Source organism: endosymbiont of unidentified scaly snail isolate Monju (assembly GCF_000801295.1).
GTDB lineage: Bacteria > Pseudomonadota > Gammaproteobacteria > Chromatiales > Chromatiaceae > MONJU.
The window spans coordinates 1,359,594-1,816,767 of sequence record NZ_AP012978.1; the positions used below are offsets into that span (position 1 = coordinate 1,359,594).

Annotated in this window: 426 protein-coding genes, 12 tRNA genes, 25 pseudogenes and 8 other annotated features (2 of these 471 only partly in view); of the genes and pseudogenes, 134 read left to right on the forward strand and 329 right to left on the reverse strand. The window is 65.1% G+C overall.

The features are described 5' to 3' along the window. From EBS_RS06475 to EBS_RS06495, 5 genes are all read right to left on the reverse strand, one after another. On the reverse strand, positions 1-23 hold the beginning of the coding sequence (locus EBS_RS06475; RefSeq protein ID WP_052199613.1) for a segregation and condensation protein A. 748 nt of this gene lie to the left of the window's left edge; 23 of the gene's 771 nt are visible here — the first part of the coding sequence; it begins with the start codon at positions 21-23; the stop codon falls past the left edge of the window. A 65-nt stretch (positions 24-88) separates the two neighbouring features. Next, positions 89-1,303 (reverse strand): tryptophan--tRNA ligase, encoded by a 1,215-nt coding sequence (locus EBS_RS06480; protein ID WP_043107867.1) that lies wholly within the window; start codon positions 1,301-1,303, stop codon positions 89-91. A 20-nt stretch (positions 1,304-1,323) separates the two neighbouring features. Beyond that, positions 1,324-1,995, reverse strand: coding sequence for a site-2 protease family protein (locus EBS_RS06485; protein ID WP_043107869.1), 672 nt, complete (start codon positions 1,993-1,995; stop codon positions 1,324-1,326). 7 nt (positions 1,996-2,002) lie between these two features. Continuing rightward, positions 2,003-2,629, reverse strand: coding sequence for an L-threonylcarbamoyladenylate synthase (locus tag EBS_RS06490; RefSeq protein WP_043107872.1), 627 nt, complete (start codon positions 2,627-2,629; stop codon positions 2,003-2,005). 26 nt (positions 2,630-2,655) lie between these two features. After that, a complete protein-coding gene (locus EBS_RS06495; protein ID WP_408065667.1) occupies positions 2,656-3,456 on the reverse strand; it encodes a PHP domain-containing protein in 801 nt (266 codons plus the stop codon). Positions 3,457-3,656: 200 nt separating this feature from the next. Between EBS_RS06495 and EBS_RS06500 the strand changes: the two genes are divergently transcribed. From EBS_RS06500 to EBS_RS06535, 8 genes are all read left to right on the forward strand, one after another. After that, complete coding sequence (locus EBS_RS06500) at positions 3,657-4,466, forward strand: hypothetical protein (RefSeq protein WP_043107873.1); 810 nt, start codon at positions 3,657-3,659, stop codon at positions 4,464-4,466. A gap of 16 nt (positions 4,467-4,482) precedes the next feature. Continuing rightward, complete coding sequence (locus EBS_RS06505) at positions 4,483-4,788, forward strand: heavy-metal-associated domain-containing protein (RefSeq protein WP_043107874.1); 306 nt, start codon at positions 4,483-4,485, stop codon at positions 4,786-4,788. Next, positions 4,785-5,189 carry a hypothetical protein gene (locus EBS_RS06510; protein WP_043107875.1) on the forward strand — a complete coding sequence of 135 codons (405 nt, stop codon included), beginning with the start codon at positions 4,785-4,787 and terminating at the stop codon, positions 5,187-5,189. Before EBS_RS06505 ends, EBS_RS06510 begins: the two co-directional genes overlap by 4 nt. Before the next feature lie 140 nt (positions 5,190-5,329). Next, positions 5,330-6,073 carry a hypothetical protein gene (locus tag EBS_RS06515; protein ID WP_043107876.1) on the forward strand — a complete coding sequence of 248 codons (744 nt, stop codon included), beginning with the start codon at positions 5,330-5,332 and terminating at the stop codon, positions 6,071-6,073. Positions 6,074-6,077: 4 nt separating this feature from the next. Next, positions 6,078-6,638 (forward strand): septation protein A, encoded by a 561-nt coding sequence (locus EBS_RS06520; RefSeq protein WP_043107877.1) that lies wholly within the window; start codon positions 6,078-6,080, stop codon positions 6,636-6,638. 2 nt (positions 6,639-6,640) lie between these two features. Next, on the forward strand, positions 6,641-6,940 hold the full coding sequence (locus tag EBS_RS06525; protein WP_043107879.1) for a YciI family protein: 300 nt from the start codon (positions 6,641-6,643) through the stop codon (positions 6,938-6,940). A gap of 11 nt (positions 6,941-6,951) precedes the next feature. Continuing rightward, positions 6,952-7,767: a peptidylprolyl isomerase gene (locus EBS_RS06530; RefSeq protein WP_052199367.1), complete on the forward strand. Its 816-nt coding sequence runs from the start codon at positions 6,952-6,954 to the stop codon at positions 7,765-7,767. A 173-nt stretch (positions 7,768-7,940) separates the two neighbouring features. After that, on the forward strand, positions 7,941-8,408 hold the full coding sequence (locus EBS_RS06535; RefSeq protein ID WP_043107880.1) for a DsrE family protein: 468 nt from the start codon (positions 7,941-7,943) through the stop codon (positions 8,406-8,408). 63 nt (positions 8,409-8,471) lie between these two features. On the opposite strand, the gene EBS_RS06540 is transcribed toward EBS_RS06535, so the two are convergent. The 6 genes from EBS_RS06540 to surE all read right to left on the reverse strand — a co-directional run bounded on the left by EBS_RS06540 (position 8,472) and on the right by surE (position 12,828). Next, a complete protein-coding gene (locus EBS_RS06540; protein WP_043107882.1) occupies positions 8,472-8,762 on the reverse strand; it encodes a hypothetical protein in 291 nt (96 codons plus the stop codon). Positions 8,763-8,921: 159 nt separating this feature from the next. Further along, positions 8,922-9,929 carry an RNA polymerase sigma factor RpoS gene (gene rpoS, locus EBS_RS06545; RefSeq protein WP_043107884.1) on the reverse strand — a complete coding sequence of 336 codons (1,008 nt, stop codon included), beginning with the start codon at positions 9,927-9,929 and terminating at the stop codon, positions 8,922-8,924. 24 nt (positions 9,930-9,953) lie between these two features. Then, the gene (locus EBS_RS14565) at positions 9,954-10,289 is read right to left on the reverse strand and encodes a peptidoglycan DD-metalloendopeptidase family protein (RefSeq protein ID WP_052199368.1); all 336 of its coding nucleotides are present in this window, start codon (positions 10,287-10,289) and stop codon (positions 9,954-9,956) included. Between the two features lie 556 nt (positions 10,290-10,845). Continuing rightward, complete coding sequence (locus EBS_RS06555; protein ID WP_043107888.1) at positions 10,846-11,424, reverse strand: YqaA family protein; 579 nt, start codon at positions 11,422-11,424, stop codon at positions 10,846-10,848. Between the two features lie 4 nt (positions 11,425-11,428). Continuing rightward, positions 11,429-12,085 (reverse strand): protein-L-isoaspartate(D-aspartate) O-methyltransferase, encoded by a 657-nt coding sequence (locus EBS_RS06560; RefSeq protein ID WP_043107890.1) that lies wholly within the window; start codon positions 12,083-12,085, stop codon positions 11,429-11,431. Further along, entirely contained in the window at positions 12,082-12,828 is a 747-nt protein-coding gene (surE, locus tag EBS_RS06565) for a 5'/3'-nucleotidase SurE (protein ID WP_043107891.1), read from the reverse strand. The genes EBS_RS06560 and surE overlap by 4 nt, the downstream gene beginning before the upstream one ends. A gap of 134 nt (positions 12,829-12,962) precedes the next feature. Here surE and EBS_RS06570 point away from each other — a divergent pair, with 134 nt between their 5' ends. Continuing rightward, a complete protein-coding gene (locus tag EBS_RS06570) occupies positions 12,963-13,496 on the forward strand; it encodes a Smr/MutS family protein (protein ID WP_043107892.1) in 534 nt (177 codons plus the stop codon). Positions 13,497-13,505: 9 nt separating this feature from the next. Here EBS_RS06570 and prpD read toward each other — a convergent pair whose 3' ends face one another. From prpD to recJ, 12 genes are all read right to left on the reverse strand, one after another. Beyond that, positions 13,506-14,957: a 2-methylcitrate dehydratase gene (gene prpD, locus EBS_RS06575; RefSeq protein WP_043107893.1), complete on the reverse strand. Its 1,452-nt coding sequence runs from the start codon at positions 14,955-14,957 to the stop codon at positions 13,506-13,508. A gap of 19 nt (positions 14,958-14,976) precedes the next feature. Further along, the gene (gene prpC / locus EBS_RS06580) at positions 14,977-16,122 is read right to left on the reverse strand and encodes a bifunctional 2-methylcitrate synthase/citrate synthase (RefSeq protein ID WP_043107895.1); all 1,146 of its coding nucleotides are present in this window, start codon (positions 16,120-16,122) and stop codon (positions 14,977-14,979) included. Beyond that, the gene (prpB, locus tag EBS_RS06585; RefSeq protein WP_043107898.1) at positions 16,119-17,024 is read right to left on the reverse strand and encodes a methylisocitrate lyase; all 906 of its coding nucleotides are present in this window, start codon (positions 17,022-17,024) and stop codon (positions 16,119-16,121) included. The genes prpC and prpB overlap by 4 nt, the downstream gene beginning before the upstream one ends. Positions 17,025-17,056: 32 nt before the next feature. After that, positions 17,057-17,743 carry a GntR family transcriptional regulator gene (locus EBS_RS06590; protein WP_043107899.1) on the reverse strand — a complete coding sequence of 229 codons (687 nt, stop codon included), beginning with the start codon at positions 17,741-17,743 and terminating at the stop codon, positions 17,057-17,059. Further along, positions 17,740-19,665 (reverse strand): propionyl-CoA synthetase, encoded by a 1,926-nt coding sequence (locus tag EBS_RS06595; RefSeq protein WP_269446332.1) that lies wholly within the window; start codon positions 19,663-19,665, stop codon positions 17,740-17,742. Before EBS_RS06595 ends, EBS_RS06590 begins: the two co-directional genes overlap by 4 nt. A gap of 202 nt (positions 19,666-19,867) precedes the next feature. Then, entirely contained in the window at positions 19,868-20,122 is a 255-nt protein-coding gene (locus EBS_RS06600) for an FAD assembly factor SdhE (RefSeq protein ID WP_043107901.1), read from the reverse strand. Then, a complete protein-coding gene (locus EBS_RS06605; RefSeq protein WP_043107903.1) occupies positions 20,112-20,804 on the reverse strand; it encodes a succinate dehydrogenase iron-sulfur subunit in 693 nt (230 codons plus the stop codon). The genes EBS_RS06600 and EBS_RS06605 overlap by 11 nt, the downstream gene beginning before the upstream one ends. A gap of 14 nt (positions 20,805-20,818) precedes the next feature. Next, a complete protein-coding gene (sdhA, locus tag EBS_RS06610; RefSeq protein WP_043107904.1) occupies positions 20,819-22,573 on the reverse strand; it encodes a succinate dehydrogenase flavoprotein subunit in 1,755 nt (584 codons plus the stop codon). Then, complete coding sequence (gene sdhD / locus EBS_RS06615) at positions 22,570-22,914, reverse strand: succinate dehydrogenase, hydrophobic membrane anchor protein (RefSeq protein ID WP_043107907.1); 345 nt, start codon at positions 22,912-22,914, stop codon at positions 22,570-22,572. The genes sdhA and sdhD overlap by 4 nt, the downstream gene beginning before the upstream one ends. Next, positions 22,911-23,297 carry a succinate dehydrogenase, cytochrome b556 subunit gene (sdhC, locus tag EBS_RS06620; RefSeq protein ID WP_043107909.1) on the reverse strand — a complete coding sequence of 129 codons (387 nt, stop codon included), beginning with the start codon at positions 23,295-23,297 and terminating at the stop codon, positions 22,911-22,913. Before sdhC ends, sdhD begins: the two co-directional genes overlap by 4 nt. Positions 23,298-23,525: 228 nt before the next feature. Next, on the reverse strand, positions 23,526-24,044 hold the full coding sequence (gene yjgA / locus EBS_RS06625; protein WP_043107910.1) for a ribosome biogenesis factor YjgA: 519 nt from the start codon (positions 24,042-24,044) through the stop codon (positions 23,526-23,528). Further along, complete coding sequence (recJ, locus tag EBS_RS06630; protein ID WP_043109377.1) at positions 24,041-25,750, reverse strand: single-stranded-DNA-specific exonuclease RecJ; 1,710 nt, start codon at positions 25,748-25,750, stop codon at positions 24,041-24,043. The genes yjgA and recJ overlap by 4 nt, the downstream gene beginning before the upstream one ends. 88 nt (positions 25,751-25,838) lie before the next feature. On the opposite strand from recJ, the gene EBS_RS12895 reads away from it, so the two are divergent. After that, a complete protein-coding gene (locus tag EBS_RS12895; protein WP_052199369.1) occupies positions 25,839-26,492 on the forward strand; it encodes a 4'-phosphopantetheinyl transferase family protein in 654 nt (217 codons plus the stop codon). A gap of 31 nt (positions 26,493-26,523) precedes the next feature. Next, on the forward strand, positions 26,524-27,327 hold the full coding sequence (locus EBS_RS06640; RefSeq protein ID WP_043107911.1) for an undecaprenyl-diphosphate phosphatase: 804 nt from the start codon (positions 26,524-26,526) through the stop codon (positions 27,325-27,327). Here EBS_RS06640 and EBS_RS06645 read toward each other — a convergent pair whose 3' ends face one another. Together EBS_RS06645 and ppsA are read right to left on the reverse strand one after the other, a co-directional pair. Continuing rightward, positions 27,328-27,822, reverse strand: coding sequence for a SixA phosphatase family protein (locus EBS_RS06645; protein WP_043107912.1), 495 nt, complete (start codon positions 27,820-27,822; stop codon positions 27,328-27,330). A 3-nt stretch (positions 27,823-27,825) separates the two neighbouring features. Then, positions 27,826-30,195, reverse strand: a pseudogene (ppsA, locus tag EBS_RS06650) (phosphoenolpyruvate synthase). Between the two features lie 124 nt (positions 30,196-30,319). On the opposite strand from ppsA, the gene EBS_RS06655 reads away from it, so the two are divergent. Beyond that, complete coding sequence (locus EBS_RS06655) at positions 30,320-30,619, forward strand: STAS domain-containing protein (protein WP_043107913.1); 300 nt, start codon at positions 30,320-30,322, stop codon at positions 30,617-30,619. Here EBS_RS06655 and sthA read toward each other — a convergent pair. Then, positions 30,606-32,006, reverse strand: a complete 1,401-nt coding sequence (sthA, locus tag EBS_RS06660) for a Si-specific NAD(P)(+) transhydrogenase (protein ID WP_043107915.1) — start codon at positions 32,004-32,006, stop codon at positions 30,606-30,608. The genes EBS_RS06655 and sthA overlap by 14 nt on opposite strands. Before the next feature lie 77 nt (positions 32,007-32,083). Here sthA and EBS_RS12900 point away from each other — a divergent pair, with 77 nt between their 5' ends. Further along, positions 32,084-32,401, forward strand: coding sequence for a hypothetical protein (locus EBS_RS12900; RefSeq protein ID WP_052199370.1), 318 nt, complete (start codon positions 32,084-32,086; stop codon positions 32,399-32,401). Positions 32,402-32,460: 59 nt separating this feature from the next. Then, entirely contained in the window at positions 32,461-33,105 is a 645-nt protein-coding gene (gene lexA / locus EBS_RS06670; protein WP_043107917.1) for a transcriptional repressor LexA, read from the forward strand. A gap of 165 nt (positions 33,106-33,270) precedes the next feature. On the opposite strand, the gene hspQ is transcribed toward lexA, so the two are convergent. The 8 genes from hspQ to EBS_RS06705 all read right to left on the reverse strand — a co-directional run bounded on the left by hspQ (position 33,271) and on the right by EBS_RS06705 (position 36,526). Further along, positions 33,271-33,579, reverse strand: coding sequence for a heat shock protein HspQ (gene hspQ, locus EBS_RS06675; protein ID WP_043107918.1), 309 nt, complete (start codon positions 33,577-33,579; stop codon positions 33,271-33,273). Positions 33,580-33,590: 11 nt separating this feature from the next. Further along, the gene (gene cmoB, locus EBS_RS06680) at positions 33,591-34,568 is read right to left on the reverse strand and encodes a tRNA 5-methoxyuridine(34)/uridine 5-oxyacetic acid(34) synthase CmoB (RefSeq protein WP_043107919.1); all 978 of its coding nucleotides are present in this window, start codon (positions 34,566-34,568) and stop codon (positions 33,591-33,593) included. Then, positions 34,565-35,287 (reverse strand): carboxy-S-adenosyl-L-methionine synthase CmoA, encoded by a 723-nt coding sequence (gene cmoA, locus EBS_RS06685; RefSeq protein ID WP_043107921.1) that lies wholly within the window; start codon positions 35,285-35,287, stop codon positions 34,565-34,567. The genes cmoB and cmoA overlap by 4 nt, the downstream gene beginning before the upstream one ends. Then, a complete protein-coding gene (locus EBS_RS14575) occupies positions 35,280-35,489 on the reverse strand; it encodes an SET domain-containing protein-lysine N-methyltransferase (protein WP_231892774.1) in 210 nt (69 codons plus the stop codon). Before EBS_RS14575 ends, cmoA begins: the two co-directional genes overlap by 8 nt. Beyond that, entirely contained in the window at positions 35,486-35,629 is a 144-nt protein-coding gene (locus tag EBS_RS14580) for an SET domain-containing protein (protein ID WP_231892775.1), read from the reverse strand. Before EBS_RS14580 ends, EBS_RS14575 begins: the two co-directional genes overlap by 4 nt. Positions 35,630-35,648: 19 nt before the next feature. Next, on the reverse strand, positions 35,649-35,852 hold the full coding sequence (locus EBS_RS06695; protein ID WP_043107922.1) for a hypothetical protein: 204 nt from the start codon (positions 35,850-35,852) through the stop codon (positions 35,649-35,651). A gap of 97 nt (positions 35,853-35,949) precedes the next feature. Further along, positions 35,950-36,026: transfer RNA gene (locus tag EBS_RS06700), tRNA-Val, on the reverse strand. Positions 36,027-36,289: 263 nt separating this feature from the next. Then, on the reverse strand, positions 36,290-36,526 hold the full coding sequence (locus EBS_RS06705) for a helix-turn-helix domain-containing protein (protein ID WP_043107923.1): 237 nt from the start codon (positions 36,524-36,526) through the stop codon (positions 36,290-36,292). A 149-nt stretch (positions 36,527-36,675) separates the two neighbouring features. On the opposite strand from EBS_RS06705, the gene EBS_RS06710 reads away from it, so the two are divergent. The 3 genes and pseudogenes from EBS_RS06710 (at position 36,676) to EBS_RS13610 (ending at position 39,136) form a co-directional block, all read left to right on the forward strand. After that, the gene (locus EBS_RS06710) at positions 36,676-36,903 is read left to right on the forward strand and encodes a hypothetical protein (protein WP_043107925.1); all 228 of its coding nucleotides are present in this window, start codon (positions 36,676-36,678) and stop codon (positions 36,901-36,903) included. Then, entirely contained in the window at positions 36,896-37,993 is a 1,098-nt protein-coding gene (locus EBS_RS06715) for an Arm DNA-binding domain-containing protein (RefSeq protein ID WP_052199371.1), read from the forward strand. The genes EBS_RS06710 and EBS_RS06715 overlap by 8 nt, the downstream gene beginning before the upstream one ends. 13 nt (positions 37,994-38,006) lie before the next feature. Further along, positions 38,007-39,136 (forward strand): annotated as a pseudogene (locus tag EBS_RS13610) (IS3 family transposase). Then, positions 38,195-38,311 (forward strand) — a sequence feature (AL1L pseudoknot). (Overlaps the previous pseudogene by 117 nt.) A gap of 36 nt (positions 39,137-39,172) precedes the next feature. On the opposite strand, the gene EBS_RS06730 reads toward EBS_RS13610, so the two are convergent. The 11 genes from EBS_RS06730 to bioA all read right to left on the reverse strand — a co-directional run bounded on the left by EBS_RS06730 (position 39,173) and on the right by bioA (position 48,907). Then, entirely contained in the window at positions 39,173-39,751 is a 579-nt protein-coding gene (locus EBS_RS06730; RefSeq protein WP_052199372.1) for a DNA-formamidopyrimidine glycosylase family protein, read from the reverse strand. A gap of 85 nt (positions 39,752-39,836) precedes the next feature. After that, positions 39,837-39,913 (reverse strand) — tRNA-Pro (locus tag EBS_RS06735). Between the two features lie 59 nt (positions 39,914-39,972). Further along, positions 39,973-40,338: a MerR family transcriptional regulator gene (locus tag EBS_RS06740; RefSeq protein ID WP_043107927.1), complete on the reverse strand. Its 366-nt coding sequence runs from the start codon at positions 40,336-40,338 to the stop codon at positions 39,973-39,975. 11 nt (positions 40,339-40,349) lie between these two features. Continuing rightward, entirely contained in the window at positions 40,350-40,673 is a 324-nt protein-coding gene (ihfA, locus tag EBS_RS06745) for an integration host factor subunit alpha (protein ID WP_043107929.1), read from the reverse strand. Positions 40,674-40,682: 9 nt separating this feature from the next. Beyond that, on the reverse strand, positions 40,683-43,058 hold the full coding sequence (gene pheT / locus EBS_RS06750; RefSeq protein WP_043107930.1) for a phenylalanine--tRNA ligase subunit beta: 2,376 nt from the start codon (positions 43,056-43,058) through the stop codon (positions 40,683-40,685). 176 nt (positions 43,059-43,234) lie between these two features. Further along, positions 43,235-44,257 carry a phenylalanine--tRNA ligase subunit alpha gene (pheS, locus tag EBS_RS06755; RefSeq protein WP_043107932.1) on the reverse strand — a complete coding sequence of 341 codons (1,023 nt, stop codon included), beginning with the start codon at positions 44,255-44,257 and terminating at the stop codon, positions 43,235-43,237. A gap of 94 nt (positions 44,258-44,351) precedes the next feature. Continuing rightward, a complete protein-coding gene (gene rplT / locus EBS_RS06760) occupies positions 44,352-44,711 on the reverse strand; it encodes a 50S ribosomal protein L20 (RefSeq protein ID WP_043107934.1) in 360 nt (119 codons plus the stop codon). Between the two features lie 15 nt (positions 44,712-44,726). Further along, positions 44,727-44,921, reverse strand: a complete 195-nt coding sequence (rpmI, locus tag EBS_RS06765; RefSeq protein ID WP_043107935.1) for a 50S ribosomal protein L35 — start codon at positions 44,919-44,921, stop codon at positions 44,727-44,729. A gap of 108 nt (positions 44,922-45,029) precedes the next feature. Beyond that, positions 45,030-45,551, reverse strand: a complete 522-nt coding sequence (gene infC, locus EBS_RS06770; protein WP_043109387.1) for a translation initiation factor IF-3 — start codon at positions 45,549-45,551, stop codon at positions 45,030-45,032. Between the two features lie 77 nt (positions 45,552-45,628). After that, positions 45,629-47,539: a threonine--tRNA ligase gene (gene thrS / locus EBS_RS06775; RefSeq protein WP_043107936.1), complete on the reverse strand. Its 1,911-nt coding sequence runs from the start codon at positions 47,537-47,539 to the stop codon at positions 45,629-45,631. Between the two features lie 57 nt (positions 47,540-47,596). Then, complete coding sequence (gene bioA / locus EBS_RS06780) at positions 47,597-48,907, reverse strand: adenosylmethionine--8-amino-7-oxononanoate transaminase (protein ID WP_043107937.1); 1,311 nt, start codon at positions 48,905-48,907, stop codon at positions 47,597-47,599. Positions 48,908-49,153: 246 nt separating this feature from the next. Between bioA and EBS_RS06785 the strand changes: the two genes are divergently transcribed. Both EBS_RS06785 and EBS_RS13615 read left to right on the forward strand, forming a co-directional pair. Next, on the forward strand, positions 49,154-49,621 hold the full coding sequence (locus EBS_RS06785) for a type 2 periplasmic-binding domain-containing protein (RefSeq protein WP_148307683.1): 468 nt from the start codon (positions 49,154-49,156) through the stop codon (positions 49,619-49,621). Positions 49,622-49,673: 52 nt separating this feature from the next. Further along, positions 49,674-50,881 (forward strand): annotated as a pseudogene (locus EBS_RS13615) (IS3 family transposase). After that, positions 49,940-50,056, forward strand: a sequence feature (AL1L pseudoknot). Its footprint overlaps the pseudogene before it by 117 nt. Before the next feature lie 370 nt (positions 50,882-51,251). Here EBS_RS13615 and EBS_RS13620 read toward each other — a convergent pair. From EBS_RS13620 to EBS_RS14000, 6 genes are all read right to left on the reverse strand, one after another. After that, positions 51,252-52,433, reverse strand: coding sequence for a N(5)-(carboxyethyl)ornithine synthase (locus tag EBS_RS13620; protein ID WP_081999862.1), 1,182 nt, complete (start codon positions 52,431-52,433; stop codon positions 51,252-51,254). Positions 52,434-52,671: 238 nt separating this feature from the next. Further along, on the reverse strand, positions 52,672-53,544 hold the full coding sequence (locus EBS_RS06805) for an IS3 family transposase (RefSeq protein ID WP_148307684.1): 873 nt from the start codon (positions 53,542-53,544) through the stop codon (positions 52,672-52,674). Next, entirely contained in the window at positions 53,508-53,843 is a 336-nt protein-coding gene (locus EBS_RS06810) for a transposase (RefSeq protein WP_043107941.1), read from the reverse strand. The genes EBS_RS06805 and EBS_RS06810 overlap by 37 nt, the downstream gene beginning before the upstream one ends. Before the next feature lie 64 nt (positions 53,844-53,907). After that, positions 53,908-54,348, reverse strand: coding sequence for a hypothetical protein (locus tag EBS_RS13990; RefSeq protein ID WP_148307685.1), 441 nt, complete (start codon positions 54,346-54,348; stop codon positions 53,908-53,910). 516 nt (positions 54,349-54,864) lie between these two features. Then, positions 54,865-55,233 carry a DUF4145 domain-containing protein gene (locus EBS_RS14260; protein WP_171816203.1) on the reverse strand — a complete coding sequence of 123 codons (369 nt, stop codon included), beginning with the start codon at positions 55,231-55,233 and terminating at the stop codon, positions 54,865-54,867. Between the two features lie 371 nt (positions 55,234-55,604). Beyond that, positions 55,605-56,372, reverse strand: a complete 768-nt coding sequence (locus tag EBS_RS14000; protein WP_148307687.1) for a hypothetical protein — start codon at positions 56,370-56,372, stop codon at positions 55,605-55,607. 620 nt (positions 56,373-56,992) lie between these two features. On the opposite strand from EBS_RS14000, the pseudogene EBS_RS14970 reads away from it, so the two are divergent. The 3 genes and pseudogenes from EBS_RS14970 to ubiG form a co-directional block, all read left to right on the forward strand. Further along, positions 56,993-57,070: pseudogene (locus EBS_RS14970) on the forward strand (hypothetical protein); the annotation flags it as partial. A 214-nt stretch (positions 57,071-57,284) separates the two neighbouring features. Next, positions 57,285-58,619, forward strand: coding sequence for a TRZ/ATZ family hydrolase (locus EBS_RS06820; RefSeq protein ID WP_043107943.1), 1,335 nt, complete (start codon positions 57,285-57,287; stop codon positions 58,617-58,619). Positions 58,620-58,675: 56 nt separating this feature from the next. Then, a complete protein-coding gene (gene ubiG, locus EBS_RS06825; RefSeq protein ID WP_043107944.1) occupies positions 58,676-59,389 on the forward strand; it encodes a bifunctional 2-polyprenyl-6-hydroxyphenol methylase/3-demethylubiquinol 3-O-methyltransferase UbiG in 714 nt (237 codons plus the stop codon). Positions 59,390-59,459: 70 nt separating this feature from the next. Here ubiG and EBS_RS12925 read toward each other — a convergent pair. Further along, positions 59,460-60,592 (reverse strand): annotated as a pseudogene (locus EBS_RS12925) (chloride channel protein). A gap of 198 nt (positions 60,593-60,790) precedes the next feature. Continuing rightward, on the reverse strand, positions 60,791-61,321 hold the full coding sequence (locus EBS_RS06835) for a zinc ribbon-containing protein (RefSeq protein WP_043107945.1): 531 nt from the start codon (positions 61,319-61,321) through the stop codon (positions 60,791-60,793). 137 nt (positions 61,322-61,458) lie between these two features. Between EBS_RS06835 and gph the strand changes: the two genes are divergently transcribed. From gph to EBS_RS06855, 4 genes are all read left to right on the forward strand, one after another. Further along, positions 61,459-62,139, forward strand: a complete 681-nt coding sequence (gph, locus tag EBS_RS06840; RefSeq protein WP_231892776.1) for a phosphoglycolate phosphatase — start codon at positions 61,459-61,461, stop codon at positions 62,137-62,139. Continuing rightward, positions 62,136-62,906, forward strand: a complete 771-nt coding sequence (locus EBS_RS12935; RefSeq protein ID WP_052199376.1) for a squalene/phytoene synthase family protein — start codon at positions 62,136-62,138, stop codon at positions 62,904-62,906. Before gph ends, EBS_RS12935 begins: the two co-directional genes overlap by 4 nt. 54 nt (positions 62,907-62,960) lie before the next feature. Further along, entirely contained in the window at positions 62,961-63,704 is a 744-nt protein-coding gene (locus EBS_RS06850) for a YciK family oxidoreductase (RefSeq protein WP_043107948.1), read from the forward strand. A 334-nt stretch (positions 63,705-64,038) separates the two neighbouring features. Continuing rightward, positions 64,039-64,932, forward strand: a complete 894-nt coding sequence (locus EBS_RS06855) for a glycosyltransferase family 2 protein (RefSeq protein ID WP_070104722.1) — start codon at positions 64,039-64,041, stop codon at positions 64,930-64,932. Positions 64,933-65,088: 156 nt separating this feature from the next. Here EBS_RS06855 and EBS_RS06860 read toward each other — a convergent pair whose 3' ends face one another. Together EBS_RS06860 and EBS_RS06865 are read right to left on the reverse strand one after the other, a co-directional pair. Further along, entirely contained in the window at positions 65,089-66,381 is a 1,293-nt protein-coding gene (locus EBS_RS06860; RefSeq protein ID WP_171816205.1) for a TolC family outer membrane protein, read from the reverse strand. A gap of 49 nt (positions 66,382-66,430) precedes the next feature. Continuing rightward, positions 66,431-67,261, reverse strand: a complete 831-nt coding sequence (locus tag EBS_RS06865; protein ID WP_231892777.1) for a M23 family metallopeptidase — start codon at positions 67,259-67,261, stop codon at positions 66,431-66,433. Positions 67,262-67,310: 49 nt separating this feature from the next. Here EBS_RS06865 and EBS_RS06870 point away from each other — a divergent pair. Together EBS_RS06870 and EBS_RS06875 are read left to right on the forward strand one after the other, a co-directional pair. Continuing rightward, positions 67,311-68,968: pseudogene (locus EBS_RS06870) on the forward strand (ABC transporter ATP-binding protein). Further along, positions 68,922-69,911 carry a hydrolase gene (locus EBS_RS06875; RefSeq protein WP_231892778.1) on the forward strand — a complete coding sequence of 330 codons (990 nt, stop codon included), beginning with the start codon at positions 68,922-68,924 and terminating at the stop codon, positions 69,909-69,911. The pseudogene EBS_RS06870 and the gene EBS_RS06875 overlap by 47 nt, the downstream one beginning before the upstream one ends. 270 nt (positions 69,912-70,181) lie before the next feature. Here the strand turns inward: EBS_RS06875 and EBS_RS06880 are convergent, their stop codons facing one another. Continuing rightward, positions 70,182-70,682, reverse strand: coding sequence for a hypothetical protein (locus EBS_RS06880; RefSeq protein WP_148307689.1), 501 nt, complete (start codon positions 70,680-70,682; stop codon positions 70,182-70,184). Between the two features lie 308 nt (positions 70,683-70,990). Here EBS_RS06880 and EBS_RS06885 point away from each other — a divergent pair, with 308 nt between their 5' ends. Beyond that, entirely contained in the window at positions 70,991-71,227 is a 237-nt protein-coding gene (locus EBS_RS06885; RefSeq protein ID WP_043109393.1) for a hypothetical protein, read from the forward strand. A 6-nt stretch (positions 71,228-71,233) separates the two neighbouring features. Here the strand turns inward: EBS_RS06885 and EBS_RS06890 are convergent, their stop codons facing one another. The 14 genes and pseudogenes from EBS_RS06890 to EBS_RS06960 all read right to left on the reverse strand — a co-directional run bounded on the left by EBS_RS06890 (position 71,234) and on the right by EBS_RS06960 (position 84,988). Continuing rightward, positions 71,234-71,683: a lytic transglycosylase domain-containing protein gene (locus EBS_RS06890; RefSeq protein ID WP_148307690.1), complete on the reverse strand. Its 450-nt coding sequence runs from the start codon at positions 71,681-71,683 to the stop codon at positions 71,234-71,236. Next, positions 71,670-71,804: a hypothetical protein gene (locus tag EBS_RS14005; RefSeq protein ID WP_171816206.1), complete on the reverse strand. Its 135-nt coding sequence runs from the start codon at positions 71,802-71,804 to the stop codon at positions 71,670-71,672. The genes EBS_RS06890 and EBS_RS14005 overlap by 14 nt, the downstream gene beginning before the upstream one ends. Positions 71,805-72,017: 213 nt before the next feature. Then, complete coding sequence (locus EBS_RS06900) at positions 72,018-72,638, reverse strand: DUF938 domain-containing protein (protein ID WP_043109395.1); 621 nt, start codon at positions 72,636-72,638, stop codon at positions 72,018-72,020. Continuing rightward, positions 72,626-73,114, reverse strand: a complete 489-nt coding sequence (locus EBS_RS06905) for a YchJ family protein (protein ID WP_043107956.1) — start codon at positions 73,112-73,114, stop codon at positions 72,626-72,628. The genes EBS_RS06900 and EBS_RS06905 overlap by 13 nt, the downstream gene beginning before the upstream one ends. A gap of 52 nt (positions 73,115-73,166) precedes the next feature. Beyond that, positions 73,167-73,871 carry a thioredoxin domain-containing protein gene (locus EBS_RS14265; RefSeq protein ID WP_043107958.1) on the reverse strand — a complete coding sequence of 235 codons (705 nt, stop codon included), beginning with the start codon at positions 73,869-73,871 and terminating at the stop codon, positions 73,167-73,169. Between the two features lie 89 nt (positions 73,872-73,960). After that, positions 73,961-77,761, reverse strand: coding sequence for an ATP-dependent RNA helicase HrpA (gene hrpA, locus EBS_RS06915; protein WP_148307691.1), 3,801 nt, complete (start codon positions 77,759-77,761; stop codon positions 73,961-73,963). Further along, a pseudogene (locus EBS_RS13625) lies at positions 77,647-78,855 on the reverse strand (IS3 family transposase). The gene hrpA and the pseudogene EBS_RS13625 overlap by 115 nt, the downstream one beginning before the upstream one ends. Continuing rightward, positions 78,472-78,588: a sequence feature (AL1L pseudoknot), on the reverse strand. It overlaps the preceding pseudogene by 117 nt. Before the next feature lie 13 nt (positions 78,856-78,868). Beyond that, the gene (locus tag EBS_RS06930; RefSeq protein ID WP_043107959.1) at positions 78,869-79,144 is read right to left on the reverse strand and encodes a hypothetical protein; all 276 of its coding nucleotides are present in this window, start codon (positions 79,142-79,144) and stop codon (positions 78,869-78,871) included. Positions 79,145-79,251: 107 nt separating this feature from the next. After that, on the reverse strand, positions 79,252-79,674 hold the full coding sequence (locus EBS_RS06935; RefSeq protein ID WP_043109399.1) for a phosphate-starvation-inducible protein PsiE: 423 nt from the start codon (positions 79,672-79,674) through the stop codon (positions 79,252-79,254). 395 nt (positions 79,675-80,069) lie between these two features. Continuing rightward, the gene (gene ispD, locus EBS_RS06940) at positions 80,070-80,780 is read right to left on the reverse strand and encodes a 2-C-methyl-D-erythritol 4-phosphate cytidylyltransferase (protein WP_043107960.1); all 711 of its coding nucleotides are present in this window, start codon (positions 80,778-80,780) and stop codon (positions 80,070-80,072) included. After that, a complete protein-coding gene (ftsB, locus tag EBS_RS06945; protein WP_171816207.1) occupies positions 80,773-81,078 on the reverse strand; it encodes a cell division protein FtsB in 306 nt (101 codons plus the stop codon). The genes ispD and ftsB overlap by 8 nt, the downstream gene beginning before the upstream one ends. 82 nt (positions 81,079-81,160) lie before the next feature. Continuing rightward, positions 81,161-82,438: a phosphopyruvate hydratase gene (gene eno / locus EBS_RS06950; RefSeq protein WP_043107961.1), complete on the reverse strand. Its 1,278-nt coding sequence runs from the start codon at positions 82,436-82,438 to the stop codon at positions 81,161-81,163. A 58-nt stretch (positions 82,439-82,496) separates the two neighbouring features. After that, positions 82,497-83,330, reverse strand: coding sequence for a 3-deoxy-8-phosphooctulonate synthase (kdsA, locus tag EBS_RS06955; RefSeq protein WP_043107962.1), 834 nt, complete (start codon positions 83,328-83,330; stop codon positions 82,497-82,499). Beyond that, positions 83,327-84,988: a CTP synthase gene (locus tag EBS_RS06960; RefSeq protein ID WP_171816208.1), complete on the reverse strand. Its 1,662-nt coding sequence runs from the start codon at positions 84,986-84,988 to the stop codon at positions 83,327-83,329. Before EBS_RS06960 ends, kdsA begins: the two co-directional genes overlap by 4 nt. 392 nt (positions 84,989-85,380) lie before the next feature. Between EBS_RS06960 and EBS_RS06965 the strand changes: the two genes are divergently transcribed. The 9 genes from EBS_RS06965 (at position 85,381) to EBS_RS12950 (ending at position 92,441) form a co-directional block, all read left to right on the forward strand. Further along, complete coding sequence (locus EBS_RS06965; protein ID WP_052199379.1) at positions 85,381-85,875, forward strand: sulfur globule family protein; 495 nt, start codon at positions 85,381-85,383, stop codon at positions 85,873-85,875. 140 nt (positions 85,876-86,015) lie between these two features. Beyond that, entirely contained in the window at positions 86,016-86,780 is a 765-nt protein-coding gene (fnr, locus tag EBS_RS06970) for a fumarate/nitrate reduction transcriptional regulator Fnr (RefSeq protein ID WP_052199380.1), read from the forward strand. A 157-nt stretch (positions 86,781-86,937) separates the two neighbouring features. After that, positions 86,938-88,350: a cytochrome-c oxidase, cbb3-type subunit I gene (gene ccoN / locus EBS_RS06975; protein WP_043107963.1), complete on the forward strand. Its 1,413-nt coding sequence runs from the start codon at positions 86,938-86,940 to the stop codon at positions 88,348-88,350. Positions 88,351-88,364: 14 nt separating this feature from the next. Then, positions 88,365-88,991 carry a cytochrome-c oxidase, cbb3-type subunit II gene (ccoO, locus tag EBS_RS06980; RefSeq protein ID WP_043107964.1) on the forward strand — a complete coding sequence of 209 codons (627 nt, stop codon included), beginning with the start codon at positions 88,365-88,367 and terminating at the stop codon, positions 88,989-88,991. Positions 88,992-89,003: 12 nt separating this feature from the next. Next, a complete protein-coding gene (locus tag EBS_RS06985) occupies positions 89,004-89,216 on the forward strand; it encodes a CcoQ/FixQ family Cbb3-type cytochrome c oxidase assembly chaperone (RefSeq protein WP_052199381.1) in 213 nt (70 codons plus the stop codon). Beyond that, a complete protein-coding gene (gene ccoP / locus EBS_RS06990) occupies positions 89,213-90,118 on the forward strand; it encodes a cytochrome-c oxidase, cbb3-type subunit III (protein WP_043107966.1) in 906 nt (301 codons plus the stop codon). The genes EBS_RS06985 and ccoP overlap by 4 nt, the downstream gene beginning before the upstream one ends. Positions 90,119-90,200: 82 nt before the next feature. Continuing rightward, positions 90,201-90,509, forward strand: a complete 309-nt coding sequence (locus EBS_RS06995; protein ID WP_231892779.1) for a hypothetical protein — start codon at positions 90,201-90,203, stop codon at positions 90,507-90,509. Continuing rightward, positions 90,499-91,905 carry a cytochrome c oxidase accessory protein CcoG gene (gene ccoG / locus EBS_RS07000; protein WP_043107967.1) on the forward strand — a complete coding sequence of 469 codons (1,407 nt, stop codon included), beginning with the start codon at positions 90,499-90,501 and terminating at the stop codon, positions 91,903-91,905. The genes EBS_RS06995 and ccoG overlap by 11 nt, the downstream gene beginning before the upstream one ends. A 26-nt stretch (positions 91,906-91,931) precedes the next feature. After that, positions 91,932-92,441, forward strand: coding sequence for a FixH family protein (locus EBS_RS12950; RefSeq protein ID WP_171816209.1), 510 nt, complete (start codon positions 91,932-91,934; stop codon positions 92,439-92,441). Positions 92,442-92,586: 145 nt separating this feature from the next. Here the strand turns inward: EBS_RS12950 and dnaQ are convergent, their stop codons facing one another. Genes dnaQ through EBS_RS07020 form a run of 3 tightly spaced genes read right to left on the reverse strand, consistent with a single transcriptional unit; the run spans position 92,587 to position 94,534 of the window. Beyond that, on the reverse strand, positions 92,587-93,315 hold the full coding sequence (dnaQ, locus tag EBS_RS07010) for a DNA polymerase III subunit epsilon (RefSeq protein ID WP_043107971.1): 729 nt from the start codon (positions 93,313-93,315) through the stop codon (positions 92,587-92,589). Continuing rightward, on the reverse strand, positions 93,312-93,752 hold the full coding sequence (gene rnhA, locus EBS_RS07015; protein ID WP_043107972.1) for a ribonuclease HI: 441 nt from the start codon (positions 93,750-93,752) through the stop codon (positions 93,312-93,314). The genes dnaQ and rnhA overlap by 4 nt, the downstream gene beginning before the upstream one ends. Continuing rightward, positions 93,749-94,534 carry a class I SAM-dependent methyltransferase gene (locus EBS_RS07020; RefSeq protein WP_052199383.1) on the reverse strand — a complete coding sequence of 262 codons (786 nt, stop codon included), beginning with the start codon at positions 94,532-94,534 and terminating at the stop codon, positions 93,749-93,751. Before EBS_RS07020 ends, rnhA begins: the two co-directional genes overlap by 4 nt. Before the next feature lie 248 nt (positions 94,535-94,782). Here EBS_RS07020 and EBS_RS07025 point away from each other — a divergent pair, with 248 nt between their 5' ends. Further along, positions 94,783-96,024 carry a LysM peptidoglycan-binding domain-containing protein gene (locus EBS_RS07025; RefSeq protein WP_052199384.1) on the forward strand — a complete coding sequence of 414 codons (1,242 nt, stop codon included), beginning with the start codon at positions 94,783-94,785 and terminating at the stop codon, positions 96,022-96,024. Positions 96,025-96,559: 535 nt separating this feature from the next. Here the strand turns inward: EBS_RS07025 and EBS_RS07030 are convergent. From EBS_RS07030 to EBS_RS07050, 5 genes and pseudogenes are all read right to left on the reverse strand, one after another. Next, positions 96,560-97,156 (reverse strand): hypothetical protein, encoded by a 597-nt coding sequence (locus EBS_RS07030; RefSeq protein WP_043107973.1) that lies wholly within the window; start codon positions 97,154-97,156, stop codon positions 96,560-96,562. Positions 97,157-97,159: 3 nt separating this feature from the next. After that, positions 97,160-99,157, reverse strand: a complete 1,998-nt coding sequence (locus EBS_RS07035; protein WP_043107975.1) for an ABC transporter ATP-binding protein — start codon at positions 99,155-99,157, stop codon at positions 97,160-97,162. Further along, positions 99,154-100,436: pseudogene (locus tag EBS_RS07040) on the reverse strand (ABC transporter permease). The gene EBS_RS07035 and the pseudogene EBS_RS07040 overlap by 4 nt, the downstream one beginning before the upstream one ends. Beyond that, positions 100,436-101,413 carry an ABC transporter permease gene (locus tag EBS_RS07045; protein ID WP_043107976.1) on the reverse strand — a complete coding sequence of 326 codons (978 nt, stop codon included), beginning with the start codon at positions 101,411-101,413 and terminating at the stop codon, positions 100,436-100,438. Before EBS_RS07045 ends, EBS_RS07040 begins: the two are co-directional and overlap by 1 nt. Further along, complete coding sequence (locus EBS_RS07050; protein ID WP_081999870.1) at positions 101,410-103,662, reverse strand: ABC transporter substrate-binding protein; 2,253 nt, start codon at positions 103,660-103,662, stop codon at positions 101,410-101,412. The genes EBS_RS07045 and EBS_RS07050 overlap by 4 nt, the downstream gene beginning before the upstream one ends. A gap of 58 nt (positions 103,663-103,720) precedes the next feature. Here EBS_RS07050 and EBS_RS07055 point away from each other — a divergent pair, with 58 nt between their 5' ends. The 3 genes from EBS_RS07055 to EBS_RS07065 all read left to right on the forward strand — a co-directional run bounded on the left by EBS_RS07055 (position 103,721) and on the right by EBS_RS07065 (position 107,793). Continuing rightward, entirely contained in the window at positions 103,721-104,497 is a 777-nt protein-coding gene (locus EBS_RS07055) for an enoyl-ACP reductase FabI (protein ID WP_043107978.1), read from the forward strand. A gap of 196 nt (positions 104,498-104,693) precedes the next feature. Then, positions 104,694-106,124, forward strand: coding sequence for an HlyD family efflux transporter periplasmic adaptor subunit (locus tag EBS_RS07060; RefSeq protein WP_081999871.1), 1,431 nt, complete (start codon positions 104,694-104,696; stop codon positions 106,122-106,124). Position 106,125: 1 nt separating this feature from the next. Continuing rightward, the gene (locus tag EBS_RS07065; RefSeq protein ID WP_043107982.1) at positions 106,126-107,793 is read left to right on the forward strand and encodes a glycosyltransferase; all 1,668 of its coding nucleotides are present in this window, start codon (positions 106,126-106,128) and stop codon (positions 107,791-107,793) included. Between the two features lie 36 nt (positions 107,794-107,829). On the opposite strand, the pseudogene EBS_RS13630 reads toward EBS_RS07065, so the two are convergent. Both EBS_RS13630 and EBS_RS14010 read right to left on the reverse strand, forming a co-directional pair. Continuing rightward, positions 107,830-109,049, reverse strand: a pseudogene (locus EBS_RS13630) (IS3 family transposase). Further along, positions 108,655-108,771: a sequence feature (AL1L pseudoknot), on the reverse strand. (Overlaps the previous pseudogene by 117 nt.) A 48-nt stretch (positions 109,050-109,097) precedes the next feature. Then, positions 109,098-109,400: a hypothetical protein gene (locus tag EBS_RS14010; RefSeq protein ID WP_148307693.1), complete on the reverse strand. Its 303-nt coding sequence runs from the start codon at positions 109,398-109,400 to the stop codon at positions 109,098-109,100. Between EBS_RS14010 and EBS_RS07080 the strand changes: the two genes are divergently transcribed. Beyond that, the gene (locus EBS_RS07080) at positions 109,390-110,646 is read left to right on the forward strand and encodes a hypothetical protein (RefSeq protein ID WP_043107983.1); all 1,257 of its coding nucleotides are present in this window, start codon (positions 109,390-109,392) and stop codon (positions 110,644-110,646) included. The genes EBS_RS14010 and EBS_RS07080 overlap by 11 nt on opposite strands. Here EBS_RS07080 and EBS_RS07085 read toward each other — a convergent pair whose 3' ends face one another. The 6 genes from EBS_RS07085 to selD form a co-directional block, all read right to left on the reverse strand. Continuing rightward, positions 110,647-112,053: a TRAP transporter large permease gene (locus tag EBS_RS07085; protein WP_043107984.1), complete on the reverse strand. Its 1,407-nt coding sequence runs from the start codon at positions 112,051-112,053 to the stop codon at positions 110,647-110,649. Beyond that, positions 112,054-112,713 (reverse strand): TRAP transporter small permease, encoded by a 660-nt coding sequence (locus tag EBS_RS07090; RefSeq protein WP_052199385.1) that lies wholly within the window; start codon positions 112,711-112,713, stop codon positions 112,054-112,056. It lies immediately after the preceding gene. Between the two features lie 98 nt (positions 112,714-112,811). After that, entirely contained in the window at positions 112,812-113,819 is a 1,008-nt protein-coding gene (locus tag EBS_RS07095; RefSeq protein ID WP_043107985.1) for a TRAP transporter substrate-binding protein, read from the reverse strand. Between the two features lie 181 nt (positions 113,820-114,000). Then, a complete protein-coding gene (locus tag EBS_RS07100) occupies positions 114,001-115,368 on the reverse strand; it encodes a sigma-54-dependent transcriptional regulator (protein ID WP_043107986.1) in 1,368 nt (455 codons plus the stop codon). After that, on the reverse strand, positions 115,365-117,179 hold the full coding sequence (locus EBS_RS07105) for a sensor histidine kinase (RefSeq protein WP_043109422.1): 1,815 nt from the start codon (positions 117,177-117,179) through the stop codon (positions 115,365-115,367). Before EBS_RS07105 ends, EBS_RS07100 begins: the two co-directional genes overlap by 4 nt. Positions 117,180-117,214: 35 nt before the next feature. After that, on the reverse strand, positions 117,215-119,473 hold the full coding sequence (gene selD / locus EBS_RS07110) for a selenide, water dikinase SelD (RefSeq protein WP_043107987.1): 2,259 nt from the start codon (positions 119,471-119,473) through the stop codon (positions 117,215-117,217). Positions 119,474-119,626: 153 nt separating this feature from the next. Between selD and EBS_RS07115 the strand changes: the two genes are divergently transcribed. Together EBS_RS07115 and EBS_RS07120 are read left to right on the forward strand one after the other, a co-directional pair. Then, on the forward strand, positions 119,627-119,881 hold the full coding sequence (locus tag EBS_RS07115; protein ID WP_043107988.1) for a type II toxin-antitoxin system HicA family toxin: 255 nt from the start codon (positions 119,627-119,629) through the stop codon (positions 119,879-119,881). After that, positions 119,878-120,222: a type II toxin-antitoxin system HicB family antitoxin gene (locus tag EBS_RS07120; RefSeq protein ID WP_043107989.1), complete on the forward strand. Its 345-nt coding sequence runs from the start codon at positions 119,878-119,880 to the stop codon at positions 120,220-120,222. The genes EBS_RS07115 and EBS_RS07120 overlap by 4 nt, the downstream gene beginning before the upstream one ends. A 30-nt stretch (positions 120,223-120,252) precedes the next feature. On the opposite strand, the gene oadA is transcribed toward EBS_RS07120, so the two are convergent. From oadA to ispF, 4 genes are all read right to left on the reverse strand, one after another. Beyond that, positions 120,253-122,085 (reverse strand): sodium-extruding oxaloacetate decarboxylase subunit alpha, encoded by a 1,833-nt coding sequence (oadA, locus tag EBS_RS07125; RefSeq protein WP_043107991.1) that lies wholly within the window; start codon positions 122,083-122,085, stop codon positions 120,253-120,255. Positions 122,086-122,098: 13 nt separating this feature from the next. Continuing rightward, positions 122,099-123,517: an acetyl-CoA carboxylase biotin carboxylase subunit gene (locus EBS_RS07130; protein ID WP_043107993.1), complete on the reverse strand. Its 1,419-nt coding sequence runs from the start codon at positions 123,515-123,517 to the stop codon at positions 122,099-122,101. A gap of 98 nt (positions 123,518-123,615) precedes the next feature. Then, positions 123,616-124,698, reverse strand: coding sequence for a tRNA pseudouridine(13) synthase TruD (truD, locus tag EBS_RS07135; protein ID WP_052199387.1), 1,083 nt, complete (start codon positions 124,696-124,698; stop codon positions 123,616-123,618). Beyond that, positions 124,691-125,170 carry a 2-C-methyl-D-erythritol 2,4-cyclodiphosphate synthase gene (ispF, locus tag EBS_RS07140; RefSeq protein ID WP_043107994.1) on the reverse strand — a complete coding sequence of 160 codons (480 nt, stop codon included), beginning with the start codon at positions 125,168-125,170 and terminating at the stop codon, positions 124,691-124,693. Before ispF ends, truD begins: the two co-directional genes overlap by 8 nt. A 69-nt stretch (positions 125,171-125,239) precedes the next feature. Here ispF and EBS_RS07145 point away from each other — a divergent pair, with 69 nt between their 5' ends. Further along, on the forward strand, positions 125,240-126,019 hold the full coding sequence (locus tag EBS_RS07145) for a TatD family hydrolase (RefSeq protein ID WP_043107995.1): 780 nt from the start codon (positions 125,240-125,242) through the stop codon (positions 126,017-126,019). A 57-nt stretch (positions 126,020-126,076) separates the two neighbouring features. Here EBS_RS07145 and EBS_RS07150 read toward each other — a convergent pair whose 3' ends face one another. The 4 genes from EBS_RS07150 to EBS_RS07165 all read right to left on the reverse strand — a co-directional run bounded on the left by EBS_RS07150 (position 126,077) and on the right by EBS_RS07165 (position 129,883). Continuing rightward, positions 126,077-127,474 (reverse strand): NAD(P)(+) transhydrogenase (Re/Si-specific) subunit beta, encoded by a 1,398-nt coding sequence (locus EBS_RS07150; RefSeq protein WP_408065685.1) that lies wholly within the window; start codon positions 127,472-127,474, stop codon positions 126,077-126,079. 15 nt (positions 127,475-127,489) lie between these two features. After that, a complete protein-coding gene (locus tag EBS_RS07155) occupies positions 127,490-127,777 on the reverse strand; it encodes a proton-translocating transhydrogenase family protein (protein WP_043107997.1) in 288 nt (95 codons plus the stop codon). 9 nt (positions 127,778-127,786) lie between these two features. Continuing rightward, positions 127,787-128,893, reverse strand: a complete 1,107-nt coding sequence (locus EBS_RS07160) for a Re/Si-specific NAD(P)(+) transhydrogenase subunit alpha (RefSeq protein ID WP_043107998.1) — start codon at positions 128,891-128,893, stop codon at positions 127,787-127,789. Between the two features lie 180 nt (positions 128,894-129,073). Next, positions 129,074-129,883 carry an HAD-IIA family hydrolase gene (locus EBS_RS07165; protein ID WP_043107999.1) on the reverse strand — a complete coding sequence of 270 codons (810 nt, stop codon included), beginning with the start codon at positions 129,881-129,883 and terminating at the stop codon, positions 129,074-129,076. 282 nt (positions 129,884-130,165) lie between these two features. Between EBS_RS07165 and EBS_RS07170 the strand changes: the two genes are divergently transcribed. Genes EBS_RS07170 through EBS_RS07180 form a run of 3 tightly spaced genes read left to right on the forward strand, consistent with a single transcriptional unit; the run spans position 130,166 to position 132,900 of the window. After that, positions 130,166-130,600: a hypothetical protein gene (locus EBS_RS07170; RefSeq protein ID WP_043108000.1), complete on the forward strand. Its 435-nt coding sequence runs from the start codon at positions 130,166-130,168 to the stop codon at positions 130,598-130,600. 16 nt (positions 130,601-130,616) lie between these two features. Next, complete coding sequence (locus EBS_RS07175; RefSeq protein ID WP_043108001.1) at positions 130,617-131,699, forward strand: MFS transporter; 1,083 nt, start codon at positions 130,617-130,619, stop codon at positions 131,697-131,699. Between the two features lie 4 nt (positions 131,700-131,703). Next, complete coding sequence (locus EBS_RS07180) at positions 131,704-132,900, forward strand: NnrS family protein (protein WP_148307695.1); 1,197 nt, start codon at positions 131,704-131,706, stop codon at positions 132,898-132,900. Between the two features lie 213 nt (positions 132,901-133,113). On the opposite strand, the gene EBS_RS07185 is transcribed toward EBS_RS07180, so the two are convergent. The 17 genes from EBS_RS07185 to EBS_RS07265 form a co-directional block, all read right to left on the reverse strand. After that, positions 133,114-134,421, reverse strand: a complete 1,308-nt coding sequence (locus tag EBS_RS07185) for a sensor histidine kinase (protein WP_043108002.1) — start codon at positions 134,419-134,421, stop codon at positions 133,114-133,116. Next, positions 134,418-135,092 (reverse strand): response regulator transcription factor, encoded by a 675-nt coding sequence (locus EBS_RS07190; RefSeq protein ID WP_043108004.1) that lies wholly within the window; start codon positions 135,090-135,092, stop codon positions 134,418-134,420. Before EBS_RS07190 ends, EBS_RS07185 begins: the two co-directional genes overlap by 4 nt. After that, on the reverse strand, positions 135,092-135,388 hold the full coding sequence (locus tag EBS_RS07195) for a PepSY domain-containing protein (protein ID WP_052199388.1): 297 nt from the start codon (positions 135,386-135,388) through the stop codon (positions 135,092-135,094). Before EBS_RS07195 ends, EBS_RS07190 begins: the two co-directional genes overlap by 1 nt. 7 nt (positions 135,389-135,395) lie before the next feature. Further along, positions 135,396-135,944, reverse strand: a complete 549-nt coding sequence (locus EBS_RS07200) for a diheme cytochrome c (protein ID WP_070104724.1) — start codon at positions 135,942-135,944, stop codon at positions 135,396-135,398. A gap of 16 nt (positions 135,945-135,960) precedes the next feature. Further along, on the reverse strand, positions 135,961-136,320 hold the full coding sequence (locus EBS_RS07205; RefSeq protein ID WP_231892781.1) for a DUF1924 domain-containing protein: 360 nt from the start codon (positions 136,318-136,320) through the stop codon (positions 135,961-135,963). 32 nt (positions 136,321-136,352) lie between these two features. Next, the gene (locus tag EBS_RS07210; RefSeq protein ID WP_043108007.1) at positions 136,353-136,946 is read right to left on the reverse strand and encodes a cytochrome b/b6 domain-containing protein; all 594 of its coding nucleotides are present in this window, start codon (positions 136,944-136,946) and stop codon (positions 136,353-136,355) included. 76 nt (positions 136,947-137,022) lie between these two features. Continuing rightward, positions 137,023-138,696, reverse strand: coding sequence for a hypothetical protein (locus EBS_RS07215; RefSeq protein WP_052199389.1), 1,674 nt, complete (start codon positions 138,694-138,696; stop codon positions 137,023-137,025). Positions 138,697-138,702: 6 nt separating this feature from the next. Next, entirely contained in the window at positions 138,703-140,373 is a 1,671-nt protein-coding gene (locus EBS_RS07220; RefSeq protein ID WP_043108008.1) for a thiamine pyrophosphate-binding protein, read from the reverse strand. 254 nt (positions 140,374-140,627) lie between these two features. Then, the gene (locus EBS_RS07225; RefSeq protein WP_043108009.1) at positions 140,628-142,520 is read right to left on the reverse strand and encodes a SurA N-terminal domain-containing protein; all 1,893 of its coding nucleotides are present in this window, start codon (positions 142,518-142,520) and stop codon (positions 140,628-140,630) included. A gap of 80 nt (positions 142,521-142,600) precedes the next feature. Then, positions 142,601-142,677: transfer RNA gene (locus EBS_RS07230), tRNA-Asp, on the reverse strand. A gap of 9 nt (positions 142,678-142,686) precedes the next feature. After that, positions 142,687-142,762, reverse strand: a tRNA-Val gene (locus tag EBS_RS07235). Positions 142,763-142,775: 13 nt separating this feature from the next. After that, positions 142,776-143,048, reverse strand: coding sequence for an HU family DNA-binding protein (locus EBS_RS07240; protein ID WP_043108010.1), 273 nt, complete (start codon positions 143,046-143,048; stop codon positions 142,776-142,778). 253 nt (positions 143,049-143,301) lie between these two features. Continuing rightward, on the reverse strand, positions 143,302-145,725 hold the full coding sequence (lon, locus tag EBS_RS07245) for an endopeptidase La (RefSeq protein ID WP_043108012.1): 2,424 nt from the start codon (positions 145,723-145,725) through the stop codon (positions 143,302-143,304). A gap of 166 nt (positions 145,726-145,891) precedes the next feature. Next, a complete protein-coding gene (gene clpX, locus EBS_RS07250) occupies positions 145,892-147,166 on the reverse strand; it encodes an ATP-dependent Clp protease ATP-binding subunit ClpX (protein ID WP_043108013.1) in 1,275 nt (424 codons plus the stop codon). A gap of 173 nt (positions 147,167-147,339) precedes the next feature. After that, complete coding sequence (gene clpP, locus EBS_RS07255) at positions 147,340-147,975, reverse strand: ATP-dependent Clp endopeptidase proteolytic subunit ClpP (protein ID WP_052199390.1); 636 nt, start codon at positions 147,973-147,975, stop codon at positions 147,340-147,342. Between the two features lie 36 nt (positions 147,976-148,011). Further along, on the reverse strand, positions 148,012-149,325 hold the full coding sequence (gene tig / locus EBS_RS07260) for a trigger factor (protein WP_043108015.1): 1,314 nt from the start codon (positions 149,323-149,325) through the stop codon (positions 148,012-148,014). A 306-nt stretch (positions 149,326-149,631) separates the two neighbouring features. Further along, positions 149,632-149,716: transfer RNA gene (locus EBS_RS07265), tRNA-Leu, on the reverse strand. A gap of 65 nt (positions 149,717-149,781) precedes the next feature. Between EBS_RS07265 and EBS_RS12965 the strand changes: the two genes are divergently transcribed. Continuing rightward, positions 149,782-150,660, forward strand: coding sequence for a CPBP family intramembrane glutamic endopeptidase (locus EBS_RS12965; RefSeq protein ID WP_052199391.1), 879 nt, complete (start codon positions 149,782-149,784; stop codon positions 150,658-150,660). Between the two features lie 107 nt (positions 150,661-150,767). Beyond that, positions 150,768-150,938, forward strand: a complete 171-nt coding sequence (locus tag EBS_RS14270) for a hypothetical protein (protein ID WP_171816210.1) — start codon at positions 150,768-150,770, stop codon at positions 150,936-150,938. Between the two features lie 177 nt (positions 150,939-151,115). Here EBS_RS14270 and ihfB read toward each other — a convergent pair whose 3' ends face one another. The 4 genes from ihfB to aroA all read right to left on the reverse strand — a co-directional run bounded on the left by ihfB (position 151,116) and on the right by aroA (position 155,296). Next, positions 151,116-151,439 carry an integration host factor subunit beta gene (gene ihfB / locus EBS_RS07275; RefSeq protein WP_269446347.1) on the reverse strand — a complete coding sequence of 108 codons (324 nt, stop codon included), beginning with the start codon at positions 151,437-151,439 and terminating at the stop codon, positions 151,116-151,118. A 51-nt stretch (positions 151,440-151,490) separates the two neighbouring features. Further along, a complete protein-coding gene (gene rpsA, locus EBS_RS07280; protein ID WP_043108017.1) occupies positions 151,491-153,170 on the reverse strand; it encodes a 30S ribosomal protein S1 in 1,680 nt (559 codons plus the stop codon). Positions 153,171-153,324: 154 nt separating this feature from the next. Further along, positions 153,325-153,999 carry a (d)CMP kinase gene (gene cmk, locus EBS_RS07285; protein ID WP_052199392.1) on the reverse strand — a complete coding sequence of 225 codons (675 nt, stop codon included), beginning with the start codon at positions 153,997-153,999 and terminating at the stop codon, positions 153,325-153,327. Then, positions 153,992-155,296, reverse strand: coding sequence for a 3-phosphoshikimate 1-carboxyvinyltransferase (aroA, locus tag EBS_RS07290; RefSeq protein WP_052199619.1), 1,305 nt, complete (start codon positions 155,294-155,296; stop codon positions 153,992-153,994). Before aroA ends, cmk begins: the two co-directional genes overlap by 8 nt. A gap of 142 nt (positions 155,297-155,438) precedes the next feature. Between aroA and EBS_RS07295 the strand changes: the two genes are divergently transcribed. After that, positions 155,439-155,513 (forward strand) — tRNA-Asn (locus EBS_RS07295). 268 nt (positions 155,514-155,781) lie between these two features. Here the strand turns inward: EBS_RS07295 and EBS_RS07300 are convergent. From EBS_RS07300 to EBS_RS07335, 8 genes and pseudogenes are all read right to left on the reverse strand, one after another. Next, a complete protein-coding gene (locus EBS_RS07300) occupies positions 155,782-156,729 on the reverse strand; it encodes an MBL fold metallo-hydrolase (protein WP_043108019.1) in 948 nt (315 codons plus the stop codon). A gap of 4 nt (positions 156,730-156,733) precedes the next feature. Beyond that, on the reverse strand, positions 156,734-157,198 hold the full coding sequence (gene tadA, locus EBS_RS07305; RefSeq protein ID WP_043108020.1) for a tRNA adenosine(34) deaminase TadA: 465 nt from the start codon (positions 157,196-157,198) through the stop codon (positions 156,734-156,736). 25 nt (positions 157,199-157,223) lie between these two features. Beyond that, a complete protein-coding gene (guaA, locus tag EBS_RS07310) occupies positions 157,224-158,801 on the reverse strand; it encodes a glutamine-hydrolyzing GMP synthase (RefSeq protein ID WP_043108021.1) in 1,578 nt (525 codons plus the stop codon). 233 nt (positions 158,802-159,034) lie between these two features. Further along, positions 159,035-160,507 (reverse strand): IMP dehydrogenase, encoded by a 1,473-nt coding sequence (gene guaB, locus EBS_RS07315; RefSeq protein WP_043109441.1) that lies wholly within the window; start codon positions 160,505-160,507, stop codon positions 159,035-159,037. Positions 160,508-160,790: 283 nt separating this feature from the next. After that, positions 160,791-161,438 carry an adenylate kinase gene (gene adk, locus EBS_RS07320; RefSeq protein WP_043108022.1) on the reverse strand — a complete coding sequence of 216 codons (648 nt, stop codon included), beginning with the start codon at positions 161,436-161,438 and terminating at the stop codon, positions 160,791-160,793. A gap of 239 nt (positions 161,439-161,677) precedes the next feature. Continuing rightward, positions 161,678-162,319, reverse strand: a complete 642-nt coding sequence (locus tag EBS_RS07325) for an adenylate kinase (protein WP_043108025.1) — start codon at positions 162,317-162,319, stop codon at positions 161,678-161,680. Between the two features lie 219 nt (positions 162,320-162,538). Next, positions 162,539-162,973: an isocitrate dehydrogenase kinase/phosphatase AceK regulatory subunit gene (locus tag EBS_RS07330; RefSeq protein ID WP_043108027.1), complete on the reverse strand. Its 435-nt coding sequence runs from the start codon at positions 162,971-162,973 to the stop codon at positions 162,539-162,541. A gap of 10 nt (positions 162,974-162,983) precedes the next feature. Next, a pseudogene (locus tag EBS_RS07335) lies at positions 162,984-163,202 on the reverse strand (isocitrate lyase); the annotation flags it as partial. Positions 163,203-163,405: 203 nt separating this feature from the next. On the opposite strand from EBS_RS07335, the gene EBS_RS07340 reads away from it, so the two are divergent. The 5 genes and pseudogenes from EBS_RS07340 (at position 163,406) to EBS_RS07365 (ending at position 169,992) form a co-directional block, all read left to right on the forward strand. Next, entirely contained in the window at positions 163,406-164,365 is a 960-nt protein-coding gene (locus tag EBS_RS07340) for a LysR family transcriptional regulator (protein ID WP_043108030.1), read from the forward strand. Positions 164,366-164,419: 54 nt separating this feature from the next. Further along, a pseudogene (locus EBS_RS07345) lies at positions 164,420-165,046 on the forward strand (malate synthase G); the annotation flags it as partial. A 245-nt stretch (positions 165,047-165,291) separates the two neighbouring features. Further along, positions 165,292-166,421, forward strand: a pseudogene (locus EBS_RS13635) (IS3 family transposase). Then, positions 165,480-165,596: a sequence feature (AL1L pseudoknot), on the forward strand. It overlaps the preceding pseudogene by 117 nt. Beyond that, complete coding sequence (locus EBS_RS07360) at positions 166,307-167,401, forward strand: FIST signal transduction protein (RefSeq protein WP_148307696.1); 1,095 nt, start codon at positions 166,307-166,309, stop codon at positions 167,399-167,401. Before EBS_RS13635 ends, EBS_RS07360 begins: the two are co-directional and overlap by 115 nt. After that, a complete protein-coding gene (locus tag EBS_RS07365) occupies positions 167,398-169,992 on the forward strand; it encodes an EAL domain-containing protein (protein WP_052199394.1) in 2,595 nt (864 codons plus the stop codon). Before EBS_RS07360 ends, EBS_RS07365 begins: the two co-directional genes overlap by 4 nt. 229 nt (positions 169,993-170,221) lie before the next feature. On the opposite strand, the gene EBS_RS07370 is transcribed toward EBS_RS07365, so the two are convergent. From EBS_RS07370 to EBS_RS07415, 9 genes and pseudogenes are all read right to left on the reverse strand, one after another. Beyond that, complete coding sequence (locus EBS_RS07370) at positions 170,222-170,458, reverse strand: hypothetical protein (RefSeq protein ID WP_052199395.1); 237 nt, start codon at positions 170,456-170,458, stop codon at positions 170,222-170,224. A 150-nt stretch (positions 170,459-170,608) separates the two neighbouring features. Then, a complete protein-coding gene (locus tag EBS_RS07375; RefSeq protein ID WP_043108034.1) occupies positions 170,609-170,875 on the reverse strand; it encodes a hypothetical protein in 267 nt (88 codons plus the stop codon). A gap of 40 nt (positions 170,876-170,915) precedes the next feature. Beyond that, positions 170,916-172,124 (reverse strand): annotated as a pseudogene (locus EBS_RS13640) (IS3 family transposase). Further along, positions 171,741-171,857: a sequence feature (AL1L pseudoknot), on the reverse strand. It overlaps the preceding pseudogene by 117 nt. A 578-nt stretch (positions 172,125-172,702) precedes the next feature. Beyond that, positions 172,703-172,795: transfer RNA gene (locus tag EBS_RS07390), tRNA-Ser, on the reverse strand. A 175-nt stretch (positions 172,796-172,970) separates the two neighbouring features. Further along, positions 172,971-173,153, reverse strand: a complete 183-nt coding sequence (gene csrA / locus EBS_RS07395) for a carbon storage regulator CsrA (RefSeq protein ID WP_043108035.1) — start codon at positions 173,151-173,153, stop codon at positions 172,971-172,973. Positions 173,154-173,305: 152 nt separating this feature from the next. Then, positions 173,306-174,532: an aspartate kinase gene (locus EBS_RS07400; RefSeq protein ID WP_043108036.1), complete on the reverse strand. Its 1,227-nt coding sequence runs from the start codon at positions 174,530-174,532 to the stop codon at positions 173,306-173,308. Positions 174,533-174,599: 67 nt separating this feature from the next. Continuing rightward, positions 174,600-177,224, reverse strand: coding sequence for an alanine--tRNA ligase (gene alaS / locus EBS_RS07405; protein ID WP_043108037.1), 2,625 nt, complete (start codon positions 177,222-177,224; stop codon positions 174,600-174,602). Positions 177,225-177,432: 208 nt separating this feature from the next. Continuing rightward, positions 177,433-177,675, reverse strand: coding sequence for a hypothetical protein (locus tag EBS_RS07410; protein ID WP_043108039.1), 243 nt, complete (start codon positions 177,673-177,675; stop codon positions 177,433-177,435). A 9-nt stretch (positions 177,676-177,684) separates the two neighbouring features. Next, positions 177,685-179,157 carry an AAA family ATPase gene (locus EBS_RS07415; protein WP_043108040.1) on the reverse strand — a complete coding sequence of 491 codons (1,473 nt, stop codon included), beginning with the start codon at positions 179,155-179,157 and terminating at the stop codon, positions 177,685-177,687. A gap of 20 nt (positions 179,158-179,177) precedes the next feature. Between EBS_RS07415 and EBS_RS07425 the strand changes: the two genes are divergently transcribed. Then, a protein-coding gene (locus EBS_RS07425) for an IS3 family transposase (RefSeq protein WP_148307698.1) occupies positions 179,178-180,307 on the forward strand; the annotation gives its coding sequence in 2 pieces (ribosomal slippage) (positions 179,178-179,370 and positions 179,370-180,307; 1,131 coding nt in all). Then, positions 179,366-179,482, forward strand: a sequence feature (AL1L pseudoknot). It overlaps the preceding gene by 117 nt. A gap of 1 nt (position 180,308) precedes the next feature. Here EBS_RS07425 and EBS_RS07430 read toward each other — a convergent pair. The 7 genes and pseudogenes from EBS_RS07430 to EBS_RS07460 all read right to left on the reverse strand — a co-directional run bounded on the left by EBS_RS07430 (position 180,309) and on the right by EBS_RS07460 (position 186,775). Next, positions 180,309-180,551 (reverse strand): AAA family ATPase, encoded by a 243-nt coding sequence (locus tag EBS_RS07430; protein WP_043108042.1) that lies wholly within the window; start codon positions 180,549-180,551, stop codon positions 180,309-180,311. After that, positions 180,548-180,742: a hypothetical protein gene (locus EBS_RS07435; protein ID WP_052199396.1), complete on the reverse strand. Its 195-nt coding sequence runs from the start codon at positions 180,740-180,742 to the stop codon at positions 180,548-180,550. The genes EBS_RS07430 and EBS_RS07435 overlap by 4 nt, the downstream gene beginning before the upstream one ends. Positions 180,743-180,967: 225 nt before the next feature. Next, on the reverse strand, positions 180,968-181,954 hold the full coding sequence (moaA, locus tag EBS_RS07440) for a GTP 3',8-cyclase MoaA (protein ID WP_043108043.1): 987 nt from the start codon (positions 181,952-181,954) through the stop codon (positions 180,968-180,970). A gap of 243 nt (positions 181,955-182,197) precedes the next feature. Beyond that, the gene (locus tag EBS_RS07445) at positions 182,198-182,710 is read right to left on the reverse strand and encodes a peroxiredoxin family protein (protein ID WP_043108045.1); all 513 of its coding nucleotides are present in this window, start codon (positions 182,708-182,710) and stop codon (positions 182,198-182,200) included. Continuing rightward, on the reverse strand, positions 182,707-183,282 hold the full coding sequence (locus EBS_RS07450) for a hypothetical protein (RefSeq protein ID WP_052199397.1): 576 nt from the start codon (positions 183,280-183,282) through the stop codon (positions 182,707-182,709). The genes EBS_RS07445 and EBS_RS07450 overlap by 4 nt, the downstream gene beginning before the upstream one ends. A gap of 310 nt (positions 183,283-183,592) precedes the next feature. Continuing rightward, positions 183,593-184,550, reverse strand: a pseudogene (locus tag EBS_RS07455) (IS110 family transposase). Between the two features lie 407 nt (positions 184,551-184,957). Continuing rightward, positions 184,958-186,775, reverse strand: coding sequence for an RNB domain-containing ribonuclease (locus EBS_RS07460; RefSeq protein WP_043108046.1), 1,818 nt, complete (start codon positions 186,773-186,775; stop codon positions 184,958-184,960). 86 nt (positions 186,776-186,861) lie between these two features. Here EBS_RS07460 and ygfZ point away from each other — a divergent pair, with 86 nt between their 5' ends. Both ygfZ and EBS_RS07470 read left to right on the forward strand, forming a co-directional pair. Further along, positions 186,862-187,848, forward strand: coding sequence for a CAF17-like 4Fe-4S cluster assembly/insertion protein YgfZ (gene ygfZ, locus EBS_RS07465; protein ID WP_043108047.1), 987 nt, complete (start codon positions 186,862-186,864; stop codon positions 187,846-187,848). A 154-nt stretch (positions 187,849-188,002) separates the two neighbouring features. Beyond that, on the forward strand, positions 188,003-188,860 hold the full coding sequence (locus EBS_RS07470) for an HDOD domain-containing protein (RefSeq protein ID WP_052199398.1): 858 nt from the start codon (positions 188,003-188,005) through the stop codon (positions 188,858-188,860). Between the two features lie 4 nt (positions 188,861-188,864). Here the strand turns inward: EBS_RS07470 and EBS_RS12990 are convergent, their stop codons facing one another. From EBS_RS12990 to EBS_RS13295, 9 genes are all read right to left on the reverse strand, one after another. Further along, positions 188,865-189,716 (reverse strand): SEL1-like repeat protein, encoded by an 852-nt coding sequence (locus EBS_RS12990; protein ID WP_052199399.1) that lies wholly within the window; start codon positions 189,714-189,716, stop codon positions 188,865-188,867. Next, on the reverse strand, positions 189,716-191,443 hold the full coding sequence (locus tag EBS_RS07480; RefSeq protein ID WP_043108048.1) for a mechanosensitive ion channel family protein: 1,728 nt from the start codon (positions 191,441-191,443) through the stop codon (positions 189,716-189,718). Before EBS_RS07480 ends, EBS_RS12990 begins: the two co-directional genes overlap by 1 nt. Further along, positions 191,440-192,288, reverse strand: coding sequence for a pantoate--beta-alanine ligase (gene panC, locus EBS_RS07485; protein ID WP_043108050.1), 849 nt, complete (start codon positions 192,286-192,288; stop codon positions 191,440-191,442). The genes EBS_RS07480 and panC overlap by 4 nt, the downstream gene beginning before the upstream one ends. Further along, complete coding sequence (gene panB / locus EBS_RS07490; protein WP_043108051.1) at positions 192,285-193,082, reverse strand: 3-methyl-2-oxobutanoate hydroxymethyltransferase; 798 nt, start codon at positions 193,080-193,082, stop codon at positions 192,285-192,287. Before panB ends, panC begins: the two co-directional genes overlap by 4 nt. A 52-nt stretch (positions 193,083-193,134) precedes the next feature. Continuing rightward, positions 193,135-193,617, reverse strand: a complete 483-nt coding sequence (folK, locus tag EBS_RS07495; RefSeq protein WP_043108053.1) for a 2-amino-4-hydroxy-6-hydroxymethyldihydropteridine diphosphokinase — start codon at positions 193,615-193,617, stop codon at positions 193,135-193,137. Positions 193,618-193,622: 5 nt separating this feature from the next. Further along, positions 193,623-194,957, reverse strand: coding sequence for a polynucleotide adenylyltransferase PcnB (gene pcnB / locus EBS_RS07500; protein ID WP_081999876.1), 1,335 nt, complete (start codon positions 194,955-194,957; stop codon positions 193,623-193,625). A 65-nt stretch (positions 194,958-195,022) separates the two neighbouring features. After that, positions 195,023-195,355: a DUF2173 family protein gene (locus EBS_RS07505; RefSeq protein ID WP_043108054.1), complete on the reverse strand. Its 333-nt coding sequence runs from the start codon at positions 195,353-195,355 to the stop codon at positions 195,023-195,025. Further along, positions 195,352-195,705, reverse strand: coding sequence for a DUF2173 family protein (locus tag EBS_RS07510; RefSeq protein WP_043108055.1), 354 nt, complete (start codon positions 195,703-195,705; stop codon positions 195,352-195,354). The genes EBS_RS07505 and EBS_RS07510 overlap by 4 nt, the downstream gene beginning before the upstream one ends. A gap of 52 nt (positions 195,706-195,757) precedes the next feature. Next, positions 195,758-196,282 (reverse strand): DUF2173 family protein, encoded by a 525-nt coding sequence (locus tag EBS_RS13295; RefSeq protein ID WP_070104725.1) that lies wholly within the window; start codon positions 196,280-196,282, stop codon positions 195,758-195,760. A gap of 406 nt (positions 196,283-196,688) precedes the next feature. On the opposite strand from EBS_RS13295, the gene EBS_RS07520 reads away from it, so the two are divergent. Then, entirely contained in the window at positions 196,689-198,155 is a 1,467-nt protein-coding gene (locus EBS_RS07520) for a mannose-1-phosphate guanylyltransferase/mannose-6-phosphate isomerase (RefSeq protein WP_043108056.1), read from the forward strand. Between the two features lie 70 nt (positions 198,156-198,225). Here EBS_RS07520 and galE read toward each other — a convergent pair. The 6 genes and pseudogenes from galE to prfB form a co-directional block, all read right to left on the reverse strand. Next, positions 198,226-199,267 (reverse strand): annotated as a pseudogene (gene galE / locus EBS_RS07525) (UDP-glucose 4-epimerase GalE). A gap of 38 nt (positions 199,268-199,305) precedes the next feature. Next, positions 199,306-199,815: a paraquat-inducible protein A gene (locus tag EBS_RS07530; protein WP_171816211.1), complete on the reverse strand. Its 510-nt coding sequence runs from the start codon at positions 199,813-199,815 to the stop codon at positions 199,306-199,308. Next, positions 199,802-201,163, reverse strand: coding sequence for a tRNA lysidine(34) synthetase TilS (gene tilS / locus EBS_RS07535; protein ID WP_052199401.1), 1,362 nt, complete (start codon positions 201,161-201,163; stop codon positions 199,802-199,804). Before tilS ends, EBS_RS07530 begins: the two co-directional genes overlap by 14 nt. A gap of 9 nt (positions 201,164-201,172) precedes the next feature. After that, entirely contained in the window at positions 201,173-202,132 is a 960-nt protein-coding gene (locus EBS_RS07540; protein ID WP_043108058.1) for an acetyl-CoA carboxylase carboxyltransferase subunit alpha, read from the reverse strand. Between the two features lie 101 nt (positions 202,133-202,233). Then, on the reverse strand, positions 202,234-203,718 hold the full coding sequence (lysS, locus tag EBS_RS07545; protein ID WP_148307699.1) for a lysine--tRNA ligase: 1,485 nt from the start codon (positions 203,716-203,718) through the stop codon (positions 202,234-202,236). Between the two features lie 184 nt (positions 203,719-203,902). After that, positions 203,903-205,007, reverse strand: a protein-coding gene (prfB, locus tag EBS_RS07550) for a peptide chain release factor 2 (RefSeq protein ID WP_148307700.1) whose coding sequence is annotated in 2 segments (ribosomal slippage) — positions 203,903-204,925 and positions 204,927-205,007 — 1,104 coding nt in all. Because the reading frame shifts where the segments join, the coding sequence is not laid out codon by codon here. A gap of 407 nt (positions 205,008-205,414) precedes the next feature. On the opposite strand from prfB, the gene EBS_RS07555 reads away from it, so the two are divergent. From EBS_RS07555 to pdxH, 4 genes are all read left to right on the forward strand, one after another. Continuing rightward, positions 205,415-206,014, forward strand: a complete 600-nt coding sequence (locus tag EBS_RS07555; RefSeq protein WP_043108062.1) for a DUF2238 domain-containing protein — start codon at positions 205,415-205,417, stop codon at positions 206,012-206,014. A 14-nt stretch (positions 206,015-206,028) separates the two neighbouring features. Continuing rightward, on the forward strand, positions 206,029-208,686 hold the full coding sequence (locus tag EBS_RS07560; protein ID WP_043108063.1) for a PD-(D/E)XK nuclease family protein: 2,658 nt from the start codon (positions 206,029-206,031) through the stop codon (positions 208,684-208,686). Beyond that, positions 208,683-212,009 (forward strand): UvrD-helicase domain-containing protein, encoded by a 3,327-nt coding sequence (locus EBS_RS07565; RefSeq protein ID WP_043108064.1) that lies wholly within the window; start codon positions 208,683-208,685, stop codon positions 212,007-212,009. The genes EBS_RS07560 and EBS_RS07565 overlap by 4 nt, the downstream gene beginning before the upstream one ends. A 320-nt stretch (positions 212,010-212,329) precedes the next feature. Continuing rightward, positions 212,330-212,965 carry a pyridoxamine 5'-phosphate oxidase gene (pdxH, locus tag EBS_RS07570; protein ID WP_043108066.1) on the forward strand — a complete coding sequence of 212 codons (636 nt, stop codon included), beginning with the start codon at positions 212,330-212,332 and terminating at the stop codon, positions 212,963-212,965. A gap of 199 nt (positions 212,966-213,164) precedes the next feature. Here the strand turns inward: pdxH and EBS_RS07575 are convergent, their stop codons facing one another. The 3 genes from EBS_RS07575 to EBS_RS14015 form a co-directional block, all read right to left on the reverse strand. After that, positions 213,165-213,461: a transposase gene (locus tag EBS_RS07575; protein WP_043109461.1), complete on the reverse strand. Its 297-nt coding sequence runs from the start codon at positions 213,459-213,461 to the stop codon at positions 213,165-213,167. 1,008 nt (positions 213,462-214,469) lie between these two features. Next, positions 214,470-214,799, reverse strand: coding sequence for a membrane protein insertion efficiency factor YidD (gene yidD, locus EBS_RS14975; protein ID WP_081999878.1), 330 nt, complete (start codon positions 214,797-214,799; stop codon positions 214,470-214,472). Continuing rightward, positions 214,784-215,317, reverse strand: a complete 534-nt coding sequence (locus tag EBS_RS14015) for a hypothetical protein (RefSeq protein ID WP_148307701.1) — start codon at positions 215,315-215,317, stop codon at positions 214,784-214,786. Before EBS_RS14015 ends, yidD begins: the two co-directional genes overlap by 16 nt. On the opposite strand from EBS_RS14015, the pseudogene EBS_RS07580 reads away from it, so the two are divergent. Further along, positions 215,310-215,672: pseudogene (locus EBS_RS07580) on the forward strand (pyridoxal 5'-phosphate synthase); the annotation flags it as partial. The gene EBS_RS14015 and the pseudogene EBS_RS07580 overlap by 8 nt on opposite strands. Before the next feature lie 363 nt (positions 215,673-216,035). On the opposite strand, the gene EBS_RS14020 reads toward EBS_RS07580, so the two are convergent. Then, complete coding sequence (locus EBS_RS14020) at positions 216,036-216,545, reverse strand: hypothetical protein (protein WP_148307702.1); 510 nt, start codon at positions 216,543-216,545, stop codon at positions 216,036-216,038. Between the two features lie 103 nt (positions 216,546-216,648). Further along, positions 216,649-217,632, reverse strand: a complete 984-nt coding sequence (locus tag EBS_RS13650; RefSeq protein ID WP_231892784.1) for a YaaC family protein — start codon at positions 217,630-217,632, stop codon at positions 216,649-216,651. A 154-nt stretch (positions 217,633-217,786) separates the two neighbouring features. On the opposite strand from EBS_RS13650, the gene EBS_RS14025 reads away from it, so the two are divergent. Together EBS_RS14025 and EBS_RS07585 are read left to right on the forward strand one after the other, a co-directional pair. After that, complete coding sequence (locus EBS_RS14025; protein WP_148307703.1) at positions 217,787-218,068, forward strand: hypothetical protein; 282 nt, start codon at positions 217,787-217,789, stop codon at positions 218,066-218,068. A 287-nt stretch (positions 218,069-218,355) separates the two neighbouring features. Next, positions 218,356-218,595, forward strand: coding sequence for a hypothetical protein (locus EBS_RS07585; RefSeq protein ID WP_043108069.1), 240 nt, complete (start codon positions 218,356-218,358; stop codon positions 218,593-218,595). 487 nt (positions 218,596-219,082) lie between these two features. On the opposite strand, the gene EBS_RS07590 is transcribed toward EBS_RS07585, so the two are convergent. The 4 genes from EBS_RS07590 to EBS_RS07605 form a co-directional block, all read right to left on the reverse strand. Beyond that, on the reverse strand, positions 219,083-219,571 hold the full coding sequence (locus EBS_RS07590; RefSeq protein ID WP_081999880.1) for a regulatory protein RecX: 489 nt from the start codon (positions 219,569-219,571) through the stop codon (positions 219,083-219,085). Positions 219,572-219,577: 6 nt separating this feature from the next. Then, entirely contained in the window at positions 219,578-220,612 is a 1,035-nt protein-coding gene (gene recA, locus EBS_RS07595) for a recombinase RecA (protein WP_043108071.1), read from the reverse strand. A gap of 253 nt (positions 220,613-220,865) precedes the next feature. Then, the gene (locus EBS_RS07600; RefSeq protein WP_052199403.1) at positions 220,866-221,156 is read right to left on the reverse strand and encodes a 2'-5' RNA ligase family protein; all 291 of its coding nucleotides are present in this window, start codon (positions 221,154-221,156) and stop codon (positions 220,866-220,868) included. Continuing rightward, the gene (locus tag EBS_RS07605) at positions 221,153-221,641 is read right to left on the reverse strand and encodes a CinA family protein (RefSeq protein WP_043108072.1); all 489 of its coding nucleotides are present in this window, start codon (positions 221,639-221,641) and stop codon (positions 221,153-221,155) included. The genes EBS_RS07600 and EBS_RS07605 overlap by 4 nt, the downstream gene beginning before the upstream one ends. Positions 221,642-221,832: 191 nt before the next feature. Between EBS_RS07605 and EBS_RS07610 the strand changes: the two genes are divergently transcribed. Further along, complete coding sequence (locus EBS_RS07610; RefSeq protein ID WP_043108073.1) at positions 221,833-222,114, forward strand: cupin domain-containing protein; 282 nt, start codon at positions 221,833-221,835, stop codon at positions 222,112-222,114. 51 nt (positions 222,115-222,165) lie between these two features. Then, positions 222,166-224,739: a DNA mismatch repair protein MutS gene (gene mutS, locus EBS_RS07615; RefSeq protein WP_043108074.1), complete on the forward strand. Its 2,574-nt coding sequence runs from the start codon at positions 222,166-222,168 to the stop codon at positions 224,737-224,739. Positions 224,740-224,916: 177 nt separating this feature from the next. Here the strand turns inward: mutS and EBS_RS07620 are convergent, their stop codons facing one another. Further along, positions 224,917-226,548 (reverse strand): alpha-D-glucose phosphate-specific phosphoglucomutase, encoded by a 1,632-nt coding sequence (locus EBS_RS07620; protein WP_043108075.1) that lies wholly within the window; start codon positions 226,546-226,548, stop codon positions 224,917-224,919. A 325-nt stretch (positions 226,549-226,873) separates the two neighbouring features. Then, complete coding sequence (locus tag EBS_RS13655) at positions 226,874-227,074, reverse strand: hypothetical protein (protein WP_052199404.1); 201 nt, start codon at positions 227,072-227,074, stop codon at positions 226,874-226,876. A 6-nt stretch (positions 227,075-227,080) separates the two neighbouring features. Here EBS_RS13655 and EBS_RS07625 point away from each other — a divergent pair, with 6 nt between their 5' ends. After that, complete coding sequence (locus EBS_RS07625; protein WP_052199405.1) at positions 227,081-227,650, forward strand: fumarylacetoacetate hydrolase family protein; 570 nt, start codon at positions 227,081-227,083, stop codon at positions 227,648-227,650. A 1-nt stretch (position 227,651) separates the two neighbouring features. On the opposite strand, the gene EBS_RS07630 is transcribed toward EBS_RS07625, so the two are convergent. Then, positions 227,652-228,473 (reverse strand): pyruvate, water dikinase regulatory protein, encoded by an 822-nt coding sequence (locus EBS_RS07630; RefSeq protein WP_043108078.1) that lies wholly within the window; start codon positions 228,471-228,473, stop codon positions 227,652-227,654. Positions 228,474-228,524: 51 nt separating this feature from the next. Between EBS_RS07630 and EBS_RS07635 the strand changes: the two genes are divergently transcribed. The 4 genes from EBS_RS07635 (at position 228,525) to EBS_RS07645 (ending at position 232,551) form a co-directional block, all read left to right on the forward strand. Beyond that, a complete protein-coding gene (locus tag EBS_RS07635; RefSeq protein ID WP_043108079.1) occupies positions 228,525-229,847 on the forward strand; it encodes an FAD-linked oxidase C-terminal domain-containing protein in 1,323 nt (440 codons plus the stop codon). Beyond that, positions 229,847-230,719: a glycolate oxidase subunit GlcE gene (glcE, locus tag EBS_RS07640; protein ID WP_331711218.1), complete on the forward strand. Its 873-nt coding sequence runs from the start codon at positions 229,847-229,849 to the stop codon at positions 230,717-230,719. The genes EBS_RS07635 and glcE overlap by 1 nt, the downstream gene beginning before the upstream one ends. Next, positions 230,720-230,923 carry an FAD-linked oxidase C-terminal domain-containing protein gene (locus EBS_RS14865; RefSeq protein WP_331711219.1) on the forward strand — a complete coding sequence of 68 codons (204 nt, stop codon included), beginning with the start codon at positions 230,720-230,722 and terminating at the stop codon, positions 230,921-230,923. It abuts the gene before it with no gap. Positions 230,924-231,132: 209 nt separating this feature from the next. Further along, positions 231,133-232,551 carry a dihydrolipoyl dehydrogenase gene (locus EBS_RS07645; RefSeq protein ID WP_043109469.1) on the forward strand — a complete coding sequence of 473 codons (1,419 nt, stop codon included), beginning with the start codon at positions 231,133-231,135 and terminating at the stop codon, positions 232,549-232,551. Between the two features lie 81 nt (positions 232,552-232,632). On the opposite strand, the gene EBS_RS07650 is transcribed toward EBS_RS07645, so the two are convergent. From EBS_RS07650 to EBS_RS07660, 3 genes are read right to left on the reverse strand one after another with little or no spacing between them, the layout of a single operon-like run. Continuing rightward, positions 232,633-233,265 carry a response regulator transcription factor gene (locus EBS_RS07650; RefSeq protein ID WP_043108080.1) on the reverse strand — a complete coding sequence of 211 codons (633 nt, stop codon included), beginning with the start codon at positions 233,263-233,265 and terminating at the stop codon, positions 232,633-232,635. Next, complete coding sequence (locus EBS_RS07655) at positions 233,262-235,832, reverse strand: ATP-binding protein (RefSeq protein WP_052199625.1); 2,571 nt, start codon at positions 235,830-235,832, stop codon at positions 233,262-233,264. The genes EBS_RS07650 and EBS_RS07655 overlap by 4 nt, the downstream gene beginning before the upstream one ends. Positions 235,833-235,883: 51 nt before the next feature. After that, on the reverse strand, positions 235,884-236,237 hold the full coding sequence (locus EBS_RS07660) for a PilZ domain-containing protein (RefSeq protein WP_081999883.1): 354 nt from the start codon (positions 236,235-236,237) through the stop codon (positions 235,884-235,886). 230 nt (positions 236,238-236,467) lie between these two features. Here EBS_RS07660 and EBS_RS07665 point away from each other — a divergent pair, with 230 nt between their 5' ends. Then, on the forward strand, positions 236,468-236,914 hold the full coding sequence (locus EBS_RS07665; protein WP_043108082.1) for an RDD family protein: 447 nt from the start codon (positions 236,468-236,470) through the stop codon (positions 236,912-236,914). A gap of 66 nt (positions 236,915-236,980) precedes the next feature. Here EBS_RS07665 and lptG read toward each other — a convergent pair whose 3' ends face one another. Further along, the gene (lptG, locus tag EBS_RS07670) at positions 236,981-238,051 is read right to left on the reverse strand and encodes an LPS export ABC transporter permease LptG (protein ID WP_043108083.1); all 1,071 of its coding nucleotides are present in this window, start codon (positions 238,049-238,051) and stop codon (positions 236,981-236,983) included. Continuing rightward, positions 238,048-239,151 carry an LPS export ABC transporter permease LptF gene (gene lptF / locus EBS_RS07675; RefSeq protein WP_148307704.1) on the reverse strand — a complete coding sequence of 368 codons (1,104 nt, stop codon included), beginning with the start codon at positions 239,149-239,151 and terminating at the stop codon, positions 238,048-238,050. Before lptF ends, lptG begins: the two co-directional genes overlap by 4 nt. A gap of 164 nt (positions 239,152-239,315) precedes the next feature. Here lptF and EBS_RS07680 point away from each other — a divergent pair, with 164 nt between their 5' ends. Continuing rightward, complete coding sequence (locus EBS_RS07680; RefSeq protein WP_043108084.1) at positions 239,316-240,803, forward strand: leucyl aminopeptidase; 1,488 nt, start codon at positions 239,316-239,318, stop codon at positions 240,801-240,803. A 56-nt stretch (positions 240,804-240,859) separates the two neighbouring features. After that, positions 240,860-241,288, forward strand: a complete 429-nt coding sequence (locus EBS_RS07685; protein ID WP_043108085.1) for a DNA polymerase III subunit chi — start codon at positions 240,860-240,862, stop codon at positions 241,286-241,288. 195 nt (positions 241,289-241,483) lie between these two features. Here the strand turns inward: EBS_RS07685 and EBS_RS07695 are convergent, their stop codons facing one another. From EBS_RS07695 to rlmE, 34 genes are all read right to left on the reverse strand, one after another. Further along, positions 241,484-242,284, reverse strand: a complete 801-nt coding sequence (locus tag EBS_RS07695) for a phosphatase PAP2 family protein (protein ID WP_052199408.1) — start codon at positions 242,282-242,284, stop codon at positions 241,484-241,486. After that, a complete protein-coding gene (locus EBS_RS07700) occupies positions 242,281-243,735 on the reverse strand; it encodes a glycosyltransferase family 39 protein (protein ID WP_043108088.1) in 1,455 nt (484 codons plus the stop codon). Before EBS_RS07700 ends, EBS_RS07695 begins: the two co-directional genes overlap by 4 nt. A gap of 17 nt (positions 243,736-243,752) precedes the next feature. Then, the gene (locus EBS_RS07705; RefSeq protein WP_052199409.1) at positions 243,753-244,571 is read right to left on the reverse strand and encodes a phosphatase PAP2 family protein; all 819 of its coding nucleotides are present in this window, start codon (positions 244,569-244,571) and stop codon (positions 243,753-243,755) included. After that, positions 244,564-246,147 (reverse strand): ArnT family glycosyltransferase, encoded by a 1,584-nt coding sequence (locus EBS_RS07710; RefSeq protein WP_043108089.1) that lies wholly within the window; start codon positions 246,145-246,147, stop codon positions 244,564-244,566. Before EBS_RS07710 ends, EBS_RS07705 begins: the two co-directional genes overlap by 8 nt. After that, positions 246,147-247,157: a glycosyltransferase family 2 protein gene (locus tag EBS_RS07715; protein ID WP_043108090.1), complete on the reverse strand. Its 1,011-nt coding sequence runs from the start codon at positions 247,155-247,157 to the stop codon at positions 246,147-246,149. The genes EBS_RS07710 and EBS_RS07715 overlap by 1 nt, the downstream gene beginning before the upstream one ends. 77 nt (positions 247,158-247,234) lie before the next feature. Next, positions 247,235-249,331, reverse strand: a complete 2,097-nt coding sequence (gene pnp / locus EBS_RS07720) for a polyribonucleotide nucleotidyltransferase (RefSeq protein WP_043108091.1) — start codon at positions 249,329-249,331, stop codon at positions 247,235-247,237. A gap of 34 nt (positions 249,332-249,365) precedes the next feature. After that, positions 249,366-249,635 (reverse strand): 30S ribosomal protein S15, encoded by a 270-nt coding sequence (gene rpsO, locus EBS_RS07725; protein ID WP_043108092.1) that lies wholly within the window; start codon positions 249,633-249,635, stop codon positions 249,366-249,368. Between the two features lie 157 nt (positions 249,636-249,792). After that, positions 249,793-250,716 carry a tRNA pseudouridine(55) synthase TruB gene (truB, locus tag EBS_RS07730; protein ID WP_043108093.1) on the reverse strand — a complete coding sequence of 308 codons (924 nt, stop codon included), beginning with the start codon at positions 250,714-250,716 and terminating at the stop codon, positions 249,793-249,795. Positions 250,717-250,719: 3 nt separating this feature from the next. After that, positions 250,720-251,115: a 30S ribosome-binding factor RbfA gene (gene rbfA, locus EBS_RS07735; protein WP_052199410.1), complete on the reverse strand. Its 396-nt coding sequence runs from the start codon at positions 251,113-251,115 to the stop codon at positions 250,720-250,722. Positions 251,116-251,122: 7 nt separating this feature from the next. After that, positions 251,123-253,687 (reverse strand): translation initiation factor IF-2, encoded by a 2,565-nt coding sequence (gene infB / locus EBS_RS07740; RefSeq protein WP_043108095.1) that lies wholly within the window; start codon positions 253,685-253,687, stop codon positions 251,123-251,125. A 12-nt stretch (positions 253,688-253,699) separates the two neighbouring features. Continuing rightward, complete coding sequence (nusA, locus tag EBS_RS07745) at positions 253,700-255,202, reverse strand: transcription termination factor NusA (RefSeq protein ID WP_043108097.1); 1,503 nt, start codon at positions 255,200-255,202, stop codon at positions 253,700-253,702. A 4-nt stretch (positions 255,203-255,206) separates the two neighbouring features. After that, positions 255,207-255,677, reverse strand: coding sequence for a ribosome maturation factor RimP (gene rimP / locus EBS_RS07750; RefSeq protein ID WP_043108099.1), 471 nt, complete (start codon positions 255,675-255,677; stop codon positions 255,207-255,209). A gap of 467 nt (positions 255,678-256,144) precedes the next feature. After that, positions 256,145-256,221: transfer RNA gene (locus tag EBS_RS07755), tRNA-Met, on the reverse strand. Positions 256,222-256,397: 176 nt separating this feature from the next. Beyond that, positions 256,398-257,837 carry an NADH-quinone oxidoreductase subunit NuoN gene (nuoN, locus tag EBS_RS07760; protein WP_043108100.1) on the reverse strand — a complete coding sequence of 480 codons (1,440 nt, stop codon included), beginning with the start codon at positions 257,835-257,837 and terminating at the stop codon, positions 256,398-256,400. A gap of 24 nt (positions 257,838-257,861) precedes the next feature. Next, entirely contained in the window at positions 257,862-259,376 is a 1,515-nt protein-coding gene (locus EBS_RS07765; RefSeq protein WP_043108101.1) for an NADH-quinone oxidoreductase subunit M, read from the reverse strand. Between the two features lie 26 nt (positions 259,377-259,402). Continuing rightward, positions 259,403-261,349, reverse strand: coding sequence for an NADH-quinone oxidoreductase subunit L (gene nuoL, locus EBS_RS07770; RefSeq protein ID WP_043109481.1), 1,947 nt, complete (start codon positions 261,347-261,349; stop codon positions 259,403-259,405). Between the two features lie 5 nt (positions 261,350-261,354). After that, positions 261,355-261,660, reverse strand: a complete 306-nt coding sequence (gene nuoK / locus EBS_RS07775; RefSeq protein WP_043108102.1) for an NADH-quinone oxidoreductase subunit NuoK — start codon at positions 261,658-261,660, stop codon at positions 261,355-261,357. Further along, positions 261,657-262,265 (reverse strand): NADH-quinone oxidoreductase subunit J, encoded by a 609-nt coding sequence (locus EBS_RS07780; protein WP_043108104.1) that lies wholly within the window; start codon positions 262,263-262,265, stop codon positions 261,657-261,659. The genes nuoK and EBS_RS07780 overlap by 4 nt, the downstream gene beginning before the upstream one ends. Positions 262,266-262,278: 13 nt before the next feature. After that, positions 262,279-262,767 carry an NADH-quinone oxidoreductase subunit NuoI gene (gene nuoI / locus EBS_RS07785; RefSeq protein ID WP_043108105.1) on the reverse strand — a complete coding sequence of 163 codons (489 nt, stop codon included), beginning with the start codon at positions 262,765-262,767 and terminating at the stop codon, positions 262,279-262,281. A 13-nt stretch (positions 262,768-262,780) separates the two neighbouring features. Then, positions 262,781-263,836: an NADH-quinone oxidoreductase subunit NuoH gene (gene nuoH, locus EBS_RS07790; RefSeq protein WP_171816214.1), complete on the reverse strand. Its 1,056-nt coding sequence runs from the start codon at positions 263,834-263,836 to the stop codon at positions 262,781-262,783. 3 nt (positions 263,837-263,839) lie between these two features. Next, positions 263,840-266,167: an NADH-quinone oxidoreductase subunit NuoG gene (gene nuoG / locus EBS_RS07795; RefSeq protein ID WP_043108107.1), complete on the reverse strand. Its 2,328-nt coding sequence runs from the start codon at positions 266,165-266,167 to the stop codon at positions 263,840-263,842. A 5-nt stretch (positions 266,168-266,172) separates the two neighbouring features. Then, positions 266,173-267,438, reverse strand: coding sequence for an NADH-quinone oxidoreductase subunit NuoF (nuoF, locus tag EBS_RS07800; protein WP_043108109.1), 1,266 nt, complete (start codon positions 267,436-267,438; stop codon positions 266,173-266,175). A gap of 3 nt (positions 267,439-267,441) precedes the next feature. Further along, the gene (nuoE, locus tag EBS_RS07805) at positions 267,442-267,951 is read right to left on the reverse strand and encodes an NADH-quinone oxidoreductase subunit NuoE (RefSeq protein WP_043109486.1); all 510 of its coding nucleotides are present in this window, start codon (positions 267,949-267,951) and stop codon (positions 267,442-267,444) included. Between the two features lie 17 nt (positions 267,952-267,968). Next, entirely contained in the window at positions 267,969-269,222 is a 1,254-nt protein-coding gene (locus EBS_RS07810) for an NADH-quinone oxidoreductase subunit D (RefSeq protein WP_043108111.1), read from the reverse strand. Positions 269,223-269,225: 3 nt separating this feature from the next. Continuing rightward, positions 269,226-269,927, reverse strand: coding sequence for an NADH-quinone oxidoreductase subunit C (locus tag EBS_RS07815; RefSeq protein WP_043108113.1), 702 nt, complete (start codon positions 269,925-269,927; stop codon positions 269,226-269,228). 31 nt (positions 269,928-269,958) lie between these two features. Further along, positions 269,959-270,435 carry a NuoB/complex I 20 kDa subunit family protein gene (locus EBS_RS07820; protein ID WP_043108115.1) on the reverse strand — a complete coding sequence of 159 codons (477 nt, stop codon included), beginning with the start codon at positions 270,433-270,435 and terminating at the stop codon, positions 269,959-269,961. Continuing rightward, entirely contained in the window at positions 270,426-270,782 is a 357-nt protein-coding gene (locus EBS_RS07825) for an NADH-quinone oxidoreductase subunit A (RefSeq protein WP_043108116.1), read from the reverse strand. Before EBS_RS07825 ends, EBS_RS07820 begins: the two co-directional genes overlap by 10 nt. A 182-nt stretch (positions 270,783-270,964) precedes the next feature. Then, positions 270,965-271,049, reverse strand: a tRNA-Leu gene (locus EBS_RS07830). A gap of 11 nt (positions 271,050-271,060) precedes the next feature. Then, complete coding sequence (gene secG / locus EBS_RS07835; RefSeq protein WP_052199411.1) at positions 271,061-271,489, reverse strand: preprotein translocase subunit SecG; 429 nt, start codon at positions 271,487-271,489, stop codon at positions 271,061-271,063. Between the two features lie 26 nt (positions 271,490-271,515). Then, entirely contained in the window at positions 271,516-272,271 is a 756-nt protein-coding gene (gene tpiA, locus EBS_RS07840) for a triose-phosphate isomerase (protein ID WP_043108117.1), read from the reverse strand. A 66-nt stretch (positions 272,272-272,337) separates the two neighbouring features. Next, a complete protein-coding gene (gene glmM, locus EBS_RS07845) occupies positions 272,338-273,690 on the reverse strand; it encodes a phosphoglucosamine mutase (RefSeq protein WP_043108118.1) in 1,353 nt (450 codons plus the stop codon). 7 nt (positions 273,691-273,697) lie between these two features. Further along, positions 273,698-274,537 (reverse strand): dihydropteroate synthase, encoded by an 840-nt coding sequence (folP, locus tag EBS_RS07850; RefSeq protein ID WP_052199412.1) that lies wholly within the window; start codon positions 274,535-274,537, stop codon positions 273,698-273,700. 52 nt (positions 274,538-274,589) lie between these two features. Then, positions 274,590-276,521 (reverse strand): ATP-dependent zinc metalloprotease FtsH, encoded by a 1,932-nt coding sequence (gene ftsH / locus EBS_RS07855; RefSeq protein WP_171816215.1) that lies wholly within the window; start codon positions 276,519-276,521, stop codon positions 274,590-274,592. Between the two features lie 113 nt (positions 276,522-276,634). After that, a complete protein-coding gene (gene rlmE / locus EBS_RS07860) occupies positions 276,635-277,255 on the reverse strand; it encodes a 23S rRNA (uridine(2552)-2'-O)-methyltransferase RlmE (protein ID WP_043108120.1) in 621 nt (206 codons plus the stop codon). Between the two features lie 246 nt (positions 277,256-277,501). Here rlmE and yhbY point away from each other — a divergent pair, with 246 nt between their 5' ends. Further along, a complete protein-coding gene (gene yhbY, locus EBS_RS07865; protein WP_043108121.1) occupies positions 277,502-277,798 on the forward strand; it encodes a ribosome assembly RNA-binding protein YhbY in 297 nt (98 codons plus the stop codon). 137 nt (positions 277,799-277,935) lie between these two features. Here the strand turns inward: yhbY and greA are convergent, their stop codons facing one another. The 4 genes from greA to trxC all read right to left on the reverse strand — a co-directional run bounded on the left by greA (position 277,936) and on the right by trxC (position 283,608). Continuing rightward, positions 277,936-278,412 (reverse strand): transcription elongation factor GreA, encoded by a 477-nt coding sequence (gene greA, locus EBS_RS07870; protein WP_043108122.1) that lies wholly within the window; start codon positions 278,410-278,412, stop codon positions 277,936-277,938. Between the two features lie 9 nt (positions 278,413-278,421). Beyond that, positions 278,422-281,631 (reverse strand): carbamoyl-phosphate synthase large subunit, encoded by a 3,210-nt coding sequence (gene carB, locus EBS_RS07875; RefSeq protein ID WP_043108124.1) that lies wholly within the window; start codon positions 281,629-281,631, stop codon positions 278,422-278,424. A gap of 170 nt (positions 281,632-281,801) precedes the next feature. After that, on the reverse strand, positions 281,802-282,944 hold the full coding sequence (carA, locus tag EBS_RS07880; protein WP_043108126.1) for a glutamine-hydrolyzing carbamoyl-phosphate synthase small subunit: 1,143 nt from the start codon (positions 282,942-282,944) through the stop codon (positions 281,802-281,804). 220 nt (positions 282,945-283,164) lie between these two features. Further along, complete coding sequence (trxC, locus tag EBS_RS07885; RefSeq protein ID WP_043108127.1) at positions 283,165-283,608, reverse strand: thioredoxin TrxC; 444 nt, start codon at positions 283,606-283,608, stop codon at positions 283,165-283,167. 134 nt (positions 283,609-283,742) lie between these two features. Here trxC and trxA point away from each other — a divergent pair, with 134 nt between their 5' ends. Further along, positions 283,743-284,603 (forward strand): thioredoxin, encoded by an 861-nt coding sequence (gene trxA / locus EBS_RS07890; RefSeq protein ID WP_043108128.1) that lies wholly within the window; start codon positions 283,743-283,745, stop codon positions 284,601-284,603. Here the strand turns inward: trxA and tsaA are convergent. Continuing rightward, complete coding sequence (tsaA, locus tag EBS_RS07895; RefSeq protein WP_043108129.1) at positions 284,587-285,318, reverse strand: tRNA (N6-threonylcarbamoyladenosine(37)-N6)-methyltransferase TrmO; 732 nt, start codon at positions 285,316-285,318, stop codon at positions 284,587-284,589. The genes trxA and tsaA overlap by 17 nt on opposite strands. Before the next feature lie 71 nt (positions 285,319-285,389). Between tsaA and EBS_RS07900 the strand changes: the two genes are divergently transcribed. The 3 genes from EBS_RS07900 to EBS_RS07910 all read left to right on the forward strand — a co-directional run bounded on the left by EBS_RS07900 (position 285,390) and on the right by EBS_RS07910 (position 288,104). Beyond that, positions 285,390-285,653: a hypothetical protein gene (locus EBS_RS07900; protein WP_148307707.1), complete on the forward strand. Its 264-nt coding sequence runs from the start codon at positions 285,390-285,392 to the stop codon at positions 285,651-285,653. A gap of 13 nt (positions 285,654-285,666) precedes the next feature. Further along, positions 285,667-287,319 (forward strand): putative bifunctional diguanylate cyclase/phosphodiesterase, encoded by a 1,653-nt coding sequence (locus EBS_RS07905; RefSeq protein WP_052199413.1) that lies wholly within the window; start codon positions 285,667-285,669, stop codon positions 287,317-287,319. A 251-nt stretch (positions 287,320-287,570) separates the two neighbouring features. Continuing rightward, positions 287,571-288,104 carry a lipid-binding SYLF domain-containing protein gene (locus EBS_RS07910; RefSeq protein ID WP_043108131.1) on the forward strand — a complete coding sequence of 178 codons (534 nt, stop codon included), beginning with the start codon at positions 287,571-287,573 and terminating at the stop codon, positions 288,102-288,104. Positions 288,105-288,107: 3 nt separating this feature from the next. Here the strand turns inward: EBS_RS07910 and EBS_RS07915 are convergent. Together EBS_RS07915 and EBS_RS13000 are read right to left on the reverse strand one after the other, a co-directional pair. After that, positions 288,108-289,281 (reverse strand): annotated as a pseudogene (locus EBS_RS07915) (cation:proton antiporter domain-containing protein). A gap of 74 nt (positions 289,282-289,355) precedes the next feature. Then, positions 289,356-289,652, reverse strand: coding sequence for a hypothetical protein (locus tag EBS_RS13000; RefSeq protein WP_052199414.1), 297 nt, complete (start codon positions 289,650-289,652; stop codon positions 289,356-289,358). A gap of 162 nt (positions 289,653-289,814) precedes the next feature. Here EBS_RS13000 and fliK point away from each other — a divergent pair, with 162 nt between their 5' ends. Both fliK and EBS_RS07930 read left to right on the forward strand, forming a co-directional pair. After that, a complete protein-coding gene (fliK, locus tag EBS_RS07925; RefSeq protein WP_043108132.1) occupies positions 289,815-290,924 on the forward strand; it encodes a flagellar hook-length control protein FliK in 1,110 nt (369 codons plus the stop codon). Next, complete coding sequence (locus EBS_RS07930; RefSeq protein ID WP_052199415.1) at positions 290,921-291,229, forward strand: EscU/YscU/HrcU family type III secretion system export apparatus switch protein; 309 nt, start codon at positions 290,921-290,923, stop codon at positions 291,227-291,229. Before fliK ends, EBS_RS07930 begins: the two co-directional genes overlap by 4 nt. Positions 291,230-291,397: 168 nt before the next feature. Here the strand turns inward: EBS_RS07930 and EBS_RS07935 are convergent, their stop codons facing one another. The 4 genes from EBS_RS07935 to EBS_RS07950 form a co-directional block, all read right to left on the reverse strand. Further along, the gene (locus EBS_RS07935) at positions 291,398-292,168 is read right to left on the reverse strand and encodes an amino acid ABC transporter ATP-binding protein (protein ID WP_043108134.1); all 771 of its coding nucleotides are present in this window, start codon (positions 292,166-292,168) and stop codon (positions 291,398-291,400) included. 10 nt (positions 292,169-292,178) lie between these two features. After that, entirely contained in the window at positions 292,179-293,294 is a 1,116-nt protein-coding gene (locus tag EBS_RS07940) for an amino acid ABC transporter permease (RefSeq protein ID WP_052199627.1), read from the reverse strand. Between the two features lie 9 nt (positions 293,295-293,303). Further along, positions 293,304-294,491, reverse strand: a complete 1,188-nt coding sequence (locus EBS_RS07945; protein WP_052199416.1) for an amino acid ABC transporter permease — start codon at positions 294,489-294,491, stop codon at positions 293,304-293,306. Positions 294,492-294,588: 97 nt separating this feature from the next. Further along, positions 294,589-295,605: an amino acid ABC transporter substrate-binding protein gene (locus tag EBS_RS07950; protein ID WP_043108135.1), complete on the reverse strand. Its 1,017-nt coding sequence runs from the start codon at positions 295,603-295,605 to the stop codon at positions 294,589-294,591. Between the two features lie 262 nt (positions 295,606-295,867). Here EBS_RS07950 and EBS_RS07955 point away from each other — a divergent pair, with 262 nt between their 5' ends. Next, positions 295,868-296,392 carry a DUF2062 domain-containing protein gene (locus EBS_RS07955; protein ID WP_043108136.1) on the forward strand — a complete coding sequence of 175 codons (525 nt, stop codon included), beginning with the start codon at positions 295,868-295,870 and terminating at the stop codon, positions 296,390-296,392. 3 nt (positions 296,393-296,395) lie between these two features. Here EBS_RS07955 and lolD read toward each other — a convergent pair whose 3' ends face one another. Both lolD and EBS_RS07965 read right to left on the reverse strand, forming a co-directional pair. Then, entirely contained in the window at positions 296,396-297,076 is a 681-nt protein-coding gene (lolD, locus tag EBS_RS07960) for a lipoprotein-releasing ABC transporter ATP-binding protein LolD (protein ID WP_043108138.1), read from the reverse strand. After that, on the reverse strand, positions 297,069-298,316 hold the full coding sequence (locus EBS_RS07965) for a lipoprotein-releasing ABC transporter permease subunit (protein WP_043109501.1): 1,248 nt from the start codon (positions 298,314-298,316) through the stop codon (positions 297,069-297,071). Before EBS_RS07965 ends, lolD begins: the two co-directional genes overlap by 8 nt. A 132-nt stretch (positions 298,317-298,448) precedes the next feature. Between EBS_RS07965 and EBS_RS07970 the strand changes: the two genes are divergently transcribed. The 5 genes from EBS_RS07970 to EBS_RS07990 all read left to right on the forward strand — a co-directional run bounded on the left by EBS_RS07970 (position 298,449) and on the right by EBS_RS07990 (position 302,377). Continuing rightward, positions 298,449-298,733, forward strand: a complete 285-nt coding sequence (locus EBS_RS07970) for a hypothetical protein (protein WP_052199417.1) — start codon at positions 298,449-298,451, stop codon at positions 298,731-298,733. 168 nt (positions 298,734-298,901) lie between these two features. Further along, positions 298,902-299,957 carry an agmatine deiminase family protein gene (locus EBS_RS07975; protein WP_043109506.1) on the forward strand — a complete coding sequence of 352 codons (1,056 nt, stop codon included), beginning with the start codon at positions 298,902-298,904 and terminating at the stop codon, positions 299,955-299,957. Next, on the forward strand, positions 299,954-300,841 hold the full coding sequence (locus EBS_RS07980) for a carbon-nitrogen hydrolase (protein WP_043108140.1): 888 nt from the start codon (positions 299,954-299,956) through the stop codon (positions 300,839-300,841). The genes EBS_RS07975 and EBS_RS07980 overlap by 4 nt, the downstream gene beginning before the upstream one ends. Before the next feature lie 73 nt (positions 300,842-300,914). Next, positions 300,915-302,039 carry an anthranilate phosphoribosyltransferase gene (locus tag EBS_RS07985; protein WP_408065668.1) on the forward strand — a complete coding sequence of 375 codons (1,125 nt, stop codon included), beginning with the start codon at positions 300,915-300,917 and terminating at the stop codon, positions 302,037-302,039. Further along, positions 302,039-302,377: a Rieske (2Fe-2S) protein gene (locus EBS_RS07990; RefSeq protein WP_043108141.1), complete on the forward strand. Its 339-nt coding sequence runs from the start codon at positions 302,039-302,041 to the stop codon at positions 302,375-302,377. Before EBS_RS07985 ends, EBS_RS07990 begins: the two co-directional genes overlap by 1 nt. Before the next feature lie 96 nt (positions 302,378-302,473). On the opposite strand, the gene EBS_RS07995 is transcribed toward EBS_RS07990, so the two are convergent. Both EBS_RS07995 and EBS_RS14030 read right to left on the reverse strand, forming a co-directional pair. Further along, a complete protein-coding gene (locus EBS_RS07995) occupies positions 302,474-302,902 on the reverse strand; it encodes a DUF4198 domain-containing protein (RefSeq protein WP_043108143.1) in 429 nt (142 codons plus the stop codon). Next, entirely contained in the window at positions 302,815-303,228 is a 414-nt protein-coding gene (locus EBS_RS14030; protein WP_171816216.1) for a hypothetical protein, read from the reverse strand. Before EBS_RS14030 ends, EBS_RS07995 begins: the two co-directional genes overlap by 88 nt. Positions 303,229-303,292: 64 nt before the next feature. Between EBS_RS14030 and EBS_RS08005 the strand changes: the two genes are divergently transcribed. Next, positions 303,293-304,411: a HupE/UreJ family protein gene (locus tag EBS_RS08005; RefSeq protein WP_052199418.1), complete on the forward strand. Its 1,119-nt coding sequence runs from the start codon at positions 303,293-303,295 to the stop codon at positions 304,409-304,411. Positions 304,412-304,421: 10 nt separating this feature from the next. Here EBS_RS08005 and EBS_RS08010 read toward each other — a convergent pair whose 3' ends face one another. Then, positions 304,422-305,222 carry a DUF3530 family protein gene (locus EBS_RS08010; RefSeq protein WP_043108151.1) on the reverse strand — a complete coding sequence of 267 codons (801 nt, stop codon included), beginning with the start codon at positions 305,220-305,222 and terminating at the stop codon, positions 304,422-304,424. A 318-nt stretch (positions 305,223-305,540) separates the two neighbouring features. Between EBS_RS08010 and EBS_RS14275 the strand changes: the two genes are divergently transcribed. Further along, on the forward strand, positions 305,541-305,711 hold the full coding sequence (locus EBS_RS14275; RefSeq protein WP_171816217.1) for a hypothetical protein: 171 nt from the start codon (positions 305,541-305,543) through the stop codon (positions 305,709-305,711). Between the two features lie 121 nt (positions 305,712-305,832). Further along, positions 305,833-306,498 carry a rhodanese-like domain-containing protein gene (locus EBS_RS08015; RefSeq protein ID WP_043108154.1) on the forward strand — a complete coding sequence of 222 codons (666 nt, stop codon included), beginning with the start codon at positions 305,833-305,835 and terminating at the stop codon, positions 306,496-306,498. A gap of 366 nt (positions 306,499-306,864) precedes the next feature. Here the strand turns inward: EBS_RS08015 and serS are convergent, their stop codons facing one another. The 7 genes from serS to ald all read right to left on the reverse strand — a co-directional run bounded on the left by serS (position 306,865) and on the right by ald (position 314,502). Next, entirely contained in the window at positions 306,865-308,142 is a 1,278-nt protein-coding gene (gene serS / locus EBS_RS08020; RefSeq protein ID WP_043108155.1) for a serine--tRNA ligase, read from the reverse strand. Positions 308,143-308,145: 3 nt separating this feature from the next. Then, positions 308,146-308,454 carry a DUF190 domain-containing protein gene (locus EBS_RS08025; RefSeq protein ID WP_043108156.1) on the reverse strand — a complete coding sequence of 103 codons (309 nt, stop codon included), beginning with the start codon at positions 308,452-308,454 and terminating at the stop codon, positions 308,146-308,148. Beyond that, a complete protein-coding gene (gene crcB, locus EBS_RS08030) occupies positions 308,451-308,828 on the reverse strand; it encodes a fluoride efflux transporter CrcB (protein WP_043108157.1) in 378 nt (125 codons plus the stop codon). Before crcB ends, EBS_RS08025 begins: the two co-directional genes overlap by 4 nt. Before the next feature lie 162 nt (positions 308,829-308,990). Next, on the reverse strand, positions 308,991-310,322 hold the full coding sequence (locus tag EBS_RS08035; RefSeq protein ID WP_043108158.1) for a replication-associated recombination protein A: 1,332 nt from the start codon (positions 310,320-310,322) through the stop codon (positions 308,991-308,993). Continuing rightward, positions 310,309-311,040 carry an outer membrane lipoprotein chaperone LolA gene (lolA, locus tag EBS_RS08040; RefSeq protein WP_052199419.1) on the reverse strand — a complete coding sequence of 244 codons (732 nt, stop codon included), beginning with the start codon at positions 311,038-311,040 and terminating at the stop codon, positions 310,309-310,311. The genes EBS_RS08035 and lolA overlap by 14 nt, the downstream gene beginning before the upstream one ends. Positions 311,041-311,043: 3 nt before the next feature. Next, positions 311,044-313,305, reverse strand: coding sequence for a DNA translocase FtsK (locus tag EBS_RS08045; protein WP_082000005.1), 2,262 nt, complete (start codon positions 313,303-313,305; stop codon positions 311,044-311,046). Positions 313,306-313,431: 126 nt separating this feature from the next. Further along, on the reverse strand, positions 313,432-314,502 hold the full coding sequence (gene ald / locus EBS_RS08050; protein ID WP_043108160.1) for an alanine dehydrogenase: 1,071 nt from the start codon (positions 314,500-314,502) through the stop codon (positions 313,432-313,434). 126 nt (positions 314,503-314,628) lie between these two features. Here ald and trxB point away from each other — a divergent pair, with 126 nt between their 5' ends. After that, a complete protein-coding gene (trxB, locus tag EBS_RS08055) occupies positions 314,629-315,591 on the forward strand; it encodes a thioredoxin-disulfide reductase (RefSeq protein ID WP_043108161.1) in 963 nt (320 codons plus the stop codon). Positions 315,592-315,610: 19 nt separating this feature from the next. Here the strand turns inward: trxB and EBS_RS08060 are convergent, their stop codons facing one another. Further along, complete coding sequence (locus EBS_RS08060; protein ID WP_081999886.1) at positions 315,611-316,297, reverse strand: flagellar brake protein; 687 nt, start codon at positions 316,295-316,297, stop codon at positions 315,611-315,613. Positions 316,298-316,401: 104 nt separating this feature from the next. Here EBS_RS08060 and EBS_RS14870 point away from each other — a divergent pair. The 5 genes and pseudogenes from EBS_RS14870 to infA all read left to right on the forward strand — a co-directional run. After that, positions 316,402-316,626, forward strand: a pseudogene (locus EBS_RS14870) (peptidogalycan biosysnthesis protein); the annotation flags it as partial. Positions 316,627-316,669: 43 nt separating this feature from the next. Then, a complete protein-coding gene (locus EBS_RS08065; protein ID WP_331711220.1) occupies positions 316,670-317,557 on the forward strand; it encodes a GNAT family N-acetyltransferase in 888 nt (295 codons plus the stop codon). After that, on the forward strand, positions 317,554-318,267 hold the full coding sequence (aat, locus tag EBS_RS08070; RefSeq protein ID WP_043108164.1) for a leucyl/phenylalanyl-tRNA--protein transferase: 714 nt from the start codon (positions 317,554-317,556) through the stop codon (positions 318,265-318,267). The genes EBS_RS08065 and aat overlap by 4 nt, the downstream gene beginning before the upstream one ends. Then, complete coding sequence (locus EBS_RS08075; protein WP_231892785.1) at positions 318,264-319,163, forward strand: arginyltransferase; 900 nt, start codon at positions 318,264-318,266, stop codon at positions 319,161-319,163. Before aat ends, EBS_RS08075 begins: the two co-directional genes overlap by 4 nt. Further along, on the forward strand, positions 319,145-319,363 hold the full coding sequence (gene infA, locus EBS_RS08080; RefSeq protein ID WP_043108165.1) for a translation initiation factor IF-1: 219 nt from the start codon (positions 319,145-319,147) through the stop codon (positions 319,361-319,363). Before EBS_RS08075 ends, infA begins: the two co-directional genes overlap by 19 nt. A 27-nt stretch (positions 319,364-319,390) precedes the next feature. Here infA and clpA read toward each other — a convergent pair whose 3' ends face one another. After that, positions 319,391-321,649, reverse strand: coding sequence for an ATP-dependent Clp protease ATP-binding subunit ClpA (clpA, locus tag EBS_RS08085; RefSeq protein ID WP_043108166.1), 2,259 nt, complete (start codon positions 321,647-321,649; stop codon positions 319,391-319,393). Between the two features lie 64 nt (positions 321,650-321,713). After that, positions 321,714-322,040, reverse strand: a complete 327-nt coding sequence (gene clpS / locus EBS_RS08090) for an ATP-dependent Clp protease adapter ClpS (RefSeq protein WP_043108167.1) — start codon at positions 322,038-322,040, stop codon at positions 321,714-321,716. 282 nt (positions 322,041-322,322) lie between these two features. Here clpS and EBS_RS08095 point away from each other — a divergent pair, with 282 nt between their 5' ends. Further along, positions 322,323-322,541 (forward strand): cold-shock protein, encoded by a 219-nt coding sequence (locus tag EBS_RS08095; RefSeq protein WP_043108169.1) that lies wholly within the window; start codon positions 322,323-322,325, stop codon positions 322,539-322,541. 70 nt (positions 322,542-322,611) lie between these two features. Here the strand turns inward: EBS_RS08095 and icd are convergent, their stop codons facing one another. Further along, a complete protein-coding gene (icd, locus tag EBS_RS08100; protein ID WP_043108170.1) occupies positions 322,612-323,868 on the reverse strand; it encodes an NADP-dependent isocitrate dehydrogenase in 1,257 nt (418 codons plus the stop codon). A 53-nt stretch (positions 323,869-323,921) separates the two neighbouring features. Here icd and EBS_RS08105 point away from each other — a divergent pair, with 53 nt between their 5' ends. Continuing rightward, positions 323,922-324,521, forward strand: coding sequence for a pseudouridine synthase (locus EBS_RS08105; protein ID WP_043108171.1), 600 nt, complete (start codon positions 323,922-323,924; stop codon positions 324,519-324,521). A 9-nt stretch (positions 324,522-324,530) separates the two neighbouring features. Here the strand turns inward: EBS_RS08105 and EBS_RS08110 are convergent, their stop codons facing one another. Further along, complete coding sequence (locus EBS_RS08110; RefSeq protein ID WP_043108173.1) at positions 324,531-325,871, reverse strand: sigma-54 interaction domain-containing protein; 1,341 nt, start codon at positions 325,869-325,871, stop codon at positions 324,531-324,533. A gap of 131 nt (positions 325,872-326,002) precedes the next feature. Between EBS_RS08110 and EBS_RS08115 the strand changes: the two genes are divergently transcribed. From EBS_RS08115 to EBS_RS08125, 3 genes are read left to right on the forward strand one after another with little or no spacing between them, the layout of a single operon-like run. Further along, the gene (locus tag EBS_RS08115) at positions 326,003-326,512 is read left to right on the forward strand and encodes a DsrE family protein (protein WP_043108174.1); all 510 of its coding nucleotides are present in this window, start codon (positions 326,003-326,005) and stop codon (positions 326,510-326,512) included. A 54-nt stretch (positions 326,513-326,566) separates the two neighbouring features. Then, positions 326,567-330,010 carry a transcription-repair coupling factor gene (gene mfd, locus EBS_RS08120; RefSeq protein ID WP_043108175.1) on the forward strand — a complete coding sequence of 1,148 codons (3,444 nt, stop codon included), beginning with the start codon at positions 326,567-326,569 and terminating at the stop codon, positions 330,008-330,010. A 43-nt stretch (positions 330,011-330,053) separates the two neighbouring features. Continuing rightward, positions 330,054-330,713, forward strand: a complete 660-nt coding sequence (locus tag EBS_RS08125) for a CsiV family protein (RefSeq protein ID WP_043108177.1) — start codon at positions 330,054-330,056, stop codon at positions 330,711-330,713. A gap of 136 nt (positions 330,714-330,849) precedes the next feature. Here the strand turns inward: EBS_RS08125 and EBS_RS08130 are convergent, their stop codons facing one another. The 9 genes from EBS_RS08130 to EBS_RS08170 all read right to left on the reverse strand — a co-directional run bounded on the left by EBS_RS08130 (position 330,850) and on the right by EBS_RS08170 (position 337,845). Then, positions 330,850-331,035, reverse strand: coding sequence for a hypothetical protein (locus tag EBS_RS08130; RefSeq protein WP_043108178.1), 186 nt, complete (start codon positions 331,033-331,035; stop codon positions 330,850-330,852). A gap of 62 nt (positions 331,036-331,097) precedes the next feature. Continuing rightward, positions 331,098-332,840 (reverse strand): nitric oxide reductase activation protein NorD, encoded by a 1,743-nt coding sequence (locus tag EBS_RS08135; protein ID WP_043108179.1) that lies wholly within the window; start codon positions 332,838-332,840, stop codon positions 331,098-331,100. Then, the gene (locus EBS_RS08140; protein WP_231892786.1) at positions 332,804-333,802 is read right to left on the reverse strand and encodes a 4Fe-4S binding protein; all 999 of its coding nucleotides are present in this window, start codon (positions 333,800-333,802) and stop codon (positions 332,804-332,806) included. Before EBS_RS08140 ends, EBS_RS08135 begins: the two co-directional genes overlap by 37 nt. Further along, positions 333,799-334,215 carry a cytochrome c oxidase subunit III gene (locus EBS_RS08145; protein ID WP_043108180.1) on the reverse strand — a complete coding sequence of 139 codons (417 nt, stop codon included), beginning with the start codon at positions 334,213-334,215 and terminating at the stop codon, positions 333,799-333,801. The genes EBS_RS08140 and EBS_RS08145 overlap by 4 nt, the downstream gene beginning before the upstream one ends. Further along, positions 334,199-335,011, reverse strand: coding sequence for a CbbQ/NirQ/NorQ/GpvN family protein (locus tag EBS_RS08150; RefSeq protein ID WP_052199421.1), 813 nt, complete (start codon positions 335,009-335,011; stop codon positions 334,199-334,201). The genes EBS_RS08145 and EBS_RS08150 overlap by 17 nt, the downstream gene beginning before the upstream one ends. Beyond that, positions 335,011-335,295, reverse strand: coding sequence for a cytochrome C oxidase subunit IV family protein (locus tag EBS_RS08155; protein WP_043108181.1), 285 nt, complete (start codon positions 335,293-335,295; stop codon positions 335,011-335,013). The genes EBS_RS08150 and EBS_RS08155 overlap by 1 nt, the downstream gene beginning before the upstream one ends. 1 nt (position 335,296) lies before the next feature. After that, complete coding sequence (locus tag EBS_RS08160; protein WP_043108183.1) at positions 335,297-335,881, reverse strand: cytochrome c oxidase subunit 3 family protein; 585 nt, start codon at positions 335,879-335,881, stop codon at positions 335,297-335,299. 104 nt (positions 335,882-335,985) lie between these two features. Further along, complete coding sequence (locus EBS_RS08165) at positions 335,986-337,392, reverse strand: cbb3-type cytochrome c oxidase subunit I (protein WP_043108184.1); 1,407 nt, start codon at positions 337,390-337,392, stop codon at positions 335,986-335,988. A gap of 21 nt (positions 337,393-337,413) precedes the next feature. Then, positions 337,414-337,845, reverse strand: a complete 432-nt coding sequence (locus EBS_RS08170) for a c-type cytochrome (protein WP_043108186.1) — start codon at positions 337,843-337,845, stop codon at positions 337,414-337,416. A 217-nt stretch (positions 337,846-338,062) separates the two neighbouring features. Here EBS_RS08170 and EBS_RS08175 point away from each other — a divergent pair, with 217 nt between their 5' ends. Continuing rightward, positions 338,063-338,986, forward strand: a complete 924-nt coding sequence (locus EBS_RS08175) for a Crp/Fnr family transcriptional regulator (RefSeq protein WP_070104727.1) — start codon at positions 338,063-338,065, stop codon at positions 338,984-338,986. Here the strand turns inward: EBS_RS08175 and EBS_RS08180 are convergent. The 25 genes and pseudogenes from EBS_RS08180 to smc all read right to left on the reverse strand — a co-directional run bounded on the left by EBS_RS08180 (position 338,980) and on the right by smc (position 364,135). After that, positions 338,980-340,530, reverse strand: coding sequence for a cytochrome D1 domain-containing protein (locus EBS_RS08180; protein WP_043108187.1), 1,551 nt, complete (start codon positions 340,528-340,530; stop codon positions 338,980-338,982). The genes EBS_RS08175 and EBS_RS08180 overlap by 7 nt on opposite strands. Further along, positions 340,527-340,991: a hypothetical protein gene (locus EBS_RS08185; RefSeq protein ID WP_043108188.1), complete on the reverse strand. Its 465-nt coding sequence runs from the start codon at positions 340,989-340,991 to the stop codon at positions 340,527-340,529. The genes EBS_RS08180 and EBS_RS08185 overlap by 4 nt, the downstream gene beginning before the upstream one ends. After that, a complete protein-coding gene (nirJ, locus tag EBS_RS08190) occupies positions 340,967-342,211 on the reverse strand; it encodes a heme d1 biosynthesis radical SAM protein NirJ (protein ID WP_043108189.1) in 1,245 nt (414 codons plus the stop codon). The genes EBS_RS08185 and nirJ overlap by 25 nt, the downstream gene beginning before the upstream one ends. A 14-nt stretch (positions 342,212-342,225) precedes the next feature. Then, complete coding sequence (gene ahbB, locus EBS_RS08195) at positions 342,226-343,221, reverse strand: siroheme decarboxylase subunit beta (protein ID WP_043108190.1); 996 nt, start codon at positions 343,219-343,221, stop codon at positions 342,226-342,228. Continuing rightward, the gene (ahbB, locus tag EBS_RS08200) at positions 343,218-343,769 is read right to left on the reverse strand and encodes a siroheme decarboxylase subunit beta (RefSeq protein WP_052199631.1); all 552 of its coding nucleotides are present in this window, start codon (positions 343,767-343,769) and stop codon (positions 343,218-343,220) included. The genes ahbB (EBS_RS08195) and ahbB (EBS_RS08200) overlap by 4 nt, the downstream gene beginning before the upstream one ends. Then, positions 343,766-344,239 carry an AsnC family transcriptional regulator gene (locus tag EBS_RS08205; protein WP_043108191.1) on the reverse strand — a complete coding sequence of 158 codons (474 nt, stop codon included), beginning with the start codon at positions 344,237-344,239 and terminating at the stop codon, positions 343,766-343,768. Before EBS_RS08205 ends, ahbB (EBS_RS08200) begins: the two co-directional genes overlap by 4 nt. Positions 344,240-344,241: 2 nt before the next feature. Continuing rightward, positions 344,242-345,411, reverse strand: coding sequence for a cytochrome D1 domain-containing protein (locus tag EBS_RS08210; protein ID WP_043108193.1), 1,170 nt, complete (start codon positions 345,409-345,411; stop codon positions 344,242-344,244). Beyond that, positions 345,408-345,542 carry a c-type cytochrome gene (locus EBS_RS14980; RefSeq protein ID WP_408065686.1) on the reverse strand — a complete coding sequence of 45 codons (135 nt, stop codon included), beginning with the start codon at positions 345,540-345,542 and terminating at the stop codon, positions 345,408-345,410. Before EBS_RS14980 ends, EBS_RS08210 begins: the two co-directional genes overlap by 4 nt. 173 nt (positions 345,543-345,715) lie before the next feature. After that, positions 345,716-346,459: pseudogene (gene cobA, locus EBS_RS08220) on the reverse strand (uroporphyrinogen-III C-methyltransferase); the annotation flags it as partial. A gap of 79 nt (positions 346,460-346,538) precedes the next feature. Beyond that, positions 346,539-348,266 (reverse strand): annotated as a pseudogene (locus EBS_RS08225) (cytochrome D1 domain-containing protein). 183 nt (positions 348,267-348,449) lie between these two features. After that, complete coding sequence (locus tag EBS_RS08230; RefSeq protein WP_171816218.1) at positions 348,450-350,087, reverse strand: copper-translocating P-type ATPase; 1,638 nt, start codon at positions 350,085-350,087, stop codon at positions 348,450-348,452. After that, on the reverse strand, positions 350,084-350,566 hold the full coding sequence (locus EBS_RS14875) for a cation transporter (protein WP_331711221.1): 483 nt from the start codon (positions 350,564-350,566) through the stop codon (positions 350,084-350,086). The genes EBS_RS08230 and EBS_RS14875 overlap by 4 nt, the downstream gene beginning before the upstream one ends. Then, positions 350,566-350,769 carry a heavy-metal-associated domain-containing protein gene (locus tag EBS_RS08235; protein WP_043108194.1) on the reverse strand — a complete coding sequence of 68 codons (204 nt, stop codon included), beginning with the start codon at positions 350,767-350,769 and terminating at the stop codon, positions 350,566-350,568. The genes EBS_RS14875 and EBS_RS08235 overlap by 1 nt, the downstream gene beginning before the upstream one ends. A 27-nt stretch (positions 350,770-350,796) precedes the next feature. Next, positions 350,797-351,309, reverse strand: coding sequence for a c-type cytochrome (locus EBS_RS08240; RefSeq protein WP_070104728.1), 513 nt, complete (start codon positions 351,307-351,309; stop codon positions 350,797-350,799). An 11-nt stretch (positions 351,310-351,320) separates the two neighbouring features. After that, entirely contained in the window at positions 351,321-351,809 is a 489-nt protein-coding gene (locus tag EBS_RS08245) for a DUF411 domain-containing protein (RefSeq protein WP_043108196.1), read from the reverse strand. 64 nt (positions 351,810-351,873) lie between these two features. Further along, positions 351,874-352,422, reverse strand: coding sequence for a cupredoxin domain-containing protein (locus EBS_RS08250; RefSeq protein WP_043108198.1), 549 nt, complete (start codon positions 352,420-352,422; stop codon positions 351,874-351,876). A 15-nt stretch (positions 352,423-352,437) separates the two neighbouring features. Beyond that, positions 352,438-353,157 carry a copper resistance protein B gene (locus EBS_RS08255; protein WP_043108199.1) on the reverse strand — a complete coding sequence of 240 codons (720 nt, stop codon included), beginning with the start codon at positions 353,155-353,157 and terminating at the stop codon, positions 352,438-352,440. Positions 353,158-353,169: 12 nt separating this feature from the next. Continuing rightward, a complete protein-coding gene (locus tag EBS_RS08260) occupies positions 353,170-354,996 on the reverse strand; it encodes a copper resistance system multicopper oxidase (RefSeq protein WP_043108200.1) in 1,827 nt (608 codons plus the stop codon). 124 nt (positions 354,997-355,120) lie between these two features. After that, positions 355,121-355,480, reverse strand: coding sequence for a hypothetical protein (locus EBS_RS08265; RefSeq protein ID WP_043108201.1), 360 nt, complete (start codon positions 355,478-355,480; stop codon positions 355,121-355,123). A 252-nt stretch (positions 355,481-355,732) separates the two neighbouring features. Further along, positions 355,733-356,818 (reverse strand): SH3 domain-containing protein, encoded by a 1,086-nt coding sequence (locus EBS_RS08270; protein ID WP_231892876.1) that lies wholly within the window; start codon positions 356,816-356,818, stop codon positions 355,733-355,735. Positions 356,819-357,062: 244 nt separating this feature from the next. Continuing rightward, positions 357,063-357,138 (reverse strand) — tRNA-Glu (locus tag EBS_RS08275). Between the two features lie 71 nt (positions 357,139-357,209). After that, a tRNA-Ala gene (locus EBS_RS08280) sits at positions 357,210-357,285 on the reverse strand. 406 nt (positions 357,286-357,691) lie between these two features. Further along, the gene (gene ligA / locus EBS_RS08285; protein ID WP_043108203.1) at positions 357,692-359,917 is read right to left on the reverse strand and encodes an NAD-dependent DNA ligase LigA; all 2,226 of its coding nucleotides are present in this window, start codon (positions 359,915-359,917) and stop codon (positions 357,692-357,694) included. Continuing rightward, on the reverse strand, positions 359,914-360,624 hold the full coding sequence (locus EBS_RS08290) for a cell division protein ZipA (protein ID WP_043108204.1): 711 nt from the start codon (positions 360,622-360,624) through the stop codon (positions 359,914-359,916). Before EBS_RS08290 ends, ligA begins: the two co-directional genes overlap by 4 nt. A 10-nt stretch (positions 360,625-360,634) precedes the next feature. Then, a complete protein-coding gene (smc, locus tag EBS_RS08295) occupies positions 360,635-364,135 on the reverse strand; it encodes a chromosome segregation protein SMC (RefSeq protein ID WP_043108205.1) in 3,501 nt (1,166 codons plus the stop codon). A gap of 243 nt (positions 364,136-364,378) precedes the next feature. Here smc and queF point away from each other — a divergent pair, with 243 nt between their 5' ends. The 5 genes from queF (at position 364,379) to EBS_RS08320 (ending at position 368,051) form a co-directional block, all read left to right on the forward strand. Then, positions 364,379-364,768: a preQ(1) synthase gene (gene queF, locus EBS_RS08300; protein WP_043109523.1), complete on the forward strand. Its 390-nt coding sequence runs from the start codon at positions 364,379-364,381 to the stop codon at positions 364,766-364,768. Between the two features lie 4 nt (positions 364,769-364,772). Then, complete coding sequence (locus EBS_RS08305) at positions 364,773-366,056, forward strand: FGGY-family carbohydrate kinase (RefSeq protein WP_043108208.1); 1,284 nt, start codon at positions 364,773-364,775, stop codon at positions 366,054-366,056. A gap of 24 nt (positions 366,057-366,080) precedes the next feature. Continuing rightward, positions 366,081-367,088, forward strand: a complete 1,008-nt coding sequence (locus EBS_RS08310) for an NAD-dependent epimerase (RefSeq protein WP_043108209.1) — start codon at positions 366,081-366,083, stop codon at positions 367,086-367,088. Between the two features lie 284 nt (positions 367,089-367,372). Further along, positions 367,373-367,684 carry a DUF2853 family protein gene (locus tag EBS_RS08315; RefSeq protein WP_043108211.1) on the forward strand — a complete coding sequence of 104 codons (312 nt, stop codon included), beginning with the start codon at positions 367,373-367,375 and terminating at the stop codon, positions 367,682-367,684. A gap of 76 nt (positions 367,685-367,760) precedes the next feature. Then, a complete protein-coding gene (locus EBS_RS08320) occupies positions 367,761-368,051 on the forward strand; it encodes a hypothetical protein (protein ID WP_043108213.1) in 291 nt (96 codons plus the stop codon). A gap of 62 nt (positions 368,052-368,113) precedes the next feature. On the opposite strand, the pseudogene EBS_RS08325 reads toward EBS_RS08320, so the two are convergent. From EBS_RS08325 to alaC, 4 genes and pseudogenes are all read right to left on the reverse strand, one after another. After that, positions 368,114-370,739: pseudogene (locus EBS_RS08325) on the reverse strand (helix-hairpin-helix domain-containing protein). Positions 370,740-370,832: 93 nt separating this feature from the next. Beyond that, positions 370,833-371,978 (reverse strand): hypothetical protein, encoded by a 1,146-nt coding sequence (locus EBS_RS13005; RefSeq protein ID WP_052199424.1) that lies wholly within the window; start codon positions 371,976-371,978, stop codon positions 370,833-370,835. Next, on the reverse strand, positions 371,975-373,285 hold the full coding sequence (locus EBS_RS08335; protein WP_043108215.1) for a homoserine dehydrogenase: 1,311 nt from the start codon (positions 373,283-373,285) through the stop codon (positions 371,975-371,977). Before EBS_RS08335 ends, EBS_RS13005 begins: the two co-directional genes overlap by 4 nt. A 28-nt stretch (positions 373,286-373,313) precedes the next feature. Further along, positions 373,314-374,510 carry an alanine transaminase gene (gene alaC, locus EBS_RS08340; protein WP_043108216.1) on the reverse strand — a complete coding sequence of 399 codons (1,197 nt, stop codon included), beginning with the start codon at positions 374,508-374,510 and terminating at the stop codon, positions 373,314-373,316. Positions 374,511-374,633: 123 nt separating this feature from the next. Here alaC and EBS_RS08345 point away from each other — a divergent pair, with 123 nt between their 5' ends. Together EBS_RS08345 and mltF are read left to right on the forward strand one after the other, a co-directional pair. Beyond that, entirely contained in the window at positions 374,634-375,017 is a 384-nt protein-coding gene (locus EBS_RS08345; RefSeq protein WP_043108217.1) for an Mth938-like domain-containing protein, read from the forward strand. A gap of 9 nt (positions 375,018-375,026) precedes the next feature. Further along, positions 375,027-376,463: a membrane-bound lytic murein transglycosylase MltF gene (gene mltF / locus EBS_RS08350; protein WP_052199426.1), complete on the forward strand. Its 1,437-nt coding sequence runs from the start codon at positions 375,027-375,029 to the stop codon at positions 376,461-376,463. Here mltF and pgi read toward each other — a convergent pair. Continuing rightward, positions 376,433-378,094: a glucose-6-phosphate isomerase gene (pgi, locus tag EBS_RS08355; RefSeq protein WP_043108218.1), complete on the reverse strand. Its 1,662-nt coding sequence runs from the start codon at positions 378,092-378,094 to the stop codon at positions 376,433-376,435. The genes mltF and pgi overlap by 31 nt on opposite strands. Positions 378,095-378,184: 90 nt before the next feature. Here pgi and ppc point away from each other — a divergent pair, with 90 nt between their 5' ends. Next, complete coding sequence (gene ppc / locus EBS_RS08360) at positions 378,185-381,004, forward strand: phosphoenolpyruvate carboxylase (RefSeq protein ID WP_043108219.1); 2,820 nt, start codon at positions 378,185-378,187, stop codon at positions 381,002-381,004. A 9-nt stretch (positions 381,005-381,013) separates the two neighbouring features. Here ppc and dnaE read toward each other — a convergent pair whose 3' ends face one another. The 12 genes and pseudogenes from dnaE to EBS_RS08410 form a co-directional block, all read right to left on the reverse strand. Beyond that, positions 381,014-384,601, reverse strand: coding sequence for a DNA polymerase III subunit alpha (gene dnaE / locus EBS_RS08365; RefSeq protein ID WP_052199427.1), 3,588 nt, complete (start codon positions 384,599-384,601; stop codon positions 381,014-381,016). A gap of 271 nt (positions 384,602-384,872) precedes the next feature. Further along, the gene (locus tag EBS_RS08370; protein ID WP_043108220.1) at positions 384,873-385,226 is read right to left on the reverse strand and encodes a helix-turn-helix domain-containing protein; all 354 of its coding nucleotides are present in this window, start codon (positions 385,224-385,226) and stop codon (positions 384,873-384,875) included. Then, positions 385,210-385,341, reverse strand: a pseudogene (locus EBS_RS14595) (type II toxin-antitoxin system RelE family toxin); the annotation flags it as partial. The pseudogene EBS_RS14595 and the gene EBS_RS08370, both read right to left, overlap by 17 nt. A gap of 370 nt (positions 385,342-385,711) precedes the next feature. Then, a complete protein-coding gene (locus EBS_RS14040) occupies positions 385,712-386,332 on the reverse strand; it encodes a HEPN domain-containing protein (protein WP_148307709.1) in 621 nt (206 codons plus the stop codon). 1,126 nt (positions 386,333-387,458) lie between these two features. Next, the gene (locus EBS_RS08375; RefSeq protein WP_043108222.1) at positions 387,459-389,183 is read right to left on the reverse strand and encodes a radical SAM protein; all 1,725 of its coding nucleotides are present in this window, start codon (positions 389,181-389,183) and stop codon (positions 387,459-387,461) included. Between the two features lie 92 nt (positions 389,184-389,275). Continuing rightward, the gene (locus EBS_RS08380) at positions 389,276-389,956 is read right to left on the reverse strand and encodes an OmpA family protein (RefSeq protein ID WP_081999888.1); all 681 of its coding nucleotides are present in this window, start codon (positions 389,954-389,956) and stop codon (positions 389,276-389,278) included. A gap of 109 nt (positions 389,957-390,065) precedes the next feature. After that, the gene (gene rnhB / locus EBS_RS08385) at positions 390,066-390,662 is read right to left on the reverse strand and encodes a ribonuclease HII (RefSeq protein ID WP_043108225.1); all 597 of its coding nucleotides are present in this window, start codon (positions 390,660-390,662) and stop codon (positions 390,066-390,068) included. After that, the gene (locus EBS_RS08390; RefSeq protein ID WP_052199635.1) at positions 390,659-391,543 is read right to left on the reverse strand and encodes a formylglycine-generating enzyme family protein; all 885 of its coding nucleotides are present in this window, start codon (positions 391,541-391,543) and stop codon (positions 390,659-390,661) included. The genes rnhB and EBS_RS08390 overlap by 4 nt, the downstream gene beginning before the upstream one ends. Positions 391,544-391,663: 120 nt before the next feature. After that, on the reverse strand, positions 391,664-392,323 hold the full coding sequence (locus tag EBS_RS08395) for a lysophospholipid acyltransferase family protein (protein WP_043108226.1): 660 nt from the start codon (positions 392,321-392,323) through the stop codon (positions 391,664-391,666). Between the two features lie 13 nt (positions 392,324-392,336). After that, positions 392,337-393,166, reverse strand: a pseudogene (locus EBS_RS08400) (phosphatidate cytidylyltransferase). Continuing rightward, positions 393,166-393,771 (reverse strand): CDP-alcohol phosphatidyltransferase family protein, encoded by a 606-nt coding sequence (locus tag EBS_RS08405; protein WP_043108228.1) that lies wholly within the window; start codon positions 393,769-393,771, stop codon positions 393,166-393,168. The pseudogene EBS_RS08400 and the gene EBS_RS08405 overlap by 1 nt, the downstream one beginning before the upstream one ends. A gap of 217 nt (positions 393,772-393,988) precedes the next feature. Next, on the reverse strand, positions 393,989-395,155 hold the full coding sequence (locus tag EBS_RS08410; protein ID WP_043109535.1) for a ChaN family lipoprotein: 1,167 nt from the start codon (positions 395,153-395,155) through the stop codon (positions 393,989-393,991). Here EBS_RS08410 and EBS_RS08415 point away from each other — a divergent pair. Together EBS_RS08415 and folE2 are read left to right on the forward strand one after the other, a co-directional pair. Beyond that, entirely contained in the window at positions 395,145-397,055 is a 1,911-nt protein-coding gene (locus EBS_RS08415) for a M1 family metallopeptidase (RefSeq protein WP_052199429.1), read from the forward strand. The genes EBS_RS08410 and EBS_RS08415 overlap by 11 nt on opposite strands. Positions 397,056-397,251: 196 nt before the next feature. Beyond that, positions 397,252-398,079 (forward strand): GTP cyclohydrolase FolE2, encoded by an 828-nt coding sequence (gene folE2 / locus EBS_RS08420; RefSeq protein ID WP_043108230.1) that lies wholly within the window; start codon positions 397,252-397,254, stop codon positions 398,077-398,079. Positions 398,080-398,088: 9 nt separating this feature from the next. Here folE2 and EBS_RS08425 read toward each other — a convergent pair whose 3' ends face one another. Genes EBS_RS08425 through EBS_RS08460 form a run of 8 tightly spaced genes read right to left on the reverse strand, consistent with a single transcriptional unit; the run spans position 398,089 to position 404,546 of the window. Beyond that, positions 398,089-398,724, reverse strand: coding sequence for a retropepsin-like aspartic protease family protein (locus EBS_RS08425; RefSeq protein WP_043109536.1), 636 nt, complete (start codon positions 398,722-398,724; stop codon positions 398,089-398,091). 16 nt (positions 398,725-398,740) lie between these two features. After that, complete coding sequence (locus EBS_RS08430) at positions 398,741-399,235, reverse strand: phosphatidylglycerophosphatase A family protein (protein ID WP_052199431.1); 495 nt, start codon at positions 399,233-399,235, stop codon at positions 398,741-398,743. Further along, positions 399,216-400,181, reverse strand: coding sequence for a thiamine-phosphate kinase (thiL, locus tag EBS_RS08435; RefSeq protein WP_043108233.1), 966 nt, complete (start codon positions 400,179-400,181; stop codon positions 399,216-399,218). The genes EBS_RS08430 and thiL overlap by 20 nt, the downstream gene beginning before the upstream one ends. Positions 400,182-400,185: 4 nt before the next feature. Then, positions 400,186-400,620 (reverse strand): transcription antitermination factor NusB, encoded by a 435-nt coding sequence (gene nusB / locus EBS_RS08440; protein WP_043108234.1) that lies wholly within the window; start codon positions 400,618-400,620, stop codon positions 400,186-400,188. A gap of 7 nt (positions 400,621-400,627) precedes the next feature. Next, complete coding sequence (ribH, locus tag EBS_RS08445; protein ID WP_043108236.1) at positions 400,628-401,095, reverse strand: 6,7-dimethyl-8-ribityllumazine synthase; 468 nt, start codon at positions 401,093-401,095, stop codon at positions 400,628-400,630. Further along, positions 401,092-402,240 (reverse strand): bifunctional 3,4-dihydroxy-2-butanone-4-phosphate synthase/GTP cyclohydrolase II, encoded by a 1,149-nt coding sequence (gene ribBA / locus EBS_RS08450; protein WP_043108239.1) that lies wholly within the window; start codon positions 402,238-402,240, stop codon positions 401,092-401,094. Before ribBA ends, ribH begins: the two co-directional genes overlap by 4 nt. A gap of 52 nt (positions 402,241-402,292) precedes the next feature. Beyond that, positions 402,293-403,348, reverse strand: coding sequence for a M48 family metallopeptidase (locus EBS_RS08455; protein WP_171816220.1), 1,056 nt, complete (start codon positions 403,346-403,348; stop codon positions 402,293-402,295). Between the two features lie 10 nt (positions 403,349-403,358). Next, positions 403,359-404,546: a YjgN family protein gene (locus tag EBS_RS08460; protein ID WP_043108240.1), complete on the reverse strand. Its 1,188-nt coding sequence runs from the start codon at positions 404,544-404,546 to the stop codon at positions 403,359-403,361. A gap of 191 nt (positions 404,547-404,737) precedes the next feature. Here EBS_RS08460 and EBS_RS08465 point away from each other — a divergent pair, with 191 nt between their 5' ends. Then, positions 404,738-405,382 carry a class II aldolase/adducin family protein gene (locus tag EBS_RS08465; protein ID WP_043108241.1) on the forward strand — a complete coding sequence of 215 codons (645 nt, stop codon included), beginning with the start codon at positions 404,738-404,740 and terminating at the stop codon, positions 405,380-405,382. Positions 405,383-405,394: 12 nt separating this feature from the next. Here the strand turns inward: EBS_RS08465 and EBS_RS08470 are convergent, their stop codons facing one another. After that, on the reverse strand, positions 405,395-406,447 hold the full coding sequence (locus EBS_RS08470) for an Sfum_1244 family protein (protein WP_043108242.1): 1,053 nt from the start codon (positions 406,445-406,447) through the stop codon (positions 405,395-405,397). A gap of 76 nt (positions 406,448-406,523) precedes the next feature. Between EBS_RS08470 and EBS_RS08475 the strand changes: the two genes are divergently transcribed. Continuing rightward, positions 406,524-407,084, forward strand: a complete 561-nt coding sequence (locus EBS_RS08475; protein WP_043108243.1) for a hypothetical protein — start codon at positions 406,524-406,526, stop codon at positions 407,082-407,084. Between the two features lie 24 nt (positions 407,085-407,108). Here the strand turns inward: EBS_RS08475 and EBS_RS13010 are convergent, their stop codons facing one another. Both EBS_RS13010 and EBS_RS08485 read right to left on the reverse strand, forming a co-directional pair. After that, positions 407,109-407,546 (reverse strand): CZB domain-containing protein, encoded by a 438-nt coding sequence (locus EBS_RS13010; RefSeq protein WP_052199433.1) that lies wholly within the window; start codon positions 407,544-407,546, stop codon positions 407,109-407,111. Positions 407,547-407,881: 335 nt separating this feature from the next. Beyond that, positions 407,882-408,079 (reverse strand): Alvin_2107 family globule sulfur oxidation protein, encoded by a 198-nt coding sequence (locus tag EBS_RS08485; protein ID WP_043108244.1) that lies wholly within the window; start codon positions 408,077-408,079, stop codon positions 407,882-407,884. A 333-nt stretch (positions 408,080-408,412) separates the two neighbouring features. On the opposite strand from EBS_RS08485, the gene EBS_RS08490 reads away from it, so the two are divergent. From EBS_RS08490 to soxA, 7 genes are all read left to right on the forward strand, one after another. Continuing rightward, positions 408,413-409,456: an AAA family ATPase gene (locus tag EBS_RS08490; RefSeq protein ID WP_043108245.1), complete on the forward strand. Its 1,044-nt coding sequence runs from the start codon at positions 408,413-408,415 to the stop codon at positions 409,454-409,456. Between the two features lie 4 nt (positions 409,457-409,460). Continuing rightward, positions 409,461-410,816, forward strand: a complete 1,356-nt coding sequence (locus EBS_RS08495; protein ID WP_070104731.1) for a vWA domain-containing protein — start codon at positions 409,461-409,463, stop codon at positions 410,814-410,816. A 26-nt stretch (positions 410,817-410,842) separates the two neighbouring features. Further along, entirely contained in the window at positions 410,843-412,306 is a 1,464-nt protein-coding gene (locus EBS_RS08500; protein WP_043108246.1) for a M48 family metalloprotease, read from the forward strand. Positions 412,307-412,571: 265 nt separating this feature from the next. Beyond that, complete coding sequence (gene soxX / locus EBS_RS08505; protein ID WP_043108248.1) at positions 412,572-412,943, forward strand: sulfur oxidation c-type cytochrome SoxX; 372 nt, start codon at positions 412,572-412,574, stop codon at positions 412,941-412,943. A gap of 56 nt (positions 412,944-412,999) precedes the next feature. Then, on the forward strand, positions 413,000-413,476 hold the full coding sequence (gene soxY, locus EBS_RS08510; RefSeq protein WP_043108249.1) for a thiosulfate oxidation carrier protein SoxY: 477 nt from the start codon (positions 413,000-413,002) through the stop codon (positions 413,474-413,476). 51 nt (positions 413,477-413,527) lie between these two features. Beyond that, the gene (gene soxZ, locus EBS_RS08515) at positions 413,528-413,845 is read left to right on the forward strand and encodes a thiosulfate oxidation carrier complex protein SoxZ (RefSeq protein WP_043108250.1); all 318 of its coding nucleotides are present in this window, start codon (positions 413,528-413,530) and stop codon (positions 413,843-413,845) included. A 73-nt stretch (positions 413,846-413,918) separates the two neighbouring features. Then, entirely contained in the window at positions 413,919-414,761 is an 843-nt protein-coding gene (gene soxA, locus EBS_RS08520; RefSeq protein ID WP_043108251.1) for a sulfur oxidation c-type cytochrome SoxA, read from the forward strand. 73 nt (positions 414,762-414,834) lie between these two features. On the opposite strand, the gene EBS_RS08525 is transcribed toward soxA, so the two are convergent. The 3 genes from EBS_RS08525 to EBS_RS08535 all read right to left on the reverse strand — a co-directional run bounded on the left by EBS_RS08525 (position 414,835) and on the right by EBS_RS08535 (position 418,640). Then, a complete protein-coding gene (locus EBS_RS08525) occupies positions 414,835-415,695 on the reverse strand; it encodes a hypothetical protein (protein WP_043108252.1) in 861 nt (286 codons plus the stop codon). Beyond that, positions 415,692-417,578, reverse strand: coding sequence for a VWA domain-containing protein (locus EBS_RS13015; RefSeq protein WP_171816221.1), 1,887 nt, complete (start codon positions 417,576-417,578; stop codon positions 415,692-415,694). Before EBS_RS13015 ends, EBS_RS08525 begins: the two co-directional genes overlap by 4 nt. A gap of 180 nt (positions 417,579-417,758) precedes the next feature. Further along, on the reverse strand, positions 417,759-418,640 hold the full coding sequence (locus EBS_RS08535; protein ID WP_043108253.1) for a lysophospholipid acyltransferase family protein: 882 nt from the start codon (positions 418,638-418,640) through the stop codon (positions 417,759-417,761). Between the two features lie 97 nt (positions 418,641-418,737). On the opposite strand from EBS_RS08535, the gene EBS_RS08540 reads away from it, so the two are divergent. From EBS_RS08540 to galU, 3 genes are all read left to right on the forward strand, one after another. After that, positions 418,738-419,169, forward strand: coding sequence for a rhodanese-like domain-containing protein (locus tag EBS_RS08540; protein WP_043108254.1), 432 nt, complete (start codon positions 418,738-418,740; stop codon positions 419,167-419,169). Positions 419,170-419,485: 316 nt separating this feature from the next. Next, a complete protein-coding gene (locus tag EBS_RS08545) occupies positions 419,486-420,007 on the forward strand; it encodes a hypothetical protein (protein WP_043108256.1) in 522 nt (173 codons plus the stop codon). Further along, complete coding sequence (gene galU, locus EBS_RS08550) at positions 420,004-420,831, forward strand: UTP--glucose-1-phosphate uridylyltransferase GalU (RefSeq protein WP_043108257.1); 828 nt, start codon at positions 420,004-420,006, stop codon at positions 420,829-420,831. Before EBS_RS08545 ends, galU begins: the two co-directional genes overlap by 4 nt. On the opposite strand, the gene pabB is transcribed toward galU, so the two are convergent. The 4 genes from pabB to rraA all read right to left on the reverse strand — a co-directional run bounded on the left by pabB (position 420,804) and on the right by rraA (position 427,133). After that, the gene (gene pabB / locus EBS_RS08555) at positions 420,804-422,174 is read right to left on the reverse strand and encodes an aminodeoxychorismate synthase component I (protein ID WP_043108259.1); all 1,371 of its coding nucleotides are present in this window, start codon (positions 422,172-422,174) and stop codon (positions 420,804-420,806) included. The genes galU and pabB overlap by 28 nt on opposite strands. A gap of 687 nt (positions 422,175-422,861) precedes the next feature. Beyond that, on the reverse strand, positions 422,862-424,742 hold the full coding sequence (aceK, locus tag EBS_RS08565; RefSeq protein WP_081999892.1) for a bifunctional isocitrate dehydrogenase kinase/phosphatase: 1,881 nt from the start codon (positions 424,740-424,742) through the stop codon (positions 422,862-422,864). 14 nt (positions 424,743-424,756) lie between these two features. Further along, positions 424,757-426,067: an isocitrate lyase gene (gene aceA / locus EBS_RS08570; protein WP_043108263.1), complete on the reverse strand. Its 1,311-nt coding sequence runs from the start codon at positions 426,065-426,067 to the stop codon at positions 424,757-424,759. A 565-nt stretch (positions 426,068-426,632) separates the two neighbouring features. Continuing rightward, positions 426,633-427,133: a ribonuclease E activity regulator RraA gene (rraA, locus tag EBS_RS08575; protein WP_331711267.1), complete on the reverse strand. Its 501-nt coding sequence runs from the start codon at positions 427,131-427,133 to the stop codon at positions 426,633-426,635. 123 nt (positions 427,134-427,256) lie between these two features. Between rraA and EBS_RS08580 the strand changes: the two genes are divergently transcribed. Further along, entirely contained in the window at positions 427,257-429,335 is a 2,079-nt protein-coding gene (locus tag EBS_RS08580; RefSeq protein WP_052199435.1) for a malate synthase G, read from the forward strand. A gap of 1 nt (position 429,336) precedes the next feature. Here EBS_RS08580 and EBS_RS08585 read toward each other — a convergent pair. Beyond that, positions 429,337-430,466, reverse strand: a protein-coding gene (locus tag EBS_RS08585; RefSeq protein WP_148307698.1) for an IS3 family transposase whose coding sequence is annotated in 2 segments (ribosomal slippage) — positions 429,337-430,274 and positions 430,274-430,466 — 1,131 coding nt in all. Because the reading frame shifts where the segments join, the coding sequence is not laid out codon by codon here. Further along, positions 430,162-430,278: a sequence feature (AL1L pseudoknot), on the reverse strand. It overlaps the preceding gene by 117 nt. Here EBS_RS08585 and EBS_RS14285 point away from each other — a divergent pair. Then, entirely contained in the window at positions 430,401-430,805 is a 405-nt protein-coding gene (locus EBS_RS14285) for a hypothetical protein (RefSeq protein ID WP_171816148.1), read from the forward strand. The two genes, EBS_RS08585 and EBS_RS14285, sit on opposite strands and share 66 nt — an antisense overlap. A 458-nt stretch (positions 430,806-431,263) precedes the next feature. Here EBS_RS14285 and EBS_RS14985 read toward each other — a convergent pair. From EBS_RS14985 to EBS_RS08670, 17 genes and pseudogenes are all read right to left on the reverse strand, one after another. Then, a pseudogene (locus EBS_RS14985) lies at positions 431,264-431,581 on the reverse strand (phage integrase central domain-containing protein); the annotation flags it as partial. Between the two features lie 63 nt (positions 431,582-431,644). Beyond that, a complete protein-coding gene (locus EBS_RS13025; RefSeq protein ID WP_171816222.1) occupies positions 431,645-431,845 on the reverse strand; it encodes an Arm DNA-binding domain-containing protein in 201 nt (66 codons plus the stop codon). A gap of 181 nt (positions 431,846-432,026) precedes the next feature. Then, positions 432,027-432,102 (reverse strand) — tRNA-Lys (locus EBS_RS08600). Positions 432,103-432,179: 77 nt separating this feature from the next. After that, entirely contained in the window at positions 432,180-433,445 is a 1,266-nt protein-coding gene (locus EBS_RS08605; RefSeq protein WP_043108265.1) for a YeeE/YedE family protein, read from the reverse strand. 146 nt (positions 433,446-433,591) lie between these two features. After that, a complete protein-coding gene (queC, locus tag EBS_RS08610; RefSeq protein ID WP_043108266.1) occupies positions 433,592-434,272 on the reverse strand; it encodes a 7-cyano-7-deazaguanine synthase QueC in 681 nt (226 codons plus the stop codon). Further along, entirely contained in the window at positions 434,269-434,910 is a 642-nt protein-coding gene (queE, locus tag EBS_RS08615; protein ID WP_043108269.1) for a 7-carboxy-7-deazaguanine synthase QueE, read from the reverse strand. The genes queC and queE overlap by 4 nt, the downstream gene beginning before the upstream one ends. Positions 434,911-434,929: 19 nt before the next feature. Next, the gene (gene ybgF / locus EBS_RS08620) at positions 434,930-435,709 is read right to left on the reverse strand and encodes a tol-pal system protein YbgF (protein WP_052199438.1); all 780 of its coding nucleotides are present in this window, start codon (positions 435,707-435,709) and stop codon (positions 434,930-434,932) included. Position 435,710: 1 nt separating this feature from the next. Beyond that, entirely contained in the window at positions 435,711-436,244 is a 534-nt protein-coding gene (gene pal, locus EBS_RS08625) for a peptidoglycan-associated lipoprotein Pal (protein ID WP_043108272.1), read from the reverse strand. A gap of 14 nt (positions 436,245-436,258) precedes the next feature. Further along, positions 436,259-437,563: a Tol-Pal system beta propeller repeat protein TolB gene (gene tolB, locus EBS_RS08630; protein WP_043108274.1), complete on the reverse strand. Its 1,305-nt coding sequence runs from the start codon at positions 437,561-437,563 to the stop codon at positions 436,259-436,261. Beyond that, the gene (gene tolA / locus EBS_RS08635) at positions 437,560-438,564 is read right to left on the reverse strand and encodes a cell envelope integrity protein TolA (protein ID WP_043108275.1); all 1,005 of its coding nucleotides are present in this window, start codon (positions 438,562-438,564) and stop codon (positions 437,560-437,562) included. Before tolA ends, tolB begins: the two co-directional genes overlap by 4 nt. 6 nt (positions 438,565-438,570) lie before the next feature. After that, positions 438,571-438,990: a protein TolR gene (gene tolR, locus EBS_RS08640; RefSeq protein WP_043108276.1), complete on the reverse strand. Its 420-nt coding sequence runs from the start codon at positions 438,988-438,990 to the stop codon at positions 438,571-438,573. A gap of 7 nt (positions 438,991-438,997) precedes the next feature. Next, complete coding sequence (gene tolQ / locus EBS_RS08645; RefSeq protein ID WP_043108277.1) at positions 438,998-439,690, reverse strand: protein TolQ; 693 nt, start codon at positions 439,688-439,690, stop codon at positions 438,998-439,000. A 4-nt stretch (positions 439,691-439,694) separates the two neighbouring features. Next, the gene (gene ybgC / locus EBS_RS08650; RefSeq protein WP_043108278.1) at positions 439,695-440,120 is read right to left on the reverse strand and encodes a tol-pal system-associated acyl-CoA thioesterase; all 426 of its coding nucleotides are present in this window, start codon (positions 440,118-440,120) and stop codon (positions 439,695-439,697) included. A gap of 26 nt (positions 440,121-440,146) precedes the next feature. Then, on the reverse strand, positions 440,147-441,187 hold the full coding sequence (gene ruvB / locus EBS_RS08655; RefSeq protein WP_043108279.1) for a Holliday junction branch migration DNA helicase RuvB: 1,041 nt from the start codon (positions 441,185-441,187) through the stop codon (positions 440,147-440,149). Positions 441,188-441,317: 130 nt separating this feature from the next. Beyond that, positions 441,318-441,935 carry a Holliday junction branch migration protein RuvA gene (gene ruvA, locus EBS_RS08660; RefSeq protein ID WP_043108280.1) on the reverse strand — a complete coding sequence of 206 codons (618 nt, stop codon included), beginning with the start codon at positions 441,933-441,935 and terminating at the stop codon, positions 441,318-441,320. Then, complete coding sequence (gene ruvC / locus EBS_RS08665; RefSeq protein WP_148307712.1) at positions 441,932-442,426, reverse strand: crossover junction endodeoxyribonuclease RuvC; 495 nt, start codon at positions 442,424-442,426, stop codon at positions 441,932-441,934. Before ruvC ends, ruvA begins: the two co-directional genes overlap by 4 nt. A 3-nt stretch (positions 442,427-442,429) precedes the next feature. Then, positions 442,430-443,176 (reverse strand): YebC/PmpR family DNA-binding transcriptional regulator, encoded by a 747-nt coding sequence (locus tag EBS_RS08670; RefSeq protein WP_043108281.1) that lies wholly within the window; start codon positions 443,174-443,176, stop codon positions 442,430-442,432. Positions 443,177-443,314: 138 nt separating this feature from the next. On the opposite strand from EBS_RS08670, the gene EBS_RS08675 reads away from it, so the two are divergent. Together EBS_RS08675 and EBS_RS08680 are read left to right on the forward strand one after the other, a co-directional pair. After that, positions 443,315-444,676 (forward strand): HDOD domain-containing protein, encoded by a 1,362-nt coding sequence (locus EBS_RS08675; RefSeq protein WP_081999894.1) that lies wholly within the window; start codon positions 443,315-443,317, stop codon positions 444,674-444,676. Positions 444,677-444,753: 77 nt separating this feature from the next. Beyond that, the gene (locus tag EBS_RS08680) at positions 444,754-445,410 is read left to right on the forward strand and encodes a gamma-butyrobetaine hydroxylase-like domain-containing protein (RefSeq protein WP_043108284.1); all 657 of its coding nucleotides are present in this window, start codon (positions 444,754-444,756) and stop codon (positions 445,408-445,410) included. On the opposite strand, the gene nudB is transcribed toward EBS_RS08680, so the two are convergent. After that, a complete protein-coding gene (gene nudB, locus EBS_RS08685; RefSeq protein WP_070104732.1) occupies positions 445,334-445,852 on the reverse strand; it encodes a dihydroneopterin triphosphate diphosphatase in 519 nt (172 codons plus the stop codon). The genes EBS_RS08680 and nudB overlap by 77 nt on opposite strands. A gap of 677 nt (positions 445,853-446,529) precedes the next feature. Between nudB and EBS_RS08690 the strand changes: the two genes are divergently transcribed. Beyond that, complete coding sequence (locus tag EBS_RS08690) at positions 446,530-448,698, forward strand: EAL domain-containing protein (RefSeq protein WP_081999895.1); 2,169 nt, start codon at positions 446,530-446,532, stop codon at positions 448,696-448,698. A gap of 6 nt (positions 448,699-448,704) precedes the next feature. On the opposite strand, the gene aspS is transcribed toward EBS_RS08690, so the two are convergent. The 6 genes from aspS to pomA form a co-directional block, all read right to left on the reverse strand. Beyond that, positions 448,705-450,486 (reverse strand): aspartate--tRNA ligase, encoded by a 1,782-nt coding sequence (aspS, locus tag EBS_RS08695; RefSeq protein ID WP_043108285.1) that lies wholly within the window; start codon positions 450,484-450,486, stop codon positions 448,705-448,707. Positions 450,487-450,564: 78 nt separating this feature from the next. Next, the gene (locus EBS_RS08700; RefSeq protein WP_043108287.1) at positions 450,565-450,816 is read right to left on the reverse strand and encodes an FmdB family zinc ribbon protein; all 252 of its coding nucleotides are present in this window, start codon (positions 450,814-450,816) and stop codon (positions 450,565-450,567) included. 75 nt (positions 450,817-450,891) lie between these two features. Further along, on the reverse strand, positions 450,892-451,167 hold the full coding sequence (locus EBS_RS08705; RefSeq protein WP_043108288.1) for a hypothetical protein: 276 nt from the start codon (positions 451,165-451,167) through the stop codon (positions 450,892-450,894). Next, on the reverse strand, positions 451,164-451,799 hold the full coding sequence (locus EBS_RS13030) for a PilZ domain-containing protein (protein ID WP_052199439.1): 636 nt from the start codon (positions 451,797-451,799) through the stop codon (positions 451,164-451,166). Before EBS_RS13030 ends, EBS_RS08705 begins: the two co-directional genes overlap by 4 nt. 19 nt (positions 451,800-451,818) lie before the next feature. Continuing rightward, positions 451,819-452,679 (reverse strand): type VI secretion system protein TssL, long form, encoded by an 861-nt coding sequence (gene tssL / locus EBS_RS08715; protein ID WP_043108290.1) that lies wholly within the window; start codon positions 452,677-452,679, stop codon positions 451,819-451,821. Position 452,680: 1 nt separating this feature from the next. Beyond that, positions 452,681-453,436 (reverse strand): flagellar motor protein PomA, encoded by a 756-nt coding sequence (gene pomA, locus EBS_RS08720; RefSeq protein WP_043108291.1) that lies wholly within the window; start codon positions 453,434-453,436, stop codon positions 452,681-452,683. Between the two features lie 125 nt (positions 453,437-453,561). On the opposite strand from pomA, the pseudogene EBS_RS08725 reads away from it, so the two are divergent. Beyond that, a pseudogene (locus tag EBS_RS08725) lies at positions 453,562-454,414 on the forward strand (SDR family oxidoreductase). Positions 454,415-454,558: 144 nt separating this feature from the next. On the opposite strand, the gene gshA reads toward EBS_RS08725, so the two are convergent. Beyond that, on the reverse strand, positions 454,559-456,151 hold the full coding sequence (gshA, locus tag EBS_RS08730) for a glutamate--cysteine ligase (protein WP_043108292.1): 1,593 nt from the start codon (positions 456,149-456,151) through the stop codon (positions 454,559-454,561). 30 nt (positions 456,152-456,181) lie between these two features. Beyond that, positions 456,182-457,174, reverse strand: the 3' portion of a protein-coding gene (locus EBS_RS08735) for a carboxy terminal-processing peptidase (protein ID WP_052199440.1). It continues 1,107 nt past the right edge of the window; the window shows 993 of its 2,100 coding nt (coding positions 1,108-2,100); its start codon lies off the right edge, out of view — the gene reads right to left on this strand; its stop codon occupies positions 456,182-456,184.

Consider the following 457,174-nt stretch of genomic DNA (forward strand, 5'->3'; position numbering starts at 1 on the left):
CCGGCGACCACCGCGAACGGCATCTCCTGCTGCTGCGGCTGCGGCGGGCCGACGAAAGCCGGCTTTTCGTTGCTTTCGGTCTGCGTGTTCAATAGTCCAGCGACATCGCGTGCCGCACCTCGTCCATGGTCTCGCGCGCCACCTCGCGCGCGGTTTCACAACCTTCGTTGATGATGTTCTGCACCACCTCGGGCTGTTCCTCGTATTCGCGCGCCCGCTCCTGGATGGGCTTGAGCTCGGCCAGCACCGCGTCGATCACCGGCTGCTTGCACTCCAGGCAGCCGATGCCCGCCGAGCGACAGCCCTCCTGCACCCATTCCTGGGTACGCTCGTCCGAGTACACCAGGTGGAATTGCCAGACAGGGCACTTTTCGGGCTCACCCGGATCGCTGCGCCGCACCCGCGCCGGGTCGGTAGGCATGGTGCGCAACTGCTGTTCGACCTTGGCCGGCGGCGCGGACAGCGAAATGGTGTTGCCGTAGGACTTGGACATCTTGTGTCCGTCCAGCCCCGGCATCTTCGAGGCGCGGGTGAGCAAGGGCTGTGGCTCGGGCAGTATCACCTTGCCGCCACCCTCCAGGTAACCAAACAGGCGATCACGGTCGGCCACGCCGATATTCTGCTGTGCTTCGAGCAGGGCGTGCGCTGCGGCCAGGGCCTCGTCGTCACCCTGCTCCTGCCAGGCCCTGCGATAGTTGTTGAACAGCTTCGCCGCCTTCTTGCCTATCTTCTTGATGGCCTGCTCGGCCTTCTGCTCGAAGTCCGTCTCGCGTCCGTAGATGTGGTTGAAGCGCCGCGCCACCTCGCGGGTCAGCTCGACGTGCGCCACCTGGTCCTCACCTACCGGCACCAGGCCTGCGCGGTACACCAGGATGTCGGCCGACTGCAGCAAGGGGTAACCGAGGAAGCCGTAGGTGGACAGGTCCTTTTCCTTGAGCTTCTCCTGCTGATCCTTGTAGCTGGGCACCCGCTCCAGCCAGCTCAGCGGCGTGATCATCGACAGCAGCAGGTGCAGCTCGGCGTGCTCGGGCACCCGCGACTGGACGAACAGGGTCGCCTCCTTGGGATTGACCCCGGCGGCCAGCCAGTCGATGACCATGTCCCAGGTGGACTGCGGGATGGCGGACGGGTCGTCGTAATGGGTGGTCAGGGCGTGCCAGTCGGCAACGAAGAAGAAGCACTGGTACTCGTGTTGCAGTTCGACCCAGTTCTTCAATACCCCGTGATAGTGTCCCAGGTGAAGGCGTCCGGTCGGGCGCATACCCGAGAGGACCCGTGCGTGTTGTGCGGCTACGGCGTTCAAGACATCTCCTCGATCAAGATTCAGAGCAGGGCCACGCCCAGCAACAGTTTGTACAGACTGAAGACCATCGGCACCAGTGCCGACCCCAGCCAGCCGCTGAGCAACAGCACCAGCAGGATCACCAGTCCCCAGGGTTCGAGCCGGGCATAGCGGTGTGCCAGCGACAGCGGCAACAGCGAGGTCACCACCCGACTGCCGTCCAGCGGCGGGATGGGCAGCAGGTTGAGCACCATCAGGAACAGGTTGATGAGCACCCCGAAGGCCCCGGCCTGCATCAGGAACACACCGGGCCCGGGGAACTGGCTGCCAATGTAAGGCGCCAAGGCCACCACACCGACCCACAGCAGGGCCATCACCAGGTTGGCGCCCGGGCCGGCAGCGGCGACCAGCGCCATGTCGCGCCGAGGGTGATTCAGGCGCGCGGCGTCCACCGGTACCGGCTTGGCATAACCGAAAAGAAAACCCACGCCTCCGACCAGAGTGGACAGGGTATAGAGTCCCAGCGGCAGCAGGATGGTGCCTATCAGGTCGATGTGAGGAATGGGATTGAAGGTGATCCGCCCGAGCTCGCGCGCGGTCGGGTCACCCAGCTTGTCGGCCACCCAGCCGTGCGCGGCCTCGTGCACCGTGACCGCAAAGATCAACGGCAGCAGCATCACCGACAGTTGCTGTATCAGGCTCAGTTCCTGCATCGGGCGATTATACCGGCTCGAACAGGGAGACATCGCCCCGGCCCACGCGCACCACCTGCGGCTGGTCGTCCTCGAAGGCGATCACGCTGGTCGGCTCGTAACCGCAGTAACCACCGTCGATGATCAGATCCACTGCATGACCGATGAGGTCGCGCATCTCGTAGGGGTCCATCATGGGCAACTCCTCGCCGGGCAGGATCAGGGTGCTGGAGAGCAGCGGCTCCCCCAGCTCCTCGCACAGGGCCAGCGCGATGCGATTGTCAGGAATGCGGATACCGATGGTCTTGCGCTTGGCATGCATCAGGCGCTTGGGCACCTGTTTGGTGGCCGGCAGGATGAAGGTGTAGGGGCCGGGCGTGAGGTGCTTGATCCAGCGGTGCGCCTGGTTGCCCATCTTGGTGTAGGCCGACAGCTCCGAAAGGCTGCGTCCGACCAGGGTGAAATTGTGTCGCTCGTCGAGCCGGCGAATCTCGCGGATGCGGTCCATGGCCCGCTTGTCGCCCAGGTGTGCCCCCAGCGCATAGCTGGAGTCAGAGGGATAGACGATCACCCCACCGCCACGCACGATTTCCACCGCCTGGCGGACCAGGCGGGCCTGCGGATTGTCCGGGTGAATCTGGAAGAACTGCGACATCACAAAATCCGTAGCGGGAAGAGCCGTCATACGGCGACAGATGGGGCAGCCGATGCAGTATTCAAGGACCAGTCATGCCACACCGGGCACAGCCCGGCAGGCAACTCGGGCAGGCGCCCCAGCTCGATCCAGGGATTTTCAGGGCCGTGGTAGTCCGACCCGGCCGAGGCGAGCAGACCGGTGTCGCGCGCGTGCGCGGCCATGGTGAACACCTCGTCGCGGGTGTGGCTGCCGGAAATCACCTCCATGGCTTCGCCGCCAGCCTCGCGGAACTCGCCGATCAGCCGTCGCAGCTTGCTGCGGGTTAACCCGTAACGCGCCGGGTGGGCAATCACCGCACGCCCACCGGCAGCGCGGATCCAGCCGATCGCCTCGGCAAGATCCGCCCATTCGCCCGGGACATGCCCCGGCTTGCCGCTCACCAGGAAACGCCTGAACACCTCGCGGGTAGTCTCCGCGTACCCCGCCTCGACCAGGGCGCGCGCAAAATGGGTGCGGCTGATCAGGCGCCCGTTGGAGTGCGCGCGGGCCTGCTCGAACAACCCAGGGTAACCAGCACGCTCGAGCCGGCGACCGATCTCCTCGGCACGCCAGTCGCGAAAACGGCGCAACCCGGCCAGTCCCTGTTGCAACTCGGCATTCCCGGCATCCACCCGCAAGCCGACGATGTGCACCGTGCGCCCGCCCCAGGTAACCGAGATCTCCACCCCCGGCACAAAACGCATTCCCCGCCGCGCCGCCTCGGCAGCCGCCTCTTCCAGCCCCTCGAGGGTGTCGTGGTCGGTCAGCGCCAACGCATGCACCCCGGCGGCCTGTGCGCGCGCCACCAGTTCGGCCGCGGCGGAAGGGTACCGTCCGAGGCAGTGGAATGAGTGTGCAGATCGGGCATCGTGGACATCCGATCATCATACCAGTGTCGCACCACCAGCGGCGTGCAATTCCTGCCGCCGGAACAAGGAGAAAAAACCGCTTGATCTGGAGTCGACTCCAGGTTCTAGACTAGGCTTTTCCACCAGGGAAAACCGCCATGCACAGACGTCAACTCATCGCCCTCCTGGCCTCGGCAGCTCTGCTGCTGCCAGTCTCCGCGTCAGCTCATGACCCCATCTTCGGCCTGGGGCCCCATGTCTTGTACAAGGGCGGGATCGAGACCGCCCTGGAATGGGAGGCCGCAAAGGCCGGCCGGGAACGACAACAGGCACTGACCCTCGAGCTGACCCACGGCCTCACCGGCGACTGGGCAGTGGGTCTGGACCTGCCCTATCGCTTCGTGGACGACGGCAGCGCGCAGCGACAGGGACTCGGCGACCTGGCCCTGTTCACCAAGTACCGTTTCTGGCGGGCCGATTCGCTGGCCCTGCAACGCTCGGCAGCAGTCGCCCTGAAGATCGTTACCGACAGTGCCCGGGACGGGCTGGACAAGGGCGCCACCGATGTCATCACCGGCCTGAGCTACGGCCACGAGGGACGGCGCTGGTACGGCTGGGCCAGCGCCCGCTATCGCTACAACGGCGAGGACGGCAACGGCCTGAAACGCGGTGACCGCTGGCTGCTGGACCTGGTCGGCGGCATCCGTCCCGAGCCGCGCGGCTATCTCGAGACCGACACGGTCTGGCTGCTGGAGCTGAACACCGAGATCGGTCGGCATGCGCAACGCCGCGGCATCTCCCTGCCCGACACCGGCGGAACCGAGGTCTTTCTCTCTCCCGGCATCTTCTGGACCTGGCGCAACTTTGCCATCAAGGCCGGTGTCCAGGTTCCTGTATACGAAGATCTCCACGGCCATCAGGACCAATCCGACTACCGATTCCGCCTGACCTTCGAAAATCATTTCTGAGCACGAGGACTCCACCATGCAACGCCTGTCACTCCTCCTGATCCTGCTGTTTCTCGCCAGCGCCCCCTGGGCAGGCGGTACCCGCTATGAAATGCGGGTCGATGGCCTGGCCTGTCCCTTCTGCGCCTACGGCGTCGAGAAAAAACTGAAGGCGATCGAGGGCACCCGCAACATCGAAGTGGACCTCGACCACGGTATCGTGAAGGTCGATATGGCCGAGGGCCGGGAACTCACCGAGGAGCAGATGCGCCAGCTGTTCCACGACGCCGGCTTTACCTATCGCAGCATGAAGAAACTGCCGATCGCGGAGAATGGGGAATGAAGGAGCCAGCCATCGATACCCGCACCCGGGGGGTCATCTGGCTGACCCTGTTCTCGACCACCGGCACCCTGCTGTGCTGCGCCCTGCCCATCCTGCTGGTGACCCTGGGTCTGGGCGGCGCTGTGGTCGCCCTGACCGGGGACTTTCCCTTTCTCATCCCCCTGACCCAGCACAAGGCCTGGATCTTCACCCTGTCGGGACTGATGCTGCTGGTCTCCGGCTGCCTGCTGTATCGACCGGGACAGGAGTGCCCGACCGACCCCGTACTGGGTACAGCCTGTAGTCGGGCGATGCGCTGGAATCGACGCATCCACGGGGTCTCGGTGGCGATCTGGGGTGTTGGCTTCGTCGCCGCCTACCTGGCCTTGCCGTTGCGGATCTGGCTGGAAGGACGCCCGTGAGCCTGCGTATCGAGGTCTTTACCGTCCCCGGCTGCGCCACCTTTGCCGCGACAGCGCCGACGGCTGCCCCATCATCGAAGACCTGGACCGCCCGGCCCCGCCGAATGCCGCGGACTGATCCCGGTGTTACACTCGATGGCATGAAAAACCTTCCCGTGGACATCGCCTACCTTTACGAGGTGTTTCGGGAGCAGGCGGAGCGTCTGCTCGAGCACCTCCAGACGCAACCGGCCGGATCACCGGAACAGGATGATCCGCAACGCCTGATCGGCGCCATGAGCGATCTGTGCAAGATCCTGCGCAAGGCCGAGGCATGCCAGGCCGGCGAATCTACCGAGACGGCCTGCCAGCCCGAGGAACTCGAGGCGCTGGGCAACTTCGGGTTGCAACTGCTCAACGACCTGAGCGAACAGGCCGCCGAGGCCGAACTGGCCGACTGCGCGCGCGAGCTGGAAAACCTTTGCCTGCCGCTGGGGGTATGGATCGCCCGCCGCGGTGTGGAAATCCAGCAACTGGCGCCAGTAGTCAACGCGCTGGCCTGGTATGCCAACCAGACACGCTCGCCCGAGGACATGCAAGTGCTCTATGGACTGGCCACCGAGATCGTGGAGGCAGTCAGCCCGCACCTCAGCGAAATCGGCACCCGTGATCTGCACCCTTGGCGCCTGCTGCTGATCAACCGCGCCATCGTGGCCACCCGTACCCATCGTCCCAGCCTGATGGAACCGGCCTTCACCGCCATCGTCGAACAACTGCCCGAGGACGCCCCGCGCTTCTTCGCCGAGGGCATGCAGCAGATGGACCGCGTGGGCTATCCCGAGCCGGTGCGCCAGGTGATGCGCCGCTTCCACGCCCTGTTCAGCGAAAAGCACACCCTGCATTGATTTCATGAAACTGCTGTCCGACCTGTTCCCGCTGCTGCTGTTCTTCATCGCCTACCAGCACTACGACATCTATGTCGCCACTCAGGTCCTGATGGGCACCATGGCGCTGCAACTGGTGGTGATGAAGCTTGCCGGCCGCCGCATCGAAACCATGCACTGGATCACCCTGGCGCTGGTGCTGGGCTTTGGCGCGCTCACCCTGGGGCTGCGTGACCCTCGTTTCATTATGTGGAAGCCGACCATCGTCAACTGGCTGTTCGCCGCTGCCCTGCTGTTTTCCGAATGGTTCATGGACAAGGGACTGCTGCGGCGCCTGTTCGAGAAGCTGGGCGACTTCCCTCAGGCTGTACTCAGGAATCTCAACCGCGCCTGGGTGATCTTTCTCGTCGGCGAAGGCCTGCTCAACCTGTACGTGGCCTACAACTACCCGGAATCGACCTGGGTGAACTTCAAGCTGTTTGGCCTGACCGGCCTGAGCCTGGTGTTCATCCTCGGCCAGAGCCTGTACCTGGCGCGCCACATGCCCCGCGAATCCGAAGTCCCTGTCTCCCGAGAGGATGGATGAAAATGCTGTACGCCATTATTGCCACCGATGTCGAGAACAGCCTACAGCAACGCCTGCAGGCGCGGCCGGCACACCTGGAACGCCTCAAGGCACTGGCCCAACAGGGCCGGCTGGTGCTGGCCGGCCCGCACCCTCCCGTCGAAGCCGAAGATCCCGGCGAGGCCGGTTTCAGCGGCAGCCTGATCGTGGCGGAGTTCGACAGCCTGGACTCTGCCCGCGCCTGGGCGGAAGCCGACCCTTACGTCGAAGCCGGCGTCTATGCCGACGTCGTCGTCAAACCGTTCAAGAAAGTCCTGCCCTGAGGAAACAAACCATGACAATCCAACGACTCGTTCCTCTGCTGGCCCTGATCCCCGCCCTCGCCCTGGCCGAAGGGAAGCCGCAGTCCACCACACCGACCGGCGTCCAGCCGCTGGTGAAGATCGACGATTTCACCGTCACCAACCTGCACTACTCGGTGTTCGCCGCGCAGCAGGGCAAGCCCTTGTCGCAGGACCGTGAACAGCAGATCCGCCTGCTCAACGAACTGGTCAACACCTTCATGGTCGCCCGCTCACCACGCGGGCAGGAACTGGCCGCCACCGACGAGGTCAAGGCCGCGCTGGAAGTCACTCAGGCACGAGTCATCGCCCGCGCAGTGATCGGCGACATGATGGAGACCGCCCCGGTCAGCGATACCGAGATCCAGGCCGCCTACGAGAAGCAGTACGGCAAGGGCGAACGCCACGAATACAAGGCACGGCACATCCTGGTCAAGACCGAGGACGAGGCCAAGGCGATTATCGCCGAGCTGGACAAGGGTGCCGATTTCGCCAAGCTGGCGCGCGAGAAGTCCACCGGCCCCTCCGGGCGGATGGGCGGCGACCTGGGCTGGTTCTCGGCCGACAGCATGGTCAAGCCCTTTGCCGAGGCCGTCGCCGGGCTCAAGGATGGCGAGTACAGCAAGAAACCGGTAGAGACCCGCTTCGGCTGGCACGTCATTCTGCGCGAGAAATCCCGCACCCTGCCCCAGCCCAAGCTGTCGGACGTGAAGGACGAACTGATCAAGCAGATCCGCACCCGCAAGCTGACCGAGTATATCCGCGGCCTGCGCGACAAGATGAACATCGAGGTAATAGGTTCGGAGTAGAAGAGCGGAACCAGCACTGCCAAAAGGCCCGGAAGGACCGCCAGTCCCGCTAACCGGCGGGGCTGGCGCCACCTGACCCTGGTCATTGGCCAAACCCCGCCCGGGCGATCAAGGAACAATCGCACGGCGCGGACGTCTTCACACGAGGAAGCATTCATCCACCGGAGTTCTCCATGCCCCAGCAGAGCCGACGCAATCTGCTCAAGTGGCTGACCGCTGCCGGCGCGGCACTGGTCGGCTCACGTGCGAGCGCAGATCACTCATCCACCCATTTCGGAGAGTCCTCACACAAGGTCGTGTATCAGTGCAACAAGGCGGACAACGACTACCTGGCCGCCATCCTGTTCTCAGTGGGCGAACTGGTGCGCAAGTATGGCGACGACGTGGAGATCGTGGTCTCGGTCTTCGGCCCGGGTATCCACCTGCTGGCCAAGCGGCCACGCCGCGCCATCCGTCCTGAACTCCAGGAACACGCCAGCTCCCTGGCCATGTACGGCGTGACCTTCCATGCCTGCGGCAACACCCTGAAGGGCCTGAATTGGACGGAAGACGACCTGCTGCCCTTCGCCACCATGGTGCCGATCGGTGCCGAGGACCTGATGCTGCTGCAGGAACAAGGTTATACCTACATCTCCTGGTAGGCGTTCAGCGATTTCCCGCCTTGCCTCTCCCGCGCACCGGGAGAGGATCTGATCAGAGGCTTCTTATTCTTCGTCGTCGCGCCGCAGGCGGGCAATGTTGTTGATGGGCACCACTTCGGCGGCCGGTTTCTCGTCGGCATAGTAGGGCTTTTCCACCGGGATGCCGGCAGCATCGGCCAGTTCGCGCTCGCGTGCCGAGATCAGGCCCAGGCAGGCACGGATGTCCTGGATGGTCTGATCGGACAGGGGGTGTTTCATCGCCTTGCTCGGCGGCGTGGTGTCCTTGATGATCTGCGCCAGGACCTTGCGCATCACCATCATGATCTCGCGTTCTTTGCGGTTGTCGTCGCTCATGCCGTACCTCCAGGGTTTCGATGCGGCTAGCATAGAGGAAACGGCCACTCATTGACCACGCCCACCACCGGGTAGCTGGCAGATACGGCACCAGGAAATTTCTGACCAGGTCCCTCCCCCATGCGTGGAGGCAGGACAAGAGCCTTTATCAGCGATCCCCTAGTCGTTGAACACGTTCTCCACGTTGTAGCCCTCGTGCTCCAGGATGCTGCGCAGGCACTTGAGCGCGTCCATCTGGATCTGTCGCACCCGTTCACGGGTCACGCCCAGTTCCTTCGCCACCTGTTCGAGCGTGGCATTCTCGTAGCCATGCAGGCCGAAGCGGCGCTCGACCACCTCGCGCTGCTTGTCGTTGAGCCTGGCCAGCCATTCATCGAGGTGAGCGTTGATGTCGTCGGCCTGGAGCCAGGTGGTGGGATCGGAGGCCTTCTCGTCGGCAATGGTGTCGAGCAGCGGCTTGTCAGCGTCCTTGCCGTAAGGGGTGTCCACCGAGGTAGTGCGCTCGTTCAACCCAAGCAGGCGCTTCACGTCGTCGATCGGCTTGTCGAGCAGGTCCGCGATCTCTTCGGCGGTGGGCTCGTGATCCAGGCTCTGCGCCAGTTTCCGTGCCGCACGCATGTAGGCGTTGATCTCCTTGACCACGTGGATAGGCAGGCGGATGGTGCGCGTCTGGTTCATGATGGCGCGCTCGATGGTTTGGCGTATCCACCAGGTCGCGTACGTGGAGAAGCGGAAGCCGCGCTCGGGATCGAACTTTTCGACCGCGCGAATCAGGCCAAGATTGCCCTCCTCGATCAGGTCCAGCAGGGCCAGGCCGCGATTCATGTAGCGCCGGGCAATCTTTACCACCAGGCGCAGATTGCATTCGATCATCTTGCGCCGCGCTGCCTCGTCGCCCTTTTGCGCCAGCCGCGAGTAATAGACCTCTTCTTCAGCAGTCAGCAACTTGGAAGCACCGATCTCGTTGAGATAGAGCCGCGTGGCGTCGAGCTGGCTATCGGGTACCACCCCGGCCTCGAAGGCCTTGTTGGCCTCCTCGTCGACCACCATGGGAGGAGGCACGATCGGATCGGCGACATCCTCGGTTGCCGCCTCGGCGGTGAGGACTGGATCGTCCACGAGAGATTCATCGGCCTTAGAGGTCTTGGCAGCTTTCTTCCGTGGCATCCTCGTTCACCTCCAGTCGGTGGTTCATCGATGCGGCAGGAGCTTCAGCGGGTCGACCGGCTTGCCATCTCTCCTGATTTCAAAATGCAGCAAGGGACGCCCATCGTTCGCCCTGCCCATTTCCGCAATCTTCTGTCCTTTGGTCACGCGCTGGTCTTGTCTGACCAGCAGCTTCCTGTTGTGTCCATAGGCACTCAGGTAATTCTCATTATGCTTGATGATAATAAGCCGACCGTAACCGATCAGTCCACTGCCGCTGTAGACTACCTTGCCTCCTTCAGCGGCGAGCACCGGCTCTCCCTCGCGACCCGCGATCTTGATGCCCTTGCGCAGGGGATCGCCGGCCTTCCAGGTGGCCACCAGCCGTCCCCTGGCAGGCCACTTCCAACGCAGGGAACGCGGCTTTTGAGTGACTCGACGCGCGGGCCTGGCCGCCGTACCGGCGCGGGCCCTGGCGGGCTGGGAAGACCTCGCTGCCGTCCTCGGCCGCGACGCGGAAGACGCCGTGTGACTGGCGCGAGTGACCTGCGGCGAGGCCTTGCTGTGCGGGACAACCGGGGGCCGCAGCCGGATCAACTGTCCTGGGTAGATCACGTAAGGCGACCGGATGCCGTTCCAGCGCGCGAGCGAACGAAAATCCAGGTTGGCGCGCCAGGCGATGGAATAGAGGGTATCGCCACGCCGAACCCGGTACTGGCTGGCCTTGAGCTTGCGAGGCCCAGCCACGGACGGTGCCGGCGCGGGACGGTGCACGCGGGAAGCGGCAGGGGGTGAGGCGACGCCCCGTGTCTCCATCGGCGCACGCCAGCGTGAAGAACAACCGTTCAGCAGCAGGACCGAAACCACCAGGAGCAATATCCATCGCATCGCAGCTGTGGTCCGCTTCGGCATCTGGAATCTCTGTCCGACTGTCCGTTCAGTATCTGGCCACCGCCACTATGATGACCACCGCCAACAGCGTCAACCAACCGATCCAGTCCACCCAGCGGCGCAAATGCTGTTCCATGGCCTCGCCGCCCCAGGCCATCAGCAGGGCGACCAGCAGGAAACGCGCCCCCCGCCCGATGAAGGAGGCGATCACGAATGGTAGAAAGGGCATGCTCACGACCCCGGCGGTGATGGTGAACACCTTGTAGGGGATGGGCGAGAAGCCGGCCACGAAGATGGCCCAGAAACCCCAGGCCTCGAACCAGGAACGGGCCTGCTGATAGGCGTCCCAGTAACCCCCGTCGTGCAAGAAAGGCGTGATGGCATCGAAGGCCAGCCGACCGATCAGGTAACCCAGCGCGCCGCCGGCCACCGACGCCAGGGTGGTGAGCAGTGCCAGACGCCAGGCACGTTGCGGGCGCGCCATACTCATGGGTGCGAGCATCACGTCGGGCGGCACCGGAAAGAAGGACGACTCGGCGAAGCTCAGACCGACAAGGTACCAGCTCGCATGGGGGTGGCGCGCCCAGCGCATGACCTTGTCGTAGAGTATCGTGAACAGTTTCATGGGGTCAGCTCGTCCCCCCCAGCAGGGGCACGAAACTCACCCGCTCGAGAATCTCCTTGTCGTGCCCGCTGGCGGTGCGCCGCACCCTCACCAGCACCTGTTCACGCCCGCTGCCGATCGGCAGCACCATGCAACCACCAGGGCGCAGTTGCTCGACCAGGGCCAGCGGAATGCCGGGCGGCGCGGCGGTCACGATGATACCGTCGAACGGCGCATAGTGTGGCCAGCCCATGCTGCCATCGGCATACTTGGTGCGCACGTTCAGCAGGTTGAGCCGGTGGAAGCGCTGGCGCGCCGTCTTCAGCAGGGCCTCGATGCGCTCCACCGTGTAGACCCTGCGCACCAGCGGCGCCAGCACCGCGGTCTGGTAACCAGAGCCTGTACCGACCTCCAGCACGTTCTCGGGCGTGCCACACTCGAGCAGGGCCTCGGTCATGCGAGCCACGATGTAGGGCTGTGAGATGGTCTGGTTGTGCCCGATGGGCAGTGCGGTGTTCTCGTAAGCGCGCGAAGCCAGCGCCTCGTCCACGAACAGGTGGCGTGGCGTCTCCAGGATACGTTGCAGCACGCGCTCGTCCCGCACTCCCTGGGCGCGAATCTGTTCGACCAGGCGCTCACGGGTGCGGCGCGAGGTCATGCCGATGCCCTGCAGCGCCGTCATGTCGCCAGCCACTCCCCCAATACCGGCACCGCGGCATGCCGGGTCAGATCCACCTGCAAGGGCGTCACCGAGACATAGCCGTTACGCACGGCATGGAAATCGGTGCCCTCGCCTGCGTCCGCCTCGGGACCAGCCGCCCCCACCCAGTAGATGGGTCGGCCACGCGGGTCCTGCGCGCGCACCACCGGCTCGGCCTTGTGACGATGCCCCAGCCGGGTCGCACGAAAGCCCTTCACCTGCTCCCAGGGCAGGTCGGGCACATTGACATTGAGGATCAGCTGGTCGCCGGGCGAGCCCTCGCGGCGCAGCTTCTCGACCAGCATCACCGCCACCCGGGCGCCGGTCTCGTAGTACTGCGGCTCGTGTGTCCCCATGGAGATGGCGATCGCCGGATAACCCAGGAAACGCCCCTCGGTGGCCGCGGCCACGGTGCCGGAGTAGATCACGTCATCACCCATGTTCGGCCCCGAATTGATCCCCGAGACCACCATGTCGGGCTCGGTCTCGAGCAGGCCGGTGATCGCCAGATGCACGCAATCGGTCGGCGTCCCCTCGACACGCACGAAGCCATTCTCGACACAGCGCGCGCGGATCGGCAGCTCCAGGTTGAGCGAATTGCTCGCCCCGCTGCGGTCACGCTCGGGCGCCACCACGTCGATCTCGGCAAGCGGCGCCAGCGCCTCGGCCAACGCCTTCAGACCCGGTGCCAGATAACCGTCATCATTGCTGAGCAGGATTCGCATGCCTTCCGTCGTACCACTGCGGGAAAGGCGCAACTATACGGCATCCCCCGGCCTATCTCACCCTGCGTGGAGAGCGGATCCCACCCATGAAATCTTCGCTTGATCCTGCCGCCCTTTCCCGGTCCAATCGGGGGATGGCAAAAAAACCCGACATCCCCGAGGAAGAGCGCGCCCTGTTCCGCGAGGCAATGGCCGGTGTGCGCCCGCAACGCGCCGACCGGGTGGAGCCCTTTCGGGCGCGTCGCGCACCGCGCCCCCTGCAACACCCCGACGAGCAGCGCGAGCAGGAGCTGGCCGATCTCTCCATCGAGACCCCGGAATTCTTCGAGTTTCGCCGCCCCGGCATCCAGCACCGCCTGTTCCAGGACCTGCAACGCGGCCTGATCCCGCCGGAGGAAAGCCTGGACCTGCACGGCATGCGCGTCACCGAGGCGCGCAGAGCCTTCAGCCGCTTCCTCGGCGCCAGCCTGCGCCGGGGCCTGCGTTGCGTACGCATCGTGCACGGCAAGGGGCGCAACTCGCCCGACAGCCAGCCGGTACTCAAGCAGAAGACCTACCAATGGCTGTTGCAGAGCGAGGCGGTGCTGGCCTTCGTCTCGGCGCCGCGCTGGGACGGTGGCAGTGGCGCCACCTACGCGCTGCTCTCGCGCAAGGCCGGGCGTCGCTGAGCCCGGCCCTCAGACCACCATCAGCGCCATCACCTCGTCCACGCTGGTCTGCTCGAAGCGCTCCTGGTCGGCGCAGATCGCCAGCAGACGCTCGGCATGCTTGGGCGACAGCCGGCCGCGCACATAGCGTTCGAACTTCTCCACCAGTAGCGGGATGCCCTCATCGCGACGCCGGCGATGGCCGACCGGGTAGTCCACCACCACCTTGTCGGTGGCGCTGCCGTCGCGGAAGAACACCTGCACCGCGTTGCCGATGGCGCGCTTGTCGGGCTCCAGGTACTCGCGGGTGAAGCGCGGATTCTCCACCACCTCCATGCGTTCGCGCAGGGCGTCGATGCGCGGGTCGGCAGCCACCTCGTCTTCGTAGTCCTCGGCGGTGAGGCGGCCGAAGACCAGGGGCACGGCCACCATGTACTGCAGGCAGTGGTCGCGGTCGGCCGGGTTGTCCAGCGGACCGGTCTTGTTGATGATGCGGTCGGCCGACTCCTGAGTCTCGATGACGATGCGCTCGATCTGGTCGAGCCGGTCGCGAACCTGCGGGTGCAGCGCCAGCGCCGCCTCCACCGCGGTCTGCGCATGGAACTCGGCCGGGAAGCTGATCTTGAACAGGATGTTCTCCATCACATAGGTGCCATAGGACTGGCTGAAGCGCAGTTCCTGTCCCTTGAACAGCACATCCTGGAAGCCCCAGGTCGGCGCGGTGATCGCCGAGGGATAACCCATCTCGCCACGCTCGGCAAGCAGGGCCAGGAACAAGCAGCGTGCCGAGGCGTCGCCCGCAGCCCAGGACTTGCGCGAACCGGTATTCGGGGCATGCCGATAGGTACGCAGTGCCGAGCCGTCGATCCAGGCGTGCGAGACGGCGTTGCGGATCTCCTCGCGCGAGCAGCCCAGCATGCGCGCGGCCACCGCGGTAGAGGCGATGCGCACCAGCATCACGTGGTCCAGGCCGACGCGGTTGAAGCTGTTCTCCAGCGCGATCACCCCCTGGATCTCGTGGGCCTGGATCATGGCCTCGATCACCTCACGCAGGGTGAGCGAGGGCTCGCCACGTGCCAGCCGGCGGCGCGAGAGCCAATCGGCGAGCGCGAGGATGGCGCCGAGATTGTCCGAGGGATGGCCCCACTCGGCCGCCAGCCAGGTGTCGTTGTAGTCCAGCCAGCGCACCATGGCGCCGATGTTCCAGGCCGCGCGCACCGGGTCCAGCTCGTAGGAGGTACCGGGCACGCGCGCACCGCCGGGCAACAGGGCGCCAGGCACCACCGGGCCCAGCAGCTTGGTGCAGGCCGGGTAGTTCAGGGCGTACAGCCCACAGCCGATGGTATCCATCCAGCAGTAGCGGGCGGTCTGCATGGCCTCTTCGGAACGGGTGACATCGTAGTCGAGCACATAGTCGGCGATGTCGCGGATCACAGCATCGAATTCGGGACGCGCAGCGTCCAGCACGGCAGCCTTGGACATAACAACTCCTGTCGAATGATCAGCGTTGGGCCAGGGGCACGAAGGTGCGGTTCTCGGGCCCGGTGTAGTGTGCCGAGGGACGGATGATCTTGCCGTCCTCGCGCTGCTCGATGACGTGCGCGCCCCAGCCGGCGACGCGCGCGATAACGAACAGCGGGGTGAACAGGTCGGTGGGGATGCGCATCTGTCCGTAGGATACCGCCGAGAAGCAGTCGAGGTTGGGGAACATGTGCTTGAGTTCCCACATTACCGCCTCCAGACGCTCAGCGATATGGTAACGGGTGAGATCGCTGTTCTCTTCCGACAGCTCGCGTGCCACCGCCTTGATGATGTCGTTGCGCGGGTCGCCCACGGTGTAGACCGGGTGACCAAAGCCGATGACGATCTCGCGCCGCGCCACGCGCTCGCGGATGTCGGCCTCGGCCTCGTCGGCATCCCGGTAACGCGCCTGGATGCGATGGGCTTCCTCGTTGGCCCCGCCGTGCTTCGGCCCGCGCAAGGCGCCGATGGCCCCGGTGATGGCCGAATACAAATCGGACCCGGTGCCGGCGATCACCCGTGCGGTGAAGGTCGAGGCGTTGAACTCGTGCTCGGCATACAGGATCAGCGAGGTATGCATGGCGCGCACCCAGGAGGCTCGCGGCGCCTCGCCGTGCAGCAGATGCAGGAAGTGCGCACCGATGCTCTCGTCGTCGGTCTCGACCTCGATGCGCCGGCCGTTCTGCGCGAAGTGGTACCAGTACAGCAGCATGGAAGGAAAGGCCGCCATCAGGCGATCGATCAGGTCGCGCGCCTCCGCCGCCGGCTGGTCAGGCGCTTCGGGCTGTAACGAGCCGAGCACCGAGCAACCGGTGCGCAGCACGTCCATCGGATGCGCCGCCGGCGGCAGGGCCTCGAGTGCCTGGCGCAGTGCCGGCGGCAGCCCGCGCAGGGCACGCAGCTTCGCCTTGTAGGCCGCCAGCGTGGCGGCATCGGGCAACTCGCCGTGGATCAGCAGATAGGCCACCTCCTCGAACTCGCAGGCGGCGGCCAGGTCGCGGATGTCGTACCCGCGATAGTGCAGATCGTTGCCACTGCGCCCCACGGTACAGATGGCAGTATTGCCGGCCACGGTACCGGACAGGGCAACGGATTTCTTGGCACGGGGAAGTGTCTGTGCATTCATGATGTCGGCTCCTGCGGTTGTGCCGCCTCGGCGGCGAACAGCTCGTCGAGCTTGCGCTCGTAGTCGTGATAACCGAGAAAGGCGTACAACTCCTCACGGGTCTGCATGCTGTCGAGCACCGCACGCTGGGTGCCCTGCTCGCGCAGCACCTGGTAGACGCGCAACGCCGCGGCGTTGGCGGCACGGAAGGCCGATAGCGGGTAGAGCGCGATATGTACGCCAGCCGAGGCCAGTTCCTCCACGGTGAACAGCGGCGTGGCACCGAACTCGGTGATGTTCGCCAGCACCGGCACGCCCACCGCCTCGACGAACTCGCGGTACTGTTCGAGCGTGGTCATGGCCTCGGGGAAGATCATGTCGGCTCCGGCCTCGACGCACGCGACCGCGCGCTCGATGGCCGACTCCATGCCCTCCACTGCCAGCGCGTCGGTGCGCGCCATCACCACGAACTCGGGGTCAGTACGCGCATCGACCGCCGCCTTGATGCGATCGACCATCTCCTGCACGGGCACGATGGCCTTGTTCGGGCGATGACCGCAGCGCTTCTGCGCCACCTGGTCCTCGATGTGCATGGCTGCCGCACCGCACTTGATAAGCGAACGCACGGCGCGCGCAATGTTGAAGGCCCCGCCCCAGCCGGTATCCGCGTCCACCAGCACCGGCAGTTCGGTCACGTCGGTGATGCGCCGCAGGTCGGTGAGCACGTCCTCGAGCGTGGTGATGCCCAGGTCCGGGATGCCGCAGGAACCCGCAGCCACACCACCACCCGAGAGGTACAGCGCACGAAAGCCGGAGGCCTCGGCCAAACGGGCATGATAGGCGTTGATCGCCCCCACGCATTGCAGGGGCCTTTCCTGTTCGATGGCCTGGCGGAAGCGCCGGCCGGGGGAGTCACATGTCATGATGTCTTTTCACCTGTTTCATTGGGGTCGCGTCAATCCAGCACCGCGCACCGTCCCTGCCCGAGCATGCGCTCCACGTTCTCGCGCGAGGCGCGGATGTGGGCGCGCATCAACAGCTCGGCCATTTCGCCATCGCCGCGTTCGATGGCATCGACGATGCCCCGGTGCTCGTTCAGTGCCGCCGGTCCGCGCTCGCTGCGCATGCCGCACTGGCAGCGGTACATGCGGACCTGGTAGTAGAGGTCATTGCACAGCAGCTTGACCAGGTAGGCATTGCCGCTGCCCTGGATGACCCGGTAGTGGAAATCCACATCACCCGGCGCCTGGAAATAGGCATGCCCCGCATCCTCGCGGATCTGCTGCTCGTGGGCATCGAGCGTCTCGCGCAGTTGTGCCACCGCCTGCCGGTCCATGCGTGCCGCGGCCTGGCGCGCGGCGGTGCCCTCCAGCGCCTCGCGCACGTGGAAGATGTCGATCAGGCGCGCGCGGCTCAACTCGACCACCCGCGCACCCACGTTGGGCCGGCGTTCGATCAGGCCCATCGCAGCAAGCTGACCGATGGCCTCGCGCAGCGGCCCGCGACTGATGCCGAAGCGCGCCGCCAGCTCGGCCTCGCTGATCTTGCTGCCCGGCGGGATGGCGCCCTCGACGATGGCCTCGCGCAACTCGCAGAAGATGCGCTGCGACAGGGTGACCGCGGACTCGGCGCAGACACTCATTCGCCGCTTCCCGCATAACCCAGGCCGCGCAACGCCTCGGTGATCTCGTCGAGAATGGCCGGGTCGTCGATGGTCGCCGGCATGCGCCACTCGGCGCCGTCGGCAATCTTCGCCATGGTGCCGCGCAGGATCTTGCCCGAGCGCGTCTTGGGCAGACGCGCGACCACCGCCACCTGCTTGAAGGCGGCCACCGGGCCGATGCGTTCGCGCACCAGTGCGACCAGCTCGGCGCACAGCACCTCGCCCGCCTTCTGCGCCCCGGCCTTGAGCACCACCAGGCCCAGCGGCAACTGTCCCTTGAGCGCGTCGGCCACACCGATCACCGCGCATTCGGCCACGTCCGGGTGGCTGGCCAGCACCTCCTCCATGGCGCCGGTAGACAGGCGATGCCCGGCGACATTGATGACATCGTCGGTACGGCTCATGATCCACAGGTAGCCGTCCTCGTCGCGGTAGCCCGCGTCGCCGGTGAGATAGAACCCGGGATAGCGCGCCAGGTAGCTCTCGATGAAACGCTGATCGTTGCGCCACAGGGTGGGCAGACAGGAAGGCGGTAGCGGCAGGCGGATGACGATGTTCCCCATCTCCCCGGCCGGCAGCTCTTCGCCCTGCTCATCGAGGATGCGCACGTCGTAGCCGGGCATGGGCACACTCGGCGAACCGGGCTTGACCGGCAACACCTCGATACCCAGCGGATTGGCGGCGATGGCCCAGCCGGTCTCGGTCTGCCACCAGTGATCGATCACCGGCTTGCCCAGCTTTTCCTGCGCCCAGCCCAGGGTGTCGGGATCGCAGCGTTCGCCCGCGAGGAACAGGGCGCGCATGCACGAGAGATCGTATTGCGCCAGGTACTCGCCCTCGGGGTCTTCCTTCTTGATCGCGCGAAAGGCTGTAGGGGCAGTGAACAGCACCTTCACCCCGTATTCCGAGATCACCCGCCAGAAGGCGCCGGGATCGGGCGTGCCCACCGGCTTGCCTTCGTACATCACGGTGGTACAGCCGGCCAGCAGCGGACCGTAGACGATGTAGCTGTGACCAACCACCCAGCCCACGTCCGAGGCGGCCCAGAACAGGTCGCCGGCGCGCACGTCGTAGATATTGTGCATCGACCACAACATGGCCACCGCATGCCCACCGTTGTCGCGCACCACGCCCTTGGGCTGGCCCGTGGTGCCCGAGGTGTAGAGGATATAGAGTGGATCGGTGGCCGCCACCGGCACGCAGTCGGCAGGCTCGGCAGTAGCCGTCGCCTGCGCCCAGTCGACGTCACGGCCGTCGATCATGCTTGCTGGTCGCCGCGGGCGTTGCAGGATGACGCAATGCTCGGGCTTGTGCGACACACTGGCGATCGCCTCGTCGAGCAAGGGCTTGTATTCGACGATGCGGTTCGGCTCGATGCCGCAGGAGGCGCTGACGATCACCTTCGGCTCGGCGTCCTCGATACGAGTCGCCAGCTCGCGCGCCGCGAAGCCGCCGAACACCACCGAGTGAATGGTCCCCAGGCGCGCGCTAGCCAGCATGGCAATGGTCGCCTCGGGCACCATGGGCATGTAGATCAGTACCCGGTCGCCCTTCTCCACGCCCAGCCCGCGCAGTACCCCGGCGAAGCGCGCCACTTCGTCGCGCAGTTGCGCATAGGTGTAGCGGCGCTTGCTCTCGGTTACCGGCGAGTCCCAGATCAGCGCATCCTGGTCACCGCGCCCCGCGGCCACGTGCCGATCCAAGGCGTTGTGGCAGGTATTGAACTCACCACCGACGAACCAGCGCGGCACCGGCTTCGTCGTGCGGTCGAGCACCTGCTCCCACGGCTTGTGCCATTCCAGCGCCTGCGCTGCCTCGCCCCAGAACCCCTCGGGGTCGCGTAACGAACGTTCGTAGATCTCGTGGTAGCGGTCCATGTCTCCCCCTTGCCATGGCTGCATGATGTTTTTTCTCTCAACCAGCACCCTGAGGCCTCCACCCCCCTTGTCGAGGGGAAACGGAAACCCCATACCGCGCTTTACCCGCTTCGCCCTCTCGCCCCCTCACAAGGGAGGAGGAAAGCGACCAGATTGTCGACAATATAGCGCATGATCCGCCTCATACAACAGGAATCTGGATTTGAAAGCTCAATATTGTCGACAATCAGTCGGCGGGAGTCAGGCGCCGCAGATGCTCCACCAGGGCATGGAGCCGAGCATCGGCAGGGCGTTCATCGAGCAGCAGCCAGCGCTGGAGCTGAGGATTTTCTTCACCGAGCAGGCACCGGAAGGCCGCCTGCTCCGCGGCGGCCGCAGTGGCATAGTGACGTTCCAGGTAAGCCAGCAGGATCTCGTCGAGTTCGAGCATGCCGCGCCGGCATTGCCAGCGCAGGCGCGCCAGTTCCCGCTCAGATGGCATGTCCGAGCATCAGTTGCTTGATATGCCCGATGGCGCGGGTGGGATTCAGGCCCTTGGGGCAGACCTCGACGCAATTCATGATGGTGTGACAGCGGAACAGCCGGTAAGGACCTTCGAGTGCGTCGAGCCGTTCCTCGGTGGCCTGGTCGCGGCTGTCGGCGAGAAAACGCCAGGCAGTGAGCAGTGCCTGCGGCCCATGGAACTTGTCGGGGTTCCACCAGAAGGACGGGCAGGCGGTCGAGCAGCAACCGCAAAGGATACATTCGTACAGACCGTCGAGACGCTCGCGCTCGGCCGGACTTTGACGAATCTCCTGCTCGGGCATGGGATCCTTGCGCACCAACCAGGGCGTGACCGCGCGGTACTGCGCATAGAACTGGCTCATGTCCACCACCAGGTCGCGGACGATAGGCCGCCCCGGCAACGGCCGGACAGTTACCGGCGCCTTGAGGTCGGCTACCGCGGTGATACAGGCCAGGCGGTTGCTGCCATTGACGTTTACCGCATCCGAGCCGCACACCCCCTCGCCGCAGGAATGACGAAAGGCGAAGGACTCGTCCTGACGCTTGATCTCGAGCAAGGCGTCACGCAGCATCATGCCGCGCCAGGTCTCGATCTCGAGGGACTGCAGATGCGGCGCCTCGTCGGACTCCGGGTTGTAGCGCGAGACCAGGAATTGCACGGTACAGGCCCTCTTCAGTACACCCTTTCCTTCGGCGGGAAGCTCTCGACGGTCAGCGGCCGGGTGTGTACCGGCTTGTAGTCGAGACGATCGTCCTCGCGGAAGTACAGGGTGTGTTTCATCCAGTTCACATCGTCACGCTCGGGATAGTCGGGCCGCGAGTGCGCGCCCCGGCTCTCGCGCCGCGCCAGCGCCGAGACCGCGATCGCCATGCCGCAGTCGATCAGGTTCTCCAGCTCCAGCGCCTCGATACGCGCGGTGTTGAAGATCCGCGAATGATCACGCAGACACACGGCGTCGAGTTCCTCTCGCAGCGCGCGCAGCTGTTCCAGTCCCTCGCTCATGATCTCCTCGGTGCGGAAGACACCGGCGTGATCCTCCATCGCCTTGCGGAAGGCGTCGCGCAGTTCGCGCACCGTGGGCCCGTCGCCCTTGCGATCCCAGCGGTTCAGGCGCGCCATGGCCTGCTCCACACTGGCCTCGTCGAGCGGCCGGTGATGACGGCCGAGCTGCTCGCGCAGGTCCAGGCCGGCGGCACGCCCGAACACCAGGATGTCGAGCAGGGAATTCCCACCCAGGCGGTTGGCGCCATGCACCGAGACACAGGCGCACTCGCCCGCAACATACAGACCCGGAACGACCTCCTCACCGGTCCCGTGCGGCACCAGCACCCGCCCGAAGCGGTCGGTGGGGATGCCGCCCATGGCATAGTGCGCGGTCGGGAATACCGGCAGCGGTTCCTTCGGCGCATCCACCCCGGCGAAGATGCGCCCGGTCTCGCGGATTCCGGGCAGACGCTGGTTGATGATCTCCTCACCCAGGTGATCCAGCTTGAGCAACACGTGATCGCCATTCGGACCGCAGCCCCGCCCCTCCTTGACCTCGGTGACGATGGCGCGCGAAACCACATCGCGACTGGCCAGGTCCTTGGCGTTGGGGGCGTAGCGCTCCATGAAGCGTTCGCCGTCCTTGTTGATCAGGTAACCGCCCTCCCCGCGCACCCCTTCGGTGATGAGCATGCCCTTGCCGGCGATACCGGTGGGATGGAACTGGAAGAACTCCATGTCCATCAGCGGAATGCCGGCACGCAGCGCCATCGCCATGCCGTCGCCGGTATTGATGTGCGCATTGGAAGTGGTACGGAACACCTGCCCACAACCGCCGGTGGCCAGCACCGTAGCCTTGGCCTCGATCAACAGCGGCTCACCATTCTCGATCTCCAGCACCAGGGCGCCGAGGATGGCGCCTTCGTCGTCGCGGATCAGGTCGATGGCAAAGTATTCGTCGAAGAAATGGGTACGCGCGCGCAGGTTCTGCTGATACAGGGTATGCAGGATGGCATGCCCGGTACGGTCGGCCGCGGCGCAGGTGCGCGCCGCCTGGGGACCACCGAAGTTCTGGCTCTGGCCGCCGAAGGCGCGCTGGTAGATCTTGCCATTGTCCAGGCGCGAGAACGGCACCCCGGCGTGTTCCAGCTCATACACCGTGGGAATGGCCTCGCGGCACATGTACTCGATGGCGTCCTGGTCGCCGAGCCAGTCCGAACCCTTCACGGTATCGAACATGTGCCAGTGCCAGTTGTCGGGCAACACGTTGGCTAACGCCGCATTCACCCCGCCCTGCGCGGCCACGGTATGCGAACGGGTGGGAAACACCTTGGAGACCACGGCGACCCGGAAATCCGAATCCGCCAGTTGCAGGGCGGCGTTCAGGCCAGCGCCACCGGCACCGATGATCAAGGCATCGAAACGTCTGCGCGCCAGGGTCATGAGTGCAACCTCGCGAGCAGCAGCGCCTGCGCGGCCCACAGGCCACAGGCCACCAGTCCGAAGCCGACCAGTGCCAGCAGGGAGATACGCAAGGCCAGCGGGCGCACGTAGTCGAGCAACACGTCACGCATGCCTATCCAGGCATGCAACAGCAGGGCCAGCACATACAGCAGGGTGGCCACTGACATCAGCGGCTGCGCGAACAGGTCGCGCCAATGGCGCCAGTCGCCATGCCCGCCCGCCAGCATCAGCGCCAGCAGGTACAGGGTGAACAGGCCGAGGTAGATGGCCGTGATGCGTTGCAACACCCAGGCGCGCAGGCCCGATGCCGTACGACTCATAACAGCCCCCATGCAAGCAACAATGCGAACAGCGGCGCGGCCAACAGTACCAGCCAGGCGGTGATACTCGCCATGGTCTTGTCCACGCCCAGATCCACGTCGATCAGCAGGTAACGCAGGCCGGCCAGCAGGTGATGCAACACCGACCACAGCAGGCCGAACAACAGCATCGCGCCCAGCGGGCTGTGCAACCAGTCGGCGATCTGCCGGAACTCGGCCTCGCTACGCAAGGAACGATCGAGCAGATAGATCATGAAAGGCACCGCCAGGAACATCAGCACCCCGGTGATGCGGTGCACGATGGACATCACCCCGGCGACGGGGAGACGGATCTGCAACAGGTTCAGATGAACGGGCCGGTCCCCGGCACCCTTGAGTGACATGTTCGTGGTCCACATGGTTGATGAGGGTAACGCGATGCCTGTTGTCTACCTTAACACCCGCGGGCGGCGACAGGGACCGTCGGCTAGCATGATTTGTTTCAATCCAATAGTAGCGTAGTAGCCCGGATGCAGCACAACGGGACCCGGAAACGCCCGCGGACCGTTCAGCCCGAGGACGGGCCTCCTGCAGGGCAGGAGCAGCGTCCCCGCCGCAAACCATTCGACCGCCTACAGGCCACTCAGCTCACGCAGGTGACGGAACAACCGGCGCGATGCCCCTGCGGGCTTGCCGGTGTCGCGCTCGCGGCGCGCGTCGCGGATCAGTTGCCGAAGCTGCTGGCGGTCAAGCCCCGGCCACTCGGCCGCCGCCTCGCCGATCAGCGCGTCGCCCTCGGCGATCAGGCGGTCGCGCCAGCGCTCAAGGCGGTGAAAGACCCGGTTGACCTCGACCTGCTGCGACTGCCGGTCTTCCAGGTCTTCCAGATAGATCCGCAGGTTGTCGAAGTCCTCGTCGGCCAGTTGCTTGAGGCAGTACTTGAGCTGGCGCTTGCGCGCGCCCGAGGGACGGATGGCGCGGACCTTGCCGATCTCGGCGATGGCGTCTTCATCCAGGCCGAGGCGCGCCAGCTCGTGGTCGTTCAGCCCGGTGGCCCGTTCGAGCAGCTCGGCGCGGGCGGCGATCTCGCGCTTGAGCGCGGTCTTATTGGGGCGCTGGCCTCGTTCGCGTGGCGTTTTTTCCTCGGTCATGCCGGCTCCAGGTGTTCGATGAGCAGTTGCAAGCTCTCGCGCCCGCGCCACTCGTTGACATCCAGGCGATAGGCTAGACGCGCACGTGGCGGTAGTTCAGGATGACGCTCCACGGCGCGGAAGGCAATGGCGTCGAGTGCCTGATCGCCACCTTCGGGACGCACTACCAGCTTCCAGTGCTGCTCACCAACGATGCGCGAAGAGAGGATCTCGAAACAGCCGTCGAACAGCGGCTCGGGAAAGGCCTGGCCCCAGGGAGCACCAGCAGCGATCTGCCGCGCCGTCTCCAGGTTCAGCGCCTCCGGCGCCACCTCGCCGTCCGAGGGTATCAGCGGCTGCAGGTCCTCGGGCGTGAGCCTGTCGCGCACCACCGCATCGAAGGCCCGCGCAAAGGCGGCGAGATGCTCGCGACGCAGGCTCAGTCCCGCGGCCATGGCATGCCCGCCGAACTTCTCCAGCAGGTCCGGGTGCCGCGCCGCCACCGCATCCAGCGCATCGCGGATGTGCAGACCGGGGATGGAGCGCGCAGAGCCCTTCAACCACTCTCCGTCGGCCGCGGCAAAGGCGATCACCGGCCGGTGACAACGCTCCTTGATGCGCGAGGCGAGGATACCGATCACCCCCTGGTGCCAGTCCTCGCGGAACAAACACAGGCCCCAGTCGAGCTCGCCCTCGGGCCGCCACTCGGCGAGCATGGCCTCGGCCTGGCGTTGCATGCCCTGCTCGATCTGGCGGCGCTCGCGGTTGAGGCGGTCCAGTTCCTGCGCCAGCGGCCGGGCAACCTCGAGCGAATCGGCCAGCAGGCAGGCAATGCCGCGTGACATGTCATCCAGTCGGCCAGCGGCGTTGAGGCGGGGCCCCACTGCAAAACCCATGTCCGCGGCCCGCACCCTCCTGTGGTCGCGCCCGGCGGCCTCCAGCAGGGCGAGGATGCCGGGCCGGCAGTCGCCTGCGCGGATGCGCGCCAGGCCCTGGTGCACGAGAATGCGGTTGTTGTGATCCAGGGGCACCACATCGGCCACCGTTCCCAGGGCCACCAGGTCGAGGAACTGCGCCATGTTCGGCGGCTCGATGCCGCGCCGTGCAAACCAGTCCCGGCGATGCAGCTCGGCGCGCAAGGCCAGCAGCACATAGAAGATCACTCCCACCCCGGCAATGGCCCCGGAAGGAAAGTCGTTGCCGGGCGCGTTGGGGTTCACGATCACCGCCGCCTCCGGCAGGCGCTCGCCCGGCAGGTGATGGTCGGTGACGATCACGGGGATTCCGGCGGCATTGGCCGCGTCCACGCCCTCGATGCTGGAGATGCCGTTATCCACGGTGATCAGCAGGTCAGGCGCGCGCTCGCACGCCAGGGCCACGATTTCGGGTGTCAGGCCATAGCCGTACTCGAAGCGATTGGGCACCAGGCACTCGATGTCGGCATGACCCATGGCGCGCACCGCCAGCAGGCTCAGGGCGCAACTGGTGGCGCCATCGGCATCGAAGTCACCCACCACCAACAGGCGGCCGCCGACCTCCATGACGTCGGCGATGCGGGCCGCCGCACGGTCTGCGCCGGTCATGCGCCCCGGCGGGATCAGGGCCGAGAGGGAGCGTTCCAGTTCCCGCGCCTCGCGTACCCCACGCGCGGCGTAGATGCGCCGCAATACCTCGGGCAGGTCGGCAGGCAGGTCGACGCCGGCCAGCGACACCTGGCGGCGCTCGATACTGGGGACAGCAATGTCGTCGGGCAGGGAGCGAGCGGTCACGGCGATTCATGCGGTTCGAGAGAGCGGAGATAGTACCATTGCCGACATGCCGACGAAGCCGACAGAGTGGTACCCCCGCGCCGAACCGCCCCCGCTGGCCGCCGACGAGATCCACGTCTGGCACGCCCGGCTGGCTGCCCTGCCCTGCCGCCGCGACTGGCTGGCCGATGGCGAACGTGCGCGCCTCGGTTCGGCCACACCACCAACCGACTTCTGCGCCACGCGCAGCCTGCTGCGCCACCTGCTCGGACACTATCTCGGCTGTACGCCACAGGCCGTCCCCATCGTGCTCGCGCCGAGCGGCAAGCCCGCCCTGCGAGAGGATCTGCTGCACTTCAACCTCAGCCATGCCGGCGGCCAGCTGCTGATCGCGGTCTCGCGCGACCTGTCGCTCGGCATCGATTGCGAATCGCCACGCCCGCTACGACACGCCGAGCGTATCGCCCGCCGCCTGTTCGATGCCGACGACTACCGGGCCTGGGAGGCCGGCGGCCGGGATCCGGCCCACTTCTTTCGCCTGTGGACCGCTATGGAGGCCCGTCAGAAATGTCTGGGCGGCGGCCTGTTCGGCCAGCGCCCGACCGGCACCCCACCGGCCTGCCGGATATTCGAGGTCGAGGGCCTGCCCGCCTGCCTGGCCTGGCAGCCGGCGAGTCGCCAGCCACGGGTCAGCTTGTGGCGCTGGAACGGCAAGTTATAATCGCGGCCCTCACTCCACCCGGCGAAACATCATGGACCCGATGCAGATCCTCCTGCTCGCACTGGTGCAGGGCCTCACCGAATTCCTGCCCATCTCGAGCTCCGGCCACCTGATCCTGGCCCCGCACCTGTTCGGCTTTGCCGATCAGGGCCTGGTACTGGACGTGGCGGTCCACTTCGGCACACTGATCGCGGTGGTCGGCTATTTCCGGCGCGACATCTGGCAGATCGCCCGTGGCTGGTTGATCGCCCTGCCAGCGAGCCGCCCGGCCAACCCCGAGGCACGCCTGGGGTGGGCCATCATCATCGGCGTACTGCCGGTGGTTGTGGTCGGTCTGCTGCTCAAGGACTTCGTCGAGTCGGAGTTGCGCCAGGCGTGGATCATCGCCGCCACCACCATCGTTTTCGGCCTGTTGCTGGGCTGGGCCGACTGGCGTGCGCAGCGCGAGCGCGACATCGCGCGACTGGGCATCCGCGATGCACTGCTGATCGGCCTGGCGCAGGTGCTGGCACTGGTGCCCGGCACCTCGCGCTCCGGCATCACCATGACCGCCGGTCTGATGCTGGGCTTCACCCGCGAGGCCGCCGCACGCTTCTCCTTCCTGCTGTCGATACCGACCATCCTCGGCTCCTCCATCCTGATCCTGCGCGACGTGCTTGCCGCACCCGAAACGGTGGATCCGACAGTGCTGGCCTCGGCCGTGGGACTTTCCGCGCTCACTGCCTGGGCCTGCATCCATTACTTCCTCGCCTTCATCGAGCGCATCGGCATGTGGCCCTTCGTGATCTACCGGCTGCTGCTCGGCGCGGTGATCCTGCTGGTACTGGCCGGCTGATCAGGCCAGGACACGCGGCGGCACCAGCCAGCGCAGCTCCCCGCAGCCGGGGCGGACTGCCGCCCAGTCGTCGATGGCCAGGTCGATGCGCGCCATGGCGGCAGTGGGGAAACGCAGGCGCCCGCCCCCGGCCAGCAGGGCAACCAACTCGCCCAGCGCCGGTTGGTGGCCGGTGAGCAGCAGGCGTCGAACCGGCTGGTCGAATCCTTGCAGAAAGGTCAGCAGGTCCTCACCGTCGAAGACGTAGAGCGTGTCGCGGATCGCGACCGGGCACTCCCAGCCGCCGGCACGGTGCGCGCGCCGCAGGGTGTCGCGTGCGCGCAGCGCCGGCGAACTGAGCGCGAGATCGGGCAGCTCCCCGGCCTCGGCCAGCCAACGCCCCATGCGCTTCGCCGCACGTTTGCCCTTCCCCTTCAGCGGCCGCTCGAGATCCGCCGCATCGGAGTCCCAGTCGGACTTGCCCTTGCCGTGCCGGAACAGCAGCAGGGAGCGCATGCTTCAGTCGGTATCGCGTCTGGCCAGGCGCAGCCAGGTATCGACCACAGTGTGTCGGGATTGAGCGAGAGCGACTCGATGCCCTTCGCCACCAGCCATTCGGACAGGTCGGGATGGTCAGAGGGTCCCTGGCCGCAGATACCGATGTACTTGCCCGCCCGGCGCGCGGCGTCGATGGCCATCTCCAGCATCTTCAGCACCGCCGGGTTGCGCTCGTCGAAACGATCGGCGACCAGCGCCGAGTCGCGATCCAGCCCCAGGGTGAGCTGGGTCATGTCATTGGAACCGATGGAGAAGCCGTCGAAGTGGGCAAGGAATTCGTCGGCCAGCACCGCGTTCGACGGCAGCTCGCACATCATGATGATCTTCAGCCCGTCCTCGCCGCGCCGCAGGCCGTTGTCCGCGAGCAGGGCGATCACCCCCTCGGCCTCCTCGAGCGTGCGCACGAAGGGCACCATGATCTGCAGGTTCTTCAGGCCCATGGTCTCGCGCACGTAACGGATGGCTTCGCATTCCATCTCGAAGCAGGGGCGGAAACGCTCGCTGAGATAGCGCGAGGCCCCGCGGAAGCCGATCATGGGGTTCTCCTCGTGCGGCTCGTAAAGTTCGCCGCCGAGCAGATTGGCGTACTCGTTGGACTTGAAGTCCGACAGGCGCAGGATCACCGGCTGCGGCGCAAAGGCGGCGGCGATGGTGGACACGCCCTCGGCCACACGCTTGATGAAGTACTCACGCGGCCCGCCCCAGGCGGCGATGCGTTCGGCGAGCTGCGCGCGCAGCCCGGCATCGAGCCGCTCGAACTCGAGCAGTGCCTGCGGGTGAATGCCGACCATGTTGTTGACGATGAACTCCAGCCGCGCCAGCCCGACCCCGTGGTTGGGGATCTGCGCGAAGCTGAAGGCGCGCTCGGGATTGCCGACGTTCATCATGATCTTCACCGGCACCTCGGGCATCGAGTCGAGCTCGACGCGGTGCACCTCGAAGGGCAGCTGCCCCTCGTAGACCAGGCCGGTATCCCCCTCGGCGCAGGACACGGTGACCTCGGCGCCATCCGGGATGCTGGCCGTGGCGTCCCCGCAGCCGACCACCGCGGGCACACCCAGTTCGCGCGCGATGATGGCGGCATGACAGGTACGCCCACCGCGGTTGGTGACGATGGCCGCGGCACGCTTCATGATCGGCTCCCAGTCGGGATCGGTCATGTCGGTGACCAGCACATCACCTTCCTGCACCTTGTCCATCTCGTCCAGGCTGAGGATGACCCGCGCCGCGCCCTGGCCGATACGCGCGCCAATGGAGCGCCCCTCGGCCAGCACCGGGCCACGCTCCTTCAACGCGTAACGCTCCAGCACCCGGCCGCTGTGGCTCTGCACGGTCTCCGGCCGCGTGCACGATGTAGAGCTGTCCATCGAGGCCGTCGAGCGCCCACTCGATATCCATGGGACGCTGGTAATGCCGTTCGATGGCCATTGCCTGGCGCGCCAGCTCCTGGACCTGAGCATCGTCAATGCAGAACCGGTTGCGCTCGGCCTCGGGCACGTCCACCACCTGCACCGGGCTGTCACCGCCGACGGCATATACCATCTTGATCGCCTTGGCACCCAGGGTGCGCCGCAACACCGCCGGCCGCCCTGCCTCCAGGGTGGGCTTGTGGACGTGGAACTCGTCGGGATTGACAGCGCCCTGCACCACCATTTCGCCCAACCCATAGCTGCCGGTGATGAATACGGTGTCACGGAAGCCGCTCTCGGTATCCAGGGTGAACATCACCCCCGAGGCGCCGATGTCGGAACGCACCATCTTCTGTACCGCGGCCGACAGCGCCACCTGGCTGTGATCGAAGCCCTGGTGCACCCGGTAGGCAATGGCGCGGTCGTTGAACAGCGAGGCGAACACCTCGTGCACCGCTTGCTTGACGTTCTCCAGGCCCTGCACGTTGAGGAAGGTCTCCTGCTGGCCGGCGAAGGAGGCCTCCGGCAGGTCTTCTGCGGTGGCCGAGGAGCGCACCGCCCAGCTCGCCTCGGCCCCGTACTCGGCCTCCAGCTCGCGGTAGGTTGCCTCCAGCGCCCGCTCGAAGGCGGGTGGAAAGGGCGTCTCGAGTATCCATTGCCGGACCTGCGCCCCAACCTGGGCCAGGCGGCGCACATCACCCACGTCCAGCTCCGCGAGCAACGCGTCGATGCGCTCGGCCAGGCCATCGTGGGCCAGGAACTCGCGGTAGGCCTGTGCCGTGGTGGCAAAACCGTCAGGCACCCGGACCAGGCCATCGGCGGTGAGGTTGCGCAGCATCTCGCCAAGCGACGCATTCTTGCCGCCGACCTTGTCCACGTCGCTCATCTGCACCTCGTGCAGACGCAGGATGTACTCGCTCATGATCTTCTTACCATCGACCAGAAAAATGGTTAGACTGGGTTGCGTGTTAGGGCCTCAGCAGTCTAGGGCTTTTGAGGCAATCGCGACACCTTCAAGCTTCGAAAATTTTCAATACAAGGCCCAAATGAACCGGATCCGAGTCAAGAACGACGGCAACAAGATTTCCATCGCCATCCAGGGCGACTTCACCTTCGACCTCAATCGCGAATTCCGCGAAACCTATCAATCCTGTCCTGCCGGCGCACAGTTCGAGATCGATCTGCGACAGTCCGACTACATGGACAGCGCCGGGCTGGGCATGCTGTTGCAACTGCGCGACTATGCCGGCGGTGATTCGGCGCGCGTCACCATCACCGGCGCCAACGAGACGATCCGCAGCGTGCTCGAGGTGGCCAACTTCCACAAACTGTTCACAATCCGCTGACCCGGTTCAGACCGTACAGCGCCGCCACCCGGTAGGCCTCGGCCATGGTCGGGTAGTTGAAGGTGGTGTTGGCAAAATAGCGAATGCTGTTCGCCTCCCCCGGCTGCGCCATGATAGCCTGGCCGATGTGCACGATCTCCGAGGCCTGTTCACCAAAGCAGTGGATGCCCAGCAGCTGCAGGGTCTCACGGTGGAACAGCAGCTTGAGCATGCCCACGTCACGGCCTGCGATCTGCGCCCGCGCCAGGTTCTTGAACTCGGCCCGCCCAACCTCGTAGGGCACGTTCTGCTCGGTCAGTTCGCGCTCGGTGCGACCGATCGAGCTGATCTCGGGACTGGTGAAGATGCCGGCAGGCACCTCCTCGATCAAGCGGTAGTCCACCTCGCCCTGGGCGATCAGGTGGCCAACGAAACGTCCTTGATCATAGCTGGCGCTGGCCAACCCCGGCGGTCCGGCCACATCGCCCACCGCGTAGATGTGTGACTGCGCGGTACGAAAGTTCTCGTCCACCTCGAGCTGCCCACGCGAATTGGCCTCCAGCCCGATGGCCTCCAGGTTCAGCTGGTCGGTGTTGCCGGTACGCCCGTTGGCCCAGAACAGCAGATCGGAGCGGATCTGCTTGCCCGAGGCACAGTGCAGCACGACGCCGTCGTCCAGATATTCCACTCGCGCGACCCGTTCGTTATGAAGGATCACCACGCCCTGGTCGCGCAGGTGATAACCCAGGGCGTCGGTGATCTCGTCGTCGAGAAACGACAGCAGGCGGTCGCGCGTATTGACCAGATTCACCTTGACGTCCAGGTTGGCGAAGATGGAAGCATATTCGCAACCGATCACCCCGGCCCCGTAGATGGTGACGCGCCGGGGCGTGCGCTTCAGCTCGAGCACCGTGTCGCTGTCCACCACACAGGGGTGTGCGAAGTCGATCTCCGGCGGACGATAAGGACGCGAGCCGGTGGCGATCACGAAATGATCGGCCCGCAGGACCTGCTGCTCCCCGTCACCCCGCACCACCTCCAGAGAGTGCGGATCGATGAAGCGCGCCATCCCGTGATACAACGCCACCCGGTTGCGGGTGTAGTAACGATGGCGCATGCTCACCTGCCGCTCGATCACCTGGCTCGAGGTACGCAGCAACTCCGACCAGCCGACATCCATGTGTCCCAGGGTATGCTCGAACAGCGGATGATGCCGGTAGTCGGCCAGCAACTGGATGGCATGACGCAGGGTCTTGCTGGGGATGGTGCCCTTGTGGGTACAGTTGCCGCCGACCTGCGGCTGGGCCTCGACGGCCGCTACCGACACTCCCTGCTTGGACAGCTTCATGCAGGCGCCTTCGCCACCCGGCCCGGTGCCGATCACGATCACGTCGTAGGTTGCCGCCATTGCTACTCCATGGTTGAACCAAAGCATCAAGACCTTACTATAGAAGTGCCCCCACAATAGCAGCATTGGATGCCTCAATGCCCCATTTCCCCGAAAATCCGCTGGCCAACATGGCCTTCGACCCGAGTGCCATCGACCGCACCATCGACCTCGACGAACCGGACGAGACGGCGGCGCTGGCACAAGTGGAACGCCTGATCGCCGAGGCGCCACCCGGCCAGTGCCTGTTGCTGCGCTTTCCGCCGGCCACCGGCGACGGGCGCGAGACCCTGTTCCAGCCGCTGGGACGTTTCCTGCTGGAGGCACGGCGTGCCGGTCGCATTGCACGCTGCCTGCCGGCGGCCGACGGTGCCGGCTATGTGATCGCCTTGCCCGCTTCGTCCGAATCGGATTGACGGGTTCTCCTCCTGTTCTATAATCGAGAAGAACCAATATAGAACGAGGACCCCCCCGCATGACCCCCAGCCTCACCCGCCGCCAGCAAGAGATCTTCGATTACCTGGCCGAGCAACTGCCGAAACTGCCTCACCCGCCCACGCTGGGCGAGTTGTGCCAGATGCTGGGGCTGAAATCGCGCGGCTCGCTGCACAAGCAGATCCAGGCACTGATCGACGCCGGCCTGGTGGAGCCCATGCACAACCTGCGGCGAGGTATCCGTCTTACACCCCGTGGGAAACGCCTGGCCTCGGGCCGCACCCAGACCATCGAGGCAAACGACAGCGACGAACTGCCGATGTACGGGTACATCGCGGCCGGCCGGCCGATCGAGGCCATCGCCAATCCCGACACCATCCTGGTACCACCAGTGCTGCGCACCGAGAACCCCTGTTACGTGTTGCAGGTGAAAGGGGATTCCATGATCGAGGAAGGCATCCTCGACGGGGACTGGGTCGTCATAGAGCAACGCGATACCGCACGCAACGGCGAGATCGTGGTCGCCCTGGTCGATGGCGAGGAGGCCACACTCAAGCGCCTGGAAAAGCGCCCTGGCGAGATCGTCCTGCACCCGGCCAACAGCAGCATGTCACCCATGCGCTATCACCCCTCGCAGGTACAGATCCAGGGCGTGCTGGTCGGTCAGATGCGACGCTATCACTGACCGTTCAGGCACCTCGGAACAAGTCTCGGCCCAGGAACCTGGCGTCAGAATGCGTCAGTTCAAGGCGCGAATGGCACGGAACAGCCGGCTGTTGCGAAGATTCGCAACGCCGAAATGGCGCACTCCGGGTCAAGATCCCGGTGCACGACTTGTTCAGAAGTTCCTTCAGTGTACCGGCGGCAGATAACGCCCGTCGGCATAGCCGGTGAACACCCGTTCGATGGCCGAGTGACGTATGGGATCACCGGTCAGATCCGGCTCCAGATGCCATTCGGCCACGTAGGTCTCCTGCTCGGCACCGTCCACCAGCACCCGGTACCAGGGCTGATCACGCCTCGGCCGGGTACGGGCCACCGAGTCGTACCAACCATCGGAACCATTGAATTCCGGGTCCACGTCGATCACCACGCCCCGGTAGTCGAAGCGACGGTGATGCACGATCTGACCGATATAGAATTTTGCCCTTGCCACCATATCTCGATCACTCAACTCGAATGCGCCAGCACAATGGCCCGGCGTGGCGCGGGATGCCCTTCAATCGTACGGGTTGTATCGGCCGGATCGAGAAAGTCTGAAAGGGATTGGAAGCGCATCCACGGCGTGGACCGCTGTTCTTCGACCGAGGTCACAGTCACGTCCACCACCCGGACATCGCGGAAGCCGGCACGCACCAGCCAACCCGACAAGGCCGCCGGGCTGGGGATGAACCAGACATTGCGCATGCGCGCATAACGCTCGCCAGGCACCAGCACGGTCTGTTCGTCCCCTTCCACCACCAGGGTCTCCAGTACCAGCTCCCCCCCGGGGCGCAGACAATCACGCAATGCCAACAGGTGATCGATGGGCGAACGCCGGTGGTACAGCACTCCCATGGAGAACACGGTGTCGAAAGCGCGCAACCCGGGCGGCACCTGCTCGATGCCCAGCGGCAACAGGTGGATGCGACGCAACAGTTCGGGCTCGATCTCCGCCACCAGGCGACTGACCGCCTGAAACTGGGCAAGGAACAACTGCGTGGGGTCGATACCGACGACCAGCTCCGCTCTCGCACCGAGCATGCGCCAGCAGTGGTAGCCGTTACCGCAGCCCACATCCAGCACCCGCCGGCCCGCCAGCGGTGCAATATGCGGCGCCAGGCGCTCCCATTTCCAGTCCGAGCGCCACTCGGTATCGATGAAGACCCCGTGCAGACGCCAGGGGCCCTTGCGCCAGGGATGCAGCTGCATCAGGGCATCGCGCAGGATCTCCTGCACGGCCGCGTCCACCGCGCCGCCCACCTGGATCGTGCCCGTATCGAGGCTCAGCACATCGGCGGACGGTGCCGGCATGGCCTCCAACGCTGCCCGCCATTGCGGCCAGTCGCCGTGAGGGCGCAGGGCTGCCAAGGTGGGCGGCAGCGCCTCGGCCCATTCGGACAGGCCGGCTTCTGCCAGCGCACTGCATGCCGGTTCGAGTGCAATCATGCGCGCGCCACGATGGAGACAAAATTGAAGCACTGGAACCAGGCGTCGGCGTGCCGGAATCCGGCCGCGTGCAGGCGTTCCAGGTGGGTGGAAAGCCGCTCGGGCAGCAGGACCTTTTCCAGTGCCGCACGCTTCTGGGTGATCTCCAGATCGCTGTAACCCTGCCGGCGCTTGAAGGCGTGATGCATCTCGCACAGCAGCGCATCCGCCTCGGGCGTCTCACCGGCGATCTTCTCCGACAGGATCAGGATGCCGCCGGGCACCAACCCTTCCCGGATGCGGCGCAACAGGCCGGCTCGCTCGTCCCGTGGCAGAAACTGAAGGGTGAAATTGAGCACCACCACCGAGGCGTTCTCGATAACCTGCTCACGGATGTCCGCCTCGACCAGCCGGACCGGGTGCGGGCTGTCCGCCACGTAATCGCGCGCACGCGCCAGCATGGCCGGGGCATTGTCCACTGCAATGATCTTGCAATCGTCGTACGCCAGTCCTGCCGCCATGGCCAGGCTGGCGGCACCGAGCGAGCAGCCCAGGTCGTACAGGCGGGTTCCCGGCTGGGCGTGCTGTGCGGTGAGCAGCTCGATCATGTTGATGATGGCGGCATAACCCGGCACCGAGCGCGAGATCATGTCGGGAAAGACACGGGCGACCGCAGCGTCGAAGACAAAATCCCCGACCGGACCGGGACGCTCGAAGAGACGATCGCGCGATTCAGTCAAACTCGGACTCGAGGTAGTCGAAGGTCAGTTCCTCGCCACGCCGGATGGCACGGGTGGCGTACAGATCGAAACCGTCGAAGGCGGTGTTGCCGGGACGGCTGTGATTGAGGTAGCGCAACAGGTTGCGCCCGCTGCGACCGATGGCATTGTCTTCGTCGCCTTCTTCATAGACCCACAGCACATAGGTGCCATTACGCTTCACCTGCGGCCCCAGTAGGTGCCGATGTATTCGCCCTTGCGGATGGCGCGCGCAGCAAACAACCCGGTGCCATGGATGGTCGACTCGGCCGCATACACCCATTCGCGCAACTCGGCATTGCGGATACGCTTGTGCTCGGTCATGGATCCCGCTCCGGGTACCTCAGTCCACGGTGCAGCGATAGCTGTACACCTGCATCACCGACTTGAGCTCCGCCAGGAGCTGCCTGCGCTCGTTCACCGACAGGTCTGCCGCCTCGGGCAATGGCTCGCCCTTCTCCAGCGCCGAAATGTCGTGCCAGACCTGGGCGCAACCCTTCTGGCAGAGACGCTCCAGGCACTCTTCGATCAAGCCTTGACGGGACATGGCGGCGGCACCTGCACAATGGACGACAACGTATTACACCAGAGCGCACACCCCGAACGCAAAAAACCCGGCCATGCGGCCGGGTCCACAAGAAATTTGGTAGGCGCGATTGGACTCGAACCAACGACCCCCACCATGTCAAGGTGGTGCTCTAACCAACTGAGCTACGCGCCTGTCGCTGCGAGCGCAGAATTCTACGGTGGACGGAGAAAAAGTCAATGAAAAAATAAGCTGTTGTTTTTCAAGGTAATCCAACGCCCTGCACAAAACCCTTTCGGCATTGGCACCGGCTATTTTCCTCCAACAAGGCCGCGAATCAAAGGCCACAACCATGCGCTTTTCACCCCGTAGCCCATCTGTAGCCCATTTTTGGCCCATCCGTAGCCCACGGTCCCGAAACAACCCGGCGAAAACGAACACCACCATGAAACCGAAACCTAGCCCTTTTCGGGCTCCACCTTCACGTGGATGGCGATATCCCCCACATCGCACCCGAAGTACTCGCAGAGCCGGTCCAGGTTATCGGTCGTGGTGTTGTATCCGCGCTGGTTCGCCATCCGTGACAGCACCGTCCGGTTGATACCCGTCGCCTTGCTGATTTCCTCGAAGGTCACCCGTCTGCCTTCATTGAAGGTCTTGTCTGCCATCAGTTCGCGAATCCGGAAACGAATCATGTCACAAGCCCCGTCAGGCATAAGCACATAGAGATCATCTCACGAAGCACATATTCGGCGCCACGAGCACAAGCGTGCTTGACAAGAACGTTCTTGTGGGTAAAGATATGTTCGTCACAAGCACGTTTTGACTTTTTCAGGAACTATTCATGGCGACATACCTCACCACGCAACAGCTCTCGGAGCGCATCCCCTACCCCACCCGGCACATTCGCGACTACCTCAAGGACCGGATCTTCATTGAAGGCCATCACTACATCCGCGCGCCGGGTGGGCGGAAACTGCTCTTCATCTGGGAGAACGTCGAAGCCACCCTGAGAGGAGACAAACCATCGATGACCATCCCCATGGCCGGCGGAGGGTTCTGCCATGGCTAAGGTTCGCGTGCACACCAACGGCAAGCTCTTCTTCGACTTCCGCTTCCAGGGCCGGCGTTACCGGGAATACACGGCACTGGCCGACACGGCACGCAACCGCCGCCTCGTGGAATCGGTGATCAGGAAAATAGACCGCGCCATCAAGGACGGATCCTTCCGGTATCAGGACTTCTTCCCGCCGGAAAACAGCCGCACCGTCAGCAGGCCCATCGCTTCGGCGACCAGCGATGCCGCGTCGGCCGAAGAACACCGCGCCTTGCCCGGCGCGACCCCTTGCGTTGCGACACCCGGTTTCAGCGAGTTCTTCGAACAGTGGTACATGGAGCGGGAAATCGGCTGGAAACGATCCTATCAGCAGAAGGTGGCCGACATCGGCAACAAGCACCTCATTCCCGCGTTCAGGGCGATGAAGATCGGCGACATCTCCAAGGCGGAATGTCTCGCTTTCCGCGCAAGCCTTGCAAAAGACAAAGGCCTTTCGCCATCCCGCATCAATGCCATCATGAACATATTGAGGCAGGTCCTGTCCGAGGCCGCCGAACGATTCGATTACACGATGCCGATCCGGGATCTGAAACCGCTGCGCCAGCCACGTTCGACAGTCAACCCCTTGTCGCTCGCCGAGGTACAGGCCTTCCTTTCGGCGGTTCCGGAGCGTCATCGTCCCTATTACGTCACCGCTTTCTTCACAGGACTGAGAACCTCCGAACTCAACGGACTGAAGTGGAAATACGTTGATCTGGAACGCCGACAAATCGGCGTCTTCGAGACATTTGTCTATGGCAAACAGGACACCACAAAAACCGATGGCTCCCAGCGCTACGTCGAGATGTCGTCCCCCGTGGTGGAGGCGCTTTCAAGACAGCAAGACCTCACCCGGGGTCGATCCGACTACGTTTTCTGCAGCCGGAACGGCCAACCGCTGAACTACCGCAACATGGCGCGTCGCGTCTGGTACCCCACGTTGGAAAAGGCCGGCCTGGAACGTCGCCGCCCCTATCAGACCCGCCACACTGCATCCACGCTCTGGCTCGCGGCCGGCGAGTCGCCAGTGAGCCGCCCCGGGTTTCCCGGAGACTCCATTTCTTGAGAGGATAGAGTCTATGGATACGAGCAAGAGATATTCCCCTGAGGTCCGGGAACGGGCGGTTCGCATGGTGTTTGATCATCAGGCCGAGCGTGATCAAGGACTGCGTGAGGGTCTGACGACGTCGGAGCGCGAGCGGCTCAAGGCCTTGGAACGGGAGAACCGGGAGCTGAGGCGGGCCAACGAGATTCTGAAGACGGCGTCGGCTTTTTTTGCCCAGGCGGAGCTCGACCGCAAACTGAAGAGATGATCGCGTACATCGACGATCACAGGGATCGTTACGGGGTCGAGCCGATCTGCGCGGTGCTGCCGATCGCCCCGTCCACCTACTATGAGCACAAGGCCCGTGAGGCCGATCCACAGCGACTGCCGCGGCGATTGCAGCGGGATCGCGCCCTGTCAGACGAGATTCGACGGATCTGGGAAGAGAACTTCCAGGTGTACGGTGCCAGGAAGGTATGGCGGCAGCTCAACCGGGAAGGCATCGAGGTAGCCCGCTGCACGGTGGAACGTCTGATGCGTGTCATGGGGTTGCGGGGTGTGGTGTGAGGCCGCCGTTGCCGGACAACGATCGGCGACACGACGGCGGAACGACCACTGGACCGGGTGAAGCGGCAGTTTACTGCCACCCGCCCGAATCAGTTGTGGGTGGCGGACATTACCTACGTGGCGACTTGGACAGGGTTTGTCTATGTGGCGTTTGTCGTGGACGTCTATGCCCGACGGATCGTGGGCTGGCGTGTCTCCCGGTCGCTGAAGACCGACCTGGTGCTGGATGCGCTGGAGCAGGCGCTATGGTCGCGCCAGGACACAGAGGGCCTGGTGCACCACAGTGACCGAGGCTGTCAGTACCTGTCGGTGCGCTACACGGAGCGCCTGGCCGGGGCCGGCATTGATGCCTCGGTCGGTAGCCGAGGGGACTCCTATGACAACGCTCTGGCAGAGACGATCAACGGTCTGTACAAGGCCGAGGTTATCTACCGGCGAGGCCCCTGGAAGCATAGGGAGGCGGTCGAATATGCCACTTTGGAGTGGGTGGACTGGTTCAACCACCGGCGGCTGCTGGAGCCTATTGGCAACGTGCCACCGGCGGAGTTGGAAGCGGCGTATTATCGCCAACAGAAAGAGTCTGCCAAGGCGGCCTGACTCAAACAAAACAGTCTCCGGAATATCCGGGGCGGTTCACTGATCGGGTGCCAGATCGGCCACCCGCCGACGCGGATGCAGGCCCGCCACGTGCAGAATCTCGCAACAGAGGTAGTTGCCGATCCCCGCGAGCACCGACTGATCCTGCAACAGCCCGGCCAGGGCGCGTCGCGGGTGCTGCAGCAGGCACGCCTTCACCTGTGAAGCATCAACGCCCGGATCGAGCAGTTCCGGCCCCAGACGCGACAGGTAAGGGTGCGCGCCGACGGCTTCCTCATCGAGCATCTCGATCTCGGTGGCGCTATAGAGCAAGGCCAGATGACGGTGGGTCCCCAGCATCAGGCGCAGCCGGCGGCGGGACGATGGCAGCACCCTGCCCTCCACCACTTCCCAGCGGCCATAGAGCTGATTATGGGTATAGAGCGTCATGCCATTGTCGAAACGGGTGAGCAGCGCCTTGCCGCGCGCCATCACCGACAGTACCCGGGCGCCTGCGAGCCGGTCCTCCCAACCCTGCAGACCCGGCACCGCAAAGCGAACCTGTTGCAAGTGCTGGCCGGCAAGGACATCGGCCAGGCGATCGGCAGTACGCTTGATCTCGGGACCTTCGGGCATGAGGCATCGCGACGGGCGGACACACAAAGGCCCCGACGAGCGGGGCCCTGCAAGACCCTCCGTGGGCGGGAGGGCAGATCGATACTGGTCGGAGCGGGGAGATTCGAACTCCCGACCCCCACAACCCCATTGTGGTGCGCTACCAGGCTGCGCTACGCTCCGAAAACGAGACGCGCATGCTAGAGGGGCATGCGGCGTTTGTCAATTTGAAAACGGCCCGATCAGGCCTCGAGCAATTGCAGGATGGCCTCGAGCTCCTCGCGCAACTCGCGGACCAGTTGCGGATCGGCCCCCTTGGCCTTGCCGCTCTCGCCGTCACCCTCTTCCAGACGCTGGCGCGCCCCGCCGATGGTGAAGCCCTGCTCGTAGAGCAGGCTGCGGATCTGGCGGATCAGCTCGACGTCGTGGCGCTGGTAATAGCGCCGGTTGCCGCGCCGCTTGACCGGCTTGAGCTGGGGGAACTCCTGCTCCCAGTACCGCAGCACGTGCGGCTTGACCTGGCACAGCTCGGCCACCTCACCGATGGTGAAATACCGCTTGCCGGGGATCGGCGGCAGTTCCAGATTGCTGCTCTCGGGGTCGAGCATGAGCTGCTACCTCAACCGGTCCGCTGCTCGGCCGCCGCAGCCTGCTGCTGGGTATAGGCCTCGACCCGGGCCTTGAGCTTCTGGCCGGGCCGGAAGGTGACCACACGGCGCGCGGAAATGGGGATCTCCTCGCCGGTCTTGGGGTTGCGCCCGGGCCGCTGGCGTTTTTCTCGCAGGTCGAAGTTTCCGAAGCCCGACAACTTCACCTGGCGCCCGTCCTCCAGGGCCTGGCGAATCTCCTCGAAGAACATCTCCACCATTTCCTTGGCCTCGCGCTTGTTCAGCCCGAGCTCCTCGAACAGATGTTCAGCCATGTCGGCCTTGGTCAATGCCATAACGATAACCTAGTCTCTCAACGTAGCGGACAATTCCCCGGCCAGCGCCTCCAGCACGGCCTGGCCGGCACGTTCGACTTCCTGTTCAGTAAGAGTGTGCGAAGAATCCTGTAAAATCAAGCTCAAAGCGAGACTTTTTCGATCGGAATCTACATTCTCGCCAGTATAGACGTCAAACAACTGGATCTCGCGCACAATTTCAGGCGCCGCCCTGCGCGCCACCTCGTGTACCTGGTCCCAGCTCGTCTCGCGCGCCACCACGATGGCAAAGTCGCGGCGAATGGCCGGGTACTTGGACAAGGGCGCGAAGGCCGGCAGGCGCCCTTCAGCCAGCTCTTCGAGCGAAACCTCGAAGACATAGGTCGCCGGCAGGTCCAGCCGCTGCTGCAGCTGCGGATGCACCGCCCCGATCCAGCCGATGGCCTGCCCGTGATAGAGCACCCGCGCGGTCTGCCCCGGGTGAAGGGCCGGATGCTCGGCTGCCACAAAACCGAAGTCTTGCGCCGGCGCGACCTGGGTGAGCACGGCCTCCAGGTCGCCCTTGAGATCGAAGAAATCGGCCTTGCGCGCGGCCTGCCCCCACTGGGTGTCGACCACCGGGCCGCAGATCAGTCCGCCGAGGCGCGGGCGCTGTGCGATCTCACCGGCGATGCGCTCGAAGGTGAGGCCCGATTCGAAGATTCGCACCCGTTCCTGCTGGCGCGCCAGGTTGTGTCGTGCCGCAGCCAGCAGTCCGGGCCACAGGCTGGCACGCATCACCGACATGTCGGCGGAGATGGGATTGCTCAAGCGCACCGGGGCGATGTCCGGGGCGACCTGCTCGGCCATCTCCGGGCTGATGAAGCTGTAGGTGATGACCTCGTGATAGTCCCGGTCGACCAGGGTGTCACGCGCGCGGTCGAGACGGAAGGCCGCCTCGGGCTGCGCGGCAATGGTGACCGGCGCTGCGTGCAGACTGGCCGGGATGTTGGCATAGCCGTGAATACGCCCCAGCTCCTCGATCAGGTCCACCTCGATGGCGATATCGAAACGGCTGCCCGGCGGCGTCACCTCCCAGCCCTCGTCGACGCCCCGCACCTGCATGCCCAGGCGCTCGAGGATGTCCTTCACCTCGGCGTCGGCCAGTTCGATACCCAGGATGCGCGGGATACGCGCACGGCGCAGGCGGACGGGTCGCCGCACTGGCAGCTGCGCCTCACTCACCGTCTCGCTGACCGGCCCGGCCTGGCCGCCGGCGATCTCGAGCAGCAGCGCGGTGGCATATTCCATGGCGCGCACCGGGAGCTCGGGATCGACGCCGCGCTCGAAACGGTGTGACGAATCGGTATGCAGACCATAGCTGCGCGCCTTGCCGGCGATCGCCAGCGGCGCGAAGAAGGCGGCCTCCAGCAACACGTTGCGGGTATCGCCGCTCACCCCGCTGTCCTCACCGCCCATGATGCCGGCCAGGGCCAGCGGCCCCTTGCTGTCGGCGATCACCAGGGTGTCGTCGCGCAGGGTCACCTCGCTACCGTCGAGCAAGGTCAGCGCCTCGCCATCCTGCGCCATGCGCACGGTAACCCCGCCTTGCAGCCGATCCAGATCGAACCCGTGCATGGGCTGGCCGAGTTCGAGCATCACGTAGTTGGTGACATCCACCACCGGGGAGATGGCGCGCACGCCGCTGCGGCGCAAGCGCTCGACCATCCACAGCGGGGTCTGCGCAGCGGGATCGATGCCACGGATCACCCGGCAGACATAGCGGGGGCAGGCCTCGGGGGTTTCCACCGTCACCGGGAAGGTGTCGGTGAGATCGGGATTGACCGGCTCGATGACCTCGCCGCGCAGCGGCGCCCGGTTGAGCACCGCTACCTCGCGCGCAATGCCGGCCACGCTCAGGCAGTCGCCGCGATCCGGCGTCAGGTCCACGTCGATGCAGGCATCGTCCAGATCCAGCCAGGCACGGAAATCCTTGCCCACCGGGGCGTCTTCCGCCAGTACCATGACGCCGTCGGACGATTCCGCCAGTCCCAGTTCGGCCGCCGAGCAGATCATGCCCTGCGACAGGACACCGCGCAGTTTCGACTTCTTGATCTTGAAATCACCCGGCAGGCGCGCGCCCACCGTGGCCACGGGCACCTTCTGCCCGGCCGCCACGTTGCGTGCGCCGCACACGATCTGCAGGGGCTCATCGCCGTCCACGTCCACCCGACAGACGCTGAGCTTGTCGGCATCGGGGTGCTTCTCGCAAGAGAGCACGTGGCCGACCACCACGCCACTGAACGCCGGCGCGGCCGGCTCCACCGAATCCACCTCCAGGCCGGCCATGCTGAGCTGATCGGCCAGCTCGGCGGTGGAGATATCGGGATTCACCCATTCACGCAACCAGGCTTCGCTGAATCGCATCGTTAACTGGTCCTTGAGACTTGCATGTCAATCTTCACCACAAAGCGCACAAAGGGTACGAAGAAGGTCGAGAGCCCGGTCGCTGGTCTTCCCGTCACCCTTCCGCGCACAGTAGCGTTCACCTCACATCGCCCTGCTGTCCTTCGTGTGCTTCGTGAACTTCGTGGTTTTTCTGTTCAGGCAAACTGCCGCAGGAAGCGCAGGTCGTTCTCGAAGAACAGCCGCAGGTCGTTGACGCCGTAGCGCAACATGGCCAGGCGCTCCACCCCCATGCCAAAGGCGTAACCGGTGTAGCGTTCGCTGTCGATGCCGACATGGCCCATCACCTCGGGGTGGATCATGCCGCAGCCCAGCACCTCCAGCCAGCCAGTGCCGGAACACACCCGGCAACCTTCCCCGCTGCACATCACGCACTGGATATCCACCTCCGCCGAAGGCTCGGTGAAGGGGAAATAGGACGGGCGGAAACGTACGTCCAGATCCTCGCGCTCGAAGAAGGCGTGCAGGAAGGCAATGAGAATGCCCTTCAAATCGGCAAAGGTGACCTGCTCGTCCACCATGAAACCCTCGACCTGATGAAACATGGGCGTGTGGGTCAGGTCGGAGTCGCAGCGATAGACGCGCCCCGGTGCAATCACCTTGAGCGGCGGCTCGGCGCCCTTCATCACCCGGATCTGCACCGGCGAGGTATGGGTACGCAGCAGCAGGCCATCGTCGAAATAGAAGGTGTCGTGCATGGCCCGCGCCGGGTGATGGGCAGGGATGTTGAGCGCCTCGAAGTTGCGGAAGTCGTCCTCGATCTCGGGACCTTCCGCCACCTGGAAACCGGCACCGCCAAAGATCTCCTGGATGCGCCGCATGGTGCGCGTCACCGGGTGCAGACCGCCCCGCCCCGGGCCACGCCCCGGCAGGGTGACGTCGATGCGCTCGGCGGCCAGGCGCTCGGCCAGCGCGACGGCCTCCAGGGCCTGGCGGCGCGCCTCGATGGCCTGTTGCAGGGCCTGCTTGGCACGGTTGATCGCCTGCCCGGCCGCAGGGCGCTCTTCCTTGGGGAGCTTGCCGAGCTGCTTGAGCTGCCCGGTAAACACCCCGCTCTTGCCCAGGTAGCGCACCCTCACCTCGTCGAGCGCACGCAGGTCGGCCGCGGCCTCCACCGAGGCCTGCGCCTCGTCCAGCAGCTGTTCCAGTTCTGTTGCCATGGCTTTCTCGAATACGGTTGGAGCTTTCACCGAAAAGGGGGAAGCCAGACGACTTCCCCCTCTCCAGACCGGCAGTCGGACATGCCGGTGACGATCAGCCTGCGAGGGCCGCCTTGGCCTTCTCGGCGAGTTGGCTGAAGGCGGGCATGTCGTGTACCGCGATATCGGCCAGCATCTTGCGATCGATGGCGATACCGGCCTTGTTCAGGCCGTCGATCATGCGGCTGTAGGACAAGCCGTTCATGCGCGCCGCCGCATTGATACGCTGGATCCACAGCGCGCGGAACTGGCGCTTCTTGACCTTGCGGTCGCGATAGGCGTACTGGCCGGCCTTGATGACGGCCTGCCTGGCAACCCGGAACACCTTGCGGCGGGCACCGTAGTAGCCTTTGGCCTGCTTGAGAACCTTCTTGTGCTTGGCGTGTGCGGTAACGCCGCGTTTCACTCTTGGCATGGGTCAGTCCTCCGGTCAGGCGTAGGGGATCATGCGGCGGGCCGCGGCCACGTCGTTCTTGTGCAACATGGACGGCGCGCGCAGGTGACGCTTACGCTTGGTGGATTTCTTCGTCAGGATGTGACGGCGGTGCGACTGGTTGCGCTTGATGCCACCGGCGGTGACACGGAAGCGCTTGGCTGCACCCCGGAGGGTCTTGATCTTGGGCATTTTGCTGTCTCCTGTATCGAGGTTGCTTCAGGGTGACCCAGGCTCAGGGTGACCCAGGCAATGCCTTGGGCCCGGCCACCCGTGGCGGCGATGCCGCCGGATTCGGTATCACTTCTTCAGCGGACTGAGCACCATCACCATCTGGCGCCCTTCCATGATCGGTCGCTGCTCCACCTGGGAGATGTCGGCCAGGTCACGCTCGACGCGCTGGAGCATCTCCAGCCCAAGCTCGCGGTGGGCATGCTCGCGACCACGAAAACGCATGGTCACCTTGCACTTGTCGCCGTTTTCGAGAAACCGCCTGAGGTTGCGCAGCTTGACCTTGTAGTCGCCGATGTCGGTTCCGGGCCGGAACTTGACCTCCTTGACCTGGACCTGTTTCTGCTTCTTGCGCGCCTCCTGCCGCTGTTTCTTCTGCTCGAACACGAACTTGCCATAGTCCATGATGCGGCAGACAGGCGGCTCGGCGTTGGGAACGATCTCCACCAGATCGAGCCCGGCGCCGTCGGCGATACGCTGGGCCTCCTCGAGGCTGACGATCCCGATCTGTTCCCCATCTGCGCCGATGAGCCTGACCTCGGGGGCGGTGATGTCTCCGTTCAGACGATTGCGCTTTTCTTGTTTTGCGATGTCCTGATTCCTCCAAAAAACAAAACCGCCCGACAACAGGGCATGCCTTGGGGCATGCTTGCTGATCGGGCAGCTGGTCAGGACCGCTGGGCGATCTCCTGCTCGAGATGCCCGGCAAGGTCGTCGAGGGGCATGACCCCCAGATCCTTGCCGTCACGGGTTCGCACCGCGACGCTGCGGCCCTCCACTTCACGGTCCCCCACCACCAAGAGGTAGGGCACCTTCTGCAAGGTATGCTCGCGAATTTTAAAACCGATCTTCTCGTTTCTCAAGTCCGTTTCCACGCGAATGCCGCGATCCTGCAGGAATTGCGCGACTTCGCCGACGAACGGCGCCTGGCGGTCGGTGATGTTCATCACCACCGCCTGCACCGGCGCCAGCCACAGCGGCAGCGCACCGGCATAGTGCTCGATGAGGATGCCGATGAAGCGCTCCAGCGAGCCCAGGATGGCGCGGTGCAGCATCACCGGCGTCTTCTTGCTGTTGTCCTCGGCGACATAGGTCGCGCCCAGGCGCTCGGGCATGGAGAAGTCGAGCTGGATGGTACCCAGTTGCCAGACCCGACCCAGGCAGTCGCGCAGGGCGAATTCGATCTTGGGCCCATAGAAGGCCCCCTCGCCCGGCTGCAGTTCCCAGTCCACGCCACGTTCGTTCAGCGCGTCCTCGAGCGCCTGCTCGGCCTTGTCCCACAGTTCGTCCGACCCCACACGCTGCTCGGGGCGCGTGGACAGCTTGATCTGCACATCCTCGAAGCCGAAGTCGCGATAGACCTCGAACAGCAGGTCGATGAAGGCCAGCACCTCGGGCAGGATCTGCTCTTCGGTGCAGAAGATGTGCGCATCGTCCTGCACGAAGTTGCGCACCCGCATCAACCCATGCAGGGTGCCCGAGGGCTCGTTGCGGTGGCAGGAACCGAATTCGGCCAGACGCAGCGGCAGGTCACGGTAGCTCTTGAGCCCCTGGTTGAAGATCTGAATGTGTGCCGGGCAGTTCATCGGCTTGATCGCGTAGTCGCGATTTTCCGAGTGCGTGGTGAAGATCATGTCGCCGAACTTGTCCCAGTGGCCCGACTTCTCCCACAGGCTGCGATCGATCACCTGCGGGGTGTGCACCTCCTGGTAGCCATGCGCACGCAATTTCTCGCGGATGTAGTTCTCGATCGTGAGATAGATGCGCCAGCCCTTGTCGTGCCAGAACACCATGCCCGGCGCCTCTTCCTGGGTGTGGAACAGGTCGAGCTGGCGGCCGATGCGTCGGTGATCGCGCTTCTCGGCCTCTTCCAGGCGCTTGAGATAGGCCTTGAGCTCCTTCTTGTCGCGCCACGCCGTGCCGTAGATGCGTTGCAGCATGGCGTTGTTCGCGTCCCCCCGCCAGTAGGCGCCGGCCAGCTTCATCAGCTTGAAGGCCTTGGGCAGCTTGCCGGTGCTGGGCAGATGCGGACCACGGCAGACGTCGAACCAGTCGCCCTGACGGTAGACCGAGATCTCCTCGCCCTCGGGGATGGCGTCGATGATCTCGACCTTGTAGTGCTCGCCGATCTCGCTGAAGACCTTCTTCGCCTCCTCGCGGTCCCAGACCTCGCGCTCGATGGGCAGGTCGCGGCCGACGATCTCGCGCATGCGATCCTCGATCTTCTGCAGATCCTCGGGCGTGAAGGGCTCCTCGCGCGCGAAGTCGTAGTAGAAGCCGTCCTCGATCGCCGGGCCGATGGTCACCTGGGTGCCCGGATAGAGCTCCTGCACCGCCTGCGCCATCACGTGCGCCGCATCGTGGCGGATCAACTCCAGCGCCTCCTCGTCGCGCGCGGTGACGATCGCCAGATCGGCATCACGGTCGATGGTACGCGAGAGATCCACCAGTTCGCCGTCGAGCTTGCCGGCGAGTGCGGCCTTGGCCAGCCCCGGACCGATATCAGCGGCCACCTCGGCGACCGTCACCGGGTGGTCATAGGCGCGCTGGGAACCGTCGGGCAACGTGATGACAGGCATGTTCCTTCCTCGATGAAACGAAAAGGCGCCGGGGCCCGGCGCTGGATCGGCCGGCAATTATATAGAAGCGTTCCGCGGAACGCAGCGCCCACCGTGGACCGTCAGCTCGCCGACCACCTCGACCACTGCGCCACACAGCCGCGCCAGGTCCTCCTCGTCGATCACATACGGGGGCATCAGGTAGACCAGGCGCCCGAAGGGACGCACCCAGACGCCGTGTTCCACGAAGCGCGGCTGGACCGTCTTCATGTCCACCGGATCGGTGAGTTCGACCACACCGATGGCCCCCAGTACGCGCACCTCGGCGACGTGGGGCAACGCGGCGCAGGGCGCGAGCCCGCGGCGCAGACCGTCCTCGATGGCGTCGACCCGCGCCTGCCAGGGCGACTCGAGCAACAAGTCGATGCTCGCGCGCGCCACCGCGCAGGCCAGTGGATTGGCCATGAAGGTGGGGCCGTGCATGAACAGCCCCGGCTCGCCTCCGGCGATGGTGCCGGCGATCTTCGGGGTAGTCAGCAGGGCCGCCAGGGTCATGTAGCCCCCCGTCAACGCCTTGCCCAGGGCGAGGATGTCCGGCGTCACGCCGGCGTGCTCGCAGGCGAACAGATGCCCGCTACGCCCGAAGCCGGTGGCGATTTCGTCGGCGATCAGCGGAATATCGTGGCGGTCGCACAAGGCGCGCACCGCGCGCAGCCAGTCGGCCGAGTAGAAGCGCATGCCGCCAGCACCCTGCACGATGGGCTCGAGGATCACCCCGGCCAGCGAGTCGGCATGCTCGGCAAAGGCCGCCTCGAGCGCGGCCAGGTGATGCGCCTCGCAGGGCTGGCCAAAGGCCGGTTCGGGCCGGTCCACGAACAGCTGTTGCGGCAGCACCTCGCGGAACAGACCGTGCATGCCGGTGACCGGATCGCACACCGACATGGCGTGCAGGGTGTCGCCGTGATAGCCACCGCGCGGCACCAGGAAGCGCCGCCCCGGCCGCCCGCGCGCGATCTGGTACTGGATGGCCATCTTCATCGCTGCCTCGATGGCCACCGAGCCCGAATCGGCGAAGAACACCACATCCAGCCCGTCGGGCGTGATCGCCACCAGGCGCTCGGCCAGTGCAACGGCCGGCTCGTGGGTGAGCCCGCCGAACATGACGTGCGCCATGTCCCGCAACTGGTGCTCGATCGCAGCATTGAGTACCGGGTGGTTGTAACCGTGGATCACGCACCACCAGGAGGCCATGCCGTCGATCAACTCGCGCCCCTCCTCCAGGTACAGCCGCACCCCCTCGGCACGGCGCACGCCGAACAGCGGCAGGTCGGCACCCCAGGCGCTGTAGGGGTGCCAAAGGCAACGGGCATCGCGTTCACATAAGTCCATATGGCCGTTCCATAATGTGTCCTCAGGTGGGCAGGGGTTCGATATCGTGCCGGATGTGCGGCATAAACGCCGCCCCCCTGCGGTTTCCCCTCAAGTTGTCAGGAAATATGCCGAAACACTTTCCCGAGCGCTCCGAATAGTGAGCCGACAAGCCGATTCAAAGAGGCCGCAGGTCGATTGCGCTCATATCGTAACCGCCATAGCCTACCGAATCGGCGATCGCCTCCCTCACGCAACAGGCATTCTATGAGCACGGATAGCGGCCATTTCCCGAAACACGGTCAGGGAAAGAGAAGAACCCTCCTCGCCGCCATGTTCATTCTGCTGCTGTTTTCGATGGGCCTGACGCAGGCCGGAGAGGTCGTGATCATTGCGCATCCCGGAACAGATGCCCGGACGTTCAGTCGCAACACCGCCCGCCTGCTGTTCTCACAGAAACGCAACCGTTGGAAAAACGGGCAACCGGTACACGTCTATGTCCTCGAGGACGACCACCCGGTACACCGCGAATTCTCCCGCAGGATTCTGAAACTCTACCCAAGGCAACTGCGCCGGATATGGGATATTCGGACCTATTCGGGGACCGGCCAGGCGCCGCGCACCGTATATTCTGTGCGTGAAATGCTGGAGCAGGTTGCATCGCAACCTGGGGCCATCGGCTATGCGCCAAAAGATCAAATCGACGGCCGGGTCAAGGTCATCGAGGTGAAATGACTGAACCGTCCCGGGTTTCCCGGAGACTCCATTTCTTGAGAGGATAGAGTCTATGGATACGAGCAAGAGATATTCCCCTGAGGTCCGGGAACGGGCGGTTCGCATGGTGTTTGATCATCAGGGCGAGCATGATTCCCAATGGGCGGCGATGACCTCCATCGCGGCCAAGATCGGCTGTACTGCGCAAATGGGTGAGACAGGCCGAGCGTGATCAAGGACTGCGTGAGGGTCTGACGACGTCGGAGCGCGAGCGGCTCAAGGCCTTGGAACGGGAGAACCGGGAGCTGAGGCGGGCCAACGAGATTCTGAAGACGGCGTCGGCTTTTTTGCCCAGGCGGAGCTCGACCGCAAACTGAAGAGATGATCGCGTACATCGACGATCACAGGGATCGTTACGGGGTCGAGCCGATCTGCGCGGTGCTGCCGATCGCCCCGTCCACCTACTATGAGCACAAGGCCCGTGAGGCCGATCCACAGCGACTGCCGCGGCGATTGCAGCGGGATCGCGCCCTGTCAGACGAGATTCGACGGATCTGGGAAGAGAACTTCCAGGTGTACGGTGCCAGGAAGGTATGGCGGCAGCTCAACCGGGAAGGCATCGAGGTAGCCCGCTGCACGGTGGAACGCCTGATGCGTGTCATGGGGTTGCGGGGTGTGGTGTGAGGCCGCCGTTGCCGGACAACGATCGGCGACACGACGGCGGAACGACCACTGGACCGGGTGAAGCGGCAGTTTACTGCCACCCGCCCGAATCAGTTGTGGGTGGCGGACATTACCTACGTGGCGACTTGGACAGGGTTTGTCTATGTGGCGTTTGTCGTGGACGTCTATGCCCGACGGATCGTGGGCTGGCGTGTCTCCCGGTCGCTGAAGACCGACCTGGTGCTGGATGCGCTGGAGCAGGCGCTATGGTCGCGCCAGGACACAGAGGGCCTGGTGCACCACAGTGACCGAGGCTGTCAGTACCTGTCGGTGCGCTACACGGAGCGCCTGGCCGGGGCCGGCATTGATGCCTCGGTCGGTAGCCGAGGGGACTCCTATGACAACGCTCTGGCAGAGACGATCAACGGTCTGTACAAGGCCGAGGTTATCTACCGGCGAGGCCCCTGGAAGCATAGGGAGGCGGTCGAATATGCCACTTTGGAGTGGGTGGACTGGTTCAACCACCGGCGGCTGCTGGAGCCTATTGGCAACGTGCCACCGGCGGAGTTGGAAGCGGCGTATTATCGCCAACAGAAAGAGTCTGCCAAGGCGGCCTGACTCAAACAAAACAGTCTCCGGAATATCCGGGGCGGTTCAGTCTCCAGAATCGACTCGACCTTCGACAGCCATCATGGTCCCGGCCGCCCTGCGTCCGTTGTCTTGCGCTACGCCCCCTTGTTTCGCAGCGCGAGACAACTCTCACAAATGGCTTGACGCCGCGTTCGGATGCTCGCTTTGTTTCCCCTCCAGCGAGTTTCGCGCCCGCCGGGTAAACAGTCTCGCCTCGCGGCTACCGGGGACTACCCGCCTTCGCTTCGCTCTCCTTGGCGGGCAGCGTATGTTACCTTGAAAACTAACGCCGCGAATCACCGGCAGTAAAAAGCAGAGCAAAGCGGCGCTTTATTACTGTCCGAGTGGATTTTCCTTGTTAGGCATTAACCTTGTTCGAGACGGCATTTCCAACCGGATTGATGTGGGCGTGTGGGTAGTGCGGCTCACGCTTTTGAAACGACAGAATAGAGGGGTCCTGAATCACGCCACCATCAATATTTATAGCCTTTCGAATAGTCTCATTTTGCTGCCAACCATCACGGCCCGCCACCACAGTCGGTAAATAAAAAATGAGAGCGGCAGAGATTGATCGCGTTGCACTTTCCCAGAGATAGCTTGGAGTATGATCCACTGCGTAGTAATCTATGGTTTCATATTTAAACATAGGATTCTTGAATGTGGTTGGTTTGGCAAAAAAGAATCCCATACCCTCGTCGCAACTGACATCAATAATCAGGCTGTTGGGCTTGAGGTATGAACTTTCCGCTTCGGTCACAAAGTGGATGGGATTTTCTGTTTCTTGAAAGGTTCCGTTTATGATGATATCTGCTTCACTGATCAGATCAGTCAACGGCCGCGTAGTTCCATCGTGTTCCACCACCAACATGCGTGCCTCGCCCTCATTGCCTGCCCGAATCCGGACATAGTGACAATCAAGTACCTCTTCACGTACTTCGTGGTCGGGGCGCTGAATGCAGATTGTGATATCTCTAAAACCATGCGCCTTGAGGGCGTATATCGCCCCACGGCTGACGGCACCGAAACCGAAAATGATCGTTTTGCGTTGGTTGCCGTAATGCCCATCGATACCTTTGAGTTGCAAGGCATGTATTACTGCGCAATAGCCAGCCATTTCGTTGTTCTTATAGAACGTGTGGCGGCCAATCTGACCGTCAGGAGTCCAAACAAACATTTCCTCAAAGGCAATGAGCGTCAGCTTACGATCGAGTGCAGCCTGGGTGATATCCCGTTGCTGTACACAATGCACATAGCCCCAAAGTGTTCCTCCTTCGCGAAGTTCTTGTAAATCAGCTAATACTGGCTTGGTAATGATAACCGTGCCAATGTCGGCCAATAAATCGTGGCGTGTGGCAATGCCACCCGTCTGAGCAGCAATTTCCGAGTCTGCGATACCGAATAGTGCTCCATAACCCTCTTCAAATATCAGCTGGCGGCGAATGTCTTCAGGAATGCGCGGCAAATGCTCTGGATGGATTGGAGGCCGTCGCTCATCTTCTTTTTTTGAAGTCCCAATGACTCCCAATGTTAATTTACTCATGCCGTTTCCTTTTAATAAACAAATCAACACGTGTGCCTTCATGAACGAATTATCAGCTTCGCCAATAGGCCTGCTTTTTTATGCTCTGGTCTGTCGCAAACGTTCCAGAGTTTCAGTTTTTCAGAAAGTGAAACACTGTACAAATGACGGGTGTATCAAACCTAACGACCAAGCTGTGCGGCGCAAACGAAGCGCAGCGGAGTTTGCGGAATCTTCCCCCGATAAAGTTGACACCTAATCACGCTGCCACTCCTAGTTCAAATGCCTTTGGGCTCTGGTATCCCAGCGACGAATGCAGCCGCTCTTCATTGTAGAACGCGATATACCTCGCTATCTGTCGCCGCAACTGCTGCTCGCTACTGAAGGACAAGCCGTGGTAGGCATCCGACTTGAAGCTGTGAAAAAATGATTCCATGTGGGCGTTGTCGGTCATCTTGCATGGCCGGTTCATGCTCTGAATATAGCCCAGCCCCTTGAGCCGATCGCGGAACGCATGCGCCGCGTACTCGATACCGCGGTCAGAGTGGAAAATGACGGCCCCCTTCGGTCTTCGCCCCGCCACCGCCCGGTTCAGCGCCAACAAGGTCAGGCGAACCCCCTTGGTCCGCCCCAGGCACCAGCCGATGATCTGCCGGCTGTACTTGTCCATCACGGTAGCCAGGTAGCGCCACTGACGACCCACCTTGAGGTAGGTGATGTCTCCCACCCATACCTGGTTGGGCCCGTCGATCATCACGCCCAGGCTCCGGTTGGGGATGGCGCGAAAGAAGGCGTGGTTTGCCGGGTGCGCCTGGTAAAGGTTGCTCGACCGTGCCCGCAGGCCATTTTCTCTCATCAGTCGCGCTACACGCTTCTCCGAGACGGCCACACCGTGTCGCTTGAGGCTGACATGCACTCGAGGGCTTCCATAGGTGTTGCCGCTCTCCCGGTGTAGCGTCTCGATCTTCTTGAGCAACCGATCATCCTCCCGCCGGCGGGCGCATTCACCACGCCGGCGCCAGGCGTAGTACCCGGCGCGGGTCACTCCATATACCCGGCACATGGCGCTGACGCTCAGTTCGTCCCGCTTCTGCTCTATGAACGCGAAGATTTCGCCTTTCGTTCGGAACAGAACCGGATGGCCTTTTTTAGGATTTCATGCTCCTCCTTGAGTCTTGCATAATCCCGTTCGAGTTGCCTCAGCCGCTTCAACTCGGCGGCAGCCTTCGGGTCGACCAGCTTCTTCATTGCCCCCTCCAGCTTGCCCTCCCGCATCTCCTTGCGCCATCGTGACAACATGAAGGGGTGGATGTCCAATTCTTCCGCCACATCCTTCACCTTCACACCCGGAAGGTAACTCAGCCTCACCGCTGTCGCCTTGAAATCCTCACTGTACTGACGGACCTTCCTCGGCCCCTTGATTCTTGCCATTTTCCACCTCCCCAAGGTTAGTCGAAGGTGTCTACTTTTTCGGGGGAGGTTTAGTGGTCCGCGTTTATGGCATTGTTATGCGCTTAACGACATTGGCACAGTGAATATCTAAGAAGCTCAGTAGATCTTGAAACCCAGTGTGAACTGTACTCACAAAAGCGTCAATCTCAATACCTCTAAATATTTCAATTGACAAAGCTCCCGACTCACTTTCTTTTATTGAAAAATTCACAGCCCCAAAGTGGGCCAAGTAGTCTCGCACATCCTTTAGCAAAACAAACCATTCCATATTATTAACAAGATAATCAGTTAATACTGGATCTTTTACCACGCATTTTTCGCTTATTACGTACCTCATTAGGCCATTAAAACTTGTGTGCTGCCCGATTCTCGGACCATAAATTGTTTGAAACAGACCAGCTATTGTATCTAGGGTTGCGCGCACTGAAAAAACAAAAGTAAAAATACTGGCACGTAACTGGTAAATTTCTTTGTCGAAGGACAACTTGGCTTGCCCACCAGGCAACCTTTCTTTTTTTCTTTATGAATTAAACCTATTGCTTTTTTTGAAACCCCAATTTCATCCAATGACAGCCTAATAGTATGTATATTATCACGAATCATCCTATATGCAATTTTGTAATATTCAACCGCCGGATAGTATTGATACAAATAACCTCCATTGCTTTCGATTTTATAAAATTTTTCTTTTAATTTTAGCAGCGTATTTCGATCATGAATTGCGGATTGAATATTGGATAAAGGTTGTTCATAGATCGGTTGCTGATAGCAAACAGTCGAGCCTATACAGGCATCAAAAACGTACCGACCATCCCTTTGGATGGCGCTCGTGATGCCTTTTCTTTGTTGCTGATTAGCTCAAACTTCATTCAGTGTCCGATTTTCTGCGCATAACGTGCCCAGTCACCGGCCCGGCGCAGTAGGGCAATATTTGCGGCAAAAGAGCAAAGCGACGCCACAAATATTGCGTAACGTGGCTGGCTCCGTGTGAATTGGCTTGCTATGACCCTCTCCTAGTCGGTATTTTTGGCCCATACTTCGCGGCCTTCTTAGATACCACTCTTTCACGCAGCAAGAACTCCAATGTATCTAAGACAGCCTCTGAAATCTCCCTCGTCGGAGAAAAACCTCGATGTGCAGATGCATGGCCAGCCTCAATAAGAAATTCCAAAATACTTGCCTGAGCTGCCGTTACATTTCCCTTTTCAACACAAACCTTGACCTTCCTTTCAAAGCCTCCGATGTCACCTAGTAAATCTGTCAGAAACATATCTACAAGTGTTCTGCAGGCAATAGAGAAAGAGATATAGTTTTCATTGTTGTAGTTGTGGAATATCTCGCCAAGTAAGGGCAAATAATCTATGTTCACGTGACGCATCCACTCCGGCTGGCGCCGATCCATAGGCCGCGGAACCTGATAGCTCACGACGTGGTCTTCCGGATTCGCTGGAGTTCTTTCTGTGTAGAAAATATGAAAGCGGTCACATCCTTTGCAGCGCATTACACGTTCAGTAAGCTGATAGACAGTATAAGCCTCCTTATCAGCTAGCCCATCTTTCTCACTTTTAATAAAGCCTGCTCGCGGGTACCACTTTTCATGAGATACAATTTCTTCTTGATTGGTCTCGGAGCCACAGTGGGTGCAGAACATACTATCTCTCATAGTCATAACGCCAGCCGTAACAGGCGCATTTGTAGTGAGCGCAGCGAACGAAAAATGCGTCCTTGTTTACGGCCTTGTTAGGGATGCTGCGCATTAATGTATGCCACACAGAACTTTTGGGCGAGATCGATAATTAGGCTTGTAGCTTCGTTGATATCAGTTATGGCCGCTGCAGGTTGACCCCATCCCATATCGCCATGGCATGCAAATACTCCGAGAAGTAGTGAGCTATTACACGCGGCCGTAAACTGATTAATTCGATTGGGATCGCCCATCTTCGAAAAATCGTAGGCATTTTTCTTTGAGTGGTATCTCACGCTGTCATAAATCTTATACAGCGTTCCCCATGTCATAATTGTTTCCAAGGACGAGTTTAGAGAAATTAGTCCGACTTGAAATATTAAAGACCGCAATACCTCATCTTTTTTACAAAGATTAAGTATGTGTGACGAAAGCCTTCCTTTGGCAGGTGTGGAGCTATGCTCGAACCTATCTATATCGGCGTTTTGACTAAAAGGATTGTTTTCAATATTTGAGGCGTGCACCGAATATTGCCTGCCACCCTCGCATAATGCGAAATGCGTGAATTTGACTGGAACCGGAAAATTTTCATTCCAGGCGACTCTCAGTGCTCCGTTCAGTAGTAGCTGTAGGCTGAATAGGCGACAAGCTACATGCTCGGGATCATCGAGTTCATCGATATGGTATGAGAAGGCATAAAACTGCATGCCCAGATGGTCATCTTCATAAGCAAGACTGATGTCATTACCCCAAAACTCTTGTGTAAGGCTTGGATAATACCCGCCAGCGGATACGCCTATTTCCCATTTGTGGGATGAGAGCATTTTGTAATCCCTAACAGTCGTGTTGAACTGAATCTTGGTCCATCGTGATAAGCCGAATCCCGCTCCACCGTGATAGGCGGAATCGGCTTATGGCGGCGCTGCCCTGGCCTGTCAGGCCGCCCTTGGGCGTCAACCCTGTTCGCCTTGTCCCGATGATTCCAGTCACCATCATTCTCCACTAGCTCGGTATCGATGGACTTTTTGGACAGGCAGCCACTGCCATTATCAACGTCGATTCAGCGGCAAACCCGGCCTGATGCCGACAGATCGAGGCAGATTTGACGCCGGAACGCCACCCCGAGGCTAGCCCAGAGCCGACCCGAACGCAATTCCCCTCCCCGACCAGGGGATTCCCACCACATCCTGTGACTTGGGGCACCAAGAGGCACCCGCCCTTTTCCAAGGCGCAACAAACACGGATGCTGCCTCCGTCGTGATAGACGGCTGCGGGCTATCACGTCTGGACAATGGCGATTGTACGTTCTACCTTAGTTCTCTATCGAGTCGGAGTAAGAGAACAGTGACAGGGAGGGCGATGGCATGGATGCCGACGACGAACAGGAATCGATCCGCAGGTTTTGGAGGGGCTACCTCGCCCATCTGAAGACACCGAGGCGCTGGTGGTTCGACGCAATGTATCGGCAAACACGCAGAATCAGGCGCTGAATGCCTGCGCCTTCTACTTCAAGCAAATTCTCGACCGCCCCCTGGAGCTTGGTCCGTTCGCCCACGCCAAGCGGCAGAAACGGTTGCCTGTCATGCTGACGGTGCAACAGGGGCACCAGTCCACTGGAGCGGCTGGGGATAACGCCTTCCCAGTTCGTTCATTCAGCCACTTAGGGAAAGAGTATTGTTCGGCCGGTGACCTGTTCGGGCTAGAATCGTCTGCCTTTCAATCTGGGGAGCCACAAGGTGCAAGTCGAATCGCTGATCAACGCCCGCTGGGTGATCCCGGTCGAACCCGAGGGCCAGGTACTCGAACACCACAGCATCGCCATCGAGGCGGGCCGCATCCATGCCATTCTGCCCACGGCCGAGGCGCGCGAGCAGTTCCGCGCCCAGCGCACCGTGGACCTGCCGCGCCACGCCCTGATCCCCGGCCTGGTCAATGCCCATACGCATGCGGCCATGAGCCTGTTCCGCGGCCTGGCCGACGACCTGCCGCTGATGGACTGGTTGCAGCAGCACATCTGGCCGGCCGAGCAGCGCTGGGTGCACGAGGAGTTCGTGGCCGACGGCACCCGCCTGGCGATCGCCGAGATGCTGCGTGGCGGCACCACCTGCTTCAACGACATGTACTTCTTTCCCGACGTCACCGGGCAGGTGGCAGCGGCCACCGGCATGCGCGCGGTGATCGGCCTGATCCTCATCGACTTCCCTTCCGCCTGGGCGGAAGACGCAGAGGGCCACCTGGCGCGCGCCGTCGAGGTCCACGACCGCTTCCGCAACGAGCCGCTGGTGCGCACCGCGTTCGCCCCGCACGCCCCCTACTCGGTCTCCGACGGGCCACTGGAGCGCATGCGCGTGCTGGACGCCGAGCTGGATCTGCCCGTGCACATGCACGTCCACGAGACCGCCGACGAGGTGCAACAGGGCCTGGCGCAGCACGGCAAGCGCCCGCTGGCACGCCTGCAGGAGCTGGGGCTGCTCGGCCCCTCACTGGTGGCGGTGCACATGACCCAGCTCGAGGACGCCGAGATCGAGACAGTAGCGCGCGCCGGGGTCAACGTGGTGCACTGTCCCGAGTCCAACCTCAAGCTGGCCTCGGGCTTCTGCCCGGTGGCACGCCTGCTCGAGGCCGGGGTGAACGTGGCACTGGGCACCGATGGCGCGGCCAGCAACAACGACCTGGACCTGCTCGGCGAGATGCGCACCGCTGCCCTGCTCGGCAAGGGCGTGTCCGGCGACCCCAGCGCCCTGCCCGCGCGGCAAGTCCTGCACATGGCCACCCTGGGCGGTGCCCGGGCCCTTGGGCTGGGCGAGGAGATCGGCTCGCTGGTCGCAGGCAAGGCCGCGGACATCGCCGCCATCGACCTGGGCCAGCCACAGACCCAGCCGGTGTACGACCCGATCTCGCAGATCGTCTATGCCGCCGGACGCGAACAGGTCAGCGACGTGTGGGTCGCCGGGCGGCGACTGGTCTCCAACGGCCGGGTGAACTGCCTGGACCTCCCCGAGATCGTGCGTAACGCCGCCCGTTGGGGCGAACGTATTCGAGAAGGCGACGCCGCCGACCTGAAACGCTGACACCCAGGCGCCATACCCCGTAGAATGGCACCCGAGGCACGACCCCGGAGAACCCCATGCCCCAGGCCGCCAACGTCGATCAAGCCGAAGTCCGCAAGTTCGAGGAGCTCGCCAACCGCTGGTGGGACCCCAACAGCGAGTTCAAGCCGCTGCACGACATCAATCCCCTGCGCCTGGGCTACATCGAGGAGCATGCCGGGGGACTGGCCGGCAAGCGCGTGCTCGACGTGGGTTGCGGCGGCGGCATCCTCTCCGAGGCCATGGCCGAACGCGGGGCCGAGGTGACCGGCATCGACATGGGCGAGGCGCCGCTGGAGGTGGCGCGGCTGCACCTGCTCGAATCGAACCTGGAGGTGGACTACCGGCGCATCCCGGTGGAAGAACTGGCTGCCGAACAGCCCGGCAGTTTCGATCTGGTCACCTGCATGGAGATGCTCGAGCATGTCCCCGACCCGGCCTCGGTGGTGCGCGCCTGTCACGACCTGGTGAAACCCGGTGGGACGGTGTGTTTCTCGACCATCAACCGCAATCCCAAGAGCTACCTGTTCGCCATCGTCGGGGCCGAGTACCTGCTGCGCCTGCTGCCTCGGGGCACCCACGACTATGCCCGGTTCATTCGTCCCTCGGAGCTGGCCCACTGGGCGCGGGACGCGGGCCTGGCGGTGGAAGACCTCTGCGGCATGACCTACAACCCGTTCACCGGGGTCTATCGGCTGGAAGCCCGGGACGTGGATGTGAACTACCTGATGGCCTGTCGCAGGGACGCCTGAGCAGATCCCTCCCCGCTGGCGGGGAAGGAGAAACCGCACTTTTTCAGCACTTCCCTCGAAAGCCGGCGGCTCAATCTTCCCTGGCCTCGTAGCGCGCGCCTTCCCCGGTTCGGACCTCCGCCAGCCGCCGCACGTGTTCGAAGATGGATTCACGCCCCAGCACCTGCCGTGCCAGCACATCGGCGAAGACCACCGCGACCATTCCCGGAAAGATGATGTTCGGATTGCCGGTGAGCTCCAGCAACGCCATCAGGGAGGCCAGCGGCGCGCGCAGCACCGCGCTCATCATGGTGAGCATGCCGATCACCGCGTAGAAGGCGACCGGCCCGGTGGGAAAGCCGATGGATTGCACCAGCGCGCCGACCACGGCACCCAGCGCGCCACCGATCACCAGCGAGGGGCCGATCAGGCCGCCGGGCACGCGCAGCCCGACCGCGATGGCGGTGGCCAGCAACTTGCCCACGATCAGCGTAAGCAGCACGGCCATGCCCAGGTGATCGTTGAGAATCGCATCCAGGGAGTCGTAACTGATGCCCGGCACCTGCGGCACCCACAGGCCGATCAGCCCCGTCGCCAGGCCGGCCAGCGCAAACCCCAGCGCCGGACGCAGATGCCCGCCGAGGCGCCAGCTCCATTCCGTGAACAGGATGAAGACCACGGCGACCAGGCCGCTGAACGTACCCAAGGCCGCCAGCAGCAGGATCTCCTCGAAGGCGGCCATCTGCAGACCGGCGGCAAGATGAAAGGTCGGCGTCGCCCCATAGGCGAGCTGGGCGATGATGGCGCCGATCACCGAGGCGGTCATCACCGGGATGAAGCGATCGACACGGTAACGCACGCCCAGCACCTCGATCACGAACACGATGCCGGCCAGCGGCGTGTGAAGGCCGCTGCGATCGCGGCCGCCGCGCCGCACACGGTCAGGGTAAAGCTGTCGGCCTCGTCGGAACGCGCCCCCACCCAGCTGCCGGTGGCCGCCCCCAGATGCACGCCCGGTCCCTCCCGGTCCACCGAGTGTCCGCAGACGATGGCGAAACTGCCGGCCAGGAACTGCACCACCGCATTGCCCAGTGGCAGGTCGGCCCGGCCGGTGTGCCGCAATTGCTGGATGGCATGCACGATACCGACCGAGCGCAGGTGCGGCGGCAGGCGCTCGAACACCATGCCCAGCACCAGCCCGCCGAGCAGCGGCAAGGCGAGCATCACGCCGTCGGGCAGGGCCTCGTAGTTACCCAGCCGGCCGTCGGGAAGAAAGGCACGCTGGCTGGTCTCGATCAGCCAGCGAAAGGCAAGCACCACGCCACCGGCCAGCAGGCCGGTGACCGCGCCCAGCACGGTCAGGCGGATCAGGGCCTTCTGCACGGCAGATGCTGTGCCTGCGCGTCAGCCGCGGTGTGGGCGTCAATCGACGGCGACACGCTGGAATTCGGTGGCCTGGCACTTGGGACAGGGGGGAATGTGTCCCGCCTTGTGCAGACGCAGCCGTTCGCCACACTTCATGCATTCGAAAGTGCCCGGCAGGGCCACCTCGCCGGTGCGATAGGTCGGACGCTCGGTGGCCGCTTCCATCTTGAGCTTGAGCCACTCGACCTCGGTACGATCGGCCGCCTGCAACAGCAGGCCGGCGAGCCAGTCTTCCAGCAGCGCGGTCTCGAACCCCAGCCAGTCCTTCAGGTCGCGACCCGTCTCGGCCAGGTGCCTTCCCATGTCGCGCAGATCGCGCTCCAGGTACTCGGCCAGTTTCTGTCCCTGCTCCCCGGTAATCTCCTCGGCCGCGAACAACTTGTCGCGCGCCTTGCCCACCAGATCGTGCAGCACGGGCTCGGTACGATCGCCGATCTGTTTCCATTCCTCGGCCACGGCCTCGAACAGCCTTTCATAGACCTGCCCCACGGCCTCGACAGGATCGTGCGGGGGTTTCAGTTCCTTCATGTTGCCTCTCCGGTTGCCAGCGTTTCCTGCCACGCAGATGCGGCCTGACGAAACGCGAATCAAGTCCGGCCACCCGAATTGACAGGGTAAGGCTACGGTAACATGATCCCCGCCCCGCGACCGATCAGGTAAGCACCGTGAACCCATTGCCCCTTCCCGCGGCCGTGCTGTTCGATCTCGACGGCACGCTCGCCGACACCGCACCGGACCTGGCGCATGCCCTCAACGAGACATTGCGCCACTACGGACGTCCGCCACTGCCGTTCGCACAGATCCGCCCGGTGGTGTCGCACGGCGGCATCGCCCTGATCCAGCTGGGCTTCGGCATGGCGCCGGAGGAACCCGGCTTCGAGGAACGCCGCCAGCACCTGTTGCAGGTCTACCAGGACAACCTGTACCGCGAGACCCGCCTTTTCGACGGCATGGAAACGGTACTGGAGACGCTCGAACAGCGCGGTATCGCCTGGGGGGTGGTGACCAACAAGCCCTCGTGGCTGACCGATCCGCTGATGCGGGCGCTGGGACTGGACCAGCGCACCCCGGCCATCGTCAGTGGCGACACCTGCCCCGAGCGCAAACCCCATCCCCTGCCGATCCTGCATGCCTGCAAGCTGCTCGCCGTGCCGCCGGAACATTGCTGGTTTGTCGGCGACGCGGGCCGTGACATGCAGGCCGCGCGCGCAGCCGGGTGCCTGCCCATCGGCGCGACCTTCGGCTATCTGCACCCGGACGATCCGGTCGAGAACTGGGGCAGCGTGCTCGACATCGACCATCCGCGCGCCCTGCTCGAACTGCTCGAACAGTCGGAGACGACGTGAACGCAGACTGGCACTTTCCCAACGCCGCCACACCACCGGGATCGGCAGCCTATTACCTGGTCCGCTTCGCCCGCGCGGATGAGCGCAACCACCTCGCCGCCTGGCTGGCCTGGTTCGACCTGCTGGAGAACATGGTGCGCCGCGCCAGCGATCCGGGGGTGACCCGACTCAAGCTCGACTGGTGGCGCGAAGAGATCGAACGCCTTGCGCACGGCGAGGTGCAGCATCCGCTGTCCCGGGTGCTGGCGCCGTGGACGCGGAGCAGCGACTGCCGCCCCCTGATGCTGCGCGCCCTCGACGCCACCGAGCAACGCATCATGCAGCGGGCCCCTGACAACCTCGAGGACTTTCACCGGCAATGCCGTGACGAACAGGCCAGCCGTCTGTACCTGCTCGCGGGCTCCACCAAGGAGACACCGGCAATCGAGGCACTCGGCTGCTACCTGGGCACCGTGGCACGCCTGCAACGCCTGGGCGAGGATCTGCAACGCCATCACCGCACCCTGCCCCACGAGTTCGCCATCCCCGGCATCGAGCAGCTGCTGCAAGACCGGAGGCTCGGCACACCCGGTATTTCGCTGTTGCAAGCGGCCGAAGACGGGCTGGACCGGGAGGCCGCCCTCGACTACCCGCTGCGTGCCCTGCTGGCACAGCACCGGCGAACGGCCCGCCTGTTGCGGCGCCATGACTTCCCCACCGACCGCCTGCTGCATCCCTCGCCGCTGGGCCTGCTGTGGGACGCCTGGCGAGCTTCGCACCAACCCTGAAATCACTGCCTTGCGGTAGAATCCCTGCCTTTCCCTACCTGGAGCCGCCGTATCATGTCGTATCCCGCCGACTACCAACCCGCCCCCAACCTGCTGCGCGACCGTGTCGTCCTGGTGACCGGCGCGGGCGACGGCATCGGCCGTGCCGTCTCCCTGGCCTGCGCCACGCACGGCGCCACCGTGGTGCTCGCGGGCAAGACGGTGAAGAAACTCGAAGCGGTGTACGACGAGATCGAACAGACCGGCGGCCCCCAGCCTGCCATCTACCCCATCAACCTAGAGGGCGCCACGCCCGCCGACTACGACCAGCTGGCGCAGACCATCGAGAGCCAGCTCGGACGCCTGGACGGACTGGTGCACTGCGCTGCCATGCTGCCCTACCTGTCACGCCTCAAGGACCACGAGGCCGAAGACTGGATGAAGGTCATGCAAGTCAACCTGAACGCCCCCTTCCTGCTCACCCAGGCCCTGTTCGGGCTGCTGGAGGCGTCGGACAGCGGACGCGTGATCTTCACCGTGGACAGCGTGGGCACCGAGGGCCGTGCCTTCTGGGGAGCCTATGGCGCCGGCAAGGCCGGGCTGGACAGCCTGGCGCGCATCTGGGCGCAGGAACTGGAGAACAGCCGCCTCCGGGTCAACCGGATCGACCCCGGCCCCACGCTGACCGCCTTGCGCAAGCGGGTCTTTCCCGGCGAGGACAGCAGCACCCTGAAACGGCCCGAGGCCATTGCCCCCGCCTACCTCTGGCTGCTCGACCCGGCCAACCCGGTCAATGGCGAGTGTCTGCGCCCGGACTAGCCCGAACATTTCACCCGGCTGCTCCCGTTATCGGCATTTGGTACGTTCGTTCGGGAATTTGCGCTATTTCACGCGAAATCACATCTTGTTCCGTCCAGGATGACGCAGGTGTCGATGCCTGGCATGCCGGGTGGCCCCTCCGACCAACCGCCCTCATGCATGGGAGTGGCAGCGCGGCCGGTCTGCGATCTGCAGCGTACTCTCCGGCCACCCGCCTGTGGTGTAGTGAGAGAGCTACAGTTTCGGGCCGACAAGCGGAAACGGATCCCTCGACAAGCGCCGGTCGGCAACTTAGAGTTGCCCGCCTGTCTGATTTTCAGACGAGGGCTGTATCGTGACCGATAAGGAAGGGACTTCTGCCGGGTTGAGCATCGTCATCCCGGCGCTCAACGAGGCGGCCTCCCTGCGCGAGCTGCTGCCCGAATTGAAACAGCGCTTTCCGTCGGCCGAGATCCTGGTGGTGGACGACGGCTCCACGGATGACACCGCAACGCTCCGCAAGGAGCTCGACGTCCGCTGCATCCGCCATCCCTACAACATGGGCAATGGCGCGGCAGTCAAGGACGGCGCGCGGCACGCCAGGGGTGAAACCCTCGTGTTCATGGACGCCGACGGCCAGCACCTGCCGGAACACGTCGAGCACCTGCTCGAGCGCTTCCACACCGAGGACCTGGACATGCTGGTCGGCGCGCGCAACAGCGCGGGGCAGGCCGGCCTGTTGCGCGGCCTGGGCAACCGTATCTTCAACCTGTTGGCAAGCTGGATGACCGGACACCGCGTCCTGGACCTGACCAGCGGCCTGCGAGTGGTGCGCGCCGACCGCTTTCGCGAGTTCCTGCACCTGTTACCCAACGGCTTTTCCTATCCCACCACCTCGACCATGGCCTTCTTCCGCTCCGGCTACTCGGTGGCCTACGAACCGGTGGACGTGCGCGCCCGCACCGGCACAAGCCACCTGAACATCTGGCGCGAAGGACTGCGCTTCCTGCTGATCATCTTCAAGATCGGCACCCTGTACTCGCCACTCAAGCTGTTCGCCCCGCTCAGCCTGGTGCTGTTCGTCGCCGCCTCGGTCTGGTATGCCTATACCCTGCTCACCGAGGGACGCTTCACCAACATGAGCGCCCTGCTCTACACCACCTCGCTGCTGACCTTCATGATCGGCCTGGTATCCGAACAGATCACCACCCTGATGTTCGCCCATCGCAACTACGAGCGCCGCGACTGAACGCGGCGCCCGCACACGAGCAAGTCCGGGAGATCTTCGATCAAGTCTCTCCCCCGCTTGCGGGGGAGGTCGGGAGGGGGCGTGGCCCCTGGTGCGAAAGCCCCCTCTTACCCCCATTTCATGGTGGGAGCATGTGGACTTTCTTCAGGGGTTCCGTCAGTGCTTGAGCCAGGTATTGACCCGCTTCACATCCTCCACCGACAGGGTGCCGGCAGCGCTCAGCAGGCGCAGGGTGCTCAACACATAATCGTAACGCGCCTGAGCATAGTCGCGCCGCGCGCGGAACAGCTCGCTCTGGCTGTTGAGCACATCGACCAGAGTCCGGGTACCGGCCTCGAAACCGGCCTCGGTGGCCTCCAGGGCGCTGAGTGCCGAGCGCACCGTGGCCTTGAGCGCGGCCACGCGGCTGATCGCCGCCTGGATACCACGATAGGCGTCACGCACCTGGCGCACCACCTCGCGACGCTTGGCATCGAGGCTCTCCTGCGCCGCGATGAACTGGTGCCGCGCCTGGCGGGCACCGGTTACCAGCGCCCCGCCAGTGTACAGCGGCACCGCCAGCTGCAGGCCGATGGTGCGGGTGTCCAGGTCACGTCCGCCCACCGCATCGGTGCGTGAGCGTCCCAGGGACGCCGACCAGGCCAGCGTGGGATAACGCAGTGCGCGCCGCCGCGCAATCTCCTTGCGCGCCACCTCGTTGGCCAGTCGCGCCGACTGCACCGCCGGGTTGTGCTGCAACGCCAGTTCGCTCCAGGCATCGAGGCTGGCCGGGTTCGGCGGCAGCAATCGCAACTCGTCCTTCAGGTCGTCCAGCTGGGATGGGGCATCGGCGACCACCTGGCGCAGTGCCTCCAGCGCATTGTCCACGGCGTTGCGCGCGGTGATCTCGCTGGCCTTGGACTGGTCGAAGCGTGCCTGCGCCTCGTGCACGTCGGTGATCGCCACCTGGGCAACCTCGAAGCGCTCCTTCGCCTGCTCGAGCTGACGTGCGATGGCCTTCTTTTCGGCCTGCGTGAACACCAGGTTCTCGCGCGCCGAGAGCACGCCGAAATAGGCCTCGGCCAGGCGCAGGATCAAGCCCTGCTCGGCAGCCGTATAGTCAGCATCGGCCTGCTTCACCTGATCGCGCGCCTGCGACAGGGCGACCCGGCGGTCCTGGCGAAACAACGGCTGCACCACCTGCACGGTGAGCGCATTGCTGGCGTAGTCGTCATTCGGCGCACCCTGCACGTCCTGCGAGGTGTAGTCGAGATTGCCGCTCAGATTGGCGTTGGGCAGCAGATTGGCCCGCGCCAGGGGTTCGGCCTCGTGGCCGGCATCACGGCTCGCACGGGCGGCGCGGATCACGGGGTCGTTCTGGGCTGCCCTTTGATAGAGGCTCAACAGATCGTCCGCCTGGGCACTCAGGGACAGCGCCAGCATGCCCATCACCGTCAACAGCTTCTTCATGCTCATTATTCCATATATTTTATGTGTACATAATTTTGTTTATGGTACGCTACTTACGTCCCACTTCAACTACCTGTCGCGACATCGGCGGCACCAGCAATTGCGGATCGATGCGTACATCGCGCAAGTTGGCGCCCCAATGCAGGTGCGGCCCGGTGGCGCGCCCGGTGGCACCGATCTCGGCGATGGGCTGGCCCTTTCTGACCCGATCACCGACCTTGACCAGCAGCTTGCTCAGGTGCAGGTAGGAAGTGTTCAGACGCAGGCCATGATCGATGATCAGGGTGCCGCCCGAGAAGAACAGGTCCGGATCGGCGAAGATCACCACCCCGTCGGCCGGGGCCACCACCGTGGTCCCCTTGGGCCGGGCGATGTCCACGCCGTAGTGTGGTCGCCGGGGCTTGCCATTGAGGACGCGCTGGCTGCCATAGGTGCCCGAGATGGGGCCTTCCACCGGCCAGGTGAAACCCTGCAGAAAATCGGCGCGTTCCCTGAGGATGCGTCGCGCCTTCTTCACCGCCGCCGTCTCGCGGCGGATACGCGCCAGTTCGGCCTCGGTCCGCGGCGTGACCTTGTTGGCAGGCAGGCCATTGATACGCTGGATGCGGAACTGGCGCCGGGCAATCTTCAGCCGGCGTTTCTCCTCGTGGCCGTCGGGATAGCGGATCCTGAGCTCCGAGACCGGCTTGGCATCGCGCGCAAACCCCAGCAGGAAGATCCCGCCAGGCCCCACATCCACCGGCCTGCCGTCCTGCCAGACCTTCGCGCCCTGCGGCAGGCCACGACCGACGGCCATGCCCCCCTGGGTAAAATCACCGTCCAGCGACAGGCCGCCGGCCAGCACCGGCCCTGCCAGCAGCAGCCACGCCAGCCACCACAACCACCTGGCACCGCTTGAATTGCCTGCCCTGCCCCCGGATACTGCCCTCATGCCCACTCCTGTCGTCTCCGCTCTGCGTTCCGAGACCTACACCCTATCGGAACTGCTCACCATGATTACCCGCCACCGGCGCGAACTGGTGGCCGCCAACCTGATCGCCGTGCTCGGCGCCCTGGTCTCGGTGCCGGTGCCCCTGCTGATCCCGCTGCTGGTCGACGAGGTACTGCTCGACCAGCCCGGCGCCACCGTGGCCCTGATGCAGCGCCTCTTTCCCGAGGCCTGGCAGGGACCGGTGCTCTATATTAGCGCCATCCTGCTGCTGACGTTGTTTCTGCGCTTTCTGACACTGGTGTTCAACGTCTGGCAGACACGAGAATTCACGCTGATCTCCAAGGAAGTGATCTTTCGCATACGCCGCGACCTGCTCGAGCGCCTGCAACGATTCTCCATGAGTAAATACGAACTGCTGGGCTCGGGCACCGTGGCCTCGCACCTGGTGACCGACCTGGATGCGATCGACCAGTTCGTCAGCCAAACCACCAGCAAGTTCGTGGTGGCCGTGCTCAGCGTGGTCGGCACCGCGCTGGTGCTGCTGTGGATGCACTGGCAACTGGCGTTGTTCATCCTGTTGCTCAACCCGGTGGTGATCTGGATCACCACCCGCTTCGGGCAGAAGGTCAAGCACCTCAAGCAACAGGAAAACCGCGCCTGGCAGGCCTTCCAGGAAACCCTGGCCGAGACGCTGGACGCCATCGCCGAGATCCGCGCGGCCAACCGCGAGCGGAATTACATCCGGCGGGTGATCGAGGCAGCCGCCGGCATCCGCGACCGTTCGGCCAGCTTCACCTGGCGCAGCGACGCCGCCAACCGGCTGTCGTTCATGGTATTCCTGTTCGGCTTCGACGCCTTCCGCTCCCTGTCGATGATCATGGTGCTCTACTCGGGGCTGACCATCGGCGAGATGCTGGCGGTATATGCTTACCTGTGGTTCATGATGAGCCCGGTGCAGGAGATCCTGAACATCCAGTACGCCCTGCATGCCGCGCGCGCCGCCCTCGGGCGCATCAACAAGCTCATGGACGTGGGGCTGGAGCCGCATTACCCCCACCTCGAAAATCCCTTCGCAGGCCGCCTGAGCACCAGTATCGAGGTCGAGGACCTGTGTTTCAGCTACGACGGCGAGACCCCGGTGCTCAATCACCTGAACCTGCGCATCGCCGCCGGCGAGAAGGTCGCGCTGGTCGGCGCCAGCGGCGGCGGCAAGACCACCCTGGTGCAGATCCTGTTGGGCCTGTACATACCGCAGCAGGGTACCGTCCGTTACGACGGCGTGCCGGTGGAACGCATCGGCCTGGACGTGGTGCGCGAACACGTGGCCACCGTGCTGCAGCAGCCTGCACTGTTCAACGACAGTATCCGCGCCAACCTCACCCTGGGACGCGAGCTGCCCGAGGAACACCTGTGGCAGGCACTGGAGATCGCCCAGCTCGCCGAGGTGGTACGCCACCTGGACGACGGACTGGAGACACACATCGGCCGCGACGGCGTGCGCCTCTCGGGTGGGCAGCGGCAACGCCTGGCGATTGCGCCCTGGTGTTCGAGAACGGCCAGATCGTCGAGGACGGCAGCCACGAACAGCTGATCCAGGGCGGCGGTCTCTATGCCCGACTCTACCGGCGCCAGGAACATGCCCCGGGTACAAAGTGAGTTCCGGCCAGCCTGGTGGCTGCGCGGCGCGCACGCCCAGACCCTGTGGCCCACCCTGTTCCGGCGCGGTCCGCGCATCGCGCTCGAATGGGAACGGGTCTCCCTGCCCGACGGCGACTTCATCGACCTCTGCTGGCACGGGCCTCGCGACGGGCCCATGGTGCTGTTCCTGCACGGCCTGGAAGGCAGCATCCATTCCCACTATGCGCGCGGCATCCTGCGCGAGCTGGGCCGCCGGGGCTTTCGCGCCTGCCTGATGCACTTTCGCGGTTGCTCGGGCGAACCCAACTGGCTGCCGATCGCCTACCACAGCGGCAAGACCGACGACCCGCTGTGGCTGATCCACCACCTGCACGAACGGGGCGAAGTGTTCGGGGCAGTCGGCGTCTCGCTCGGCGGCAACGTGCTGCTCAAGCTGCTGGGAGAACTGGGTGAGGCGGTCCCGCTGCGCCGCGCGGCGGTGATGTCGGTGCCTTTCGTGCTCGATCACGCGGCCCGGCGCCTGCGCCAGGGCCTGTCCCGCCTGTACGAACGCCACCTGATCGGCCACCTGCAACGCAGCTTCGAGCGCAAGTTCGCCCGCCTGAGCTGTCCGCTGTCGGTCGAGGTGCGCCGCTTGCGCAGCTTTCACGCCTTCGACGACCAGGTGACCGCCCCCCTGCACGGCTTCGCCGGGGTAGACGACTACTACCAGCAGGCGAGCAGCCGCCAGTTCATCCCGAAGATCCGCATCCCCACGCTGATCCTGCACGCGCTGGACGACCCCTTCATGTTCCCGCACACCGCGCCCGACGCCGAAGAACTGCCCGAGTGCGTGCGCCTGGAGATCGCGCCTCGCGGCGGTCACATGGGTTTCGTCACGGGCCGCTGGCCCTGGCGAGCCGATTACTGGGGTGAGCGACGGCTGGCGTCATGGATCGCCGGGGAAGTTCACCCCCCGTAGGAGTGGCGTCCTCGCCGCGAATATTCGGCCCGGGGACGGGCCTCCTACACCACCTGTGGGAGCGGCGTCCTCGCCGCGAATGTTCGGCCCGGGGACGGGCCTCCGACAGGTGGGAGCGGCGTCCTCGCCGCGAATGTTCGGCCCGGGGACGGGCCTCCGACAGGTGGGAGCGGCGTCCTCGCCGCGAATGTTCGGCCCGAGGACGGGCCTCCTACACCACCTGTGGGAGCGGCGTCTCCGCCGCGAACGGGCATCCCCCGCCGCAAGGGTTCAGCGCGACGGCGGATAGGCCGCGCGCGGGTCCATGCCGTAGCCCGGCCAGTAGCCGGGACCGCCAGGGGCCGAGGGCGATCCCCAGTCACGGGGCCAGGCGGGCACCTGCGGGGGCGTGGTCCAGGCCGCGGGTGGACGGTAACGGGGGGCGTCGTCGGCTGCGGCGCTCGAGGTCGACGGCAATGCGGATTGCGCCGGCGCCGCGCCACCTGCCACAGCCTCGGCGGCGACCGGAGCCGCTGTTTTCGGTGCAGCGGCGACCGGCTCGGTCGACAGCGTCTCGCCGGCCGTCCCGACCCCATGCGACACGGCCGGTGCCGGCTCATCCCTGGCAGCCGGCACCGGCTTCGAGTCGCCCTCTACCCGCGGTTCGGCAGGCTCGGGGACCGCCGGGAACAACCAGGTCCCGGCCACCCCCAGCAGGGCGAACACCGCCAGCCCCAAGGCCAGCAGCGGGTTACTCTGTACATCATCCTGCTCGATCACGCGCATGATCACCTCGTTCTCCACCTTGCGACCAGCCTGCTGGAGGCTACGACAGGCGCTGTCTTGTTGAAACCGCCCGGCACCAGTGAAGTGTCATACCCCGTACGCCAGACGCTTTCGCGGGTTTTTGCCTTCACGGCCGCGTGCTAGGCTAGACGACCAATGATCGATTCCCTTGCCCCGCTTGCGGGGAGATGAGAGTCAACGTCAGCCTGGATTCCCCCTCCCGACCTCTCCCACGCGTGGGGGAGGAGAACGAAGGCGCCGTGTTCAGGGCGCTCCAGGCAATCACTCAACAGCCGAACCAAAGCGACAACGCCATGCCCTATTTCGTGTATTACGTCACCGTCAATCCGGACAACAACACCAAGAAGCTGGAATACATCGACACCAAGGACAACTACCGCGAGGCTCGTGCCCTGGCGCGCGAGATTCGTGCCGGCATGGACCGCAGCAATCCCCACCGCGAATGCCGGATGATCTTCGCCAAGACGCAGGTGGAGGCAGAAAAGCTGTTGAGCGTCCCGCGCGAAGAGCGGGTGATCGGCGAGGACTGAGCCGGCTCAGCGCCGGGCGAGCTGCGCGGCGGCGCGGTATTCCTTGTAGTAGCGCAGCACCTTCTCGACGTAGTCCTGCGTTTCCGGGAACGGCGGCACCCGGTTGCCGTACTGGGCGACCGCGCTCTCGCCGGCATTGTAGGCCGCCAGCGCCAGCCGCAGATCGAAATCGAAACGCTCGAGCAACTGCCGCAGATAGCGTGTGCCACCACGCAGGTTCTGGCGGGGGTCGTACGGATCGGTCACCCCCAACTGGCGGGCCGTCTCCGGCATCAACTGCATCAACCCGCGCGCGCCCCTGGAAGAGACGGCATCGGCACGATAGGCCGATTCTGCCCGGACCACCGCGTGCACCAGCTCGGGCCGCAGGCGCTCGGCACGCGCGGCCGCATCGATCAAGGGGCGGAGCGCCTTGCGCCGACGCTCCAGCGCGGCCAGTGAATCACCCCCCTGCACGGCGAGACTTCTTCTTCGGCGTGCGGTAGCGCTTGAGCAGCTTGTACTGGCCCTTCATGGGCTTGTCGGTCAGGTAGATGTGACCGTCGTAGTCCCGGTACTTGTAGATGTCGGCCGACACCGCTCCCCCCAACAACAAGAGGCTGGCGGCAAGCACAGCGGCAGACCAGGACGCGCTACCCATGTTTCACTTCAAGATGCTGTTGCAAGACACTGATTCCTCGGGCGCCATTACCGGACACCTGCGAGAAGCCTAGCAAGCCCCCCGCCGGAATGCCATCGGCCAGGCACGAGATTGCTTGAGCGGCACGCCCAGGTGTGACGGCCTTCCCCTTCAGTCCGTGACCGCGGGCTCCCGGGTCCAGCACAGGATCTTGTTGTCGGCGGGCATGTCGACGGTTTGCGTCAGCGCCAACCCGGCCCGCTGCCCCAGCTCCCGCAGCCAGGCAACATCGCGCACCCCCATGCCCGGATCCTGCGCGCGCAGCCACTGGTCGAAACGGGCATTGCTCGGCGCGGTAGGCCGCCCGTCGATATGGAAAGGCCCGTACAGCAGAAAGACTCCGCCGGGGCGCAGCACCCGCCCCGCCCCGTCGAACATGGCCACGACTTCGGGCTCGTACAGGATGTGCGCGGTATTGGCGCTGAACACTGCGTCGAACGGTCCGACAGGCCAGGGATCGCGCACCACGTCCAGCGCGATCGGCGCGAGCAGGTTGGGACTGGGCCGGTAATCGCGCCAGGCGTGGATGCCCGGCAGGTTTTCTGCGCGATCGCTGGGCTGCCAGGTCAGATGCGGAAACTCGGGCGCGAAATACACCGCGTGCTGCCCGGTACCCGAACCGACCTCGAGCAGGGAGCGAACCTCCGGACCGAGCCAGTCGCGCAGCACCGCCAGGATGGGCGCCCGGTTCTGCTCGCAGGACTCGGCAAAGGGGCGGTTCACTGTCCGCAGCACTTCTTGAACTTCTTGCCGCTGCCGCAGGGACAGGGGTCGTTGCGCCCTACCCTGGGCCCTTCCTTGCGCTGGGTCTGCGGCTTGGGGATCTCGCCGTCCACGTAGTACCAGCGGCCATCCACCCGCGCGAAGCGGCTGCGCTCGTGGTGCCGGCGCGGCTGGCCGTTTTCGGTGAACCGGGCGATAAACTCGACCATGCCGGTTTCTTCGTCCGGCCCGCCGCCCTCGGTGGCCACCACCTCCAGCCCCAGCCATTGCGAGGCGGCTGCCCAACGCGCCGTGGCGGCGCGGTCCCAGTCGCTGCGATGCTCGGGATGCAGGGTCTCGCCCAGGTAGTCGATAGCCTCGACCACGTAGGCCGAATAGCGCGAACGCATCAGCGCCTCGGCAGTCGGCGCCGGGCGTTCGCCGGCAATGAAGGGCCCACAACAGTCGGCGTAGGCCAGGCCAGAACCACAATGACAGGCCGTCATGGCTTCTCCGCTTTCATTGATGAAGACGGCGCGGATTCTACGCCATGTACGCTCAGCCCGCCTGCTCGTCGGGTGACCAGTACTCCATCCCGGACGGCGCATCGGGGGCCGCATCGATAAAGCAGCCTGGCGCGGTCGTTGCCGGCACGGGCGCCGGTTGCCCCTGCAGCAGGGCATCCAGCGCCGAACCCAGATAGCGGCGCGTCACCACCTCGCGGGTGAAGCCGATCCCGTACTGATCGTCCACCGCGCCGCGGAACACCAGCCGCTGGTCCGCATCCAGCACGAACACATCGCCTGTACTCTGCACCCCCAGCACCCGAGCCAGGTCGAAGGCATGCCCTCGAATGAACACCACCGGCCCGTCGAAACCCGCCGCATCGGAAGCAATCGCCTCGGGTGCCAACAGGTCGTTCAGGTACAACACCACGAAATGGAAGCCCAGGGGCTGGTATTCACGCGCCAGGCGCGCCTGCCGCGGCCCGTAGATCCGCGACACCGGACATTCCGGATCACGCACCAGGATCACCGTGCCGCGCTCCCCGCCCAGATCGTGCAACGACGCCTTGGCACCAAACACCGTGCCCAGCACCTGGTCGGGGATGCGTCGCCCGATACCTGCCTCCGACGGTTTCAACAACTGCGGCCCCATCCACTCGGTTGGCTCCCGGCCCTCCGGCGGTTCGATATGCCCCGCCAGAGCCCAGGCCGACCAGGCCAGCAGACCCACCGACAACCACCGCACGATGGCAAGCATGACGACTCTCCGTGTTGACCTCTGTCCTCATGAGACCCGGCGGGAGACGAAAAGCGTTCAGGCCGGACAGGAAAGCGCCACTACCGGCCCTACAAGCCCAGCTCCCGCCAACGCTTTTCGATGCGCTTGACCGATACCGGGCCGTCAGTGCCGACTTCCTGGGCGAACAGGGAGATGCGCAGTTCTTCGAGCAGCCAGCGGATGGCTTCCAGCCGGGGGTCGATCTGGCCCTTTTCCCTGACCTGCTGATACCGGACACGCCAGCGTTCGAGCAGCCCGGCTATCTCGCGCATGGCGGCCTGATCACGGGCCTGGCCGCCGGAGCGCAGCTTGTCGATGCGCCGCTCCAGCGCGCGCAGGTAGCGTGGGTACTGTTGCAAGCGCTCGGCGGGGACCTGCTCGATAAAGCCCTGCCAGATCAGGTCGTCGAGCTGCCGATTCATGTCCTGTGCCGCGGCGAGCAGGGCAAGCTGGTTCAGCCCCGATAGCGTCTTGCGCAGGGCCTGATAGCGGCCGAGGATGTCGGCGACCAGCTCCACGGTCTGCTCGAAGGTCTCGACCAGCCGTTCGCGCCCGGCATCGTACAGGCGCTGGAAGGCGGCGCGGTCGCGCGGGAGTTCGCCATCGGAAAGGAAGGCCCGGTCGAAGGCGAGTGCCAGGATCTGTTCTTCCAGCGCCGGGGGCTTGCCGCCCTGCCCCGCGTCCGCCGGTGCCTTGGCGTATTGCAGGCGCAGGGTCTGCAGGTTGGGGATACGCCGGCGCAGGTCCTTGACGGTGCTGCGCAGGCGCAGCATCAGCAGGCGGCGCACCCCGGCATGGTGGGCCTCCTGCGCCCGCGCCTGCGCGTCCAGGCAGTGAATGGCCACGCTGTCGCCCTCGTCCACCAGCGCCGGCCACAGGCTCAGCTTGAGGCCGTCGCGCCGGGTCTCGATGCGCTCGGGCAGGTCATCGAAGTCCCAGTCGCGCAGGCCCTCGCGCGCCAGTGGGCAGACTTCGTCCACGGTCCCGGCCCCGGCAGCGGCACGCTCCCCCCATTCGCGTTGCAGTGCGGCCAGATCGCGCGAGACGGCCAGTTCTTCCAGGCCGTCGGCCGAGAGCAGACGGATGCGCAGACGCAGATAGGGGTCGAGCCGGTCCTCATCCCAGGCATCCTCGGGAATACGCACACCGGTGAGCCGGTGCAGCACCTCGGCCAGCGCCTGACGCAGCGGGGTGTCGCTCGGGGTGAGCCGTTCACGCGCGCGCCGCGCGAAGTCGGGCGCGGGCACGAAATGCCGACGCAACGACTTGGGCAAGCCGCGGATCATGGCGGTGATCTTCTCTTCGAGCAGACCCGGCACCAGCCAGTCCACGCGCCCCGGCGCGAGCTGGTTGAGCAGAGGTAACGGCAGGTCCAGGGTGACACCGTCGGCCTCACTGCCCGGCTCGAAGTGGTAGCGCAGCGGCAGGCGCGCACTGTGCAGTTCCAGCGCGTCGGGGAACTGCGCCTCGTCCAGCCCCGGGTCGCGACGGCGGATGTCCTCGGGACGCAGGTGCAGGATCTTCGGGTCCTTGTGGCGGCGCAGCCAGCGCTCGAGCTGGGCGGTGCTGTAGATGCCCTCGGGGATGCGCTGATCGTAGAAGGCGTACAGGGCCTCTTCGTCGACCAGGATGTCACGTCGCCGCGCCTTGGCCTCTTCTTCGTGCAACTCGGCGATCAGCCGCTGGTTGTGGCGCCAGAAGGGCGCGCGGGTGTGCAGCTCGCCTTCCACCAAGCCGAAGCGGATGAACAGCTCGCGCGAGGTCTTCGGGTCAATCGGCCCGTAGTTGACGCGCCGACGCGGCACGATGGGCAGGCCATAGAGGGTGACCTTCTCGTAGGCCCCCACCTGCCCCCGCCGTGCCTGCCAGTGCGGTTCGGAATAGCTGCGGCGCACCAGATGCCCGGCCAGACGCTCGATCCATTCCGGCTGGATGCGCGCCGCGGTGCGCGCATACAGGCGGGTGGTCTCCACCAGCTCGGCGGCCATCACCCAGGCCGGGCGCGACTTGAACAGCACCGAGCCGGGGAACAGGTGGAAGCGGCTGTTGCGCGCGCCCAGGTAGTCGCGCTCGCGCCCCTGCGCGCGCTGGCCGATGTGACTCAGCAGGCCCGAGAGGATGGCCTGGTGGACGGTCTCGTAGCTGGCCGGCTCGCTGTTGTCGCGGTAGCCCATGGCGTGCATCTGCTCGCGCAGCTGGCGATGGATGTCCTCCCATTCGCGCAGGCGCAGCGGGGAGACGAAGTGCTGGCGACAAAGGCGCTCGAACTTGCGCCGCGTGAGGTGGCGCTTGCGCTCCTGCAGAAAGCCCCAGAGTTGCAGCAGCGAGAGAAAGTCCGAATCCTCGTGTGCGAACAGGGCATGCGCCTCGTCGGCCTGCTGCTGCTTGTCCAGCGGGCGTTCGCGCGGGTCCTGCACCGACAGTGCCGCGCCGATCACCAGCAGCTCACGCAGGCAGCCGGTGTGCGCCGCCTCGAGCAGCATGCGGCCGATGCGCGGGTCCACCGGCAGGCGCGCGATCTGGCGTCCCAGGCGGGTGATCTTGCGCGCACCGTCCACCGCGCCGATCTCGTGCAGCAGGCGGTAGCCGTCCTTGATGTAGCGCGCATCCGGCGCATCGACGAAGGGAAAGGTTTCGATGTCGCCGAAACCCAGCAGCTTCATCTGCAGGATGACCGCGGCCAGGTTGGTGCGCTGGATCTCGGGCTCGGTGAAGGCCGGGCGCAAGAGGAAATCCTCTTCGGAATACAGGCGAATGCACACCCCGGGCGCCACCCGGCCGCAGCGCCCCTTGCGCTGCTCGGCGCTGGCCTGCGAGATGGGCTCGATGGGCAGGCGCTGGATCTTGGCGCGCGCCGAATAGCGGCTGATGCGCGCCAGGCCGGTGTCGATCACGTGGCGGATGCCGGGCACGGTGAGCGAGGTCTCGGCCACGTTGGTGGACAGCACGATGCGCCGCGCGCCGCCGGGATGGAAGATGCGCGCCTGCTCGCTCGGGCTCTGGCGCGCATACAACGGCAGGATCTCGGTGGACGGCGGGTGATGCTTGCGCAGATGCTCGGCGGCCTCGCGGATCTCGCGCTCACCCGAGAAGAACACCAGGATGTCGCCGCGGTCCTCGGCGGCCACCTCGTCCACCGCATCGAGCAGCCCTTGCAGGCGATCCACCCCGCCCTCCTCGGCCTCGGGCGGCGGCCGGCAGCGGACATCGACCGGGTAGGTGCGGCCCGAGACCTCGATCACCGGGACATCATCGAAGTGCCGCGCAAAACGCTGCGGGTCGATGGTGGCCGAGGTGACGATCAGCTTCAGGTCCGGGCGCTTCGGCAACAATTGCTTGAGGTAGCCCAGCAGGAAATCGATGTTCAGGCTGCGCTCGTGCGCCTCGTCGATGATGAGGGTGTCGTACTCGTTCAGCCAGCGGTCGCCCTGGATCTCGGCCAGCAGCATGCCGTCGGTGAGCAATTTGATATGGGTGTTGTCCTGCACCCGGTCGGCAAAGCGCACCTTGTAGCCCACCGCCTCGCCCAGCGGGCGTTCCAGCTCCTCGCTGATGCGCGCGGCCAGGCTGCGCGCGGCGATGCGCCGCGGCTGGGTATGGCCGATGCGCCCGGCCACCCCACGCCCCAGCGACAGGCAGATCTTGGGCAGCTGGGTGGACTTGCCCGAGCCGGTCTCGCCACAGAGGATCACCACCTGGTGCTCGGCGATGGCCTTGAACCGCCCCGGATATTCCGGAGACTGTTTTGTTTGAGTCAGGCCGCCTTGGCAGACTCTTTCTGTTGGCGATAATACGCCGCTTCCAACTCCGCCGGTGGCACGTTGCCAATAGGCTCCAGCAGCCGCCGGTGGTTGAACCAGTCCACCCACTCCAAAGTGGCATATTCGACCGCCTCCCTATGCTTCCAGGGGCCTCGCCGGTAGATAACCTCGGCCTTGTACAGACCGTTGATCGTCTCTGCCAGAGCGTTGTCATAGGAGTCCCCTCGGCTACCGACCGAGGCATCAATGCCGGCCCCGGCCAGGCGCTCCGTGTAGCGCACCGACAGGTACTGACAGCCTCGGTCACTGTGGTGCACCAGGCCCTCTGTGTCCTGGCGCGACCATAGCGCCTGCTCCAGCGCATCCAGCACCAGGTCGGTCTTCAGCGACCGGGAGACACGCCAGCCCACGATCCGTCGGGCATAGACGTCCACGACAAACGCCACATAGACAAACCCTGTCCAAGTCGCCACGTAGGTAATGTCCGCCACCCACAACTGATTCGGGCGGGTGGCAGTAAACTGCCGCTTCACCCGGTCCAGTGGTCGTTCCGCCGTCGTGTCGCCGATCGTTGTCCGGCAACGGCGGCCTCACACCACACCCCGCAACCCCATGACACGCATCAGACGTTCCACCGTGCAGCGGGCTACCTCGATGCCTTCCCGGTTGAGCTGCCGCCATACCTTCCTGGCACCGTACACCTGGAAGTTCTCTTCCCAGATCCGTCGAATCTCGTCTGACAGGGCGCGATCCCGCTGCAATCGCCGCGGCAGTCGCTGTGGATCGGCCTCACGGGCCTTGTGCTCATAGTAGGTGGACGGGGCGATCGGCAGCACCGCGCAGATCGGCTCGACCCCGTAACGATCCCTGTGATCGTCGATGTACGCGATCATCTCTTCAGTTTGCGGTCGAGCTCCGCCTGGGCAAAAAAAGCCGACGCCGTCTTCAGAATCTCGTTGGCCCGCCTCAGCTCCCGGTTCTCCCGTTCCAAGGCCTTGAGCCGCTCGCGCTCCGACGTCGTCAGACCCTCACGCAGTCCTTGATCACGCTCGGCCTGTCTCACCCATTTGCGCAGTACAGCCGATCTTGGCCGCGATGGAGGTCATCGCCGCCCATTGGGAATCATGCTCGCCCTGATGATCAAACACCATGCGAACCGCCCGTTCCCGGACCTCAGGGGAATATCTCTTGCTCGTATCCATAGACTCTATCCTCTCAAGAAATGGAGTCTCCGGGAAACCCGGGGCGGTTCACCTCGCGGATCTCCTCGAGCCGCTCGACCACCGGCAGTTCTTCGGGAAAGCGCGGCTGCGGCAGGGCCTCGGCACGCTGCGCGAACAGGGCACGCGAGCGCGCCAGGCGTTGCTCGAAACGCGCCCGCAGATCCGCCGCCTCGGGATCGCGCGCCAGCGCCTGTGCCATGCGCCGCAGGGCGTGGCGATCGCGGATCAGGCAGTCGTCGAAGAAGCGCGGCAGGGAGTCGGCGTTCAAGGCGAGCGGGTCGGCAGATCGGGAAAGGGGCGTATGTTAGCAGAGCAGCAGCCACCGGAAACGGCGCGACAAGGCCGGTATTGCGTCACCTTGTTCGGTGGAAAGGTCTATGGGTCTGCGTCTATCGATTGGCCAGATTTACTTTCATTGAGATATGCAAACTTGCTGTGACCATATCTGATCACCAGCACCGTTACTGCTATCAGCAGAATTGCACTGCCTATACCCAGTATTCTCCAGGTATCCAGATTCTTCATATCCAGAATCAGATATCTTGCCAGAGCCACGATGGCAATATAGAGAGGCATTCTCACGGGCAGCTTTCCTGATTCCAGATACACTGCAACCATTGCCAACACCTCAAGGTAAATGAACATCAACAAGAGATCGGCCAGCGACACCCTGCCAACCTCCAGCATGGAGGATACTTCAAACCCAAAGGCAATCAATGTTGATATCGAAACTATTCCCAGGCCGACGCTTTCTATCGAACGAAGCAACCTTGTGCTTTTTTCTTTTACATCTTTCAAGATAAAGATACCTCTACAATGCAAAGCCAACGTCTCGCGCAATCTGCAACCAGCTGCATGGCAGCCGAAAGTGAACGACACTCTTCGGCGCCCGAATCGGCACTAGTGTCAGCACCCTGCCCAGAAGGTTATGGCTCCTGCCTGCCATGATGGAAACAAAGATAAGCCAGCCCGATCCAAATATCGAGCACCAAGGAACCCCTGAACAAGTCCACATTCTCCCCCATGATATGGGGGAGGTTGGGGGGGGACCTGACGGACAAGGAGTTATGCCTCCTCCGGACCTCCCCAGCAAGCAGGGGAGGAACTTGTCCGGAGGTTTCCCAACGCCCTCATCAAAGGCTTGCAGAAGAGGCGCGGTTCTTGCGTCCCTTGTGGTTGGTTTTTTGCCCCCCTCAATGAGGCGTGATGCCGTCCTGGAGATAGAAGGCCGCCAATTCCAGGTCGCCGGGGCGGGTGATCTTGATGTTGCTGGCGAGTCCTTCGACCAGCAGGGCCGCATGTCCGGCCCATTCCATGGCACTCGCCTCGTCGGTCACGGTCACGCCGGCGGCGAGCGCGCCTTCGATGGCCTCGCGCAGGGCGCGCAGGCGGAACATCTGCGGAGTAAAGGCGTGCCAGAGGTGTTCGCGCTCGACGGTGCGGCGCACCCGATCGTCCTCGCCGCTGCGTTTCATGGTGTCGCGCACCGGCACGCCCAGCAGGCCGCCGGCCGCGTCGCTGGCCTCCACCCGTTCGATCAGGCGGCTGATCTCCTCGCGGCGCACGCAGGGACGGGCGGCATCGTGCACCAGCACCCAGTCGTCGGGGGCAGCGCGTCGTTCGAGCGCGAGCAGGGCATTGAGCACCGAGTGGACCCGCTCTGTCCCGCCGGGCACCCGCACCAGATCGGGGTGCATGGCGTATTCGGTGTCTTCCCACCAGGCGTCCTGCTCGCCCAGGGCGATGTAGAGGCCATCGATGCCGGGGTGCAGCAGCAGGCGCTCGACAGTGTGCTCGATGACGGTCCGCCCGCCCAGCGGCAGGTACTGCTTGGGGATGTCCGAGCCCATGCGCCGCCCCACCCCGGCGGCGGGGATCACGGCCCAGCGTCGTGGTTCACTCATGCCCTGCCCCCGCTTCCGGTTCGATCAACTGAAAGTAGGTCTCGTCCTCGCGGATCAGGCCCAGCTCGCGCCGCGCCCGCGCCTCGATGGCATCGGCGTCCTTGCGCAGGCTCTCGACCTCGGCGCGCAGGGCGGCATTGCGCGCCCGCAACGCCTCGATACGCGCCTGCTGGTCGGCCAGCTGGTGCTCGAGCGCACGCACCTCGGCCAGGCTGCCCTCGCCCACCCAGAGGCGGTATTGCAGCATCAGGAACAGCACGGCCAACAGCGCGATCACGAGCCGGATCGGCCAGCTCATGCGTGCCCGCCTCCCTGCGCAGGACGCACAAAGGCCCCCGCGGGGGCCTTTTCGGCGGTCGTTCCGGTACCGGCGCGTCGGGTCAGAAGCAGGGGAAGGCCTCCTTGCCGGCCCACACTGCCTCGTCGCCCAGCGATTCCTCGATGCGGATCAGCTGGTTGTACTTGGCCACGCGGTCGGAACGCGACAGCGAGCCGGTCTTGATCTGGCCGGTGCCGGTGGCCACCGCCAGGTCGGCGATGGTGGTGTCCTCGGTCTCACCCGAGCGGTGCGAGATGACCGCGCTGTAGCCGGCATCCTGCGCCATGCGGATCGCCGCCAGCGTCTCGCTGAGGGTGCCGATCTGGTTGAACTTGATGAGGATGGAATTGGCGATGCCGCGGTCGATACCCTCGCGCAGGATCTGCGTGTTGGTCACGAACAGGTCGTCGCCGACCAGTTGCACACGCGAACCCAGACGCTCGGTGAGCAGCTTCCAGCCGTCCCAGTCGCCCTCGTCCATGCCGTCCTCGATGGAGATGATGGGATACTGGTCCACCCAACCGGCAAGAAAATCCACGAAGCCGGCCGCGTCGAAGGACTTGCCCTCGGAGGCCAGCACGTACTTGCCGTCCTTGTAGAACTCGGAGCTGGCCGCATCCAGGCCCAGGTAGATGTCCTCGCCCGGCTTCAGGCCGGCTTTCTCGATGGCCTCGAGGATCACCTCGATGGCCTCTTCGTTGGAGCGCAGGTTGGGCGCAAAGCCCCCCTCGTCGCCCACGGTGGTGGCCAGGCCACGGCCGCCGAGTACCGACTTGAGGGCGTGGAAGACCTCGGCACCGAAGCGCACCGCCTCGCGGATCGAGCCGGCGTTGACCGGCAGAATCATGAATTCCTGCAGATCGACGCTGTTGTCGGCGTGCTCGCCGCCGTTGATGATGTTCATCATCGGCACCGGCATGCGGTAATTGCCATCACCCAGGTGCTGATACAGGGCCATGGCCTGCTCCTGCGCGGCGGCGTGCGCGGCGGCCAGCGAGACGGCGAGGATGGCATTGGCGCCCAGGCGCGACTTGTTCTCGGTGCCGTCGAGCTCGATCATGGCCGTATCCAGGGCCTGCTGGTCGCTCACCTCCATGCCGCGCAGACGGTCGGCGATCTCGCCGCTGGCATTCCCCACGGCCTTGAGCACGCCCTTGCCCAGGTAGCGCGACTTGTCGCCGTCGCGCAGTTCCAGCGCCTCGCGCGAGCCGGTAGAGGCACCGGACGGCGCGGCAGCGCGGCCGATGGCACCGTCGGCGGTGATGACATCCGCCTCGATGGTGGGGTTGCCGCGCGAATCGAGGATCTCGCGGGCCCGGACTTCGATGATTTCAGACATGCACTACTCCTGAAAACCTATTGTTATTTCGATAAACCTTGCCATCCGGCAGCCAGCGCTACAGGGTCGCCTCGATGAAGCCGCGCGCCTTGACCACCTGGTCGAGCGCGACCAGGGTCTCGAGCAGCTCGCGCATGCGGTCGAGCGGCCAGGAATTGGGGCCGTCGGAGAGCGCGCGCTCGGGATCGGGATGGGTCTCCATGAACAGGCCGGCCACGCCGGCGGCCACCGCCGCGCGCGCCAGTACCGGCACGTGCTGACGTTCGCCGCCCGAGCAGTCGCCACGCCCGCCCGGCTGCTGCACCGAGTGGGTGGCGTCGAACACCACCGGGCAGCCGGTCTCGCGCATCACCGCCAGGCCGCGCATGTCCGAGACCAGGGTGTTGTAGCCGAAGCTCACGCCGCGCTCACAGACCATGATCTGTTCGTTGCCGGTCGCTTTCGCCTTGGCCGCCACCTTGGCCATGTCCCAGGGCGCGAGAAACTGTCCCTTCTTGATGTTCACCGGGCGGCCAGTGCGCGCCACGTTCTGGATGAAATTGGTCTGCCGGCACAGGAAGGCCGGGGTCTGCAACACGTCGACCACCTCGGCCACCTCGTCGAGCGGCGTGTCCTCATGCACGTCGGTGAGCACCGGCACGCCGATCTGTTCCTTCACCTGTTGCAGGATGCGCAGGCCTGCTTCCAGCCCCGGTCCGCGAAAACTCTCGTGCGAGGTGCGGTTGGCCTTGTCGAAGGACGACTTGTAGATGAAGGGCACACCAAGCGCGTCGGTGATCTCCTTGAGACGACCGGCCACATCCAGTGCCGACTGCTCGCTCTCGATCACGCAGGTGCCGGCAATCAGGAACAGGGGCCGGTCGATGCCGACCTCGAATCCACAGAGCTTCATGCTGTCTCCACCGCCTGCGAGGCGCCCAGGCGCTTTTCACGATACGCCAGCGCGGCCTCGAGAAAACCGCTGAACAACGGATGGCCGTAGCGTGGTGTGGAGGTGAACTCGGGGTGGAACTGGCAGGCCACGAACCAGGGGTGATCGGGTATCTCGACCATCTCCACCAGGCGGCCGTCGATGGAGGTGCCGGCGACCTTGAGGCCGGCGTCTTCCAGGTCCTGCCGGTAGCCGTTGTTGAACTCGTAGCGATGACGGTGGCGCTCGCGGATCACGTCCTTGCCATAGAGCCGGCGCGCAATGGTGCCCTTGGCCAGCTTGCAGGGCTGTGCGCCCAGGCGCATGGTGCCGCCCAGGTCGGTGTTCTCGCTGCGCTGCTCGACGGTGCCGTCGGGATTGAGCCACTCGGTGATCAGTGCGATCACCGGGTGCGGGGTGTCACGCACGAACTCGGTGCTGTGCGCACCCTCCAGCCCGGCCACGTGGCGCGCGTACTCGATGACCGCCACCTGCATGCCCAGGCAGATGCCCAGATAGGGGATGCCGTTCTCGCGTGCGTGCCGCGCAGCGGCGATCTTGCCCTCGACCCCGCGCTCGCCGAAGCCGCCGGGCACCAGGATGGCGTCCATGTCGTGCAGCGCCGTCAGGGTGCCATCGGACTCCAGCTCCTCGGAATCGATGAAGTGGATGTTGACCTTGCGCCGCGCGCGGATGCCGGCGTGGATCAGCGCCTCGTTGAGCGATTTGTACGACTCGGTGAGATCGACGTACTTGCCCACCATGGCGATGTCCACCTCACCCTCGGTGTAGGTCAGGCCATCGACCACCGCCTGCCATTCCGAAAGGTCGGCCGGAGGCACCTCCAGGCGCAACTGTTCGACCACGATGTCGTCGAGCTCCTGCTCGCGCAGCAGCAAGGGGATGCGGTAGATGCTGTCGGCATCCACCGCCGAGATCACCGCGCGCTCGGGCACATTGGTGAACAGCGCGATCTTGCGCCGCTCGCCCTCGGGGATGGGCTGCTCGGCACGACACATCAGCACATCGGGCTGGATACCGATCGAGCGCAGCTCCTTGACCGAGTGCTGGGTGGGCTTGGTCTTGATCTCGCCGGCGGTGCGGATATAGGGCACGAGGGTGAGATGCACAAACATGGCATTCTCGCGGCCCAGCTCCACGCCCATCTGGCGGATGGCCTCGAGGAAGGGCAGCGACTCGATGTCGCCCACGGTGCCACCGATCTCCACCAGCACCACGTCGGCCCCGCCCGCGCCCACGCGGATGCATTCCTTGATCTGGTTGGTGATGTGCGGGATCACCTGTACCGTGGCGCCCAGGTACTCGCCGCGGCGCTCCTTGCGGATCACCTGGTCGTAGATCTGGCCGGTGGTGAAGTTGTTGTTCTTCCCCATCGTGGTGCGGATGAAGCGCTCATAGTGCCCCAGGTCGAGATCGGTCTCGGCGCCATCCTCGGTGACGAATACCTCGCCATGCTGGAAGGGGCTCATGGTGCCCGGATCCACATTGATGTAGGGATCGAGCTTGATCATGGTGACAGAGAGGCCCCGGGCTTCGAGAAGCGCCCCCAGGGAAGCTGCGGCAATACCCTTGCCAAGGGACGAGACGACACCGCCCGTGATGAAGATGCACTTGGTCATGTGGCCGAAAGAGACAGCTCGTGGAAAGGGTTACGGACGGGAGACAAGTGTACTAGGAATCGCTGCCGGCGTCAGTGCCTTTCGCCCCGGGGACGGCCTCCTGCATGTGGGAGCGGCGTCCCCGCCGCGAACGGTTCGACCCGGAGACAGCCCCCACCCCTCTGCCCGAATCAGACCCGCCACGCACACCGCAAAAAACGACATAAATCAAGTCGCATTGGACACCACCAAAATTACTTTATCAACAGATGCTTAACGACAAAACCCGGACGCATTTCGGCTGGCGACCCCCAGGTATCTGGACTATATTTTTTGTCCAACAGGGACGATGACGCCACCGGACATCCAGGCCGGCGCCATGAAACAAACCACAAAGTCAGGAGTATTTATCGATGCGCATGATCGCGAAGACCCTGGGTGCCATGACCCTGGTCGGCACCCTTGCACTGACCCTGTCGTCCGCCCAGGCCAGTTCCTGGGGGCCCTGGGGCAACAACGGCTCCGGCTACGGCAACAGCCGTGGCAGCGGCGACTTCGTCGGCGACGGCACCGGCGAGGGCCAGGCTGAGTTCGGCATGAATTTCAAGGGCCGCGGCAACACCCGTGGCAACTTCCGGGGGACGGGAGACACCGACTGGAGCGGCAACACCTCCAGCTACGACGCCCCCTACGGGTACGGGTATCCCGGCTATGGCTATGGTTATCCGCCGCCCCCGCCACCGGCCTACGGCACCCCCTACGGCGCTCCCTGGGGCGGACCGGGTTATCGCCCGATGATGCCCATGATGCCACCGCCCGGCTACTATCCGCCGCAACCGCCCCGGCAGCAGCCGGCACCCCAGCCACAACAGCAACAACCCCAGCCCCCGGCACCTCAGCAACGCTGAGACCGCCCCGAAAAATCAATCTGGGTTAAGGAAAAGGCCGCCGTCCCCGGACTGCGGCCTTTTTTATGCCGAAAAAGCTGGCATATGGCTGTGGTTCACGCCAAAATCTGAAGCACGAGTCACAGCAGGATCAGCAATCCATGGGCGAGAAATCCAAGGTCGTATCGATCGATGGCATCAAAGTGGCTTGCGCCAATTGCAGCCTGGCCACCCTGTGCCTGCCCTACGGGCTCGAATCGCAAGATGTCGAACGTCTGGAGAATATCGTCAAGCGTAACAAGCCCATCCAGCGCGGCCAGTTGCTGTATGGGCCGGGCGACCAGTTCCGCAGCCTGTACGTGGTCAAGACCGGCGCGGTCAAGACCTTCACTCAGACCCCGGCCGGCGACGAGCACGTCATTGGCTTCCACCTGCCTGGCGAGATCCTCGGGCTCGACGCCATCCAGGACAACCAGCACGGCTGTTTCGCCAAGGCCCTGGAGACCACCGCGGTGTGCGAGCTGCCGTTCGAGAAGCTCGAGCACCTGGCCACCGCCATTCCCGGCCTGCAGCACCAGATGCTGCGTCTGCTCAGCCGCGAGGTGAGCGCCGAGGCCAACATGATCTCGCTGCTCAACAACAGCACCGCCGAGGAGCGCCTGGCCTCCTTCCTGCTCAGCCTGTCCGAGCGTTTCCGCCGCCGCGGCTTCTCGCCCACCGACTTCTTCCTGGCCATGTCACGGCAGGACATCGGCAGCTACCTGGGACTGGCGCTGGAGACGGTCAGCCGACTGTTCACCCGCTTCCAGGAACAGGGCGTCCTCGAGGTCGATCGCAAGCACGTGAAGATCAAGGACCTGGATCATCTCAAGCAACTGCTGCGTCACCACACGCCCTGCCACGCCTCTCTGAACCGCTCTTCTTGACCCACCTCAAAGGGAGCGCGACATAAAGTGTTCCCTTATATCGTGTTCAGTTCCATTTGATCTGGGTCAAGGACGGAATTGCCCATCGGATTAGTCTCCCGCTCAGGCGGCAATTTTGTCGCCGAAGCCCTTTTCACTTGGGAGTTGGGAGACGCAAATGCAAGCAGAAACCTATAATTACAAGGTCGTGCGGCAATTTGCGATCATGACCGTCATCTGGGGCATCGTCGGGATGCTCGTCGGCGTGATCATTGCGGCACAGTTGGCCTTTCCGGACCTCACCCACGGCATCCCCTGGCTGAGTTACGGCCGGCTCCGGCCGTTGCACACCAACGCGGTCATCTTCGCCTTCGGCGGATCGGCCCTGTTCTCCACGTCCTATTACGTGGTGCAGCGGACCTGCCAGACCCGGCTGTTCTCCGACAAGCTGGCCGCCTTCACCTTCTGGGGATGGACGGCGATCATCGTGCTGGCCGCCATCACCCTGCCGCTGGGCATCACCACCACCAAGGAATACGCCGAACTCGAATGGCCGATCGACCTGCTCATCACCGTCGTCTGGGTGAGCTACGCGATCGTGTTCTTCGGCACCATCGCCAAACGCCGGGTCAAGCACATTTACGTGGCCAACTGGTTCTACGGCGCCTTCATCCTGACCATCGCCCTGCTGCATGTGGTCAACAGCGTCGAGATCCCGGTTACCCTGACCAAGTCCTACAGCTTCTACCCGGGCGCCGTCGATGCCATGGTGCAGTGGTGGTACGGCCACAACGCGGTGGGCTTCTTCCTCACCGCCGGCTTCCTCGGCATGATGTACTACTTCGTGCCCAAGCAGGCCGGCCGGCCGGTGTATTCCTACCGCCTCTCGGTGGTGCACTTCTGGGCGCTGATCTCCACCTACATGTGGGCCGGTCCGCACCACTTGCACTACAGCGCCCTGCCCGACTGGACCCAGACCATGGGCATGGTCTTCTCCCTGATCCTGCTGGCACCCTCCTGGGGCGGCATGATCAACGGCATCATGACCCTCTCGGGCGCCTGGCACAAACTGCGCACCGACCCGATCCTGAAGTTCCTGATCGTGTCGCTGTCGTTCTACGGCATGTCCACCTTCGAGGGGCCGATGATGTCGATCAAGACCGTCAACGCCCTGTCGCACTACACCGACTGGACCGTCGGCCACGTGCACTCCGGCGCCCTGGGCTGGGTGGCCATGGTGTCGATCGGTTCGCTGTATTACCTGATCCCGCGCCTGTTCGGGCGTGAGTCCATGTACAGCACCAAGCTGGTCGAACTGCACTTCTGGATCGCCACCATCGGCGTGGTGCTCTACATCGCTGCCATGTGGATCGCCGGCGTCATGCAGGGTCTGATGTGGCGCGCCGTCAACGCGGACGGCACCCTGACCTACTCCTTCATCGAGTCGGTCGAGCGGACCTATCCGTTCTACTACGTGCGCCTGCTCGGCGGCCTGCTGTTCCTCACCGGCATGCTGATCATGGCCTACAACACCTGGAAGACCGTGTCCGACGCGAAGGCCGTCGATGACACCGTCCCGGCCGCAGCCTGACAGGAGGACAAGTCATGTCACATGAAGTAGTCGAAAAGAATGTCGGCCTGCTGGCCATCCTGATCCTGCTGGTGGTCAGTGTCGGCGGCCTGGTGGAGATCGTTCCGCTGTTCTTCATGAGCGACACCACCGAACCGGCGCCGGGGGTACACAAGTACAGTACCCTGCGCCTGGAAGGCCGCGACATCTATATCCGCGAGGGCTGCCACACCTGCCACTCGCAGATGATCCGTCCCTTCCGCGCCGAGACCGAGCGCTACGGCCACTACTCCGTCGCGGGCGAGTCGGTGTACGACCACCCCTTCCTGTGGGGCTCCAAGCGCACCGGCCCGGACCTGGCCCGCGTGGGCGGTCGCTACAGCGACGACTGGCACTATGCGCACCTCTACAACCCGCGTGACGTGGTGCCCGAGTCCAACATGCCCGCCTTCACCTGGCTGTTCGACAACAAGCTGGACGGCAAGGACACCGCGGCCAAGATGCGTGCCCTGAACACGGTCATCGCGGCCACCTGTCCGAAGTGCGAGCTCTACACCGATGAAGAGATCGCCAACGCCCAGAAGGAAGTCGCCGGCAAGACCGAGGCAGAGGCCGTGGTGGCCTACCTGCAGGGTCTCGGCCTGGCTTCCAAGCAGTGGTAAGGAGGACCCGGCATGTTCGACATCACGCTCAACGACATCCGGGCCTGGCATACCGCGGTGATGCTGTTTACCTTCATCGGCATCATCCTCTGGGCCTACAGCAAGAACCGTCGTCCAGCCTTCGACGAGGCTGCCAACCTGCCGTTCGCCGACGAGACCCTGCATCAGCAGTCCGTTGAAGCGCTTCAGGCAGAAGACGCATCCAACAAGGAGAATCTGTCATGAGTGCATTCTGGAGTGGATGGATCATCGTCCTCAGCGGCCTGAACATCATCGCCTGCTGGTGGCTGATCCGCTGGACCATGAAGAAGCGGGCCGGCGAATCGGCCCAGGGCGACGTCACCGGCCATGTCTGGGACGGCGATCTGCAGGAATACAACAATCCCCTGCCCCGTTGGTGGCTGTGGTTGTTCTACGGCACCCTGGTGTTCGCTGTCATCTACCTCATCCTGTATCCCGGCATGGGCAACTGGAAGGGGATCCTCGGCTGGTCGTCCCACGGCAGCCAGTACGAGGCGGAGATGGCGCGGGTCCACGCCAAGTACGACCCCATCTACAAGCAGTACGCCGCGGTACCGGTGGCCGAGCTGGCCAGCAAGCCCGAGTACAAGGAAGCACGCGAGATGGGCAAGCGCCTGTTCCTGACCTACTGCATGCAGTGTCACGGTTCGGACGCTGCCGGCGCACGGGGTTTCCCCAACCTTACCGACAACGACTGGCTGCATGGCGGCAAGCCCGAGGACATCGTCAAGAGCATCACCGATGGCCGTACCAGCATCGGCATGCCCGCACATGCCCACCTGGGTGACGACAAGATCGCCAAGCTGACCCAGTACGTGCTCAGCCTGAGCGGTCGTGCCTCCGACCAGGCCGCCGCCGAGGAAGGCAAGCAATTGTTCACCTCGGCGGGTTGTGTCGGCTGCCATGGTCTGGACGCCAAGGGCAACCAGGCCCTGGGCGCGCCCAACCTGACCGACAACATCTGGCTCTATGGCGGCAGCCCCAAGACCATCGAGAAGAGCATTCGCGAGGGTCGCAAGGGCGTCATGCCGGCGCACAAGAAGCTGCTTGGCGAGGACAAGATCCACCTTCTCGCAGTCTACGTGAAGAGCCTCTCCAACCAGTAATACACTGGTAACACGTGCCGGGCGGAGAACTCTCCGCCCGGCCCACCCGACATCCATCATCATCGACCAGGGAAGCACCGCCGTGGCCACTTTGCCCGTGACCAAGACACCGACCGAGTCCATCCCGCTGGTGCAGAAGATCGTTTCCATCCTGTGGCCTTCGTTCCTCACCGCCGCGGGTGCGACGATCCTTTTCTTCGCGGTCTTCGATCCACGCACCCTGGCCGAACTGCACCAGATCACCGGCCTTTCACGACTGGCCGGCTACACCCTGGGCTTCTTCGGTTTCTGGCTGCTGACCTCGATCAGCAGCGCCCTGACCTGTTACTTCCGCAGACCCTGTCACGAACAGGCTCCTACCAGCACCGAGGGTAACGACGTTGAGCAGTAATGACGCAACCCACACCGCCGACGCCAACGGCGGCGAACTCTACCAGAAGCACAAGAAGGTCTATGTGCGCGAGGTGCACGGCCTGTTCGCCACCCTGCGCAACACCGCCATGGTGGTCCTGCTGGGCCTGTACTACGGCGTGGCCTGGATCAACTGGGACGGTCACCAGGCCGTGCTGTTCGACCTGCCGGCCCGCAAGTTCTACCTGTTCGGCCTGGTGTTCTGGCCACAGGACTTCATCTACCTGTCGGCACTGCTGATCATCGCCGCCATCGCCCTGTTCATGTTCACCTCCCTGGCCGGGCGCCTGTGGTGCGGCTATGCCTGCCCGCAGACGGTCTGGACCGAGATCTACATGCTCATGGAACGCTGGATCGAGGGTGACGGCCGCAAGCAGCGCAAGCTCGACCAGGGCAAGCACGACGCCCACTACTACCGCGTCAAGATCACCAAGCACGCGCTCTGGCTGGCCTTCTCGCTGTGGACCGGTTTCACCTTCGTGGGCTATTTCACGCCCATCCGCGAGTTGGCACACAACTTCATCACCTGGAACCTCGGCCCCTGGGAGGCCTTCTGGATCTTCTTCTACGGCTTCGCCACCTATGGCAACGCCGGGTTCCTGCGCGAACAGGTCTGCATCTACATGTGCCCCTATGCGCGCTTCCAGAGCGCCATGTTCGACCGCGATACCCTGGTCATCAGCTACGACGTCAAGCGCGGCGAGCCGCGCTCGCGTAAACCGAAAAAGAACGCCGCCGACGGCGAGAAGACCGGCGATTGCGTGGACTGCGGCCTGTGCGTCCAGGTCTGCCCCACCGGCATCGACATCCGCAACGGCCTGCAATACCAGTGCATCGGCTGCGCCGCCTGTGTCGATATCTGCGACCAGGTCATGGAGAAGATCGGCAAGCCCAAGGGGCTGATCCGCTACACCACCGAGAATGCGCTGGAAGGCAAGCCCACGCATATCCTGCGCCCGCGGCTGTTCGTCTACATCGGCATCCTGACGCTGGTCACCGGCCTGCTGTTCTGGGCCATCCTGTCGCGTACGCCGCTCGAGATAGACATCATCCGCGATCGCAGCGCCCTCTATACCGAAAACCAGATGGGCCTGATCGAGAACGTCTACCGGTTGAAGGTCATCAACATGGACCAGCATCCACACGACTTCGAGATCACTGTCGAGGGCATCGAAGGCATCTCGCTGGTCGGCAAGTCGCCGTTGGTGGTGCATGTCGAGAGCGGCGACGTGGTTGACGTGCCGGTGCGCGTCCAGGTCGATCCCGAATCGATCCATTCGCGCTCCACCCAGATCTTCTTCAATGTGCTCGCCCGCGACAGGCACGAGCTGTTCCGCCATGAACCGGCCCGCTTCCTCGGCCCCGTATCCCGATGAACCCTGATTTCCAGGAGAACAACGCCATGCGCACTGCAGACGAATTGCTGCCCCGCCCCTGGTATCGCCAGTTCTGGCCCTGGTTTCTCATCAGTATCCCGCTGGCCGCCATCGTCGCCTCGATCGTGACCATCAACCTGGCGATCGACAGTAACGATGGCCTGGTGGTGGACAACTACTACAAGAAGGGCCTGGCGATCCACCTGGATGCCGAGGCCCTGCAACGGGCTCGCAACCTGGGCGTGGAGGCCGATATCCGCATCTCGCAGGCCAAGCACCTGCTCGATCTGAACCTGAAAACGCGTTCGCAACAGGCCCAGGGTCGGTTACAGATCGCCCTGCGCCACCCCACCCAGGCCCATCACGACCTGCTGCTTGACCTGGTTCCCGCCGGGCCCCATCACTATCGGGCCGAGTTGCCTGCCGACATGGCGCGGGTCAACTGGGTGATCCAGCTCAGCGCCCCGGAGAGCGGCTGGCAACTGCACGGCCGCATCGACAACAACCAGGACGAGGCGCAGCTGCTGCTGCGCTGAAGGGGCGCAGCGAAGAAAGACAAGGAGATAGCCGGCCTCTCTTTCGTTCCCCTCCGGGGAAAGGGCCGGAACCCGGGGCCGAGGGGGAGAAGCACCACGAACTTGCCCCCTGCCCGCTCCGGGGAGAGGGCGGGAGTGAGCGGCATCAGCCCTCGGCACGCCACAGGGTCTTGCCGCCCGAGGCCTTGTCGATGGCAGCCAGCCGTTGTTCATGGCGCGCGAGCTCCTCGGCGCTGGCGCGCACCACCCGCAGCGGCGGACGATCGGCTGGCAGACGGCGGATGCCCGAGGCCTCGCCCTCGCTCGACTCACCGTCTTCTTCCCCCTCCAGGCTGAGCGTCTTCTGGCCACCGGTCATGGCCAGGTACACATCGGCCAGGATCTCGGCATCGAGCAGTGCGCCGTGCTTGGTGCGATGCGCATTGTCGATGTCGTAGCGCCCGCACAGGGCATCCAGGCTGTTGCGCTGCCCCGGGTGCATCTCGCGCGCCATCACCAGCGTGTCGGTGATCTCGCACAACTCGGCCATGCGCGGCCCCTCCGGCAGGCGCGCGAACTCGGCGTCGATGAAGCCCACATCGAACGGTGCGTTGTGGATGATGACCTCGGCCCCACGCAGGTAGGCGATGAACTCCTCGGCAATGTCGGCAAAGCGCGGCTTGTCGGCCAGGAACTCGTTGGTGATGCCGTGCACCTCGACCGCGCCGGCATCGATCTCGCGATCCGGCTGCAGGTAGACATGGAAATTGTTGCCGGTGAGCCGCCGGTCGATCAGCTCGACACAGCCGATCTCGATGATACGGTGCCCCTGCGCCGGCTCCAGGCCGGTGGTCTCGGTATCCAGCACGATCTGGCGCTTGCCTGCCTCGCTCACCCTTCCATCTCCTCGATACCGCGGTTGGCCAGTGCATCCGCGCGTTCGTTCTCCGCGTGCCCGGTATGCCCGCGCACCCACTGCCATTCGATGTCATGGCGACCGGCGGCCTCCTCCAGGCGCTGCCACAGGTCGGCGTTCTTCACCGGCTTCTTCGCACTGGTCTTCCAGCCATTGCGTTTCCAGTTGTGGATCCACTGGGTGATACCGTTCTTCACGTACTGCGAATCGGTGGTGACGATCACCCGGCTGGGCCGCCTCAGCGCCTCCAGACCGCGGATCACCGCCATCAGCTCCATGCGATTGTTGGTCGTCTCCGGCTCACCGCCCCACAGTTCCTTTTCCACGTCGCCATAGCGCAGCAGGGCACCCCAGCCTCCGGGACCGGGGTTGCCCCTGCAGGCGCCATCGGTAAAGAGTTCCACCGGCTTGTTCATGTCGTGTCGTTTTCCCGTTTCATCGAACCGCGCGCGGAGGGCTCGACCACCCCACGCGGCGAAAGCACGCGCAAGGCCCGCCAGCGCGGGCGGATCGGGGTCACGGTGGACACCCGCTTGACTGCGCGGATCACGTAGACCCCGGCGAACATCGGCCACAGGCGCCGTGCCAACCGCTCGAAGCGTCCCGGTGGTCCCGCGCCCAGCGCAACGTGCGCCAATGACAGACCGAAACCGGTGACATCGGTGTATTCGATATCGAAACCCAGCAGACCCAGCCAGTCGGCCACCCGGCGGTAGGAGAGAAAATGCCCGCACCAGGGCACCTGGCCACGCCGCTTGAGAAACCAGCGCCATATCCCCCACAAGCTGAAAGGGTTGAAACCGACGATCAGCACCCGCCCCTCGGGAATCAGTACGCGCTCGACCTCGCGCAGCACCTGTTGCGGATCGAGCGCATAGTCCAGCCCATGGTGCAGCACGGCCACGTCGATGGCATCGGTGCGCAGCGGCAGGCGCTCGCCCTCGGCGAGAATATCCAGGGTGTCATCGCCCGTCCCCAGGCGCAGCTTTTCACGCACCGGGCAATCCGCCACGCCGGACAGGTCGCCGGCCACCCCCTGAATGTCCACCAGGTAGTAACCGAACAGCCCCTCCGACAAGCGCCTCAACAGGGCCTGCTCGGCCTGCAACAACGGGCGTCCAGCCTCGCCGGTGAACCACTGACACAGGGCCTGGCGGAATTCGGGGGAGGCCCCTTCACAGGTGGGAGTGGTGTGCATCAGAGTGGTTGGATCCCGCTGGATTTCGTATAGTCCCGCGCCATGATTTGCGCGCCGGACACCGCCATAGCCCTCGATTCTGACCAAAGCCGCCGCTTCCGGCAATGGCTGATTCCGGCCGCTCGCCTGGCCCTGCTCGCGGCCCTGCTGTCGCTGACCGGCTGTGTGCTCCCGCCAGGCGAGCCCACGGTGCGCCCCGATACCCCGCCAGCCCCTGAAACGAAAGCCCCCCGCCCGCGCACGGGGCAATGCCGACACCCCCATCGGTCGATGTCGAAACGGCGTCGGCAGACAGGGAGCTGCCGACAAACGTTCCCGCCCCCCCTGCCGACCTCTGGGAACGGCTGCGCCGGCGCTTCCGCTTCCAGGGTCTCGAACACCCGCGCATCGAGGCCGAGCTGAACCGCCTGCGCCGCCACCCGGCCGCGCTGCGCGCCCTGTTCAACCGCGCCACACCTTACCTGTACTACATCACCAACGAGGTGGAAACCCGCGACATGCCGGGCGAGATCGCCCTGCTGCCGATGGTGGAGAGCGGTTTCCGGCCCCGGGCCTATTCGCCCAACGGCGCCGCGGGACTGTGGCAGTTCATGCCGGGCACCGCGCACATGCTGGGGCTGCGCAGAGACCGCTGGTACGATGGGCGGCGTGATGTGCTCGCCGCCACTCCGACCGCCCTGAAATACCTCGAGATCCTGCGCCGCCAACTCGACGACGACTGGCTGCACGCGCTCGCCGCCTACAACTGCGGCATCGGTACGGTGCGCCAGGCCATTCGCCGCGCCACCAGGGCACGGCGCTCGATCGCCTACTGGGAACTGGACCTGCCGGACGAGACCGACGCCTACGTGCCACGCCTGCTGGCGATCGCGCGCATCGTCGCCGATCCCGACGCCTTCGGTATTGCCCTGCCGTCACTCGCCGATCGGCCGCAATTTGCCACCATCGAAATCGACGCCCCACTGGACCTGGCGGTCGCCGCCAGGCTGGCCGAGGTCCCCCTGGCCGAGTTCCTGCGTCTGAACCCGGCCTACCCGCGCGGAGTGACCCCGCCCGACCGGCCCGCCACCCTGCTGATCCCGGTCGAGCGCCAGGCGGCTTTCAAGGAGGCGCTGGCGGCCCTGCCGAAACGCCAGTGGCGACACTGGGCGGAACACCGCGTGAAAAAGGGCGACAGCCTGATCCGCATCGCCCGGCGCTACCGCGTGAGCGTGAGCGCGATCCGCCAGGCCAATGGCCTGCGCGGTCACCTGATCCGTACCGGACGCATCCTGCGCATTCCGCTCGCCGGCCAGGCCAGCGACCGCCAGCAGGGCATCGCCGTGCGCCACGGCCCGCGTATCCGCTACCGGGTCCGCAAGGGCGACTCACTCTACACCATCGCACGCAAGTTCCAGGTGTCGGTACGTGATCTCAAGCGCTGGAACAAGGTGGGACGCTACATCCGGCCCGGCCAACGCCTGGTCGTCTATCCCGGCAGCGCGGGCTGAGACACCTCGTTTGCAAGCCTGCCCCCCGCTTGGCGACTATCGGCCAGCATGGGGCACATGGATAGCGATGACACCCACTCGGGGGCATACGCGGTCCCAGCCCTCGACACCTGCCAGATCACCTGCTGCGGGTACACCAGACCTGCATGGCCATGGACAGGCAGTGTCTGAATTACCTGTGGGAGCGGCATCTCCGCCGCGAACCTTCGGCCCGGGGACGGGCCTCCTACATTACCTGTGGGAGCGGCGTCCCCGCCGCGAACCTTCGGCCCGGGGACGGGCCTCCTACATTACCTGTGGGAGCGGCATCTCCGCCGCGAACCTTCGGCCCGGGGACGGGCCTCCTACATTGCCTGTGGGAGCGGCGTCCCCGCCGCGAACCTTCGGCCCGGGGACGGGCCTCCTACATTGCCTGTGGGAGCGGCGTCCCCGCCGCGAACCCTCCGGCTGACTCGGGAACGATTCCTGCGGGCAAACCAGCCCACTTTGCACAATGACAGAAAAGAGCTGCAACACGCTTGCCACGTCCTGCCCCCTATTCCTGCTCGTCGCAGTTGGCCACGCACACCCGGCGGCTGCGCACCTCGCCCCCGCAGCCGATGTAACAGGCGCGGAAGCTCGCATCGCAGTCGCAGTCACGCCGGCAATCGGCCTGGTAACGTGCCACCAGGGATTCCAGCGTCGGTTCCGCAGGGCGCTCCGGCGGATCCGGCAACACGAGCGCATCCCTTTCGCGGCGCAGGCGGTTCAGCTCGCTGCAGCCGGAGCGCTCATCCCGGGTGCAGCGGGGCTCCAGTTGCGCGATGCGCGCCTCCAGTAATTGGCGCTGGCGCAGTTGCAAGGCCTGCTCGTCCAGCCAGAGTTCACGTTCGCGCAGGTAGATGTCCAGCCGGTCCAGATAGGCCCGACGCCTGGCCGGCAGGTCGGTGTGGGCGCGCGCCTCTGCCCTCTCCCTGCATGCCTGGAAGCGGTGGTCGCAGGCGGCTTCGCAGGCCTGGCGCTGTTGCTCGCAGCCGGCGATGCAGGCCCGCGCCTTGCGGTCCGCCGGCGGGACGAAGTCCTCGATCACCTCGTAGCGGGCGCCACAACCGGCCAGCAACAGGATCGCCAGAATCCAGAGTGCGATCTTCACGGCTTATTCCTTGTCTTCGTACAACCAGCAGGCGACCCAATGCCCTGGCGCCAGCTCGCGCAGTGGCGGATAGGCCTCGTGGCAGCGCGGCATCACCCGCGGACACCGCTCGTGGAAATGGCAGCCGGGCGGCGGTGCGGCCGGTGACGGCAGGTCGCCCTCGAGGCGGATGACCGTGCGCCGATGCTCCGGATCGGGCACCGGCACCGCCGCCAGCAGGGCCCGGGTATAGGGGTGTGCCGGATCCTCCAGGACCGTCTGGGCCGCACCCAGCTCGACGATGCGCCCCAGATACATCACCGCCACCTCGTCGGCCAGGTAGGCCGCCACCGAGATATCGTGAGTGATGAACAGGTAGGCCAGGCCCAGTTCGTCCTGCAGCCCCTCGAGCAGGTTGAGCACCTGGGCCTGCACGCTCACGTCCAGCGCGCTGGTCGGCTCGTCGCATACGATCAGGCGTGGATCGACCGCCAGGGCGCGGGCGATGGCGATGCGCTGACGCTGGCCGCCGGAGAACTCGTGCGGATAGCGGCGCAGTGCCGCGGCCGACAGCCCAACCTGGTCCAGCAGTTCGATGACACGCTCGCGGCGCTCGGCGCGCGAGGCGCCAATGCCCTGCGCCACCATGCCCTCGGCGACGATGTCCTCGACCAGCATGCGCGGGTTCATCGACGAGGCCGGGTCCTGGAAGATGATCTGGAACTGGCGGCGCAGCCGGCGCAGGGCTTCGCCCCGCAAGCGGGTCAACTCAACGCCATCGAAACGCACGCTGCCACCGGTTGGCCGCAGCAGTTGCAGCAACGCCTTGCCGGCAGTGGTCTTGCCGCAACCCGATTCACCCACCAGTGCCAGGGTACGCCCGGGCCAGAGGTCGATGTCCAGGCCATCGACCGCACGCACCTGCCCCACCACACGACGCAGCACGCCCTTGCGGATGGGGAAATGCACTTGCAGGCCGCGCGCGCGGAGCAACGGCTCCGCCGCCCTGGCAGGCGCGGCGCCCTCGTCACGAGCAGCAGGCGGCCCCAGGGCGATCTGTTCGACCGCCAGGTGACAGCGATAGCCGTCTTCGGCCTCACCGCGCCACGGCGGCGCTGCCCCCTCGCAGACCGCCTGGCGGGCCTCGCAACGATCGAGGAAACGGCAGCGGGTGAAGGTCCGGTCCAGCGGCGGCACCCTACCCGGGATGGCGTCCAGGCCCTGCGTCCGCTTGTCCGCCCCGGGTATGGCGCGGAACAGCTTGCGACTGTAGGGATGACGCGGGTTGGCGAAGAACTCGTGCACGCCAGCCGTCTCCACCAGCTGCCCGGCGTACATCACCCCCACCCGATCGGCCATCTCCGCGACCACGCCCAGGTCGTGGGTGATCAACAGGATGGCCATGCCGGTCTCGCGCTGCAGGTCGCGCAGCAGCTCCAGCACCTGCGCCTGGATGGTCACGTCCAGCGCGGTGGTCGGCTCGTCGGCGATCAGCACCTTGGGGCGGCCGGCCAGGGCGATGGCGATCATCACCCGCTGCTTCATGCCGCCGGAGAGCTGGTGTGGGTATTCGTCCACGCGGTGCTCGGGATCAGAGATGCCAACCTGGCGGAACAGCTCGATCACTCTTGGACGTGGATTCGCGGCATGTTCCGGGTCGTGCAGCCGCACCGCCTCGGCCACCTGGCGACCGACGCTCATCACCGGATTGAGCGAGGTCATGGGTTCCTGGAAGATCATGCCGATGCTGCCGCCGCGCTCGCGGCGCATCTCCGCCTCGGTGAGGTCCAGCAGGGAACGCCCCTCGAGCAGTACCTCACCGGCGACGATGCGCCCGGAAGGCGGCAGCAGGCGCATCAGCGAATAGGCGATCATGGACTTGCCGCAGCCCGACTCGCCCACCAGCACGTAGGTCTCGCCATGCCGCAGCGCCAGGTCCACCCCGTCGACCGCGCGCACCGGCTGGTCCTCCGGCCCCAGCCAGGTGCGCAGGCCCCGGGCCTCCAGCAGCAGATCGCTCATGTGCTCTCCTTCAGGCGCGGATCGAAGGCATCGCGCACCACGTCGGCAAACAGGTTGGCCGCCAGCACCAGCACGAACATGAACACGAAGGCGGCCGCCAGCGACCACCAGACCACCGGCTCGCGTGCCAGCTCGAGGCGCGCGCTGTTGATCATGTTGCCCCAGCTGTTGGTGTTGGGGTCGACCCCGATGTTGATATAGGACAGCACCGCCTCGGCCAGTACCAGGCCGCTGAAGTCCAGCACCACCACGATGAGCACGATGTGCATCACGTTCGGCAGCACGTGGCGCGCCAGGATGGTGAAGTGCCGGACCCCGAAGGCCTGTGCCGCCTGCACGTACTCGAGCTGGCGCAGCTTGAGCGTCTCGCCACGCAACAGGCGGCACAGCGAGGTCCAGCTGGTCACTCCGAGGATCAGGCACAGGAAGAGCAGGCGCAGGTCGGCGCGTTCGGTCAGGCTGTTGAATTCCGCCTGGTGATTGTTCATGTAGATCTGCATCATCAGCACCGCGGCGGCGATCAACAGCACCCCGGGCACCGAACTGAGCGTGGTGTAGAGGTACTGGATGACATCGTCCACCCAGCCGCGGAAATAGCCGGCCATGATGCCCAGCAGCACCGCCGCCGGCAGCATCACCAGGGTGGTCAGGGTGCCGATCACCAACCCGGTGCGCACACTCTTGAGCGACTGGTAGAACACGTCCTCCCCCACCTTGTCGGTGCCCAGCAGGTGCCAGACCCCGGCCAGGGTCAGCACCAGACCGAGCAGCAGGGCCATCACCAACCCGGTCCAGGCGGCGCTGCGCAGGGCGGCCAGCTCGGGGGCGCGGAACAGGTGCCGCAAGCGCGCCGGGCGGCCAGGTGCGCCCCGCCCCACTTCAGGCGCGGGTAGTCGCGCACCTTGCGCCCGTCGGGCAGTTCGATGGTCTCGCGCATGTGCAGGTGTGTCGCGAAGGGTGCCGAATAGGTCTTCTCGCGATGCTCGCGCAGGGGGGTGGTGATCAGGTCGAGCAGGCTGAGCACCTCGGTGGCATAACGCGGCCGGCCCTGCGCATCCTGTCCCTGCAGCGGCCGGAAATGCACGGTGTCGAGCAGGCCGATGAACACATACACCGCCAGCACCACCAGCGCGCCCATGGCGGTGCGACTGGCCGCCACCTGCCGCCAGGGTGCGCGCAGGTGCTCATGGCGGCGCGCGTACAGCGCGAACCCCACCGCCAGTGCCAGCAGCAGGTAGATGAGCGCGTCGGTAGCGAGCACGACCGGCTGGAACACCATCACTGCAACCTCACGCGCGGATCGACCAGGGTGTAGGAGATGTCGGTCAGCAGCAGCCCCAGGATGTAGAGCACGGCGCCGAGGAACACCATGGCGCGCACGATGGCGAAGTCCTGGCGGCTGATCGCGTCGATGGTGTAGCTACCCAACCCGGGAATGCCGAAGAAGGATTCCAGCAACAGGCTGCCCATAAACAGGGTCGGGATCACCACCACCACGCCGGTCAGGATGGGGATCAGGGCGTTGCGCAACACGTGACCGAACAGCACGGCGCGCTCGGACAGCCCCTTGGCGCGCGCGGTGCGCACAAAGTCCTTGCCGACCTCCTCGAGGAACAGGGTACGGTACCAGCGCGTGCCCGAACCGATGCCCGAGATCGCGCCGATGATCACCGGCAGCACCAGGAAGCGCCAGGCATCAGGCCCTGGCGCATAGCCGGAGATGGGGAACAGATTGAGCAGCTTGCCCAGCAGCACCTGTCCGCCAATGATGTAGAACAAGCCCGAGATGGACATCATGGCCACGCACAGCACCACGCCCCAGAAATCCAGGTAGGTGCCGCGAAAGAAGGCCAGCAACAGCGAGAAGCTGATGTTCACCGCCAGTCCCACCAGCATGATGGGTATCGCGATCGCCAGGCTGGGCCACATGCGCTGCGCGATGTCGTGCCCGATGTTGCGCCCGCTGTCGGACTGGCCGAAGTCGAAGGCGAACAGGCGCACCGACTTGTCGAAGAAGATGGTGTCGGTCAGCTTGTCCAGTCCCTCGGCCTCGGCGTTCCACACCAACGGCTTGTCGTAGCCGCGTTCCGCCTTCCACTCGGCGATCGCCTGGTCGCTGACCCGCTTGAGCCCCAGGTGCATGCGCGCCATGTCGTCTGGCGAGTTGACCACGAAGAACAGCAGGAAGGTGAGCAGGTTCACCCCGACCAGGATGGGGATGGCATAGAGCACGCGGCGGACGATATAGGCCATCATCGCGCACGTCTCCTCTCACGCGCCCGGTAATCGCGGATCGCGGGCACCGCGGACAGCACCAGCAGACCCAGCAGGGTCCACAGCGGCCAGGTCACCGGCTGGTTCCATTCCTTCTGCCGGCGGGCGCGCAAGGCACCGCCGATGCGCTTGTACTTGAGGGTATTGTTGGCCATCAGGTGCGGCAGGGCGTTGTGGTACCAGACATGGTGCAGGCTGAACGCCTTGGGATAGTAGCCGAACAGCCAGGGCGACTCGGTCTGCAGAATGGCCACCATGCGGTCGATCACCTGCTGTCGCTCGGCACCGTTGGGCAGGTTCTTCATGCGCTCGAACAGGGCATCGAACTCGGCATTGGCGAAGTTGGCCGCGTTCTCGCCGTGGTGCTCGACCTTGCTGTTGGGGCCGTAGAGCAGGAACAGGAAGTTCTCGGGGTCGGGATAGTCGGCATTCCAGCCCCAGCTGAAGATCTGCGCGGTGCCCTTGAGCATCTTTTCCTGGAAGCGGTTGTAGTCGGTGGCGCGCACCACCAGCGAGATCCCCAGCTTGCGGAACTGGTTGACGTACCATTGCAGGATGGACTTGCTGCCCGGCCCCGAGAGCGCGGTGTCGTAGTACAGCACCAGGGCGTTGCCGGTGAGCGGATCGATCCCATCGGGATAGCCCGCCTCGGCCAGCAGGCGCTTCGCCTCCTCGATGGAGCGCCGCACCGGCTTGCCGTCCTGCCAGCGATAGACCACGGGATTGATGCCCTCCCTGCCCTCGCGGTACCCGAAGATCCCCGGCGGCAGCGGCCCGTGCGCCGGCAGGCCGCGCCCGTTGTTGAAGATGGCGATGAACTCCTCCCAGTCCACCGCGATGGCGATCGCCTGGCGCAGCTTGCGCGCACGCTCCTGGTCGGCCGGGTCGTCGGGATCGCCACCGACCATCGGGTCGCGCATGTTGAAGCCCATGTAGTAGATCGAGGTCTCCACCGCGGTGTCCAGGGCGATGCCTTTCTCGCGCATCTCCGGGGTCAGGCGCGCGTCGCCATCGGCAGCGAGCTGCACTGCCTGGTCGAAGCTGTCCGAGGCGATGCCCGAGCTGTCGTAATAGCCCTGGAGGAACTTGTTCCAGCGCGGGATGGCTTCCTTCTCCAGGGCATAGACCTCCTTGTCGATGAACGGCATCGGTTTGCCGGCATCGTCGAGCAGACCACGCGCACGGTCGGCCTCGCTGCCCTCGGCGGGATAGCGCTCACCGTGGAAATTGGGATTACGCTCCAGCACCATGCGCAGATTGGGGTTGTTCTCGGTGAGCATGAAGGGGCCGGTGCCCACCGGGTACCAGTTGAGGGTGATGTTGCGTTCGGTCATGCCGGGCTGGGCATGGAAGCGCTCCGCCTCCCAGGGCATGGGGGCGAAGAAGTTGGTCGCCAGCCAGTAGATGAACTGCGGGTAGCTGTCCTTCAGGCGGATGCTGTAGGTATAGCGGTCGATCACCCGCACCCCCTCCATCTGCAGCGGGCGCAGGTCGGTCCACAGGCGCCCGGCGGCACGATCCCGCCGCGCCTGCTCGGCTGCCGCTTTCGCAAACGCCGCGAAACCCTCGATATGCTCGGCCAGCAACCCGGCCAGCGGCGAGTGGTTGGGCGGAAAGGCCAGGCGCTTGATCTGGTAGGCATAGTCCGCCGCCACCAGCTCGCGGGTGCCGGTCTCGGGGAAATCGGCCAGGGTGTAACGCTCGGCCAGGTCCTCTTCGCGCAACGGCCAGTAGCGATAGCTACCATCGGCCGTGCGCGCAAACGCCGGGTGCGGCTGGTAACGGATCCCCGGGCGGATGTGGATCAGATACTCGGTCGTGGCCACCTGGTCGGCCGGCGCGTCCGCCGGCAACAGCCGGCCCGCCGCATCGTACCGTCGCACCTCGGGCATGCCATCGGCGGTCAGCGGCACCAGCTCGTAGGGGCGCTTCAGGTAATGATATTGCAGAGGGGGCTCATAGACCTGCGAGATGAAGGCCCATTCGTTGGAGCTGTAGGAGCGCGCCGGGTCCAGGTACTTGGGCCGCTCAGCGAAGGAACTGAAGAACACCGACCCCGACACATCTTCCGAGGGCCAGGGGTCGTTCCATGGTGGATCACCGCAGCCGCCCAGCACCAGCAGGGCCAGCAGCAGGAGCAGGCGGAACGGATTGTGGCCGAGTCTTTTGAACAAGGTGCGGCTTTCAGGTAATTTATCGGTTTCCGTACACGGCGATTCGAGGCGGATCATCGCATTCTCCGCCCACGACCGCCAGCGCCGATCAATCTACCAGAGCAGGTAAGGATTCATGGGTTTTCTCGCCGACAAGAAAGCGCTCATCGTGGGCGTCGCCAGCAACCGTTCGATCGCCTACGGCGTGGCCGCGGCTATGCACCGCGAAGGTGCCGAGCTCGCCTTCACCTACCAGGGCGAAAAGCTGGAAAAGCGGGTACGCGGTTTCGCCGAGGAATTCGGCTCGGACATCGTGCTGCCGCTGGATGTGGCCAGCGACGAACAGATCAACGCGGTGTTCGACACCCTGAAGGAACGCTGGGGCGCGCTCGACTGCCTGGTCCACTCGATCGGTTTCGCCCCGCGTGATCAGCTCGAGGGCAGCTACATCGACGCCGTCACCCGCGAGGGCTTCCGTATCGCCCACGACATCAGCTCCTACAGCCTGGCAGCCCTGGCCAAGGCGGCGCGCCCGCTGATGCAGGGCCGTAACGCAAGCATCGTCACCATGACCTACCTGGGCTCGGTGCGCACCGTGCCGAACTACAATGTCATGGGCGTGGCCAAGGCCTCGCTGGAGGCCAACATGCGTTACCTGGCCGACAGCCTGGGGCCCGAGGGGATTCGCGTCAACGCCGTATCCGCCGGCCCCATCCGCACCCTGGCCGCCTCCGGCATCTCCGACTTCCGCAGCATGCTGGCCGAGGCCGAAAAGAAAACACCGCTGCGCCGCAACGTCACCATCGAGCAGGTCGGCAACGCCACGGCCTTCCTCTGCTCGGACCTGGCCTCGGGCATCACCGGGGACGTGCTGTACGTGGACTCGGGGTACCACATTGTCGGGATGACCTGAACATCAGCGTCATAAAACGGTCATAACGCGTTACACAATGCAGAAGTCCTAGCCCAACGAAACCGGGTTCCGTTTCGCCTGCGTGCTCAGGAACTCAGTCATTCACCCAGAGATTGCCAGGATATCAACCATGAAACCAGGAGAGAGGACACCATAACGACTGACCTGGGCACCAGGGACGGCTACCACGGGGGTCATGGTAGCTACTACTGTGCTGACGGCGGAACCCAACTACCTGCGCAAATCACACCGCGTCTCGTTGCCGATGGTCGTCATCATCGGCGAACGAGCCTATCGCACACGTGACTGGTCATTGACCGGGGTCGGCCTGGAAGATTTCGACCAGGAGATCCGCCCGGGAGAAGTCGTCTCCGCCACCTTGCGCCTCCCCATGCAAGGCTCTCGCCTGGAACTGCAACAGGCACTGCGGTTCACCGGACAACACGGTGACGTTTTCGGTTTCGAGTTCCATGAACTCCGGCCGCGCAACCGGCGCATCCTGCGCCACTACGTGGAACTGGCGGTGGAAGGCAAGCTCGACAACGTCGAGGACCTGATCGCCGTCGTTACTGCCCCCGAGGTCTCCACTCCTATCCAGGAAGCCCTGAATCTCGCGGACCTGGACAACGAGGAACTGATCTCGCGCTTCCGTTTCCGCAGCGCCCTCACCCTGGTTTTCGCCTTCCTCTTTCTCGTCCTGCTGCTGGCCACCCTTTTCTACAACACCACCTACCGGGTATCGGGGGTTGGTGTCATCACGGGCAACCTCACTAAAGTCAGCGCTGGCACTGTGGGCGTGGTCACCCAGGTGATGAAACAGGCGAATCAACCCGTCAAGGCCGGTGAGATCATCGCCTATATTGCGGACGAGAAATATGACCAGCAGATTGCGCTGCTCGAGCAGCGTCAGATCGAACTGCGCAAGAAGCTTGCCCTGGTCGAAACCGCTCGCGCCGGCATCACCAATGCGCTGATCGACGAACTCGAGGAACTGGTGAAAACGCGCGAAAAGGAGCTGAATCGCGCACGACGCCTCCACAGGGAGCGCCTGATATCCTTCAAGGACCTCGCCTACATCGAAAATCAGTACCGGCAGGCCCGCATTGCACTGGCGCGCGAACGCAGGCAGAGCGAGACCCGCCAGACTTCGACACTCGCGGAAGAAACCTCCCTCAAACGTGCACTGACGGAGCTCGAAAAGCGACTGGTGGAACTGCGGCGCCAGGGAGATATCCGACCCGTGGTCTCGCCCAGTTCGGGCCTGGTCTTCAACACCGGGATCCAGAAGGGGCAACGGGTCTCTGCGGCCACCACCATTGCGCTGTTGCAGGACGATCGGGCGCCCTACGTATTGCTTTCGCTTCCGGTGGAAAGCGCACTCAAGCTGTCACCTGGCATGAAGGCAACCGTGGTGGTTCCCCGCCTTCGGCGTGAATACAGCGCCACCATCACCGCACTGGGATACAGCGCAGTCAACCCCGAAGTCACCATCTCGCAGGAAGCCAGCCTCAACGAGACCCTGGTCAAGCTGACCCTGGACGATCCGAAGGTCCGCCTCCCCGCCCACCTGCGGGTCAATGTCTGGGTCAAGACCTTCTCGTGGCGCTGGTTGCTGCCCTCGCCCTGATATGCCGACGCGCAGTCCCGTACTCTTCCGTATCAACCGGAGGATCGGCAACACCGAGGGATTCTACTCCCTCATCGTCCCGGCCATTGTCTATCTCTCCCTGGCTGTGGCGATCCTCTATGCCATGTGGCCGTATTTCTACCACATAAAGAACGAAACCTTCATCGTACTGGGAATCTTCGCCAGCTGGCGCTACGGCTGGGCGATCACCCATTACATCCGGGCCGTCATCTACGAATTCTTCCGGTACCCGCGACTTCGGCGTCTTACCCACGATCTCCCGCCGGATCAGCGCTACCCCAGTCACATCTTTTTCATCATTCCCTCCTACCGTGAAGAGGCCTGGGTGACCCTGGAGGCAATCCACTCGCTGTTCTCCAACCTGGCGGAAATAGAGATCACGGCCACCTTCATCGTCGCAACCGGGTCGGACGAGGACGACAAGGCCGTCTATGCCGCCTACAAGGCCCATCCCTATCACCACAATGTGGAACTGGTGCTGCAACGCCAGAAACAGGGAAAACGCATCGCCATGGGCCATGCACTCCGCGCCCTGGCTCGCCGATACGATGGCGATTACAACAGTGTCACCATCTTCATGGACGGCGATTCCTATCTGCCTCCCCGCTCGCTGGCGATCGCCCTGCCCTTTTTCACCCGCTTCCGCGACCTGGGGGCAGCCACCACCAACGAGGCAGCCTTCATCAATACCCGCTCGCTGTTGTACAAGGAGTGGTTCAACCTGAAATTCGGACAACGGCATCTGTTGTTCAAGTCCCATGCCCTATCCAACAAGGTCCTGACCCTGACCGGCCGTTTCTCCATGTTTCGGACCGCCATCATTGCCCAGGAAGACTTCATCCAGCAGATCGAAAATGACTATCTCGACCACTGGATGCACGGCCGCTTCCGCTTCCTGATGGGAGACGGCAAGAGCACCTGGTTCTACCTGCTGAAACACGGCTGGAACATGCTCTACCTGCATGATGTCATCGCCTACTCCCTGGAATCACGGGACGACAGCTTCCTGAAGATCAGCATGTCGCTGCCCTATCGCTGGTACGGCAATACCCTGCGTAACAACCTGCGTGCGCTCAAACTGGGATGGCGTAGAACCGGCCTGTTCATCTGGTGGTGCATATTCGACCAGCGCATCAACATGTGGACCGGACTGGCCGGTATTACCGGCGCCACCATACTCAGCCTGTCCAAGTCGTTCATCTATCTACCCTTCTACATCGCCTGGGTACTCATCGTGAAGACGCTGCAGACCAGCGTCATCGCACTGCGCGGACACCCGGTGAGTCTGCTCACCATTCCCCTCATGCTGTACAACCAGTGGATCGGCTCGCTGATCAAGATCAAGGCATCTTTCCACCTGGCGGATCAGAGCTGGTCAAAAGGCGGGCAAAAACAGTCCAGTCAACAGGACCACATCGCCGTCCCGCACCCTCTGCCCCCCCTCATGCCAGACCTCACCATGCTGGTGTCGGTACTGCTGTTTTTCTATGTGATGCTGCTTGCCGAGGGGGCACTGGAGTTGCCCAGATGGCCGCACGCCCGGGCCTTTGCCGCGGGGAACCATGTAGAGATCGATCTGACACTCTATGGCGTCGTTGCAGACGACGGGAAAGATGACAGCGCGGCCATCCGCAGGGTGCTGGACTGAACCGCCCCGGATATTCCGGAGACTGTTTTGTTTGAGTCAGGCCGCCTTGGCAGACTCTTTCTGTTGGCGATAATACGCCGCTTCCAACTCCGCCGGTGGCACGTTGCCAATAGGCTCCAGCAGCCGCCGGTGGTTGAACCAGTCCACCCACTCCAAAGTGGCATATTCGACCGCCTCCCTATGCTTCCAGGGGCCTCGCCGGTAGATAACCTCGGCCTTGTACAGACCGTTGATCGTCTCTGCCAGAGCGTTGTCATAGGAGTCCCCTCGGCTACCGACCGAGGCATCAATGCCGGCCCCGGCCAGGCGCTCCGTGTAGCGCACCGACAGGTACTGACAGCCTCGGTCACTGTGGTGCACCAGGCCCTCTGTGTCCTGGCGCGACCATAGCGCCTGCTCCAGCGCATCCAGCACCAGGTCGGTCTTCAGCGACCGGGAGACACGCCAGCCCACGATCCGTCGGGCATAGACGTCCACGACAAACGCCACATAGACAAACCCTGTCCAAGTCGCCACGTAGGTAATGTCCGCCACCCACAACTGATTCGGGCGGGTGGCAGTAAACTGCCGCTTCACCCGGTCCAGTGGTCGTTCCGCCGTCGTGTCGCCGATCGTTGTCCGGCAACGGCGGCCTCACACCACACCCCGCAACCCCATGACACGCATCAGACGTTCCACCGTGCAGCGGGCTACCTCGATGCCTTCCCGGTTGAGCTGCCGCCATACCTTCCTGGCACCGTACACCTGGAAGTTCTCTTCCCAGATCCGTCGAATCTCGTCTGACAGGGCGCGATCCCGCTGCAATCGCCGCGGCAGTCGCTGTGGATCGGCCTCACGGGCCTTGTGCTCATAGTAGGTGGACGGGGCGATCGGCAGCACCGCGCAGATCGGCTCGACCCCGTAACGATCCCTGTGATCGTCGATGTACGCGATCATCTCTTCAGTTTGCGGTCGAGCTCCGCCTGGGCAAAAAAAGCCGACGCCGTCTTCAGAATCTCGTTGGCCCGCCTCAGCTCCCGGTTCTCCCGTTCCAAGGCCTTGAGCCGCTCGCGCTCCGACGTCGTCAGACCCTCACGCAGTCCTTGATCACGCTCGGCCTGTCTCACCCATTTGCGCAGCGTCTCCGGCGTACAGCCGATCTTGGCCGCGATGGAGGTCATCGCCGCCCATTGGGAATCATGCTCGCCCTGATGATCAAACACCATGCGAACCGCCCGTTCCCGGACCTCAGGGGAATATCTCTTGCTCGTATCCATAGACTCTATCCTCTCAAGAAATGGAGTCTCCGGGAAACCCGGGGCGGTTCACTGCGTATCGCCCGCAGTCACCGCAACGTCTTCGACGGCATCGAACTGCGTGGATTGCGGCATCTGACCCTGCAATGGAGCAGCAGTTACAACAGCCTGAGGCACATACGAGGCGATACCGATATCAATTTCCACGGTGGATACAGCCACCGCAACCGGCTGCGTCATCTCCGTTTGACGCTGTCGCCAGAACGTCCCTGGCCACCGATGCGGATGCACGCTGGGCGCCACCAGACGGGCCGGCCAACCGGGTTCAGCAATGTCTCTGGCGATACCGGGAGCAAACCGGATGGAAGACATGCGACGATTGATCCTGCTGACCTTTCTGATGATCGGTATTGATCCGGCGATGGCAACGGGACTGGACGCCCGGTTCGGGAAGCATTATCTCGAAGGAGCCCCCGTTCCAGCCGGCTCGGCCGAAATGCAATGGAAGAAGGCGCTCGCCACGAGCAAGCGCTACAACCGTCTGCTGTCCGAAATCTCGCCCTTCAAGGGCGTCTATCTGAGATTGGAAGGAAATCACAACCTGGACTCCGGCCGCGACCTGCTGCGCTATGGCCTGGATTGGGATCTCTTTGCCAACGGTCGCCGCGAGGCACAAAGACGTCACGAAAAGACCGTACTCGAACGCCGGGTACAATTTCTTCAGCTGCTGCGCGACATGAGTGAACGTGCCGCCCAGGAACGCCACTATCTCGTCGACCAGCTACGCACCCGGGTGCTCACCGACTGGCTGAAAGCCAAGGTGCAACTGGTCGAGCAGCAACTCGCGCAGCTCCGCGGAGCGTTACGCGCCGGCTTCGCCACCCGGGAGCAGGTCGAACAGCTCCGTCTTCTCTTGAAGCAAACCCGTGAGCGACTACAGGCACAACCGGATAACACGATGGCCATGCCCGCTTCGTGGCAATTGCTGCTCAACCAGCTCACGGAACTGCAATTGAAACCGCACAGCGAACTGCTGGCCAGAACCCTTTCTCAACATCCCGACCTCGCGCTGCAAAGGCTCTTTCAACAACGTGCCGATTTCCAGCGCGACTGGAAAGACGATCTCGAGGCTCGCCTCTATATCGAGAGAAACGAGACAGCAGCAAGCCGCACCGACCAGGGCACGGTGATCGGCTTCCGCGTGCGAATGCCACTCGAGCGCCCGGCACACCGGGAAGAACTGGTCCGGCTGGAACGTTCGCTCTACGAGGATCAGGTCCAGGCGATACGAACCCGCCTGCGACAACGTATCGACCAGATCATACGTCGCTGGCACCAGCACCGCGCCATTCTCAAGGCCCATCTCTACCACCTGAATACACTTGAGCGCTCGCTGTCGCGCCTCGCGCGTCATGCCCGCATGGCCCTGCCCTCGCTGCCCTATTCACCGGATGCCGAATTGCGGGTGAAGCAGCGCGAACGACTGGACCTGTTGCGCGACATCCTCATGGAACGTCTGCAATTGCTCGACTACCTGGTGGACCTGGGCCAGTTGGCTCAATTGCCTGACCCCCGGGACCTGTTTACCGAAACCGACCGGTTCCGGGCCCCGCAGTGATCAACGCCCGATGACGATCTCCGGTCCCATCAGGGTGTTGGGCACGACCGTCGACAACCAGGGCACATAGGTGATCAGGATCAGGAACAGGAACAGGATCGCCAGCCACGGCAGGGCCGCGCGCACCACCCCCAGCACCGGCATCTTCGCCACCCCTGCGGTGACGAAGAGATTCAGCCCCACCGGTGGAGTAATCATGCCGATCTCCATGTTCACGACCATGATGATGCCCAGGTGGATGGGATCGATACCCAGCTTCATGGCGATGGGGAAGACCAGCGGAGCGACGATGACAATCAACCCCGACGGCTCCATGAACTGACCGCCGATCAGCAGGATCAGGTTCACGATCACCAGGAACATCACCGGACCGAAACCGGCATCGAGCATCGCCTGCGCAATCTCCTGCGGGATGCGTTCCTCGGTGAGCACGTGCTTGAGGATCAGCGCGTTGGCGATGATGAACAGCAACATGATGGTGAGCTTCCCGCCTTCGAGCAGGGCGTGGCGATGGTCGCGATGGAAGATCGCCGGCAGCAGGTAGACGAAGAACTCCGCGGTGTTGCGCGCCAGGGCGTGCAGGCGCCCCTCACCCGGCCTGCGGCGAGGCCTGTCCTTCAGCGGCCCCATGTCCCGATACACGAAATTGGCGATGAAAAAGGCATACACCGAGGCCACCGCCGCGGCTTCGGTCGGCGTGAACACTCCGCCATAGATACCGCCCAGGATGATGACGATCAGGAACAGGCCCCAGCCCGCTTCGCGCGCCGCCGCCCAGATCTCGGCAAACCCCGCAAAGGGCTGCGCGGGCAGATTCTTCACCCGCGCCGCCACATAGATGCCCACCATCAGCATGAAACCGGCGAGCAGGCCGGGGATGATACCGGCAAGAAACATGCGCCCCACCGAAACATCGGTGGCGGCGGCATAAACCACCATCACGATGGACGGCGGGATCAGGATACCCAGGGTGCCGGCATTGCAGATCACCCCGGCGGCAAAATCGCGACTGTAACCGACCTTGACCATGCCCGCGATCACCAGCGAACCGATGGCCACTACCGTGGCCGGCGAGGAACCCGAGAGCGCGGCAAACAGCATACAGGCGAACACGCCGGCGATCGCCAGGCCGCCGCGCACATGCCCCACGGTGGCGATGGCAAAACGGATGATGCGACGCGCCACCCCCCCAGTGGCCATGTAGGACGACGCCAGGATGAAGAACGGGATGGCCAGCAGGGTGTAATGCCCCTCGAAGGCCTCGAACAGGGTCTGCGCCACGCTGGCCAGCGAGCTGTCGGAATAGTAGAGCAGGAACAGGATGCTCGACAGGCCCAGCGCCACCGCAATGGGCACACCGATGGCCAGCAGCAGGAGCACTCCGAGGAACAGCGATGCCGCGGCCATCTAGCGCTTCCTCCTCTTCCCGGGGCTGTCGTTGGACGGCAGGTCCGGGTGCTCGGCGATGTCTTCCTCGATGTCCTCGATCAGGTCGTCGGCCTCGTGGCTGGCGATCAGCATGCGCTGCTCACCCCGCCAGATGCGCCACCCCGCCTGCACGAAACGCAGGCCCATCAGCGCCATGCCGAACGGCAGGATGAAATAGGGTATCCAGCGCGGCAGGTTCTCGTAGCGCGGGTCACCGTCCTCGACCAGGCCGAACAGTGCCTGCAACCAGACAGGAAAGGGAATGTCCTCGACCTCCAGGAAGTTCAGCTTGAAGGCAAACTTGCTCCAGTAGTCCCAGCCCCCCTTGAGCAGCAGGCCGACATACAAGAGACAGATGGCCACCACCAGCAGACCGACCAGGCGCTGGACACGGAGTGGCAGGATGTTGATCAGCGCGTCCACCCCCAGGTGCGCCGTGTGCTTGACCAAATAGCTCATGCCGAACAGCACCAGCCAGGCGAACAGGTAGGTGGTCGCCTCCAGGCCCCAGAGGATGCCGGAATGGAACAGGTAGCGCGCCACCACGTTGGCGAAGGTGATTGCCACCATCAAGCCGAGGATGACCGCAATGGCGGTCTCCTCGAACGTGTTGATCCATCGTGACAGGCGCTGGCGCATCGGTCTGCTCAAGATCTCACCCTCCTGACCTCCCCCGCAAGCGGGGGAGGAACGGGATCAGAGGGTCCCCGGGGGGAAAGGCCGGAAGAGTCTTGTACTCAACCCTCGTTGGCCTTCTGTGCCGCGGCGATCACGTCGGCGCCGACATCACCCTCGAACTGTTTCCACACCGGCTTGAGGGCCTCGACCCACTCCTGCCGCTGTTCGGGCGTGAGGGTGCGCACCGGGCTGCCGGCGGCGATGATCTTCTGCTTGTTCTGCTCGTTGATCGCGGTAGAGACCTTGTTTCGCTCCGCGGTCACCTCGGCAATGATGCGCTCGAGCTGGTTGCGCACATCCGAGGGCAGCCCATCCCAGAATTCGGTGGAGGTCACCACCAGGTAGTCGAGCACGCCGTGGTTGGTCTCGGTCACGCCGTCCTGCACCTCGAAGAACTTCTTGGTGTAGATATTCGACCAGGTGTTCTCCTGACCATCCACCACCCCACTCTGCAGGGCACCATAGACTTCGGAGAAGGCCATCTTCTGCGGGATGGCGCCCAGTGCCTCGAACTGGGCCTTGAGCACGTCGGAACTCATGATGCGGAACTTCAGCCCCCTGGCATCCGAGGGGTGGATCAGCGGCCGGTTGGCCGACATCTGCTTCATGCCATTGTGCCAGAAGGCCAGCCCCTGCAGTCCCTTCTTGCGCATGGCGTTCTTCAGTTTCTGCCCGGTTTCCGAGTTCTGGAAACGATCCACCGCGTCGATGTCCTTGAACATGAACGGCAGGTCGAAGATGCGGTACTGCTTGGTGTACTTCTCGAACTTCGACAACGAGGGGGCCGCCATCTGCACATCACCGAGCAGCAGTGCCTCGAGCACCTTCTTGTCGTTGTAGAGCTGCTTGTTGGGATAGACCTGCATGCAGACCTTGCCATCCATCTCGCGGTTCACCCGCTCGGCCAGCAGCGCGGCGGCCTCGCCCTTGGGATGCCCCTTGGCGGCAGTCACGTGGCTGAACTTGATGACGATCTCGCCCTTGTCGCAGCCCTCCGAGGCGAGCGCGGAAGCACTGCCCAGAGCCAGCGCCACAGCAGCGGTCAGACAGACGAACGATTTTTTCATGGGATTCCTCCTGGTTTGTTCTCGTGCGGACGCCAGACGACGACCTGTCCCAATCACGAGCAAGGACCGGGCCAGCCGCCCACCGGCCCACCAGAAGCGGCCGTGGCAAGGGCTCGCCCGGCCAGGCCTGCGAAAAACCGGCGAAATTCCGCCAGTCAGGCCCTTCCGAATCGGCGGAATCTCACCCCTGCGCCTTGTACTGACTCTTGTCCAGGCCGTACTTGCGCATCTTGTCGTAGAGCGTCTTGCGCGGAATGCCAAGCGCGGCCATCACGTCCTTGAGGCGGCCATTGTGCATGGCGAGCTGCTGGGCGATCAGGCACTTCTCGAAGGATTCCACTTGCTGCGGCAGGGTCAGCGCCGGTTCCTGGCTGGCCCCGTGCAACAGGCGCTCGAGGTCATGCCCCACCTGGTCGCCGAGCAGCACGTAGCGCTCGGCCAGGTTGCGCAGCTCACGTACATTGCCCGGCCAGGGATGGCTGAGCAGGGCACGCATCTGCCCGGGGTCCGGCGGAGGCGACTCGGCCCCGTAGCGCGCCGAGGCCACCAGCAGAAAGTGCTGGAACAGCAGGGGGATGTCCTCGAGGCGTTCACGCAGGGGCGGGATCTCCAGGGTGACCACGTTCAGGCGGTAGTACAGATCCTCGCGAAACTCGCCACGCCCTGCCGCCTCGCGCAGATCCACCTTGGTCGCGGCCACCACCCGCAGGTCCAGCGACACCGGCGTGTTCGAGCCCAGACGCTCGACACTGCGCTCCTGCAACACCCGCAGCAGGTGCACCTGCACTGCCATCGGCATGCTCTCGATTTCGTCGAGAAACAGCGTGCCCTGATTGGCGTGCTCGAAGCGGCCGATACGCCGCGAGCGTGCCCCGGTGAAGGCCCCCGCCTCATGGCCGAACAGTTCGCTCTCGATCAGGCTCTCGGGGATGGCCCCGCAGTTGACCGGCACGAAGTGATGCGCCCGTCGCCGTGAATGCTCGTGCAGGGCGCGCGCCACCAGCTCCTTTCCGGTGCCGGTCTCGCCCAGGATCAGCACGTCGGCATCGGTATCGGCCAGGCGCGCGATGGTCTGACGCAGGCGCTGCATGGCCGGGCTGTTGCCGACGATGCGCGGACCCGGCGCACTGTGCATCTCCAGCTCACGGCGCAGGCGGCGGTTCTCCAGTGCCAGCGCACGCCGGCTGGCGGCACGCCGCACGGCATCCACGAGGCGTTCGGCCGGGAACGGCTTTTCGATGAAATCGTAGGCACCGGCACGCATGGCCTCGACGGCCAGCGCCACGTCGCCGTGCCCGGTGATCAGGATCACCGGCAGGTCCGGGTCGCGCATGCGCAACGCCGAGAGCAGCCCCATACCGTCCATGCCCGGCATGCGGATGTCGCTGACCACCACGCCGGGCCAGTCGTCGCGGAGGACGTCCAGCGCGGCCTCGGCACTTTCGAGACCCTGCGCCTCGAAGCCGGCCAGCTCCAGGGTCTGCACATTGGCCGCACGCACCGCCGGCTCGTCGTCGATGAATAGGACCGGTATCCGCTCGTCGCTCATTGCGCTGTCGCCCGTTCCAGGGTGAGTATGAATTCGGCGCCGCCATCCGGCACGTTACGTGCCTCCAGCCGGCCACCCATGTTATCCGCGATCTGCTGCGAGATCGCCAGCCCCAGCCCGAGGCCGGACTTGCGGGTGGTAAAAAAGGGGTCGAAGATCTGCGCCAGGTGCTCCTGCGCAATGCCCGGCCCGTTGTCGCGCACCCGGATCTGCACCTGGTCCTGCTCCGCGAGGGCATCGATGCGGATGCAGGGATCGGCCTCGCCTTCCAGCGCGTGCTGGGCGTTGCCGACCAGGTTCAGCAACACCTGCTCCAGGCGGGTGGCGTCGGCCAGCACCCACAACGCGTCCAGCCCCTCTCCCAGCTCGACCTGTACCCCGGCGCGCCGCAGGTCCGGCTGCAAAAGTTCCAGCACCACCTCCACTGCCTGCCGCAAGGACACCGGCAGGCGGTGACCGTCCGACTTGCGCGCGAACAGCTTGAGCTGGGAACTGATGCGGCTCATGTGCTCGACCAGGCGAGCGATCTGCTCCAGGTTGCCGGCCACCTCGGCGTCACGCCCGCGCTCGAGCAACAGGCGGGCGTTCTCGGCATAGCTGCGAATGGCGCTGAGCGGCTGGTTGAGTTCGTGATTGATACTTGCCGAGAGCTGGCCGAGCATGGCCAGCTTGGCCGCCTGTACCAGCTCGTCCTGGGCACGACGCAGAGCCTGTTCGGCACGTCGCCGTTCCTCCACCTCGCGCTGCAGATCGGCGGTGCGCTCGACCACCCGCTGCTCGAGTTCGCCATGCGCGCGCTCCAGCGCCGCCCGGGCCTCGGCATCGCAACGCGCCCGCTCCAGGCGCCGCGCACGCGACTGCCACCACAGCAGGCCCAACAGCAGAAGCGCCACCCCCGCCGCGCCGGTCACCGCCATGGCGCTGGAGACCTGGCGCCCCACCTCGTCGGTCGGGGTCAGCAACAGCATGCGCCAGCCCTGCGCCGGCATCGCCAGCTCGCGCACCAGCAGGGTCGGTGCCGCCGGCCGGTCGGTGCGCTGCACCAGGTAGGTGCCACGAGGGCCGGTACGTGCCGCCAGCGGCAACGGCGCCGGCTCGACACCCGGGTAGCGATGACTGTCACGGATGCGCGCCAGCACTTCCGGCGGCAGGACGCCGAGGGTACGAAAACGCCAGTCCGCCTGCGAGGCGATGAACACCACCCCGTCGGGATCGACCACCAGCACCGTCTCGCGCGGGTTGCGCCAGTCCTGCTCGAGATGGGCAATATCCATCTTCAGCACCACCACGCCGACCGGGCGTCCCAGTTCGAGGACCGGGTAGGAAAAGTAATAGCCGCGCACCCGCGAGGTGCTGCCCAGCGCATAGTAGCGCCCCGCCTCCCCGCGCATGGCCTGGCGGAAATAGGGACGAAAACCGAAGTTGCGGCCGATGAAGGTACGCTCTTGCGCCCAGTTGCTGGCCGCAAGTGTCAGGCCCTGCGCGTCCATCAGGTAGATGTCCAGTGCGCCGGTACGCCGCGCCGCCTGCTCGAAATACTCGTTGAGCGCCTGGCGGGCCGAGGCGTTGTCGGGCTGGCGCAGTACCTTGAGCAGACGCTGGTGGGTCGCCAGCAGGGCCGGAATGGACTCGTAACGCGCCAGCTGCCCCTCGAGGTTGGCAGCATACAGCGCCAGTCGCTGTTCGGCGGTGCGCGCCAGCTCGCCCAGTGCGCGCTCGCGGATCACCCCCGCCACGCCCCACACCACCAGGCCCAGCACCGCGAGCGCCGACAGGAGCAGCGCCAGCAGGCGCCACGCGGGCCATGGCACCTGCCTGCCGGCTTCGAGTTCCCGTATCGCGTGCTTCACCCCTGATCCACCATGACCTGCGGCTCACCCGCAAGCACCTCGCCGATACGCGCCGCCTGGTAACCGGCGGCATGCAGGTATTCCAGGCAGTCGTCCACGGCGCCGGCGGGCACGCCCGCGAGCAGGCCGCCGGCGGTCTGCGGATCAAACAGCAGCGGATAGCGGGGGTGGTTCCTGACTGCTTCAAGGTCGACAACGGCTCGACGCAGGCGCAGGTTCTCCGGGGCCAGGCTCGACTGAATGCCCATCGCCAGGGTCTCGAGCGCGCCATCGAGCACCGGCAGCGCCGCGAGGTCGATGCGCGCGCTACAGCCCGAGGCGCGCAGCATCTCCAGCAGGTGGCCGAGCAGGCCGAAGCCGGTGACATCGGTGCAGGCGCTGGCCCCCTGCCCATGCAGGATGATCGCTGCCTCGCGATTCGATCGCAGCATCTGTTCGATGGCACCCTGCACCCAACGGCCACGCGCACGGTGCCGCATGTCGGCGGCCATCAGGGTGCCGGTGCCCAGCGGCTTGGTGAGAATCAGCACCTCGCCCGGGCGCAGTCCGCCCTTGCGCAGCAGCCGATCCGGATCGGCCAGGCCGTTGACCGCCAGCCCGAAGGCCAGCTCGGCGCCCTCGCTGGAATGCCCGCCGGCGAGCACCGCGCCGGCCTCGTGCAGCACACCGAGCGCGCCGTCGAGCAGCTCGAACAGGGTCTGCTCGATCACTGCCTCGCGCCCGAAGGGCACGGTGGCGATCGCCAGCGCCGAATGCGGTGCTGCGTTCATGGCGTACAGGTCGCCCAGGGCGTGGTTCGCGGCGATGGCTCCGAAGACATGGGCATCGTCGAGAAAGGCACGGAAATAATCGACACTCTGCACCAGCAGACGCCCCGGCGGCACCGCGAAGGCCACCGCGTCGTCGGCATCGGTGGGCCCGCCGGCGACAATGCCCTCGCCACCCTCGCGCGGCAGGCGCGCCAGCGCGCGTTCCAGCACTGTGCTGCCCACCTTGGCACCGCAGCCGCCGCAACGCATGGGCAGGTTGGCCAGCGTCTCACGCAGCTCCGCGTCAGCCAGCCCCTCTGCCGGTGCGGGCGTCTCCGGCTCGGGCATCGCGGGCAACTGGTCGAACATGCGCATGAAGCGGCGGTCGATCCAGTCCTTCACCGTCCACAGCCAGTCGCCCTCGGCCGACCAGGGGCCGCGCGAGGCGATGGCATGACGGTCGCCAGTAGTGATCAGGCCCAGGAAATGCCGTTGCGGACGATAACGGCGCAACGACCGGCCGCGCGCGGCGGCCACCAGGTTGTGGTGCAACACTGGCCCCTGGCGCACCGCGAACACCCCGGACTTGGGACGCGGATCGGGCAGGCTGGCGACATCGCCGGCGGCGAAGATCTCGGAGTGCGAGACACTCCGCAGGCAGTCGTCCACACGGATGAAACCCTCGGCATCCATCGCCAGTCCCGCGCGCGCCGGCCAGTCGGGCGTGCTGGCGCTGGTCGCCCAGAGCACCGCGTCGGCGGCAAAGCTCCGGCCATCGGTCAGGTCCAGACCATCGGCGCGCACCGCCACCACCTGCGCATCGGTCAGGACGTCCACATCACGCTCGGCGAGCACCCGCACGAAACGCCGCCGCACCCCCGGCGCGTGATTGGCCAGCAGTTCGGCATCGGCGGTGAACAGGGAAAAGTGCAGGCGCGCCGGGTCGTCGCCCCGTGCCGCCAGATCCTCGCGCAGGCGGTACTGCACCGAGAGCAGCAGCTCCACCCCGCCGGCCCCGCCACCGACCACTGCGATGCGGAAGGGGCCGTCAGAGGACAACACCCGCTCGCGCAGGGCCTGCCAGCGGCGCAGGAAGGCATCAACCGGCTTGACCGGGATGGCATGCTCCGCCGCCCCGGCCACATCCGACTGGCGTGGCCGCGAGCCGGTGTTGATCGACAGCAGGTCCCAGGGCACCGGCGGCCGCCCTGGCAGCCACACCCGGTGTTCGTCCAGATCCAGTCCCTCGACCTCACCGTGATACAGGCGAACTCCCGCGAAGCGGCACAGCCGTCGCAGGTCGATGTGGCACTGGTCGTAGTCGTAGAAACCGGCGATGTGCCCGGGCAGCATGCCCGAATACGGGGTGTGGATGTCACGGGTGATCAGCGTCACCCGCAGACCGGGCACGGGCTTCATCCCCAGCCGCAGGATCACCCCCGCATGCGCATGCCCGCCCCCGACCAGCACCAGGTCCTTTGCCACCGGCACCGCACTGTCCTGCATCACCGCCTCCCGGATACCGCCTCGGAAGCCATGCAATATACCTGATCGGCCTTCCTGGGTGACGTCCCCCACCGATTGAGCGCCGACAGCCGGAGCAAACTGCAATGACTACAAGCAGCCCTGAAAGTACCGTTTTCTGGTACCATCAAGGCAATGAAACGGAAGCATGCAAGGACGCTGAAAAGGATTTTCGCACGGCCGGTAAGCGGCAACATCGCCTGGCGTGATATCGAAGCCCTGTTCATTGACCTGGGGGCCGAGATCGAAGAGCGCGAAGGTTCCCGCATCGGGGTGTTCCTGTTTGGCGAGATCCGGGTCTTTCACCGCCCTCACCCCTCGCCCTGCACGGACAAGGGGGCCGTCGCCAGTATCCGGAAATGGTTGTACGACAACGGAGTCAGACCATGAAACAGAAGAACCTGATGGAGATCGACGGGTACCACGCCGTCATCCAGTACGACCCGGACATCGAGATGTTCCGAGGCGAGTTCGTCGATCTGAACGGCGGCGCCGACTTCTACGCCAGCGACATCGAAGGGCTGCGGCGTGAAGGCGAGGCCTCGCTGCGTGTCTTTCTGGAGATGTGCCGGGAAAAGGGCATCGAGCCACGCAAACGCTTCTCCGGACGCTTCAATGTCCGCATCCCGGGCGATCTGCACGCCCGTGCCGTCCGCGTGGCCCGGGCACGGGGCACGAGTCTCAACCAACTGGTCGCCGAGGCCCTGGGACACGAAGTGGATGGCGGCTGATTCACGGCCAACTCGGCACCCGCAGCCGTTTCAATCTCCCGGCCGGATGGCAATCAGCGTCTCGTCGGGATTCACCGCATCGCCCTTGCTCACATAGACGGCCTCGACCACGCCGCTGACCGGGGCCTGGATCTCGGTCTCCATCTTCATGGCCTCGGCGACCAGCAATGGCTGACCGGCGACCACTTCGTCGCCCTCCTTGACCAGCACATCGACGATGTTGCCGGGCATGCTGGTGGTGACATCGCCCCGCCCCTGCGGACGCGGGCGCTTGCCGACGATCGAACTCTTGACCGCGCCCTGGGCGCCGCCCTCGAGGACGATCTCGCTCAGGGTCTCGACCCGCACCTCTTCGGGAATGCCATCGACGGTGAAATAGAAGTGTCGCTGCGATTCTTCCTTGAGGCCGGTGCCGGTCACCTTGACGTGATAGCAGTCACCGTGCAGGAGGATGTTGAACTCGGTGGGCGCGGTGGACGGGGTTTTGCTGCCCTCCTCGCCCGGCGCTTGCAGGGGCTCGGGCTGCAGGGTGCCGTCGCGGCGCGCCTGCAGGAACTGGCGGCCGATCTCGGGGAACATGGCGTAGGTGAGCACGTCTTCCTCGCTCTCGGCGAGGTCGCCGATCTCCTCGCGCAGGCGGTCGAGTTCCGGCGGCAGGTCGTCGGCCGGGCGGTGGTCGATGGGCGTCTCCTCGCCGATGGCCTTGCGTTGCAGCTCGGGGTCGATCGCCCCCGGGGCCCGGCCATAGCCGCCCTGCAGGTAGAGTTTCACTTCCTTGGTGATGGTCTGGTAGCGCTCGCCGGTGAGCACATTGAGCACCGCCTGGGTGCCGACGATCTGCGAGGTCGGCGTGACCAGCGGCGGATAGCCCATGTCACGGCGCACCCGGGGGATCTCCTCGAGCACCGCCTGCATGCGGTCGAGCGCGTTCTGGTCACGCAGCTGGTTGGCCAGGTTGGAGATCATGCCGCCAGGGATCTGGTTGACCTGCACCCGGGTGTCCACGCCGGTGTATTCGCTCTCGTACTGGCGGTACTTCCTGCGCACCTCGTAGAAGTACATGCCGATCTCCTGCAGAGCCGGCAGGTCCAGCCCGGTGTCGAAACGGGTGCCGCGCAGCGCGGCCACCAGGCTCTCGGTGGGCGGGTGCGAGGTGCCGCCGGCGAAGGCCGAGATGGCGGTGTCGATGTGCTCGCAGCCGTGTTCGATGGCCTTCAGGTGGCACATCTCGGCCAGACCGGCGGTGGCATGCGAATGCAGGTGCAGCGGCAGGTCCACCGCGTCCTTCAGCGCCTGCACCAGCTCGCCGGTAGCATAGGGCGTGAGCAGGCCGGCCATGTCCTTGATGCAGATCGAGTGACAGCCCATGGCCGCCAGCTCGCGGCCCATCTTCACGAAGCCGGCTATGTCGTGTACCGGGCTGACGGTGTAGCAGATGGTGCCCTGCGCGTGCTTGCCGGCCTCCAGCGTGGCCTCGATGGCGGTGCGCAGGTTGCGGGTGTCGTTGAGCGCATCGAAGATGCGGAACACGTCCATGCCGTTGCGTGCCGCTGCCTGCACGAAGGCATGCACCACATCGTCCGAGTAGTGCCGGTAGCCGAGCAGGTTCTGCCCGCGCAGCAGCATCTGCAGGCGGGTGTTGGGCAGCGCCTCGCGCAGACGACGCAGGCGCTCCCAGGGGTCCTCGGCCAGAAAGCGGATACAGGCGTCGAAGGTCGCCCCGCCCCAGCATTCCAGCGACCAGTAGCCGATGGCGTCCAGCCGCTCGCAAGCCGGCAGCATGTCTTCGGTGCGCAGGCGGGTAGCGATCAGCGACTGGTGGGCGTCGCGCAGGATGACGTCGGTGATCTGTGTCTTGCTCATGGGCCTCGATGCCTCATTGTCCAGTGTGCGCCACGATGGCCGCCGCCAGCACCGCCGCGAGCTGGTGACGGTTGCGCTTCAGCGAATAGTTCAGCAACTCGGGATGCGACTCGACGAAGCTGGTGTCGAAGCGCCCGGAGCGGAAATCCGGATGGCGCAGAATCTCCAGGTAATAGGGGATGGTGTGCCGGATGCCCGACAACCCCATATCGCGCAGCGCGCGCTCGCCGCGGGCCACCACATCGTCCCAGCCCAGGGCCCAGACGATCACCTTGGCCAGCATGGAATCGAAGTGCGACGGGATCTCGTAGCCGGTGTAGATGGCGGTGTCGGTACGTACCCCCGGGCCGCCCGGCGCGTAATAGCGCGAAATCCGCCCGAAGCTGGGCAGGAAGTCGTTCTTGGGGTCTTCGGCATTCACCCGGAACTGCATGGCGTAGCCGCGACGCTGGATCTCGTGCTGGGCGAAGCGCAACGGCAGGCCGGCGGCGATGCGGATCTGCTCCTCGACGATGTCCACCCCGGTGATGGTCTCGGTGATGGTGTGCTCCACCTGCACCCGGGTGTTCATCTCCATGAAGTAGAAACGGTCGTTCTCGTCGAGCAGGAACTCCACGGTGCCGGCATTGGTGTAGACCACCGCCTTGGCGGCGATCACCGCCAGACCGCCGATGTACTGGCGCTGCGCCTCGTCGAGCTGCGGCGAGGGCGCGATCTCGATCAGCTTCTGGTTGCGGCGCTGGATGGAGCAGTCGCGCTCGTAGAGATGAATGGCATTGCCATGGTGGTCGGCCAGTACCTGCACCTCGATGTGGCGCGGATCGACCACGCACTTCTCCATGAACACGTCGGCACGGCCGAAGGCCTTGGTGGCCTCGGAGATCACCCGGTCGTAGTTGCGGCGCAGTTCCTCCTCGTTGTCGCAGCGGCGGATGCCGCGCCCGCCGCCACCCGAGGTGGCCTTGAGCATCACCGGGTAGCCCAGCTCGCGCGCCAGCCCGACCGCCTCTTCGACATTGGCGAGGTTGCCGTCGGAACCGGGCGTGACCGGCAGGCCGGCGGCAATCATGGCCTTGCGCGCCTCGGTCTTGTCGCCCATGCGCCGGATCACTTCGGCCGAGGGGCCGATGAAGGTCACCCCGCGCCGCGCGCACACTTCGGCGAACTCGGCATTCTCGGAGAGGAAGCCGTAACCCGGGTGGATGGCGTCACAACCGGTGGCCACCGCAAGGTTCACGATGCGATGCACGTTGAGATAGCCGGCCAGCGGATCGGCGCCCAGGCTGTAGGCCTCGTCGGCCTTCTTGACATGCAACGAAAAGCGGTCCGGCTCGGTGTAGATGGCCACCGAGCGGACGCCCATCTCCGCGCAGGCGCGGATGATGCGGACGGCGATCTCGCCGCGGTTGGCGATCAGGATCTTGCGGATCATTCAGTCCCGCCCCGTGATGGAAACCGCGCCATTCTGCCCCAGCGCCGGCCGGGGGTCGATAGGGACACCCCGACTATTGAAAATGGCAATCCCGGTACTCAGGTGCGCTCGGGGACCATCAACTCGCGCACCAGGGCCGTGGCATAACTGCCCGGCGGCAGGGCGAAACGCAGTACCAGCGCATCGTGCTCCCAGTCCCAGTCCAGTCCTTCCGGCAACACGCGCAGAGAACGGCGCAGGGCGTCGAAGCCGTGGCCGGCCAGCCAGTCGATCCATTGCGGAAAGGGTGGACGCGCCAGCGCCGCCGCCTCGCGCTCGGCGGCTTCCGCCTGCGGCGCCAGGCAGTGCCCGGTACGTCCCGGCAGGGGGCCACTGGGATGCCATTCGCCGCGTGCCACGGCGGCTTCCAGTTCACCGGTCCCGGCAGAGAACGGCAGGGCACGCCCCTCGACGGCGTGCAGCAGCACCTCGCCGGGCAGGGCGCGATCCCAGTCCCCGGCCTGCACGCGCTCGGCCAGTACCGCGTTGAACAGGTAGCTGCGCGCCGCCGAGGTGACCATGCGCAACTGTTCCGGCGGCAGGCGGCGCAGGCGGCGATTGAACAGGGCCTGGGCGCGGATCAGGTTGGAGGCCCCACGCCCGAAGCGCTGCGCCCCGAAGTAATTGGGGACACCCTGGTGACGGCAGGCAGCGAGCACGGCCTCGGCCGCCTCGCGATCACCGGCGATCGCCCTCAGCCGCAGCGTGAAACGGTTGCCCGCCAGTTCGCCACGTCGCAGCTTGCGCCGCCGGCGGCCCAGCACGGCGATGCACAGGCTGTCGTCGTCCAATGCGGACCAGTCCACCTCACTGCCGGGGAGATGCACGCTGAAGCGCTGCCAGGTCAACGCATGCCGGTCCTTGAGTCCGGCAAAGCCCACCGCGCGCCGATGCACCCCCGCATGCCGCGCCAGGCGACGTGCCACCTCCAGGGTGTCGAGGCCGCGCTTGCGCACCCCCAGCAGAAGGTGTTCGCCCTCGCCCTCCGGGTTATCGAGCGGGATCTCTTCGACCTGGAAGTCCTCGGGCTCGGCCTTGAGCCGGCCACACAGGGGCGCCCCGCCATGTGCGCCAGGCAGGTCGCGCGTGACGTCCTCGGCAAAGACCAGGGTGGCAGCCGGGGCACTCCCCGATTCAGGCATGGGCCGACAACAGCAACACCACCGCGTGCGCGTCAATGCCCTCGCCACGCCCGGTGTGCCCCATCTTCTCGGTGGTGGTGGCCTTGATGTTGATCTGCGCGGGCGTGGCCGCCATCACCTCGGCCAGGCGTGCGCGCATGGCCTCGATGTGCGGCGACAGGCGCGGCGCCTGCGCGATCACCGTGGCATCCAGGTTGCCCAGCCGGTAGCCGGCCGCGTGTACCCGTGCCATCACCTCGCGCAACAGCAGGGTGCTGTCGATGCCGCGGTAGGCGGGATCGGTATCGGGAAAGTGCCGGCCAATGTCGCCCTCGCCCAGCGCCCCGAGCAGGGCATCGCAGATGGCATGGATCAGCACGTCGCCATCGGAATGCGCGGCCATGCCGCGGTCGTGCGGGATCTGCACACCGCCGATCACCACCGCATCGCCCTCGCAGAAACGATGGGCATCGAAACCGTGTCCTATGCGCATGAGATACCTCATCCGGTCGAACGCCCCGCCCACGGGGACGCCGCCCGATCATACCCGTAAAATCGGCGCATGGAACTGTTCGATACCCATTGCCACCTGGACGTTGCGGCCTTCGATCCCGACCGCGATAGCGTGCTGGCCGCCGCGCGCGCCGCCGGGGTGCGTCACCTGCTGATTCCCGCCATCACGCGTGCCGGCTGGGAGGGCGTGTGGGCGCTGTGCGCCGGCGATCCCGACCTGTATCCGGCGATCGGCCTGCACCCGGTACTGCTCGAGGAACACGATCCGCAACAGGACCTGCTGGCCCTGGAAGACTTCGTGCGCGAACGCCGGCCGGCGGCCATCGGCGAGATCGGACTGGACTTCCAGCTGCGCGAGCTCGACCGTGCACGCCAGCAGGCCCTGTTCGAGGCCCAGCTCGCCATTGCCGAGCGCGAAGGGCTGCCGGTGGTCGTGCATGTGCGCAAGGCACACGATGCGGTGCTCGCCACCCTGCAACGCTACAAGCTGCCCGGGGGGGTCTGCCATGCCTTCAACGGCAGTCTGCAACAGGCGGCCCGCTACCGCGAGCTGGGCTTTCGCCTGGGCTTTGGCGGCATGCTCACCCTGCCCAATGCGCGCCACCTGCGCGAACTGGCCACCCGGTTGCCGCTGAGCGACCTGGTGCTCGAGACCGACGCCCCCGACATGAGCGGCGCCGCCCACCGCTATCAGCGCAACAGCCCGCAATGGCTGCCGGAGGTCCTGGACGTGCTGGCCGAACTGCGCCCCGAGACCCGCGAGGCCATCGCGCGGCAGACCAGCGCCAACGCCCTGGCGGTCCTCGCCGCCGGCCGGGTCGGCGCCTGAAACGAAAGAACCCGCTGGAGACCAGCGGGTTCATCGTGTTGCCGGCGAACACCTCGCTCAGTGAGCGCTGCCCTTGAGCGCGGTGACCATGCCCTCGATGGTGTCCTTGGCGTCGCCGAAGATCAGCGAGACGTTGTCCTGGTAGAACAGCAGGTTGTCCACGCCGGAATAGCCCGGTCGCATGGAACGCTTGAGGAAGTACACGTGCTGTGCCTTGCCGGCCTCGAGGATGGGCATGCCGTAGATGGGACTGGACTGGTCGGTACGCGCGGCGGGATTGACCACGTCGTTGGCGCCGACCACCAGCACCACGTCGGTGGAGGCGAACTCGGGGTTGATGTCGTCCATCTCGAAGACGTGATCGTAGGGGATGTCCGCCTCGGCCAGCAGCACGTTCATGTGCCCGGGCATGCGGCCGGCCACCGGGTGGATGGCGAACTTGACCTCCACGCCCCGCTCCTCGAGCATTTCCATCAGCTCCTTGAGCGCGTGCTGGGCCTGGGCCACGGCCATGCCATAACCGGGCACCACGATGACACGGTTGGCGTCTTCCATCCAGTAGATGGCGTCTTCCACCGAGGCCGACTTGACGCCCTTGTCCGCCGCCACCGCGCCGGCACTGGCCGGGCCACCCCCGGCGTCGCTGCCGAAACCGCCAAACACCACGTTGATGATGGAGCGGTTCATGGCGCGGCACATGATGTACGACAGGATGGCCCCCGAGAAGCCGACCAGTGCGCCGACGATGATCAGCAGATTGTTGTGCAGGGTGAAACCGGTGGCTGCCGCGGCCCAGCCCGAGTAGCTGTTGAGCATGGAGATGATCACCGGCATGTCGGCCCCGCCGATCGGGATGATGAGCGTGAAGCCCAGCACAAAGGACAGCAGGGTCATGACGGTGAGCGACAGCATGGAGCCGGTCATGGCGAAGTGGATCGCCAGCAGCAGGGTGACCACGCCGATGGCGGCGTTCAATGCGTGCTGGCCCGTGAAGCGCACCGGGGCGCCGGAGAGCAGGCCCTGAAGCTTGCCGAAGGCGATCACCGACCCCGAGAAGGTGATGGCACCGATCACGATGCCAGCCGACAATTCGCTCATCAGCACGGCATTGAGGTCACCCGTGATCTGGCGGTTGATGAAGGTACCGACGGCCACCAGCACCGCGGCCATGCCGACGAAGCTGTGCAGGGCCGCCACCAGCTGCGGCATGGCGGTCATCTGCACACGCGCGGCCAGCACGCCGCCGATCACCGCGCCGACCAGCACGCCGGCGACGATGAATCCGTAGGACTGCACCTCGCTGCCCATCAGGGTGGCGACGATGGCGATCACCATGCCGATCATGCCCAGGAAGTTGCCCCGTCGCGCCGAGGCCGGATGGGTCAGCCCCTTGAGCGACAGGATGAACAGGACCGCCGAGACCAGGTATGCCTGGGCCTGGGTATTGGCTGAAATTTCCATGTCGTCCCCTTACTTCTTTTTCTTCTTGAACATCGCCAGCATCCGCTTGGTTACCAGGAAGCCGCCGAAGACGTTGATCGAGGCCAGCAGGACCGCGAAGAAGCCCATGATCTCGGTCAAGCCCGAGGCCTCCTCGGCACCGGCAACCAGCAGCGCGCCGATGATGACGATGCCCGAGATGGCATTGGTCAGCGCCACCAGCGGCGTGTGCAGCGCCGGAGTGACGCCCCAGATCACGAAATAGCCGATGAAACAGGCCAGGACGAATACATACAGTGCTAGGAGTGTGTCAGGCATGATCTTCTCTCATTCGCTCGTTTGCGGCTTGAACTGAGCGGCGGCGGTGATCTCGTCCTCGTCGAGGTCCTTGAGGCTCAGCGAGCCGTCCTCGCCCTTGTCCACCATGATGCCCAGCAGGTTGGCGATGTTGCGCGCGAAAAACGCGCTGGCATCGGTCGCCATCATCGAGGGGTAATTGGTATGGCCGACGATGATCACCCCGTGCTCGGTGACGATCTCGTCGGGTCTGGACAGCGGGCAGTTACCGCCGGAACCGGCGGCCATGTCCACGATCACCGAGCCTTCGCGCATGCGCTCGACCACCTCGGGCGCCACCAGCTGCGGCGCGGGACGGCAGGGGATCTGCGCGGTGGTGATGATGATGTGGGCACGGGCCAGTTCATCGGCCAGCAACTGCTGCTGGCGCGCCTTGGCCTCGTCGGACAGCTCCTTGGCGTAGCCGCCCTCGCCGCTGCCCTCTTCGCCGATGTCCAGGTCGATGGGTTTGGCGCCCAGCGACTCGATCTGCTCGCGCGTCTCGGGGCGGATGTCATAGGCATAGACCTCGGCCCCCAGGCGCCGCGCGGTGGCGATCGCCTGCAGGCCGGCCACGCCGACACCCAGCACCACCACGCGCGCCGGCTTGGCCGAGCCCGCGGCGGTCATCATCATGGGCATGAAGCGCTCGTAGCGCGCGGCCGCCTCGATGACCGCGCGATAGCCACCGATGTTGGCCTGCGAGGAGAGCACGTCCATCGACTGCGCGCGCGAGATGCGCGGGATGCGCTCGAGTGCCAGCACGGCGATGTCACGGGCGCGCAATGTGGAGGCCACCTCGTCCTCCCCGCAGGTCTCGAGCATGCCGATGAACACCGCGCCCTCGCGCATCTGTGCCGCATCCTCGACCGTCGGTCGGCGGACCTTGGCGACAATGTCGCAGGCCAGCGCCTCGGCGCGATCGACCAGCGTGACGCCGGCCTCGGCATAGGTGTCGTCGTGATAGTGCGCGCCTTCGCCGGCACCGCGTTCGACACAGACTTCAAAGCCCTTGCCGATGAGCGACTTGGCGACTTCCGGGGTGATGGCGACGCGCGCCTCTCCAGTCAATGTTTCTTTGGGTATCCCGAGTTTCATGATTCTCGTTGTTCAGGTCGGGAGGGTCCGCCCGCCGTTTTCCGGCCGGGGCCTCGTGTATCGTCAGGAGTTGTATTGAAGGTTTTAATTTCAAAAATTTAGGACATTATCCCCATGCCCAAGGGGAACCGTCAAAAATCCGGTGATCAATGTGTGATCAATTCCCATAATCGCGAATCCTTACCGCTGCTCCAGAACCCCGTCCCGCCACCAGCGCAGCAGCAGCGATCGCAGATCAGGGACATCCCAATCGGGTGGGGGTTCCCCCGCCGGCCAGGATGCCCCCGGCAGGAATCGCCCAGTGCGAACCAGCGCACAGCGCAGTCCGACGCGCGCCGCCCCGGCGATATCGGTATCCGGCCGGTCGCCGACCATCACGCACTCGGCCGCCGACAGCCCCAGGCGTTCCAGCGCCATAACGAACAGCAGGGGTTCGGGCTTGCCGATGGTGGTGGCCCGCAGACCGGTTGCCACCTCGAAAGGCGCAACCAGGGCGCCCCCGCCCGGCAACACGCGGTGCCTGCCCGCCACCACCGCATCCACGCTGGGGTCGGGGTTGGTCGAGACCAGGGTCGCACCGTTGCGGATCAAATCGATGCCGCGGGAGAGCGTGTCATAGTCCAGTCCCGGCCCCTCGCCCACCACCACGAACTCGGCGTTTTCGGCATCCTCGGTACCGTGTTCGGCCAGCACCCGGTGCAGACCATCCGCACCTACGGCAAAGAAACGAAACCCCGGTCGCTCGCGCGCCAGCCAGCGGGCGGTGGCCACGCCACTGGTCAGCACATCCGCCGGATCGGATCGTGGCAGGCCCAGCGCGGCGAGGTGGTCGGCCACTTCCACGGGGGTACGGATGGGATTGTTGGTGACGAACACCCGCGGCAGATGCGCCGTGGCCTCGAGAAAGCGCCGGGCATGAGGCAACAGCCGGCTGCCGTGGTACAGCACCCCGTCCATGTCCAGCAACAGCCCCCGGGGCCGGAAACCCATGGTCCTCTCCCAGCAAGTACGACGGGCCGCGATACTGCGCGATCGGACGGCCAGGCACAAGGGGGAACGGATCAGGGATGGTCCCCTGCAGGAGCGGCGTCCTCGCCGCGAGTGTTCGGCCCGCGGACGGGCCTCCTGCCTGTGGGAGCGGCGTCCTCGCCGCGAACCGACCAAGCGCACGCCCTGGAACCCACTCCCGTATCGCAGATGGATATCCTGCATTCATCAATGGCCCAGTGCTCGCTACAATGCGCGCGTGCGCGGTACACCAGGACAGGCAGCATGAGCGACAAGGCATCCGATTTTTCCCGACGGCTCAACGGACGGTTCACCGGCATCCTGCGCTGGGAAGACCTCGACCGCCTGTGGGAGACCCTCAACGGCTCGGGCAAGGCCTGGTACTTCTACCAGGTGGGCAGCGAACTGCCGGCCTTGCCGCTCAAGGGCGACGGCTTGCGCCATGCCCTGAGCGAACTCGACCAGCTGCTGCACACCGATCACGACCACGACTATTGCGGCATCGTCTACGTGGACGACCGCGAATCCCCCACCTTGGTCAAGGTGTACGACCCCAACAACCTGGGCTCGTCCTGCGGCAGCAGCGGCATGACCATCCCGCCGCGCTGGATCATCAGCCTCGAGCGCCCCACCGAGGTGATCGACGATGCCCCCACCCCGCGCAACCGCCAGCGCTGGTGGCAGCGCCTGTTCAGCTGAATCCCGGCGAGAGATCATGCAAGCCGCCACACGCCACTACGCGGTGATCACCGCCGGCTACTGGGGCTTCACCCTCACCGACGGCGCCATCCGCATGCTGGTGGTGTTGTATTTCCACCAGCTGGGCTATTCGCCCTTCGAGGTGGCCATGCTGTTCCTCTTCTACGAGTTCTTCGGCGTGGTCACCAACCTGGTAGGCGGCTGGCTGGGTGCGCGCATCGGGCTCAACCTGACCATGCACATCGGCATGGCCCTGCAGATAGTGGCATTGCTGATGCTGACCGCGCCCGATGCCTGGTTGAGCGTGCCCTGGGTGATGGCGGCACAGGCGCTCTCGGGCATCGCCAAGGATCTCAACAAGATGTCGGCCAAGGCCTCGGTCAAGGCCATCACCGCCTGGCTGCTGCCCGCCGGTGTCGGACGCATGCGCTCGAAACCCCGGTTCACCCAGGTCTTCTCCCGGGTGGCGGCCGTCAACTGGTTGTCGGCCGCGCGCTTCCTGCTGTTCGGCGCGCGTGACGTGTGGTTCGTGGTGGCCCTCCCGGTGTTTCTCTACGACCGCCTGGGCTGGGACTTCTGGCAGGTGGGCAGTTTCCTCGCCCTGTGGGTAATCGGCTACGGGCTGGTACAAGCCACCACTCCCGGGCTGCTGCGCGGACGCCGGCGCCTGCCCGGCGGGCGCACTGCCCTTTACTGGGTTGCGACCCTGGCCCTGGTGCCGACCGGCATGGCGCTGGCACTCGACCAGGGCCTGCCCCCCCACGTGGTGCTGATCGGCGGCCTGACATTGTTCGGCCTGGTCTTCGCGGTCAATTCCGCGGTCCATTCCTACCTGATACTCGCTTATTCCGAGCAGGACGACGTGGCCCTGCGCGTCGGCTTCTATTACATGGCCAATGCCGGCGGGCGCCTGGCCGGCACCGTGCTCTCGGGGCTGATCTACCAGCAACAAGGCATCGAAGGCTGCCTGTGGTGGTCGGCCGGCATGCTGGCAGGTGCCGCCCTGTTGTCCCTCCCCCTGCCCCAACCGGCCTCGCCGACCCCCCGGCACCCCGCTGGCGCCCCAATGTCGGATAATAGCCAGATCACAGAGAGGTAGTCCCATGCTGCAGATCGACCCCCGTACCCCGCCGCCGAGCTTCGCCCTGTTCCAGCTCGGCTTCCGACCCTTCTTCAGCGGCGCGGCCCTGTTCGGCATCACCGCCGTCGGCCTGTGGATGGCGACCTATGTCTTCGGACGCCATGCCTCGCCTCCGGCGCTGCCGCCGGTGGTCTGGCACGGTCACGAGATGGTCTTCGGCTACGCCATGGCGGTGGTGGCCGGCTTCCTGCTCACTGCGGTGAGCAACTGGACCGGCCAGCCCAGCCTCAAGGGCCCCTCGCTGGCCGTCACCTTTGCCCTGTGGCTGGGCGCGCGGGTGGCCTTCTATGTCCCCGGCAACGGGCTATGGCTGGCCGCAGCGGCCGACCTGGCGTTTCTGTGCGCCCTGCTCTACGGCGTGGCCCGCCCGGTGCTGCGAGTACGGCAATGGAAACAGGTCGGCATCCTCGCCAAGCTGATGCTGATGCTGGCCGCCAGCGCCAGCTTCTACGCCGGCGCGCTGGGCTACCTGGCCGAAGGCATCCAGTGGGGGCTCTATGGCGGGCTGTACCTCATCCTCGCACTGGTATTCATGATGGCTCGCCGGGTGGTGCCGTTTTTCATCGAACGCGGCGTGGACGAGGACTTCGTCCCGCGCAACCGCCGCTGGCTGGACATCGCCAGCCTGTTCGGTGTGCTGGTCTGGGCGGTGTTCGAGGTCTTCCTGCCGGGGCAGACAATGGTCATCGGCCTGCTCAGCCTGCCCCTGTTCTGCATGCATGCCCTGCGCCTGGTCGACTGGCACACCCCCGGCATCTGGCGCAAGCCGCTGCTGTGGTCACTATTCCTGGGCTATGGCGCGCTGGTGGCCGGCTTCGGCCTGCGCGTGCTCTCGGTATGGGGCGAGGTCTCCCCCTTCATCGCCCTGCACGCCTTCGCCTACGGCGGCATCGGCATGATGACCCTGGGCATGATGTCGCGGGTCGCCCTGGGACACACCGGGCGCAACGTGTTCTCGCCACCACCGGCCATCCGCTGGTTCCTGGGACTGCTCGCCGCCGGCGCGCTGAGCCGGGTGCTGCTGCCACTGCTCGACGGCGCGCACTACACCCTGTGGATCGGGCTTTCGCAGACGCTGTGGATGCTGGCCTTCGCCCACTTCGCACTCATCTACCTGCCGATGCTGGCACGCCCCCGCGTCGACGGTCGTCCTGGCTGAACAGCGTCCTCGCGGCGAACATTCGGCCCGAGGCGGGCCTCCTGCCGTGGGTGTTCGGCCCGAGGACGGGCCTCCTACCCGTAGGAGCGGCGTCCCCGCCGCGAACGGTCCGCCCAACCCGCAGGATGGACAAGCCCATCGAAACCGGGTCCGAGGATTTGATGGGCACGCCGTGCCCTGCCCATCACAGGGCGAGCCCGTGCGCCCGGGCCATCAGAATGGCAAGCGCACCACCACGCGCAGACCGCCCAGTTCGCTGTCATCGAGTTCGAGCCGGCCATCGTAGCTGTCGACGATCTCGCGCACGATGGACAGACCCAGGCCGTGTCCTTCGACCCGCTCGTCGAGACGGCGGCCGCGTTCGAGCAGGCGTTCGCGTTGCGGCCCGGGCACACCCGGACCATCGTCCTCGATGACGGGCAAGAAACTGCCCTGCTCGATCGACAGGCGCAGCACGGCACGCGAGGCCGCCCACTTGCAGGCGTTGTCGAGCAGATTGCCGACCAGTTCGAGCATGTCTTCCCGGTCCAGCGGCAGTTCACGCAAGGTCTCGGGTACGACCAGCTCGATGGCGACCTGTTCATGGATGCGTCCCAGCACCTCGACCAGATCTTGCAGATCGGAACCCGGCTGCCATTGTTCGCCGGTCGGTCCGCTGCCGGCGATGCGCGCACGCCGCAGTTCGCGTTCCACGATCTCGCCGATGCGGGAGGCCTGTCCCTTCAGGCGCTCGCGCAAGGCATCCGGTGCCACCGAGGCGATGTCCTGCATCAGCAGGTTCAGCGGCGTCTTCAGCGCGTGCGCCATATCGCCCAGGCCATTGCGCGAGCGTTGCAGGCGCTGGTGCAGCGAGCGCACCATGCGGTTGAGCGCGTCGATCAGGGGCTGAATCTCTTCGGGAACCGGCTGGTCGATACACTCGCGCCCGCCCTCGGCAAGCTCGTCGAGCTGTCGCCGCACGCCGGCCAGCGGACGCAGCGCGCGACGGATATGCCAGCGCTGCAGCAACAGCAATATCAATGCCGCCAACAGCGTGATGACCACGAACACCAGGTCGAGCCGCTCCATCGCCTCTTCCAGCGGCTCGATGTCTTCAGCCACCACTGCCCAGATAAGATGTCCCTGCTTGCGGTAGGCCGCCTGTCGCAGCAATACCAGCTTGCCACCCGGTCCCGCTACCACGGCCGTTTCCACCTCGCCGGATCGCAGAGGACGCAACGGCAGGTCCTCGTCCCAGAGCGAACGCGACTGGAAGCGGCGCTCGTCGACACGCACCACGTAGTAGTGCCCCGAACGGGGCTGCAGGTAGGGACCGGCCAGCACATGTTCATCGAACACCAGCCGCCCGGTGGACCAGTCGAGCGCCGAGACCAGGGTTTCGGCGTCATGTTGCAGACGACTGCCGATCAGGGTCACCACACCGTCGTGCATGGCCCAGCGCCCGGCTCCCCAGAACACCAGCGAGAGCAGCACCACCACCAGGACGCCGCTGCGCCACAGTTGCCTGCGCAGCGAGATCACGCCACCCCTTCCCGCCCGTTGGGCATCAGGTAGCCCAGGCCGCGCCGGGTGACGATGCGCTCGGCACCCAACTTGCGGCGCAGGCGCCGGATGTAGACCTCCAGGCCGTTGCCGACCTGATCACCGTCTTCAAAGGCGGCCATGGCCAGTTGTTCGCGACTGACCACCCGACCGGCGCGGAGCATCAGGGCTTGCAACAGTCGGAACTCGGTACCCGTCAGGTGCTCCTCCCGACCATCGGGCAAGATCGCGCAGTGACGCTCGCGGTCGAGTTCCAGCCTCGCCACCACCAGCCGGTCGGCCGGCTGGCCATGCGAACGCCGCACGATGGCATCGATCCGCGCCAGCAGCTCCTCGGGCTCGAAGGGCTTGCCCAGGTAATCGTCCGCCCCGGCACGCAGGCCCTCGACGCGCTGCCGCCAACCATCACGTGCAGTCAGTATCAGTACCGGCATGCTGCGCCCCCGCGCACGCCAGCGACGCAAGACCTCCATACCGTCCAGCCCCGGCAGGCCGATGTCGAGGATCACCAGGGCATAGTCGTTGTCTTCTCCCATGCGCAGGGCACGTTCACCATCCCCCACCTGCTCCACCAGGTAGCCTTCGTCACTCAGCCGGCGGATCAGGCGTGCCGACAACTCCCTGTCGTCCTCGACCAGTAACAACCGCATCAGTCGTGCTCCTCTTCTTCTCGCACGATTCCGGTAGCGGCGTCGATCTTGAACTCCTGCACTTGCCCGTCGATCAGGTATTCGAGCTCGTAATTCCAGTGCCCGTTTTCGTTCTCGAGTTCCAGATCGAGCAGGCGCGCACCTGGTGGCACATCGACCCGTTCGACGATCTCCGCAAGTGACAGGATCTGCCCATTGGCCAACAGGCGACGCGCCTGTTCGTAATCGGCCTCGTCGTCATCCGCACCAGCGAAAGGCGCCAGGATCATCAGCATCACCAGCAAGACGGCGCGCATCCGATGTTCAGTCATCCCAGTAGCCGACACCCGGGATACGCACCTGGTGTTCATCGTAATTGCCCTGGTCCGCCTTGAGGTGACAGGCATCACAGCGGGCGAAACTGCCGACATCGGGGTTGTTGCTGACCAGACGCTGCGGAATCTCATGATGCTTGCGCCGGAAATAGCGGGTCTCGGTGAAGCGCAACGGCGCCTGCCCGGCCAGCGAGCGCGCCACGCCGGGCGAGCGCCCCGTGTCCACGCGATCGGCGGCGTTGCTCTCCAGCAGCGAAAGGATATGCTGCCGCACCGGTTCGTCGAGTTCCGCATTGTCACCGAAATGATCTTCGAGTCCGTTCATGATACGCCGCCAGGAAGCGGCCGGCAGCATACCCGGCTGGTACGGCATGTGGCAGTCGCCACATTCGGAGACGTACTGCGGATCGTTGAGCGGCGCAAAATCGGCGCGCTTCCACCAGCCCCGGCCCCAGTCGTCATCGGCACAGGCCTGGAGCGACAGCCCGGCAATCAGGGCCACCGCGGCGGTCATGCCGAAAGAGCGAAAATTCTTCATTGCCGGTACCTCCCAATCAAAGTGAATTCAGCCAGCTCAACAGGTTGGCCTTTTCGGCCGCCGTGCACTCCCTTCCCAGGGTCCACTTGCAATTGCGCCTGAACCACTTGGCGACCTTTTTCGGATCGGTGAAACGTTTCGGATTGACCGACGGCGCCATCGGCTCGATGCGCTTGCCCGTACGCTTGTGCTTTCCCGGGCGGGTCAGGTCCCTGCCGTGACAGGTCGTGCAGGAACGGCCCTTGACGCCTTCTGTCATCCACAGGCGTTCACCGGCAGCCACATCGACCTGTCCTTCGGCAGCCTGGACATACTGCTGTATGACCCCTTCCCGATCGGCACCCGCCGCGCAGGCCAGCCCGAACGGCGCCAGCACCAGACTGGCACTGACAAGAAAAACTCCTGTCTTCATACGTCATCCCCTTTCGTTTCGCCCGTATTTGCCGGCTTGCGGCCTGTGAGCATGGCATGCACCAGGTTCTCGCCATGCAGGCGACTGCTGAGCACCACCCCGACGACGTGCAGCACCACCAGCAGCAGGGTGAGATTGGCGAAGAACTCGTGTACCTCTTCGCCCAGTTCATCGAATGCCTCGCCTGTACCACAGAGGTAGCTGGCCAGCGGCCCGGCACACTCGTCCCCGCCGTAGATGATCAGGCCGGTGACGACGGTCAGGACAAGCGACAGCAGCAAGGCCACGACCATGGCGCCACCCGCCGGGTTGTGTCCGAGATAGCGACGCGCACGTCCGGCGAGCTCTGCCTTCAGGTAGGCGATCACCTCTCCGGGAGGACGGACGAAATCGGAAAACCGGGCGTGTTTCGAGCCGATGAATCCCCAGACGATACGGAAGGCCACCAGTCCGCCGACCAGGTAACCCGCCCAGACATGCAGGGTCATGAAATCGTCTTCGGTGAGATAGGCGACAAAGAACCCGGCCACCAGACTCCAGTGAAAGATGCGGACCAGCGGATCCCATACCTTGATGGTCAATGTGCTCATGACTTACCTCCTGCGACTGATGGAGGTGAGCATAGCGGGCGAAGCTGAAAACAGGCTGAAAAGACCGAAGGCGTTCTCAACCGACGATCTCCGCCCAGCGCGCCTGCTGGGCCGGGAGCTCGCGGACGGCAACAGCCAGGCGGCGTATCCAGTCTGCGCGAAAGGCGGGATCTTCCAGGGCACGAACGGCAGCGGCCTGCGGCGCGTAATTGTGCCGTACCAGCCGTGCAAAGTGACGGTAGGGCTCAAACAGTCTGTCCTCTACCCGGTGGTGGCCATCGAGCCGACGCTCGAAGGTGGCGAGCCGCTCCATCACCTGCTCGCGTACCTGCCGGTATTCGCCCAACAGGCGTTCGCCCACGTTATCGAACAGGGCCTCGACGCGGTCCCCCTTCGGCAGATGGGCGGGGTAGCCTGCGCCGACCAGCTCGATGATGCCGAACAGCATCAGGTCACCCACGAACTGGCGCTGGTACTCGCCCGACAGCTCGACCAACGCGCCCTCATGACGCACGCCGGGGCGGTATTCCGCGCTGCCGGTCTGCGGCTCGGCGCGACGGTGCAACAGGGGCAGGGCCGCCTGCACGAAACGTTCGCCCAGCTCCTGCTGCAACAGCCGGCCGAGCGTGGGGCCGGCCATGCGCAGCTTGAGCGCGGCAAACGGGATGCCGTGGCGCAGACCCGCGCGGTTGAACACGTAATTGCCGGTATAGACGGTACGCGCCGGGGACAGGCTGGTCTCGACATCGACCGGCGAGAACGGCGTGACGCGGGTCGGGTGCTCGCCATCGAAAAACCGTGACAAACGCTCCCCCAGTGCCTGCAAGGTATCGACATGGGTATGCGCTCCGTCCAGCGGACAGGCGTATTCGAACGTCTGTGCCGCGGCATCCAGTCCGAACAGGGCCGCCATATCGTGATAGGCACCGTGCCCGGCACCGGCCGTCTCGCCGTGAAAGCCGCAGGCCGCACCGGGAGCTGGCAAGGCGCTCTCGAGGATGCCATTGAGATCCTGCAACAAGGTACCGGCCATCACAGCCGGCGAGACCGGCGGGTCACCCACCACCTTGCCGGTCAGCACCTCGATGTCATGGGTGCGGAACAGGCGGTCGATATGGCGTGCATGATCCAGCAGGTAGCGTGGCCGCGCGGCAAACGGATCGACATGGAACACCTGGTCGCTGTCGATGAAATGAAACAGCGGCCGTGTGAATCCCTGGCGAGCCAGCCACAGCATGGCGATGTTGCGCGTCACCGAGGCCCCCTTGTGCCCCATGGCCTCGGCGCGCTGCCGGCCCAGAAACAGCGGCAGCGTCGCCTGCAGCGGCTCGATCAACGCCCATTGCGCGGCCGTGTCCAGGTAATGGGCATCCAGCCCGGCCGCGGCGATCTCACGCACCAGGTCGGCGTGCGCGCGCCGGTTGGCGAGATCGAGCGAGTCCTCGACCACCAGCATCGACACGCCACCGGCATGAGCGAAACCCCGCTGGTGCTCGGCGAGGCTCTCGAGACAGTGCCGCAACTGGCGCGGCCGGTCGGCGACCGGCACCACCACGACCAGCCGATGGGCGACCGCGCGTTCACGCGCTGCTGCCTCGCGACAACAGGCCTGGTAGAGCCTTTCGAGTTCACGGCTGGGATCGGCCCAGAGCGCCTGTTCGAGACGAGCCAACAAGGTGTCGTGATCCACGGCCTCCGCCGTGCTCATGCCCAGCCGCTGGCGGGCCGCTTCGAACGCCGTCTCCGCCATACCGCCTCAGTGCCGGCGCGAATCGTAATTGGGGAAGGCGTCGCGCTCGAGCACGATCTCGATCAGGGTGCGCCCGGCGACGAAATCGACCTGCTCGAACACCGCGTCCACCTCGTCCGGGCGCGCGATGCAGTGATGGGCCATGCCGAAGCTGGCCGCCAGTTGCCGGTAGTCTGGATTGACAAAATCGCAGTCGATGTAACGGCCCGCGTAGTTCTGTGCCTGGTTCTTGCGAATCAGCCCCATGGTGGCGTTGTTGAACATCACCACCGTGATCGGGATGTCGTAGTTCACCGCGGTCATCAGTTCCATGCAGCACATCTGGAAGCCGCCATCGCCGAGGATGGCCATGGCCGGCACCTCGCGGGCGAAGCGCGCACCGATGGCCGCCGGGATGGCATGCCCCAGCGAGGAGATGCCGCTGTTGGGAAAGAAACGCACGCCCTCGGTCACATCCAGGAAATTCTGCGCAAAGATGATGTTGTCGTCGAATACCATCAGCCCCGGCAGGTGTTCGGCCTGGAGGCGCCGGAAGAAGCGCTCGACCACCGAGAAGCCGGCACGGAAGATCTCGCTGGTGCCGGCCTCACGGCGCCTGGCCGGCACATGTGGTGCGCGGGTACCGGTGGCGCGGCTGCGTGCCCCGCCCTGCTGGCCGATGCGCGAGAGCACCCCATCGAGGACCGCACGGATATCGCCGATCACCGCCACATCCGCCTTGAATACCTTGTTGAGCTGCTGCGGGTCGTTGTCCACCTGCGCGATACGCTTGCCGGCGAGCAGGGCCTGGTCCCAGAGATAGCTGGTGCGCTCGTTGAAACCGGCGCCGAGAAAGATCACCGAATCCGCATGATCCACGATGTAACGGTAGGCAAAGCCGGTCGAGGTCACCCCCAGGCTGCCCAGCGAACGCGGCGAGTTCTCGGCGATCACCCCCTTGCCCTTGAGACTGGTGGTCATCGGAATGTCGAGGGTCTCGCTGAGACGCTCGACCAGGGCCTCGCCGCCCGAGCGAATACAGCCGTAACCGGCAACGATCACCGGGTTGCGTGCATCGAGCAACAGGTCGGCCAGGGCGTCGATCTGCTCGTGCCGCACATGGATGCCATTGAGTGGCCTCGATGTGACCACCTGGTCGAGTATCGCTTCGTCCACCTGTTCCTTCTGCACGTTGAACGGCAGGCTGAGCAACACCGGCCCCGGGGTGTCCGACAGCAGCTCACGCGCCGCCTGGTTGAGCACATTGGCCAGGTAGTCGGTGCGCTCGATCAGGCGCCGGTAGCGGGTGATGCCTTCGAACAAGGTGCACTGATCGATGGCCCCGCCCTCGCCCGCACTCTCCTGCAGGCCGCCCTTGCCGAAGATGTGGGTGGAGGTCTCGCCGGTGATCAGCAGCAGCGGCTGGCGATCGGCATAGGCACTGGCGACCGCGGTGACGGTGTTGGTGGCCCCCGGCCCCGCCGTGGTGATACAGCAAGCGATGCCGCCACTGACCCGCGCATGACCACACGCCATGAAGGCCGCGCCCTGCTCGTGCTTGGCAAGCACCGTACGAATGGAGGAGTCATACAGGGCATCGTAAACAGGCAGGATGTGCGCTCCCGGCATGCCGAAGACGCAATCGATGCCCAGACGCTCCAGAAAGCGGACGATCAGCTCGCTGACTTGAATCTTCATGGCCTGCCGGGGTTGCGACACCTGGGGGCGATTCTATCGCCTTCTACGCAGGCCGCCCATTCCTGTATTCGGCCCGGGGACGGGCCTCCTGCGAACCTGTGGGAGCGGCGTCCTCGCCGCGAATGTTCGGCCCGGGGACGGGCCTCCTACGGCAGGAGCGGCGTCCTCGCCGCGAACGGTTCGGCCCGGGGACGGGCCTCCTACGGCAGGAGCGGCGTCCTCGCCGCGAACGGTTCGGCCCGGGGACGGGTTGCCTATTTGAGCGTCACCTCGATGTCGGCACGGGCGCGCAGCGCCTGCAACACGCCCCGGAACTCGGCGCTGCCAAGGACCTGCCGCAGCCGCGCCAGGCGCTGCTCGCGCTGGGTCTTGTCGAGGGCATCGAGATCGCCATCGATCACCTGGTCCACCGCGATCAGGAAGTAATCACCATTGGCCGAGACCACGCCGCCATGGGCGGGCTTGCCATCGGCCGGGCGCGGTGCGTCGAAGGCGGCGCGTGCCACCTCGGCCGGGGCACCCTCGCCACCTCGCCGACCGACCGTGGCCTGCTTCAGCTCCCAGCCATTCGCCTTGGCCAGGCCCTCGAGGTCAGCCCCTGCGCGCAGTTCCGCTAGCCGTTTCTCCCCTTCGGCGCGCGCCTTGTCCGAGGCCCGGGCACGGGCAGCGGCCTGGCGGACCTGGTCCTTGACCGCCTCGAAGGGCTTGACCGTCGCCTCCTCGTGCTCCTCGACGCGCACCACCACCGCGTGGGTCGGCGCCAGCTCGATCACGTCGCTGTTGTTGCCCTCGCCGAGCACGTCGTCGGAGAAGGCCGCGCTGACCACCTTGGGCGAATCGATCGCCGGCGGCAGGTCACCACTGCGCGTGATCCAGTCGCTGTGCTGGACCTTCAGCCCCAGCGCCTCGGCCGCCGGGGCCAGGCTGTCGGGCGTTTCATAGACGAGGTCCGCCAGGCGTTCAAGGCGTTCGAAATAGATCTCCTCGGCCTGGGCGCGACGATAGGCCGCCTCGACCTTGTCACGTACCTGCTCGAAACTGGCCTCGGCGCCACCGCGCACATCGGTGACCTCGATGATGTGATAGCCGAACTCGGTCTTGACCGGGCCAGTGATCTCGCCCGGTTTGGCCGCAAACACCGCGTCCTCGAAGGGCTTGACCATCACCCCGCGGTTGACCCAGCCCAGGTCGCCACCGTCGGCAGCAGACCCCGGATCCTTGGAATGTTCCTTGGCCAGCGCCGCGAAATCTGCCCCCTGGCGCAACTGTTCGACCAGTTGCTCGGCCTGCTGGCGCGCCTTGTCCTCGTCACCCTCGACGGGGATCAGGATGTGCCTCACCCGGCGTTCCTGCTCGGCAACGAATTCGCCGCGGTGGTCTTCGAAATACTGGCGCACCTTCTCTTCGTCCACCGGCACCTCGTCGGCCAGCTCCTTCACGTCCAGCTGTATCCAGGCCAGCTTGACCCGCTCAGGCACCTGGAAGTCACGTTGCGAGCGTTCGTAGTACTGCCGGGCCTCCTCGTCGCTGACCGCCGCGACATCGAGAAAGCCTTCGGCGGGAATCCGTGCATAGCGAATCTGCCGCCGCTGCTCGCCCAGGCGTACCTGCTCGGCCAGGTCGGTGTGGGTGACGATCGCGGTATCCCGAATGCCCGACTGTTGCTGCGCCCGGATCATCTCCTCGCGCACCAGGGCCTCGAAGCCGGCCTTGGTCAACCCCCGGCTGCGCACCGTGGCCTCGTACAGGCTCATGTCGAACTTGCCGCCGTTCTGCAGGCCGGGCAACGAGCGGATAGAGGCCGCCACCTGCTCGTCACTCACCCGCATGCCCCAGTCGTCGGCCGCCTGGCGCAGCAGGGTCTCGTCGATCATCGCCTGCAACACCTGCGGCTTGAGCAGCTTGTCGGAGAAGATATCGGCATTGAAGGCCGGTCCCAGGCGCTGGCGCATCGAGTCGCGGAACTCGCGTACCCGGCGCTCGAGCTGCCGGACGGTGATGTCGGTGCCATCGACCGAGGCCACCACCGGGTCGGCGCTGACCCCGAGATACTGCTGTATGCCGAACAGCGCAAAGGGAATACTGATGAGGATCACGATTGTCCAGGCGATCCACCCCTGGGCCTTTTCTCTGATTGCCTGCAGCATGGTCTGTCTTGTTGTTCGTCCGGATTGAATTCGATGCAAAAAAAAACGGGGTATCGCAATGATACCCCGTCTTTCAGAGTTGGCGGAGTGGACGGGACTCGAACCCGCGACCCCCGGCGTGACAGGCCGGTATTCTAACCAACTGAACTACCACTCCTTTTACCCGTGGTGGGTGCTGCAGGGATCGAACCTGCGACCCTCGCCTTGTAAGGGCGATGCTCTCCCGGCTGAGCTAAGCACCCCGTTCGAGGTGCGTTAATTTACAGCATCTTTGAACGCTTTGCCAGCCTTAAATGCAGGCGATTTGGAAGCCGCGATCTCGATGGTTTCACCGGTCTTGGGATTGCGGCCCTTGCGCGCGGCACGCTCGCGCAGCGTGAAGGTACCGAAGCCAATGATGGACACGCTGTCGCCCGACTTGATGGCCTGGGTGATGGCGTCGATCATGCCGTCCAGCGCGCGGCCGGCGGCGGCCTTGGAGATGTCGGCAGCGTCTGCCATGGCTTCGATGAGCTCAGTCTTGTTCATGTCGTTGAATGCCCCCTTTGGATACTCCGGCCTGACCCGGCCAGGACGTCATCCAAATTTCAGTCTTTAAGAGTGAGCGGCTCCTGCCGCAAAACAAAAAAAGAGCGGCTTTATAGCAGCCGCTCCCGAATCCGGTCAAGCGCTGGCGGCGTCCAAGGCCCCCTACTGAACTCCCCTGCAAGCGGGGAGAGTCCGGGGCCTCTCTGACGGGGCGCCGCGCAGGCCCTTATTCTACCAGCGATCGCGCCGATAATCAATGATGGCGCAGCCCGTCCTTGTCGCTTTCTTCGCTTTTTGCAGTCTCCGCTGCCTTCGCGTCCTCGCTGTCGGTTCGCGGCGTCGGCATCGTGAGCAGCGCGATCTGCAACACCTCGTCGATCCACTTGACGGGACGGATGTCGAGGTTCTGCTTGATGTTCTTGGGAATCTCGACCAGGTCGCGCTCGTTTTCGGAGGGGATGATCACCGTCTGGATGCCGCCACGATGCGCCGCCAGCAGCTTCTCCTTGAGACCGCCGATGGGCAGCACCTCGCCGCGCAGGGTGATCTCGCCGGTCATGGCCACGTCGGCCCGCACCGGGATGCCAGTCAGCGCCGACACCAGCGCAGTGCACATGCCGATGCCGGCACTCGGACCGTCCTTGGGCGTGGCGCCCTCGGGCACGTGGATGTGCACGTCGACCTTCTCGTAGAAGTCCGCATTGAGCCCCAGCGCCTTGGCGCGGCTGCGCACCACGGTCATGGCGGCCTGGATGGACTCCTTCATCACGTCGCCGAGCTGGCCGGTATGTGTCAGCCGCCCCTTGCCGGGGGTGAGCGCCGCCTCGATGCGCAGCAGTTCGCCGCCGACCTCGGTCCAGGCCAGGCCGGTGACCTGCCCGACCTCATCGTGTTCCTCGGCACGGCCGTAGCGGAAACGCCGCACGCCGAGATACTTGTCCAGCGACTTGGGCGTAACCGTGACCTTCTTGCCCTCCTTACCCTTGAGCAGCAGGTCCTTGACCACCTTGCGACAGATCTTGGCGATCTCGCGTTCGAGGTTGCGCACCCCGGCCTCGCGCGTGTAGTAGCGCACAATGTCGCGCACCGCCGCCCCGCGGATCGCCAGCTCCTCCTCCTTGAGGCCGTTGTTCTTCATCTGCTTGGGGATCAGGTAGTTCTCGGCGATTGCCACCTTTTCAGCCTCGGTGTAGCCCGAGAGACGGATGACCTCCATGCGGTCGAGCAGCGGCGCCGGGATGTTCATGCTGTTGGCAGTGGCCACGAACATGACCTCGGAGAGGTCGAAATCCACCTCCAGGTAGTGGTCCTGGAAGGTGTGGTTCTGCTCCGGGTCGAGCACCTCGAGCAGCGCCGAGGCCGGATCGCCGCGGAAGTCCATCGCCATCTTGTCGATCTCGTCGAGCAGGAACAGCGGATTGCGCGTACCGACCTTGATCAGGTTCTGGACGATCTTGCCGGGCATGGCGCCGATATAGGTACGGCGGTGACCACGGATCTCGGCCTCGTCACGCACCCCGCCGAGCGCCATGCGCACAAACTTGCGATTGGTCGCGCGCGCGATCGACTTGCCCAGCGAGGTCTTGCCCACCCCGGGCGGCCCGACCAGGCAAAGGATCGGGCCCTTCAGCTTGCGCACCCGCTGCTGCACGGCCAGGTACTCCAGAATGCGCTCCTTGACCTTCTCCAGACCGTAATGGTCGGCATCCAGCACCGCCTGGGCGCGCGCGATGTCGATGCGCACCTTGGTGCGCTTCTTCCACGGCACGCTCACCAGGGTGTCGATGTAGTTGCGCACCACCGTGGCCTCGGCCGACATGGGCGACATCAGCTTGAGCTTGTTCAGCTCGGACTGCGCCTTGGCCTTGACCTCTTTCGGCATGCCGGCCTTCTCGATCTTCTCGCCCAGATCCTCGAGCTCGTTGGGCACGTCGTCCAGCTCACCCAGTTCCTTCTGGATGGCCTTCATCTGCTCGTTGAGGTAGTACTCGCGCTGGTTCTTCTCCATCTGGCGCTTGACCCGCCCGCGGATGCGCTTCTCCATCTGCAGGATGTCATTCTCGCCTTCCATGAGCGCCATCAGGTGCTCCAGGCGCTCGCGCACGCTGGCGATCTCGAGGACGTGCTGCTTTTCCTCGATCTTCAGCGCCATGTGCGCGGCCATGGTGTCGGCCAGGCGCGAGGGCTCGTCGATGCTGGCCAGCGAGGTCAGCACCTCGGGCGGCACCTTCTTGTTGAGCTTGACGTACTGGTCAAACAGGTCGGTGGCCGAGCGCATCAGCACTTCCATCTCGCGCTCGGAGGTATCGACCTGATCCTCGACCGGCTCGATGGCCGCGGCCAGATAGCCCTCGGCAGCGACGTAATCCTTGATGCGCGCGCGCTGGTTGCCCTCGACCAGCACCTTGACGGTGCCATCCGGCAGCTTCAGCAACTGCAGGATGTTGGCCAGCGTGCCCACCTCGTGCAGGTCACTGGCCTCCGGGTCGTCGATGTCGGCTGCCCGCTGGGCGACCAGCAGAATCTGCTTGTTGTCGGACATGGCCGCATCCAGCGCCTGGATGGACTTTTCGCGCCCGACGAACAACGGTATGACCATGTAGGGATAGACCACCACGTCGCGTAGCGGCAATACCGGCACGCTCAAGGGGCCACTACCCTGAATTTCCTGTCCCATGGGTTCCTCCGAAAGACGTTCCCCGGACCGGGAAGCGCCTGAATGTCTGTCTGCCGTCCCGAGTTCGGGCCGGCGATCTGGGTGTGAACTTGATTGAGATCAATCTGGGGACTTCCCCGGCAAAATCAAGTTATAAAAAATGCCCGGGCAGGCCGGGCATTCGGAATCAGTCGGAAGCCGCCATCTGCTGGTCCGCCCCCTCGAAGATGATCAGCGGCTCCGATTCGCCCTGCACCACGGACTCGTCGATCACCACTTTGCTGACATTCTTCAGCGAGGGCAGGTCGTACATGGTGTCGAGCAGGATCTGCTCGAGGATGGTACGCAGGCCACGCGCGCCGGTCTTGCGCTCCATGGCCTTGCGGGCGATGGCGCGCAGGGCGTCGTCGCGGAACTCGAGCTCGGCGCCCTCCATCTCGAACAGGCGCTGGTACTGCTTGACCAGGGCGTTCTTCGGTTCGGTGAGGATCTGCACCAGGGCTTCCTCGTCCAGCTCCTCGAGCGTGGCGACCACCGGCAGGCGGCCGACGAATTCGGGGATCAGGCCGTAGGAGATCAGGTCCTCGGGCTCCACCTCGTGCAGGATCTCGCCCAGGTTGCGCTTCTCTTCCTTGCTGTGCACCTCGGCGGAGAAGCCGATGCCGCCCTTCTCGGAACGGTTGCGGATCACCTTGTCGAGCCCGGCGAAGGCGCCGCCGACGATGAACAGGATGTTCGAGGTATCGACCTGCAGGAATTCCTGTTGCGGGTGCTTGCGCCCCCCCTGCGGCGGCACCGAGGCCACCGTGCCCTCGATGAGCTTGAGCAGGGCCTGCTGCACGCCCTCGCCCGAGACGTCCCGGGTGATCGAGGGGTTGTCGGACTTGCGCGAGATCTTGTCGATCTCGTCGATGTAGACGATGCCGGTCTGCGCCTTCTCGACATCGTAGTCACACTTCTGCAACAGCTTCTGGATGATGTTCTCGACATCCTCGCCGACATAACCTGCCTCGGTCAGCGTGGTGGCATCGGCGATGGTGAAGGGTACGTTGAGCAGCCGCGCCAGGGTCTCGGCCAGCAGGGTTTTGCCCGAGCCGGTGGGACCGATGAGCAGGATGTTGCTCTTGGAGATCTCGATCTCGTCCTTCTTGCCGGACATCTCGAGACGCTTGTAATGGTTGTAGACGGCCACCGAGAGAACCTTCTTGGCCCGCTCCTGACCGATGACGTACTGGTTCAGGGTCTCGTTGATCTCGTGCGGCGTGGGCAGCCCGCGCGAGGACTCCGGCGCGTTCTCCTGCATCTCCTCGCGGATGATGTCGTTGCACAGCTCGACGCACTCGTCGCAGATGAACACGGACGGGCCGGCGATCAGCTTGCGCACCTCGTGCTGACTCTTTCCACAGAAAGAGCAGTAGAGCAGCTTGCCGTCGTCGTTCTTGCCGTGTCTGTCGTCACTCATACTCTAGTACCCTGTTGTGTTGCGACCGGGACAGCGGCGAACCTTTCACCCCTTGTCCACGGTTTACGACCCCATCATATCGGAAACCGTTCCATTGACAAGCCGACAATTACCGCCAGCTTTGCCTGCGAATTACGGTCTCCGCCGGGCGTCGACACGGCCTATGAGCCCGCTCAATCCGTGCCGCCGCGCCGTGAGACCACCTCGTCGATCAGCCCGTAGTCACGGGATTCCTCGGCGCTCATGAAGTTGTCCCGGTCGGTGTCCCGGCCGATCTCCTCGAGCGAACGGCCGGTGTGCTCGGCCAGGATCGTGTTCAGGCGTTCGCGGATCTGCAGGATCTCGCGGGCATGGATCTCGATGTCGGTCGCCTGTCCCTGAAAACCGCCCAGCGGCTGGTGGATCATCACCCGCGAGTTGGGCAGCGCATAGCGCTTGCCCTTCTCGCCCGCGGCCAGCAGTATCGCGCCCATGCTCGCCGCCTGGCCGATGCACATGGTGGTCACGTGCGGCCGGATGAACTGCATGGTGTCGTAGATCGCCAGCCCGGCGGTCACCGAACCACCCGGCGAATTGATGTACAGGTGGATGTCCTTGTCCGGATTCTCCGACTCGAGGAACAGCAGCTGCGCCACGATCAGGTTGGCCATGTGGTCTTCCACCGGCCCCACGCAGAACACCACCCGCTCCTTGAGCAGTCGCGAATAGATGTCGTAGGCGCGCTCGCCACGCGCCGTCTGCTCCACCACCATCGGCACCAGGCCGAGGTTCTGCGGTTCGAAAGTGTTCATGCCCTTGGTATCGATCATGCAGAAAAATCCTTGAGTGTTATTTCGGAGACCGGTTCAATTCTGCGCCTGTTGCTCGGGGTTCATCACCTCGGAGAATGTGCGCTTGTCTTCCTTGACCTCGACCTGTTCGAGCACCCAGTCCACAACCTTGTTCTCGAGCACCAGGTTCTCGAGCGAGGCCCGCTGCTGCGGGTTGTTCAAATAATAGTCCACGACTTCCTGCGGGTCTTCGTAGGACTGCGCCAGCTGCTCGATCATTTGACGCACGTCGTCCTCGGAGGCCTCGAGGCCCTGCTTGTCGATGATCTCGCCGACCAGCAGCCCCAGGTGTACCCGCACCCGCGCCTGCCCCTCGAACAGGCTCGCCGGCAGGTCCAGCGACGACTGCTGCCCGCGCGCCTGCATGTCGGCCATGGCCTGCTGCTTCATGCGCTCGGCCTCCTGCTTGACCATCGCATCGGGGACCTCGACGGGATTGGCCTCGCGCAGCAGGGCCATGACATTGTCCTTGGCCAGGCCCGACAGCTTCTGCGCCAGCTCGGTCTCCATGTTCTTGCGCACCTCGGCGCGCAGGGCCTCCTCGGTGCCCTCTTCAACGCCGAAGTCCTTGACGAACTGCTCGTCGATCTCGGGCAGACGGGCCTCGAGCACCTTGCGCACCGTGATCTCGAAGCTGGCGGGCTTGCCGGCCAGGTGCTCGGCCCGGTAATCCTCGGGGAAGGTGACCTCCACGGTGCGGGTCTCGCCAGCCTTGGCGCCCAGCAGGCCGGATTCGAAGCCATCGATCATGGAGCCGGAACCCAGCACCAGCGGCACGTCCTCGGCAGTGCCGCCTTCGAAGGCCTCGCCGTCGATGAAGCCCTTGAAGTCGATGTGCACGGTATCGCCGTCCTGCGCAGCACGATCGACCTCTTCCCAGCTCTGACGCTGGCGGCGCAGCTTGTCGATCATCTCGTCCACGTCCGCCTCGGTCACCTCGGCCACCGGCTTGACGACCTCCTTGCCGGACAGGTCGGCCAGCTCGATCTCGGGCATCACCTGGAAGGTGGCGGTGTAGCTCAGACCACCTTCCTCGGCGGCATCGCGCAGCTCGATGCTGGGATCACCGACCGGGGCCACGTTGGACTGCTCGGCCGCCTCGTAGAAGGTGGCCTGGATCAGGTCGCCATAAACCTCCTGACGCACCTGGTCACCAAAACGCTGGCGCACCACGCGCACCGGCACCTTGCCGGGACGGAAGCCATCGAGACGAATATTCTTCGCCAGCTCGGTGAGCTTCTTCTCCACCTCGGTCTCGACCTGCTCTTTCGGCAGATCCACCAACAGACGCCTTTCCAGGCCCTCGCCAGACTCAACAGAAACTTGCATGAAACATTCTCCGGCAGCCCTGACTGCCCATATCGGTTCAAATTACGGGTGATCCAGTATCGGGGAGAATCCCCGGGGAATGCCCCGAACAGCCCACGGGCCGCGAGAGCGCGGCCCGGAGTCACTCGATACATCCCCAAGGAACCTCCGAACGCGTCGTGACCCGGAATCCTGACGCCGGCCTGCACCAGTTCCGCGTTGCGAATCTTCGCAATAGCAGGCTATTACGTGCGATTCGCGCCGTGAACCGACGCATTCCAACGCCAATCTCCCCGATCCAGACCTGTCCGGAGGTTCCTTGAATCCTGGTGCGAAAGGAGAGACTCGAACTCTCACGGGTTGCCCCACTGGAACCTAAATCCAGCGCGTCTACCAGTTCCGCCACTTTCGCATCCACCGCTCGTCGCGGGAAACGCCTAGTATACAATACCTGCCTTGTCGACATAGCCCGATCCCATGCGCGTATTCCTTGCCTTCGTCCTGTACCTGGTCGCCTGCATGGCCACCTCGGCGCTGCTCCTGCCCTGGCTGCAGCCCCTGTTCCACGCCACCTTCGGTGCCACGCCCGACCGCGCCCTGTACCGTTTCGGCATGCTGCTGATGTTCCTCGGCCTGCCGCTGCTGGCACGCGCCCTGGATCTGCGCGATCGCCAGACCCTGGGCCTGGCCACCGGCCCGGAAGGCTGGCGCCGCCCGCTGGGCCTGGGACTGCTCTGGGGACTGGGCATGCTCGGGGCAGTACTCGGGCTGCTGATGGCCAGCGGAATACGCTACCTGGCACCCGGGACGCTGTCGGCAGGCAGCCTGTTCTCGGCGGCGCTCGCCGGCCTGGGCTCCGGCCTGGCCGTCGGCCTGATCGAGGAATTCTTCTTTCGCGGCGCCCTGCAGGGCGGCATGCGCCGATCGCAGGGTTTGTGGCCCACCGCCCTGGCCATCGGCCTGTTCTACGCGGTGGTGCACTTCATCCGCCCCACGCCCCTGCCCCCGGAGACCCCGCTGACCGTCACCAGCGCCCTGGGCATGCTCGGCGGCGGGCTGGCGCAGCTCACGCAATTCGGCGAGTACGCCGACAGCTTCGCCACCCTGGTCATCGCCGGAATCTTCCTCAGCCTGACCCGCGAGCGCACCGGCGCCATCTGGTTCGCCATTGGCGCGCATGCCGGATGGGTCATGGTGATCCGGATCGCCAAGCGGCTGACCAACACCGATCACCAGTCACCCTGGATCGGCCTGATCGGCGACTACGACAACATCACCGGCTGGCTGGCCAGCGGGGTGTTGCTGGCAGGTGTTTTGCTCTATGCACGGCGCGCTTCTGCCACCAGTTCGACATGATCCTCACCCGGGAAACTGGCGATTCCAGCCTGGCACAACGTTCTTGATTTGTTCTCCCCGTGTGCTAGCATGAGGAGAACAAACAAAGAACGAGCGTGGAGGACACCATGAAATCCGATAGCCGCTATGTCATGCACGATCAGGTCCGCGGTCTGGTTCCCGATCTGATGCGATTCGACGCCCAGGGCGGGCGACGACTGAGAAACACCTTCGGCGAGCTGCTTCTGTTCGCACTGGCCACCCTCGCCTACCTGCTCGCCCTGGGGCTCAGCAACTGAATCCCGTTTCCCTGTCATTTCGACCAGAAGAGACAGAATCGACCCTGCGGCCTGGTCTCCCGGGAAGCTGAAAAAGCGCACTTTCTCCTCCCCCATGGCACAATGGGTAAAGGGCGCCCCTCCTGGCCTCTCCCCGCAAGCGGGGGAGAGGCCTTTTCAGAGGTTTTCCCAGACGCTTCAGGATGTCTCTTCCTGTGGCGACTGGTAGTTCTTGTTGACCCGCTCGCGCAATTCCTTGCCGGGCTTGAAGTGCGGCACGTACTTGCCTGCCAGTTGCACCGCCTCGCCGGTCTTAGGGTTGCGCCCGATGCGCGGCGGCCGGTAATGCAGGGAGAAGCTGCCGAATCCCCGGATCTCGATCCGGTTACCAGTGGCCAGCGCCTGACTCATCTGTTCGATCATGCACTTGACCGCCAGTTCAACATCCTTGTACGCCAGATGGCTCTGCTCCCTGGCAATGACTTCGATCAGTTCCGACTTGGTCATTACGTGTTTCCCGATGATGTGGCGGGGCAGCGCAAGCTGCCCCGCCAATGCAGCTCAGACTGTTCCTTACTTGTCGGCGTCGAGCTGCTCCTTGAGCAGATCGGCCATGGAGGTCTTGCCGGCCGAGCTCGCATCGCTGTTGTACTGCGAGATGAGCGCCTTTTCCTCTTCGTAGTCCTTGGCCTTGATCGACAGGCTGATGCTGCGGTTGCGACGATCGACGCCCATGAACTTGGCCTCGATCTCGTCGCCTTCCTTCAGCACGCTGCGTGCATCCTCGACACGGTCACGCGACAGGTCGGAGGCCCGGATGTAACCTTCCACACCCTCGTCCAGTTCGACGATGGCACCCTTGGCATCGACCTCGCGCACGATACCCTTGACGATGGCGCCCTTGTCGTGGGTGGCCAGCCAGGTGGAGAAGGGGTCCTTGTCGAGCTGCTTGATGCCCAGGGAGATACGCTCGCGCTCGGGATCGACCGCCGCCAGCACCACGGTTTCGATCTCCTGACCCTTCTTGTAGTTGCGGATCTCGTCCTCGCCGGTGTCGTCCCAGGAGATGTCCGACAGGTGGACCAGGCCGTCGATGCCGCCGTCCAGGCCGATGAAGATACCGAAATCGGTGATCGACTTGATGACGCCGGTGACATGATCGCCCTTCTTGTAGCGCTCGCCGAACTCTTCCCAGGGGTTGGGCTGGCACTGCTTCATGCCCAGCGAGATGCGGCGACGCTCCTCGTCGATGTCGAGCACCACCACTTCGACTTCCTGACCCAGGGTGACCACCTTGCTGGGATGGACGTTCTTGTTGGTCCAGTCCATCTCGGAGACGTGCACCAGGCCCTCGACGCCGTCTTCGATCTCGACGAAGGCGCCGTAGTCGGCAATGTTGGTGACCTTGCCGAACAGGCGGGTACCCTCGGGATAACGACGGGTGATGTTGACCCAGGGGTCTTCACCCAGCTGCTTCAGGCCGAGGGAGACGCGCATCTTCTCGCGGTCGAACTTGAGTACCTTGACCTCGATCTCGTCACCGATCTCGACCACCTCGGAGGGGTGCTTGACCCGCTTCCAGGCCATGTCGGTGATGTGCAGCAGGCCATCGATGCCGCCCAGGTCCACGAAAGCACCGTAGTCGGTGAGGTTCTTGACCACACCCTTGACCACCTGGCCCTCGGCCAGGTTGGCGAGCAGCTTCTCGCGCTCTTCGCTGTATTCCTTCTCGACCACGGCACGACGCGAGACCACCACGTTGTTGCGCTTCTGGTCCAGCTTGATGACCTTGAACTCGAGGTCCTTGCCCTCGAGATAGGAGGTGTCGCGCACCGGGCGCACATCGACCAGCGAACCCGGCAGGAAGGCACGGATCTCGTCCAGCTCGACGGTGAAGCCGCCCTTGACCTTGCCGTTGATGCGGCCGACCACGATCTCGTCGTTTTCGAAAGCCTTCTCGAGCTTCCGCCACGCATAGTGGCGCTTGGCCTTCTCGCGCGACAGGCGGGTCGCGCCGAAACCATCCTCCACGGCCTCGAGGGCCACTTCGACCTGATCACCCGGCTTGACCTCGACGTTGCCATCCTTGTCGGTGAACTGACTGATCGGGATGCGGCCCTCGGACTTGAGGCCGGCATTGACGATCACTTCGTCGCCGTCGATGGCGACCACAGTGCCGATGACGATGCCACCGGGCTGGAGGTTGGTGCTGTTGAGGCTCTCTTCGAAGAGCTCGGCAAAACTTTCTGACATGTTGAGTTACCCAAGGCCCGTTCGGGCCGAATTCGCCGCAGCCGAGGCTCCGGCACTGGTTGAAGTTGAACGAACGCAGGCCAGGCGACCTGCCCCCAATGCGTGTCCCTTGCGGAACGCCATAACGAAACAGCCCCGGCGAACCGGGACCTGCTCAATCCACCGACGGCAACACCTCGCGCGCCGCCTGCAGAATACGTTCGACCACCGCATCGATGGTCATGCCGGTCGAATCGATGACCAGCGCCCCCGGCGCCGGAACCAATGGCGAAACGGCGCGATTGCGGTCGCGCTCGTCACGTTCACGGATCTCGGCGGCGAGACGATCAATATTAGACGATATACCCTTTTCCTTCAACTGCTTATAACGCCTTCTCGCACGTTCCTCGGCGCTGGCGTCGAGAAACACCTTGAGCGGCGCATCGGGGAACACCGCGGTCCCCATGTCACGTCCGTCGGCCACCAGCCCGGGCGGACGCGCCGCACGCCGCTGCCAGTCGAGCAGGGCCGCGCGCACCTCGGGCATGGCGGCCACCCGGGAAGCGTTGTTGCCGGCGGTCTCCGAGCGGATCGCCAGGGTCACATCCTCCCCATCGAGAAAGATCCGTCCCTGCTCGAAGCGCACATCGAGATTCGCCGCGATTTCTGCCGCCTTTTGCGGATTTTCGAAGCCAATCCCTGCCTTTTCGACCGCCAGACCGGTCAGGCGATAAAGCGCCCCCGAATCCAGCACGTGCCAACCCAGGGCCTTGGCCAGGCGCGCCGAGACGGTGCCCTTGCCCGAGCCACTGGGGCCATCGATGGTGATCACCGGCACCGACTCAGCCACCGTTCACCTCGATGGCCAGGCCGGTAGCCCCTGCCAGTTCGACAAAGCCGGGGAAGGAAGTGTTCACGTTGGCGCAGTCATCGATCAGGATCTCGCCGTCGGCACGCAATGCGGCCATGGCAAAGGCCATGGCGATGCGGTGGTCGCCATGGCTGTCCACCCGGCCGCCACCGATGCGCCCGCCGCGGATCACGATGCCATCGGGCGTCGGCCGGGCATCCACCCCCAGCGCCTGCAGGCCGTCGGCCATCACCTGGATGCGGTCGGACTCCTTGACCCGCAGCTCCTCGGCGCCGGTGAGCACAGTCTCGCCCTCGGCGCAGGCCGCGGCGACGAACAGCGCGGGAAACTCGTCGATCGCCAGCGGCACCAGCGCCTCGTCGATGCGAATGCCCTTCAGGGGCGTACTGCGCACCCGCAGATCGGCCACCGGCTCGCCACCGACCACGCGCTCGTTGCTCACCGTGATGTCCGCCCCCATGGCGCGCAGGATATGAATGACGCCGTCACGGGTCGGGTTCATGCCCACGTGTCTCAGCGTGAGGTCGGAGCCCTCGGCGATACTCGCGCCGACGAGGAAAAAGGCCGCCGAGGAGATGTCCGACGGTACGTCGATGTCGCAGGCGACCAGACGACCACCACCACGCACCCCGCGCCGCGGCCCGTCGATCATCACCTCGTAGCCGAAACCCTGGAGCATGCGCTCGGTGTGATCGCGCGTGGGTGCAGGCTCGCTCACCCAGGTCTCACCTTCGGCATACAACCCGGCCAGCAGCAGGCAGGACTTCACCTGGGCACTGGCCACCGGCATGGCGTAGTCGATGCCACGCAGACCGTCCACCGGACGGATCACCAGTGGCGCGGTGCCCTTCGGCGTGGTGTTGATCTCGGCACCCATGCGCGCCAGCGGCTCGGTGACCCGCTTCATGGGACGGCGCGACAGGGAGTTATCGCCGATCAGGGTGACCTCGAACCCCTGCCCCGCCAGCAACCCGGCCAGCAGGCGCATCGAGGTGCCCGAATTGCCCAGGTCCAGTGGCACGTCGGGTGCACTCAGCCCGTGCATGCCCACACCGTGAATGGTTACCCGACCGTCCTCGGGACCCTCGATCTCGACCCCCATGGCACGAAAGGCATTCAACGTGGCCAGCGCGTCCTCTCCCTCGAGAAAACCCTGCACCCGCGTCGTGCCCTCGGCCAGCGAACCGAGCATGATGGAACGGTGAGAAATGGACTTGTCGCCTGGCACGCGGACATCGCCGCGCAGACGACCACCGGGCTGCACCCTGAACTGAATGGAAGACACGCTCTCTAGGCCCTGCAGGATCACGGAAGGCCGCAAAGGCTAGCGCCCGCCCGTGGCAATTACAAGCCGACCCAGTAGCAAAGGGTCTTGACCACCCTCCTGCTGCTCAGTAATATTCGCGGCCTCAAGCCACTCCCCTGTGGCGCAGCGGTAGCGCAGCGGACTGTTAATCCGTTGGTCGTTGGTTCGAATCCAACCGGGGGAGCCATACACAGAGCCCGGCCAAAGCGCCGGGCTTTTTCATGCCCCCACACCCCGGTTGGGTTCGAACCAACGACGTTCCGGAATGGCGGTTCGACAACGGCGCAGCCGTTGGTCGCGCGCAGCATGGGGTAGAGGCCGCCCGGGATGAGGAAGGTGTCGATTCCTGGCCATGCCGGGAGGCCCCTCCCCGCAAGCAGGGAGGGGGCCGTTCTCCCTGGTTGCCGAAGGTTCACCCCTCCCCCGCTCGCGGGGGAGGCCGGGAGGGGGAGAAGCTACTCCGCCAGCGATTCCGCCTCCATCGAGAGATAGACGTTGTAGGCGTTGACGCGATGCGCTGCCTCGAAGGCCGGCAACTGCGAGAATTCCGACCAGTCGGCGGATTCGAAGGCGGTCTTGAAGTCTTCCATTTCCTCGACCGCAGCGCCCATCACCTCGCGCAAACGCTGCAGATAGCGCCGGGTCAGCGTGATGGCGGCGGCAGGGTTGCGTGCCGCGGGGCCATGCCCTGGCACCAGAGCGACAATCCCCTTGCTCTCGAAGCCTTCCAGGGTATCCAGCCAGTGCTTCGTGTCGGCATCGCCAACGAAGGGCACGCGCCCCTCGAAGATGATGTCGCCGGAATACAGCACGCGGTCGGGGGTGACGAACACCGTCATGTCGCCATCGGAATGCGCCTTGCCGAGGTAATTCAGGCGAAAGCCCACGCCCCCCAGTTCGAACTGCTCCACCCCGTCCACGATGCGATCCGGCAATACCAGGCGGGTATCGTCGTCCACCCAGGGAAACAGCGAGACCCGGCGCTCTTCCAGGCGGTTGATCGCGGCGTCCGAATCCAGGTATTCGAATACCCCCTGCGGCGCGATGATCTCCGCGCCTTCGTCCTTGAACACCTGCAAGCCATAGATGTGATCGGCATGGTAGTGGGTGAGGATCACCTTCACGACCGGCTGGTCGGTGATGCCGGCGATCAGGCCACGCAGCTTCTCGGCCAGCGAGGGCGAGCCCAGGCTGTCGATCACCACCACGCCGGCATCGGTGACCACGAAGCCGGCGTTGGAAATGAAGCCCTTGTTCTCGGTCGCTGCCCCGGCAGCCCCCTGCACATAGTAGCTGTGCGGCCCCACCTGCCGGACCTGCATGTCCACATCGACCGGGGCATAACGGGTGGCCGCCCAGGCCAGTACGGGCAGCAACAGGAGCAGCTTGAACAGTGACTTCATGAATTCATCTCCGATTTCGACGCGCGCGGAAGAAGGCACGCAACAGTTCGCCCGCCTCGTCGGCCAGCAGGCCGCCGTCGCAGGCGGTGCGGTGGTTGAAACGGGCATCCGAGGGCAGCATGTCGAACACGCTGCCGGCGGCACCGGTACGCGGATCGCTTGCCCCGAACACCACCCGCGCGACACGCGCATGCACGATGGCCCCAGCGCACATGGGGCAAGGCTCCAGTGTGACATACAAGGTGCTGTCGGGCAGTCGGTAGTTGCCCACTGCCTTCCCGGCTGCCCTCAGGGCCATGATCTCGGCGTGTGCGCTCGGATCGTGCTCGCCGATGGGGCGATTCCAACCCTCGCCTATTGGCTCGCCGTCACGCACCAGGACCGCACCGACAGGCACCTCGCCCTCCGCCTCGGCGCGCCGCGCCAGGGCCAGGGCATGGCGCATCCAGTGTTCGTCCTCGGCGTTCATGAGCAATGACGCCCGGGGACCGGGATCATTCCCACTCGATGGTCGCCGGCGGCTTGGAGGAGATGTCGTAGGCGACGCGCGAGACGCCCGAGACCTCGTTGATGATGCGCCGCGAGACGGTCTCCAGGAACTCGAAGGGCAGGTGCGCGAAGCTGGCGGTCATGAAGTCGATGGTCTTCACCGCGCGCAGGCTGATGACATATTCATAGCGCCGGGCATCGCCCACCACGCCCACCGAACGCACCGGCAGGAAGACGGCGAAGGCCTGGCTGACCTCGTCGTACAGACCGGCCTTGCGCAGTTCCTCGATGTAGATGTGATCGGCCTGGCGCAGGATGTCGGCGTATTCCTTCTTCACCTCGCCGAGGATGCGCACGCCCAGCCCCGGCCCCGGGAAGGGATGGCGATAGACCATGTCCGCGGGCAGGCCCAACTCGATGCCGATCTTGCGCACCTCGTCCTTGAACAGTTCGCGCAGTGGCTCGACCAGTTCGAGTTTCATGTGCTCGGGCAGGCCGCCGACATTGTGGTGCGACTTGATCACGTGCGCCTTGCCCGAGGCGGCACCGGCCGACTCGATGACATCGGGATAGATGGTGCCCTGCGCCAGGTAGCGGGCATCCTCTATCTTCGCTGCCTCTTCCTCGAAGATCTCGATGAACAGGTTGCCGATGATCTTGCGCTTCTTCTCGGGGTCGGCCTCGCCGGCGAGCGCGGCGTAGAAACGGTCGGCGGCGTCCACGCGGATCACCTTCACGCCCATGTGCTTCGCGAAGGTGGCCATCACCTGGTCACCTTCGTGCAGGCGCAGCAGACCGTTGTCCACGAAGATGCAGGTGAGCCGGTCGCCGATGGCACGATGCAGCAACGCCGCCACCACCGAGGAGTCCACGCCACCGGACAGGCCCAGGATCACCCGCCCGTCGCCGATCTGCTCGCGCATCTGCGCAATGCTGTCCTCGATGATGTTGCTCGGGTTCCACAGGGCGTCGCAGCCGCAGATGCCCCGCACGAAGCGCTCCAGGATGCGCCCGCCCTGCTTGGTATGAGTGACCTCGGGGTGGAACTGGATGCCGTAGAAACCCCGATCCTCGTCGGCCATGCCGGCAATCGGCGCGTTGTCGGTGCTGGCGATCACCTTGAAGCCGGGCGGCAGCTCGATCACCCGGTCGCCATGGCTCATCCACACGTCCAGCAGTCCCCAGCCCTGCTCGTTGGTGTGATCCTCAATGTCGCGCAACAGCTCGGAATGACCGCGCGCGCGCACCTGGGCATAGCCGTACTCGTGCTTGTCCGAGGACTCCACCTTGCCACCAAGCTGCGCCGCCATGGTCTGCATGCCGTAGCAGATGCCCAGCACCGGCACGCCCAGCTCGAACACGAGCTGCGGCGCGCGCGGCGTCTCCTCGGCGGTGACCGTCTCCGGCCCGCCCGAGAGGATGATGCCGCGCGGCTGCTGCTCGCGGATCGCCTGCTCGCAGTTGTCGTAGGGCCAGATCTCGCAATAGACGCCGATCTCGCGCACCCGGCGTGCGATGAGCTGGGTGTACTGCGAGCCGAAGTCGACGATGAGAATGCGATGGTCGTGGATGTCAGTGGTCATGGCGATTCAGATTCAGGGCCGATGAAAGAAAACCACAAAGAGCACAAAGAACACGAAGGCGCTTGCGTTCGCAAACCATTCAGCAGGGAAAGCGTCTCTATCTCCCCCACTGATCAGACCGTTTCGCAAAGCGGCCCGCCGGAATGGTTCCGTTAAAGGATGCGCCTCCCATTCCTTTGTGTTCTTCGTGCCCTTCGTGGCAGATCAGAAAGGTTTCTTCCGCTTCCGACGACTCAGTCGCGGCGGTAGTTGGGTGCTTCCTTGGTGATCTGCACGTCGTGGACATGCGACTCGCGGATGCCCGCGTTGGTCACACGCACAAACTCGGGCTTGGTGCGCATCTCCTCGAGATTGGCGCAACCGGTATAGCCCATGCTGGCACGCAGGCCACCGGTGAGCTGGGTGATGACGTTGATCAACGGCCCCTTGTAGGGAACCCGGCCCTCGATACCCTCGGGCACCAGCTTGTCCTTGTCCTTGGTGTCTTCCTGGAAGTAGCGGTCGCTCGAGCCCTGCTTGCCGGACATGGCACCCAGCGAGCCCATGCCGCGATACGACTTGTAGGAACGCCCCTGGTAGATCTCGACCTCGCCGGGCGACTCATCGGTGCCGGCGAACAGGCCGCCGATCATCACCGCATGGGCGCCGGCAGCGATCACCTTGGCGATGTCGCCCGAGTAGCGCAGGCCGCCGTCGGCGATCAGCGGCACCCCGGTCCCCTTGAGAGCGCGCGCCACGTTGTCCACGGCAGTGATCTGCGGCACACCCACGCCAGCGACCACACGGGTAGTGCAGATCGAGCCCGGGCCGATGCCCACCTTGACCGCGTCCGCACCCGCCTCGATCAGCGCCTGGGCAGCCGCGGCGGTGGCGATGTTACCGCCGATCACCTGCACCTCGGGGAAGTTCTTCTTGATCCAGGCGACGCGCTCGATCACGCCGACGGAATGGCCGTGCGCGGTATCCACGGTGATCACGTCCACCCCGGCGGCAACCAGCGCCTCGACGCGCTCGTCGGTCCCCGCGCCGGCACCAACCGCCGCACCCACGCGCAGGCGTTCCTCGCTGTCGCGGCAGGCCTTGGGATAGTCGGTGGCCTTCTGGATGTCCTTGACGGTGATCAGCCCGCGCAGCTCGAAGTCGTCATTGACCACCAACACCTTCTCGATGCGGTGCGCATGCAACTTGGCGACCACCTCTTCACGACTGGCGCCCTCGGGCACCGTCACCAGGCGATCCTTGGGCGTCATGATGGCCGAGACCTTCTCGTCCAGCCGGGACTCGAAGCGCAGATCACGGCTGGTGACGATGCCGACCAGCTCGTTGCCATCGACCACCGGCACCCCGGAGATATTGTTGGCACGGGTAATGGCCATCACCTCGCCGATGCTCAGATTGGGCGAGACAGTGATGGGATCGTGGATCACACCGCTCTCGTAACGCTTGACCTTGCGCACATGGGCCGCCTGCTCGTCCGGCTCCATGTTCTTGTGGATGACGCCGATACCGCCTTCCAGCGCCATGGCGATGGCCAGGCGTGCCTCGGTCACCGTATCCATGGCAGCGGACACCAGGGGAATGTTGAGCGTAATATCTCGGGTCAGACGGGTGGCGAGATCGACATCCTTGGGCAGGACGTCCGAGCGCGCCGGAACCAGCAGCACATCGTCGAATGTCAGGGCTTCTTGATCTTGTGCAAGGCGCATCAGCACTCCGGGAAGGCAGGTGAAAAGGATAGCCGCGCATTATAGGTTTCAGGGAGCTGCCGGTAAACCGCGCCCACCGCGAATGTTCGGCCCGAGGACGGGCCTCCTGCCGCAGGAGCGGCGTCCCCGCCGCGAAGATTCAGCCCGGGGACGGGCCTCCTACGAACCTGCGGGAGTGGCGTCCCCGCCGCGAATGTTCGGCCTGGGGACGGGCCTCCTACCCTAGGAGCGGCGTCCCCGCCGCGAACGCCCACCTTGCCGCAAACGATTCGGCTCGAACAGATCAGCCGTCGAGGCCGGCGAAGATGGCATCGCGGACCTCTTCGACCCCGCCCAGGCCACTGACCTTGACGTACTTGACGTTGCCGGCTTCCGCCTCCTTGCGATAGAAGTCGATCAGCGGCTCGGTCTGTTCGTGATACACCTTGAGACGCTGGCGGACGGTTTCTTCCTTGTCGTCGTCGCGCTGGATCAGGTCCTCGCCGGTGACATCGTCCTTGCCCTCGACCTTGGGCGGATTGAAGATCACGTGGTAGGTGCGCCCCGAGGGCAGGTGCACCCGGCGTCCGGACATGCGCTTGATGATCTCCTCGTCGGGCACATCGATCTCGACCACCGCATCAATCGGGATGCCGGCGTCCTTCAGCGCCTGGGCCTGCGGGATGGTGCGTGGAAAGCCATCGAACAGATAACCGTTGGCGCAATCGGGTTCCTTGATGCGCTCCTTCACCATGTCGATGATGATGTCGTCGGAGACCAGTCCCCCCTCGTCCATGATTTTCTTCGCCGCCTTGCCGAGTTCGGTGCCGGCCTTGACGTGCGCCCGCAGCATGTCGCCAGTGGAGATCTGCGGGATGCCGTAGCGTTCGGTGATGTACTTGGCCTGGGTGCCCTTGCCGGCCCCGGGGCCGCCCAACAGGATGATGCGCATGGTAGTTCCTCCTCCATATCGAACGTCCGAGCATGCCAGTTCGGGGCCTGCCGACCAATTCGCATATTCCAATACGTGAATCGAGGTTTTTTATCGGCGCCCGACGAACGCCTCCACCGCGAACGCTCGGGCCTGGGACAGACAGATCTCCTGCCGAATGCCGAACCAGGAAAAACCACAAAGGACACGAAAAAGCCCGGCCGGGGCCGGGCTTTTCCGAGGCATCGATCGCCTGTCTATCAGACGCCGACGTGCTTGCGAATGGCCTCGACCACGGCATCGCTGGAGGTGGCATTCACGTCCAGCAGCAGGCCTTCCTTTTCGTAGAAACCGACCAGCGGGGCGGTCTGCTCGTTGAACACGTCCAGGCGCTTGGAGATGGCCTCCTCGGTCTCGTCGGCGCGCTGCACCACCTTGCCACCGCACTTGTCGCACACGCCCTCGACCTTGGGTGGGTTGCTCTTGACGTTGTAGATGGCGCCGCAGTCCTCGCAGGTGCGACGGGTGGTCAGGCGGTCGAGGATCACCTCGCGCGGCACATTCAGGTTGACCGCAGCCTGCAGCTCGATACCCAGCTTGGCCAGCAGTTCCTTGAGCGCCTCGGCCTGCGGAATGGTGCGCGGAAAACCGTCGAGCAGGAAACCGGCCTTGCAGTCGTCTTCCAGCAGGCGCTCGCCCATGATGTCCATGATGAGCTCGTCGGGCACCAGTTCGCCGGCCTTCATGTACGACTCGGCCTTCTTGCCCAGTTCGCTGCCCTCCTTGACCGCGGCACGCAGGATGTCGCCGGTCGAGATCTGGACCGAACCGTCGATCGCGGTCAGCATCTTGGCAACGGTGCCCTTGCCGGCACCAGGGGCGCCCAGAAGAATCAGTCGCATGGCTAGCTCCTCGAGAATATCTGTAAATTTTGTAAAACCGGGTTCGCGGCGAGGACGCCACTCCTGCGCAGGAGGCCCGTCCTCGCGCCGAACCGTCGCAGTGGGGACGCCGATCCTACCGCAGAAAGCCCGTCCCCGGGCCGAATACCGCGGCGAGTCTGCCACAAGGCTGGCGCCACCGGCATTCGACCCTGCAAATGGGTCGATTCAGGAGATTTATCAGGGCAGAAAACGCGCCTGTTCACGGTAGGGGTAGAGATCGGGCACCCGACTGACTTCGGCATCGTGCTGCAGGCGACGCCAGGTCTCGGGGCGCATAAGTTCACCTTGCAAGGCCATGAAACAGCGCCGCCATTCCGGGTCGGCTTCCTTCAGGTCGAAGCGCTTCCGCAGGCTCTCGATGGCCTCACGCCCCCGCCGGTCGTACAGGTTGATGCGCGCGGCATTGTCCTCGCGCGCCGCCAGCCAGTCGCCGCGAACGAAATGCCCGCATGCGCGCCAAGTCACCTCGCGGAAGATGCGGAAGTACCAATCGAAGGCCTGCAATATCGCCTGGGCGATGGCGCGCGCATGCAACAGCTGCCTCGCATCGGCATCCACCAGTCCGCCGGCGGATACCGATGTCATGCGACCGCCGAACAGGCAGCGTTCCATGCCCCCGCCCTCAGGCGAACTGCGCCTCCTCGGTGGAGCCGGTCAATGCGGTCACCGAAGAGTTGCCTCCCAGGATCACCGTGGTGACCTCGTCGAAATAGCCCGCCCCCACTTCCTGCTGGTGCGAAACGAAGGTGTAACCGCTCTCGCGTGCCGCGAACTCCGGCTGCTGCACCTTCTCCACATAGTGCCGCATGCCCTCGCCCCGCGCATAGGCGTGGGCCAGATCGACACCTTGGGCGGTCTCCTCGATGCGGCGGCCTGTTCCCCTGGTGGCAAGAGGAGAAGTTAATTCCCAATAGCGGCCTCCCCTGAGATTTCGTGGCCTTCCATTTGGTGATAACAAAGACTAAGCTAACCCGAGCATTTTCCAATCCAATCATTTCAATAAAAATTATTTGATATTCCAATAATACGGAGCACGAGCCGGCGATGAGTAGCAAACTCAAGACGCCCTACTACAAGCAGAACCGACTCAAGCAATTGCGCGCCTTCTGTCATGCCGCCCAGTGCGGCAGCATCACCGAGGCGGCCGAGAACCTGTTCCTCAGCCAACCCTCGGTCACCCTGCAGATCCAGGCCCTGGAACGCGAGATGGAGATCACGGTGTTCGAACGCCGCGGTCCCAAGATCAGCCTCACCCCCGAGGGCGAGGTGCTCTATCGCCTGGCCAGCCCACTGGTCGAGGCCATCGACGGCCTGCAGGAATCCTTCCATGCCCACATGGGCAACCTGCAGAAGGGGGAACTGAACATTGCCGCCGGGGAGTCCACCATCCTCTACGTGCTGCCCGACGCCACCAAGCAGTTCGCCGACCAGTACCCCGGCATCAGCCTCAAGCTGCACAACGTCACCGGGCGCGACGGCCTGTCCATGATCCGCGCCGACCAGGTGGACTTTGCCGTGGGTTCCATGCTCGAGGTCCCCGACGACATCCGCTACGAACCCATCGTGACCTACTACCCCGCCCTGATCACCGCACGCTCCCACCCCCTGGCCGATCGGGACGAGGTCAGCCTGGAAGACATCGCCGAATATGGCCTGATCCTGCCCCCGCGCCACCTCTCGACCTGGCGCATCGTCGAGCTGGTGTTCCAGCAGCACGACCTCCAGTTCAAGGTCGCCCTGGAGGCCGGCGGCTGGGAAGTCATCAAGAAATACGTCGAGCTGGACATGGGCATCTCCATCGTTACCGACGTGTGTCTGACCGAGGCCGACCGCGAACGCCTGGCGGTCAAGCCGCTGGGCAAGTACTTCCCCACCCGCTCCTACGGCATCGTCTCGCGGCGCGGCAAGTTCCTGTCGCCGGCGGCGGTGCGCTACATCGACATGCTGCGGGAGTTCTACGAAGACCGCGATCCCTCCGACGTGAGCCGCTGCGCCAACTGCTGAACCCGCTCCCTGCGCATTGAAAAAAGCAATGCGCGGGGAGGCAGGCTGCGGACGGAGCAGAAGATCGCCCACCCGCGCGCCGGCGCGAACACCGCCTGGGTTCCCTCGCCCACTGCCGCCGTGCTGCATGCGGCCTATTATCACGCGGTGGACGTGCGTGCCGAGCAGGCCCGGATCGCCGAACGCCCGCGCCGCCGGCTGGCCGAACTGCTCACCCTGCCGCTGGCCGACTCGGCCAGCTGGTCACCCGAACAGATCCGTGAGGAACTCGAAAACAACTGCCAGGGCATCCTCGGTTACGTGGTGCGCTGGATAGACCAGGGCATCGGCTGTTCCAAGGTGCCCGACATCCACGATGTTGCGCTCATGGAAGACCGCGCCCCCCTGCGCCTCTCCAGCCAGCACATCGCCAACTGGCTGACACATGGCATCATCAGCGAACGCGAGGTGCTGCTCACCCTGCGCCGCATGGCACAAGTGGTGGACCGACAGAATCGCCACGACCCCGCCTATCGCCCCATGGCCCCCGCCTGTGACGGCCCCGCCTTCGAGGCCGCCTGCCGACTGATCTTCCACGGCCGCGAACTCCCCAACGGTTACACCGAACCGGTGTTGCACCCACTCAGGCAATACGCCAAGGCCGCTTCCGGCAGCCAAGGGAGCGACGACACTCCGGCCTGATGCACGGCGGACGATTCTAAACTTTCGTCCTCCACGGCCGACTGGTCTGCACAGGAGCCTCGGAAAAGGTTCTTTACTCCCTCACACATGCGTTGGGGGAGACCGGGAAGGCTGTCAACACAAGCCCTTTTCCCCCTCCGCACGCCGAGAGAGGAACTCGATCAGAGGCTTCCGAATGCCCCAGGCCCGAAGAGTGAACCGCCCCGGGTTTCCCGGAGACTCCATTTCTTGAGAGGATAGAGTCTATGGATACGAGCAAGAGATATTCCCCTGAGGTCCGGGAACGGGCGGTTCGCATGGTGTTTGATCATCAGGCCGAGCGTGATCAAGGACTGCGTGAGGGTCTGACGACGTCGGAGCGCGAGCGGCTCAAGGCCTTGGAACGGGAGAACCGGGAGCTGAGGCGGGCCAACGAGATTCTGAAGACGGCGTCGGCTTTTTTTGCCCAGGCGGAGCTCGACCGCAAACTGAAGAGATGATCGCGTACATCGACGATCACAGGGATCGTTACGGGGTCGAGCCGATCTGCGCGGTGCTGCCGATCGCCCCGTCCACCTACTATGAGCACAAGGCCCGTGAGGCCGATCCACAGCGACTGCCGCGGCGATTGCAGCGGGATCGCGCCCTGTCAGACGAGATTCGACGGATCTGGGAAGAGAACTTCCAGGTGTACGGTGCCAGGAAGGTATGGCGGCAGCTCAACCGGGAAGGCATCGAGGTAGCCCGCTGCACGGTGGAACGTCTGATGCGTGTCATGGGGTTGCGGGGTGTGGTGTGAGGCCGCCGTTGCCGGACAACGATCGGCGACACGACGGCGGAACGACCACTGGACCGGGTGAAGCGGCAGTTTACTGCCACCCGCCCGAATCAGTTGTGGGTGGCGGACATTACCTACGTGGCGACTTGGACAGGGTTTGTCTATGTGGCGTTTGTCGTGGACGTCTATGCCCGACGGATCGTGGGCTGGCGTGTCTCCCGGTCGCTGAAGACCGACCTGGTGCTGGATGCGCTGGAGCAGGCGCTATGGTCGCGCCAGGACACAGAGGGCCTGGTGCACCACAGTGACCGAGGCTGTCAGTACCTGTCGGTGCGCTACACGGAGCGCCTGGCCGGGGCCGGCATTGATGCCTCGGTCGGTAGCCGAGGGGACTCCTATGACAACGCTCTGGCAGAGACGATCAACGGTCTGTACAAGGCCGAGGTTATCTACCGGCGAGGCCCCTGGAAGCATAGGGAGGCGGTCGAATATGCCACTTTGGAGTGGGTGGACTGGTTCAACCACCGGCGGCTGCTGGAGCCTATTGGCAACGTGCCACCGGCGGAGTTGGAAGCGGCGTATTATCGCCAACAGAAAGAGTCTGCCAAGGCGGCCTGACTCAAACAAAACAGTCTCCGGAATATCCGGGGCGGTTCAAGCCGCTGTTTGGCGGCATCTTTCCCGCTGTCCTCCACAATGGTCAAATGTATCGTCAGGGACACCTGCTGCTCGGCCTTCCCGCGTCGGTGGAATACTGCCTCATCGAACCGCTGGACAATCTGACAGAACAGGCCCTGTGTGCTCTCGACACGACTGACAAGGGGACACTGTTTGTCCTGGTAGACGGACTGGCCCCCAGGATCGGGGCATTGATGGACGAGATCTACAACACCTTTGCACTGGACGTTCATTATCTCGGCGGCGGATGCGGCAGCTGGGACCTGAAAAACCGTGACTGCATCCTCAGCAACCCGGGCGTGTCGCGAAATGCCGGGCTGCTGTGCTTTGCCAAAGGTATCCGGTCACATATCGGGGTCGCTCATGGCTGGCAGCCGATATCGGAACCCATCAAGGTCACCGAATCACGTGACGGCCGCCTGATCACGCTCGACTGGAAACCGGCACGAGAGGTGTACTGTCAACACCTGTTCGAATACACCAGCACGGAGATCGACGAGAACAATTTCCCCCTGCTGGCCCCCACCTACCCTTTCGGCATCGCCCGGCTGGATGCCGAAATGGTCGTCCGCGACCCTTATGCACTGGATGGAAACGACATTCTCTGTCTGGGCGATATCCCGGCGGGCAGCCATATCCACATCATGCACGGCAAGGAACAGCACTTGCTCGATGCCGCTTCGGAAGCACGCCAACGCGCACAGGCGACAGCAGGCAGTACGCCGGGACACTGCCAACTGGTCATGGACTGTATATCGCGCGCCCTGTTCCTGGGCGACCGTTTCGAACGTGAACTGAAGGCCTTTACCCAGCCCGGCCTGCCGATGCTGGGCGCGCTGACGATCGGGGAAATCGCCAATCATGGCGACGACTACCTGGAGTTCTACAACAAGACCGCGGTCGTGGGAGTTCTCGAATGAGCAATGACCGTCTCTACGAACTGGTCATTCTGCACGAATTCTCCCTAGCCATCGGCTCCAGCCTGGATCAGCAGGACATGCTGAACGTCTGCCTGCCGCTGATGCTGCGGCGCCTGGGTGGTCGTGCCATCACCTTGTTCGAACAGCGCGATAACGGCGAGATCCTCGAATCGGCATTCCGCCTGCCCCGGCATGCACAAGCAGAAGGACAGCTACAGACGGCCAGGAAGCTGGTGCAGCAGAAGGACAGTCCCTGGCTCGTCTGCAGAACCGGCAACTACTGGAGCCATGCCTGGCAGGTTCCCGGCTTCGGCATCCTGGTACTGCTGCGCGGCAGACAGCTCGAAGAGTCGATGTGCCACGAAATCGGCCAGATCGCCGGCAAGCTGAGCATGGCATTGCTGGGTTGTCGCCAGTATGCCCAGCTGCGCGCGGTGCGTGCGCAACTCGCCAGGGAAGCCGACCTGCACCGCGAGACCCTGCTGGCCATCGGCGATGCTGTCATCACTACCGACACCGAAGGCTGCATACAGGAGGTCAATCCCGCAGCGGAACAGCTCCTCGGGCATCCACGGAAACACATGATCGGGCACCCCCTCGACCAGATCCTGCGCATGTACCCGTTCTATATCGGCATGGACGCTGCTACTATCCGGGGTGCCGATCCGATCGACATTTCACGCAACACCGATGGCACCGCGCGTCTTCAGCGACCGGATCAGTCGTCCGTCACGGTGCAATTCAACATCCGGGACATCACAGCCTCCAGTGGCGAGACCATGGGCCGGGTGATGGTGATACGCGACATCAGCGACCTGCAGGCCCTGGAGCAGGAAGTCGCCTGGCGTGCCACCCATGATGTACTGACCGGACTGCCCAACCGGGCCTTGCTGAGCGAGCGACTGGGCTGGTTGCTCGCACAAGCCGATCGGCACGAAAAGCTGCTCGCCGTGGCACTTGTCGATCTCGACGAATTCAAACCGGTCAACGACCGCCTCGGCCACGCCGCCGGCGACAAGCTGCTGTGCGCCGCCGCCCAGCGCATGCAAGAAGCCCTGCGTGCCAGCGACACCCTGGCACGCCTGGGGGGCGACGAGTTCGTCATCATTCTCGACGACCTGGACAACATGAACCACGCGGAAAAGATCTTCGACCGACTCATCGACCAGCTGTCCCGGCCATTCGAGATCGAAGACCAGGAAGTCCGTATCTCGGCAAGCCTCGGCTATACCCTCTACCCGCTGCTGGACGAAACCGATGCCGACACCCTGCTGCGCCATGCCGACAAGGCCATCTACCAGGCCAAGCTCGCCGGACGCAACTGCCATCGACTGTTCGATGTACGAGAGCAGCAGCAACACCTGGCCATGCAGCAACACACCAAGGTCATCATGCAGGCCCTGCTCAACCAGGAGTTTCGCCTGCACTATCAACCCAAGGTCGACATGCGTGCAGGACGCATCCTGGGATTCGAAGGACTGGCGCGCTGGCATCACCCGGAGCGGGGCGTGCTGCTGCCGGCGCACTTCCTGCCCTGGATGCAGGACAAGGAACTGGCCTGCATGCTGGATCGTTTCGTCATCGGCGAGGCCTGCCGGCAACTCGTACAATGGCACCAGGCCGGGCGCGACTGGACCCTGTCGGTGAACATCGCGCCGGCGCACCTGCTCTCGCCCGACTTTCTCGAACAGCTCGATGCCATTCTGGCAGGCCATCCCGACCTGCCACCGGAACGCCTCGAGTTCGAGATCCTCGAGAGCGCGGCCATCTCGGACATCGAATCGGCCACCCGGGTTATCGACGCCTGCCATCGCCGCGGCATCTCGGTGGCGCTGGACGACTTCGGCGTCGGCTATGCCTCCCTGGCCTACCTCAAGAACCTGCCGATCGATTGCCTGAAGATCGACCGCAGCTTCGTGCAGGACATGCTCAACGACCGGGGCGACCGCATTCTCATCGAATCGATAATCGCGCTCGCGCGCCTGTTCGGCCAGACACCGATCGCTGAAGGTGTGGAGGGCCCCGAACAGGGCGTGATGCTGATGCGACTGGGATGTGACCTGGCACAAGGCTTCGGCATCGCCCGGCCGATGCCCGCCGAACAGATCGACGACTGGAGTGCGCAATGGAAAACGCCGGAGCTGTGGCGACTCTGGTGCGATACACCATGGAAACTGGACGATCTGCCCCTGCTGGCGGCGCAATACGATCACCTGCGCTGGATCGAGCAAGTGTTGCACGTTGCGGAGGGCGAGCCCCTCACACTCTCGCACGAAGAGCTGGCCGATCACCACTGCTGCCGGCTGGGCAAGTGGTACGACACCTGCGGACGCCAACGCTACGGACAGCTGCCCGCCTTCCAGGAACTCTATCCCGTGCACGTCGCAGTGCACCAGGCCGGCCGTGAGATCGTTCGCCTGGCCGAAAACGGTCAGATGGAGCAGGCAAGACACCTTTGCGCCAGACTGCTACGCCTCAAGGACCGGGTGCTGCACTACCTCACCGAGCTCGAACGTCAGGTCGCACACCAACTCTCCGCCGACAACGACCTGCCGGACAGTCTGTCCCCGTCCAAATCCAAAGCGTCCTGATGCATCAACTCTCCATGATATAGGGCCGCCTACACCCCCGATCACGGAAGTTCACCACAGAGGACACAGAGTGCACAGAGCTTGACGATGGCAAAAGACGAGGCGCGGACTTTTTCTACAGGTGGACCATCGGTCCGTCGGTCGCGGGTTGCAACCCCGCCGGGACAGACCCCAGCGTCAACCTCTCTGTGATCTCTGTGTACTCTGTGGTGTTGACTTCCACATTAACTCACAGGCCCTCGCTCAGACGCCGCACCAGCCAACCACGAAAAAAGGGATTGCCGGTATCGGCATAGAGTCGCGCCTCACGCAGCCAGGCACCCAGTTCATCGGGATCCTCCGGTGGTCGCCCGTGCTGGGACTGGAAGCAATCGAGGTAGAACTCGCCCTGAAGCTGCTGCCAACGCTCGTCATCGATGGCATCCTTGAGCTGACCCGGGAAAGGAATGATGTTGTCGTCGGACACGTCAGAGGACCTGGTAAAGGGGGGAATCCGAAGTCTAGCATCCCCGGAATCCCCCCTCCCCCGCCTTTCCCAGGAACGGCGAGGTGCCGGGCCGAAGCCCGACCTCCGGCCCACCGGGCCCGGCCGCCCTCCTTCAGGACGACATCACGCTCATCCCTGCATGTCGAGGATCAGCCGGTTGAGCCGATGCACGAAACTGGCCGGATCGTCGAGCTGTCCGCCCTCGGCAAGCATGGCCTGGTCGAAGATCAGACGGGTGAGGTCGGCAAATTTCTCCTCGTCACTTTCCTTCTCCAGCCGCTCGAGCAGCGGATGCTCGAGATTCAGCTCGAGGATGGGCCTGGGCATGGGCGCATCCTGACCGAGCTGCTTGAGCACCCGAGCCAGGTTCTGGCTCATCTCGTACTGGTCGACCACCTGAACCGCCCCGGATATTCCGGAGACTGTTTTGTTTGAGTCAGGCCGCCTTGGCAGACTCTTTCTGTTGGCGATAATACGCCGCTTCCAACTCCGCCGGTGGCACGTTGCCAATAGGCTCCAGCAGCCGCCGGTGGTTGAACCAGTCCACCCACTCCAAAGTGGCATATTCGACCGCCTCCCTATGCTTCCAGGGGCCTCGCCGGTAGATAACCTCGGCCTTGTACAGACCGTTGATCGTCTCTGCCAGAGCGTTGTCATAGGAGTCCCCTCGGCTACCGACCGAGGCATCAATGCCGGCCCCGGCCAGGCGCTCCGTGTAGCGCACCGACAGGTACTGACAGCCTCGGTCACTGTGGTGCACCAGGCCCTCTGTGTCCTGGCGCGACCATAGCGCCTGCTCCAGCGCATCCAGCACCAGGTCGGTCTTCAGCGACCGGGAGACACGCCAGCCCACGATCCGTCGGGCATAGACGTCCACGACAAACGCCACATAGACAAACCCTGTCCAAGTCGCCACGTAGGTAATGTCCGCCACCCACAACTGATTCGGGCGGGTGGCAGTAAACTGCCGCTTCACCCGGTCCAGTGGTCGTTCCGCCGTCGTGTCGCCGATCGTTGTCCGGCAACGGCGGCCTCACACCACACCCCGCAACCCCATGACACGCATCAGGCGTTCCACCGTGCAGCGGGCTACCTCGATGCTTTCCCGGTTGAGCTGCCGCCATACCTTCCTGGCACCGTACACCTGGAAGTTCTCTTCCCAGATCCGTCGAATCTCGTCTGACAGGGCGCGATCCCGCTGCAATCGCCGCGGCAGTCGCTGTGGATCGGCCTCACGGGCCTTGTGCTCATAGTAGGTGGACGGGGCGATCGGCAGCACCGCGCAGATCGGCTCGACCCCGTAACGATCCCTGTGATCGTCGATGTACGCGATCATCTCTTCAGTTTGCGGTCGAGCTCCGCCTGGGCAAAAAAAGCCGACGCCGTCTTCAGAATCTCGTTGGCCCGCCTCAGCTCCCGGTTCTCCCGTTCCAAGGCCTTGAGCCGCTCGCGCTCCGACGTCGTCAGACCCTCACGCAGTCCTTGATCACGCTCGGCCTGTCTCACCCATTTGCGCAGTACAGCCGATCTTGGCCGCGATGGAGGTCATCGCCGCCCATTGGGAATCATGCTCGCCCTGATGATCAAACACCATGCGAACCGCCCGTTCCCGGACCTCAGGGGAATATCTCTTGCTCGTATCCATAAACTCTATCCTCTCAAGAAATGGAGTCTCCTGGAAACACGGGGCGGTTCACCACCAACCTTTCCAGCAATAGGGTTATTAACCTAATACTCCTTGACCTCGCATTTTTCAAGCCACATGGCCATCGTCACGATTTGATCCACTTCGGATTTTTCGATAGGCCAGGACGGTTCAGCTCAACCGCCATACGCATAAGCCCGCCCCAGACCATCCCTGGCAACGAAGGAGAATCCTTTCGCTTCCCCCAACATCCTGAGGCCTCTTCAAAAGGGGACGTTTAGGAATTTCGTTGACATTCCAGAGCGCCACCCACGAACCACATGCGGAGGCCCATACAATCGCAGGGGCCTTTAGGTGCGATAATACGCTGGGTTCAGAAAATGAAAGCCCATGCTGAATTCAGCATGGGCTCGAGAGTGAGGGATTGATTCGCGGCTTCGCCGCTCACCCCTGCGGGGCGCCGTCGCTTCGCTCCGGCGTCCTGCGGCGCTGCGCGCCTTGTCGAACCCTGACGAGGGTTCTCATCCCATCATTCCCCTGATAATGCAAAAGGCCCCATACAGGGGCCTTTGCATTATTGGCGGAGAGTGAGGGATTCGAACCCTCGATGGAGCTATTAACCCCATACTCCCTTAGCAGGGGAGCGCCTTCAGCCACTCGGCCAACTCTCCGGATTTGTGCAGTCCGTCAGTGACCCTTGCGGGCTCGACAGGGAACACGCTGTGTGCAGCAGTCTCGCCATCCCCTGTGCAGAACGGGGGCCTTCTGAAGGGAAACAGAAAGCCCCGCGGTCAGCGGGGCGCATTCTCGCATATTCTGGCCCCTTGAGGCCAGTCGCGAAGCAACTTATTCGGACTTGGCCTGTTGCTCGTTCTTGATCCGCTCGTAGATCTCCTCGCGATGCACCGAGACATCACGGGGAGCATTGACCCCGATCCGAACCTGGTTTCCCTTGACACCCAAAACGGTTACCGAAACGTCGTCGCCAATCATCAAGGTCTCTCCGACCCTGCGCGTCAAAATCAACATGAGATCTCTCCTGCGTGCCTGGACCAGCCTGTCTTGGCCTGTGTCCTGAGTTTGCCAACCAACCCGGTTGTCTGTTGTTGTTCGGGCCGCCGTTATTCTACCAACAACCCATTCATAGCAGAAGATCAAAGACCCTGCTGGGATGGAAATAATTATCCTTCTTCCCGATCCAGTCCGAAGGCCTCGTGCAGGGCACGCACGCCGAGCTCCAGGTACTTTTCATCCACCACGACCGAGATCTTGATCTCGGAGGTGGAGATCATCTGGATGTTGATGCCTTCCTTCGACAGGGTCTCGAACATCTTGCTGGCGATACCGGCGTGCGAGCGCATGCCGACGCCAACCAGCGAGATCTTGACGATCTTGTCGTCACCGATGACCTCGCGCGCGCCCAGCTCGCTGGCAATCTGTTCGAGGATGGCCTTGGCCTTGGCGAACTCGCCCCGGTTGACGGTGAAGGTGAAGTCGGTGGTGCCATCGTTGGCGATGTTCTGCACGATCATGTCGACCTCGATATTGGCATCACCTATCGGGCCGAGGATCTCGTACGCCACGCCCGGCTGGTCGGGCACGCCCCGGATGGTCAGCTTGGCCTCGTCACGGTTGAATGCGATGCCCGAGATCTTTGCCGCTTCCACGCCTTCCTCCTCGAATGTGATCAGGGTGCCCTCGCCCTCCTCCTCGAAACTGGAGAGGACGCGCAGGGGCACGTTGTACTTGCCGGCGAACTCCACCGAGCGAATCTGCAACACCTTGGAGCCGAGACTGGCCATCTCCAGCATCTCCTCGAAGGTGATGCGGTCGAGCTTGCGCGCACGCGGTTCCACGCGCGGGTCGGTGGTGTAGACACCATCGACATCGGTGAAGATCTGGCACTCGTCGGCCTTCAGCGCCGCCGCCATGGCCACCGCGGTGGTGTCCGAACCGCCGCGTCCCAGGGTGGTGATGTTGCCGTGCTCGTCCACGCCCTGGAAACCGGCCACCACCACCACGCGGCCGGCCTTGAGGTCGGCATGCACGCGCACATCGTCGATATCGCTGATACGCGCCTTGCCGTGCGCGCTGTCGGTGAGAATGCGCACCTGGGCGCCGGTGTAGGAACGGGCGTCGCAGCCGATCGCCTGCAGCGCCATCGACAGCAGGGCGATGGTCACCTGTTCGCCGGTGGTCACCAGCACGTCGAGTTCGCGCGGATCGGGGGTGTCGGTGATCTCGCTGGCGAGTGCGATCAGGCGATTGGTCTCACCGGACATGGCCGAGACCACCACCACCACGTCGTCACCGGCATCGCGGCGCTTCTTGACCCGGCGAGCGACGTTCTGGATGCGCTCCACCGTGCCGACCGAGGTGCCACCGTACTTCTGGACGATCAGTGCCATCTTGATTTACCGCCGATTACTGGAAAGCGCGGTATTAGACCGCATTCCCCCGTAGTGATAAAGGGTTTCAGGCCCGCTCGCGCACCCAGTCGGCGACCAGCGCCAACGCCTGCGGGATGCCGGCCGGATCACTGCCGCCGGCCTGTGCCATGTCGGGCCGGCCACCGCCCTTGCCTCCGACCCTGGCCGCGGCCTCGCGCACCAGGTCGCCAGCCTTGAAACGGTCGGTCAGGTCCTTGGTGACCCCGGCGATGAGATTGACCTTGCCGCCATTTTCCACCGCCAGCAGGATCACCCCGCTGCCCAGCTTCTGCTTGAGCTGGTCGAGCAGGTCACGCAACGCCTTCGGTTCCACGCCTTCCACCTTGGCGGCCAGCACCTTGATGCCGGCGATCTCCTCGGCCTGGTCGGCCAGGTCGGCACCCGCCGCGGCGGCCAGCTTGGACTTGAGCTGCGCCAGTTCCTTCTCCAGCCGGCGCTCCTGCTCGACCAGGCGCGCGGCCTTGTCCACCACTTCGTCCCGCCCGGCGTTGAGCAGGCCGGCGATCTCGAACAGGCGGTCGTCGTCACGCTGCATGGCCTCGACGGCCGCCGCACCGGTGACCGCCTCGATACGTCGCACCCCCGAGGCGATGCCCGACTCGGCAACGATGCGGAACAGGCCGATGTCGCCGGTGGCCTTGACGTGGGTGCCACCGCACAGCTCGATGGAGAAATCGCCCATACGCAGCACCCGTACCTGTTCGTCGTACTTCTCGCCGAACAGGGCCATGGCACCGACCGCCTTGGCATCGTCCAGCGACATGATGCGCGTCTCCACCAGGTGATTGGCGCGCACCTGTTCGTTGACCAGGCGTTCGATGGCCTGCAGCTGCTCGCGCGAGACCGGCTCGAAGTGCGAGAAGTCGAAACGCAGGCGCGCGGCCTCGACCAGCGAGCCCTTCTGCTGTACGTGCTCGCCAAGGATCTGGCGCAGTGCCGCGTGCAGCAAATGGGTGGCGGAATGGTTGAGCGCGATGGCGTGGCGGCGCGCCTCGTCCACCTGCGCACTCACTCGATCACCGATGTTCAGCTCGCCCTCGGCCATGCGACCAAGGTGCCCGAACACCGCCCCACCCTGCTTGCGCGTGTCCTCGACTTCGAAACGCACACCGTTGGCGAACAGCTCGCCGGCATCGCCCACCTGGCCGCCCGACTCGGCATAGAAGGGGGTGCGATCGAGCACTACCATGCCTTGCTCACCGGGGCCGAGGCGGTCCACCGCCTCGCCGTCGCGGAACAGGGCCACCACGGTGGACTGGTCTTCCAGGCGCTCGTAGCCGGTGAAGTCGGTCACCCCCTCGAGCGCGACGGTGGCCTGCTGCTCGCTACCGAACTGGCTGGCAGCGCGCGCCCGCTCGCGCTGCGCGGCCATCTCTCGCTCGAAGCCGGCCTCGTCCACTTCCAGCCCGCGCTCGCGCGCGATGTCCGCAGTCAGATCCAGCGGGAAACCGTAGGTGTCGTACAGCTTGAACAGCAGTTCGCCGGGGATCACCTTGCCGTCCAGGCCCTCGATGGCCTCCTCGAGGATACGCATGCCGTGTTCGATGGTCTCGGCAAAGCGTTCTTCCTCGACCTTCAATACCCGCTTGACGTGTTCCCTCGAGCGCCGCAGCTCGGGATAGGCGTCGCCCATCTGTTCGTCCAGGGCATCGACCAGGGTGTGGAAGAAGGGCTCGTGCTGGCCGAGCTGGTAGCCGTGACGGATGGCGCGACGGATGATGCGGCGCAGCACGTAGCCCCGGCCCTCGTTGCCCGGCAGCACGCCGTCGACCACCAGGAAGGCGCAGGAGCGGATGTGGTCAGCGAGCACGCGCAGCGACTTGGATTCCAGGTCGTCGGTACCGGTGGCCCGGGCAGCGGCGCGGATCAGTCCCTGGAACAGGTCGATCTCGTAGTTCGAGTGCACCCCCTGCAACACCGCGGCCAGCCGCTCCAGCCCCATGCCGGTGTCCACCGAGGGCTTGGGCAACGGCGTCATGTTGCCCTCGGCATCGCGGTTGTACTGCATGAACACCAGGTTCCAGATCTCGATGTAGCGATCGCCATCTTCCTCGGGCGTTCCCGGGGGGCCGCCCCAGACCTCGGGGCCGTGGTCGTAGAAGATCTCCGAACAGGGACCGCAGGGGCCGGTGTCACCCATGCTCCAGAAGTTGTCGCTCTCGAAACGCTTGCCGCCCGGCTTGTCGCCGATGCGGGTAAAACGCGCCGGGTCGACACCGATCTCGTTCAGCCAGATCTCGGCCGCCTGGTCGTCCTCCTCGTAGACGGTCACCCACAGCCGCTCGGGCGGCAGGCCCAGCCGCTCGGTCAGGAATTCCCAGGCAAAACCGATGGCCTCGCGCTTGAAGTAGTCGCCAAAGCTGAAGTTGCCCAGCATCTCGAAGAAGGTGTGATGCCGCGCGGTGTAGCCGACGTTCTCCAGGTCGTTGTGCTTGCCGCCGGCACGCACGCAACGCTGGGCGGTGGCCGCGCGCGTGTAGGGACGCTTGTCCTTGCCCAGGAACACGTCCTTGAACTGCACCATGCCGGCGTTGGTGAAAAGCAGGGTCGGATCGTTGGCCGGTACCAGGGGGCTGGAGTCGACGATCTGGTGGCCCTTCTCCGCGAAATAGTCGAGAAAGGCGGAACGGATTTCGGCGCTGGTCTTCATACAGGCTGGAGCAGTGGTTACGACAGACCGGGAATGGTATGCAGCTTCGCTGGGAATGTCACCTGGAGAAGCGTGGTGGCGGCCACTTGCCGTGACACCCTCAGCCCCTCGCGAGGGAACCTCGCGAACAAAGTGCCCTGTCTCCTCCCTCATGCGCGGGAGAGGCCAGCAAGGGGGTCACGACAGGCACCTCTCCAACTGGGCGAGGCTATTCGATACCCAACACCAGCTCGTTCTGTTCGCGGCGGCATTCGATGTGCACATCGAAGCGCACCCCGGCATCCTCGGGGAAGCTCTGCGCCACGATCCACACCTGACTGATGTCCTCGCCCAGCTCGGCCAGGGCCGCCAGTGCGCGGCGGGTGCGTTCCTCGTCGAAGAAGGCGAACTGGCGACCGCGCACCTTGCGCGCCAGCAGCTTCTGCGACAGGGCCAGGCGCAGCGCCAGCATGATCTGGCGCTAGGTGCCGCTGGAGACTTCCTCGAGGTCCATGAAATCGCGTTTCTCGGCGGAGAAGACCCGTACGCTGAGATCCCGGTCGATCTGCAGGTGCTCGTAGCGCCCGTCGGTAAAACGCGGCAGCAATCGCGCCACCAGGTCCTTGATATCCCGGTTGAACTGGTTGGACAGGGCACCGACCGCGCCTTCCAGCAGCTCGATGACAGTCTCGCGCAGGCGGATGCGCGCCTCGACCTCCTCGCGTTGCTCGCGCAGCCCCTCGAGCACCTGTTTCAGGTTGGCTGCCTCGCGCAGGCGTGCCTGCTCCTCCTCGATGGCCCCTTCGAGCGTCGCAACCTCCGCACACAACTGCTCACGCACCCAGTCCAGCCAGGCCAGTTCGGGCTCGACATAGGCGCGCACCTGGCGCACCGTGGCCTCGCCGCTGGCAATGCGTTCGACCAGCGACTCGAATGCCATGGCATCCGGCCGCTCGGGCAGCGGTTCGGCATGCGCCTCCTCCCTGGTCTCGTCATCCAATGCCTGCTCGGCGGCCTCCCCGACAGGCGCTGCCGGCGCCTCCTCCACCGCCTCGGACAACGGCGCCTCGATCTCGATCTCCAGGTCGCGTGCGCGTTGCAGGCTCTCGGCCAGCTGACCGGCCTCGGCACGCAGTCGGCGCACCCGACCACCCTTGGCGGCGACACGCATCCAACTCAACAGGAACAACCCGCCCAGCCCCGCGGCACCCCACAACCACCACGGGAGCGGCACCTGGACATATTGCGGCGCATACTGGTCGAGCAGACCGCGCACCTGTCCGGCCAGCGGCATGTCCGCCCCCTCGCCCAGCAGCCACCACAGAGCCAGGGCAGCCAGTGCCAGCAGAAAGAAGACAAAACGCAGGAAGGGCGCGCGCGAACGTGCCGACTGCGCCTGGTAGATGGCGCGCATGTGTTCCGCATAGGTATCCATGCGCTGACCGATCTCCTCCCTCAGCCCCCCGATCTGGTCGGCCTGGTCGCGCAGGGTGGCGCGCTCGCGCTCGAGTCGTTCCAGCCGCCCCGGCTCGATGTCCATCCCGTCCAGGTCGTTGCGGACCGTGTCGATTTCGGCCTGCACTTCACCGAGCAGCTCTTGACGCTCGCAGATCTCACCCGCGATTTCCTCGCGCACCCGCTCCAGCGGAGCGATGCCGGCCATGATCTTGACCGCCTGGCTGTGCGGGTGCGGGGTGGTGATCTCGCGCTGCGCCAGGTAGAAGGACTCGACGAACTGCTCGTACTCGAAGCCGATCAGCTCCACCAGCCGCTCGTTGACCACCTTCACGCCCCGCGCGACCGGCTCCTCGTCACCCACCCTCGTCAGGCTGGCGCCGTGGTTGCCATCCCGGTCGAGCATGCGCGAGAGTTCCCAGGCCACCCCGTCGACGTTGAAGTCGAGGGTGACCGTGCAGTGGTTCTTGAACCGCCCCGGGTTTCCCGGAGACTCCATTTCTTGAGAGGATAGAGTCTATGGATACGAGCAAGAGATATTCCCCTGAGGTCCGGGAACGGGCGGTTCGCATGGTGTTTGATCATCAGGCCGAGCGTGATCAAGGACTGCGTGAGGGTCTGACGACGTCGGAGCGCGAGCGGCTCAAGGCCTTGGAACGGGAGAACCGGGAGCTGAGGCGGGCCAACGAGATTCTGAAGACGGCGTCGGCTTTTTTTGCCCAGGCGGAGCTCGACCGCAAACTGAAGAGATGATCGCGTACATCGACGATCACAGGGATCGTTACGGGGTCGAGCCGATCTGCGCGGTGCTGCCGATCGCCCCGTCCACCTACTATGAGCACAAGGCCCGTGAGGCCGATCCACAGCGACTGCCGCGGCGATTGCAGCGGGATCGCGCCCTGTCAGACGAGATTCGACGGATCTGGGAAGAGAACTTCCAGGTGTACGGTGCCAGGAAGGTATGGCGGCAGCTCAACCGGGAAAGCATCGAGGTAGCCCGCTGCACGGTGGAACGCCTGATGCGTGTCATGGGGTTGCGGGGTGTGGTGCGAGGCCGCCGTTGCCGGACAACGATCGGCGACACGACGGCGGAACGACCACTGGACCGGGTGAAGCGGCAGTTTACTGCCACCCGCCCGAATCAGTTGTGGGTGGCGGACATTACCTACGTGGCGACTTGGACAGGGTTTGTCTATGTGGCGTTTGTCGTGGACGTCTATGCCCGACGGATCGTGGGCTGGCGTGTCTCCCGGTCGCTGAAGACCGACCTGGTGCTGGATGCGCTGGAGCAGGCGCTATGGTCGCGCCAGGACACAGAGGGCCTGGTGCACCACAGTGACCGAGGCTGTCAGTACCTGTCGGTGCGCTACACGGAGCGCCTGGCCGGGGCCGGCATTGATGCCTCGGTCGGTAGCCGAGGGGACTCCTATGACAACGCTCTGGCAGAGACGATCAACGGTCTGTACAAGGCCGAGGTTATCTACCGGCGAGGCCCCTGGAAGCATAGGGAGGCGGTCGAATATGCCACTTTGGAGTGGGTGGACTGGTTCAACCACCGGCGGCTGCTGGAGCCTATTGGCAACGTGCCACCGGCGGAGTTGGAAGCGGCGTATTATCGCCAACAGAAAGAGTCTGCCAAGGCGGCCTGACTCAAACAAAACAGTCTCCGGAATATCCGGGGCGGTTCATCTCGCCCCAGCGCACCACCTTGTCCAGCTCATCGGGGCCGATGGAGAAGGTCCGCCCGAACAGGGCGAAGCAGACCGCCTCGCCGATACTGCTCTTGCCCGACTCGTTCTGCCCGCTGATGGCGATCAGGCCGCTCTCCGGCAGGGCCAGCTCGAGACGACGGTACTTGAGGATATTGCTGCCCTTGATGCGCGTGATGATCATGCCCGGCCCTCGTCTTCCAGTCGTTGCAGGCGCTCGATGACCAACTGCATGGCCTTGTGATAGTGCTCCTCGTCGAAGTCGTCACCCGAGTTGCGACGGCGCTCGAACTCGGCCTCGCACCAGGCCGCGAACTCGGCCGCCGGGGTGTTGGGGGAAATCTCGCCGGAATTCGGGATCTCGCTGTCGGACATGCCTTGTCTCCTGCAGGCGGATGCTCAGGGCGCGGAGTATATCGGGTTTGCGCACCCAGGATAATGCGCCGGATCAAGCGAAGCTTCGCCCCGGGGACGGGCTTCCTGCGAACCTGCAGGAGCGACGTCCTCGTCGCGAATGATCTGCCACGAACGGTTCGGCCCGAGGACGGGCCTCCTACATAACGGCGTCCGCGTCGCGACCCCTCCCCGCAAACCTGCGGCTCACCCCCCGGTCATGGACATGAAACGCACCACCTTCTCCTGGCGCTCATTGAACTCGTGGCGCTCGGGCTTGAGGTTGATCGCGGCCAGCACGTGCTCGGCCAGTTCCTCGTCGCCGCACCCGGCACGCAGGGGCTCGCGCAGGCCATAGCGGTGCTCGTCACCCAGGCAGGCGAACAGATCGCCCTCGCAGGACAGGCGTACCCGGTTGCAGGTAGCGCAGAAATGCTGGGAGATGGGAGTGATGAAGCCGATGCGCGTCTCGCTGCCAGGCACCCGGTAATAGCGGGCGGGCCCGGCACCCACCATCGAGGCCGGCACCAGGCCGTGCCGCTCGACCAGCTCCTGGCGCACCCGCTGCAGATTCAGGTAACTGCCCAGGGCCTGTCGGCCGGTATCGCCCACCGGCATGGTCTCGATGAAGCGCAGGGCATAGCCGTGCTCGACACAATAGGCGATCAGGTCATCGAACTCGTCGTCGTTGAAGCCCTTCATGGCGACGGTGTTGATCTTGATCGGCCACATGCCGGCCTCGCGCGCCGCCTCGATGCCGCGCAGCACCTTGTCGAGCCGGCCGCCGCCGGTGATCTCGCGGAAACGCTCCGGACGCAGCGAGTCCAGGCTCACGTTGAGCCGCTTCACCCCGGCTTCGGCCAGCGGCCCGGCCAGTTTCTCCATGCGCATGCAGTTGCTGGAGAGCGAGATATCCTCCAGGCCCGGGATCTCGGCGAGCATGCGCACCAGCACCGGCAGGTCACGGCGCACCAGCGGTTCACCGCCGGTCAGCCGCAGGTGACGCAGGCCCAGGCGGGCGAACACCGCCACCAGGCGTGTCAGTTCCTCGAAGCTCAACCAGCCACCGGGCTCGGCAAAGTCCTTGAATCCCTTGGGCATGCAGTACTGGCAGCGCAGGACGCAGCGGTCGGTGACCGACAGGCGCAGGTAGTCGATGGTACGGCCGAAATTGTCGCGCAGTATCGGGTTCATGGGCCTGTCCCGAGCATAAGGATCAGCATCTGACGATACACTGATACTCGAAAGATAGCACCTCGGAAAAACATCGGGTGGACGCAGCGTCCCTGTGGGAGCGGCATCCCCGCTGCGAACACCCGGCCCGGAAATGGTTCGGCCCGGGGACGGGCCTCCTACAGCCTCTGCAGGCGCCGCCGCCTCGCCGCGAACCATCCCTGCGGACCCGGGAAATGCCCCATTCGCCCGGGGCCTGGGCTCCTACTGACGCAGGGCGAGTACCGCCTCCAGCAGGCGGCGCGGGCTGTCCCACTTGCGGCTGCCCACTGCACGATAGACCAGCCGCCCCTCGGGATCGACCACGAAGGTGGTGGGCAGACCGCGCACGCCCCAAGCATCGATCACGCGCGAATCCCGGTCCAGCAGCAGGGGGAACTCCACCGGGTAATCGGCCAGGAACTGGAACACCGTCTCCTCGTCCTCGCCCACATCGATACCGAGCATCACCACACCCTGGTCTCGGAGTTTTTCCCAGGCACGCTGCATGGACGGCATCTCGGCACGGCAGGGCGGGCACCAGGTAGCCCAGAAGTTGACGATGACGACCTTGCCGCGATAGTCGGCCAGATGGTGGGTCTCGCCATCCAGGTCCAGCAAGGTGAAACCCGGGGCCTCGGGCCGCCCCTCCATCGGGGTCAGGCCGCGCCCGGGCTCTTGCGCCAGCACGATCCCGGTCAGCAACAGCAGCACGAACAAGCGGGAAATCGTTTTCATGGTTGGTCTCCGTCGCGGGGGCATTCGATACCGGGCAACAGCGCCTCCACCGGCTGCCCGCCGATGTGCATCACCAGGCGCAGGTCGAAACGGCTGCCCGGCGCCAGCCCGTAGGCGCTCATGCCCCAGTTGTAGTCGCCGGGCTCGAAATGCTGGCGGGTCGGCAGCAGCGACCAGCGCAGGGCAATGCGCGCCGCCTTGGACACCGTATCCGCCGGCCAGAGCGCGTCCCAGTCCTCGCGCACGCGCAGTCGCGAGGACCGGCCCTGGTGCAGCACCCGCCAGTCGCGCAGATCGAAGTCCACCGGCCGGGCACCGTCGTTGCGGAAGATGGTCTGGAACACGCAGGCCCGGGCAATGCGATCCGCCTCGGTGGCGCGGAAACCACGCGCCAGGAAAAAGCCCCGGGTCTGGTCGGGCAGACGCTGCACCAGACGCACCGAGACACCGTCCTGCGACCATTCCCAGAAACGCAGGCCGCTCTGCGGGTCGCTGCCGGTCTCGGTCGCGGCCAGCACCAGGGCCGGGAAGAACAAAGCCGGCAGCAGCCAGGTACGAAGTGGTCCGGGCATGGTGCCTCCTGAAACACAATCCGGCTTCAGTAGGCCAGTTTTCGGCCCTGGCGGTCAAGCCGGTATTGACAGGAACGACCTCCAACGGGCACGGCGCAGTGTGCCTTCCCCCGTTTACGGGTTCGGCCCGAGGACTGGCCTCCTACACGTGGGGGCGGCGCCCCGTCGCGAACATTCGGCCCGGGGACGGGCCTCCTGCGGGTAAGAGCGACGTCCCCGTCGCGAAAATTCGGCCCAAGGACCGGCCTCCTGCGGTAGGAGCGGCGTCCCCGCCGCGAACCCTTCGGCCCGGGGACGAGGGTAGGAGATCCTATGTCTGCATGCAACGATTTCTTGGCCGATATTCGGTTTCATTTCGCAAGATGGCAAAAGCGACCCTGGCGAGCTTTCTGCCGAGGATGACCAGGGCCTGGACCAGGGCCTGGACCGGCGCCAGGCCGCGGTCGAGATACCGCTGGTAGAAATCTCGCCAGGCTGGCGTTCGACACGCGCGCATGGCAGCGAGGTAGAGCAGGCGTCGCAACTCGGCGTTGCCTTTCTTGGTGAGCTTTCGTCGCCCACGCATCTGACCGGAATCATGCACGCGCACATCCATGATAAAGGCGTCGGAGGAGCGGAATGAGCCGCGCTGAAAGGCGGTGACCAGGGCGGCGGCGGTGAGGGGGCCAAATGCCCTCGATGGCCTGCACACGCAAGGCCCTGTCTTTCCAGGCAGCTTTCTCGAGCCATTTCTGGATCTGCTGATCGATCTTTCTTTCAAGTGTCTTGAAGTGATCGAAGAGCGCCTGAATCTGTGGCTTGAGGCCTGGCAGATCAGCCAGGCTTTGTCGCAGTTTGGTCTTGGCCTGGACGATGACGGCACGCCGGTTGAGCAATCCCAGCAAGGTGGTATAGGCCTTGGGAGGCGGGCTCCAAGGGCGCAGGCTGTCGTGCTCATTGACCAGGTAACGGCGCAGCAGGCGAGCATCGGAGGTGTCGTTCTTGGCCCGGATGCCCACGCTGTCCCGATAGCGACTCAAGCGGAAGCCATCAATGAGATAGATCGTATGGCGGGCCTTGAAGGCGAGTTCGCACACCAGGAGGTGAAAGGTGCTGGTGGCCTCGAGGGCGATTTCGACCGGACCCGGTGGCAGCGAATCGAGCCAGGCGGCAATGGACTGACGGTCATTGGAAATCGACTGGACGGGGCCGTTGCTGTCATCACAGATATCCAGGCCCTGTTTGCTGACATCGATACCGATCAGCAGGGGTTGCACAGGCATTGCCATGATGTTTCCTCCCGACTAGTGTAGAGAGCAGGATTTGTCGGGGTTCACCCAAGGCGCTGGCTTGCGAAAATTGTCGGTCCGTATTGGCCGATAGATCCCTTATTGGCGCTGGGGTGAGGGCGGGACGATTTCTCCTACTGTCTGTACTCAAGGTCAAAGGTCAGATGCGGCGTTCGTCCCTCCGCCCCGACAGGTCCTTTCTGACCCATCGAGAGGAAACATACAAGCGGCGTCCCCGCCGCGAAAATTCGGCCCGAGGACCGGCCTCCTGCGGTAGGAGCGGCGCCCCCGCCGCGAACCCTTCGGCCCGGGGACGGGCCTCCTGCGACAACCCCACCATCCGACCGCAGGAGCGGCGTCCCCGCCGCGAACAGCCAGCACCCTCGCCGCGAATATTGGCGACGGATTCAGACCACCCGGAACCAGACATCCTGGGTGGCGAGGTCGAGGTCGCGGAGGCGCAGGCGCACCGTCTGGTCGAGCGCGAAACGATCGTGCAGGCGCATGCGGATCTCCATCGCCAGCTCGGGGATGATGAGCACGGCCTTGCGCTCCTCGAGCGCGGCGACCACCCCCTCGCCCTCCCAGCCCGGGTGACGTTGCAGGTAGATCAGCTTCCAGTGCAGGTTCGACTGGCGCTCGGCGCGGCGAATGCGCCCGCCAGCCACGTCGATGCCGGCGATGCGCTCGGCCAGGGTCTCGCGCGACATGGGATCGCCGCCGGAGACGAAGGCGCGCAACTGCTGGTGCACCAGCAGGTCGGCATAGCGGCGCAGCGGGCTGGTGGCGCGGGCATAACGCTCCAGCCCCAGGCCGAAGTGCGGCTCGGGGTGCAGTACCGTGTTGCTCGGCTTGAACAACCGCCGGTAGGCGTACATCTCGGCCAGGGTCTGCGGCTGGCGGATCTCCTCGGGCTCGGGCTCGGGCTGCATGGCATAGGGGATGGGCAGATCATTGGCCTCGGCGAAGCGGGCCACCGCCTCGCCGGCCATCAGCATGGCGTCGGTCACCAGGTCGCGCGCCGGCATCTTGGGCAGCGGGCGGATCACCACTTCGCCGTCGATCACGCGCACCGCGGCCTCGGGCAGGTCGATACGCGCGGCATTGCGTGCCAGCCGTCGCGCGCGATAGGCGGCGGTGAGCTCCGCCAGGCGCGCGAACAGCGGCTCGTTCAGGCGCTCGTTGGCCGCCTCGTAGCTGGTGCGCGAGACCTTCACCCAGGTGCGTTCGACACGAATGTCACGCGGCTCGCCATCGACCAGGCGCACGCCGATCGACAGTGCCGGGGAGACCGGCTGCAGGCCCAGGCCCAGCTGCTCGGTGAGCGCCGGCGGCAACATGGTGACGGTACACTCGGGCAGGTAGAGATTGCTCGCGCGCTCGCGCGCCGCCTGATCGAGATGCCCATCGGGACGCACCAGGGCAGCCACATCGGCTACATGTACCCACAGGTAGTCGCCGTCCAGGCTGATGGCGTCGTCCGGGTCCTGGTTGCCGACATCGTCGATCGCCCAGGCCTCGAGGTGAGTCAGGTCGAGCCGGTCTTCCTCGGGCAGGGCCGGCACGCCGATCTCCGGCGATTCGAGCACTGCCCCAGCGCGCCGCGGCCACGGATTGTACTCGGCCGCCCAGTAGCCGCAGCGCAACAGGAATCGGTGTGCCGCCTCGGGCGTGGCCTCCACCTTGAAATGGTCCAGGATGCGGCTCTTCGCGGCATCGCCCAGGGCAACGCGTTCCACCTCGGCCAGGCGCTTGCGGTCCTCCTCCTCGAGCGCCGCCTGCTCCACGCGGGCGAGAAAGCCTTCCCATTCCTCGGCCTCGCGCTGCTTGCGTTCACGTTCGGCGCGCAGCGCGGCGACCTGCTCGGGGGAATTGACCTTCACTGCCCCGGGGGCGCCGGTGAAATACAGGCCGCCCTGCAACAACTCCCAGGTCGCCCAGGCGCTGGCCGGGGTGAACTCGCCGAACACCAGCTCGGCCAGTTCCTCGAAGGCTGGCTGCTCGCCCTGCAACAACTCCCAGGCCTCCTCGACATTGGCCTCGGGGGCGTCCAGGGCAGCGAGCGAATGCAGAGGCCCCGGGTGCAGCAGGCTGATGTCCTTGGGACGCACCTTGCGCGACTTGCCGCCGGCCAGTTCGATCTCGATCTTCTCGCCCACCGCGCTGACCCGGGTCGGGTGGATCTTGTAGAGCACCAGACTGCCGGCGCGGATGGATGCGGACACGTGGAATTCCCTCGGGAGACTGCGAAAACTCGACTCGGAAGTTGGCTATGATACCTGCCCACCCCGAGGATTTGCGGAGAACATCCATGCTGGACTGGCAGGAATTCCTGAACCAACAAAAGCTCGACGACGGTCCCCTACCCGATTGTGCCCTGACCGATCTCTCGCACATCGGCCTGATCCAGGTGAGCGGAGAAGACGCGCGCGACTTCCTGCAGGGTCAATTCACCAACGACATCAACAAGGTCGATGTCACCCACAGCCAGCTCAGCGCCTATTGCAGTCCCAAGGGACGCATGCTGGCAAGCTTCCGTGTCTTCGAGCGCGATGACGTGCTGTTGCTGATGGTCCCCGCCGAACGTCTGGCAGCCAGCCTGCAACGGCTGCGCATGTTCGTGCTGCGCTCGAAGGTGCAGATCGAGGATGCCAGCGACAGGCTGGCGCGCATTGAACTGTCGGGCGACTGCGCCCCCGGCCTGCTGCCCATCGATCCGCCGAGCGAGGACAATGGCGTGCACAGCCTCGACGGCTACACCGTGATCCGCATCCCCGGCGACCGACCACGCTTCCAGGTGCTGGGCGAGCCCGAGGCCATGCAGGCCCTGTGGGAAGAGGCTGCCGCCACAGCCCGACCCACCTCGGCGGTCGCCTGGGCATTGCTCGATATCCGCGCCGGCATTCCCACGGTGTACGAGGCCACGGTCGAATCCTTCGTCCCTCAGATGACCAACCTGCATGCGATCGAAGGCGTGAGTTTCACCAAGGGCTGCTATACCGGCCAGGAGATCGTGGCGCGCATGCACTACCTGGGCAAACTCAAGCGCCGCATGTACCGGGTGCGCATCGACAGCACGCACCAGCCCGAGCCCGGCGAGGCCCTGTTTTCACCGCACAGCGGCTCGGGCCAGGGTGCTGGACGCATCGTCTCGTCCGCCCCCTCACCGGACGGCGGTTACGAGGCCCTGGCAGTGATCGAGATCGCCGTCGCCGAGACCGGCGACGTGCACCTGGGCGCCGTGGACGGCCCGCGGCTGACCTTCCTCGACCTGCCCTACACGGTGAGTGCCCCGTAACGCCAGGAAAGCGCTGTTCACGTGCCTCCCCCGCGCAGGCTCGGGGGAGGACGAGAAAATGCCTTTTCAGCGATTTCCCGGATTTTTCATCGGGGCTCAAGTTCGCCGCAACTGGCCGATACAGGGGATATCTCGCTGCAAGGGATAGCCATTCATGTCTGCTGCCGTACTCGACCCCTCCGCCTTCGCCGAACAGATCCGCGAAGACATTGCTGCCAACCGTATCCAGTTGTCAACCCTGCCCGAGGTCGCGCTGCGGGTGCGCGAAGCGGTCGAGAACGAAGACAGCAATGCGGCGACCATCGCCGAGATCGTGACCCAGGACCCGGCACTCACTACGCGCCTGCTGCAAGTCGCCAACAGCGCTCTCTATCGCGGTGCACGCAGCATCGACAATATCCAGATGGCGGTCACCCGCATGGGGCTGAAGCTGGTCAGGAACCTGGTCATCAGCCTGGCCATGAAACAGATGTTCCAGGCCACCTCCGACGCACTGGACCATGCCTTCCGCCGCATCTGGAACGACAGCGTGGAGGCTGCCGCCATCGCCCGGGTACTGGCCACCAACGTGCGCGGCCTCGAACCCGAACAGGCCATGCTCGCCGGGCTGATCCACAACATCGGAGCCCTGCCGGTACTCACCAAGCTCGACCTGGAACTGGGCTTCGACACGGACCGGACACTGGTCGAGCGCCTGCTCAACGAGATCGCCCCGGCACTCGGGCGCGACATGCTGCGCGAATGGCAGTTCGCCGATTGCCTGGTCGAGGTACCAGTGGCCTGCCTGGACCTGAAGCGCGAACGCGAAAGGGCCGACTACGCCGACCTGGTACTGGTCGCGCGGCTGGAACACCTGGCCTCCAGCGGCAAGCTGGATGCGGATACCAGCCCGATGGAATGGCCCAACTACAGCGCCTTTGCGCGGGTCGGGGTAGACACCGAGATCACCGTGCTGGAAATGGAAGGCCCGGCCGAGCAGATCGCCGAAGTCCGTTCGCTGCTCTCCGGCTGAAGCGCTACTCGGCCAGGCGCTCGCGAATGCCGGCCAGGCTGCGCGGCCAGGGATCGTTGCGGCGGAGCGACGGAGGCAATTCCAGGCGGGCCCGCACCGCCTGCTTCGCATCGGCAAAGATGCCGTATCCCAGTGCCCACAGGACCTGCCCGTCGCCAGCGCGAATCCGGTAACGCAACAGGGGGCGTTGCCAGCTCCGGAACCCCACCAGCTCTTGCAATACCGCGCGATCACGCGTGGCCATCAGTTGCAAGGTGAACTCCTTGTCCCGACGCGCCTCCAGCCAGGCGGCGTTCACCACGATTGTGCCGGCGTCCTGCCCTTCCCCGGTTTCGTCCTGCAGCTTGTCGAGTGCGGCGAGCGCCTCGGCAGATCGCGTGGAACCGTTGCGTTGCGCCATCCGGTACCAGTAGCGCGCCTGCTCGAGATCGCGCTCTACCCCCTTGCCCAGTGCATACAGGCTGCCCAGGTTGTGTTGCGCCAGCACCAGACCCTGTTCCGCCGCCTGACGCCACAAGGCAGCGGCGCGTGCGGTGCCGGCCTCGGTACCCTCGCGCAGGTATTCGTTACCCAGGTTGTACTGGGCCAGCGGATCACCGGCATCGGCGGCCTGCCGCAACAGGCGATGCGCCCGTTCGGGATCCGCCTCCACGCCCAGCCCCTTCTGGTAGATCAGGCTCAGGTAGAAGGCCGCGCGCGGCACACCCCGGGCCTGCAGGGGTTCGAGCAGCGCCCTGGCGCGGGCATAGTCGCCCAATTCCAGTGCCAGACGACCATCGTCCAGGGCCCCGTCGATGGCATATGTCTCGCCCAGCCACAGCACCATGAGCAGGAGCAGCAGGCCAGGGCGTCGCATCATTCCGTTCCCAAGGCCTGCCGGGTCTGTTGCACCACGCGGCGCGCGGCCTCGCGCCCATGATCGGCCGCCTCGGAAAGCGGCGGCTGGCCGGGTTGTGGCGGTTCGTAATCCTCGTTGCGCAGGTACAGCGTCTGCGTGGGATAGGCGAATTCCACGCCCAGCTCGCGCGCCACGCGCAGGCAGTCGAGCAGGAAGCGGTGCCGCTCGCGCAACTCGGTGCTCCAGTCGGGCGTCTGCCAGAAGACGTAGATCAACACCGACAGGGCGCTGTCGCCCAGGTCGTTGAGGTAGATGTGGAAGTAGTCCTTGCGCATGTAGGGATGCTCGCGCACCAGTTCGCGCAGGGCCTCGCAGAAGGCCTCGACACGCGCCGGCGGGGTGTCGTAGGCGAGCCCGAAATGCGCCTTGTAGCGCCGGTAGCGGCGCGCCCCCATATTGTCCACCTTGGCGGTGATGAAGCGCGAGTTGGGGATGGTCACCAGCGAGTTGTAGAAGGTACGGATGCGCGTGCTGCGGAAGCCCATGTGTTCCACCGTGCCTTCCACGTCGTCGAGCACGATCCAGTCGCCCACGGTGAACGTGCGATCGAGCAGTACGGTCACCGAGCCGAACAGATTCTGCACCATGTCCTTGGCGGCCAGGGCGAAGGCCAGGCCGCCCAGCCCGAGGCCGGCCAGCAGCCCGGTGATGTCGATGTTGAGGTTGTCGGCGATGAACACCAGGCCGACCACCGTGACGAAGATCTTCAGCGAACGGGTGATCAGCGGAACCAGCACGTCGTCGATCTTGTTGTCGGTGGCCGCGGCACGGGCGCGCAACCAGACCGCGAAGATATCCACCACCCGGTAGGCCGCCCAGACCGCGGCCAGACTGGCCAGGGTCTTGACCGCCACCAGCAGGATCAGCAGCGCCAGTTCCGGCAGGCCAATGGCGTTGATGCCGGCCCACCAGATGCCGGCCATGACCACCATGCCCAGCGGGCGCAGGCGGTTCTCACCGTCTGCCACCGCCGCATAATCGCCGGGGTTGCGACGCATCCAGCGGCGCATGAAGCGTCGCAACGCACGGCTCACACTCCAGTCGGCGAGCACGCCGAGCACGATCACCAGCAGCAACGCCGCCCAGCGCCAGTTCTCCAGCAGGAAGGTCTTGTGCCGCAGCACCTCGGGCATCATGCGTTGCAGGCGGATCTCCCAGGGCAGGTAGTCGGCATTGTCGTCCAGCCCCTTCACCGGCGCCCGACTGGCAACCCGGTCGTAGATCTTCGGCAACTGCTCGATGGTCGAGGCGTCGAACAGCCAGCGCCCGTCTTCCTGGCGGCGCAGGCGGATGATGCCGTCGTCGTAACGGGCGAAGGTCCATTCGCTGCCGTCCGGGCGCTTGGGCACCCGCTTGAGATTCACCTTGCGCGTGCGATCCATGATCTCGAGCAGCATCCAGGCACGCTTCTCTCCGATCTCGCGGCGCACCGGGGCACTGATCTGCGACAGGTCCAGCGTCTCCAGGGCATCCTGGATGCGCCTGGCATCCCCGCGCTTGATGTCGTTCATGGCGCTCAGGAAGGTGCGCAGGGTCTCGCGCGGCGAGGCCAGATGTGCGGGCGGCGCCTTGGACGCGCTCGCCGGTGGCGTCTCTGCCGGTGTTTCTGCCGCGACCGTCGCCAGGCTCAGGAAAGCCAGGAAGAAGGCCAGAAGAATCGGAATCCGGTACGTCGTTCCAGTCACTTGATTTCCATCTCCAGATTGTCGATCAGGCGTGCCTTGCCGAGCCAGGCGGCAACCAGAATCACCAGCCTGTCACTCCTGTCCGTTGGCGGCAGCAGGGTGGCGGCATCCACCACCACGGCATAGTCGGTACGAAAACCCGCACTGTCCAGCTCACCCCGGATCCAGTCCGCCAGCCTGTCCCAGTCGCGCCCCCCCCCGGCCACACGGTCGGCCGCTGCACACAGCGTGGCATACAGCCGTGGGGCAATGCGGCGCTCGGCCGCGTCGAGGTACTGATTGCGCGAACTCATGGCCAGACCGTCGGATTCACGCACCGTATCAACTCCCAGGATTTCCACTGGCATGGCCAGGTCGCGCACCATGCGCCGGATCACCAGCAACTGCTGGTAGTCCTTCTTGCCGAATACCGCCAGGTCCGGCTGCACCATGTTGAACAGCTTGCACACCACGGTGGCCACGCCGGCGAAATGCCCGGGGCGGGAAGCACCGCAATGCAGGGCGCTGATCTCGGGCACCTCGACCCGTGTCTGCTGCTCCAGCGACACCGGATACATGACCTCCACCGGCGGCGCAAACAGCAGGTCCACGCCTTCGGCCTCGAGCGCACGGCGGTCGGCCTCGAGAGTACGCGGGTACTTGTCGAGGTCCTCGTTCGGACCGAACTGCAGGGGATTGACGAAGATGCTCACCACCACGCTGTCGGCATGCCGGCGTGCCTCGCGCACCAGTGTCAGGTGACCGGCGTGCAGATTGCCCATGGTCGGCACGAAGGCCATCCGACCATCGGCACGCAGCCCGGCCACCGCCTCGCGCAGCGCCTCGACCCGCTCGACTGTCTTCATTCGAAGGTGTGCTCCTGGCCCGGGAAGGTGCCCTCGCGCACGGCCGACACGTAGGCCTGGACCGCCCCCTCGATGCTGCCCGCCCCCGGCATGAAGTCGTGCGCGAACTTCGGGATGCGGTTCACGCTGATGCCGATCACGTCGTAGAGCACCAGCACCTGCCCGTCGGTACCGACACCGGCACCGATGCCGATGACCGGGATATCCAGATTGTTGCTGATCTCGGTTGCCAGCCGTTGCGGCACGCATTCGAGTACCAGCAACTGCGCGCCGGCCTGTTGCAGGGCCACGGCCTCCTCCAGCATGGCGGTGGCGGCATCCTGCTCACGCCCCTGCACCCGGTAGCCGCCGAGCTGGTGCACCGACTGCGGCGTCAACCCGAGGTGGCCACAGACCGGGATACCGCGCTCGGTCAGATAACGCACCGTCTCGAGCTGGGGCACGCCGCCTTCCAGCTTCACCATCTGTGCGCCACCTTCCTTCATCAGGCGCGCGGCGGTTGCCAGTGCCTGATCGGTGGTGGCATAGGCCATGAACGGCATGTCGGCCACGACCAGCGCGCGCTCGGTGGCGCGCACCACGCAGGCCGTGTGATAGACCATGTGATCCACGGTTACCGGCAGCGTGCTGTCGTGCCCCTGGACCACCATGCCCAGCGAGTCGCCGACCAGCAGCAAGTCGACGCCGGCGTTCTCGCACAGGCGGGCAAAGCTGGCGTCGTAGGCGGTGATCGCGACGATCTTCTCGCCCGCGCCCTTCATGCGCTCGAGGGTGGTGATGGTAATCTTGTTCATCCGGGGTACCCCTTGTTCTTGGGCGGCATTGTGACCAGCCGCGCGCCGTGGATCAATCGTCCAGACGAAAGGCCGCCGGCGGCCCGCAGCACGGCAACAGCACCGATACCCGGCCCCGCTCCGGTATCTCGATGTCGCCGGCCACCTCCAGCAGCGGCAGCAGCACGAAACAGCGCTGGTGCATGCCCGGATGCGGCACCTGCAGGCGTGGCAGGTCGATCTGGCGGTCGCCATAGAGCAGCAGGTCGAGATCCAGGGTGCGCGGCCCCCAGCGGCGTCCGCGCACTCGCCGTTGCGCCCGCTCGATCTCCTGCAGGGCATCCAGCAGGGGCAGCGGGGCTAGTTGCGTGTCCAGCGCGGCCACCGCATTCAGGTAGTCGGGCTGATCGGCGGGCCCCATGGGCGCGGAGCGGTACAGCGAGGAGCGGGCCGCCAGGACGGTCTCGGGCAGAGCCGCCAGGGCCTCGAAGGCACGCTCGATCTGCCGGCGCGGGTCTTCCAGGTTGCTGCCGAGCCCGACATGGACCCGTGTCATGGCGCTCACTCCGCGGGGGCCGCCTTGCGTCGGCGCCGTCGGCCACCCCGGCGACGGCGCGAGCGCGCGGGCGTCTCATCGTCGGCCGCTGGCGAAGGCGGCGCACCGCCCTCTTCCTGGAAGCGGGTCCACCATTCGGCCAGCGCCGGGTCGGCCTCGCCGGCGCGTGCACGCAACAGCAGGAAATCGTAGGCTGCACGGAACCGCGGATGGGCAGCCAGGCGCTGGGGGCGCTTTCCCTTGGTGTTGCGAAACCGCGATTGCAGGGTCCAGATCTCACGCATCGGCGTGCTGAAGCGCCGCGGAATGGCCACCCGTGTCAATTGCCGTTCGACGAGGTCGCCCGCGGCCACCTGCAAAGCGGTATAGGGCGCCAGTCCCTCGGCCTCCAGCGCCTGCGCGCGCAGACGCACCGGCTCCCAGAGCAGCACCGCGAACAGAAAGGCCGGGGTGACGGGCTTGTCCTGGCGCACTCGCTCGTCGGTATCTTTCAGGCCCTGCAACACCATGGTGTGCGGAAAGCCCTCCTCTTCGGTCGCCAGCGCCGCCTCGGTATCGGGGAACAGCTGGGCGAACAGGCCGTACTGGCGCAGTTTCTCGAACGAGGCCACGCCATAGCCCGCCATGAACAGCTTGAGGACCTCCTCGAACAGGCGCGCCGGCGGCACGTCGGCAAGCAGTCCGGTCAGGTCGGCGATCGGCGCCTCGGTATCGGGATGCAGGCGAAAGCCCAGCTTGGCGGCAAAGCGCGCGGCGCGCAGCATGCGCACCGGGTCTTCACGGTAACGGGTTTCGGGGTCGCCCATCAGGCGCAACACGCCCTCGTTCAGATCCTGCATGCCACCGGCGTAATCGACCACCGAAAAGTCGCGGATGTTGTAGTACAGCGCGTTGACCGTGAAATCTCGGCGCAGGGCATCTTCCTCGATGGTGCCGTAGACGTTGTCGCGCAGGATCATGCCGTTGTCGGTATGCGCCAGGGCCTCGTCGGCGGGACGGTTGGCGCGGAAGGTGGCCACCTCGATGATCTCGCGCCCGAAATGCACATGCGCCAGGCGGAAGCGCCGACCGATCAGGCGACAGTTGCGAAAGGTCGCCTTGACCTGCTCCGGCGTGGCGTTGGTGGCCACGTCGAAGTCCTTGGGCTCGCGCCCCAGCAGCAGGTCGCGCACCCCGCCGCCCACCAGGTAGGCGTCGTAACCCGCATCCTTCAGGCGGTACAGCACCTTCAGGGCGGCCTTGGAGATATTGGCCCTGGAGATGCAATGCTGATCCCGCGGGATGACGGCAGGCGTAACGATGATGAATTTCCTCGGTTTGCGGACAAACGGATCGCGCAATGATACAACGGCCGGGGCCCGAGAGCAGCCACGGGCCGGCCCCTCCGCTCACCCCAACGTGCAGTTCAGTAACTTGCCGCCTCGCCCAGCTGTCGCATCACCTCGGTCGGATTGCCTTCGGCGTTCTCGAACACGCACACCAGGTTGCCCACGCTGCACACGGTCATCCCGGCACCACGCACGATCCAGCCCCCCGGCGGGGTCCAGCCGTCAACATCGGTGAACATTGCCAGCTGGTCGGCATTGCCCTGAACGATACGCTTGTAGTCGTGCGCAAAGTGCGCCAGGGCCTGCAACTGTTCGTCCGGCATCAGCCCGTAGCCTTCGACGAAGGCGCCATCGTCACGAAACTGACAGGCCGCAACCACACCATCCACCGCGAGCAATCGCTTGATCACGCCGCACCTCCCCTGACACCAAGCACCTCGTAGGCCTTCTCGTAGTCCGCCGATTCCTTGCTCACCACCACGGCATGGCGCCCGTTGGTCACCGCCGACCACTTCAGGCCCACCAGGGTGAACCCGTTGACGGGATAGAAGCCCTGGTCGCCAAAGGAAGCTTCCCAGCCCCGTGCCTGCATGGTGGCTATCGCCATGTTCGCCACACACATGTGCCCCAGCAGGTCCAGGGTGCGCTCGTCGAGTACGCTGCCCTCGGCGATGCGGTGCTGCTGCAGCTCGCCCTGCTCATTCATCTCGAACGCGGCCAGCGCGCCGTCGATCGCCATCAGTTGATCCAGATCCGCCATCTCTCTCTCCTTATTGTGTTCTTTGTTATCTGTCGTTGTTACTGAGACAACCCTAAGTAAAGCAACGCTCAGAGCGCTCCCCCTGGGCGGGCCTCAGGGCGTTCAGCCACAAGGCGCACAGGCAGCAGGCATGGTGATTCCATGTCAAGCCAGAGCAACACCGTGGATGGACGCCCTGAGGCCCGCTGAGTGTCGCTTTACTCAGGGTTGTCTCAGTACCCATCACACCAGTATCGATAGCCTCGTCAGCCAATCGCTTCTGCATCAGTGCCATGATGTCGTTGAGCGATGCCGTCTGGTTGTGCAGAAAGGCGTATACATTGGCCACGTTGCAGACCGTGAACATCGGCCCGCGCACGATCCAACCGTGCGGCGGCGAACTGCCGCAACCGGGACAGAACTGCTCGAGCATCCCGACCTGCATGTGTTCGCTCATGGTGGTGGCGCGACACATGATGGAAGCCATGCGCGCCATCTCCTCATCGATTTCGCCCTTGTAGCTGAAGCGATCACCACGATAGGAATACTCTCCCGCCGCGATCACGCCCGGCTGATTCATCAGCTCGGCTGTCAACATGTCTCTTCTCCATTCTCACTCTTGTTCTGGAACCCCCGACCAGGTTCCTCCCCCGCTTGCGGGCGAGGAGAAGTAAAACCCCTTTGTCACCTGGTTCCTTCTTGTTCGATTTCCGGGCGTCCCCCCTTCCACCGTTATTTATTCGGTGGTTACCCGAAGATAGCACTCTCGCGACAAAATTACGCTGCATAACAGGACTTCGGTATCTTCTACGTTGCTGAATGAGACATTGCGGGTTCGTGGCGAGGACGCCGCGCCTACAGTAGAAGGCCCGACCTCGGGCCGAATGTTCGCGGTGGGAAGCCGCTTCTGCCCGGGCCGCTGAAAACCCGACCTTTTTGACAATCTCCCGGCTGGGTCGTAGCGTTGCGCGTCCGAGACGTTGCTGACAAGGAGTGCCGACCCGATGTCATCCGTGCTGTTGCCCGTGATCCTCTCCGGAGGCGCGGGAACCCGCCTGTGGCCACTGTCCCGCCGGGCCTTTCCCAAGCAGTTCCACAACCTGGTGGACGACCTCACCCTGTTGCAGACCACCGCCCTGCGCTGCGACGGACTGTCCGGCCACGAGGTGGCCGCACCGCTGGTAGTGTGCAACGAGATGCACCGTTTCCTGGTCGCCGACCAGCTGCTCGCCTGTGGCCGGCCGGCCAGCGGCATCCTGCTCGAGCCGGTGGGCCGCAACACGGCCCCGGCACTGACCCTCGCAGCCCTGCACGCCACGCGCGAGATCGGCGATCCCGTCCTGCTGGTGATGCCGGCCGATCACGTGATCCGGGACGAGCAGGCCTTTACCCGGGCACTCGAGACCGGCGTGCATCAGGCCGCCGACGAGAGGGTGGTCACCTTCGGCATCGTGCCCCAGACAGCGCACACGGGTTATGGCTATATCCGCCAGGGTGAGGCACTCGATGACGGAGTGCACCAGCTCGATGCCTTCGTCGAAAAACCCGACCAGGAGACGGCCGAGCGCTACCTGCGCGACGGTGGCTACCTGTGGAACAGCGGCATCTTCATGGTGCGCGCCACACGCTGGCTGGAACTGATCGAGTCCTTCGCTCCCGAGATCCACCAGACCGTAACGGCGGCCCATGCCGGCGGACGGCAGGATCTCGACTTTGTCCGCGTGGACGCCGAGGCCTTCGCCGCCTGCCCGTCCGATTCCATCGACTATGCGGTGATGGAGCCGCTGTCACGCCAGGGCGGGGACTGCGTGGTGGTGCCGCTGGATGCCGGCTGGTCGGACATCGGGGCCTGGGAGGCGCTGTGGGAAGTCTCGCACCAGGACGAACAGGGCAACGCGATACATGGCGATGTCATGACCCTGGACGCGCAGAACAACCTGCTGTTCTCGCAGCACCGCATGCTGGCCGCGGTGGGCATCAAGGATCTGGTGGTGGTCGAAACCCCCGACGCGGTGCTGGTCGCCGACAAGTCGCACGCCCAGGAAGTCAAGCAGATCGCCGAGCGCCTGCAGGCCGAAGGCCGAAGGCCGAAGGCCGAAGGCCGTAGCGAACACGAGTTCCACCGCTGCGTGCACCGTCCCTGGGGTACCTTCGAGGGCATCGACCAGGGACACCGATTCCAGGTCAAGCGCCTGACCGTCAAGCCCGGCGCCTCGCTGTCGTTACAGATGCATCACCACCGTGCCGAGCACTGGATCGTGGTGCGCGGCACCGCGCGGGTGACCCGTGGCGACGAGACCTTCCTGCTCACCGAGAACCAGTCGACCTATATCCCCATCGGCACCCGACACCGGCTGGAGAACCCCGGCCAGGTGCCCCTGGAGATCATCGAGGTGCAGTCGGGTAGCTACCTGGGCGAGGACGACATCGTGCGCTTCGAGGACGTCTACAACCGCCGGGACGAGACCTGAGCCCCTCTCGCCTGCCGTCCCTCCCCTGACAGGGTCCGCGGCCCTGTCAGGGTGGAGGAAGGTCAGCCTGTCAGGATGTCGCCGGTATCGCGTAGCCCGCGGGGTTGGCGCATTGCCAGCGCCAGGTGTCGGCACACATCGCCTCCAGCCCGTGCTCGGCCTGCCAGCCCAGCTGTTCGCGCGCCAGCGCCGGATCGGCCCAGCAGGCGGCAATATCACCGGGACGCCGATCGACGATCTCGTAGGGGATCTCGCGCCCCGAGACCGCAGCGAAGGCGCTCACCATCTCCAGCACCGAGTAACCCTGCCCGGTGCCCAGGTTGCAGGTCAGCAGCCCCGGCGATTCGCGCAGCTTGTCCAGCGCCGCCAGGTGACCGCGCGCCAGGTCCACCACGTGAATGTAATCGCGCACCCCGGTGCCATCCCGGGTCGGGTAGTCACCGCCGAACACCCGCAGCTTCGGCAGGCGCTTCACCGCGACCTGGGCGATATAGGGCATCAGGTTATTGGGGATGCCGTTGGGGTCCTCGCCGATGCGCCCGCTGGGGTGCGCGCCGACTGGATTGAAATAGCGCAGGATGGCGATGTCCCAGGCCGGATCGGCACGCTGCAGGTCACGCAACATGTCTTCGATCATCAGCTTGGAGCGGCCGTAGGGGTTGGTGGCCGAGAGCGGAAAATCCTCGCGGATGGGCAGGCTGGCCGGGTCGCCATAGACCGTGGCCGAGGAACTGAACACGAAGCGCTTCACCCCCGCGTCGCGCAACTCCTCGAGCAGGATCACGGTGCCGCCGACATTGTTGTCGTAATAGGCCAGCGGCTGCTCCACCGACTCGCCTACCGCCTTGAGCCCGGCGAAATGGATCACCGCGTCGATCGCCCGCCCGGCCAGCAGCCCGCGCAATACCGCGCGATCCCGGATGTCACCCTCGACGAAAGTCAGCTTGCGCCCGGTGATCTCCTGCACCCGGCGCAACGCCTCGGGACTGCTGTTGCTCAGGTTGTCCAACACCACCACCTCGTGGCCTGCCTCGAGCAGCTCCACGCAGGTATGGCTGCCGATTATAACCGGCGCCGCCGGTCACCAGAATGGTCGCTCCCTGTCGTGTCATTCGCCCTGTTCCCTGTTGCCTGAACCTGCGCGTGCATTCTACCGGCTGGCAGCGCCGTTGGCATGATGTCCGATCCAGTGCGCCAGCAGCATGGTGAGCACCACGCTGGCCGAGAACCAGTAGATCCCCGGCTCCACCCGTGCCTGCGCCAGCACGCCGAGCTTGACGGTGACCACGATCAGCGCCACCACGAACACGTCCAGCATGGACCAGCGCCCGTACTCGGCCAGCCAGTGCAGGTGGCGGGCGTGCGCCCGGCAGCCTTCGCGCCCGAAGTTCCAGACCAGCGCCAGCAGCAGGATCTTGACCACGGGAAACACCACGCTGAACGCCCCGATGAGCACGAACAGGCCCCATTCGCCCTCGGCGCGCAGCTGTTGCAGGCCCGACCACAGGCTGACCGTGTTGCGAAAGAAGTAGAACTGCTCGACGGTCAGCAGCGGTGTGCGCAGGCCGATCAGCAACAGCACCAGCGCCGCGACCAGCAACAGGTTCACCAGCAATCCCTGCACCGGATGGTGCGCGGCATGACTGTCACGAAATCCCATCGTCTTCCTCCCCGGTTGGCGGCCAGACCACCGCCTCCCGCCACGCCGGGCGATAACAGATCTCGCCCGGCCGTGCCAGCGGCAGCTCGCACAAGGAGAAGCCCCCGACCGCCACCAGTCGCTCATCGACGAAGATCAGCGGCACATGGGGTCGCACCCAGGCGGGCACACCGAGTTCCTGGTACAACTTGCGCGCGCTCCGATGACCTCGGCGGCCCGGGGGGCGGCAGCGCCAGCCGGACTCGCCCCAGCGCACCCGTACCCGACCCGCCTCCCAGCAATGCACAGGAATTCCCCGCGCCGCCGGCAAGGCCAGCAGCCGTCCCCGTCCCGGCCCCAGGTCGAGTGGTGTCGGCGCCGGCCAGACCCGCTCGCCGGTCGGCGGCGCCGGCAAGGGATTCGGCACGGCATACAGGCACCCGCGATAACGGCGCAGGCTCACGTCGGCCCAGGCCACCTGCGGCGCCGTGCCGGCCTCGCTCTCGATCAGCTGGCGGTCGATCGTCTGCAGGCGCCCCTGGTCGGGCAACGGCCAGCCGCCATCGCGCAGCCAGGCGCGCACCACCTCCGCGCGCATCGGTACGGCGAGTTCACGCAGCGCGGCGACAGAGAGCCCACTCCCGGCGCGACACCCGGCCAGGGCCCCGGCGACGCAGTCGTCGAGCAGGTCTCGGGTCTCGCCCAGCAGGGCCGCGCTGCGCGCCAGCGCCTTGTCCGCACCGGGCCAGCGTTCGCGCAACAGCGGCAATACCCGGTGGCGCAGGAAATTGCGGTCGAAGCGTAGATCGGCATTGCTCGGATCCTCGATCCAATCCAGCCCCCGCGTTTCTGCCCATTGGCGCAACGCCGCGCGCGAAAAATCGAGCAGGGGGCGCGCCTGCCAGCCGCTCGCCCAGCGCCGGCAGCGCGGCATGCCGGTCAGCCCGGCCACTCCGGCACCGCGCAGCAGTTGCAGCAGCAGGGTCTCGGCCTGATCGTCGCGATGCTGGGCCAGCAGCAGCATCTCGCCAGGGCGCAGCACCCCGGCGATGGCGCGGTAACGGGCCGCGCGTGCAGCCGCTTCCGGACTCTCGCCCGCGGGGATCTCGAGGTGCAGATGCAGCACCTCCAGCGGCACCTCGAGGCGTGCGCACACCGTGCGGCAGTGCGCCGCCCACTGATCGGCCTCCGGCTGCAGGCCATGATGCACATGCACGGCACGCAGCGGCCCCGCCAGGCGCTCGCGCAATGCGGCCGCGGCATGCAGTAACACGCTGGAATCGAGACCGCCACTGAAGGCGATCAGCCAGCCGGTGGGAGCAGGCAGGGGCGACAGGCGATACAGTAGCGCTTCGGGATCGAAGCCCACGGGGAAGAATCAGCCGTTGGCGACCATGCCGTAGGACATCAGGCGCTCGTAGCGGTGTTCGAGCAGGCGGTCCAGGGGCTCGGCGGCCAGGTTGTCGAGCGTCTGCACCAGGACATTGCGCAGGCTGCGTGCCATCTGCTCGGGATCACGGTGCGCGCCACCCAGCGGCTCGGGGACGATCTCGTCGATCAGGCCGTGGCTCTTGAGGTGCTTGGAGGTGATGGCCATGGCCTCGGCGGCCAGCGGCGCCTTCTCGGCGTCCTTCCACAGGATGGAGGCGCAGCCCTCGGGCGAGATCACCGAGTAGGTGGCGTACTCCAGCATCATCAGCTTGTCGGCCACACTGATGGCCAGGGCGCCGCCCGAACCGCCCTCGCCGATCACGGTGGCGACGATGGGCGTGCGCAGTGCTGACATCTCCCACAGGTTGCGGGCGACGGCCTCGGACTGGCCGCGTTCCTCGGCACCGATGCCGGGATAGGCGCCGGGCGTGTCGATGAAGGTGACGACCGGGATGCGGAAACGCTCGGCCAGCTTCATCAGCCGCAATGCCTTGCGGTAGCCCTCGGGGCGCGGCATGCCGAAATTGCGGTAGATCTTCTCGGTGGTGTCGCGTCCCTTCTGGTGGCCGATGATCATCACCGCGCGGCCATCGATACGCCCCAGGCCACCGACGATGGCGTAGTCGTCGGCAAAGGCGCGGTCACCGTGCAGCTCCTCGAAGTCGTCGACGATGCGCTCGATGTAGTCCAGGGTGTACGGCCGCAGCGGGTGGCGTGCCAGTTGCGAAATCTGCCAGGGGGTGAGCTTGGCGAAGATGGATTCGGTCAGCGAGCGCGACTTGCCCTCGAGCTTTTCGATCTCTTCCTGGATGTTGATCTCGTTGTCGGTGCCAACCAGCCGCAGTTCTTCGATCTTGGCCTGCAGTTCGGCGATCGGCTGTTCGAAGTCGAGAAAATCGAGGTTCATGGGCGATGCTTCGGGTCACTCTTGAGCTGGCCGCCTATCTTACAGGTGCCCGCCGTCAGGGGCCAGCAAGCCCCTGTCGGGAGATGCCGTCGCGCCCGGACTCAGCTCTCCGGCCGCATGTGCGGGAACAGCAGCACGTCGCGGATCGAGGGCGAATCGGTGAACAGCATCACCAGGCGATCGATGCCGATGCCCTCGCCGGCGGTCGGCGGCAGTCCGTGCTCGAGCGCGCGGATGTAATCGGCGTCGAAATGCATGGCCTCCTCGTCGCCGGCCTCCTTCTCCTCGACCTGGCGACGGAAACGCTCGGCCTGGTCCTCGGGGTCGTTGAGCTCGGAGAAACCGTTGGCGATCTCGCGCCCGCCGACGAAGAACTCGAAGCGGTCGGTGACGAAGGGGTCCTCGTCGTTGCGCCGCGCCAGCGGCGAGACCTCGGTGGGATAGGCGGTGATGAAGGTCGGGTCCTCGAGGCGGTGCTCGACGGTCTTCTCGAAGATCTCGATCTGCACCTTGCCCAGGCCATAGCTGTCCTTGAGCGGGATGCCCAGGCGCTCGGCCACGGCACGCGCACGCTCCAGGTCGTCGAGATCGGCCTCGCTGATATCCGGGTTGAAGTGGAGGATGGACTCCTTCACCGTCATGCGCGCGAAGGGCTTGCCGAAATCGTAGGTCTGGCCCTGGTATTCGATCTGCTCCGAGCCGATCACATCGCGCGCGATACCGCGCAGCAGCTCCTCGGTGCGGTCCATCAGGTGATGGTAATCGACGTAGGCCTCGTAGAACTCGATCATGGTGAACTCGGGATTGTGCCGCGTGGACAGCCCCTCGTTACGGAAGTTGCGGTTGATCTCGTAGACCTTCTCGAAGCCACCGACCACCAGACGCTTGAGATACAGCTCGGGCGCAATGCGCAGGTAGAGCGCCATGTCCAGCGCGTTGTGATGGGTGACGAAGGGCCGCGCGGTAGCGCCGCCCGGGATCACCTGCATCATCGGCGTCTCCACCTCGAGGAAGCCCGCCGCATTGAAGTATTCGCGGATGTAGTGAATGATGCGCGAGCGCAGCACGAAGGTGCGCTGACTCTCCTCGTTGACGATCAGGTCCACGTAGCGCTGGCGATAACGCTGTTCCTGGTCGGCCAGGCCGTGCCACTTCTCGGGCAAGGGACGCAGCGCCTTGGTGAGCAGCACCGCCTCGTCGAGGTAGATGTACAGGTCGCCCTTGCCCGACTTGTGGATCACGCCCTCGCCGCCGACGATGTCGCCGATGTCCCACAGCTTGATCTGCTCGAGCAGCTCGGCGGGCAGCTTCTTCTTGTCCACGTAGAACTGGATGCGGCCGGACATGTCCTGCACCACCATGAAGGGACCGCGTTTGGTCATGATGCGTCCGGCCACGCGCGCGCGCTGGCCGAGCTGTTCCAGTTCTTCCTTGCTCTTGTCCCCGTAGCGCGCCTGCAGCTCGGCGGCCAGGGCGTCGCGCCGGAAGTGGTTGGGGAAGGCCTGACCACGCTCGCGCAGGGCCTTGAGCTTTTCGCGCCGCTGCGCGATGAGTCGGTTTTCGTCTTGTGAGTTCTGATCAGACATCATTGCAAATCCCGAATGACCACAGAGGGCACAGAGGACACTGAGTCATTAACACCGATGGCCCAGGGGGCTGCCAAAGGACTTCAGCGGCGACATCCATCCGCTGACCCCATGAGAAAACCGTGTTTTCCGAAGAACCAAAGCCTCTGTGATCTCTGTGTGCTCTGTGGTTGATGAATTCAATTTACAACCCGCTCTTCAGGCTGGCCTCGATGAACGGGTCCAGGCCACCGTCAAGCACGGCCTGGGTGTTGCCGGTCTCGACCCCGGTGCGCAGGTCCTTGATGCGCGACTGGTCGAGCACATAGGAACGGATCTGGCTGCCCCAGCCGATGTCGGACTTGGTCTCCTCGATGGCCTGGGCCTGCTCGCGGCGCTTCTGCATCTCCAGCTCGTAGAGCTTGGCCTTGAGCTGCTTCATGGCCTGGTCCTTGTTCTTGTGCTGCGAACGGTCGTTCTGGCACTGCACCACGATGCCGGTCGGATTGTGCGTGATGCGCACCGCCGACTCGGTCCGGTTGACGTGCTGGCCGCCCGCTCCCGAGGCCCGGTAGACGTCGATGCGCAGGTCCGCCGGGTTGATCTCGATGTCGATGGAATCGTCGATCTCGGGCGAGACGAACACCGCCGCGAAGGAGGTGTGCCGACGGTTGCCCGAGTCGAAGGGCGACTTGCGCACCAGCCGGTGCACCCCGGTCTCGGTGCGCAGCCAGCCATAGGCATAGGGTCCCTCGAAACGCACCGTGGCCGACTTGATGCCCGCCACCTCGCCGGGCGAGACCTCCATCAGCTCGGTCTTGAAGCCATGTGCCTCACCCCAGCGCAGGTACATGCGCAGCAGCATCTCGGCCCAGTCCTGCGCCTCGGTACCGCCGGAACCAGCCTGGATGTCGAGGAAGGCATTGGCCGCATCCATATCGCCGGAGAACATGCGCTGGAACTCCAGCTCGGCCACCCGCTTCTCGTAGCCGTCCACATCCTCGGCCACCGCATTGATGGTGTCCTCGTCGTTCTCCTCGACCGCCATCTCCAGCAGGTCGGCGGCGTCGTTCAGACCGGCAGTGAGCTCGTCGATGCCACCGACCACATTCTCGAGCAGGGCACGCTCCTTGCCCAGCGCCTGAGCGCGCTCGGGGTCGTTCCAGACATCGGGGGCCTCGAGCTCGCCGAGGACTTCTTCGAGACGCTCCTTCTTCGTCTCGTAGTCAAAGATACCCCCTCAGGGCGTCCACACGCCCTCGAAGGTCGGCAATCCGGTTGGAGATGGCATTGATATCGATGTCCTGCATGGCATCCTCGTGTTCATCGCGCAGCGGGCCTCGGCCCGGAACAAGCCGGCGATTCTACAACAATCGATTGTTCGACGTTTCCGACGAATTTCCCTCTCCCGTCTCTGCGCAGGCAGGGTTCGGCCCGAGGACGGGCCTCCTACAGGCAGGAGCGACGTCCTCGTCGCGAACATTCGTCCCTAGGACGGGCCTCCGACGGCAGGAGCGACGTCCCCGTCGCGAACAGTTCGGCCCGAGGACGGGCCTCCTACGGCAGGAGCGACGTCCTCGTCGCGAACATTCGGCCCAAGGACGGGCCTCCGACGGCAGGAGCGACGTCCCCGTCGCGAACATTCGGCCCAAGGACGGGCCTCCTGCAGGCAGGAGCGGGAAGCCCCCCGTGCACTGACCCCTGCTACAATGCCCGCATGTTCACCGACCGTCTGCCCCAGCTGCTTGCCCTGGCACTGACTGCACTGATCGTCTGGTCGGGCATCGCACCGGCGGCGCGCGACGTGTGGATCGCCGAGATCGTGCCCATCCTGCTGGTGTTCGGCGGGCTGATCTGGCTCTACCCGCGCTTCCGCTTCAGCAATACCGCCTACCTGCTGATGGCGGTGTGGCTGTTCTCGCATACCGTGGGCGCACACTACACCTTCGCGCACGTCCCCTTCGACTGGTTCAACGAGCTGATCGGCTCGCAGCGCAACCAGTTCGACCGCATCGGCCACTTCTCGGTCGGCTTCTACGCCTTCGCCATGACCGAATGGCTGCTGCGTACCCGCCAGTGCCGGCCACTGCTCGCCGGCCTGTTCGGCCTGCTGCTGATCATGGCCATCGCCGCCGCCTACGAGATCGTCGAATGGCTGTTTGCGGTCTACTACGGTGGCGATGCAGGCATCGAGTTCCTCGGCTCTCAGGGCGATCCCTGGGACGCCCAGAAGGACATGCTGGCCGATACCCTGGGGGCACTGACCGCACTGGCGCTCTACGCCTGGCTGCGCCCCGACCGCCGACTGACCGACTGACCGAACGCTGCCTCATGGACGACCTGCCCGAGCTCGATGCCGGCACCCTGCTGCTGACCGTCAACAACCGCCTGGCACGCGCCCTGCGCCAGGCCCACGACGCCCGCCAGCGCGCCGCCGGCCTGACCGTCAGGGACAGCCCGCACATCTTCTCCTGGAACGCCTGGCTGCGCGGCCTGTACGACGAACTGGTCGATCGCGGCCTGTGTGACCGCGCCCTGCTCGACCCCCACCAGGAGAGCCTGCTGTGGGAAGACATCATCCGCCACGCCCAGCGCGAGGATCCGCTGCTCGACGTAGCCGCGGCGGCACGCAGCGCCCGTCAGGCCTGGCAACTGCTGCACGACTGGCGACTCCCCCTGTCGGTGCTGGCCGACCGTCACGACGAGGAGGCCGCGCAGCTGCACGCCTGGGGCCGGCGCCTGCGCGAGATCCTGCAACGCAACCGCTGGCTGAGCGCCGCCGAGCTGCCCGGTGAAGCAGAGCAAGCGCTGGCCCACGAGGCAGCCCCGCCACTGCCCCGGCGCCTGCTGCTGGCCGGTTTTGACCAGTTCACGCCCATGCAGCTGGCGCTGCACGAACGACTGCGCGAGCGCGGCTGCCAAGTCGAGACCTGGCGCCCCCGTCCACTCGACGCGATGATCCGACGCCTGCCGTGCCGCGATGCCGAGGCCGAATGCCAGGCCGCCGCCTGCTGGGCGCGCACCCGGCTCGAGCAGGACCCGAACGCCCGGCTGGCGATCATCAGCCCGGCCCTGTCGGTCCACCGCGACCGCCTGGCGCGCTGGCTGGGCCGCCTGCTCGACCCCGCAGGCCAGCTCCCGGGCCACACGCCCCACCCGCGCTTCGACATCTCGCTGGGCCGGCCACTGGCCGACTGGCCGGTGGTCGCCCACCTGCTGCTGGCGCTGCGGCTGTGTCGCCGCGGCGAGCTGCCGCTGCACGAGATCGGCCAGCTGCTGTGCTCGCCCTTCCTCGGCGGCATGCCCGAAGAGGCCGATGCCCGCGCGGCACTCGACCGCGTGCTGCGCGAATCGGGCCGCCCACGGCTCGACCGTCACCGGCTATTGGGCGAGGCCCGCCGCCGCGCGCCGGGCGACCCGGCCGCCTGTCCCCGGCTGATCGAACGCCTCGAGGCTGTTCAGGCCGTGCTCGGCGAACTGCCCCCGCAAGACTCGCCCAACGCCTGGGCCGGCCACCTGCTGCGCCTGATCGAGGCCTGGGGCTGGCCAGGGCCTCCCCAATTGCTGGACAGCGCCGAGTACCAGCAGGCGCAGCGCCTGCGCCAGGCGGTCAGCGAGTTTTCACACCTCGCCCGGGTGCGCACGCACATGAACCTGGAACAGGCGCTGGAGCGCTTCGCCCGCCTGTGCCGCGACACCGATTACCAGCCACAGGGCCGCACGGGCGGCGTGCAGGTACTCGGCGTGCTGGAGGCCGCCGACCTGCGCTTCGACGGCCTCTGGCTGCTCGGCCTGGACGACGCCACCTGGCCGCCGGCCCCCGCACCCAATCCCCTGTTGCCTGCCGATCTGCAACGCGCCCACGACATGCCGCACAGCTCGGCTGCGCGTGAACTGCGCTTCGCCCGCGAGCTCACCGGACGCCTGCTCGGCGGTGCGCCCGAGATCTGGATCAGCCATGCCGAGACCGAAGACGACAAGCGCCTCACGCCCAGCCCGCTGATCGCCGCCATCGACGCGCAAGAACCCGACTTCGCCCTCACCGATCCCCTGTACGAGGCGGCCAGGCACGGCCACAGCGTCCCCCTGCCGCCCCCCGGCCACCTGCCACCGGCGGCGCCACCGCGCGGCGGCACCGCCCTGCTCGACGACCAGAGCGCCTGCCCCTTCCGCGCCCTGGCGCGGCACCGGCTGGGCGCCGAGGCGCTGCCCGAACCCAGCTTCGCGCCGCCTCCCTGGCTGAGCGGCCAGATGCTGCACCGGCTGCTCGAGCGTATCTGGGGCAAGCTGGGCGACTCGCAGGCCCTGGCCGAACAGCCCGCCGAGGTGCTGCGCAACCGCCTGCGCGCCCTGGCCGAGGAGACCGTGACCGAGCTGGGTCGCGACCGGCCCGACCTGTTCGAGGGGCCACTGAAGACACTCGAGGTCGAACGCCTCACCGAACGAGCCCTGGAATGGCTGGATCACGAGCGCCGCCGTCCCGCCCCCTTCCGCGTGGTCTCGCGCGAGGTCCGCGAGACCCTCGAGCTGGCCGGACTGCCGCTGCGCGTGCGCGCCGACCGCATCGACGCGCTCGACGACGGCCGGCGCATCGTCATCGACTACAAGACCGGACGCGGCACCCGCCTCCCCGACTGGGAGGCCGAGCGCCTGCCCGAGCCCCAGGTGCCACTGTATGCCGTGCACCATCCTCCGCTCGCCGGCGCGGTACTGGCGCACATCCACCCGGATGGCGAGCAGACGCGCTTCCTCGGGCTTTGCGCGGAAGCGGACCTGCTGCCAGGGGCCAGCGGCAGAGCGAAAAACGTCCACGTCCCCGACGACTGGGAGCAGACCCTGCAAGACTGGCGCGAGCGCCTCGAGGGACTGGCCCGCGAGGTACTCGAAGGCCGCGCCGAGATCGCCCCGCGCGATGCCGATGCCTGCCGGCACTGCGACCTGGGCGGCTTCTGCCGCATCGGCCACCCGGGCGGGGAGGCATCGGAATGACCCTCATCGGCGACACCATCGGCGACACCATCGACGACGCCAGGGCGCGCGAACTGGCGCTCGATCCCACCCGCTCGTTCATCGTCCAGGCGCCGGCCGGCTCGGGCAAGACCGAGCTGCTCACCCAGCGTTTCCTGCGCCTGCTCGCCGGCGTCGAGGAACCCGAGCAGATCCTCGCCATCACCTTCACCCGCAAGGCCGCCGGCGAGATGCGCGAGCGCATCCTCGCCGCGCTGCACAAGGCACGCGGCGATCGCCCCGAGGCCGAATGGGCACAACGCACCTGGGAGCTGGCCCGTGCCGCGCTGGCACGCGACGCCGAGCGCGGCTGGCAGCTCACCGACAACCCCAACCGCCTGCGCGTGCTCACCTTCGACAGCCTGGCCGCCAGCCTGGCCGGGCAGATGCCGGTACTCAGCCGCCTGGGCAGCGCACCCCACGCCCGCGAGGACGCCCGCCCCCTCTACCGGGAAGCCGCGCGCCAACTGCTCACGCGTCTGGGCGACGACGACATCGGCCCCGCCCTGCAGACCGTATTGCGCCACCTGCACAACCGCCTCGGACGCCTTGAGGAGCTGCTGGTGGACATGCTGGGCAAGCGCGACCAGTGGTTGCCGCACCTCGACGCCGACCCCGAAGACATGGCGCAGGTACTGCGCGACCAGATCGAATACCACATTGCGGTGAGCACGCAACGGATTCCCGCGGACCGGCTCGACGCGCTGGTGCACCTGGCGCGCATCGCCGCGCCGCGCGTGCCGGAAGGCAAGCTCGCCTGGCTGCGGCGCTGGGCCGAGCGCGACACCCCGCCCAGCACCGCCTGGGAAGACCTGCCCGACTGGCTGGGGCTGGTGGAGCTGGCGTTGACCAAGAGCGGCCCCAGCTTCCGCACAAAGCTGACCAAGAGTGAGGGCTTTCCGCCCAAGGACCCGGCCAAGGACGAAATGATCGTCCTGTTGCAGGCACTGGCCGCCGAGCCCGGCCTGGCCGAGGCCCTGCACAGCCTGCGCACCCTGCCGCTGGCACCGCCCGACGCGGAACAGCGCCAGCTCCTCGATGCGCTGGCACAGGTACTGCGGTTGGCCGCCGCGGAACTGCTGCTCGTCTTCCAGGCGAGCGGCGAGCTCGACTTCGTCGAGATCCAGCAGCGGGCGTTGCGCGCCCTGGGCACCCCGGACGCCCCAGGCGAGGCGGCGCTGCGCCTGGACTACCGCCTGCACCACCTGCTGGTGGACGAGTTCCAGGACACCTCCAGCGGCCAGTACCAGCTGCTCACCCGCCTCACCGCAGGCTGGGAGCCGGACGACGGCCGCACCCTGTTCCTGGTCGGCGACCCCATGCAGTCCATCTACCGTTTCCGCAAGGCCGAGGTCAGCCTGTTCCTGCAGACCTTCAAGGGGCAACTGGGCGAGATCGCGCTCACGCCGCTCACACTGCGGCGCAATTTCCGCTCCCAGGCCGGGCTGATCGACTGGTTCAACAGCGTCTTCCGGCAGATCTTCCCGGTGACCGAGGACATTGCGCTGGGCGCCATGCCGCACACCCCGTCGGAGGCGGTACACCCGGCGCTGCCCGGGGAGGCGGTGACGGCGCATCCCCTGAACACGTCGGATGCCAGCGTGGAAGCCGAACGGGTAGTCGAGATCGTGCGCCAGCGCCTGGCCGAAAGCCCTGGCACCGTCGCCATCCTGGCGCGCGCCCGCTCGCACCTCGGGGAGATCGCACGCGCGCTGGGCGAAGCCGGAATCCCCTACCAGGCCGTCAAGGTGGCGCCGCTGGCCGACCAGCCCACGGTGCGTGACCTGCACGCCCTGCTGCGCGCCCTGCTGCACCCCGCCGACCGCCTGCACTGGCTCGCCCTGCTGCGCTCGCCGCTGGTTGGCCTGTCGCTCGACGACATCGTCCGCCTCGCCGAGGGCGAACCGCGCCACCTGCGCACCCTGCTCGCGGACCCGCTGGCGCGCGCCCGCCTGAGCGCCGACGGCCGGCAGCGCGCCGAACGCCTGCACGCCCTGCTCGAACAGGAACTGCCCGCCCGCCACCGTCGCCCACTGCGCGAATGGCTGGAAGGCTTCTGGCTGGCGCTGGGCGGCGCGGTGGTCGGAAGACGCGAGGACGCCGAGGCCTACCTTGCGCTGGTCGAACGGCACGCCGGCCCCGACGGGATCGAGGACCTGTCCCTGCTGGAGAACGCGCTCGCCGAGCTCTACGCCCCACCGGACACCCGCCCCGAGGCCGAACGGGTACTGCTCACCACCCTGCACCAGTCCAAGGGATTGCAGTTCGACACCGTGATCCTGCCCGGCCTGGGCCGGAAGGCGAGAAACGACGAGGCCCGCCTGCTCTACTGGCACGAACTGCCACACCCCGAAGGCGGCACCGAACTGCTGATTGCGCCCATCCCTCGCCGTGCGGGCGCCGACCCGCTGGTCGACTACCTGAAGATGATCGAACGCCAGAAGGCCGACCACGAGCAGCAGCGCCTGCTGTACGTGGCCGCGACCCGTGCCGAGTCGCAGCTGCACCTGCTGGGACACGTGAAGTTTTCGAAGAACAAGAAAAAGGCGGGCGCACCCTATCCGGAAAGCAGCAGCCTGCTGGCCACCCTCTGGCCGGTCGTCGAACAATACTTCGCCGAGCTGACACCGCCGGAGGAGACCGCCGACGAGGATGCGCCCGCCGCTCCCGTGAGCGAGCAGCGCATCGCCGCCGACTGGCGACTGAGCGCACCGCCCGGCATCGTCGCACCATCACCCACGCCCGCCGGCGAGGAACCCGGCATCGAGTTCCTGTGGGCAGGCGACACCGCGCGCCATGTCGGCACCCTGGTCCACCGCTGGCTGGAGCGCATCGCCCGCGAAGGGCTGGCAGACTGGCCGGCGACGCGCATCGACGAACTGCCCCCCCGTTTCCGCACCGCGCTGGCAACCCTGGGCGTGGCGCCCGATGCACTGGGCGAGGCGACCGACAAGGTGACCCGCGCGCTGCGCCGGACCCTCGAGGACGAACGCGGCCGCTGGATACTGGACGGCCACGAACAGGCCGCCTGCGAGCTACCGATGACCGTGCTCGACGAGCAGGGCGAGCCCCGGCAATACGTCATCGACCGCACCTTCATTGCCGACGGCGTGCGCTGGATCATCGACTACAAGACCGGCGACCACCAGGGCAGCGACCTCGACAGCTTCCTCGACAGCGAACAGGAACGCTACCGGGCGCAACTGGAGAACTACGGCCGCATCCTGCGCCTGCGCGAAGACCGGCCGGTGCGCCTGGCGCTGTATTTCCCCCTGCTGGGAGCCTGGCGGGAATGGACGCCGTAAGCGTTGGTTCGGCCCGGGGACGGGCCTCCTACCCGTGGGAGCGGCGTCCCCGCCGCGAACATTCGGCCCGGGGACGGGCCTCCTACCGTAGGAGCGGCGTCCCCGCCGCGAACATGCCGCCAGAGGAGGCAAAAAACCAACCGCAAAGGACGCGAAGAACACCAGGCTGTTCAAAAAAATGCCTCGATCAACCCCTCCCCCGCTTGCGGGGGAGGCCGGGAGGGGGCATAAATGCGCGACTGAAAGACCCCTACCGACCGTCCCTTGCCCGGTGACGGAGGAAATCCACTTCATCGAACCCTGCCCCAAGGAGCCACCTGATGGACATCGCCGACCTGCGGCGCGAATACCAGTACGCCGGACTGTCCCGCAAGGACCTCGACCCGGACCCCTTCCGCCAGTTCGAACGCTGGTTCATCGAGGCCCGCGACGCCGGCCTGAACAACCCCAACGCACTCAGCCTGGCCACCTGCGGCACCGACGGTATGCCCTCGGTACGCACCGTGCTGCTCAAGGCCTTCGATCACCATGGCTTCGTCTTCTACACCAACTACGGCAGCCGCAAGGCCCGGGAGATCGAGGCCAACCCCAAAGCGGCCATGCTGTTCCACTGGCTCGAACTCGACCGCCAGGTGAAGATCCAGGGCGCGGTCGAACGGGTGAGCACACGTGAATCCCTCGCCTACTTCCGCTCCCGCCCCCGCGGCAGCCAGCTCGGCGCCTGGTGCTCCGACCAGAGCCGCCCCGTCGCCTCACGCACCCTGCTGGAACAGGCCTTCGAATCGATGAAGCGCAAATTCCGCGATGGCGACATCCCCCTGCCCGACTTCTGGGGCGGATACCGCGTCATCCCCGAACGCATCGAATTCTGGCAAGGCCGGGAAAACCGCCTGCACGACCGGTTCGAGTATCAGCAAGCCGGTGATGGATGGGAGATACGACGGTTGGCGCCGTAGGGAAAAACGGATCTCGCACCTCGAGGTTTCGTAAGCTTCCAGGGGATCTCTATGCCGAGCCAAAGGAGCAAGATCTGTTGGCTGTCCATCCCGATTTCTCCGCGTTGATTCTCCGGCCACACTGGCACAGGTTGTGGAGCTAATTCCACACGAAATGACGAAGAGCCAGAAATAGAGTCTCCGGGAAACCCGGGGCGGTTCAGATGGCCTTTTTCAGGATTTCGTGTTCCTCCTTGAGCCAGGCATAGTCCCGTTCCAGCTTCCGCAGCCGCTTCAGCTCCGCGGCAGTCTGGGGGTCTATGGGTTTCTTAACGTCTCCCTCCAGTTTGCCTTCCCGATATTCCTTGCGCCCTCGTGACAACATGAAGGGATGGATGTCCAGTTCCGCCGCCAAGTCCTTGCCCCGAACCTCCGGCAGGTGACTGAGCCGCGCCGCCGTCACCTTGAACTCGTTACTGTACTGATGGACCTTTCCTAGCCCCTTGACTCTTGGCATCTGCCACCTCCGTCTCGTTAGTCGAAGGTGTCAACTTTTTCAGGGAAAGTTTACATCCTACTCCACTCCTTCTGAAGAAATAACGCAACAACGAATGATGCAATTAGCAATAAAAACACCAATCCTAGAATATTTATACCAAAATATTTTGCCATAGGAGCTACAAGGTTGGCTATAGAAATACAAACCGATGAGACCACCATATACCTTCCAGTACGTGATCGTAAAAACAACGCCATATAATCCTTATATAACCCTCGACAGGCAGCCATAAAAACCCACCCACCAATCACCAACCAATGCCATTTTCCATAAAACAGACCAAAACTAAATACATATGGCGCATACATAAAAAGAGTCGCTGTAGCAAAAAACTCCCATCTTCCAACGTCCTTACATCGTTCTGTTGTCACCGTCCATACCCCATCATTGAATCAGCATAATCATACGCACTCCCTGCCTTTGCGGACATATCCAAAACCGCACGCTCGACAGCCCCCAATGGCAGATGTTTTATTCCTACCGCGACACCGCCCACTGCAGACAACACACCAACCGGGTTCTCAGCCCCCGCTGCGATTAAAGCTGAGCCAGCATTCGCCGCTAAGCCAACCGGCCCCGGCACGAAAGACAAGGCATATAGGGAAGTCACCGTCAGCCTTTCCGCAGCCGCCTGCTGCTCCGGCGAGTTGTAATAACGTTGCGCATCGTAATCCGATCCCGCAGCGCTTCGACCCCACAATTGCTCCCATTGGCTGCCATCCGCGCGTGCCTGCTCCAGCGAGCCATATCCGCCGTTGTAGCATTCCTCTGCCGTGAGAATCCTTGGCTCGCTGTCGCCTCCATAAGGCCCTTTTCTCCAATCATAGCCACCACCGGAGGCCCACTGATTGAACAGGTATTGAAACGCTGTCGTCAGCCCCCATTTGCAAAGTTTGTGATTGAGATGATCGACACGGTGATTCAGCAGCAGGCTACTGGATAAGATTCGATATTATCCCCGGAATATCAGAAAGGCCAGCTGGCACCACAACACCCAACGACTTCCTTACATTCTTTTTGGGTTTCACCGTCCTCTGAGCTCTGGCTTGAGGGCGATTCTTCGTAACCCATTGCTGCCTGGTGACACCTCTCATGCTGCCTTTTTATCAACGGCAGAAAGTATTTCCATCCATAACGTCTAGCTATGCGCAAACCATAAGATGAGCACGTATGTGTGCCGTGGACAACGCCATAGGCACATTTATAACCCTTCTTTGAAGACATCGAATGCTGATAAAAAACAATCGCTCGAATTAACAATCTATTAGCCACCAGGTCAGTCATGGCTTTGGGCATCCCATGTGTTGGCAAAATGTCTTACGGCCACCATAACCGGCAGCAGCCCCATACAACCCGCCTTTGATTATTTTATTTATAGGGCCACCAACCAAGCCTGAGGACATCATACAAGTTAACACGCAAGCATCATAGTCCCTCTGCGCCTGCGTTCTTGTGTCAATCTGAATCCCCAACGAATCAGCATTCATATCCACTTGCATCTGAGCCTGGGCGGCTACCGTTTTGTTTACATACATAGCAGTTCTATTTCGATGGTCGCAAACAAGCACCTCGTCAATATCTGTCCTATCGTTTAGCAAGCCATATCCGTTCGGAGCATAGTTATCTGCTAAAAGCTGCCCTCCATCCAGTAACTCCTTAACCGTAGGCAACTGGATTTCATCCGAACCATAGCGTTCATCATTTGCCGCAGACATACCGCCACTAAAGAGATAGGCAAACCCGGCGCTCACTGCCCCATTTGCAAACTTCCCACCGCCTAAGCGGCCCGTGACGCCACCCACCACGGCGGCCATGCTGTTCCACTGGCTCGAACTCGACCGCCAGGTGAAGATCCAGGGCGCAGTCGAACGGGTGACCACCCGCGAATCCCTCGCCTACTTCCGCTCCCGCCCCCGTGGCAGCCAGCTCGGCGCCTGGTGCTCCGACCAGAGCCGCCCCGTCGCCTCACGCACCCTGCTGGAACAGGCCTTCGAATCGATGAAGCGCAAATTCCGCGACGGCGACATCCCCCTGCCCGACTTCTGGGGCGGATACCGCGTCATCCCCGAACGCATCGAATTCTGGCAAGGCCGGGAAAACCGCCTGCACGACCGGTTCGAGTATCAGAAAGCCGGCGATGGATGGGAGATACGACGGTTGGCGCCGTGAGTTCAAATATAACACCGCAGATAACCGGACGCAGAAAGCGCACAGCGGTTTTTGCGGTCCGAGTTAATTTTTCTTGTTAGAAACGTCATTGGCGCTTGGGCTGTTGGCGGGAAGCTTTGGGCAGATATCAAGCCATGAGCAAAGTATCCCTTTGTATGGGCTATATGGTTCTTCAAAAGCATATGATGACACACTATTCCATCGAATGAATGCTAGCCTACCATCTTCTGCAAGATACAACATGCCGCTTTCAAATCCCCTCAAGTATGCGCCTTCTATCGTTGCGTCATTACCAACAGCGTTTATGGTGATCCTGGTCTTATGTCGGAAAGCTGCGTCAGTTCCCGAGCTATATCCAGCAGACTATGCAAGAATTGCAGCAGCCGGTAAGAATTTGAATGATGACTGAACCCACTCACTACGACGCAACTGGATTAAAGGCGTTGAATAGCACCAATCTGCAAAAATTAGCCATAACACAGAGAAGGCAACCGTAGGAACAGATGAAGCAATATCGCCAATCAAAATGTACCCCAAGACCATCAAGATGCAGATCCATACGAAAAACTTATATGGCGCGTTCCGCATCTTTCGGGTTTTCTCTGGGTCTTTGGAGCCACTGACTATTTCGTCTTCAGTCAACCCCTTTTCAATGCGTTGAACTTGAAATTCCCATGCCAGATAAAATATAAAACTCCCGACCAATGGAGGAAACCAGAGCAAGCCGGTACGAAAGTGATCTGCGATACTAGAAGGCACATGGCGATACTCAATCCCAAGCGAGCGAAAAAAGCCCCAATCATAAATTACTGATACTATAAATCCGAATGTCACAAATACACCAGCCAATTTACTGATACCCTGCAGCGTCAAGGGTGGTCTGGAAGGTTCGGCCATAAGCTTCTAACGATCAAGCTGTGCGGCGCAAACGAAGCGCAGCGTAGTTTGCGTCCGAACGAGCGCCTTTTTAGAAATCCTAGAATGCATCTGGTTTTATGAATTCGAGCCCAGTTATTTCAGAGGCCATGCCGTAAACAAATTGCCCAAGTGACGCCTTGATGAACTCTGAAAGCAACCAGTTATGATTTACGTTGAAATGTTTTGAAAATGGAATTGGATCATACCTGCTTAACTCGCTAAGTCGATGCATCGCGGCAAATATCAGAACGAGCTGTGAGTTATTGAGCTTGTCATGACCGTTTACAGATTTCTTTAAGTACCACCTGTTTTCTGAAGAATAGATTGGAAAGATTCTTCTGCGGATTTGCTTGTGGTACCTTGAAAATTGCTCAATGCTATTCTCAATATCTCGACCTGACCACTTAAACCTTCGCTTCCTCCGAATTTCATATACTCCGTTGTTGTCAAAAAGCTCGAAACCAGGCTGAATTACCCTTTTTGTGTGTGAATTTATATATCTTTTGTCTATTTCTGCGTGAAACCACGCCTCCTTTGAACCATCTCTTCGCAAGAAGCATTGATTTACTAACGGAATAAACAATTCCGTCGAGCCTCGGTACGTCAAACAAAATGACCTATGAATGAATGGCAGCTGCCAGAATATGTCTTTTAGTGTGAATTCTTTTCCGGCATTGTCCGGTTCTTCAAGATACTTACACAACGCAGGAAGAATTCCCCCGCCTTGGAAATCTACAATTTCATTATCGAGAGACTTGACCGAGCCAACCGAACGCCCTCCGACGCCGTGAACCTCTTTAAACTCCACCTTTTTTGCTGTTAGTAATGCCTTGGTAGTGTTTAGAAAGCAGTAGTACGAGGTTAAAGGTGAAGAAAGTACCGGCAATGAAAGTGATGCATCATAGAAGTGGTGGGCCTGCGCCCAGTAGAATGCTGCATCGGTTTGATGATCTCTTTTTAGCCATAGCGATACGAACTCCCACGGATCTGTGCATAGCACACGAGGCTTCCTAAAGTCAGCGCCAATCAGGGCGCTGTGCAATCTGACGGCCTTACCCGCTATGTGTAATTTATGGCAACTCATCGGGCCCTTGTATTTCTAACAGTTGATTATGTGGCTGGCGCCAATATTGCGATATGCGGCCATTGATTCTATTCTTGTTATCCATCGGCCCGGCACACACGGAGGTTTGCCCATGTCCGATCGAGAATCTGCCCCGGAAGATCCTCGCGTAGCGCGCTTCTGGCGTGCCTATCTCGAGACGCTGCGCTTGTTCCGTGTTCCCGAGCGGGCGCCCCCCTGGTATCGACACCATGTTGAATCGTTCATGCGGGCCAATCTGGGGGTGCGCCTGCGCGAGCAGACCACCGAGAAAGTCGGCGACTGGCTGGAGGCGCAGGGACGCTATCCGCGTAAGCGATTACCTGTTTTTCCATGGCGACAAGGATCCCTTTGTCGGCGCCGGGTAGGCAATTAGTTCCTTTTTAAAATATCTGGCACTGAAACGCAAAATGGCCAATGCCGCCCAGGCGCAGCCCTTGAATGCACTGGTGTTTCTGTTCGCGCAGGTGCTGGAGCAGCCGCTGGGCGACATTGGGTCCTTTCGTCGCGCCAATTGGTCTGGTTTCGGGCGCTGCTATCCCATATGGCTATGGCCCCCTCCCAGCCTCCCCCGCTCGCGGGGGAGGAGCTGGTTACGGAGTGTCGTTGCGCCCTTCGCGTCCTTTATGGCTCCCCTGCCCTGCCTGGTATTAGAATCTACCCATGCCACACGTCATCGTCGATCCCGAATCCACCGCCCTGGCCGAGCGCTGGGCGCTGATCAAGACCCCGCGCAAGAACCGCAAGCGCTACCCGGAGGCCTGCGTGCAGGTGTGCGAGAGCGAGGCGGACGCCCGCGAAGGTGCGGATGCGAAGCGCAATCTGCACCCGGCGATCGTGTATGGCCCTTCGGTGTCGTCGGAGTCGCAGCGCATCTATTACCTGGTGCGCTGGCTGGATTAGCGAATGTTCGGCCCGAGGACGGGTCTCCTACAAGGTTGGCACGACGTTCCCGCTGTGGCCGTTCGGCCCGGGGACGGGCCTCCTACAGGGTTGGCACGACGTTCCCGCTGTGACCGTTCGGCCCGGGGACGGGCCTCCTACAAGGTTGGCAGGGCGTCCCCGCTGTGGCCGTTCGGCCCGGGGACGGGCCTCCTACAGGGTTGGCACGACGTTCCCGCTGTGACCGTTCGGCCCGGGGACGGGCCTCCTATAGGGTTGGCAGGGCGTTCCCGCTGTGACCGTTCGGCACGAGGACGGGCCTCCTACAGGGTTGGCAGGGCGTTCCCGCTGTGACCGTTCGGCCCGAGGACGGGCCTCCTACAAGGTTGGCACGACGTTCCTGCTGTGGTCGTTCGGCCCGGGGACGGGCCTCCTGCGGTAGGAGCGACGTCCTCGTCGCGAATTATTCCGCCGCAACGCTAGGAGAAACAGAAGGGAAGGCGCCGGGTCAGGCGCTTCCCCACAGGTAGTCGCGGATCAGGGATTCGGGAAAGCCCCGGTATTGCAGAAAGCGCGCCTGTTTCGCCTGGGCGCGCCGGTCGGCGGGACGTTCATCCCCGAAACGTCCCCTGGCCACCTCGTGCAGGTGTTCGCGCCAGGTATCGTCTCCCAGGTCCAGCCAGGCTTCGATCAGATCCCCGTCGATGCCGCGCTCGCGCAGTTCGGCGCGGATGCGCAGCGGGCCGAAGCCCTTGCGCATGCGGCTGGCGACATAGTGCTCGGTGAAGCGATCGTCGGAGACCAGGCCGCGCTCGACCAGTTCGTCGAGCACCGCCTCGACCGTTTCGCGGTCGAAGCGCCGGCCCAGCTTGTTCGCCAGTTCGTGCCGGCTGTGCTCGCGGCCGGCGAGCAGGCGGACGGCCGCCGCCTCGATCTCCGACGCGGGGTCGGCCACCTCCTCGTCTTCACCGAAGGGCAGTTCGCCTTCCGCGCGCATGGCCGATCAGTCCTCGGCCGGAGCCTCGGCGCTCTCTTCGCTGCCCTCGGCCTTGGGGAACAGGGCCTCGCGGATCTGGGCCTCGATGGACTGCGCGATCTCGGGGTTTTCCTTGAGGAAGTTGCGCACGTTCTCGCGCCCCTGGCCGATGCGGTTGCCGCCATGGCTGTACCAGGCACCGGATTTCTCGATGAGCCCCATGGCCACACCCAGCTCGATGATCTCGCCCTCGCGCGAGATACCCTCGCCGTAGAGGATCTCGAAGGTGGCCTGCTTGAAGGGCGGCGCGACCTTGTTCTTGACCACCTTGACGCGGGTCTCGTTGCCGACCACCTCGTCGCCCTTCTTGATGGAACCGATACGGCGGATGTCCAGGCGCACCGACGAGTAGAACTTGAGGGCGTTGCCGCCGGTGGTGGTCTCGGGGCTGCCGAACATGACGCCGATCTTCATGCGGATCTGGTTGATGAAGATGACGATGGCGTTGGACTTCTTGATGTTGGCGGTGAGCTTGCGCAACGCCTGCGACATGAGGCGCGCCTGCAGACCGACATGCGAGTCGCCCATCTCGCCCTCGATCTCGGCCTTGGGGGTGAGCGCAGCGACCGAGTCGACCACGATCAGGCCCACCGCGCCGGAGCGCACCAGCATGTCGGTGATCTCCAGGGCCTGCTCGCCGGTGTCGGGCTGGGAGACCAGCAGCTCGTCGGTGTCCACGCCGAGCTTTTCGGCATAGGAGGGGTCGAGCGCGTGCTCGGCATCGACGAAGGCGCAGGTGCCGCCGGCCTTCTGGGCCTCGGCGATGCAGTGCAGGGTGAGCGTGGTCTTGCCCGAGGACTCGGGGCCGTAGATCTCGATGATGCGGCCGCGCGGCAGGCCTCCGATGCCGAGCGCGGCATCGAGGCTCAGCGAGCCGGTGGAGACCACGTCGATGTTGCGCACCGCACTGCCGTCGCCCATGCGCATCACCGAACCCTTGCCGAACTGCTTTTCGATCTGTGCCAGCGCGGCGGCCAGCGCCTTCTTGCGATTTTCGTCCATCAGGCTCTCCCCGAGTCGTTGTCCACGAAATGTGTGTGCAGTGTAGTTTGTTCTCTTTTTGTTTTCCAGACTTTTTTGCCGATGCCCCCCCTATCGGCCAGGCGTCGGCAGGCGCCAGCGCGCCAGCGCGCCAGGGGATGATACAGCGGCCGCGCACCGGGGCGGGACTCCAGCAACGCCCATTCACGTACCGACCAGTCGAGCGCTGCAAAGGGCAGATCGCCAGGAGGACGCGCCACCTTGCGCGCCAGCGTCACGTGCGGCTGCCAGGGCCGCGGGTCGAGCGCGAAGCCCAGCGCGGCCCGGGCCAATGCCCGAGATGATCCAGACACAACGCAAAGGCCTCCCCCGCCAGGCGATCACCCAACTCGCGCAGCGCGCCCAGTCGCCCCTCCTCGACCTGCCCCAGGAAATGCAGGGTGAGATGCAGATCGGCCGGGTGGGTCGGCTGCACGCCCGGCGGCAGGTGCGTCTGCTGCCAGTCGGCCAGCCGACGACGCAGCGCCTCGTCCGGCCACAGGGCGAAGAACAGGCGGCGGCTCACAGGCGTTCGAGCAGCCCGCGCAGGGCCGCGGCCACGGAGGCGGCGCGCACCTGCTCGCGGTCGCCGGGGAAATGCGCGCACACGGTCGACACGCCCGCGGGCGTTCCCCAGGCCAGCCAGACCGTGCCGACAGGCTTGTCCGGCGTGCCCCCGCCCGGTCCGGCGATCCCGCTCACCGCGATGCTGTAACGCGCCGCGCTGCGTGTCAGGGCGCCGGCCGCCATGGCCTCGACCACCGGCCGGCTGACCGCGCCGTGCTGCGCGATCAACGCCTCGGGCACCCCCAGCAGCTCCTGCTTGGCGGCATTGCTGTAGGTGACGAAACCGCGATCGAACCAGGCGCTGGAACCGGACCGGTCGGTACACACCTTGGCGATCCAGCCCCCGGTACAGGACTCGGCGGTGACCAGCAGGGCCTCGCGCGCGATCAGCCCTTCGGCCACCTCGGCCACCAGTGCGGAAAAATCGGCTTCGATGGTGTTCATGGCCCTGTTTTATCACAGACGCCAGGCCAGGCGGACCGGCTTTCGGGAGTGCTCGCGGTTTCGCGCAGCATGCCCCTTCCGCCCCCTCGGCGACCCTCCCCCGCCGGAAAGAGGGTTGGGGCGAAGGCGCAGGAGCCCTCCGGACGGGTTAGAATCCGGCATCCCTTTCATCGACCAACGGAATCACCACCATGTCCGACAACGAGATCCGGCTCGAGCGCAATCCCTCCCCCCCCAAGCTCGAGGTACTGGGGGTGTACGACTGGCCGATCTGGCGCAAGGAGGTCAGTACCTTCGACTGGACCTATGCCGACCGCGAGACCTGCTACATCCTCAAGGGCCGCTTCCGGGTCACGCCCGAAGGCGGCGAGCCGCAGGAGTTCCGGCGCGGCGACCTGATCACCTTCCCCGCCGGCATGAAGTGCGTGTGGGAGATCCTCGAGGACGTCGAGAAACACTACGACCTCGGCTGAGCAGGCCATTTCCGACCACCACAGATCACGACTTGCGCATCCCCTTCCCGCATGAGCAAGACCAAGGCGCAACACACCCCCGTGATGCAGCAATACCTGCGCATCAAGGCCGAGCACCCGCATCGCCTGGTGTTCTACCGCATGGGCGACTTCTACGAACTGTTCTACGAGGACGCCGAGAAGGCCGCGCGCCTGCTGGACATCACCCTCACCCAGCGCGGCAAGTCGGGCGGGCAACCGATCCCCATGGCCGGGGTGCCCTACCACGCCGCCGAGAGCTACCTGGCCAAGCTGGTGAAACTGGGCGAATCGGTGGCGATCTGCGAGCAGATCGGCGACCCGGCGACCCGCAAGGGGCCGGTGGAGCGCAGGGTGGTGCGCATCGTCACCCCCGGCACGGTGTCCGACGAGGCGTTGATGGACGAGCGCCGCGACAACCTGCTCGCCGCCCTTTACTGCGAGGGCGAACGCTGTGCCCTGGCCTGGCTGGACCTGACCGGCGGGCGCTTCGCGGTGACCGAGCTGGACGACGAGGCCGCGCTGCGCGCCGAGCTGGAACGCCTGCGCCCGGCCGAGCTGCTGCTCGCCGAGAACGCCAATGCGCCGTCGGGCGATGCTGGCGGCATCACTCGCCGCCCGGAATGGCATTTCGATCACGAGACCGCCGAGCACCTGCTCTGCCGCCAGTTCCAGGTACAGGACCTGGCCGGCTTCGGCCTGCATGAACACCCGCTGGCGGTGTGCGCCGCCGGTGCTCTGCTGCAGTACCTGCACGAGACCCAGCAGAGCGCCCTGCCCCATCTCACCAGCATCCGCCTGGAGCGCCACGACGAGGCGCTGATCATCGATGCGGCAACCCGTCGCAACCTCGAACTGGACCAGGCCGTCTCCGGCAACAGGCGGCACTCGCTGGCGGGCCTGCTCGACGACTGCGCCACCGCCATGGGCAGCCGCCTGCTGCGACGCTGGATCAACCGCCCACTGCGCGACCGCGCCACCGTCGAGGCACGGCACGCGGCCATCGACTGCCTGCTTGCCCAGGACGCAATGGACAAGATCGCCGGTCTGCTCGCCGGCGTGGGCGATATCGAGCGCATCCTCGCCCGGGTGGCGCTGGGCACGGCACGGCCGCGCGACCTGGCGGTGTTGCGCGACTCGCTCGGCCAGCTGCCGGCCCTGCAACAGCGGCTGGCCGGGCTGGATGATCCGCTGTTGCGCGAGCTGGCCGGCGAGATCGGCGAACACCCCGACACCCATGCCCTGCTGGTGAGCGCCATCGTCGAGAACCCGCCGGTGGTGCTGCGCGACGGCGGCGTGCTGGCCAAGGGCTACGACGCCGAACTCGACGAGCTGCGCGCGCTGTCGAGCAACGCCGACCAGTTCCTGCTCGATCTCGAGACCCGCGAGCGCGAGCGCACAGGCATCGACACCCTCAAGGTCGGCTACAACCGGGTACACGGCTACTACATCGAGATCAGCAAGGCGCGCGCCGCCGAGGCGCCCGACGACTACGTGCGGCGGCAGACGCTGAAGGGCGCCGAGCGCTTCATCACCCCCGAACTCAAGCAGTTCGAAGACCGGGTGCTCTCGGCACGCGAACGCGCCCTGGCCCGCGAGAAGGCGCTCTACGAGGCGCTGATCCAGGCCCTGCAGGACCTGCTCGCTCCCCTGCAGGCCTGCGCCGGCGGCCTGGCCGCGCTCGACGTGCTCGCCAGCCTGGCCGCGCAGGCCCGGCGGCTGGACCTGGTGCGCCCGCAGTTCGACGATACGCCGGGACTGCACATCGAGGGCGGACGCCACCCGGTGGTCGAACAGGTCTCGGATCAGCCCTTCGTGGCCAACGACGCGCACCTCGACGGCGATCGGCGCATGCTGGTGATCACCGGCCCCAACATGGGCGGCAAGTCCACCTTCATGCGCCAGATCGCGCTGATCGTGATCCTCGCCTGGGCCGGCGGCTTCGTGCCCGCGCGCAGCGCGCGCATCGGTCCTGTCGACCGCGTGTTCTCGCGCATCGGCGCCTCCGACGACCTCGCCGGGGGACGTTCGACCTTCATGGTCGAAATGGAAGAGACCGCCAACATCCTCAACAACGCCACCGAGCACTCGCTGGTGTTGATGGACGAGATCGGGCGTGGCACCAGCACCTTCGACGGCCTCTCGCTGGCCTGGGCCTGCGCGGTGGAGCTGGCCACCCGCATCCGTGCCTTCACCCTGTTCGCCACCCACTACTTCGAGTTGACCAACCTGCCCGAGGAGCACCCCGGCATCGCCAATGTGCACCTCGATGCAGTGGAACACGGCGAGCGCATCGTCTTCCTGCACGCGGTCAAGGACGGACCCGCCAACCAGAGCTACGGCCTGCAGGTTGCCGCACTGGCCGGGGTGCCGCGGCACGTGATCCGCGAGGCGCGCGCCCGGCTCGAACAGCTCGAGCGCCAAGCCGCGCGCCAGAACGAGGCCGGCAGTGCCCAGCTCGGCCTGTTCGACGCTGCCCCGCCGCCCCCCGAGCCGACGACACCGGAGGCGCTGCGCCTGCTCGAGGCGGCCGACCCCGATGCGCTCAGCCCGCGCGAGGCACTGGACCTGCTGTACCGCCTGAAGGCCGCCCTGGACGAGGGCTGAATTCGCCATTTCCGGGGACCCTGCCGCAAACATTCGGCCCGAGGACGGGCCTCCTGCAGGCCATGTGGGAGCGGCGTCCCCGCCGCGAACCTTCGGCCCGAAGACGGGCCTCCTACGGTAGGAGCGACGTCCTCGTCGCGAATTATTTTTGAATCCCTTGCCGGGAAGGAACCTGACTCAGGTCACCACGTCCGGCGCTTCGCGCCCGGTGTGGTACGCAATGTCGGCAATCGCCTGCGAGGCGCGGATCAGGTCGGCCAGCGCCTGCTGGGTATCGTCCTCGAGCCGTTCGGGCCGGGTCTCGTGGCGCTCGATGTAGACACGCAGGGTGGCGCCCACGGTGCCGGTGCCCGAGAGCCGGTAGACAATGCGTGATCCGTCCTCGAACAGGAAGCGGATGCCCTGGTGCTCGCTCACCGAGCCGTCTATCGGATCGACATAGCGGAAGTCATCAGTGTGGCCGACCTGGTGCGTGCCGTAGCATTCGCCCTCCAGACCGTGCATCAGGCGGCGCAGTTGTTCCATCAGGGTCTGGGCAGCGGCGCTGTCGATGCCCTCGTAGTCGTGGCGTGTGTAGTAGTGGCGGCCGAAGCGCCGCCAGTGGTCGCGCAGGACCTCGGCCACCGGGCGGCGCTCGACCGCCAGCAGGTTGAGCCAGGCCAGCACCGCCCACAGGCCGTCCTTCTCGCGCACGTGGGCCGAGCCGGTACCGAAGCTCTCCTCGCCACAGAAGGCGATGCGCCCGGCATCGAGCAGGTTGCCGAAGAACTTCCAGCCGGTGGGCGTCTCGTAGCAGGGGATGCCAAGCCGTTCGGCCACCACGTCGGTGGCGCGGCTGGTGGGCATGGAACGCGCCACGCCGGGAATGCCATCCCGCCAGGCCGGGAACACCATATGGTTGGCGGTGAGGATGGCCAGGCTGTCGCTGGGAGTGACGAAGCAGTCGCGGCCCAGGATCATGTTGCGGTCGCCGTCGCCATCGGAGGCGGCGGCGAAATCCAGTCCGTTCGGGCCACGGGTCAGGGCCACCAGCTCGGCGGCATGCGCCAGGTTCGGATCGGGATGGCCGCCGCCGAAGTCTTCCAGCGGTTCGCCGTTGCGTACCGTGCCTTCGGGCGCGCCCAGGCGCTCCTCCAGGATACGCCGGGCATAGGGGCCGGTGACCGCGTGCATGGCGTCGAAGGCCATGCGGAAGCCGCCGCCCAGCAGTTCGGCGATGGCATCGAAGTCGAACTGGGTCTCGATCAACTCGGCATAGTCGGCCACCGGGTCGATGATGGTCACCTGCATCTCGCCCAGCCGGGTTTCGCCGATCCGTTCGAGGTCGATGTCGTCGGCGGCCAGGATGCGATAGCGCTCGATCTCGCGGCTGCGACGGTAGATGGCCTCGGTGACGGCTTCGGGGGCGGCCCCCCCGTTGGCGATGTTGAACTTGATGCCGAAGTCGCCATCCGGCCCGCCGGGGTTGTGGCTGGCCGAGAGGATCAGCCCGCCGGCGGCACCGTGCTTGCGGATGACGCAGGAGGCCGCCGGGGTCGAGAGCAGACCGCCCTGGCCAACCAGGCAGCGCGCCACCCCGTTGGCCGCGGCCATGCGCAGGATGACCTGGATCGCCTGGCGGTTGTAGTAGCGCCCGTCACCGCCGAGCACCAGGGTGCCACCGGCCAGCGTTTCCTGGGTGTCGAACACCGATTGCACGAAGTTCTCCAGGTAGCGCGGCTGCTGGAAGGCGGTCACACGCTTGCGCAGGCCCGAGGTGCCGGGCTTCTGGTCGTCGAAGGGGTTGGTGCGGATCTCCTGGATGTTCATGGGTCTTCCGTGGATTGATGAGGATGGCGCTATTTCAGCACAGACCGTGCTTTCGTGGTGGCTTGCTGGAGGCCTGTTCCCGGGCCGGATGTTCGCGACGAGGACGTCGCTCCTACCTGTGGGAGGCCCGTCCCCGGGCCGAGGGTTCGCGGCGAGGACGTCGCTCCTGCCTGTAAGCAGCCCGTCCCTGGGGCAAACTGTCATTCACCCGGCAACTGGGTTAGAATTTTTATTCCCAACACAAGAAAAACAGGGGGATTCCATGACCCACTACTGACCCACTACTGACCCACTACTGACCCACTACTGACCCACTACTGACCCACTACTGACCCACTACTGGTGCCGCGTCCGTTTTGATCACCGCGACTGGCTCGCGCAACCCGAAGGCGACCGCCTGCGCCTGTTTCGCGGTGAGCTGTTCGGCCCGACCAAGGACCTCGGCCGCACGGTCGACCGCTCCGAGGTCGCCTGCCTGCCGCCGGTCCAGCCCCGCCAGTTCCTCGACCTGTGGAACAACTTCCACGAACGCATGGCCGCCGAGGGCACGCGGATGCCGTCCTTTCCCCTGTATTTCGTCAAGCTGCCCGGCAGCCTCTCGGCGCATGAGGAACCGATCACACCCCCGCCGGGGTCCACCGGCAAGGTCAAGTTCGAGGCCGAGCTGGGCATCGTCATCGGCAAGCGCTGCTTCCGGCCGGCGCGCGAAGAGATCGACCAGGTCATCTTCGGCTACACCTGCGTCAACGACGTGACCGCTCCCGAGCCCCTGTTCGAGGACCCGGCCTTCGGCCAGTGGTGCCGTGCCAAGAGCTTTCCCGGCTTCGGCCCGATCGGACCCTTCGTCGCCACCGGCATCGAACCCGACACGCTGCGCGTGCGCGCCGTGCTGGATGGCGAGACCCTGCAGGACTACCCGGTGACCGACATGATCTTCTCGCCCCGCGAGATCGTCTATCGCATCGCGCGCGAGATCCCTCTCTACCCGGGCGACCTGATCGCCTGCGGCACCTCGCTCGGCGCAGCGGTGATGCAGCCCGGCCAGACCATCGAGGTCGCCATCGACGACATCGGCACCCTGCGCAACCGCTTCGCCAGCTGAGTCACCAGGGGCGCTCCATCCCCACCTGCTGCATGATCTCGATCGCCAGTTCCTCGATCGAGAGATTGGTGCTGTCGATGAAGGGGATGCGCTCGGCCCGGTAGAGCGCCTCGGCGGCACTCAGCTCGCGCCGGCATTGGGCCAGGCTGGCGTAGGTCGAGCCGGGCCGGCGCTCCTCGCGGATCTGGTGCAGGCGTTCCGGCGAAATGATCAGGCCATACAGACGCTCGCGGTGCGGCCGCAAGGGCTCGGGCAGGCGCCCCTCGAGAAAATCGTCTTCGGTGAGCGGAAAGTTGGCGGCCCTCACCTTGTACTGCATGGCCAGGTACAGGCAGGTCGGCGTCTTGCCGCAGCGCGAGACCCCGACCAGGATCAGGTCGGCCTCCTCCAGCCCGCGCAGGCGCGCCCCGTCGTCGTAGGCCAGCGCAAAGTTCACCGCCTCCACGCGCTGGTCGTAGTCCTTGTAGTCGGCGATGCCGTGCGCCAGTCCCACGTGCTCGATGCTCGGCTGGTGCAAAGCCTCGCTGAGCGCGGGCAGGAACAGGTCGAAGATGTCGAACACCCGGCCACGCGAGCGCTTGAGGCGCGCTCGCAGGTCCAGGTCCACCAGACTGGAATACACCAACGGCGGCCGACCGTCGGCCTCGGCGGCCGCGTCGATCTCGGCCTCTACCCGTGCGATCTTGTCCGCATCGTCGCAGAAGGGCCGCACCACGCGTTGCACCGGCGCCTGGTCGAACTGCGTCAGCAGGGTGCGAACCAGGCTCTCGACGGTGATCCCGGTACGGTCGGAGACCAGGAACAGGGTGCTGTGCTCGGGCATGGTGAGATCTCCAGGGGTTTTACCTTTTTCGTATTCTGCGACAATCACGCCATGCAAGACACTGATCTCGACACCCTGCGCCAGCGCCTGGCCGCGCGGCTGCGCCAACATCTGGACCCGGCCTTCGTGCTGGTTCGCGAGGAAGAACGTCGTCCCTACGAGTGCGACGGCCTGTCCGCCTACCGGCATCTGCCGCTGCTCGTGGCGCTGCCGGGCGATATCGAACAGGTGCAGGCGGTGATGCGCATCTGCCACGAGGAGAAGGTGCCCGTCATCGCGCGCGGCGCCGGTACCGGACTGTCCGGCGGCGCCCTGCCGCGCGAGGATGCCGTGCTGCTCGGCCTGTCGCGACTCAATCGTATCCTCGAGGTCGATCCGGACAATCTCTGTGCCCGCGTGCAGCCCGGTGTGCGCAATCTCGCCATCAGCGAAGCGGTGCGTCCGTACGGCCTCTACTACGCGCCCGATCCTTCCTCGCAGATCGCCTGCACCATCGGCGGCAATGTGGCCGAGAACGCCGGCGGCGTGCACTGCCTGAAATACGGGCTCACGGTGAACAACCTGCTGGCGCTGGAGATCGTCACCGTCGAGGGCGAACGCCTGCGTATCGGCGGCAGCGGACTGGACAGCCCCGGCTACGACCTGCTCGCCCTGCTCACCGGCTCGGAGGGCATGCTCGGCATCGTGGTCGAAGTGACCGTAAAGTTGCTGCCCATTCCCCAGCGCGCCCAGGTGGCGCTGGCCGCCTTCGACGACGTGGAACAGGCCGGCCAGGCGGTGGCTGACCTGATCGCCGAGGGCATCCTGCCGGCCGGGCTGGAGATGATGGGCCAGGCCTCGCTGCGCGCCGCCGAGGACTTCGTGCACGCCGGCTACCCGACCGATGCGGCCGCCTTCCCCGCGGCCGGCCGCATCTCGCCCGACTATTACTGCATGGACGGCACCATCCCGCGCAAGCACCTGGCGCGGGTGCTGCGCGAGATCGCCGCCCTGTCCGAGGAATATGGCCTGCGCGCGGCCAACGTCTTCCACGCCGGGGACGGCAATCTGCACCCGCTGATCCTCTACGATGGCAACGCGCCGGGTGAACTCGAACGCGCCGAGGAATTCGGCGGCAAGATCCTCGAACTGTGCGTGGAGGTCGGCGGCACCATCACCGGCGAACACGGCGTGGGGATGGAGAAGATCAACCAGATGTGCGCCCAGTTCCCGCCCGAGGAGCTGCAGCTGTTCCATGCCATCAAGGCCGCCTTCGATCCGCACAGCCTGCTCAACCCGGGCAAGGCCATCCCCACCCTCAATCGCTGCGCGGAGTTCGGCGCCATGCACGTCAAGGCCGGCGACCTGCGCTTTCCGCACCTGGAGCGCTTCTGATGACAGACGACCTGACCGACGCGCTGCGCGAGCAGGTGCGCGAGGCCGGGCACGCCGGCACCGCCCTGCGCATCCGCGGCCACGACAGCAAGGCCTTCTACGGCGAACCCGTGGACGGCGAGCCCCTGGACCTGTCGGCACACCGCGGCATCGTGGACTACGAGCCGACCGAGCTGGTGCTCACCGCGCGTGCCGGCACCCCGCTGGCCGAGATCGAGGCCCTGCTCGCCGAAAAGGGCCAGGTGCTGGCCTTCGAGGCGCCGCGCTTCGATGGCCGTGGCACCCTCGGCGGTGCGGTCGCCAGCGGCCTGGCTGGCCCGCGTCGACCCTGGGGCGGCGCGCCACGCGACCTGGTACTGGGCGTGCGCCTGCTCGACGGCCGCGGCCAGGTGCTCCGCTTCGGCGGGCAGGTGATGAAGAATGTCGCGGGCTACGATGTCTCGCGCCTGATGGCCGGCAGCCTGGGCACCCTGGGGGTGCTGCTCGAGATCTCGCTCAAGGTGCTGCCCGCACCGGTCGAAACCCGTACCCTGCTGCTGGAGCTGCCGCGCGAAGCCGCGCTGGCACGCCTGCGTGAACTTGCCCGCCAACCCTGCCCGCTGAGCGGCGCCTGTCATCTCGACGGCCGCCTGTACCTGCGCCTGTACCTGCGCCTGTCCGGCGCCCTCGCCAGCGTGGACGCCTGGGCGCGGCGCATCGGTGGCGAGGTACTGGCACCGGGCAACACCTTCTGGGAACGCCTGCGCGACCAGCGGCTCGACTTCTTCGAGCGCCAGGGACAGACCCTCTGGCGCCTGTCGCTGGCACCCGCCACGCCACGCCTGGCCTGCGAGCGCGACAGCCTGCTCGACTGGGCGGGCGCCCAGCGCTAGGTGTTCACCGACCACCCGGCCGAGGCGATTCGTGAACAGGTCGCGGCGTACGACGGCCATGCCGAGATCTTCCGCCGCGGCGAGGGCGAGACCGCCCCCTTCCAGGTGCTCTCGCCGAGCCTGGTCATGCTGCACCGGCGGATCAAGGAACGTTTCGACCCGGCCGGCATCCTCAACCCCGGGCGGCTGGGTAGCGTCTGCTAGCGGCCTGTCGGACTTGACCGTTCGAAACGAAAATTCGCGGGAGCGGATCAAATGAGCTTGTTCGAGTGAGGAAAATAGCCGGCCTATTTGACGAATTCGACAAGCTCAGTTGATCGCTATCCGCGGATTTGCAGCCGGACAGCGTCAAGTCCGACAGGCTGCTAGAATCCCGCCGTCTCGACAACTCACCAGAATACCAGGAGTCCACCGTGTCAGCAGAAGAACGTCAGGTAGATGTCGCCATCATCGGGCTGGGCAGCGCCGGCCTCTACACCCTGGGCAAGGTCCGTCCCACCGGCAAGTCGGTGGTGGTCATCGACGGCGGCGAGCTGGGCACTACCTGCGCCCGCGTCGGCTGCATGCCCTCGAAGGCCATCATCCAGGTCGCCGAGGACTTCCACCGCCGCGAACTGTATTCGCGCCTCGGCATCGAGGGGGGCGAGCACCTGCGGGTCGATCTGCCCGAGGTCATGGAATACGTGCGCGACCTGCGTGACACCTTCGTGGACCGGGTGCTGTCGAACAGCTCCGACAACTTCCCGGAAGGACTGCTGATCGAGCAGTACGCGCATTTCGTCGAACCCGACCTGCTGGAGACCGACGACGGCCAGCGTATCCGCGCCGGTGCCATCGTGATCGCCACCGGCTCGCGTCCCATCGTGCCCGAGGCCTGGGCGGAGTTCGCCGACGACATCATCACCACCGACAACTTCTTCGAGCAGGAGACCCTGCCGTCGTCCTGCGCGGTGATCGGCCTGGGCGTGATCGGCCTGGAGCTGGGCCAGGCCATGCAGCGACTGGGCGTGGAGGTGACCGGCATCGACATGGCGCAGACCGTCGGCGGCCTCAGCGACCCCGAGGTGGCGAAACAGGCCATCGAGATCGTCGGCAAGCAGATGCCCCTGTGGCTGGGCACGCCGGCCGAGCTGTCGCGCGCCGAAGACGGACGCATCCGCGTCACCGCGGGCGAACGCAGCGTGGTGGTGGACAAGGTGTTCGCCTGCCTCGGTCGCCAGCCCAACGTGGATCGCCTGAACCTGGCGGCGGCCGGCATCCCGGTGGACGAGCGCGGGGTGCCGGTGTTCGACCGGCATACCATGCAGGTCGGCGACCTGCCGATCTTCATCGCCGGCGACGCCGATGCCGAGCGGCCACTGCTGCACGAGGCCGGCGACGAGGGCCGCATCGCGGGCCACAACGCGGCCCACGAGGGCATCACCGCCTTCCGCCGCAAGACGCCGCTGAACATCGTATTCTCCGACCCCAACATCGTGCAGGTGGGTGCGCGTTTCAGCGAACTCGATCCCGAGACCACCGCAATCGGCCAGATGGCCGTCCCGCCGGTGGGGCGCGCGCTCATCCTGGCCAACAACCGCGGCCTGATCCGCGTCTACGCCGACAAGTCCAGCGGGCGCATGCTGGGCGCGGAGATGATCTGCGTACGCGGCGAACACCTGGGCCACCTGCTGGCCTGGTGCATCCAGAAAGAGATGACCGTGGGTGAGATGCTGCAGATGCCCTTCTATCACCCGGTGATGGAAGAGGCCCTGCAGGCCGCGCTGTACGACCTGTATCACAAGGTGGAAGCGAAGAACGACACCCCGGTCCCCGAGCTGCAACCCCTGTAATCCCGAGGGGGGAATGTTCGCCCCGGGGACGGGCCTCCTACATCATCCGTGGGAGCGGCGTCCCCGCCGCGAACATTCGGCTCACAACGGCCAGCGCTGCTCCACCGCGATCACCATGCGCACCAGCTCGGCCAGCGAGCGGGCGTGCATCTTTTCCATCACCCGCGCACGATGCGCCTCGATGGTCTTGGCCGACACCCCCAGGGCGTTGGCGATCTCCTTGTTGGAGCGCCCGTCGGTGACCATCTTCATCACCTCCAGCTCGCGCGGGGTGAGATGCTCCACCCGCTCGGCGTATTCCGCCACCTGGGCGCTGGTGACCCGGCGTTCCTCTTCCTTGGCCAGGGCGTGACGGATGGCGTCCAGCAGGGTCTCGTCATTGAAGGGCTTCTCGATGAAGTCCACTGCGCCGGCCTTCATGGCGCGCACTGCCATGGGGACATCGCCATGCCCGGTGATGATGATGGTCGGCGGCATCATCTGTTCCCTTTCCAGGTACTCGAGCAGGTCTAGCCCGCTCATGCCTGGCATGCGCACATCCAGCAGCAGGCAGCCGAAGCGCCCGGGGTAGTGGTCGCGCAGAAAGGCGTCGGCCGAGTCGAAGCTCTCGACCCGCATGCCCACCGATTCGATGAGCCATTTGAGCGAGGAACGCATGGCCTCGTCGTCGTCCACGACCCATACCACGGGTTCGGCGCGCACTGTGCTGTTCATGATGCGAGACTCTCCGGCGTGTCCACGAACAGGGGTAATTCGATGGTGAAGGTGCTGCCCTCGCCCGGGCAGGATTCGGCAAGGATCTTACCATGGTGATCCTCGATGATCGTCTGGGTGATGGCCAGCCCCATGCCCATTCCGGTCTCCTTGGTGGTGAAGAAGGCATCGAACAGGTGCTCCATGTCCTCCGGTGCAATGCCGGTGCCCCTGTCGCGCACCGCGACCCGGGCAGTGCCTGAAGATCCGAGGGTGGTGCGGATCACCAGCCTGCGCTCCAGCGGGGCCACCGACTTCATGGCATCCAGCGCATTGCGCACCAGGTTGATCAGCGCCTGCTCGATCTGTACCGAGTCCACGTACACCATCAAGGGCCCCGGGTGCAGGCGCGTCTCCACGGTGAGCTGCTGCTTGCGCAGATCGTGCACCAGCAAGGCGCAGACCTCGGTCACCAGGTGATTGAGATCGACCTCGCGGCGTACCCGGTACTGGCGGGTGACCAGGCTGCGCAAGCGCTTGATGATCTCGGCCGCGCGATTGGCCTGGCTGGCGATCTGCGACAGCGCCGAGAGCAGCTCCTCCTTGCCTCCCACGTCCAGGCGCAACCGCCGCGCGCAGCCGTTGGCAAAATTGGCGATCGCCGACAGGGGCTGGTTCAGTTCGTGGGCAATGCCGGTGGACATCTCACCCATGGTGCTCAAGCGCGCCACGTGCACCAGCTCGTCCTGGCGCTGCTGCAGGGCGTCTTCGGCGCGGCGCTGGGCGGTGATGTCGCGGGCGTAGATGTTGACATAACCCAGGCCGGTGACAGGCGTGAGCAGCAAGGAATAGATGCCCTGCTCGGTGACGATCTCGGTCTCCTGGGTGCGCCCGGTCGCCAGCACCCGTTCGACCTGCTCGCGCCAGTACACGGGCAGGGTCTGCAGGGGTCGGCACTGCCAGTAGTCGAGCAGGGCCTCGCTGGGGGCATTGGCATAGGTGATGACCCCGCGACTGTTGACCCGCAGGATGGGGATGGGGCTCTCTTCTGGAAAGGCCGCCAGGGCGCGGATCTCGGCCTCGCGCTGCTTGCGCTCGGAGATGTCGCGCAGATACACGGTGAACAGCAGGCGCTGGTCCAGCTCGATCGGCTTGATGACCACCTCCGTGGCGCGCCGTTCTTCCTCGCCATCGACCGTGGTCAGCTCGACCTGGATGGAAGAGCTGATCTGCTCGGGCGACTCGCGCAGGCGCATGATGAGGCACTGGAAATACTGCCCCGAGGGCTCGTCGAACACCAGGCTGGCCAGCTGACGCCCGCTGGCCTGCTCCAGGGTGCGCCCGAACACCTGCTGGGCGGTGGGGTTGAAATCGATGATCTTGCCATCGGCATCCACCGTGACGATGGCGTCCACCGAAGCCTCCATGACGCCGATACGCAGGGCCTCGAGCTGGCGCAGTTCGTGCTCGTGCCGCGAGCGGGTCTCCTCGCGCGCCTTGAGTACCAGTTCGATCACGTCGTGAATGCGGTCCTCGAGCTGGATCAAGCGGTTGCCCGAACGGTTCAGCGGTGCCAGTCGTCCGCCCAGCGCACGTTGCGCGAAGTCCTGGAGCCTCCGCAAGGAGTGATTGATCCGGCTCGACAGGAAGACGAACAGCAACACGAACAGGCCGACGATGACCGCCGCCCCGATGGCACGCTGGCGCCGTTCCAGGTCGAGAATGGCCTGCCCGGTCTCGCGGTACAGGGCGCGCGGCACCAGGGTGCCAAACAGCATGTTGAGATCGGAATCGTCGTAATCGAAGAAGGACTGGGTGGTCAGCACATAGTCCGGGCGCAGGGCGTCCACCGGGGTGCCGGCCTCGACCTCCAGCGGGTTGCTGCTCGAGAGGATGACCTGGGCATCGGCATCCATCACCGCGGTAATGGCACGTTCCGAGACCGCGGACTGCTGCGAGGCCGCCAGGAAGGCGCTGTCCAGCGGCACCAGCAGCACCAGCGATCCGTTGACGACGTGCTCGGCGTCCTGGATGGGTTCGGACACCACCAGGTAGGGTTCGCCATCGACCAGGGTGAGCAGGGCGCGCTGTTCGCTGGTCGCCAGGTAGTTCGCCGACTCGTAGCTGAACGCCTGCGGCAGCGGCTGCTCGGTGGCGAAATAGGCCTCGCGCACCCGTCCTTTGGTGTCCATCAGCAACATGTGACTCGGCTGGGCCACGTCAGAGATGATGCGTTCTCGCGGCAGCCAGGGCGGGCGGTGCCCGTGATACACACGCCGCACGCCCTGTTGATCGGGGCTGACCAGGGAATCCAGGTAGGCAGCCATGCGCCGGTGATTGGCCAGCAGGCGGGCCAGGAACACGTAACTGCGGCGGTGTTCCTCGAAACGGATCAGGGATTCACGCGCCAGCTGGTGCAACTGGTTGTCGAGCACCCCTTCGAAGATCTCGCTGAGCGCCGCGCTCTGCTGGCGATCGATCACCACCCAGGCCAGGACACCCACGGCCAGACCCAGCACCAGCGCGGCAGCCGGCAGCGGGATACGGCGCCAGAAACCGCGCCAGCGAGATTTATCCTTGGCGGGCATGCGGCGCATTATCGCATGCCCCCTTCGGGGTCGCAGAAGGTACCGTTGGTATCAGGAAGCGGCCAGCAGTGCCTCTCTGCCATCAACCGGCGTCGCGTCCTCCGCAAGCAGTTCACGCAGCCGCCGGATGCAGGATTCCTCCACGTCGGCGAAACGCACACCGAACCCCTCGGCATCCTGGTGCACCACCACGCCACTGACCTCGCAACAGGTCTGTTGCGCCCCCTCCCCGCCCTGCAGGGTAAGCGTGACCGGCACATCGATGCACATGTTGACATTGCGGGTACGCACATAGACGCCATCGGCACTCAGATTCTCCACCGCGCCCCGAAACAGGCCAAAGCGCGGACAGGTCACCACCGCATACAGGCAGACCGGATGACGGGATTGTTTCCTTCTCTCCATGAGTTCCTCCTGAAATCGCTGGGATGCGCCGCTTCCTGTGGAGGCTTGTCCGGCTCACCGGCACGACGGGATTTCGGCCAGAATGAAAAAGCCACGGCCCCGATCGATCGCTGACGACCGGGAAACATTCGGGGCAGTCGCTGATGAGCACTGATTATGGGAAAATGCTCAAGAATTGGAATCCGGATGACCCCCGCATCCCTTCGGTAAAAACCCTGAGAAGCCCCTCCATGCCCGTGTCACTCGAACAGGCCAGTCGCCCCGGACTGCTCCGGCGTCTCGCGGCCATTTTCTACGATGCCTGGCTGATCCTGGCGCTGTGGCTGGTCGGCGCGGCGGTCGACGCGGCCATCCGCTCGGCGCTGGGCGGCCATCCGGGCGAGGGAACGCACTGGCTGCTCCAGCTCTACCTGCTGGCCGCGCCGATCGCCTTCTATTGCGGTTTCTGGACTCACGGCGGCCAGACCCTGGGCATGCGCGCCTGGCGGTTGCGCGTGGTCGGCCCTGACGGCGGTCCCATCGGGCTGCGCCAGGCCCTGCTGCGCTGCCTGGCCGCCCTGCTCTCCTGGCTGGCGCTGGGGTTGGGCTATCTCTGGGTGTTGTTCGACCGGGACCGCGCCGCCTGGCACGACCGCCTGTCGAACACCTGGCTGGTCATGACCCGCAAGGACGCCTGAACTCGAGGAACCGCTGAACAAGTCGTGAAACCTGATCTCATCGCTCCGACTTGATACAGGGATTCCTCACCGCACCCGCCGCAACAGCAACAGGGCCAGCACCAGAAAGACACCGGCCGGCACCACCGCCGTGACTGCCGGGTCTATCTGGTACACCACCGCCACGTACGACAGGGCCCGGGTGAGCAGGAAGAACACCGCACCCACCACTGCGCCCAGAAAGATGCGCTGCCCCACCCCCACATTGCGCCCCGCCCGCAGCACGAAGGGCACGGCGAGAAACAGCATCGCCAGGGTGGCGAAGGGGTTGACGATCTTCAGCCAGAAGGCCACCTCGTAGTCGATGGCCGACTGGGCATTCTCGCGCATGAAGGCAATGTAGTCGGCCAGCTCCCACAGAGGCAGCATGGTGGGACGGACCACCACGGCACTCAGCAAGGCCGGGTCCAGGGGCGAGTCCCAACGCGCCGATGCCAGGGAACGGACCTGCACGCCGCCTTCGTCCAGTTCACTCTGCGCGATGTCCCGCAGTACCCAGTGGTCGCCCTCGTAATCCGCACGTGCGGCATGCGTGGCCAGGCGCAGCCGGTCGTCACCGTCGAACTCGTAGATGGTGATGTCGCGCAGGTGCCGGCCATCGCCCAGGGAACGGATGTTGATGAAGGCCTGCTCGTCCCGTGCCCAGAAACCATAACGGCTGGTCAGGGCCTGTTGGCCCAGCAGCTTGCCGGTACGCAATTCCTGGGCATACTGCTCGGCCGGCGGCGCCAGCAGTTCACTGAAGGCGACCACCACCAGCATCATCAGCACGCCCACCTTGAGTACGGCCAGCATGATGTGTCCCAGCGAGAACCCCGCCGTACGCATCGCCACCAGTTCACTGCGCGCCGCCAGCCCGCCCAGGCCGAGCAGGCTGCCAAGCAGTGCGGCCACGGGAAAGACCTCGAACAGGTAGCGCGGAGCGGTGAGCAGGGACACCAGCAGGGCATCCCCCATGGTGTAGCCACCGCGGCTGACCTGGTCCAGCTCCTCGACCAGATTGACGAAGGAGAGCAGGATCACCAGCACCAGGATGGTCATGGCGGTAGCGCGCGCGATGGTCCAGCCAATATAGCGATCGAGAATACCGAACATCATGCCGCCCGTCGCTCACGCCAGCGTCGCAACCAACCGGCCAGCCAGAAGGAGTCGGCTAGCATCACCAGGCCACCGATGCCGATCATCACCAGCGCCACCCACCACATGCCCAGCCAGGCCGGCAGCACGCCCAGCTCCATCCAGCGCTCGGCCACGCGTTGCAGGTTCATGAAAACGAAATACACCAGCACCGCCAGGCCCACCCGACCATAGACATCGCCGCGTGGCCGGGTGCGTGCCAGCGGTACCGCCAGCAAGGCGAATACCAGCACGCCTGTCGGCACCGACAGGCGATACTGGATCTCGGCGCGGGCCGGCAGGCTGCCGTCACGCCAGAGATCGTCGGTCGCACGCGCGCCCACCCGCAGGCGCCGCTGCCCCAGGTCGAGCCGCGGCAGGCGCAGGGCATACTCGCCAAAGGTGGCTACCGCATAGTCCGCCTGACCCGGCCGCCCTTCGTAACGACGACCGTCGGCCAGTATCACGAAGCGATCGCCGCTGGCCTGGTCGAATGCCTGGTAGGCCTCCCGGGCGACCACGATGCCGGAACGCCCGTGCTGACGGTCCCGCACGAACACACCTTGCAGGCGGCGACCATCGTCCGACATGCCCCGGGTATAGATCACCAGCCGCCCCTTGTCGAAATCGTTGAAGCGGCCGGGGCGGATACCGCCGATATCCAGCACGTCGCGTTGTGCGAGCTTGATCCGTTCGATGGCGGCATTGGCCCAGGGCAGGCCCTCGAACGACAGGATGGCCGTCAGCAGCGCCAGCGGCACGGCCAGCAACATGACCGACCGATAGAACCGCGCCGGGCCCACGCCTGCTGCCTGCAAGGCCACCATCTCGCCATCACGGTACATGCCGCCCAGCACCCACAGCAGGGAAAAGAAGAAAGCCGGCGGCAACAGCACACCCAGCACCTTGATCGCCTGCAGCCCGAGCAGACTCAACACCACGTGCGGGCTGATATTGCCCGCCGCGGCCTTGCCCAGCAGCTTGACGAAGTGGCTCGCCAGCAACACCAGCATCAGGATCAGCAAGGTGACCAGCAGTGCCTTGAACACCTCGCGCATCAGCAATCTGTCGATGAGGGTCACCGGACCTCCTGGCGGGTATCGCGCCGGGACCGCTCCGGGCCGGCCTTTGCTACACTCAGTCCTCTGTCGCCACCACAGCGGGCGGCGCTGCGCGGCATGCTAGCAAATCGGCGCCGGTCACGCCTCGGCGGGCGCGCCGGACCACCGTCACCAAGAGGATACCGATGAAGTACAACAGCAAGCACGTCCCGGTTACCGATCTCAAGACGCCCTGCCTGATCGTCGGTGTGCATGAACGCCACCGCGCCAGCACGGCCTTCGACACGCTGGATCAGGCCAGCGGCGGCCTGCTGCGCCGTATCCTGCGCAAGGGCGATTTCCACGGCAGGACGGGCGAAACCCTGATGCTCTACCAGGTCGAGGGCATCGCCGCGGCGCGGATCGTGCTGCTCGGCCTGGGGCGGCAGAAGGACTTTTCGGCACTGACCTTCGGTGAGGCGCTGCGCAAGGCCACCCCCGCGCTGAAGCAGGCGAACATTGGCTCCCTCGCCATCTGCCTGCCCGACGATGAGGACGGTTATGCACTGGTGCGCGAGGCCATCGCCGGCATCGAGGCCGCGGTGTACCGCTTCGACGAGTGCAAGAGCGAAGTCGAGAAACCGCGCAAGCCACTGCGCCAGGCAACCTTCGTCACCGACGATCGGCGTCATCTGAAGCGCCTGCAGAAGGCCTGCGCCCACGGACAGGCCATCGCCAACGGCGCCCGGCTGGCGCGCGACCTGGGCAACCTGCCGGGCAATATCTGCACCCCCACCTACCTGGCCGAGCAGGCGCACAAGCTGGCACGAGGCCAGCGCAAGCTGAAGGTCACCGTGCTCGAAGAGAAGGACATGGAAAAGCTGGGCATGGGCGCCCTGCTCTCGGTGTCACGCGGCAGCCGTCAGCCGGCCAAGCTCATCGTGATGGAATACCGGGGTGGCAAGCGCGGCAGCAAGCCCGTCGCCCTGGTCGGCAAGGGCCTGACCTTCGACGCCGGCGGCATCTCCATCAAGCCGGCGCAAGCCATGGACGAGATGAAATACGACATGTGCGGTGGCGCCAGCGTGTTCGGCACCCTCGCCGCCTGCCTGGAACTGGATCTGCCGATCAACGTGGTCGGCGTGGTGCCCGCGTCGGAGAACCTGCCCGACGGCAACGCCAACAAGCCTGGCGACATCGTGACCACGATGTCCGGCCAGACCGTGGAGGTGCTCAATACCGACGCCGAGGGCCGCCTGATCCTGTGCGATGCGCTGACCTACACCGAGCGCTTCGAACCGGCGGCAGTGATCGACATCGCCACGCTGACCGGGGCCTGCATCATCGCCCTGGGCCACCATGCCAGCGGGCTGATGGCCAACGACGACCGCCTGGCCGAGGAGATCACCCGCGCCGGCGAAGCCGCCAACGACCGGGTCTGGCGCCTGCCGCTCTGGGACGACTACCAGAAGCAGCTCGACTCCAACTTCGCCGACATGGCCAATATCGGCGGTCGCGCCGCGGGCACCATCACCGCCGCCTGCTTCCTCTCGCGCTTCACCAAGTCCTTCAAGTGGGCGCACCTGGACATCGCCGGCACCGCCTGGGTCTCGGGCAACGACAAGGGGGCCACCGGGCGTCCCGTCCCCTTGTTGACCCAATTTCTCATGAAACGCTGTAAAGTCACTGATTGATGGTCTATGCTTTGGATGCTCAGTAAAAACAAGCGACCGCGTCACCGGACGGAAAGGTGACCAGAGTCGACTTCTACGTGGTCGCCGCACATGGCCGCGGCAATCGCCATGTGCTGGCCTGCCGGGTTGCCGACAAGGCCCGCAGGACCGGACATCGCGTGGTGATCCACACGCCGTCACCCGAGGAGGCGCGACACATGGACCGCCTGCTCTGGACCTTCCAGGACCAGAGCTTCGTCCCACACGGCTTGCTGGGGGAAGCCGACCCTGCCTGTAACCCGATCCTCATCGGGGATGCATCGCAAGCCATCGAGGAACACGATGTCCTCATCAATCTGGCCATGGAGGTGCCGACATTCTTCAGCCGTTTCCAGCGGCTGGCAGAATGCGTAGACAATGAACAGGCCGTGCGTGAAGCGAGCCGCCAGCGGTATCGTTTCTATCGTGACAGGGGCTATCCCCTGGAGATGCACGAGATTGCCTGAGAATAGAGGGGGCCATTATGTTGAATAAAAAGCATATTCCGGTAATCAGGAGTGTTTTGGGGGACAGCAGGGAAGTGATGGAGAACGAGGAGGCCGGAGCGGATGTGCTGCTCGACCCGGCTCGCGCCGAGGAACTGGCCCAATCGTTGGAGCAACAGCTCCAGCCCATCATCAAGGAAGCCATCCGGGATGCCGTCAAGGACAGCGCCCGCCGTCTGGCCCGAGACCTGCGGCACCGGCTGGAGAACGAACTGTCGCTGATGATCCGCGAAGCCGTGGACGAGGCCATCCACAGCGATCGCGCCAGTCAGCGACGCGGCTGAGCGGTCGTGCTGCCCGCCGGCGGCCACCCCCCCCCAGCAGCAGCCGCGCCACCACCAGGGCGGTCACCAGTACGATCGGGTAGCCGAACAGGACGTCGCTGAGGAAGTGCGCGCCCTGGATCACGCGCCCGCCACCGACCAGCAGGCCGATCGCCCCGCCCCACCATAGCCAGCGGCGATCACCCAGCACCCAGGCAAAGGCCAGGAACCAGAACCCCATGGCGGCATGTCCGCTGACGAAGGAACAGTTCGAGGCGCACTGATCCGCCGGTTCGAAGGCCGGGGTGAACCGGCGCTCACCACCGAATTGCTCCACGGTAGCCGGGCGTGCGCGACCCGACTCGGCCTTGAACACCTCGTTGACCAGCAGGCCGGGGCCGATACCCATCACCAGGAACAGGAACAACAGGCGCCGCCGCAGGCCGGCCTCGGCCCTGCCCCGCCACCACCAGCTCGCGAAAAACAGCCACACCAGCATCGGCACTGCCACATAGGGCAAGTCACGAAACAGCGCGTAACTCCACTGCACGGGCAGCAGTTCCCGCAGAAAGAACCCCTCCTGTGCATCCCAGAACCAGCCGCTGACCGTCAGGTCGATGGCCGGCACCTGCCAGAACAGCAGTTGCAGGGCCAGCAGGGTTGGGATCGGCCAGAACCGCAACAGCCACTTCATGGCGAGGCATACCCCCGAAAACCGGTGAGACGATAGACATACAGACGCCGGATCAGGTCCGGATAGACCCCGACCCGCAGGATGGCGACCAGCTCGCCCTGCGCGAAACGCGTCAGCACACTGTCGTCCAGCGCCCGGCGGCTCACGAACAGGAATTCGCCATCCGCATGATCGGCGATGTCGTCATGCAGGTCGTACTGATGGCGCCAGCGGCGTGACGGATTCCACGAACGCAACACCGGCGGACGCCCATCCAGGCGCGCATGATACCCCAGCAGGGCCAGCAGCTTGCGCGAATCGGACAACAGCACCGCGCGCGGGTAACGTCGGCGGACATCCACCAGTTGCGTCCCCAGCTCACGCCAGCACAGGCGCTTGAACCAGGGGTCGGTCTTGCGCGTGAGCTGAACGCCAAGCACATCCGCCAGGGCGTGATAGTGATAGAGACCGGCCACCAGCAGCAGGTTCAGGCCAATGGCGGCGAACAGCCAGCGCCGTGCGTGGGTCAGCAACCAGTGCACCGCCACCAGGGTGAGGCCGATATAGGCCGGCGCCGCCCAGTTGAGATTGGCCTCGTGCCGCCAGGCCTGGTAGCTCACCAGCCCGAGCAACGGCAGCGAGGCGAGCAGGAGCAGCCGGGCCGCCGGATCACGCCACAGGGCGGGCCGCCCGATCCACAATGGCAGGGACAGTGCCAGCAAGGGACCGAAGGCCCCGACCTGCCCCAGCAGGTATTCGCCCAGGTTTCCCCAGTCGCCTGCCCGGGGAATCGCCACGGTGATATGGCGGGTGTGATCCACCGTAACCCAGTCGTGGGTCGCCAGCCACCACAGGTTGGGCGACCAGGCCAGCACGGCGACCCCGAGACCCGCCCACAGCCGGGGCGAGGCCATCCTCGACCGCCAGCGCGCATCGGCCAGCAGGGCCAACGCCAGTCCCACCGCCAGGGCCCCGATAGTGTACTTGGAGAGCAGGCCCAGCCCGGCCATCGCCCCGGTGAACAGCCACCAGCGCAGCGCGTCGCGCTCGACGGCACGCACGAAGCCATAGAGGGTAGCGGCCCAGAAGCACATCAACGGCGCATCGGTACTGGCGAACACCGACAGCACCCCGACCAGCGGCAGCGACTGGAAGGCGATCGCAGCCCAGGCGCCGGTGCGTGCATCGAACAGGCGCGCACCGATGCCATACACGAACAGGGCCGCAACAGCGTGGAAGAACACGGCGACCGACTTGATCACCGCCAGCCCATCGCCCAGCAGCGCCGTCACCCCGGCCAGCACCCAGGTCAGCAGGGGCGGCTTGGAAAAATACCCCGCCTCCAGGTGACGCGCCCAGTCCAGATAGTAGGCCTCTTCCACGTCCAGCGGGATGTCGCCCCAGAGCAGCACCGCCAGGCGATACAGGGCCAACCCCCAGACCCCCCACCAGGCCAGGCGCAGCCAGAACACCCTGTCCCCTGCCCTGCTCATCGGCGATCGGACAGGTAATCCAGTGCGAACTGGGCCGCCATGGCAAACACCAGCGGCCAGACCAGCCAGTCGGCAGACGGGTTGCCTGCATCGGACAACAGCAGCACCGGCAAGGCCCCCAACGGCAACAGCAGCAGCGCAAGATGCACGCGCGGACGCAGGCCGGCCCGCCAGTGCAGGCTGAGCCAGGTGCCCATTGCTGCGGCCAGCATGCCACCAAAGGCGCCAGCCAGCACATCCTGTGGCCAGTGCACGCCCAGTGCCACCCGACTCAGGCCCACCAGAGTGGCGGCCAGCAACGCCGCTGCCCGTACGTGTCCGCTGCGCGTGCAGGCCGCGAGCACGCCAAAGAACACGAAGGCCGAAGTGGTATGACCCGAGGGAAAGCTGTGCGAATGCAGCACCGGACCGATCACCCTCAGCGCTTCCGGCGACAGCACGGCGGGGGGCCGCAGGGCATCGACCAGGTGCTTGAGGCCACGGCTGTAGAGCGCGCCCAGCACGGCGGCCAGCACCATGGCCCAGAGCAGTTCGGGGTGCCGGCGGGCGAACAGCAAGGTGAGCGCCAGCAGCAACCGTTCGTCACCGAAACGGGTGATGGCCTCCCAGGCCAGGTCGGGCAACAAGGCACCCAGCAGGGGATGCAGGACAGAGAAACCGGCGTGATACCCCCCCGACCAGGCCAGCAGAATGCCCAGCCAGGCCACGGCAATGGTCAACAGCAACAGGGTATCGATCCCCGCCGGCAAACAGCGCCGCTGGCGCTCGCGCGCCCATTGCATCACCGATGCCAGTCGCACGCCCGACTCATCCATCACCGGACTCCCGCGCCTCGATGGCGACCAGTACCGCCGGCCCCTGGCGGAACACCACGCGCCGCTCCCACGGCAACGGCAGGGCGAGGAAATCGTCCAGCTTGTCGATCCGCAGGTAGACCCACTGCCCCGGGCGCAACGCGGCCGGATCGCGCAACCTCGGACTCACCTGCTGCGCGTAGACGCTCACGCTGGGTTGATGGACGCGGTAGAAGACCACGGACTTGCCTTGCGCACGGGCGAGCAGCCCGGCGGCGCGGGGACCGTCCTGCAACACCCCCATCACCCCCGGCAGCACGATGAAGGCCACGGCCGCCCCCTGCACGAAACCGGCCAGCAACAGGCGCTGCCAGACCGGCAGGCGCAGCAGGGCTACCCCTGCCAGCAGCACCAGCGCAGCGGTCAGCAGCCATTGTGGCGTGCCCGAAAACCGCGCCGTGCCCTCGCGGAACAGGGTCAGTTCGTAGAGCCGGTCGGTCTGCCCTGCCGCCCAGTCCAGGGCCTGCGGCAGCAGGGCGAACAGCGCCATCAGGATGAAGACCGGCAGGAAGTGCGGCCAGGTCCGACGCAGATTGCCCCGGTACCGTGCCATGGGGATCAGGGCCCCGGTGATGCCGTACAGCAGGTAGTGCGGCAGCTTGGTCGCCGAGAAGGAAAAGAACAGCAGCACACAGAAGAACCACAGCCAGGCGAAACGGTCCAGCGGATCCCGCCGGGCCTCGGGCAGCCGTCGCAGCGTGGCGACCAGCCAGCCGGCAAAGGGCATCACCAGCAGCGGGGCCACCGCCGCGAAGTACAGCAGGCTGCCGCCGTGCCCCTCCATCGCCCCGTTGTAGCGATCGAGGTTGTGATGCAGGTAGAAGCCCTCGAAGAAGGCCCAGCCCGTGTCCAGGTAGACGGCGATGTGCCAGGGCAGCACGATCGCCAGGAACAGCGCGATGCCCGGCCAGTGGAACACTGCGCGCAGCCAGTCGCGCCAGGCACCCAGGCTGACATAGAACAGCCCGCTGACCAGCAGCGGAAAGAACACCGCCACCGGTCCCTTGGTGAGAAAACCCAGCCCCAGCCACAGGAAGATGCGCAGGTGCAGGCCGCGCGCGGGCTGTTTCCAGTAGCGGTAGATGTCGAACATCGTCAGCGCGAGGAACAGGTTGAGCAGCGCATCGGCCACCGCCGCGCGTGCAATCAACCCCACGTACAGCGACAGCGACAGCAACAGGGCTGCGACGAAGGCCGTCTCGCGGTCGACCTGCCGGCGCACGAAGGCGAACAGCGCCCACACCCAGGCCAGGGCAGCCAGCACCGAAGGCAGGCGCAGGGCGAACTCGTTCAGGCCGAACAGCTTCGCCGAGGCCGCCTGCAACCAGTAGATGAGGATGGGCTTGTCGTGCCGTGGCGCACCGTTGAGGTAAATGGAGGTGTAATTGCCCGAGGCCAGCATCTCGCGCGTGGCCTCGGTGAAGGCGCCCTCGTCCAGGTCGTACAGCGGCGCCGACCAGAACCCCCAGACCATCAGCACCAGCGCCAGGGCCAGTGCCGCTGGACGGGTCGAGAACCGCGACAGGTACTGCGACATCAGTCCCCGGCCACCGTCGCGCCCTCGCCTGGCGCGTGCCAGCCCGCCTCGTCACCGTCCATCTCGAGGATGTGGTAGGCGCGCCCGCCACCGCTCTCGAAGAAGGTGCGCGAGAGCATCTCGGCCATCACCCCGGTGGTGAGCATCTGGATGGACATCATCAGCAGCAGCACCGAGACGATCAGTAACGGCCGCCCGGCGATGGACTCGCCGAGCACGAACTTGACGAAGCCCAGCCAGGTCATGCCGGCACCGCCCAGGGCAGCGAAGGCCAGGCCGATAGAACCGAAGAAGTGCCCCGGGCGCGCGCGGAAGCGCAGGAAGAAGAACACCGTGAGCAGGTCCACGATCACCCGAAAAGTACGCGACAGGCCGTACTTGGAACTGCCGAACTGCCGCGCATGGTGGGTGACCACCGTCTCGCCGATGCGCCGTGGCGAGGTCACGCCCGCCACCCACACCGGGATGAAACGATGCATCTCGCCGAACAGCTTGACCCGCTTGATCACCTCGGCGCGATACACCTTGAGGCTGCAACCATAGTCGTGCAGATCGACTCCGGTCACGCGTGCGATCAAGCGGTTGGCCACCCGCGAGAAGAACTTGCGCACCTCGTCGTCATGGCGTTCGCGGCGCCAGCCCTGCAACAGGTCGAGATCACGCTCGTGCAGCTCCTCGAGCATGCGCGGGATATCCGCCGGGTCGTTCTGCAGATCGCCATCGAGGGTGGCGATGTAGCGCCCCCGCGCGGCATTGATACCGGCCTGCATGGCGGCGGTCTGGCCGAAGTTGCGCCGCATGCGGATGATGCGCACATGATCGCCGTATTGCTGCTGCGCCTCGCGCAGGCGTTCGACGGTGCGATCGGCACTGCCATCGTCCACACAGATCAGTTCCCAGGGACCGGGATAATCGGCCAGTCCCTCGTGCACCCGCGCCACCAGCGGCAGGACGTTGTCCTCTTCGTGGTAAAGCGGGATCACCACCGAAAGCGAATCGTTCTCTTGCATGGCTACCTGGTCCAACAGCGACTGTGGAAAACGCAAAAAGGGGCCGCCAGGCCCCTTCTTGCGGCGCGGCGGGGGGTTCAGCCCTCGCCGTCCTGCACGGCCTTCATGCTCAGGCGGATGCGCCCCTGCTTGTCCACCTCGAGCACCTTGACCTTGACCACCTGACCCTCAGAGAGTTCATCGGCCACATTGGCCACGCGCTCTTCCGAGATCTGCGAGATGTGCACCAGCCCGTCCTTGCCGGGCAGGATGTTGACGAAGGCGCCGAAGTCCATCAGGCGCACTACCTTGCCCTCGTAGATCTTGCCCACCTCGATATCGGCGGTGATCTGCTCCACGCGGCGGCGGGCCTCGTCGCCGGCGGCCTTGTCCACGGAGAAGATCTTGACCGTGCCGTCGTCGGAGATATCGACCGTGGCGCCGGTCTCCTCGGTGATGGAGCGGATGGTCGCCCCGCCCTTGCCGATCACATCGCGGATCTTCTCGGGGTTGATCTTGAACGAGACGATGCGCGGTGCGTGCTCGGACATCTCCTCGCGCGGCGCCGAGATCGCCTTGTTCATCTCGCCGAGGATGTGCAGCCGGCCTTCCTTCGCCTGCTCCAGCGCGATCTCCATGATCTCACGGGTAATGCCGTTGATCTTGATGTCCATCTGCAGGGCATTGATGCCCTGCTCGGTGCCGGCCACCTTGAAATCCATGTCGCCGAGGTGATCCTCGTCGCCCAGGATGTCGGTGAGCACGGCGAAGCGATCGCCCTCCTTGATCAGGCCCATGGCCACGCCGGCCACCGGGGCCTTCAGCGGCACGCCGGCGTCCATCAGCGACAGGCTGGTGCCGCACACCGAGGCCATCGACGAGGAGCCGTTGGACTCGGTGATCTCGGAGACCACGCGGATCGAGTACGGGAACTCGTCCATGCTCGGCATTACCGCCAGCACGCCACGCTTGGCCAGGCGGCCGTGGCCGATCTCGCGGCGCTTGGGGCTGCCGACGCGGCCGGTCTCGCCCACGCAGAAGGGCGGGAAGTTGTAATGCAGCATGAACGGCTCCTTGTAGGAACCGCTGAGCGCGTCGATGATCTGCGAATCGCGCTCGGTACCCAGGGTGGTGACCACCAGCGCCTGGGTCTCGCCGCGGGTGAACAACGCCGAGCCGTGGGTACGCGGCAACACCCGGGTACGGATGTTGATCGGCCGCACCGTGCGGGTGTCGCGACCGTCGATGCGCGGTTCGCCGGCCAGGATGCGTCCACGCACGATCTGCTTCTTGAGTTTCTCGATGGCCTCGCCCACCTCGGCCTCGTCGAACTGCGGTTCCTCACCGCCGCAGAGCTTCTCCTTCGCCTCGGCCTTGGCCGCGTCGATGGCGGCATAGCGCTCCATCTTGTCGGCGATCTGGTAGGCGGCACGCAGCTGTTCGCCGATGGCAGCCTCGACGGCCTCGACCAGCGCGGTGTTCTCGGGTTTCTCGGGGACTTCCATGCGCGGCTTGCCGGCCTCGGCGGCCAGCGCCTCGATGGCCTCGATGGCCACCTGCATCTGCTCGTGGCCGAACAGCACGGCACCGAGCATGACCTCCTCGGACAACTCGCGGGCCTCGGACTCCACCATCAGCACCGCCTCTTTCGTGCCCGCGACCACCAGGTCCAGGTCACTGATGTCACACAGGCCGGTCTTGGGCTGGTTGAGCAGGTACTGGCCATCCTTGTAGCCGACACGTGCCGCACCGATGGGACCCTCGAAGGGCAGGCCCGAGATGGCCAGCGCCGCCGAGGTACCGATCAGCGAGGGGATCTCCGGATCGACCGCCGGGTTCAGCGACATCACGGTACAGATCACCTGTACCTCGTTGGTGAAACCCTTGGGGAACAGCGGACGGATCGGACGGTCGATCAGGCGCGCGGTCAGGATCTCCTTCTCCGAGGGTCGTCCCTCACGACGGAAAAAGCCGCCGGGGATGATGCCGGCGGCGTAGGTCTTTTCCTGGTAATCGACGGTCAGCGGAAAGAAGTCGCGCTCGACCGAGGCGTTCTTCTCGTACACCACGGTGCACAGCACCACGGTGTCACCCATGTTGACCATCACCGCGCCGTCGGCCTGGCGGGCGATCTCGCCGGTCTCGAGCACGACCTTGTGGTCGCCGTATTGGAACTCTTTTCTGACAAGACTCACGTGGAAATCCTCAACCTTGCTGTGATGCCGCGGATCAGCGGCGTAGTCCCAGTCGCTTGATCAGGTCGCGGTAGGCTTCCACGTCCTTCGACTTGAGGTAGTCCAGCAGCTTGCGGCGCTGGTTGACCAGGCGCACCAGACCCTGACGGGAGTGGTGGTCCTTCTTGTGCTGCTGGAAGTGGGGGGTGAGATCCGCGATGCGCGCGGTCAGCAGCGCGACCTGCACCTCGGTGGAACCCGTGTCGTTGGGGCCCTTGCCATATTCCGCGATGATCGCGGCCTTCTGTTCTGCACTCATTGCCATGACATGTCTCCTGTCATCGATGGCCTTGCGGAAGACGGTGTCTTCAGGGGGTCCCCGACAATGACTTCAGGCGACCCCGGCCGTTTAACGAAATGAAGGAATCCGTCGGACGGATTCCCGTGAAAGTGCGGCATTTTGCCGTAAAGCCCGTGAAAAGTCAGCCGCTGCCGGTCAGCAGCCTTTTCGGCGCGATGCGCCCGTCGTCCTGCACCTGGCCGACGCCGATGAAGCGGTCCGGCTCCTCGTAGAGGCGCACCCAACCCTCGGTGGGCGCGCGCGGCACCACCACCGGCTGGCCCATCTTGAGGTAATAGCTGGCATCGGCGTTCAGGTGCACCGCCGGCCAATCACCAAGCGCGGTGTCCACCGGCAGCAGCAGGGCATCCAGTGCGGCGTTGCCCTCGGCCGCGGCCTGTTCGATCTGTTCCATGCTCACCATGGGATGTCCGGCATAGGGCCCCACCCCGCTGCGCCGCAGCGCCACCACGTGCGCGCCACAGCCCAGCGCCTCACCGATGTCCTCGGCCAGGGTGCGTACATAGGTGCCCTTGGAACAGTGCACGTACAGGTCGAATTCCTCTCCCTCGATATCGCCGAGGCGCATGGCATGGATGGTGATCTCGCGCGGCTTGCGCTCCGCCTCGATACCCTCGCGCGCCAGCTTGTACAGGCGCTCGCCCTTGTGCTTGATCGCCGAGTACATGGGCGGCACCTGCGAGATCACACCGGTGAACTGCGGCAGCACCGCCTCGATCTGCTCACGCCCGATACCCTCCACCGGGCGCCGCTCCAGCACCTCGCCTTCGGCATCGCCGGTGGTCGTCGTCTCGCCCAGGCGTACCCGCACCTCGTAGTGCTTGTCCGCGTCCAGCAGGAAGGCCGACAGGCGGGTAGCAATGCCGAAGCACAGCGGCAACAGCCCCGAGGCGAGCGGGTCCAGGCTGCCGGTATGCCCTGCCTTCTGCGCGTGGAACAGGTGCTTGACCCGTTGCAGGGCATCGTTGGACGAGATGCCCACCGGCTTGTCGAGCAACAGGATGCCGTTTACCGCACGGCCGCGCGGACGCCTGCGTCGTCCCATGGCTCAGTCCTCTTCGTTGTCTTCCGGGCCGTCCGCGTCCCGGTCGCTGCTGGAGGCCACCGCCTGCTCGATCAGAGAGGACAGGCGCATGCCGCGCTCCAGCGAATGGTCATATACGAAATGCAAGGCGGGAATGGTGCGCAGAATGACCCGCCCACCCAGCTGCTTGCGCAGAAAGCCGGCCGCCTTGTTGAGTGCCTGCTCGGTCTTGCGCACCTGATTGCGGTCGAGCACCGTGAAGTACACCTTGGCGTGCGCCAGATCGCGCGTCACCCGCACCTCTTGCACAGTGACCTGGTTGAGGCGCGGATCGCGCACCTCGTCACGCAGGATCAGCGCCAGCTCGCGATGCAACTCGGCGCCAACCCGTTCCTCCCGGCCGAACTCCCGTCTCGCCATCGTCGTCTCAGATCTCGCGCGCCACTTCGTAGCGCTCGTAGACCTCGATATGGTCACCCACCTTGACGTCGTTGTAGTTCTTCACGCCGATGCCACACTCCATGCCGGCCTTGACCTCGTTGACGTCGTCCTTGAAGCGGCGCAGCGATTCGAGCTCGCCCTCGTAGATGACCACGTTGTCGCGCAGCACGCGGATGGGGTTGTGGCGCTTGACCACGCCCTCGAGCACGATACAGCCGGCGATCGCACCCAGCTTCGACGAACGGAACACGTCGCGCACCTCGGCCAGGCCGATGATCTCTTCCTTGATCTCGGGCTTGAGCAGGCCGGCGACCGCCTTCTTCACGTCGTCGATCACCTCGTAGATGATGCTGTAGTAGCGCAGGTCGATACCGTGCTCCTCGATCACCCGGCGGGCCGCGGCATCGGCACGTACGTTGAAGCCGATGATGGCCGCACCCGAAGTAAGCGCCAGGTTGGCATCCGACTCGTTGATGCCGCCGACGCCCGCGGCGACGATCTTCACCTTGGCCTCGTCGGCCTGGATCTTCTGCAGCGACTCCTTGAGCGCCTCGACCGAGCCCTGGACATCGGCCTTGATGATGAGGTTCACGTAGGCGACCTCGCCCTCGGCCATGCGCGTGAACATCTGCTCGAGCTTGGCGGCCTTCTGCTCGGCCAGGCGACCCTCGCGCTGACGCTCGCGACGCAGCTCGGCCACCTCGCGCGCCTTCTTCTCGTCGGCGACCACCACCAGGTCGTCACCGGCATGCGGCGCGCCCGAGAGGCCCAACACCTGTACCGGGATGGAGGGCCCGGCCTCCTTTACCTTCTGGCCGTTCTCGTCGAACATGGCCCGCACCCGACCGTACTCGGTGCCGGAGACGATGGGATCGTCCTGCTTCAGCGTGCCGGACTGCACCAGCACCGTGGCCACCGGCCCCTTGCCCTTGTCCAGGCTGGACTCGACGATGATGCCCTTGGCAGGGCCATCGGCCACCACCTTGAGTTCCAGCAGCTCGGCCTGCAGCAGGATGGCCTCGAGCAATTGCTCGACGCCCTCGCCGGTGTGCGCCGAGACCGGGATGAACTGGGTGTCACCACCCCAATCCTCGGGTACCACTTCTTCAGCCACCAGTTCCTGCATCACGCGGTCGGGATTGGCCTCGGGCTTGTCGATCTTGTTGATCGCCACCACCAGCGGCACGCCGGCGGCGCGCGCGTGCTGGATAGCCTCCTTGGTCTGCGGCATCACCCCGTCATCGGCAGCCACCACCAGCACGATGATATCGGTGGCCTTGGCACCGCGCGCACGCATCGCCGAGAAGGCGGCGTGTCCCGGCGTATCGAGAAAGGTGATCATGCCGTGATCGGTGTTCACGTGGTAGGCGCCGATGTGCTGGGTGATGCCCCCGGCCTCGCCTGCCGCCACGCGGCTCTTGCGAATGTAGTCGAGCAGGGAGGTCTTGCCGTGGTCGACATGCCCCATGATGGTGACCACCGGTGCACGCGGCACCCGTTCACCCTGCTGCAGCTCTTCTTCGAGCGCGGCCAGCACCTCTTCCTCGGCGTCCTTGACCTTCTCCTCGACCGCGGCATGGCCCATCTCTTCGACCACCAGCATGGCGGTCTCCTGGTCGAGCGGCTGATTGATGGTAACCATCATGCCCATGCCCATGAGCGTCTTGATCACCTCCGAGGCCTTGACCGCCATGCGCTGGGCCAGGTCGCCCACGGTGATGGTCTCGGGGACCTCGATGGTGAGCAACTTGCGCTCCACCGGCTTCTGGAAGCCGTGCTGCTGATCTTCGGTCTCGGCCAGACGGCGCGCACGCTTGCTGCCCTTGGGCCGCTTGCCGCGCTTGTCGTCGGACACATGCAACTCGCGGCGCCGACCGGCACCCCGCTTGGCCCGATCTTCACCGTCACGCGAAGGCGCGGCGCGCATGCGCTTGGGTTTTTTCGGCTCCTCGGCCGGTGCCGGTGCCGGCTTGGACTCTGCCGGTGCGGCAGCGGCCTCTTCCTGCTGCTTGCGCGCGGCCTCCTCGGCGGCCTTCTTCGCCTCTTCGGCGCGCTTGCGCTCTTCCTCTTCCTGCCGGCGCTTCTCTTCCAGCGCCTTGCGGCGGGCCTCTTCCTGCGCGGCGAGCTCCTCGCGCTGCCGACGCTGCTCCTCGAGCGCGCGCTGGGCCTCTTCCATCTCACGCAGGGCGCGCTCCTTCTCGCTCTCGACCTGCGCGGCATCCTTTCGGATCACGCGCTTGCGCCGCACCTCGACCGCCACGGTCTTGGGCGCGGCGCGGGTCGCACGGGCGGCACGTCCGCCACTGGCCGGCACCTTGAGCTCGGTGGTGGTGCGGCGCTTGAGCGTCACCTTCTTGGTCGACTCCGCGGGCTTCTTGTCGGTCTTGCCGTGACTGCGCCGCAGGTGGTTGAGCAACGCGACCTTTTCCTGCTCGGTGATCACATCGTCGCCCGACTGCTTGGCCACGCCCGCATCGTTCAACTGCTTGAGCAGGCGATCAACCGGGATGCCTACATCCGAGGCCAGTTGATTGACGGTTACTTCACTCATGCCTACTCCTCATCACTTTTCTTCTTCGGCGAACCAGGGGGCCCGCGCGGTCATGATCAGCTCGCCTGCACGCTGCTCGTCCATACCCTCGATCTCCATCAGGTCGTCGGTGGCGCACTCGGCCAGATCTTCCATGGTGACCACACCGCGCGCCGCAAGCTGGTGCGCAAGCGCCTCGTCCATGCCTTCCATGTTCAGCAGGTCCTCGGCCGGCGGGGTGTCGCCCAGCTGTTCTTCCTGAGCGATTGCGCGAGTGAGCAGGGCGTCGTTGGCGCGATTGCGCAGTTCCTCGACGATCCCCTCGTCGAACTCCTCGATGGCCAGCAGTTCCGCCTCGTCCACGTAGGCGATCTCCTCGACCGAGGTAAATCCCTCCTGGACCAGGATAGCGGCGACCTCTTCATCGACATCCAGTTCTTTCATGAAGCGCCGGATGAACTCCTGAGCCTCGGCCTCGCTCTTCTCCTGCGCCTGCTCCTCGCTCATCACGTTGAGCTCCCAGCCGGTGAGCTGACTGGCCAGACGCACGTTCTGTCCGCCACGACCGATGGCCTGCGAGAGGTTCTCCTCACGCACCGCGATATCCATCGCGTGCTTGTCCTCGTCCACCACGATGGACACCACGTCGGCCGGCGACATGGCATTGATGACGAACTGCGCAGGGTTGTCGTCCCACACGATGATGTCCACCCGCTCGCCGCCCAGCTCGTTGGACACGGCCTGCACCCGGGAACCGCGCATGCCGACACAGGCACCCACCGGGTCGACACGCGGGTCGAGCGCACGCACCGCGATCTTGGCACGCAGACCCGGGTCGCGCGCCGCGCCCATGATCTCGATGGCACCCTCGTTGATCTCGGGCACCTCGAGCTTGAACAGTTCGATCAGCAGCTCCGGCGCCGTACGCGAGGCCAGCAACTGCGGACCGCGCATCTCGGTGCGCACATCGTAGAGATAGGCGCGCAGGCGATCCCCTACCCGCACCACCTCGCGCGGGATGACCTCGCTGCGCGGGATCAACGCTTCGGCGTTCTCGCCGAGGTCGAGCACGATGGTGCCCTTGTCGGCGCGCTTGACGATACCGGTGACGAGGGTACCGACCTTGTCCTTGTAGGCATCGATCACCTTGGCGCGTTCGGCCTCGCGCACCTTCTGCACGATCACCTGCTTGGCGGTCTGCGCGGCGATGCGTCCAAAACCGATGGAATCGATCTGTTCCTCGACATAATCGCCCGGCTGGATGTCCGGATTGCTCTCGCGCGCGGCCGACAGGGTGATCTCCGCCTTGGGATTCTCCAGCACCGGCGTCTCGGCGTCGTCCACCACCAGCCAGCGCCGGAAGGTCTCGTAGTCGCCCGTCGCGCGGTCGATCTCGACGCGCACCTCGATGTCGCCACCGTGCTTCTTGCGGGTGGCCGAAGCCAGTGCTGCCTCGATGGCCTCGAAGATGACCTCCTTGTCCACGCCCTTTTCGTTGGACACGGCATCCACTACGAGCAGAATCTCTTTGTTCATCACGCTACCTTCTTGCCTGGAACTGCGGCACCACGCGTGCCGTATCGATCTCGTCCATTGCCAGGGTGACCGTCTCGCCATCCACCAGCAGTTGTACCTTTTCCCCGTCGGCCGCCAACAGCTCGCCGCGGAAGTTCTTGCGCCCGGCGACTGTCGACGACAACCTGACCCGCACCACCTCGCCGAGGTACCGCGCGAACTGGTCGAGCCGGTACAGTGGCCTGTCCATGCCGGGGGAAGACACCTCGAGCACGTACTCACCGGCGATCGGGTCTTCCACGTCCAGCACCGCGCTGAGCTGCCGGCTGAGCCGCTCGCAATCGTCCACGCCGATGCCATCCGGAGATTCAATATAGACCCGCAGCAACTGCCCGGCGCCGGGGCGCGCCAGCAGCTCCACGCCCCAGAGCTCGTAACCCAGGGGCTCGACCACGCCTTCGACCAGCGACTGCAACTGCTGCGAAACCTTGTTCATCACGCCCGAAAAACAAAAAATGGGCCCAAGGCCCATTTCCAGAAAACGTACCCGGCCACCTCGGCCCGGCACTCGGAATACAAAAAACCCCGTCAACGGGGCCTTGAGCTACCTTTCCACCGACAAACTGCCGGGGAATTCCAGTCACCAGCCCGGTCGGGACTGGAAGCGCGTCGTATTGTAAGGTTCGATGCCGAACAGAGTCAAACGGTTTTTTCTGCCCCCCGGATCGGCGGTGGCCGAACGGAATCAGTGACTTGACTCGATCCTCGGATACCCGGTGACCGCGGATCGGACGATTCGGGAAGAATGCAGAAGGTCCGCCCTCGGGCCGAATGAACATGCGTCGGGAGTCGAACGGTCTGCCGGTTCGCGGCGGGGACGCCGCTCCTGCGGGCTGATTGTCGCGAGGTCAGCCCCCCCGCAACACGAAAAAAGGCCGCATCGCTGCGGCCTTTCCAGAGATTTGGTAGCGGGGGCAGGATTTGAACCTACGACCTTCGGGTTATGAGCCCGACGAGCTGCCAGACTGCTCCACCCCGCATCTGGTGCGGCGCATTATAGGGACCATGCTGCCGGCGGGCAAGCCCTAATTGCATCCGGAACTGATCTTGCGTGGATTGGCTGTCAGCCCGGAAGGATGTCCCGCAGCGCCAGCCGATTTCGTGCGGGTCAGGCCTTCGATCCGACACCCGGGCTGGCATGTCGGATCGAAGCTTCTCAACCGGCGAAGGCGGCGCGGCAGACCTCGAGCAGCCCAGCGGGGAACAGGCCGAACAGCAGCATGGCCACGCCGTTGACCGAGAAGGCCATGCGGCTGTCGATACTGGCCTCGATGGCAGCGTCGTCGATGGGCTTGTCGAAATACATCATCTTGACCGCGCGCAGGTAGTAGAAGGCACCGATGATGGAGAAGAACACGGCCACACCGGCCAGCCAGACCTTGTCCACGCTGACCACGGCCTCGAGCACGAAAAGCTTGGCAAAGAAGCCGACGGTCGGCGGAACCCCGGCCATGGAGAACAGGATCAGCAGCAGCATGCCGGCCAGCCAGGGACTGCGGTCATTGAGGCCCTTGAGATCATGCAGGTTCTCGGCGTCGAAGCCACGGCGGCTGAGCATCGCCAGCAGCCCAAAGCCACCGGCTGCAGTCAACGCATAGACCACGGTGTAGAACAGGGCCGCACTGTAACCCTTGTCGTTGGCGGCAATGAAGCCGAGGAAGATGAAGCCCACATGCGAAATGGTCGAATAGGCCAGCATGCGCTTGAGGTTGGTCTGTGCGATCGCAACGATATTACCGATCGCCAGCGACAGCACTGCCAGAATGGTGAGCATGTCGGCCCAGTGCGCAGACAGGCCACCCGCACCATCCACCAGCAGGCGCAGCGCCAGGGCGAAAGCCGCGATCTTGGGCGCGCTGCCGAGGAACAGGGTCACCGCGGTGGGAGCACCGTGGTAGACGTCCGGCACCCACATGTGGAAGGGCACGGCACCGAACTTGAAGGCGACGCCGATGACCACGAACACCAGACCGAACACCAGCACCGTCTCGTCCACCTCGCCCGAGCCGATCGCCTCGGCGACCTCGGTGAAGGTCAGCGAGCCGGTGGCACCATAGAGCATGGAGATGCCGTAGAGCAGCATGCCGGAGGCCAGCGCCCCCAGCACGAAGTACTTCATGGCCGCCTCTGCGCCCTTGAGCGAGTCGCGGTCGAAGGCGACCAGGGCATACACGCTCAGCGCCAGCAGTTCCAGGCCCAGGTAGAGGGTGAGGAAGTTGCCAGCCGAGGCCATGATCATCATGCCAAGCAGGGCGAACAGGGCGAGGATGAAATACTCCCCGCGATAGATCCCCTGCCCCAGCAGGTAACCGCGCCCGTACGCCAGTGCGAGCACGCCCACCGAGAGCAGCGCGATCTTGAGCACATCGGCCACCGGGTCGCGCACGAAGCTGCCCGCGAACAACGTCTGGCGCTCGGGGGCGGCGACCCAGGCGACCAGGGCGATGGTACCGAGCAGGGCCATCAGCGAGAGGCCGTAGCTCACCATGCGGGTGCGCGGTGAGAGAAACAGGTCCACCACCAGCACCAGGCAGGCGGCGCCGAGCAGGAAGAGTTCCGGCAGGACCGGTTGCAGGCTTGTCAGGTCGTATTGCATTTCGCTATCCGCTTGAATCCGACATCAGAGCTTGCTGACACCGATGTGTTGAACGAGATTGCCGATCGAGGCGTCCATCACCTCGATGAGCGGCGCGGGCCACAGTCCCAGGGCGAGCACCGCCAGCGCCAGCGAGGTCAACACCACCACCTCGCGGGCATTGATGTCGCTGAGCGCGGCCACGCCTTCGGAGCGCACCTCGCCGAACACCACGCGCTTGACCATCCACAGGGTATAGGCCGCACCGAGGATCAGGGTGGTGGCCGCCAGCACCGCGAACCAGAAGTCGGCGCGGAAGCTGGCCAGGATCACCATGAATTCGCCGACGAAGCCCGAGGTGCCCGGCAGGCCGGCATTGGCCATGGCAAAGAACACCATGAAGAAGGCAAACCAGGGCATGACGTTGACCACCCCGCCATAGTCGGCGATCTGGCGGCTGTGCAGACGATCATAGAGCACGCCAACGCACAGGAACATGGCTGCCGAGATGAAGCCGTGGGACACCATCTGCACCATGCCGCCCTGCACACCCAGCACGGCGCCGCTGTCCACCTCGGGGTTGGCGAGGATACGGAACACGATGAAGAAGCCCAGGGTCACGAAGCCCATGTGTGCGATGGACGAGTAGGCGATCAGCTTCTTCATGTCCTGCTGCACCAGTGCCACGAAGCCGATGTAGACCACCGCGATCAGCGACATGCCGATGATCAGCCAGTCCAGCGTCTGGCTGGCATCCGGCGTGATCGGCAGGCTGAAGCGCAGGAAGCCGTAACCGCCGATCTTGAGCATGATGGCCGCCAGGATCACCGAGCCGCCGGTGGGCGCCTCCACGTGCGCATCGGGCAACCAGGTGTGCACCGGCCACATCGGCACCTTGACCGCGAAGGCCAGCAGGAAGGCGATGAAGATCAGCACCTGCTCGGTGAGGTTCAGCTTGAGATCGTGGAAGGCCAGGATTTCCATCGACCCCGACTTGAAGTACATGTAGATCAGCGCCACCAGCATGAACACCGAGCCGAGGAAGGTGTAGAGGAAGAACTTGATGGTGGCATACACCCGGCGCGGCCCGCCCCAGATGCCGATGATGATGAACATCGGGATCAGCATGGCCTCCCAGAAGACGTAGAACAGCATGGCGTCCAGGGCCGCGAACACGCCGACCATCACCCCTTCCATGATCAGGAAGGCGGCCATGTACTGCGACGGCTTGTACTGGATGACCTCCCAGCCGGCAATGATCACCAGGATGGTAATGAAGGTGGTGAGCAGGATCAGCGGCATGGAGATGCCGTCCACACCCAGGTGATAGCTGACGTCGAAGGCCGGGATCCACGGCAGGTTCTCGACGAACTGCATCTGCGCGGTGGAGACATCGAAGCCGGTGTACAGCGGGATGCTGAGCACGAAGGTCAGGATCGACACCAGCAAGGCCAGCCAGCGGGTGACGTTGGGCGCGCGGTCACCGCTCCCCAGCACCAGCAGGCCGCCGATGATGGGCAGCCAGATGACGACGCTCAGAATGGGCCAGTCAGCACTCATGTTTCATTCCGTCCTCAGGGCGATGTTCAGCGGATCACGAACCAGCTCAGCAGCCCCAGCAGGCCGATGATCATCGCGAAGGCATAGTGATACAGGTAACCGGTCTGCAGGTAGCGCATGACCGAGGCCAGCCAGCCGACCGAGTAGGCCGAACCGTTGACCGCCACCCCGTCGATGACCAATCGGTCACCGACCTGCCACAAGGTCTTGCCCAGCAGGCGCGAGCCACCGGCGAACAGCCACTGGTACAGGTCGTCGAACCCGAACTTGCGGTCGAGGATCCAGTAGGCCCAGTCGAAGCGCGTGGCAAACTCCAGCGCCAGCGACGGGCGGCGCATGTAGATGTACCAGGCGACCAGGACTCCGGCGCCGGCGAGATAGACCGGGATGCCGGTCAGACCATGCAGCATGAAACCGAAGGCGCCGTGGAAGTCGATCTCGCCCAGGGTGTCGTGCGCCGCAGCGACGGTGATCACGCCGTCGAAGAAATCGCCGAACAGCATGGGCCCGATGGTGAAGTACCCGATGAAGATCGAGGGCACGGCCAGCGCCATCAGGGGCACGGTCACCACCTTGGGCGACTCGTGCAGGTGCTCCTTCGCGTGGGAATCGCGCGGGCCTTCACCATGGAAGACCATGAAGTACAGTCGGAAGCTGTAGAGCGCGGTCACGAAGACCCCGGCCACCAGCAGCACATGGGCGTACCCGCTGCCGAACAGCTGCGAATGATGGATGGCCTCGATGATGGCGTCCTTGGAGAAGAAGCCCGAAAAGCCGGGGAATCCGATCAACGCCAGGGTCCCGATCACCATCATCCAGTGCGTGATGGGCATGTACTTGCGCACCCCGCCCATGTTGCGCATGTCCTGATCGTGGTGCATGCCGATGATCACCGAACCCGCACCCAGGAACAGCAGCGCCTTGAAGAAGGCGTGGGTCATCAGGTGGAAAAGACCGGCGGCATAGGCCGAAGCACCGAGCGCGGCCACCATGTAACCGAGCTGCGACAGCGTGGAATACGCGATCACTCGCTTGATGTCGTTCTGCACGATGCCGATCAGGCCCATGAAGAAGGCGGTGGTGGCGCCGGTGATCATCACGAAGCTCAACGCCGTCTCCGACATCTCGTACAGCGGTGACATGCGTGCCACCATGAAGATACCGGCGGTGACCATGGTGGCAGCGTGGATCAGCGCCGAGATGGGGGTCGGGCCTTCCATGGAGTCGGGCAGCCAGACATGCAGCGGGATCTGCGCCGACTTGCCCATGGCGCCGACGAACAGCAGCACGCAGATCACCGTCATCAACGACCACTGGGCGTCACCCCAGACGTTCAGCATGGTGTCGGCATGCTCGGGCGCGCGCGCGAAGGCCTCGGCATAGTCCAGGGTGTTCAGGTACATGGCCACCGCGGCGATACCGAGGATGAAGCCGAAGTCGCCCACCCGGTTGACCAGGAAGGCCTTGAGGTTGGCGAAGATCGCCGACTCGCGCTTGAAGTAGAAACCGATCAGCAGGTAGGAGACCAGGCCCACCGCCTCCCAGCCGAAGAACAGCTGCAGGAAGTTGTTCGACATTACCAGCATCAGCATCGAGAAGGTGAACAGCGCAATGTAGCTGAAGAAGCGCTGATAGCCCTCCTCGTGAGCCATGTAGCCGATGGTATAGATGTGCACCATCAGCGAGACGAAGGTGACCACCGCCATCATCATGGCGGTGAGGCGATCGATCAGAAAGCCGACTTCCATGCGCAGGCCATCGACCACCATCCAGGTGTAGACCGACTCGTTGTACACCGGTGCATCGTTGAAGGCGTACTGCCAGAGCACATACAGCGACAGCGCGCAGGAGATGGCCACGCCCAGGATGGTGACCGTGTGCGCCCCGGCACGCCCGATCTGGTTGCGGAGCAGACCGGCAATGATCGCGCCGGTCAGCGCTGCCAGTACGATGGCAAGCAGGATCGTTTCCATCATCATCAGCCCTTCAAGGTATCCAGATCGGCGACATTGATGGTATTGCGCGTGCGGAACAGCACCACCAGGATCGCCAGGCCGATGGCCGCCTCGGCAGCCGCCACCGTGAGGATGAAGAACACGAAGACCTGTCCGTGCACATCCCCCAGGTAATGCGAGAAGGCCACGAAGTTGATGTTCACCGCCAGCAGCATCAGTTCGATGCACATCAGCAGCAACAGCACGTTCTTGCGGTTGAGGAAGATGCCGGCCACGCTGATGGCGAACAGGATGGCGGCGACGATCAGGTAATCGGACAACGCAATCATCGGGCCTTCTCCTCTGCCTTCACCTTGATCACGCGCAGCCGGTCGGTGGCGCGCACGCGTACCTGGCGGCCCGGGTCGAGATACTTGGTATCGGGACGCCGCCGCAGGGTCAGGCTGATCGCCGCGACGATACCTACCAGCAGGATCACCGCCGCGATCTCGAAGGCATAGACATGCTGGTTGAACATCGCCAGCCCCAGCTCGGCGGTGTTGCTGTAGTCGGCCGGCTTGTGTTCGGGCTTGGCGTAGTGTGCCAGGCCGAAGCGCTCGGGGCCGAGCACCATCACCAGTTCGGCCACCATCACGATGGCCACCACCAGCGCCACCGGCAGGTTGCGCACGAAGCCCGCGCGCAGCTCGGCGAGGTTGATGTCCAGCATCATCACCACGAACAGGAACAGCACCATCACCGCGCCCACGTAGACCAGCACCAGGGCGATGGCCAGGAACTCGGCCTCGGCCAGCATCCACAGGCCGGCACTGTTGATGAAGGCGAGCACCAGGAACAGTACCGAGTGCACCGGGTTGCGGCGGGTGATGACCATCAGCGCCGCACCGATCAGCAGGGCGGCGAACAGGTAGAACAGGATTTTCTCGAAACTCATGCTCGTCGGACTCCTAGTACAGCGCCGCCCGTTTGATCCGGTCGGCCGCCAGTTGCTCCTCGTACTGGTCGCCGATAGCCAGCAGCTTTTCCTTGGTCATGATCTCCTCGCCCCGGTTCTCGAAGTGGTACTCGTAGATCCGGGTCTCGACGATGGAATCCACCGGACAGGACTCTTCGCAGAAGCCGCAGTAAATGCACTTGAACAGGTCGATGTCATAGCGCGTGGTGCGCCGTGAGCCGTCTTCGCGCGGCTCGGCCTCGATGGTGATCGCCAGCGCCGGGCACACCGCCTCGCACAGTTTGCAGGCAATGCAGCGCTCCTCGCCATTGGGATAGCGGCGCAGCGCGTGCAGGCCGCGGAAGCGCGGCGAGACCGGGGCCTTCTCCTCGGGATACTCCAGGGTGAACGGCCGGCTCAGCATGTAGCGCCCGGTAAGGCCCAGGCCCCGGAGCAGCTCGAACAGGAACAGGCTGCGGATGTAGTCGATGACCCTTTTCACGCGTATGGCCTCCTCAATCGAACCACCAGGGCAGCTGTCCCACCTTCATGGCGCCAATCACCACGATCCACACGATGGTAATGGGCAGGAACACCTTCCATCCCAGGCGCATGATCTGGTCATAGCGATAACGCGGGAAGGTGGCGCGGAACCACAGGAACAGGAACATGAACAGGAAGGTCTTGCCCAGCAGCCAGACGATACCGGGCACCCAGTCGAAGGCACCTTCCAGCGCAGTGCCTTGGAAGGGCGAGAGCCAACCTCCAAGGAACATCAGCGCGGTCAGCGCCGAAATCAGGATCATGTTGGCATACTCGGCGAGGAAGAACACTGCGAAAGTCATGCCGGAATACTCGACGTGGAAACCGGCAACGATCTCGGACTCGCCCTCGGCCACGTCGAAGGGCGCACGGTTGGTCTCGGCCACACCGGAAACGAAATAGATCACGAACATCGGCAGCAGCGGCAGCCAGAACCAGTGCAGCAGGCTGCCTTGCTGGGCCAGCACGATCTCGCGCGGGTTCAGGCTGCCGGCAGCCACCAGCACACCCACCAGGGCAAAGCCCATGGGGATCTCATAGGCCACGATCTGCGCCGCCGAGCGCATGGCGCCGAGCAGAGAATACTTGGAGTTCGAGGCCCAGCCGGCGATGATCACGCCATACACGCCCAGCGAGGTGAGGGCCAGGATATAGAGCAGGCCGGCATTGACATCGGCCAACACCCACTCGGCATCGAAGGGAAACACCGCCCAGGCCACCAGCGCCGGCGCGATCGAAAGCATGGGCGCAATCAGGAACAGCACCTTGTTGGCGCCACTGGGGATGATGATCTCCTTGAACATCAGCTTGACCGCATCGGCGATCGGCTGCCCCAGGCCGAGCATGCGGAAGCCGAAGAAGCCCACCCGGTTCGGTCCCATGCGCACCTGCATGTGGCCGATGACCTTGCGCTCGGCGTAGGTGTAATAGGCTACCAGCACCATCAGCGGTGCCACGATCAACACGATCTTGAGCAGGATCTGCACCACCAGCGGCAGCGCGTCCCAGATTGCGATCAGTGAATCCATGGGTCAGATCTTCTCCACGCTGACTTCGGCGAAACCACACCCCAGCGCCGTGCTCTCGGGCACCCCGGTCGGCAGCCAGATACAGTCGCCCGCCACACAGTCATCGATTACTACCGGCAACTCGACACTGGTCTCGCCCTGGGTGATGCGTACCCGGGCCTCGTCTTCCAGGCCCAGCCGTTCCGCCAGTCCCAAGGCGATGCGCACCCGGCCATCCCAGGTATCCGGCGTGGCTTGCAGGGGCGCCGAGTGACGGCTGAGGGCATCGACCGAGTACATCGGCACGCCACCGATGCGCTCGGTGCCGGACGGTGCAAACTGCCGCGCCGGGGCAGCGGTATCGGCCAGACGGTTGTCGGGCCGCCAGTCACCCAGGCGACCCAGCAGTTCATCGCGCACCTCGGCGCTGTCGGTGTAGTCAAAACCGTCGAGATCCACCAGGTTGCCCAGCACGCGCAACACTTTCCAGGCCGGTCGTGCTTCACCCGGCGGCGGCATGGCACCGGCAAAGGACTGCACGTCGCCCTGCAGGTTGACGAAGGTGCCGGAGGTCTCGGCAAAGGCACCAATCGGCAGGATCACATCGGCCACCGCGCGCAGTGTCTCGCTGTCGTGGGTGCCCAGGGCGACCACGAAGGCCTGTTCCAGGCCGGCGCGGCTGGCGGCCGGATCGGCGAAATCGAGTTCGGGCTCGGCGCCCAACAGCAGCACGGTGTCACAGCCACCGTCGAGCATGGCCGCCACGTTCGCGCCGCCGGCCGACTCGCCGGGCGCACGCCGGTGCGGCACCGCGCCGGCCAGCCAGGCGCCGGTATCGTTGGCACCGAAACCGACCGCGCCCCAATCGATGCCCGCAGCCTCGGCGATGTTCGCCGCCAACCGGCGCAGCAGGGCGAAGTCGGGATGCATCAGGGCCTGGCTGCCGAGGATCAGGCTGCCCTGCCCCGCCTGCTTGAGTTGTTCGGCAATGGCCTGGTGTGCCTGGTCGGCCTCGGCCGCCAATCCGGCGGTGTCGGCGCCCAGGGCGGCAGCCACCCCGGCCAGCTCGGTAGCCAACTCCGAGGGCTTGCAGACCACGTCCACCTCGCGCTCGTAGTTGAAGTCGTAGTCCACCGGGTTGATGGTCATCACCACCCCACCCCGCTTCCAGGACTCGCGGACACGGTGGTTGAGCAGGGGTTGGTCCTTGCGCAGCCAGGAACCGACCAGCAGGGTCGCTTCGTTGGTCGCGATGTCGGCGAAGCGCCGGCCCAGCCAGGGCAACACCGGATCGGCCGCATCACCGCGGAAGTCGCACTGACGCAGGCGGTAGTCGATGTTGTCCGAACCCAGACCGCGTACCAGCGCAGCGGCGAGCGCCATCTCCTCGAGGGTGGCGCTGGGTGAGACCATGGCGCCCAGCCGGCCGGGCTCGGTGCGCTTGAGCGCCTGAGCGGCGACCTGCAGCGCCTGGTCCCAGTCGACCTCGCGCCACTGGCCGTTCTCGCGCAGCAGCGGGCGAGTCAGGCGATCAACCTCCAGCCCCTTGTACGAATAGCGATCGCGGTCGCTGATCCAGGTCTGGTTGACCGCCTCGTTCTCGCACGACACCACCCGCAGCAACTGGCCACGCCGCAGGTGCAGGTGGAGATTGCTCCCCACGCCGTCGTGGGGCGCGATGCCCTCGCGCTGGATCAACTCCCAGGCGCGGGCCTTGAAGCGGAAGGGCTTGGAGGTGAGTGCACCCACCGGGCACAGGTCGATGATGTTGCCGGACAGTTCCGAGCTCACGCTGTGCTCGACGAACACGCCGATGCGCATGTGCTCGCCACGCCCGGTGGCCCCCAGCTCGCGCAGGCCGGCGATCTCGCTGCCGAAGCGCACGCAGCGGGTGCAGTGGATGCAGCGGGTCATGTCGGTAGCGATCAGCGGGCCGATGTCCTCGTCGCGCACCACGCGCTTGCCCTCGTTGTAGCGCGAGACATCGCCACCGAAGCCCATGGCCACGTCCTGCAGCTCGCACTCGCCGCCCTGGTCGCAGATCGGGCAGTCCAGCGGATGGTTGATGAGCAGGAACTCCATGGTCCCCTTCTGCGCGGCACGCGCCAGTGGCGAGCGGGTGTAGACCTTCATGCCATCGGTGCAGGGCGTGGCGCAGGCTGGCAGCGGCTTGGGTGCCTTCTCGACCTCGACCAGGCACATGCGGCAGTTGGCCGCCACCGAAAGGTGCTTGTGATAGCAGAAACGGGGCACCGTGATGCCGGCGGCATCGGTGACCTCGATCAGCATCTGCCCGGGGCGCGCCTCGAGCGGCTGACCATCGACCTCGATTGTGATCTTCTCGTCGCTCATGCCGCTTACACCATGCACTGCTTGTGATCGATGTGGTACTGGAACTCGTCGCGGAAGTGCTTGACGAAGCTCGCCACCGGCATGGCCGCGGCGTCGCCCAGGGCGCAGATGGTGCGACCCATGATCTTGCTGGCCACGTCGTCGAGCAGGTCCAGATCCTCGGGCCGTCCGCGTCCGGTCTCGATGCGGTGGATCACCCGGCACATCCAGCCGGTGCCCTCGCGGCAGGGCGTGCACTGGCCGCAGGATTCCTCGTAATAGAAGTACGAGATGCGATCGAGGATCTTCACCATGCAGTTGGAATCGTCGATGACGATGACCGCGCCAGAGCCGAGCATGGAGCCGGCCTGCTGGATGGCGTCGTAATCCATGGTCAGATCCATCATCACCTCGCCCGGCAGTACCGGTGCCGAGGAGCCGCCCGGAATCACTGCCTTGAGCTTGTGTCCCTCACGCACCCCGCCGGCCATCTCCAGCAGTTCGGCGAAGGGCGTACCCATGGGCACCTCGTAGTTGCCGGGCCGATTGACGTTGCCCGAGACCGAGAACAGCTTGGAGCCGCCGGAATTCTCCACCCCCAGCTCGCGGAACCAGTCCGGCCCCTGGCGGATGATGTCGGGAATCGAGGCCAGGGTCTCGGTGTTGTTGATCACCGTGGGCCGACCGTAGAGGCCGAACATGGCCGGGAACGGCGGCTTGAAACGCGGCTGCCCCTTCTTGCCCTCGATGGACTCGAGCAGCGCGGTCTCCTCGCCGCAGATGTAGGCGCCGGCGCCCAGGTGGCTGTGGATGTCGTAGCTGAAGCCCGAACCGAGGATGTTCTCGCCGAGGAAGCCGGCCTCGCGCGCCTCGGCGAGCGCCGCCTCGAAACGCTCGTAGGGCTCCCAGAACTCGCCACGGATGTAGTTGTAGCCGGCGGTCGCACCGATGGCGTAGCCGGCGATGATCATGCCCTCGATCAGCGCATGCGGGTTGTAGCGCAGGATGTCGCGGTCCTTGAAGGTGCCGGGCTCCCCCTCGTCGGAGTTGCACACGATGTACTTGTCGCCCGGCGCGGCGCGGTTGATGAAGCTCCACTTGAGCCCGGTGGGAAAACCCGCACCACCACGCCCGCGCAGGCCCGAACGCTTGACCATCTCGATGATGTCGTCCTGCGACATCTTCTCGGAGAGGATCTTCTTCAGCGCCTCGTAACCGCCCTCGCTGACGTAGGTCTCGAGACGCCAGGGCCGGTCCTTGTGCAGGGTACGGAAGCAGACTTCGTTGGCCATGACTCACTCCAGCCCGTCGAGGATTTGATCCACCAGCTCGGGGGTCAGATTCTCGTAATAGGTATTGCCGATCTGCATCATGGGCGCGCCACCGCAGGCACCGAGGCACTCGACCTCCTTGAGGCTGAAGCGGCCGTCCTCGGTCACTTCCCCGAAACCGATACCCAGGCGCGAGCGCAGGTGCTCATAGATGCTGTCCGAGCCGTTGATCATGCACGAGATGTTGGTGCACAGGCAGATCTTGTGCCGACCGACCGGCTTGTGCTCGTACATGGAATAGAAGGTGGCCACCTCGTAGACCGCGATCGGCGGCATGTCGAGGTAGTCGGCCACCTGGTCCATCAGCTCGGTGGTCAGGTGCCCACCATTGGCGTCCTGCACGATGCGCAGCGCGGCCATGCAGGCCGACTGCTTCCACCCCTCGGGATACTTGGCGACCCACTGGTCGATTTCGGCGCGGATCTCGGGCGTGAACAGCGCCTCCTTGTCCTCGCAGCGCCGGGTACGTTGCATGGGTTCTGCGCGCATGCTCATCGGTCGATCTCCCCGAATACGATATCCATGGTGCCGATGATGGCCACCACATCCGCCAGCATGTGCCCGCGCGCCATCTCGTCCATGGCCGCAAGGTGGGCGAAGCCCGGAGCACGGACCTTGAGCCGGTAGGGCTTGTTGGCGCCGTCCGAGATGATGTAGCAGCCGAACTCGCCCTTGGGCGCCTCCACGGCAGCGTACACCTCGCCCTCCGGCGGGCAATAGCCTTCGCTGAACAGCTTGAAGTGATGGATCAGCGCCTCCATGCTCTGCTTCATCTCCTCGCGATTCGGCGAGGCCACCTTGTGGTCGTCGATCATCACCGGGCCAGGGTTCTCGCGCAGCCAGGCCACGCACTGCTTGATGATACGTGCCGACTGACGCATCTCCTCGACACGCACCAGGTAGCGGTCGTAGCAGTCGCCGTTGGTGCCCACGGGGATGTCGAAATCGACCCGGTCGTAGACAGCATAGGGCTGCTTCTTGCGCAGGTCCCAGGCGATTCCCGAGCCGCGCAGCATGGCACCGGTGAAGCCGAGCTGGCGTGCCCGCTCGGGCGAGACCACGCCAATGCCCACGGTGCGCTGCTTCCAGATGCGGTTGTCGGTGAGCAGGGTCTCGTATTCGTCCACCAGGCCGGGAAAGCGATCAGCGAAGTCGTCGATGAAGTCGAGCAGCGAACCCTCGCGCGCGCGGTTGCGGATCTTTGCATCCTTCTCGCTGCAGAAGCGGCCCGGCTCGAAGCGCGGCATCTGCTCGGGCAGGTCGCGATAGACGCCGCCCGGACGATAGTAGGTGGCGTGCATGCGCGCCCCGGAAACTGCCTCGTAGCAGTCCATCAGATCCTCGCGCTCCCGGAAGCAGTACAGAAACAGGGTCATGGCGCCGATATCCAGCGCGTGGGTACCCAACCACATCAGATGGTTGAGGATGCGCGTGATCTCGTCGAACAGGGTGCGGATGTACTGCGCACGGATCGGCGCCTCGATGCCCAGCAGCTTCTCGATGGCGAGCACGTAACCGTGCTCGTTGCACATCATCGAGACGTAGTCGAGGCGGTCCATGTAACCGATCGACTGCTTGTACGGCTTGCTCTCGGCCAGCTTCTCGGTGCCACGGTGCAGCAGACCGACGTGCGGATCGGCACGCTCGATGACCTCGCCGTCCATTTCCAGCACCAGGCGCAGCACCCCGTGCGCCGCCGGGTGCTGGGGACCGAAGTTCAGGGTGTAGTTGCGAATCTCAGCCATGGTTCATTCCGCCTCTTCGCCCGCCTCGGGCTTGTGACCATCCTCGTAGCGGAAGTCTTGCCGGATGACACGCGGCACCAGGGTGCGCGGCTCGATCGACACCGGCTCGTAGATCACGCGCCGCTGCTCGGGGTCGTAGCGCATCTCCACCTCGCCGATCAGCGGGAAGTCCTTGCGGAAGGGATGCCCGATGAAACCGTAGTCGGTGAGAATGCGCCGCAGGTCGGGGTGCCCCGCGAAGAGGATGCCGAACAGGTCGAAGGCCTCGCGCTCGAACCAGTTGGCCGAGGCCCAGATGCCGGTGACCGAATCGACCACGGGCTGGTCGGCATCGAGGAACACCTTCACCCGCATGCGCACATTGTGGGTCAGCGACAGCAGGTGATAGACCACTGCAAAACGGTTTGCCGGGTCGGCCTCGGGGCGAACGGGCGTGACCCCCCGCTCGAAACCGGTATTGGACGCATCCCCGACATCCCACTCGGACTGGCCGTAGGTTGAATAGTCCACGCCACAGACGTCGATACACTGCTCCATGGCAATGGGCGCGCGGGTACGCAGGATGCGCATCACCTCAAGGAGGTCCTCGCGCGGCACCGTGAGCGTCAACTCGCCGTACTCGGTACGCCACGAACAGCCCTCGAAGTCCTCGAGCAGCTCTTCGAGCGCATCTTGCAGTTCTTCCAGTCGTTCTTCGGGACTCATGGGGTCACGATCTCTCTCGTTGCCTGCGCGCTCAGCGGGCGATGGTGTTGGTGCGGCGGATCTTGTTCTGCAACTGGATGATGCCGTAGAGCAGCGCCTCGGCAGTGGGCGGACAGCCGGGCACGTAGATGTCCACCGGCACGATACGGTCGCAACCGCGCACCACCGAGTACGAATAGTGGTAATAACCGCCGCCGTTGGCACAGGAACCCATGGAAATCACCCAGCGCGGCTCGGCCATCTGATCGTAGACCTTGCGCAGCGCAGGCGCCATCTTGTTGACCAGGGTACCGGCAACGATCATCACGTCGGACTGACGCGGGCTCGGACGGAAGATGATACCGAAGCGGTCCAGGTCGTAGCGCGAAGCAGCAGCGTGCATCATCTCCACCGCGCAACAGGCCAGACCGAAGGTCATGGGCCACATGGAGCCGGTGCGCGCCCAGTTGATGAGCTTGTCGGCCGTGGTGGTGACGAAACCCTTCTCCAGGATGCCTTCTACTCCCATTCCAGCGCCCCCTTCTTCCATTCGTAGATGAAGCCAACGACCAGCACGCCGAGGAACAGCATCATGACCCAGAAACCGGTCCAGCCGATCTGGTCGAGCACCACCGCCCACGGGAAGAAGAAGGCGATCTCCAGATCGAAGATGATGAACAGGATAGCCACAAGATAGTAGCGCACATCGAACTTCATGCGCGAGTCCTCGAAGGCTTCGAAGCCGCACTCGTAGGGCGAAAGCTTCTCGCTGTCGGGATGACACGGGGAGAGGACAAAACCGATGCCAATGGCAGCGACGCCCACAAACAGGCCCACCGCCAGGAAGATCAGGACAGGCAGATAGTTTTCCAACATGCGGGCTGGCCTCCCCTCAATTTCAGTTTATCGCTATGTCATCAGACACAGATTCACCGCCGAGAATATCGGGCATACCCTCCCCTGTCAAATCCCGACCACAATCCAAGTCATTGATTATCATGGGATTTTGCCAGACATAAAAAAACGGTATCACTTCCATGGAAGTGATACCGTCGATATGGTGCCGAAGGCCGGACTCGAACCGGCACGGCTTTCGCCACTACCCCCTCAAGATAGCGTGTCTACCAATTCCACCACTTCGGCAAATACGGTTATTACTGCTGCGCCGGCACTACGGGCAGATCGTCCTTCGCGGCCGCCGGAGGCGCCGTCGCCTCGGGTACGGCCGGCAGTTCCCTATCCAGCGCTGCCGGCGGGGCCGCCTCGGGCACTGCGGGCAGATCAGCCGGAACCGACTGCTCGACGGCCGGCGCCGCAAGCTGTTTCTCGATCAGCGACTCCTGCTCACCCTTCTGCATGGCAAACCACGCCAGCGCCAGGCTGGTGAGGAAAAACAGCGCGGCCAGGACGGCCGTGGTGCGGCTGAGAAAATTGCCGGCACCCGCAGAACCGAACACGGTCGCCGAGGCGCCGGAGCCGAAGGCCGCGCCCATGTCCGCCCCCTTGCCATGCTGGATCAGCACCAGGCCGACCAGGCCAATGGCCAGCAGCAGATGAATGACGACGAGTACGGTTTCCATGATCTTGTCTCTCGTATTGCGCGCCTGACTCAGGCGTTGGCCGCAGTGGCAATGGCCAGAAAATCCGCCGCTTTCAGCGAGGCACCACCGATCAGACCACCGTCGATGTCGGACTGCGCCAGCAATTGCGCGGCATTGCCGGGGTTCATGCTGCCACCATAGAGGATGCGCAGCCCCTCGGCCACCGTGGCGCTCGCCGCGGCGATGCGGCCACGGATGAAGGCATGCACCTCCTGCGCCTGTTCCGGCGAGGCAGTCTTGCCGGTACCGATGGCCCAGACCGGTTCGTAGGCGATCACGCCCTCACCCAGCATCTCCACGCCGCAATGGGCAATCACGGCGTCGATCTGGCGACCCACCACCTCTTCGGTGATGCCCGACTCACGTTCTTCCAGCGTCTCGCCGATGCACAGGATGGGCACCAGCCCGGCCTTGCGCGCGGCGACGAACTTCTCGGCGACCACCTGATCGGTCTCGCCATGGTAGGTGCGACGCTCGGAATGCCCGATGATGACATACTTGCAGCCGAACTCGGCGAGCATGCTGCCGGCGGTCTCCCCGGTGTAGGCGCCGGACTCGTGCACCGAGATGTCCTGCCCGCCCCAGGCAACGGCGCTGCCATCGAGCTGCTGCTGCACGTCACACAGGAAGATGTGCGGCGAACACACTGCCACCTCGGCGGTCTTCACCTCACCCATGCCGGCCTTCACGCCGTCGAGCAGCTCGCGGATGCTCGCACGCGAGCCGTTCATCTTCCAGTTTCCGGCAACCAGTGGCTGTCGCATGCCCCTACCTCTGTTTCAAGCCCGTTCGAATCAGGCGGCGTACTTTACCGGCAAGCCTCGAATGAATCAATGACCGCCACCACAGATCCCCCGCACCTCGTCGGCGATGCTGTCGGCCATCTCGTGCACCAGTTCGGGGTCGCCCCCCTCGACCATCACGCGTATCAGCGGTTCGGTGCCGGAAGGCCGCAGCAGCACACGGCCCTCGCCGTTCATGCGCCGCTCCGCCTCGACCACGGCCGCATTCACCGGCGAGGCCCCCAGGATGGCCTCGGCCGGGTGCTCGCCCAGGCCCACGTTCACCAGCACCTGCGGAAACTTCTCCACGCCTTCGCACAGTTCGGCCAGCGAGCGGCCGGTCTCGTGCATCTCGGCGAGCACCTGCAGCGCCGAGACGATGCCGTCACCAGTGGTGGTGCGATCGAGGCAGATGATATGCCCCGACGGCTCGCCACCGAGCAGCCAGCCCTCGTCCACCAGGCGTTCCATGATGTAACGGTCGCCGACCTTGACCCGGCACAGGCCGATGCCCTGCTCGCGCAGCGCCAGCTCCAGCCCCAGGTTGGTCATCAGGGTGCCCACTACCTCGCCGACCATCTCGCCGCTGCGGCGGCGCGAGCGGGCGAGCACATAGAGGATGTCGTCGCCATCACGGATACGCCCCTGGTGATCGAGCATGATCAGGCGGTCGCCATCACCGTCGAGCGCAATCCCCAGGTCGGCACCGTGCTCGAGCACGGCGGCCTGCACAGCCTCGGGAGCAGTGGCGCCACAGCCGTCGTTGATGTTGAGCCCGTCGGGCTGTACGCCGATGGCGATCACCTCGGCGCCGATCTCCTCGAACACGTCGGGGGCGATGTGATAGGTCGCGCCATGCGCGCAGTCCACCACGATCTTCAGCCCCTGGAAGTCCATGCGCGAGGGGATGGTGGCCTTGCAGAACTCGATGTAGCGGCCGCGTGCGTCCTCCAGACGCACCACCTTGCCCAGGCGCTCGGAACTGACCGAGTCCATGGGCTGGTCGATCATGGCCTCGATCTCGACCTCCACCGCGTCAGGCAGCTTCTGGCCGGATGACGAGAAGAACTTGATACCGTTGTCGTGGTGCGGGTTGTGCGAGGCGCTGATGACGATACCGGCGTCGGCATGCAGGGTGCGGGTGAGATAGGCGATGCCGGGCGTGGGCATGGGGCCGAGCATGCGGGTATGCACCCCGGCGGCGGCCAGGCCGGCCTCCAGCGCCGACTCGAACAGGTAACCCGAGATCCGGGTGTCCTTGCCGATCAGCACCTTGCCGCCCTCGCCACCACCGAGCACCTTGCCGGCGGCCCACCCCAGCTTGAGCACGAACTCGGGGGTGATGGGCCACTCCCCCACCCGTCCACGGATGCCATCGGTCCCGAAATAGCGTCTGCCCATGGTCTTCTCAGTCTCCCTTGCTGCCTTCTCCACTCTCGCGCCTTTCGCGCACCGCCGTCCAGACGCGCAGCACGTCGCGCGTCTCGGCCACGTCATGCACGCGCAGGATACGCGCCCCGCCCTCCAGCGCCAGCAGCGCCATCGCCAGGCTGCCGGCCAGTCGGTCGTCCACCTCGCGCCCGGTGAGCGCACCAATCATGGACTTGCGCGAAATGCCGGCCAGTACCGGGTAGCCAGAGGCGCACAACACCGGCAGCTGCTGCAACAGCTCCAGGTTGTGTTCGAGCGTCTTGCCGAAACCGAAGCCCGGATCGAGCACGATGGCCTGGCGCGAGACCCCCGCCGCCTCGCAGATCCGGGCGCGTTCGAGCAGGAAATCGCGCACCTCGGCCACCACGTCATCGTAGTGGGGGGAACGTTGCATGGTGCGCGGTTCGCCCTGCATGTGCATCAGGCAGACCGGCACGCCAGCCTCGGCAGCCACCGTCACGGCACCCTCGGCGCGCAGGGCGTTGACGTCATTGATCATGCCGGCACCGGCGGCCACCGCCTCGCGCATGACCGTGGGCTTGCTGGTGTCGATCGAGACCAGCCTGTCGAAGCGCGCGCTCAGCGCCTCGATCACCGGGATCACCCGGTCGAGTTCCTCGGCCTCGCTCACCGGCTGCGCGCCCGGGCGCGTCGATTCCCCCCCCACGTCGAGAATGTCGGCGCCATTGATCACCATCCTCTCGGCGTGATACAGCGCGGCATCCAGGCGATCGTAGCGGCCGCCGTCCGAAAAGGAATCGGGGGTGACGTTGAGGATCCCCATGATGCGGGGAACGGAAAGATCGAGCTGGGGCATGGCGTGCCGCGTCCTGCAATGCTTGAGGCCGGGTTACCCCGGCCTCGTCGTCTCAGTGCTGTCCCGCGGGATCGCCCAGCGGGCCGTCCTTCTTGGGCGGCACCTCGTCACTGGTCGCGGCGGCCCCACCGCTGGGAGAGCCGGAGTCGGGGGTATCACCCCAGCCTGCCGGCGGCCGCGGGTCGCGGCCTTCCATGATGTCGCGAATCTGCTCGCTGTCGATGGTCTCGTACTTCATCAATGCATCGGCCATGGCGTGCAGCTTGTCCAAGTGCTCGCGCAGGATGGATTCAGCACGCTCGTAGTTGCGGTCGATGATGGCGCGGATCTCCTCGTCGATCACGTGCGCGGTCTCGTCGGACAGCGCCTTGTGCTGAGTGACCGAGCGTCCCAGGAACACCTCGCCCTCGTCCTCGCCGTAGGCCAGCGGCCCCAGGCGCTCGGACAGCCCCCACTTGGTGACCATGTTGCGCGCGATATCCGTAGCGCGCTGGATGTCGTTGGAGGCACCGGTGGTGACATGTTCCATGCCGAAGATCAGCTCCTCGGCAATGCGCCCGCCGAACAGACTGGAGATCTGGCTCTCCAGGCGCTCCTTGCTGTGGCTGTATCGGTCCTCCTCGGGCAGGAACATGGTCACGCCCAGGGCACGGCCACGCGGGATGATGCTCACCTTGTACACCGGGTCGTGCGCGGGCACCTTGAGCCCGACGATGGCGTGCCCGGCCTCGTGGTAGGCGGTGAGTTTCTTCTCCTCTTCCTTCATGACCATGGACTTGCGCTCGGCGCCCATCATGATCTTGTCCTTGGCCTTTTCCATGTCTTCCATGTCCACCCGGCGCTTGTTGGCGCGCGCCGCGAACAGCGCTGCCTCGTTCACCAGGTTGGCCAGATCGGCGCCCGAGAAGCCCGGAGTACCCCGCGCAATGACATTGGGATCGACATCGTCACCCAGGGGGACCTTGCGCATGTGCACCTTGAGGATCTGCTCGCGGCCCAGGATGTCGGGCAGGCCGACCACCACCTGGCGGTCGAAGCGGCCCGGGCGAAGCAGCGCCGGGTCGAGCACGTCGGGGCGGTTGGTGGCGGCAATCACGATCACCCCCTCGTTGCCCTCGAAACCGTCCATCTCCACCAGCAGCTGGTTCAGCGTCTGCTCACGCTCGTCGTGACCGCCTCCCAGGCCCGCACCGCGGTGCCGGCCGACTGCATCGATCTCGTCGATGAAGATGATGCAGGGCGCGTGCTTCTTGGCCTGCTCGAACATGTCACGCACCCGCGAGGCGCCGACGCCGACGAACATCTCGACGAAATCCGAGCCCGAAATGGTGAAGAACGGCACCTTGGACTCGCCGGCGATGGCGCGCGCCAGCAGGGTCTTCCCGGTGCCGGGCGGGCCGACCATGAGCACACCCTTGGGGATCTTGCCGCCGAGTTTCTGAAACTTGGCCGGCTCACGCAGGAAGTCCACCAGTTCCTTGACCTCTTCCTTGGCCTCTTCGCAACCGGCGACATCGGCGAAGGTGACCTTGACCTGGTCTTCGGTGAGCATGCGCGCCTTGCTCTTGCCGAAGGACATGGCGCCACGCCCCGCGCCGCCGCCCTGCATCTGGCGCATGAAGAAGATCCACAGGCCGATGAGGATGAACAGCGGGAACCAGTTGATCAGGATCTGCCACAGGATGGAGGGCTCCTCGGCCTTCTTCACCCGGAAATCGACGTTGTTGGCCAACAGGTCGGACACCAGCCAGATATCGTGCGGCGCGGTGGTGGTAAAGCGTGCTCCCGAAGTGGTCTTGCCGGTGATGATGGTGGAACGGCCATTCTCCATCAGCGTCACCGAGGCAATGTTGTGATTCTTCATTTCCTCGACGAAACGCGAATACGACAACTCCGGCACAGTCGACCGGGGCACGTTGAAGCTGTTGAAGACGGTCATCAACACTACCGCGATGACCACCCACAGCACGATGTTCTTTGTCATGTCGTTCAAGGTCCGGAACCTCTCGTTCCCAGGAATAAAACTTCAGCCTCTTGCGGCGGGGCGACCATTGGCACGGCGGCCCGGCGAAAAGACGTGTGGATGTATGTAAGCTACTACGAATGATAGTTCCCGGCTACCAGATAGACCTCGCGGCTTTTCGGGCGCGAGGCCTTCGGTTTGCGCGAGACCACCCGCCGGAAACTGGCCTTCACGTCCCGGTAGTAGTCGTCGAAGCCCTCACCCTGGAACACCTTGGTCACGAAGGCCCCCCCCTCGCGCAGCGCCTGGCGGCAGAAATCCAGTGCCAGTTCACACAGGTACATCGACCGCGGCTGGTCCACCGCAGCGATGCCGCTGATGTTGGGCGCCATGTCCGAGAGCACCACATCGACCGGACGGCCGTCCAGCAGGGTCTCCAGGCGCGCCAGCGTCGCTTCCTCGAGAAAATCCCCTTGCAGCAGCTCGACACCGGGCAACGGATCGATCTCGAGCAGGTCCAGGCCGATCACCCGCCCCTTGCCGCCGACCACGGACCGCGCCACCTGCAACCAGCCACCGGGAGCCGCGCCCAGGTCCACGACCACCTGGCCGGGCTTGAGAAAACGGTCCTTTTCCTGCAACTCCAACAGCTTGTAGGCCGCACGCGAACGATAGCCGTCCTTCTGGGACCGCTTCACGTACTCGTCGTTGACGTGCCGCTGCATCCAGCGGTGACTGCTTTTCGAACGACCCATTTCAGGCCACCATACCTGCAAAACCCGTGTGCGCGGCGTCCTGGCCGCAAAATCCCAGCCCGCCGCCATGCGCTCCGAGGACGGGCTCTCGCGACGACACCACGCCGCAACACCGACTCCCCACCGGTGGGAGCGGCGTCCCCGCCGCGAACCCCAGCCAGTCACGCCACTGGACCCGAGGGCGGACCTCCTACATTCTCTTGAAAGGCGCTATAGTACGCGCCTTTTCACCGTCCCGGAGCCCCGATGACCCTGTCCGACAAGCAGATCCGCCACTTGCGCAGCCTGGCGCACCACCTCAAGCCAGTGGTGCGTGTCGGCCAGCACGGCGTCCATGACACGGTGCTGGAGGAACTGGCTCAGGCCCTCGACGCCCACGAATTGATCAAGGTGAAGATCGTGGCCGACAAGGCCGGGCGCCGCGAGATCATCGACCGCCTCGTCGCCGCCTCCGGCGCCACCCTGGTTCAGCATATCGGCCAGATGGCGGTATTCTTCAGGCGCAACAACAAGAAGCCGAAGATCGCCCTGCCCTCGAAGTGATTTTTCACCACCAGGGACACGAAGAAAGCGGCAAATGACAGCCGCCCACAGGTTGGACCCGTTTCCCGGGCCGCAACTTGTCGGCCAGCCGGCATGAGAATTCCTTGCGCTCTTCGTGCCCTTCGCGGTGAATCCGTCTATTCGTAACGGACCTCGAGGATCTCGAACTCGTGGGTCCCGCCCGGTGCCTGCAGGGTGACCTCGTCGCCTTCTTCCTTGCCGATCAGGGCGCGGGCGATGGGCGAACTCACCGAGATCTTGTTTTCCTTGATGTCGGCCTCGTCCTCGCCGACGATCTGGTAGGTCTTTTCCTCGTCGGTATTGAGATCCAGCAGCACCACGGTGGCACCAAACACCACCTTGCCACCGGCATCCAGTGAGGCCACGTCGATGATCTGCGCGTGCGACAGCTTGGCCTCGATCTCCTTGATACGACCCTCGATGAAGCCCTGCTGCTCGCGCGCAGCATGGTATTCGGCGTTTTCCTTGAGGTCGCCGTGCTCGCGCGCCTCGGCGATGGCCTGGATGATGGCGGGCCGCTTGACGGTCTTGAGTTCCTGCAGTTCGGCGCGCAGTTTCTCCGCGCCGGCCAGCGTCATGGGAGTCTTCTGCATCTTGCCACCTCAGCTCTGTAGTTCACGCAGACTGCGCACGATCAGTTCATCGGGCTGGCGCAGGGCCAGCACCACCGCCTCGGCGCCGGCGATGGTGGTGGTATAGCTCACCTTGTGCTGCAGGGCCGCGGCACGGATGGACCGCGAATCGATGATAGCCTGCTTGCCCTCGGTGGTGTTGATGATCAGGTCGAACTCGTCGTTCTTGATCATGTCCACGATGTGCGGCCGCCCCTCGGCCACCTTGTTGACCAGGACACACGGCGTGCCCGCGTCCTGGATGGCCTTGCCGGTACCGCGCGTGGCATACAGCTCGAAACCCAGTTCGGCCAGGTCGGCAGCCACGCGCACCGCGCGTGCGCGGTCGGCCTCGCGCACCGAGATGAGCACCTTGCCGGAGCGCGGCAGGCGCATGCTGCCACCCTCGAGCGACTTGGCGAAGGCCTCGCCGAAGGTGGCCCCCACGCCCATCACCTCACCGGTGGATTTCATCTCGGGGCCAAGAATGGTGTCCACCCCGGGAAACTTGATGAAGGGGAAGACCGCTTCCTTTACATAGTAATGGTGCGGCACGATCTCCTCGGTCTGCCCCTGCTCGGCCAGAGAGATACCGGCCATGCAGCGCGCCGCGATCTTGGCCAGCGGCCGGCCAGTGGCCTTGGACACGAAGGGCACGGTACGCGAGGCGCGCGGGTTGACCTCGAGCAGGTAGATGTCATCGCCCTGGATGGCGAACTGGGTGTTCATCAGGCCGACCACCTTGAGCCCGTGCGCCAGGGCGCGGATCTGTTCGCGCATGCGGTCCTGCACAGCCTGGCTCAGGGTGTAGGGCGGCAGCGAGCAGGCCGAGTCGCCAGAGTGCACTCCCGCCTGCTCGATGTGTTCCATGATGCCGCCAATGAGCACGTCGGTGCCGTCGCAGATGGCGTCGATGTCCACCTCGATGGCATCGTCGAGGAAGCGATCGAGCAGCACCGGCGAGTCGTTGGACACGCGTACCGCCTCGCGCATGTAGCGCTTGAGATCCTCGACGTCGTGCACGATCTCCATGGCGCGGCCACCGAGCACGTAGGACGGCCGCACCACCAGCGGGAAGCCGATCTCCTCGGCCAGGGCGATGGCCTGCTCGGGGTCGGTGGCGGTGCGGTTGGGCGGCTGCTTCAGACCCAGTTCCTCGACCAGATGCTGGAAGCGCTCGCGGTCCTCGGCCAGGTCGATGGAATTGGGCGAGGTGCCGATAATCGGTGCACCGGCGGCAGCCAGGTCCTCGGCCAGCTTGAGCGGTGTCTGGCCACCGTACTGCACGATGATGCCGGTGGGCTTCTCCTTTTCGATGATCTCGAGCACGTCCTCGAGGGTGAGCGGCTCGAAATACAGCCGGTCGGAGGTGTCGTAGTCGGTGGACACCGTCTCCGGGTTGCAGTTGACCATGATGGTCTCGTAACCATCCTCGCGCATCGCGAAGGCAGCATGCACGCAGCAGTAGTCGAACTCGATCCCCTGGCCGATGCGATTGGGCCCACCACCGAGCACCATGATCTTCCGCCGATCCGAGGGATCCGCCTCGCACTCCTCCTCGTAGGTGGAATACATATAGGCCGTACTGGAAGCGAACTCGGCGGCGCAGGTGTCCACCCGCTTGTATACCGGGCGCACGCCCAGCGCCTGCCGGCGCTGCCGGATCTCGGCCTCGGCCACGCCCAGCAGGTCGGCCAGGCGGCGATCGGAGAAGCCCTTGCGCTTGAGCGTGCGCAGACGCTCGGCGTCGAGCACCTCGAGCCCCTGGTGCCGCACCCTGGCCTCCTCGGAGACCAGGTCCTCGATCTGCACCAGGAACCAGCGGTCGATGCGCGTGATCTCGAACACCTCGTCGAGGGTCATGCCGGCGCGGAAGGCGTCGGCCACGTACCACAGACGCTCGGCACTGGGCTGACCGATCTCGTTGCGGACCAGCTCCAGCGCGCCATCGGCGGACAGGTCGACGACAGGATCCAGGCCATGCCTGTCGGTTTCCAGTCCGCGCAGCGCCTTCTGCAGCGATTCCTGGAAGGTGCGGCCGATGGCCATCACCTCGCCGACCGACTTCATCTGCGTGGTCAGGCGCGGATCGGCCTCGGGAAACTTCTCGAAGGCGAAGCGCGGCACCTTGGTGACCACGTAGTCGATGGCCGGCTCGAACGAGGCCGGGGTAACGCCGCCGGTGATCTCGTTGCGCAGCTCGTCGAGGGTGTAGCCCACCGCCAGTTTGGCCGCCACCTTGGCGATGGGGAAGCCAGTGGCCTTGGAGGCCAGCGCCGAGGAGCGCGACACCCGCGGGTTCATCTCGATGATGATCATGCGCCCGTTCTCGGGGTTGATGGCGAACTGCACGTTGGAGCCGCCGGTGTCCACCCCGATCTCGCGCAGCACCGCCAGCGAGGCGTCGCGCATGATCTGGTATTCCTTGTCGGTGAGCGTCTGCGCCGGCGCCACGGTGATGGAGTCGCCGGTATGCACGCCCATCGGATCGAGGTTCTCGATGGAGCAGACAATGATGCAGTTGTCCTTGCGGTCGCGCACCACCTCCATCTCGAACTCCTTCCAGCCCGCGATGGACTCTTCGATCAGCAGCTCGCGGGTGGGCGAGAGGTCCAGGCCGCGGGTGCAGATCTCCTCGAACTCCTCGCGGTTGTAGGCGATGCCACCACCCGAGCCGCCCATGGTGAAGGACGGGCGGATGATGGTGGGAAAGCCGATCTGCGCCTGCACCTGGAAGGCCTCTTCGAGCGAGTGGGCGATCGCCGAACGCGGCATGTCGAGGCCGATCTTCTGCATCGCCTTGCGGAACAGGTCGCGGTCCTCGGCTTTGTCGATGGCCTCGCGCGAGGCGCCGATCATCTCCACGCCGAACTGCTCGAGCACCCCCTCGCGCTCCAGGTCGAGCGCGCAGTTGAGCGCAGTCTGCCCGCCCATGGTCGGCAGCAGGGCGTCGGGCCGCTCCTTCTCGATGATGCGCGCCACGGTGCGCCAGTTGATCGGCTCGATGTAGACCGCGTCGGCCATCTCCGGGTCGGTCATGATGGTGGCCGGGTTGGAGTTGACCAGAATGACCCGGTAGCCCTCCTCGGCCAGCGCCTTGCAGGCCTGGGCACCGGAATAGTCGAACTCGCAGGCCTGACCAATGACGATGGGGCCGGCGCCGATGATGAGGATGCTTTCGATGTCTGTGCGTTTCGGCATTGTCTAGATCACTGTATTAACCACAAAGGGCACGAAGAGCACGAAGGTTTCGAGCGAGATCTCCGGAACAGGCGCGTAGAACGGCGGATGCTGCGACGCCCGGGGCTCCATCGTTGCCGTCCTGTTCCATTCGTGATCTTCGTGTGCTTAGTGTTCTTCGTGGTGAAATTTCACTTCCCCGCATCCATGAGCTCGATGAAGTGGTCGAACACCGGCGCCACGTCGTGCGGGCCGGGGCTGGCCTCAGGGTGTCCCTGGAAGCCGAAGGCCGGCACGTCGGTGCGGTGGATGCCCTGCAGGGAACCATCGAACAGCGACTTGTGGGTGGCCTTCAGGTTGTCCGGCAGGCTCTCCTCGTCCACCGCGAAACCGTGGTTCTGGCTGGAGATCATCACCCGACCGGTGTCGAGATCCTGCACCGGGTGGTTGGCGCCGTGGTGGCCGAATTTCATCTTTACCGTGCGTGCCCCGCTGGCCAGCGCCAGCAGCTGGTGCCCCAGGCAGATGCCGAAGGTGGGCACCCCGGCATCCAGCACCTCGCGGATCGCCTCGATGGCGTAGGTACAGGGCTCGGGGTCACCCGGACCATTGGACAGGAAGACCCCGTCGGGCTGCATGGCCAGCACCTCCGATGCCGGCGTCTGCGCCGGCACCACGGTCACCCGACAGCCCCGATCGACCAGCATGCGCAGAATGTTGCGCTTGATGCCGTAGTCCCAGGCCACCACGTGCCGCGGCAGCTTCTCTTCGACCGGGTGGGGCGCCTCGGGCAGGCCGCCCTCGAGCGTCCAGGTCCCCTGTGCCCACTCATAAGGCGTGCCGGTGGTGACCTCCTTCGCCAGATCCATGCCCTTGAGCCCCGGGAAAGCCCGTGCCGCGGCCAGGGCCTCGTCTTCGGACGGCGCCTCGCCCGCGATGATGCAGCCGGCCTGGGCGCCCTTCTCGCGCAGGATGCGGGTCAGGCGGCGGGTGTCGATATCGGCAATGGCAACGATGCCCTGCTCCGCCAGGTAGTCATCCAGCCGCTGCTCGGCGCGGAAGTTGCTCATCAGCAGCGGCAGGTCGCGGATCACCAGTCCGGCGACATGGATACGCGAGGACTCCTCGTCCTCGTGATTGACCCCTACGTTGCCGATGTGCGGATAGGTCAGGGTCACGATCTGCCGCGAATAGGAGGGGTCGGTGAGAATCTCCTGGTAACCCGTCATCGCGGTGTTGAACACCACCTCGCCTACCGTCTGGCCGTCGGCGCCGATGGACTGGCCGCGGAACACACTGCCGTCTTCGAGAACAAGGATTGCCGGTCTGGTCATTATGCGCGCACACCAAAAACCGGAAGGCGCTGCGAGGCAGGTCTTCCGGCAAAAAACAGGATCTGTTGGACGATGGGCACGAGGCCCCGCATTGGGGAGGCAATCTTACGGGAAAACCCGGCATCGCGCCACGCCGAAAATGCAGGCAGCCACCGCTCCCCGCGGCACGGGCAGCAACAGGAATGGCCCAACCGGTCAGGCGGACTGGAAGAACCGGGATTCAGGTCCGGGCCAATGCCTGCCGCGTCCAGTCCACGATGCCTCTCGCATCCAGCGCTCCTGACATACGATCGATCTCACGGCCTCCCGCGAACAGGATCATGGTCGGGATGGAACGGATACCGAACTGCGCCGCCACCGCCTGTTCCTCCTCGGTATTCACCTTCAACAGACGCACCTGCGGCTCCAGGCGCGCTGCCGCCTGCTCGAAGGCCGGGCCCATCATGCGGCAGGGGCCGCACCAGGGCGCCCAGAAATCCACCAGCAAGGGAATGTCGCTGCGCGTCAGTTGCCTTTCGAACATCTGACCATCCACCGGCCAGGCCTTGGCCTGGAACAGCGGCTGCTTGCACTTGCCGCACTTGGGATTTTGCCCCAGCCGTTCGGCTGGCACACGGTTGACCCCGCCGCAGTTGGGGCAGACGATATGCATGGCGTCGGACATCAATGGAATCTCCTGAACTACTGTTGAAGGCCACATGGGGACGGCATGCCGTGCGTTCAAGCTTGAAGATCCCCAGGCCGCCCCCATCTGCCCGCCAGACCGTAATCTCCACGACCATCCAGGAACAGACGAGCATGAGCGATTCGCCCTACATCCAAGAAGTCACTGCTGAAAATTTCGAACAGGTCGTCATCCACGGTTCGATGGAGCGCCCCGTGCTGGTGGACTTCTGGGCCAGCTGGTGCCAGCCCTGCCAGATGCTGATGCCGGTGCTGGCCAAACTGGCCGAGGAATACCAGGGCCGCTTCATCCTGGCCAAGGTCAACACCGAGGAACAGCAGGCCGTGGCGGCACAGTTCGGTATCCGCTCCATCCCCGACGTACGCCTGTTTCACGGTGGCCGAGAGGTGGACGGCTTCACCGGCGCCCTGCCCGAGTCGGCCATTCGCGAGTTTCTGGACAAGCACATCCCGCGCGAATCCGACAGCACCGTGGAACAGGCCATGCAGGCTCTGGCCGCGGGGGACACTGCCAGCGCCATCACGGCCCTCGAGGCGGCGGCCGCGGCCGATCCCGACAACCCGCGCATCCCGGTGGCGCTGGCCCAGACGCACATGACAGCCGGCGACTGGGAAGCGGCAAAGGCCGCGCTCGACCGCCTGCCCGCCAGCGAGCAGGACCAGCCTGAGGTTACCCGGCTGCTCGGCCAGCTGCACTTTGCCAGCGAGGCACCACCGGTGCAGGATCTGCCGGAGCTGGAGACACGCCTTGCGGCCGACGAGAACGACAGCGAGGCCCGCTACCGCCTGGCCATGGGCCTGGTACTGCAACAGCGGTTCGAGCAGGCCATCGAGCACCTGCTCACCCTGATGCGCAAGGACCGCCAGTATGGCGACGACGCCGCGCGCAAGGCTCTGCTCAGGCTGTTCGACATGCTGGGGGACGACCCGCTGGCGCAGGACGGCCGGCGCCGCCTGTTCAATCTGATGCACTGAGCCCCGGCGCATCGTCCAGGCCGACCGGCACGATGGTCTCCACCTCGGCGTGATCGCCCTCGACCCGCCAGCGCACATCGAAGCCCTCGATGCGCATCCCGTAACGCCGCCGGTCCCGCCCTTTGCGGTAGGCCGGACGCGGATCCAGCGCCAGGGTCTGGGCAATCAGTTCGCGCAGGGCAGGCCGTTCGCGCAACACCACTTCGGCCATCTCGCCGAAGTGCACGGCCAACACCGGCGAGGGCGGCTGCGCTGCGAAGCCACTGGCCGCGCCCGGGTGCGCGTCTGCATAGGGCAGATAGGGCTTGATGTCGTAAACCGGCGTGTCATGCAGCAAGTCCACCCCCGAGACGCGCAGGCGCAATCGCCCATCCGCGTGCTCGATCCCCTCGAGGCCCAGGAGTGACAGCCCCAGGTTGTTGGGCCGGAAAGGTGAACGGCTGGCGAACACGCCCACCTCGCGATTACCGCCCAGCCGTGGTGGCCGAACCCGCAGGCGATAGCGTCCCTCGCAGGCATGAAAACCGAAAATCACCCAGATCCGCTCGAACCCCTCCAGGCCCTCGAAGGCCTCGGGGCGCGCAAATTCGGGCGCCATCTCCAGCCAGCCACACGCTGCCTCGACCAGGCCGGCCTGGCGCGGGATGCCGAACTTTTCGCGATAGGGCGAGATCACCCGTGCGATCGCTTGCAGATGAAGGCAGTGGTCGCTCATGATCGTGGACTCATATCGAGGCTGTGGCACAATGGTACGCTACCCGAAACGCCCCCCAGCGAGGCAAGGCCTTGGGTCAGGATGAACATGCCCTCGTCGCACAACGCGACCTGTTCCGCCTATCGGCACTGGTGCTCAGCGTCACCAGCGCTGCGGTGGCCCTGCTGTCGATAGCCGGCAGCCCGACCTGGCTGCTGACCCTGCTCTCCGGTGCCACCGCCTCGCTGGCCGTGGTGCGCGGCATCCCGCCCCTGCTCCCTGTCGATCCGCCCCAACCTTGTCGGTTCCCGACACACCGACGAGACCGACCTGCTGGCCTGCTGCCGCATCCATGAACGCACTCACGACATGGTGTTGCTGATCGACCCGAACACCCATCTGGTACTCGATTGCAACCGCCAGGCCAGCCACCTGCTGCGGCTGCCGAGGGAACAACTGCTGCGGCACAACATCCTCGAACTGGCTGAACAGACGGATCCGCTGCAGGACCTGTTGCGCCTGACCCAGGAGCTGGCCGGGGTACATCATCGCAACATCCGACTGCGCTCGCGGAACAGCGGGATCCTGTATTTCGAAATGAGCGCAGAACGGCTCCACATACAGGGCCGGCCACTGATCCTGCTGCTGGGGCAGGACCAGACCCGTCATGCCGAGGCCGAGAACCGTGTCCTGCACCTGGCCTACCACGACACCCTCACCGACCTGCCCAACCGCACCCTGCTCACCGACCGAGTGAACCACGCCCTGCAACGCAGCCAGCGCAGTGGGCAGCACGGCGCCCTGCTGTTTCTCGACCTCGACAACTTCAAGCGCATCAACGATTCGCTCGGGCACTCCATCGGCGACCTGCTTTTACAGGAGCTGGCCGCCCGCCTGCGCCGTACCCTGCGCGAGGAAGACACCATCTCCCGCCTGGGGGGTGACGAGTTCGTGGTTCTGCTCGAACACCTGGGGCGCGACCCGGAAGAAGCCGACCGCCAGGTACGCGAGATCGCGCGCAAGATCCGTACCGCGCTGGCACCGGCCTATCACCTCAACGGCCACGAGCTGCACATGACCGCCAGCATCGGCTATGTCGCCTTCCCGCGCGACGGCCAGACCATGGAGACCCTGTTGCGACATGCCGACCTGGCCATGTACCAGGCCAAGAAAGCCGGACGCGACACGGTCACCTGCTTCCACCCGAGCATGGACGAGATCGCCACCCAGCGTATGCGCGTGGAAAACGAGATCCGCCAGGCCCTGCAGGACGACCACCTGGAACTCTATTTCCAGCCCGTGCTGCGCATCCAGGACGGCCACATCCTGGGCGCCGAGGCCCTGCTGCGCTGGCGCCACCCCCGCGACGGCCTGATCCTGCCCGACCGCTTCCTGCCACAAATTGAAGACGGCGCCCTGATGCTCACCCTGGCCGACTGGGTACTGGAACGAACCTGCCAGGAACTGGCCACGATCATGGACACGCCCGGGATGCGCCCGCCGGACTACATTGCCGTCAACATCAGCCACCAGCAGTTTCACCAGCCCGATTTCGTCTCGCGCGCCCGCAATATCATCGAGGCGACCGGCGCCGACCCTCACCACCTGCTGTTCGAGATCACCGAAACGGTCATCATGACCAATGCCCACGAGGCGCGGGCGCGCATGCTGGCACTCAAGGAACTGGGCCTGCGCTTTGCCATCGACGACTTCGGCACCGGGTACTCCTCGCTGTCCTACCTCAAGCAACTGCCGGCCGATACGCTGAAGATCGACCGCAGCTTCGTCAGGGAGGTGACCCGCGACCCGGATGATGCCGCCATCGTGCGCACCGTACTGGGTATCGCCGACCACATGGGCATGCAGGTGATCGCCGAGGGCGTGGAGCACCGAGAGCAGTTGCATTTCCTGCGCGAACACGGCTGCACCTGCTACCAGGGCTTTCTCGGTCGTCCACCGCTCGACCGGCAGGCGTTCCGCGAGGAACTGCGACTGGGCGCACAACTTCGCCTGGTCGAATGACCCCATACTCGACTTGCGGGTCTGTCAGGCTAACGGGGACGCCCGCCTTGGTGCAGCCAGGTACGATTGTTACCCTAGGGAACCTCTGAAAAAGTACATTCATCCCCTCCCCCACGTGCAGGGGAGACCGAGAGGGGCGAAACAGGTCTTTTCCCCTCTCCTGACCTCCCCCGCAAGCGGGAGGGGGACTTGATCGGAGGCTCCCCGTGACACAACAGACAACCTACTCAATCACCCTGCGGAGTTCATCCATGTTGCGTAATTGGCTGCTGCTTTCGGTATTGCTCTCCTTCGTCTCGAATGCGCCTGCCGGCTGGGACCCGGCCGAACGCCGGGAACTGATGCAGGAAGCCTCGATCACCATCCAGCAATTCAAGCGCAAGGACCCATCCCTCAAGCGCTTCTTCAACAATGCACTGGGCTGGGCAGTCTATCCCACGGTCGGCAAGGCCGGCTTCTGGCTGGGCGGCGCCTATGGCAAGGGCGTGGTCTATCGGCGTGGCCAGGTCATCGGCTTCAGCGAACTGCGCCAGGTCAGCATCGGCTTCCAGTTCGGCGACCAGGCCTACAGCGAGATCATTTTCTTCCGCGACCAGGCGGCACTGGATCGCTTCAAGCGCGAAAAACTCGAATTCGACGCTCAGGCCTCGGCCGCGGTAGCCGACAAGGGGGCAGCGCTCAATGCCGACTACCATGGCGGTGTCGCGGTGTTCACCCTGCCCAAGGGCGGCCTGATGGCCGAGGCCTCGGTCGGCGGCCAGCAGTTCACCTTCGACCCGCGCTGAGACTCAGTCGCGCCGCAGACGATCGGACACCGCGATCGGCGTCGGGAAACGCATGACGATCAGGTAGGACGAGGCGAGAAAGGTCAGCAGGGTAGCGAGCTGGATCAGGTAGGACGCCTCGGCACCGATCACCTGCCTTTCCTGCGCCAGCACCGCGAGCAACAGCGAGAACTCGCTCATCTGCCCCAGGCGATAGCCGATCTCGTGCGAACGGCGCAGGGATTCGCCGGTGCGGTGCAGCAGCAGGCGGAACACCGGCGGCTTGAGCAGCAACAGGGCGACTGCCAGCAGCAATGCCGGCAGCAGTACCGAGGTCATCATGCCCAGATCGAAACCCGCGCCCAGTGAAAAGAAGAGAAGAACAGCACCAGAAAGAAGTCGCGCAGGGGCTTCAGACTGTCGGCAATGAACAGGGCAATCGGGCTGGAAGCCAGGGTCACCCCTGCGATGAAGGCACCGATCTCGACCGACAGCCCCATCAACTGTCCCAGTTCGGCCATGCCCAGGCACCAGCCGATGGCCATCAGAAAGATGTACTCCTGAATGCGGTCGAAGCGCTGGATCAGTGGCAGCAACAGGTAGCGCTCGCCCAGCCAGGCCAGCAACACCAACGCCGGCAACGCACCCAGCAGCTTGAGCAGTTCCAAAAGCGGCATGCTACCGCCGCTGCTGCCCTGCACAACCAGCAGCAGCACGATGGCCAGCAGGTCCTGCAACAGCAGGATACTGACGATGACCTCACCGGTATGCTGGTGATGAAGAATGGTCGTCGGCAGCAGCTTGAGGCCGATAATGGTACTGGAGAAGGTGACCGCCCCGCCGACCAGCGCCGACTCCATCAGCGTCATGCCGAACGCCAGCGCCACCGCGAACCCCACCACGAAGAACACTGCGGAACTGAGCAACGTCACCAGGGTGGTCTTGCGCACCATGTGAAGCAGGTCCTGCGGTTGCAGGTTCAGCCCCAGAAGAAACAACAGGAACATGATGCCGAACTCGGCAATTTCGCGTACCAGGTCCGGATCACTGACCCAGCCCAGACCCAGGGGCCGAGCAGCATGCCCAGCAGGATATAGGCCATCAGCAACGGCTGCCGGGCATAGAGCGCAGCGGTCGCGAACACCGCCGCGCCCGTGAACACGATAAAGATGGTAAAGCCGATGGAACCGGTATCCATGCCGGAACCTTAGCAAGCGAGCCCCGGCACGGATACCCCGGAAAGACCCTGTTCTCCCGGTTCGGGATCGTGGGTCAGCGCGTCCCGGCCGGCACCTTGGCCTTCTTCCTGGCCTTGGCCCCGAGCTTCTTCGACCCGGAACCGACCGGGTCCTTGCTCGCCTTGCGCGAGACCTTGCGGCAATAGGCCTTCACCTTGCGCCCGTCCTTGCGGACATATCCATCAACCCAGGTGCACCCCGGGTTGGCGCTGCAGGTCTTCTTGGACAGTGTCTTGCACTGCGCGGGCGAGGCCGCGTGCACCGGCAGGGCCGTCACGATAGCGCCAAGGAACAGCGGCGCAAGGATCTTGAAGGTACGAAAAGGTGTCATGGTAATCCCTCCTTGGAACAACATGAAAAACAACGAAATGTCACGCCCGGGTGGGCAATGGACATCCTAGCAGCCTTGTCGGCGTACAGGAAAGGGCTGCGGGGGTCGCGCCCCCAGGACAAGTACTGAACTTTCCCGTCCCGCAGCCGATAAGGTCATATCATGTCGGAGATTCCCAACATCCGCCCAGGCCTGCCACTGGTAGTCGAGCGCACTCGCTCGACAGGCGACACTGCCGCGTTACTGGCGCGGCTGCGCCCCGGACAGCAGGTACAGGCCCAGGTACTCGAGGCGCGCCTCGGACAGGTACTACTGCGCATCGGGGGCACGACACTGGCCGCGCAGAGCAGCACTCCCCTGACCGCCGGGACGCGACTCCGCTTGCGCGTCGAACAGGGCCTGCCCATGCCGATACTGCGCATCCTGCCCGAGGCGCCGCAACGCGCGGCCCCACCGATCACACTGCTGCGTCACGCCCTGGCACGCCAGCTCTCCGCCACCGAAATCCGCCAGCAACTGGCCCGGCTCGCTCTGGAGGAGGCCGAAGCGTCCCCCCTGGCACGCATCACGGCCGCCGCGCTCAAGACCGGCGTGTCGACGGATCAACTGAACGCGGCGACAGTACGTCACCAATTCGAGCGGTCCGGGCTCTTTCTGGAAGCACACCTGGCCGCGGGCACTCCACCCCCGGCTGACGACCGCAAGCTGATACTCCTGCGCCTGCGCCGACAGTTGCTGCCGGAGGGCCGCACCGCCCCCTCTGCCGAGGGACTCGCTGCGGACGACACCCCCCGCCCCCGCGCCGACCAGCTCCTCAACCGCCTGTTGGCGCTGGTCGAGGGCGAACTGGGACGCATCCAGCAACACCAGGCACGCGCCCTGCCCGGCGACGATCCCAACCGGCAGGTATGGCAGTTCGAATTGCCGCTGCGCCAGGGCACACAACACCAGGAGGTGACGATCCACATTGAACAGGACCGAAGAACGTCCACCGAGGACGCGCCCTCGACCGATTGGCGGGTGGACATCCATTTCGACTTCGGTGAACTGGGGAAAGTCAGTGCGCGGGTCAGCCTGTGCGATGGCCAGGTCCGCTGCGCCTTCCATTCGCAGCAACGGGCAACCGCAAGGCGCTTCGAACAGGCCCTGCCCCGCCTGGATACCCGCCTGAGAGATGCCGGTCTGAAGGTCGCCGCCCTGAGCAGCCTGGAAGGTATTCCATCCCGCCCTGGAACGGCACCCCCGACCGGCCTGCTGGACGAACAGGCATGAAACGCCGTCCGCCCCACACCGTCTCGGGCAACACCGACATCGCCGTGGCCCTGCGCTACGACGGCCAGAACGCGCCGAAAGTGACCGCCAGCGGACGCGAGCTGACCGCCGAGCAGATCGTGAAGCTGGCCGAGGAACACGACGTACCGCTCTATCCCAATCCGGAACTCGCCACCGCCCTGGTCCAGATCCCGTTGGGCGAAGAAGTACCCGAAGCCCTCTACCGGGCCGTGGCCGAGGTCATCGGGTTTGCCTACCTGGTGGCGGGGAAGACGCCCCGGGGAAACGAGCCCCAGGAAAACTGAAGACCTGTCACAACGGAACGCAAGAATCCATGTTCATCCACCTGCTGCCCTCCCCCGTGAGCGGGGGGAGGGGGGGCCGGAGGTTCCGTTGGCTCGGTCCGGGGGCGGCCCACCCTGTCGGGCGAAAGCCCGACCCACATTTCAGCTGGATCGAGGCCCGACCTGCCCTCAGTGTTGCAGGATCTGGCTCAGGAACAGCTGGGTGCGTTCGTGCTGCGGGTTGTCGAAGAATTCATGGGGCTCGTTGACCTCGATGATCTCGCCACCATCCATGAACACCACGCGGTTGGCCACGGTCTTGGCAAAACCCATTTCGTGGGTCACCACCAGCATGGTCATGCCGGTCTCGGCCAGTTCAATCATGGTGTCGAGCACTTCCTTGATCATCTCGGGATCGAGTGCGGAAGTCGGTTCGTCGAACAGCATGATGCGCGGGCTCATGCACAGACTGCGTGCGATCGCCACGCGTTGCTGCTGGCCGCCAGAGAGTTGCCCGGGATACTTGTTGGCCTGTTCGGGGATGCGCACCTTTTCCAGATAGTGCATGGCGATCTCTTCGGCCTCGGCCTTGGGCATCTTGCGCACCCAGATGGGAGCCAGGGTACAGTTCTCGAGCACCGTGAGATGCGGGAACAGGTTGAAGTGCTGGAACACCATGCCGACCTCGCGGCGGATGATCTCGATGTTCTTCACATCGTTGGTCAGCTCGGTACCGTCCACCACGATGTGACCCTTCTGGTGTTCCTCGAGCCGGTTGATGCAGCGGATCATGGTCGACTTGCCCGACCCCGAAGGCCCGCAGATGACGATGCGCTCGCCACGCGCCACATCCAGGTTGATGTTCTTGAGCACGTGGAACTCGCCGTACCACTTGTGCACACCCTGCATCTGCACCGCGGGCAGGTTTTCGGGCACGTGGTGGGTCTTGTTTTCGCTCATGATGTAAACCTCAACGTTTGTGTCCGGTATGCAGCTTGCGCTCGATGGCCATGGAATAGCGCGACATACCGAAGCAGAACAACCAGAACACCAAGCCGGCAAAGGTGTAACCCTCGATGGAGTAACCCAGCCAGTTGGGGTCTTCCAGTGCGGCCTTGATGATGGCCAGCAGGTCGAGCAGGCCGATGATCATCACCAGCGGGGTGTCCTTGAACAGCTCGTTGAAGGTATTCACGATGCCGGTGATCACCAACTTGAGCGCCTGCGGCAGGATGACCAGGCCCATCTTCTTCCAGTAGCTCAGACCCAGCGCGTCGGCGGCCTCGTACTGCCCCTTGGGGATGGCCTGCAGACCGCTACGCACCACCTCGGCGATATAGGCCGACTGGAACAGTACGATACCGATCAGCGCGCGCAGCAGCTTGTCGAAATTGACCCCCTCGGGCAGGAACAGCGGCAGCATCACCGAGGACATGAACAACACGGTGATCAGCGGCACGCCGCGCCACAGTTCGATGAAGGCCACGCTCAGCGCGCGCACGATGGGCATGTTCGAACGTCTTCCGAGCGCCAGCAGGATACCCAGCGGGAAGGCCGCCACGATGCCCACCAGGGCCAGGATCAGGGTCAGCATCAGGCCACCCCACATGGTGGTCTCCACCGGCTCGAGGCCGAAACTGCCTCCGCTGAGCAGCAGGTAGGCAATCACTGGAAAGATCACCAGGGCAAACAGGCCGGCATAGCGCTTGCCCGGGATCTTCGGCACCGTCAGCCAGGCGATGGTGACCGCCAGCAGCAGGCCGGCCAGGTTCACCCGCCACTGCTCGCCCACCGGGTAGAAGCCGTACAGGAACTGGTCGAGGCGCACGCGGACGAACACCCAGCAGGCCCCGCCTGAAGTACATGCCTCGCGCGAGTCGCCTACCCAGTCGGCATCGATGATGGCCCACTGGATCAGCGGCATGAAGATCAGGTAGACCAGGTACAGGCCCAGGAAGGTGAGCCCGGTGTTCCACCAGTTGGAAAACAGGTTCTGGCGCAGCCAGCCGATCACGCCGACCTCGGTGATCGGCGGCGGCAGATCGGGGTACTGGCCCGGAATGTAGTCGGTCTTGCCTTCGCTCATGTCCATCTCCTACCGCTCCACCAGCGCCATGCGCTTGTTGTACCAGTTCATGAAGGCCGAGATGCTCAGGCTGATGGTGAGATACACCCCCATGGTGATGCCGATGATCTCGACCGCCTGCCCGGTCTGGTTGAGCGTGGTGCCGGCGAACAGGGCCACCAGGTCAGGATAGCCGATGGCCGGGGCCAGCGAGGAGTTCTTGGTCAGGTTGAGGTACTGCGAGGTGAGCTGCGGAATGATCACCCGCATCGCCTGCGGGATGATGACCAGCCGCAGGGTCTGCCCGGGCTTGAGACCCAGGGCATGGGCGGCCTCGGTCTGACCATGGCTGACCGACTGGATGCCCGAGCGCACGATCTCGGCGATGTAGGCCGCCGTATAGATGCTCAGCGCCAGCGCCAGCGCGAACAGCTCGGGAATCACGGTGATACCGCCACGGAAGTTGAACCCCCGGAGCGCCGGGTATTCCCACGACAGGGGAAAGCCGGTGATGCCAAAGGCCAGCCAGGGCAGGAAGACGATCAGCCCCAGCGAGGTCCAGAACACGGGGAAGGTCTGGCCGGTGGCCTCCTGGCGGTGGCGCGCCCAGCGCGCGATGAACACCGAGGCGACGATTGCCAGCCCCAGCGCCGCCACCACCCAGCCAAAGCCCGGCTCGGTGAGCGGTGCCGGCAGGCACATGCCGCGCTTGTTGAGAAACACCGCCTCCCCCAGCGCGATGCTCTGCCGCGGGTGCGGCAGCAAGGGCAGTATGGCGAAATACCAGAAGAGGATCTGCAGCAACAGCGGGATGTTGCGGAAGATCTCGATGTACAGCGCCGCCAGGCGGCTGATGATCCAGTTGGACGACAGCCGGGCCACGCCGATGATGAATCCGAACAGGGTCGCAAACACGATGCCGATCACCGAGACCAGCAGGGTATTGAGCAGGCCAACCAGGAAGGTGCGACCGAAGGTATAGGTCTCGTCGTAGGGAATCAGGCTCATCAGAACCCCGAAGCCCGCCTCATTGTTCAGGAAGGCAAAGCCGGTGCTGATGCCACGCTTCTCCAGGTTGTGCAGGGTGTTCTGGAAGATATAGCCGAACAGCGCGAGTACCACGGCCACTACCAGGATCTGAAACAGCCAGGCACGTTTTTCAGGGTCTCGCCAGAAGCTCGCCGCGGCCGGCGCCTTTTCGGTGCTTGCGTCGCTCATGGATCTAAATACAGGTCTATATCAGAAGATCGGGGGCGCAAGGCGCCCCCCCAAAAAGAAACCAGGCACCCCGCCGGACCGGCGGGATGCCCATCGCTCAGCGGATCGGCGGAGCGTACTGAATGCCGCCATCCTTCCACAGGGCGTTGATGCCGCGGGCGATCTTCAGCGGCGAGCCCTGGCCAACGTTACGCTCGAAGGCCTCGGCGTAATTGCCCACCTGCTTGATGATCTGGTAGGACCAGTCGTCGCGGATCTGCAGGCCCTGGCCCTTGATGCCCGACAGGCCCAGCAGGCGCTGCTTGCCCGGATCCTTGGTGGTCTTGCGAATCTCGTCCACGTTCTTCGAGGTGACACCCATCTCCTCGGCGTTGATCATGGCGAACAGCGCCCAGCGCACGACCTTCAGCCAGTCGTCGTCGCCGTTGCGAACCACCGGACCCAGCGGCTCCTTGGAGATGATCTCGGGCAGCACCATGGCGCTGTCCGGATCCTTCAGCTTGATGCGCAGGGCGTACAGCTGAGACTGGTCGGAGGTGAGCACGTCGCAACGACCGGCCTCGAAGCCCTTCACCGTCTCGTCCGAGGTGTCGTAGGTGATGGGGGTGTACTTCATGCCCTTGGAGCGGAAGTAGTCAGCCAGGTTCAGCTCGGTGGTAGTGCCGGCCTGGATACAGATCGCCGCACCGTCCAGCTCGGTGGCGCTCTTCACGCCCAGGCTCTTGTGCACCATGAAGCCCTGGCCGTCGTAGTAGTTGACCCCGGCGAAGTTGAGGCCGAGGTTGGTGTCGCGGGTCAAGGTCCAGGTGGTGTTGCGCGAGAGCATGTCGATCTCACCGGATTGCAGGGCGGTGAAACGCTCCTTGGCGGTCAGCGGGGTGTACTTGACCTTGGAGGAATCGCCGAACACGGCGGCCGCTACCGCGCGACACACGTCCACGTCGAGACCAGTCCACTGACCCTTGTCGTTGGTGGCAGAGAAACCGGGCAGGCCGGTGGACACGCCACACTGAACGAAGCCCTTGGCCTTCACGGCGTCCAGGGTGGCGCCGGCGTGCGCAACCGGCAAGGTGCTGAGCGCCAGCAGGGAACCGCCGGCAAGCAAGTGTTTCATTTTCATTAGTATCCTCCGTCTATGTCTCGACAAGGCGATGGGTCTTCTTCGGGTGATCTCCGGCCAGCAGGCCGAATCGAGCCAAGTGTCGCGTGCCCTCCGGTGCAGGTCAAGGCACGCGTGAACACAATGTCAAGATGCACCATTTTCGAGCACTTGCAGGCCCGAATGGCACCAAATTTACCGCCCCCGCCACTTGGTACAGAGCACCGTCTCGTGATTCAATGCCGCCCAGCCAACCAGCCTCCCATATCGCCGCACGATGCCCCGTAAACTGCTCAAGCGCTACACGCCCGATCCGCACACGGTGCGGAACCACCGGCACCTGCGCTGGCTGGCACACTTCCTGGCCGACCCCAACCTGTTCCACATGAACCGTCGTTCGGTCTCCGACGCCTTCGCCGCGGGACTGTTCTGGGCCTCCATCCCCATCCCCTTCCAGATGATCGCGGCGGCACTCACCGCCGTCGTGATGCGGGTGAACCTGCCGATCGCGGTGGCACTGGTATGGCTGACCAACCCGCTGACCATGCCGCCAGTGTTCTACTTCAACTACCTGGTGGGCACCTGGATACTGGGCAAACCGGCAGACGTGGGCGAATTCCGGATGAGTCTGGAGTGGATCGGTTCGCAACTGCATGCCATTTGGCTGCCGCTGTACTTCGGCAGTTTCGTGGTCGGAGTAGTCGCCGGGGTGCTGGGCTATATCGGCATGCGCGGATTCTGGCGCTGGCACGTGGTGCGCCAGTATCACGCCCGGCGGCAACATCGCCACCGACGTTTCTGAAGCTCAGAGCGGCTCGAGACGTCCGTCGCGCAGTTCCATCACCTGCTGCATGCGCCGCGCCAGGGTGTGGTCGTGGGTGACGATGACAAAGGCCGTGCCCTGCTCGCGATGCATCTCGAGCAGCAGTTCATAGACCGACTGCGCGGTCTGCGGATCGAGATTGCCCGTCGGCTCGTCGGCCAGCACGCACGAGGGATTGGTCACCAGCGCCCGCGCGATGGCGGTGCGCTGACGCTCGCCGCCGGACAGCTCGGCCGGCTTGTGGCGCAGGCGCTCGCCGAGTCCCACCCGTTGCAGGATGGCGGTCGCCGCCGCCTCGGCCTGCACCGGGCGGTCACCGCGGATCAGCAGCGGCATGGCCACGTTCTCCAGGGCGGTGAACTCGGGCAGCAGGTGATGGAACTGGTAGATGAATCCGATGTGGCGGTTGCGCAGGTGTCCGCGCGCCGGCTCGGGCAGGCCGCCGAAATCGTGTCCCGCCAGGACCACGCGCCCCTGGTCTGGCGGTTCCAGCCCGCCCAGGCAATGCAGCAGGGTACTCTTGCCGGAGCCCGAGGCACCGACGATGGCAAGCTGGTCACCGCGCTTGATCGCCAGGTCCACGCCGCGCAGCACCTCCACCCGGTCCGGCCCGAGCTGAAAGGCCTTGTGCAGGGCCTCGGCGTGCAGGACGACATCACTCATAGCGCAACGCCTCCGCCGGTTCGGTGCGATAGGCCCGCCAGGCCGGGTACAGGGTCATCAACAGGCTGAGCAGCAGTGAACCGCCCGCCACCATCATCACGTCCGGCCACTGCGCGTCAGACGGCAGCTTGCTGATGTAATAGACGCTGGGATCGATAAAATGGATGCCGAAGGCGCGCTCGATGGCCGCCACCGCATCTTCCACGTTGAAGGCCAGCAACAGGCCCAGCACCGTGCCCAGCACGGTACCGACCACCCCCAGGGTCGCGCCCTGCACCACGAAGATGCGCATGATCATCCCCGGCGAGGCGCCAAAGGTCTTCATGATGGCGATGTCGCTCTGCTTGTCCACTACCATCATGACCAGGGTGGTGATGATGTTGAAGGCCGCGATCACCACGATCAGGAACAGCAGCAGGCCCATCATGCGCTTCTCCATCTTCAGCGCGGCAAAGAAATTGCGGTGATAGTCGGTCCAGTTGAGCACCCGGTAGACACCGGGCAGGCTGTTGGCCAGTTGCAGTGACACCCGGCGCGCCTGCCACACGTCGCGGATGCGGATGCGCACGCCGGTGACCGCGTCGCCCATGCGCAGCAGCCTGGCGGCGTCGCGGATGTGGATCATGGCCACCCCGCTGTCGTACTCGTGCATGCCGACCTCGAAGATACCGACCACCGTGAAGCGCCGCAGGCGCGGCATGCTGCCGGCGATGGTGACCGTCATCTGCGGCACCACCAGGGTGACTTTCGAACCCACATCCACGGCCAGCGCCTGCGCCAGCTCGCGGCCGAGAATGATGCCGTAACGCCCGGCCTTCAGATCATCCAGGCGACCCTCGCGCATGTGCTGCGCCACGTCCACCACGTCCTTCTCGAGCGCCGGATCCACGCCACGTATCAGTGCGCCGGAGACATATTGATTGTGCGTGAGCATGGCCTGCGCCTGGATATAGGGCGCAGCGGCCAGCACCTCGGGGTGCCGGCGCACCTGCTCCATGGCCAGGCGCCATTCCTCCATGCTGCCGTCGAGCGCCTGCACGTCGCCATGCGAGGCCATGCCCAGGATTCGCTCGCGGATCTCCTTGTGAAAGCCATTCATCACCGACAACACGGTGATCAGCGCGATCACCCCCAACGCGATCCCCAGCGCGGAGAACAGCGAGATGAAGGAGATGAAATGGTTTCTGCGCCGCGAGCGGGTATAACGCAGACCGACGAACAGGGATACCGGACGAAACATGGCGCACATTAGACCACAACTGCCGCCGATCGGCGGCAGCCTCTGTGACGCGAAGCACTTGCCAGCCGCGCTGTCACTTGTACACTTGGAAGGTCGGTGGCAGGAGCCACCTGCTTGCATCAGGGAGCCCCCATGTACAGAGCCTTGGCCCTAGTGATCGTTCTTCTCAGCCTCGGCGCCGGCGCCTCTGCCGAGACCCTGCTGATCGAAGCCATCGAGCAACAGCCGCCCAACAGCCCGCAGGGCCTGCTGCGTCCCCGTGGCGGCGAGACCATGTCTCAGGTCGAAGACCGCTTCGGCAAGCCTCTGGCCATCAAGGGGCCGGTGGGCGATCCGCCCATTACCCGCTGGGACTACCCGAATTTCAGCGTCTTCTTCGAGCACGACCGGGCCATCCACAGCGTCGTCAAGCGCTAAGGAACCTGTAAACAATTCCGGAACGATGCAATCCCCGATCGAAATACGCCGCTTCAAGGCGCCAATCGCACGGAACAGCGAGCTATTGGAAAGATTGGCAACGCCGCAACGGCGGATCTCGGCGACGAGGTGGCGTTCCACGACTTGCCCAGAGGTTCATTGAACACCATGCTGCTGTCCCGACTGCCTGCCGAGCGGGAACCGCAGGCAGGCGTTCAGCTCACCTGGCCGCATCCCGGCACCGACTGGGCCGACGACCTGCCAGCGGTCGAGGCGGTCTTCCTGCAGATCGCCCGCGCAATTACCGCCGACGAGCCCCTGCTCTGCGTCTGCCGTGATCTCGACCACAGGCAGCACGTGCAGGGCCTGCTCCAACAGGCCGGCATTGCCCCGGCCCGGCTGCTCTGGAGCCTGGCCGACAGCGACGACACCTGGGCGCGTGATCACGGCCCGCTGACCACGCTGAACGATGGCAAGCCCCGCTTGCACGACTTCCGCTTCGACGGCTGGGGTGGCAAGTTCGCTGCCCGGCGCGACGACGCCATCACCGCCGCCCTGCATGCCCAGGGCTGTTTTGCTGACACCCCGCTGCGCCAACACGAGCTGGTACTGGAAGGCGGTGCCATCGAGACCGACGGCCGGGGCACCCTGCTGGCGACCCGCTCCAGCGTACTCGACCCGATACGCAATCCCGGACTCGGCCAGTCCGACATCGAGGCGCTGCTGCGCGAACACCTCGGTCTCTCGCGTTTCCTGTGGCTGGACCACGGCGTGCTGAGCGGCGACGATACCGATGCCCACATCGACGTGCTGGCACGCTTCACCGACCCGCACACCATCGTGCACATCACCGCCCCACCGGGTGATCCCGATCACGCGGCCCTGGCGGCGATGGCCGCGCAACTGGCCACCTTCCGCGATGCCGAGGGCCGCCCTTACCGGCTGATCCCCTTGCCCTTCGCCGGCGAACACCACGATGCCGACGACCGCCGCCTGCCCGCCAGCTATGCCAACTTCCTGGTCACCAATCGCTCGGTGCTGTTGCCGGTCTATGGGGTACCGGCCGACGCGGAGGCGGCACGCCTTCTCGCCGAGGTGATACCCGGCCGGCGCATCGTCCCCATCGACTGCCGGCCAGTGATCCGACAGAATGGCAGTCTGCACTGCCTGACCATGCAATACCCGCAAGCGCTGCCGCTGTGCAGCGGCGAGGACACCCGATGAGCCGCAAGCTGACCATCGCACTGACCCAGCACGCCCACCGGGGTGATGCCGAACACAACCTGGCGCATATCACCGAGCAGATCCGCGCCGCCGCGACCCGGGGCGCACGCCTGGCACTGCTGCAGGAACTGCACAACAGCGCCTATTTCTGCCAGAGCGAAGACCCGCGAAACTTCGACCTGGCCGAGCCCGTCCCCGGACCGACTACCGAGGTCCTCGGCCAGCTGGCCGCCGAACACGAGGTGGTGATCGTTGCCTCGCTGTTCGAACGCCGCGCTACCGGCCTGCACCACAACACGGCGGTGGTGCTCGACGCCGACGGCCGCATCGCCGGCCGCTACCGCAAGATGCACATCCCCGAAGACCCGGGCTTCCACGAGAAGTTCTACTTCACGCCCGGCGACAGCGGCTTCACACCCATCGACACCGCGGTCGGCCGGCTCGGCGTGCTGGTGTGCTGGGACCAGTGGTATCCCGAGGCGGCGCGGCTGATGGCACTGGCCGGCGCCGAGCTGCTGCTCTACCCCACCGCCATCGGCTGGGACCGCACCGACCCCGACGACGAACGCCAGCGCCAGCTCGATGCCTGGCGCATCGTGCAACGCGGCCATGCGGTGGCCAACGGCCTGCCGCTGGCAGCCTGCAACCGCGTCGGCTTCGAGCCCTCGCCACGCGCGGGCGACCCCGGCATCGATTTCTGGGGCCACTCCTTCGTCTGCGGCCCACAGGGCGAGCTGCTGGCCGAGGCCGGCAGCGACGAGACGCTGCTGCTGGCAGAGATCGACCTGGCGCGCAGCGAACCGGTGCGGCGCATCTGGCCCTTCCTGCGCGACCGACGCATCGACGCCTATGCGGAACTGACCCGCCGCTGGCGCGACGACTGATTCAGTGCCCTTTGGACGGTTTCTCCCGCCGAGCCATCCCCTATACTTCGCCCCGTTGTCAACCGAGAGACGGATGATCATGAGCACCGCCACGCTTCCCTCCCCCGACGAACTCGACGCCATGATGGCCTCCATCATCCAACGCATCGCCACCGGCCCCGACCTGTCCAAGGACATCGCCGAGGACGAGGCCTGCCTGGGCATGCTCGGCCTGCTCGAGGACGCGGTCGACCCGGTACGCGCCGCCATCTTCCTGATCGCCCTGCGCATGAAGCGCGAGACCCGCGAGGAGAACCGCGGCGTGCTCTCGGCCATCCTCGAGACCACCGACCGGGCCGCCGCCGAGGTGGACGAGGTACTCGATCTGGCCGACCCCAACGACGGCTACACCCGCACCCTGCCGGCCTCGCCCTTCCTGCCGGCCCTGCTCGCCGAGGCCGGCGTGGCCACGGTGAGCCACGGCCTCGACCGGGTCGGCCCCAAGTACGGCATCACCCACCGACACGTGCTGGCCGCCGCCGGGGTGGACGTCGATCTCGACACCCGGGCCGCGGCGCGTCGCCTGTCCGACGGCCCCGGCTGGGCCTACGTGGACCAGGCAAACTTCGCCCCCAAACTGCACAACCTGATCGAGCTTCGCCGCAAGATGATCAAGCGCTCGGTGATCACCACCGTCGAAGTGCTGGCCAAGCCGATCACCGGACGCCAGAAGACCCATTTCGTCACCGGCTATGTGCACAAGCCCTACCCGCCGGTGTATGCCGACCTGGCGCGCCATGCCGGTTTCGATTCGGCATTGCTGGTGCGCGGCGTGGAAGGTGGTGTCATTCCCTCGCTGCGCCAGGCCGGCAAGTACTTCGCCTATCATGACGGCGGAGAGGAGACCAGCCACGACATCGACCCGGCGAGCATCGGTATCGCCAGCGAGCACCGCTGCGTGCCGGTGCCCGAAGACATCCCGCAGACGCCGAAGGGCGAAGGCGCGGTGACCATCACCGACACCGCCGCCGGGGCACAACGCGCCGCCGAGCTGGGCCTGGCCGCGCTGCGCGGCGAGAAGGGAGCGACCTATGACTCGCTGGTGTACTCGGGCGCGCTGATCCTGCATCACCTGGGACGGGCCGACTCGCTGGCCGACGCGGCGGCACAACTGCGCGCCATCCTCGATTCCGGTCGCGCCGCCGAGCGGGTGGTCTGATGGGCTTCGTCGCCATCGCTGCCGCGGACGAACTGGCGGTCGACGAGATGAAGGCCTTCGAACTCGACGGTCGTCGCCTGCTGCTGGTGCGTGCCGAGGACGGTTTCTACGTGGTCGACGAGATGTGCACCCACGAGGACTACTCCCTGGCCCTGGGGTGCATCAAGGGCCGGCGCATCAAGTGCTCGCTGCACGGCAGCTACTTCGACCTGGCCACCGGCGAGCCGGACGAAGAACCGGCCGACGAACCGATCTGCAGCTATCGGGTGAAGGTAGAAGACGGCCAGGTGTGGGTCGACCCCGAGCAGACGCGACCCGAATCCCGCTGCCGACGTTGATCCGGCAGAGCGCCCCCCCGCCCCGGGCCCTCCCCGCACGTCACGTGGTGCGCAGGCCGTTGGGTTAGCGTGCCGGGCGGGTGCCTGAAAACCGCCTCACCCCGCGAAGGTGAACGAGGCCCAGAAGCTGCCCCAGTCCCAGTCGGTGTCCTGCTCATCCGCACGCTCCATGTGCACGGCCTTGATCAGCCAGACCCCGTGCCCCTCGAGTGGCAGCGAGACCCGCCCCTCGGCATCGGTGCGCTGACGGATCTTGTGTTGCGGGTCGGCGTCGCGATAGGCGACCCCCTGGACACCCTCGATCGGACGCCCCCGGAACAGCAGGCGCATCGACAACGGTGATCCCGGTCGCCAGGCACAGGGATCGTTCAGGGGCACCAGCTCCAGCAGCAGGCCGAAACGGTAGTCCCAGCCCGGCGTGCCCTCGCCGACACAGATCAGCGCCTTGGCGTGCCGGGTGTACCACTCGCGGGCCGGCCAGTCGGCCTCGCCGCGCCGCGCCGCGCGCGCTCGGCGATCACCCACTCCAGCCCCTCGTCGCGCAGATAGGCGTGGAACTTTGGCGCTTCGAGCTTCACGCCATTGCGCTCGCCCTCGTAGGCGACCAGGGTGGTGCTGCGTACCGCCGGCAGATAACCGGCCGGGTCGTCACCCAGCTCACCCGGCACCGGATGCAGACCGCTGACATCGTGATATTCGAAACGCCGGATCCACTCGTCGATGCGTGGCAACACCTCGCCCCCGAAATCCTGTCCGACATGCAGCGAAAGCCCGACCCGCGCACCGGCCTTGGGGGTGAAGTCGGAGGGCTGGAGCCAGAAGTCGTGCGCCCGTGCCGACCACGCGGGCAAGTACGTCAGCAGCAGGCAAAAGGGCATAATGCGCCGCCAACGTGCTCTTCGAACCGGGTATCTCATGCGCCTCCTCGTCATCCTGTCGTTGCTGTTCTGCATCACCGCCACGCCGGCCCACGAACTGCGCCCCCCGGTCATCACCGTGGACCTGTCCAGGGCCCCGGCGGTGACGGTCACGGTCAAGGCCAATCTCGAGGCCCTGCTGGCCGGCATCGGCACCCGTCACAAGAACACCAACGACGCGCCGCAGGCGGCACGGTACCGTGCCCTGCGCGCCCTGTCACCCGAGGCACTGGCCGCCGAGACCCGACGCGCCATCGACACCCTGTTGCGCGAACTCCGCCTGAGCTTCGACGCGCATCCCGCCGTCTTGCGTCTGCGCGAAGTCCGCATCCCCGATGCACCCGATACCTCCGTCGCCCGCACCAGCGAGCTGGTCCTGGAGGCGACCGTGCCACCGGGCAGCCGATCCCTGCGTTGGGCCTGGCCCCGGCGCCTGGGTGACAACGTGCTGCGCGTGCGCCTGCCCGGCGAGCCGAAGCTGTACACCGCCTGGCTGCGCGACGGCCGCCCCAGCGACCCGGTGGACATCGCGGGCCTGGTCGAACCATCTGCCGCCCAGGTCTTCCGCAACTACGTCGTACTCGGCTTCACCCACATCGTGCCCAAGGGCGCCGACCACATCCTGTTCGTGCTCGGCCTGTTCCTGCTCAGCACCCACTGGCGTCCGCTGCTCTACCAGGTCACGGCCTTCACCCTGGCACACACCCTCACCCTGGGGCTCTCGGTGTACGGCCTGATCGCGCTGTCGCCGGCCATCGTCGAGCCGCTGATCGCCGCCTCCATCGCCTTCGTTGCCATCGAGAACATCCTGTCGCCACAGCTCAAGCCCTGGCGGGTGGCGCTGGTGTTCGGCTTCGGGCTGCTGCACGGCATGGGCTTTGCCGGGGTGCTGACCGAGCTGGGTCTGCCCGAATCGCAGTACCTGCCCGCCCTGCTGAGTTTCAACCTGGGCGTGGAACTCGGCCAACTGGCGGTGATCGGCGGCGCCTGGCTGCTGGTGCTGCCCTGGTCGAGTGGCGAACGCTATCGGCGGCTGATCGTGGTGCCGGTCTCGCTGGCGATCGCGGCGATCGGCCTGTGGTGGACCTGGGAACGGATATTCTTGACCGGCGTCTGAAACGACAGGTTCACTCGGAGGCGGGAAAGGCCTGGTCCAGCCATTCCGCCACCACTTCCACCAGCACCTCGTTCATGTCGGTGAAATAGTGATCGGCACCCGGCACCACGACCTGGCGCGATACCGGGTTGTCGATCTTCTCCAGCATGGCCGCCCGCTCCGGCGCCATGCGTAGCACCGCGGGGTAGTCGTTCTCGCCATAGACATCGAGCACCGGCATGGGCATGCGGTCGAGCACGAAAGGTTCCACCATGGGCTGCCGGTAATCGGTGGCACCCATGCCGATCCCCACATAGGCGTCGAAGCGCTTCAGGGCTGCCTCGCCCTTCTCGCGAATCCAGTGCTGCGCCATGTGCGAGCCACAACTGTGCGCGACGATCACTACCGGTCCCCCGCCCTGCGCCGCCAGGTAGTCCAGGGCCGCCTCGATACGCGGCATGGCATGAGGAAACAGCCAGATGTAGTCGAAGCACTTCGCCTGCTTGTCCAGAACCGGCAGCTGGATCGACAAGGTGTTCCAGCCATGCTCGACCAGGCCCACGCGCAGCGGCTGCACCACCTCCGCCCGCTCGGGATGGAAGCCCCGGCCATGCAGGATCAGCACGCTGCCGCGGGGCTGCTCGGCCTCGGTATAGATGCCAAGGAAAGCCCGACCTTCGGCCGTCAGTTCCACCGGCTCACCGTCGAGGATCGCATCCACGATCTGTTCGGCCATGCGCTGCTCACGCTCCAGGTCGGGTCCAGCAGCCCAGGCCACAGGGCCGCACAGCAGGCAGAAAACGAGAGACAGCTTGCACAGGATGGCTTTCATGAAACGCTATCTCTTCGGTCGTCCGGGGCGCGTGGGAGAGTCACTCTAGCGAGCCGCCGCCCGCCCGACAAGCGACTGACACTTCTGACACGCTGCCACCAAGGATGTCAGTAATGTCCTAATTTTTCCTTTCCAATCAGTGTGTTAGGCAATGCTTCTGCAGTTTGCGCGACCCAACTTTTGGTCTATAGTGTGGCCGCGTGGAAACGCGACAGCGTCCCGGACGTCCCCGTGCCGCCACGTGTGAAGAGCAACATAGTCCCCCAACAAACAGGCGCCAGGCCTGTTCGCACGGCCCGCAGGCCAGGAGGTAAGCAAATGCGTTTTGTGCAGATCCTTTTCGTCGCACTGGCTCTGATCCTGGCATGGCAGGGAAGCGTCCTGGCCGCGCTCTCGGCCGCACCTTCCTGCATCGCCGCAGCAGACAACGACACCAAGACCCCTGACGACAACAAGGGCGAAGAAGACGAGGAACCCGAATGTGACTGACCGTCACTGAGGCATCGGAAGCGATTCACGGCAAGGAAGGGCCGATACCGAAATGGTCGTGACGCGACCGATCATGTGAAAAAAACAATACGGGCATTCCACCCGGGAGGACAACTTCGACATGAAACTCAAGACACTCATCAGTACCGGCATCCTGGCCTGCTCCCTCGCCTTCGCCGGCGGTGCACTGGCAGCCGCCCATGGCAACATGAAGGTCGGCATCACCCCCACCTTGAAAAAATTCGAAGGCACGGTGAACGGCAAGAAGATTACGATCATGCGTAATCAGAACACCAAGAACACCGTCAACCCGTCCTTCGCCAAGACCTCGCGTCCCTGCCCGCCCTTCTGCATTCAGCCGATCAAGCTGGCACCGGGCGTGGAGACCATCGGCGAGGTCGAGCTCATCGGCTACATCAAGCGCATGGCCGAGGGCGACAAGAGCGTGATGCTGGTCGATTCGCGTACCCCCGACTGGGTGGCCAGGGGCACCATCCCGGGCGCCGTGAACATTCCCTGGACCAAGCTCAACCCGGCCAAGGGTGCCGACCCCATCTCCATCGGCGAGATCCTGACCGACCAGTTCGGCGCCAAGGAGATCGAGGGTCTGTGGGACTTCTCCAACGCCAAGACGCTGGTGATGTTCTGCAACGGCATGTGGTGCGGCCAGTCACCGAACAACATCAAGAACCTGCTGCGCTTCGGCTACCCGGCACACAAGATCAAGTGGTACCGCGGCGGCATGCAGGACTGGGAGATTCTGGGCCTGAGCACTGTGAAGCCCTGACAAGATACCCCATTGCGTACCGGCGCCGCGGTGCCGGTACGCCGTACGCATCCTCGTGCGACGTTCAGGCGGCCAAACGGCCGCCTCTTTTTTTGCCTGTCGTTCAGAGGATGACGCCAGACCGCTCGAACGGCACAATGGGCGAATCGACTTATCGAGGAAACCGAATGGACTGGATGAAGATTCTCAGCCTGGTCGCTGGGGTGATGATGCTGTTCTTCCTGTAGCCGGCCTACAAGCACTGGAGCCAGAACAGCCCCAAGGCACAGAAGGGCGACTGGGCTGCGGTGATCGGCGTGTTCGGTGCCGTTCTGGCACTGATCCTGCTGATGATCGCCTCGGTGCGCTGAGTCGCGAGGCCGACCCTCAGGCCGGCTCGATGACTTCCTGCCCGCCCATCCAGGGGCGCAATGCCTCGGGAACGATCACGCTGCCGTCGGCCTGCTGGTAGTTCTCCAGCACGGCGACGAGGGTGCGACCCACCGCCAGGCCGGAACCGTTGAGAGTATGCACCAGCTCGGGCTTGCCGGTCTCGGGGTTGCGCCAGCGCGCCTGCAGGCGGCGCGCCTGGAAGTCCACAAAGTTCGAACAGGACGAGATCTCGCGATACTTGCCCTGCCCCGGGAGCCAGACCTCGATGTCGTAGGTCTTGGTGGCAGAGAAACCCAGATCGCCGGTACACAGGGTGACTACCCGGTAGAGCAGCCCCAGCTTCTGCAGGATGGCCTCGGCATGGCCGGTGAGCTGCTCGAGTGCCTCGAACGATTCCTCGGGCCGCACCACCTGCACCAGCTCCACCTTGTCGAACTGGTGCTGTCGGATCATGCCCCGGGTGTCGCGCCCGTAGGCGCCGGCCTCGGAACGGAAGCAGGGGGTATGCGCCACCCAGCGACACGGCAGCTCGCCGGCCTCGAGGATGACATCGCGCACCAGATTGGTCACCGGCACCTCGGCGGTGGGAATCAGGTGATAGTCGGTGCCCTCGAGGTGGAACAGGTCCTCGGCGAACTTGGGCAGCTGGCCGGTGCCGTACAGGCTGTCGGCATTGACCATGTAGGGCACATAGGTCTCGACGTAGCCGTGCTCGGTGGTGTGCACGTCCAGCATGAACTGGGTGAGTGCGCGATGCAGCCGGGCGATGTCGCCACGCATCACCACGAAGCGCGAACCGGTGATCTTCGCCGCGGCATCGAAATCCAGCCCCCCCAGCGCCTCGCCGAGGTCGACGTGGTCCTTCGGCTCGAAATCGAATGCGGGCGGCTCGCCCCAGCGGCGCTCCTCGCGGTTGTCGTCTTCATCCTCGCCATCGGGTACCGAGGAATGCGGCAGGTTGGGCACGCCGAGCAGGATCTCGCGCAGCGCACCCTGCACCTCGGCCAGCTCGGCCTCGGCGGCCTTGAGCTGCTCACCGAGGTCGGCCACCGCATCGAGCAACGGCTGGATGTCCTCGCCCGCGGCCTTGGCACGACCGATGGACCGGGAGCGAGTATTACGCTCGTTCTGCAGCTCCTGGGTGCGCACCTGCAGGGCCTTGCGGCGCTCCTCGAGCGCGCGGATGCGGTCGGTGTCCAGGGCAAAACCGCGACGCGCGAGTTGCGCGGCGATCTCGTCGAGTTCGGTACGGAAACGTTTGGGGTCCAGCATGTCTCAGTCCAGGTTGGCCCGCGCCGGCCAGGCGATCATGTGGCCCGGCTTCACCAGCGGGCGCAGGTGTTCCATGATCGCCTCGACCCGCTCGGGGCGGTCGAAGAATTCGATGATCACAGGCAGGTCGAGCGAGATGTCCAGCAGGTGGGTCTCGTGGATCCGTCCCGAACCGCCGAAGCCGGCAATGCCACGAAAGGCCGTGACCCCCGCAACCTGCTCGCGGTCGTGCAACAGGTCCAGCAGGCGGCGGTGCTCCCCGCCCTTCTCGCTGCAATAGATGCGCACCACGGTCACGTCGCTCGTCGTCATCCGATCTGCCTCGCCAGGATCACGCCGGCGAAGGCGGCGACCACGCAGGCCGTCACGCTCACCAGCACGTTCAGCAGGGCACGCCCGTAGAGCGCCTCCTGCACAAGGGTCAAAGTCTCGATGGAGAAGGTCGAGAAGGTGGTGAAGGCGCCCAACAGGCCCACCAGCACGAAGGCGCGCCATTCCGAGCCCAGGGCCAGGCGCTCGAGCATGAACACCGACAGGAAGCCCATTGCCAGCGAACCGAGCAGATTCACCGCCAGGGTGCCCCAGGGGAAGCCGCGTCCCAGCCAGCCATAGACCGCCGAGGACACGCCGAAACGCATCACCGCGCCGATGGCCCCTCCTGCCGCGATAGCCAGCACCTGGTTCACGCAACCCTCTCCGCAAAAAGGCGCATTCTACCCCATCGGGCGCGGTTCATCGGCGCGGCCTCCCCCGATTTGCATCCTGAAGAGGGTACCGGGCAGCGGCGGGACGATGTTCGGCCCGGGGACGGGCCTCCTACCTGCAGGAGCGACGTCCCCGCCGCGAATTCACGACTCCTCTTTTCGCGCCTGCCGATCCAGCTCCGCCAGCCGTTGCAGCTTCTCGCCGATCTGGATCTCCAGGCCACGATCGACCGGGTGATACAGGCGCGTGCCGGCCAGCGCCTCGGGAAAATAGTTCTCGCCCGCGGCATAGCCCCCCGGTTCGTCGTGGGCATAACGGTAGGCCTTGCCGTAGTCCAGTTCCTTCATCAGCCGGGTGGGCGCATTGCGCAGGTGCAGCGGCACCTCCAGCGAACCGGACTCGCGGGCCAGCTTCATGGCCTGCCCGAAGGCCTTGTAGAGCGCATTGCTCTTCGCCGCGCAGGCGAGGTACACCACCGCCTGGGCGATCGCCAGCTCACCCTCGGGACTGCCCAGCCGTTCCTGTACCTCCCAGGCGTTCAACGCGATCTGCAGGGCGCGCGGGTCGGCGTTGCCGATGTCTTCCGAGGCCATGCGCACCACGCGGCGGGCGATGTACAGCGGATCACAACCGCCGTCGAGCATGCGCGCCAACCAGTAGAGCGCGGCATCCGGCGCCGAGCCACGCACCGACTTGTGCAGCGCCGAGATCTGGTCGTAGAAGGCCTCGCCCCCCTTGTCGAAACGCCGCACCTGGCCGGAGACGACTTCTTCGAGCACCGTCTGGGGGATACGCCCATCTTCGGCCAAGTCGGAGGCGATCTCGAGCAGGTTGAGTGCGCGCCGGGCATCACCATCGGCCGCCTCGGCCAGCAGCTCGAGCTGATCGTCGTCCAGGTGCAGCCCCAGCTCCCCCAGCCCGCGCTCGGTATCGTTCACGGCGCGCTCGAGCAGGGTGCGGACCGCCTCGCGGTCGAGCGCCTTGAGCACATAGACCCGGGCGCGCGAAAGCAGCGCATTGTTCAGCTCGAAGAAGGGATTCTCGGTGGTGGCACCGACGAACACGAAGGTGCCGTCTTCCACGTGCGGCAGGAAGGCATCCTGCTGGGCCTTGTTGAAACGGTGCACCTCGTCGATGAACAGCAGGGTCGGCCGCCCCTCGGCGGCCAGGGTCTGGCGCGCCTGCTCGACCGCGGCGCGGATCTCCTTGACCCCGGAGAGCACCGCAGAAAGGGTGATGAAGCGATGCCCGGCGTGATTGGCCAGCAGGCGCGCCAGGGTGGTCTTGCCGGTGCCCGGCGGCCCCCAGAGGATCATCGAGTGCAGATGCCCGGAGAGAATGGCCCGACGCAGAGGCTTGTCCTCGCCGAGGATATGCCCCTGGCCGACGTACTCCTCGAGGCTGCGCGGACGCATGCGATCGGCCAGCGGCTGGCTGGCGGCGGTTTCGGCGGCGAACAGGTCAGCGGTGTCCATGCCGCGATTGTACCGATTCCGTGCCGCAAGACCGCACCCCGCGCGACCCTGCAGCCCCCGATCGTGCCCATGCCTCTTGCGGGGCAGACGGGACAGGGGGCCAGTTCTGCTGATTCAGCAGGTCCCAGTCGGGCGGCGGCTGGTAGGTAAACAGGCTGTCGTCGAGCGCGGGATTGCGCTTGACCTCGAAGAAGGTGAAGCGCGAGATCTGCCCGAACTGGTCGGTCAGCTCGAGCTTGCGCAACTCGTCGCCCTTGAAGGCGACCAGAATGCGCAGGATGTCGCTCTCGGCATCCTTCGGCGAGAGCTCCAACCATTGCAGGCCCTGGCGCTCGCCCAGCTCGACCACGTTGAACTCCTTGTCCACCGGCTCCTGGGCCAGCAGGATCTTCGCCGGCGAACCCTTGAGCGCGGCCTTTTGATAGACCTTGGTGACATGGTTGAGGTCGTCTTCCACGATCCACAGGTCGTGGCCGTCGGCGATGATGTGCCGCTGCTCGGGCATCACATAGTCCCAGCGGAAGCGGCCAGGGCGCTTGAGCAACAGCACCCCGTGGAACAGTCCCTGACGGGCGTTTTCGGTATCCAGCACCGCCTGTTCGAAACGGGCCTCGAGCGTGGTGAGCCCCTGGCTGAAACGATCCAGTGCCTCGCGGCCCGGTCCGGCGACAGCGAGCTGGCCGGCGGCCAGCAGCAGGAGAATGAACAGTCTTTTCATGCTTCAGTCCTTGGGTGGAGGTGGAGCCAGCACCTCGCGGTTGCCGCGCTCGTCCGGCGCGCTGACGATGCCGACCCGTTCCATTTCCTCGACCAGGCGAGCGGCCCGGTTGTAACCGATCTTGAGCCGCCGCTGCACCCCGGAGATGGAGGCACGGCGCGACTCGGTGACAATGGCCACCGCCTCGTCGAACAGCGGGTCGGCATCCTCGGTATCGACACCGGCGGCCTCGGGAGATAGACCCGGGATCGGCTCGCTGGGTTCCTGCACGATCTCGTCGATGTATTCTGGCTCGCCGAGTTGCTTGAGGTGCGCCACCACGCGATGCACCTCGTGGTCGTCCACGAAGGCGCCGTGTACCCGGCGCGGGATGCTGGTGCCCGGCGGCAGGTAGAGCATGTCGCCGTGCCCCAGCAGGTGCTCCGCGCCCATCTGGTCGAGGATGGTGCGTGAATCCACGCGCGAGGAAACCTGGAAGGCGATGCGCGAGGGAATGTTGGCCTTGATCAGACCGGTGATCACGTCCACCGAGGGCCGCTGGGTGGCGAGCAGCAGGTGGATGCCCGCGGCGCGCGCCTTCTGCGCCAGGCGCGCAATCAGCTCCTCGACCTTCTTGCCGACCACCATCATCATGTCGGCAAGCTCGTCGATGATGACCACGATGTAGGGCAGCGGGGCCAGGTCGGGGGCCTGAGGCGGTTCCTCGGCCAGCGGGTCGGGCTCCGGCTGAAACAACGGGTCCTTGATCGGCTCGCCGGCCTTGAGCGCCTCGCGCACCTTCTTGTTGAAGCCGCCGATATTGCGCACCCCCAGCGCAGCCATCAGCCGGTAGCGCCGCTCCATCTCGGCCACGCACCAGCGCAGGGCATTGGCCGCGTCCTTCATGTCGGTGACCACCGGGGTGAGCAGGTGGGGAATGCCCTCGTAGACCGACAGCTCCAGCATCTTGGGGTCGACCATGATCAGCCGCACCTCCTCGGGCGTGACCTTGTAGAGCAGGCTGAGGATCATGGTGTTGATGGCCACCGACTTGCCCGAACCGGTGGTGCCTGCGATCAGGGCATGCGGCATCTTCGCCAGGTCGGCCACCACCGGCTCGCCGACAATGTCCTTGCCCAGCGACAGGGTGAGTGGCGATTTCGAGCTGTCGTAGGCCTCGGAGCGCAGGATCTCGCTCAGATAGACAATCTCGCGCTCGGCGTTGGGGATCTCCAGGCCGATCACCGACTTGCCCGGGATCACCTCCACCACCCGCACCGAGATGGTGGACAGGGCACGCGCCAGGTCCTTGGCCAGGCCGGTGACCTTGCTGGCCTTGGTGCCCGGCGCCAGCGACAGCTCGAACATCGTGACCACCGGCCCCGGGTGCACCGCCACCACCTCGGCGGTGACGCCGAAGTCGGCCAGCTTGCGCTCGACCAAGCCCGACATCTTCTGCAGGTCTTCCTCGGACATGCGCCGCACACTGGGCTGCGGTGGATCGAGCAGGCTCAGCGGCGGCAGCGCGGCGTTGGGCGGCGGTTCCAGCAGGGTGAGCTGCTTTTCCTTCTCCACACGCACGCTCTCGCGCGGCTGTCGCCTGGGCTTCTCGATCACCGGCGGCGGCTTCTTTTCGACCCGCTTCTGCTCCTTCAGGCGCACCGCCTGGCGCTCCTGCTTCATCTGCCGCGCCTGGCGGCGCTCGCTCAGCAACTGCCAGAGATCACGCGCCTGGCGCAGTACCTTGAGCACGAAGTCGCCAAGCGCGTCCATCACCGACAGCCAGGAGATGCCCGTGAACAAGGTGAAACCGATCAGCACGGCGGCCAGCATCAGCAGGCTGGTGCCGGCGTGACTGAGCGCCGCCACCAGGCCGTCGGCCAGCGCCAGGCCGAGGATACCGCCCGCCCCCTCCGGCAGGTCGCCGGCCCCGCCGCGCAGGTGCAAGGCCGCCAGGGTGGTCGCGCCCATGAGCGTGAGCACGAATCCCGTGCCGCGGGCGATCCACAGGTAGGGATGGGGTTCGGTGTCGTTGCGCTCGCGGAACAGCATCCAGCCGAACCAGATCAGCATCAGCGGGAACAGGTAGGCCATCACCCCCACCAGCGAGAACAGCACGCTGGCAAACCAGGCACCGACCGGCCCGCCGGCGTTCTCGGCCTGCACCCGGGGACCGACGTAGCTCCAGCTCGGGTCCTCCGGCGAATAGCTCAGCAGGGCCATCATGAAGAAGCTGCCGAGTGCCAGCAAAAAGAGAAAGCCCGCTTCCTTGAGGCGCTTGTTCAAAGAGGCATTCAACGCCCGTTCAACCTTGTCAAATCAAGTGGATATGTTTGGAATCTCGTGCAATTTCCAGATTATTCCACAAAACCCGACGGCCTGCCCAACCGGGGTCACAACAGGGTCGCTTCCTTACTCCTCGCCGCGCAGCACCGACAGCACGATCTCGCCCTCGGCGACGTTGATCGCACCGGCAAGCACCGGATCGTCCACCCAGTCGGGTTGCAACAGGCGTTGCAGCCAGGGCAACAGGGCGCCTGCCAGGGCCTGGGACGCGCTGCGCGGGACCGCGCCGGGCATGTTGGTGACACAGAAGTGCAGCACGCCCTCCTCGACGTACACCGGATCATCGTAGGTGGCAGGCCGGGTGGTTTCGATGCAGCCACCCTGGTCAACCGCGATGTCCGCAATCACGCTGCCATCCCGCATGGCCGCCACTTGCTGGCGCGACACCAGGCGCGGCGCTTCCGCTCCCGGCAGCAGCACGGCCCCCACCAGCAGGTCGGCCGTGCACACCGCCCGGTCGATCGCCTCGGCGCTGGCGTACAGCGCCTGGATATTGGGCGCACTCGCAGCCATCGCCGCCAGCTTGCGGGGATCGCGGTCGAACACCGTCACCTGCGCTCCCAGGGCCGCGGCCAGGCGCGCTGCACTGCCGCCGGCATGGCCTGCGCCCAGCACCGCCACCTGCCCATGCTCGACCCCGGGCACCCCGCCCAAAAGCACACCCCGTCCGCCCTGCGGGGTATGCAGCAGGTGGGTACCGACCTGCACCGCGATGCGTCCGGCGATCTCGCTCATGGGACGCAACAGCGGCAGATCGCCATCGACCATCACCGTCTCGAAGGCGATGGCGGTCAGGCCGATCTCGCACAGGCGCCGGGTCAGCGCCGGGTTGGGGGCCAGGTGCAGGTAGGAGAACAGGATCTGCTCGGCGCGCAGGCGGTCCAGCTCTGGCCCCACCGGCTCCTTGACCTTGACCACCACCTCGGCGCTCGCATACAGGCTATCGGCGTCCGGCAGGATCTCCACTCCTACCGCGGCATAGGCGGCATCCTCGTAGCCGCTGATCTCGCCGGCCCCCTGCTCCAGGCAGACCCGGTGCCCGGCACGTACCAGCTCGGCTGCCACCGGTGGCGTCAGTGCCACCCGGCCCTCCAGCGGCTTGATCTCCCGTGGCACCCCCACACATCGTCCCTTCATCTGTTCTCTCCCGGTGCAAGGTTGGATTCCTCAACAACAGCTTAGTAGTATGGCGCGCAGTTTTGGCCCGCCAGGGCGGATCGGTCCCTTTTTTTTCATGTCCCCCTTTTTCCAAGGAGTCGTCTCATGAGCGAAACCAAGCATTGCCGTCTGCTCATCCTCGGATCCGGCCCCGCCGGCTATACTGCCGCGGTCTATGCCGCTCGCGCCAATCTGCAACCGGTGCTGGTCACCGGCATGGAACAGGGCGGCCAGTTGATGACCACCACCGACGTGGACAACTGGCCCGGCGACCCCGACGGCGTGCAGGGCCCCGACCTGATGGCGCGCATGCAACGCCATGCCGAGCGTTTCGAGACCGAGATCATCTTCGACTACATCAGTGAAGTGGACTTGGGTGTGCGCCCCTTCCGTCTCAAGGGCGACAGCAAACACTACAGCTGCGATGCCCTGATCATCGCCACCGGCGCCTCGGCGCAATACCTGGGGCTGCCATCGGAAGAAAAGTTCAAGGGCAAGGGCGTATCCGCCTGCGCCACCTGCGACGGCTTCTTCTATCGCGGCCAGAAGGTGGCGGTGATCGGCGGCGGCAACACCGCAGTCGAGGAAGCGCTGTACCTGTCGAACATCGCCTCGGAAGTGGTGCTGGTACACCGCCGCGACAGCCTGCGCGCCGAGAAGATTCTGCAGAAGCAACTGTTCGAGAAGGCGGAGAACGGCAACATCACCATCGAGTGGAACCACGTGCTCGACGAAGTGCTGGGCGACCAGAGCGGCGTGACCGGCATGCGCATCAAGAGCACCACCGACGGCTCGACCAGGGACATCGAGCTGCAAGGCATCTTCATCGCCATCGGCCACAAGCCCAATACCGACATCTTCGAGGGCCAGCTCGAGATGAGCGACGGCTACATCAAGGTCAAGAGCGGTACCGAGGGCAACGCCACCGCCACCTCGCTGGAAGGCGTGTTTGCCGCGGGCGACGTCATGGACCACGTCTACCGCCAGGCCGTCACCTCGGCGGGCACCGGCTGCATGGCGGCCCTGGATGCCGAACGCTACCTGGATGCGCTGGAGGCCGGTGACTGAAACAGCGGCGGCCGGGGACTCAGCCGAGATCCCCGGCCCCGGTAGCCAGCTGTTCCATCACCCAGGCGTGCAACAGCACCTGCTGGAAGCGGTTGATCGCGCGAAACTGGATCCCGTGCAAATGAACCAGGCGGCGCCTGCCATCCTCCTCGAGCATGCGCTCGCAGCGGCTGCGCACGTCGCCGACCAGGTTCAAGGCCTCGGCCTGCCCCAGCACCTCCAGGTTGAACAGGATCTGCACCATGTCCCCCACCTCGCCCAGAGGGACCCGGGACTGCAAGCGCACCCCGGTCTCGCTCAGGTCGGCGATCTCTGCCTGCTGGAAATACTCGGGCTGATCCGGCTGCCGAGTGTTGCGTACCTGACAGGCGATCCGCGTCCTCACCCGCGCCGAGTTGCGCACCACGATCTGCTCGAACTCGCGTGGCCAGGCCAGGTGCAGATGCGGATAGGGCTTGACCGGTGCCGCCAGCACCCGCGAGGTGAAGCCCACCACGCTGTCACCACGCAGCATGCGCACCTTGAAGACCTGGCCTTCGCGCACGATCTTGTACTTGCCCTCCCGGGTCACCGGATTGGTGACCACGAGGCTGGAACCCACCAGGTAGCCGATCACGCGCACCAGCTCGCGCGGCGCCTCGTCCGGCACCAGCGGCTGGATCTGCATGGGTGCCCCTATGGCCAGATTGAGCGTATCTTCAGACATCGTGGCCAATAACGGCAGCCGATCAGGAACCTTTATCCCGACATGTATTGCGTCATCTCCCACGCCCCCGAGCGACCAGCCACCATCCTCAGGAGACCTTGCCCATGAAGCCACGGGTGGAGATCCTCGAGAACCTGTCCACGGTATCGGCCGAGGAGTGGAACCGGCTCGGCGTGGCTGCCCTGCCCTTCCTGCGGTATGAGTTCCTGCGCGCCCTCGAGGTCCACGACTGCCTGGGCGAACGCTTCGGCTGGCTGCCGCGACACATTGTGGTGCACGACGCGCAGGACCGGCTGGTCGCCGCCTGCCCGCTGTACCTCAAGTTCAATTCCTACGGCGAATTCGTGTTCGACTGGGCCTGGGCCGACGCCTATGAACGCAACGGGCTGCGCTACTACCCCAAGCTGGTCTCGGCCTCACCCCTACACTCCGGCCTCCGGCCCGAAACTGCTGATCGCGCAGGACGCCCCCGAACCGGACGGCCTGCGCCACCTGCTGCTGGAGACCGCCCGGCAACTGGCCGAGGCAGAGCGTGCCTCCTCGTTGCACTGGCTGTTCACCCCCGAAGAGGAAACCACCTTTCTCGAGGCCCGCGGTTACCTGCGCCGCACCGGCTGCCAGTTTCACTGGGAGAACCAGGGCTGGCAGGACTTCGACGACTTTCTCGCGGCGCTCAGTCACGCCAAGCGCAAGAACATTCGCCGCGAGCGTCGCAAGGTGCATGAGGCCGGCATCCGTTTCCGCCAGCTCGACGGGCAGACCGCCAGCGAGGCCGACTGGGCCGACTTCCACCAGCTCTACGAGACCACCTTCGACCGCAAGGGCGGCCTCCCCACCCTCTCGCTCGACTTCTTCCTCGACATCGCCGAGCGTCTGCCTGCACAAGTTCTGCTGGTACAGGCACTGAAAGATAATCAGGTGGTCGCCGCCGCCTTCAACCTGGTCGGCGAGACGACCCTCTACGGACGACACTGGGGCTGCCGCGCACACTACGACAGCCTGCACTTCGAGACCTGCTACTACCAGGGTCTGGACTTCTGCCTGCAACGTGGCCTGCAACGCTTCGAACCGGGCGCCCAGGGCGAGCACAAGATCGCCCGCGGCTTTCTGCCCACCCCCACCTGGTCGGCACACTGGCTGGCAGATGCGCACTTCGCCCGAGCCGTGCAACAATTCCTGCAACACGAAACCGAAGGAATGCAGGACTACATGGACGAACTGGCCGGGCACTCGCCCTACCGCCGATCGGAGAGTGCATGATCTTTCGCCTCGACGACACCCCGCCCGATCACCCTTTTCCCAATCCCGCGCTGGCCGAGAGCGACCCCAACGGCCTGCTCGCCGTCGGCGGCGACCTGCACCCGCGCCGCCTGCTCAACGCCTACCGTCACGGCATCTTCCCCTGGTTCAGCGAGGACCAGCCCATCCTCTGGTGGAGCCCCGATCCGCGCATGGTCCTGTTCCCCGACGAGATCCACGTCGCCCGCAGCCTGCGCCGGCAGATGCGCCGTGGCGGCCTGGAGCTGCGCATCGACAGCGATTTTGCCGGTGTACTCGATGGCTGCGCGGCACCACGACGCGAAGACGAGGGCACCTGGCTGATCCCGGAGATGCGCACCGCCTACCTGACCCTGCACCGCATGGGGTGGGCCCATTCCTTCGAACTGTGGCAGGACGAGCGGCTGGTCGGCGTGACCCTGGGGAGCATGTTCTTCGGCGAGTCCATGTTCAGCCGTATCCCCAGCGCCTCGCGCATCGTCCTGGTCTATCTTTGTGAACACCTGTCCGCCAACCGCTTCCCGGTGATCGACTGCCAGATCCACAACTCCCACCTGGAACGCATGGGCGCGCGCGAGATACCGCGCTCCCATTTCCAACGCCTGCTGGCCGAGGCAGTGGAGACCCCCTGCGAGGCCACCGTCTGGCAGACCGCGCCCCTCGACTGCCGTGAGCTGGAGCACGTACGGTGAACGCACAGTCATTGCGCCTGACGCTCTATCTCTCTGCCCCGCAGCCGTGCAGCTACCTGGCCGGACAGGAGGCACAGAGTCTGTTCGCCGATCCGCAAGGCCCCATGGACACGCGGATCTACGGCCAGTTGGTGCAACGGGGCTTCCGCCGCAGCGGGCACCTGGTGTACCGACCGAGGTGCCCGGAATGCCAGCAGTGTCGCTCCGCGCGGGTGCCGGTCGCGACCTTCCGCCCCCGGCGCCGCCACCGCCGGGTGCTGCGCGCCAACCGCGACCTGCGAATCGTGCCAGTGCCACCGGCCTTCCGCGAGGAACACTTCACCCTGTATCGTCGCTACACCCGCGCCCGCCATGCCGGCGGCAGCATGGCCGATTCGAGCGCACAGGAATACATGGACTTCCTGGTCGCCGACTGGTGCGCGACCGACTTCCTCGAGATCCGCCTGAGCGACCAGCTCCTGGGCGTGGCCGTCACCGATCGCCTGACCGACGGCCTCTCGGCGGTCTACACCTTCTTCGATCCCGATCAGCCCGGACGCTCGCTGGGCACCTGGGCCATCCTCGCCCAGATCGAGCGGGCACGCGAACTCGGCCTGCCCTGGCTGTACCTGGGCTATGCGCCACAAGACCGGGTTCCGCCCCATCGAGCTGTACGACGGGCAGGGCTGGTGCCGTTTCGAAGCCGGCGAGACGGTCGAACTCCAGGTTCGGCCCGGGGACGGGCCTCCTGCAGGGCGGGAGCGGCATCCCTGACACGAAGGGCTCGGCCCGGGGACGTCCCCCTGCAAGGCAGGATCAGCGCCGACCTGCAGGCGCGATTTTGCTATACTCCGCGTCCATCTCGGCGTCATGCCGACATCGAAACCGGACAGAGACGATGGCAAAAGAAGACGTGATCGAAATGGAAGGGACCGTGATCGAGACCCTTCCCAATACCATGTTCCGTGTGGAGCTGGAGAACGGCCATGTGGTGACGGCCCACATCTCGGGCAAGATGCGCAAGCACTACATCCGCATCCTCACCGGCGACAAGGTCAAGGTGGAACTGACCCCCTACGACCTGACCAAGGGTCGCATCACCTACCGCGAGCGCTGATCCCGACGCGTCATCCCCGCCGCGGGGTCAGTGCACCTCCCGCGGCCGGATGTCGAACGCCAGCTCGTCATCCTCCAGGGTGATCCGCACCTCGCCACCCTGCGCCAGGCGGCCGAACAGCAGATCCTCGGCCAGCCGCTTCTTGATCTTCTCGCGAATCAGCCGCGCCATGGGCCGTGCGCCCATCAGCGGGTCGTGGCCGTGTGCGGCCAGCCACTCGCGCGCCGCCTGATCGACCGACAGGCTCACCCCCTTCTCCGCCAGCTGCTGCTCCAGTTCGAACAGGAACTTGTCCACCACGTGCGCGATGGTCTTGTCGTCCAGCGGGGCGAACTGGATGATGGCGTCGAGGCGGTTGCGGAACTCGGGGGTGAACAGCTTCTCGATGGCCTGCATGCCGTCGCTGGAGTGGTCCTGCGAGGTGAAGCCGATCGAACGCCGTGACATCTCCGAGGCCCCCGCGTTGGTGGTCATGACGATGATCACATTGCGGAAATCGGCCTTGCGCCCGTTGTTGTCGGTCAGGGTGCCGTGGTCCATCACCTGCAGCAGCAGGTTGAACACATCGGGATGGGCCTTCTCGATCTCGTCGAGCAGCAGCACCGCATGCGGGTGCTTGTTGATCTCCTCGGTGAGCAGACCACCCTGGTCGAAGCCCACATAGCCCGGCGGCGCGCCGATCAGGCGCGAGACGGTATGGCGTTCCATGTATTCGGACATGTCGAAGCGGATCAGCTTCATCCCCAGCACGCGCGCGAGCTGGCGGGTCACCTCGGTCTTGCCCACCCCGGTAGGTCCGGCAAACAGGAAGGAGCCGATCGGCTTGTCCTCGGTGCCCAGGCCCGAACGGTTCATGCGGATGGCCGAGGCCAGTGCCTCGATCGCCGGGTCCTGGCCGAACACCACCATCTGCAGGTCACGGGTGAGGTTCTTGAGCGCCTCGGTGTCGGTCGAGGAGACCTTGCGGGGCGGGATACGCGCGATCTTGGCCACGATGGCCTCGATCTCGCCCACACCGATGGTCTTGCGCCGCTTCGAGGGGGCACGCAGCTGGTTGGCCGCGCCAGCCTCGTCGATCACGTCGATAGCCTTGTCCGGCATGTGCCGGTCGTTGATGTACTTGTCGGCCAGCTCGGCGGCGGCGCGCAGGGCCCGTGCCGAGTACTTCACCTGGTGATGTTCCTCGAAACGGCTCTTGAGCCCCTTGAGGATCTGGATGGTGTCCTCCACCGAGGGCTCCTCGATATCGACCTTCTGGAAGCGCCGCGCCAGGGCTCGATCCTTCTCGAAGATGCCACGGTATTCCTGGTAAGTGGTCGAGCCGATGCAGCGCAGCTCACCATTGGCCAGCATGGGCTTGATCAGGTTGGAGGCGTCCATCACCCCGCCCGAGGCCGCCCCGGCACCGATGATGGTGTGGATCTCGTCGATAAACAGGATGGCCTCGGGCTGCGCCTTGAGCTCGGCCAGCACGGCCTTGAGACGCTTCTCGAAGTCACCCCGGTACTTGGTGCCGGCCACCAGGCTGCCCAGATCCAGCGCATAGATGGTGCAATCGGCAAGCACCTCCGGCACCTCGCCATCGACAATGCGCTTGGCCAGGCCTTCGGCGATGGCCGTCTTGCCCACGCCGGCCTTGCCGACCAGCAGCGGGTTGTTCTTGCGGCGCCGGCACAGGATCTGGATGGTGCGCTCCACCTCGAGCTGGCGACCGATCAGCGGGTCGATGCGCCCCTCGCGGGCCAGGGCGTTGAGGTTGGCCGCCCAGCTCGCCAGCGCGCCGGCCTCTTCCTGTCCCTCCTCGCCCTCGGACGGCAGTTCGCCCTCGCCGCGCTGCTGTTCGGACTCGCTGGACACCTTGGAGATGCCGTGCGAGATGTAGTTGACCACGTCCAGGCGGGTGATGCCCTGCTTTTCCAGGAAATACACCGCCTGCGAATCCTGTTCGCTGAAGATCGCCACCAGCACGTTGGCGCCACTGACCTCGGTCTTCTCGGAAGACTGCACATGGAACACCGCGCGCTGCAGCACGCGCTGAAAGCCCAGGGTGGGCTGGGTCTCGCGCTCGTCGCCCACAGGGATGCGCGGGGTGGTCTCCTCGAGAAATTCCTCGAGATCACGGCGCAGGACGGTCAGATCGGCCGCACAGGCACGCAATACCTCGGCCGCCGTGGGGTTGTCGATCAGGGCCAGCAGCAGGTGTTCGATGGTCATGAACTCATGCTGATGCGCCCGGGCTTCGCGAAAGGCCTGATTGAGAGTGAATTCGAGTTCCTTGCTCAGCATGTCGTTTGAACCTGTTGCTGCCCGTCACGGAATAGACCGCCGCAACGGGTGAAAAATCCGCCCCTCAGGCCTCTTCCATGTCGCACAGCAGGGGATGCTGGTTGGCGCGCGAAAACTCGTTGACCTGGTTCACCTTGGTCTCGGCGATCTCGCGGGTGAACACCCCGCACACGCCCACGCCCCGCGTGTGCACGTGCAGCATCACCCGCGTGGCCTTCTCCCGGTCCATGTGGAAGAAGTGCTCGAGTACATGCACCACGAACTCCATTGGAGTGTAGTCGTCATTCAGCAGGATGACCTTGTACATGGGCGGCCGCTTGAGCTTCGGCTTCGCCGGCTCGACCGCCAGGCCACCTTCATCGTCGTGCAGAGAATCGTTGTTGCTGCTCATCTTCCCGGTCTGGCGTGACTTCGCGTTCGGTCTCTATTCTGACCCATGGACATCGGGTTGCAAACGCAGGATTTCAAGGGAACCTTCGTGAACGGCCGCAGATGAAGAATCAGCATATCCGAATTTACAAATGTTATGACAATACAATCACTTGTTTGACCGACGACGGTCAAGGTCTATACTCGGTGAGCGATGTCGCACCAGGGTAATGCGGTCGATAACACGATAAACAGCACCGCCGCCCCAAGCATCGATGCGGAAAACCCCATGGGAGGACTGACGATGGTCACTGGAGTATTAAAGTGGTTCAACAATGCAAAGGGTTACGGCTTCGTGACCCCGGACGAAGGTGATCAGGATATCTTCGTCCATTTCAGCGCGATCGAGATGGAGGGCTACCGGACGCTGAAGGAAGGTCAGCGCGTGGAGTTCGAAGTGGAGGAAGGCCCCAAGGGCCTGCACGCCCTGCGACTGCACACCATTCAGCCCGCCATGGCCTGATGCGGCCAGGCGCAGAAAACCCCGACCGGCTCCGGCCCGTCGGGGTTTTTTTGTATCCGCCAGCCGCGGTTCACATATTGGCGATCATGGCCTCCCCGAACTGCGAACAGCTCAGCAGGGTCGCGCCCTCCATCAGGCGTTCCAGGTCGTAGGTCACGGTCTTCGCGCTGATGGTCCTGCCCATGGCGTCGATGATGCGATCGGCCGCCTCGGTCCAGCCCATGTGGCGCAGCATCATCTCGGCCGAGAGGATCAGCGAACCGGGGTTGACCTTGTCCTGCCCCGCGTACTTGGGCGCGGTGCCGTGGGTGGCCTCGAACATGGCCACGGTATCCGACAGGTTGGCACCCGGCGCAATGCCGATGCCGCCGACCTGGGCGGCCAGGGCGTCCGAGATGTAGTCGCCGTTGAGGTTGAGCGTGGCGATCACGTCATACTCCTTCGGGCGCAGCAGGACCTGCTGCAGGAAGGCGTCGGCGATCACGTCCTTGACCACGATCTCGCGGCCGGTCTTCGGGTTCTTGAAGGTGCACCAGGGACCACCGTCGAGTTCCACCGCGCCGAACTCGTCCTTCGCCAGCTCGTAGCCCCACTCCTTGAAGGCCCCTTCGGTGAACTTCATGATGTTGCCCTTGTGCACCAGGGTCACCGAGGCGCGATCGTTGTCGATGGCGTACTGGATGGCCTTGCGCACCAGGCGTCTGGTCCCCTCCTCGGAGACAGGTTTGATACCGATGCCCGAGGTGCCCGGGAAACGGATCTTGGTCACCCCCATCTCGTTCTGCAGGAAGTCGATGAGCTTCTTCACCTCGGGCGTACCCGCGGCCCACTCCACCCCGGCATAGATGTCCTCGGAGTTTTCACGGAAGATCACCATGTCGGTGTACTCCGGGTGTTTGAGCGGGCTGGGCGTGCCGTCGAAATAGCGTACCGGACGCTGGCAAACGTACAGGTCCAGCTCCTGGCGCAGGCTGACATTGAGCGAACGGATGCCCCCGCCCACCGGGGTGGTCAGCGGCCCCTTGATCGACACCACGTAGTCGCGCACTGCTTCCAGCGTCTCCTCGGGCAGCCAGACGCCCTCGCCATACACCCGGGTGGCCTTCTCACCGGCATAGATCTCCATCCAGGCAATGCGCCGCGCGCCGCCGTAGCTCTTCTCGACCGCGGCATCGACGACCTTCTTCATCACCGGGGTGATGTCCACGCCGATGCCGTCGCCCTCGATGAAAGGCACGATGGGATGATCCGGCACGTTCAGGGAGTTGTCGGAATTGACGCTGATCTTCTGCCCGTCGGCAGGAACCTGTATCTTGTCGAAAGCCATGGAAACGATCCGTTCGGTTAGGGAAAGCCCGGTATTTTAGCACCATCGACCCCATGCCCCGACTCGTCCTGTTCAACAAGCCCTTCGGCGTGCTCAGCCAGTTCACCGACGGGAAAAACCGCGCCACCCTGGCCGACTGGATCGATCTGCCCGGCGTCTACCCGGCCGGACGACTGGACCGCGACAGCGAGGGACTGCTGCTGCTCACCGACGATGGCGCCCTGGCCCACCGCCTGACCCACCCGCGCAAGCGCACCTGGAAGACCTATCTCGTACAGGTGGAGGGGGAGATCGACGAAGCGGCGCTGGCGGCCCTGCGCGCCGGCATCACCCTGAAGGACGGCCCCACCCTGCCGGCACGCGCCCGCCGCGTGCGCGAACCCGACTGGCTGTGGCCACGCGACCCGCCGGTACGTTATCGCGCGCGCATCCCCACCAGCTGGCTGGAGCTGCAGATCCGCGAGGGCCGCAACCGCCAGGTGCGGCGCATGACCGCGCAGGTCGGCTTCCCCACCCTGCGCCTGGTCCGCATCCGCATCGGTGACTGGCGGCTCGACGGCCTGGCACCGGGGCAATGGCGGGTGCTCGAGGTGGCGGCATGCCCACCGGCCCCGCGGCGAAAGAACACCCCGAAACATCGCCGGAGACGCTGACTCGCCGGCTCAGGCCGTATTGCGCAGGCGCTTGAGGTGCCGGTAGAGGGTGCGTTCGCTGATACCGAGCCGTTCGGCAGCGCGCCCGCGGTGGCCGTCGCACTCGGCCAGCACCCGCAGCATCTCCTCGACCGAGGGGCCGCTGCCTCGGCGATCGAGCAGGCGGGCCGCCTCGGGGTCGATCAGCCGTTTCCCGCCGGTTTCCCGATCGGCATCGTCGGCAAACAGCAGGTGATCGAACACCAGGTGCTCGATCCGCAGCGGTTCGTCCGCAGCGTAGATCACCGCACGCTCAATCAGGTTGCGCAGTTCGCGCACATTGCCGGGATAGTCATGGGCGAGCAATGCCGCTTCCACTTCGGGCGCCAGTTCGCGCAAGGCCGCATCGGGCTGGAACTGGCGCAGAAAATGCCGCGCCAGCAGGGGGATATCCTTGCGCCGCTCGCGCAGCGGCGGCAGTTGTATGGGGAAGGCCGAGAGGCGGTAGTACAGGTCCCTGCGCAGATTGCCCTGCTCCACCCGCTGTTGCAGCTCACCGAAGGAAGCGATGATGACCCGCACATCGACCCGCCGGTAGTCGGTCGCGCCCAGCGGCTGGATCTCGCCACATTCCAGCGCACGCAACAGCTTCAGCTGCGAAGCCAGCGGCAGCTCGCAGATCTCGTCGATGAACAGGGTGCCGCCGTCGGCCTGCTGAAACACCCCCTCGGCCAGAATCTCGCCATCGGCCGCGAGCTGGCCGAACAGCCGCCGATCCAGTTCCTCGCTGTCCCCGCTGGCCGCGCAGTCGAACACCACGAAAGGCCCGTCGGCCCGGTCGGAGCGCTGATGGATATAACGCGCCAGGCACTCCTTGCCGGTCCCGCTCTCGCCCACCAGCAGCACCGTGGTGCGGGTCGGCGCCACGCGCTGTGCCTGCTTGACCACCAATTGCATGGCCTCCGCACGACCGACCAGGAACTCCTCCGTACTTCGGGTGCGCACCGGGATGATGCTCTCGCCCATGAATTGAAGCTGTCCCTGCTCGTCGAACAGGGGCGTGGCGTTGATCTGCACCTGCTCCTCGTTGCCCTGGCCGTCGTAATGCACATGCATCACCTGGATCGCCTCGCCGCTGCGGAACAGCTCTTCCAGTGGGCAGTGCTCGCCGTGCTCGCTGCACGGGCTGTCCAGGTGATGCGATACCTCGTGACAACGCCGGCCGATCAGAGACTCGGGCCTCACCCCGTAGTGCCGCGCGTAATGGCGGTTGGCAGTGACGATGGTGTAATTGCGATCGATCACCACGAACGGGTCGGGGAAGCTGTCGATCAACTGCTGGCAGTTGGGCTCCCGGATCTTCTTGTGCACGTCTCACCTCCCTGGGGTCTGGGGACGGCCGGTCCTCTGCGTGACCTGGCCGGCGCCGGGACTGACAAGCTGTCATTCCCGTCAATACTGACTATGCTAACTATAGCAATCCCGATTTTGCGGAGAACGTCATGAACGGATGGAAAAATACCCTCCTCTGCATGGCGTTATGCTGCCTGCCCCTGAGTGCTTCGGCCGGCCGCTTTGTCGAGACCCCCTACGAAGACCCGAAGGCGGTCTTCGACTTCTACTTCGACGATCCGCGTCACATCGAAAGCGCCTTGTACTGGCTGCGCGCCTACATCAATCCCCTGACCGAATCGCCCTACGACCTCGCTCCGGAGATGATGGACATCGTCGTGGTGATCCACGGTACCGAGCTGGTGACCGTGGCAACCAAGAACTACGAGAAATACCGCAACGCCGTGGATCGCATGCGCTATTACGCCCTGCTCGGGGTGAAATTCCGCGTCTGCGGCCTGGCCGCCGCCGATTACGGGTACCGCACCGAGGACTTCCAGGACTTCATCGAGGTGGCCCCCTCGGCCATCACCGAGCTGGGCCACTGGCAGCAACAGGGGTATGCCCTGATCACCCCGCGCATCCTGGAAAAACGTTTCCGTCTCGAAGAGATCCGCTGACCCCGTCCCGTCCTGTGCGAGAATAGGTGGCTTTCGATCCGCCGTATCGTCGCCATGTCGCATCACCCGTCATTGCCCGAGACCACCGAAGCCCGCCACTGGGGTCGCGCCAACGGTGCCGCACTGAGCCTGGCGCTGGCCGGTGCCGCGCGCGACGCTGGCCGCCCCCTGCTGGTGATCACCCCCGACCCCCAGGGCGCGCAGCGCCTGCTCGAGGAACTGCGTTTCTTCCTGGGCAGCGACGGCCCCGAGGCCTTCCTGTTTCCGGACTGGGAGACCCTGCCCTACGACGCGTTCTCGCCACTGCCCGAGCTGGTCTCGCAGCGCCTCGAGACCCTGCACCACCTGCGCGAGATGCAGCAAGGTATCGTCATCGCCCCGGTGGCCACGGTGATGCAGCGCCTGCTGCCCGAGGACTTTCTCGACGCCCACAGCCTGCACCTGGCCGTCGGTGACCGGCTCGACTTCGACGCCTTCCGCCGGCGCCTGGAACAGGCGGGCTACGAGCCGGTCTCCCAGGTGATGGGCCATGGCGAGTTCGCGGTGCGCGGCTCGCTGATCGACCTCTTCCCCATGGGCAGCGAGCTGCCGCTGCGCATCGACCTGTTCGACGACGAGATCGACTCCATCCGCACCTTCGATGCCGATACCCAACGCACCCTGGAGAAGATCGACCGCTTCGCCATGCTGCCGGCGCGCGAATTCCCGGTGGACGAGCAGGCCATCAACCGCTTCCGCCGCGCCTGGCGCGAGACCTTTCCCGGCGACCCGCAGCGCAGCCTGATCTACCGCGAGGTGAGCGAGGGCCATCTGCCCGGCGGCATCGAGTACTATCTGCCGCTGTTCTTCGAGCGCACCGCCACCCTGTTCGACTACCTGCCCGAGTCCACCCTGGTGGTGCACGAACAGGCGTTGAACGACACCGCCGGCGAATTTGCCGAGCAGGTGACACAACGCTACGAACAGCGCCGGCACGACATCGAACGGCCGCTGCTGTCTCCCGAGGCACTCTGGCTCTCGCCCGAGGCGCTCGAGCAGGCGATCGCCAACCACCCCCGCATCGCCCACCAGCCCTTCGAGGCCGAGGACGGCGACAACCTGGCCGCCCGCCTCCTGCCACCGCTGGCGCTGCAGGCGCGTGCCGCCGAACCGGCCGCCGCATTGCACGGCTTCCTCGAGCAGCATCGCGGGCGCGTGCTGTTCGTGGCCGAGACCGCCGGCCGCCGCGAGGCCCTGCGCGACACCCTGCGCGACCTGCACATCGTGGTGCACGCGGTGGACGGCTGGCAGGCATTCCTGGATGCCGAAGACCCCCTGTGCCTGACCGCCGCTCCGATCGAGACCGGCCTGTGGCTGGAAGACCCGGAGCTGGCGGTGATCCCCGAGGCCCTGTTGCTGGGCGAGCGGGTGCGCCAGCGGCGGCGCGCGCGCCGTGGCCCCGATGCCGAGCTGGTGGTGCGCAACCTGGCCGAGCTGCAGATCGGCGCCCCGGTGGTACACGAGGAGCACGGGGTGGGTCGCTACCTGGGCCTGCAGACGCTGGACACCGGCGGCATGGCGCAGGAATACCTGGTGCTCGAATATGCGCGTGGCGACAAGCTGTACGTGCCGGTCGGCGCCCTGCACCGCATCTCGCGCTATACCGGCGCCTCGCCGGAGAACGCGCCGCTGCACCGCCTCGGCTCCGATCAGTGGGAGAAGGCCCGTCGCCGCGCCGCCGAGAAGGTACGCGACGTGGCCGCCGAACTGCTCGACATCTATGCCCGCCGGGCCGCCCGCGAGGGCACCGCCTTGCCACCGCCGGGCGAGGAATACCGCCAGTTCGCCGCCCAGTTCGAGTTCGAGGAGACCCCCGACCAGGCCGCCGCCATCACCGCGGTGATCGAGGACATGACCTCACCACGCCCCATGGACCGCCTGGTGTGCGGCGACGTCGGCTTCGGCAAGACCGAGGTCGCCATGCGCGCCGCCTTCATGGCCGCGCACAATGGCCGCCAGGTCGCGGTGCTGCTACCCACCACCCTGCTCGCCCAACAGCACTTCCAGAACTTCGCCGACCGCTTCGCCGACTGGCCGATCCGGGTCGCCGGGCTGTCACGCTTCCGCTCGAAGAAGGAAACCGACGCCATCCTCGAAGGGCTGGCCGACGGCACCATCGACATTGTGGTCGGCACCCACAAGCTGCTGGGCGAGGAGATCCGTTTCAAGGACCTGGGACTGGTCATCGTCGACGAGGAACACCGCTTCGGCGTGCGCCACAAGGAACGCCTCAAGGCCCTGCGCGCCGAGGTGGACATGCTCACGCTCACCGCCACGCCCATCCCCCGCACCCTCAATATGGCCATGTCGGGCATGCGCGACCTGTTCATCATCGCCACCCCGCCGGCCGCGCGGCACCCCATCAAGACCTTCGTCACCCAGTGGAACGACGCACAGATCACCGAGGCCATCCAGCGCGAACTGGCACGCGGCGGCCAGGTGTACTTCCTGCACAACGAGGTCGAGAGCATCGAGAAAATGGCCACCAAGGTGCAGGAACTGGTGCCCTCGGCGCGCCTAGAGGTCGCCCACGGGCAGATGCGCGAGCGCGAGCTGGAGCGCATCATGCGCGACTTCTATCACCAGCGCTTCAACATCCTGGTGTGCACCACCATCGTCGAGTCGGGCATCGACGTGCCCAGCGCGAACACCATTGTCATCAACCGCGCCGACCGCCTCGGCCTGGCCCAGCTGCACCAGCTGCGCGGCCGGGTCGGGCGTTCGCACCACCGCGCCTACGCCTACCTGATCACCCCGCCGCCACGCGCCATGACCGCGGACGCGCGCAAGCGGCTCGAGGCCATCGAGGCGCTGGAAGACCTGGGCGCGGGCTTCAGCCTGGCTACCCACGACCTGGAGATCCGCGGCGCCGGCGAGCTGCTGGGCGACGAGCAGAGCGGCCAGATCCACGAAGTCGGCTTCACCCTCTATACCGAGATGCTCGAGCAGGCGGTCAAGGCCATCCGCGAAGGCCGCGACCCGGCGCTGGAGAAACCGCTGGACCATGGTGCCGAGATCGACCTGCACATCCCCGCCCTGCTGCCCGAGGAGTATATCCCCGACGTACACACCCGGCTGATCCAGTACAAGCGGATCGCCTCGGCCGAATCTCCCGAGGCGCTGCGCGAGCTGAAGGTGGAGATGATCGACCGCTTCGGCCTGCTGCCCGAACCGGCACAGCGCCTGTTCGACCTCACCGAGCTGAAACTGGCCATCCGCGACCTGGGCATCCGCAAGGTCGATGTCGGTCCCCAGGGCGGACGCATCCTGTTCGCGCCGGAACCGAAGATCGACGCCGCGCGCCTGATCGAACTGATCCAGACCCGGCCACAGGAATTCAAGCTGGATGGCCCGGACAAACTGCGCTTCTTCGCCGACATGAGCGAACCCGAGACCCGCATCGGCACCACTGCCGCCATATTGCAACAGCTCGCCCCCTCGCCAGCCGGCGGCGATTGAGGCATCATCTGTGCGTTACCCGCAACGAGCACCGAGCCACGCAATGCCTGTCTTCCACCGCCTTGCCATCCTGCTGATCCTGCTTTGCGCCAGCCTGGCCGCCAGCGCGCAGGAAGGGGTATACATCGTGGAGATGCTGGTGTTCGAGCAGCCCGATGCCTACGACGAACCGGGGCAGTTCGACGAGGTGAATGCCGGGCGCCAGGTCGCCGGATCACTGGAGCTTGGCACCCCCGGCGTCATTCCCCTGCCTGCACAGGACGGCGGGTTCGGCCCGGTGATCTATACGCTCAGGCACAAGGGCGCGAGAGTCCTCGCCCACCTGCGCTGGCGGCACGACTTCTCCTCTCCCGTCAGTACGGACTGGCTGCGCCTGACCAATCCCTATCTCGACGGGGTGATCCGCCTGCGGCGTGGCCGCTTCATCCACCTCGACACCGACCTGCAGATCACCGGCAGCGAACAGCCCGTCCGCGAGCACGGCCGCATGCGCAGCGGTGAACTGCTGTACGTCGATCACCCCCGCGCCGGCATCCTCATCCGCGCCGAACGCATCGACTCCCCGAAGCCGCAGGCCGTCCCCAGCGCCCCGGCGGCCACCCAGGAACCACCGCCGCCTCCGCCCAAACCGGCCACCGACAACCCGCCCGAGCAACGCGAACCGGCCAGCGAGATCCCCCGCGCCCTGCCCGACCCGACCTGACCGCACCCGCCTCGCGGCGGGGACGCTGGGTTCGTGGCGGAATGCTGCTCCTGCCTGCAGCAGGCCCGTCCCCGGGCCGAACCGTTCCCTGTCGGGCGGAAAGCCTGCCTGCGGAATGGAAACACCCTGGCGGAGATCACCCCGGCCGACTGAGCTGGGTGGCGACCAGGCCGGCGAACAGCACCACGAAACCCAGTGGCACGGCGCTCATGTAGAACATGGCGTCCCCGAACCCGGCGAACAGGCGCCAGAAGCCGACCACCAGGCCGAAGACGGTCAGAATCAATCCCAGCCAGACGGTGAACACCCCGATCTTGTGCATGTCGGCTCCCAGTCGTTGAAATCCGCGCATCATACCGCCCGCAGCCGGCGGCGCCCATGCACTCAGCGGCCGGTCAGGCGGGCATACAGCAGGGGGAGCCGATTCGGCAGCTCGGAGGGGCGGTGGATGACCACATAGCCATCGGTGCCGAACAGGTAGGGGAGGTAGTCGTTGCCCCGCTCGTCGATGGTCACGCAGAAAGGCTCGAGCCCCGCGCGCCGCGCCTCGAGGATGGCCTGGCGGGTATCCTCGATGCCAAAGCGTCCCTCGTACTGGTCGAGGTCGTTGGGTTTGCCGTCGGTGAGCAGCAGCAGGCGGCGCCCGGCGGACTGTTCACCCAGGATGCGGGCGCCGAAGCGGATGGCCGCCCCCATGCGTGTGTAGTAGCCGGGGCGGATGGCGGCGATGCGCCCGCGAATGCGCGCATCGTAGGGTTCCTCGAAGGCCTTGAGCAGGTGCACGCGCACCGGGTCGCGCTTGCGCGAGGAGAAACCGCACAGGCCGAAACGGTCGCCGGTGGCTGCCAGTGATTCGGCGAACAGGAACAGGCTGTCGCGGATCACGTCGATCACCCGGTTGCTGTCGTCGATCCAGGTATCGGTGGACAGCGACAGATCGGCCATCAGCAGGCTGACCAGGTCACGCGCACCGGAACGCATCTCCCGGTACAGGCCCTCACCGCTCACCGCCAGGCCGGCGGCACGATCGGCGGCAAAGCGCAGGTAGGCATCGAGGTCGATGTCCTGTCCGTCCGGCCGGGCACGATGCCAGGTGCGTGCCGGCGCCAGCAACTGGAACTGCGCGCGCAGTCGTTTCGCGGTCCGTCCCAGGTGCGGCGGCAAAGGCAGCGGTTGCGCGTCGGCGGCCAGCATGGGCACGATGCGGCAACGGTCGGGCAGCAGGGCATGGCGCTTCCAGTCCCACTCCGGCAGCAGCAGGCCCTGGTGCAGGATGCGATCGTCCTGCGCCTCGGCCGGCAGGTCCAGGTCGAAACGCAGGGTGGCCGCCGGGCGCTTGTCGCTGCGCGCCACCGCCAGCCGGTCCAGGTCGCGGGCGATGGCCTCGGCACGGTCGAGGTCGTCCTCGTCCTCGGAACCCCGATCGACCCGCACGTATTCACCCCAGGTAAAGATGTTCTCCATGCGCACCGTGATCAGCCCGCGGTCGGCCTCGGGCTCCTCGACACGCTCGGCGCGACGGCGCAACTGCTCGACCTCTTGCTGGCGCTCCCGATCTCCTGCCCCGCTGTCCCCGGGATCGTCGCCGGCCGCAGCGTCCGCGAGCGGCCGAGGCGGCTCGGGGTGCAGCCACAGGGGCACCGGCTGTGGCGGGCGCCGCGCCGCCGGCAGATCCGCCACCGAGCCGGGCTCGCGCAGGGCCTGGCACAGGGCACGCTCGGCCGCTGCCTGGTCGGCCGGCAGGCGTTCGGCATCGGGACGCAGCAGCAGGTGCGCCTCGACCAGGCGCTGGTATCGCGTGCGCAGGCCAGGATAGCGATCGAGCACCTGGACGACCCGTCGCTGGTTGCCGACGAACCAGTCCCCGGCGTCCTCGTCGGCGACCGCGGCCAGCGCCGCCAGCCACAGGTAGAGTTCGCGATTGAGCGCGCGATCGGGGAACCAGTCGATCACCGCGGGCAGGCGCAGGTACTGCGCATCGCGCCAGGCCAGCGTCACCTTCTCGTGCACGCCGGCGACACGTTGCAGCCAGCTGCGCCGTGCGCCGTGCGCCGTGGCCTCGGGGTGGTGGGTGTCCGCCAGCCGGGTGATCAGGCGGTGCCAGAGTTCGCCGACCTGTTCTTCCATTCCTCGATCTCCTCCGGCCGACCTCGCGCCGCCTCGCGTACCAACAGGGGACGGCCGGTGACCACCGGCAGTGCCGCCTCGCCACGCACCCAGCGCAGCACGGGCCGGGTGCCCAGTCGCGTGGTCACCTGTTCGCAGGCATCCAGGCACTGCGCGCACTCGGTGCAGGTGAACATGCGGCGCTTGAGGGTGCGCGGCTTGAGGCGCATGGGACAGGCGTTGTCACAGGCGTTGTTGCAAGACTTGCAGACCGCGGCACGGGCGGTGTCGAACCCCACCACCAGGGCGCGGTCGTTGGCCATCCACGCCAGGCTCTGGAACAGGCCGACCGCGCAGCCAAAACGACAAAACAGATGCCGTGCCAACAGGAACTCGATGCTGAACGCACCCGTGGCAGCGATCAGGAAGGTCGCCTGATTGCGCGTCAGTTCGCCGGTGAACAGGTTGCCGTAAACGGTGGCCGGCGGCAGCAGCCAGGTGAGCAGCACCACCGCCCAGAGAAAGGCAAAGCCGAACACCGCCAGCAGCGTCGGCACCCAGTAGCGAGGATCGGGATGCCGCAAGGTGCCATCCGGCTGGCGCGCCGGCAGCGGGCGACGCTCCCACAGGCTGTGCCGGCCGATGGCGCGACGCATCAGGCCGTTGATGGTCTCGACCACCGAGAAATGCGGGCAGAGCCAGCCGCAATACAGGCGACCGTAACGCCGGGCGATCCACAGGAACAGCGCGGCGCCGCCGAACAGCGGGAGGGCACCGCGCCAGAACAGGTTCCACGCCGCCTTGCCTACGCCGATGCGCCCGGCCACGAAGTCGTCGATGCCCAGGGTCCAGGGATGACCGAAGAAGATGGCGTGTCCCAGGGTCAGGTCGAAGCGCAGGATGTCGAACACCGGGGCCAGCACGAACAACGCGAAAAAACCGGCCTGCAACAGACGCCGTCTGACCTGCAGCGACAGGTTCACGACAATCCCCCCGAACAACCGTCGGGCAGCGGACGCCCAAGCAGCGGATAGCGCCAGCACTGTCCGGCCATTGCCTTGGCCAGGCCGTAGGCGCCGAACACCACCAGCGCCGAATGACAGAAGGTGAAATAGGTGATGACCACCACCCAGGTCCAGGGACCATCGTAACCGCCAAGCAGCACGATGACGGCATTGAAGGCCACCAGCAGCACGCCGGCCCAGAGGCTGGCAGAGACGGTCTGCGCAAGGTGGGCACGCGCCAGCGCCGGCGCCTGCCCACGGTGCCGCCACCACAGCCACAGCAGGACCAGGAACGACAGACCCGGCATCAGCAGCAGGTTGGACAGATAGAGCGCCTCGGCCATCACGGCCAGCGACAGGCCGGCCTCGGGCACGTCAGCCGAGCGTGGCATCGACCACCTCGCGCAACGCCGCCAGGGTCTCGGCGTCGTCGCTGAGCGGTTCGACCATCGCCGTCAGCACGGCCTCACGCGGGTCGAAGCCGCCGCGGATCAGAGTTGCGGCATACACCAGCAGGCGGGTGGAGGCGGCTTCTTCCAGGTCGTGATCCTCGAGTGCACGCAGGGCACGGGCCAGGTTCACCAGACGCTCGCCGGTGGCGCGGTCGATGCCGGTCTCTCCCTGCAGTATCGTCAGCTCGTTCTCCGGCGAGGGAAAATCGAAACTCATGGCCACGAAACGCTGGCGGGTCGAGGGCTTCATGCCCTTCAGCAGGTTCTGGTAGCCGGGGTTGTAGGAGACCACCAGCATGAACTCCGGCGGCGCCTGCAAGGTCTCGCCCGTGCGCTCCAGCGGCAGGATGCGCCGGTCGTCGGTCAGAGGGTGCAGCACCACCGTGGTGTCCTTGCGCGCCTCGACCACCTCGTCGAGATAACAGATGGCACCTTCGCGCACCGCGCGGGTGAGCGGCCCATCCGACCAGAAGGTGCCCTCACCGCCAATCAGGTGACGTCCCACCAGGTCCGCCGCAGTGAGGTCGTCGTGACAGGCCACGGTGTACAGGGGACGCCCGAGGCGCGCCGCCATGTACCGCACGAAACGGCTCTTGCCGCAGCCGGTCGGCCCCTTGATGAGCACCGGCAGGCGGTTGCGCCAGGCGTGTTCGAACAGGGCCACCTCGTTGCCCTGGGGACAGTAGAAAGGCAGCTCGGCCGCCGCCTCGCGTTCGGGATTGGCTTTTATGTCCATCAGTGTAGTCCGCTGCTAAGAAAGAAGGCCACGCCCACCAGGACGCCCACCCCTGCCAGCCAGATCAGGATCGCCCACCGCCAGAACCCGCGCACATTGCGCAGACCCATGAACCAGTCGCCGATCAGCTGCCCCTTGAACACGGTCAGGGCCAGCACGGACAAGGTCACCGGCAGGCCCTGCAAACCCAGCTTGCCGACCACCCAGGTGATCAGCGTCAGTAGCATCAACGCAATATAGATGAGCGTACAAGATCCACCCCTGTTGCGGCTATCGGTGTTCATCTCAGTGCATGACGTAGACCAGAGGAAAAAGGATCAACCAGACCAGGTCCACCATGTGCCAATAGCTGGCACCACTCTCGATATCGGTGTGTGATTGCGCACTGTAATGCCCGGCCGCGGTACGCATGGCCAACACCATGAGGACGAGAATACCCAGGATCACGTGCATGAAATGAAAGAATGTCAGGGAGAGATAGAACATGTAGAAGGTGTTGGTACTCAAACGAATCCCCTCTCCCAGGTGATGCGCATATTCCATACCCTTGACGAGGAGGAACAGTCCGCCCATGCCCACGGCTGCCCACAACCGGTTGCGTGCCGATACTGCCCGCCCCTCCCTGATGGCGACCACCGCGCGCACCACGAAGTAGCTGGCAGTGATCAGTGCCAGGGTATTGAACAATGCCGCATTGCGATCGAGCGTGGCCTGGTACTGGTCGAACAGGGCCACATGCTGCATACGCGTGAAGGCATAGGCGGCAAAGAAGATGGCGAATACCGCCAGCTCGGCCAGGATGAAGATCCATACTGCCAGATCGCCCGGGGGATAATGGGATGTCTCCGGCAGATTGCCACCTCTCGTCATGGATCATTCCCCACCCAGTACGATTCTGTCCGACAGCTGCATGAAGGCCGGCGAAAAAAGACGCCCGGCACCTCCTCGCGGAGACACCGGGCGCCACCCTCGACTCAGGCAGTGGGAGATGCTGCCTGTTCTACCGCAACCTCCGGATCTTTCGATCCGACGAAGAAGCTCGCAATATAGAGCACCAGGCCAGCGAGGAAGACTACGCCGGCCACCTCACGCATCCAGTAAAAGAGCGCGATCTTTTCCTGCACCACCATGAAGGGCAGCGGGGTGTCGCTGTAACGCTGCAGGTAGACCTGCAGGATGCCTGCGCCGGTGAGGAACAGGGTGATGAACACCATGGAGACGGTCATCAGCCAGAAAGACCACATCTCCAGTACCTGCGAGCGATTGCTGTTGGCTGCCTTGCGCCCGCGCATCATCGGCATGGCGTAGGAGATGATGGTCAGCACGATCATGGCGTAGGCGCCGTAGAAGGCCATGTGGCCGTGCGCCGCGGTGATCTGGCTGCCATGGGTGTAGTAGTTGACCGGCGACAGGGTGTGCAGAAAGCCCCAGACCCCGGCTCCCAGGAAGGCCATCACAGCGGTGCCCAGGGCCCACAGCACGGCAGCCTTGTTGGGGTGATTGCGCCGCCGGCGGTTGACCATGTTGAAGGCGAACACCGTCATCATGAAGAAGGGAATGGGCTCCAGGGCGGAGAACACCGAACCCCACCACTGCCAGTACTCCGGCGTGCCGATCCAGTAGTAGTGGTGACCGGTACCGATGATGCCGGTGATCAGGGTCATGGCGATGATCACGTACAACCACTTTTCGATCACTTCGCGGTCCACGCCGGTGGTCTTGATCAACACGAAGGCGAGGATGGAGCCGAGAATCAGTTCCCAGACGCCTTCCACCCACAGGTGCACCACCCACCACCAGTAGAACTTGTCCTTGACCAGGTTGTCCGGGTTGTAGAAGGCGAACAGGAACAGCACCGCCAGTCCGGTCAGGCCGATCAGCAACACCAGATTGACCACCGTCTTGCGACCCGAGAGGATGGTCATGCCGATGTTGTAGAGGAAGGCCAGAGCGACGATCACGATGCCGATCTTGGTGATGGTCGGCTGCTCGAGGAACTCGCGCCCCATGGTCGGCAGCAGGTCGTTTCCGGTCATCTTCGCCAACCCCGAATAGGGCACCAGCAGGTAACCCAGGATGGTGAGTGCCCCGGCGACCAGGAAGACCCAGAACATCAGCACCGCCAGCCCCGGGCTGTGCAGCTCACGTTCGGCCTCTTCCGGCACCAGATAGTAGGCCGCCCCCATGAAGCCAAACAGGATCCATACGATCAGCAGGTTGGTATGGACCATGCGCGCCACGTTGAAGGGAATCTCGGGGAACAGGAAATCACCCACGACATATTGCAGCCCCAGGATCAGGCCAAACAGGATCTGTCCGGCAAACAACCCGATGGCCGCGGTGAAATACAGCTTGGCTACCGCTTGTGATTGATATTGCATGGCTCTCGTCCTCCGCTCGGATCAGCCCTGGATATTCGGTGGCCAGTTGGCCGTATTGATCTCGGACGAATACTTCAGGAACTCGGCGATGGCATCGAGCTCCTCGTCCGTGAAATTGAATTGCGGCATGCTGCGACGACCGGGAATACCGTCTTTCGGACGACTCTTGATGAAGCCGATGATGCCGGCCTTGCCGCCCAGGCGCTTGTAGGCATTGCCCAGCTCGGGGGCAAAGTAGGCGCCTTCTCCCAGCAGGGTATGGCACCCGATGCAATCATTGTTCTCCCACAGGCGCTTGCCCATTGCCACCTTCTCGGTGATCTCCTGGCGATTGTCGCGATCCGGCAACGCGCCCTGGGTATCGAAGGTCAAGGCCAGGAACAGCAACAGGAAGAACAGGCTCCCCCCGTAGAATATGTTGCGTGCCATGGCCTTGGTGAAAGCCTCTGACATGGTCGTACCCTCCGCTAGCTGAAGTTGTGTGTTCAATCTCTCCTGCCACACCGAGCCTAGCCTTGATCTTCATCAAGCGGCGTTCCGCACATTTGCGCCAGATCAAGAAAACGCCGATTTATGTCGTTTTTGCTTCTCCGGCATCGCTCTCCGCGATGCCTTTCACCCACGACACGCTAGAATGCCGACTGCCGCAACGACGACGAGAACGCAGTACATGAAAGCGCTTCTGAAACGGGGGCCGCTGTTCGCGGCGCTCTCTGACGACCAGCTCGACCGCATCACCCAGCATGCGCGGCAGATCCGCCTGGAATCGGGTGAAGCCCTGTTCGAACAGGGTGAACCGGCAGAACGCTTCTACCTGGTGACCTCGGGGCAGATCAAACTGTTCCGCTTGTCACCCAACGGCAACGAGAAGGTGGTGGAGATCGTCACCCCGGGCTGCACCTTTGCCGAAGCCCTGATGTTTCTGCAACACCCGACCTACCCGGTCAGCGCCCAGGCACTGACGTCCGCCGAGGTCATCAGCGTGGACGCCCGCGACTTCACCGTCATGCTGCACGAATCCACCGAGACCTGCTTCCTGCTGCTGGGCGATCTCAGCCAGCGCATCCGGGGACTGCTGCTGCGCGAGATCGACGAGCTCAGCCTGTACAGCGCCACCTGCCGGGTGGCTGGCTACCTGGCCGAGGCCGGCCCGCCGGACCGTGACGAGTTCGAACTGCCGGTAGCCAAACAGATCCTGGCCTCGCGTCTGTCGGTCAAGCCCGAGACCTTCTCGCGGCATCATCAAGAACCTGAGCGAGCGCGGCGTGGTGACGGTCAAGAACAGCCGGGTCACCATCCACGACCGCCAGCGCCTGCACGAAGTGGCCAATATCTGCGCGCAGCCGCAGGAAACGCTGCAAGCCAGTTTCCTCTATCCCTGCGATCCCTCGCACAAGCTGCCCGGCGGTTGAGATTCGGCCCGGGGACGGGCCTCCTACCGGTGGGAGCGGCCTCCTCGCCACGAACATTCGGCCCGGGACCAGGCCTCCTACAAACCTGTGGGAGCGGCGTCCCCGCCGCGAACATTCGGCCCAGGGATGGGCCTCCTGCTGTGGCAACGGCGTCCTTGCCGCGAATTGCCACCATTCAATGACTGGTTCCCGCCGAACGGGTGATCTTGTTGTGCACGTTGTACTTGCCCGAGGGCTTGACCATGGGCAGGCGCTTGACCTCCTCGAAGGTGGCCGCGTCGTAGACGATCACCGCGCCGTCACGGTCCCAGATGCTGAGCAGGGCATGCCGGCCATCCTTGTCGAATTCGACATGGGCGGCCGTCTTGCCGGGCACCGGCCGGAGGGTCCTGACGATCTCCAGGGTACGCTTGTCGATGATGTGTACTTCGTCGCGATGCGGACCGAAGAATACGTCCACCCAGGCATAAGGGGTGTTCTCGTGGCTGCGCATGAAGAACCCCGGTCCGTCGGTGCGAATGCGCTTGATGACCTGCCAGTCGCGCATGTCGATCACCGTCACCTCGCCCTTGCGCAGATTGGGCGTGGCCAGCACCGGTCGCCCCTGGTATTTCCAGGTGATGCCCGAGCCCAGGTGCGGCATGCCATCGAGCGCAAGATCGGCAATCTTGCGCCCCAGGTCGAGCTGGATCACCTGGCCCTTGCCACCATCACGCGAGGCGCCGATGAGCAGGCGATAGGCCGGATCGAAGAAGAAGTCGTCCAGGTAGTCACGCAGGCGGATGCGCCGCACCGGGAAACGCCCGTCGGCGCGCGCCACGCCCTCGTCCATGCGGTAGTCATGCATGGGGCCGTTGTACACCGGCAGGGGGTCGTCGACATAGCTGATCTCCCAGACCTCGGGAATGTCCTTGAGCGCGGCGATGAAGCTGTGGCGCGGCGGCGCATCGTAGACTGCACTGACCCGCGAGGTCGTCCCATCGTCGCCGGCCACCGGGATCACGCGGATCGGTGACAGATCGCGGGCATCCAGCAGTATCAGGCTGTGCGGCAGGTAGTTGGCAACCATCACGTAACGCCCGTCGGCGGAGACCGCCAGGTTGCGAGTGTTGATGCCGGCACGCACCTCGGCGGTGACCTGCAGGCTCCACATGTCGAAGCGGCTGATCCAGCCATCGCGCGAGGAGAAATACACGAAGCGGCCGTCCGGCGAATACTTGGGCCCACCGTGTACCGCGTAGTGCGTCTTCAGGCGGTGGATGGGCTGGAAACGATCGCCATCGAGGATGGTGGCATGGTGATCGCCCAGCTCCACCACCACGAACAGATTCATGGGATCGGCATCATGTACCGGGTGCGCCGGCAGAGCCGCCTCGTCCACCAGTACCTTGTGGCTGCCGCGGATCTGCGCCATCCCCCACTCCGGCACCCTGGGCAGGGGGGTATAGATGTAGTCGACCAGGGCCTTCACCTGGACATCGTCCAACTTGTCGGCAAAGGCCGGCATCTGGGTGGCCGGGCGCCCGTGCCTGATCACCTCGGCCGCCCTGTCGCGCTTCAGCCGATGCAGGTTCTCCGGCAGCAGGGCCGGCCCCATGGCCCCCAGCCGCCCCGGGCCATGACATTCCGCGCAATACGTCCGGTACAGGGTTTCAACAGCGGTTGCGCGGGCGGCGCCGACACCGGCCAGCAGCAAGGAAAGCAGCAACAGGAACCGGTGTTTCACTGTGCGCCGACCTCCAGACGGAAGGTGGCATGGCAGCCGACGCAGTTGTTCATCAACTGCGCCAGGCGTTCGGGAACCTCCGCGGTATCGCCCAGCGCCTCCACGTCCATGGCCAGGCGGTCGAAACCGTCATGGGTGGCAAAGCCCAGCTGCTTGAAGCCCAGGGGCAGCTTGCCCAGCAGGCTGCCGGGCACCGGCGCGGCCGCGGCACGCCCAACCGCACGCGCGGCCTCGGCGACGGCGGTGACATCACCCCGCACACTGGCATCCAGGACCTTCTGCACCGCCTCGAGAAAGGCGCGCATCTCGGCCAGCACCAGGTCGCGCTCGCCTGCCTCGAGGACGATGGCGGTACGCCCGTCGCTGGCCGGTACCGTCTCGCCGCTGAGGATGAATTTCCAGGCCAGGCCGGCGGCAGCAATGGCCAGCACGATGCTCAGGAACCAGCAGAATCGACACATGAAACAGGTACTCCCTTGAAAGACTCGCCGGTGCGTGTCCACGGAGTGACCGGGATGCGCTCGGGCAGACCAGTGACGCCGATCTCGGCATCGGCAAGATAACAGCCAGGGTCCTCGGCCCAGGGATTGCCGGTGAGCTGCCAGGCCCGGGTACGGCTGTTGCCCCCGCAGATGGCGCGCTCGGCACAGGCCGCACAGCGACCGAGCAGTGGCCGCCGGTCCTGCTTGAGTCCGGCCATCAACGGGTCGCGCGTATCTTCCCATATCCTGGAGAACGGGCGCTCGCGCACCGATCCCAGATCGTAGTCCCACCACATGGTATCGGGATGCACATGGCCGAGATTGTCGATGTTGGCGATGTTCACCCCCGAGGCGTTGCCACCCCAGCGCTCGAGCAAGGGCCGCAGGTGCTGCTCGCTGCCGGGAATGCGTTGGCGGGCCCAGTGCAGCAGGTAGACGCCGTCGGCGTCGTTGTTGCCGGTGACGAACTCGCGCGGACGCCCCGAAACGATGTGATTCCAGCAGGTGTCGAAGATCAGGTCCATGGCGGCGCGGGTCATGCGGTGATGGGCATCGTCCATGCGGTTCTTGTTGCCGCGCCCGGCATAGTTGAGGTGAGACAGGTAGAACTTGTCGATGCCCTCGGCATCCATCAGGCGCAGCAGGTCGGGCAGGTCACGCGCATTGTCGCGCGTGAGCGTGAAGCGCATGCCGACCTTGATGCCGGCATCCCGACACAGGCGGATGCCGCGCAGCGCCGCATCGAAGGCCCCTTCGAGCCGGCGGAAGCGATCATGGGTCGCGCGCATGCCGTCCAGGCTGATGCCGACATAGTCGTACCCCACCGCAGCGATGGCCTCGATGTTGTGCTCGTCGATCAGGGTGCCGTTCGAGGAGAGGCCGACGTAGAACCCCATGGCCTTGGCACGTTGCGAGATCTCGAAGATGTCCGGACGCATCAGGGGTTCGCCGCCGGAGAGAATGAGCACCGGCACCCCGTAGGCACGCAGGTCGTCCATCACTGTGAACACCTCCTCGGTGGACAGCTCGCCGGGAAAGTCCTTGTCAGCCGAGGTGGCATAGCAGTGGCGACAGGTGAGATTGCAGCGGCGCACCAGGTTCCAGATCACCACCGGACCGGCCGGCCTGTTCGCCGACGTGTGACGCGGGCGCACATCGGGATCGCTCAAGGCCTGCAGGTAACGGGTCACACGAAACATGAGGTGTCCTCCCTTCAGGCGACCAGGCGCATGCCGGTCTTCTTGAGTATGGCGGTGCTGAACAGCACCTCGTGGCCACGCACCGGCTCACCGAGCTCGCAGCGCAGGCGCTCCATCTTGTTGAGCACTTCGTGGCGGTCGTGCCCGTGCACCATGGCGAACAGGTTGTAGGACCAGATCCCCGAGTGCCGCGGGCGTTCGTAACAATGGCTCACCGCCTCCATGCCGCCAAGCTGCTGTCCCAGCTCTTCCGTCCACTGCTCGGGCACGCCCCAGACCGTCATGCCGTTGGCGCGCAGTCCCAGGCGATAGTGATTGGGCACCGCTCCGATACGCCGGATCACCCCGCCATCGAGCAGGCGCTGCAGCCGCACGATCACCTGCTCTTCATCGATGCCTATGGCCTCGCCAACCGCCCTGTAGGGCCGCGCCACGCGCGGCAACCCCGCCTGGGTGGCGGAGATCAGGAGGCGATCGAGTGTATCCAGGCGCACGGAAAGCGTGGACTTGCATGCCACCTCGCCGGGCACCGGCACCGTGCTCACAAAACCGTCTTCGCGCAGCTCCAGCCACAGTCCCAGATAGAAGGCCCTTCGGCGCGGAAAGTCATACACCGGGAAACCGGTTTCGTGCTGGATGCGTCGCAGTGTGCGGGCGACGCCATCGGGCCGGGAGCTGGCAACCACGAACCACATGTTCAGCCGATGATCGCGGCGGTAGTTGTGGGCCACCTCGGGCAAGGCGTTGACCCGTTCGGCCACCGCATCGAACAGGGAGTCGGGTACGCTCAGGGTCGCCAGGGTGAGACCACCACCCATGGCCTCGGCGTCATACAGCGGCCCGAAACGCGACAGCAGGCCCTCCTCGAGCAGACGTTCCACGAGTTGGATCAGGGCGACCTCCGACAGGCCGATGTCTGCCGCGACGATCGAGAAAGGTCGTTCGGCCAGAGGGAAGCCGCCCTGAAAACGGTTGATGAAGGCACGGGCACGGTCATCGATCGTGATCACGAGACCGCCCTCCCCGCCTCCACCAAATCTGCCGGCGCTTCTGGCAGATCGACAAAACGATAGCGTGCGCCGCGCTGCTTGAAGCTGCGACGACTGAACAGCACGGCATGTGGCACCTCCTCGAGGCCGCAGGCAACGATCAGCTCGCCCACCCGCGCTTGTACCTCGGCACGATCACGCCCGTGAATCATGGTGAACAGGTTGTAGGGCCAGACCGGCAGGCGGCGCGGCCGCCGGTAGCACAGGGTGACGAAGTCGAATCGGCCGAAGCAATGTCCCACTTCGGCGACCCGCTCGTCCGGCAGATCCCAGACCACCATGGCATTGGCGCGATAGCCCAGGCGCCGGTGGCGCACCACCACGCCCAGACGCTTGATGGTGCCGTCGCGCTGCGGGGAGCGCACCCGGCGCATCACCTCGTCCTCGCTCATCCCCAGGCGTGCCCCGATCACCGCCCAGGGACGGGGCACCAGGGGCAGGCCCTCCTGGATGACGGCAATCAATGCCGTTTGCCGAGGGTCTTCGATCAAGCCGTGTTCTGTACTCATGTCCATTGCAGACGAAACCCCAGGTCGATGAAATAGCCCTCGAGCATCGGCAACTCCAGCACCTCCAGTCCGGTATGACGCTGGATGCGCGCGAGAACCGAGCACAGGTGCGCCTGGTCGTCGGCGGTGACCACGAACCACAGGTTGAAGTCATGCTCGCGCTCGTAGTTGTGATTGACCTCCGGCAGGCTGCTGATCCAGGCGGCGATCGCCTCGAGCCGTTGTTCCGGCACGGCCATCGCCACCAGGGTGCTCACGCCGATGCGATTGGGACGGAACACCGGCCCCACGCGACTGATCAGTCCGGCTGCCTGCAGACGGCGCAGACGCGTGAGCACCTCCTCCTCATCGATGCCCAGCTGCTCGGCCATCACCGCCCAGAGGCGCTCCACCACCGGCAGGTCCTGCTGGAAGTCGTCGAGCAGGCGGCGGTCGATGGCGTCGAGCGTATCCTGGGCCGTGGCCGTCATGGCTAGAGTCCGATCCGATGGGCGCGCGCCGCCATGAAGATACCGCTGGGCTTGCGTGCCGGCAGCTCGCGCAGCAGCCGGTGGCTAGCCGTGTCGTAGATCTGCACCCGGTCGCGGTCGCGCACCGAGATCCACACCTCCTCACCACATGGCTCGAACTCCATGTGCAGCACGCCCTTGCCCGGCTCCAGGGTGTCGCTGACCTTCAGGGTCTCGACATCGATGATCTGCACCTTCTCGTTGTTCGGAAAGGCAAAGTTGACCCACACCTCGCGTCCGTCGGGACGGGCCTCGACGAACACCGGCTGGCCATATACCGGGATGCGCGCCAGCTCGCGCCAGTCGCGCAGGTCGATCACCAGCACCGCGTGCAGCCCCACCGCGGGCACGAAGGCGCGGTCACCGGCGACCGCCCAACCCTCCAGGTGCGGCATCTTGTAGACCGGCAGCTTCTTCTCGCCACGACCATAGTGGTCGAGGATGCGGCGCCCCCCGCGCTCGGGATGCCAGAGGTCGAGCAGGGCCATGCCGTCCTCGCCGAACAGGCCGGCGATGTAGTAACGCCCGTCGGGGGTGATCAGGCCGTCGTAGGGATTGCGCCCGATGTCCTTGAAACGGGTGATGCGGGGATGCCGAGGGTCCTGCATGTCGGCGATCCATATCTCGCCCGCATCCCACAGGCTGAACACGAAGCGGTTGCCGGGGGCATCCACCAGGCCGATCACCTTGGAGCGCAACCCGTCTCCCCAGGTGGCGGGGATGTCGGCCAGCAGTTCCAGGCTGTCGGCATCGAACACCTTGACCCCACCCGGGGTGTAGTTGGACACCGCGATCAGGCGGCCGTCCTGGGAGATGGCGCCGCCGATGCTGTTGCCGGACTGGATCACCCGCTTCTCCACCCGGGCGCAGAGCAGGTCAACCTTGCTCAGCCCGCCGTCGCGCCCGAACACGTAGGCGTAACGCCCGTCACGGGAGTACACCACCGAGGCATGCGACAGGTCGCCCAGCCCCTCGACCCGGGCGACGGCGGTGTTGTGCGTGGTCTCGACGATCTGCACCGCGCCGTCGGCGCGCTCGATGACGATCGCCAGGTCGCCGGTCCCGCGCAGGGCGCAGTCGTCGGCAAACAGGGGGCCGCTGAACAGGACCAGCAGGAGCCACCACCGCTTCATGGCCGTGCCCCCGTATCCGGAGCACCGCGCAGCAGGCGGTCGACCAGCCAGGCAATGTCCGCATCGGAGAGGATGGGCCCCCAGGGCGGCATGGCGGTACCGGGGCGGCCGTTGCGAATGGTGTCGATCAGGCCACTGGCGCGGCTTGCCGGCCAGCGCCTGCGGCCGCAGAGCCGGCCCCAGTCCGCCCTTGAGCGTCAGCCCGTGACAGGAGCCGCAATCCTGCAACAACATGGATTCGAGCACCGCCTGGCGCTGCGCACTCGGCGTCGCCGACTGGGCGAGTGCCGCCGAGACGACAAGACTAGATGCCACGATGCCGATCCTGAGCCACATGGGTGATTGCCTCGTTGAGAAACCCGCCTGCCGCCATGGCATCGGGAGAAAACCAGTCGAGCTGCTTTGCCAGGGCCACCGTCTCGCCGATGACCACCAGCAGGGGCGCGCCGAGGCCGGCTTCTTCCACCCGCTCGACGATGTCCCCGAGAGTCCCGACGACCCGGCGCTGCGCCGGCGTGGTACCGTGCTGGACGGCCAATGCCGGGGTGTTCGTGGGCATGCCGGCGCCCAGCAGTTCGCGGCGAATGCGTCCCAGAGAGGATAGCCCCATGTAGATCACCAGGGTGCTGCGCGTATCGGCCAGGCCATGCCAGTCCAGGTCGATCGGCTCGTCGTCGCGAAAATGCCCGGTCACCAGCTGCACGCCACGGCTCAGGCCACGATGGGTCAGCGGCACCCCGGCATAGGCACTGCACGCCGCCGCGGCGGTGACACCGGGCACCACATCGAAGGGAATGCCATGCCGGCGCAGATACAGGGCCTCCTCGCTGCCGCGCCCGAAGATGAAGGGATCACCGCCCTTGAGCCGTACCACCTCGCGCCCGCCACGCGCCAGGCGAACCAGCAGCGCGTTGATCTCGTCCTGGGACAGGGCGTGGTGGCCGCTGCGCTTGCCGACATGGATGCGCGACACCCCTGGGGGGATCTCGTCGAGAATGGCGGGGGATACCAGACGGTCGTAGACCACCACGTCGGCTGCCTGGAGGAGACGATGCGCTTGCCTTTCATGCTCTCGTCACCTCCCGTGCTGGAAACAGGGGGCGCGGGGTCTCCCCCGCGCCATGGTCTCAGTAGATGTCGTGCATGGTGTTGTAGACATTGAACTTGCCGGTCGGCGTGATCAGGCGCTTGTCCTTGATCACCTTCTTCGGCTTGAGCGTCTTGTCATCCACGATCACCAGTGCCGACTGCTGGGTCTTGCCGTTCCACACCGAGAACCAGACCTCGTCGCCCGCCTTGTTGAACTCGGGTTGAACGACCCGCTTGGGCCCGTCACCCAACTTGGCCCATTCGGCGATGGGCAATACCTTGTAGCCGCGGTCGAGGTGGTCGATGTCGAACACCGCCACTGACTGGCTCACCCTGGGATCGGGATTGAGCGCGGTATCGACGTACAGGTGCTTCGACTTCGGGTGGGTCTTGATGAACAGCGAACCGCCGCCCTGGCCCTTGAGCTTGCGCACCATCTTCCAGGCATATTGCGGATGTCCCTTGGGATCGGTGCCGATCACCGCGACCGAGTCGTCACCCAGGTGGCTGGTCGCCCAAACCGGCCCATACTTGGGATCGACGAAGTTGGCGCCACGCCCGGGGTGCGGGATCTTGCCGACCTCGATCATCTTCACCAGCTTGTCGTCCTGGGAATCGATGACGACGATCTTGTTGGAGTTGTTGGCCGCGGTCAGGAAGTAACGCTGGGTAGCATCCCAGCCACCGTCATGCAGGAAACGCGCGGCGTCGATGGTGGTCACCTTGAGGTTGTCGATGTCCTCGTAGTTGACCATCAGCACCTTGCCGGTCTCCTTGACGTTGACGATGAACTCCGGATGCTTGTGCGAGGCCACGATGGCCGCCACGCGCGGCTCCGGATGGTATTCCTGGGTGTCCACCGTCATGCCACGCGTCGAAACGATCTTCAGCGGCTCGAGCGTCTCGCCATCCATGATCACGTACTGCGGCGGCCAGTAGGTGCCAGCGATCGCGTATTTGTCCTCCCACCCCTTGTACTTGGAGGTCTCGACCGAACGCGCCTCGAGGCCGACCTTGAGTTCGGCCACCGTCTGCGGTTTCTTCATCCATAGATCGATCATGTTGATCTTGGCATCCCGTCCGATCACGAACAGGTAACGGCCAGAGGCCGACAGGCGCGAGATGTGCACTGCGTAACCGGTCTGGATGGTGGTAACGATCTTCTTGGTATCGCCGTCGATCAGCGCGATCTTGCCAGCGTCACGCAAGGTCACCGAGAACAGATTGCTCAGGTTGAGGTTGTTCATCTGTTTCTTGGGACGTTTCTCCGGCGGTACCAGCACCTTCTAGGTCGCCTTCATCTCCTTCATGCCGAACTCGGGCGGCACCGGCGGCTCGTGTTGCAGGTAGCGCGCCATCATGTCCACCTGGGCGGGACTCAACTGCCCGGACGTCCCCCAGTTGGGCATGCCGGCCGGCGAGCCATAGGTGATGAAGGTCTTGAGATACTCGGTGCCCCGCTTGCGCGTGATGTCGGGTGTCAGCGGCTTGCCCGTGGCCCCCTTGCGCAACACGCCGTGACAACCGGCGCAACGCTCGAAGAAGATGCGCTTGGCCTCGGCGAACTCGGCCTTGGTCATGGGCGGCCCGTCGCCCCCGATGAGGTCCTTGGTGCCCTCCGAACTCATCGCGCTCGGTGCGCCCTCGTAGCTCATCTCCGTCTTGCTGCAGCCGGGGTGCGCATGTTGCGTGGCCAGCGCCACGTTCATCGCCAGCGCCAGCGATGACAGGAAGAATGCACTTCCAATTATGGTTCCTGGTTTCATGCTCGATTCTCCTGCCCCCGCAGGGGCGAATGGACGTGATACGTCGCGTCATGGTCAAGTATCGAGCAGCCCCCGAAACCCGCCTTGACAATGGTCAAGGACATGAGAGGCCGATACCGAAATCGGCGGCACTTTGATGTGGGTCAAAGACGCGGCCCCGAGCCGGGGCCGTCACTGGAAGGGCTACAGGCGCAGGCGGCGCAGGCGCAGGGCGTTGCTCACCACCGTGACCGAGCTCATGCTCATTGCCGCTGCGGCGATCACCGGACTGAGCAGGATGCCGAAGAAGGGATAGAGCACCCCGGCAGCCACCGGGATACCCAGGGAGTTGTAGACGAAGGCGCCGAACAGGTTCTGCCAGATATTGCGCAAGGTGGCGCGAGAGAGTGCCACCGCGTCGGCCACGCTGCTCGGCGAACTGCGCAGCAGAGCAATATCCGCGGCCTCGACGGCGACATCCGTCCCCTGGCCGATGGCAATTCCCACGTCGGCCTGGGCCAGCGCCGGCGCATCGTTGATGCCGTCGCCCACCATGGCCACCACCTTGCCCTGCTGCTGCAGGCGCGCGACCTCGTCACGCTTGTCGCCGGGCAGCACCTCGGCGAGTACCCGGTCGATGCCGATGCGCGCGGCGACCGCCTCGGCAGTGTGCCGGTTGTCACCGGTGAGCATCACCACCTCGATGTCCAGTTCGTGCAGACGCCGCACTGCCTCGGCGGCCTCGTCGCGTACCCGGTCGGCCACACTGATGATGCCCAGCAGGCGCCCTTCGCAGGCCACGAACATAGGCGTCTCGCCCTCGCCCGCGCGCCGTTCCACCTCGTCCAGCAGGGCGTCGACAGCGATGCCGTTCTCGTCCATCAGGCGCCGGTTGCCGATCAGACAGGCACGACCTGCCACCCGTCCGCGCACGCCCGCGCCCGAGATCGCCTCGAATTCCTCGACCGCAGCCGGTTCCAGATCCTGCGCCTGGCCATGTTCGACGATCGCCTGACCCAGCGGATGTTCCGAGCCCGTCTCCAGGGCAACGGCAATCCCCAGCAGCTCGTCCTGGTCCACGCCGGCCACTGCCTGTACGCCAACCACCTGCGGCCGCCCCTCGGTGAGGGTGCCGGTCTTGTCGAACACCACGGTGTCGAGCTGCCCGGCACGTTGCAGGGCCTCGCCATTGCGGATCAGGATGCCGTGTTCTGCCGCCTTGCCCACGCCAACCATGATGGAGATCGGTGTCGCCAGGCCCAGGGCACAGGGACAGGCGATCACCAGCACCGTCATGCCGGTGACCACCGCGTAGGCGAGTTGCGGTTCGGGACCGAAGCGATACCAGACGAAGAAAGTGATCACCGCCACGCTCACCACCACCGGCACGAATACCGCCGCCACCTTGTCCACCAGGCGGCCGATGGGCGGCTTGCTGGCCTGTGCCTGGCGGACCAGTTCGATGATGTGCGCCAGCGCGGTATCGCGGCCGATGCGCGTGGCGCGCATCAGGAAACTGCCCTGGGTGTTCAGCGTACCGCCATAGACGGTATCGCCCACCTGCTTGGCCACCGGCATGGGCTCGCCGGTGAGCATGGATTCATCGACATGCGAACTGCCCTGGATGACCTCGCCATCGACCGGGATGCGGTCGCCCGGGCGGATACGGATGGTCTCGTCCAGACCGATCTCCTCGACCGGCAGATCCAGCTCCTTGCCGTTGCGGATCACCCGCGCGGTGCGCGGTTGCAGGCCGATCAGGCGCTTGATCGCCAGCGAGGTCTTGCCGCGCGCCTTGCTCTCCAGCGCCGAACCAAGCGACACCAGACCGATGATGATCAACGCGGCATCGAAATAGGCATGCCGCGCCCGGCCTTCAGACTGGCGAACGCTCCGCGGAAGAAATGGCCACCCACGGTGGACAGCACCGCGAAGGTGATCACGCTGATCACCAGCCAGACCCCCTGCCCCTGATCCACGGGCGGCAGCCAGCCGGCGAAACCGGCGACGAACAGCCCGAGGCCGATGCCGCCGGCCACCAGAGCGCGCCACCAGAGACGGCGGTACTCGGCCAGCTCGCGTTCTTCCTTCTCGCTCTCGTCGTCCAGGCCGCGCAGTTCGGCGGCATCGTAGCCGGCCTTGCGCACCGCTTCGATCAGGGCATCGGCGGACACCCCTTCGCCCTCGACCAGCGCGGTGCGCTCACCCAGGTTGACCACCGCCGAGCTCACCCCCGGCACCGCCTTGAGCGCGTCTTCAACTGCGGTGACACAGCCTGCACAGGCCATGCCGTTGATTGAGAGCCGGACCGGATCGCTCATCAGTCGGCGGCCTTTGCAGGATACCCGGCATCGGTGATGGCCTGCGCCACCTGGGCGGGATCGAAGTCACCGGAAACGGTGGCCCGGCCGCTATCCAGATCGACCTCGACGGTCGTCACCCCGGACAGGCCCTCGACCGCCTTCTTGACGGCCGACACGCAACCCATGCACTTCATCCCCTGGATCTCGAACGTCTTTTCCATTGTCTGCTCCTCGTTGCGTCAACAAGACTATTGTTGCGGTTGCAGGCGCTGCTTCGCCCGACTCAGGTCTTCCAGACTGGCCGCCGGGATCGGCGCCCGGAGTCCACCCTGCCCGCTGGCGCGCGGGCGGTTGCGCTCTTCCCAGATCGCATAGATCCGATCCGGCCACTTGGACTGGAACCAGGCGATCGCCGCCAGCATCTCCTCGTTACTGAGCTTGCCTGCGAAGCCCGGCATGGTACCACCCAGCTTCTGTCCCCCCATGCGGATCTGCCGCAGCAGCACCTTCAGCGAATGATGCCACGCATGGGCCGTGCCGTTCAGGGGCGGTGGCGGATACTTGCCGTCCGGCCCGGCCTTGCGCCAGTCCGGAGTACCCTCGGCCTGCTGGCCGTGACAGCTCGCACAATGCTGCTGAAACACCTGCTCACCCTGTCGCAACTGGGCCTCCGAGTACCAGCGTTGGGAACCGGCGGCAGTCGCCACACCAGCCAGTAGCAGCAGGGCGGAGAAAGCGCCCAGTCGAAATCGATGATTCATGTGCCTCTCCTTCAATGTGAAGCGAAGACCGTCGCCTTGCCATCGTTGGCGATGGCGAGTACCTGGTAGGGCTGCGGTGCCTGTCCCGGCACCTCCATGCCGGGCGATCCCATGGGCATGCCCGGTGCACTCAATCCGCGGATATCGGGACGTTCGGTCAACAGGCGCCGCACATCGGCCGCCGGCACGTGTCCCTCGATGAAATAACCACCCACGATGGCAGTGTGGCAGGACCTCGCCCGGTTTGGCACCCCGTGCTCTTCCTTGATCGCCGGCAGGTTACGGGTGTTGCGCGCCTCGACCGAATAACCGGCATCGCGCATGTAATCCACCCACTGGCGGCAACAGCCGCAGCTGGGGTCCTTGTAGACGACGATGTCGGCCGCAGCCGCCGATTGCGATCCGAGCAACCAGGCGGCGCTGCCGCCGACGATGGCCAGACCGGCGGCCAGCACGATACCGTTGCGCCAGCCCGTCTTCCTGTTCGATGACTTGGACATGAGGCATTCCTCTTCTGTTCGGCATGTGACGGCACCGGGGACCACCCCCGGTGCCGTCCCCTGGTCAGCGGACGAGCCGCTCGGTACGGGACATGCCGGCCTCGGCATGTCCCGGGATATTGCAGGAGAAGACGATTTCGTCCTGCCCGTCGAAAGTCCACACCAGCTCGCGAGTCTGGCCAGGCTCCACGGTGACGGTATTGCCATCGGCATGCACCATTCCGGGCATGCGACGCATCATCTCGCGATGGGCCGCCTGCTCCGCGGCGCTGCCAATGGAGAACTCGTGGCGGATGCTTCCCCGGTTGGTGACCACGAACTTCACCGTCTCACCAGGACGAGCGGTGAAGGGCGTCTTGAAGTCCAGACGCATGGCATCGAGCAGGTCCACCGCGATCACGCGATCCACTCGCGCCGGGTCACCTGGGCGACCGACCGCACTGCGTCCGTGATCGTCGTCATGCCCACCTTCCGCGTGTGCGTGCATGGCGGCATGTCCATGCCCTTCGGCATGGCCACTCTCGTGCCCATGCCCGCCCTCGTGAGACCCTCCGGCCAGAACACCGCCACCCAGGAGCATCCCGGCCAGCACCAACAATAGCTTGTTGTTCATCTCTCTCCTCCTGTATCAGAACCAGGCACGAATACCAATCACGAACTGCACATCGTCCGCCTTCTCGCCGGCTGCTCGTGCCAGGCCCGCAGTCTCACCGAACTTGCGGTTCCAGTTGACGCCGACGTAAGGCGCGAACTCACGTACGAATTCGTAGCGCAGGCGCAGACCGGCTTGCATGTCCGCCAATCCGGCGCCGATATCCCGCTTCTTGTCGTCGCGGGCATAGAGGTTGAACGTCACCTCGGGCGAGAGAATGAGCTGCTGGGTGAACAGCAGTTCGTACTCGAACTGGCCACGCAAGACGAACTGACCTTCGTCGCTGACAAAGGCAGCCACATCGGTTTCGAACCAGTAGGGCGCCAGTCCCTTGAGACCGAGAGCCAACCAGGTCTGGTCCGGTTTGGGTCGGAAATCCTGGCGCAGCCCCACCTGCAGGTCCCAGAAGGGCGCTACCGCCCGGCTGTAGAGTGCCTGCACCTCCAGTTCCTCGGTCTTGCCATTGACGCGTGCCGCATCGATCTTGAACCAGGCCTTGTGCAGATCCTTTCCGATCCAGGCCTCGCCCTCGAGCACCAGCGGATCGGGGCCATCGGTATAACGGTGCTCGAGCTGATTGATCATCACCTTGGCGAGCGTCGGATCGTCCTCCATGGCCGCCTGGGCCACCGGGTTCAGGGTCGCCATCGCCAGCAGGGACAGCAGGGACAGCAGGGTCTTCTTGAACTTCTTCATGGTGCTCTCTCCTCAGCTCACGATGACTTTGCGGAACATGCCGGCCATGTGGTACAGCAAGTGGCAGTGATAGGCCCAGCCACCCATGGCATCTGCCGTGACCAGGTAGCTGATGCGGGCGCCGGGTTGCACGATCACCGTGTGCTTGCGCGGGATGTGGTCAGGATCGCCGGTCTCCAGGTCGCTCCACATGCCATGCAGGTGGATGGGGTGGTTCATCATGGTGTCATTGATGAGATTGATGCGCAGACGCTCGCCGTACTTCATGTGGATGGGCTCGGCATCCGCGTACTTGACCCCGTTGATCGACCACATGTAACGCGCCATGTTGCCGGTGAGATGCAGATCGATTTCGCGTTCGGGCTCGCGCGGATCCGGTGTCTTGCCCAGGTTGCGCAGATCGGCATAGGTCAGCACCCGTCGGCCGTTGTCGCGCAATCCGATACCGGGATCGTCGAGGCGGTAACGGGCAGCGTCGGCGCGCATGTCGATATGCGGTCCGTACTCGGTCGGCGCATGCACCACGGGACGCTTGCTGCCATAACCCGCGGGCCCCGACCCCATGGGAAGCCGCTGCTTCATGCCACCGTGCTGCATGCCGGACATGTCGTGGCCCATCTTCATGCCACCGTGGTTCATGCCATGCATGCCGTGGCCCATCATGCCCATGTCCATGCCCATGTCCATGCCCATGTCCATGCCCATGTCCATGTGCCCCAGGATGGGCGCCGGGTCCATCTCCGGCACCTCTGCAGTCAGAGCCGGATCAGGGGTCAGGGTGCCGCGTGCATAGCCACTGCGATCGATGGCCTGGGCAAAGATGGTGTAGGCGCGATCGTCGCTCGGTTCCACGATGACGTCATAGGTCTCGGCCACTCCCATGCGGAACTCATCCACCGTGACCGGCTCGATATACTGGCCGTCGGCCGCCACCACGGTCATCTTCAGCCCGGGGATGCGTACATCGAAGAAGGTCATGGCCGAGCCGTTGACGAAGCACAGGCGCACCCGCTCACCACGCTTGAACAGGCCCAGCCAGCCGTCGGCAGGCGCCACGCCATTCATCAGGAAGGTGTAGGTGTAGCCGGTAACGTCCGAGATGTCGCGATCGGACATGCGCATCTCGTTCCACATCTGGCGGGCATTGAGAAAACCTTCCCAGCCCATCTTGTCGATGTCGGCAAGGGCGTCACTCAGGGTACGCTCGCGGCGATTGTAGTAGTCGGACAGCTTCTTGAGCTTGGCATAGATGCGGCTCGGATCCTCGTCGTTCCAGTCCGAGAGCATGACCACATAATCGCGATCGTAGGTGAAGGGCTCGGGCTCTTTCGGATCGATGACGATCACGCCATAGGCACCGGTCTGCTCCTGGAACCCGGAATGGCTGTGATACCAGTAGGTACCGCTCTGCTGCACCTGGAAACGGTAGGTGAAGCTTTCTCCCGGGCGGATACCCTTGAAACCGTTGGAGACATGCGGCACCCCATCCTGGTCGCTGGGCAGGATGATGCCGTGCCAGTGGATGGAGGCGTCCTCGGCCAGGTTATTGGTCACCTTGAGGGTGACGGTATCGCCTTCCTTCCAGCGCAGGATGGGCGCCGGCACCGAGCCGTTGATGGCGGTGGCAAAGCGCTCCTTGCCGGTGAAGTTCACCTTCAACGGGCTGTAGGTGAGATCGAAACGGGTACCGCTCAGGACCTTGGGCCCCAACCGTGCCTGCAGCTGTTCGGCACGGGTCGGCGCTGCGTGCAGCCCCAGGCCCAGCAGCGCGCTGCCAGCGGCCACGCCCTGCACGAAACGACGACGTGTAAACGAAAGATGATCGCCCACGAAGGGCATCAATGGATTCGACTGTTCAAGACTTCCTCGGTTATTGCACGTGTCCACGGCCTGTTCATGGATGTGGCCGGACACATGAAGTTCTCCCATCCCGATCGGGATGGCGTTACTACGATAGAGGAAATCAGGCCCGGGGGGGGCGATAAAGAACGGAAGGATGACAGGGGACCGCGGTTGGCAAATCAACCACGCTGGTATGTGCCGGTACAAGCACCGCCACCTCGATGGCACCGGGCAGGATGCCGGCCACGCAGGCGCCGCAGCTGATGCCGCTGCACACACCCTGCTCGCAGCACTGATCCGTGCATTGCTGGCAATCACCTACCATGCCGTCCACCTTGTCGGCCTGCACACCTGCGACATGGTCCACCGTCGAGGGCATACCACTCGCAACGCCACCGGCGGCAAGAGCCGCAGTCAACGGCATCAGCCCCACTACCAGGGCCAGCAGCAGACAAACGGACTGTCGAAGGAAACACGCCATGGCATCAGATTACCAGTTCGAGATCGCGCTGGCAAAGAAGACCGGACATGACGTAAAAAGTTCCCCGAAGGCGAAACTGCAGGACTGACCAGGGAAACGCTGAATCATTCTGGAACGATGAGATCGCCGACCGAAAGGCGTCAGTTCAAGGCGCCAATCGCATGGAATAGCCTGCTATTGCGAAGATCGGCAACGCAGAACCGGGCGATTTGGCGCCGCAAGATGCCGTCTCATGAGTTGATCAGAGGTTCCCTAGCTACCCTGCCCTGCTGGCGACACCGGCTTGAGATAACGCACGGCGGCATAGCCGACCTGGCCATCACGGGTACGTACGCGACACCAGCCGGGGCGCTTGGCATGATCGATGAACGAGACCTCTTCGGACCCGCGCAACACCTTGCGCACCTTGTAGTTGATACCCGGCCCCTCGCGCAGGTTGAGACTCTCTGCCACCACGCGGTACAGGCGATCAAGCCCCTGACCGATGTCGGAAGCCACGTGCGAAGCCGCATTGGCCATATTGGAAGCCAGCAGGAAGGGGTTGTTGGCCTCGAGCGGCATGGTCCGTACCAGGCGACGTGCCAGGTCCGCCGCCACGCCCTCGAGCTGATCGGGTTCGAGGTTGCTGACCGCCTTGAGCGCACCAACGGCCAGGTCGATCGGCGTCAAGGGCACCGAACCGGCTCGTCCCTGAGCAACATGCCGGCCAGTCCAGACCCGCTTGCCGCTACTGGCACGCACCAGTTCGAGATCGGCACCAATGCGGATACTGGAATACACGCCAAGAAAATCGACATTGAAGTCGGTGATGCGGCCGGTCAGCAGCCAGTCACAACCGACACGCTTCGCAACCGCCCTCAGTGCCCTGGCGCCACTTACCGGCTTGCCACCAGTCGCCCGGTCGATCAGACCGAGTTCGATATCCTTGGGGGCATGAGCACTCACGAAGCCATAGAGCATGCTGCGCACCAGACGCTGCTTGTCGGCCGCCTCGAAACGCAACCGGTAGGCACGGGGCGCAGCCTTCTTCTTCGCCTTGCCGTCCTGCCCCACCTTGGCGACAGTGGACTGGGGAAACTCCAGCGAGTGATCTACCTCGCCCGCCTTTCGGGCATCCACGCTCGGCAGATAATCAAACGAAATCGCATCGCTTGCTTCCGGAGCAACCTCGAGCGGCAGCACGGCGACACACTCCGGTGTCCGAAAGTTGGGCTCGAGATAGATGCGATAGCTCACCTGGTCGAACATGCCGGCCTTCTGGGCTTCATCTCCGTCCTTGACCAGCGAATATTGCGGCGTATTGACACAGCCGCCGAGCACGAAGGCTGTCGATAACACCAAACCGCTGACCATCCGCATTTTCATTGTGCCCACCATGTTGAGGAGACTTTTCGGGATCTGACGGCGAATCCTAGTGCAACAACATGCCGCCCATGAGTGAATACGTTCACGAAGACGGACATTTCCCGGCAATCTGTAGCAGGATGCCGCGAAAGCGTGAACCAGTCCGCGATGAAGGGAAGCGCCTTCCCTGACGCTGCGCAAGAAAAAACCCGGCCGTGTCGCCACTGCCGGGTCCTGTTGGCGTCCCGTAGGGGAGTCGAACCCCTGTAACCAGCGTGAAAGGCTGGGATCCTAGGCCTCTAGATGAACGGGACAGAAACCTTTTCCGAATTGTTTACAGAAACCTTTTCCGAATTGTTTACAGAAACCTTTTCCGAATTGTTTTTGGTGGAGCCAGGCGGGATCGAACCGCCGACCTCAACACTGCCAGTGTTGCGCTCTCCCAGCTGAGCTATGGCCCCGTCGAGCGAGGCGCGAATCTTAGTGCAGGAGCCTGCACTTGTCCAGCCCCCGAGAGCGGTTTTCCCGGCTCCTCCGCGAGGCGACCTGCGCCTTGAACGGGCGCGCATGATACCCAAGTTTTTTTCTATTTCAAGAGGGAATCGGAAGAAACCGCAAAGACGCCAAGGACACAGGAATTATCCAGAAGAAACCTCGGACACCGCGCGCGGGGTCGACCACAGAGGGCACAGGGTTTTATTGCCGGCCCTGGAGCACAGCCGAAGGTTCGCGGCGGAGACCCCGCTCCTGCCGGGCGGTGTCCATGCAAGCATTACCTTCGTGCCCTTTGCGCCCTTCGTGGCAAACCCTCTGCGGACGGCTTCGAAACGCTCCGGCCTCCCGGCATACGGCGTGTGCCGGTCCCGCTCATCCTTCCGCCGGCTCGCCCAGCAACGCCAGCAACCGCGCCTCGTCGATCACACTCACGCCGAGAGATTGCGCCTTGTCGAGCTTGCTGCCGGGGTCTTCGCCGGCGACGACATAGTCGGTCTTTTTCGACACGCTGCCGGAGACCTTCGCACCCAGCGCCAGCAGGCGTTGCTTGTAGTGGTCTCGGGGACGACCCAGCTTGCCGGTGAGCACGAAGGTGAGTCCGGCCAGCGGCTGTTCGGCAGCGCGTTCGCCGGCGGGGTCGGGCCAGTGCACCCCCGCTTCGAGCAGGGCGTCGATGACCTCGTTGTTGTGTGGCTGGCGGAAGAAGGTGACGATCTTCTCGGCCAGCACCTCGCCCACCCCCTCGATGCGTACCGAAGGCGTGTTGGCCAGTGCCTCGGGCCCGGCATCGAGCAGCTCGCCCAGCGTCGGGAAACGCTCGGCGAGCAGTGCCAGATGCACCGGCCGGCACCACTTCAAGCCCTGTGGCGGCGGCGCCCGGGCGGTCGGGGTATCCGGCGCCAGCCCGGCAGCTTCCAGGGCCGCATGCAGGGCCCTGGCCTGGCTGGGGCGGATCTCGACCAGGTCGCTCAGGGTCAGCGAGCGGATCGCCTCCAGCGATCCCAATGTCTGCGCCAGCACCCCGGCCATGGTCTCGCCGATGCCGAGGATACCCAGGGCGAACAGGAAACGGCCCAGGGTGGTCTCCCGGGAACGCGCAAGCGCGGCCAGCAGGTTGTCGGCCGACTTCTCGCCCATGCGCTCCAGGCCGATCAGTTGTTCACGGGTGAGCTGGTAGAGATCGGCCGGGGTCTCGACCAGGCCGCGATCCACCAGTTGTTCGACCAGCTTGTCGCCCAGGCCCTCGATGTCCATGGCCTTGCGCGAGGCGAAGTGCTTGATCGCCTCCTTGCGCTGCGCCGGGCAGAACAGGCCGCCGGAACAACGCGCAATGGCCTCGCCCTCGGGACGGATCGCCGCCGAGCCGCAGACCGGGCACTGCGCGGGCAGCACCACGCGGCGAGCACCGGCAGGCCGGCGTTCGGGCAGACTGCGCACCACCTCGGGGATGACATCGCCGGCGCGACGCACGATGACAGTGTCACCAACCCAGATGTCCTTGCATTCGACCTCGTCCATGTTGTGCAGGGTGGCGTTGCTCACCGTGACCCCGCCGACGAATACCGGCTTGAGTCGCGCGACCGGCGTGAGCGCGCCGGTGCGCCCGACCTGGAAGTCCACGTCCTCGACCACGGTGAGCGCCTCCTCGGCAGGAAACTTGCGCGCGATGGCCCAGCGCGGCGCACGCGCCACGAAACCCAGCGCCTGCTGCCAGTCGAGGCGGTCGACCTTGTAGACCACGCCGTCGATGTCGTAGTCCAGTTCGGGCCGCCGCTCGAGCATGCGCCGATAGTAGGCATGGCAGGCATCGATGCCCGCACATGATTCGAGCTCGCGCGGGATGGGCAGCCCCCAGTCGCGCAGCAGGGCCATATTGCCGCTGTGGGTCTCGCGCATGGGATGACCGACCACCTCGCCGACTCCGTAGGCAAAGAAGGTCAGCGGCCGCTCGGCAGTGACCCGGGAACCGAGCTGGCGCAGGCTGCCGGCAGCCGCATTACGCGGGTTGGCGAAGGGCTTCTCGCCACGCTCGAGCTGACGCCGGTTGAGCGCCTCGAAACCGCTCTTGGGCATCACGATCTCGCCGCGCACCTCGAGCACCTCGGGCCAGCCTTCGCCGATCAGGCGCAGTGGCACGGCGCGGATGGTGCGCACGTTCTGGGTCACGTCCTCGCCGACGTGGCCGTCGCCACGGGTCGCGCCCTGCACCAGCACGCCCCGCTCGTAGCGCAGGCTGATCGCCAGGCCATCGAACTTGGGTTCGGCCGAGTAATCGACGCGCTGCATCCCCAGGCGCTCGCGCACCCGGCGGTCGAAGTCGTCGAGCTCCTGGTCGCTGAACGCGTTGTCCAGCGACAGCATGGGTACCGCGTGGCGCACCTCGGCGAAGGCCGACAGGGGCTTCGCGCCCACCCGCTGAGTCGGCGAATCGGGAGTGACCAGTTCCGGGTGTTCGGCCTCCAGCGCCTGCAGCTCGCGCATCAGGCGGTCGTACTCGGCATCCGGGATCTCGGGATCGTCGAGCACGTAGTAACGGTAGTTGTGGTAGTCGATCTCGCGGCGCAGGGCCTCGATGCGCTGGCGGATGTCGTCGCTCAATGTCGGCTCCGGAGCAGCTGAATCTTGCGGCGGTGTTCCAGTATCCGGTCACGTGTGTGCTCGATGGCCTGGCGGGTGAGCGGGTTGCGCGCCTCGTCGCGCAGCTCGCCATCGAGCAGGGCCACCAGGCGCTCGGCGGTGAACAGCATGTCGCTGTAGATGGCCATGCCGTCCTGCACGCCGGGCAACTGGGTGAACAGCACCAGGCCGGGGGTGGAGAAATCCGGGTCCGCCTTCTTCGGGAAGGTGCCGGGCTCGAGCACATTGGCCAGGCTGAACAGCACCTGACCGCGGTCGTTCTCGCGGTGGAAGATGTTCATGGCGCCGTAGCGCATGTCGGTCGATTTCGCGGCCTGGCGCACCTGTTCGAGGGTGAAAGGCTCGCCCTTGCTCATCACCACGATCTGCAGGATCAGGCGCGGCACCTCGTCGAGCAGCGCGGGGTCGATGTGCAGGTAATCGCTCTCCGCCTCGGCATTGAACGCCAGGTCCATCGAGAGCTGGGTCTCGTTGTCGGGATCGGTGTCCTCCCAACGCTCGCGCACCACCGGCTCGCCGAGCGAGGGCTCCACCGCAGTCCGTCGCTGGCGCCGGCGTGCCTGCCGTGGCCGCCACTGGCGTCGCTGGTAGCGATCCCAGAGGTAGATGCCCACCACCAGCAGCACGCCCATGCCGAGCAGGATCAGGCGCAGCGTCGTCGCGTCCATGGCGTCCCCGTCACACCGCCGCCAGCGAGGCAGCCTCTTCCACGTCCACCGAGACCAGTCGGGAGACTCCCGGTTCGTGCATGGTCACGCCCATCAGCTGGTTGGCAATCTCCATGGTCACCTTGTTGTGGGTGATGAAGATGAATTGCACGTGCTCGGACATCTCCTTGACCAGTTGCGAATAACGACCCACGTTGGCGTCATCCAGCGGCGCATCCACCTCGTCGAGCATGCAGAAGGGGGCCGGATTGAGGCGGAAGATGGAGAACACCAGCGCCACCGCGGTCAGCGCCTTCTCGCCGCCAGACAGCAGGTGAATGGAGGAATTGCGCTTGCCCGGCGGGCGCGCCATCACCGTCACCCCGGTATCCAGCAGATCGTCCCCGGTCAGCTCCAGGTAGGCATGGCCGCCACCGAACAGCTTGGGGAACAGCTCCTTGAAGCCGGTATCGACCTTGTCGAAGGTCTCCTTGAAACGGGTTCGGGTCTCGCGATCGATCTTGCGGATGGCCTCTTCGAGCGTCTCCAGCGACTTGGTCACGTCCTCATGCTGGCGGTCCAGGTATTCCATGCGCTCGCTCTGCTCACGGAATTCGTCGATGGCCGCCAGGTTGATCGGCCCCAGACGCTGGATGCGCGTGGTCAGTTGCTCGGCACGCGCCTGCCAGGCCTGCACACTGGCGCCTTCGGGCATCTCCTCGAGCAACGCCGCGAGTTCGAATCCAGTCTCGCCCAGCTGCTCGCGCAGGGTACCGGCACGCACCACGATCTCCTGGCGGGCCATGCGTGCCTGATCGAGGGCGATACGCGTCTCCTGCACCTGCTGCTCCACGCCGTGACGCGATTGTTCCAGCTCGCGCAGCCGATGATCGATGCCTTCCAGGGCCTTGCGCGCCTCGGCCAGCCGGGCCTCCACGGCGACGCGCTCCTGCAACTGGGTCTCGAGCTGGATCTGCTGCTCGCCCATCGGCGCCTTGCTCTGCTCCAGCGCCTCGCGCAGCTCGGCCACCCGCTGCTCGAGCTGCGCGACCTGCGAATGCACCCGGTCGATGCCGGACCTCAGCGAGTCCTCGGTGCTGCGGATGGACTCGATGCGCAAGGCCAGTTCGTGCACCTCGGCATGCCGTGCGTTCGCGGCCTGGCGTGCCTCTTCGAGGCGCTGGCGCAGGCGTTCGCGTTCGGCCTGCAGCGATTCGCGCCGACGGTCCAGTTCGTCCACCCGCGCCAGTGCCGCGTGCAGGCGCTCGCGCGCCGCCTCGATCTGTTCCGCACCTTCTTGCAACTGCTGCTGCAGCTCGGCGGCTTCCTCTTCCAGACCGCCCAGGCGCTGGCGAATCTGCTCGGCACGCGCCTGCTTGCCCGAGAGCAGGGCCTTGATGTCGGCCAGGGCGCGCGCGCCGGCATCCTGCCGCGCCTGTGCCTCCTCGCGCGCCCGCTCCGCCTGGCGCAGGCGCTCGCGCGCCTCGGCCAGCAGGCGCTCCAGCTCCTCGATGCGCGGCGCCAGCTCCTGTTCGCGTTCACTGAGCTCGCGGATCTCGCGCTCGCGCGCCAGCACGCCCCGCTCGGCCTCGTTGCCCCGCGCCGCGGCCAGCCAGCCATTGCCCACCAGCACGCCTTCGGGGGTGATCAAGGACTCGCTCTCGCCCAGCTCGTCGCGACGCGTCAGGGCCTGCTCCAGATCGTCGGCCAGGTAGATCCCATTGAGGATGCCGATCAGCCCCGCCGGACCGCGCACCACCGAGGCGAGCGTCCCCGGCCGTGCAGCGGCCTGGCCTTCGCGGGTCTCGAACAGTCGTGCGCCGGCAGCCAGCAGGGCCTCGACATCGCCGGCATGAGACGCCAGGTCATCCACCAGCACGGCCTGCAAGTGCTGCCCCAGGGCCACCTCCACCGCCTGCTGCCAGCGGCCCTCGACCTCGATGCCCTCGAGCAGGCGGCGCGCGCCTTCCAGCCCCTGCCGTGAGAGCCAGTCGTTGAGCGCCTCATCGTCCTCGCCGCGTGCCGCCTGTTGCAGCGCCTGCAGGGAGGCCAGCCGCCCCTGGAGCGACTGCAACTCCGAACGCAGGCGGTCGAGCGTGTCCTGGCGCTGCTGGATCTCACCACGCGCCTGCTCGATGTCCTCGCGCGCCTGCTCGGTCTGTTCGCGCGCCTCGGCCAGTGCCGCCTCGGCCTCTTCCTCGCGACGCAACAGCTCGCGAATCTCGGCCTCCAGCTCGATATCGGACAGGCGGCGCTGCTCTTCCTGGTTGCGCTCGATGCGCCGCCGCAACTGCTGTTCCTGCTGCTCGAAGTGATTGATGCGGGTGCGCTCGACCTGCGCCTGCTGCGCCGGCTCGTTGACCTGTTCGTTGAAGCGGTCCCACTCGGCCTGCCAGGCCGCCATCGCCTCCTCGGCGGCCGCCAGCTGCTCGCGCGCGGCCTCCTCGGCCATGCGCGCCTCCTCCAGGCGCGGGCGGTCGCGCTCCAGTTCCTCGGCGAGCTGTTGCAGGCGGCTCTGGTCCTGCTGTCCCAGTTCACGCGCCTCGGCCAGCGCGCGCTCGGCCTGTTGCAGATCGAGCTCCTGCTGGCGACGCGCCTCGCGAGCATACTGGATGGCCTCCTCCAGGCGCGCGATCTCCGAGCCGATGGCATAGAAACGGCCCTGCACCTCGTTGAAGTGCTCGTTGGCCCCGCCATGCGCCTCGCGCTGCTGCTCGATCTCGGCCTCGACCTCGCGCTGGCGCGCGATCGCTGCCTCCAGTGCGGTCTCCAGCTCGTTGATGCGGCGGTCACGTTGCGCCACGTCGTCTTGCATCGACGACAGGCGCAAGGCCAGCAACTCGGCGCGCACCCGACGCTCTTCGTCCTTGAGGGTCTTGTACTTCTCGGCAGTGGCTGCCTGGCGCTCGAGGTGACACAACTGCTTCTGCACCTCTTCGCGCACATCGTCCAGGCGTTCCAGGTTCTCGCGGGTATGGCGAATGCGGTTCTCGGTCTCGCGCCGGCGTTCCTTGTACTTGGAGATACCCGCCGCCTCCTCGAGATAGACCCGCAACTCTTCGGGCCGGGCCTCGATGATGCGCGAGATCATGCCCTGCTCGATGATGGAATAGCTTCGCGGCCCCAGGCCGGTGCCCAGGAACAGGTCGGTGATGTCACGCCGGCGACAGCGCACACCGTTCAGGAAGTATTGCGACTGGCCGTCGCGCGAGACCTGGCGCTTGACCGAGATCTGCGCATACTGGGCGTACTGACCACCAGCGCTGCCATCGCTGTTGTCGAAGATCAGCTCGATGCTCGCCATGCCCACCGGCTTGCGCGTGGACGAGCCGTTGAAGATGACATCCGCCATCGACTCGCCACGCAGCATCTTCGCCGAACTCTCGCCCATCACCCAGCGAACGGCGTCGATCACGTTGGATTTTCCACAGCCGTTGGGACCCACGATGCCCACCAGGTTGCTCGGGAAATGCACCGTGGTGGGATCGACGAAGGACTTGAATCCCGCGAGTTTTATCTTTTCCAGTCGCATGGGCCGCAAAGATACAGAAGCACCAGCAGTGGCACAAGCGGCGCCCCGGCGCGCCCGGACCTGACCGAAAGGTCGTAAGCAATTGAATTAAAGTCAATTTTTTAAATACCCCGACACCCGCCCCGGCCTGGAGAAGCGCCACTCACCCGCAGGGCGGGGAAGACCATACAACGCTGCCCTTGGCCCGCATGCCCCCCAGGCGCCTATAATGCGCGGTTTCCGTATCCGTCACCGGTGGCCACCATGCCCTCATCGCCCAGCAAGGATCTCGAAACCTTCGACAACCCGCAGCCCGAACGCGACTACACCATCCGCATCCGGGTACCGGAATTCACCTGCCTGTGCCCCAAAACCGGGCAACCGGACTTTGCCGAACTGCACATCGAGTACGTCCCCGACCGGCTGTGCGTGGAACTCAAATCGCTCAAGCTCTACGTCTGGTCATTCCGCGACGAGGGCGCCTTCCACGAGGCGGTGACCAACCGCATCCTCGACGATCTGGTGGCCGCGACCCGGCCGCGCTTCATGCGCCTGACCGCCGACTTCAACGTGCGCGGCGGCATCTACACCACGGTGGTGGCCGAGTATCGCGACCCGGCCTGGGCCGCCCCGGAGCCGGTGCGCCTGCCCTGAGGCGGTGACCCCCCTGTTCCTCGGCATCGACCTGGGCACCTCCGGGGTACGCGCCTGCGTGATCGATGCCGCCGGCACGGTGCACGCACAGTCCGCCGTCCCCCTGCCGCCGTCCACCCACCCCTGCACAGGCTGTTCCGAACAACGCCCGGACGACTGGTGGCAGGCGGTGCTGGAGGTGGTGGACGCCCTCCCCGCCGACTGCCGCCGCGCGCTGGCGGGCATCGCCGTGGACGGCACCTCCGGCACCCTGCTGCTGGTCGATCGGGACGGCGAACCGCTGGGGCCGGCCTGGATGTATGACGACCGCCGCGCCCGTGCGCAAGCCGAGCGGCTGGCAGCAATCGCCCCGCCACAGGCGGCAGTGCACAACCCCAGCTCGGCCCTGGCCAAGCTGCTGCTCCGACTCGAAGACGGTGCCGGGCAGGCCGCCCATGCGCTGCACCAGGCCGACTGGATCGCTCACCGCCTGGGCGCCCCCCTCGGCCTGAGCGACGAAAACAACAGCCTCAAGCTCGGTTACGACCCGGTGACACGGCGCTGGCCGGACTGGCTGACACAAACCGGCGTGCCGGCACGCCTGCTGCCCCGGGTGGTCCCGGTGGGTCAGGCCATCGGCGACCTCACCCCGGCACTGCGCGATCGCTGGGGCTGCGAACGGCCGGTGCGCCTGCTCGCCGGCACCACCGACAGCAATGCCGCCACCCTGGCCACCGGCATCCGCGACATCGGCGAGGCCAGTACCGCGCTGGGCTCCACCCTGGTTCTCAAGGTGCTCTCCACGCGACCGGTATTCGCCCCGGAATACGGCGTCTACAGCCACCGCCTGGGCGATCGCTGGCTGGTCGGCGGCGCCTCCAACAGTGGCGGCGCGGTGCTGCGGCAGTTCTTCGACGAGGACACCCTGTCCACTCTGAGTGAACGCATCGACCCGCAGACCGACAGCGGCCTGGACTACTATCCCCTGCCGGCGCCGGGCGAGCGCTTTCCTGTCAACGACCCGGCAAGGCTGCCGCGCATCGCCCCTCGTCCCGCCGACGACGTGCGCTTTCTGCACGGCCTGCTCGAAGGCATCGCGCGCATCGAGCGCGAAGGCTACCGCCGCCTGCATGAACTGGGCGCGCCCTGGCCGAGCCGGGTACTCACCAGTGGCGGCGGGGCGGTCAACGCGACCTGGCGCGCCATCCGCGAGCGTCTGCTGGGCGTACCGGTGGTGACAGCGGACTGCACCGAGGCCGCCTGCGGCACTGCGCGCCTCGCCGCCGGTCTGCTAGGATCGGGCGCCTGAGTCTCACAGCCAAGGAAATACCCCATGCGTGTATTGATCACCGGCAGCGCCGGTTTCATCGGCAACCAACTCGCCCTGCGCCTGCTCGAGCGCGGTGACGAGGTCATCGGCGTGGATGCCCTGGACGACTACTACGACGTCTCGCTCAAGGAGGCGCGCCTGCGCCGCACCCTGGCCTATCCCGGCTTCACCGACGTGCGCGCACGCATCGAGGACCGCGAAGCCATGGCCGAGACCTTCGCGAAGTATCGCCCCGACCGGGTGGTCAACCTCGCCGCCCAGGCCGGGGTGCGCTATTCCATCGAGAACCCGGCGGCCTACATCGACAGCAACCTGGTCGGCTTCGGCAACATCCTCGAAGGTTGCCGCCAGTGCGAAGTGGAACACCTGGTGTATGCCTCATCCAGCTCGGTATACGGCTCGAACACGCGCATGCCCTTCTCGGTACACGACAACGTCAACCACCCGGTCAGCCTGTATGCGGCGAGCAAGAAGGCCAACGAACTGATGGCCCATACCTACAGCCATCTGTATGGCATCCCCACCACCGGCCTGCGCTTCTTCACCGTCTATGGCCCCTGGGGGCGGCCCGACATGGCGCTGTTCCTGTTCACGCGCAAGATCCTCGCCGGCGAACCCATCCCGGTGTTCAACTACGGCAAGCACCGGCGTGATTTCACCTATATCGACGACATCGTCGAGGGCGTCATCCGCGTGCTCGACCGCCCGGCTCCGCCCAACCCCGACTGGGATTCCGACCACCCCGACAACGCCAGCAGCCGCGCCCCCTGGCGGCTGTACAACATCGGCAACAACCGGCCAGTGGAGTTGATGCACTACATCCAGACACTGGAGAAATGCCTGGGCCGCGAGGCCGAAAAGGAACTGCTGCCGCTGCAACCCGGCGACGTGCCCGACACCTATGCCGACGTGGACGATCTGGTACGCGAATTCGGCTACAAGCCCGACACCAGCGTGGAGGAAGGCGTGGCGCGCTTTGTCGAGTGGTACAGGGATTACTATCAGGTCTGACAGGAAGGAAATCCCCCTGGCGAGAGAAGCACTTGCCGGGGGTCCCCACAGGCCATCGAAAGATTCGATCTTTCAACGACCGACCCGACTCAACCATCGGACTCCATGCATCCGGCTCTTTCCCGACGGCCGGGTGTTGTTGGATCACGACGCCCGGCGGCATGCCTCCGCCTTGCGCAGGCATTAAAGTAGTGGCTGCTTACGGCCTGTCCTGTGAAACCGTCCTCGGTACTCCAGACCGGCCATCACTCACCCACACATCCAACAAAGTCAAGGAAAGAAGAATGGCCGATTACCTCGCCGATGTTAAACGCTACGATGCCAACGCCGATGCCGCCGTGGTGGACAAGATCGTCAAGCACCTGGGTATTGCCCTGCGCAGCAGCCGCGACGCCGCACTGGTCTCATGCTCCGACAAGTCCGAGCTGGACCGTGTGCGCGAAAAGTGGGCCATGAAAAAGCTGGGCGTCGATGCCGACACCGCCGACAAGGTCATTGGCGAGGTGTGCGAGCAGATGAAGGGCGACCGGCAGAAAGAGCGCGTCACCTTCTACTACCTGGTCGCACAGAAACTGGACAAGCTCAGCGACCTCTGAAGACTCGCCGCCCCGTTTCGGGTAATGGAAGTGTCCCGAACGGCCGGCGGCGATATCTCCAGCCGGGAGAAATACGGTGAACGAAAAGGAATTCGACGAACTGAAGACGCGCATCGCCGATGCGGCTGCACGCCACGATATCGAATGGGAGTGCGAGCACTGCAAGATCGATAGCGAATGGTGGTACGACATCAATGATGTCGATGAATACGGGCGCCAGTGGGTCGATGACGCGGTCGCCTATCTGCTCGTACGCCGTCTGATCGTCGAACGCAACGGCCTGGTCATGTTCGTCGATTCACCCAAGGTCGTTCCACCCGATTTCAATCCCGACCACGAACCCGACTCCTCCCTGGTCAACCCCTGAGATCGATCGCCGACCGACAGGGACCAGGCGCTCCGGCGCCTGCCAGGGGCGGTCCCTTGTCCTCAGTGAAAATCCCGGGAACATACCGGCAGTTCGCCGAGCAGATCGCTGTGATCTTCCAGCACCCGACCGACCAGGTGCTGCACCCCCTCGGCGCGCTGGACCTCCACTTCCGCGCCCAGCAGCCCCGCTGCCCAGCACGATACGCCGCTCACGCTCGGCCAGGTCGGCCCAGATCAGCAGGTTCTGGGTACCGGTCTCGTCCTCGAGGGTGATATACACCGCCCGCCCCTTGCCGGGCCGCTGACGGATCAGCACCAGCCCGGCGGTGCGCGCGCAGACTCAGCCCCAGGGCGTGGTAATCGGCCAGCACCGAGCATCCCCGACTCGGTGGATCCAGCGCCGGACGCACCCGGTCCTGCCCGGGATGCGGAAACAACGGCAGCTGCGGTTCCACGCCAGCCACCGTCCAGGCCGCTGCGTGGCGATGCCCGGCCAGCCCGTGCAGGGCATCGGCCGCGGCCAGTGCCTTCAGCTCGCGCCGGGACAGGCCGGCACGACGCGCCAGATCGTCCACATCCTGGAAATCGCCCTGGGCGCGCACCGCCACCAGGCGTTCGCCCGCCGCGCGTGACAACCCCTTGATCATCCGCAGTCCCAGGCGCAGTACCGGACGTGCAGGTTCATCGTCCGCAGGCTCCAGGGTGCAGTCCCAGTCGCTGGAGCGCACATCCGCCGGGCGGACCTCCACTCCGTGTTCGCGGGCGTCGCGCACCAGTTGCGCCGGCGCGTAGAAGCCCATCGGCTGGCTGTTGAGCAGGGCCGCGCAGAAGGCCGCCGGGTGATGGCACTTGAGCCAGGCCGAGGCATAGGCCAGCAGGGCGAAGCTGGCAGCATGTGACTCGGGGAAGCCGTATTCGCCAAAGCCCAGGATCTGACGGTAGATACGTTCGGCGAAGTCGCGCGCATAGCCGCGCTCGGCCATGCCGCGCAACAGACGCTCGCGCCAGGGCGCCAGCCCACCGCGCCGCCGCCAGGCCGCCATCGCCCGGCGCAGGCCATCGGCCTCGCCGGCGCTGAACCCCGCTGCGACCATCGCCAGGCGGATCACCTGCTCCTGAAAGATGGGCACCCCCAGGGTACGTTCGAGTACCTCACGCACCGCCTCCGAGGGATATTCCACCGGCTCCACCCCCTGCCGCCGGCGCAGGTAGGGATGCACCATGTCGCCCTGGATAGGGCCAGGGCGCACGATAGCCACCTCGATGACCAGATCATAGAAAGTGCGCGGCTTCAGGCGCGCCAGCATGGCCATCTGCGCGCGCGACTCGATCTGGAAGACACCGATGGTATCCGCACGGCGAATCATGGCGTAAGTGGCCGGATCCTCGGGCGGGATGTCGGCCAGCGTCGAGTGCCTCTTCCCGCCTGCCCCCTCCCGGCCTCCAGCCCCAGGGCACGTCCCACGTCACGGATGGCGCTGCGCACCCGCCAGGTGATGACCGTCGCCGCCAGTGCCGCGCGCTCGCGACCATAACGCCGGTAGATATACTGGACGACCTCTTCACGACGCTCGTGCTCGAAGTCCACGTCGATGTCCGGCGGCTCATCCCGCTCGCGCGAGACGAAACGCTCGAACAGCAGGTTCATGCGCGACGGATCGACCTCGGTGATGCCCAGGCAGTAGCAGACCGCCGAGTTCGCCGCCGAGCCCCGTCCCTGGCAGAGAATGCCGCGGCCGCGCGCGAAGCGCACGATGTCCCACACAGTGAGGAAATAGGCCTCGTAGCGCAGCTCGGCGATCAATGCCAGCTCGTGCTCGATCTGCGCGCGCACCGAGTCCGGGCAACCGTCCGGCCAGCGGACCTGCATGCCCTGCTCCACCTGCTCGCGCAGGAAGTCGTGGGGATCACGGCCGGCCGGTACCACGTCGTCGGGGTAGTCGTAGCGCAGCTCGTCGAGCGAGAAGGTGCACAGCGCCGCGATGCGCAGGGTCTCGGCCAGCAGCGCGGCCGGGTAGCATGTACGCAGCGCCTCGAGTGGCCGCAGGTGGCGCTCGCCATTGACCAGCGCTGCCTCGCCCAGCGTCTCCAGCGTGCATCCCAGGCGGATGGCGCTCAGGGTATCGGCCAGGGCGCGCCGCCCGCGCACGTGCATCAGCACATCGCCCACCGCGACGAGCGGCAGGCCGTGCCGGCTCGCGGCATCCTGGGCCTGTTCGAGCCGCTGCGCATCGTCTCCCTCATTCAACAGGGCCAGCGCCAGCCAGCCACGCCCGGCAAAGCATTCGGCAAACCAGGCAAACGCATCTTCCGGCGCATCGGCTGCCAGCAGGGCCAAGCAGACGTCCAGCTCCGCACAATCACCTCGTGACAGCCGGTAGTCGCCCTTTGTCGCCTGCCTGCGCGCACGGGTGATCAGGCGACACAACTGCCCGTAACCCCGGCGGTTGCGCGCCAGCAGCGTCAGGTCATCGCCCTCGGCCAGACGAAAACGCGCGCCCACGAGCAACCGCAGACCCGCCGCCTTCACCGCCCGGTGCGCCTGCACCACCCCGGCTACCGAGCACTCGTCGGTGAGCGCCAGCGCGGCATAGCCCAGCGCCGCTGCACGCTCGACCAGTTCGCCCGGATGCGAGGCCCCCTGCAGAAAGCTGTAATTGCTGCGGCACTGGAGTTCGGCGTACATGGCCCGGCGACCGAAAACAGGGGAACACGGACCGGATGGTCCGATGGGGAACAAATATAGAACACTTGCGAATTGCCGGGCAAGCCGCGCCGTTCAGTGCGCAGCGGGCACGATCCGTTTCGGGCGCCGCCAGAAACGCCGACGCATCGCCGGGCGCCAGTGCCAGGTCTGGCCGGAGGCATCGTACAGGGTCAGCGACTCGCCGAGCAGCGGGGCGAGCCGTTCGTCGAATCGCTGCAGGGCCTGACACCAGGCCGCGAAATCACCGTCGAGTACGGCGAGGCCGGGAGACAGCTCGAGCAGCAGCCGATCGGGACCGGTCGCCCGGGCGCTGCGCAGAAGCCCGGTGAACAGGGCATGGGTTTCCCCCTCCCAGCCTCCCCCGTAAACGGGGGAGGAGCCATCCTCCTCCCGGCCTCCCCCGCTTGCGGAGGAGGGGTTGAGGGGGTTGCCGCTGACGGTGGAGGCGCCTTCCCCCTCCCCGCTCGCGGGGAGGGTCGGGGTGGGGCCTTCCGACTGCCCCCTCCCGGCCTCCCCCGCATGCGGAGGAGGGGCTGTCGAGGTGGTTGCCGCATGCATGCCGCCGATCCACCCGCCAGGCACCGGCGGCAGCCGCCCTGCCCCGCTGAACCACAGGCCGTTGACCGGCCACAGACCGCGGGCCTCGCGTTCGGCATTGACCGGCAGGCCGTGGAACAGCATCTGCACCTCGTTGAGCAGGGCACGCCAATAGCGGGCCTGCTCGCCTTCCGGCAGGAAGTGGTCGATGTTGCGGCCGAGGATGTCGGCCAGCGGATGAAAACGTGCACGAGGCTCCTGTTCGACGGCGAGATACCAGCGGTCCGGATGGGGCGCGAGCAGTTCCAGCCCATCCTCGACGAAGTGCCGGTTGAAGGCCTCGACGAAGGCAGCGGTCTCTTCGGCTGACAGCGAGTGGTCGTGGAAGTCGAGGGCCAGCAGCCGGTCCTGGTCGGGCACCAGGTGCACGGGATGGGCATGCAGCAGCACACGCGACGCCTCCACCCCCCCGGCGTCGGCCGCATGGCACAGGGCGGCGGTCGCTGCGGGATCGGCATCGACGCCGAACAGGGCGAAGGCCACCTCGGCAATGCTCCCGCCGCCCGGCCCGCGCTCGCCGCGCGCCAGCAGGGTCTCGAGCGCAGGCAGGCGTGGGGCCTCCCCCGCCTCGGCGAAGCGGGGGAAGGGCCCCAGCAGACCGGGAACGAGCAGGTGGATCAACTCAGGGTTTCGACCCGGATGCGGGTGACCGGCCCGGTGATGGCGTCGAGCGCCTCGATGCGCGCAATGGCGTCGTTCATCTGCGCCTCGCGCACACGGCGGGTGAGCATCACCACCGGCACCTCGGTCTCACCCTCGGCAGGCTCCTTCTGGTGCATGGCCTCGATGCTGATACCGGCATCGCCGAGGATGCCGGCCACCGCCGCAACCACGCCGGGGCGGTCCTGCGCGGTCATGCGCAGGTAATAGGCGGTCTCGATCTGCTCGATGGGCAACACCGGCAGGTCGGACAGCTCGTCGGGCTGGAAGGCCAGGTGCGGCACCCGGTTCTCCGGGTCGGTGGTCAGCGTGCGGGTGACGTCGATGATGTCGGCCACCACCGCCGAGGCGGTAGGCAGCGAGCCCGCGCCCGCACCGTAATACAGGGTCGGCCCCACGGCGTCGCCCTTGACCAGCACCGCGTTCATCACGCCGTCGACGTTGGCGATCAGCCGCCGCTCGGGGATCAGGGTGGGATGCACCCGCAGCTCCACGCCCTCGGCGGTCTTGCGGGCCACCCCCAGGTGCTTGATGCGATAGCCCAGTTCCTCGGCCCAGGTCACGTCCTGCGGCTCGATGCGCGAGATGCCCTCGGTGAAGCAGCGGTCGAACTGCAGCGGGATACCAAAGGCCAGCGAGGCGAGGATGGTGAGCTTGTGCGCCGCGTCAATGCCTTCGACATCGAAGGTGGGATCGGCCTCGGCATAGCCCAGGGCCTGCGCCTCGGCGAGCACGTCGGCGAAGTCGCGGCCCTTGTCGCGCATCTCGGTGAGAATGAAGTTGCCGGTGCCGTTGATGATGCCGGCGATCCACTCGATGTGGTTGGCCGCCAGCCCCTCGCGCAGCGCCTTGATGATGGGGATACCGCCGGCCACCGCCGCCTCGAAGGCCACGGTCACGCCCTTCTCCTGGGCAGCGGCGAAGATCTCGTTGCCGTGCAGGGCGATCAGCGCCTTGTTGGCGGTGACCACGTGCTTGCCGTTGGCGATCGCCTCGAGCACCAGCTCGCGCGCCGGCGAGTAGCCACCGATCAGCTCGACCACGATATCCACCTCGGGCTCGCGCACCACCGAGAAGGCATCGTCGCTCACCTGCACACGATCCAGCCCTTCCAGCGCCGAGGGATCGTATTCCCGCGCCGCGGCATGGCTGACCACGATCTCGCGACCGGCGCGACGCGCGATCTCGGCAGCGTTGCGCACCAGCACGTTGAGGGTGCCGCCACCGACGGTCCCCAGTCCCAGCAGTCCCACCTTGACGGGTTTCACAGCCTTCTCTCTCCCGTTTGTTGCATTGTCAGCCGGCTTCGGCGAGCACGCCGTCGCGACGGAACATGTCGCGGATGCCACGCACCGCCTGCCGGGTGCGGTGTTCGTTCTCGATCAGCCCGAAGCGTACGTGGTCGTCGCCGAATTCACCGAAGCCGATGCCAGGCGAGACCGCCACCTTGGCATCGCGCAGCAGCTTCTTGGAGAACTCCAGCGAGCCCATCTCGCGGTACGGCTCGGGGATGGGCGCCCAGACGAACATGGTCGCCTTCGGCTTTTCGATGTGCCAGCCGATGTTGGCCAGGCCGTCGCAGAGCACGTCGCGCCGGCGCTGGTACATGCTGCGGATCTCCTCCACGCAGTCCTGCGGACCTTCGAGCGCGGTGATCGCCGCCACCTGGATGGGCGTGAACATGCCGTAGTCCAGGTAGGACTTGATGCGCGCCAGGGCAGCGACCAGGGTCTTGTTGCCGACCATGAAGCCGACCCGCCAGCCCGGCATGTTGTAGCTTTTCGACAGCGAGAAGAACTCTACCGCGATGTCCTCGGCACCCGGCACCTGGAGGATGGAGGGCGCCTGGTAACCGTCGAACACGATGTCGGCATAGGCCAGGTCCTGCACCACCCAGATGCCATGTTCCCTGGCGATGGCGATCACCCGCTCGAAGAAGGCCAGGTCCACGCACTCGGTGGTGGGATTGCCCGGGTAGTTGAGCACCAGCATCTTGGGCCGCGGCCAGGACTCGCGGATGGCGTTCTCCAGCGACTCGAAGAAATCATGCTCGGCACTCACCGGCACGTGGCGCACATCGGCCCCGGCGATGATGAAGCCGTAGGGATGGATGGGATAGGCCGGGTTGGGTACCAGCACCGAGTCGCCCGGTCCCATGCAGGCCAGCGCCAGGTGCGCCAGCCCTTCCTTGGAGCCGATGGTGACGATGGCCTGGGTTTCGGGGTCCAGGTCCACGTCGTAGCGCCGCTTGTACCAGTTGCAGATGGCGCGACGCAGGCGCGGTATGCCCTTGGACATCGAATAGCGATGCGTGTCGCGGCGCTGCGCGGCCTCGACCAGCTTGTCCACGATGTGCTGTGGTGTGGGCTGGTCGGGGTTGCCCATGCCGAAGTCGATGATATCCTCACCCCGCGCACGCGCCGCCGCCTTGAGCTCGTTCACGATGGCGAACACATAGGGCGGCAGGCGTTGGATACGATAGAATTCTTCCATTTCGCGGGACGGCACGGGAACCTCGCATGGCAGACGAAAAGCAAGCCCGTAACGCTACTGAGGGCCACCGGAATTGTCAATGAAACCCCTGCCCAACTCCCCCCGGAAAGGAGACCCCTCCATATGAAGATGGTGCTCGACGATGCCGGCGGCCTCAACCTGATCGGCGCCTATGCGCCCGGCGAGGCACGCATCCACGGCAAAACCTACCCGACCAGCCTACTGGTGTGGCCCCGGCGCATCGTCACCGACTGTCCCGTCGCCTCGATCGACACGCTGAACGCTGCCGACCTGGCCCCCATTCTCGAGGGCGCCCCCGAAGTCCTGGTGATCGGCACCGGCGAGCGCCAGCGCTTCCCCGACCCGGCGGTGCTCGCCCCGCTGATGACGGCACGCATCGGCTACGAGGTCATGGACAATGCCGCGGCCTGCCGCACCTTCAATATCCTGCTTGCCGAAGGCCGCGAGGCCGCGCTGCTGTTGCTGGCGGACCCCGCCGCGGACTGAACCCTGCCGATGCGCTGGCGCCAAATCGTTCTGCTGCTGATCCCGCTGTTCGTGCTGGCCGGCCAGATCGCCGCACTGGTGCTCGCTTCGCAGCGCCAGTCCGATCCGCTGACACGCCTGCTCGCCCGCGGCGAGCTGATCGTGGCTACCCGCGAATCGCCCAGTACCTGGTACCCCGGGGTCGAGGGTGCCACCGGTCCCGAACACGACCTGGTCGAGGGTTTTGCACAGGAACTGGGCGTGCATGCCCGCTTCGTGGTGGTGAACGACATCGATCGCCTGCTGGCCATGACCCGCCAGGGCGCGGTGCACATGGCCGCAGCGGGGTTGACCATCACCCCCGAGCGCCAGCGTACCCTGCGTTTCTCGGTCCCGTACCAGCAGGTGCGCGAACAGCTCGTCTACCGTCGCGGCGACCGGCGCCCGCGCACGCTCGACGGCATCCCTCCCCTGGCCATCCAGGTGATCGCCGGCTCTGCCCATGAAGAGACACTGAAGCAGCTGCACGAGCAACATCCCGCCCTGCAATGGATCGCGCGGCATCACATCGGCCTCCACGCCTTGCTCGAAGGCGTGGAGGCCGGCAACGTCCGCTTCACCGTGACCGACGACAACGAGCTGCTGCTGGCCAGCCGCATCTACCGCCACCTCGCCCCGGCCTTCGACCTGCGCAGCGACGCCGCGCTGGCCTGGGCCTTTCCCGCCTTCGGCAGCGACGCCCTGCGCCAGGCCGCTGACCGCTACCTGCAACGCATCCGCAAGAACGGCACCCTGCAACGCCTGCTCGAGCACTACTATGGCCACGCCGGGCGGCTCAACTTTGTGGACAAGCGTGCCTTCCAGCGCCACCTGCGTGAACGCCTGCCGGCGCTGCGCCCCTTCTTCGAACAGGCCGAACGCCAGACCGGCATCGACTGGCGCCTGCTCGCCGCCATCGCCTACCAGGAATCACACTGGAACCCGAAGGCCGTCTCGCCCACCGGGGTGCGCGGCGTAATGATGCTCACCCAGGACACCGCCCGCCAGCTCGGCGTGAACGACCGCATCGACCCGCAACAGAGCGTCCTCGGCGGCGCGCGTTACCTGCGCATCGTGGAAGAAAAGATACCGGAGCGCATCACCGAACCCGACCGCCTGTGGCTGACGCTCGCCGGCTACAACATCGGTTTCGGCCATCTCGAGGACGCACGCATCCTCACCCAGAAGGCCGGTGAAGACCCCGACCGCTGGTCGGCAGTGCGCCAGCACCTGCCGCGACTGAACCACCGAAAACTGGCCGAACAGCTACGCTACGGCAACGCCGACGGTGTGCAGGCAGTGGAATACGTGGAAAACATCCGCAACTACTACGACCTGCTGGTGTGGTACTACAATCACCCGGAGGATCTGACGGTCCAGGAGGCACGCCGCCGGGTTCAGTCCTCGCCGTCACACTCCGCCAGGTGATAACGGCGTACCAGCGAGGCAGTGGAGCAGTCCACGCCCGGTGAACAACTGATGTCCTCGAAGTCCTGGAGGATGTGACCGGCGAGCTGCTTGCCCAGCTCCACGCCCCACTGGTCGAAGGAATCCACACCCCAGACGATGCCCTGCACGAACACCTTGTGCTCGTAGAGCGCGATCAGCGAACCCAGGATGCGCGGGGTGAGGCGGTCGAACACCAGCAGGTTGCTCGGCCGATTGCCCGGAAACGCACGGTGCGGCAGCAGCGCGCGGATACGCGCCTCGTCGAGACCCACGGCCTCCATCTCGGCGCGCGCCTCGGCCTCGGTACGGCCACGCATCAGCGCCTGCGCCTGGGCAAAACAGTTGGCCACCAGCTTCTCGTGGTGCCCGGGCAGATCATAGTGACTGCACAGGGGCAGGATGAAATCGACCGGGATCAGGCGCGTGCCCTGGTGCAGCAACTGGAAGAAGGAATGCTGCGCATCGGTGCCCACCGCGCCCCAGATCACGGGCCCGGTGTGGTAGCTCACCGGCCGCCCGTCGCGGGTCACGCGCTTGCCGTTGCTCTCCATGTCGAGCTGCTGCAGAAAGGCCGGCAGGTGCTCGAGGTGCTGGTAGTAAGGCACCACCGCGTGCGAATCGCAGCCACCGAAATTGAGATACCAGATGCCCAGCAGGGCCAGCACGATGGGCAGGTTGCGCTCGGGCGGGGCCTCGACGAAGTGCTCGTCCATGTCGTGCGCACCGGCCAGCAGTTCCTCGAAGCGGTCCATGCCCACGGCCAGGGCGATCGGCAGGCCGATGCTCGACCACAGCGAATAGCGCCCACCAACCCAGTCCCAGAACTCGAACATGTTGTGCGCGTCGATGCCGAAGGCACGCACCGCCTGGGTGTTGGTCGAGACCGCCACGAAGTGCCGCGCCACCGCCTCCTCGTTGTGCAGGCGTTCGAGCAGCCAGCGTCTTGCCGACTCCGCATTGGTGAGCGTGTCCTGGGTGGTGAAGGTCTTGGAAGCGACCACGAACAGGGTGGTCGACGGGTCCAGGTGCTGCAGCGTGCTGGCCAGGTGCGCACCATCGATGTTGGACACGAAGTGCACGCGCAGATCGTCGCGCTGGTAGGGTCGCAGCGCCTCGCAGACCATCTTCGGGCCCAGACTGGAGCCGCCGATACCGATGTTCACCACGTCACGGATCGGCTGGCCGGTATAGCCCAGCCAGCGCCCGGCGCGTACATCCTCCGAAAAGGTGCGCATGCGCGAGAGCACCGAGCGGATCGCCGGCATCACATCACGCCCCTCGTGGCGGTAGTCGCGGTAGCCGAGATTGCGCAGCGCCATGTGCAGCACGGCGCGTCCCTCGGTGGTGTTGACCTTCTCGCCCCGCACCAGGCGGTCGCCCCAGCGCGACAGTTCGGCGGCCCTGGCCAGGTCGATGAGCAGCCGCATCGCTTTCTCATCGATCAGATTTTTGGAATAATCGAGGTCTATCCCGCAGGCTGACAGGCTGTACCGCTCACAGCGTTGCGGATCCCGGGCGAACAGGTCCCGCATGCGAATACCCCTCAACGACTGCCAGTGGCGCTCCAGCGCCTTCCATTCCGAGTCGATGAGTCCCTTGTCTTTCTGCATGACGGGCGCCTGAGTGCGATGCTCCCCTGAGTGGGAGCCGAGTATATCAACGCCCCGTCACGATGTGAGACAGCAACTGGAGTTTTCCCGATGACCGATTCCTTTGTCGAAGCATGCCTCAAGAAGGACAAGGCCCTGCGTTCCCGGGTGCGCCTGATGGGTAACATGCTGGGTGAGGTGGTGGCATCCCAGTCGGGAGAAGAAGTGCTGCATCACATCGAGCGTCTGCGCAAGGGCTTCATCCGCTTGCGCAAGGACCCGGATCCGGGCCGGCTCAAGCGCCTGAAAAAGCTGATCGACCGCCTGCCCCCGCATACCCTGCGGCCGGTCATCCGCGCCTTCGCCACCTATTTCCAGCTGGCAAACATCGCCGAGGAGAGCTTCCAGCACCGCCAGCGCCGGCGCGTGGCCGCCTCGGGCAAGACCCTGTGGGAAGGCTCCTTCGACCAGTGCATTCGCCAGTTGCGCGATCGCGGCATCAATCCCGAGCAGTTGCAGGACCTGCTCGAGGACGTGCGCTACATGCCGGTGTTCACCGCGCATCCCACCGAATCCAAGCGCCGCGCCATCCTGCTGCAACTGTGCCGTATCTTCGAGGCCAACGAGGGCCTGGACAGCCCGGCGCTCACCCTCGACCACAAGGACTTCTGGGAGCGCGCCCTGCGCACCCGCATCCAGACCCTGTGGAAGACCAACGAGGTACGCCCGGCCAAGCCGGACGTGCGCCACGAGATCCGCATGGAGCTGCACCACTTCAAGGCCAGCCTGTTCGATGCCGTCCCGGTGCTCTACCGCCGCCTGCAACATGCCATCGAGCGCGTCTACGGCGATCACCCCGACTATCATCACATCGAGCTGCCGGCGCTGCTGCGCTTCGGCTCCTGGATCGGCGGCGACCGCGACGGCAACCCCAACGTCACTGCCGAGATCACCGCCGAGGCCATCCTCACCCAGCATCGCACCATCCTGGAGTGCTACCTGGAGCGCATCGACCTGCTGGTCGACACCCTCACCCACTCCGACCAGTTCTGCACCCCCACGCCCGAGTTCAACGAGGCGCTGGCAGCGGATGATGCCTACCGCGAGGCGCACGATGCGCACTGGCCGGCACGCTTCACCCACGAGCCCTACCGGCGCAAGCTCTACATCATGAAGCTGCGCCTTCTGCACACACTGAAGCGCGCCGCCGCGCGGCTGGCAGGCGAACCGACCGAGGCCCTGCCGACCGGCTATCGCAGCGAGGGCGATTTCGTCCGCGACCTGGAACTGATCCACGACTCGCTGGCCAGCCACGGCGACCGCGAGGCCGCCGAGGCCGAACTGCTCGACCTGATACGCCTGGCGCGCACCTTCGGCTTCTACCTGGCACGCCTGGACATCCGCCAGGAGTCGACGGTACACACCGAGGCGGTGGCCGAGATCCTGTCGGTGCTCGGCATCGAGAACGACTACGCCGCGCTCGACGAGACGCAGCGCATGGCGCTGATGGGCCGGCTGATCGAACAGCCCCCGGCGCGCCCGGCGGCCGACCGGCTGTCGGCCATGACCCGCGAGGTGCTCGAGGTGCTCGACGTGGTACGCGAGATGCAGGACAGCATCAGCCCGCGCGTGATCGGACGCTATGTCATCTCCATGGCGCACCACGCCTCGGACGTACAGCACGTGATGTTCCTCGCCGCCCTGGCCGGGCTGACCGGCCAGCAGGGCGACGACTTCATCTGCCGCATCGGCGTCTCGCCGCTGTTCGAGACCATCGAGGACCTGCAACACATCGAACCGGTGATGAGCCACCTGCTCGACGACCCGGTGTATCGCCGCCTGCTCGAGGCCCACAGCACCCTGCAGGAGGTCATGCTGGGCTATTCCGACTCGGCCAAGGACGGCGGCATCGTGGCCTCGGCCTGGTCGCTCTACCAGGCCCAGCAGCAGGTGATCGCCCTGGGCCTCGAGCGCGGCGTGCGCATCCGCCTGTTCCACGGACGTGGCGGCACCATCGGCCGCGGCGGCGGCCCCACCCACCAGGCCATCACCTCGCAACCGGCCGGCACCGTACTGGGCCAGATCAAGTTCACCGAACAGGGCGAGGTGCTGTCGTACAAGTACGGCAACAAGGAGACCGCGGTGTTCGAACTGACCATGGGCCTTACCGGGCTGATCACCGCCAGCCTCGGCCTGGTACAGCCGGTGCCAAAGGACCCGCCGGCCTACGCGGAGACCATGCAACGCCTGCAAGAGGTGGGCGAGCGCCACTACCGCGAACTGACCGAGCAGACGCCCGGCTTCCTCGACTACTTCTACGAGGCCACGCCGGTCAACGAGATCGCCCTGCTCAATATCGGCTCGCGCCCCTCGCACCGCAAGAAAACCGATCGCTCCAAGGCCTCGGTGCGCGCCATCGCCTGGGTGTTCGGCTGGGCGCAATCACGCCACACCCTGCCCGCCTGGTACGGCCTGGGCAAGGCGCTGGACGACTTCTGCAACGCCGACCCGGCCAACCTCGAGGCCCTGCGCGGCCTGTACCGCGAATGGCCCTTCTTCCGGGCCCTGCTCAGCAACACCCAGATGGCGCTGTTCAAGGCCGACATGCGCATCGCCGCCGAGTACGCCGAACTGGCGCAGGACCAGGAGAGCGCACAGGCCATCTACCACAGGATACGCGAGGAACACGAACGCACCTGCCGGCGCATCCTCGAGATCGCGCAGCTCGACGAGCTGCTCGACGAGACCCCGCTGCTCAAGCGTTCCCTGCAACGCCGCGACCCCTACCTGGACCCGCTCAACCACATCCAGCTCGCGCTGCTGCGCCGCTACCGCGACGAGAACCTGGACGAGGAAGAACGCGAACGCCAGCTCGACCCGCTGCTGCGCTCGATCAACGCGATTGCCGCGGGGATGCGCAACACCGGCTGAGGGCGGGCATCAAGCCGACGACCAGGCCCACCGCTGGCGCCCGTTGTCCTGCGCCAGCGCCGGCACCTGGAAGCGCAGCCTGAACGCCTCCTCGCCCAGCCAGCGCACCAGGTCGCGCAGCAGGTTGTCGCACAGCGCCACCTGCCGGCTATCGCCCAGGCGCAGCAGGGCCTCGGCGTCCAGCCGCCGGTAGCGGATCGCCACCCGCGCGCCGCTCTCGGCACGATGCGGTTCGAGCAGTTCGCGCAGGCGCGCCACCACGTCGACCACCGCGAGACCCTGCTGGCGCATCCAGGCCTCTTCGAGGGTGATCTCCAGACCAGTGCAGCAACGCTGCCGGAAGTCCTCGAAGGGATGCACGTCATCGGCGCGGATCGACAACCCGCCCCGGTACTCGTCGGGTACCAGTGAGCCTTCGATCACCAGGATGCGATCGGGCGCGACACGATCCCGGCAACGCTCGAAGGTCTCGGAGAACAGCGTCGCCTCGATGCGCCCGCTGCGATCGTTGAGCAGCACCGAGGCCATCTGCCCGCGCTGGGTGTTGCGCCGCGCCACCGCCACCACCAGGCCGGCCACCCGCACCTTCTTGCCCGAGCGCCGGGCGCGGTTGCCCTGCACGTCGTCCAGGGTGAGCTGGGCGATGCGCGTGCCCAGCATCTGCTCGATCTGCGGCAGGTAGCGGTCGATGGGGTGCCCGGTGAGGAACAGGCCGAGGGTTTCCTTTTCGCCCTGCAGGCGCAGCTGGTCGTCCCATTCCTCGGTCTCGTCGGGGATCACGCCCAGCGCGGGCGCGGTGTCCTCGGCCACCGGGTCGCCGAACAGGTCCATCATGCCGGCCGAGCGATCCTGTGCCTGCTTCTCGGCCACCTTCAGCGCCAGCGGGAGCTGGATCATCAGGGTGGCGCGGTTGGGGCCGAGGCGATCGAGCGCACCGGCGCGGATCAGCGATTCGAGCACCCGCCGGTTGGCCTTCTTGAGGTCGATGCGCGAGCAGAAGTCGAACAGGTCGCGGAAGGCCCCGCCCTGCCCGCGAGCGGCCAGGATGCCCTCGATGGCGGACTCGCCCACACCCTTGATCGCGCCCAGGCCGTAGACGATGGTGTCGTCGCCATCCACGGTGAAACGGTACTGCGAGCGGTTCACGTCCGGCGGCTCGACCGTCAGGCCCATCTTGCGGCATTCCTCGATGAAGGTGACCACCTTGTCGGTGTTGTCCATGTCGGACGACAGCACCGCCGCCATGAAGGCCGCCGGGTAGTGGGTCTTGAGCCACAGCGTCTGGTAGGAGACCAGCGCATAGGCCGCCGAGTGCGACTTGTTGAAGCCGTAGCCGGCGAACTTCTCCACCAGGTCGAAGATCTTCATCGCCAGCTCGGGGTCGATGCCGTTCTTCTCGGCACCCGCCTTGAACACCGCGCGCTGCTTTTCCATCTCCTCGGGCTTCTTCTTGCCCATGGCGCGGCGCAGCAGGTCGGCGCCGCCCAGCGAGTAGCCGGCCATCACCTGCGCGATCTGCATCACCTGCTCCTGGTAGAGGATCACGCCGTAGGTCGATTCGAGGATGGGCTTGAGGCACTCGTGCTGGTAGTGCGGGTCGGGGTAGCTGACCTTCTCGCGCCCGTGCTTGCGGTTGATGAAGTTGTCCACCATGCCCGACTGCAGCGGGCCCGGCCGGTACAGCGCCACCAGCGCGGTGATGTCGTCGAAGTTGTCGGGCGCGAGCTTGACGATGAGCTTCTGCATGCCCTCGGATTCGAGCTGGAACACGGCGGTGGTCTTGCCGGTCTTGAGCAGGTCGAACGAGGCCTTGTCGTCCAGCGGGATGGTGGCGATGTCGATCGGCTCCAGGCCCTGCTGCCGACGCTGGGCGTTGATGGTCTCCAGCGCCCAGTCGATGATGGTCAGGGTCCGCAAGCCCAGGAAGTCGAACTTCACCAGGCCGGCCTGTTCCACGTCGTCCTTGTCGTACTGGGTGACCAGGTTGGAGCCGTCGGCCTCGCAGTACAGCGGCACGAAATCGGTGAGCTTGCCGGGAGCGATCACCACCCCGCCGGCGTGCTTGCCGGGGTTGCGCGCCAGGCCCTCGAGCTTGCGCGCCATGTCGATCAGCTGGGTGACCTCCTCGTCGTCGCGGTAGGCATTGGCCAGGTCCTCCGATTCCTCCAGCGCCTTGTCCAGCGTCATGCCCAGGTCGGGCGGAATCATCTTCGCCACCCGGTCGGTGAAGCCGTAGGGATGGCCCAGCACCCGGCCCACGTCGCGTACCACCGCCTTGGCCGCCATGGAGCCGAAGGTGATGATCTGCGAGACCGCGTCGCGCCCGTACTTGCGCGCCACGTAGTCGATCACCCGGTCGCGCTTGTCCATGCAGAAGTCCACGTCGAAGTCGGGCATGGACACCCGCTCGGGGTTGAGGAAGCGCTCGAACAGCAGGTCCAGCGCCAGCGGGTCGAGATCGGTGATCTTGAGCGCATAGGCGACCAGCGAACCGGCGCCCGAACCCCGCCCCGGTCCCACCGGCACGCCGTTGTCCTTGGCCCACTGGATGAAGTCGGCCACGATCAGGAAGTAGCCGGGGAAGCCCATGCTGTTGATCACGTCCAGCTCGATCTGCAGGCGCTCGTCGTAGGGCTTGCGCTTCTGTTCGAACTCGGGATCGTCGCGGCCGATGATGTGTTCCAGGCGCTCCTCCAGCCCCCGGCGCGCCTCGGCGGTGAGGAATTCCTCGATGGTCATGCCCTCGGGCACCGGGTAGTCCGGCAGGAAGTTCTTGCCCAGGGTGAGTTCCAGGTTGCAGCGGCGCGCGATCTCGACCGTGTTCTCCAGCGCCTCGGGAATGTCGGCGAACAGCTCGGCCATCTCCTCCGGGCTGCGCAGGTACTGCTGCTCGCTGTAGCGGCGCACCCGGCGCGGATCGTCGAGGGTGCGCCCTTCGTTGATGCACACCCGCACCTCGTGCGCCGGGAACTCGTCGGCCTCCAGGAAGCACACCGCATTGGTCGCCACCACCGGCACTTCCATGGCCACGGCCAGTTCCACGCTGGCGTGCAGGCAGTCCTCCTCCTCGGGACGGCCGGTGCGCACCAGCTGCAGGTAGTAGCGGTCGCCGAACACCTCCAGCCAGTGACGCAACCGTGTCTCGGCCAGCGCCCGGTTGCCGGCCAGCAGGGCACGCCCCACGTCGCCGTCACGCGCGCCCGACAGCGCGATCAGGCCCTCGCAGGACTCGGCGGTGAGCCAGTCGGCATCGGCCATCGGCCGGCCCAGGTGCTGACCCTCCTGGTAGGTGCGCGAGACCAGCTCGGTGAGCCGCCGGTAGCCGATATCCGACTGCACCAGCAGGACCAGCCGGAACGGCTGGTTGACGTCCTCGGGGTTGCGCAGCAGCAGATCCACCCCGCAGATCGGCTTGACCCCCGCGGCCATCGCCGCCTTGTAGAAGCGCACCAGCGCGAACATGTTCGACTGGTCGGTGAGCGCCACCGCCGGCATGCCCTTGTCCGCCACCGCCTGCACCAGCGGCTTGATGCGCGCGGTACCGTCCACCAGCGAGAACTCGGAATGGACGTGCAAATGGACGAAGGACTGGCTCATGATCGGGGACAGGACCGGTTGGGGACGGGGGCCAAGAGGATACCCCTTCGAGGGGGCGAGACCCAAGGGCGGCCCGCACCCAGTAAGCCAAAGGAGGAAACCACCAAGGACGCGAGGGCTCCAGGCGGCCTGAAACCGCACCACATCCGCTTGCAGAGCCTGGAATCAGCGCCCGCTCGCGGACCCTGCCAGATCACCCCCTCCCCCGCTCGCGAAACGGCCGATCAACTCCTCCCCCGCACGCGGGGGAGGCCGGGAGGGGGCAAACCGGTCACTCCTCCAGCAGCAACTGCGCCGGATGCACGCCAAGGGCCGTGGCCAGACGACGCAATGTGGTCCGTCGCGGCCGGGAGCCACCGCGCTCGATGCGGGCTATGGCCGATTGCTTCATGCCCGCCCGCCGGGCGACCTCTGCCTGAGTCAAGCCCAGGTGCTCGCGCCAGGCTGCTACCAGCGGCACCCCGTCGACGACCTGCCGCTCGACGACCGCCTGCGGAATGCCCTGTTCACGGGCATGCAGCGCTTGCCAGGCCCCGACCATCTCCTGGAAGCGATCCCATGGCACGACCGCAAAGATGGGCTTGCCGTCCTGCTCGATGACCTGGAAATCGGTAGGTGCGTTCATCGTGCTTTTTCACCTCTTCAATGCTGACGATACGAGTCTGATTCAGCACATCGAACAAGACCCTGTAATCACCGACACGCAGCCGGTAGCCATATCGGTGGTTCCGCAATGGCTTGATGCCCGGCACCGCCGGGAAGTTCGCCAGGCTGCGCCACTACCTGGCCTGACAAGGCACGCCGATCGGTCCCAGTAACCTGCTGATGGCCGCCCAGGCCTTGGCAACGGACCTGACAGTCGTTACCGCCAATACCCGGGAATTCACGCGCGTTCCGGGCCTGAAGACGGAAAACTGGCTCGAAGAACCACCGGTTTGAATGGGCTCCCGTGAGGCGCGGCGAGATCACAGGTTTCCGAAGCCCGCCCGGTAGCCAAACCAAAGGGAAAACCGCAAAGAACGCGAAGGGTTCTAGGCGTAGTAACGACCAATCTGTGCGGCGCAAACGAAGCGCAGCGTAGTTTGCGTCCGAACGAGCGCATTTTTATGCCTATATTCGGTTGCATATGATTTCATCTATGGCTATCACTAGTTGCTCTAGATGTTTAATGCGCTTTGCAATTTGGTCTTCGTTGATATTTTTGATTCTTCCATGAGAGTTGTAATCTCCACCATGCGCGATTTCATTTCGCCTATCCACCAATAGACCAACAGATTTCTTTAATCTCTTTTTCCCAGTTTTTGCTTCCGCATTGCAAGTGATATTCTTCAAACGGAATGGCAGGAAAATTTCATCTATGACGTTGAATTTTTGGGTGGTATATGTTTCGTAATGACGGGTGATTAGTGTTCTTATTCTTCTATAAGGTCTTTCCATGGACAGAAGGTTAAGCGCCTCCCTTGTATCCAGACCCGCATCACTAAGTAGTTTAACGAGAGAGTCATCAGATTTATATCTTTTTAGATATGGAACGAGCTTTTCGCAGAAAACATCAGTTACGTACGCATCCAACGCTGCAACAGCTAAAACGACTGCTCCCCGGATAATATCCTTAGGAGCAGGAGTTGCTCCATCTTTTCGATTCTGCGCGTGAAGGACCTTATAGCTATCGACTAAGGCCTCGCAGCGTGCGATAGTTCTCTTAAATTTGGCTAAAGCATTCGAAGGCATGACTATTATGCATAACGACTCACATCACCGGCAGCAAAAAGCAGAGCGAGGAACGAGCGGCGCTTTTTGCTGTCTGAGTGAATGTGATTGTTAGGCGCATTCTGTTCTATGCCTCTCTGGCTTCATAGGATTTACGTACATGATTGTTGATGTACGCGTTTAGCCCATCGCCTCTATCCGCGAGAAGTTTCATTTGCCCGATGTGATACGAACCCGCGCTTGCACAGGTGTACCGATAAATTGACCTGTCGCTGAATTGAACTCTTATGAAACAGTCGCCGTATTCGTAAGCTACTACTCCTGAATCTCGATCATAATCACTGTATCTTTTCATCATTTGACCCCCTATTCTTTATTTAATCGTTTACCCCCCTCATAGGATACACACCTTGGGCAGTAAATCAGCTTTCCATTCCAGATGGTCCAAATCTCATCATCAGGAGATTAATCAATCTCTCGGCCACAATCGCAGCAATCTGCACTGGGCTTCAGATGTAAGAGTTTCCATGCACATATGTACTTAGCTGCCATGTCATCTCCTTTAACGCCCAACAGTTGATTATGTGTATGGGACGAATATCGTGATATGTGGCTGGCGCCAATATTGCGATATGCAGCCGCTTGCCCCATTCCTGTTCTCCACCTCGACGACAAACACGAAACTCTGTCCACATCCCACCAGGAATTTCTTCGGACAATCCGCAGGCGCCCAACTGGCCGCCCCGGCAGCAGACCGATACGCTGAGGCCGCTGTTTACGCATCGTCTGCGCGTGGATTGGGCGGCAGGATTCGATCGGGAGATCTGACTCGGGGAGCGAGCCGAAACGGCGGGAGATCATGCGGCCTCGGTAGCAGCCGGCGGGATGATCGATGCGGCAGTGACGAAAGCGGACAAGCCCTTGGGCAGACGGTCTGCCGATCGTTGCCAGTGCTTCCTGACGGTAACCCGTGCCCGGGGGTATTCGATGGATACCGGGACGGCCTGTCCCGGTTGAGTGAGTCGATACGTCCTGTGCCATGAAGACAAAAATCCCTTTGTCTGTGCCGAGCAGGCGATTGCTTCCCTTTTTAGAACATCCGCTGGTGAAATGCAAAGTTGCCCGTGCATGCCCCTCTTCGCCGCACTCAGACCGCTTCGATCAAGCGCCGCGTCATGTGCAGCCGTACTTCAGGGTCTTCGGTGAGCATGTGGTACAGGTGCCAGGGGCTGGTGGCCTTGTTGGTCAGGTCGTCCAGGTCGGGGCGGATTTCGGCGTAGAGCGCGGGCAGGCGCCGGTCGAAGCAGTGCAGCGCCCGGGTGAGCGGGTCCTTGCGCTGACGGGCGAGGATGCGGTTGACGCCATCGGTGTAGAGGTCGCCCAGGCAGATGTGCACGGCGTTGAACAGGGTGGCCCAGCCGTTGAACCAGAACATCAGGTCGATGTCGAAGCGCACGTCTTCGGGCGCGCCCTGCATCAGCACCTGTTGCAGCAGCTCACGTTCCTTGACCGTCTCGCCCGGTTCCATCAGTTCGGCGCGGCCGTAGCCGTCGATGGTGGAGCTGGTGAGCAGGATGGGCACGTCCGGGTGCCGGGCGAGCACAAAGTTCATGTCCTTGAGAACCCGCCCCTTTTCGCCGGTGAGCGGATGGGTCTTGAGACGAGACGCCGGCTGGGTCGCCAGCACCTGCACCTGGTGCCCGCGCGCGCCCAGCTCGTTGACCAGGCGCGCGAACACCCCCTTGTGCAACACGTCGGTCGAGAAGTTGAGCGAGGTCTGCTTGTGCAGCAGCGCCAGTTGCACCTCGGGCGCGTGGCGCGGGGCGCATTCGACGATGTTGGCGATCTTGCGCACCGGGATGCGCTCTTTCAACTGCCCGTGCCGGTCCACGATCACTTCCTGGTGGAACTCGTCGAAGCTGATCTGCAACAGCACATGCGCCTTCGGCCAGTGCCTGGGGCGACCGCGCACCGCCGCGGCCATGCGGCCGATGACCTCCTCGGTGACCTCGGGCGTGTCGGCAAAATCGCCGTTGAGCAGAATGGCAAAGGTGCGCACCTGGCGCATGGCGCGGATGCCGTCGTAGAAGGCATCGAGGTGGCGGGTGAGGTCGCCGCCGGTGAACAGCACGCTGTCGGTCAGTGATTCGACCATGCGATAGACCTTCTGCGGATCGGGGTCGGTGGGCTTGAGCGGCCGCCAGATGAGCATGCAGTGCCGGCAGGTCTGCGGACAGCCCATCGCCGGGATGATGCCCAGCTTGGCGAAACGCGGCGTGCCCGGTGTTGCCGGCTCGGGCAGCGCATCGACCAGCTGCAGGCGTTCCAGGTCGGCCTCGCCCAGCATGTCGCCGTAGCGCTGTTTTTCCTGCCTTGCCAGTCCGCTGTAGGCGACCTTGAGCGTCTGGGTGAACAGGCCCAGCCCGCGCCAGGCCGTGAGCATGTGCTCGGCGAGGCGCTGCGGATCGCCGCCCTGCCCGGCCAGCAGTTCCAGCAGTTGCGCCTGCTGCACCGGCCCGCCGGGCGGGGCCTGGCGCCAGTGCTCGATGTAGCCCTCGATGAAGGCACGCGCGCTGCCGGCCTCGACGAGCAGGCGCATCAAAAAGCGGCGCTCGGGCGCGCGAAAGGCCGCCAGCACGCCCTCGCGGTAGGGCTCGGACACGTGTTCGCGCAGCCAGTGCCAGCCGTACAGGTAGGTGAGCGGGAAGGCCAGTGCTGCGGCGTCGGGGTGATCCCGCAACATCTCCGCCATGCCCTCGCGGGTCAGGCGATTGATCTCGGCCTTGAAACGCGCCCGCATCGCGGGCAGGTAGAGGCCGAGCAGACGCTGCTGCTCGGCCTCGTCGATCACGGTCTGCGGGCTGGCGGACATGACAGGCTCCCCGGCATCAGGATGCCCGCAGTATACCGGGACGCCCGGCCAGCCGCGCGGCGCCTGGTCTCGACAAGCGCCGCAAGACGGGTTCAGTAACGCGGCGACTCGTAGGCGCGGTGTTCCTGCCCTTGAACGATGGGCTTGACGTAGATCTCCACCCGCCGGTTGAGCTGGCGGCCGGCCTCGGTGGCGTTGCTGGCGCGCGGCTCGGACTCGCCCCGTCCCTCGGTACGCAGGCGGCCACGCGGCACCCCGCGCGAGGCCAGGTAGTCGGCCACCGATTCGGCGCGCCGCCGCGACAGGTCGAGATTGTATTCCTCGGAGCCCACGCTGTCGGTATGCCCCACCACGTGCACCACGGTCCGGTCGTACTTGAGCAGTACATCGGCCAGCTTGTCGAGCGAGCGGGCGAAGCCGTGCTTGATGCGCGCGCTGTCGAAGTCGAACGACACCTCGGAATCGATGCTCAGCTTGAGGGTGTCATCACGCAGGCGCTCGATCTCGAGCTGGTGCGCCTGCCGCTCCTGCGCCAGTTCCTGTTCGAAGGCCCGCTGCTGGTTGTCCATGTAGTTGCCCACCGCGGCTCCGGCCAGCGCGCCCACGGCCGCGCCGACCCACTTGCCCTTGCCATGATCCACCTGGTGCCCTACCACGGCACCGACCACCGCACCGACAGCAGCACCGACCTTGGCGCGCTGGTTGGGGTCATTGGTGGTACAGCCGGAGACCAGCAGCGCACCGATCATTGCAGCCGTAACAAGACGTTTCATGGCACTACCTCCTCTCGTCGTCATCCCGCTCACCTGTCGGGTCCTTGCCTGCATGATTGGGCAAGCCCGCACGGAATACAAGGCAGGCGATCACAGACAGGCCACGGTTTCAGCTGCCGTTCAGGATGCGGCGCACCGGCCCGAAGCTGCGCCGGTGGATGGGGCTTGCGCCCAGCTCGCGCAGCGCCTCGAGGTGTTTGCGGGTGGGATAGCCCTTGTGCCCGGCCAGACCATAACCCGGGTAGCGCGCGTCCAGCGCCACCATCTCGCGGTCGCGCGTGACCTTGGCCAGGATGGAGGCCGCAGCAATCGCCGGCTCCGAGCCGTCACCGCCGACGATGGCCGTGGTCGGACACGCCAGCCCCTCGGGCACCCGGTTGCCGTCGATCAGCGCATGATCCGGCGCCAGGGACAGCCCCTCGACGGCACGCCGCATCGCCAGCAGGCTGGCCTGCAGGATATTGAGCCGGTCGATCTCCTCGACCTCGGCGCGACCCAGCGACCAGGCCAGCGCACACTCGCGGATCTGCTCGAACAGCGCCTCGCGGCGTTTCTCGGTGAGTTTCTTGGAGTCGTCCAGCCCGGCGACGGGACGCGCCGGGTCGAGGATCACCGCCGCAGCGACCACCGGACCGGCGAGCGGGCCGCGGCCGACCTCGTCGACGCCGCAGATCAGGGAAGGTCTCGGGGAATCGGCAGGGTTCACAGCTCCCGCACCACCCGGAATCCCAGGTTCACGTCCAGCTCGTCGCGCAGGCGCGCGCGGCGCGCGGCGGAGCGGGCGTGCACGGCAGCATCGAACCAGGAACCGCCGCGCACCACGATCCACTTGTTGCGCCGCCCGACCGGCGCGGGGTGGACACGCGGCAGGTTGGCCAGCGAGTTGCGCCAGTTCGACTCGGTCATCTCCCAGACGTTGCCGTGCATGTCATGCAGGCCCCAGGTATTGGGCCGGTAGCTGCCCACCGGCAGGGTGTGTGCCACCGGCGCGCACCTGGGCAGGTAGAAACGCTTGTTGTCGCGCGCTTCCTCGTAAGGGAAGCTGGCCTTGAAGTGCACCTCGCGACAGCTCACCGAGTCGCCGAAGGCGAAGGGCGTGGTGGTGCCGGCACGGCAGGCGTATTCCCACTCGGCCTCGGACGGCAGGCGGTAGCGCTGCCCGGTGCGCTCGCTCAGCCAGGCGCAATAGGCCTCGGCCTCGCCGTGGCGGATATTGATCACCGGGTGACGGCCCTCGCTGGTGATCAGATCGGGCCGCCAGCGCCAGCCGGTGGCACGGGTGAAGGCCGCGAACTCCTCGGCGGTCACCGGGTAGACGCCGATGGCGAAGGGCCGGGTGATCTGCTGGTAGTGTTGCGGCCCCTCGCCCGCCCAGTGACCGAACTCGTGCTCGGGCGAGCCCATCTCGAACATCCCGGCGGGGATCACCGCCAGCTCGGGCGCCTCGCCGGCGTCCAGCGGATCGCGGAAGCGCACCGGCAGGCCGAGCGCCTCGGCGGTGCGTGCCTGCAGGGCCTGGCGGGCAGCCTCGTCGAGATCGGGGACGAAGGACAGACGATCGGACGATTCGGGTTGCAGGGACGACATGGCGACACGACGGTTGATCAACAAGGCGGCGCATTATCGCCGATCCCGCCCACACGGCGAAAGCGCCCTTCCCCCGCCATTCACGGGGTCACCCCGGCATTACCGAGAAATAGACGATCTTCATTCCCATGGTGGAAAGTCACCCTCGGCGGCCAGTTCATTCATCGCCTGCTCCAGCCGCTGCATGAACGCACGCCGCTCGCCACCGGCATCGATTGGTTCGCCCACGAAGACATCGCAGAAGAAGGGCACCAGCAGCGCCTCGCCGCGCGGCAGGGCCTTGCCCAGCCCGTGCAGGAACACCGGGATCACCGGCACCTCGGGATGTGCCTGGTGAATGCGTGCGACGCCCTGCTTGAACGCGGCGAAGCGCTCGGGCTCGCCGCGCGTGCCCTCGGGAAACAGGATCAGGATCTCGCCGGCCGCCAGCGCCGCATCGATGTCGGCAAAGGGGTTCTCGCCACGGCGTGGCCTGCTCCGTCGCAGCGGCAGGATGCCGATGATCTCGCGCGCGAACCAGGCCAGCGCCCGGTTGCGCAGGAAATAGTCCATCGCCGCCACCGGCCGGATACGCGGCAGCAGGCGGCGCGGCAACAGCGTCATCAGCACCAGGGTGTCGAGATGCGAGTTGTGGTTGGCCACGATCACCGCCGGTCCCTGCGCCGGCAGGCGTTCACGGTGGCGCACGTTCAGCCCCAGCACGAACAGCACCAGGAAGCGCACTACCCCGTCGAAGAACAGGCGACGCAGCAGACGCACGGGCAGGGAACGGTCGGACATGGCCTGGAACTGTCTAGAAATACAGGTAGTAGATCAGGTGAAAGAACAGCGGCGCGGTGAAGGTGAGGCTGTCGATGCGGTCCATCACCCCGCCGTGGCCGGGCAACAGCGAGCCGGCGTCCTTCACCCCGATGTCGCGCTTGAGCGCCGAGATGGTCACATCGCCGATGAAGCCCGCCCCGCCGATCAGCAGGCCGGCGGCCGCGGCCTGCGCGGTCGAGAGAGGCGTCAGCCAGGGGGCCAGCAGCAGCGCGAGTACCGTCGTGCTCGCCACGCCGCCGGCGAAGCCTTCCCAGGTCTTGTTGGGCGAGACGCGCGGCGCGATGTGCCGCCCAGCTGCAACAGCATGGCCGCGTGCGAAATGGAGAACACCAGGGTCATCACCCCCCAGTGCAGGGTACCGGCGGCGCGCAGGAAGTCACGCGTCTCGCCGATCAGCACCATGCGGAACGGCAGGAACAGGAACAGGTAAACGGGAATGAAGATGATGAACATCCCGTACCAGCCGATGTGTACCCAGTAGTACTGCAGGGGGATGGCCAGGTAGGCCCAGAACAGCACCCGGCGGTCGGCGCGCCGCGTGGGGATGATCGAGAAATATTCCTTGAGCGCCAGGAAGCTGACGATGCCGAAGAAGACCACCGAGACGGTTGGCGACACCACGATGGCCAGCGCGAACACGGCCACCATCACCCACCAGGAGCGGATGCGCGCACGCAATTCGCCAAAATCGCGTTGCGTGTGACGCCGCGCCAGCCACCACTGCACTCCGCTGGCGATCGCCAGCAGGCCGAACAGGCCACCGAGCACCCACAGCACGTTGGGCGAGAGGTGCGCGAACATCAGCCCACCTCGGCCAGCGCCGCGCGGGCGCGGTTGAATACCGTAAGCACCAGCAGGGCGCAGACCGCGCCGAGCAGCCAGTCGCTCCAGCCGGCCAGCGGCAGGCCCAGGGCCCCGACCAGCGCCAGGGCGCCGAACAGGAAGGCCCGGTCGGACTTGCCCATCGGCCCGTCGTAACGACGCGAGCCGCCAATCTGCACCGCTACCACCCCGGTCATCTCGGTGAGCAGCGCCAGCAGCACCACCGTCATCACCCAGGGCGCGGACAGCCCCGGCACCAGCGCGAAGGCACCGTAGAGGGCGGCATCCGATATCACGTCGCCCAGCTCGTTGAGCACCGCGCCGAGCGGTGTCTTCATGTCGTGCTCGCGCGCCAGCATGCCGTCGATGGCATTCAGCGCCATGCGCACGAACAGCACCCCGGGTACCAGCGCCAGTGCCCAGCGCGCCCCACCACTGAAGGCCACCGCCGCCCCGGTCACCAGCGACAGGACCAGCGCGGCGAGCGTCACCTGGTTGGCCGTCACGCCGGCCGCGGCCAGCCGCGCCGTCACCGGCCGCAGCCGATTCTGGAAGGCGGGTTTCAGGTCGTAGATGGTGGGCATGACAGTCTCTCCCGTACGGACGACCATGCAGCTTTCGATGGTCCCTACAGTTCCCCGAGCGTCAGCCTACGACCTATTCCCCACCTCAGCAATGCGTTCGGCCCGAGGACGGGCCTCCTGCAGGTGGCAACAGCGTCCCTGCCGCGAATGTTCGGCCCGAGGACGGGCCTCCTGCAGGTGGGAGCGGCGTCCTCGCCGCGAACACTCGATCGCCTCGTCAGCGATGCAGCCCCGCGTCGCGGGGTGCCTTGAGCGCCACCTCGACCGCGTGCCGCCGCGTCTCGCCGTCCGCGTTCTGGCGCAGCACCACAAGGCGCAGCCGTGCTCCGGGCCCCAGCCCCAGCATACCCAGCTTGAACGCCGTGTAATCGGTAACCTCCCGGCCGTTGATCGCAACGATGCGATCCCCCTCGCGCAAGCCGGCAGCACGCCCGGCACTGCCCGGGGTGAATCCCTTGATCACCACCCGGCCGTCGGCAATATCGAGCAAGGCACCGATCAGGCCACGTGGCGGCAGGGGCCGTTCCTCGCTGAGCACCAGGTAATCGGCCTGGCCGCGCGGCGGCTCGTCGTCCACCGGGCGCAGTATCACCACCCCGCGGATGCCGCTGCGCCGGCTCACCCGGTTGGGGATGCCGTGCCGGCCCGCGACATGACCACGCCCGGCCATCACCACCATCTGGCGTTCGGGATGGGCCTTCAGGTAGGCAGCAATGCGCTGCGCCATGCTCTCGTCCCAGGTGAGCTGCACCTCGCGGAAGCGCGGAAACTCCTGTGACTTGCGCTCATGCTGCGAGAACACTCCGCGCAGGATGCGGTCGTATTCGCGGTCGCTGAAATCGTAGCTCTCCGGCAGCTCGTCGCGCAGGCCGGGCGGCAGCCCCGCGATGCCGCGGGCACGGATCGCTTCGGTCAGCTCGCGACTCGCATTCAGGGCAATGATCGGTATATGGTGCTCACGCGCGTAGCGGATGATCGGTCGGTACAGCCGGTAGTCGAAGCGCCAGCGGGTGAAGTACTCGGTACGCCGCAGCATCTCCGCCTCGTCGATACGCCCGGCGATGTAGTCGTCCAGCGCCGACTGGAAACGCGCCTGGAACCACTCGACACCCAGCGCGACCCGATCCGGCGGCAGGGCCCGCAGCACCGCCAGTTGCAGCCGGTGGTCGGCATTGCGATCGTGGACCTCGCCGACATAGATCAGGCGTTGGTCGCGCAGGCGCGCCAGCAGCTGCGGCAGGCCGGGGCTGAATGCGGTCTCGACCACCAGGGCATCCCCCGTTTCGGGCGGAGCAGCGTGTGCCGGAGGCGCGGTCGGGCGTACCGGGGGACTGCCACAGGCGGCCAGCACCAAGGCAAGGAGCAGGAGAGGAATGAAGCGCATTCTGTACGGTTTCCTGTTGTATCTCTCGTGGCTGGCCGCCGCGGCCGCCGGCCCGGCGCACGACATGGCCATCCGCCTGCAGGTGGACGCGGGCCGTCTGATCGTAACCGACCGCATCACGCTTGACGAACCGAGCCGCCGATTCGTGTTCCGGCTCAACAGCGGTCTGCGCATCGACGCGCACCCCGGGCATCTGGAACGCCTGGAGACCACCTCGACACAGACCCACTATCGCCTGACCTTCGACCGACCGGAGCGCCACATCGTTCTCCGCTACACCGGCCGGCCCCGCTTCCCCACCACGCATGGTCATGGCGGCATGCCGGCTGGCGAAATCACGCCCCAAGGCGTCTGGCTGGATGACGTCTCGGCCTGGTACCCGCTGACCGGCGATCCGGTACAGGGTGCCCGGCTCGCCATCGAGACCCCGCGGGGCTGGGAGGCGCTCGCCGTGGGCCGGCGCAAACAACAGGGGAACACCGTGGTCTGGCAGACCGGGCGACCGCTGCAGGCCCTCTACCTGGTCGCCGGTCCCTTCCACCGACATGAACGACAGCTGGGCGAGGTCACCCTGGCCGTCTGGCTGCTGCACGACGATCCCGCACTGGCCGAGCGCTATCTCGCGTTGCTGAGCGACTACCTGCGGCATTACCAGGCGCTGATCGGTCCCTACCCCTACGCGCGGTTCACGGTAGTCGAGAACCGCTGGCCCACCGGCCTGGGCATGCCCGCCTTCACCCTGATCGGCGGGCAGGTCCTGCGCCTGCCCTTCATCCCCTACACCTCGCTGCCCCACGAGCTGCTGCACAACTGGTGGGGCAATGGCGTCTGGGTGGACTATGAGCGGGGCAACTGGAGCGAAGGGCTGACCAGCTACCTGGCCGATCACTGGATGCAGGAGCGCCGGGGCAAGGGGGCGCGCTACCGCCTGCGCGCATTGCAGCGTTACAGCAACCATGCCGCACAGGGCCGAGACCTGCCGCTGCGCACCTTCGTCAGCCGCCACGACGAGGCCTCCCAGTCGGTGGGCTACAGCAAGTCCCTGATGCTGTTCCATATGACCCGCCGCCTGCTGGGCGATGCCGCCTTCGAGGCCGGCCTGCGCCGGCTCTGGAGACAACATCACTTCGAGCGCATCGGCTTCGAGACCGCGCTGCGCACTCTGGTGGGCGACCGCCCCGACCTGCTCGCACGCTTGCGGCCCTGGCTGGCGCGCAAGGGCGCCCCCCGCCTGCAACTCGGCGAGACACAGGTGCAGCCCCAAGGTGACGGCTTTCGCCTGAGCCTGGTCCTGGCACAGGATGCCGATCCGCCCTTCGACCTGCACCTGCCCGCGCGTCCGCAGCGGCTGCAGGTGGACCCCGACTACGATGTGCTGCGCCGGCTGGACCCGCGCGAGCAGCCACCGGCCCTGAACCTGCTGTTCGGCGGCCCGACCTGGCTGGTGCTCCCCGCCGACGCACCGACAGCGCGTTACACCGCCTGGCGACGCCTGGCCGAGGCCTGGCGCAAGCGCTATCCCGGCTTGCGGGTGATCGACGACCGCGACGCCGACAGCCTGCCCGCCACGGCGCACCGGCTGCTGCTCGGCTGGGACAATCGCCTGCTCGACCCACACCACCTGTCGGACTCCCGGTACCGTCTCGACCAGGACGGCCTGGAAGCCGAAGGCCGTTACTGGCCCCGCCGGTCCTTCGCCGTGGTGCGCGTGAGCATCGATGCCCAGGGTATCGGGCGCGGCTTCATCGGCGCCGGCGACCCGAAAACCATCGAGGCACTGGCCCGCAAGCTGCCGCACTACGGCAGCTACGGGGTGCTGGTATTCGAACACGGAAGCGCGCGCAATCGCCTCAAGGTCAGCCCCGACAACCCGCATTCGCCCTTGTCCCGGTCGTTGTGAGGTCGACACCTTCGAGCCGTTGCAGCTGGCGCCCACAAGCCGAGGTCGGCATAATACCGCGCTTCGTCCCGGTGATTGGCCGCTTGGCCGGGTATCGGCGGGCCGGTATAATCCCAAGTAATTCAGTGCGGGCCGGTATAATCCCAAGTAATTCAGTCAACTTCTCGAGGTGCGGCCACGGCCGCCCGGATCACCCATGACAGCAAGCTCCACCCCCAAGCCGGTCAACGCGGCCGACATCGAAGACGTCCAGGCCAGTCTCGACACTCGCCAAATCGCCATCAACAAGGTGGGTATCAAGGACATTCGTCACCCGGTGCGCGTGGCCGACCGCAGCGAGGGCAAGCAGCACACCATCGCCACTTTCAACATGTACGTGTACCTGCCGCACAACTTCAAGGGCACGCACATGTCGCGCTTCGTCGAGATCCTCAACGCCCACGAGCGCGAGATCTCGGTGGACACCTTCAAGCAGATGCTGGTGGAGATGGCCGAGCGCCTGGAGTCCGAGGAAGGCCACATCGAGATGACCTTCCCCTACTTCATCAACAAGAAGGCGCCGGTCTCAGGCGTGGAGAGCCTGCTCGACTACCAGGTGACCCTGATCGGCGAGATCCGTAACGGCAAGCCCAAGATGTACATCAAGGTGGTGGTGCCGGTGACCAGCCTGTGCCCCTGTTCCAAGTCGATCTCCGACTACGGCGCGCACAATCAGCGTTCGCACGTCACCGTGACCGTGCGCACCTGCGAGTTCGTGTGGATCGAAGAGATCATCGAGATGGTCGAACAGGAAGCCTCCTGCGAGCTGTATGGCCTGCTCAAGCGCCCGGACGAGAAATTCGTCACCGAGCGCGCCTATGACAATCCCAAGTTCGTCGAGGACATGGTGCGCGACGTGGCCGCACGCCTGAACGCCGACGACCGCATCTGCGCCTACGTGGTGGAGTCGGAAAACTTCGAGTCCATTCACAATCACTCGGCCTACGCGCTGATCGAAGACGACAAGGAGGCCAAGGCCGGTTGAACCCGGCCTTCAGGGACGGCTGCGCAGGATCATCAGATTGTCTCGGTGATCCATCTCGAAGTGGCGCAGCACGTTCATGCCCAGCAGGACCTCTTGCGGATAGTCGCCCTCGATCACCATGGCCTGCACGTCGTGGAAGGTGCGACTGCCGACCTTGACCGAACGCAGGCGCACAACGTAGCCATGTGACACGCCCGAGGCAGTACGCGCCGCAGCGGGCTGCCCCTCCTGCACATAGGGGATACCCAGGCGGCGCGCATCGCGCTCGCTCAACGCCATGGTGTTGGCGCCGGTATCCACCAGCATGCGCACCGGCTGCCCATTGATGAGGCCGTCGAGGTGAAAGGCGTTGTCGCGCCGCAGCAGGCGGATCTCCTGGCGCTGCGGCCTGGCATAGCGGTCGCTCACCGCATTGCCCAGTCGCAGGGTCTCCACCCGCCCGTCGACCATCACCCGCGCCTCGCGCGGGTCGGCAGCGACCAGCTTCACGCCATTCAGCTCCTGTCCCGCCGCCAGCACCTTTCGCCGACCGCCCACCTCGAGCAGGGCCTTGCCCGGGAACAGCGCCAGCACGCGCACCTGCGCCGCCAGCGAGACCCCAGGGAGCAGCAGGGACAGGCACAGGCAAAACAGGGCTCGCGACATCGCGGTCTCCTCCAACTCAGGGCGCCAGCCAGTGCGCCAGCAGCTGCAACAGGCCCAGGGCGGCGAGCCCGGCGGCCAGGTCATCGAGCATGATGCCCAGGCCACCACCGACGCGGCGATCGAGCCAGCCTATCGGCCAAGGCTTGAGAATATCGAAGAAGCGGAACAGCACAAAGCCGACCAGCGCCCAGATCAGGCCCGGGGGTGCCCACAGCATGGTCACCAGGTAACCCGCGATCTCGTCCCAGACGATGCCCGGGTGGTCGTGCACCCCCAGCCGGCGCGCCGACCAGCCGCAGATGAACACCCCGCTCGCAGCGACAGCCAGGGTCACCCCCAGGTAGGCCCACTCCGGCAGACGCGACAGCGGCAGATAGAGGGCCAGTGCCATCAGCGTGCCCATGGTGCCGGGCGCCTTCGGCGAACAGCCCGCACCGAAACCGAAGGCAAGAAAATGCAAGGGCCGGCGCATGTCCGGCTTCGGCAGTCCGTCAGCCCGCAAAGTGGTCATGCCCCTTCGCCACCCCCTCGTCGATCTGTCCGTCGGGATATTGCGCGCGCACGCCCGCACCGCTCTCGATCATGCCCACCCAGGTCACCGGCACCGCCTGTTCGCGCATGGCCGCCTCGAAGGCCGCCTGGCGCTCGCCGGGCACGGTGAGCAACAGCTCATAGTCGTCACCGGCCGAGAGCGGCAGCGACCAGTCGCCGGTCTCGTCCACGTAGTCGCGCACCGCGGGCGAGAGCGGCAGGCGATCGAGATACAGCATGGCCCCCACCCCGCTGGCCGTGCACACATGCGCCAGGTCGCCCCCCAGGCCGTCGGACAGATCGATGGCGGCATGCGCCAGCGGGGCGGCGGCCAGGCCGAGTTCGACGCGCGGCTCGGGCTGGTCGAGGCGCTGGCGCAGGAACGGCAGGCTGCCGGCGCGGGTATACAGCCCCTGCTGCGCCAGCAACGCCAGCCCGGCATCGCCCAGGGTGCCCGAGACATAGACGAGGTCACCCGGCCGTGCGGCATCGCGACGCAGCGTGTGTGCCGGATCGGCAAGGCCCTGGATGGTGACACTGATCGACAATGGCCCGCGCGTGGTGTCACCGCCGACCAGCTGCACGCCGTGGCGTGCGGCCAGCGCCGAGAAGCCACGCATGAAGGCAGCCAGCCAGGCCTCGTCGGCCTCGGGCAGGGTCAGGCAGAGGCTGGCCCAGGCCGGCTCGGCGCCCATCGCCGCCAGGTCGGAGAGATTCACCGCCAGCGCCTTGTGGCCCAGTGTCTCGGGGTCGACCCCGGGAAGAAAGTGCCGCCCGGCCACCAGGGTGTCGCAGCTTACCGCCAGCCAGCGATCCGACGGCACTTTCAGCAGGGCGCAGTCGTCGCCAATGCCCAGGGGGACATCCTCGCGTGATTCGGTGGCATGGGCGAAATATCGCCTTATCAGGTCGAACTCGCCGGGCATTCGTTCAGCTGCGCCTGGTGGCGCCGATCTCCAGCGCGCGCAGGCTGCGCGCCGCCTTGTCGAGCACGCCATTCACGTAGCGGTGACCCTGCTCGGAACCAAAGGTCTTGGCCAGTTCGACCGTCTCGTTGATGGCCACCCGATAGGGGATCTCGGGATGCCGGAGAAGTTCGTAGGCACCGAGGCGCAGGATGGCGCGCTCTACCGGGTCGACCCGCTCGATGTCACGGTCCAGCGCCTCGGCCAGCGCAGCGTCCACGGTCTCGAGCTGCCCGGTCACGCCCTCGAACAGGTCGCGAAAGTAGTCACGATCGAAACGCTTTTCGGCGTGCTCGAGCAGGAACTGCTGCACGATGTCGGGCACCGGCTGCCCGGCCATCTGCCACTGGTAGAGGGCCTGCGCCGCGAGCGAACGTGCCTTGCTGCGTTGCCGGCTCACAAGCTCCTCACAACTTGCGCAGCAGGTTGACCATCTCGATGGCGCTGGCAGCCGCCTCACCACCCTTATTGCCGGCCTTGGTGCCGGCGCGCTCGATGGCCTGCTCGATGGTGTCCACGGTGAGCACCCCGAAGGCCACCGGCACGCCGTGCTTGAGCATCACCTGGGCCATGCCCTTGACGCATTCGCCGGCCACGTACTCGAAGTGCGGGGTGCCACCGCGAATCACGGCGCCCAGTGCCACGATGGCGTCGTAATCGCCGGAAGCGGCGATCTTCTCGAGCACCAGCGGCATCTCGAAGGCACCCGGCAGGCGCACCACGGTAATGTCCTCGTCGCGCGCCCCGTGGCGCTTGAGGGTGTCGATGGCGCCCGCCTCCAGGCTGTCCACCACGAAGCTGTTCCAGCGGGATACCACCACGCAGAAGCGTGCGCCAGTGACGGTCATGCCGCCCTCGATGGTCTTGATAGTCATGTCTCGGGAGCCTCCTGGTGCTCGTCGGTATTCACGAATTCGGTGACTTCCAGGTCGAAGCCGGCCAGGGCATGCAGGTGCTTGGGCGCGCTCATCACGCGCATCTTGCGCACACCCAGGTCGGTCAGTATCTGCGCGCCCACGCCGATGGTACGCAGCTCCTCGTCGTTCTTCGAGCACTTGCCGTCGGCACGCGGCTCGGGCTTGATGCCGTGCTTGTACTCCTCGATGCGGTTGACGATATCGCGCGCAGTGTCGTAGTTGCGCAGCACCACGATCACGCCGGCGCCTTCGCCGGCAATGTAGTCCATGGCCGCGCGCAACGGCCAGCCACAGTCGCGGGTGCTCTCGAACAGGTCGCACAGGCTGTTCTGCACATGCACCCGCACCAGCACCAGCACCGGATCGTCGGGATGAATCTCGCCTTTCACCAGCGCCAGATGAATGTCGTTGCCCACGATGTCCTGGTAGGCATACAGGTGGAAATCGCCATGGCGGGTGGGCAGCAGGCAGTCGCTGACCAGCTCGACGGTCTTCTCGTGCCTGATGCGATACTGGATGAGATCGGCGATGGTACCGATCTTCAGGCCATGCTCTGCGGCAAATTTCTCCAGGTCGGGACGGCGTGCCATGCTGCCGTCCTCGTTGAGGATCTCGACGATGACCGAGGACGGCTCCAGTCCCGCCAGCCGCGCCAGGTCGCAACCTGCCTCGGTGTGCCCGGCGCGCACCAGCACCCCGCCGGGCTGGGCCATCAGCGGAAAGATGTGTCCCGGCTGTACCAGGTCTTCGGGCCTGGCGTTGGGCGCCACCGCCGCCAGCACCGTGGTCGCACGGTCGGCTGCCGAGATGCCGGTGGTCACGCCCTCGGCCGCCTCGATGGAGATGGTGAAGTTGGTCGCCTCGAGCTGGTTGTCGGTGTTGACCATCAGCGGCAGGCGCAGCTGCCGGCAGCGCTCCGGGGTCATGGTCATGCAGATCAGGCCGCGCCCGTAACGCGCCATGAAGTTGATCGCCTCGGGCGCGACCTTCTCGGAAGCCATCACCAGGTCGCCCTCGTTCTCGCGATCCTCGTCGTCCATGATGATGACCATCCGGCCCTGCCGCAGGTCTTCGATGATTTCTTCTGTGGTGTTCAGTGACATGACAGGACTTCGGGTTGAGGAAGCCGACTATTGTACACCGAAATCCGGCCGCTCAGTGCCGAGCGCCCCGGGCCAGGGCACGGGCATGGGCCACCCGCTCCTCGGTCAACGGGTGGGTGGACAGGTAACTCCGCAGGCGGACCTGATCCTTGTTACCCGCCGCATCACCGGCGACTGCCTCCAGTTTTTCGAGGATGCGTGCAAAGGCCTCGGGATCCTCGCCCAGTTGCAGCATGCGCGTCAGCGCGTAGTCGTCGGCCTCGCTCTCGGCCTGCCGCGAGTGATGTCCCTCGAGCAGGAAGGCGGGCAAGGCCGCCGCCAGGCTGTTGATGGCGTTCACGTCCCCCACCACCAGCAGCAGACCGATACCGAGAAAGGAGCTGCGAATCACCGATTGCAGGCCATGCCGATGTACCACGTGCCCGATCTCGTGCAGCAACACGGCGTCGATCTCGGCCGGGTCGCCAGCCAGCGCCACCAGGGCATCGGTCAACACGATGTCGCCCGAGGGCAGCGCCAGCGCATTGGCCATGCCCCCCGCCTGTCGGAAGTGAAGCCGATATCGCAGACCCTCGCTGTCATCGGGAAGCAGCCGCTGGTGAACACGCCGGCGAATGGCGTCGCGCCTCGCCTCGGGCAGGGCGCTCGGCTCGAACACCCACTGATCGAGCAGTTCGAGCGCCCCCTGGGAGAGCGACTGGTTGACCGAGGCCGGCAGCGCCTGGGCCAGGGCACGACTGGCCCAGGGCACGCCCCACCACACCGCAGCGAAGGTCACGGACAGCGTCAGCAGCAGGGCAAGAACGATCCACGAACGCCGGGATTCCAGCCGATGCACGATGCCGCCGCGCCCGTCACGGTGGCTACCCCGCTGCAGCAGGGCATCGACGCCGGCATTGTCCGGGGTCTCGAACAGCGACCCATCGGGCAGCACCAGGCGGCGCGGGATATCGCCTACCCGGTCGCTCACCTGCACCTGCCGGAAATCGCCGTCGCGGCGGGTGCCATCTTCCACCTCCAGTCGGTAGTACAGGCCGTCGCTGTGCAGGATGGCGAGGCGCCGCGCCGCACTGCCCGGCGGATACCAGGTGCCGGACAGCCGGCGCACCGCCATTGCCTCAGAACCCAAGCTCGGGGGCGACGTCGAAGACATCGCCCATTTCCTCGCCCAGCGCAGAGACAGCCCCCTGTTGCTGCGAGACATAGGTATCGAGATCGCCTTGCAGCTCGGCGGCGGCCGTCTCGGTCTTGTAGCGGGTCAGGCGTATCCGGGTCCAGGGCCAGGCCAGGCCCAGCGTGAGGGCCAGCAACAGCAGGTTGCTGGCATGTATCCAGACCAGACGGGCGATACGCAGGCTGGAAGTCATTTGCAACTTGTCGTCGAGTCGCATCTGCGAAAACGCATAGTTGCGCACCTTCATCTCAAACCAGGCGCGCGTCCAGACCCCCAGCAGCAACATCGGCACATATGCCAGCATCATCGCGGCCAGCATTTCGGAAGGCACGCCGCCGCCCGGGTTCACCTCTTCTGCCATCCCCACCAGGGTATTGCCGAACAGGCCGGCTACGACCAGTGAACCCACGATCACGATGAGCAAGAACCACAACAGGTACGCCAGGTAGATGCCATAGAAACGCCGGGTATTCAGATCCGTCTCGAAGTGCCCCTGCCCGTAACGCAGATTGCCAAGCACATAAGCAACCGAGCGCTTGTGCGCGTAGGGCGTGATCGCCAGTCCCGCGAGCAGGGCGAACAGCATGCCGAGTCCGAGGAGCAGGAATCCCTGCTTCATCTCGTGCTCAGCCGCACCGCCAACCATGGCCGCTCCGAACATCGGCAACAGGAACAGCAACACTGGCAACATGGGCAGCAGCAGGAACACCACGTAGGACTCCTTCAACCGGCCGTCGAAGCCGAAACGCACGTTGCGGTAGGACGTCATAACCGAATTGAAACGTAGCGAACGCCAGATCACCCACGGCATGACCAGCATGAACAGCAACAGCATGAGGCTGCCGATGGCCGGCCACAGGTTGGAGGTGACCACGTAGATCAGCGCCAGGCCCAGCGCGATCAACCGGCCCTTGAGGATCATCAGCGGCGTGGCGTGATAGTCGAAGGACGACTCGCCGAACCAGGTATTGCCCAGGAAATAACGCCGGGTGCGCACCTTGGCCCAGGCAGAGTAGATACCCAGGGTGAGGATGGTGAGGATCAGGTTGACGATCCAGATACGGAAGTACTGCCCTCCCCGTCCCGTGAAACGGAAGGGCGTGATGGCGACAGGCTGCAAGGTACCGGACATGGCTCTCTCCTTGGACTCCGGGTTTACGAAGAGACGGCGGCGGCCGATGCGACCCTGCTGCCGCCGACGCAGGCGAGGCTAACATCGCACGCCACCCCCATCCAGCCCATGCACCACATCACCCGAACGAAAGGCAGGCCATGCGCGCCCTGCCCATCAGAAAGCAACGGCGCGCTTGCTATCATGTCGTCATGAACGCAACGACCCCGCCCGCCGAGGGCGTCATCCGCTTCCGACTCGAGCATACCAACGGGCCACTTCCGGGGTGGGCAGAGCCCGGCGAGATCCTCGCCTGGTTCCGCCGCTGCCAGGCACTGGGCGGCATCGGGCGCTACCCCCCCGAGCGTTACCAGGGTGCGGCCTTCGGCAACATCAGCCAGCGCGGCCCCGAGGGCTTCCTGATCACCGGCACCCAGACCGGTGGCCAGCAGGCGCTGACACCGGGCGACATCGCCTGGGTGAAGTACTGCGACATCCAGGAAAACCGGGTGGTCTCACAAGGACCGGCGCGGCCCTCGTCGGAATCGATGACACACGGCCAGCTCTACACGCTGGACGCCGGCGTCGGCTTCGTGATCCACATCCATGATCCACTGCTCTGGCGACAGGCCGATCGCCTGGAGCTGCCGGTCACCGACCCCGCGGCCGAATACGGCACGCCAGCCATGGCGCGCGAAGTGGAACGCCTGATGGCAATGCCGGCGACGCGGGAGGGCGGCATCTTCGCCATGGGCGGCCACGAGGATGGCTTGGTGATCTTTGGCACCGACGCCGAGCAGGCGGGGCTGCGGCTGCTGGCGTTGTACCGGCGCGCCTGCGCCCGGGCCACCAGCTGACACCGCAATGAATCAGAGACGCGCCGCCTCCACCAGCGCCATGATACGCCCGGCGATGACACCGCGCGGCTGTTCCGCATCGACCTGCAGGGCCGCCCGCGCCACGCTCAGCCAGTGCGTCTGCCCCTGTTCGACGCAATCTCGCCAGGGTTGGAGATCGCCCTTGGCATACCAGGCCTCGTAGGCGACAAGCACCGCGGGAAACAGGTCCTTGCGCATGTTGCCCAGGTTGCCGACCCAGGCATGCAGCGAAGCGCCGTCGCCTGGGTCATCGAGCAGGTGCGGCAGGGTCTGCAGGCAATCGGCCAGGTTGTCGCGCACCGCGCGCAGCATGAGCTCGGCCGGTGTGCCGAGTACTCGCAGCAACAGCGCTTCCCAGCCCCCGCCCAACAGTTGCCCGGCGCGATATTCACCGATCTCGTGATCGCGAACCACCGCCATCTCACGTTCGGTCATGTGCTCGAGCGCCGCATCGATGTCGGTCTCGAAGGGATAACAGGCCAGGGCCCGGCCCATGGCATTGTCGGGCCGGCCCCACTGCCAGGAATCGTACTTTTCCCAGAGCAGCTGCTTGAGGGCATTGCGGCGCAGGTAAATGTCACGACCCAGCAGCAGGGCCGGGGGCACATGCAGGCCACGCGCCAATTCTTCTCCGCCGACCCACAGGTCGAAGCCGTCTGCTCCCCGCTCGTGGGCCAGCAGGCGGGTGAGAAAGAACTGGGCACGACCCGACTGCGCCAGGTCAGCACTGTACAGGTAGCCCAGGTCGCTGATGCGCTGGTTGATACCGGCCACATCGAAGGGATCGAGCCAGTGTTCACCAAGCGCCAGAGGATGGTATTCCTCGTCGGCCAGGCCGTCCCACAGCGCCTCGCGTTCACTCAGCCAGTCACCCACCGCATCCTTGTCGAGGGTTTCGCCATAGGGCAGTCCCTGCTCCCAGCGATAGTACTCGCGCATCTTCATCAGGTAGGTGCACAGCCCGTAGTCGGTACCGTGGCGCGCGTCGCTGATGTGACAATTGAGCTGGACCTGTTCGGCCAGCTCCAGGATCTCCGACGACATGGTGGATGCTCCGTGGCAGGTTTCCGAGTAAAATACTCAGTTATTGACTCCCTGCCAAGCACATCGAGAGGTATCCATGGCACTGCGCATCAAGAGCCGCTGGCACAATGACGAGGGCGAACGCTCTCTCGAGGAGATTGCCGGCGCCCTGGCCTTCATTAGCTGGCGGATCGCCAAGGAGAAGGCCATCAACCTGCACGGCGAGGATTTCATCTACGAGACCGACGAACAGCGCATGGCGGTGATCGTCGAGTATCTGATCTTCCAGTTGCAGATCATCGACCGCATTGCGCACCAGCGGCTGGGACTCAACGAGGAGGAACGGCGCCAGCTGGTGATCGCGGTGGCCCGTCACCTCGCCGGGCACTTGCAGGACAACTCGGTGGACCTGTTCGGGCCCGGAGACTACGTCACGCCCTTCATCGACAAGCTCAACGAACGCGGCATGGAATACGCCGAGTTCAACTACACCGAGGACGGTCCGTCCTATCCCTTCATGCGTCACCTGGGCTATGAGATCCAGCAGATCATGGGCGAGACCCAGGCCAACCGCTGGGTGATCGATCAGGTCATGGACAAGGACGGCCCGAACGTGGACCGCGAGATCAGCCGCGCCATCGACAACCTGTTCGACTGACTCCGGGGCATGACGTTACGATGATTACTTGCGCGCCGCCATGAACAGCATGACCAGCGCCATCTGGTTGCAGTTGGAGGCATCGCGAAAACGGGTTCGCAGCAGTTCCGCTGCCTTCTTGCGGTTGCCCGACTTGAACTCGACCACCACCTCGGCTGCCGTCTTGTGAAACGCCGCGTGAGCCTCGACAGCCTCGTGGTATTCCTCGAGCTTGCCGAACGCGTCCCTGCCCGGCCCGTGCAACCAGCGGCCCAGTTCGCAAATACGATCGTCGGCAACGGTAATCAGATCGATCCTTCCACGATCACCCTCCTTGAACAGGCGCGCCAGTCGCCGCTTCCAGGCACTGTGCGCGGCCAGCACCTCGCGCAGATGCAGTCCGACATTCTCGGCCACCTCTTCCACCGTATCGAAGCTCTGTCGCGACTTGCCGGGGAAGCGCTTCCACAAGGACTTGAGCATGGTTGTGTCTCCCTGGGCGGCACAAGGTCATCAACGATCACCGCTCACCCGTGCCGGTTCGGGATCCTCAACTCCCTTGTCTGAATATTGTGGTAGTCGTTGTTACCTTGCGTTGGGCTCGACCCTCGGTTGGCAGGGGTCACTCGGCCCACACGGATGATGCCGGAAGCTGGCCGGCACAGCATCCTGACAGGTTGTCGCCGGGAGACAACACACCGTTTCATTGGTATCGGCACAGCAACTACGGCCCCGCCAAAACAAAACCCCGGCCTAAGGCCGGGGCTTTTCGTGTCCGCGAGCGGCGACGCCAGGCGCCGCCCGAAGGGAAGAACGGATCAGTTCTTCACCCAGTTACCGAAGTTGTCGGTGTTCTTTTCCTCGCCGTCGGCATAGCCGGCCTCGTAGGCTTCGGTGATACGCTGTTCCTCGCGCTTGGGGTTCTGCAGGAAGCCTGCCTGCCAACCCTGGATGTACTCCTCGTCCACACCCATTTCTTCCATCTTGGTCACAGCGTCGTAGTAGAACTGGTTCATATCCGGTCTCCGATTGACAATCCAAGCCGTCCATTCGGTACGGCGCGCACAAAACTCGAGCCTGAAGGCATTCGCCCCTCGGCCCAGCACCCCCCACCTGTCGTTTTTGGGTGTGGGCGGGTCAAAAACGGGCATTAGAATAATCTAAATTACTCACCCCTGACAAGCCGCAATATCACCGCAATACCGACAGCCACAATATCGACAATCTCCCGAGGACAAGCACCAGGCCGACTTCCCGCTACCCGTGTTGCCGCCGGGGTTGATCTTTCAGGACCTACTCACCATGCTTGCCGCCTGGTCTCATCGACGATCTGGACACACGGAGTCATCATGCGCCCGGCCCAACTGCTCACCATCCTGGACCGCGAATTCACCAGCACCCTCGAAGGTCACCACACCCCGGTCATGCTCTGGGGACCGCCGGGGGTCGGCAAGTCGGACATGATCCGCCAGACCGCCGAGCGCCACGAGGTGCCGATGATCGACATCCGCCTGTCACAGATGGAGCCGTCGGACCTGCGCGGCATCCCTTTCCGCAGCGGCGAGCACGTGGAATGGGCCACGCCCGCCATCCTGCCCGATGCGGCACGTCACGGCGAGCGCGGCATCCTGTTCCTCGACGAGATCACCTCGGCCCCACCCAGCGTCTCGGCCGCCGCCTACCAATTGATACTCGACCGCCGCCTGGGCGAATACCAGGTGCCCAGGGGCTGGGCGATCTTTGCCGCCGGCAACCGCCAGGGCGACCGCGGCGTGACCTACACCATGCCCGCGCCGCTGGCCAACCGCTTCTCGCACTTCGACGTCGAGCCCCACCTCGACGACTGGGTGGCCTGGGCCTATGCCCACGGCATCGACGAGCGGGTGATCGCCTTCCTGCGCTTCCGCCCCGAACTGCTGTTCGACTTCGACCCGGCGCACAATCCCATGGCCTTCCCCTCCCCGCGCTCCTGGGAATTCGCCCATCGCAGCCTGCAGAAGTTCAGCGGCCACCCCGAGCTGCTGCAAGGCGCCCTGCAGGCCTGCGTGGGGCCGGCCGCCGGCATCGAGCTGACCGCCTTCGTCAACAGCCTGGACAAGATGCCCGACCTGGACGACATTGTCGCCGGCAAGCGCGTGCCCGTGCCCGAGGAGATCGACCTGCAATACGCCGTGGCCGCTGCCCTGGTGGGCCGTGCCATCCGTGCCGCCAACCAGCCCGAGGCCAGCGAAATCATCGGTCACATCCTCGACTATGCCGGCGCCTTCCCGCAGCGCGAGATGGGGGTGATGCTGGTCTCCGACCTGCATCGCGCCATCGGCGAGCAGCTGTTCGCGATACCGCAATTCGCCACCTGGGCGAACGCCATCGCCGACGTGATGCTCTACGAGTGACGCCATGGCCGTGGACATCGAACGGATCGAGACCAAGCTGGCCGCCGCACGTACCCGGCTGATCCTCGACAAGCCCTTTCTCGGCGCCCTGGTGCTGCGCCTGCCGATGATCGCGGCAAATCCCGAATGGTGTCCCACCATCGCCACCGACGCGCGCAAGTTCTATTACAACCCCGAGTACATCGCCGGCCTGTCGCTCGACCAGACCCAGTTCATGCTGGCACACGAGGCGCTGCATTGCGCCCTGTCGCACTTCGCGCGCCGCCAGCATCGCATCAAGCACCGCTGGGATCTGGCCTGCGACTACGCCATCAATCCCCTGCTGATCGAGGACGGTCTCAAGCCCCCACCCGACGCCCAGATCATGCCCATGTACCTGGGCATGACCGCTGAAGAGATCTACCCGCTGATCGACGAGAACGACCAGACCGAGACCCTCGACCAGCATCTCTACGACCAGGACAACGAATCCGGCGGCGGCCAGCAGGGGCAGAAATCGGGCCAGGCACACGACGCCAACCAGCAGCAGGGACATCGCCCCGAGGACGGCACCGGCGAGCCGGACGGCGACCCCGGTGGCGAGCGCCCGCTCGACGAGCAGTCCGACGACCGGGAAGGCGAAGGCGGCCAGCCGCTCCAGAACGAGGGCCGCAACGGCGAACAGGAGGGCGAGACCGACGACACGCAACCCGGCGAAGGCGACCCCGCGCCCGACCCGCTCTCCCCGGAGGAGCGCGCCACCCTCGAGGTCCAATGGCAGCAGCGCCTGGCCGGCGCCGCCCAGCAAGCCAAGCAGGCAGGCAAGCTCGGCGGCACCCTGGCGCGCCTGATCGAACACCTGTTGCAGCCGCAACTGCCCTGGCGCATGCTGCTGGCACGCTACATGACGGCCATGGCGCGCGACGACTTCAGTTACATGCGTCCCTCGCGGCGCGAGGGCGACGCCATCCTGCCCTCGCTCAAGAGTTCGCAGATCGACATCGCCGTGGCCATCGACACCAGCGGCTCGATCAAGGCCAGCGAGATCGAGGAATTCCTCTCCGAGATCGCCGCGCTCAAGGGACAGATGCGTGCGCGCGTCACCCTGCTGCCCTGTGACTCACAGCTCGCTCCCGGCGCCCCCTGGATCATCGAACCCTGGGAAGACTTCAACCTGCCCGAAAGCCTGGCCGGCGGGGGTGGCACCGACTTCCGTCCCGTGTTCGAATGGATCGAGGCCAACGGCATCCAGCCTGAACTTCTGGTGTACTTCACCGATGCCGAGGGCCATTTTCCCGAGCAGGCGCCGAACTATCCGATAATCTGGCTGGTCAAGGGAAAGGAAAAGACCCCCTGGGGACAACGCATCCAGCTCAACTGAAACGGCCTCCGGGCCGCAAACACGACATGGCCCGCACCCGCAACACGCTGCTCTCCGCACTGCTCACCGCCAGCCTGGCACTCGCCCCCCTCCCTTCCGCCCGGGCGCTGGACACCCGCCTGCCCGACCTGGGCAACAGTGCTGGCGGCCTGATGACGCCCAAGGCCGAACAAGAGCTGGGGCGGGCCTTCATGCGCAGCGTGCGCCTGAACCAGGCGGTGCTCGACGACCCGCTGATCGGCGATTACATCCAGCAGCTCGGCGAACGCCTGGTCGAACACAGTGATGCAGCCGGCACACCCTTTCATTTCTTTGTTATCGACAACCGCGAGATCAATGCCTTCGCCGGCCCTGGCGGCTACATCGGCGTCTACACCGGTCTGATCTCGACCACCCAGACCGAGAGCGAACTGGCCGCGGTTCTGGCCCACGAGATCGCGCACGTCACCCAGCAGCACCTGCTGCGCGCCTGGGAGACCGCCAGCAACATGACCCTGCCCAACGCCGCCGTCCTGCTCGCGGCCATCGCCATCGGCGTTGCAGCCGGGGGTGACGCCGGCCTGGCCGCGGCCACCATGGGCCAGGCCGGGCTGATCCAGGAACAGATCAACTTCACCCGCGCCAACGAACAGGAGGCCGATCGCATCGGCATCGACATCCTGGCGGACACCCGCTTCGACCCCAACGCCATGCCGGCCTTCTTCTCGCGCATGGGCAGGGCCAACCGGGTGTATGCCACCAAGCTGCCCGAGTTCCTCATGACCCACCCGGTGACGACCAGCCGTACCGCCGACGCCCTGGGCCGCGCCGCCCGCTATCCGGCACGCCAGGTACGTGACAGCCTGCACTTCGAACTGACCCGCGCACGCATCGCCCTGCGCAATATCGAGCACCCGCTGGCACATGCGGCGCGCCTCGCCCGCCAGCTGGAAGACGGACGCTACCGCAACCGCCTGGCCACCGAATACGAGCGTGCACTGAGCCTGCTGCAAGGCGGTCGCATCGCGGAAGCCGACACCCTCCTTGCGCGCCTGTTGCAGGCTTCGCCAGACACCATCGAGTTCATTGTCGCCAAGGCCGAGGTGGAGCAGCGGCAGGGAAAGGCCGAGGCAGCCCTGCGGCGTCTACGCCAGGCTCTGCTCGCGCATCCCACCAGTCGCGCCCTCGTGCTCTCGCATGCCGAACTGGCGACCGCACTCGGACACTACCGCGAAGCAGTGGACCAGCTGCGCGATCACCTCGGCATGGCCACCGACGAGCCCCGCATCCATGCCCTGCTGGCGCGCGCCAGCGGCGAGGCAGGGAACGCCGTCGCCGCCCACCGACACCAGGCGGAATACCACTACCTCAATGGCAAACTGGAAGAAGCCATCCTGCAACTCGAACTGGCGCTGAAGACCCCCGGCATCAGTTTCTACGACAGCAGCCGCATCGACGCCCGCCTGCGCGAACTGCGCGAGGAACTGGCTGCGCGCAAAAAACGGGAATAAACCCGATAGCCCTGCGTCTATGCATCGGGTCCACAAGGCACACCCAAAAGTATCAGATGTTGCTGATATACCGGACTGCGGAACCAAGGCTTGCGTCGGAACACCAAATCATTATGCTTGAGCGCTACCCGTACGGGTAAAGCAACAAGACCGACAACAACATGGTGATCAGCGAAACGCGTCCGCATCGAAGGCAAACCGATTCACAACCGCCAAAACAATTGAACCGTTCATTCCACACCAAACGAGCATAGGAGGATATGCGATGCGGAATACCGCAAGACACGCAACCATCGCTCTGTCACTGGCAGCCCTGTTCAGCGCCGCCAGCCTGATGCCCCAGGTTGCCTCGGCGGAGGGCACCAACATGGCCGCCAAGGGCAAAGAGATCGCCTGGAATCGCAAGAAAGGCAACTGCCTCGCCTGTCACGCCATGGCCGGAGGTAATCTGCCTGGTGACATCGGCCCGCCGCTGGTCGCCATGAAGGCCCGCTTCCCTGACCGCAAGAAGCTGTTCGACCAGATCTACGACGCAACCAAACGCAACCCGTCGACGCGCATGCCCCCCTTCGGCAGGCACAAGATCCTGTCGAACGCGGACATCGAGGCCATCGTCGATTACCTGTACACCCCCTGACCGCCGGTCAGAAATACCCTGTTACAAAGTCACTTCGTCCCAGGAGAGTACGCAAGATGAATACCGACATGAAACGCCGAGTCTTCCTGAAAGGCTCCCTGGCCGCGGGCACCGTGGGTGTCGCCGTGAGCGCCGGCCTGCTGGCACCGCAAGCCGTGCTGGCCGCCTGGCCCGAGAAGGCCTTCCATGCCAAGAGCCCCAAGGACGCACTCAACAGCGCCTTCGGCTCGGGCCAGACCCAAGCTTCGGACAAGATCAAGATCAAGGCGCCCGACATCGCCGAGAACGGCGCCGTGGTGCCGGTTACCGTGAAGAGCGATATCCCCGGCATCGAAAGCATCGCCATCCTGGCCTCTGCCAACAACTCCCCGCTGGTCGCTCTGTTCAATCTGAGCCGAAACGCCATGGCGGATGTCTCGACACGCATCAAGATGGGCAAGACCGGTGACGTGATCGCTGTGGTCAAGGCCGGTGGCAAGCTGTATGCCAACCGCAAGGGCGTCAAGGTCACCATTGGTGGCTGCGGCGGCTGACCCCGATCGCCCCCATCGCAACTGCGTAACATATTTCTGAGGTAATACCCAATGGCTAAAAGCTCAATCAAGATTCGCGCAAAGGAAAAGAAGGGCGTGGTTACCGTCAAGTGCCTGATCAGTCATCCGATGGAGACCGGCCTGCGCAAGAACAAGAAGACCGGCAAGCTGATCCCGGCGCACTTCATCCAGGACGTGGTCGCCAAACACAACGACAAGGAAGTGCTCAGCGCACAATGGAGCGGCGGCGTTTCCAAGAACCCCTACCTGGCCTTCAAGTTCAGCGGCGGCAGCAAGGGTGACACCATCACCATCGCCTGGACCGACAACAAGGGCCAGAGCGATTCGAAAAGCGCCAAGATCAAATAACACCCACAAGGCACCACGGCATCATGCCCCTCCGGGGGCATACCAGATCCACTCTGGGAGGAGATTCAAACCCATGAAACCAATGACCGCGATTGCCGCCATCTGTGCCCTTGCGGCCACTGGCGCCTTCGCCGACAAGAAGGCGACTGACACGACGCCGGAAGAAGACCTGAAGACCTACCGGGACTACTTCTTCAAGCGCTTCCCCGGCGTTCCGCTGCAAGAGTATGCCAACGGTGTGTACGCCATTGACAAGACCTCGCGCGACAGCTGGGAGGCCATCGAGGAGTTCCCGCCGTACGAGCCGATGATCGAAGAAGGCGAGACCATGTGGAATACGCCGTTTGCCAACGGCAAGACCTATGGCTCCTGCTTCAACAATGATCCGACCCAACGCAAGAACTATCCGTACTGGGACGACCAGCGCAAGATGGTGGTCACCCTGCCCCTGCCCATCAACGAGTGCCGCACGAAGAACGGTGAGAAGCCCCTGAAATATGCCAAGGGCCCGATCACCCGCCTGCTGGCCTACATGGCCTACGAATCGCGCGGCCAGAAGATCAACGTGAAGATCCCCAACAAGGACGCACTGGCCGCCTACAACAATGGCAAGTCCATCTACTGGGCACGGCGGGGCCAGCTCAATTTCAGCTGCGGCTCCTGCCACGTGCAATCGGCTGGTCAGCACGTCCGTGCCGACATCCTCAGCCCGGCGCTGGGACAGGCCACCGGCTGGCCGGTGTACCGTTCCAAGTGGGGTGAGCTCGGGACCTTCCATCGCCGCTTCAAGGGCTGCATGAAGCAGATGCGTGCCAAGCCCTACAAACCGCAGAGCAAGGAGTTCCGCAACCTGGAATACTTCCTCACCTACATGAGCAACGGCATCGAATACAACGGACCGTCGGCTCGCAAATAGGCAGTCCAGACTTCATCCAGGCAAAAGCCCGGCATCCGCCGGGCTTTTTTTTCGGGCTCCAGGTCAGGATCCTTCAGATCACGATGGCCTTTTCCGGCTCTCCATCGGTCACCTCCGCATCTGCCTCCGATGCGTCGAGAGCCGCCAGCTCGTCATCGTCGAACAGTCCACCCAGATCCTGAGCCAGGGGCTCGTCTGCGAACAGCTCATCGATGCCCTCGGGCTCGACCGCCTCTGTTGCCGTCGCCTCGCTCTTCTCCTCATTCTGGACAGGGACAGCGTCTTCTCCCTCTCCAATATCCAGCATCTCGGTATCGAGTTCAGCGGCCGGACGTGCTGGCAGCTCAGGTTCCCCGGAAACCGCATCGTGCCCGACTTCCTCGACCGAGGACGGTACAGCCTCCGGTGCGGGATCCGAATCCGCGAACATGCTGGAGTATTCGCTGAGCATGCGACTCATGGTCTCCATGGTCACACTCAACTCCTCGGACAAGCGCTTGTTCTCCTGGCGCAAGGCCTCGAGCTCACTGTCGTCCGTCCCGCTCGCCTCACCCGCAGCCCCGCCACCGTGCAACTCGAACCAGGGGGCGAGCGCCGATTGCAGCGCGATATGGAACTGCGCCGCGCTACCGGCGTCACGATCACGATAGACGGTGGCAAAGCGCTGCAGCAATCCCAGCTCCTCGCGCACCATCGCCACCCGGACGCGATCCAGTTCTGCACCCTGCAGGCCCATGCGTTCGGCAAGAAACCTGCCGATAGCCGCCTCGCGCTCGGCGCGCCCGGCGCGCACCGCCGAGATCAGGCGCGCAATGGCCTGGCGGTCACGCCGTGCCATGGCGGAATGCCGTATCCAGTACACCAGCAACAGCACGAACAGCAGCAGGAGGACCTCGCCCCCCGCCAGCATCAGCCAGAACATCAGATCCTTCATGCAGCCTCTCCCTTGGCATCCGCGTCTTCAGCTTCACCCGCCTCTCCCTCGGACAGGGCGTCCTGCGGTGCGACGTCCGCCTCTTCTGCGGTAACGGCATCCGGTTCCGCCTCGGAAAGCTCGGCCTCCACGGCCTCGATCTCCTCGCTCAGGGACACCTCTTCACTATTGCCTCGCCGGCGACGCAGGAACCACCAGGCACCCAGGCCGCCGCCGATCAGCAGCAGGTTGAGGGCACCGAATACCGCTGCGGGCAACACCCATCCTGACTCTTCTTCTGCGGCCGCTTCCTGGACCCCTGCCTCTGCCGGTGGCGCTTCGGGCTGTGCCTGGGTCGATTCGGAGGTCGATTCAGCAGCGGTCGGCGCCGGTTCCTTCGAGGGTTCGACTCCCGGCGCATAGACCGGGCCGTATTCACGGACGATCCGGTTGCCCAGGCGGCTATTGCCCTCGATCTTCAGGTACACCGGCGCGCCGAGGTCGGCCAGCACATAGCCCTTGGCATCCTTCTTCAGCAGCTCGCGCTGGCCATCGATCTGCTGCCAGACGGTGACCGTGGCCCCGTCCTGCATCACCGCGCCGGTGACTTCGACCACCGCCCGCGCCGCATCGCCCTCACCCTCTATCCTGAGCGATGCCGGTTCGTGCACCGCCAGGCGATAACGTTTCTCGCGCACGAAGGTCGGGCTGTCCACGCTGAACAACAGCTCTACCTCGTCGAAGGCGTTCTTCTCGTGATAGCGCACCGCATAGCGCCCGTCCCCCGCCTTGCTGTCGCCATCCCGGCCCTCGTCGTTGAGTCCCAGTGGATCACTGCCGTTGCGGGTGATGGCATCGGCACGCACGTCCAGCAGACGCAGGAAGGCCCGGCGATCGACCAGCTTGCCCTTGTTGCTCAGGTAGGCGCTCAGCAGCAGGTCTTCGCCCACCGCCAGGTGGGCCGGGACCTCGGAGGTCTGCAACTTGAGATCGGTGACGATCATCACCCGGTTGTCGGGATCCACGTCGGCCAGCAGGCGCCACTCTCCCTTCTTCGGCGAGGCGATGGTGATCAGGTCGTACCCCTGATCACGGTACCAGGCCACGCCCGCCACGAGATCGCTGTCGGTATAACGTTCGCCCGCGGGCGAGATCAGCACCGGATCAGGCGACCCGGGCTTGCGGAACAGCAGGATGGTCGCCTCCTTCACACTGGCATCCACAGTGAAGCGATTGTCCTTGAGCGGCACCCCTTCGGGCCGACCGACCTGCTCGAACACCTTGAGGAACACCCGACTGAGCTGTTCCGCGGAATCCACCTGCTGGTACCAGCCGCCGGTCACCTCCGAGAGACGTTTCATCAGGTCATGGTCTGCCCGCTCCGACAGCGCGATGGTATGCACACGGATACCCAGCTGCTTCAGCCGTGGCAGGATCTCGTCGAGAATGCGTTGGCGCGAGGCCGCGCTCTCCCCCGGCTGCTTCGACACATCCACCATGCCGTCGGTCAGCAACACCAGGTGACGGTTGTAACTGGATGAGGGGGCGCTGATATCACGCGTTGCATCACGCAGCACGCGCTCGATGTGGGTGAACTGGCCGGGGGAACGGATCTGCTCCGAGAGCTTCAGTGCGCGTGCCTTCCAGGCCTTGTCCACATCGCCCAGGGGGATCAGGGGATTGCTCCAGCGCGCAAAGGTCCAGACCCCGGCACGGGTGCCCGGCTGCAACAGCCCCACCAGCATGCGCAGCGCCGGCCGCCGCAGATTCTGCGGATCGTTCTGCTTCATGCTGCCCGAGATGTCGATCAGAACCCGCACCTCGTTCTTGTCGGGTGCCGCCCAGGCATGCCATGCCGGCAACAGGCACAGCACGCTCAGCAGCAATCGGGTCCATAGTGCCATGGTCTTCTCCCCGGGCAGCACGCTCTGCCCGCAACAGTCCGGATCTACCGGCATAGCGGCCTGCGAACGCGATTCTTTAGGGAACAAACCGTTGGCAGAGAAGCTCGAGGAAGCACCGGCCACTTCCCCTGCCTGCAGGAAAAGGGCATCCGGTACTGGTTCAGCGCTTCCTGCAAAGAATCAAGTATAGGGGTTGGACTGCCCCGGCACCGCCGGATAGAAACGCCGGTAGGCCCACTGGTACTGGGCCGGCGCGGCGGCGATGCAACACTCCACGTGGCGGTTGAGCGCAACGGCTGCACGCTGTGGATCGGTATCGGCGATGTCTTCGTCGGCCAGGAAATGGCGCATGCGATAGCGGCCGTCGGACTGTCGCTCGGCCCAGGCAAAGAGCACCGGGCTGCCATGACGCGCCGCGAGCCGACCGAGCAGGACCATGGTGGCGCACTCACGGCCGAAGAAGGGGGCGACGGCCGCGGCCGCACCAGCACTCTTGGGTACCTGGTCAGGCAGGATGGCGATCACCTCGCCAGCCTTGAGCGCGCGATTGAGCGCCTTGATGCCGGCGGGCGTGGTCGGCACCATGCGGATACGCGCGATACTCCGGCCCTGGCGCATCAGCGGTTCGAGAAAGGCCTGGCGCGGCGGGCGGTACAGGCCGGTGATCGGCAGGGAGGGATCGATGCCGGCCGAGACCAGCTCCCAGTTGCCATGGTGCGGCATTGCCAGGATCAGTCCCCTGCCCTGCTCTACCAGCTCGCGCATGCGCCCGGGCAGGCCGGCCGGATCGACGCGGTCGGACAGGTCCTCGTCACGCAACCAGATGCGTGGCATCTCGCAGAACGTGATGGCGCTCTCGATCAGGACCTGACGCACCAATGCCTCGCGTTCCGCCACCGGCAGGTGCGGATAGGCGATCGTCAGGTTGGCCCGCACGTTGCGCGCCTCGCGGCCGTTCAGGCGATACAGCAGGCGAGCGACCCCCTGGCCCAGGCGGCGCAAGGCGCCCCAGGGCAGGCGGGCCAGACCTCGCAGGGAGAGGGTGGCGATCCGGGACAGCATCGATATTTCCAATCCACAAAAAGCGGCACAGGCCGCTGAATTCCTCTATAACTCCAACAGACGACCGCAGAACATCCACCTGCACCAGAAGGCACCCATGAACGACCAGACCGACCCTGTCGCCCTCTCACCCCAGCAGGCTTGGGAACTGATGCAACAGGACCCGAGAAGCGTGCTGGTGGACATCCGTTCGACCATGGAATACCTCTTCGTCGGGCACCCCAAGGGGGCGGTTCACGTCCCCTGGATCGACGAGCCCGACTGGGAGGTCAATCCGAACTTCGTCACCGAAATCCGCAAGCTGATGCTCGGCGGCGTGGCGTGCGCCAATGATAGCGGTTGCGCGCCGGTGATTCTCATCTGCCGCAGCGGCAAGCGCTCGCTGGAGGCCGGCCGCGCCCTGCTCGACGCCGGGTTGAAGAACGTCTATCACGTGGACGAAGGCTTCGAGGGCGAACTCGACGAGGAACACCACCGCAGCACCCTGGGCGGCTGGCGCTTCCACGGCCTGCCCTGGGAACAGTGTTGAACCACCACAGCGTACACAGAGATCACAGAGAGATTGCACTTGAGCCCTGTGTCGATACTGCGTCACCCGGATGGAGCGCAGTGGAATCCGGGATCGAATCCCGAACCGGGGATTCCCGGATTCCGGTCTGACGGCATGCATCCGGGTGACCGCTGCCATCGTTGGCCTCTGTGGTGAAGAACAAGGGGCACAAACGCCTCTTCCATGACCATGGGTGTGAGCGACCCGACGGAACCGGCAGCCGTTGCGGCGCTGTTCGACGGCTGACACATCCAGGTTAGAATAGGCCTTTCGTTCCGTCCCGCAGGCGTCTCCCTTGCCGCAGTCCGTGCTCTCCTGTGCCGACCCCCTCGCCGCGCCGCTGGAGCAGGTGCTGGCGCGCTTCGGCCTGCGCGTCGAGCACCTGTCCGACAATGCCCCCATCCCCGGCAGCTTCTGGGGCGAGCCCGAGGCCGGCCTGGTCGGCGAGACCCTCTATGTCCGCCCCGACACCCCGCTGCACTCGGCCCTGCACGAGGCCTGTCACTGGATCTGCATGGACGGACGGCGACGCGCCGCCCTGCACACCGATGCCGGTGGCGACGTGGCCGAGGAGAACGCCGTCTGCTACCTGCAGATACTGCTCGCTGACCACTTTCCCGGCGTGGGTCGTTCCCGCATGCAGGCCGACATGGACGCCTGGGGCTACAGCTTCCGGCTGGGCTCGGCACGCGCCTGGTTCGAGCAGGATGCCGAAGATGCACTGGAATGGCTTTTACGACACGGGATCGTGGATAATGCAATCCGCTTAACCTGGAACAAACGCGACCCGCAGGAACCCCAACGGACCCCATCATGATCAGGAAGTGTCTCTTTCCCGCCGCCGGTTACGGCACCCGTTTTCTTCCCGCCACCAAGGCCATGCCCAAGGAGGTCATGCCCATCGTCAACAAGCCGCTGATCCAGTACGGCGTCGAGGAGGCGCTGGAGGCCGGCATGCACGACATCGCCATCGTCACCGGGCGCGGCAAGCGCGCGCTGGAAGACCATTTCGACGTGAGTTACGAACTGGAGCACCAGATCAACGGCACCGACAAGGAGGCCTATCTCGCCGATATCCGCCGTCTGATGGACCAGTGCACCTTCTCCTACACCCGCCAGAAGGAGATGAAGGGTCTCGGGCACGCCATCCTCACCGGCGAGACCCTGATCGGCCGCGAGCCCTTCGGCGTGATCCTCGCCGACGACCTGTGCGACGGCAACAGCGACGGGGTAATGGCGCAGATGGCGCGCATCTACGCCAAGTACCGCTGCAGCGTGGTGGCCATCGAAGAGGTACCGCAGGACCAGATCGAAAAATACGGCGTGATCGCCGGTTCCGAGATCGAGGACGGCCTGTTCATGATCTCCGACATGGTCGAGAAACCCAGCCCTGAAGAGGCGCCGTCCAATCTGGCCATCATCGGGCGCTACATCCTCACCCCGGACATCTTCGACATCCTGCGCGAGACGCCGCCGGGGCGCGGCGGCGAGATCCAGATCACCGACGCCCTGCTCACCCAGGCGAAACGCAACATGGTGCTGGCCTACAAGTTCAAGGGACGGCGCTTCGACTGCGGCAGCGTGGCCGGTTTCATCGAGGCCACCAACTACTATTACGAACGCATGCGCGACGACGGCTGACCGCCCTCGGGGCGGACACCGACCAGCTCGAAGAACGCCGCGGCCTTGTCCAGCGATTCCTGGAACTCCTCGGTGGCGCGGGAATCGATCACCAGCCCGCCGCCGGCCCAGTAACGCAGCCTCGCGCCCTGCCGCACCAGGGTGCGGATGGCGATGCTGCTCTCGAGGCGGCCGTCGAATCCCAGGTGAAACAGGCTGCCGCAATAGGCCTCACGGCTCACCGGTTCCAGTTCGTCGATGATCTCCATCGCCCGACGCTTGGGCGCGCCGGTGATCGACCCTCCGGGAAACCCGGCGCGCAACAGGTCCACCGCATCGTATCCCGCGGCCAGCCGGCCACGTACCCGGCTCACCAGGTGATGTACACGGGCAAAGGATTCCACCCGGAACAGCTCGGGCACCTCGATGCTGCCCGGCACACACACCCGGCCCAGATCGTTGCGCAACAGGTCCACGATCATCAGGTTCTCTGCCCGGTCCTTGTCGCTGGCCAGCAGGTCGGCGCGCAACTGCGTATCCAGCGCCACATCGCCATGCCGCGGCCGGGTCCCCTTGATCGGCCGGGTGTTCACCACGCCATCGCGCAGCGACAGAAACTGCTCGGGCGAATTGCTCAGCAACTGGAAATCGCCGAAGTCCAGAAAGGCGCCGAAGGGAGCGGGACTCAGCGCGCGCAGACGCCGATACAGACTCCAGGCCGGAACGGCCAGCTCGGCCTCGAAACGATGGGTGAGATTGATCTGATAACAATCCCCCTCGCGCAGGTAGTGTTCTACCCGGGCAAAGGCCGCCTCGTAGGCCGGCCAGGGCAGGCTGTCGGCCACTCCAGCGGCGCTCTCCTGTGAAGCCACGTCCTCCACCGGGGCAGCACTCGCCGCCTGTTCCAGGGTGCGACACAGGGCATCCCAGCGGCGACGCAGCGCCGGATCCCGCCCCTGACCGACCAGCACCGCGCGTTGCAGACGATGATCCAGGATCAGCGCCCAGTCGTAGAGGCCGAAGGCCGCCACCGGCAAATCGTGCGCATGATGCCGGGGCAGGCCCTGCCAGGCGCGCCCCAGTTCGTAACCCAGGTAGCCGACGGCCCCCCCGGCAAAGGGCAGCGCCGGGTCGCCCCCGGCCGGCTGGGCGATCACCTCGCGCAAGGCGCTCGCCACCGCATCGGCCTCATCCCAGGCAAAGCGCAGGCAACGGTGCGGCTCGGCAGTGAGGATGTCGTAACGCCCGCCGCCAATCCCCCCCGCGCTGTCCAGCCAGACAGGACAATCCAGCGCTCTCAGGGCCGCGAACCAGACACCACCGTCCGGTTGGTAAGGCAGTGGATGGTATTTCGGCCAGCTCATCGGACCTGGGGGCTGCGTCGCAACAACAGGCCCCCTTGCCGGGCAGGCCGGGCCGCTTCGTCGAAGAAGAGGGACTCGCTCATGAGATACGCTTTGCTATTAACCCGGCACCAATCCATGTCACTCTCAGCCACCACGAGCGCGCCTGTGGCGAGGCGCCGTGCCGAAAGCAGGGTCATTCCCTGTCGAGGTGCGGCAACGATGTCCACGGGCACGCTCGTGGTGGCTGAGAGTGACATGGATTGGTGCCGGGTTAATACAAGAGGCAGCCGATGATACCCGCAAGCGATCGGATGGAGAAACGTCGCCGTGAAACAGACTGGCAACCGAAACGCGCGGCCTGATCGCCAAGGCGAGCCCAAAAGAAAACGGCCCGCGCCATGAATGACGCGAGCCGTTGATCGATATGGTGGGTCATGCAGGATTCGAACCTGCGACCAACTGATTAAAAGCCAGGCGGACTCGCCATTGCCCCCCGGACTCTCGCCCCCGTGAAGAAGCCCGTTCACGTTGATTCCCCGCCGCACAGTCATTTGCTCCCTCGAAATACGGTTTTCCGAGGGGGCACGCCGGATTTCAAGCAAATTACGACGGTGAATGGCGGTCAGAGTGGGGGCCTTACAACGATCTGACCAGTGCTTCTGGTGATGGGGCGGGCCGAGAACTCAGACCATTTTCAACAACCTGCTAATCCGACGCTAATGCATTTACCCGTCCCGCCCGGCATTCGACCCTGCATATGGGGCCGATTGAGTGGCCTTGCCAGGCCGAAGGAAAGCGACTCTCTGCCCGGTAAGGGTAGACATCGGGCACCTGCCCTACCCGGACCGCTGCCTGTATCTCCCGCCAGGTCTCTGCCCGCAGCAGGTCTGCATGGGTTTCCAGAAAGGCCCTGCGCCAGCGTGGGTCTATCATCAAGAAAGTGCCGAACTCTTCCGGGAAGATATCGTTCTCGGCCACGGCATACCAGGGTTCGGCAGCCATTTCCTGTTCCGGCGTCTGCGGTTCGGGGATACACCGAAAACGGCAGTCTTCGATCGGAACAATCTCGTCGTAATCGTAGAAGATCACTCGGCCGTGGCGGGTCACACCGAAGTTCTTGAGCAGTAGATCGCCCGGGAATATCCCTGCCCCTGCGATCTCCCGCAACGCATTGCCATACTCGCACATTGCCTGGCGCAGCGCCGTATCATCGGCCTGCTCCAGAAAAAGATTCAACGGGTTGAGCCGCCGCTCGATGAAAAGGTGACGAATGACCACCTGGCCTCCCTCGATGCTGACTTTGCTCGGCGCTGCATCCAGCAATTCCTGCAATAACCCAGGATCGAACCGGTCCACCGGGAAGGCTGCATGCGAGAACTCCCAGGTGTCGGCCATCCGCCCAACACGGTCCTGACGCTTGACGAACCGGTATTTGGCAATGACTTCGGCCTCGGTGGTGCGCTTGACCGAGGGGAATCGATCGCGGATCACCTTGAAGACATAGGGATAGGACGGCAGCGTGAACACCAGCATTACCATCCCGGTGGTCCCAGGCGCCACCTGGAGGCGGTCACTGGAATTGCGCAGATGGTCCAGGAAATCGCGATAGAACTCCGCCTTGCCCTGCTTGTGGAAGCCGATGGCCGTGTAGAGATCGGCCGCGGACTTTCCCGGCAGGCAAGACAAGAGAAAGCGCACCACCGCAGAGGGCACTTCACAATCGGCCATGAAATAGGCCCGCGCAAAGCTGAACACGTTGGCGACATCGTCCGGCTCGGTGACCAGTGCATCGACCCGCACCCTGCCCCCATGCGTTCTCAGCAAGGGCAGTACGAAGGGGTGCCGCGCGTTGCCGTTGATCACCCTTCCGACCACGTAGGCGGCCTTGTTGCGATAGAAGACCGAACGCAGCACCTGGACCTGGAAGTGCCGAGTCAAGCCCTCGGAGGGGATTGGCAGCCGGCTCACAGCGCGCAGCAGATGGCAAAGATCACGTCGTCGGTTCTCGTAGGGCAGACCCGGATCGATATCCCGCAACAGCCTGTCGAGCGCGGTAGCCCACCCTTCCTGGGTAGGGTAATAGCTCCGGTAGGCCGGCACTTCTCCCTCGATCCGCTCGGTGGAAACCGCGGGGCGGACGAAGATATGATCGTTGTTGTAGTAACGCCGGTGAAACAGGCCCACGAACACCGAATTGTAGAAGGTCTCGGCCAGCTCGGGCTGGCGATGACCATACAGCAACCCCAGGTACTGGAACTTGATCTCCTGCCATAGTTCATGGTCGGCCGCGCGCAGGCCGTAATGTTCACGCAACAGGGCGATTGCCTCTCGCACCCGCTGATCATAAAGGCTGATGCGCCGCGCACTGTCTTCCCTGGCCGCCTGCCAATCGCCCTCGATAAAGTACTGACGGGCCCGCTGCGTGGTTTCGCGGAAGATCCGAAAGTGACGGTCGAACGCCTCGAGGATGGCCTGTGCGATGGCACGCGCCCGGGCTAGCTGGCCCGGGCCTTGGGTTTCCGGGAAACTGCCTGGATCACCCGACACGACATCGGGCCTGGACGATCCGAGCAGGTAGCGCGTCATCGACCTTGCCCGGTTCAGGCGAACTGGGCCTCTTCGGTTGATCCGGCAAGCGCGGTCACCGACGAGGCTCCGCCCTGGATGACCGTGGTGATGTCATCGAAGTAACCAGCACCCACCTCCTGCTGATGGGAGACGAAGGTATAACCCCTATCGCGGGCGGCAAACTCAGGCTCCTGGACCTTTTCCACATAGTGCTTCATGCCCTGTCCCCGGGCATAGTCGTACGCCAGGTCGAACATGTTGAACCACATGTTGTGGATACCGGCCAGGGTGATGAATTGATACTTGTAGCCCATGTCCGACAACTCGTCCTGGAAGCGCGCAATGGTGGCTTCGTCGAGGTTCTTCTTCCAGTTGAACGACGGCGAGCAGTTGTAGGCAAGCAGTTTGTTCGGGTTCTCGGCCAGCACCGCCTGGGCAAACTCCCGGGCAAAGCCCAGGTCGGGGGTGCCAGTCTCGCACCAGACCAGGTCCGCATACGGCGCGTAGGCCAGGCCGCGCGAGATGGCCTGCTCGAGACCGTTCCTGACGCGGTAGAAGCCCTCTGCGGTACGCTCGCCGGTGAGGAAGGGGCGGTCATAGTCATCTACATCCGAAGTCAACAGGTTTGCTGCCTCCGAGTCGGTCCGGGCCAACAGCAAGGTCGGCACACCCATCACATCCGCCGCCAGGCGCGCCGCAATCAGTTTCTGCACCGCCTCTTGGGTGGGCACCAGCACCTTGCCTCCCATGTGGCCACACTTCTTCACCGCGGCCAGTTGGTCCTCGAAATGTACGCCGGCGGCACCATTGGCGATCATGTTCTTCATCAGCTCATAGGCATTGAGCACGCCACCGAAGCCGGCTTCGGCATCTGCCACGATGGGCAGGAAGTAATCGATGTAGCCCTCTTCACCGGGCCCAATGCCCCGTGACCACTGGATCTCGTCGGCACGTTTGAAGGCATTGTTGATGCGCCTGACCATGGTCGGTACCGAATCGTAGGCATACAGCGACTGGTCGGGATACATGGTCTCGGAAGTATTGGCGTCTGCTGCTACCTGCCAGCCGGACAGGTAGATGGCCTCTATCCCGGCTTTCGCCTGCTGCACGGCCTGGCCGCCAGTCAGGGCGCCGAGACAGTTCACGTAACCCTTCTTGGCCCCACCGTGCAACAGATCCCAGAGCTTGCGCGCACCGTTCTGGGCATAGGTGTGTTCCGGTTGTACCGATCCACGCAGGCGCACCACATCCTCGGCCGTGTAACCACGCTTTACGTCTTTCCAGCGCGGGTTCTCCGCCCAGTCCTTTTCCAGTGCGGCGATCTGCTCCTGTCTACTCTTCATCGGGGTTGCTCCTCTGGTCTATGTCGATATTGATGATGAAGGGGAGTCCCGGCGTCACCGGCGGGGCTTCCTTTTGCCGGAAAAGAAACTAATCCATCGTTTGTATTTTCCAATCCAATTGTTTCAATAAAAACTATTTAACCCATTAATGATTCCCTGAGAGATCAGAAGAAAATGCCCCCTACTACAACCAGAACCGCCTCAAAACTGCGCGCTTTCTGCACGTGGCGCCGTGCGGCAGCATCACCGAGGCCGCGGAGAACTTGTTCCTCGGTCACACTGCAGTTGAACGCAAGAAGGTGGCCCTGGAGGCCGCGGCTGGGAGGTGACAAAGAAGTACGTGGAACTCGACCTGGGCATCTCCATCATCACCGATGTGTGCCTCACCAACACCGACAGACTCGCGGTGAAACCTTTGGGAAAATACTCTCCCGCGCGCTCCCATGACTTCATCTCGCACCACGGAACGTCCCTGTCACCAGCGGTGGCGCGCTGTATCGACGTGTTGCGCGAATACTCCGCTGACAGGATTCGTCTGAGGCGAGACGGTGCGCCAATTGCTGACTCAATCGGCGCGACGCACCGAAATTCCGTCGGCATCAGCATAGATCCAGTCACCGGGCGAAACGGTGACGCCAGCGAAGGCCAGGGTCACCCGGGTCTCGCCACGCCCCGCCTTGACGCTTTTACGCGGATGAGTGCCTCGGGCCTTTACGCCCAACGGCAATTTGGCCAGTGCTACCGAGTCCCTCACGCAGCCGTTGACGATGACGCCAGCCCAGCCATTCCGGACCGCCAGCTCGCCCAACATGTCTCCCAGCAGGGCACACTGGGTGGAATTGCCACCATTGACCACCAGCACCCGGCCATCGCCCGACTGTTCCAGCATTTCCCGGACCTTGCTGTTGTCGTCGTTGCAGCGAACGGTTGCGGCCGGTCCCTGAAAGCTTTCCATGCCGCCGTAATTCAGCCAGGGCGGCGCCATCACCTGAACCTTGTCACCCAGTTCATCGCTCAAATCGGCAGTGGCCAGCACATCGACCTTCATCATTGCTCCTCCCTTCATGGTAAGAAACAGAGCATATGCCACTGCCCGCGCAAGACAGGCGCCTATTGAAAAAAACAATGCGCCAGCCACCAGCAGAAAATCTAGGCTTTCTATGTCAAACAAACACCGGGCATTTCCACCATGAACAGACCCGACTACATCGTGAAAGCCGACCTTCGAATAGACCGAAGACTGCTTGAATTCATCGAGCGGGAGGCTCTGCCAGGCACGGGCATCGACCCGGAAGACTTCTGGACTGGCCTGCAGCATATCGTCGCGCGATTCGCGCCACTCAATCGCCAACTGTTGCGCCGGCGCAATGAATTGCAGCACCGGATCGACGAATGGCACCTCAACAACCCGTTTGATCCTGTCGCGTACCGGAATTTCCTCGAGGAGATCGGTTACCTGGTACCGGAAGGCGAAGACTTCGAGATCAGCACGCAAAACGTGGACCCCGAGATCGCCACCCTGGCAGCGCCGCAGCTGGTGGTCCCGGTCAACAATGCACGCTATTCCCTGAATGCCGCCAATGCGCACTGGGGCTCGCTCTACGACGCCATCTACGGCAGCGACATGCTGCCCCAGGTTCCTGCGAAAACGACCGACCGCGTCGACGAGAACCGCGCCCGGGCCGTCATCGCCTATGTCCGGGACTTCCTGGACCGCCATCTACCGCTGCGAGATGCCTCGCATCACGAGGTGACCGGTTGGTCGATCATCGATGGAGACCTGGTTGCCAGCACCGACAACAATGGGGGGGAAAGGCTCGTCTCGCCCGAGCAATTTGCAGGCTATCTCGGTGAACCGGCACAACCGTCGGCTTTGCTGTTCCGCCACCACGGCCTGCACATCGAGCTGCGTATCAACCGCGACCACCCTGTCGGGGCGCTCGATCGCGCCGGCATCGCAGACGTCCAGCTGGAGGCCGCCGCCACCGTGATCCAGGACTGCGAGGACTCGGTCGCAGCCGTGGACGGTGAAGACAAGACCCTGGTCTACCGCAACTGGCTGGGACTGATGAAAGGCGATCTTTCCGCGCCGGTGACCAAGGGCGGTCGCAGCTTCAACCGCACCCTGCATCCGGACCGCCAGTACACGGCACCGGACGGCGGCACCCTCACGCTCAAGGGCCGCGCCCTGATGCTGGTACGCAACGTTGGCCACCTCATGACCACGCCAGCGGTGCTCGATGCGGAGGATCGGGAGATCCCGGAGGGCATTCTCGATGCCCTGATCACCAGCCTGATCGCTCTGCACGACCTGCAGGGCAACGGGCGCTGGCGTAACTCGCAGACCGGCTCGGTCTATATCGTCAAGCCCAAGATGCACGGCCCTGACGAGGTCGCCTTCACGGTACAACTGTTCGGCGCAGTCGAAGATGTCCTTGGCCTGCCACGCAACACGATCAAGCTCGGCCTGATGGACGAGGAACGCCGCACCACCCTCAACCTGAAGGAATGCATCCGCCAGGCCCGCGAACGGCTCATCTTCATCAACACCGGCTTCCTGGATCGCACCGGCGACGAGATCCACACCGACATGCAAGCCGGCCCCATGGTGCGCAAGGCCGACATGAAGACCCAGCCCTGGATGCGGGCCTACGAGGACTGGAACGTCGACATCGGCCTCGCCTGCGGCCTGTCCGGGCGTGCCCAGATCGGCAAGGGCATGTGGGCCATGCCCGACGAGATGGCGGCCATGGTGGAACAGAAGATCGCCCATCCCCAATCGGGTGCCAACACGGCCTGGGTGCCCTCCCCCACCGCAGCGGTATTGCATGCCATGCACTACCACGAGGTGGACGTGTGGGCCGAGCAGGAACGCATACGCCAACGGCCGCGGGCAAGGGTGGAAGACCTGCTGACCCTGCCCCTCGCCGATCCTTGCGAATGGACACCGGAAGAGATCCAGCAGGAACTGGACAACAACTGCCAGGGCATCCTGGGCTATGTGGTGCGCTGGGTACAGCAGGGCGTGGGCTGTTCCAAGGTGCCGGATATCCGCGACGTCGGGCTGATGGAAGACCGGGCCACGTTGCGCATCTCCAGCCAGCACATTGCCAACTGGCTCTATCACGGCGTGGTCAGCGAGCGCCAGGTGATGCTAACCCTGCGGCGCATGGCCGAGGTGGTCGACCGACAGAACGCGGATGACCCCAACTACCGCCCCATGGCGCCCGTGAACCGCCCCGGATATTCCGGAGACTGTTTTGTTTGAGTCAGGCCGCCTTGGCAGACTCTTTCTGTTGGCGATAATACGCCGCTTCCAACTCCGCCGGTGGCACGTTGCCAATAGGCTCCAGCAGCCGCCGGTGGTTGAACCAGTCCACCCACTCCAAAGTGGCATATTCGACCGCCTCCCTATGCTTCCAGGGGCCTCGCCGGTAGATAACCTCGGCCTTGTACAGACCGTTGATCGTCTCTGCCAGAGCGTTGTCATAGGAGTCCCCTCGGCTACCGACCGAGGCATCAATGCCGGCCCCGGCCAGGCGCTCCGTGTAGCGCACCGACAGGTACTGACAGCCTCGGTCACTGTGGTGCACCAGGCCCTCTGTGTCCTGGCGCGACCATAGCGCCTGCTCCAGCGCATCCAGCACCAGGTCGGTCTTCAGCGACCGGGAGACACGCCAGCCCACGATCCGTCGGGCATAGACGTCCACGACAAACGCCACATAGACAAACCCTGTCCAAGTCGCCACGTAGGTAATGTCCGCCACCCACAACTGATTCGGGCGGGTGGCAGTAAACTGCCGCTTCACCCGGTCCAGTGGTCGTTCCGCCGTCGTGTCGCCGATCGTTGTCCGGCAACGGCGGCCTCGCACCACACCCCGCAACCCCATGACACGCATCAGGCGTTCCACCGTGCAGCGGGCTACCTCGATGCTTTCCCGGTTGAGCTGCCGCCATACCTTCCTGGCACCGTACACCTGGAAGTTCTCTTCCCAGATCCGTCGAATCTCGTCTGACAGGGCGCGATCCCGCTGCAATCGCCGCGGCAGTCGCTGTGGATCGGCCTCACGGGCCTTGTGCTCATAGTAGGTGGACGGGGCGATCGGCAGCACCGCGCAGATCGGCTCGACCCCGTAACGATCCCTGTGATCGTCGATGTACGCGATCATCTCTTCAGTTTGCGGTCGAGCTCCGCCTGGGCAAAAAAAGCCGACGCCGTCTTCAGAATCTCGTTGGCCCGCCTCAGCTCCCGGTTCTCCCGTTCCAAGGCCTTGAGCCGCTCGCGCTCCGACGTCGTCAGACCCTCACGCAGTCCTTGATCACGCTCGGCCTGATGATCAAACACCATGCGAACCGCCCGTTCCCGGACCTCAGGGGAATATCTCTTGCTCGTATCCATAGACTCTATCCTCTCAAGAAATGGAGTCTCCGGGAAACCCGGGGCGGCTCAGTCGCAGTCGTCGGAGTCCACTACTCCAGAGGACGACGACACACCCTAGACTCCGCGTTCTATGGCACCGGGAAGCCCGGTGCCGAACGCACCCGGCTCGACCGCGAATCCGCAGACCCGACTGTTCGCAACCGGGTCTTCTTCTATGTGGACGAAGGCGCCGGCGTTACCCCGGAGTCCGGGGTGAGCGCCCCCCATCACGTTCGGTTGAAAAACCTGTACGACTGGAAGGATGACCCTCTCGGCTTCTGGGATGAGGCGGCCGCGAAGTACGACACCCCCAGGTGATCCGGTCAAGTAATTTTGGACAGGATCATGGGTTGGCCTCCTGTCGGTTCAAATCGCCCCTACTGCGCCACCTGCGTTTTTCTTTATGGCGGCGCAGTAGTTTCGGCGCAGTTATTTATGTCGTTCTGTCGCCTACTGCGCCAGGCTGTTTTTCGCCGCCGTCCTCCAGCAGGGGGCGCAGACCGGGCAGCGCGATCTCGTGGTCTTCCACTGACGCCAGCACGGCCACCATGCGCGAGCCGTCCCGCAGGGCGGTGTCGCCTCTCGGCCCGTGTACTGGTCCTTGATCGCAGACCGGGCCGCCTCCTGGACGACGTGGTGGATGAACCACACGCAGCAGGCGCAGGGCGGTGGCCGCCACCCTCGAACGCATCGAAGGCGCACAGGAAGCCTGCCACGGCCTCGGGGTCGGTGGGGGCGGTGTGCCGGGTGCTGATCAGCTTGAGTGCACCTCGCAAGGCGGGGGTGGGGTCAGTCTCCACCTGCCCTCGGGCGATGGCGTAGCGGAATATCTGGCCGGCCGTCTGCAAGGCGCGGTGCGCCGTCTCGATGCGCCCCCGGTCCTCAGTGATGCGTAGGGCCTGCAACAGCTCGGGGGCCTTGATCTCACTGATATGGGGCGCTCGCCGATGTAGGGGCAGCAGGGTGCGCCGGACGATGCTCCAGGTGCGCTTCTGGTGGCCTTCGGACTTGGAGACCAGGTGATGGTCCCGCCAAGCCTCGGCGGCCGCCTGGAAGGTGCCCTCGGCGGCGCGGCGGGCGGCCTGCTTCTCCATCTGCCGGGCGTCGCTGGGGTCGATGCCATCGGCCAGCAGGGCGCGGGCCTGATCCCGCTTTGCTCAGGCGGCCTTTAGACTCACCTCGGGATACAGACCCAGGGAGAGACAGCTTTCCTTGCCGGTACCGGGGCGGCGGTAGCGGAAGCGCCAGCGCTTCGCCCCCTTGGGTGTGATCTCCAGATACAGCCCCTTCTTATCGTACAGCTTGAAACCCCGCTTGCGGGGCTTGGCCTTCCTGATGCTCGCGTCTGTCAGCGCCATGGCTTCCTCCGACTCAAACCCGGCTCCCTGGAAAAGTTGCCCCACCCCCTTCGGAGGTTGCCCCACAAAATCAAGGGCAAGCATGAAGCAACATGGGACAGCATGGGCAAAGGCCTAGCATGAAAAAAGCCCGCTGTTATGCGGGCTTCGGGACGTTATGCAACGTCATGAGATGAGTATTTGGTGGGTCGTGCAGGATTCGAACCTGCGACCAACTGATTAAAAGTCAGCTGCTCTACCAACTGAGCTAACGACCCTTGGGTCGCGGCCTCGGCCGCGCCGGGAAGCGCGCATTATACCGAAGCCGCGTTCAGGCTCAAGCCCCTTCGACAGGTTACACGGCCTCCAGTTGCCGCATGCCCGATGGCAGCAGCCTGAGATCGACCAGGCCAGTGACCAAGGCCTTGAGGAGAGTCGCCTCACTCTCGTAAACCATCTTGTAGTACTGCACCTTCATGGTCAGTGCCGAGCCCAGGAAGATGGCACCAAAGGTGAGCATGGAGCCGATCGCCAGGGTCGATACACCGGTGATCGCCTGGCCGATGGTACAGCCCATGCCCAGCACGCCACCAAAGCCCATGAGCACGGCGCCGACCACGTGATTGCGCACATCGGCCAGCGAACTGAACCACTCGATGCGGAAGCTGCGGCTGATCAGTGAGTACAGCAGCGAGCCCAGCACCACGCCGAACACCGCGACCACGCCGAAGGTCAACAGGCTGGATTGCAGCCCCGAGGTGAGGTAGCCGAAGGTCTGCCCCATGGGATTGATGAAGGTATAGGACTGAGGCGACAGCGGGCGTCCGGCAGCCGGCTTGCCCTCGTCGGAATCGGCCAGCATGTCCCATTGCTCATAGTATTCGCTCAGGCTGACCAGCTCGCCGTCGGCATCGATGAAGATGTTGCTGGAGACATACCAGGCCCCCAGCACCGCCAGGCCGACCACCAGGCCACCCAGCAGGTGATCACGATTGCCACGGAAGTCGCTCGACTTGAGCGTGAACACCAGCAGGGCCACACCCAGCAACAGGCCGATCACCAGACGCCCCATCACCGCGTTCTCCTCGCCAGCCAGCACGGTGCCCAGATCCTGGTGTCCACCCATGTCCACCGACAGGGGACGGATCCAGTCGTAGAACAGCACGCTCATCAGGGTCTGGTCGGAACCCGGGAAGGGGTTGATCATGAAATAGGCGATCACCGCGATGATGGCGAACACCACGAGGGACTTCAGGTTGCCACCGCCGATGCGGATCAGGGTCTTGTTGCCGCACCCCGAGGCCAGCGTCATGCCGATGCCGAACATCAGGCCACCGAGGACGTTCTCGGCGAGCAGCAGGAGGCTGCCACGATACGGCGGGAAGGCCTCATCGGGGTTCACCAGCCCGACATATTCCAGGGCGCTCACACCCAGCATCGCCACCGCGATGGCGAACAACCAGGCGCGCAGGCGCCCGGTATCACCCATGTTCACGAAATCGGACACCGCGCCCATGGTGCAGAAGTTGGTCTTGTTGACCACCGCACCCATCACCAGGGCGATCAGAAAGGCGCCCAGCAACAAGGCCTGGTGGGCCTCGACGAAACTCTCGAACTGCATGTCACTCTCTCCGGCTGTTGCAGGTATAACGGATACCACCGGATGACAGACGCTCCGGCCACACAGAATATTCCTGTGCAGCCACCGATGGCCCGCGACCGGATGCTAACATAGATCAATCTGCACCCCGTGCGGTGCGGCGGTGCTCAGTCCTGGTAGTGCGTGGGATCGGGCAGGCCGGCCTCGGCGAAGCCTTGGGCGCGGAAGCGACAGGAATCACAGCGTCCGCAGGCCCTGCCCTCGGCATCGGCCTGGTAACAGGAAACCGTCAGGCCATAATCCAGGCCCAGGCGGCTGCCGGTCCGCACGATCTCGGCCTTGCTCATCTCGATGAGTGGTGCATGGATGCGAAAGCGCTCGCCCTCCACGCCGGCACGGGTAGCCAGGTTGGCCAGTTGTTCGAAGGCCGCGATGAACTCGGGGCGACAGTCGGGATAGCCGGAATAGTCCACGGCGTTCACCCCCACGAACAGGTCGCGCGCGCCCAGCACCTCGGCCCAGCCCAGGGCGAGGGACAGGAACACGGTATTGCGCGCCGGCACATAGGTCACGGGAATGCCCTCCCCGCCCTCCTCGGGCACCGCGATGGCCTGATCGGTAAGCGCCGAGCCCCCGATGGCATCCAGCGACAACGGCAACACCTTGTGCTCCAGCACGCCCAGGGCCGCGGCCACCCGGCGTGCGGCATTCAGTTCGGCGGCGTGCCGCTGCCCATAGTCGAAACTGAGCGCATGACAGGCGAAGCCCTGCTCGCGCGCGATCGCCAGCGTGGTGGCCGAGTCCAGCCCCCCCGAGAGCAGCACCACGGCCTTTGGCTGGTCACTCATCGTCCGGCCTCCTCTCCCCACAGGTACTTGTGCAACTGGATCTGGAAACGAACCGGCAGGCGATCGCGCAGGATCCACTCGGCCAGCTCGCGCGGGGCCAGCCGACCGGCCACCGGTGAGAACAGCACCTCGCAGCGATCGACCAGGGCATGCGCCTCGAGCTGCTCGCAACTCCAGCGGTAGCCGTGTTCGTCGGCAATCACGAACTTGACCTGGTCCTGCGGCCGCAGCAGCGCAATGTTCTCCCAGCGATTGCGCGTCTGCTCCCCGGACGAGGGTGTCTTGAGATCCATCACCCGCGTCACGCGCGCATCGACCCCGCCGATGTCCAGGGCACCGCTGGTCTCCAGCGAGACTGTATGACCGGCATCGCACAGGCGCTCGAGCAGCGCCAGGCAGCCCTTCTGCGCCAGCGGCTCTCCCCCCGTGACACAGACATGACGCGTATCGAAGGCAGCCACCCGTTGCAGAATGGCATCGAGCGACAGCGCCTCTCCTCCCTTGAAGGAGTAGGTGGTGTCGCACCAGGTACAGCGCAGGGGGCAGCCACTCAGGCGCACGAACACCGTGGGCCGGCCGACATCGCGTGCCTCACCCTGCAGGGAATGGAAGATCTCGGTGATGCGCAGCGAACTCATGCAGGCGAAAAGGGCCGCCTCACTTGCGGGTTGCGAGCTTCTTGAGCTGCTCGCGCGCCAGATTGGCCGCCGGCGAGTCGGGATAACGCGCCACCACCTGTTCGAAGGTCTTGCGCGCGCCCTCGGTATCGCCCTCGGCCGCCAGGATACGCCCGATCTTGTACAGCGCCCCCGGTACCTTGGCGCTGTCGGGGTGCTTGTCGATCAGGGCATGGAAGGCCGCCTTCGCCTCGGCGTTCTTCTGCGAGACATAGTAGGCCTCGCCCAGCCAGTAACGGGCATTTGCCGCCAGCGGCACCTGCGGGTACTTTTTCAGAAACTCGGTGAAGGCCGCTGCTGCCTCGGCATAGCGCCGCTCGCGTGGGCTGAGCAGGGCATAGGCCGCCTGGTACTCGGCCTGGACCCGCTGCGGATCGACCGCGGCCGGCGCAGGAGGCTCGCCTGCGCCGGTGTTTCCAGCGGGAGCCCCCCCTCCCGGGGCATCACCTGTCACCGCCGGCGCTGGCGGCCGTGCCTGCAAACTGGACAGCCGCTGATCGATATCCAGGTACAGATCGCGCTGTTGACGCCGCAACTGCTGCAACTCGTGCTGCAGGCGCTCCATCTCGCCCCGCAGCCGGCTGTTTTCCTGGCGCAGGGCATCCACCGCCAGCGTCAGCTCGGTGATGCGCGCGGCACGGCGCTCCAGCCGCTCGAGGCGCTGCTCCAGGGCCACCCCCCCGGTCTGGGGGGCGGAAAGACCTGCCGACGACAACACCGCCAGCAGGCCCAACATCACGACAGCGCGCTGACGCATCATTTCAGTAGACGAGCACTGCGCGGCGGTTCTTCGACCAGGCTGCCTCATTGTGGCCCAGCACCTCGGGGCGCTCCTCGCCGTAACTGATGGTGTTCAGCTGCGCCGGGTCGACCCCCTCGGCCTCGAGAAAGCGCTTCACCGCATTGGCACGGCGCTCGCCCAACCCAATGTTGTACTCGCGCGAGCCACGCTCGTCACAGTGACCCTCGATGGTCACCTTGGCCTGCGGATGCGACGCCAGGTACTCGGCATGTGCGCGCAGCACATCGACGTACTCGGGCTTGATGTCACTCTTGTCGAAATCGAAATAGACCTTGCGCCTGGACAACAGGCTGTTGGGGTCGTCCAGTGGGTTGCCCTGCCAGGCTCCCCCCTGGGTCGCACCGGCAGTCTGCGCGCCGCCCCCCTCGACGACCTGGGCGTCTGCCTTGTCGGACGCCGCGGCGCCTTCCTCCCGTGTCCCGGTACTGGAACAACCAGCAAACAGCAGGGCAGCCGCGATCATGGCCAGCCAGCTCAGACGTTTCTTGTTCATCGATCGGATCCTCTTCATTGTTGGTGATAAGGTGACCAGGCGGGCTCTCGCACATCCCCCACCTGCGTTGCCAGGCGTTGTCTAACCCGTCCGTCGGTGGATACGGCCCACAGTACGCCCCGACCGTCGTCCCTGCCGGCGTAAATTATCATGCTGCCATTGGGCGCGAAACTCGGTGACTCATCCAGATCGCCCCGGCTGAGCACTTGCAGGTTGCCATTCTCCATATCCAGCAGGCCGATGCGAAAGTTTCCGTTCACCCGTGTGACCAGCGTCAAATATCGCCCGTCCGGTGCCCAGGAGGCGCGCGCGTTGTAATTGCCCCCGAACGTGATGCGCTCGGGCTCGCCCCCGGAGACCGGCACCCGGTAGATCTGCGGCGTGCCGCCACGATCGGAAGTGAAAACGATACTCTTGCCGTCCGGCGACCAGGCCGGTTCCGTGTCGATGGCCCAGTGACGCGTGAGCTTGCGCAGGCTGCGCCGGCGCAGGTCGAAGATGTAGATGTCCGGATTGCCGTCCTTGGACAGGGTGAGCGCCAGGCGGCGACCATCCGGCGACCAGGCCGGCGCCCCGTTGATCCCCTTGTACGAGGTGATCCGCTCGCGCTTGCCAGTGAACACGTCCTGCACCCAGATCGAGGGCCGGTGCTTCTCGAAGGAGACATAGGCGATGCGTCGCCCGTCCGGCGACCAGGCCGGTGACATCAGCGGCTCGTCGGAAGCGACGATGGTCTGCGGATTGTAGCCGTCGGCATCCGCCACCTTCAGGTGCACCCGCTCGCGCCCCTGGCGGTCGCGCACCGAGGTGATATAGGCAATGCGCGTGTCGAAGGCCCCGCGCTCGCCGATCAGCTCCTCGTAGATCAAGTCGGCGATGCGATGCGCGGTGGAACGCAGGTCGTTCTGGGTGGTGGGGAAGCTGAACCCGGTGATCTGGCCACCGCGGAACACGTCGAACAGGCGGAATTTCACCAGGTAACCACGCGGCCCGTTGGGCTCGATCTCGCCGATCACCAGGTTCTCGACGTTCACTGCCCGCCAGTCGCGAAAATCCACCGCATCGGGCGTGCTCGGCCGCGCCAGCATGTCGGCCAGTGGCAGCGGCTTGAAACGCCCACTGCGCGCCAGATCGGCCGTGACGACGGCCGCCACGTCCTGCGCCGGCGGGTTGCCGGCACCCCGGTAGGCAAAGGGCACGATGGCGATCGGCAAGGCCCCTTCCACGCCCTCGGTGATCTCGATCTCGAGGGCGTGTGCCGACAGGCTGCCGAGCACGGTCACCAGGCTCAGGATCATCAGCTTCAGGTGTCTCATCATGGGTTCCTGGACGGATCGAATATAAAGGTGTGATTACGAAACTCGTTGCGCGAGCGCAGCGCCGGGTCGTCGGGCATGGGCAGGCTCCGGCTCTTCCACGCCGCCGCCTCCACCGAACGGTCGAACGCCGGGTTGCCACTGGACTCCACCACGCTGACCGCCAATACCGAACCGGATGGCCCCAGGCGCACATGGACCTTGCACTTCAGTCCCTTGTCCAGCGTGCCCGGTGGCGGATTCCAGTTGCGCGCCACCTTGTCCTGGATGAGGCGCACGATGCGCGCCGCCTCGCTCGCGCTCTGTTCGGTCTCGAACTGGGCCTGGAGTTCCCGCTCGCGCGCCTCGGCCTCGGCCCTGCGTCGGGCCTCTTCAGCCTTGCGCTTCTTCTCCGCCTCCGCCTTGCGGCGGGCTTCTTCGGCCTTGCGTTTCTTCTCGGCCTCCGCCTTGCGGCGGGCTTCCTCGGCACGTCGCTTCTTCTCTGCCTCTGCCTTGCGGCGGGCCTCCTCGGCCTTGCGCTTCTTCTCGGCCTCGGCGCGACGCTTCTTCTTCAGTTCGGCCAGGCGGCGCTTCTCTGCCTCCTGGCGCTTGCGCAGGACCTCTTCCTTGCGCTTGAGTTCAGCCAGCCGGTGTTTTTCGGCCTCGGCACGGCGCCTGGCCTCGGCGGCAGCCTTCTCCCGCGCCTTGCGTTCCTTCTCCAGGCGCGCGAGGCGACGCTTCTCGGCCTCGCGACGTTTCTTCAGCTCGGCCAGGCGCTGTTGCTCCTTGCGGCGCGCCGCCTCGGCCGCGCGCCGCTTGCGCTCGGCCTGCGCCTCGAGCCTTTTCATTTCCTCCTGCACGCGGCGCTCGTTGATCACCCGCGCCTGCACCACCTTGGCATCCGAGGCCAGGGGTTTGGGCTTCTCGCGCCAGTCCACGCCGACCACCAGCAGGGCAACCAGCAACAGGTGCAGCAGGGCCGCGACGAGAAAGGCCAGCGGGTTACGGCGAACGATATCCAGCATCTCGGTTCAGGTCGGATCGGTCAGCAGGCCGACCGAGGCGGCCCCGGCCTGCTGCAACAGCACCATCAGGCGCACCACCCGATCGTAGGTCACGCTGCGGTCGCCCTTCACCAGCACGGGCGCGCGCGGGTTGTGACGGATCAGCGCCGCCGCCTTGAGCAGCAGCGTCTCCTCGTCCAGCGGCACGCTCTTGTCGTCGTCATAGGTGACGTAATAGCGCCCCTCGTGGTCCACGGTGAACACGATGGGACGCTGGGCGTCCTCCTGGATGGGATTGGCATCGGCCTGCGGCAGTTCTACCTTGACCCCTTCGGTGAGCAGGGGTGCAGTGATCATGAAGATCACCAGCAGCACCAGCATCACGTCGATATAGGGGACGACGTTGATCTCGGCCATGGGGCGGCGTGTCTTCTGGCGACGGGACATGACTTCCTCAGCGGCGCTTCACGCGGACATGGGCCTGGCGTTGCAGGATATTGGAGAACTCCTCGACGAAGTCGTCGTAACGGTTCTCCAGGCACTGCACCATGTTGGCGTACTTGTTGTAGGCGACCACTGCCGGGATGGCTGCGAACAGGCCCATGGCGGTGGCGATCAGCGCCTCGGCGATGCCCGGAGCCACCAGGTTGAGCGTGGCCTGTTTGACATTGCCGAGCGCGTGAAAGGCATTCATGATGCCCCAAACGGTGCCGAACAGGCCGACATAGGGGCTGGTCGAACCGACCGTGGCCAGAAAGGACAGGTGACGCTCCAGCTGGTCGAGCTCGCGGCTCATGGCCACCTTCATGGCCCGCCGTGCGCCCTCGACCAGGGCCATGGGCTCCACCGCCGGGTTCTCGCGCAGACGCGCGAACTCGCGGAAGCCGGCATGAAAGATGGCCGCCTCGCCGCTCAGGTCTTCACGTCCCAGGCGGCGGTACCGTTCGCCCAGGTCACCGCCCGACCAGAAACGCTCCTCGAACTCCTCGGCCTCGCGCCGCGCCTTCTTCAGCACCCGCGAGCGATCGAAGATCACCGTCCAGGACAGCAGCGAGGCCAGGATCAGCGAGGCCATCACCAGCTGCACCAGCGGGCTGGCGTTGAGGATCAGGGTGAGAAAGGAAAGATCGGCACTGGCGGTCGGCATGGAATCAGTCTTCTCGTGTTGTCAGTCGTCTCTTGATCGCTGCGGGCAGGCGCGCCGGGCGCAGATCGTCCACGCGCAGGCAGGCCACCCGCACCCGCCCCCGACACAGCTCGGCGCCGTCGTCCAGGCGCACCACCGTCTGCGCAAAGTCCAGGCTGGCCCCGGCCAGCCGCGCGATACGGCTGTGCACCTCGAGCCGGTCGTTGAAGCGGGCCGGCAACAGGTAGTCCAGCTCGACCCGGCGCACCGCGAACAGCACGCCCGGATCGCGCATCAGGGCGTCCTGCTCGAAGCCGAGGTGGCGCAGCCACTCGGTGCGTGCCCGCTCGAGAAAGCGCAGGTAGTTGGCGTAGTACACCACGCCACCGGCATCGGTGTCCTCGTAATAGACGCGCACCGGCCAGACGAACCGGCTGCCTTCATACCCCATCTCAGATGCCTCTCCCACGAACAAGTTCACTCGTCGAACAGATCGGACGCTACCGGCTCGTCACGGCGTGGCGGCGTCAGCCCGAAATGGGTCCAGGCCGCACGGGTGGCCAGGCGCCCGCGCGGGGTACGAATCAGAAAGCCCTGCTGGATCAGGTAGGGCTCGACCACGTCCTCGAGGGTGCCGCGCTCCTCGCCGATGGCCGCCGCCAGGTTGTCCAACCCCACCGGGCCACCGTCGAACTTCTCGAGCACCGCGCGCAGCAGGCGGCGGTCCATGTGGTCGAAACCGTTGCGATCGACCTTGAGCATCTCCAGCGCGGCATCCGCCACCTCGGCGGTGACCACGCCGTCGGTCTTCACCTGCGCATAGTCACGCACCCGTCGCAGCAGGCGGTTGGCGATGCGCGGGGTGCCGCGCGAGCGGCGGGCGATCTCGAAGGCCCCGGCCTGGTCCATCTGCATGCCCAGGATACCGGCGGACCGGCGCACGATGCGCGCCAGTTCCTCCACCGAGTAGAACTCGAGACGCTGCACGATACCGAAGCGGTCACGCAGCGGCGAGGTCAGCAGGCCAGCGCGGGTGGTCGCACCCACCAGGGTAAAGGGCGGCAGATCCACCTTGATCGAGCGCGCCGCCGGCCCCTCGCCGATCATGATGTCGAGCTGGTAGTCCTCCATCGCCGGATAGAGCACTTCCTCGACTACCGGGCTCAGGCGATGGATCTCGTCGATGAACAGCACATCACGCGGCTCGAGGTTGGTGAGCAGGGCCGCCAGGTCACCCGGCTTCTCCAGTACCGGGCCGGAAGTCTGGCGCAGGTTGACCCCCATCTCGTTGGCGATGATGTGCGACAGCGTGGTCTTGCCCAGACCGGGCGGGCCAAAGATCAGCACGTGATCGAGCGCCTCGCCACGATCGCGCGCGGCGGGAATGAAGATCTCCATCTGCTCACGCACCGCCGGCTGGCCGACGTACTCGGCCAGGGTGCGCGGGCGGATGGCGCGGTCGATGACGGCGTCTTCCGAGGCCGCCTGCGCGGTCACCAGTCGATCGGCTTCACTCATGAGATCCCCGCGAGGTGGAAACGTCCCGCATTATGGCCGAATCCGCGAGCGCTTTCAGGTATCTGCGTCACCTGTGGGATGACATACCGGACCAAGGGTTCGCGGCGGGGACGCGGCTCCGGCCCAAGGCTCATTTTCCCTTGCCGGCCGCTCCCTGCAAGGCAGCCCGGATGATTTCCTCGGTGCCCATGCCCTCTGCCGCCACCGCACGCACCAGGCGCTGCGCTTCGGCCGGCTTGTAGCCGAGCGCCAGCAGGGCGGCGACGGCCTCCTCGCCGGCGGATTCGGCGGGCGGCGCGACGGCCTGCGCGGCCTCGCCGGCTACCGGCAGGCCCGTACCCTCGAGCTTGTCGAGGCGGTCGCGCATCTCCACGATCAGGCGCTCGGCGGTCTTCTTGCCGATACCCGGCAGGCGCGTGAGCGCGGCCACATCGGCGGCCTGCACGGTGAGCGAGAACTCCGCGGCGGTCATGCCCGAGAGGATGGCCAGCGCCATCTTGCCGCCTACCCCGCTGACCTTGAGCAGGGCGCGGAACAGGCTGCGGTCGGCGGCACTGGCAAAACCGTAGAGCACATGGGCATCGTCGCGGATCGCGAGGTGCGTGTGCAGGGTCACCGGGGCGTCATCCTCGGGCAGCACGTAGAAAGTGGACATGGGCGTCTCGATCTCGTAGCCCACACCATTGACATCCAGCAGCAGGAAGGGGGGGCGACGCTCGACGATGCGCCCGTGCAGCCGGCCGATCATGCCTTCCCCTCCAGGCGTGCCCGCGAGATCTGGTTGTGCGCATGGCACAGCGCAATCGCCAAGGCGTCGGACTCGTCCAGCGGCATCCCGCCCTGCAGACCGAGCAGCAGTTGCACCATGTACTGTACCTGTTCCTTCTCGGCACCGCCCTTGCCCACCAGTGCCTGCTTGACCTCGCGCGCACTGTATTCGTACACCGGCAGGTGGTGATCGACCGCCGCCACAATGGCCGCACCGCGCGCCTGCCCCAGCTTGAGCGCGGCCGAGGCATTCCTGGCCATGAACACCTGTTCCACGGCCACCTGTTGGGGCCCATGCGCCGCGATCACGGCATGCAGTTCGCGGTAGATCTCGCCGAGACGGGCCGGCAGGTTGTCACCCGCGGTACGCACGCAGCCACTGGCCACGTGGCGGCTGCGCGAACCGTCGCTGTCGATGATGCCGAATCCGGTCACCCGAGAGCCGGGGTCGATGCCGAGGATGCGCACCAAGGCTCAGCCCGGCGCCTCGATCGCCTCCTCGGCGATGTCGGCGTTGGTGTAGACCTCCTGCACGTCGTCCAGGTCCTCGAGAAAATCGATCATCTTCAGCAGCTTCTCGGCGGCCTCGCCTTCCACCGCCACCAGGGTGTCGGCCTCGAAGGTGATCTCGGCATTGGCCGGCTCCAGGCCGGCGCCGGTCAGGCCATCGCGCACCGCCTCGAAATCGCTCGGCTCGGTATAGACATCGATGGAGCCATCGTCGTTGGTCACCACGTCCTCGGCCCCGGCCTCCAGCGCGGCCTCCATGATGGCGTCCTCGTCGGCGCCGGGAGCAAAGCTGATGACCCCGCGCTTCTTGAACATGTAGGCCACCGAGCCGTCGGTGCCCAGGTTGCCGCCGTGCTTGGTGAAGGCATGGCGGACTTCCGAGGCGGTACGGTTGCGGTTGTCGGTGAGGCAGTCCACGATCACCGCAATGCCGCCCGGGGCATAGCCCTCGTAGCGGATCTCGTCATAGTTGCCCTGCTCCTCACCGCCGGCGCCGCGCTTGATGGCGCGTTCGATCGTGTCGCTGGGCATGTTGGCGCTCTTGGCCTTGTCCACCGCCAGGCGCAAGCGTGGGTTGGACTCCAGGTCACCCCCACCTTCCTTGGCCGCCACCGTGACCTCACGGATCAGCTTCGACCAGAGCTTGCCGCGCTTCTTGTCGTTGGCGGCCTTCTTGTGCTTGATGTTGGCCCACTTGCTGTGACCTGCCATGGGATACCTCGTTGTGCGTGGAATTCGGAATCGCGGCGATTTTACCAGACCCGCCCACCGTCGGCCGCAGGCTCAAGTCCCCGCCACAGCGGCCGACAACCGGGAGCAGGAACCACCGCTGTCCGAACACGCCGTTTCATGTCCCGTCGCCTTTCCACCCTGAGCCGCGCCCGCCCCCCCATCATGCCGGAGACGGCACGCCGGGTGCGTGCCCTGCTGGCCAGCCCGCGCAGCACCTACCAGGACCTCGAAGCGGTGTTGCTGTGCGATCCGGCGGCTACTCTGGCGCTGTACCGGGCCGCCGAACGCCTGCGACGAGGTACGGTGGACGAGTTGACCGGCCCGGCGCACGCGCTCTCGCTGATCGGGCGCGAGGCCTTTCGCCGCGCCTTCGAGCAACTGCCGGTGCTCGACCGCCCCCCCCTGCAACACATCCTCTCGCCTGCCTTCGCCGCCAGCCAGGTCGCACATGCCGGCTGGTACGCCGAGCAGATCGGTCGGGTGATGGGCTTCAGTCACCCGGTGGAGATGCGCGTGGCTGCGCTGTTGCAGCACCCGGCCGTGCTGGCGCTGTGGGCCACGGACTTCGAGGCCGCGGCGCGCGCCACCAACGCCATGCGCGATGGCGTGAGCTTCTCGGTCGCCTTCACCGCCGAACTGGGACAGCCGCTGAAGAAGGTCAACCGGCGACTGGCGGCGGAGTGGACGCTGCCGCGCCTGGCACGCGAGGTGATCAGCGACTGGGACCCCGCCAACCGCCTGCCACAATCGGTCTCGCTGGCTTCACGCCTCGCGCTGGTCGGCGCCGCGGGCTGGCCGGAAGAAGAACACCGCCTGCACATCGAGGTACTGGCCGGCCTGCTGCCACACCATCACCATGACGCTGCGGCCTGGTGGCACCGGCAGGCAGTAGAGGCCGCGCGCGTGCTGCATCCCTTCGGCTACCCGCTGGCGGCACGCGAACTGATCCTTCTGCCCGGCGGCGAGCACGAGGTCGAAGTGCCGGCCCTGCGCGGACGCGACTACCGGCGCACACCGTCCCGCCAGGCAACCGGCAGGCTGCAACAACTGCTCGGCAGCCAGCTGCGCGAGATCCGCCAGGCCTGTGGCGTGGACCGCATCCTGCTGGCCATGCCCGACCGCGAACGCAAGAGCCTGCGCGCCCGTCTGGTGATCGGCGGGCCGCCGGACAGCCCGATGCGCAAGCTGGCGCTCCCGCTGCGTGCCAGGCACCTGTTCAGCCTGCTGCTGACCCAACCACGTGCGGTATGGGTCCGCGCGGAAAACCGCGAAAAATACCTGCCCCTGCTGCGCCCCCTGCCCCTGGATGCACAATCGGCCGGTGGCTTCTTCGCCATGTCGCTGTTCGTGGAGCAACGCCCCCTGGGCGTGCTGTTCGCCGATGGTGGCAAGCTCGATGACGTGGCCTTTCGCGCCTTCCGCGAGGCCGGCCAGCGGCTCGCCGAGCACATCCGCGCACTGCGCCGCCAGGCCGCCTGATCCCACGCCGTCGGTTGAACCGACCCGCCCGGCATGCCAGCATTCACTCCCTGTCCCATCCCGTCAGACGAGAACCCATGAGCGAGAACGAACACCCGGTCCCGACCGAGATCAACCTGCACCGCAAGTCCCGTCTGCTCAACATCACCTTCTCGGACGGGCAGTCCTTCTCCTACCCCTGCGAATACCTGCGGGTGTACTCGCGTGCCGCCGAAGAGGTCACGCGCGATGCCCCGGTAATGGGCAAGGAGCAGGTCAACATCGAGCGCATCGAGCCCCAGGGCACCTATGCCGTGCGCATCGTCTTCGACGACGGCCACGACACCAGCATCTATTCCTGGGAGACGCTCTACGACCTGGGCATCCACCAGGAACGCTACTGGCAGGACTATCTCGAGCGCCTGGCCGCTGCCGGCTACAGCCGCCAGGGCGACCGCCTGGGCGATCAGCCCGAGGCGCAGCGCCGCATCACCGTGCTCTATTTCAACTACCTGGCGCGCATGATGCGCCGCGAGGCCGAGGAGCTGACCCCGCCTCCGAGCGTGACCGATGTGGACTCGCTGCTCACCTGGCTGCAGAAGGCCAAGGGCGAGCGCGGCTACCTGCTGGCACCGGAGCACGTGCGGGTGACCGTCAACAAGCAGTTCGCCGAACCCTTCACCCGCCTCGATCCCGGCGACGAGGTGGCCATTGTGCCCAACTCGCCCAACCCGCCTGCCCCACCGAAGAAGTGACGCCCGCGCGACAGGCCTCGGCATGACGCTCGATGGCCTCGCGGTTGGTCCAGGAAAAGACCCGTTGGGCCGCCTCGCGCGCCGGCAGCCAGCGCCAGCGCACATGCTCGGCGGGCCGTAGCCGGGGGATGCGGCGACCGCGTACACAGGCCAGGAAGCCGTGTTCAAGGTTGCTGTGCACCTCGGGCGCGTAACGCGCACGCCAAGGCGGCACGATGGGGAAACGCCGCTGCTCGCGCAGGTCGAACAGCGGTACCGCATGGTCGAAACCGGTCTCCTCGAACAGTTCGCGGCGCGCCGCCATGCGCAGGCTCTCGCCACGCCGCAGGCCGCCAGTCACCGATTGCCAGAAACCGGCCGGCGAGCGCCGCTCCAGCAGCAATGTTTCGCCGCGGTCATTGCACACCAGCACCAGCACGGACTCGGGTCTGCGGAAGGTCATTCAAAAGTTCCCTGGATCCCAATGTTGCCCCCGGAAGCACGATAATCGTGCCGAGCCGGGCGTTCGCAGGCGGATATCCGGGCGAACCCTTGAACTGGGAACGGATTTCCGTGCGGTTGCACTTCGTTACCCCCGTGATGGTACCGCAATGGAATCAGCTGGTTATCCCCCCATCCCGACGACCAGATGCGACACCGAGGTTAAAGATTCCGGCGATCCGGTCGCCAAACCACAGAAGTTTGAACGTACACAGGGCCTCGATGCCGATCATGCAACACTGGAATCGTCCGATCCCCTGTCATGCCGGAAGGGCTGCCGGCATGGTCCTGCGCATTGTTGCCTGCGACAAGCCTTGTCCGCGGCACCTGTCACCCGGGGCATTCCTCGCCTCTCGAGCCGGCTCCAGGGAGCGGAGCCGATGACAGATGTTACGATGAATACCGAGCACTCGAGGACTGCTCCGGGACTGGTCATCCTCGACGCACACAGCCGGATCCGCCTGTGGAACACGCAGATGGCCTGCTTCTGCCCTCCCTTTTCCGGCGAGATCCGAGGTGACCGGCTGGACCATCATTTTCCGAAACTGCCCGCATCGCTGCGGCTGGCCATCACGGACGCACTCGAGGCCGGCCGGGAGAGTCAGCTCGAAATCACCAACCCCTTTTGCGGCGACCACGGTGAGCGCTCCCCCCCCCCGGCTCTCGATCTCGGTCCAGCCGCTGGAGATCGAGGACGCCCCCTCGTGCCTGCTGGAGGTCACCCCCCTGATCGCAGACCAGGGGAAACGCGTCATGGCCACGCAGGCACACCGGATCATCGAGAACATCCGCGATGTCATCATCACACTCGACGATCGGCAACGCATCGTTGACATGAACCGGGCAGCCCACGAGCTGCTGGGCCTGGACGACGCGCAGATACTGGGAGCACATATCCATACCATCCTGCCTGGACTCTCCCTCGACCAGGTCCTGGCCGATGACAATAGCAACCGGCAACTCACCGCCATCCATGGCTCGGGCCGACACTTTCCTGCCGAGATCAGCGTGTCACAGATCGAGTGCGATGTGGCCTCCTTCACCCTGCTCATCCTGCGCGACCTCACCGCCCAGAAAGAAACCGAAGAAACCCTGCATCGCGAAAAGGAGTTCGCCCAGATCACCCTGCAATCCATCCACGAGGCGGTGATCACCACCGACGCCCGTGGCCGCATCAACTCCGTCAATCGTGCGGCCTGTCGCCTGCTGCGGCGTAACGAAGACGGCATCGTGGACCGCCTGCTCGCCGACCTGCTGCGCTTCACCGGCCTCGACCACCGGCGCAAGGTTCGCGAGTACCTGAAAAGCACTCTGGAACACGGCCACTCGAACGAGATCGACGGTCAGCCGGAGATCCGCTTCGACGACCACGAAAGCATCTACATCAGCGGCCGCATCGCGCCCTTGCGCTCGGCAGCCGGGGAGATCATCGGCAGCGTAGTGGTGCTGCAAGACGTGACCTCGGAGAAACGCATGCGCGAGATCCTGTCCTGGCAGGCCTCGCACGACGATATCACCTCGCTGATCAACCGCCGCGAGTTCGAACGCCGCCTGCAGGCATTGATCGCCGACCGCCCCGGCAATGCTCGCCACGTGCTGTTGTACCTCGACCTCGACCAATTCAAGCTGATCAACGACAACTGCGGACACGATGCCGGCGACCAAATGCTACGCCAGCTTACCAGCCGCCTGGGAACGCGGCTGCGCGAGACCGACACCCTGGCGCGACTCGGCGGGGACGAATTCGCTGTGCTGTTGCCCTATTGTGATGTGGAAGACGGACGTCGCATCGCCGAGGAGCTGCGCGAGCTGATCCGCAGCTTCCGTTTCGACTGGGAAGGCCGCACCTTCGGCGTGGGTGTCTCCATCGGCCTGGTCCTGATCGACCGGCACATCCTCAGCGTGACCGATGCGCTGACCGCGGCCGATTCGGCCTGTTACATTGCCAAGGAGGGCGGCCGCGACCAGGTCGTGGTGTACCGTCCCGAGGGCAACGAGGAACAACGCCGTCGCGAGGAGATCTCGCAGACAGCGTTGATTCGCGAGGCGCTGGAACAGGACCGCTTCTGTCTCTGGGCACAGCCTATCCTTCCCATCCAGCACAACAGCGGCGACTGGGGCGCCGAGGTGCTGGTGCGCATGATCGGAGAGGACGGCCGCATCATCCCGCCCGGCGCCTTCATCCCCGGCGCCGAGCGCTACCACCTGATGACCCGGATCGACCGCTGGGTGGTGCGCGCGGTATGCAAACACTGGAAGACCAATCCTGCCAGCTTCAAGCGCCTGGACAAGATCGCCATCAACCTCTCGGGCCAATCGATCGCCAACAACGAGTTCCTGGAGTTCCTGATCCGCGAGATCGAACGTTTCCGTATCCCCTGGGGCAGCCTGTGCTTCGAGATCACTGAAACCGCAGCGATCACCAGTATCAAGAAGGCCCGGTACTTCATCCAGACACTGCGCGATCACGGCGCCCGCTTCGCGCTGGACGACTTCGGCAGCGGCCTGTCGTCCTTCGCCTACCTCAAGCACCTGCCGGTGGACTACCTGAAGATCGACGGCGCCTTCATCAAGGACATGGAACACGACCGTATCGATGCGGCCATGGTGCGTTCCATCAGCGAGATCGGACGGGCCATGCAATTGCGCACCATCGCCGAGTTCATGGAGAACGAGCGCGTGGTGCACATGCTGCGCGAGGCCGGGGTGGACTTCGTCCAGGGTTACGGCATCTGCCGCCCCATGCCGATCGAGGAACTGGCAGCCTACGAGCCCCAGGCGCCGGGCCTGTCCCTGGCCAGCGGCTGAGACGGATCAGCCGGACTTCTTCCCCTGTGTGCGCACGCGGATGTGCAGCTCGCGCAACTGCTCGGTCGACACCTCGGAAGGGGCCTGGGTGAGCAGGCAGCTCGCGCTCTGGGTCTTGGGGAAGGCCATCACGTCGCGGATCGAGTGCGCACCCGCCATCAGCATCACCAGCCGATCCAGGCCGAAGGCCAGGCCACCGTGCGGCGGGCAACCATACTTAAGCGCATCGAGCAGGAAACCGAACTTCTCGCGCGCCTCCTCCTCGCCGATGCCGAGCAGAGAAAAGATCTTCTCCTGCACCGCTTCCTGGTGGATACGGATGGAACCGCCGCCCACCTCGGTGCCATTGAGCACCATGTCGTAGGCGCGCGACAGACAGGCGCCGGGATCGCTCTCCAGCAGGTCGATCTGATCGGCCTTCGGCGCGGTGAAGGGGTGGTGCAGGGCGTGCCAGCGATCACTGCCCTCGTCCCATTCGAACATCGGGAAATCCACCACCCACAACGGCCGCCAGCCTTCTTCCATCAGGCCCAGGTCCTCGGCCAGCTTGACCCTCAGCGCGCCCAGGGCCTCGTTGACCACCTGCGCCTTGTCGGCACCGAAGAAGACGATATCGCCATCCTCGGCACCGGTGCGCGCCATGATCTCCATCACCGCCTCGTCGGGGATGAACTTGAGAATGGGCGACTGCAGGCCGTTCACGCCATTGGCCAGCTCGTTGACCTTGATGTAGGCCAGGCCCTTGGCACCGTAGATGCCGACGAACTTGGTGTAGTCGTCGATCTCCTTGCGGCTCAGGCGACCGCCACCGGGCAGGCGCAGCGCCGCGACCCGGCCCTTCGGATCCTTCGCCGGACCGGCGAACACCTTGAACTCGATGTCGGTGAGCAGGTCGGCCACGTCCACCAGCTCCAGCGAGCAGCGCAGGTCCGGGCGGTCGGAGCCAAAGCGGCGCATGGCCTCGGCATAGCTCATGCGGGGGAAGGGATCGGGCAGCTCCACACCCAGGGTCTCGCGGAACACTCCCCGGATCATCTCCTCCATGAGGGACATGATCTGCTCTTCGTCGATGAAGGACATCTCCAGATCGAGCTGGGTGAACTCGGGCTGGCGATCGGCGCGCAGGTCCTCGTCGCGGAAGCAGCGTACAACCTGGTAGTAGCGGTCCATGCCCGACATCATCAGCAACTGCTTGAACAATTGTGGCGACTGCGGCAGGGCAAAGAACTTGCCGGCATGCACCCGGCTGGGCACCAGGTAGTCGCGCGCGCCCTCGGGAGTGGCGCGAGTAAGCATGGGTGTCTCGATATCGAGGAAGCCCTGCTCGTCCAGATAGCGACGCAGGGCACGGGTGACCCGCGCACGCAACTGGATACGCTCCTGCATCACCGGCCGGCGCAGGTCGATGTAGCGATAACGCAGGCGCAATTCTTCGGAAGTATCCTCGTCGTCGAGCTGGAAGGGGGGCGTCTCGGCGCGGTTGAGGATCTCCAGCTCCTTGCCCAGGATCTCGATCTCGCCAGTCGGCAGGTCGGGGTTCACCGTGCCTTCGGGGCGTGCCCGTACCCGGCCCTTGATGCGCAGCACGAACTCGTTGCGCACCTGCTCGGCAGTGGCAAACACGTCCTCCACATCGGGGTCGTAGACCACCTGCACCACCCCGCTGCGGTCACGCAGGTCGATGAAGATCACGCCGCCATGGTCACGACGACGGTTGACCCAGCCACACAGTTCCACGGTCTGATCGATGAAGTCGGCATTGATTTCGCCACAATAGTGGGTGCGCATGAAGAATGTCCTTGGATGAAAACAAGACGCCCCGCCAGGCGGAGCGTCGCATGGAACGATCAGGGTTGTGAGCGCCGCCTATTCGCAGGCCGGACAGGCACCGCCCGTGCCACAGGCAGGCGCCTCGTCGGCGGGCTTGCCGCAACTGCCGCCCTTGAAATCGGTGGCATACCAGCCGCTGCCCTTGAGCTGAAAACCTGCTGCCGAGATCAGCTTGTCGAGCGCGGGCTTGCCGCATTCCGGGCAATCGCGCAGGGGGGCGTCGCTCATCTTTTGCATAGCCTCGAACTCGTGGCCGCATTCCGCGCAGCGATACTCGTAGAAAGGCATGTGATTACTCCGCTCTCCGGTACTGAAAACCGGCGAATTTTACCACACGCTGATATAGAGATTGAAGGGGACGGATCAGAGCAGCATCGAGGTATCGGGGTCGCCACCTTCCTGCCGCCCACCTTCCTCGCGCAGGCGTTGCACCAGCCGCCGCAGCTGCGCCAGCTCGGGCTCGGCCATGCCGAAACGAATGAAGCGCTCGGTGTACTTCAGCACCTCCTCGAGGCGCTGGTTGCGCTCATGCAGGTAGAGCACCGCTTGCGCCAGGTGATGCGGATCAACATCGTTGGCGCGCATGCGTTGTGCCGCCGCCAGGGCCTTCTCCAGTGCTTCCTCGCTCGGTTTTATCATGCATCGTCCGCCGGGTCTCCGTCCCCGCGCTGCCCCTGGCCCCGCAGGGCCTGGCTCTGGCAGCGCAGTACATGACGGATGACGATATCGCGATCCTGTTCGCGCAAGTGCGTGAATGCCATGCGTACCCGGTGACTGTATCCCGCTCCCTTGTCCTCTGCTTCCACCGGATCGCAGGCCACCACGGTGCCGTACATGAGTACCCCGGTAAACGAGGAAAACAGCAGCATGCGGATCTCCACCAACTGTCCCGGCTGGTAGCACTCGTTGACCAGCGCCGCCATGCCGCCGGCGCTGAGGTTGACCGGGTGCGCGGGCTGTTCGGCCAACTCCGATTCACAGGCAATGAAGGCACGCCCCAGGATCTCGATCTTGCGATCCAACGCCTTGAGGTAGGCCGCCACGTCCGGATCGCTGTTCTCGATGCGGCGCATGTTCACCACCATTTCGGCAGTCACCGCCGCCAGGCTGGACATGATGGTGAAACTGTCGGCCAGATTGCCTTCAAGCAGCTCGGACAGGTTCTGCGCCTGCTCGGGAGGCACAGGCCGCAGGCTGAGACGCACCGCGTCATCGACCCGGAAATATTCGCGCCGCTCATTTGCCGTCTGCTTGTCTTCATTCCGGTGCATCGTTCTCCTGCCCGCTGTATCAATCGGTGGGAATGGTGATCTTTTCGCCGTTCTCATGGTCGCGCCCGCGCAGGATGATCAGCTCGACCCGACGGTTCTTGGCGCGTCCCTGCGGGGTGTCATTGTCGGCCACAGGCCGGGTGTCGGCAAAACCCTGCACCACCACCCGCCGCTGATCCAGCCTGGGATTACGCAACAGGGCATGCAGCACCGTCACTGCGCGTACCGAAGAGAGCTCCCAGTTGGAACGGAAACGCCCGGTGCGGATAGGGATGTTGTCGGTATGGCCGGCGACCAGGATCTTGCCCGGCCGGGTCGCCAGCACCTCGGAGATGCGGTCGATCACCTTGTAGAAACCGGGATCCAGCCGCGCACTGCCCGAACCGAAGGAGCCCTTTTCCTGGATACGAATGATGATCTTCTTTTCTTCCTTGTCCAGACTGATCAACCCCTGGTCGATCTGCTCCTTGAGCGCCTCCTGCAACTCGGCCATCTGCCCCTGCAGCTCCTTCTCGATGATCTGGTCGGCCAGCTTCATGGCCTGTTCGGCGTCCATCTCGCCATCGTTCATCTTGAGGTTTTCCTTCTCCACGTCCGAGGTCTCCTGGCGAACCTCGTTGATCACCGACTGCTCGGACACCGAGGGACTCCATTCCTGCTTGATCACGCTCACGCCCTTGACGATCTCGGCCGCCGGGATCTCGCGCTGCACCCCGAAGGCGTCCTTCATCGACTCGGCCATCTTCTTGAAACGAATGGCATCTATGGTCGCGAACGACAGCAACAGCACGAAGAAGCACATCAGCAACGACATCAGATCGGCAAAGGTCGCCAGATAGGCGGGCAGGCCTTCTTCGCAGGGCGGGCACTTGTCGGCCATATCACTCGTCTCCCGGGCGCTTCTTCTTCGGCAGGTAGGTCGAGAGCAGCTGCTCGAGCACCTTGGGATTCATGCCCTCCTGGAGGCCAGCGATGGTCTCCATGATGAGCGACTTGTTGGTACGTTCGATGGCGGTGGCGCGCGCCAGCTTGTCTGCCATCGGCTGCGCAAAGGCGTTGGCGATCACCGCGCCATAGAGGGTAGTCAGCAGAGCCACCGCCATGGCCGGGCCGATAGCCGCCGGATCGGACATGTTGGCCAGCATCTGCACCAGGCCGACCAGGGTGCCGATCATGCCCATGGCAGGCGCCATGGTGGCCATGTTCTTGAACATGCTGATGCCCACCTCGTGACGCTCGAGCATCTGATCGATCTCCTTGGAGAGCATGCGCTGTACCAGAGCCGGGTCGTGTCCGTCCACGCACAGGCTGATAGCGCGCTTCATGAAATCGTTGCTGATCTCCTGCCCCTCGAACGCCAACAGGCCGTTCTTGCGTGCGATGTCTGCCAGCGCCACGCCCTCCTCGATCAGCTTCTTCGGATCATCGACCTTGTAGAAGAAGGCCTTCATGCCCACCGCGAAGGAACCGAGAAAGTCGCCCAGCGACACCTGCATCAGCGTGACCATGAAGGTGCCACCGATAACGATCAGCACCGACGGCACGTCCACGAACATCATCACATCGCCGCCACTGGCAATGGCCCCGATGATGACGCCGAACCCGCCCAGCAGGCCGACCAGAGTTGCGATATCCACGCGTTACCTCCCTCGCATCGTCAAGTCGTATCATGCCGGGAAGACCGGCATTCCTGACCGGGATAGCGGTCGATACCGTCAGAACTTTAGTTCTGTCGGCGGCATTTTTTCCAGCAGGAGGCGCCATGAAAGACATACCCGGTCCCGTACTGATCACGGGCTGCTCCAGCGGCATCGGCCACCATGTGGCACATGGCCTGCAACGGCGGGGCTGGCCGGTGATCGCCAGCGCACGCCGCGCCGACGACGAGGCCCGGCTGCGCGCGGAGGGGCTGGAGACAGTGCGCCTCGACCTCGACGACCCGGACAGCGTGCAATCGGGGTTCGAGCAGGCCATGCAGCTCACCGGGGGCCATCTCTACGGCCTGTTCAACAACGGCGCCTGGGGCCTGCCCGGCGCGGTCGAAGACCTCTCGCGCGAGGCCCTGCTGGCGCAATTGCAGACCAATCTGCTCGGCTGGCACCAGCTCACCGGCCTGGCCATCCCGGTGATGCGCGCCGCCGGCCGCGGACGCATCATCCACAACAGCTCGGTGCTCGGGCTGGTCGCCATGCCCTTTCGCGGCGCCTACAACTGCTCGAAGTTCGCGCTCGAGGGACTGGCCGATACACTGCGCCTGGAACTGCACGGCAGCGGCATCCATGTCAGCCTGATCGAGCCCGGCCCCATCCGCAGTCGCTTCCGCGTCAACGCCGAAGCTGCCTGGCGCCGCTGGATCGACGCGGAACACAGCGTGCACCGCGTTGCCTACCAGGCCATGGAACGCCGCCTGAAAAAGGCGGGCGACGCCGCCCCCTTCACCCTGGGACCGGAAGCACTCCTGGAGAAGGTGATCCATGCCCTGGAGAGTCCACGCCCGCGGCCCACGCTACGCGGTGACCGTCCCCACCCACGCCTTTGCCCTGCTGCGCCGCCTGCTGCCCACCCGCGCGCTGGACGCCCTGCTGCGCCGCGCCTCCGGCGGCGGTGCGCGCTGATCTTCGCGGCGAGGACACCGCTCCCACATGTAGGAGGCCCGTCCCCGGGCCGAACCTACGCGGCAGATCATTCACGGCGAGGACGTCGATCCTACAGCCGTAGGAGGCCCGTCCCCAGGCCGAACCTACGCGGCGGGGACGTCCCTAAGCGGTCTCGAGTGCCTGGTAGGTCTGGGCAAAGTATTCGGCGAGAAAGCTGTCGAAATCGCGGTCGTCGGTCGTCTCCAGGCTGGCCTGGTCAGCGAAGGATTGCTCGACCAGCCGGTCGAACTCATCGACTCTCTCTGGCGCCAGAGCGCGTTCACGGAAATAGCGGTGGTGCGCGGTCGAGAGCCGGCGCGCAAACTGGTAGAAGCTCTCGCCACGTTCGCCCATTTCGTCGAGCATGCGTGCCGAGGGGGTAAGGTCGACGTGCATCAGCTTGCGCAACTGATCGTCCACCGCGTCTTCGTAGCGATGGTCACCATGCAGGCGATCGAGGAACTCGGCCACCGGCATCACCGCGTCCATGATGCGCTGCCCCCAGTCGTACAGCCGTACGGGGTCGCCGCAGCAGCGCAGCTTCAAGCCTGGCTCGCGCCCGCGGTGCGCCACGCGCAGGATGTTCTCATTGATCTCGAGCAGTTCGTCGCCGGACAGCCCCGGGCTGTCGGCCAGCAGGCAGGCAAACATCAGCGCTTCGAGGAAGCGCAGCTGGGTCTCGTCCACGCCCAGGGGATGATAGGCATTGACATCCAGCGAACGCAGCTCGACATAGCGCACGCCGCGCTGCAGCAGGGCGACCGCCGGCACCTCCATGCGGCCGAGCACCTGCTTGGGACGCACCGTGTTGTAATACTCATTCTCGATCTGCAACAGGTTGGCATTGAGCTGGCGGTATTCGCCATCCACCTTGACGCCGATGCGTTCCCAGGCCTCGGCAGGCGTGGTCACCGCATACAGCAGCGATTGCGCATAGGTCGCCACGTCGCGGTAACAGACGTGGATACCGAGGCCATCTTCCTTCTTGTTCTGGTACCCGATGTCGCCCATGCGCAACGAGGTGGCGTAGGGTTCGAAGAAGGTGTCCTCGTCGAACACCGAAAGATGGCTGGTGCCGTCGGCGAAGAAGGATTTGCACACCGCCGGCGAGGCGCCGAACAGGTAGGGGACGATCCAGCCGATGCGTTGCAGGTTACGCACCATGCCCATGTAGGCGTCGTTGCGCAGGGCGTCTGCATCCGGCTCGCCCAGCAGCTGGGCGTAGGCGGGCCAGAAGGACTCGGATAACGACCAGTTGAAATGCACACCGGCAATCACCTGCATCACCCGTCCATAGCGCCAGCCCAGGCCCACGCGATAGACGTGTTTCATGCGTCCCAGGTTGGAATCGCCATACTCGGCGATGGGGATGCTCTGCCCGCCAGCAAGAATGCAAGGCATGCTGGTGGCCCAGAGAAACTCACCCTCGAGGCGGCGGTAGGCGTAGCTCTGCAGATCGGCCAGGAAGTCCAGCGCCGCGCCCGAGCTGGCGAGTGGCGGGGTGATGAACTCGGCCAGTGCCTCGGAGTAGTCGGTGGTGATCCAGGGATGGGTGAGCGCCGCGCCCCAGGCGCGCGGATGCGGGGTGGTGGCGATGCCGCCATCGCGCGCCACGCGCAGGCTCTCCTTCTCCAGCCCCATGCGGGTCTGGCGAATGACTTCGGGCGACATGGCCTCGCGCAGGCGCGCCAGGCGCTCACCGGTCAGCGTAAACAAGGCAACCTCGTCCGGCCGGTATGGCCATGATCAGCGGTCATGTTCAGTCACCTGCACTGTCAGAGGCCGGCTGGCGCGAATCCAGTCGGCGAGGATGTGTGCCGTCTCCTCCAGCATGATGCGATCGACCCCTTCCGGGTCTTCGTCGGCATGCGCCAGGCGCTCGTCCTCGTCCTCTTCATCCAGCCGCTCGAGCGGCGGCAGACCGCGCCAGGTACGCAGGCGATTGCGCAGGGCGAGCAGGCGCTGCTCGCGCGCCTCGCGCTCGGCACGGCGGGTCTGCTCGTTGAGCGAGGCGCTCTTGACCTCGCGGATCTTCATGAACTCCCGTTCGCGATCGATCAAGTAACGGAAGCCGGGATTGCCGCGGATGCGCTTCTCGCTCTGTTCGCGCAACCAGGCGACCGGAAAGGTGGTGCGCGGCGGATCGATCACCGGCTGGATGGCTGCCCAGGGTATGGCGTGCTCGAGTGCCCGCTCGCCGTGATCCGTGGCACCCATGGCGGTGGGGAATTCGATATCGGGCTCCACGCCCCGGTGCTGGGTGCTGGCGCCAAGCACGCGGAAGAACTGCGCCATGGTCAGGCGCAACCGCCCCAGGTCTTCGTTGCTGCGCAGGTAGCGCGCCAGGTTGACCAGGGTCTGTACCGTGCCCTTGCCGAAGGTCGGCTCGCCCACGATGAGGCCGCGCCCGTAGTCCTTGATGGCACCGGAGAAGATCTCGGAGGCCGAAGCACTGTTGCGATCGACCAGAACGACCAGCGGCCCGTCATAGACCTCGCCGGGGTCCCTGTCTCGCTCCAGCTCGACGTGCCCGGCGGCATCCTTGATCTGCACCACGGGTCCCTTGTCGATGAACAGGCCGGTCAACTCGGCGGCCTCGGTCAGGGAGCCGCCACCGTTCTGGCGCAGGTCGATGATGATGCCGTCCACGCCCTGCTGTTCCAGGTCGAGCAACAGGCGTCGCACATCGCGCGTGGTACTGCGGAAGTTGCGCTTGCCCGCCGCCTGGGCGGCAAAATC

Bases quoted from the DNA above. Each gene is read 5' to 3' on its own strand.
- EBS_RS08525 (WP_043108252.1), bottom strand. From the start codon at position 415,695: ATGAAGGATCTGATGTTCTGGCTGATGCTGGCGGGGGGCGAGGTCCTC.
- tolR (WP_043108276.1), bottom strand. From the start codon at position 438,990: ATGTCCCGTCGCCAGAAGACACGCCGCCCCATGGCCGAGATCAACGTC.
- EBS_RS07025 (WP_052199384.1), top strand. From the start codon at position 94,783: ATGCCGACACCCCCATCGGTCGATGTCGAAACGGCGTCGGCAGACAGG.
- EBS_RS07430 (WP_043108042.1), bottom strand. From the start codon at position 180,551: ATGATCATCACGCGCATCAAGGGCAGCAATATCCTCAAGTACCGTCGT.
- EBS_RS06500 (WP_043107873.1), top strand. From the start codon at position 3,657: ATGCACAGACGTCAACTCATCGCCCTCCTGGCCTCGGCAGCTCTGCTG.
- EBS_RS07365 (WP_052199394.1), top strand. From the start codon at position 167,398: ATGAGCAATGACCGTCTCTACGAACTGGTCATTCTGCACGAATTCTCC.
- ruvA (WP_043108280.1), bottom strand. From the start codon at position 441,935: ATGATCGGCCGGCTGCACGGGCGCATCGTCGAGCGTCGCCCCCCCTTC.
- panB (WP_043108051.1), bottom strand. From the start codon at position 193,082: ATGAACAAGATTACCATCACCACCCTCGAGCGCATGAAGGGCGCGGGC.
- EBS_RS07650 (WP_043108080.1), bottom strand. From the start codon at position 233,265: ATGAACAGCACAGTGCGCGCCGAACCCGTGGTATGGGTCGTGGACGAC.
- EBS_RS08485 (WP_043108244.1), bottom strand. From the start codon at position 408,079: ATGAACCAGTTCTACTACGACGCTGTGACCAAGATGGAAGAAATGGGT.
- EBS_RS08605 (WP_043108265.1), bottom strand. From the start codon at position 433,445: ATGCAGTTCGAGAGTTTCGTCGAGGCCCACCAGGCCTTGTTGCTGGGC.
- tolA (WP_043108275.1), bottom strand. From the start codon at position 438,564: ATGCTGGATATCGTTCGCCGTAACCCGCTGGCCTTTCTCGTCGCGGCC.
- ald (WP_043108160.1), bottom strand. From the start codon at position 314,502: ATGAAGGGACGATGTGTGGGGGTGCCACGGGAGATCAAGCCGCTGGAG.
- EBS_RS08415 (WP_052199429.1), top strand. From the start codon at position 395,145: ATGAAGCGCATTCTGTACGGTTTCCTGTTGTATCTCTCGTGGCTGGCC.
- sdhC (WP_043107909.1), bottom strand. From the start codon at position 23,297: ATGTCACTCAAGGGTGCCGGGGACCGGCCCGTTCATCTGAACCTGTTG.
- EBS_RS08705 (WP_043108288.1), bottom strand. From the start codon at position 451,167: ATGATAAAACCGAGCGAGGAAGCACTGGAGAAGGCCCTGGCGGCGGCA.
- EBS_RS08470 (WP_043108242.1), bottom strand. From the start codon at position 406,447: ATGTCGTCGGAGATCCTGGAGCTGGCCGAACAGGTCCAGCTCAATTGT.
- EBS_RS08095 (WP_043108169.1), top strand. From the start codon at position 322,323: ATGGTCACTGGAGTATTAAAGTGGTTCAACAATGCAAAGGGTTACGGC.
- EBS_RS07945 (WP_052199416.1), bottom strand. From the start codon at position 294,491: ATGAGCGACGCAAGCACCGAAAAGGCGCCGGCCGCGGCGAGCTTCTGG.
- EBS_RS06730 (WP_052199372.1), bottom strand. From the start codon at position 39,751: ATGCCCGAAGGTCCCGAGATCAAGCGTACTGCCGATCGCCTGGCCGAT.
- ispF (WP_043107994.1), bottom strand. From the start codon at position 125,170: ATGCGCATAGGACACGGTTTCGATGCCCATCGTTTCTGCGAGGGCGAT.
- nuoG (WP_043108107.1), bottom strand. From the start codon at position 266,167: ATGAGCGACGAGAAGATCACAATCGAGGTCGATGGTCAGCCGCTCGAG.
- EBS_RS08425 (WP_043109536.1), bottom strand. From the start codon at position 398,724: ATGTCGCGAGCCCTGTTTTGCCTGTGCCTGTCCCTGCTGCTCCCTGGG.
- EBS_RS06740 (WP_043107927.1), bottom strand. From the start codon at position 40,338: ATGCTCGACCCCGAGAGCAGCAATCTGGAACTGCCGCCGATCCCCGGC.
- EBS_RS12950 (WP_171816209.1), top strand. From the start codon at position 91,932: ATGCGCACTGCAGACGAATTGCTGCCCCGCCCCTGGTATCGCCAGTTC.
- EBS_RS07985 (WP_408065668.1), top strand. From the start codon at position 300,915: ATGATCATGAGCACCGCCACGCTTCCCTCCCCCGACGAACTCGACGCC.
- folE2 (WP_043108230.1), top strand. From the start codon at position 397,252: ATGACAGCAAGCTCCACCCCCAAGCCGGTCAACGCGGCCGACATCGAA.
- ygfZ (WP_043108047.1), top strand. From the start codon at position 186,862: ATGCTGGACTGGCAGGAATTCCTGAACCAACAAAAGCTCGACGACGGT.
- EBS_RS14000 (WP_148307687.1), bottom strand. From the start codon at position 56,372: ATGCTCTCATCCCACAAATGGGAAATAGGCGTATCCGCTGGCGGGTAT.
- EBS_RS08500 (WP_043108246.1), top strand. From the start codon at position 410,843: ATGGCCCGCACCCGCAACACGCTGCTCTCCGCACTGCTCACCGCCAGC.
- EBS_RS07765 (WP_043108101.1), bottom strand. From the start codon at position 259,376: ATGAGTGCTGACTGGCCCATTCTGAGCGTCGTCATCTGGCTGCCCATC.
- EBS_RS07935 (WP_043108134.1), bottom strand. From the start codon at position 292,168: ATGAGCGAAAACAAGACCCACCACGTGCCCGAAAACCTGCCCGCGGTG.
- tssL (WP_043108290.1), bottom strand. From the start codon at position 452,679: ATGGCCGACAAGTGCCCGCCCTGCGAAGAAGGCCTGCCCGCCTATCTG.
- EBS_RS08535 (WP_043108253.1), bottom strand. From the start codon at position 418,640: ATGCTGTCCCGGATCGCCACCCTCTCCCTGCGAGGTCTGGCCCGCCTG.
- EBS_RS07085 (WP_043107984.1), bottom strand. From the start codon at position 112,053: ATGGCCGCGGCATCGCTGTTCCTCGGAGTGCTCCTGCTGCTGGCCATC.
- mltF (WP_052199426.1), top strand. From the start codon at position 375,027: ATGCGCTGGCGCCAAATCGTTCTGCTGCTGATCCCGCTGTTCGTGCTG.
- EBS_RS08495 (WP_070104731.1), top strand. From the start codon at position 409,461: ATGGCCGTGGACATCGAACGGATCGAGACCAAGCTGGCCGCCGCACGT.
- rnhA (WP_043107972.1), bottom strand. From the start codon at position 93,752: ATGAACAAGCCGGTGGAACTCTTTACCGATGGCGCCTGCAGGGGCAAC.
- EBS_RS07470 (WP_052199398.1), top strand. From the start codon at position 188,003: ATGTCTGCTGCCGTACTCGACCCCTCCGCCTTCGCCGAACAGATCCGC.
- eno (WP_043107961.1), bottom strand. From the start codon at position 82,438: ATGTCTGAAATCATCGAAGTCCGGGCCCGCGAGATCCTCGATTCGCGC.
- EBS_RS12900 (WP_052199370.1), top strand. From the start codon at position 32,084: ATGCCCCATTTCCCCGAAAATCCGCTGGCCAACATGGCCTTCGACCCG.
- EBS_RS14580 (WP_231892775.1), bottom strand. From the start codon at position 35,629: ATGACCGAGCACAAGCGTATCCGCAATGCCGAGTTGCGCGAATGGGTG.
- EBS_RS13025 (WP_171816222.1), bottom strand. From the start codon at position 431,845: ATGGCGCTGACAGACGCGAGCATCAGGAAGGCCAAGCCCCGCAAGCGG.
- folK (WP_043108053.1), bottom strand. From the start codon at position 193,617: ATGACACGGGTCCATGTCGGGCTCGGCAGCAACCTGGAAGACCCGCGC.
- recA (WP_043108071.1), bottom strand. From the start codon at position 220,612: ATGGACGAAAATCGCAAGAAGGCGCTGGCCGCCGCGCTGGCACAGATC.
- sthA (WP_043107915.1), bottom strand. From the start codon at position 32,006: ATGGCGGCAACCTACGACGTGATCGTGATCGGCACCGGGCCGGGTGGC.
- EBS_RS07435 (WP_052199396.1), bottom strand. From the start codon at position 180,742: ATGTCCGACAGCGAGATCCCGAATTCCGGCGAGATTTCCCCCAACACC.
- EBS_RS07665 (WP_043108082.1), top strand. From the start codon at position 236,468: ATGCCCGTGTCACTCGAACAGGCCAGTCGCCCCGGACTGCTCCGGCGT.
- EBS_RS08025 (WP_043108156.1), bottom strand. From the start codon at position 308,454: ATGACGACGAGCGACGTGACCGTGGTGCGCATCTATTGCAGCGAGAAG.
- EBS_RS06505 (WP_043107874.1), top strand. From the start codon at position 4,483: ATGCAACGCCTGTCACTCCTCCTGATCCTGCTGTTTCTCGCCAGCGCC.
- queE (WP_043108269.1), bottom strand. From the start codon at position 434,910: ATGAGTTCGCTGCGCATCACCGAGATCTTCCATTCCCTGCAGGGTGAG.
- EBS_RS07655 (WP_052199625.1), bottom strand. From the start codon at position 235,832: ATGCCCGCCAAGGATAAATCTCGCTGGCGCGGTTTCTGGCGCCGTATC.
- EBS_RS07965 (WP_043109501.1), bottom strand. From the start codon at position 298,316: ATGTTTCGTCCGGTATCCCTGTTCGTCGGTCTGCGTTATACCCGCTCG.
- EBS_RS06810 (WP_043107941.1), bottom strand. From the start codon at position 53,843: ATGGCAAGAATCAAGGGGCCGAGGAAGGTCCGTCAGTACAGTGAGGAT.
- pheT (WP_043107930.1), bottom strand. From the start codon at position 43,058: ATGCGATTCAGCGAAGCCTGGTTGCGTGAATGGGTGAATCCCGATATC.
- soxX (WP_043108248.1), top strand. From the start codon at position 412,572: ATGCGGAATACCGCAAGACACGCAACCATCGCTCTGTCACTGGCAGCC.
- EBS_RS07610 (WP_043108073.1), top strand. From the start codon at position 221,833: ATGTCCGACAACGAGATCCGGCTCGAGCGCAATCCCTCCCCCCCCAAG.
- guaB (WP_043109441.1), bottom strand. From the start codon at position 160,507: ATGCGCCTTGCACAAGATCAAGAAGCCCTGACATTCGACGATGTGCTG.
- EBS_RS14265 (WP_043107958.1), bottom strand. From the start codon at position 73,871: ATGCTTGCCATCGTGCGGTGGTTGTCGGTGGGTCTGCTGGCCTGGTCG.
- EBS_RS06645 (WP_043107912.1), bottom strand. From the start codon at position 27,822: ATGCGCTCCCTGCTGCTGTTCCGGCACGGCAAGGGCAAGTCCGACTGG.
- EBS_RS07145 (WP_043107995.1), top strand. From the start codon at position 125,240: ATGGAACTGTTCGATACCCATTGCCACCTGGACGTTGCGGCCTTCGAT.
- queC (WP_043108266.1), bottom strand. From the start codon at position 434,272: ATGAGTGACCAGCCAAAGGCCGTGGTGCTGCTCTCGGGGGGGCTGGAC.
- EBS_RS14010 (WP_148307693.1), bottom strand. From the start codon at position 109,400: ATGTCTTCCATCCGGTTTGCTCCCGGTATCGCCAGAGACATTGCTGAA.
- EBS_RS07340 (WP_043108030.1), top strand. From the start codon at position 163,406: ATGAGTAGCAAACTCAAGACGCCCTACTACAAGCAGAACCGACTCAAG.
- EBS_RS07980 (WP_043108140.1), top strand. From the start codon at position 299,954: ATGAGCCGCAAGCTGACCATCGCACTGACCCAGCACGCCCACCGGGGT.
- tig (WP_043108015.1), bottom strand. From the start codon at position 149,325: ATGCAAGTTTCTGTTGAGTCTGGCGAGGGCCTGGAAAGGCGTCTGTTG.
- EBS_RS07825 (WP_043108116.1), bottom strand. From the start codon at position 270,782: ATGTTGGAAAACTATCTGCCTGTCCTGATCTTCCTGGCGGTGGGCCTG.
- EBS_RS07240 (WP_043108010.1), bottom strand. From the start codon at position 143,048: ATGAACAAGACTGAGCTCATCGAAGCCATGGCAGACGCTGCCGACATC.
- ftsH (WP_171816215.1), bottom strand. From the start codon at position 276,521: ATGACAAAGAACATCGTGCTGTGGGTGGTCATCGCGGTAGTGTTGATG.
- EBS_RS07035 (WP_043107975.1), bottom strand. From the start codon at position 99,157: ATGAGCGATCTGCTGCTGGAGGCCCGGGGCCTGCGCACCTGGCTGGGG.
- EBS_RS08105 (WP_043108171.1), top strand. From the start codon at position 323,922: ATGCCCCGACTCGTCCTGTTCAACAAGCCCTTCGGCGTGCTCAGCCAG.
- rraA (WP_331711267.1), bottom strand. From the start codon at position 427,133: ATGAAGGGAGGAGCAATGATGAAGGTCGATGTGCTGGCCACTGCCGAT.
- EBS_RS08380 (WP_081999888.1), bottom strand. From the start codon at position 389,956: ATGAAACGTCTTGTTACGGCTGCAATGATCGGTGCGCTGCTGGTCTCC.
- lptG (WP_043108083.1), bottom strand. From the start codon at position 238,051: ATGATGTTCGGTATTCTCGATCGCTATATTGGCTGGACCATCGCGCGC.
- EBS_RS08670 (WP_043108281.1), bottom strand. From the start codon at position 443,176: ATGGCAGGTCACAGCAAGTGGGCCAACATCAAGCACAAGAAGGCCGCC.
- EBS_RS06885 (WP_043109393.1), top strand. From the start codon at position 70,991: ATGCCCTATTTCGTGTATTACGTCACCGTCAATCCGGACAACAACACC.
- EBS_RS07780 (WP_043108104.1), bottom strand. From the start codon at position 262,265: ATGAGTTTCGAGAAAATCCTGTTCTACCTGTTCGCCGCCCTGCTGATC.
- EBS_RS07520 (WP_043108056.1), top strand. From the start codon at position 196,689: ATGTCATCCGTGCTGTTGCCCGTGATCCTCTCCGGAGGCGCGGGAACC.
- folP (WP_052199412.1), bottom strand. From the start codon at position 274,537: ATGCCCCAGCTCGATCTTTCCGTTCCCCGCATCATGGGGATCCTCAAC.
- EBS_RS07130 (WP_043107993.1), bottom strand. From the start codon at position 123,517: ATGATCCGCAAGATCCTGATCGCCAACCGCGGCGAGATCGCCGTCCGC.
- tolQ (WP_043108277.1), bottom strand. From the start codon at position 439,690: ATGCCGACCGCCAGTGCCGATCTTTCCTTTCTCACCCTGATCCTCAAC.
- EBS_RS06490 (WP_043107872.1), bottom strand. From the start codon at position 2,629: ATGTCGCAGTTCTTCCAGATTCACCCGGACAATCCGCAGGCCCGCCTG.
- EBS_RS07605 (WP_043108072.1), bottom strand. From the start codon at position 221,641: ATGAACACCATCGAAGCCGATTTTTCCGCACTGGTGGCCGAGGTGGCC.
- EBS_RS07400 (WP_043108036.1), bottom strand. From the start codon at position 174,532: ATGGCACTGATCGTCCAGAAGTACGGTGGCACCTCGGTCGGCACGGTG.
- EBS_RS06705 (WP_043107923.1), bottom strand. From the start codon at position 36,526: ATGATTCGTTTCCGGATTCGCGAACTGATGGCAGACAAGACCTTCAAT.
- trxA (WP_043108128.1), top strand. From the start codon at position 283,743: ATGAGCGATTCGCCCTACATCCAAGAAGTCACTGCTGAAAATTTCGAA.
- EBS_RS07195 (WP_052199388.1), bottom strand. From the start codon at position 135,388: ATGCGCGCCGTCTTGCTGGTGATGCTGATGATCCTGGCGCCTTTCGCT.
- ppc (WP_043108219.1), top strand. From the start codon at position 378,185: ATGACCGATTCCTTTGTCGAAGCATGCCTCAAGAAGGACAAGGCCCTG.
- rpsO (WP_043108092.1), bottom strand. From the start codon at position 249,635: ATGGCAATGAGTGCAGAACAGAAGGCCGCGATCATCGCGGAATATGGC.
- EBS_RS08680 (WP_043108284.1), top strand. From the start codon at position 444,754: ATGAGCGAGAACGAACACCCGGTCCCGACCGAGATCAACCTGCACCGC.
- EBS_RS07090 (WP_052199385.1), bottom strand. From the start codon at position 112,713: ATGCGCCAGCGCCTGTCACGATGGATCAACACGTTCGAGGAGACCGCC.
- EBS_RS07120 (WP_043107989.1), top strand. From the start codon at position 119,878: ATGAAACAGAAGAACCTGATGGAGATCGACGGGTACCACGCCGTCATC.
- EBS_RS08700 (WP_043108287.1), bottom strand. From the start codon at position 450,816: ATGCCTTTCTACGAGTATCGCTGCGCGGAATGCGGCCACGAGTTCGAG.
- EBS_RS07635 (WP_043108079.1), top strand. From the start codon at position 228,525: ATGCAAGACACTGATCTCGACACCCTGCGCCAGCGCCTGGCCGCGCGG.
- EBS_RS07970 (WP_052199417.1), top strand. From the start codon at position 298,449: ATGTACAGAGCCTTGGCCCTAGTGATCGTTCTTCTCAGCCTCGGCGCC.
- EBS_RS06560 (WP_043107890.1), bottom strand. From the start codon at position 12,085: ATGACGGCGCTGCAGGGCATCGGCATGACCTCGCGCCGCACCCGTGAG.
- EBS_RS07330 (WP_043108027.1), bottom strand. From the start codon at position 162,973: ATGGAACGCTGCCTGTTCGGCGGTCGCATGACATCGGTATCCGCCGGC.
- ubiG (WP_043107944.1), top strand. From the start codon at position 58,676: ATGCCCCAGGCCGCCAACGTCGATCAAGCCGAAGTCCGCAAGTTCGAG.
- EBS_RS07660 (WP_081999883.1), bottom strand. From the start codon at position 236,237: ATGGAGAGAAGGAAACAATCCCGTCATCCGGTCTGCCTGTATGCGGTG.
- EBS_RS07055 (WP_043107978.1), top strand. From the start codon at position 103,721: ATGGGTTTTCTCGCCGACAAGAAAGCGCTCATCGTGGGCGTCGCCAGC.
- hspQ (WP_043107918.1), bottom strand. From the start codon at position 33,579: ATGGTGGCAAGGGCAAAATTCTATATCGGTCAGATCGTGCATCACCGT.
- EBS_RS08315 (WP_043108211.1), top strand. From the start codon at position 367,373: ATGGCCGATTACCTCGCCGATGTTAAACGCTACGATGCCAACGCCGAT.
- EBS_RS06905 (WP_043107956.1), bottom strand. From the start codon at position 73,114: ATGACGGCCTGTCATTGTGGTTCTGGCCTGGCCTACGCCGACTGTTGT.
- prpD (WP_043107893.1), bottom strand. From the start codon at position 14,957: ATGTCCAAGGCTGCCGTGCTGGACGCTGCGCGTCCCGAATTCGATGCT.
- EBS_RS06570 (WP_043107892.1), top strand. From the start codon at position 12,963: ATGGCAAAAAAACCCGACATCCCCGAGGAAGAGCGCGCCCTGTTCCGC.
- EBS_RS07560 (WP_043108063.1), top strand. From the start codon at position 206,029: ATGGACGACCTGCCCGAGCTCGATGCCGGCACCCTGCTGCTGACCGTC.
- EBS_RS08490 (WP_043108245.1), top strand. From the start codon at position 408,413: ATGCGCCCGGCCCAACTGCTCACCATCCTGGACCGCGAATTCACCAGC.
- EBS_RS08475 (WP_043108243.1), top strand. From the start codon at position 406,524: ATGGCACTGCGCATCAAGAGCCGCTGGCACAATGACGAGGGCGAACGC.
- alaC (WP_043108216.1), bottom strand. From the start codon at position 374,510: ATGGAAGAATTCTATCGTATCCAACGCCTGCCGCCCTATGTGTTCGCC.
- EBS_RS07815 (WP_043108113.1), bottom strand. From the start codon at position 269,927: ATGAGTCCCGAAGAACGACTGGAAGAACTGCAAGATGCGCTCGAAGAG.
- lolD (WP_043108138.1), bottom strand. From the start codon at position 297,076: ATGAGTGATGTCGTCCTGCACGCCGAGGCCCTGCACAAGGCCTTTCAG.
- EBS_RS14025 (WP_148307703.1), top strand. From the start codon at position 217,787: ATGTCCGATCGAGAATCTGCCCCGGAAGATCCTCGCGTAGCGCGCTTC.
- clpS (WP_043108167.1), bottom strand. From the start codon at position 322,040: ATGAGCAGCAACAACGATTCTCTGCACGACGATGAAGGTGGCCTGGCG.
- EBS_RS07210 (WP_043108007.1), bottom strand. From the start codon at position 136,946: ATGAGCACATTGACCATCAAGGTATGGGATCCGCTGGTCCGCATCTTT.
- glmM (WP_043108118.1), bottom strand. From the start codon at position 273,690: ATGGGCAGACGCTATTTCGGGACCGATGGCATCCGTGGACGGGTGGGG.
- prpB (WP_043107898.1), bottom strand. From the start codon at position 17,024: ATGACATGTGACTCCCCCGGCCGGCGCTTCCGCCAGGCCATCGAACAG.
- sdhD (WP_043107907.1), bottom strand. From the start codon at position 22,914: ATGAGTCGTACGGCATCGGGCCTGCGCGCCTGGGTGTTGCAACGCATC.
- EBS_RS06710 (WP_043107925.1), top strand. From the start codon at position 36,676: ATGGCGACATACCTCACCACGCAACAGCTCTCGGAGCGCATCCCCTAC.
- clpP (WP_052199390.1), bottom strand. From the start codon at position 147,975: ATGATCGATACCAAGGGCATGAACACTTTCGAACCGCAGAACCTCGGC.
- ccoO (WP_043107964.1), top strand. From the start codon at position 88,365: ATGTCACATGAAGTAGTCGAAAAGAATGTCGGCCTGCTGGCCATCCTG.
- EBS_RS14285 (WP_171816148.1), top strand. From the start codon at position 430,401: ATGATCAAACACCATGCGAACCGCCCGTTCCCGGACCTCAGGGGAATA.
- EBS_RS07715 (WP_043108090.1), bottom strand. From the start codon at position 247,157: ATGCAAGAGAACGATTCGCTTTCGGTGGTGATCCCGCTTTACCACGAA.
- nusA (WP_043108097.1), bottom strand. From the start codon at position 255,202: ATGAACAAAGAGATTCTGCTCGTAGTGGATGCCGTGTCCAACGAAAAG.
- rpoS (WP_043107884.1), bottom strand. From the start codon at position 9,929: ATGCCACGGAAGAAAGCTGCCAAGACCTCTAAGGCCGATGAATCTCTC.
- EBS_RS13295 (WP_070104725.1), bottom strand. From the start codon at position 196,282: ATGTTGACAGCCGAGCTGATGAATCAGCCGGGCGTGATCGCGGCGGGA.
- EBS_RS07810 (WP_043108111.1), bottom strand. From the start codon at position 269,222: ATGGCTGAGATTCGCAACTACACCCTGAACTTCGGTCCCCAGCACCCG.
- EBS_RS08005 (WP_052199418.1), top strand. From the start codon at position 303,293: ATGCGCCTCCTCGTCATCCTGTCGTTGCTGTTCTGCATCACCGCCACG.
- EBS_RS07990 (WP_043108141.1), top strand. From the start codon at position 302,039: ATGGGCTTCGTCGCCATCGCTGCCGCGGACGAACTGGCGGTCGACGAG.
- nirJ (WP_043108189.1), bottom strand. From the start codon at position 342,211: ATGTTTCGTGTGACCCGTTACCTGCAGGCCTTGAGCGATCCCGATGTG.
- EBS_RS08210 (WP_043108193.1), bottom strand. From the start codon at position 345,411: ATGAAGCGGTGGTGGCTCCTGCTGGTCCTGTTCAGCGGCCCCCTGTTT.
- serS (WP_043108155.1), bottom strand. From the start codon at position 308,142: ATGCTGGACCCCAAACGTTTCCGTACCGAACTCGACGAGATCGCCGCG.
- EBS_RS07220 (WP_043108008.1), bottom strand. From the start codon at position 140,373: ATGAAGATTCAAGTCAGCGAGCTGATCGTCCGCTTTCTGGAGCGTCTG.
- EBS_RS06655 (WP_043107913.1), top strand. From the start codon at position 30,320: ATGAACCGGATCCGAGTCAAGAACGACGGCAACAAGATTTCCATCGCC.
- clpA (WP_043108166.1), bottom strand. From the start codon at position 321,649: ATGCTGAGCAAGGAACTCGAATTCACTCTCAATCAGGCCTTTCGCGAA.
- csrA (WP_043108035.1), bottom strand. From the start codon at position 173,153: ATGTTGATTTTGACGCGCAGGGTCGGAGAGACCTTGATGATTGGCGAC.
- EBS_RS08580 (WP_052199435.1), top strand. From the start codon at position 427,257: ATGAACAGACCCGACTACATCGTGAAAGCCGACCTTCGAATAGACCGA.
- EBS_RS08260 (WP_043108200.1), bottom strand. From the start codon at position 354,996: ATGCCCTTCGTGGGCGATCATCTTTCGTTTACACGTCGTCGTTTCGTG.
- EBS_RS12965 (WP_052199391.1), top strand. From the start codon at position 149,782: ATGCGCGTATTCCTTGCCTTCGTCCTGTACCTGGTCGCCTGCATGGCC.
- pabB (WP_043108259.1), bottom strand. From the start codon at position 422,174: ATGAGCTGGCCGAAATACCATCCACTGCCTTACCAACCGGACGGTGGT.
- EBS_RS08250 (WP_043108198.1), bottom strand. From the start codon at position 352,422: ATGAACAACAAGCTATTGTTGGTGCTGGCCGGGATGCTCCTGGGTGGC.
- oadA (WP_043107991.1), bottom strand. From the start codon at position 122,085: ATGAGCAAGACACAGATCACCGACGTCATCCTGCGCGACGCCCACCAG.
- ybgF (WP_052199438.1), bottom strand. From the start codon at position 435,709: ATGATGCGTCAGCGCGCTGTCGTGATGTTGGGCCTGCTGGCGGTGTTG.
- fnr (WP_052199380.1), top strand. From the start codon at position 86,016: ATGGGCGAGAAATCCAAGGTCGTATCGATCGATGGCATCAAAGTGGCT.
- EBS_RS07100 (WP_043107986.1), bottom strand. From the start codon at position 115,368: ATGAGCGACGAGCGGATACCGGTCCTATTCATCGACGACGAGCCGGCG.
- EBS_RS07530 (WP_171816211.1), bottom strand. From the start codon at position 199,815: ATGGGATTTCGTGACAGTCATGCCGCGCACCATCCGGTGCAGGGATTG.
- trxB (WP_043108161.1), top strand. From the start codon at position 314,629: ATGAGCGAAACCAAGCATTGCCGTCTGCTCATCCTCGGATCCGGCCCC.
- EBS_RS07585 (WP_043108069.1), top strand. From the start codon at position 218,356: ATGCCACACGTCATCGTCGATCCCGAATCCACCGCCCTGGCCGAGCGC.
- EBS_RS13015 (WP_171816221.1), bottom strand. From the start codon at position 417,578: ATGGCACTATGGACCCGATTGCTGCTGAGCGTGCTGTGCCTGTTGCCG.
- EBS_RS12895 (WP_052199369.1), top strand. From the start codon at position 25,839: ATGCCGACGAAGCCGACAGAGTGGTACCCCCGCGCCGAACCGCCCCCG.
- EBS_RS13030 (WP_052199439.1), bottom strand. From the start codon at position 451,799: ATGCACCGGAATGAAGACAAGCAGACGGCAAATGAGCGGCGCGAATAT.
- EBS_RS07020 (WP_052199383.1), bottom strand. From the start codon at position 94,534: ATGCACACCACTCCCACCTGTGAAGGGGCCTCCCCCGAATTCCGCCAG.
- EBS_RS07940 (WP_052199627.1), bottom strand. From the start codon at position 293,294: ATGAGCGAAGGCAAGACCGACTACATTCCGGGCCAGTACCCCGATCTG.
- bioA (WP_043107937.1), bottom strand. From the start codon at position 48,907: ATGGACTTATGTGAACGCGATGCCCGTTGCCTTTGGCACCCCTACAGC.
- EBS_RS08390 (WP_052199635.1), bottom strand. From the start codon at position 391,543: ATGTCGTCCCTGCAACCCGAATCGTCCGATCGTCTGTCCTTCGTCCCC.
- EBS_RS08155 (WP_043108181.1), bottom strand. From the start codon at position 335,295: ATGAACACCGATAGCCGCAACAGGGGTGGATCTTGTACGCTCATCTAT.
- soxZ (WP_043108250.1), top strand. From the start codon at position 413,528: ATGGCTAAAAGCTCAATCAAGATTCGCGCAAAGGAAAAGAAGGGCGTG.
- EBS_RS08115 (WP_043108174.1), top strand. From the start codon at position 326,003: ATGAACGGATGGAAAAATACCCTCCTCTGCATGGCGTTATGCTGCCTG.
- EBS_RS07325 (WP_043108025.1), bottom strand. From the start codon at position 162,319: ATGCGACTGATTCTTCTGGGCGCCCCTGGTGCCGGCAAGGGCACCGTT.
- EBS_RS07565 (WP_043108064.1), top strand. From the start codon at position 208,683: ATGACCCTCATCGGCGACACCATCGGCGACACCATCGACGACGCCAGG.
- nuoK (WP_043108102.1), bottom strand. From the start codon at position 261,660: ATGATTGCGTTGTCCGATTACCTGATCGTCGCCGCCATCCTGTTCGCC.
- alaS (WP_043108037.1), bottom strand. From the start codon at position 177,224: ATGAAGACCAGCGCCGAAATCCGTTCCGCCTTTCTCGACTATTTCGCG.
- EBS_RS07555 (WP_043108062.1), top strand. From the start codon at position 205,415: ATGTTCACCGACCGTCTGCCCCAGCTGCTTGCCCTGGCACTGACTGCA.
- EBS_RS08540 (WP_043108254.1), top strand. From the start codon at position 418,738: ATGAACGACCAGACCGACCCTGTCGCCCTCTCACCCCAGCAGGCTTGG.
- EBS_RS06860 (WP_171816205.1), bottom strand. From the start codon at position 66,381: ATGAAGAAGCTGTTGACGGTGATGGGCATGCTGGCGCTGTCCCTGAGT.
- aat (WP_043108164.1), top strand. From the start codon at position 317,554: ATGATCTTTCGCCTCGACGACACCCCGCCCGATCACCCTTTTCCCAAT.
- EBS_RS07955 (WP_043108136.1), top strand. From the start codon at position 295,868: ATGCCCCGTAAACTGCTCAAGCGCTACACGCCCGATCCGCACACGGTG.
- aceA (WP_043108263.1), bottom strand. From the start codon at position 426,067: ATGAAGAGTAGACAGGAGCAGATCGCCGCACTGGAAAAGGACTGGGCG.
- EBS_RS08395 (WP_043108226.1), bottom strand. From the start codon at position 392,323: ATGTCCGACCGTTCCCTGCCCGTGCGTCTGCTGCGTCGCCTGTTCTTC.
- EBS_RS08265 (WP_043108201.1), bottom strand. From the start codon at position 355,480: ATGGCGTGTTTCCTTCGACAGTCCGTTTGTCTGCTGCTGGCCCTGGTA.
- EBS_RS08010 (WP_043108151.1), bottom strand. From the start codon at position 305,222: ATGAAAGCCATCCTGTGCAAGCTGTCTCTCGTTTTCTGCCTGCTGTGC.
- EBS_RS08060 (WP_081999886.1), bottom strand. From the start codon at position 316,297: ATGTCTGAAGATACGCTCAATCTGGCCATAGGGGCACCCATGCAGATC.
- ybgC (WP_043108278.1), bottom strand. From the start codon at position 440,120: ATGGGGTATGAAGGCAGCCGGTTCGTCTGGCCGGTGCGCGTCTATTAC.
- ftsB (WP_171816207.1), bottom strand. From the start codon at position 81,078: ATGAGCTGGCCGATCCGGCTCGTGATCGCGCTGTTGGCCGTGCTGTTC.
- EBS_RS07590 (WP_081999880.1), bottom strand. From the start codon at position 219,571: ATGCGCGCGGAAGGCGAACTGCCCTTCGGTGAAGACGAGGAGGTGGCC.
- EBS_RS08235 (WP_043108194.1), bottom strand. From the start codon at position 350,769: ATGGAAAAGACGTTCGAGATCCAGGGGATGAAGTGCATGGGTTGCGTG.
- EBS_RS14270 (WP_171816210.1), top strand. From the start codon at position 150,768: ATGAAATCCGATAGCCGCTATGTCATGCACGATCAGGTCCGCGGTCTG.
- EBS_RS06540 (WP_043107882.1), bottom strand. From the start codon at position 8,762: ATGAGCGACGACAACCGCAAAGAACGCGAGATCATGATGGTGATGCGC.
- EBS_RS08015 (WP_043108154.1), top strand. From the start codon at position 305,833: ATGAAACTCAAGACACTCATCAGTACCGGCATCCTGGCCTGCTCCCTC.
- EBS_RS08160 (WP_043108183.1), bottom strand. From the start codon at position 335,881: ATGACGAGAGGTGGCAATCTGCCGGAGACATCCCATTATCCCCCGGGC.
- moaA (WP_043108043.1), bottom strand. From the start codon at position 181,954: ATGAACCCGATACTGCGCGACAATTTCGGCCGTACCATCGACTACCTG.
- EBS_RS12990 (WP_052199399.1), bottom strand. From the start codon at position 189,716: ATGCGACGCCCTGGCCTGCTGCTCCTGCTCATGGTGCTGTGGCTGGGC.
- aceK (WP_081999892.1), bottom strand. From the start codon at position 424,742: ATGACGCGCTACCTGCTCGGATCGTCCAGGCCCGATGTCGTGTCGGGT.
- soxA (WP_043108251.1), top strand. From the start codon at position 413,919: ATGAAACCAATGACCGCGATTGCCGCCATCTGTGCCCTTGCGGCCACT.
- ccoN (WP_043107963.1), top strand. From the start codon at position 86,938: ATGCAAGCAGAAACCTATAATTACAAGGTCGTGCGGCAATTTGCGATC.
- EBS_RS06640 (WP_043107911.1), top strand. From the start codon at position 26,524: ATGGACCCGATGCAGATCCTCCTGCTCGCACTGGTGCAGGGCCTCACC.
- EBS_RS06535 (WP_043107880.1), top strand. From the start codon at position 7,941: ATGCCCCAGCAGAGCCGACGCAATCTGCTCAAGTGGCTGACCGCTGCC.
- EBS_RS07445 (WP_043108045.1), bottom strand. From the start codon at position 182,710: ATGAAAACGATTTCCCGCTTGTTCGTGCTGCTGTTGCTGACCGGGATC.
- yidD (WP_081999878.1), bottom strand. From the start codon at position 214,799: ATGCCCAAAGCCATGACTGACCTGGTGGCTAATAGATTGTTAATTCGA.
- EBS_RS07065 (WP_043107982.1), top strand. From the start codon at position 106,126: ATGCCGACGCGCAGTCCCGTACTCTTCCGTATCAACCGGAGGATCGGC.
- carB (WP_043108124.1), bottom strand. From the start codon at position 281,631: ATGCCGAAACGCACAGACATCGAAAGCATCCTCATCATCGGCGCCGGC.
- EBS_RS14875 (WP_331711221.1), bottom strand. From the start codon at position 350,566: ATGAGCGATCCGGTCCGGCTCTCAATCAACGGCATGGCCTGTGCAGGC.
- EBS_RS06965 (WP_052199379.1), top strand. From the start codon at position 85,381: ATGCGCATGATCGCGAAGACCCTGGGTGCCATGACCCTGGTCGGCACC.
- EBS_RS13620 (WP_081999862.1), bottom strand. From the start codon at position 52,433: ATGAGTAAATTAACATTGGGAGTCATTGGGACTTCAAAAAAAGAAGAT.
- EBS_RS06960 (WP_171816208.1), bottom strand. From the start codon at position 84,988: ATGACCAAGTGCATCTTCATCACGGGCGGTGTCGTCTCGTCCCTTGGC.
- nuoE (WP_043109486.1), bottom strand. From the start codon at position 267,951: ATGCAACGTACCCGGCGCTGCGAGGACAAGGAGGCGCTGTTCACGCCC.
- EBS_RS07620 (WP_043108075.1), bottom strand. From the start codon at position 226,548: ATGAACATCCAGGAGATCCGCACCAACCCCTTCGACGACCAGAAGCCC.
- rpmI (WP_043107935.1), bottom strand. From the start codon at position 44,921: ATGCCCAAGATCAAGACCCTCCGGGGTGCAGCCAAGCGCTTCCGTGTC.
- EBS_RS06485 (WP_043107869.1), bottom strand. From the start codon at position 1,995: ATGCAGGAACTGAGCCTGATACAGCAACTGTCGGTGATGCTGCTGCCG.
- EBS_RS06530 (WP_052199367.1), top strand. From the start codon at position 6,952: ATGACAATCCAACGACTCGTTCCTCTGCTGGCCCTGATCCCCGCCCTC.
- soxY (WP_043108249.1), top strand. From the start codon at position 413,000: ATGAATACCGACATGAAACGCCGAGTCTTCCTGAAAGGCTCCCTGGCC.
- EBS_RS07410 (WP_043108039.1), bottom strand. From the start codon at position 177,675: ATGCTGGCGCTGCGCCTGGCCCTGTCGCAGAAGCTGCTGGCGCGCAAG.
- EBS_RS06590 (WP_043107899.1), bottom strand. From the start codon at position 17,743: ATGAGTGTCTGCGCCGAGTCCGCGGTCACCCTGTCGCAGCGCATCTTC.
- EBS_RS06875 (WP_231892778.1), top strand. From the start codon at position 68,922: ATGCCCGACTCTACCGGCGCCAGGAACATGCCCCGGGTACAAAGTGAG.
- EBS_RS08370 (WP_043108220.1), bottom strand. From the start codon at position 385,226: ATGAACGCACCTACCGATTTCCAGGTCATCGAGCAGGACGGCAAGCCC.
- nuoL (WP_043109481.1), bottom strand. From the start codon at position 261,349: ATGGAAACGATCCTGCTTGCCATCGTACTGGCAGCGCTGACCGGCGCG.
- tolB (WP_043108274.1), bottom strand. From the start codon at position 437,563: ATGATGAGACACCTGAAGCTGATGATCCTGAGCCTGGTGACCGTGCTC.
- EBS_RS07165 (WP_043107999.1), bottom strand. From the start codon at position 129,883: ATGGGTTTCCGGCCCCGGGGGCTGTTGCTGGACATGGACGGGGTGCTG.
- EBS_RS08125 (WP_043108177.1), top strand. From the start codon at position 330,054: ATGCCTGTCTTCCACCGCCTTGCCATCCTGCTGATCCTGCTTTGCGCC.
- EBS_RS07155 (WP_043107997.1), bottom strand. From the start codon at position 127,777: ATGCCTGACACACTCCTAGCACTGTATGTATTCGTCCTGGCCTGTTTC.
- EBS_RS06785 (WP_148307683.1), top strand. From the start codon at position 49,154: ATGAGCACGGATAGCGGCCATTTCCCGAAACACGGTCAGGGAAAGAGA.
- EBS_RS08150 (WP_052199421.1), bottom strand. From the start codon at position 335,011: ATGGACATAAAAGCCAATCCCGAACGCGAGGCGGCGGCCGAGCTGCCT.
- EBS_RS06555 (WP_043107888.1), bottom strand. From the start codon at position 11,424: ATGAAACTGTTCACGATACTCTACGACAAGGTCATGCGCTGGGCGCGC.
- EBS_RS14040 (WP_148307709.1), bottom strand. From the start codon at position 386,332: ATGCCTTCGAATGCTTTAGCCAAATTTAAGAGAACTATCGCACGCTGC.
- EBS_RS06515 (WP_043107876.1), top strand. From the start codon at position 5,330: ATGAAAAACCTTCCCGTGGACATCGCCTACCTTTACGAGGTGTTTCGG.
- EBS_RS07300 (WP_043108019.1), bottom strand. From the start codon at position 156,729: ATGAAGTCACTGTTCAAGCTGCTCCTGTTGCTGCCCGTACTGGCCTGG.
- EBS_RS06600 (WP_043107901.1), bottom strand. From the start codon at position 20,122: ATGCCATCTGAGCGGGAACTGGCGCGCCTGCGCTGGCAATGCCGGCGC.
- EBS_RS07200 (WP_070104724.1), bottom strand. From the start codon at position 135,944: ATGAAGAATTTTCGCTCTTTCGGCATGACCGCCGCGGTGGCCCTGATT.
- fliK (WP_043108132.1), top strand. From the start codon at position 289,815: ATGTCGGAGATTCCCAACATCCGCCCAGGCCTGCCACTGGTAGTCGAG.
- EBS_RS06985 (WP_052199381.1), top strand. From the start codon at position 89,004: ATGTTCGACATCACGCTCAACGACATCCGGGCCTGGCATACCGCGGTG.
- EBS_RS06510 (WP_043107875.1), top strand. From the start codon at position 4,785: ATGAAGGAGCCAGCCATCGATACCCGCACCCGGGGGGTCATCTGGCTG.
- EBS_RS13000 (WP_052199414.1), bottom strand. From the start codon at position 289,652: ATGACACCTTTTCGTACCTTCAAGATCCTTGCGCCGCTGTTCCTTGGC.
- prpC (WP_043107895.1), bottom strand. From the start codon at position 16,122: ATGAATGCACAGACACTTCCCCGTGCCAAGAAATCCGTTGCCCTGTCC.
- EBS_RS08130 (WP_043108178.1), bottom strand. From the start codon at position 331,035: ATGCACAAGATCGGGGTGTTCACCGTCTGGCTGGGATTGATTCTGACC.
- EBS_RS08345 (WP_043108217.1), top strand. From the start codon at position 374,634: ATGAAGATGGTGCTCGACGATGCCGGCGGCCTCAACCTGATCGGCGCC.
- EBS_RS08135 (WP_043108179.1), bottom strand. From the start codon at position 332,840: ATGGAAGAACAGGTCGGCGAACTCTGGCACCGCCTGATCACCCGGCTG.
- EBS_RS08165 (WP_043108184.1), bottom strand. From the start codon at position 337,392: ATGCAATATCAATCACAAGCGGTAGCCAAGCTGTATTTCACCGCGGCC.
- EBS_RS08675 (WP_081999894.1), top strand. From the start codon at position 443,315: ATGTCCCGTCGCCTTTCCACCCTGAGCCGCGCCCGCCCCCCCATCATG.
- sdhA (WP_043107904.1), bottom strand. From the start codon at position 22,573: ATGACCCTGGCGCGCAGACGTTTCGATGCCTTGATCATCGGTGCCGGT.
- lexA (WP_043107917.1), top strand. From the start codon at position 32,461: ATGACCCCCAGCCTCACCCGCCGCCAGCAAGAGATCTTCGATTACCTG.
- selD (WP_043107987.1), bottom strand. From the start codon at position 119,473: ATGCAGGACAGTGCGGTGCCGGTGGCAAAGGACCTGGTGCTGGTCGGG.
- EBS_RS08185 (WP_043108188.1), bottom strand. From the start codon at position 340,991: ATGTGTCGATTCTGCTGGTTCCTGAGCATCGTGCTGGCCATTGCTGCC.
- ccoP (WP_043107966.1), top strand. From the start codon at position 89,213: ATGAGTGCATTCTGGAGTGGATGGATCATCGTCCTCAGCGGCCTGAAC.
- thrS (WP_043107936.1), bottom strand. From the start codon at position 47,539: ATGCCTGTCATCACGTTGCCCGACGGTTCCCAGCGCGCCTATGACCAC.
- infA (WP_043108165.1), top strand. From the start codon at position 319,145: ATGGCAAAAGAAGACGTGATCGAAATGGAAGGGACCGTGATCGAGACC.
- EBS_RS07975 (WP_043109506.1), top strand. From the start codon at position 298,902: ATGCTGCTGTCCCGACTGCCTGCCGAGCGGGAACCGCAGGCAGGCGTT.
- EBS_RS07225 (WP_043108009.1), bottom strand. From the start codon at position 142,520: ATGCTGCAGGCAATCAGAGAAAAGGCCCAGGGGTGGATCGCCTGGACA.
- nuoH (WP_171816214.1), bottom strand. From the start codon at position 263,836: ATGGATTCACTGATCGCAATCTGGGACGCGCTGCCGCTGGTGGTGCAG.
- EBS_RS07695 (WP_052199408.1), bottom strand. From the start codon at position 242,284: ATGAAGTGGCTGTTGCGGTTCTGGCCGATCCCAACCCTGCTGGCCCTG.
- EBS_RS06525 (WP_043107879.1), top strand. From the start codon at position 6,641: ATGCTGTACGCCATTATTGCCACCGATGTCGAGAACAGCCTACAGCAA.
- EBS_RS07180 (WP_148307695.1), top strand. From the start codon at position 131,704: ATGCTGCAGATCGACCCCCGTACCCCGCCGCCGAGCTTCGCCCTGTTC.
- tpiA (WP_043108117.1), bottom strand. From the start codon at position 272,271: ATGCGACAGCCACTGGTTGCCGGAAACTGGAAGATGAACGGCTCGCGT.
- EBS_RS07415 (WP_043108040.1), bottom strand. From the start codon at position 179,157: ATGGAGTCTCCGGGAAACCCGGGGCGGTTCAAGAACCACTGCACGGTC.
- infB (WP_043108095.1), bottom strand. From the start codon at position 253,687: ATGAGTGAAGTAACCGTCAATCAACTGGCCTCGGATGTAGGCATCCCG.
- lysS (WP_148307699.1), bottom strand. From the start codon at position 203,718: ATGTCTGATCAGAACTCACAAGACGAAAACCGACTCATCGCGCAGCGG.
- EBS_RS07115 (WP_043107988.1), top strand. From the start codon at position 119,627: ATGAAACGGAAGCATGCAAGGACGCTGAAAAGGATTTTCGCACGGCCG.
- greA (WP_043108122.1), bottom strand. From the start codon at position 278,412: ATGCAGAAGACTCCCATGACGCTGGCCGGCGCGGAGAAACTGCGCGCC.
- EBS_RS06595 (WP_269446332.1), bottom strand. From the start codon at position 19,665: ATGCAGCCATGGCAAGGGGGAGACATGGACCGCTACCACGAGATCTAC.
- EBS_RS07510 (WP_043108055.1), bottom strand. From the start codon at position 195,705: ATGGCGGATCTGGATCAACTGATGGCGATCGACGGCGCGCTGGCCGCG.
- EBS_RS07630 (WP_043108078.1), bottom strand. From the start codon at position 228,473: ATGCCCGAGCACAGCACCCTGTTCCTGGTCTCCGACCGTACCGGGATC.
- rplT (WP_043107934.1), bottom strand. From the start codon at position 44,711: ATGCCAAGAGTGAAACGCGGCGTTACCGCACACGCCAAGCACAAGAAG.
- truB (WP_043108093.1), bottom strand. From the start codon at position 250,716: ATGGGACGACGCAGGCGTCCGCGCGGCCGTGCGGTAAACGGCATCCTG.
- EBS_RS08460 (WP_043108240.1), bottom strand. From the start codon at position 404,546: ATGTCCGGTACCTTGCAGCCTGTCGCCATCACGCCCTTCCGTTTCACG.
- queF (WP_043109523.1), top strand. From the start codon at position 364,379: ATGCCCTCATCGCCCAGCAAGGATCTCGAAACCTTCGACAACCCGCAG.
- mutS (WP_043108074.1), top strand. From the start codon at position 222,166: ATGAGCAAGACCAAGGCGCAACACACCCCCGTGATGCAGCAATACCTG.
- clpX (WP_043108013.1), bottom strand. From the start codon at position 147,166: ATGAGTGACGACAGACACGGCAAGAACGACGACGGCAAGCTGCTCTAC.
- EBS_RS06715 (WP_052199371.1), top strand. From the start codon at position 36,896: ATGGCTAAGGTTCGCGTGCACACCAACGGCAAGCTCTTCTTCGACTTC.
- trxC (WP_043108127.1), bottom strand. From the start codon at position 283,608: ATGTCCGACGCCATGCATATCGTCTGCCCCAACTGCGGCGGGGTCAAC.
- ruvB (WP_043108279.1), bottom strand. From the start codon at position 441,187: ATGAGTGAAGCCGATCGACTGGTGACCGCGCAGGCGGCCTCGGAAGAC.
- galU (WP_043108257.1), top strand. From the start codon at position 420,004: ATGATCAGGAAGTGTCTCTTTCCCGCCGCCGGTTACGGCACCCGTTTT.
- EBS_RS06850 (WP_043107948.1), top strand. From the start codon at position 62,961: ATGTCGTATCCCGCCGACTACCAACCCGCCCCCAACCTGCTGCGCGAC.
- surE (WP_043107891.1), bottom strand. From the start codon at position 12,828: ATGCGAATCCTGCTCAGCAATGATGACGGTTATCTGGCACCGGGTCTG.
- icd (WP_043108170.1), bottom strand. From the start codon at position 323,868: ATGGCTTTCGACAAGATACAGGTTCCTGCCGACGGGCAGAAGATCAGC.
- EBS_RS08205 (WP_043108191.1), bottom strand. From the start codon at position 344,239: ATGACGGCCACGGCCCAGGATACGCTCGACGCCATCGACCGCCGCCTG.
- EBS_RS14275 (WP_171816217.1), top strand. From the start codon at position 305,541: ATGCGTTTTGTGCAGATCCTTTTCGTCGCACTGGCTCTGATCCTGGCA.
- EBS_RS06835 (WP_043107945.1), bottom strand. From the start codon at position 61,321: ATGAAGGAACTGAAACCCCCGCACGATCCTGTCGAGGCCGTGGGGCAG.
- ahbB (WP_052199631.1), bottom strand. From the start codon at position 343,769: ATGAGTACAGAACACGGCTTGATCGAAGACCCTCGGCAAACGGCATTG.
- EBS_RS08310 (WP_043108209.1), top strand. From the start codon at position 366,081: ATGCGTGTATTGATCACCGGCAGCGCCGGTTTCATCGGCAACCAACTC.
- EBS_RS07710 (WP_043108089.1), bottom strand. From the start codon at position 246,147: ATGTCGCAGTACCTGTCGCGGTTCTCGACCCGTCCAGCGGCACTGGCC.
- panC (WP_043108050.1), bottom strand. From the start codon at position 192,288: ATGAAGACAGTCGAGCGGGTCGAGGCGCTGCGCGAGGCGGTGGCCGGG.
- EBS_RS08145 (WP_043108180.1), bottom strand. From the start codon at position 334,215: ATGCCACGCTCGGCTGACGTGCCCGAGGCCGGCCTGTCGCTGGCCGTG.
- rlmE (WP_043108120.1), bottom strand. From the start codon at position 277,255: ATGGGTCGTTCGAAAAGCAGTCACCGCTGGATGCAGCGGCACGTCAAC.
- EBS_RS08405 (WP_043108228.1), bottom strand. From the start codon at position 393,771: ATGCCCACCATCTACGACCTGAAACCCGCCTTCCAGAATCGGCTGCGG.
- lolA (WP_052199419.1), bottom strand. From the start codon at position 311,040: ATGAAAAGACTGTTCATTCTCCTGCTGCTGGCCGCCGGCCAGCTCGCT.
- pgi (WP_043108218.1), bottom strand. From the start codon at position 378,094: ATGCAGAAAGACAAGGGACTCATCGACTCGGAATGGAAGGCGCTGGAG.
- EBS_RS07680 (WP_043108084.1), top strand. From the start codon at position 239,316: ATGAAGTACAACAGCAAGCACGTCCCGGTTACCGATCTCAAGACGCCC.
- rpsA (WP_043108017.1), bottom strand. From the start codon at position 153,170: ATGTCAGAAAGTTTTGCCGAGCTCTTCGAAGAGAGCCTCAACAGCACC.
- EBS_RS07160 (WP_043107998.1), bottom strand. From the start codon at position 128,893: ATGAAACTCGGGATACCCAAAGAAACATTGACTGGAGAGGCGCGCGTC.
- EBS_RS08410 (WP_043109535.1), bottom strand. From the start codon at position 395,155: ATGCGCTTCATTCCTCTCCTGCTCCTTGCCTTGGTGCTGGCCGCCTGT.
- EBS_RS08290 (WP_043108204.1), bottom strand. From the start codon at position 360,624: ATGGACGCGACGACGCTGCGCCTGATCCTGCTCGGCATGGGCGTGCTG.
- EBS_RS07575 (WP_043109461.1), bottom strand. From the start codon at position 213,461: ATGCCAAGAGTCAAGGGGCTAGGAAAGGTCCATCAGTACAGTAACGAG.
- tadA (WP_043108020.1), bottom strand. From the start codon at position 157,198: ATGAACGCCGAGGACGAACACTGGATGCGCCATGCCCTGGCCCTGGCG.
- yhbY (WP_043108121.1), top strand. From the start codon at position 277,502: ATGACCCTGTCCGACAAGCAGATCCGCCACTTGCGCAGCCTGGCGCAC.
- nuoF (WP_043108109.1), bottom strand. From the start codon at position 267,438: ATGGCCAACGAAGTCTGCTTCCGTACCCTGCACAAGGACCGGCCCTGG.
- EBS_RS08245 (WP_043108196.1), bottom strand. From the start codon at position 351,809: ATGTCCAAGTCATCGAACAGGAAGACGGGCTGGCGCAACGGTATCGTG.
- pal (WP_043108272.1), bottom strand. From the start codon at position 436,244: ATGAACAAGAAACGTCTGAGCTGGCTGGCCATGATCGCGGCTGCCCTG.
- smc (WP_043108205.1), bottom strand. From the start codon at position 364,135: ATGCGACTGGAAAAGATAAAACTCGCGGGATTCAAGTCCTTCGTCGAT.
- ispD (WP_043107960.1), bottom strand. From the start codon at position 80,780: ATGAGTGAACCACGACGCTGGGCCGTGATCCCCGCCGCCGGGGTGGGG.
- lon (WP_043108012.1), bottom strand. From the start codon at position 145,725: ATGGGACAGGAAATTCAGGGTAGTGGCCCCTTGAGCGTGCCGGTATTG.
- truD (WP_052199387.1), bottom strand. From the start codon at position 124,698: ATGCCTGAATCGGGGAGTGCCCCGGCTGCCACCCTGGTCTTTGCCGAG.
- EBS_RS08430 (WP_052199431.1), bottom strand. From the start codon at position 399,235: ATGACCACTTTGCGGGCTGACGGACTGCCGAAGCCGGACATGCGCCGG.
- EBS_RS14015 (WP_148307701.1), bottom strand. From the start codon at position 215,317: ATGGCCGCCGTGGTGGGTGGCGTCACGGGCCGCTTAGGCGGTGGGAAG.
- EBS_RS07820 (WP_043108115.1), bottom strand. From the start codon at position 270,435: ATGGGAGTAGAAGGCATCCTGGAGAAGGGTTTCGTCACCACCACGGCC.
- EBS_RS08065 (WP_331711220.1), top strand. From the start codon at position 316,670: ATGAACGCAACGGGCTGCGCTACTACCCCAAGCTGGTCTCGGCCTCAC.
- mfd (WP_043108175.1), top strand. From the start codon at position 326,567: ATGTCGCATCACCCGTCATTGCCCGAGACCACCGAAGCCCGCCACTGG.
- EBS_RS07905 (WP_052199413.1), top strand. From the start codon at position 285,667: ATGGTGTTGCTGATCGACCCGAACACCCATCTGGTACTCGATTGCAAC.
- EBS_RS07930 (WP_052199415.1), top strand. From the start codon at position 290,921: ATGAAACGCCGTCCGCCCCACACCGTCTCGGGCAACACCGACATCGCC.
- EBS_RS07215 (WP_052199389.1), bottom strand. From the start codon at position 138,696: ATGGCGGAGACGGCGTTCGAAGCGGCCCGCCAGCGGCTGGGCATGAGC.
- EBS_RS06695 (WP_043107922.1), bottom strand. From the start codon at position 35,852: ATGTCCCGTCAAGGCTTGATCGAAGAGTGCCTGGAGCGTCTCTGCCAG.
- EBS_RS08175 (WP_070104727.1), top strand. From the start codon at position 338,063: ATGAAAGCGCTTCTGAAACGGGGGCCGCTGTTCGCGGCGCTCTCTGAC.
- rimP (WP_043108099.1), bottom strand. From the start codon at position 255,677: ATGAACAAGGTTTCGCAGCAGTTGCAGTCGCTGGTCGAAGGCGTGGTC.
- EBS_RS07450 (WP_052199397.1), bottom strand. From the start codon at position 183,282: ATGCCCGGACCACTTCGTACCTGGCTGCTGCCGGCTTTGTTCTTCCCG.
- ribBA (WP_043108239.1), bottom strand. From the start codon at position 402,240: ATGTCACTGAACACCACAGAAGAAATCATCGAAGACCTGCGGCAGGGC.
- EBS_RS08240 (WP_070104728.1), bottom strand. From the start codon at position 351,309: ATGAATCATCGATTTCGACTGGGCGCTTTCTCCGCCCTGCTGCTACTG.
- EBS_RS07190 (WP_043108004.1), bottom strand. From the start codon at position 135,092: ATGCGGTTGTTACTGGTCGAGGACGACAGGGAGTTGTCGGCACGCCTG.
- EBS_RS07095 (WP_043107985.1), bottom strand. From the start codon at position 113,819: ATGAAAAAATCGTTCGTCTGTCTGACCGCTGCTGTGGCGCTGGCTCTG.
- dnaE (WP_052199427.1), bottom strand. From the start codon at position 384,601: ATGAGCCAGTCCTTCGTCCATTTGCACGTCCATTCCGAGTTCTCGCTG.
- tsaA (WP_043108129.1), bottom strand. From the start codon at position 285,318: ATGAGCGACCACTGCCTTCATCTGCAAGCGATCGCACGGGTGATCTCG.
- nuoN (WP_043108100.1), bottom strand. From the start codon at position 257,837: ATGCAATACGACCTGACAAGCCTGCAACCGGTCCTGCCGGAACTCTTC.
- carA (WP_043108126.1), bottom strand. From the start codon at position 282,944: ATGACCAGACCGGCAATCCTTGTTCTCGAAGACGGCAGTGTGTTCCGC.
- thiL (WP_043108233.1), bottom strand. From the start codon at position 400,181: ATGCCCGGCGAGTTCGACCTGATAAGGCGATATTTCGCCCATGCCACC.
- EBS_RS07045 (WP_043107976.1), bottom strand. From the start codon at position 101,413: ATGATGGCCTATATCGTCCGCCGCGTGCTCTATGCCATCCCCATCCTG.
- ribH (WP_043108236.1), bottom strand. From the start codon at position 401,095: ATGACTATCAAGACCATCGAGGGCGGCATGACCGTCACTGGCGCACGC.
- rbfA (WP_052199410.1), bottom strand. From the start codon at position 251,115: ATGGCGAGACGGGAGTTCGGCCGGGAGGAACGGGTTGGCGCCGAGTTG.
- EBS_RS08035 (WP_043108158.1), bottom strand. From the start codon at position 310,322: ATGGACACCGCTGACCTGTTCGCCGCCGAAACCGCCGCCAGCCAGCCG.
- EBS_RS08465 (WP_043108241.1), top strand. From the start codon at position 404,738: ATGAACGCAACGACCCCGCCCGCCGAGGGCGTCATCCGCTTCCGACTC.
- glcE (WP_331711218.1), top strand. From the start codon at position 229,847: ATGACAGACGACCTGACCGACGCGCTGCGCGAGCAGGTGCGCGAGGCC.
- EBS_RS07175 (WP_043108001.1), top strand. From the start codon at position 130,617: ATGCAAGCCGCCACACGCCACTACGCGGTGATCACCGCCGGCTACTGG.
- EBS_RS07050 (WP_081999870.1), bottom strand. From the start codon at position 103,662: ATGATCCGCCTCGAATCGCCGTGTACGGAAACCGATAAATTACCTGAA.
- nudB (WP_070104732.1), bottom strand. From the start codon at position 445,852: ATGACCTTCCGCAGACCCGAGTCCGTGCTGGTGCTGGTGTGCAATGAC.
- EBS_RS13010 (WP_052199433.1), bottom strand. From the start codon at position 407,546: ATGCTCAAGTCCTTGTGGAAGCGCTTCCCCGGCAAGTCGCGACAGAGC.
- EBS_RS08170 (WP_043108186.1), bottom strand. From the start codon at position 337,845: ATGTCAGAGGCTTTCACCAAGGCCATGGCACGCAACATATTCTACGGG.
- aspS (WP_043108285.1), bottom strand. From the start codon at position 450,486: ATGCGCACCCACTATTGTGGCGAAATCAATGCCGACTTCATCGATCAG.
- EBS_RS07060 (WP_081999871.1), top strand. From the start codon at position 104,694: ATGGTAGCTACTACTGTGCTGACGGCGGAACCCAACTACCTGCGCAAA.
- EBS_RS07705 (WP_052199409.1), bottom strand. From the start codon at position 244,571: ATGGATGAGTCGGGCGTGCGACTGGCATCGGTGATGCAATGGGCGCGC.
- cmoB (WP_043107919.1), bottom strand. From the start codon at position 34,568: ATGATTGCACTCGAACCGGCATGCAGTGCGCTGGCAGAAGCCGGCCTG.
- EBS_RS08375 (WP_043108222.1), bottom strand. From the start codon at position 389,183: ATGTCCGCCAGCCCGCAGACCGTGATCGACGAGGCCGAGCAGCAGCGT.
- EBS_RS08255 (WP_043108199.1), bottom strand. From the start codon at position 353,157: ATGAAGAAGTTCAAGAAGACCCTGCTGTCCCTGCTGTCCCTGCTGGCG.
- EBS_RS07950 (WP_043108135.1), bottom strand. From the start codon at position 295,605: ATGAAACACTTGCTTGCCGGCGGTTCCCTGCTGGCGCTCAGCACCTTG.
- pdxH (WP_043108066.1), top strand. From the start codon at position 212,330: ATGGACATCGCCGACCTGCGGCGCGAATACCAGTACGCCGGACTGTCC.
- EBS_RS07080 (WP_043107983.1), top strand. From the start codon at position 109,390: ATGGAAGACATGCGACGATTGATCCTGCTGACCTTTCTGATGATCGGT.
- adk (WP_043108022.1), bottom strand. From the start codon at position 161,438: ATGCGCATCATCCTGTTGGGCGGCCCCGGGGCCGGCAAGGGCACCCAG.
- guaA (WP_043108021.1), bottom strand. From the start codon at position 158,801: ATGACCACTGACATCCACGACCATCGCATTCTCATCGTCGACTTCGGC.
- pheS (WP_043107932.1), bottom strand. From the start codon at position 44,257: ATGGCAACAGAACTGGAACAGCTGCTGGACGAGGCGCAGGCCTCGGTG.
- ihfA (WP_043107929.1), bottom strand. From the start codon at position 40,673: ATGGCATTGACCAAGGCCGACATGGCTGAACATCTGTTCGAGGAGCTC.
- yjgA (WP_043107910.1), bottom strand. From the start codon at position 24,044: ATGACCGAGGAAAAAACGCCACGCGAACGAGGCCAGCGCCCCAATAAG.
- EBS_RS07540 (WP_043108058.1), bottom strand. From the start codon at position 202,132: ATGAACCTCGATTTTCTCGACTTCGAACAGCCGATCGCCGAACTGCAG.
- EBS_RS07625 (WP_052199405.1), top strand. From the start codon at position 227,081: ATGGCCGCCGAGGGCACGCGGATGCCGTCCTTTCCCCTGTATTTCGTC.
- EBS_RS07910 (WP_043108131.1), top strand. From the start codon at position 287,571: ATGTTGCGTAATTGGCTGCTGCTTTCGGTATTGCTCTCCTTCGTCTCG.
- kdsA (WP_043107962.1), bottom strand. From the start codon at position 83,330: ATGAAGCTCTGTGGATTCGAGGTCGGCATCGACCGGCCCCTGTTCCTG.
- EBS_RS07170 (WP_043108000.1), top strand. From the start codon at position 130,166: ATGAGCGACAAGGCATCCGATTTTTCCCGACGGCTCAACGGACGGTTC.
- EBS_RS06520 (WP_043107877.1), top strand. From the start codon at position 6,078: ATGAAACTGCTGTCCGACCTGTTCCCGCTGCTGCTGTTCTTCATCGCC.